402 protein-coding genes, 6 tRNA genes and 2 riboswitches (2 of these 410 running past the window's edge) are annotated in these 461,373 nt (G+C 38.7%); of the genes, 237 read left to right on the top strand and 171 right to left on the bottom strand.

Annotated features, from left to right (window positions below):
- The 3 genes from LQ201_RS12355 to nagB form a co-directional block, all read right to left on the bottom strand.
- Nucleotides 1–437, bottom strand: the start of a protein-coding gene (locus LQ201_RS12355; RefSeq protein ID WP_230142773.1) for an acyltransferase family protein. Its footprint begins 724 nt before the window's first position; 437 of the gene's 1,161 nt are visible here — the first part of the coding sequence; its start codon is at nucleotides 435–437; its stop codon lies off the left edge, out of view.
- 155 nt (nucleotides 438–592) lie between these two features.
- Nucleotides 593–1,150, bottom strand: a complete 558-nt coding sequence (locus LQ201_RS12350; protein WP_230142771.1) for a transposase — start codon at nucleotides 1,148–1,150, stop codon at nucleotides 593–595.
- Between the two features lie 202 nt (nucleotides 1,151–1,352).
- Nucleotides 1,353–3,278: a glucosamine-6-phosphate deaminase gene (gene nagB, locus LQ201_RS12345; protein WP_215124687.1), complete on the bottom strand. Its 1,926-nt coding sequence runs from the start codon at nucleotides 3,276–3,278 to the stop codon at nucleotides 1,353–1,355.
- Between the two features lie 153 nt (nucleotides 3,279–3,431).
- On the opposite strand from nagB, the gene LQ201_RS12340 reads away from it, so the two are divergent.
- The 3 genes from LQ201_RS12340 (at nucleotide 3,432) to LQ201_RS12330 (ending at nucleotide 9,229) form a co-directional block, all read left to right on the top strand.
- The gene (locus tag LQ201_RS12340; RefSeq protein ID WP_230142769.1) at nucleotides 3,432–4,628 is read left to right on the top strand and encodes an anhydro-N-acetylmuramic acid kinase; all 1,197 of its coding nucleotides are present in this window, start codon (nucleotides 3,432–3,434) and stop codon (nucleotides 4,626–4,628) included.
- Between the two features lie 104 nt (nucleotides 4,629–4,732).
- Nucleotides 4,733–7,894, top strand: coding sequence for a SusC/RagA family TonB-linked outer membrane protein (locus LQ201_RS12335; protein ID WP_230142766.1), 3,162 nt, complete (start codon nucleotides 4,733–4,735; stop codon nucleotides 7,892–7,894).
- A 27-nt stretch (nucleotides 7,895–7,921) separates the two neighbouring features.
- A complete protein-coding gene (locus tag LQ201_RS12330; protein WP_230142762.1) occupies nucleotides 7,922–9,229 on the top strand; it encodes a RagB/SusD family nutrient uptake outer membrane protein in 1,308 nt (435 codons plus the stop codon).
- Nucleotides 9,230–9,266: 37 nt separating this feature from the next.
- Here the strand turns inward: LQ201_RS12330 and LQ201_RS12325 are convergent, their stop codons facing one another.
- On the bottom strand, nucleotides 9,267–10,013 hold the full coding sequence (locus LQ201_RS12325) for a DeoR/GlpR family DNA-binding transcription regulator (protein WP_230142759.1): 747 nt from the start codon (nucleotides 10,011–10,013) through the stop codon (nucleotides 9,267–9,269).
- A gap of 240 nt (nucleotides 10,014–10,253) precedes the next feature.
- On the opposite strand from LQ201_RS12325, the gene LQ201_RS12320 reads away from it, so the two are divergent.
- The 5 genes from LQ201_RS12320 to LQ201_RS12300 all read left to right on the top strand — a co-directional run bounded on the left by LQ201_RS12320 (nucleotide 10,254) and on the right by LQ201_RS12300 (nucleotide 21,366).
- Nucleotides 10,254–13,337 (top strand): SusC/RagA family TonB-linked outer membrane protein, encoded by a 3,084-nt coding sequence (locus tag LQ201_RS12320; protein WP_230142756.1) that lies wholly within the window; start codon nucleotides 10,254–10,256, stop codon nucleotides 13,335–13,337.
- Nucleotides 13,338–13,345: 8 nt separating this feature from the next.
- Nucleotides 13,346–14,956, top strand: a complete 1,611-nt coding sequence (locus LQ201_RS12315) for a SusD/RagB family nutrient-binding outer membrane lipoprotein (RefSeq protein ID WP_230142754.1) — start codon at nucleotides 13,346–13,348, stop codon at nucleotides 14,954–14,956.
- A 23-nt stretch (nucleotides 14,957–14,979) separates the two neighbouring features.
- Entirely contained in the window at nucleotides 14,980–15,777 is a 798-nt protein-coding gene (locus LQ201_RS12310) for a DUF4397 domain-containing protein (protein WP_230142751.1), read from the top strand.
- Nucleotides 15,778–16,041: 264 nt separating this feature from the next.
- Nucleotides 16,042–19,509, top strand: coding sequence for a TonB-dependent receptor (locus tag LQ201_RS12305; RefSeq protein ID WP_230142748.1), 3,468 nt, complete (start codon nucleotides 16,042–16,044; stop codon nucleotides 19,507–19,509).
- Nucleotides 19,510–19,521: 12 nt separating this feature from the next.
- Complete coding sequence (locus tag LQ201_RS12300; protein WP_230142746.1) at nucleotides 19,522–21,366, top strand: RagB/SusD family nutrient uptake outer membrane protein; 1,845 nt, start codon at nucleotides 19,522–19,524, stop codon at nucleotides 21,364–21,366.
- A 72-nt stretch (nucleotides 21,367–21,438) separates the two neighbouring features.
- Here the strand turns inward: LQ201_RS12300 and LQ201_RS12295 are convergent, their stop codons facing one another.
- Together LQ201_RS12295 and LQ201_RS12290 are read right to left on the bottom strand one after the other, a co-directional pair.
- A complete protein-coding gene (locus LQ201_RS12295) occupies nucleotides 21,439–23,271 on the bottom strand; it encodes a PQQ-binding-like beta-propeller repeat protein (RefSeq protein ID WP_230142742.1) in 1,833 nt (610 codons plus the stop codon).
- A 190-nt stretch (nucleotides 23,272–23,461) separates the two neighbouring features.
- Nucleotides 23,462–24,064, bottom strand: a complete 603-nt coding sequence (locus LQ201_RS12290; protein WP_230142741.1) for a porin family protein — start codon at nucleotides 24,062–24,064, stop codon at nucleotides 23,462–23,464.
- Between the two features lie 239 nt (nucleotides 24,065–24,303).
- On the opposite strand from LQ201_RS12290, the gene LQ201_RS12285 reads away from it, so the two are divergent.
- The 5 genes from LQ201_RS12285 to LQ201_RS12265 all read left to right on the top strand — a co-directional run bounded on the left by LQ201_RS12285 (nucleotide 24,304) and on the right by LQ201_RS12265 (nucleotide 33,235).
- The gene (locus LQ201_RS12285) at nucleotides 24,304–24,519 is read left to right on the top strand and encodes a hypothetical protein (protein WP_230142739.1); all 216 of its coding nucleotides are present in this window, start codon (nucleotides 24,304–24,306) and stop codon (nucleotides 24,517–24,519) included.
- A gap of 184 nt (nucleotides 24,520–24,703) precedes the next feature.
- Nucleotides 24,704–26,395, top strand: coding sequence for a S41 family peptidase (locus LQ201_RS12280; RefSeq protein WP_230142737.1), 1,692 nt, complete (start codon nucleotides 24,704–24,706; stop codon nucleotides 26,393–26,395).
- A gap of 231 nt (nucleotides 26,396–26,626) precedes the next feature.
- On the top strand, nucleotides 26,627–27,952 hold the full coding sequence (locus LQ201_RS12275) for an alpha-L-fucosidase (RefSeq protein WP_230142735.1): 1,326 nt from the start codon (nucleotides 26,627–26,629) through the stop codon (nucleotides 27,950–27,952).
- A 306-nt stretch (nucleotides 27,953–28,258) separates the two neighbouring features.
- Nucleotides 28,259–30,517, top strand: a complete 2,259-nt coding sequence (locus tag LQ201_RS12270; RefSeq protein ID WP_230142733.1) for a GH92 family glycosyl hydrolase — start codon at nucleotides 28,259–28,261, stop codon at nucleotides 30,515–30,517.
- A 111-nt stretch (nucleotides 30,518–30,628) separates the two neighbouring features.
- Nucleotides 30,629–33,235, top strand: coding sequence for a glycoside hydrolase family 2 TIM barrel-domain containing protein (locus LQ201_RS12265; RefSeq protein ID WP_230142731.1), 2,607 nt, complete (start codon nucleotides 30,629–30,631; stop codon nucleotides 33,233–33,235).
- Between the two features lie 596 nt (nucleotides 33,236–33,831).
- On the opposite strand, the gene LQ201_RS12260 is transcribed toward LQ201_RS12265, so the two are convergent.
- From LQ201_RS12260 to LQ201_RS12245, 4 genes are all read right to left on the bottom strand, one after another.
- On the bottom strand, nucleotides 33,832–34,158 hold the full coding sequence (locus tag LQ201_RS12260; protein WP_025141835.1) for a 2Fe-2S iron-sulfur cluster-binding protein: 327 nt from the start codon (nucleotides 34,156–34,158) through the stop codon (nucleotides 33,832–33,834).
- 42 nt (nucleotides 34,159–34,200) lie between these two features.
- Nucleotides 34,201–35,211 (bottom strand): NAD(P)/FAD-dependent oxidoreductase, encoded by a 1,011-nt coding sequence (locus tag LQ201_RS12255; RefSeq protein ID WP_029274634.1) that lies wholly within the window; start codon nucleotides 35,209–35,211, stop codon nucleotides 34,201–34,203.
- Between the two features lie 168 nt (nucleotides 35,212–35,379).
- Nucleotides 35,380–35,898 (bottom strand): hypothetical protein, encoded by a 519-nt coding sequence (locus LQ201_RS12250; RefSeq protein WP_230142728.1) that lies wholly within the window; start codon nucleotides 35,896–35,898, stop codon nucleotides 35,380–35,382.
- 11 nt (nucleotides 35,899–35,909) lie between these two features.
- A complete protein-coding gene (locus LQ201_RS12245; protein WP_230142726.1) occupies nucleotides 35,910–38,036 on the bottom strand; it encodes a prolyl oligopeptidase family protein in 2,127 nt (708 codons plus the stop codon).
- Nucleotides 38,037–38,388: 352 nt separating this feature from the next.
- Between LQ201_RS12245 and LQ201_RS12240 the strand changes: the two genes are divergently transcribed.
- From LQ201_RS12240 to LQ201_RS12180, 13 genes are all read left to right on the top strand, one after another.
- Nucleotides 38,389–39,138 carry a UDP-2,3-diacylglucosamine diphosphatase gene (locus tag LQ201_RS12240; RefSeq protein ID WP_230142723.1) on the top strand — a complete coding sequence of 250 codons (750 nt, stop codon included), beginning with the start codon at nucleotides 38,389–38,391 and terminating at the stop codon, nucleotides 39,136–39,138.
- Between the two features lie 492 nt (nucleotides 39,139–39,630).
- Nucleotides 39,631–40,704, top strand: a complete 1,074-nt coding sequence (prfA, locus tag LQ201_RS12235) for a peptide chain release factor 1 (protein ID WP_057933254.1) — start codon at nucleotides 39,631–39,633, stop codon at nucleotides 40,702–40,704.
- 103 nt (nucleotides 40,705–40,807) lie between these two features.
- Nucleotides 40,808–40,881 (top strand) — tRNA-Asp (locus LQ201_RS12230).
- A gap of 195 nt (nucleotides 40,882–41,076) precedes the next feature.
- Nucleotides 41,077–41,150 (top strand) — tRNA-Asp (locus LQ201_RS12225).
- A 936-nt stretch (nucleotides 41,151–42,086) separates the two neighbouring features.
- Nucleotides 42,087–45,833, top strand: coding sequence for a hypothetical protein (locus LQ201_RS12220; RefSeq protein WP_230142721.1), 3,747 nt, complete (start codon nucleotides 42,087–42,089; stop codon nucleotides 45,831–45,833).
- 34 nt (nucleotides 45,834–45,867) lie between these two features.
- Nucleotides 45,868–46,233, top strand: coding sequence for a hypothetical protein (locus tag LQ201_RS12215; protein ID WP_230142719.1), 366 nt, complete (start codon nucleotides 45,868–45,870; stop codon nucleotides 46,231–46,233).
- Nucleotides 46,234–46,261: 28 nt separating this feature from the next.
- Nucleotides 46,262–51,337 (top strand): DUF6443 domain-containing protein, encoded by a 5,076-nt coding sequence (locus LQ201_RS12210; protein WP_230142717.1) that lies wholly within the window; start codon nucleotides 46,262–46,264, stop codon nucleotides 51,335–51,337.
- Between the two features lie 2 nt (nucleotides 51,338–51,339).
- The gene (locus LQ201_RS12205) at nucleotides 51,340–52,092 is read left to right on the top strand and encodes a hypothetical protein (protein ID WP_230142714.1); all 753 of its coding nucleotides are present in this window, start codon (nucleotides 51,340–51,342) and stop codon (nucleotides 52,090–52,092) included.
- A gap of 75 nt (nucleotides 52,093–52,167) precedes the next feature.
- On the top strand, nucleotides 52,168–52,866 hold the full coding sequence (locus LQ201_RS12200) for a hypothetical protein (protein WP_230142712.1): 699 nt from the start codon (nucleotides 52,168–52,170) through the stop codon (nucleotides 52,864–52,866).
- A 253-nt stretch (nucleotides 52,867–53,119) separates the two neighbouring features.
- Complete coding sequence (locus tag LQ201_RS12195) at nucleotides 53,120–53,380, top strand: hypothetical protein (protein ID WP_230142710.1); 261 nt, start codon at nucleotides 53,120–53,122, stop codon at nucleotides 53,378–53,380.
- Between the two features lie 27 nt (nucleotides 53,381–53,407).
- On the top strand, nucleotides 53,408–53,794 hold the full coding sequence (locus LQ201_RS12190; protein ID WP_230142707.1) for a hypothetical protein: 387 nt from the start codon (nucleotides 53,408–53,410) through the stop codon (nucleotides 53,792–53,794).
- 821 nt (nucleotides 53,795–54,615) lie between these two features.
- On the top strand, nucleotides 54,616–55,029 hold the full coding sequence (locus LQ201_RS12185) for a cupin domain-containing protein (protein WP_230142706.1): 414 nt from the start codon (nucleotides 54,616–54,618) through the stop codon (nucleotides 55,027–55,029).
- Nucleotides 55,030–55,104: 75 nt separating this feature from the next.
- On the top strand, nucleotides 55,105–56,106 hold the full coding sequence (locus tag LQ201_RS12180) for a carboxymuconolactone decarboxylase family protein (protein ID WP_230146641.1): 1,002 nt from the start codon (nucleotides 55,105–55,107) through the stop codon (nucleotides 56,104–56,106).
- A gap of 81 nt (nucleotides 56,107–56,187) precedes the next feature.
- Here LQ201_RS12180 and LQ201_RS12175 read toward each other — a convergent pair whose 3' ends face one another.
- From LQ201_RS12175 to LQ201_RS12140, 8 genes are all read right to left on the bottom strand, one after another.
- On the bottom strand, nucleotides 56,188–57,087 hold the full coding sequence (locus LQ201_RS12175; protein ID WP_230142701.1) for an AraC family transcriptional regulator: 900 nt from the start codon (nucleotides 57,085–57,087) through the stop codon (nucleotides 56,188–56,190).
- Nucleotides 57,088–58,196: 1,109 nt separating this feature from the next.
- The gene (locus tag LQ201_RS12170) at nucleotides 58,197–58,721 is read right to left on the bottom strand and encodes a hypothetical protein (RefSeq protein WP_230142699.1); all 525 of its coding nucleotides are present in this window, start codon (nucleotides 58,719–58,721) and stop codon (nucleotides 58,197–58,199) included.
- Between the two features lie 126 nt (nucleotides 58,722–58,847).
- A complete protein-coding gene (locus tag LQ201_RS12165) occupies nucleotides 58,848–59,618 on the bottom strand; it encodes a glycoside hydrolase family 11 protein (RefSeq protein WP_230142696.1) in 771 nt (256 codons plus the stop codon).
- 529 nt (nucleotides 59,619–60,147) lie between these two features.
- Entirely contained in the window at nucleotides 60,148–60,537 is a 390-nt protein-coding gene (locus LQ201_RS12160; RefSeq protein ID WP_230142695.1) for an MmcQ/YjbR family DNA-binding protein, read from the bottom strand.
- Between the two features lie 21 nt (nucleotides 60,538–60,558).
- Nucleotides 60,559–61,638 carry an alkene reductase gene (locus LQ201_RS12155; RefSeq protein WP_230142693.1) on the bottom strand — a complete coding sequence of 360 codons (1,080 nt, stop codon included), beginning with the start codon at nucleotides 61,636–61,638 and terminating at the stop codon, nucleotides 60,559–60,561.
- A 57-nt stretch (nucleotides 61,639–61,695) separates the two neighbouring features.
- The gene (locus LQ201_RS12150) at nucleotides 61,696–62,619 is read right to left on the bottom strand and encodes an NADP-dependent oxidoreductase (protein WP_230142691.1); all 924 of its coding nucleotides are present in this window, start codon (nucleotides 62,617–62,619) and stop codon (nucleotides 61,696–61,698) included.
- A gap of 182 nt (nucleotides 62,620–62,801) precedes the next feature.
- On the bottom strand, nucleotides 62,802–63,785 hold the full coding sequence (locus LQ201_RS12145; protein WP_230142688.1) for an AraC family transcriptional regulator: 984 nt from the start codon (nucleotides 63,783–63,785) through the stop codon (nucleotides 62,802–62,804).
- A 188-nt stretch (nucleotides 63,786–63,973) separates the two neighbouring features.
- Nucleotides 63,974–64,609, bottom strand: a complete 636-nt coding sequence (locus LQ201_RS12140; RefSeq protein WP_230142686.1) for an NAD(P)-dependent oxidoreductase — start codon at nucleotides 64,607–64,609, stop codon at nucleotides 63,974–63,976.
- Nucleotides 64,610–64,686: 77 nt separating this feature from the next.
- Here LQ201_RS12140 and LQ201_RS12135 point away from each other — a divergent pair, with 77 nt between their 5' ends.
- The 7 genes from LQ201_RS12135 (at nucleotide 64,687) to LQ201_RS12105 (ending at nucleotide 69,616) form a co-directional block, all read left to right on the top strand.
- A complete protein-coding gene (locus LQ201_RS12135) occupies nucleotides 64,687–65,082 on the top strand; it encodes a helix-turn-helix domain-containing protein (RefSeq protein WP_230142685.1) in 396 nt (131 codons plus the stop codon).
- Between the two features lie 165 nt (nucleotides 65,083–65,247).
- Nucleotides 65,248–65,838 (top strand): TetR/AcrR family transcriptional regulator, encoded by a 591-nt coding sequence (locus tag LQ201_RS12130; RefSeq protein WP_230142684.1) that lies wholly within the window; start codon nucleotides 65,248–65,250, stop codon nucleotides 65,836–65,838.
- Nucleotides 65,839–65,973: 135 nt separating this feature from the next.
- Nucleotides 65,974–66,786, top strand: a complete 813-nt coding sequence (locus tag LQ201_RS12125; protein WP_230142683.1) for an SDR family NAD(P)-dependent oxidoreductase — start codon at nucleotides 65,974–65,976, stop codon at nucleotides 66,784–66,786.
- Nucleotides 66,787–66,809: 23 nt separating this feature from the next.
- Nucleotides 66,810–67,577 carry an SDR family oxidoreductase gene (locus tag LQ201_RS12120; protein ID WP_230142682.1) on the top strand — a complete coding sequence of 256 codons (768 nt, stop codon included), beginning with the start codon at nucleotides 66,810–66,812 and terminating at the stop codon, nucleotides 67,575–67,577.
- A 55-nt stretch (nucleotides 67,578–67,632) separates the two neighbouring features.
- Nucleotides 67,633–68,634, top strand: coding sequence for an NADP-dependent oxidoreductase (locus LQ201_RS12115; protein WP_230142681.1), 1,002 nt, complete (start codon nucleotides 67,633–67,635; stop codon nucleotides 68,632–68,634).
- Nucleotides 68,635–68,656: 22 nt separating this feature from the next.
- The gene (locus LQ201_RS12110) at nucleotides 68,657–69,097 is read left to right on the top strand and encodes a DUF2147 domain-containing protein (protein WP_230142680.1); all 441 of its coding nucleotides are present in this window, start codon (nucleotides 68,657–68,659) and stop codon (nucleotides 69,095–69,097) included.
- A gap of 102 nt (nucleotides 69,098–69,199) precedes the next feature.
- A complete protein-coding gene (locus tag LQ201_RS12105) occupies nucleotides 69,200–69,616 on the top strand; it encodes a hypothetical protein (RefSeq protein ID WP_230142678.1) in 417 nt (138 codons plus the stop codon).
- A 121-nt stretch (nucleotides 69,617–69,737) separates the two neighbouring features.
- Here LQ201_RS12105 and LQ201_RS12100 read toward each other — a convergent pair whose 3' ends face one another.
- Nucleotides 69,738–70,877 carry a hypothetical protein gene (locus LQ201_RS12100; protein ID WP_230142676.1) on the bottom strand — a complete coding sequence of 380 codons (1,140 nt, stop codon included), beginning with the start codon at nucleotides 70,875–70,877 and terminating at the stop codon, nucleotides 69,738–69,740.
- A 22-nt stretch (nucleotides 70,878–70,899) separates the two neighbouring features.
- Nucleotides 70,900–71,793 carry a TssN family type VI secretion system protein gene (locus tag LQ201_RS12095; protein WP_230142674.1) on the bottom strand — a complete coding sequence of 298 codons (894 nt, stop codon included), beginning with the start codon at nucleotides 71,791–71,793 and terminating at the stop codon, nucleotides 70,900–70,902.
- Nucleotides 71,794–71,909: 116 nt separating this feature from the next.
- Between LQ201_RS12095 and LQ201_RS12090 the strand changes: the two genes are divergently transcribed.
- On the top strand, nucleotides 71,910–72,848 hold the full coding sequence (locus LQ201_RS12090) for a type VI secretion system baseplate subunit TssG (protein WP_230142672.1): 939 nt from the start codon (nucleotides 71,910–71,912) through the stop codon (nucleotides 72,846–72,848).
- A gap of 229 nt (nucleotides 72,849–73,077) precedes the next feature.
- Here LQ201_RS12090 and LQ201_RS12085 read toward each other — a convergent pair whose 3' ends face one another.
- Nucleotides 73,078–74,943, bottom strand: coding sequence for a hypothetical protein (locus tag LQ201_RS12085; RefSeq protein WP_230142670.1), 1,866 nt, complete (start codon nucleotides 74,941–74,943; stop codon nucleotides 73,078–73,080).
- Nucleotides 74,944–74,969: 26 nt separating this feature from the next.
- Nucleotides 74,970–75,404 (bottom strand): GPW/gp25 family protein, encoded by a 435-nt coding sequence (locus LQ201_RS12080; protein ID WP_230142668.1) that lies wholly within the window; start codon nucleotides 75,402–75,404, stop codon nucleotides 74,970–74,972.
- 179 nt (nucleotides 75,405–75,583) lie between these two features.
- Between LQ201_RS12080 and tssO the strand changes: the two genes are divergently transcribed.
- The 28 genes from tssO to LQ201_RS11940 all read left to right on the top strand — a co-directional run bounded on the left by tssO (nucleotide 75,584) and on the right by LQ201_RS11940 (nucleotide 107,930).
- Nucleotides 75,584–76,105 carry a type VI secretion system TssO gene (gene tssO, locus LQ201_RS12075; RefSeq protein ID WP_230142666.1) on the top strand — a complete coding sequence of 174 codons (522 nt, stop codon included), beginning with the start codon at nucleotides 75,584–75,586 and terminating at the stop codon, nucleotides 76,103–76,105.
- A gap of 11 nt (nucleotides 76,106–76,116) precedes the next feature.
- Complete coding sequence (locus LQ201_RS12070) at nucleotides 76,117–76,602, top strand: type VI secretion system transmembrane protein TssO (RefSeq protein WP_215124638.1); 486 nt, start codon at nucleotides 76,117–76,119, stop codon at nucleotides 76,600–76,602.
- Nucleotides 76,603–76,636: 34 nt separating this feature from the next.
- Complete coding sequence (locus LQ201_RS12065) at nucleotides 76,637–77,614, top strand: PKD domain-containing protein (RefSeq protein WP_215124637.1); 978 nt, start codon at nucleotides 76,637–76,639, stop codon at nucleotides 77,612–77,614.
- A gap of 39 nt (nucleotides 77,615–77,653) precedes the next feature.
- Entirely contained in the window at nucleotides 77,654–80,029 is a 2,376-nt protein-coding gene (gene tssR, locus LQ201_RS12060; protein WP_230142664.1) for a type VI secretion system protein TssR domain-containing protein, read from the top strand.
- A 5-nt stretch (nucleotides 80,030–80,034) separates the two neighbouring features.
- On the top strand, nucleotides 80,035–82,551 hold the full coding sequence (locus LQ201_RS12055; protein ID WP_230142661.1) for an ATP-dependent Clp protease ATP-binding subunit: 2,517 nt from the start codon (nucleotides 80,035–80,037) through the stop codon (nucleotides 82,549–82,551).
- A 56-nt stretch (nucleotides 82,552–82,607) separates the two neighbouring features.
- On the top strand, nucleotides 82,608–83,054 hold the full coding sequence (locus tag LQ201_RS12050; protein WP_230142659.1) for a hypothetical protein: 447 nt from the start codon (nucleotides 82,608–82,610) through the stop codon (nucleotides 83,052–83,054).
- Between the two features lie 18 nt (nucleotides 83,055–83,072).
- Nucleotides 83,073–84,461 (top strand): DUF5458 family protein, encoded by a 1,389-nt coding sequence (locus tag LQ201_RS12045; RefSeq protein ID WP_230142657.1) that lies wholly within the window; start codon nucleotides 83,073–83,075, stop codon nucleotides 84,459–84,461.
- 123 nt (nucleotides 84,462–84,584) lie between these two features.
- Nucleotides 84,585–85,157: an NAD(P)H-dependent oxidoreductase gene (locus LQ201_RS12040; protein ID WP_215124633.1), complete on the top strand. Its 573-nt coding sequence runs from the start codon at nucleotides 84,585–84,587 to the stop codon at nucleotides 85,155–85,157.
- A gap of 316 nt (nucleotides 85,158–85,473) precedes the next feature.
- On the top strand, nucleotides 85,474–85,869 hold the full coding sequence (gene tssD, locus LQ201_RS12035) for a type VI secretion system tube protein TssD (RefSeq protein WP_025141859.1): 396 nt from the start codon (nucleotides 85,474–85,476) through the stop codon (nucleotides 85,867–85,869).
- A 135-nt stretch (nucleotides 85,870–86,004) separates the two neighbouring features.
- Nucleotides 86,005–86,400: a type VI secretion system tube protein TssD gene (gene tssD / locus LQ201_RS12030; RefSeq protein WP_025141860.1), complete on the top strand. Its 396-nt coding sequence runs from the start codon at nucleotides 86,005–86,007 to the stop codon at nucleotides 86,398–86,400.
- Nucleotides 86,401–86,762: 362 nt separating this feature from the next.
- On the top strand, nucleotides 86,763–88,628 hold the full coding sequence (locus LQ201_RS12025) for a type VI secretion system Vgr family protein (protein WP_230142655.1): 1,866 nt from the start codon (nucleotides 86,763–86,765) through the stop codon (nucleotides 88,626–88,628).
- 1 nt (nucleotide 88,629) lies between these two features.
- Complete coding sequence (locus tag LQ201_RS12020) at nucleotides 88,630–88,794, top strand: hypothetical protein (protein WP_157258313.1); 165 nt, start codon at nucleotides 88,630–88,632, stop codon at nucleotides 88,792–88,794.
- A gap of 7 nt (nucleotides 88,795–88,801) precedes the next feature.
- On the top strand, nucleotides 88,802–90,391 hold the full coding sequence (locus LQ201_RS12015; RefSeq protein WP_230142653.1) for a hypothetical protein: 1,590 nt from the start codon (nucleotides 88,802–88,804) through the stop codon (nucleotides 90,389–90,391).
- Nucleotides 90,392–90,393: 2 nt separating this feature from the next.
- Nucleotides 90,394–90,732: a hypothetical protein gene (locus LQ201_RS12010; protein ID WP_230142651.1), complete on the top strand. Its 339-nt coding sequence runs from the start codon at nucleotides 90,394–90,396 to the stop codon at nucleotides 90,730–90,732.
- A gap of 3 nt (nucleotides 90,733–90,735) precedes the next feature.
- Complete coding sequence (locus LQ201_RS12005) at nucleotides 90,736–90,978, top strand: hypothetical protein (RefSeq protein ID WP_230142649.1); 243 nt, start codon at nucleotides 90,736–90,738, stop codon at nucleotides 90,976–90,978.
- Nucleotides 90,979–91,034: 56 nt separating this feature from the next.
- Nucleotides 91,035–91,991 carry a hypothetical protein gene (locus LQ201_RS12000; protein ID WP_230142648.1) on the top strand — a complete coding sequence of 319 codons (957 nt, stop codon included), beginning with the start codon at nucleotides 91,035–91,037 and terminating at the stop codon, nucleotides 91,989–91,991.
- A 4-nt stretch (nucleotides 91,992–91,995) separates the two neighbouring features.
- The gene (locus LQ201_RS11995; RefSeq protein ID WP_230142646.1) at nucleotides 91,996–92,475 is read left to right on the top strand and encodes a DUF4280 domain-containing protein; all 480 of its coding nucleotides are present in this window, start codon (nucleotides 91,996–91,998) and stop codon (nucleotides 92,473–92,475) included.
- 3 nt (nucleotides 92,476–92,478) lie between these two features.
- Complete coding sequence (locus LQ201_RS11990) at nucleotides 92,479–95,079, top strand: OmpA family protein (protein ID WP_230142644.1); 2,601 nt, start codon at nucleotides 92,479–92,481, stop codon at nucleotides 95,077–95,079.
- 12 nt (nucleotides 95,080–95,091) lie between these two features.
- Complete coding sequence (locus LQ201_RS11985; protein ID WP_230142641.1) at nucleotides 95,092–95,787, top strand: hypothetical protein; 696 nt, start codon at nucleotides 95,092–95,094, stop codon at nucleotides 95,785–95,787.
- A gap of 5 nt (nucleotides 95,788–95,792) precedes the next feature.
- Nucleotides 95,793–96,569: a hypothetical protein gene (locus LQ201_RS11980; protein ID WP_230142639.1), complete on the top strand. Its 777-nt coding sequence runs from the start codon at nucleotides 95,793–95,795 to the stop codon at nucleotides 96,567–96,569.
- 516 nt (nucleotides 96,570–97,085) lie between these two features.
- The gene (tssD, locus tag LQ201_RS11975) at nucleotides 97,086–97,481 is read left to right on the top strand and encodes a type VI secretion system tube protein TssD (RefSeq protein WP_025141859.1); all 396 of its coding nucleotides are present in this window, start codon (nucleotides 97,086–97,088) and stop codon (nucleotides 97,479–97,481) included.
- Between the two features lie 121 nt (nucleotides 97,482–97,602).
- Nucleotides 97,603–97,998, top strand: coding sequence for a type VI secretion system tube protein TssD (tssD, locus tag LQ201_RS11970; RefSeq protein WP_025141860.1), 396 nt, complete (start codon nucleotides 97,603–97,605; stop codon nucleotides 97,996–97,998).
- A gap of 102 nt (nucleotides 97,999–98,100) precedes the next feature.
- Nucleotides 98,101–98,652, top strand: a complete 552-nt coding sequence (locus LQ201_RS11965) for a hypothetical protein (protein ID WP_230142638.1) — start codon at nucleotides 98,101–98,103, stop codon at nucleotides 98,650–98,652.
- A 1-nt stretch (nucleotide 98,653) separates the two neighbouring features.
- Nucleotides 98,654–99,241 (top strand): T6SS effector amidase Tae4 family protein, encoded by a 588-nt coding sequence (locus LQ201_RS11960; RefSeq protein WP_230142637.1) that lies wholly within the window; start codon nucleotides 98,654–98,656, stop codon nucleotides 99,239–99,241.
- Nucleotides 99,242–99,253: 12 nt separating this feature from the next.
- The gene (locus tag LQ201_RS11955; protein WP_230142635.1) at nucleotides 99,254–101,071 is read left to right on the top strand and encodes a type VI secretion system Vgr family protein; all 1,818 of its coding nucleotides are present in this window, start codon (nucleotides 99,254–99,256) and stop codon (nucleotides 101,069–101,071) included.
- A gap of 19 nt (nucleotides 101,072–101,090) precedes the next feature.
- Nucleotides 101,091–102,374 (top strand): hypothetical protein, encoded by a 1,284-nt coding sequence (locus LQ201_RS11950; RefSeq protein WP_230142634.1) that lies wholly within the window; start codon nucleotides 101,091–101,093, stop codon nucleotides 102,372–102,374.
- 11 nt (nucleotides 102,375–102,385) lie between these two features.
- Nucleotides 102,386–107,005, top strand: a complete 4,620-nt coding sequence (locus LQ201_RS11945; protein WP_230142631.1) for an RHS repeat-associated core domain-containing protein — start codon at nucleotides 102,386–102,388, stop codon at nucleotides 107,003–107,005.
- A gap of 16 nt (nucleotides 107,006–107,021) precedes the next feature.
- Nucleotides 107,022–107,930 carry a hypothetical protein gene (locus tag LQ201_RS11940; RefSeq protein WP_230142629.1) on the top strand — a complete coding sequence of 303 codons (909 nt, stop codon included), beginning with the start codon at nucleotides 107,022–107,024 and terminating at the stop codon, nucleotides 107,928–107,930.
- A gap of 378 nt (nucleotides 107,931–108,308) precedes the next feature.
- Here LQ201_RS11940 and LQ201_RS11935 read toward each other — a convergent pair whose 3' ends face one another.
- On the bottom strand, nucleotides 108,309–109,202 hold the full coding sequence (locus LQ201_RS11935; protein WP_230142627.1) for a LysR family transcriptional regulator: 894 nt from the start codon (nucleotides 109,200–109,202) through the stop codon (nucleotides 108,309–108,311).
- 76 nt (nucleotides 109,203–109,278) lie between these two features.
- On the opposite strand from LQ201_RS11935, the gene hutH reads away from it, so the two are divergent.
- Nucleotides 109,279–110,814: a histidine ammonia-lyase gene (gene hutH / locus LQ201_RS11930; protein WP_230142625.1), complete on the top strand. Its 1,536-nt coding sequence runs from the start codon at nucleotides 109,279–109,281 to the stop codon at nucleotides 110,812–110,814.
- Nucleotides 110,815–110,832: 18 nt separating this feature from the next.
- A complete protein-coding gene (locus LQ201_RS11925) occupies nucleotides 110,833–112,839 on the top strand; it encodes a urocanate hydratase (protein WP_230142624.1) in 2,007 nt (668 codons plus the stop codon).
- Between the two features lie 213 nt (nucleotides 112,840–113,052).
- Here LQ201_RS11925 and LQ201_RS11920 read toward each other — a convergent pair whose 3' ends face one another.
- Nucleotides 113,053–115,545, bottom strand: a complete 2,493-nt coding sequence (locus LQ201_RS11920) for a PAS domain S-box protein (RefSeq protein ID WP_230142623.1) — start codon at nucleotides 115,543–115,545, stop codon at nucleotides 113,053–113,055.
- Nucleotides 115,546–115,638: 93 nt separating this feature from the next.
- Nucleotides 115,639–116,541, bottom strand: coding sequence for a LysR family transcriptional regulator (locus LQ201_RS11915; RefSeq protein WP_230142622.1), 903 nt, complete (start codon nucleotides 116,539–116,541; stop codon nucleotides 115,639–115,641).
- A 99-nt stretch (nucleotides 116,542–116,640) separates the two neighbouring features.
- Between LQ201_RS11915 and LQ201_RS11910 the strand changes: the two genes are divergently transcribed.
- On the top strand, nucleotides 116,641–117,270 hold the full coding sequence (locus tag LQ201_RS11910; RefSeq protein WP_230142621.1) for an NAD(P)H-dependent oxidoreductase: 630 nt from the start codon (nucleotides 116,641–116,643) through the stop codon (nucleotides 117,268–117,270).
- Nucleotides 117,242–117,526, top strand: coding sequence for a putative quinol monooxygenase (locus LQ201_RS11905; RefSeq protein ID WP_230142620.1), 285 nt, complete (start codon nucleotides 117,242–117,244; stop codon nucleotides 117,524–117,526). Before LQ201_RS11910 ends, LQ201_RS11905 begins: the two co-directional genes overlap by 29 nt.
- On the opposite strand, the gene LQ201_RS11900 is transcribed toward LQ201_RS11905, so the two are convergent.
- Nucleotides 117,527–118,378 carry a DMT family transporter gene (locus LQ201_RS11900; protein WP_230142618.1) on the bottom strand — a complete coding sequence of 284 codons (852 nt, stop codon included), beginning with the start codon at nucleotides 118,376–118,378 and terminating at the stop codon, nucleotides 117,527–117,529.
- Between the two features lie 116 nt (nucleotides 118,379–118,494).
- Complete coding sequence (locus LQ201_RS11895; protein WP_230142616.1) at nucleotides 118,495–118,842, bottom strand: hypothetical protein; 348 nt, start codon at nucleotides 118,840–118,842, stop codon at nucleotides 118,495–118,497.
- Nucleotides 118,843–118,961: 119 nt separating this feature from the next.
- Here LQ201_RS11895 and LQ201_RS11890 point away from each other — a divergent pair, with 119 nt between their 5' ends.
- The 5 genes from LQ201_RS11890 to LQ201_RS11870 all read left to right on the top strand — a co-directional run bounded on the left by LQ201_RS11890 (nucleotide 118,962) and on the right by LQ201_RS11870 (nucleotide 124,096).
- Nucleotides 118,962–119,492 carry a superoxide dismutase family protein gene (locus LQ201_RS11890; protein WP_230142614.1) on the top strand — a complete coding sequence of 177 codons (531 nt, stop codon included), beginning with the start codon at nucleotides 118,962–118,964 and terminating at the stop codon, nucleotides 119,490–119,492.
- A gap of 215 nt (nucleotides 119,493–119,707) precedes the next feature.
- The gene (locus LQ201_RS11885; protein ID WP_230142612.1) at nucleotides 119,708–120,241 is read left to right on the top strand and encodes a biopolymer transporter ExbD; all 534 of its coding nucleotides are present in this window, start codon (nucleotides 119,708–119,710) and stop codon (nucleotides 120,239–120,241) included.
- A gap of 308 nt (nucleotides 120,242–120,549) precedes the next feature.
- A complete protein-coding gene (locus LQ201_RS11880) occupies nucleotides 120,550–120,756 on the top strand; it encodes a bacteriocin (protein WP_230142610.1) in 207 nt (68 codons plus the stop codon).
- Between the two features lie 41 nt (nucleotides 120,757–120,797).
- On the top strand, nucleotides 120,798–121,979 hold the full coding sequence (locus tag LQ201_RS11875) for an HlyD family secretion protein (protein ID WP_230146640.1): 1,182 nt from the start codon (nucleotides 120,798–120,800) through the stop codon (nucleotides 121,977–121,979).
- Nucleotides 121,980–121,984: 5 nt separating this feature from the next.
- The gene (locus tag LQ201_RS11870; RefSeq protein ID WP_230142605.1) at nucleotides 121,985–124,096 is read left to right on the top strand and encodes a peptidase domain-containing ABC transporter; all 2,112 of its coding nucleotides are present in this window, start codon (nucleotides 121,985–121,987) and stop codon (nucleotides 124,094–124,096) included.
- 557 nt (nucleotides 124,097–124,653) lie between these two features.
- On the opposite strand, the gene metK is transcribed toward LQ201_RS11870, so the two are convergent.
- Nucleotides 124,654–125,904 carry a methionine adenosyltransferase gene (gene metK, locus LQ201_RS11865; protein WP_230142603.1) on the bottom strand — a complete coding sequence of 417 codons (1,251 nt, stop codon included), beginning with the start codon at nucleotides 125,902–125,904 and terminating at the stop codon, nucleotides 124,654–124,656.
- A 225-nt stretch (nucleotides 125,905–126,129) separates the two neighbouring features.
- Here metK and LQ201_RS11860 point away from each other — a divergent pair, with 225 nt between their 5' ends.
- The 5 genes from LQ201_RS11860 to hisS all read left to right on the top strand — a co-directional run bounded on the left by LQ201_RS11860 (nucleotide 126,130) and on the right by hisS (nucleotide 130,105).
- Complete coding sequence (locus LQ201_RS11860) at nucleotides 126,130–127,011, top strand: diacylglycerol kinase family protein (RefSeq protein WP_230142601.1); 882 nt, start codon at nucleotides 126,130–126,132, stop codon at nucleotides 127,009–127,011.
- 129 nt (nucleotides 127,012–127,140) lie between these two features.
- The gene (locus LQ201_RS11855; protein WP_230142598.1) at nucleotides 127,141–127,491 is read left to right on the top strand and encodes a translation initiation factor; all 351 of its coding nucleotides are present in this window, start codon (nucleotides 127,141–127,143) and stop codon (nucleotides 127,489–127,491) included.
- 230 nt (nucleotides 127,492–127,721) lie between these two features.
- A complete protein-coding gene (locus tag LQ201_RS11850) occupies nucleotides 127,722–127,916 on the top strand; it encodes a hypothetical protein (protein WP_230142595.1) in 195 nt (64 codons plus the stop codon).
- Nucleotides 127,906–128,520 (top strand): LytTR family DNA-binding domain-containing protein, encoded by a 615-nt coding sequence (locus tag LQ201_RS11845; protein WP_230142592.1) that lies wholly within the window; start codon nucleotides 127,906–127,908, stop codon nucleotides 128,518–128,520. The genes LQ201_RS11850 and LQ201_RS11845 overlap by 11 nt, the downstream gene beginning before the upstream one ends.
- A 193-nt stretch (nucleotides 128,521–128,713) precedes the next feature.
- Entirely contained in the window at nucleotides 128,714–130,105 is a 1,392-nt protein-coding gene (hisS, locus tag LQ201_RS11840; protein ID WP_230142589.1) for a histidine--tRNA ligase, read from the top strand.
- Between the two features lie 581 nt (nucleotides 130,106–130,686).
- Here the strand turns inward: hisS and LQ201_RS11835 are convergent.
- Complete coding sequence (locus LQ201_RS11835; protein WP_230142587.1) at nucleotides 130,687–131,418, bottom strand: class I SAM-dependent methyltransferase; 732 nt, start codon at nucleotides 131,416–131,418, stop codon at nucleotides 130,687–130,689.
- Nucleotides 131,419–131,580: 162 nt separating this feature from the next.
- Between LQ201_RS11835 and LQ201_RS11830 the strand changes: the two genes are divergently transcribed.
- Nucleotides 131,581–132,888 (top strand): MFS transporter, encoded by a 1,308-nt coding sequence (locus LQ201_RS11830; protein ID WP_230142585.1) that lies wholly within the window; start codon nucleotides 131,581–131,583, stop codon nucleotides 132,886–132,888.
- 163 nt (nucleotides 132,889–133,051) lie between these two features.
- Here the strand turns inward: LQ201_RS11830 and LQ201_RS11825 are convergent, their stop codons facing one another.
- Nucleotides 133,052–133,432 carry a VOC family protein gene (locus LQ201_RS11825; RefSeq protein ID WP_230142584.1) on the bottom strand — a complete coding sequence of 127 codons (381 nt, stop codon included), beginning with the start codon at nucleotides 133,430–133,432 and terminating at the stop codon, nucleotides 133,052–133,054.
- Nucleotides 133,433–133,546: 114 nt separating this feature from the next.
- On the opposite strand from LQ201_RS11825, the gene LQ201_RS11820 reads away from it, so the two are divergent.
- From LQ201_RS11820 to LQ201_RS11805, 4 genes are all read left to right on the top strand, one after another.
- On the top strand, nucleotides 133,547–134,827 hold the full coding sequence (locus LQ201_RS11820) for a replication-associated recombination protein A (protein ID WP_230142582.1): 1,281 nt from the start codon (nucleotides 133,547–133,549) through the stop codon (nucleotides 134,825–134,827).
- A 66-nt stretch (nucleotides 134,828–134,893) separates the two neighbouring features.
- Nucleotides 134,894–136,366 (top strand): DUF5687 family protein, encoded by a 1,473-nt coding sequence (locus LQ201_RS11815; RefSeq protein ID WP_230142580.1) that lies wholly within the window; start codon nucleotides 134,894–134,896, stop codon nucleotides 136,364–136,366.
- Between the two features lie 2 nt (nucleotides 136,367–136,368).
- Nucleotides 136,369–137,061 (top strand): ABC transporter ATP-binding protein, encoded by a 693-nt coding sequence (locus LQ201_RS11810; RefSeq protein WP_230142578.1) that lies wholly within the window; start codon nucleotides 136,369–136,371, stop codon nucleotides 137,059–137,061.
- A 176-nt stretch (nucleotides 137,062–137,237) separates the two neighbouring features.
- The gene (locus LQ201_RS11805) at nucleotides 137,238–137,915 is read left to right on the top strand and encodes an OmpA family protein (protein WP_029274435.1); all 678 of its coding nucleotides are present in this window, start codon (nucleotides 137,238–137,240) and stop codon (nucleotides 137,913–137,915) included.
- A 698-nt stretch (nucleotides 137,916–138,613) separates the two neighbouring features.
- On the opposite strand, the gene LQ201_RS11800 is transcribed toward LQ201_RS11805, so the two are convergent.
- Nucleotides 138,614–138,958, bottom strand: coding sequence for a hypothetical protein (locus LQ201_RS11800; RefSeq protein ID WP_131028267.1), 345 nt, complete (start codon nucleotides 138,956–138,958; stop codon nucleotides 138,614–138,616).
- Nucleotides 138,959–139,063: 105 nt separating this feature from the next.
- Between LQ201_RS11800 and LQ201_RS11795 the strand changes: the two genes are divergently transcribed.
- The 3 genes from LQ201_RS11795 to LQ201_RS11785 are packed head-to-tail and all read left to right on the top strand — an operon-like array spanning nucleotide 139,064 to nucleotide 141,830.
- Complete coding sequence (locus LQ201_RS11795) at nucleotides 139,064–140,089, top strand: Gfo/Idh/MocA family oxidoreductase (protein ID WP_230142576.1); 1,026 nt, start codon at nucleotides 139,064–139,066, stop codon at nucleotides 140,087–140,089.
- A 60-nt stretch (nucleotides 140,090–140,149) separates the two neighbouring features.
- Nucleotides 140,150–140,923, top strand: coding sequence for a zinc-dependent peptidase (locus tag LQ201_RS11790; RefSeq protein ID WP_230142574.1), 774 nt, complete (start codon nucleotides 140,150–140,152; stop codon nucleotides 140,921–140,923).
- A 1-nt stretch (nucleotide 140,924) separates the two neighbouring features.
- Nucleotides 140,925–141,830, top strand: a complete 906-nt coding sequence (locus LQ201_RS11785; protein WP_230142572.1) for a DUF6263 family protein — start codon at nucleotides 140,925–140,927, stop codon at nucleotides 141,828–141,830.
- Nucleotides 141,831–141,884: 54 nt separating this feature from the next.
- Here LQ201_RS11785 and LQ201_RS11780 read toward each other — a convergent pair whose 3' ends face one another.
- The 5 genes from LQ201_RS11780 to LQ201_RS11760 all read right to left on the bottom strand — a co-directional run bounded on the left by LQ201_RS11780 (nucleotide 141,885) and on the right by LQ201_RS11760 (nucleotide 146,024).
- Nucleotides 141,885–142,871 (bottom strand): alpha/beta fold hydrolase, encoded by a 987-nt coding sequence (locus LQ201_RS11780; RefSeq protein WP_230142570.1) that lies wholly within the window; start codon nucleotides 142,869–142,871, stop codon nucleotides 141,885–141,887.
- A 265-nt stretch (nucleotides 142,872–143,136) separates the two neighbouring features.
- Nucleotides 143,137–143,982 carry a hypothetical protein gene (locus LQ201_RS11775; RefSeq protein ID WP_230142568.1) on the bottom strand — a complete coding sequence of 282 codons (846 nt, stop codon included), beginning with the start codon at nucleotides 143,980–143,982 and terminating at the stop codon, nucleotides 143,137–143,139.
- 4 nt (nucleotides 143,983–143,986) lie between these two features.
- Nucleotides 143,987–144,361: a GntR family transcriptional regulator gene (locus tag LQ201_RS11770; protein WP_230142567.1), complete on the bottom strand. Its 375-nt coding sequence runs from the start codon at nucleotides 144,359–144,361 to the stop codon at nucleotides 143,987–143,989.
- A 19-nt stretch (nucleotides 144,362–144,380) separates the two neighbouring features.
- Nucleotides 144,381–145,193 carry a hypothetical protein gene (locus tag LQ201_RS11765; RefSeq protein ID WP_230142564.1) on the bottom strand — a complete coding sequence of 271 codons (813 nt, stop codon included), beginning with the start codon at nucleotides 145,191–145,193 and terminating at the stop codon, nucleotides 144,381–144,383.
- A 3-nt stretch (nucleotides 145,194–145,196) separates the two neighbouring features.
- Nucleotides 145,197–146,024 (bottom strand): ATP-binding cassette domain-containing protein, encoded by an 828-nt coding sequence (locus LQ201_RS11760; RefSeq protein WP_230142562.1) that lies wholly within the window; start codon nucleotides 146,022–146,024, stop codon nucleotides 145,197–145,199.
- A gap of 220 nt (nucleotides 146,025–146,244) precedes the next feature.
- Here LQ201_RS11760 and LQ201_RS11755 point away from each other — a divergent pair, with 220 nt between their 5' ends.
- The 3 genes from LQ201_RS11755 to LQ201_RS11745 all read left to right on the top strand — a co-directional run bounded on the left by LQ201_RS11755 (nucleotide 146,245) and on the right by LQ201_RS11745 (nucleotide 148,818).
- The gene (locus tag LQ201_RS11755) at nucleotides 146,245–146,640 is read left to right on the top strand and encodes a DoxX family protein (protein ID WP_230142559.1); all 396 of its coding nucleotides are present in this window, start codon (nucleotides 146,245–146,247) and stop codon (nucleotides 146,638–146,640) included.
- A gap of 2 nt (nucleotides 146,641–146,642) precedes the next feature.
- Complete coding sequence (locus LQ201_RS11750) at nucleotides 146,643–147,632, top strand: aldo/keto reductase (protein ID WP_230142557.1); 990 nt, start codon at nucleotides 146,643–146,645, stop codon at nucleotides 147,630–147,632.
- A 106-nt stretch (nucleotides 147,633–147,738) separates the two neighbouring features.
- The gene (locus LQ201_RS11745) at nucleotides 147,739–148,818 is read left to right on the top strand and encodes an NADH:flavin oxidoreductase/NADH oxidase (RefSeq protein ID WP_230142556.1); all 1,080 of its coding nucleotides are present in this window, start codon (nucleotides 147,739–147,741) and stop codon (nucleotides 148,816–148,818) included.
- A 350-nt stretch (nucleotides 148,819–149,168) separates the two neighbouring features.
- On the opposite strand, the gene LQ201_RS11740 is transcribed toward LQ201_RS11745, so the two are convergent.
- Entirely contained in the window at nucleotides 149,169–151,481 is a 2,313-nt protein-coding gene (locus LQ201_RS11740) for a TonB-dependent receptor (protein WP_230142554.1), read from the bottom strand.
- Between the two features lie 633 nt (nucleotides 151,482–152,114).
- Here LQ201_RS11740 and LQ201_RS11735 point away from each other — a divergent pair.
- The 4 genes from LQ201_RS11735 to LQ201_RS11720 all read left to right on the top strand — a co-directional run bounded on the left by LQ201_RS11735 (nucleotide 152,115) and on the right by LQ201_RS11720 (nucleotide 154,929).
- Nucleotides 152,115–152,687 (top strand): TlpA disulfide reductase family protein, encoded by a 573-nt coding sequence (locus LQ201_RS11735; RefSeq protein WP_230142552.1) that lies wholly within the window; start codon nucleotides 152,115–152,117, stop codon nucleotides 152,685–152,687.
- Between the two features lie 102 nt (nucleotides 152,688–152,789).
- Entirely contained in the window at nucleotides 152,790–153,293 is a 504-nt protein-coding gene (locus tag LQ201_RS11730) for a GNAT family N-acetyltransferase (RefSeq protein WP_230142551.1), read from the top strand.
- Nucleotides 153,293–153,775 carry a MarR family winged helix-turn-helix transcriptional regulator gene (locus LQ201_RS11725; protein WP_230142550.1) on the top strand — a complete coding sequence of 161 codons (483 nt, stop codon included), beginning with the start codon at nucleotides 153,293–153,295 and terminating at the stop codon, nucleotides 153,773–153,775. The genes LQ201_RS11730 and LQ201_RS11725 overlap by 1 nt, the downstream gene beginning before the upstream one ends.
- Before the next feature lie 95 nt (nucleotides 153,776–153,870).
- Nucleotides 153,871–154,929, top strand: coding sequence for a nucleoid-associated protein (locus tag LQ201_RS11720; protein WP_131528988.1), 1,059 nt, complete (start codon nucleotides 153,871–153,873; stop codon nucleotides 154,927–154,929).
- Nucleotides 154,930–155,019: 90 nt separating this feature from the next.
- Here the strand turns inward: LQ201_RS11720 and LQ201_RS11715 are convergent, their stop codons facing one another.
- The 6 genes from LQ201_RS11715 to LQ201_RS11690 form a co-directional block, all read right to left on the bottom strand.
- Entirely contained in the window at nucleotides 155,020–156,366 is a 1,347-nt protein-coding gene (locus tag LQ201_RS11715) for a DUF58 domain-containing protein (RefSeq protein WP_230142547.1), read from the bottom strand.
- A gap of 83 nt (nucleotides 156,367–156,449) precedes the next feature.
- Nucleotides 156,450–157,427: a MoxR family ATPase gene (locus tag LQ201_RS11710; protein ID WP_230142545.1), complete on the bottom strand. Its 978-nt coding sequence runs from the start codon at nucleotides 157,425–157,427 to the stop codon at nucleotides 156,450–156,452.
- Complete coding sequence (locus tag LQ201_RS11705) at nucleotides 157,408–158,598, bottom strand: DUF4350 domain-containing protein (protein ID WP_230142543.1); 1,191 nt, start codon at nucleotides 158,596–158,598, stop codon at nucleotides 157,408–157,410. The genes LQ201_RS11710 and LQ201_RS11705 overlap by 20 nt, the downstream gene beginning before the upstream one ends.
- A complete protein-coding gene (locus LQ201_RS11700; protein ID WP_230142541.1) occupies nucleotides 158,595–159,323 on the bottom strand; it encodes a DUF4129 domain-containing protein in 729 nt (242 codons plus the stop codon). Before LQ201_RS11700 ends, LQ201_RS11705 begins: the two co-directional genes overlap by 4 nt.
- A 1-nt stretch (nucleotide 159,324) precedes the next feature.
- A complete protein-coding gene (locus LQ201_RS11695; RefSeq protein WP_230142539.1) occupies nucleotides 159,325–160,209 on the bottom strand; it encodes a hypothetical protein in 885 nt (294 codons plus the stop codon).
- Between the two features lies 1 nt (nucleotide 160,210).
- Nucleotides 160,211–161,164: a stage II sporulation protein M gene (locus LQ201_RS11690; RefSeq protein WP_230142537.1), complete on the bottom strand. Its 954-nt coding sequence runs from the start codon at nucleotides 161,162–161,164 to the stop codon at nucleotides 160,211–160,213.
- A gap of 196 nt (nucleotides 161,165–161,360) precedes the next feature.
- On the opposite strand from LQ201_RS11690, the gene LQ201_RS11685 reads away from it, so the two are divergent.
- Complete coding sequence (locus LQ201_RS11685) at nucleotides 161,361–162,101, top strand: RDD family protein (protein WP_230142536.1); 741 nt, start codon at nucleotides 161,361–161,363, stop codon at nucleotides 162,099–162,101.
- On the opposite strand, the gene LQ201_RS11680 is transcribed toward LQ201_RS11685, so the two are convergent.
- The 5 genes from LQ201_RS11680 to LQ201_RS11660 form a co-directional block, all read right to left on the bottom strand.
- Nucleotides 162,102–162,497 carry a DUF2752 domain-containing protein gene (locus tag LQ201_RS11680; RefSeq protein ID WP_230142534.1) on the bottom strand — a complete coding sequence of 132 codons (396 nt, stop codon included), beginning with the start codon at nucleotides 162,495–162,497 and terminating at the stop codon, nucleotides 162,102–162,104. It lies immediately after the preceding gene.
- A complete protein-coding gene (locus LQ201_RS11675) occupies nucleotides 162,498–162,839 on the bottom strand; it encodes a CD225/dispanin family protein (RefSeq protein ID WP_083488603.1) in 342 nt (113 codons plus the stop codon).
- A gap of 84 nt (nucleotides 162,840–162,923) precedes the next feature.
- Nucleotides 162,924–163,649, bottom strand: coding sequence for an SGNH/GDSL hydrolase family protein (locus LQ201_RS11670; protein WP_230142532.1), 726 nt, complete (start codon nucleotides 163,647–163,649; stop codon nucleotides 162,924–162,926).
- A gap of 45 nt (nucleotides 163,650–163,694) precedes the next feature.
- Nucleotides 163,695–164,423 carry a lipoyl(octanoyl) transferase LipB gene (lipB, locus tag LQ201_RS11665; RefSeq protein ID WP_230142530.1) on the bottom strand — a complete coding sequence of 243 codons (729 nt, stop codon included), beginning with the start codon at nucleotides 164,421–164,423 and terminating at the stop codon, nucleotides 163,695–163,697.
- 11 nt (nucleotides 164,424–164,434) lie between these two features.
- Nucleotides 164,435–165,082, bottom strand: a complete 648-nt coding sequence (locus LQ201_RS11660; protein ID WP_230142528.1) for a 4'-phosphopantetheinyl transferase superfamily protein — start codon at nucleotides 165,080–165,082, stop codon at nucleotides 164,435–164,437.
- Nucleotides 165,083–165,153: 71 nt separating this feature from the next.
- Here LQ201_RS11660 and dcd point away from each other — a divergent pair, with 71 nt between their 5' ends.
- The 10 genes from dcd (at nucleotide 165,154) to LQ201_RS11610 (ending at nucleotide 174,935) form a co-directional block, all read left to right on the top strand.
- Nucleotides 165,154–165,690 carry a dCTP deaminase gene (dcd, locus tag LQ201_RS11655; protein WP_215129483.1) on the top strand — a complete coding sequence of 179 codons (537 nt, stop codon included), beginning with the start codon at nucleotides 165,154–165,156 and terminating at the stop codon, nucleotides 165,688–165,690.
- A 522-nt stretch (nucleotides 165,691–166,212) separates the two neighbouring features.
- Nucleotides 166,213–168,903 carry a carboxypeptidase-like regulatory domain-containing protein gene (locus LQ201_RS11650; protein ID WP_230142525.1) on the top strand — a complete coding sequence of 897 codons (2,691 nt, stop codon included), beginning with the start codon at nucleotides 166,213–166,215 and terminating at the stop codon, nucleotides 168,901–168,903.
- A 98-nt stretch (nucleotides 168,904–169,001) separates the two neighbouring features.
- Nucleotides 169,002–169,763: an enoyl-CoA hydratase/isomerase family protein gene (locus LQ201_RS11645; protein WP_230142522.1), complete on the top strand. Its 762-nt coding sequence runs from the start codon at nucleotides 169,002–169,004 to the stop codon at nucleotides 169,761–169,763.
- A 121-nt stretch (nucleotides 169,764–169,884) separates the two neighbouring features.
- Nucleotides 169,885–170,760 (top strand): SDR family oxidoreductase, encoded by an 876-nt coding sequence (locus LQ201_RS11640; protein ID WP_086548706.1) that lies wholly within the window; start codon nucleotides 169,885–169,887, stop codon nucleotides 170,758–170,760.
- 6 nt (nucleotides 170,761–170,766) lie between these two features.
- On the top strand, nucleotides 170,767–171,177 hold the full coding sequence (locus tag LQ201_RS11635) for a DoxX-like family protein (RefSeq protein WP_230142520.1): 411 nt from the start codon (nucleotides 170,767–170,769) through the stop codon (nucleotides 171,175–171,177).
- Nucleotides 171,177–171,914 carry a DUF2071 domain-containing protein gene (locus LQ201_RS11630; RefSeq protein ID WP_230142517.1) on the top strand — a complete coding sequence of 246 codons (738 nt, stop codon included), beginning with the start codon at nucleotides 171,177–171,179 and terminating at the stop codon, nucleotides 171,912–171,914. The genes LQ201_RS11635 and LQ201_RS11630 overlap by 1 nt, the downstream gene beginning before the upstream one ends.
- A gap of 164 nt (nucleotides 171,915–172,078) precedes the next feature.
- On the top strand, nucleotides 172,079–172,657 hold the full coding sequence (locus LQ201_RS11625) for a class I SAM-dependent methyltransferase (protein WP_230142515.1): 579 nt from the start codon (nucleotides 172,079–172,081) through the stop codon (nucleotides 172,655–172,657).
- Between the two features lie 5 nt (nucleotides 172,658–172,662).
- Nucleotides 172,663–173,070 carry a hypothetical protein gene (locus LQ201_RS11620; RefSeq protein WP_230142513.1) on the top strand — a complete coding sequence of 136 codons (408 nt, stop codon included), beginning with the start codon at nucleotides 172,663–172,665 and terminating at the stop codon, nucleotides 173,068–173,070.
- 75 nt (nucleotides 173,071–173,145) lie between these two features.
- Nucleotides 173,146–174,417, top strand: coding sequence for a phosphoribosylamine--glycine ligase (gene purD / locus LQ201_RS11615; protein WP_215129489.1), 1,272 nt, complete (start codon nucleotides 173,146–173,148; stop codon nucleotides 174,415–174,417).
- 11 nt (nucleotides 174,418–174,428) lie between these two features.
- On the top strand, nucleotides 174,429–174,935 hold the full coding sequence (locus LQ201_RS11610) for an SMI1/KNR4 family protein (RefSeq protein ID WP_230142512.1): 507 nt from the start codon (nucleotides 174,429–174,431) through the stop codon (nucleotides 174,933–174,935).
- 66 nt (nucleotides 174,936–175,001) lie between these two features.
- Here LQ201_RS11610 and LQ201_RS11605 read toward each other — a convergent pair whose 3' ends face one another.
- Both LQ201_RS11605 and LQ201_RS11600 read right to left on the bottom strand, forming a co-directional pair.
- Complete coding sequence (locus LQ201_RS11605) at nucleotides 175,002–176,156, bottom strand: TlpA disulfide reductase family protein (protein ID WP_230142510.1); 1,155 nt, start codon at nucleotides 176,154–176,156, stop codon at nucleotides 175,002–175,004.
- 143 nt (nucleotides 176,157–176,299) lie between these two features.
- Complete coding sequence (locus tag LQ201_RS11600; protein ID WP_029274474.1) at nucleotides 176,300–177,481, bottom strand: formimidoylglutamase; 1,182 nt, start codon at nucleotides 177,479–177,481, stop codon at nucleotides 176,300–176,302.
- Nucleotides 177,482–177,552: 71 nt separating this feature from the next.
- Between LQ201_RS11600 and LQ201_RS11595 the strand changes: the two genes are divergently transcribed.
- Nucleotides 177,553–178,515 carry an NAD-dependent epimerase/dehydratase family protein gene (locus LQ201_RS11595; protein ID WP_230142509.1) on the top strand — a complete coding sequence of 321 codons (963 nt, stop codon included), beginning with the start codon at nucleotides 177,553–177,555 and terminating at the stop codon, nucleotides 178,513–178,515.
- Nucleotides 178,515–179,816 carry an HAD-IB family phosphatase gene (locus LQ201_RS11590; protein ID WP_230142507.1) on the top strand — a complete coding sequence of 434 codons (1,302 nt, stop codon included), beginning with the start codon at nucleotides 178,515–178,517 and terminating at the stop codon, nucleotides 179,814–179,816. Before LQ201_RS11595 ends, LQ201_RS11590 begins: the two co-directional genes overlap by 1 nt.
- 161 nt (nucleotides 179,817–179,977) lie before the next feature.
- Here the strand turns inward: LQ201_RS11590 and LQ201_RS11585 are convergent, their stop codons facing one another.
- Nucleotides 179,978–181,267, bottom strand: coding sequence for a voltage-gated chloride channel family protein (locus LQ201_RS11585; RefSeq protein ID WP_230142505.1), 1,290 nt, complete (start codon nucleotides 181,265–181,267; stop codon nucleotides 179,978–179,980).
- A 19-nt stretch (nucleotides 181,268–181,286) separates the two neighbouring features.
- Nucleotides 181,287–181,349, bottom strand: a riboswitch (Fluoride riboswitch).
- 64 nt (nucleotides 181,350–181,413) lie between these two features.
- On the opposite strand from LQ201_RS11585, the gene LQ201_RS11580 reads away from it, so the two are divergent.
- Nucleotides 181,414–182,379 (top strand): tryptophan 2,3-dioxygenase family protein, encoded by a 966-nt coding sequence (locus LQ201_RS11580; protein WP_230142502.1) that lies wholly within the window; start codon nucleotides 181,414–181,416, stop codon nucleotides 182,377–182,379.
- A 145-nt stretch (nucleotides 182,380–182,524) separates the two neighbouring features.
- Nucleotides 182,525–183,589: a branched-chain amino acid aminotransferase gene (locus LQ201_RS11575; protein ID WP_230142499.1), complete on the top strand. Its 1,065-nt coding sequence runs from the start codon at nucleotides 182,525–182,527 to the stop codon at nucleotides 183,587–183,589.
- Nucleotides 183,590–183,861: 272 nt separating this feature from the next.
- Here the strand turns inward: LQ201_RS11575 and LQ201_RS11570 are convergent, their stop codons facing one another.
- The 5 genes from LQ201_RS11570 to LQ201_RS11545 form a co-directional block, all read right to left on the bottom strand.
- Nucleotides 183,862–184,326, bottom strand: coding sequence for a DUF4920 domain-containing protein (locus LQ201_RS11570; protein WP_230142497.1), 465 nt, complete (start codon nucleotides 184,324–184,326; stop codon nucleotides 183,862–183,864).
- A gap of 325 nt (nucleotides 184,327–184,651) precedes the next feature.
- Nucleotides 184,652–186,028 carry a DNA repair protein RadA gene (gene radA / locus LQ201_RS11565; RefSeq protein WP_230142496.1) on the bottom strand — a complete coding sequence of 459 codons (1,377 nt, stop codon included), beginning with the start codon at nucleotides 186,026–186,028 and terminating at the stop codon, nucleotides 184,652–184,654.
- A gap of 394 nt (nucleotides 186,029–186,422) precedes the next feature.
- Nucleotides 186,423–187,973, bottom strand: a complete 1,551-nt coding sequence (locus LQ201_RS11560) for an Rne/Rng family ribonuclease (RefSeq protein ID WP_029274483.1) — start codon at nucleotides 187,971–187,973, stop codon at nucleotides 186,423–186,425.
- Nucleotides 187,974–188,252: 279 nt separating this feature from the next.
- Entirely contained in the window at nucleotides 188,253–189,131 is an 879-nt protein-coding gene (locus tag LQ201_RS11550; RefSeq protein ID WP_230142494.1) for a M48 family metallopeptidase, read from the bottom strand.
- Between the two features lie 9 nt (nucleotides 189,132–189,140).
- Complete coding sequence (locus tag LQ201_RS11545; protein ID WP_025143406.1) at nucleotides 189,141–189,443, bottom strand: HU family DNA-binding protein; 303 nt, start codon at nucleotides 189,441–189,443, stop codon at nucleotides 189,141–189,143.
- Nucleotides 189,444–189,612: 169 nt separating this feature from the next.
- Between LQ201_RS11545 and mutY the strand changes: the two genes are divergently transcribed.
- Together mutY and LQ201_RS11535 are read left to right on the top strand one after the other, a co-directional pair.
- Entirely contained in the window at nucleotides 189,613–190,674 is a 1,062-nt protein-coding gene (gene mutY / locus LQ201_RS11540) for an A/G-specific adenine glycosylase (RefSeq protein WP_230142492.1), read from the top strand.
- 56 nt (nucleotides 190,675–190,730) lie between these two features.
- A complete protein-coding gene (locus LQ201_RS11535) occupies nucleotides 190,731–191,168 on the top strand; it encodes a single-stranded DNA-binding protein (RefSeq protein ID WP_029274486.1) in 438 nt (145 codons plus the stop codon).
- A gap of 142 nt (nucleotides 191,169–191,310) precedes the next feature.
- On the opposite strand, the gene LQ201_RS11530 is transcribed toward LQ201_RS11535, so the two are convergent.
- Nucleotides 191,311–192,741 (bottom strand): DUF4270 domain-containing protein, encoded by a 1,431-nt coding sequence (locus LQ201_RS11530; protein ID WP_230142490.1) that lies wholly within the window; start codon nucleotides 192,739–192,741, stop codon nucleotides 191,311–191,313.
- 22 nt (nucleotides 192,742–192,763) lie between these two features.
- Complete coding sequence (locus LQ201_RS11525; RefSeq protein WP_230143447.1) at nucleotides 192,764–193,588, bottom strand: glycogen/starch synthase; 825 nt, start codon at nucleotides 193,586–193,588, stop codon at nucleotides 192,764–192,766.
- Between the two features lie 149 nt (nucleotides 193,589–193,737).
- Here LQ201_RS11525 and panC point away from each other — a divergent pair, with 149 nt between their 5' ends.
- The 4 genes from panC to LQ201_RS11505 all read left to right on the top strand — a co-directional run bounded on the left by panC (nucleotide 193,738) and on the right by LQ201_RS11505 (nucleotide 197,834).
- Nucleotides 193,738–194,583 (top strand): pantoate--beta-alanine ligase, encoded by an 846-nt coding sequence (gene panC, locus LQ201_RS11520; protein WP_230142487.1) that lies wholly within the window; start codon nucleotides 193,738–193,740, stop codon nucleotides 194,581–194,583.
- 162 nt (nucleotides 194,584–194,745) lie between these two features.
- A complete protein-coding gene (gene panD / locus LQ201_RS11515) occupies nucleotides 194,746–195,096 on the top strand; it encodes an aspartate 1-decarboxylase (protein ID WP_029274491.1) in 351 nt (116 codons plus the stop codon).
- A gap of 4 nt (nucleotides 195,097–195,100) precedes the next feature.
- Nucleotides 195,101–196,081, top strand: a complete 981-nt coding sequence (locus LQ201_RS11510) for a lysylphosphatidylglycerol synthase transmembrane domain-containing protein (RefSeq protein ID WP_230142485.1) — start codon at nucleotides 195,101–195,103, stop codon at nucleotides 196,079–196,081.
- Nucleotides 196,082–196,694: 613 nt separating this feature from the next.
- Complete coding sequence (locus LQ201_RS11505; protein ID WP_230142483.1) at nucleotides 196,695–197,834, top strand: acyl-CoA dehydrogenase; 1,140 nt, start codon at nucleotides 196,695–196,697, stop codon at nucleotides 197,832–197,834.
- Between the two features lie 64 nt (nucleotides 197,835–197,898).
- On the opposite strand, the gene LQ201_RS11500 is transcribed toward LQ201_RS11505, so the two are convergent.
- Nucleotides 197,899–198,243, bottom strand: a complete 345-nt coding sequence (locus LQ201_RS11500; protein WP_230142482.1) for a phage holin family protein — start codon at nucleotides 198,241–198,243, stop codon at nucleotides 197,899–197,901.
- An 18-nt stretch (nucleotides 198,244–198,261) separates the two neighbouring features.
- Between LQ201_RS11500 and LQ201_RS11495 the strand changes: the two genes are divergently transcribed.
- The 4 genes from LQ201_RS11495 to infB all read left to right on the top strand — a co-directional run bounded on the left by LQ201_RS11495 (nucleotide 198,262) and on the right by infB (nucleotide 203,693).
- Complete coding sequence (locus LQ201_RS11495; RefSeq protein WP_230142481.1) at nucleotides 198,262–198,693, top strand: hypothetical protein; 432 nt, start codon at nucleotides 198,262–198,264, stop codon at nucleotides 198,691–198,693.
- A 121-nt stretch (nucleotides 198,694–198,814) separates the two neighbouring features.
- Nucleotides 198,815–199,279 (top strand): ribosome assembly cofactor RimP, encoded by a 465-nt coding sequence (gene rimP / locus LQ201_RS11490; RefSeq protein ID WP_230142478.1) that lies wholly within the window; start codon nucleotides 198,815–198,817, stop codon nucleotides 199,277–199,279.
- 2 nt (nucleotides 199,280–199,281) lie between these two features.
- Nucleotides 199,282–200,526 carry a transcription termination factor NusA gene (gene nusA / locus LQ201_RS11485; RefSeq protein ID WP_029274497.1) on the top strand — a complete coding sequence of 415 codons (1,245 nt, stop codon included), beginning with the start codon at nucleotides 199,282–199,284 and terminating at the stop codon, nucleotides 200,524–200,526.
- A 62-nt stretch (nucleotides 200,527–200,588) separates the two neighbouring features.
- Nucleotides 200,589–203,693, top strand: a complete 3,105-nt coding sequence (gene infB, locus LQ201_RS11480) for a translation initiation factor IF-2 (protein WP_230142476.1) — start codon at nucleotides 200,589–200,591, stop codon at nucleotides 203,691–203,693.
- Nucleotides 203,694–204,161: 468 nt separating this feature from the next.
- Here infB and LQ201_RS11475 read toward each other — a convergent pair whose 3' ends face one another.
- Nucleotides 204,162–204,908 (bottom strand): DUF268 domain-containing protein, encoded by a 747-nt coding sequence (locus LQ201_RS11475; RefSeq protein WP_230142474.1) that lies wholly within the window; start codon nucleotides 204,906–204,908, stop codon nucleotides 204,162–204,164.
- A 238-nt stretch (nucleotides 204,909–205,146) separates the two neighbouring features.
- On the opposite strand from LQ201_RS11475, the gene LQ201_RS11470 reads away from it, so the two are divergent.
- On the top strand, nucleotides 205,147–206,238 hold the full coding sequence (locus LQ201_RS11470) for an acyltransferase (RefSeq protein WP_230142473.1): 1,092 nt from the start codon (nucleotides 205,147–205,149) through the stop codon (nucleotides 206,236–206,238).
- Here the strand turns inward: LQ201_RS11470 and LQ201_RS11465 are convergent.
- Nucleotides 206,235–207,242 carry a glycosyltransferase gene (locus tag LQ201_RS11465; RefSeq protein ID WP_230142471.1) on the bottom strand — a complete coding sequence of 336 codons (1,008 nt, stop codon included), beginning with the start codon at nucleotides 207,240–207,242 and terminating at the stop codon, nucleotides 206,235–206,237. The two genes, LQ201_RS11470 and LQ201_RS11465, sit on opposite strands and share 4 nt — an antisense overlap.
- Nucleotides 207,239–208,093 carry an alpha-1,2-fucosyltransferase gene (locus LQ201_RS11460; protein ID WP_230142470.1) on the bottom strand — a complete coding sequence of 285 codons (855 nt, stop codon included), beginning with the start codon at nucleotides 208,091–208,093 and terminating at the stop codon, nucleotides 207,239–207,241. Before LQ201_RS11460 ends, LQ201_RS11465 begins: the two co-directional genes overlap by 4 nt.
- An 83-nt stretch (nucleotides 208,094–208,176) precedes the next feature.
- Between LQ201_RS11460 and LQ201_RS11455 the strand changes: the two genes are divergently transcribed.
- Complete coding sequence (locus LQ201_RS11455) at nucleotides 208,177–209,121, top strand: glycosyltransferase family 2 protein (protein WP_230142468.1); 945 nt, start codon at nucleotides 208,177–208,179, stop codon at nucleotides 209,119–209,121.
- A 12-nt stretch (nucleotides 209,122–209,133) separates the two neighbouring features.
- On the opposite strand, the gene LQ201_RS11450 is transcribed toward LQ201_RS11455, so the two are convergent.
- The 5 genes from LQ201_RS11450 to LQ201_RS11430 all read right to left on the bottom strand — a co-directional run bounded on the left by LQ201_RS11450 (nucleotide 209,134) and on the right by LQ201_RS11430 (nucleotide 215,160).
- On the bottom strand, nucleotides 209,134–209,928 hold the full coding sequence (locus tag LQ201_RS11450) for a DUF5672 family protein (RefSeq protein ID WP_230142467.1): 795 nt from the start codon (nucleotides 209,926–209,928) through the stop codon (nucleotides 209,134–209,136).
- Between the two features lie 13 nt (nucleotides 209,929–209,941).
- Nucleotides 209,942–211,108 (bottom strand): glycosyltransferase, encoded by a 1,167-nt coding sequence (locus LQ201_RS11445; RefSeq protein ID WP_230142463.1) that lies wholly within the window; start codon nucleotides 211,106–211,108, stop codon nucleotides 209,942–209,944.
- A gap of 7 nt (nucleotides 211,109–211,115) precedes the next feature.
- Complete coding sequence (locus LQ201_RS11440; protein WP_230142461.1) at nucleotides 211,116–212,951, bottom strand: ABC transporter ATP-binding protein; 1,836 nt, start codon at nucleotides 212,949–212,951, stop codon at nucleotides 211,116–211,118.
- Between the two features lie 214 nt (nucleotides 212,952–213,165).
- Nucleotides 213,166–214,221, bottom strand: a complete 1,056-nt coding sequence (locus LQ201_RS11435; protein ID WP_230142459.1) for a glycosyltransferase family 1 protein — start codon at nucleotides 214,219–214,221, stop codon at nucleotides 213,166–213,168.
- A 63-nt stretch (nucleotides 214,222–214,284) separates the two neighbouring features.
- The gene (locus tag LQ201_RS11430) at nucleotides 214,285–215,160 is read right to left on the bottom strand and encodes a glycosyltransferase family 2 protein (RefSeq protein WP_230142458.1); all 876 of its coding nucleotides are present in this window, start codon (nucleotides 215,158–215,160) and stop codon (nucleotides 214,285–214,287) included.
- A gap of 58 nt (nucleotides 215,161–215,218) precedes the next feature.
- Between LQ201_RS11430 and meaB the strand changes: the two genes are divergently transcribed.
- The gene (gene meaB, locus LQ201_RS11425) at nucleotides 215,219–216,118 is read left to right on the top strand and encodes a methylmalonyl Co-A mutase-associated GTPase MeaB (RefSeq protein ID WP_230142456.1); all 900 of its coding nucleotides are present in this window, start codon (nucleotides 215,219–215,221) and stop codon (nucleotides 216,116–216,118) included.
- A 57-nt stretch (nucleotides 216,119–216,175) separates the two neighbouring features.
- On the opposite strand, the gene LQ201_RS11420 is transcribed toward meaB, so the two are convergent.
- Nucleotides 216,176–217,465 carry an aminopeptidase P family protein gene (locus LQ201_RS11420; protein WP_230142453.1) on the bottom strand — a complete coding sequence of 430 codons (1,290 nt, stop codon included), beginning with the start codon at nucleotides 217,463–217,465 and terminating at the stop codon, nucleotides 216,176–216,178.
- Nucleotides 217,466–217,637: 172 nt separating this feature from the next.
- Between LQ201_RS11420 and LQ201_RS11415 the strand changes: the two genes are divergently transcribed.
- The 8 genes from LQ201_RS11415 to LQ201_RS11385 all read left to right on the top strand — a co-directional run bounded on the left by LQ201_RS11415 (nucleotide 217,638) and on the right by LQ201_RS11385 (nucleotide 229,868).
- Nucleotides 217,638–218,984, top strand: coding sequence for an OmpA family protein (locus LQ201_RS11415; protein ID WP_230142452.1), 1,347 nt, complete (start codon nucleotides 217,638–217,640; stop codon nucleotides 218,982–218,984).
- A 97-nt stretch (nucleotides 218,985–219,081) separates the two neighbouring features.
- Nucleotides 219,082–219,219 (top strand): DUF6728 family protein, encoded by a 138-nt coding sequence (locus LQ201_RS25730; RefSeq protein ID WP_317130071.1) that lies wholly within the window; start codon nucleotides 219,082–219,084, stop codon nucleotides 219,217–219,219.
- 12 nt (nucleotides 219,220–219,231) lie between these two features.
- Nucleotides 219,232–219,612, top strand: a complete 381-nt coding sequence (locus LQ201_RS11410) for a RidA family protein (protein ID WP_230142450.1) — start codon at nucleotides 219,232–219,234, stop codon at nucleotides 219,610–219,612.
- Nucleotides 219,613–219,614: 2 nt separating this feature from the next.
- The gene (locus LQ201_RS11405; protein WP_230142448.1) at nucleotides 219,615–220,517 is read left to right on the top strand and encodes an EamA family transporter; all 903 of its coding nucleotides are present in this window, start codon (nucleotides 219,615–219,617) and stop codon (nucleotides 220,515–220,517) included.
- Nucleotides 220,518–220,523: 6 nt separating this feature from the next.
- A complete protein-coding gene (gene recG, locus LQ201_RS11400; RefSeq protein ID WP_230142446.1) occupies nucleotides 220,524–222,629 on the top strand; it encodes an ATP-dependent DNA helicase RecG in 2,106 nt (701 codons plus the stop codon).
- 471 nt (nucleotides 222,630–223,100) lie between these two features.
- Nucleotides 223,101–226,373: a TonB-dependent receptor gene (locus LQ201_RS11395; protein ID WP_230142444.1), complete on the top strand. Its 3,273-nt coding sequence runs from the start codon at nucleotides 223,101–223,103 to the stop codon at nucleotides 226,371–226,373.
- Between the two features lie 119 nt (nucleotides 226,374–226,492).
- Nucleotides 226,493–228,367 (top strand): RagB/SusD family nutrient uptake outer membrane protein, encoded by a 1,875-nt coding sequence (locus LQ201_RS11390; RefSeq protein WP_230142442.1) that lies wholly within the window; start codon nucleotides 226,493–226,495, stop codon nucleotides 228,365–228,367.
- A gap of 178 nt (nucleotides 228,368–228,545) precedes the next feature.
- Complete coding sequence (locus LQ201_RS11385) at nucleotides 228,546–229,868, top strand: MFS transporter (protein ID WP_230142440.1); 1,323 nt, start codon at nucleotides 228,546–228,548, stop codon at nucleotides 229,866–229,868.
- 559 nt (nucleotides 229,869–230,427) lie between these two features.
- On the opposite strand, the gene LQ201_RS11380 is transcribed toward LQ201_RS11385, so the two are convergent.
- The 5 genes from LQ201_RS11380 to LQ201_RS11360 all read right to left on the bottom strand — a co-directional run bounded on the left by LQ201_RS11380 (nucleotide 230,428) and on the right by LQ201_RS11360 (nucleotide 240,257).
- Nucleotides 230,428–230,643, bottom strand: a complete 216-nt coding sequence (locus tag LQ201_RS11380) for a PLD nuclease N-terminal domain-containing protein (protein ID WP_230142438.1) — start codon at nucleotides 230,641–230,643, stop codon at nucleotides 230,428–230,430.
- Nucleotides 230,644–230,660: 17 nt separating this feature from the next.
- Nucleotides 230,661–232,412, bottom strand: coding sequence for an ABC transporter ATP-binding protein (locus LQ201_RS11375; protein WP_215129585.1), 1,752 nt, complete (start codon nucleotides 232,410–232,412; stop codon nucleotides 230,661–230,663).
- A 102-nt stretch (nucleotides 232,413–232,514) separates the two neighbouring features.
- A complete protein-coding gene (locus tag LQ201_RS11370) occupies nucleotides 232,515–235,685 on the bottom strand; it encodes a TonB-dependent receptor (RefSeq protein ID WP_230142436.1) in 3,171 nt (1,056 codons plus the stop codon).
- Nucleotides 235,686–235,924: 239 nt separating this feature from the next.
- Nucleotides 235,925–237,235, bottom strand: coding sequence for an amidohydrolase family protein (locus LQ201_RS11365; RefSeq protein ID WP_230142435.1), 1,311 nt, complete (start codon nucleotides 237,233–237,235; stop codon nucleotides 235,925–235,927).
- 1 nt (nucleotide 237,236) lies between these two features.
- On the bottom strand, nucleotides 237,237–240,257 hold the full coding sequence (locus LQ201_RS11360; protein WP_230142432.1) for an amidohydrolase family protein: 3,021 nt from the start codon (nucleotides 240,255–240,257) through the stop codon (nucleotides 237,237–237,239).
- 112 nt (nucleotides 240,258–240,369) lie between these two features.
- Here LQ201_RS11360 and LQ201_RS11355 point away from each other — a divergent pair, with 112 nt between their 5' ends.
- The 10 genes from LQ201_RS11355 to LQ201_RS11310 all read left to right on the top strand — a co-directional run bounded on the left by LQ201_RS11355 (nucleotide 240,370) and on the right by LQ201_RS11310 (nucleotide 248,590).
- Nucleotides 240,370–240,813, top strand: a complete 444-nt coding sequence (locus tag LQ201_RS11355; protein ID WP_230142430.1) for a cytochrome B — start codon at nucleotides 240,370–240,372, stop codon at nucleotides 240,811–240,813.
- Nucleotides 240,814–241,173: 360 nt separating this feature from the next.
- Nucleotides 241,174–242,571 carry an anthranilate synthase component I family protein gene (locus LQ201_RS11350; protein ID WP_230142427.1) on the top strand — a complete coding sequence of 466 codons (1,398 nt, stop codon included), beginning with the start codon at nucleotides 241,174–241,176 and terminating at the stop codon, nucleotides 242,569–242,571.
- A 52-nt stretch (nucleotides 242,572–242,623) separates the two neighbouring features.
- The gene (locus LQ201_RS11345) at nucleotides 242,624–243,211 is read left to right on the top strand and encodes an aminodeoxychorismate/anthranilate synthase component II (RefSeq protein WP_230142425.1); all 588 of its coding nucleotides are present in this window, start codon (nucleotides 242,624–242,626) and stop codon (nucleotides 243,209–243,211) included.
- 104 nt (nucleotides 243,212–243,315) lie between these two features.
- Nucleotides 243,316–244,098 (top strand): indole-3-glycerol phosphate synthase TrpC, encoded by a 783-nt coding sequence (gene trpC / locus LQ201_RS11340; protein ID WP_230143445.1) that lies wholly within the window; start codon nucleotides 243,316–243,318, stop codon nucleotides 244,096–244,098.
- A 109-nt stretch (nucleotides 244,099–244,207) separates the two neighbouring features.
- Nucleotides 244,208–245,398 carry a GTPase HflX gene (gene hflX / locus LQ201_RS11335; RefSeq protein ID WP_230142423.1) on the top strand — a complete coding sequence of 397 codons (1,191 nt, stop codon included), beginning with the start codon at nucleotides 244,208–244,210 and terminating at the stop codon, nucleotides 245,396–245,398.
- 90 nt (nucleotides 245,399–245,488) lie between these two features.
- Nucleotides 245,489–245,866: a 30S ribosome-binding factor RbfA gene (rbfA, locus tag LQ201_RS11330; protein ID WP_116249286.1), complete on the top strand. Its 378-nt coding sequence runs from the start codon at nucleotides 245,489–245,491 to the stop codon at nucleotides 245,864–245,866.
- A 5-nt stretch (nucleotides 245,867–245,871) separates the two neighbouring features.
- Nucleotides 245,872–246,501, top strand: coding sequence for a hemolysin III family protein (locus LQ201_RS11325; protein WP_230142421.1), 630 nt, complete (start codon nucleotides 245,872–245,874; stop codon nucleotides 246,499–246,501).
- A 7-nt stretch (nucleotides 246,502–246,508) separates the two neighbouring features.
- Nucleotides 246,509–247,195 carry a peptidoglycan DD-metalloendopeptidase family protein gene (locus tag LQ201_RS11320; RefSeq protein WP_230142418.1) on the top strand — a complete coding sequence of 229 codons (687 nt, stop codon included), beginning with the start codon at nucleotides 246,509–246,511 and terminating at the stop codon, nucleotides 247,193–247,195.
- A 351-nt stretch (nucleotides 247,196–247,546) separates the two neighbouring features.
- Nucleotides 247,547–248,200, top strand: a complete 654-nt coding sequence (locus LQ201_RS11315) for an energy transducer TonB (protein WP_230142416.1) — start codon at nucleotides 247,547–247,549, stop codon at nucleotides 248,198–248,200.
- Nucleotides 248,201–248,590, top strand: a complete 390-nt coding sequence (locus LQ201_RS11310; RefSeq protein ID WP_230142414.1) for a hypothetical protein — start codon at nucleotides 248,201–248,203, stop codon at nucleotides 248,588–248,590.
- Here the strand turns inward: LQ201_RS11310 and LQ201_RS11305 are convergent.
- Nucleotides 248,579–249,451, bottom strand: a complete 873-nt coding sequence (locus LQ201_RS11305; RefSeq protein WP_230142413.1) for a diacylglycerol kinase family protein — start codon at nucleotides 249,449–249,451, stop codon at nucleotides 248,579–248,581. The two genes, LQ201_RS11310 and LQ201_RS11305, sit on opposite strands and share 12 nt — an antisense overlap.
- Before the next feature lie 57 nt (nucleotides 249,452–249,508).
- Between LQ201_RS11305 and LQ201_RS11300 the strand changes: the two genes are divergently transcribed.
- Nucleotides 249,509–250,483, top strand: coding sequence for an App1 family protein (locus LQ201_RS11300; RefSeq protein WP_230142412.1), 975 nt, complete (start codon nucleotides 249,509–249,511; stop codon nucleotides 250,481–250,483).
- Between the two features lie 303 nt (nucleotides 250,484–250,786).
- Here the strand turns inward: LQ201_RS11300 and LQ201_RS11295 are convergent, their stop codons facing one another.
- A complete protein-coding gene (locus LQ201_RS11295; protein WP_230142411.1) occupies nucleotides 250,787–251,155 on the bottom strand; it encodes a YccF domain-containing protein in 369 nt (122 codons plus the stop codon).
- A gap of 106 nt (nucleotides 251,156–251,261) precedes the next feature.
- On the opposite strand from LQ201_RS11295, the gene LQ201_RS11290 reads away from it, so the two are divergent.
- Nucleotides 251,262–251,612, top strand: a complete 351-nt coding sequence (locus LQ201_RS11290; RefSeq protein ID WP_230142410.1) for a hypothetical protein — start codon at nucleotides 251,262–251,264, stop codon at nucleotides 251,610–251,612.
- Nucleotides 251,613–251,672: 60 nt separating this feature from the next.
- Here LQ201_RS11290 and LQ201_RS11285 read toward each other — a convergent pair whose 3' ends face one another.
- Nucleotides 251,673–252,872: a DUF1501 domain-containing protein gene (locus tag LQ201_RS11285; RefSeq protein ID WP_029278263.1), complete on the bottom strand. Its 1,200-nt coding sequence runs from the start codon at nucleotides 252,870–252,872 to the stop codon at nucleotides 251,673–251,675.
- A gap of 92 nt (nucleotides 252,873–252,964) precedes the next feature.
- Nucleotides 252,965–254,407, bottom strand: a complete 1,443-nt coding sequence (locus LQ201_RS11280) for a DUF1800 family protein (RefSeq protein ID WP_230142409.1) — start codon at nucleotides 254,405–254,407, stop codon at nucleotides 252,965–252,967.
- 73 nt (nucleotides 254,408–254,480) lie between these two features.
- On the opposite strand from LQ201_RS11280, the gene aat reads away from it, so the two are divergent.
- Complete coding sequence (gene aat / locus LQ201_RS11275) at nucleotides 254,481–255,113, top strand: leucyl/phenylalanyl-tRNA--protein transferase (protein ID WP_230142408.1); 633 nt, start codon at nucleotides 254,481–254,483, stop codon at nucleotides 255,111–255,113.
- Nucleotides 255,114–255,336: 223 nt separating this feature from the next.
- Here aat and LQ201_RS11270 read toward each other — a convergent pair whose 3' ends face one another.
- The 5 genes from LQ201_RS11270 to LQ201_RS11250 form a co-directional block, all read right to left on the bottom strand.
- Nucleotides 255,337–255,951, bottom strand: a complete 615-nt coding sequence (locus LQ201_RS11270; RefSeq protein WP_230142407.1) for a TMEM175 family protein — start codon at nucleotides 255,949–255,951, stop codon at nucleotides 255,337–255,339.
- Nucleotides 255,952–256,203: 252 nt separating this feature from the next.
- On the bottom strand, nucleotides 256,204–256,986 hold the full coding sequence (locus LQ201_RS11265) for a DUF1080 domain-containing protein (protein WP_230142405.1): 783 nt from the start codon (nucleotides 256,984–256,986) through the stop codon (nucleotides 256,204–256,206).
- 65 nt (nucleotides 256,987–257,051) lie between these two features.
- Nucleotides 257,052–257,369, bottom strand: a complete 318-nt coding sequence (locus LQ201_RS11260; protein ID WP_029278253.1) for a DUF2892 domain-containing protein — start codon at nucleotides 257,367–257,369, stop codon at nucleotides 257,052–257,054.
- Between the two features lie 184 nt (nucleotides 257,370–257,553).
- Nucleotides 257,554–257,940, bottom strand: a complete 387-nt coding sequence (locus LQ201_RS11255; protein WP_230142403.1) for a GxxExxY protein — start codon at nucleotides 257,938–257,940, stop codon at nucleotides 257,554–257,556.
- Nucleotides 257,941–258,255: 315 nt separating this feature from the next.
- Nucleotides 258,256–261,147, bottom strand: a complete 2,892-nt coding sequence (locus LQ201_RS11250) for a DEAD/DEAH box helicase (protein ID WP_230142401.1) — start codon at nucleotides 261,145–261,147, stop codon at nucleotides 258,256–258,258.
- Nucleotides 261,148–261,433: 286 nt separating this feature from the next.
- On the opposite strand from LQ201_RS11250, the gene LQ201_RS11245 reads away from it, so the two are divergent.
- Nucleotides 261,434–262,444 (top strand): type IX secretion system membrane protein PorP/SprF, encoded by a 1,011-nt coding sequence (locus LQ201_RS11245; RefSeq protein WP_230142399.1) that lies wholly within the window; start codon nucleotides 261,434–261,436, stop codon nucleotides 262,442–262,444.
- Here the strand turns inward: LQ201_RS11245 and LQ201_RS11240 are convergent.
- The 5 genes from LQ201_RS11240 to dapF all read right to left on the bottom strand — a co-directional run bounded on the left by LQ201_RS11240 (nucleotide 262,441) and on the right by dapF (nucleotide 273,414).
- Nucleotides 262,441–265,986: a gliding motility-associated C-terminal domain-containing protein gene (locus tag LQ201_RS11240; protein ID WP_230146639.1), complete on the bottom strand. Its 3,546-nt coding sequence runs from the start codon at nucleotides 265,984–265,986 to the stop codon at nucleotides 262,441–262,443. The two genes, LQ201_RS11245 and LQ201_RS11240, sit on opposite strands and share 4 nt — an antisense overlap.
- A 221-nt stretch (nucleotides 265,987–266,207) precedes the next feature.
- Nucleotides 266,208–267,608 carry an efflux transporter outer membrane subunit gene (locus LQ201_RS11235; protein ID WP_230142395.1) on the bottom strand — a complete coding sequence of 467 codons (1,401 nt, stop codon included), beginning with the start codon at nucleotides 267,606–267,608 and terminating at the stop codon, nucleotides 266,208–266,210.
- 10 nt (nucleotides 267,609–267,618) lie between these two features.
- On the bottom strand, nucleotides 267,619–270,795 hold the full coding sequence (locus tag LQ201_RS11230) for an efflux RND transporter permease subunit (protein ID WP_230142393.1): 3,177 nt from the start codon (nucleotides 270,793–270,795) through the stop codon (nucleotides 267,619–267,621).
- Nucleotides 270,796–270,843: 48 nt separating this feature from the next.
- Nucleotides 270,844–272,013 carry an efflux RND transporter periplasmic adaptor subunit gene (locus LQ201_RS11225; RefSeq protein ID WP_230142390.1) on the bottom strand — a complete coding sequence of 390 codons (1,170 nt, stop codon included), beginning with the start codon at nucleotides 272,011–272,013 and terminating at the stop codon, nucleotides 270,844–270,846.
- 618 nt (nucleotides 272,014–272,631) lie between these two features.
- Nucleotides 272,632–273,414, bottom strand: a complete 783-nt coding sequence (gene dapF, locus LQ201_RS11220; RefSeq protein WP_230142388.1) for a diaminopimelate epimerase — start codon at nucleotides 273,412–273,414, stop codon at nucleotides 272,632–272,634.
- Nucleotides 273,415–273,810: 396 nt separating this feature from the next.
- Here dapF and LQ201_RS11215 point away from each other — a divergent pair, with 396 nt between their 5' ends.
- Nucleotides 273,811–275,361, top strand: coding sequence for a trypsin-like peptidase domain-containing protein (locus LQ201_RS11215; RefSeq protein ID WP_230142385.1), 1,551 nt, complete (start codon nucleotides 273,811–273,813; stop codon nucleotides 275,359–275,361).
- 57 nt (nucleotides 275,362–275,418) lie between these two features.
- On the opposite strand, the gene LQ201_RS11210 is transcribed toward LQ201_RS11215, so the two are convergent.
- On the bottom strand, nucleotides 275,419–275,763 hold the full coding sequence (locus LQ201_RS11210) for a four-helix bundle copper-binding protein (protein ID WP_230142383.1): 345 nt from the start codon (nucleotides 275,761–275,763) through the stop codon (nucleotides 275,419–275,421).
- Nucleotides 275,764–276,580: 817 nt separating this feature from the next.
- On the opposite strand from LQ201_RS11210, the gene LQ201_RS11205 reads away from it, so the two are divergent.
- The 3 genes from LQ201_RS11205 (at nucleotide 276,581) to LQ201_RS11195 (ending at nucleotide 277,565) form a co-directional block, all read left to right on the top strand.
- Entirely contained in the window at nucleotides 276,581–277,084 is a 504-nt protein-coding gene (locus LQ201_RS11205) for a hypothetical protein (RefSeq protein ID WP_230142380.1), read from the top strand.
- A gap of 6 nt (nucleotides 277,085–277,090) precedes the next feature.
- Complete coding sequence (locus LQ201_RS11200; protein WP_230142378.1) at nucleotides 277,091–277,306, top strand: hypothetical protein; 216 nt, start codon at nucleotides 277,091–277,093, stop codon at nucleotides 277,304–277,306.
- A 67-nt stretch (nucleotides 277,307–277,373) separates the two neighbouring features.
- A complete protein-coding gene (locus LQ201_RS11195; protein ID WP_010599638.1) occupies nucleotides 277,374–277,565 on the top strand; it encodes a cold-shock protein in 192 nt (63 codons plus the stop codon).
- An 89-nt stretch (nucleotides 277,566–277,654) separates the two neighbouring features.
- Here LQ201_RS11195 and LQ201_RS11190 read toward each other — a convergent pair whose 3' ends face one another.
- The gene (locus LQ201_RS11190) at nucleotides 277,655–278,776 is read right to left on the bottom strand and encodes a thioredoxin family protein (protein WP_230142375.1); all 1,122 of its coding nucleotides are present in this window, start codon (nucleotides 278,774–278,776) and stop codon (nucleotides 277,655–277,657) included.
- 93 nt (nucleotides 278,777–278,869) lie between these two features.
- On the bottom strand, nucleotides 278,870–279,505 hold the full coding sequence (locus LQ201_RS11185) for a M48 family metallopeptidase (protein ID WP_230146638.1): 636 nt from the start codon (nucleotides 279,503–279,505) through the stop codon (nucleotides 278,870–278,872).
- A gap of 334 nt (nucleotides 279,506–279,839) precedes the next feature.
- Between LQ201_RS11185 and LQ201_RS11180 the strand changes: the two genes are divergently transcribed.
- The 3 genes from LQ201_RS11180 to LQ201_RS11170 all read left to right on the top strand — a co-directional run bounded on the left by LQ201_RS11180 (nucleotide 279,840) and on the right by LQ201_RS11170 (nucleotide 283,372).
- Complete coding sequence (locus LQ201_RS11180; protein WP_230142371.1) at nucleotides 279,840–280,520, top strand: succinate dehydrogenase cytochrome b subunit; 681 nt, start codon at nucleotides 279,840–279,842, stop codon at nucleotides 280,518–280,520.
- Between the two features lie 17 nt (nucleotides 280,521–280,537).
- Nucleotides 280,538–282,517 carry a fumarate reductase/succinate dehydrogenase flavoprotein subunit gene (locus LQ201_RS11175; RefSeq protein WP_230142369.1) on the top strand — a complete coding sequence of 660 codons (1,980 nt, stop codon included), beginning with the start codon at nucleotides 280,538–280,540 and terminating at the stop codon, nucleotides 282,515–282,517.
- A gap of 84 nt (nucleotides 282,518–282,601) precedes the next feature.
- Nucleotides 282,602–283,372, top strand: coding sequence for a succinate dehydrogenase/fumarate reductase iron-sulfur subunit (locus tag LQ201_RS11170; protein WP_029278232.1), 771 nt, complete (start codon nucleotides 282,602–282,604; stop codon nucleotides 283,370–283,372).
- A gap of 493 nt (nucleotides 283,373–283,865) precedes the next feature.
- Here the strand turns inward: LQ201_RS11170 and LQ201_RS11165 are convergent, their stop codons facing one another.
- The 8 genes from LQ201_RS11165 to LQ201_RS11130 form a co-directional block, all read right to left on the bottom strand.
- On the bottom strand, nucleotides 283,866–284,264 hold the full coding sequence (locus tag LQ201_RS11165) for an energy transducer TonB (protein WP_230142368.1): 399 nt from the start codon (nucleotides 284,262–284,264) through the stop codon (nucleotides 283,866–283,868).
- Between the two features lie 25 nt (nucleotides 284,265–284,289).
- Nucleotides 284,290–284,925, bottom strand: a complete 636-nt coding sequence (locus LQ201_RS11160; protein ID WP_230142366.1) for a TonB-dependent receptor — start codon at nucleotides 284,923–284,925, stop codon at nucleotides 284,290–284,292.
- A gap of 5 nt (nucleotides 284,926–284,930) precedes the next feature.
- A complete protein-coding gene (locus LQ201_RS11155) occupies nucleotides 284,931–286,916 on the bottom strand; it encodes a M56 family metallopeptidase (protein ID WP_230142364.1) in 1,986 nt (661 codons plus the stop codon).
- Entirely contained in the window at nucleotides 286,913–287,290 is a 378-nt protein-coding gene (locus tag LQ201_RS11150; RefSeq protein WP_147227562.1) for a BlaI/MecI/CopY family transcriptional regulator, read from the bottom strand. Before LQ201_RS11150 ends, LQ201_RS11155 begins: the two co-directional genes overlap by 4 nt.
- A 221-nt stretch (nucleotides 287,291–287,511) precedes the next feature.
- The gene (locus LQ201_RS11145; protein ID WP_230142361.1) at nucleotides 287,512–288,153 is read right to left on the bottom strand and encodes a response regulator transcription factor; all 642 of its coding nucleotides are present in this window, start codon (nucleotides 288,151–288,153) and stop codon (nucleotides 287,512–287,514) included.
- A 4-nt stretch (nucleotides 288,154–288,157) separates the two neighbouring features.
- Nucleotides 288,158–288,811 (bottom strand): sensor histidine kinase, encoded by a 654-nt coding sequence (locus LQ201_RS11140; protein WP_230142359.1) that lies wholly within the window; start codon nucleotides 288,809–288,811, stop codon nucleotides 288,158–288,160.
- Between the two features lie 104 nt (nucleotides 288,812–288,915).
- Nucleotides 288,916–289,566: a hypothetical protein gene (locus LQ201_RS11135; RefSeq protein ID WP_230142356.1), complete on the bottom strand. Its 651-nt coding sequence runs from the start codon at nucleotides 289,564–289,566 to the stop codon at nucleotides 288,916–288,918.
- 8 nt (nucleotides 289,567–289,574) lie between these two features.
- Nucleotides 289,575–289,943 (bottom strand): hypothetical protein, encoded by a 369-nt coding sequence (locus LQ201_RS11130; RefSeq protein WP_230142354.1) that lies wholly within the window; start codon nucleotides 289,941–289,943, stop codon nucleotides 289,575–289,577.
- 292 nt (nucleotides 289,944–290,235) lie between these two features.
- On the opposite strand from LQ201_RS11130, the gene LQ201_RS11125 reads away from it, so the two are divergent.
- Nucleotides 290,236–290,466 (top strand): response regulator transcription factor, encoded by a 231-nt coding sequence (locus LQ201_RS11125; protein WP_057931491.1) that lies wholly within the window; start codon nucleotides 290,236–290,238, stop codon nucleotides 290,464–290,466.
- Nucleotides 290,467–290,574: 108 nt separating this feature from the next.
- On the opposite strand, the gene LQ201_RS11120 is transcribed toward LQ201_RS11125, so the two are convergent.
- The 3 genes from LQ201_RS11120 to LQ201_RS11110 are packed head-to-tail and all read right to left on the bottom strand — an operon-like array spanning nucleotide 290,575 to nucleotide 292,545.
- Entirely contained in the window at nucleotides 290,575–291,372 is a 798-nt protein-coding gene (locus LQ201_RS11120) for an ABC transporter permease (protein WP_230142352.1), read from the bottom strand.
- Between the two features lies 1 nt (nucleotide 291,373).
- Complete coding sequence (locus LQ201_RS11115) at nucleotides 291,374–292,282, bottom strand: ABC transporter ATP-binding protein (RefSeq protein ID WP_230142350.1); 909 nt, start codon at nucleotides 292,280–292,282, stop codon at nucleotides 291,374–291,376.
- 5 nt (nucleotides 292,283–292,287) lie between these two features.
- Nucleotides 292,288–292,545 (bottom strand): hypothetical protein, encoded by a 258-nt coding sequence (locus tag LQ201_RS11110; protein WP_230142348.1) that lies wholly within the window; start codon nucleotides 292,543–292,545, stop codon nucleotides 292,288–292,290.
- 263 nt (nucleotides 292,546–292,808) lie between these two features.
- Between LQ201_RS11110 and LQ201_RS11105 the strand changes: the two genes are divergently transcribed.
- Both LQ201_RS11105 and LQ201_RS11100 read left to right on the top strand, forming a co-directional pair.
- Complete coding sequence (locus LQ201_RS11105; RefSeq protein ID WP_230142347.1) at nucleotides 292,809–293,843, top strand: sensor histidine kinase; 1,035 nt, start codon at nucleotides 292,809–292,811, stop codon at nucleotides 293,841–293,843.
- Nucleotides 293,844–293,897: 54 nt separating this feature from the next.
- Nucleotides 293,898–294,647: a LytTR family DNA-binding domain-containing protein gene (locus LQ201_RS11100; RefSeq protein WP_230142345.1), complete on the top strand. Its 750-nt coding sequence runs from the start codon at nucleotides 293,898–293,900 to the stop codon at nucleotides 294,645–294,647.
- A gap of 138 nt (nucleotides 294,648–294,785) precedes the next feature.
- On the opposite strand, the gene LQ201_RS11095 is transcribed toward LQ201_RS11100, so the two are convergent.
- The 5 genes from LQ201_RS11095 to LQ201_RS11075 all read right to left on the bottom strand — a co-directional run bounded on the left by LQ201_RS11095 (nucleotide 294,786) and on the right by LQ201_RS11075 (nucleotide 302,083).
- Nucleotides 294,786–295,544, bottom strand: coding sequence for a 1-acyl-sn-glycerol-3-phosphate acyltransferase (locus LQ201_RS11095; RefSeq protein ID WP_230142343.1), 759 nt, complete (start codon nucleotides 295,542–295,544; stop codon nucleotides 294,786–294,788).
- 36 nt (nucleotides 295,545–295,580) lie between these two features.
- Nucleotides 295,581–296,042 (bottom strand): IS200/IS605 family transposase, encoded by a 462-nt coding sequence (tnpA, locus tag LQ201_RS11090; RefSeq protein WP_230142341.1) that lies wholly within the window; start codon nucleotides 296,040–296,042, stop codon nucleotides 295,581–295,583.
- A gap of 483 nt (nucleotides 296,043–296,525) precedes the next feature.
- Nucleotides 296,526–297,080: an NUDIX hydrolase gene (locus LQ201_RS11085; RefSeq protein WP_230142338.1), complete on the bottom strand. Its 555-nt coding sequence runs from the start codon at nucleotides 297,078–297,080 to the stop codon at nucleotides 296,526–296,528.
- A gap of 27 nt (nucleotides 297,081–297,107) precedes the next feature.
- Nucleotides 297,108–299,537, bottom strand: coding sequence for an outer membrane beta-barrel protein (locus LQ201_RS11080; RefSeq protein WP_230142336.1), 2,430 nt, complete (start codon nucleotides 299,535–299,537; stop codon nucleotides 297,108–297,110).
- 56 nt (nucleotides 299,538–299,593) lie between these two features.
- Entirely contained in the window at nucleotides 299,594–302,083 is a 2,490-nt protein-coding gene (locus tag LQ201_RS11075) for an outer membrane beta-barrel family protein (RefSeq protein WP_230142334.1), read from the bottom strand.
- A 218-nt stretch (nucleotides 302,084–302,301) separates the two neighbouring features.
- On the opposite strand from LQ201_RS11075, the gene LQ201_RS11070 reads away from it, so the two are divergent.
- Together LQ201_RS11070 and LQ201_RS11065 are read left to right on the top strand one after the other, a co-directional pair.
- Complete coding sequence (locus tag LQ201_RS11070) at nucleotides 302,302–303,228, top strand: 2-hydroxyacid dehydrogenase (protein ID WP_230142332.1); 927 nt, start codon at nucleotides 302,302–302,304, stop codon at nucleotides 303,226–303,228.
- 697 nt (nucleotides 303,229–303,925) lie between these two features.
- Complete coding sequence (locus tag LQ201_RS11065; RefSeq protein ID WP_230142330.1) at nucleotides 303,926–304,402, top strand: OsmC family protein; 477 nt, start codon at nucleotides 303,926–303,928, stop codon at nucleotides 304,400–304,402.
- A gap of 193 nt (nucleotides 304,403–304,595) precedes the next feature.
- On the opposite strand, the gene LQ201_RS11060 is transcribed toward LQ201_RS11065, so the two are convergent.
- Entirely contained in the window at nucleotides 304,596–306,476 is a 1,881-nt protein-coding gene (locus LQ201_RS11060) for a M1 family metallopeptidase (RefSeq protein ID WP_230142329.1), read from the bottom strand.
- A gap of 321 nt (nucleotides 306,477–306,797) precedes the next feature.
- Here LQ201_RS11060 and greA point away from each other — a divergent pair, with 321 nt between their 5' ends.
- Nucleotides 306,798–307,271, top strand: coding sequence for a transcription elongation factor GreA (gene greA / locus LQ201_RS11055; protein WP_029276724.1), 474 nt, complete (start codon nucleotides 306,798–306,800; stop codon nucleotides 307,269–307,271).
- A 99-nt stretch (nucleotides 307,272–307,370) separates the two neighbouring features.
- Entirely contained in the window at nucleotides 307,371–307,769 is a 399-nt protein-coding gene (locus LQ201_RS11050; protein ID WP_057931477.1) for an HIT family protein, read from the top strand.
- 56 nt (nucleotides 307,770–307,825) lie between these two features.
- Here LQ201_RS11050 and LQ201_RS11045 read toward each other — a convergent pair whose 3' ends face one another.
- Complete coding sequence (locus LQ201_RS11045) at nucleotides 307,826–308,689, bottom strand: hypothetical protein (protein ID WP_230142328.1); 864 nt, start codon at nucleotides 308,687–308,689, stop codon at nucleotides 307,826–307,828.
- 176 nt (nucleotides 308,690–308,865) lie between these two features.
- Between LQ201_RS11045 and LQ201_RS11040 the strand changes: the two genes are divergently transcribed.
- A complete protein-coding gene (locus LQ201_RS11040) occupies nucleotides 308,866–309,504 on the top strand; it encodes an RNA polymerase sigma factor (protein WP_230142327.1) in 639 nt (212 codons plus the stop codon).
- Nucleotides 309,501–310,685: a PorT family protein gene (locus LQ201_RS11035; protein WP_230142326.1), complete on the top strand. Its 1,185-nt coding sequence runs from the start codon at nucleotides 309,501–309,503 to the stop codon at nucleotides 310,683–310,685. Before LQ201_RS11040 ends, LQ201_RS11035 begins: the two co-directional genes overlap by 4 nt.
- Nucleotides 310,686–310,691: 6 nt before the next feature.
- Here the strand turns inward: LQ201_RS11035 and LQ201_RS11030 are convergent, their stop codons facing one another.
- The 6 genes from LQ201_RS11030 to LQ201_RS11005 all read right to left on the bottom strand — a co-directional run bounded on the left by LQ201_RS11030 (nucleotide 310,692) and on the right by LQ201_RS11005 (nucleotide 315,361).
- The gene (locus tag LQ201_RS11030) at nucleotides 310,692–310,973 is read right to left on the bottom strand and encodes a GNAT family N-acetyltransferase (protein WP_230142325.1); all 282 of its coding nucleotides are present in this window, start codon (nucleotides 310,971–310,973) and stop codon (nucleotides 310,692–310,694) included.
- Nucleotides 310,974–310,979: 6 nt separating this feature from the next.
- The gene (locus LQ201_RS11025) at nucleotides 310,980–311,870 is read right to left on the bottom strand and encodes a pirin family protein (protein ID WP_230142323.1); all 891 of its coding nucleotides are present in this window, start codon (nucleotides 311,868–311,870) and stop codon (nucleotides 310,980–310,982) included.
- 532 nt (nucleotides 311,871–312,402) lie between these two features.
- Nucleotides 312,403–313,503 (bottom strand): NADH:flavin oxidoreductase, encoded by a 1,101-nt coding sequence (locus LQ201_RS11020; protein WP_230142321.1) that lies wholly within the window; start codon nucleotides 313,501–313,503, stop codon nucleotides 312,403–312,405.
- 11 nt (nucleotides 313,504–313,514) lie between these two features.
- The gene (locus tag LQ201_RS11015; RefSeq protein WP_029276735.1) at nucleotides 313,515–313,817 is read right to left on the bottom strand and encodes a helix-turn-helix transcriptional regulator; all 303 of its coding nucleotides are present in this window, start codon (nucleotides 313,815–313,817) and stop codon (nucleotides 313,515–313,517) included.
- Between the two features lie 515 nt (nucleotides 313,818–314,332).
- Complete coding sequence (locus tag LQ201_RS11010) at nucleotides 314,333–314,866, bottom strand: hypothetical protein (RefSeq protein WP_230142319.1); 534 nt, start codon at nucleotides 314,864–314,866, stop codon at nucleotides 314,333–314,335.
- A 96-nt stretch (nucleotides 314,867–314,962) separates the two neighbouring features.
- Entirely contained in the window at nucleotides 314,963–315,361 is a 399-nt protein-coding gene (locus LQ201_RS11005; protein WP_230142317.1) for a helix-turn-helix domain-containing protein, read from the bottom strand.
- 100 nt (nucleotides 315,362–315,461) lie between these two features.
- On the opposite strand from LQ201_RS11005, the gene LQ201_RS11000 reads away from it, so the two are divergent.
- Entirely contained in the window at nucleotides 315,462–315,836 is a 375-nt protein-coding gene (locus tag LQ201_RS11000) for a DoxX family protein (protein ID WP_230142314.1), read from the top strand.
- Nucleotides 315,837–315,901: 65 nt separating this feature from the next.
- On the top strand, nucleotides 315,902–317,632 hold the full coding sequence (locus tag LQ201_RS10995) for an arylsulfatase (RefSeq protein WP_230142312.1): 1,731 nt from the start codon (nucleotides 315,902–315,904) through the stop codon (nucleotides 317,630–317,632).
- A gap of 67 nt (nucleotides 317,633–317,699) precedes the next feature.
- Here LQ201_RS10995 and LQ201_RS10990 read toward each other — a convergent pair whose 3' ends face one another.
- Nucleotides 317,700–317,894: a hypothetical protein gene (locus tag LQ201_RS10990; protein ID WP_109929779.1), complete on the bottom strand. Its 195-nt coding sequence runs from the start codon at nucleotides 317,892–317,894 to the stop codon at nucleotides 317,700–317,702.
- A gap of 149 nt (nucleotides 317,895–318,043) precedes the next feature.
- Between LQ201_RS10990 and LQ201_RS10985 the strand changes: the two genes are divergently transcribed.
- Nucleotides 318,044–318,922, top strand: coding sequence for an oxidoreductase (locus tag LQ201_RS10985; protein WP_230142311.1), 879 nt, complete (start codon nucleotides 318,044–318,046; stop codon nucleotides 318,920–318,922).
- A 111-nt stretch (nucleotides 318,923–319,033) separates the two neighbouring features.
- Nucleotides 319,034–319,837: an AraC family transcriptional regulator gene (locus LQ201_RS10980; protein WP_230142310.1), complete on the top strand. Its 804-nt coding sequence runs from the start codon at nucleotides 319,034–319,036 to the stop codon at nucleotides 319,835–319,837.
- A gap of 63 nt (nucleotides 319,838–319,900) precedes the next feature.
- Here the strand turns inward: LQ201_RS10980 and LQ201_RS10975 are convergent, their stop codons facing one another.
- The 4 genes from LQ201_RS10975 to LQ201_RS10960 all read right to left on the bottom strand — a co-directional run bounded on the left by LQ201_RS10975 (nucleotide 319,901) and on the right by LQ201_RS10960 (nucleotide 323,409).
- A complete protein-coding gene (locus LQ201_RS10975; RefSeq protein ID WP_086548824.1) occupies nucleotides 319,901–320,125 on the bottom strand; it encodes a CDGSH iron-sulfur domain-containing protein in 225 nt (74 codons plus the stop codon).
- Nucleotides 320,126–320,209: 84 nt separating this feature from the next.
- The gene (locus LQ201_RS10970; protein ID WP_230142309.1) at nucleotides 320,210–320,893 is read right to left on the bottom strand and encodes a GNAT family N-acetyltransferase; all 684 of its coding nucleotides are present in this window, start codon (nucleotides 320,891–320,893) and stop codon (nucleotides 320,210–320,212) included.
- 379 nt (nucleotides 320,894–321,272) lie between these two features.
- The gene (locus tag LQ201_RS10965; protein ID WP_230142307.1) at nucleotides 321,273–322,055 is read right to left on the bottom strand and encodes an alpha/beta fold hydrolase; all 783 of its coding nucleotides are present in this window, start codon (nucleotides 322,053–322,055) and stop codon (nucleotides 321,273–321,275) included.
- A 100-nt stretch (nucleotides 322,056–322,155) separates the two neighbouring features.
- Complete coding sequence (locus tag LQ201_RS10960; protein ID WP_230142306.1) at nucleotides 322,156–323,409, bottom strand: ROK family protein; 1,254 nt, start codon at nucleotides 323,407–323,409, stop codon at nucleotides 322,156–322,158.
- A 225-nt stretch (nucleotides 323,410–323,634) separates the two neighbouring features.
- On the opposite strand from LQ201_RS10960, the gene LQ201_RS10955 reads away from it, so the two are divergent.
- From LQ201_RS10955 to LQ201_RS10940, 4 genes are read left to right on the top strand one after another with little or no spacing between them, the layout of a single operon-like run.
- Complete coding sequence (locus tag LQ201_RS10955) at nucleotides 323,635–324,921, top strand: Gfo/Idh/MocA family oxidoreductase (RefSeq protein ID WP_029276744.1); 1,287 nt, start codon at nucleotides 323,635–323,637, stop codon at nucleotides 324,919–324,921.
- A gap of 22 nt (nucleotides 324,922–324,943) precedes the next feature.
- Nucleotides 324,944–328,417: a DUF1080 domain-containing protein gene (locus tag LQ201_RS10950; RefSeq protein WP_230142305.1), complete on the top strand. Its 3,474-nt coding sequence runs from the start codon at nucleotides 324,944–324,946 to the stop codon at nucleotides 328,415–328,417.
- Between the two features lie 30 nt (nucleotides 328,418–328,447).
- Complete coding sequence (locus tag LQ201_RS10945; protein WP_230142304.1) at nucleotides 328,448–329,902, top strand: Gfo/Idh/MocA family protein; 1,455 nt, start codon at nucleotides 328,448–328,450, stop codon at nucleotides 329,900–329,902.
- Between the two features lie 8 nt (nucleotides 329,903–329,910).
- Nucleotides 329,911–330,996: a Gfo/Idh/MocA family protein gene (locus LQ201_RS10940; protein ID WP_230142303.1), complete on the top strand. Its 1,086-nt coding sequence runs from the start codon at nucleotides 329,911–329,913 to the stop codon at nucleotides 330,994–330,996.
- A 239-nt stretch (nucleotides 330,997–331,235) separates the two neighbouring features.
- Here LQ201_RS10940 and LQ201_RS10935 read toward each other — a convergent pair whose 3' ends face one another.
- Nucleotides 331,236–331,685 (bottom strand): SRPBCC domain-containing protein, encoded by a 450-nt coding sequence (locus tag LQ201_RS10935; protein WP_230142302.1) that lies wholly within the window; start codon nucleotides 331,683–331,685, stop codon nucleotides 331,236–331,238.
- 147 nt (nucleotides 331,686–331,832) lie between these two features.
- On the opposite strand from LQ201_RS10935, the gene LQ201_RS10930 reads away from it, so the two are divergent.
- Nucleotides 331,833–335,561: a tetratricopeptide repeat protein gene (locus tag LQ201_RS10930; RefSeq protein WP_230142301.1), complete on the top strand. Its 3,729-nt coding sequence runs from the start codon at nucleotides 331,833–331,835 to the stop codon at nucleotides 335,559–335,561.
- Nucleotides 335,562–335,656: 95 nt separating this feature from the next.
- Here the strand turns inward: LQ201_RS10930 and LQ201_RS10925 are convergent, their stop codons facing one another.
- The 6 genes from LQ201_RS10925 to LQ201_RS10900 form a co-directional block, all read right to left on the bottom strand.
- A complete protein-coding gene (locus LQ201_RS10925) occupies nucleotides 335,657–336,391 on the bottom strand; it encodes an SDR family oxidoreductase (RefSeq protein WP_230142299.1) in 735 nt (244 codons plus the stop codon).
- Between the two features lie 67 nt (nucleotides 336,392–336,458).
- Nucleotides 336,459–337,349, bottom strand: a complete 891-nt coding sequence (locus tag LQ201_RS10920; protein WP_230142297.1) for a helix-turn-helix transcriptional regulator — start codon at nucleotides 337,347–337,349, stop codon at nucleotides 336,459–336,461.
- Nucleotides 337,350–337,483: 134 nt separating this feature from the next.
- Nucleotides 337,484–337,555: transfer RNA gene (locus LQ201_RS10915), tRNA-Glu, on the bottom strand.
- A 30-nt stretch (nucleotides 337,556–337,585) separates the two neighbouring features.
- A tRNA-Met gene (locus LQ201_RS10910) sits at nucleotides 337,586–337,661 on the bottom strand.
- A gap of 90 nt (nucleotides 337,662–337,751) precedes the next feature.
- A tRNA-Glu gene (locus tag LQ201_RS10905) sits at nucleotides 337,752–337,823 on the bottom strand.
- A 26-nt stretch (nucleotides 337,824–337,849) separates the two neighbouring features.
- Nucleotides 337,850–337,925, bottom strand: a tRNA-Met gene (locus LQ201_RS10900).
- A 113-nt stretch (nucleotides 337,926–338,038) separates the two neighbouring features.
- On the opposite strand from LQ201_RS10900, the gene era reads away from it, so the two are divergent.
- The 4 genes from era (at nucleotide 338,039) to LQ201_RS10880 (ending at nucleotide 341,742) form a co-directional block, all read left to right on the top strand.
- Nucleotides 338,039–338,935, top strand: coding sequence for a GTPase Era (gene era / locus LQ201_RS10895; protein ID WP_193421259.1), 897 nt, complete (start codon nucleotides 338,039–338,041; stop codon nucleotides 338,933–338,935).
- A 16-nt stretch (nucleotides 338,936–338,951) separates the two neighbouring features.
- Nucleotides 338,952–339,458, top strand: a complete 507-nt coding sequence (locus tag LQ201_RS10890; protein ID WP_230142295.1) for a TlpA disulfide reductase family protein — start codon at nucleotides 338,952–338,954, stop codon at nucleotides 339,456–339,458.
- 154 nt (nucleotides 339,459–339,612) lie between these two features.
- The gene (gene der, locus LQ201_RS10885) at nucleotides 339,613–340,914 is read left to right on the top strand and encodes a ribosome biogenesis GTPase Der (RefSeq protein WP_230142294.1); all 1,302 of its coding nucleotides are present in this window, start codon (nucleotides 339,613–339,615) and stop codon (nucleotides 340,912–340,914) included.
- A 318-nt stretch (nucleotides 340,915–341,232) separates the two neighbouring features.
- A complete protein-coding gene (locus LQ201_RS10880) occupies nucleotides 341,233–341,742 on the top strand; it encodes an N-acetyltransferase (RefSeq protein ID WP_230142293.1) in 510 nt (169 codons plus the stop codon).
- A gap of 211 nt (nucleotides 341,743–341,953) precedes the next feature.
- On the opposite strand, the gene LQ201_RS10875 is transcribed toward LQ201_RS10880, so the two are convergent.
- The 4 genes from LQ201_RS10875 to LQ201_RS10860 form a co-directional block, all read right to left on the bottom strand.
- Nucleotides 341,954–342,460: a GNAT family N-acetyltransferase gene (locus LQ201_RS10875; protein ID WP_230142292.1), complete on the bottom strand. Its 507-nt coding sequence runs from the start codon at nucleotides 342,458–342,460 to the stop codon at nucleotides 341,954–341,956.
- A gap of 94 nt (nucleotides 342,461–342,554) precedes the next feature.
- Nucleotides 342,555–343,151: a short chain dehydrogenase gene (locus LQ201_RS10870; RefSeq protein WP_230142291.1), complete on the bottom strand. Its 597-nt coding sequence runs from the start codon at nucleotides 343,149–343,151 to the stop codon at nucleotides 342,555–342,557.
- A gap of 74 nt (nucleotides 343,152–343,225) precedes the next feature.
- Complete coding sequence (locus LQ201_RS10865; protein WP_230142290.1) at nucleotides 343,226–344,359, bottom strand: histidine decarboxylase; 1,134 nt, start codon at nucleotides 344,357–344,359, stop codon at nucleotides 343,226–343,228.
- 152 nt (nucleotides 344,360–344,511) lie between these two features.
- Entirely contained in the window at nucleotides 344,512–346,119 is a 1,608-nt protein-coding gene (locus LQ201_RS10860) for a S41 family peptidase (protein ID WP_230142289.1), read from the bottom strand.
- A 190-nt stretch (nucleotides 346,120–346,309) separates the two neighbouring features.
- On the opposite strand from LQ201_RS10860, the gene murQ reads away from it, so the two are divergent.
- From murQ to LQ201_RS10820, 8 genes are all read left to right on the top strand, one after another.
- Complete coding sequence (gene murQ / locus LQ201_RS10855) at nucleotides 346,310–347,113, top strand: N-acetylmuramic acid 6-phosphate etherase (RefSeq protein ID WP_131028100.1); 804 nt, start codon at nucleotides 346,310–346,312, stop codon at nucleotides 347,111–347,113.
- A 113-nt stretch (nucleotides 347,114–347,226) separates the two neighbouring features.
- The gene (locus LQ201_RS10850) at nucleotides 347,227–347,793 is read left to right on the top strand and encodes a hypothetical protein (protein WP_230142287.1); all 567 of its coding nucleotides are present in this window, start codon (nucleotides 347,227–347,229) and stop codon (nucleotides 347,791–347,793) included.
- A 38-nt stretch (nucleotides 347,794–347,831) separates the two neighbouring features.
- Nucleotides 347,832–348,587 carry a Bax inhibitor-1/YccA family protein gene (locus tag LQ201_RS10845; RefSeq protein WP_230142284.1) on the top strand — a complete coding sequence of 252 codons (756 nt, stop codon included), beginning with the start codon at nucleotides 347,832–347,834 and terminating at the stop codon, nucleotides 348,585–348,587.
- Between the two features lie 116 nt (nucleotides 348,588–348,703).
- Nucleotides 348,704–348,808: riboswitch (SAM riboswitch) on the top strand.
- A gap of 168 nt (nucleotides 348,809–348,976) precedes the next feature.
- On the top strand, nucleotides 348,977–352,675 hold the full coding sequence (gene metH / locus LQ201_RS10840) for a methionine synthase (protein WP_230142282.1): 3,699 nt from the start codon (nucleotides 348,977–348,979) through the stop codon (nucleotides 352,673–352,675).
- Nucleotides 352,676–352,819: 144 nt separating this feature from the next.
- The gene (gene metF / locus LQ201_RS10835; RefSeq protein ID WP_230142280.1) at nucleotides 352,820–353,773 is read left to right on the top strand and encodes a methylenetetrahydrofolate reductase [NAD(P)H]; all 954 of its coding nucleotides are present in this window, start codon (nucleotides 352,820–352,822) and stop codon (nucleotides 353,771–353,773) included.
- Between the two features lie 175 nt (nucleotides 353,774–353,948).
- The gene (locus LQ201_RS10830; RefSeq protein ID WP_230142278.1) at nucleotides 353,949–355,340 is read left to right on the top strand and encodes a pyridoxal-dependent decarboxylase; all 1,392 of its coding nucleotides are present in this window, start codon (nucleotides 353,949–353,951) and stop codon (nucleotides 355,338–355,340) included.
- A 45-nt stretch (nucleotides 355,341–355,385) separates the two neighbouring features.
- Nucleotides 355,386–355,688 (top strand): hypothetical protein, encoded by a 303-nt coding sequence (locus tag LQ201_RS10825; protein WP_230142276.1) that lies wholly within the window; start codon nucleotides 355,386–355,388, stop codon nucleotides 355,686–355,688.
- Between the two features lie 75 nt (nucleotides 355,689–355,763).
- Nucleotides 355,764–356,177, top strand: coding sequence for a tail fiber domain-containing protein (locus LQ201_RS10820; RefSeq protein WP_230142274.1), 414 nt, complete (start codon nucleotides 355,764–355,766; stop codon nucleotides 356,175–356,177).
- 191 nt (nucleotides 356,178–356,368) lie between these two features.
- Here the strand turns inward: LQ201_RS10820 and thrC are convergent, their stop codons facing one another.
- The 5 genes from thrC to LQ201_RS10795 form a co-directional block, all read right to left on the bottom strand.
- Nucleotides 356,369–357,676: a threonine synthase gene (thrC, locus tag LQ201_RS10815; protein WP_230142271.1), complete on the bottom strand. Its 1,308-nt coding sequence runs from the start codon at nucleotides 357,674–357,676 to the stop codon at nucleotides 356,369–356,371.
- 84 nt (nucleotides 357,677–357,760) lie between these two features.
- On the bottom strand, nucleotides 357,761–358,696 hold the full coding sequence (locus LQ201_RS10810; protein WP_230142269.1) for a homoserine kinase: 936 nt from the start codon (nucleotides 358,694–358,696) through the stop codon (nucleotides 357,761–357,763).
- 15 nt (nucleotides 358,697–358,711) lie between these two features.
- Nucleotides 358,712–359,170 (bottom strand): DinB family protein, encoded by a 459-nt coding sequence (locus LQ201_RS10805; protein ID WP_230142266.1) that lies wholly within the window; start codon nucleotides 359,168–359,170, stop codon nucleotides 358,712–358,714.
- A gap of 4 nt (nucleotides 359,171–359,174) precedes the next feature.
- Nucleotides 359,175–361,628 carry a bifunctional aspartate kinase/homoserine dehydrogenase I gene (thrA, locus tag LQ201_RS10800; RefSeq protein ID WP_230142264.1) on the bottom strand — a complete coding sequence of 818 codons (2,454 nt, stop codon included), beginning with the start codon at nucleotides 361,626–361,628 and terminating at the stop codon, nucleotides 359,175–359,177.
- Nucleotides 361,629–362,565: 937 nt separating this feature from the next.
- Complete coding sequence (locus LQ201_RS10795) at nucleotides 362,566–363,057, bottom strand: hypothetical protein (RefSeq protein WP_230146637.1); 492 nt, start codon at nucleotides 363,055–363,057, stop codon at nucleotides 362,566–362,568.
- Nucleotides 363,058–363,354: 297 nt separating this feature from the next.
- Between LQ201_RS10795 and pckA the strand changes: the two genes are divergently transcribed.
- From pckA to LQ201_RS10650, 29 genes are all read left to right on the top strand, one after another.
- Entirely contained in the window at nucleotides 363,355–364,950 is a 1,596-nt protein-coding gene (gene pckA / locus LQ201_RS10790; protein ID WP_230142259.1) for a phosphoenolpyruvate carboxykinase (ATP), read from the top strand.
- Nucleotides 364,951–365,248: 298 nt separating this feature from the next.
- Nucleotides 365,249–366,079 (top strand): MotA/TolQ/ExbB proton channel family protein, encoded by an 831-nt coding sequence (locus LQ201_RS10785; protein ID WP_057931433.1) that lies wholly within the window; start codon nucleotides 365,249–365,251, stop codon nucleotides 366,077–366,079.
- Nucleotides 366,080–366,157: 78 nt separating this feature from the next.
- Nucleotides 366,158–366,772, top strand: a complete 615-nt coding sequence (locus LQ201_RS10780; RefSeq protein ID WP_230142257.1) for a biopolymer transporter ExbD — start codon at nucleotides 366,158–366,160, stop codon at nucleotides 366,770–366,772.
- 3 nt (nucleotides 366,773–366,775) lie between these two features.
- Nucleotides 366,776–367,282 carry a biopolymer transporter ExbD gene (locus LQ201_RS10775; RefSeq protein ID WP_138819651.1) on the top strand — a complete coding sequence of 169 codons (507 nt, stop codon included), beginning with the start codon at nucleotides 366,776–366,778 and terminating at the stop codon, nucleotides 367,280–367,282.
- Nucleotides 367,283–367,300: 18 nt separating this feature from the next.
- Nucleotides 367,301–368,119: an energy transducer TonB gene (locus LQ201_RS10770; protein WP_230142255.1), complete on the top strand. Its 819-nt coding sequence runs from the start codon at nucleotides 367,301–367,303 to the stop codon at nucleotides 368,117–368,119.
- A 6-nt stretch (nucleotides 368,120–368,125) separates the two neighbouring features.
- Nucleotides 368,126–368,353: a hypothetical protein gene (locus LQ201_RS10765; RefSeq protein ID WP_029274767.1), complete on the top strand. Its 228-nt coding sequence runs from the start codon at nucleotides 368,126–368,128 to the stop codon at nucleotides 368,351–368,353.
- 8 nt (nucleotides 368,354–368,361) lie between these two features.
- Complete coding sequence (locus LQ201_RS10760; protein ID WP_230142253.1) at nucleotides 368,362–369,267, top strand: PstS family phosphate ABC transporter substrate-binding protein; 906 nt, start codon at nucleotides 368,362–368,364, stop codon at nucleotides 369,265–369,267.
- Between the two features lie 79 nt (nucleotides 369,268–369,346).
- Nucleotides 369,347–371,068 (top strand): lipopolysaccharide assembly protein LapB, encoded by a 1,722-nt coding sequence (locus LQ201_RS10755; protein WP_230142250.1) that lies wholly within the window; start codon nucleotides 369,347–369,349, stop codon nucleotides 371,066–371,068.
- Nucleotides 371,069–371,150: 82 nt separating this feature from the next.
- Complete coding sequence (locus tag LQ201_RS10750) at nucleotides 371,151–371,522, top strand: NADH-quinone oxidoreductase subunit A (RefSeq protein ID WP_029274758.1); 372 nt, start codon at nucleotides 371,151–371,153, stop codon at nucleotides 371,520–371,522.
- 228 nt (nucleotides 371,523–371,750) lie between these two features.
- Nucleotides 371,751–372,293 carry an NADH-quinone oxidoreductase subunit B gene (locus LQ201_RS10745; protein ID WP_108197409.1) on the top strand — a complete coding sequence of 181 codons (543 nt, stop codon included), beginning with the start codon at nucleotides 371,751–371,753 and terminating at the stop codon, nucleotides 372,291–372,293.
- The gene (locus tag LQ201_RS10740; protein WP_230142248.1) at nucleotides 372,293–372,793 is read left to right on the top strand and encodes an NADH-quinone oxidoreductase subunit C; all 501 of its coding nucleotides are present in this window, start codon (nucleotides 372,293–372,295) and stop codon (nucleotides 372,791–372,793) included. The genes LQ201_RS10745 and LQ201_RS10740 overlap by 1 nt, the downstream gene beginning before the upstream one ends.
- A 3-nt stretch (nucleotides 372,794–372,796) precedes the next feature.
- Nucleotides 372,797–374,011 (top strand): NADH-quinone oxidoreductase subunit D, encoded by a 1,215-nt coding sequence (locus LQ201_RS10735; protein WP_230142247.1) that lies wholly within the window; start codon nucleotides 372,797–372,799, stop codon nucleotides 374,009–374,011.
- Entirely contained in the window at nucleotides 374,004–374,519 is a 516-nt protein-coding gene (nuoE, locus tag LQ201_RS10730; RefSeq protein ID WP_057931424.1) for an NAD(P)H-dependent oxidoreductase subunit E, read from the top strand. The genes LQ201_RS10735 and nuoE overlap by 8 nt, the downstream gene beginning before the upstream one ends.
- Nucleotides 374,520–374,594: 75 nt before the next feature.
- A complete protein-coding gene (nuoF, locus tag LQ201_RS10725; protein ID WP_057931423.1) occupies nucleotides 374,595–375,962 on the top strand; it encodes an NADH-quinone oxidoreductase subunit NuoF in 1,368 nt (455 codons plus the stop codon).
- 87 nt (nucleotides 375,963–376,049) lie between these two features.
- Nucleotides 376,050–376,589 (top strand): ORF6N domain-containing protein, encoded by a 540-nt coding sequence (locus LQ201_RS10720; protein ID WP_230142246.1) that lies wholly within the window; start codon nucleotides 376,050–376,052, stop codon nucleotides 376,587–376,589.
- Nucleotides 376,590–376,664: 75 nt separating this feature from the next.
- On the top strand, nucleotides 376,665–377,675 hold the full coding sequence (locus LQ201_RS10715; protein ID WP_029274750.1) for a 2Fe-2S iron-sulfur cluster-binding protein: 1,011 nt from the start codon (nucleotides 376,665–376,667) through the stop codon (nucleotides 377,673–377,675).
- Nucleotides 377,675–378,712, top strand: a complete 1,038-nt coding sequence (nuoH, locus tag LQ201_RS10710) for an NADH-quinone oxidoreductase subunit NuoH (RefSeq protein WP_029274749.1) — start codon at nucleotides 377,675–377,677, stop codon at nucleotides 378,710–378,712. The genes LQ201_RS10715 and nuoH overlap by 1 nt, the downstream gene beginning before the upstream one ends.
- 2 nt (nucleotides 378,713–378,714) lie before the next feature.
- Nucleotides 378,715–379,218: an NADH-quinone oxidoreductase subunit I gene (locus tag LQ201_RS10705; protein WP_025146332.1), complete on the top strand. Its 504-nt coding sequence runs from the start codon at nucleotides 378,715–378,717 to the stop codon at nucleotides 379,216–379,218.
- 128 nt (nucleotides 379,219–379,346) lie between these two features.
- The gene (locus LQ201_RS10700; RefSeq protein WP_029274747.1) at nucleotides 379,347–379,850 is read left to right on the top strand and encodes an NADH-quinone oxidoreductase subunit J; all 504 of its coding nucleotides are present in this window, start codon (nucleotides 379,347–379,349) and stop codon (nucleotides 379,848–379,850) included.
- On the top strand, nucleotides 379,850–380,179 hold the full coding sequence (nuoK, locus tag LQ201_RS10695; protein WP_029274746.1) for an NADH-quinone oxidoreductase subunit NuoK: 330 nt from the start codon (nucleotides 379,850–379,852) through the stop codon (nucleotides 380,177–380,179). Before LQ201_RS10700 ends, nuoK begins: the two co-directional genes overlap by 1 nt.
- A 13-nt stretch (nucleotides 380,180–380,192) precedes the next feature.
- Nucleotides 380,193–382,094 carry an NADH-quinone oxidoreductase subunit L gene (gene nuoL / locus LQ201_RS10690; RefSeq protein WP_371823046.1) on the top strand — a complete coding sequence of 634 codons (1,902 nt, stop codon included), beginning with the start codon at nucleotides 380,193–380,195 and terminating at the stop codon, nucleotides 382,092–382,094.
- Nucleotides 382,095–382,114: 20 nt separating this feature from the next.
- The gene (locus tag LQ201_RS10685; protein ID WP_230142244.1) at nucleotides 382,115–383,578 is read left to right on the top strand and encodes a NuoM family protein; all 1,464 of its coding nucleotides are present in this window, start codon (nucleotides 382,115–382,117) and stop codon (nucleotides 383,576–383,578) included.
- Nucleotides 383,579–383,581: 3 nt separating this feature from the next.
- Nucleotides 383,582–384,952, top strand: coding sequence for an NADH-quinone oxidoreductase subunit N (locus LQ201_RS10680; protein WP_230142240.1), 1,371 nt, complete (start codon nucleotides 383,582–383,584; stop codon nucleotides 384,950–384,952).
- 47 nt (nucleotides 384,953–384,999) lie between these two features.
- Nucleotides 385,000–385,659: a DedA family protein gene (locus LQ201_RS10675; protein WP_029274742.1), complete on the top strand. Its 660-nt coding sequence runs from the start codon at nucleotides 385,000–385,002 to the stop codon at nucleotides 385,657–385,659.
- Between the two features lie 2 nt (nucleotides 385,660–385,661).
- Nucleotides 385,662–386,213, top strand: coding sequence for an inorganic diphosphatase (locus tag LQ201_RS10670; protein WP_025146339.1), 552 nt, complete (start codon nucleotides 385,662–385,664; stop codon nucleotides 386,211–386,213).
- Entirely contained in the window at nucleotides 386,213–387,637 is a 1,425-nt protein-coding gene (locus LQ201_RS10665) for a hemolysin family protein (RefSeq protein ID WP_230142239.1), read from the top strand. The genes LQ201_RS10670 and LQ201_RS10665 overlap by 1 nt, the downstream gene beginning before the upstream one ends.
- 8 nt (nucleotides 387,638–387,645) lie before the next feature.
- Nucleotides 387,646–388,350, top strand: a complete 705-nt coding sequence (locus LQ201_RS10660; RefSeq protein ID WP_230142237.1) for a 16S rRNA (uracil(1498)-N(3))-methyltransferase — start codon at nucleotides 387,646–387,648, stop codon at nucleotides 388,348–388,350.
- Between the two features lie 116 nt (nucleotides 388,351–388,466).
- Nucleotides 388,467–389,051 carry a DUF4159 domain-containing protein gene (locus LQ201_RS10655; RefSeq protein WP_029274737.1) on the top strand — a complete coding sequence of 195 codons (585 nt, stop codon included), beginning with the start codon at nucleotides 388,467–388,469 and terminating at the stop codon, nucleotides 389,049–389,051.
- 3 nt (nucleotides 389,052–389,054) lie between these two features.
- The gene (locus LQ201_RS10650; RefSeq protein ID WP_230142235.1) at nucleotides 389,055–389,555 is read left to right on the top strand and encodes an acetyl-CoA carboxylase biotin carboxyl carrier protein subunit; all 501 of its coding nucleotides are present in this window, start codon (nucleotides 389,055–389,057) and stop codon (nucleotides 389,553–389,555) included.
- A 180-nt stretch (nucleotides 389,556–389,735) separates the two neighbouring features.
- Here LQ201_RS10650 and LQ201_RS10645 read toward each other — a convergent pair whose 3' ends face one another.
- A complete protein-coding gene (locus LQ201_RS10645) occupies nucleotides 389,736–391,421 on the bottom strand; it encodes an SUMF1/EgtB/PvdO family nonheme iron enzyme (RefSeq protein ID WP_230142233.1) in 1,686 nt (561 codons plus the stop codon).
- A gap of 640 nt (nucleotides 391,422–392,061) precedes the next feature.
- Between LQ201_RS10645 and porV the strand changes: the two genes are divergently transcribed.
- Nucleotides 392,062–393,252, top strand: a complete 1,191-nt coding sequence (gene porV, locus LQ201_RS10640) for a type IX secretion system outer membrane channel protein PorV (RefSeq protein ID WP_057931413.1) — start codon at nucleotides 392,062–392,064, stop codon at nucleotides 393,250–393,252.
- Between the two features lie 61 nt (nucleotides 393,253–393,313).
- The gene (gene ispF, locus LQ201_RS10635) at nucleotides 393,314–393,793 is read left to right on the top strand and encodes a 2-C-methyl-D-erythritol 2,4-cyclodiphosphate synthase (protein ID WP_215129999.1); all 480 of its coding nucleotides are present in this window, start codon (nucleotides 393,314–393,316) and stop codon (nucleotides 393,791–393,793) included.
- A gap of 6 nt (nucleotides 393,794–393,799) precedes the next feature.
- On the opposite strand, the gene LQ201_RS10630 is transcribed toward ispF, so the two are convergent.
- The 11 genes from LQ201_RS10630 to LQ201_RS10580 form a co-directional block, all read right to left on the bottom strand.
- Entirely contained in the window at nucleotides 393,800–394,258 is a 459-nt protein-coding gene (locus LQ201_RS10630) for a hypothetical protein (protein WP_230142232.1), read from the bottom strand.
- A gap of 293 nt (nucleotides 394,259–394,551) precedes the next feature.
- Nucleotides 394,552–397,956 carry a glycosyltransferase gene (locus tag LQ201_RS10625; RefSeq protein WP_230142229.1) on the bottom strand — a complete coding sequence of 1,135 codons (3,405 nt, stop codon included), beginning with the start codon at nucleotides 397,954–397,956 and terminating at the stop codon, nucleotides 394,552–394,554.
- Nucleotides 397,957–398,312: 356 nt separating this feature from the next.
- Complete coding sequence (locus LQ201_RS10620) at nucleotides 398,313–399,182, bottom strand: pirin family protein (RefSeq protein ID WP_230142227.1); 870 nt, start codon at nucleotides 399,180–399,182, stop codon at nucleotides 398,313–398,315.
- A gap of 67 nt (nucleotides 399,183–399,249) precedes the next feature.
- On the bottom strand, nucleotides 399,250–399,780 hold the full coding sequence (locus LQ201_RS10615) for a YceI family protein (RefSeq protein ID WP_230142225.1): 531 nt from the start codon (nucleotides 399,778–399,780) through the stop codon (nucleotides 399,250–399,252).
- Between the two features lie 187 nt (nucleotides 399,781–399,967).
- Nucleotides 399,968–400,555 carry a Crp/Fnr family transcriptional regulator gene (locus tag LQ201_RS10610; RefSeq protein ID WP_230142222.1) on the bottom strand — a complete coding sequence of 196 codons (588 nt, stop codon included), beginning with the start codon at nucleotides 400,553–400,555 and terminating at the stop codon, nucleotides 399,968–399,970.
- Nucleotides 400,556–400,567: 12 nt separating this feature from the next.
- Complete coding sequence (locus tag LQ201_RS10605) at nucleotides 400,568–400,726, bottom strand: FeoB-associated Cys-rich membrane protein (protein ID WP_230142220.1); 159 nt, start codon at nucleotides 400,724–400,726, stop codon at nucleotides 400,568–400,570.
- Between the two features lie 292 nt (nucleotides 400,727–401,018).
- The gene (locus LQ201_RS10600) at nucleotides 401,019–402,206 is read right to left on the bottom strand and encodes a hypothetical protein (RefSeq protein ID WP_230142218.1); all 1,188 of its coding nucleotides are present in this window, start codon (nucleotides 402,204–402,206) and stop codon (nucleotides 401,019–401,021) included.
- 156 nt (nucleotides 402,207–402,362) lie between these two features.
- Nucleotides 402,363–403,190, bottom strand: coding sequence for a type 1 glutamine amidotransferase (locus LQ201_RS10595; protein ID WP_230142216.1), 828 nt, complete (start codon nucleotides 403,188–403,190; stop codon nucleotides 402,363–402,365).
- 7 nt (nucleotides 403,191–403,197) lie between these two features.
- Nucleotides 403,198–404,298 carry a carboxylate-amine ligase gene (locus tag LQ201_RS10590; protein ID WP_029274724.1) on the bottom strand — a complete coding sequence of 367 codons (1,101 nt, stop codon included), beginning with the start codon at nucleotides 404,296–404,298 and terminating at the stop codon, nucleotides 403,198–403,200.
- Nucleotides 404,299–404,327: 29 nt separating this feature from the next.
- Nucleotides 404,328–405,422: a RimK family alpha-L-glutamate ligase gene (locus LQ201_RS10585; RefSeq protein ID WP_230142214.1), complete on the bottom strand. Its 1,095-nt coding sequence runs from the start codon at nucleotides 405,420–405,422 to the stop codon at nucleotides 404,328–404,330.
- Nucleotides 405,423–405,524: 102 nt separating this feature from the next.
- Nucleotides 405,525–406,232 carry an esterase family protein gene (locus LQ201_RS10580; RefSeq protein ID WP_230142212.1) on the bottom strand — a complete coding sequence of 236 codons (708 nt, stop codon included), beginning with the start codon at nucleotides 406,230–406,232 and terminating at the stop codon, nucleotides 405,525–405,527.
- A 182-nt stretch (nucleotides 406,233–406,414) separates the two neighbouring features.
- On the opposite strand from LQ201_RS10580, the gene LQ201_RS10575 reads away from it, so the two are divergent.
- Nucleotides 406,415–407,227 (top strand): esterase family protein, encoded by an 813-nt coding sequence (locus LQ201_RS10575; RefSeq protein ID WP_230142210.1) that lies wholly within the window; start codon nucleotides 406,415–406,417, stop codon nucleotides 407,225–407,227.
- 4 nt (nucleotides 407,228–407,231) lie between these two features.
- Here LQ201_RS10575 and LQ201_RS10570 read toward each other — a convergent pair whose 3' ends face one another.
- From LQ201_RS10570 to LQ201_RS10560, 3 genes are all read right to left on the bottom strand, one after another.
- Nucleotides 407,232–408,140, bottom strand: coding sequence for a DUF1574 domain-containing protein (locus tag LQ201_RS10570; protein ID WP_230142207.1), 909 nt, complete (start codon nucleotides 408,138–408,140; stop codon nucleotides 407,232–407,234).
- A 2-nt stretch (nucleotides 408,141–408,142) separates the two neighbouring features.
- On the bottom strand, nucleotides 408,143–409,579 hold the full coding sequence (locus LQ201_RS10565; protein WP_230142204.1) for an MBOAT family protein: 1,437 nt from the start codon (nucleotides 409,577–409,579) through the stop codon (nucleotides 408,143–408,145).
- Between the two features lie 133 nt (nucleotides 409,580–409,712).
- Complete coding sequence (locus LQ201_RS10560; RefSeq protein ID WP_230142201.1) at nucleotides 409,713–410,390, bottom strand: TIGR02117 family protein; 678 nt, start codon at nucleotides 410,388–410,390, stop codon at nucleotides 409,713–409,715.
- A 135-nt stretch (nucleotides 410,391–410,525) separates the two neighbouring features.
- Between LQ201_RS10560 and LQ201_RS10555 the strand changes: the two genes are divergently transcribed.
- Nucleotides 410,526–410,972: a VOC family protein gene (locus LQ201_RS10555; RefSeq protein ID WP_230142199.1), complete on the top strand. Its 447-nt coding sequence runs from the start codon at nucleotides 410,526–410,528 to the stop codon at nucleotides 410,970–410,972.
- Nucleotides 410,973–410,975: 3 nt separating this feature from the next.
- Here the strand turns inward: LQ201_RS10555 and LQ201_RS10550 are convergent, their stop codons facing one another.
- Nucleotides 410,976–411,335 (bottom strand): DUF4180 domain-containing protein, encoded by a 360-nt coding sequence (locus LQ201_RS10550; protein ID WP_230142198.1) that lies wholly within the window; start codon nucleotides 411,333–411,335, stop codon nucleotides 410,976–410,978.
- 309 nt (nucleotides 411,336–411,644) lie between these two features.
- On the opposite strand from LQ201_RS10550, the gene typA reads away from it, so the two are divergent.
- The 5 genes from typA (at nucleotide 411,645) to LQ201_RS10525 (ending at nucleotide 418,457) form a co-directional block, all read left to right on the top strand.
- Nucleotides 411,645–413,450 carry a translational GTPase TypA gene (gene typA / locus LQ201_RS10545; protein ID WP_230142195.1) on the top strand — a complete coding sequence of 602 codons (1,806 nt, stop codon included), beginning with the start codon at nucleotides 411,645–411,647 and terminating at the stop codon, nucleotides 413,448–413,450.
- Nucleotides 413,451–414,029: 579 nt separating this feature from the next.
- Nucleotides 414,030–414,956, top strand: a complete 927-nt coding sequence (locus tag LQ201_RS10540) for a lysophospholipid acyltransferase family protein (RefSeq protein ID WP_230142192.1) — start codon at nucleotides 414,030–414,032, stop codon at nucleotides 414,954–414,956.
- Between the two features lie 89 nt (nucleotides 414,957–415,045).
- On the top strand, nucleotides 415,046–415,960 hold the full coding sequence (locus LQ201_RS10535) for a lysophospholipid acyltransferase family protein (protein ID WP_230142190.1): 915 nt from the start codon (nucleotides 415,046–415,048) through the stop codon (nucleotides 415,958–415,960).
- Between the two features lie 40 nt (nucleotides 415,961–416,000).
- Entirely contained in the window at nucleotides 416,001–417,191 is a 1,191-nt protein-coding gene (locus tag LQ201_RS10530) for a serine hydrolase (protein WP_230142186.1), read from the top strand.
- A gap of 222 nt (nucleotides 417,192–417,413) precedes the next feature.
- On the top strand, nucleotides 417,414–418,457 hold the full coding sequence (locus LQ201_RS10525) for a hypothetical protein (protein ID WP_215130037.1): 1,044 nt from the start codon (nucleotides 417,414–417,416) through the stop codon (nucleotides 418,455–418,457).
- A 116-nt stretch (nucleotides 418,458–418,573) separates the two neighbouring features.
- Here LQ201_RS10525 and LQ201_RS10520 read toward each other — a convergent pair whose 3' ends face one another.
- From LQ201_RS10520 to LQ201_RS10505, 4 genes are all read right to left on the bottom strand, one after another.
- Complete coding sequence (locus tag LQ201_RS10520; protein ID WP_230142185.1) at nucleotides 418,574–419,134, bottom strand: type 1 glutamine amidotransferase domain-containing protein; 561 nt, start codon at nucleotides 419,132–419,134, stop codon at nucleotides 418,574–418,576.
- Nucleotides 419,135–419,208: 74 nt separating this feature from the next.
- Nucleotides 419,209–419,898, bottom strand: a complete 690-nt coding sequence (locus tag LQ201_RS10515; RefSeq protein ID WP_230142183.1) for a hypothetical protein — start codon at nucleotides 419,896–419,898, stop codon at nucleotides 419,209–419,211.
- Between the two features lie 3 nt (nucleotides 419,899–419,901).
- Complete coding sequence (locus LQ201_RS10510; RefSeq protein WP_230142181.1) at nucleotides 419,902–420,648, bottom strand: glycosyltransferase family 2 protein; 747 nt, start codon at nucleotides 420,646–420,648, stop codon at nucleotides 419,902–419,904.
- Nucleotides 420,649–420,842: 194 nt separating this feature from the next.
- Entirely contained in the window at nucleotides 420,843–422,114 is a 1,272-nt protein-coding gene (locus LQ201_RS10505; RefSeq protein ID WP_230142178.1) for a glycosyltransferase family 4 protein, read from the bottom strand.
- Nucleotides 422,115–422,297: 183 nt separating this feature from the next.
- Between LQ201_RS10505 and LQ201_RS10500 the strand changes: the two genes are divergently transcribed.
- The 3 genes from LQ201_RS10500 to LQ201_RS10490 all read left to right on the top strand — a co-directional run bounded on the left by LQ201_RS10500 (nucleotide 422,298) and on the right by LQ201_RS10490 (nucleotide 428,027).
- Complete coding sequence (locus tag LQ201_RS10500; protein ID WP_230142176.1) at nucleotides 422,298–425,495, top strand: S41 family peptidase; 3,198 nt, start codon at nucleotides 422,298–422,300, stop codon at nucleotides 425,493–425,495.
- 219 nt (nucleotides 425,496–425,714) lie between these two features.
- Complete coding sequence (locus LQ201_RS10495) at nucleotides 425,715–426,464, top strand: bifunctional 2-polyprenyl-6-hydroxyphenol methylase/3-demethylubiquinol 3-O-methyltransferase UbiG (protein ID WP_230142174.1); 750 nt, start codon at nucleotides 425,715–425,717, stop codon at nucleotides 426,462–426,464.
- 6 nt (nucleotides 426,465–426,470) lie between these two features.
- The gene (locus LQ201_RS10490) at nucleotides 426,471–428,027 is read left to right on the top strand and encodes a rhomboid family intramembrane serine protease (RefSeq protein WP_230142173.1); all 1,557 of its coding nucleotides are present in this window, start codon (nucleotides 426,471–426,473) and stop codon (nucleotides 428,025–428,027) included.
- Here the strand turns inward: LQ201_RS10490 and LQ201_RS10485 are convergent.
- The gene (locus tag LQ201_RS10485; RefSeq protein ID WP_230142172.1) at nucleotides 428,024–429,475 is read right to left on the bottom strand and encodes an alpha-L-fucosidase; all 1,452 of its coding nucleotides are present in this window, start codon (nucleotides 429,473–429,475) and stop codon (nucleotides 428,024–428,026) included. The two genes, LQ201_RS10490 and LQ201_RS10485, sit on opposite strands and share 4 nt — an antisense overlap.
- A gap of 164 nt (nucleotides 429,476–429,639) precedes the next feature.
- On the opposite strand from LQ201_RS10485, the gene LQ201_RS10480 reads away from it, so the two are divergent.
- Entirely contained in the window at nucleotides 429,640–430,314 is a 675-nt protein-coding gene (locus LQ201_RS10480) for a hypothetical protein (protein ID WP_230142171.1), read from the top strand.
- A gap of 98 nt (nucleotides 430,315–430,412) precedes the next feature.
- Here the strand turns inward: LQ201_RS10480 and LQ201_RS10475 are convergent, their stop codons facing one another.
- The 7 genes from LQ201_RS10475 to fumC all read right to left on the bottom strand — a co-directional run bounded on the left by LQ201_RS10475 (nucleotide 430,413) and on the right by fumC (nucleotide 435,431).
- Nucleotides 430,413–431,180: a ThuA domain-containing protein gene (locus LQ201_RS10475; RefSeq protein WP_230142169.1), complete on the bottom strand. Its 768-nt coding sequence runs from the start codon at nucleotides 431,178–431,180 to the stop codon at nucleotides 430,413–430,415.
- Nucleotides 431,181–431,220: 40 nt separating this feature from the next.
- A complete protein-coding gene (locus tag LQ201_RS10470) occupies nucleotides 431,221–431,655 on the bottom strand; it encodes a low molecular weight protein-tyrosine-phosphatase (RefSeq protein WP_230142168.1) in 435 nt (144 codons plus the stop codon).
- Between the two features lie 2 nt (nucleotides 431,656–431,657).
- Nucleotides 431,658–432,098 carry a hypothetical protein gene (locus LQ201_RS10465; protein ID WP_230142167.1) on the bottom strand — a complete coding sequence of 147 codons (441 nt, stop codon included), beginning with the start codon at nucleotides 432,096–432,098 and terminating at the stop codon, nucleotides 431,658–431,660.
- Nucleotides 432,099–432,215: 117 nt separating this feature from the next.
- The gene (locus LQ201_RS10460) at nucleotides 432,216–433,022 is read right to left on the bottom strand and encodes a S1/P1 nuclease (RefSeq protein WP_230142166.1); all 807 of its coding nucleotides are present in this window, start codon (nucleotides 433,020–433,022) and stop codon (nucleotides 432,216–432,218) included.
- Nucleotide 433,023: 1 nt separating this feature from the next.
- Nucleotides 433,024–433,539: a fumarate hydratase gene (locus LQ201_RS10455; RefSeq protein WP_230142164.1), complete on the bottom strand. Its 516-nt coding sequence runs from the start codon at nucleotides 433,537–433,539 to the stop codon at nucleotides 433,024–433,026.
- Nucleotides 433,540–433,546: 7 nt separating this feature from the next.
- Entirely contained in the window at nucleotides 433,547–433,897 is a 351-nt protein-coding gene (locus LQ201_RS10450) for a hypothetical protein (RefSeq protein WP_230142162.1), read from the bottom strand.
- A gap of 136 nt (nucleotides 433,898–434,033) precedes the next feature.
- A complete protein-coding gene (gene fumC, locus LQ201_RS10445; RefSeq protein ID WP_215130068.1) occupies nucleotides 434,034–435,431 on the bottom strand; it encodes a class II fumarate hydratase in 1,398 nt (465 codons plus the stop codon).
- Between the two features lie 199 nt (nucleotides 435,432–435,630).
- Here fumC and rsgA point away from each other — a divergent pair, with 199 nt between their 5' ends.
- Nucleotides 435,631–436,551 (top strand): ribosome small subunit-dependent GTPase A, encoded by a 921-nt coding sequence (rsgA, locus tag LQ201_RS10440; protein WP_230142160.1) that lies wholly within the window; start codon nucleotides 435,631–435,633, stop codon nucleotides 436,549–436,551.
- Nucleotides 436,552–436,673: 122 nt separating this feature from the next.
- Nucleotides 436,674–437,627 (top strand): Smr/MutS family protein, encoded by a 954-nt coding sequence (locus LQ201_RS10435; protein ID WP_230142158.1) that lies wholly within the window; start codon nucleotides 436,674–436,676, stop codon nucleotides 437,625–437,627.
- A gap of 137 nt (nucleotides 437,628–437,764) precedes the next feature.
- On the opposite strand, the gene LQ201_RS10430 is transcribed toward LQ201_RS10435, so the two are convergent.
- On the bottom strand, nucleotides 437,765–438,457 hold the full coding sequence (locus tag LQ201_RS10430) for a hypothetical protein (RefSeq protein ID WP_230142156.1): 693 nt from the start codon (nucleotides 438,455–438,457) through the stop codon (nucleotides 437,765–437,767).
- A 2-nt stretch (nucleotides 438,458–438,459) separates the two neighbouring features.
- The gene (locus tag LQ201_RS10425) at nucleotides 438,460–438,966 is read right to left on the bottom strand and encodes a hypothetical protein (protein WP_230142153.1); all 507 of its coding nucleotides are present in this window, start codon (nucleotides 438,964–438,966) and stop codon (nucleotides 438,460–438,462) included.
- A gap of 213 nt (nucleotides 438,967–439,179) precedes the next feature.
- On the opposite strand from LQ201_RS10425, the gene LQ201_RS10420 reads away from it, so the two are divergent.
- The 10 genes from LQ201_RS10420 to LQ201_RS10375 all read left to right on the top strand — a co-directional run bounded on the left by LQ201_RS10420 (nucleotide 439,180) and on the right by LQ201_RS10375 (nucleotide 452,146).
- Nucleotides 439,180–439,479 carry a hypothetical protein gene (locus LQ201_RS10420; RefSeq protein ID WP_230142151.1) on the top strand — a complete coding sequence of 100 codons (300 nt, stop codon included), beginning with the start codon at nucleotides 439,180–439,182 and terminating at the stop codon, nucleotides 439,477–439,479.
- Nucleotides 439,480–439,617: 138 nt separating this feature from the next.
- Complete coding sequence (locus tag LQ201_RS10415) at nucleotides 439,618–443,094, top strand: preprotein translocase subunit SecA (RefSeq protein WP_230142147.1); 3,477 nt, start codon at nucleotides 439,618–439,620, stop codon at nucleotides 443,092–443,094.
- A gap of 384 nt (nucleotides 443,095–443,478) precedes the next feature.
- On the top strand, nucleotides 443,479–443,922 hold the full coding sequence (locus LQ201_RS10410) for an SPOR domain-containing protein (RefSeq protein WP_230142146.1): 444 nt from the start codon (nucleotides 443,479–443,481) through the stop codon (nucleotides 443,920–443,922).
- Entirely contained in the window at nucleotides 443,909–445,093 is a 1,185-nt protein-coding gene (locus LQ201_RS10405) for a M20 family metallopeptidase (protein WP_230142144.1), read from the top strand. Before LQ201_RS10410 ends, LQ201_RS10405 begins: the two co-directional genes overlap by 14 nt.
- 98 nt (nucleotides 445,094–445,191) lie before the next feature.
- A complete protein-coding gene (locus LQ201_RS10400; RefSeq protein ID WP_230142143.1) occupies nucleotides 445,192–446,133 on the top strand; it encodes a hypothetical protein in 942 nt (313 codons plus the stop codon).
- 59 nt (nucleotides 446,134–446,192) lie between these two features.
- Complete coding sequence (locus LQ201_RS10395) at nucleotides 446,193–447,761, top strand: serine hydrolase (protein ID WP_230142142.1); 1,569 nt, start codon at nucleotides 446,193–446,195, stop codon at nucleotides 447,759–447,761.
- A gap of 16 nt (nucleotides 447,762–447,777) precedes the next feature.
- Nucleotides 447,778–448,437 carry an SGNH/GDSL hydrolase family protein gene (locus tag LQ201_RS10390; protein ID WP_230142140.1) on the top strand — a complete coding sequence of 220 codons (660 nt, stop codon included), beginning with the start codon at nucleotides 447,778–447,780 and terminating at the stop codon, nucleotides 448,435–448,437.
- A 126-nt stretch (nucleotides 448,438–448,563) separates the two neighbouring features.
- Nucleotides 448,564–450,543 (top strand): DNA primase, encoded by a 1,980-nt coding sequence (gene dnaG, locus LQ201_RS10385; RefSeq protein WP_230142139.1) that lies wholly within the window; start codon nucleotides 448,564–448,566, stop codon nucleotides 450,541–450,543.
- Between the two features lie 177 nt (nucleotides 450,544–450,720).
- Nucleotides 450,721–451,086 carry a YraN family protein gene (locus LQ201_RS10380; protein ID WP_230142137.1) on the top strand — a complete coding sequence of 122 codons (366 nt, stop codon included), beginning with the start codon at nucleotides 450,721–450,723 and terminating at the stop codon, nucleotides 451,084–451,086.
- Nucleotides 451,064–452,146 carry a glutaminyl-peptide cyclotransferase gene (locus LQ201_RS10375; RefSeq protein WP_230142135.1) on the top strand — a complete coding sequence of 361 codons (1,083 nt, stop codon included), beginning with the start codon at nucleotides 451,064–451,066 and terminating at the stop codon, nucleotides 452,144–452,146. Before LQ201_RS10380 ends, LQ201_RS10375 begins: the two co-directional genes overlap by 23 nt.
- A gap of 394 nt (nucleotides 452,147–452,540) precedes the next feature.
- Here the strand turns inward: LQ201_RS10375 and LQ201_RS10370 are convergent, their stop codons facing one another.
- The 3 genes from LQ201_RS10370 to LQ201_RS10360 form a co-directional block, all read right to left on the bottom strand.
- Nucleotides 452,541–453,071: a DUF4251 domain-containing protein gene (locus tag LQ201_RS10370; protein WP_215130124.1), complete on the bottom strand. Its 531-nt coding sequence runs from the start codon at nucleotides 453,069–453,071 to the stop codon at nucleotides 452,541–452,543.
- Between the two features lie 97 nt (nucleotides 453,072–453,168).
- Nucleotides 453,169–453,801: a hypothetical protein gene (locus LQ201_RS10365; RefSeq protein WP_230142134.1), complete on the bottom strand. Its 633-nt coding sequence runs from the start codon at nucleotides 453,799–453,801 to the stop codon at nucleotides 453,169–453,171.
- A 77-nt stretch (nucleotides 453,802–453,878) separates the two neighbouring features.
- A complete protein-coding gene (locus LQ201_RS10360) occupies nucleotides 453,879–454,217 on the bottom strand; it encodes a TfoX/Sxy family protein (RefSeq protein ID WP_230142132.1) in 339 nt (112 codons plus the stop codon).
- A 100-nt stretch (nucleotides 454,218–454,317) separates the two neighbouring features.
- On the opposite strand from LQ201_RS10360, the gene LQ201_RS10355 reads away from it, so the two are divergent.
- A complete protein-coding gene (locus tag LQ201_RS10355; protein WP_230142129.1) occupies nucleotides 454,318–454,926 on the top strand; it encodes a ribonuclease HII in 609 nt (202 codons plus the stop codon).
- Between the two features lie 22 nt (nucleotides 454,927–454,948).
- Nucleotides 454,949–456,151, top strand: a complete 1,203-nt coding sequence (locus LQ201_RS10350; protein ID WP_230142128.1) for a glycosyltransferase family 4 protein — start codon at nucleotides 454,949–454,951, stop codon at nucleotides 456,149–456,151.
- Between the two features lie 12 nt (nucleotides 456,152–456,163).
- On the opposite strand, the gene LQ201_RS10345 is transcribed toward LQ201_RS10350, so the two are convergent.
- Together LQ201_RS10345 and LQ201_RS10340 are read right to left on the bottom strand one after the other, a co-directional pair.
- A complete protein-coding gene (locus LQ201_RS10345) occupies nucleotides 456,164–456,415 on the bottom strand; it encodes a hypothetical protein (protein ID WP_230142127.1) in 252 nt (83 codons plus the stop codon).
- A gap of 17 nt (nucleotides 456,416–456,432) precedes the next feature.
- Entirely contained in the window at nucleotides 456,433–457,293 is an 861-nt protein-coding gene (locus LQ201_RS10340; RefSeq protein WP_230142126.1) for a tetratricopeptide repeat protein, read from the bottom strand.
- Nucleotides 457,294–457,602: 309 nt separating this feature from the next.
- Between LQ201_RS10340 and gcvT the strand changes: the two genes are divergently transcribed.
- The 3 genes from gcvT to LQ201_RS10325 are packed head-to-tail and all read left to right on the top strand — an operon-like array spanning nucleotide 457,603 to nucleotide 460,507.
- Complete coding sequence (gcvT, locus tag LQ201_RS10335; RefSeq protein ID WP_230142125.1) at nucleotides 457,603–458,682, top strand: glycine cleavage system aminomethyltransferase GcvT; 1,080 nt, start codon at nucleotides 457,603–457,605, stop codon at nucleotides 458,680–458,682.
- 33 nt (nucleotides 458,683–458,715) lie between these two features.
- Entirely contained in the window at nucleotides 458,716–459,780 is a 1,065-nt protein-coding gene (locus tag LQ201_RS10330; protein ID WP_230142124.1) for a YhcG family protein, read from the top strand.
- A 10-nt stretch (nucleotides 459,781–459,790) separates the two neighbouring features.
- Complete coding sequence (locus LQ201_RS10325; RefSeq protein ID WP_230142122.1) at nucleotides 459,791–460,507, top strand: 2-phosphosulfolactate phosphatase; 717 nt, start codon at nucleotides 459,791–459,793, stop codon at nucleotides 460,505–460,507.
- On the opposite strand, the gene LQ201_RS10320 is transcribed toward LQ201_RS10325, so the two are convergent.
- On the bottom strand, nucleotides 460,504–461,373 hold the 3' portion of the coding sequence (locus LQ201_RS10320) for a hypothetical protein (RefSeq protein WP_230146636.1). It continues 72 nt past the right edge of the window; only the last 870 of its 942 coding nucleotides appear in the window; the start codon falls outside the window, past its right edge; its stop codon occupies nucleotides 460,504–460,506. The two genes, LQ201_RS10325 and LQ201_RS10320, sit on opposite strands and share 4 nt — an antisense overlap.

The following is a 461,373-nucleotide window of genomic DNA, read 5'->3' as shown; positions in this document are numbered from 1 at the left end:
GATACTTTGATGAAAATGATACTACTAATGATAAAAACAATGCCTATTCTTTGTAAAACGCCTAAAAGACGAACCGTTTGAAAAGCTTCCCAAATCGATCTCTCATCTATTATGGCACTGATAATTTTTCCGAAAATGGCCAAAAAGAAACCGAGTAAATAAAGTATAATACCACGTTTAATGGCTTTTATGATCGTTTTTTGATGTGAAGGCGGATCTGTTTTGCTGCTGCTCATGGCAAATGCAATGGATACACCAACAATCCATAAGAAGAATGGGAAAATTAAATCGGTGGGGGTACATCCATTCCATTCCGCATGCTCCAAAGGCGCGTAAATATGCCCCCAGCTGCCCGGATTGTTCACTAAGATCATTGCGGCTACGGTTAATCCCCTGAAAAAATCAAGAGATAACAATCGTGGTTTAGGTTCGGTCATGATTAGCTTGTTTGGGTTCAGCAAACTAATTTAGAGTATTGTTTTTAGAATGAGAAATTACTTATGAAGTTTAGTAAGGCATGGTGCGCTTGGGAAACTTCGTAAGTCTATGGAGATGTCTAGAAAAACTTCCGAAGTCTTGCAGCGCTCGGCCATCAAGACTCCGGAAGTTGGGCCAAAGCGAAAACCCACTTCTCGTTAATCTTATGACCAGTTATAAAGCCTGCTAAACCTGCTAAATCACCAAACCATTCTAAGACTTCGGACTTACAGATTGAACTTGGTTCGTCTGATAAATATGAACTGAAAGAAGAATATTTATAACCTTCCATTTTTTTTGCCAATCCTGAAGTTAATGGATTTTGGTGTATGTAAATGATGATCCGAGTATAGTAAGCCTCAGAATCGACCTTCTTCGATTTATACCGTCCTTGCCATAAACTTCCAACTCTGTTATAGCTTTGGTTTATTGCCTTGGTATAAGAAATAAGCATGTTTTTAATTCCCTTTTCATAATTCAACCCATCATTTACCCTGATAAAAAAATGAAAATGGTTTGGCATTAAACAATAAGCAAATACATCAACTGATGGCAAGACATAATTTTTAAATTGCCTTAAAAAGAAAATATAATTTCCATCTTCAAAAAAGATTTTACCCTTATTGTTTCCCCTATTGTAAATGTGGTAGCAGCAGCCTTCCTCTATTTTCATATTCTACTTGATTGAATAATTAATTAGGGATGGACTAATTGAGGAAGAAGTTAAATATTTTTTTTTGAGAATCGAGTAAAGCGCGTTAAAAGTTTAGCTATGAAAAGTGTATTGGAGAGAAACTGGAGGTTTATGTCTTTTGCTAAAGACCTGCGAAGTCTTGCAAGGCTCTTGCCCATTGAGACTTCGCAGGTGAAAAAAATTAATCCACAAATTTCCAGCGTACAAAAGCCTCCATTGCTTCATATTCTGCAAGACCAAGCTCGTCGTAAGCTTTTGCCGTGTCACGGTTACGGTCTTCGGCGCGCTGCCAAAACTCTCTGGCATCATCACCAGGGAAAACCGCTCTGTCTTTTTGGCTCTGGTGTTTGAAAATCGCATATTTTTTACGCTCAAGCTCCTGTGGAGAAATTGGAACAGCCATTTCGATTTCATATGTTTCAAATTCGTGCCATGCACCGCGGTACATCCACAACCAGCAATCTTGTGCCCAAGCTTCTGTTTTGCGTAAACGTTTTAATGCTTCTAAAATAATATTAAAACAAACGATATGTGTTCCATGCGGATCTTCAAAATCGCCTGCCGCATATACCTGCTGAGGCTTAACTTTTTGCAATAGCGCTATTGTAAGTTCGATATCAGCATCCGTTACCGGGTTTTTCTGAACTTTACCGCTTTCGTAAAAAGGAAGCGCCTGAAAATGGATATGGTCATCTTCAAGACCGCAATATCTCGCGCCGGCAATAGCCTCGCCTTTTCTGATTAATCCTTTAACTGTTTGGATCTCTGGTGTATCTATCTGGTTTGGTTGTTTCTGCTCAATAAAGGTTCTCATTTTGTTATAGAGATCCTTCAAATGGGTATTGTCCATGCCCATTTTCTCTGTAAAATCTACATTGAACTCAACAAAACGAAGCGCATCATCATCCCAAACTGCAGTATTACCTGAGGTTTGGTAAGCTACATGTACGTCATGCCCTTGATCAACCAGGCGGAGAAAAGTACCACCCATCGAGATCACATCATCATCAGGGTGCGGTGAGAAAATAATTATTCTCTTTTTAGCAGGCTCTGCTCTTTCCGGGCGCTGCGAATCATCAGCATTCGGTTTACCTCCTGGCCAACCTGTAATGGTGTGCTGTAATTTATTAAAGATATGGATATTGATATTGTACACTGGTCCTTTTTCAGTAGCCAGTTGCGCCATACCATTATTGTTGTAATCGTCTTCGGTTAACTTTAAGATCGGTTTTTTCAAGGTATTGGCCAGCCAGATCACCGCTTTACGGATCAGAGCATCTGTCCAAACACAGTCTTTCACCAACCATGGGGTGTCAAAGCGGGTCAGTTCTGAAGCTGCAGGTGCATCAAGGATAAACTCCACATGGTCAGAAAGCTGTAGGTATGTTGCCGGAACATCGCCCGAAATTTCGCCTTCAACAGCTTTTTTGATAATCGAAGCCTTTTTACGGCTCCAGGCCATTAATATAATTTCCCTTGCTTTGAAAATTGTACCGATACCCATGGTAATGGCCTTAGTTGGTACAAAGGTTTTTCCGCCGAAATCGCGTGCGGCATCGCGGCGGGTAAGGTCATCTAAAGTAACTAAACGGGTACCAGAATTTGGTGCAGATCCCGGTTCGTTAAATCCGATGTGACCTGTACGGCCGATACCTAAAATCTGGATATCAAGACCACCAAGATCACCTATTTTCTTTTCATATTCTAAGCAAAATGCAGGAATATCTTCCAGTGCAAGCGTACCATCAGGGATGTGAACATTCTTCTTATCAATATCAATATGATTGAAAAGGTTTTCGTTCATAAACGTAACATAACTTTGTGCCGCAGTTGGCGCCATTGGATAATATTCATCCAGGTTGAAAGTAATTACGTTTTTAAAACTCAAGCCCTCTTCTTTGTGCAGTCTAACCAGTTCGGCATAAACTGCAATTGGGGTAACACCTGTTGCTAAGCCCAGTACTGCAGGTGTGTTGCTTGCTTGTTTAGATTTAATGAGCTCGGCAATGCGGTGTGCAACATTAATTGAAGCAATTTTTGGATTTTCGAACACGCTTACCGGTAATTTCTCGAAACGTGTCTCCTCCAGTAGATTTAATCTAGCCATTTTTTTTATATGGATTTTAATGTACGGAGCAGTAAATATAGAGAGTTATGCCCAATTTGTAACAAAGGATATTTACTTTTATTGCAAGTATTTATATAAAATTCGATTAAAGGGGCAGACAAACGTTTGATCTTTTTAAGATAAAAAGCCAATATGAACACACAGATTGAAAAGTTGTATTCGAAAGCAGGGAAATCGGAACGCTTAATTATAGGATTGATGAGTGGTACATCAATGGATGGACTGGATATTGCGCTTTGTTTGGTAAAGGGAAGCGGTGCTGAAACGGATATCAGGATTTTAAAATTTAAAACAGGCGATTATACGGATGATTTTAGAGCCAAAATAAAGGCCATTTTTTCTAAAAAAGAAGTCGATTTACAGTTGGTGTGCTTAATGAATGAGCATATTGCGAATACCCATGCCCAACTAATAAATGAAGCCCTGGAAGAATGGGGCTATAAAAATGAGGATATAGATTTTATAGCCAGCCACGGACAAACCATATTTCATGCACCAAAATCGTTGCATCAAATGACCGATTATCCAAACGGGACATTACAAATTGGTGATGGAGACCATGTCGCGCTAAAAACCGGAATTATCACACTTTCTGACTTTAGGCAAAAACATTTGGCTGCTGGCGGCGAAGGTGCTCCCTTAGCAGTTTATGGCGATTATTTGATGTTTTCGAAAGCTGGTGAAGATCGCGTGATGTTAAATATAGGTGGCATAGCAAATTTCACCTATTTGCCGGGCAGTACGGATGCCAGTGAAATTTTTTCGACGGATGTTGGCCCAGGAAATACTTTGATGGACCAGTATATGCAGAAACATTTTAATCAATTTTATGATAAAAATGCAGCTGTTGCCTTGGCAGGCGAATCTAATCCCAGTCTATTGTCTGCGTTGTTAAATTGCAGCTTTTTTGATCTGGATTTTCCTAAAACCACAGGACCGGAATTGTTTAATCTGGAGTATTTAATCAGTGCACAAGAACAGTCTTCAACAACTGGTCTAAGTGCAGCCGATATAATGGCTACCTTATGTCATTTTTCTGCAGAAACCATTACTAATGCCATTAAGCGTTGCTTTGGCGAAGATGCTAAAGCAAAGGTTTTTATGAGTGGTGGAGGAATGCATAACCCCTTGCTTGTAAAACTTCTTAAAAGCAAGCTACCTTTTTGCAAATTCCTAACCACTGACGACTTAAATATTGATCCCGATGCAAAAGAAGCTGTTTTGTTTGCTGTGTTGGCCAACGAAACACTCTGTGGCAAACCGATAAACTTTGGCGATAGGCAAGGCGTGCCTTCGGTTTGCATGGGCAAAATCAGTTTACCAGCTTAAGTAAGCACAATTTTGTAAATCAGTTTGTAAAGGTTAAAAATTTGGTTTGTGCGGTATTTTGTTAAATTTGTTTTAACACTAATCTTCTAACAAAACCAAATTTTATGGAAAAAAGTTACCTAAAATGGTCACCAGGATTCTTCGCAATTTTGTTGATCCCATTTCTGCTGCTCTTATTTACAGAAATGGCGCAGGCACAAAACAAACGGTATACCATAAGCGGTAAGGTTACCGATGCCGCAAATAACAGCCCTGTTCCCGGTGCTGTTGTGAAAATTATCAATACAAATCTCGTAACAAGCACAAGTTCGGGTGGAACGTATAGCTTTTCGGTTGATTTAGCACCTGGTAAATATCAGATCCAGATTTCTTTTATCGGCTTTAAATCGAATATCGAAACGGTAACACTTGGGGATAATGCCACAGTTCAGGCAAATAGTGCTTTAAGTGGTGATGCAGTGGGGCTCGATGAGGTAATTGTTACGGGTACCTCTCAGGGAACGACCAGAAAGCAGCTCGGTAGTTATGTGAGCACGGTAAAAGGTGATGATTTAAACAAGGCACCCAGTGGAAATGCACTGGCTTCATTACAAGGTAAAACACCCGGCGCACAGATCAGCCAAAATTCTGGAGACCCAGCGGGCGGAATTTCTGTTCGTTTAAGAGGGGTGAGTTCGGTTAACTCATCATCAGAACCACTTTACATCATTGATGGCGTAATTGTAAACAATTCTACAACCAGAGTAACCAATACATCAGGGAATTACGATAATATTAATAATGGGGTTCAAGTTGGAAATATCGGGCAGAATAGAATGGTTGACATTAGTCCATCCGATATTGATCATATAGAGGTTTTAAATGGTGCAGCTGCTGCGGCCATTTATGGGTCGAGGGCAAATGCAGGGGTAATCCAGATTTTTACTAAGAGGGGTAAAACTGGGGAGCCGCAAGTAAGTTTTAGCACCAGCTTAACAATCAGTGAGCTTCGTAAACAGATTGAAGTAAACCAAGCTCCCAACAGATTTGGGGAAAATGCAAACTCTGTAACGCAAGATATCATTCAGACCGTTATCATTCCTCCAGCTACTGTTGCAGCGTTAGATGTAAGGCAGACTCCGGTTACCAGATACAATTATCAGGATTATATTTTCCACACCGGGGTGGGTACAGATAATTCAGTCTCACTTTCTGGTGGAAACGAAAATACCAAGTTTTACACTTCGGCAGGTTATTTTTCCAATCAGGGGATTATCAGAAATACAGATTTCAAAAGGATGAACTTTAGGGCAAATCTGGATCAAAAAATTAATAACTGGGCGAAGATGACTGCGGGCTTTAATTATGTGCATAGCGATGCCAATGAAAAACCGGATGGAAATTCATTTTTTTCACCCATGAATTCAGTCACCATTATTGGTAATTTTCACGATATTTTTGCAAGAGATATATTAGGCAATTTAAAAGCAGTTGGAGAGAGAGGTCGTGTAAATCCGGTATCGGTTATCGAAGATATTAAACAACGCGAGTTTACCAACCGAATTATTGCCAATTTAGGCTTAAAGCTTAATCCGGTAAAAAACCTGACTATAGATTATACCATGGGGGTTGATAATTCAATCCAAAACGGAACAACATTTATTCCGCCCTTTACTTATAATGTGAGTACTGGTTTTTATGGTGGTGGAGCTGGTTTAGACCCATCCTTAAATGGTTATGCCAGTGCCGCAAATGCAACAACGACACTGTTTAATAATGAATTAAATTTCACCTACGATGCAAAAATATCTGATCTGTTAGGTTCTACAACGCAATTGGGTGGATCGTACCAATATCAGAAAGATTTGTTCAGTTTGTTAAATGGTAGAGGGCTTGCGCCGCTTATTCAAACCGTAAATGGTGCCAGTACAATATTGCCAAATAATGATAACCGGTCAGAATTCTCAATAAGCGGGGCGTATTTACAACAGAATTTTAAATATAAAGACCATCTTTTTGTTACGGGTGCAATCAGGGTCGATCAATCAACTGTTTTTGGTGAGGGCAACGGAACACAATTTTATCCAAAAGCAAATGTAAGTTATGTGTTGTCATCAGCTAATTATTGGAAGGGCCTTGGCGTTTCATCTTGGTGGAATGCGTTCAAGCTTCGGGCAGCGTATGGCGAATCGGGTAATTTAACGGGGATTGGTGCTTATGATCGTTTTAATGTTTATTTACCCAGTGCGTTAAATAGCAAAACATCGCTAGCATCCAGCAGCACACTTGCTAATACTGATGTTAAACCAGAGCGTCAAAAAGAATTGGAATTAGGTACAGATATGTCGTTTTTTAATAACCGTTTAGGCTTGACTTTTAGCTGGTACAATAAAAGCGTTAAAGATCTATTATTGGGAGTGATAATTGCTCCTACTACGGGCTATTCTAGTCTTTTGGATAATATTGGCGGGTCACTTAAAAACAAAGGGATTGAACTTATGCTTACGGGCGTGCCAGTTAAAACCCAGGATTTTACCTGGACCACCACAGTAATTTACAATAGAAACCGGAACAAAATTATCGGATCTGGTGCGCAGCGTTTAATCAATACAAATGCAGGGGCGCCAGTTTCTATAACAGACGGTTATCCTGTTGGTGTTTTTTATGGAACTTTCTTTGCTAGAAATGCTGATGGAAGTTTATTAACCAATGCGCAAGGGATTCCATTAACAGAAAGAGGTGTTCAAAAATCGCCAACTGAATATACTGTACAACGCGATGCGAACGGATTGCCTACGGGAGATCCGCTACGTAAGGTTCTTGGTGATCCAAACCCAGACTATACAGGGTCATTTGTAAACGATTTTACTTATAAGAAGTTAAGTCTTCATATTCAGTTAGATGCCGTACAGGGTGGCGATGTTTGGAATGCCGATTGGAGAACCCGTCAAGGAGTGGGTAATGGCAAGGTAGCTGAAGCAGAATATTTAGGCCAGCTGCCACGTGGCTATGTTGCCGGAGCTTACAATGTTGAAGAGTGGCGCATTGATGATGGTTCCTTCGTTAAACTGCGGGAAATCTCTTTAAGTTATAATATTGGTAAGGTAAAGTTTGTTAAAGATCTTACCGTGAATATTAGTGGTAGAAACTTGGTTTCATGGGACAATTATAAAGGTTATGACCCTGAATTGAATGCGGGTGGGCAATCGACAATTTTAAGAAATATCGACTTTGGTGCTGTACCTATTCCGCGTACATTTTCTTTCGGTCTACAAGCTAAGTTTTAATTCATTGAAAAAATAAATTATATTAAGATGAAAAATTCAAGATCAAAATATATTCGCTACACATTTCTCTTTGCATTAGCAGTTTCATTGGCTGCTTGTAAAAAGGAATACTTAAATCCTAACGGTGCTGTAGCCGATGATGTGCTCCTTTCTACAAGAGGTTTGACCGGAATTACGGTTGGCCTTCAGAAAAATTTCTCTACAACCAGAGCAGGACTTCTCTATGCCGCAATTACTGTTAATGGTATAACTACCAACGAGTTAATTTCTGTTAATACAGGAAATACCAATGAAGATAGGTTGATGACTGGAGGAGTACTTGTAGATGGTACAAATTCGGTATTGCTGAATGTTTGGACCAGTTCAAATAAAATCATTTTCGACGCAGATAATGTGATTAAGAATGCCGCTAATCTTGCTGATAAAGGGTTGGCTTCGGGCCTAATTGCACATGCCAGTATATTTAAAGCTTTAGCGTTAGGTAACTTGTCAGAGTTTTGGGAGAAAGTTCCAAACGGAACTGGGCAGAACGTAACTTTTATTACGAGGGCTGAAGGCTTTAACAAAGCTATTGCGACTATTGATAATGCTTTGGCCTTAATTGCAGCAAACCCAATAAGTACCTCGTTTTTGGGCAACATTCCTACAGGAATAGATATCCCAAATACTTTGAATGCCTTAAAGGCTCGTTATGCATTGTTTGTTGGTAATTATCCCCTTGCCTTAAGTAGTGCCAATGCTGTTGATTTAACCAAAAGGTCGGCACTGACTTTTGATGCACAAAACCTCAATCCAATCTTTGAGGTCGCCACCTCTACCAATAATGTAATTCAACCGAAAAATATAAACTTAGGACAAACCGGTGCTAATATTCCAGATGCAGGCGATGCAAGAATTCCATTTTATACAGCAATTAGCACTACAGTGCGCATTAATGGCTTTGGCGCGGCAAGCTTAACATCAATTCCAGTTTATCTACCTGGCGAAATGACTTTAATTAAGGCAGAGGCATATGCTAGACAGGCAACTCCTAATCTGGCATCATCATTAACTGAACTAAATAAGGTAGTAACACGTCCGGCAACAGGAAATGCGCTCGATCCTAATTATGGAATGGGAGCAGGGTTGCCGGCATTAACTGGCCCTTATACACAACAACAGCTTTTAGATCTGATTTACAAACACCGTTGTATTGAACTCTTTATGTCGGGCTTAAAACTCGAAGATATGAGAAGGTTTGCTCAACCTTTGGCTGATCGCAAGCGTAATTTCTTCCCTTATCCTTTCGCAGAAAGAGATAATAATACCAATACCCCTGCAGATCCTACTTTCTAGCAAGATGAAAAAGTCCCGATTTTTGTCGGGACTTTTTTTATAAAATATTCAATTCCTTTTCTCGGTAACGCGAAAGCGATTCATGATCTAAATCTAACTCCGTTATCAAATAACTAATGCTTTCTATCGGGCAAACCCTTAATCTTAAAGCAATATCCAGCTTTTCGGAAATACAAAGTACAGCTGTTTTTTTTGCACAGGCCAGCATGGCCTTTTTAAGTTGGTTAATTTCCCAGTAGGTATCCGTTAAGCCTTCTTCTGGGTGGATGGCGCTGGTTCCCATCAGGCATAAATCAGCCTTAATTTCTGAAAGCTGTGTAATTACCTGTCCGCCATAAGTAACCTGCGAATTTTTAGAAAACAAGCCACCAATTAAAATCACTTCGATATTATTGTATTTAGCAAGTTCTACTGCAACCAACGGACTAATGGTGAAAAATGTAGCAGATAGGCCCTGTGGAAGTCGTTTCACAAATTCTAAAATCGTTGTTCCTCCTCCGGTTAAAACTACCATGCCATCTTTTATCAACTGAACGGCTTTTTTGCCAATCGCAATCTTGCTATCTCTGGCATAAACCGTACTATCGTCAAAAGAACTGTGATAAGATTTCGATAAAGCGCCTCCGTGAACCTTATAAAGCAAGTTTTCATCAACAAGCTCTTGCAAATCCCGTCTGATGGTATCTTCCGAAACATTAAGCAGTTGAACCAGATCAGAGGTTAATACCCGGTTATGCAGGTTAATCTGGCGCATGATGAAGTCGTGGCGTTCTTTTTTCAGCATAAATCATTTGATTTTCTACGAATGTATAAAAAGATTTTAAAATTATATTATTTGCGTTTTTATGCGTGTTTGTGCGATAAAGTTTTGTCTGTTAGCACAATAAATCTTTCCTATTTGTTTTTATTTTCAAAAACATTCATCATATTTACTTAACTAACATCAAAGCTGCGGTAATTTGCGCGTTTGATAAACCGGAATACAAACAACAACTTCTAATAACCACTTTCTTACTAACAAATTATGAAGAAAAAACTATTCTTTAGTTTTATCGGTATGATTATGCTGTGTGCGCAGGTTTTCGCGCAACAGATAACGATTACCGGTAAGGTCAGCTCCGCTGACGGCCCCATTCCCGGCGTTTCTATCCGGGTGAAGGGGAGTACCATGGTGTCACAATCCAATGGTAACGGAAATTATTCGATAAAGGCATTAAAAACCGATGTATTAACATTTTCTTATGTTGGATACAAAAGTGTTGAAAGAGCTGTTGGTGCAAATAGCATCATTAATGTAACCCTTTCTGCTGATGCCAGCAATCTTAATGAGGTTGTGGTTACTGCCTATGGGATTGATCGCGATGCTAAATCGTTAGGCTATTCAACGCCAAAAGTTTCCGGATCTGAAGTTGCCGAAACCCAGAGAAACGATTTCTTTGGAGGCTTGCAAGGTCGTGTTCCAGGTTTATCGATTAATAGTACCAATGGAAACCCAGGAGCCTCTGCGCAGATTGTTTTACGGGGATTTGTATCGATCAGCGGAGATAATAATGCACTGATTGTTGTAGATGGTGTGCCGATTAACAACAGTACATTAAATCAAACAAGAGAGTTAGTTTCGGGAGCCGCAAACAGAGACCAGGATTACTCTAACAGAGGGATGGATATTAACCCAAACGATATCGAAAGTTATGTGATAATGAAAGGGCCTGAGGCCACAGCGTTATATGGAAGTGCCGGTGCCAGTGGCGCAATTTTGATTACCACAAAAAAAGGTAAGGCTGGTCGCGGAAGCATTAATTACAATAATTCGTTTAGGGTAGAGCAGCTGAATAAGTTTCCAGAGATACAAACTAAGTACAACTCGGGGCTTTCTAATGGAGTTTACGATGGTGGAAGTTCTAACTTTTTTGGGCCGGCATTTTTACCAAGTACACCACTTTACGATAATATCCATAATTTTTTCGAAACAGGTTTTACGCAAAAGCATAATCTATCATTTGAAGGCGGAACGGAGCAGTTTTCTTATCGCTGGTCTAACGAATACACCGATACTAAAGGAACAATCCCTACAACAAGTTATAGGCGGATCTCATCGAGGATAACTGCTGTTGGTACCATCTCACCGATACTGAAACTAACAAGCACTTTCAACTACATCAATTCTAATAACGATAAGGCAAATAAAGGTGCTAACGGATCTTTGCTTCAGTTGATGCGGTTTAGTTCTGCCTACGATGTTCAGAATTACCAAGATATCAACGGAAACAGGATTTTGCATCTGGCAAGCATCTATTCGGAATTCGATAATCCGCTTTGGGATGTTGTTAAAAATGTGAATAACGATAAGGTTAACAGGTTAATTGCAAATACGAATGTGGAACTAAAGCCGACAAAATGGTTAAGGATTAATGGGATTATTGGAGCCGACATTGCCAATACCAAAGGATTGTCGGTATATCATGCTCAATCTTACCGTGGTTCGGGTTCTGCCGCAGCCCCGACAGGCGGAACGGTTATGACCTATGATCAGTTGACCAAGGTATTTAATGGATCGTTAACGGCCAGTGCCAAGCATAAATTTGGAGATTTTAACAATACCTATGTTATTGGTGCTACTTTTAACGATTATAATTCTACTACCGATTCTCAGCGTGGTACGAATATGTACGATCCAAATTTTTACAGTATCAATAATACGCTGCCAACAACACAGCGTACATTAACCTATGTAAACCGCTACCGTACAGTTGGTGCTTTTGCACAGGCCATAATGGGCTACAAAACCTTATTGTATTTAACCCTGTCGGGTAGGGTTGATGGCGCTTCGCGGTTAATGCCAAACAATCCATATTTTGCCTATCCATCAGCAAGTTTGGCCTTTAACTTTACCGATCTGGCCACCGTTAAAACGGCTTTGCCATGGCTGGATAACGGTAAGTTAAGAGCCTCATATGCATTAACAGGTAAAGAGCCCTGGAGAGAATATTCTACAGGTACAAACTACGAAGCTAAAAGATTTACAGGTGGTGGTTATGCCTATTCGTACTATGGTGGTAACCCAGACTTAAAGCCCGAGGTATCTGAAAATTTCGAAATCGGTACTGAAATGCAATTTCTGAAAAACCGGATCGGACTTGATTTTAACTATTACAACCTATTAAGTAGAGATCAGATCATTAACCCACGCTTAAGCTATGGTACAGGTTTCGTTTTAGAGATGATGAATGGGGGTACGGTACGTAACCGTGGCATCGAAGTACAGTTAACAGGTAACCCGATAAAAGGAAAAGATTTTAACTGGAACACTACTTTTAACTTTACCCGCAATCGTGGTGTGGTATTATCGCTGGCAAATGAGCTTCCGGAACTTTACGAATCTGATACCTGGGTAATTGGTGAAATCAGAAGCGCAGTTCATCCTGGCTACAGTACGGGCGCGATTAGCGGAACCAGGTTTGATCGAAATAATAGAGGAGATATCTTGATTAATACGTCTTCTGGTTTGCCAACAAGCTCTGATACACAATATTATCCCATTGGCGACAGGAATCCAAAATTTACGCTGGGTTTTGTAAACAGATTTAGCTACAAAGGCTTTAATCTCTCTTTCCTATGGGATTTAAGATATGGCGGCGATGTAGTTAACGGTACCGAGTACGCATCTTACATTAAAGGGATTAGTTTGAAAACCCTCGATAGAGAGCTGCCGCGCGTAATTAAAGGGGTTTTAGCCGATGGATTGCAAAATACGGCCAACCCTACGGTTAATACGATTGCAGTAACACCTTTCTATGCTTCTAACTACTATTCTCTTAACGTATCGCCAGAGATGTTCGTAGAGCGGAACATCAAAACACTGCGTTTAAGGGATGTTACGCTGGCATATGATTTTCCCCCATCGCTGGTTAAACGCATCGGATTTATCCAGAGCTTCGGGGCCTTTTTTACTTTAACCGATTCGATATTGATTACCAATTATTCAGGTGGCGACCCAGAGAGTAATGCAAATTCGCCAGGTGTTGGGGGTATTGGTGGTTTCGGTATCGATTATGGTAATGTTGGCAAACCGATAGGTTTTAATGTAGGATTTAGGGTTAAATTATAGTGAACAACATGAAAAGATTATATAAACTATATATTGCTGCGGCAGTATTATTAATGGCCGGAGGATGTAAAAAATACCTCGATATCAATACAAATCCTGCCGTGCCTCAAACCAGTAAAGCAGAACTGTTGCTTCCTCCCATTCTATTTCAAATGACAAACGGAACCTCACAGGATTACCGCTTTATCTGGAAAATTACGCAAAATCTTATTGGTGCATCAACTGATGATGGATCTATTGCTTTTGAAAAACACACTTTTGTACGTTCGAGCGATAATGGAGGTGTAATCTGGAGAATGACCTATGTTGATTTGGGTTTGAACCTGGAAAATTTAATTAATGATGCAGTTGCCAATCAAAAATATGAGTATGCTGCAATTGGTTATGCAATTAAGGCCTGGGCCTATCAACAAACAACGGATCTCTATGGCCCGATTATTCTGGATGAGGCTTTTACACCAGGAATGTTAAGGTTTCCTTACCACGATCAGCCAGAGGTATATGCAAAAGTGCGTTACTATTGCGAGCAATCGCTTAAGTATTCTACAATGAAAAGCCCACTTAATTATGCTACACAATTGGCAAGTGTTACCGGAGATGGGATTTATAAAGGAGATATGGCCAAATGGAGAAAATTTGTGTATGCTATTTACGCTTTACAGTACAGTCATTTGGTCAATAAACCAGGATTTACTGCCATGTATGCTGATAGTGTTGTTAAATACACTGATTTATCTTTTGCCAATGAAGCGGAATCAGCAACGGTTTATTTCTCTGCGGCAAGTACCGATGATACCAATCCATTCGGTCCCACATTGGGTTATATCAATCCTTCAGGACCGACAGCTACCTATTATGGACGGATTTCGACCACTATCTTAAACTATCTTGCAGGTGGAGTGAGGGGAGTACCTACCACAAATCCAACAAGCTCACTCGATCCACGGTTGAGCAGGATGTTGCCGGCAAGTACGGCTACAGCTACTTTGGGCAGGTATATTGCCGGCGTTCCAACGCAGGGAAGCAGTACATCTGGTCTTCCTATTGTTTTCGGAAGCATCCCCGCTGGTGCTACTACCTATAATGGGAAATATATTTTTGCCGATGCAGCGAGATATCCGATCATGACCTATTCGCAATTACAGTTTACAAAAGCAGAAGCCTTGTTTTTACAGGGAAAAACAGCAGATGCTTTTACTGCATACAGGCTTGGTATATCTGGCCATATGGTTTTTTGCAACACTTATGGCAGGGCTTCTAAAAACCCTGATCCTTTGATAACTGATACCGAAATTAATACTTATTTGGCCTCTAATGAAGTTGCCCAAAGTGCCGCAACACTAACATTGGCCGACATCATGGGGCAAAAATATATTGCCCAATGGGGCTGGGCCGGTTTAGAGCAATGGTCTGATATCAGGAAGCATCATTACAGTGCAACGGTATTCAGGCAGTTCTATCAAATTCCTACAGCCGACCTTCTTTTAGGCGGGAAATATGCTTACCGTTTCAGGCCACGTTACAATTCTGAATATGTTTGGAATAGTGAGGAGTTACGCAAGTGGGGCGGGCTAGATGTTGATTATATGACCAAAGAAACCTGGTTTAGCCAGCCATAATTTTTAATTTAAAAAATATCAAGATGAAAATATTTTCTAACTTATTTGCCAGTCTGTTTATTGCAATGGCTTTAGCTGGTTGCACCAAAAATGTACTCGATTATGGTGAAACAGAAAAATTGACCAGCGACCAGGCTTTATTAAAGGTGAACTATGCCTCTTACTATTATAACAATAGGGCGATAGCCATTAAAATTAACGATAAAAGAGTTAGTAGTGTAATTACTGCACGTACTCCTTTTCCTGGTGGTGGGTATAACACAGGAGGCAGTTCTACGGCTGATTTCCTTGCTGTAAGTCCTGGCAATCTAAAACTATCGATTATCCTTCCCAAGAAGAAGGATGATGGAACTGATTCGGTTGTGTTATATAGTACAACCTTCCAGATAGAAGCAGGCAAAAATTATGTTGCGCATATTACCGATACCGCTGCAAATACCAAGAATGTTTTAACTCAGGAAAGTTTTACCAGGCCGGATACGGCCTATTGTAAATACCGGTTTATCAACTTAATGCCAAATGTACCATCTGTAGATCTATATTACGGAACCAGTGCAAGCGATAATACAAAAGACTCGCTCATTGCAGGCAACGTAAATTATTTAAACATTACTAACGAGATTACATTAAGGTCTGCGCAATCAAAAACCTGGAAAATCAGGCCGGCTGGAGCAGCAATAACAACTGCAACGGTTCTTGCTAATTATACCAGTGCAAGTACTTTTTTAAACAAAAGGGTTTATACCATTTTTGCCAGTGGCTATAGTGGCATCACAACGGCACCACGTAGACCTTACGTATCGTTCTTTTTAATCAGATAGATTAAATTACAGATATAAAAGCCAACCCATAGCGGTTGGCTTTTTCATTTCCCAGATTTTTTTAGCAGCATAGAAAGAAATAGAGATAATGCAATAACTGCTTAATAATCAGATAATGCGCTTTTTTGCGTGTTTGTGCGGTAATATAGATGTTGCAAAACCAAATTTGTTTTTTTTAATCAAATATTTAGTGATATTTACTTAAATATTGCTGTTTTATGCGGTATTAAGACTAAACTACAAAACAATTCTAAACTTACGTTTATGAAAAAAAAACTACTATTAATTTTTCTTGGTACGTTTGTGTTGCTGGCCCATGCCATTGCACAACAAACTACCATTACAGGTAAGGTTACATCTGAGGATGGACCAATACCAGGAGTTTCCGTTAGAGTAAAGGGAAGCACTATTGTTGCACAATCTACCGCCGACGGAACTTATTCTATCAAAGCCTCCAATGGTGATATATTGGTGTTTTCTTATATCGGTTATGTAACTACAGAAAGAACTGTTGGCGCAGGTAAAACAATCAATGTTAGCCTGAAAACAGATGCTCAGGGGCTGGATGATGTAGTTGTGGTGGGTTATGGAACTCAGCGCAAAGGCAATCTTACCGGAGCAGTTTCTACCATTGATGTAAAAAAGACGCTGGAGGGCAGGCCAATTGCAGATGTTGGTAGAGCACTACAGGGTGCTGCATCTGGTTTAAGTGTAACTGTTCCCAGTGGAGAGATTGGTTCTGACCCGGTGATCAAAATTAGAGGGCAGTTGGCATCATTTGCAGGGGGAAGTTCTCCGTTGATTTTATTGGATAATGTAGAGATTCCAAGCATCCAATTGGTTAATCCAAATGATATTGCCTCTATTACCATTTTGAAAGATGCAGCAGCAGCATCTATTTATGGCGCTAAGGCCGCTTTCGGTGTGGTATTAATTACTACTAAACAAGGCTCAGGCACTGATAAGCCATCAATTAATTATTCAAATAACTTTTCTTTCCAAAACGTTTGGAAAGACTTAAAGATGGCTGATGTAAACGGTTTGAAATATACGGTTGATGCTGCTGAACGTATTGGTGTAACCACACCAGTTGGCGCATTTTATTATGTAGATAGAGCAAGTTATGAAAAGGCGGTTGCCTGGAAAGAGAAATACGGCAGTACAATAGGGCCAAACGACCCAACAGTATTTGGTAGAGATTGGTACGTTCAGGGTGCTAACCAGAAAATGGGCGTAAGAACTTACGATCCTTACGATTATATGATCAAAGAATGGGCACCTACCCAACAACATAACCTATCAGTTGGTGGTACAACCGGAAAAACATCTTATAATATCGGACTTGCATTGCTCGATCAGAGTGGGATGCTAAAGCCGGCAAAAGAAGATCGTTTTACGCGCTACAATGCTTCATTTAAAATTTCAAGTGAAATCAACAAATACCTTACCATACGTGGGGGCGCATTATATTCACGGAGAAATAAACAATATGCTTATACCACAAGCTCTACAACTGCCGATCCATGGTTGTATTTATATCGTTGGAGTTCCTTGTACCCATTGGGTAAAGATGAGAATGGAGATGCCATCCGCAGTCCTGAAAGTGAAGTGGCTTCAGCAAATACCGCTAATATATTGTTAAATTATGCCAATGTAAATTTAGGATCTACCGTTAATATCTTAAAAAACTGGAAGGTAGATTTTGATTATACTTTTACCAATCAGAACGAAGATTGGAAAAGACCGGGCACTAGATTTACCGCAAGAAACTCGTGGGTAGCACCTAAAGCGCGTTTAGATGCAAGTGGTGCACCTGTTTATGTAAACGATCAGGGCCAGGTGGTATCAAGCACTACAGCCGGCGCAATTGCAGCTTATGATCTGTCTATGGATATGTATACCACACCAGGCTCAAGTCCAGATCATTTTGCACGATCTGCTACAAGCTATTTTAGCCATACCATTAATGCTTTTACAACTTATAGTTTAAACCTTAAGGAAAGCCACGATTTTAAATTTATTTTAGGTTTAAACCGGGTTACATCTACCGCAGAATCACAGTTTGGTCAAATCACCAATTTAAGCGATATCATAAACCCACAGTTTAGGTTTGGTACCGGACTTCAAACCGTACTTCCATCTAGCGCAGTGATGGGTATTATCCCAGGTGGGATAAACATTCCTGGGTCAGATAAAAGATGGGAAGCACAATTGGGATATTTTGGTCGTGTAAACTATGCTTTTAAAAACAAATACCTTATTGAAGGTAACTTGCGTTACGATGGTTCTTCTAAATTCCCAACCGATTTGCAGTGGAGGTGGTTTCCTTCATTCTCGGCAGGTTGGGTAGCCAGTGAAGAAAGTTTTATGGCCTGGACTAAACCACTGCTAAATCAGTTAAAATTCAGAGGGTCCTGGGGTTCAATAGGCGATCAGACCGTACCTAACAATTTATACATTGCAACTATGCCAAGCGGACAGTCGAGTTGGATTGGTGCAAACGGTGCCAAAGTAAATTATGTAGGTACGCCTGATGCAATTAAAGAAGCAATTCAATGGCAGGATATTGTAACTACCAATATAGGACTAGACGCAACCCTTTTAAATAATAAGGTAAATCTTTCTTTTGATGTTTTTCAAAGAAACACCAATAATATGATTGTGCCACAGGAAGGCATTCCTTTTACTTTTGGTGCCGGAGCGCCACAGGGAAACTTCGGTTCGCTACAAACCAGAGGTTGGGAATTGACCTTAGATTTTAACCACAGGTTTAAAAATGGTTTAGGAATTAATTTCAAAGGAAATATTTCTGATGCCAAAACAAGGTTAACCGAGTATGGTTCTGGAACGCAAGTACTTAATAACTATAATGGAAAGGATATTGGCGAAATTTGGGGCTACCGTACCGATAGATTGTACCAAACCAGCGATTTTGAACTAGATGGCTCGGGTAAACCAATCTTGATTACTTTAACATCTGCTGAAAGTAAGCTGAATGCAGGTAAGCAGGCCTATAAACTAAAAGCCGGACCAAATGGCGAAAAACCAGTTTACCAACCATTTTTACAAAATTCATCCAACTTCCGTTTTGGCCCTGGTGATGTTAAGTTTAGAGATATTAACGGCGATGGGGAAATCAGTAATGGAGATGGTACATTGGCCAATCACGGCGATTTAGAAGTAATCGGAAATTCTAACCCGAGTTACGAGTATGGTTTTAGGCTGGGGGCCGATTTTAAAGGGGTTGATATTAGTGCATTTTTCCAGGGTGTAGGTAGCCGTAAAATATGGGGTGCTGGATTTTTAGCTATCCCAGGCTTTAACTCGGCTGATGGTGCAATGCCCGAAGCAATTGCAGGTAACTACTGGACGCCGCAAACACCCGATGCTTTTTACCCTGCTGCTTATAACAATGCAGCCAGTGGAACCACCAATAACATGCAGGTTCAGGATCGCTATCTGTTAAATATGGCTTATTTAAGATTGAAAAATTTAACCGTTGGTTATACTTTTCCACAGATGTTGACCAAAAAAGTAGGTATCAGCTCACTTAGGGTATATACTGCATTAGAGAATTTCTTTACCTGGGATCATTTGGGTGATTTGCCAATCGATCCGGAGAGTGTTAGCGGCTATTCGATCTGGGATCAATCAAATTATAACAGCGGTCGCACAGGAACCGGAATCCCAGCCTTCAAGAGTATTTCTTTTGGTGTTCAGTTGAATTTTTAAAAAATTAAGAAGATGAAATATTTTAAATACATATATGGTTTGCCGGTTATGGCCTGCCTACTTCTGGTGTCTTGTAATAAGGATGTTTTAGACCGTCCACCCTTAACATCTTATGTTGATGGACAATATTGGCGTGGTGAAGATGATATCCGCATGTACGCCAACAGTTACTACCCTAACTATTTTAACGGTTACAGTACTGGCTTTGGAGTTGATTATACACCTGTTAGGGGTTATACTTTCTCGGATGATTTAACAGGTAAAAATGTTCAGATTAACTTTGAAAGTAGTGTCCCTACTACAAGAGGTTCTGTTTCTGAAGCAGCTGATTGGTTGGGTACTTATGCAGGCCCCACCTGGGATTTTGCCTGGATCAGAAAATCGAACGTAATGCTTGCCCGTTTAAACGATGTGGCAAAGCCTAAAATTACTACCGAAGCCTATAACCACTGGACAGCAGTTGCCCGTTTTTTTAGGGGGTTTGAATACAGTCGTTTGGTAAGTGTTTTTGGCGATGTGCCTTATTTTGATAAAGAGCTTTCGGATACCGATCTGGCTGCTTTATATAAAGATAGAGATGCCAGGGGGGTGGTTATGGATAAAGTATATGATGACTTTAAATTTGTGATGGCCAATATGCGTGAAAATGACGGGGCTCAGTTTTTAAATAAATACATTGCTGCTGCTTTTATCTCAAGATTCATGTTATTTGAAGGAACTTATGAGCATTACCATGGTTTAGATGCGGCAAGAGCAAAAAAATACTTAGAATTTGCTGTTGAGACAGGCGATTATGTGATCAATAGCAACAAATATAATTTCACCCGCGATTTTAAATCATTGTTTTCGAGTGATAACCTGGCAGGGCATCCGGAAGTATTGCTTTATAGGACTTACGATGCTGCTTTAACAGTTACACACAGTATTGGTTCTTACCAAAATGGAACAGAGGTAGTAGGAGTTGATGCAAATTTAGTTTTAATCAAATCTTTCCTCCTTAACGATGGTAAAGTATGGCAAAACTCTGCTGTTGCCGGAGCCAACTCATTTACAATTGCCGATCTGGTAAAAACAAGAGATCCCCGTTTTGAAGCTTCATTTTATGATAAAGCCCTGGTTCCTTCGGCAACATTGCTTTACGGTTTTAAATTTGCATCAAGAGAGGCTTTAACCTATATCGGTAAAACTTATCCGGCTGCATGGGGCAGCAATACCAATACGAGCGATGCACCTGTAATGAGGTTAGCAGAAGTAGTATTAAATTGGATAGAAGCCAAAGCAGTGCTGGCTCAGTATTTTGGTGGTACAGCCGTAACGCAGGCTGATTTGAACAAATCGGTAAATGCGATCAGAAACCGGCCTTTAGATGCTGCGGCAACTGCAAAAGGGGTATTAAAAACAGCTCCACTAACGTTAGGGGCACTTCCTGTTGATCCGGCTAAAGATACCGATGTTCCAGACTTGATCTGGGAAATCCGCAGGGAGCGTCGCATGGAATTTGTGTTTGAGCATACCAGGTTGTTGGATTTAAAACGCTGGAAAAAATTAAACAATATGGATTTCAGTACCAATCCTGACTATTTTTTGGGGCCATGGGTTAATGTACAAACCGAGGCTGCAAGTTATTTAACTCCCGCTAATGCAACCGCTCGAAATGTTAAGGTTAAAAAGACTGATGGCACCATTGTTACCTATGATGGCACAAATGCTGCGGCCATGGTAGGTTATTGGATGGTTACCAATGCGGCGAATAGAAATGCATTTACAGATAGGGCATATTTAGCACCAGTAGGGCAGGCGCAGATTATTCAATATCAGGAAAAGGGCTATAAGCTTACACAAACTACAGGCTGGTAGTGCTTTAAGTATTTGTTGAATTAATATAACCTCCTCAAACTTAATAAGATTGAGGAGGTTTTTTTATGCTTGTTATTTCGTGCTTAACCAAACTACTTTTCCATCCATTGTACTCGCAAGTATATTTTTTCCATCAATCACATTTACGGTATTGATCATCGAATTATCTATTTTGTGTGCCCAAACCGTGCTTTGTTGTTTAGGATCGATAGCATAAATAACACCATTCTTTGTTCCAAAAAACACCTTTCCGTCCTTTTCAATCAACATGGATGGTACATGTTCATATCCAAAGCCCACATTGTATCGCCAAAGTACACCCGGATCTTGTGCCTGCGCTTTATAAGCTACGATTTCGTCCTGCATGGTTTTGCCATAAATGATGGTACTGTCTGCGGACTGTCCGATCGATTCGCGAACCGTAGCTTCTTTGTTTCGCCAAAGCGTGCTGCCATTGTTAGCATCAATGGCTGTTAAATAGCGGTCAGGGGCTGCAATGTAAACGATGCCGTTATAAGCAACAGGCGTTACCATAGCTGGCGAAAACATTCTGTTGCCCTGGCCATTGTTCCATTTCCATAACAAGTTCCCGCTGTTAATATCAAGTGCGTATAGATGCCTGCCCCAGGATCCAAAAATAATTTTGCCCTGATAAATAAGTGGCTTGCCCACAATTGTACCTTCTACTTCTTTAAATGCCCATATTTCGTTCCCCGTTTTAATATCCAATGCCCTAAAGGTATTATCGCTGCCTCCTATGTACACTTTTTGCCCGTTAACCACTGGCGAACCTAATACCGAATTGCTTGCTTCTTTATGCCAGATTTCCTTTCCTGTTTTTGCACTTAATGCGTAAATGGTGCCATCGCCTGAACCGAAGATAACCATATTGTTAACAGCAACTGGTGATGAATAGATCGCGCCTTTGGTTTTAAATGTCCATACTTTCTTCCCGGTATTTTTATTTAAGGCTTCAACCAAACCTAAGCTATTGCCAAAAATAACATTGTTCGATGTGTAAGTTGGTGTATTCACTACGTTTGCGTTAGAGTGGTAAGTCCAAACTTCTTTTGTGCCCGGGTATTTGCTATTGATGGCAAAATCAGGACGATCATATTTTTTTGAATCGGCCAGAAAAGTTTTTAGTGCAATTTTTCGCCATACCGGAAGAATATCCCGGGTTGGTTTTTTAACCTGAAAAAATGCACTATCCTTGGTCATGGTTACAATGTTATACCCACCAATACTATCCTTTGCCCTTAGATTAGAGCGGCCCATTGTGGCTTCAATACCTTCAAAATTATAAGGATGATTATTGTGTCCATGGCCGCAAATGGCATACTGGATATTATATTTCTTTAACTTATCTGTTGCTTCGTACCAATTATCCAAACTGTTATCCAATGGGTAGTGGTTGGCAAAAATAATGGGCATATTTTTAGGTGTTGCTTTAAGCACACTATCCAGCCAAACGGTAGCATCCCTTGGAATGTGCCCATCGCTCATCCTTACGTAAGGGCCAGATGCACATGCTATAAAACGGTAGCCATTATGATCGAAAATAAATTTATCGCCGCCAAACGCTTTGATAAAATTTACTCCTCCTGATTCCGACCATCCGGTATCGTGGTTTCCAGGGATAATGTGGTATGGTTTATTTAATTTCGATAGGATATCTTTGGCCAGTTTAAGCTCGTTATTAGTGCCCATTTCGGTGATATCGCCAGTAATGATCACAAAATCGATGTCATTCAGCATATTTAAATCAGCAACAGTTCGGTTAAGATCTTCTTCGCCTGTTGATGACCCAACATGGGTATCAGTTACAAAAGCATATTTAAAATTTTGGGCTTTTACAGAGAGCGATATAATAATAGCAAACAGTAAAAGAATAGGATGTTTCATTTTGGTTTTCGTTTAATTGTTTTACTATAAAAATCGACATTTTTTAGGGCTTAAACAGGGCTGTAATGCCAATTTTACATATTAATAAGTGTGCTGTAACAGGTTAAGAAATAGCTTTTTCAATTGCAAAAAAAGGATTAAACAAAAAAAGGCGACCATTGGCCGCCTCTTACTCGTTTTGTTGAAAAAATTACAAAATTTTAAATCCTAAACTCAATTGAAACAAGTTCGGCTTTTGGCTGTATTTTTCACTTTTACTGATGTTGGATAAACCAGCTTCGTAGCGTAAATCAACCGAAATGTTACCCACATCTACACCAGCACCAGCCTGTAGGCCCAGCGCCTGGTTTTTGTAGTTGTCGAAATCGGTTGCTTGTTGATAGGCAGAACTAAACGACGAATTTTCATCCAGAATAAATGAAATAACCGGACCAGCCATTAAGCGGAAGTTTAAATTTTTAGCACCAAATTTTGTTCCCAATAAAACAGGTACATCTAAAGTGGTAAATTTTACTTTTCCTTCAGCTGTAACTTCGTTCCCATTATCTTGCGTAATGCTGATAAATTTATTGCCTTTGCTGCCAATGTAAGCCTCTGGTTGCACATACAAACTAGCGCCACCAATGCGTGCCCAGGCACCGATCTGATAACCTAAACGGTTTTCTTCACTTGCAAAATCTGCATTTAACTTTGCTAAGTTTACGCCTGCCTTAACCCCGAGGTTAAACGTTTGTGCCTTTGATGTTGCCCAACCCAAGGTTAGGAAAACAATAGAGAAGATGATTTTTTTCATGTTGTTTAATTTTGTTTTTTAAAGGTTATAAAACCATAAACGATCAATGATACCTGCCATGGTTTCATTTTTAAAAATTTGTATTAAGCGGTTTTTATACCGATTAGGTTTTATAACGTGCTTTTAACACAATTATCGTGCAAAAAGAATCCGCGAATCTCCACTTTTTTTGTCACATCACATAAAAAGGTATTAACCTGAGCAAATATTTTTTACTTTTGCATCAAATAAAATATGCCATGGCTAATTTTCAACTTACTTCAGAAACTGCATTTAAAGTAAAAACCAAGTTCTTAAGGAAATATCGCGATCTGGCGAACGAGCCTTTAGCATTTACGCCAGGCAAAGAAGATCAACTGATTGAAGATTTAATGCGTTTGGTAAAACGCGACCGCACCTACATCGAATTTACTATTCAAAAAGCACTTGCCGATACCAAGGGTAACAGACTTTAATAAATTTTCCTTGTTTTCATTCTCTTCTTTTTCGCGTAACGCTTAATTTACGCTTAGCCCAAATAAGCTGTTTTTAATATTTATCGGTTTTTGTACATTTACGTTTGTACTTAATCAATAATAATCTTCCAAAAAGAGCGGTATTTCATTTAACTTGCCCTTCGGAATTAAAATATATAAGGGAATGAAGAAACTAAAATATGGTCTTTTAGCAGCGGCCTTTGGCGTGGCTGTTTTGTCTTTTTCATTTAAAGAAGATTTATTCCTAGTATCTAAAAATCTGGATATTTTTGCTTCGCTCTATAAAGAAATCAATATCAATTATGTTGATGACACCAATGCCCCCCAATTGATGAAAACGGGGATTGATGCCATGTTAGATAGTTTAGATCCTTATACCGAATACGTTCCAGAATCGGAGATTGAAGATTACAAATTGAAATATGTGAGCACTCAATATGGTGGTATTGGTGCAAGTACTGTTTTTATTGATGGCAAACTGTTTATCAATGAAGTGAGCGAAGGTTATCCTGCAAATAAAGGTGATATTAAAGCCGGCGATCAGGTGCTGAGCATCAATGGAACTGCTATAAAAGGAAAAGACCGCTCAGAAGTTAGCCAATTATTGCGTGGCCCTAAAGGCACAGCCGTTGATTTGTTGGTGATCAGAGAGGGAAAAGAAATCACTAAAAAACTTGTCCGTGATGAAATAAAACAGCCTAACGTTTCTTACTCAGGAATGGTTGGCGATGGCATCGGTTACATCAAACTCGATAAATTTCTTGAAAATTCCGGACAGGAAGTTAAAGATGCCCTGTTGGCAATTCAAAAAGAAAACCCAAAAGGTGTGGTTTTAGATTTGAGAAACAACGGCGGGGGTATTTTGCAGGAAGCGGTTAAAATTGTGAACCTCTTTGTGAATAAGGATCAGCTTGTTGTGACCCAAAAAGGCAAAAATGTAGAGAAAACCATTGCCTATAAAACACTTTTAACCCCGGTTTCTACCTCGGTTCCGTTAGTAGTGCTTGTAAATGGAAATTCGGCCTCAGCCTCAGAGATTGTTGCGGGTTCTTTACAGGATTTGGATCGTGCCATTGTAATTGGTCAACGTAGTTATGGCAAAGGCTTGGTTCAGCAAACCTTTAACCTGCCCTATAACAGCTTGGTTAAAGTAACTGTGGCAAAATATTATACACCATCAGGCAGGTGCATCCAAAAATTAGATTATGCACACAAAAATGCAGATGGTGTTGCAGAACGTTTTGCCGATTCGACCATGGTGATGTACCAAACCAAAGCGGGAAGAAACGTGTACAGTGGTAATGGTGTTTATCCCGATATTGTGGTAGATGCCATAAAGCTCAGCCCGATTACCATTTCAATGCTTAATAAAAACCTTTTCTTTAACTACGCAAATCAATACAGGAAAGAAAAACCAAGTTTGGCCTCGGCCAAAACTTTCCAGTTATCTGATGCGGACTATGCTGCGTTTTCTGGCAGTTTGGCCGATAAAGATTTAACCTACCTAAGCCGTACCGAAAGGTTGCTTTCCGATTTACGTTTAGAAGCCGAAAAGGAAAATAAATCTGCTGAGGTAAAAACCGATCTGGAGAATCTTAAATATAAACTTACCTCTTCTAAAAAAACTGATCTGGTTAGCCATAAAGCAGAAATAAAAAGAGTTTTAGAAACACAGATCGTAAGCCGATATTTTTATGAAAAAGGAAGAATTGAGCAGAGCTTCCAGTACGATAAAGAATTGGCTGCAGCAAAAAATCTTTTTACGAACCAATCGCAGATCCTGGCCATTTTAAAAGGCGATGGAAATTACAAAGTAATAGGTAAGCCAGTTAAAGCGCTTGCTGTTGTTGATTAATAGGTTGACTATAAAATAAATAGTAAGTTTTTCAACCTTGCCAGGTTAGAAAGCAAAATAGCTGTTTATATACTTTTTGTTTTACTTAACTTAACACAACTGCGCCTAAATTTGGTTTTTAATGTGGAATCTTAAGTTTTAATGGAAAAAGCTTAAGCCCTATTAGCTTAATGGTTGATTAACGTGAATAAATGATTAATTTCAAATTCTAATCAAATCGAAAATATTCGCATGAAAAAAATACTGCTTTTGTGTTTCTTTGGCTTTGTAGCATTCAATATTTCCGCCCAAACTTACAGCCCATCTCCATCAAATATCGAAAGCCGTAAATGGTTTAACGATGCCCGTTTTGGCTTATTTATCCACTGGGGGCCTTTTAGTATACCAGGGAGCGGCGAATGGGTAATGAACGAACGAAAGTTGAATGTTCATAATTATACCAACCTTAAAGATTTTTTTAATCCTGTTGAGTTTAATGCCGAACAATGGGTGAGCATGGCGAAGAATGCCGGAATGAAATATATTACACTGATTACCAGGCACCATGATGGTTTTAGCATGTGGGATACAAAATATTCTGATTTCAATATCATGAATACGCCCTACAAAAAAGATATTGTAAAAATGATGGCAGATGAGTGCCATAAGCAAGGCATAAAACTATACCTGTATTATTCGCTGTTAGATTGGCGAAGAGAAGACTATCCGCACGAAACCGGCCGTACCGGACAGAACTCAGGTAGGACTGGTAAAGGCGATTATGCAAGTTATTTGCAGTTCATGAAAAACCAATTAACAGAGTTGTTGACCAATTATGGTGAAATTGGCGGAATCTGGTTCGACGGGCATTGGGATCAGACTGAACCAGAAGGATCAAAAGACAGGACATCAAGGATTGATTGGAAATACAATGAAATTTATGGTTTAATCCACAAACTTCAGCCACAGTGCATGATTGGTAACAATCACCACCTTACACCCTTTGCCGGAGAAGATTTTCAAATGTTCGAACGCGATCTTCCAGGTGAGAATAAATCAGGTTTAAGTTTTCAAAAGGCATCAGATAAACTACCGCTCGAAACCTGCGAAACCATTTCAAATTCGTGGGGATATAACCTGAGTGATACCTATTACAAAACGAATAAAGAACTGGTGCATATGTTGGTTAAAGCAGCAAGTTTAGGTTCTAATCTTTTACTGAACATCGGGCCAATGCCGAGTGGTAAAATTCAGCCAGAGTTTCAAGACCGATTAGTCGGTTTGGGCGATTGGCTTAAAGTATATGGCGAAAGCATTTACGGTACTAAAGCCGGATTTATAAAACCACAGGCCTGGGGAAGCATTACGCAAAGCGACAAAAAAGTTTATATCCACCTGGTTGACGGAAAAACCACTACACTTAACTTAGAAAACGTTCCGCTAAAGAAAATAAAAAAAGCATATTTATTGAAAGATAAAAGTCCGGTAAACTATACCTTTAAAAAATCAACATTAAACATTACTGCAACTTTAAATAGTGCAGAACCGGATCGGGTAATTGTTTTGGAGATTGGGTAACAGGACGTTTATATATGCTGTCATCCTGAACGCAGTGAAGGATCTTTTGATTTCAATAAAAGAATCGTCATTGCGAGGTACGAAGCAATCTTAATGCGTTCGCTATTAGCGATAGTTGTAAGATTGCTTCGTCAGCTGAAAAAGCCTTCTCGCAATGACGATCTCTCGCGTTCAAAAGCCTGTTATCTCCCAATAATCGACAAAATCCAATGCTTTTGATGTAATTCTTTCCTCTTTATGAGAGAATAAACGTAAAACGTTTTACTTTTAGGCTTTAAATTCTAATGTAAGAAATTATAAGCACACATGCAGTTCAAGAAAACCTCGTCTATTCTATTTCTAACGGCCTCTCTATTCTCTCTTAATGCAGCTGCGCAGCAGAACACCAAACTTACCCGGTATGTAGATCCATTAATCGGATCAGCAAAACACGGTCACGTTTTTGTAGGCGCAAATGTTCCTTTTGGTGCAGTTCAGCTCGGGCCGAACAACATTTTTGAAGGCTGGGATTGGTGCAGTGGGTATAATTACGTTAGTAATACCATTACCGGTTTTGCACATACGCATTTAAGTGGTACCGGAATCGGCGATCTGGGCGATATTTCGATCATGCCTGCAACAGGTAAATTATTGCTTGAGAAAGGTAAAACAGCCGAAGACCAGAACGGCTACCTGTCTAAATTTTCGCATCAAAATGAAATAGCCAAAGCTGGTTATTACAGTGTATTACTTGATAAATACCAGATTAAAGCCGAACTAACAGCAACCGAAAGAGTTGGTTTTCACCAATATACTTTTAAAAAAGGTGCTGAAAACCCACATGTCATTATCGATTTGATAGAAGGTATAGGCTGGGATGCACCTGTATCTGCATCATTTAAACAGCTCGATGCGACCACTATTGTAGGGCATCGTAATTCGAAAGGTTGGGCCAACGATCAACGTTTGTATTTTGTAATCAAACTTTCACAACCGATTAAAAGTATTGCATTATACGATAGCACAGCCGTTAAAAGCGGCCTGGCATTATCTGGCAAAAAACTAAAAGCAGCGGTAAACTTTAATGCCATTAATCATGATAAACTACAGATTAAAGTTGCTTTATCTCCGGTAAGCATTGAAAATGCCATTTTAAACTTAAAAACAGAATTGCCAGGATGGGATTTTACCGCTACAGTTAAAAACAGTGATGCGAAGTGGGAAAAAGAACTTGCCAAGGTAAAAATTGAGGCTTCAAATACGACCAAAAAGATATTTTATACTGCTTTGTACCATACCATGGTGGCCCCGTCACTTTTTAACGATGTAAACAAAGATTACCTCGGTACAGATAAAAAGGTATACAAAAAGGCCAGTTTCAATAACCTCACTACCTTTTCACTGTGGGATACTTACCGTGCAGCCAATCCATTGTACACCATTCTGCACCAGGATAAAGTAAACGATATGGTAAATACCATGTTGGCCATCTATAAACAACAGGGTAAACTACCCGTTTGGCATTTAATGGGCAGTGAAACCAATACCATGGTGGGCTACCATGCTGTTCCGGTTATTGTTGATGCTTATTTAAAAGGATACCGGGGTTTTGATGTAAATCTGGCATACGAAGCGATAAAACAATCGGCTATGCAAAAAACAGATGGCATCGAATACATTCAGGAGCTTAAATACATTCCTGCCGATAAAATAAACGAATCAGTGGGTAAGGCTTTGGAGTATGCTATTGATGATTATTGCATTGCACAAATGGCTAAGGCACTGAATAAAACAGCAGATCTTACTTACTTTAGCAAAAGATCGAAACTGTATCGTTTATATTTCGATCCGAGTGTTCAGTTTATGCGGGGTAAACTTGCCAATGGAAACTGGAGAAGCCCATTCGATCCCTTTTCATCCAAACACCGTGAAGATGACTATGTAGAAGGGAATGCCTGGCAATACACCTGGCTGGTACCACAAGACGTAGAAGGGCTGATCAATCTTTTTGGAGGGGATAAAGCTTTTATCAATAAACTCGACTCACTATTTACCTTACCCTTAGATTTGGGAACCAACGGTTCGCCGGATATTAGTGGGTTGATCGGTAATTATGCACAGGGAAATGAACCCAACCACCACATCCCTTATTTATATACTTACGCAGGTCAGCCATGGAAAACTGCCGATCTGATCCGTAAAATCGACAAAGATTTTTATTCTTCAAAACCTGATGGTTTGTGTGGTAACGAAGATGTAGGCCAAATGAGCGCCTGGTATGTCTTCTCGGCAATGGGTTTCTATCCTGTTAATCCGGCAAACGGGGCTTACGTTTTCGGAACGCCATTAATTAACGATGCAATCATTTCGCTGCATGGGAATAAGAAATTCAATATAAAGGTTGTGGGTAATAGTGCAGAGAATAAGTACATTCAGAAAATTGTGCTGAATGGCAAAGCTTATACTAAATCATTTATCCTGCATAAAACCATAACAGCGGGCGGAAATATGCAAATTTATATGGGCAATAAACCATCAGCAACCTGGGGTGTAAAACAAGAAGACAGACCAGTTTCAACTAAGTAATGATTAAATTGAAAATGATTGAATGCTTACTATACCAATAGTGAAAATTCTCATTCAGTAAATAAAACATTCTCTCATTCAATAAATCACTCATTCAATAATTTAATAATAATGAAGAAAATATTCCTACTTCTCTTACTCTGTTCGGCTTTGACCGTAAATGCACAACAGCGCTATGAACTAAATTCGGGTTGGGTATGTACCAATATCAAAGATGCTAAATCTACTGGTTCAGAAATTTCGAAAACAGGTTTTTCGATTAACAGTTGGATGCCTGCAACTGTACCAGGCACAGTATTAACGACTTTGCTGAACAACAAAAAAGTACCCGATCCATTTTATGGAATGAACAATGAGAAAATTCCTGATGTGTATAAAACCGGTAACGATTATTACACCTATTGGTTTGTAAAAGATTTTGAAGAGCGCGCGGCGGGTAACGAACAGGTTTGGTTGCAGTTTAGGGGAATAAATTACAAAGCCGAAATTTATTTAAACGGAAAAAAAGTTAATCCAAAAACCCAGGTTGGGATGCACCTTTGGGCGCAATATAACATTACCAAACTGTTATCTTCAAACGGGAAAAACAGGATTGCTGTAATTGTTTACCCTCCGGATTTTCCAGGTAACCCCAACGGTGGCCAGGGTGGTGATGGCACCATTGCCAAAGGTTTAACCACACAATATACAGCCGGTTGGGATTGGATTCAGCCTACACGTGATCGGAATACAGGTATTTGGGATAAAGTGACCATCGAGAAAACAAAAAGCATCAATATCCTGAATCCACAGGTTATTACCTTGGTTCCAGGCAAACGTTTACCAGAAGGGAAACAGAATCCGGCTACCGTTAAAGTTTCTGTTGAAGTTGAAAATCCGACCGATAAGCCTGTTTCTGGCATTTTACAATATCAAATTGCCGGAAAATTGGTTAAACAGCCAACTACTATTGCAGCCAATAAGACAACTACGGTTAAACTTCCGGATTTACAGCTCGACAACCCTAAATTATGGTGGCCAAGCGGATACGGGCCGCAGAACCTGTATGATGTGAAGATCGAATTTATAGCAGCCAATCAGGTTTTGGATCAAGAACAGCTTAAAGTGGGGGTTCGCCAAATAGATAATATCTGGAACGAGCATACCAAAAGTATGGGCGCTTTGGTAAACGGGCAAAAGATTTTTATTAAGGGTGGTAACTGGATTATTTCTGATGCAATGCTCCGTTTTAGCGATGCCCGCTACGATGCTGAAGTGCGTTATCATAAAGATATGAACCTCAACCTGATCAGGATTTGGGGAGGAGCAATTTTAGAAAGGCCTGAGTTTTACAATGCCTGCGATAAATATGGCTTGCTGGTTTTTCAGGATTTCTGGTTCAGTGGCGATTGTAACGGGCGGTGGGTAGATCCAATGAAAAAAGAAGATCAATGGACAAGGAGAAATTATCCTGATGATCATCATTTAACCTTAACAGCCATTGAAGATCAGATCAAAATGATCAGAAACCATGCTTCACTTGCTTTTTGGTGTGGTGGAAATGAGATTACACCACCGGAAGATATTTTGGAGCCTTTAAAGAACGATATTCTGCCGCGCTTAGATGGAACGAGAAAACTTTTTGATTTCTCCAATAGCGACGAAATGTCTTTCAATTCCATTGGAGGGAACGGTGATGGCCCTTACGGTATACAGGATATTAAAACTTTTTGGGGTACCAGAACATTTCCTTACAATTCGGAAGTAGGATCGGTAGGGGTAGGCGATTACGCTTCCCTGCTCCGTTTTATCCCAAAAGAAAACCTGATTGCGCCTCAATACAAAGCTAAGCCCGATTCGGTATGGGATTATCATAAATACATCTCTTACGAGCAATACCTTAATCCGTATGGCAAGCCAAAAAGTGCAGAAGATTTTGCGATGAAGGCTCAATTGGCCAACTACGATCAATACAGGGCATTAATGGAGGGGTTCTCGAACAAAATGTGGGACTGGTATACCGGTTCAATCATCTGGAAAACCCAAAACCCCTGGACAGCCATGCGTGGACAGATGTACGATTATTACCTTGATCCTAATGCCTGTTTATATGGCTTAAGGAAAGGAAGTGAACCTTTGCATGTGATGATGAATCCTTTGGATAGCATGGTTACCATCGTAAACAATGGGTTTAGCACTAAAAACAACCTGATGGTACAGGCGAAAGCTTACGATATGGATGGCAAAGATTATTTCTACTCTCAGGTATTTAACTCAGTTGGTCCGTCTTCAGTAAGAAGGTTGTTCCCTTTGAATGATTTCCTGGCAAAACTGGATAAAAAAGAAGGTGTGTTCGTTTCTTTAAGGATTTTAGATCAGAAGCAAAATATTTTAAGCGAGAATATTTATTGGCTTCCAGGTAAAGATGGCGAATATTCGGGTTTAAAAAGCATCAAACAGGCACCGTTAAAAGTTACAACTGTTGATCAGAAAAACGGCAAGGTAACGGTTACTTTGAGTAATGCAAACGGAAACCCAGTGGCATTTTTTAACCGTGTTGCTTTAATAAATGGCAATACCGGCGAACGTGTGCTTCCTGCTTTTTATGACGATAACTACGTGAGTATTTTACCTGGAGAAAGTAAAACGATAACGGTAGAATATACAGGGAAACAAAGTAATTTAGCTGTAGAAGTGTATGGCTGGAATGTAGAAAAGCAGAAAGTAAATATTCAATAAGTTGCCATCTAGACCTCGTAGGTTTAATTCGTAAATTATATTGTTTTCAATGGTCTCATTGAGGGCTGCGCCGTTTCAAAACCTGCGAGGTCTCTGATACAAGATTCCGTTATTCGGGATTTGTAATCCCAGCGTTAGAAATTAAAGATTTTTAGTCCTGAAGCGTAGGCTTATTTTCGTCGTTTTTGGAAATGTTGGGTTCTGTTGTCGTGGCGGATCATAGCCCTGCTATCGCTGCAAGTCCTCGCTGCGCTCCGGGCTTTTCGCTTTATCAGGTTTAATAACAAAGGGGGCTGCTCCAAAACCTTAAAGGTCTAAAGTTGCGATGAGTCCGCGTTAGGGATTGTAAGGGTTCAGTACCGATTAAGCATCTGTTTTTATTTAATCATGGTATGCTTGCTTGTTTCACAGGTTTTCATCGGTACCGGAGCGAAGCGTAGCCCTGAAAAGCCCGGACCCTTCCCGTATTCCACGGGATTGGGTAACGCCCAAATCAGTTTGCAGTCTTCGGTTGGCCGTTTACAATTCGGATCTATTGAAAACAAAAAAAGGCAATACATAAGTATAGCCTTTTTCCATTTAATATCTTTTACAACCTAGCTTACGCCATGTAATTTCACTTTTAATCCGTCCATATTGTTGTTTAACTGCAATTGGCAGGCTAAACGCGAATTTGGCAACAGATCAGGCAAAGTATCTAACATGGCATACTCATCGTCTGTCATTTCGTTAAGTTTTTCTTCGCCTTCTAACACATCAACGCAGCAGGTAGCACATAAGGCCATTCCGCCACAAGTAGCTAGAATATCGTACTCTGATGCTTTTAAAAACTCCATCAGGCTTAAACCCATGTCGGTTGGTGCAACGTGTTCAGTAACCGAGCCATCCGGCTCTTGCATGTATATATTAATATTGTTTTCCATTTTTTAGCTTACTTATATTGATTCACAAATATAGTAGAAAGCTTAAAATTCTGAAACTCCGTTTACGGTTGTATATTTCATGGTATATTTCACACCTGGGTTCATGTAAGAATAAGCACTATGGCTCATTAATGCAGCCTCGTGGAAACCACAAAGAATCAATTTTAGTTTATTGGTGTAAGTGTTGATATCGCCAATAGCATAAATTCCAGGGATATTTGTCGAATAATCATCAACGTTAACCTCAATTGCACTTTTGTTGATATTTAAGTTCCAATCTTCGATCGGACCTAATTTAGGGCTCAAACCAAACAAAGGAATTAAGTGATCGGCTTCTACCACAGTTTTTTCCATGGTACGGTTCTGTACAATTTCAACTTGTTCTAATTTGTCAGTTCCCTGTACTGCCTGAAGATTGCTATTTAAAATCAGATTGATTTTACCACTTTCTGCCAATGCCATTACTTTAGCAACCGAATCTGGAGCACCACGGAAACTCTCGCTTCTGTGCACCAAAGTTAGTTCAGAACAAACTTCTGCTAAATAAATGGTCCAGTCTAAAGCAGAGTCGCCACCACCGGCAATCACCATTTTCTGATCGCGGTACTTCTCTGGGTCAAGGATCATATAGTTTACACCTTTGCCATTCTCGAAGTTCTCTAAATTTTCTACAGCAGGTTTACGTGGCTCAAAGCAACCTAAACCACCAGCAATTACCACAACTTTAGCTTCGATAACCGTACCCATATTGGTTGTTAAAACGAAATCTGCTTCGCCACGTTTCTCTAAACCTTCAATACGCTCGCCTAAAGTAAACGTTGGATGGAAAGGTTTTGCCTGCTCCATTAAGTTATCGATAAGTTCCTGGGCCAACACAGAAGGATAACCCGGGATGTCGTATATCGGTTTTTTAGGGTAAATTTCAGACAGCTGACCACCAACCTGAGGCAGGTAGTCAATTAAATGGCAACGCATTTTTAATAAACCGGCTTCAAAAATGGCGAATAAGCCAACCGGACCAGCGCCTATTACGGCTATATCAGTAGTGATCATTAAAAAAAATTTGACGCAAAGTTACAAAATAAAGTATTATCAATCCTGCTATTTAGAAATATTCTAGATAATTTTGTAATCCTGTTGTATTCAATATTTTATATGCTTTGCATTGGGTAAAAACAAAAGTTAAGGGTTTTTAGCAGTTTAAAGCAAATTATAATTGGTCTATGGATTTAGTGGGAAATTTGGTCCCCCATCTCCAGAATCATAAAAAGATAATATTCTAGCCTTGCCAATAACCCGTTCACCTTCATGAATATGCCATACCCGCCCAACATGTAAATATTGGTGGAGGGAAGGAAAATCAAGAAATCTAATTTTTACGATCTTTTTCTCTCCAGGTTCTATAGTAGGCCATTCACTAAAATTAATATCACCAATATAGGTTTGTAATATTTGGCTTTGCTTATATTCGAATACATGATTAGGCCTGTATCCTGATAGAATACCCGTTTTCCTTCCCCCGTCATTTGTTAGGTGTAATTCCAATTCTGCTTGTACTGAAACTAATGAATTTGAATTTCCGTACTCTACTTCATTAAAGCTTACTAATGTGTATTTGTCGTAAGCCATTAAATCGAAAACTTTTGATTCGCCTGTTGCTAACCATTTTTTATAGATAAGCGCTCCGTTTTGATATAAATACAGCTCATTATTTTTAATTTCTTTATGTATTTTCATCATAGCTGACAGCTTTACCAGCTCATTCCTAAATTCTGAAACACAAAGCTCCATACATCAGCCGCTTCTTCAATCACTTTCGTTGTTGGTTTGCCTGCGCCATGGCCTGCTTTGGTTTCGATCCTGATTAAAACCGGGTTTTCGCCCTTGTATTTATCCTGTAGGGTTGCTGCAAATTTAAATGAATGTGCAGGTACTACGCGGTCATCGTGATCTGCTGTGGTGATTAATGTTGCCGGATAATTAACACCGCTTTTTAGGTTATGGAGCGGCGAATATTTAATCAGGTAATCGAAATCTTCCTTGTTGTCGCTGCTTCCGTATTCAACTGCCCAACCCCAACCCACGGTAAATTTATGGTAGCGCAGCATGTCTAACACGCCAACAGCAGGTAAAGCCACTTTAAACAGATCGGGTCTTTGGGTCATACAGGCACCTACCAACAGGCCGCCGTTGGAACCGCCCGAAATAGCGATTTTAGATGGATTGGTATACTTCTCTTTAACCAGGTATTCGGCTGCAGCAATAAAATCGTCGAAAACGTTCTGTTTTTTTGCTAACATACCGGCTTTGTGCCAGGCTTCGCCATACTCGCTTCCGCCGCGTAAGCTCGGCTGAACGTAAATGCCGCCACGCTCTAAAAACAACAAACGCGAAAGACTGAACCCAGGCGTTAAACTAACCTGAAAACCACCGTAGGCATACAAATAAACAGGGTTGTTGCCATCAAGCTTGATCCCTTTTTTATGTACAATAAACATAGGTACCTTGGTGCCATCTTTTGATGGATAAAAGACCTGTTTGGTTTCGTAGTTATCGGTGTTAAATTGGAGTCCTGATTTTTTATATAATATCGATTCGCTCTTGTTAATGTCGTAACGATAAATGGTACCTGGAGTGGTGAAATTAGAAAAGCTGTAAAAGAATTCTTTATCTTCTTTGTAGCCGCCAAAGCTATCAACAGTGCCAATTGCAGGTAATTTTACTTCCCCGATTTTCTTCCCTGTCAAATCAAACTGGACAATATTCGTACTTGCATCTTTTAGGTACGATGCCCATAAAAATCCTCCTCCGGTTCCAATACCTTCTAGTGCCAGTTTAGATTCGGGGATGATTTTCTGCCAATTTTTAGGATCTGTATTCTTTGGATCAACCAGAACTACCTGTTTGTTTTCCGCTCCTAAATCGGTGTTTACTAATAATTTGTCGCCGATATTATCAACAACACTGTGGTTATTTTCGTAACCCTTAATCAAAGGTTCGATTTTGCTTCCCTGTGCTTTTAGATCTTGATAATATAAAGCATTGCCCGAAGTACCTGCACTGGCATAAACCACCAGAAAGCGTTCATCTTCGGTAACACTGGCGCCAAAATATAGGTTCGGATTGGTTTTGTCTTCAAAAATTAATTGATCATTTTGCTGCTGATCGCCCAATTTGTGGAAATATACTTTTTGATATTTATTGGCTGCAGAAAGATCAGTTCCTTTAATAGGTTCATCAAATTTACTGTAGTAAAAACCATCGCCTTTCCATGCCGCGCCAGAGAATTTGGTCCATTTCAGCTCATCAGCTAATTTGGTTTTGCTGGCTATTTCCATTACATAAATATTGCTCCAGTCTGATCCTGCCTGTGCGACCGAATAGGCCAGGTATTTTTTGTCGTGAGAGAAGCCCAAAATCGAAATGGCTGCCGTTCCGTCTTTTGTAAGTTTATTTGGATCGAGGAAAACTTCTTCTTTGCCATCTAACCCTTTTTTAATAAACCAGATGCTTTGGTTTTGAAGCCCGTCATTTTTGATGAAGAAATAATATTCGCCAACCTTAAATGGCGCACTTTCTTTAGGATAGTTCCATAATGCTGTTAAACGCTTTTTAATGTCGGCACGGTAAGGAATCTGCTCGAGATAGTTTTGAGTAAGCTTATTTTCGGCTACAACCCAAGCTTTGGTTTCTGCTGAAGTATCGTTTTCTAACCATCGGTAAGGGTCGGCAATTATGGTACCGAAATAATTATCTTTTGTACTGTCTTTTTTTGTTTCAGGGTATTTCATCAATGTTATTTTTTCTGCAGGTTTTTTGCCCTGGTTACAGGCAAACAGACTTAATGCAAATAAGCTTAATAGAATTTGTTTTTTCATCTTTAATAAGATTTGTTTACTAATATATGTCTTTTTTTCCTTTGGGTTGATTACACAGATTTTGAGATTTTACAGATTTTTCCTTTCGGTGTAATTTCACAGATTAAGGCGTTTTAACCTTTAGTCTTTAAGCTTTTTCCTTTGGGATGATTACACAGATTTAGAGATTACACCGATTTGTTAAGGTGATTTTAGTTTAGTGTTCTTGCTTTAGTCTTTGGTCTTTCTGCTTTTTTCCTTACGGGATGATTACACAGATTTTAGGATTTCACAGATTAAGGCGTTTTAAGCTTTAGTCTTTTCGGCTTTAGTCTTTAAGCTTTCCACTTTTTTCTTTTACCTTTGAAAATCCATGTCAAAAAATATTTACTTCGCTTCCGATTTTCATTTAGGCACGCCAAATTATGCCGAAAGCCGTGCCCGTGAAGCGCGTATTGTAAGTTGGCTGAGTTTTATTGAGCCGAATTGTAGCGAGCTATTTTTAATGGGCGATATTTTCGATTTCTGGTTCGAGTATGCTAAAGTAATTCCGAAAGGTTTTATCCGTTTACAGGGTAAGTTGGCAGCCATGGCCGATGCCGGGATAAAAATCTATTTTTTTAAAGGTAACCATGACATGTGGGTGCGCGATTATTTCACAAAGGAAATTGGCATGGAAATCATCAGCGATGAACTGATCATTGAAAGAGGTGGTAAGAGATTCTACCTGCACCACGGCGATGGTTTAGGGCCGGGCGATAACAAATATAAATTCTTAAGAAAGATTTTCAGAAGCAAGTTTTGTCAATGGTTATTCGCCCGTTTACATCCAAATCTGGGGATCGGTATTGCCAATGGATGGAGCCAGGGGAGTAGGGCTGCACAAACCGAAAAAGAAGTTTTTTTAGGAGAAGATAAAGAATGGCTGGCGATTTATGCCAAAGAGCAGTTGCGGAAAGCACATTTCGATTATTTTATTTTCGGACATAGGCACCTGCCGCTCGATATCGATTTGGGTAATGGGAGCCGCTATGTTAATATTGGCGAATGGCTCAACTATAATTCTTATGGGGTTTTTGATGGTGTGGAGTTGAAACTGGAATACTATAACCCAAAACTGTAATATTTTTGTTTTTTGGAAAGCAGTATCTGTAGCTTTTTTAATGTTTGTCGGGCTTTTCGTTATAGTCCCGATGTTAATTTAGTGCCGATTTATCGGTAAAGAATCGGGAGCTGCCACTTTAATCCCGTTTAGATACATCATTCCCGCATCTATTTGAGGTTGCATGATGCCTAAAATGCACCATTCTTTGTTCCTAAACCCGATAAAACGGAAAGCCCGGAGCGTAGCGAGGACTTGAAGTGATAGCGGGACTATCGGCTGCCACAGGTACAGAACCCTTCGTTTTCAAAACCTTAACATCAACTTTTTTGCATTTTCGGATTACTGGCAAGATTTTGATTTAGACGTTAAGCCCAAACAGTTAACCAGTTCAAACCGTTAACCAATTAACCGCTAATCCTAAACAAACTAATTCAGCTTTTTTCCTTATTTTTGCATTTCCTGAATTTTTGGGCCTATACCCACCGTCAGGAAATTTCAACAAGAATAAATATGTTAGATAAATTAGAAGCTATAAAGCTGCGTTGGGAAGATGTGGAAGAATCGTTGAGCAATCCGGATGTAATTCAGGATATGAAACGTTTTGCGGCTTTAAACAAAGAATATAAAGACTTGGGCAAGATTGTAGATGAATATAAAATCTACAAAAATGTGATGAGTAATATCGATGCCAACAAAGAAATTTTAGCTACTGAGAAAGATGCTGAAATGCGCGAGATGGCAAAAGAAGAGCTCGATCTTTTGTTAAAACAACAGGAAGAAATGGAAAGCAATATCCGTTTGATGTTGATTCCTAAAGATCCTGAAGATGCCAAAAACGCGGTATTCGAGATCCGTGGTGGTACGGGTGGAGATGAGGCGGCTTTATTTGCCGGCGATTTGTACCGCATGTATACCCGTTATTTCGAAACCAAGGGATGGAAGGTAGAAACCGTAGATGTAACGGAAGGTACAGCAGGTGGCTATAAAGAGGTAATTCTCAAAGTGAGTGGCGATGATGTTTATGGTCAGTTAAAATACGAAAGTGGCGTGCACCGTGTGCAACGTGTGCCAGATACCGAAACTCAGGGCCGTGTGCATACCTCAGCTGCATCTGTAGCGGTTTTGCCAGAAGCTGAAGAAATTGATCTGTACATTAACCCCGCCGATATTGAACTGCAAACTTCGCGTTCAGGTGGTGCCGGCGGGCAGAATGTAAATAAGGTAGAAACCAAGGTGCAGTTAACGCACAAGCCATCGGGTATTGTGGTGGTTTGCCAGCAGGAGCGTTCGCAATTGGGTAACCGTGTTATTGCAATGGAGATGTTGCGTAGTAAACTTTACGATATCGAATTGCAGAAAAAGAACGGTGATATTGCCGCTAAACGTAAAACAATGGTTTCAACCGGCGATCGTTCGGCTAAGATCAGAACCTACAATTATCCGCAGGGCCGTGTTACCGAACACCGTATCGGATTAACGATGTACAACTTGCCAAGCATTATGGATGGCGATATTCAGGAGATTATTGATGCACTTCAGTTCGCAGAAAATGCAGAAAAGATGCAGGAAGGTGCTGTAGGATAGTAAGTTATATATTTTTGAAAAAAAAGTTTGCAAATTAAGATATAGTCTCTATATTTGCAACCTCGAAAGAGACAAGAGGTTCGAACTTTAAAGAAGAACAAAAGGAGTGGTAGTTCAGCTGGTTAGAATGCCTGCCTGTCACGCAGGAGGTCGCGGGTTCGAGTCCCGTCCATTCCGCAACAAAAGCCTTAACTTGAAAAAGTTGAGGCTTTTTTGTTTAATAATCGTTTTGATCAAAATATTTAGAATGAGGTTCAGCGTGTTACGTAATTATTGATTAAAAAGTCGATTGTTATAGTGATAAACTGAATATAGTGTCTATATTTGTACTCCCGAAAGGGGAAAGAGGTTCGAACTTTAAAGAGAGCAAAAGGAGTGGTAGTTCAGCTGGTTAGAATGCCTGCCTGTCACGCAGGAGGTCGCGGGTTCGAGTCCCGTCCATTCCGCGAAAATAGTTTTAAATTTAACTAAAAGCCTGTAAATTAAATGTTACAGGCTTTTTCGTTTACTGGAAAACACTAAAATATTCATTTTTTGGATCAAGCGGAAAAGTTGGGATCAAGCGGAAAAGTTGGGGGGAATCGAATTTCCTTTGCGTCCTAACGTGGTTTTTGCCGTATATATCTATCAGCTAATGCTTCTAATTATCTTTTGAAAAGCTCCCGCAAATTTAAAGAACAGTTTCACACTATTTCTGACGTTATTGGCTAAATAGTAATGCAAATGATGACGGTAGAATTCTTTCAGCCTGCTTTCCGGTACCGTAAAAATTCTTTTGAAAAGGTGTTTTAAGAAGTAGCTGCGGTCCCAAATAAGTGGTTTGCCAATATTTATTGTGCCTTTTGGAAAATCAAAACGCTCGCGCGGTTGAAATAATAATGCTCATGCTTTATGGTTGGTTGAGAACGAGATACGATGTGATTAAACTGATATTTTTTCTAGATAAGCTCCACACTCCTGCTGAAATTGTCAAAATGTATAACTGAGTAATCGCTGTTAAAAATGAAAAGATAATTGTACTTGCTGCATAAACCAAATTATTTGATCCCTTACGCTAGGTTTAATAAATGGTAAAATCAGAATATAAATCTGAGGAATAATTATAGATAACAGACCTGCTTTTTAGATTATGCCCAATTTACCCCCTTAGTTTTATGATTTAAACCCCTGTTTTCCTGCAGTAATCCATTTACATTTGTTACATGGAGGTAATACAAAGTTGTATTTTCCGGTTATTTTTAGCATCAAATAAAGCAACGTCTCATGACACGACTCTCTCAACATTCAATGACTACCCATAAGTCACGTCCCATCTCCAACAGCGGTATTGCCTTGCTGAATATATCTTATAAGGTCTCTTCTCTTTAATCAATTCATAGAACATGAAATTAAAATTATTTCTACTGGCTATGCCTTTGGCTGTACTGTGTGCGGTTGGCAGTTCTGTTAAAGCCCAGCCAAAGGTACCGGTGTCGCCCGAAGCTGCGGCGCTCATCAAAATGGTCAATTACCCGGTGAATTTCAATACGGGTATCCCGGATATTTCTGTGCCATTATATACCGTTCAGTCTGGGGGGCTCAATATGCCCATTACCCTGAACTACCATGCCGGCGGTTTTAAGATACAGGAAAAAGCGACCAGGGCGGGAATGGGCTGGTCACTAAGCTCTGATATCCAGATTACCAGAAGTGTAAACGGCATTGATGATCTTGAAGCTGGGGGCTACATCCAGAATAACGGCATAAAGGTGTTTAGGGCCAATAGCCCTGATTTACAATATCCCATTAGTGATAATGATGCATTGGATAACCACAAGATAGCAAGAGGTGAGCAAGACGGCATGCCTGATAAGTTCAACTATAAATTGCTAACCAAATCCGGGTCATTTTATTTTCGTAAAAATGACACTGGCAGTTCATATTCAATTGTTCCAGTGCCCTTTGATAATATTCGGATTAATTATGTTGACGGAGAATTTATCATCACGGACACTGATGGTACGACATACTACTTTGGCGCCAGGGGCGCGATGAACGTTGGGGAAAGGGCAGCGAAGTGTGTCGAGTTTACAGGTTTGATCAAAACTGCATTTAAATGCCGTAAAATAGAAAATGTAAATAGGACAGAAAGCTTGAATTTTAGTTATCAATTGAAAGCACCGGTAATGTTTAATGCGAATAACCAATCAATTGAGTATTATACGAATGAGAATCCGTGTGGAATGGATACCTATTACAGGGCCGATCAGATTACCGCCAGTTACGCCACCTATGAAAGTCTGATGTCCCAGTACCGTTCTTATCGTTTGTCCTCACCAAAATATATGGAACATCTGTCAAACGGAAGATCGGTTTTTCACTTTCCTTACCTTGATCAGTCGAATAATGTAGTTGAAAAAACCTATCCGGCACAGACGCCAAATTCCGCTGGAACTACTGTTCTTGGTATTGCGATGGCAAGAGTTGACTTCCGCAATGGCTATGTAGAGTTCAATGGAGCCGAACAGTTGAGCTCGATCAAAATCAAGAAGCCGGATAATCAACAGGTCAAGTCCTTTGATTTTTTCCAGTCGATTGCCTTGCCTGAAAATCTTGCCGCCTTTGCCAGTGCAAATGGAAGTGCCTACGCCACGCGTTATCTGGACTCAATAAAATGTTCAGGTAGTACCACGATTATTGAAACCTATAAATTCTTATATGGGAGTAAATTCTGTTTTGGCGATCACCTGCAGGGCAAGGATGCATGGGGCTATGCCAATGTATTTACTTCGCAGGTAAATGAAAATGTCGGCTTTACCGCCATTCCGGAAACAAAGATTAGCCAGATGTTTTATCCTTCTCCACAAGATGCATGTTATGGCTATGGGATCAATTCTGTATTTACTTTTGGTACTTCAAATAGTCAGAACAGGAATATTGAAGCTGTGGATGAAGTTTCTTTGAATGCAGGGATGTTAAGAAGGATTATTTATCCAACAGGCGGATATGTTGATTTTGAGTATGAGGCCAATGCTGTAAGGCAGGCGGTGAGTCCACATCAGGACTTATATGCGATGACAGGTGGGTTAAGGGTAAAGACCATTAGCCATTATGATGGAAGGTCAAGCAAGCCGGCAACTTATAAGTACTATAGATATGGGGATATGGAAGATGGGACAGGTATACTAGTCAACTCCCCGTACCGCGAATATGATGTGGCACGGAAGACCTTCAAGCCATACAACTATAGTCAGACTGTAGCTTATATGGCAGGACCTGGATCGACCAACATAGGGGAGGATTTTACACCGATCTCATCAAGCTGTGGAAGCCGTGGCTGCCTTCAGGTTAAGTTTTCGGAAAAGAGGACTACTTATGTTCCTGCTTCTTCAACGGATTACACCTATCCCAACGGTGCTCCGATTTATTATACCAAAGTGACCGAATACAATAGCGACCTTGGAGGAATGACTGGCAAAAAAGTTTATAATTACTATCCTCCCGGCCAATTTGGCCCATACTCGTTCAGCAGTGATGCCAAGATCGAAGGAACTAATATACCGGTACTCCAGACGGACGGACTGATGGGGGCTGAACGGCTGATTGAAGATTATGCATTTGAATCTGGGAATTTTAACTTGGTACACAGTAAGGAATTTACGTATTCCAAGTACAGTAAGGCAGACCAGATCAGGGTAATTTATTCTTATCCCAAGATTGATTATCATTTTTTTAATGGCTACCCCACAGGGCTTTCGGATGCTTCACTGTATAATCTCAATAATTCATTCATCAATGGTTCTCAAAGTGTTTATGATGTTTTTAATGCTGGTCAGTATGGGATCCAGGTGGCGAAGTTATTGCTTAGTTCAGAATCTGAGAAATGGCTCAAGGGGAATGACGTGGTGGAAAAGACTACGGCCTATGAATATAACAATCCGACCTATCCACAGATCAGCAGGATAACAACTTCCGGAAAGAACAATGGTACGGTATCCAAAGTACTTAAATATGCTTACGATTATCCTAGTGTAGCTGTATGTGATACGATGAAAAACCGTAATATGATCAGTCAGGTGATTGAGGAGATCAGTTACGCTATAAATGACAACAACGTTCAGGTTGAAACGGCACGTTCAAAGACGGATTATGCAGCGTTGCATTTGGGAATGCATATTCTACCTGTTACTTTGTTTAAGTCGGTAGGTACAGGACCTCTTGAAGTATTGATGAGTTTTGATCTTTATGATGATCATGAAAATGTGCTGCAGCTTACTGAAAAAAGTAAACTGGTCAAGACCTATTTATGGGGCTATAACGATCAGTATCCTATAGCTGAGATAAATGGTGTCGGGTATTATGATGTCACTTCATCTTTTAATGCTTCGCAGGTATATACTGCTACCACAATTACTGAGATCAAGGCAATTGGGAGCAGTATCAGTGCTGCCCTTCCCAATGCTATGGTCAGCACATATGCCCATATCCCCATGATCGGTGTGGCTGCGACAACCTCACCTGACGGAAGATCAAAATATTTCAGCTACGACGATTATGGCCGTTTGGTTACTGTTAAGGATGACCAGGGTTACATTGTGAAAAAACATGAATATGTATTGGCTAAAACCCCTGCACTGGCAAAAACGCTAAGCACCGTAAATAATCCTATGATGTTGACCTTCAACCATATTTTTAGTGATAATGTACGTCGGGTTGTAAATTCCGTTCAGCCAGCTGGTGCTTTTTTTAACCCAATTTCATCTCTTTCGGCAAATACTTATGCTGAGCAAAACCTCAATTCCTACTGGAGTTCCATGATTGTAGGGGAAGATTCCCAAAAGCCAGAGGCAAATGTATTGATTAAACTCAATACCTGGCCATCTGGCAGCATCATTCCAAGGGCGGTTTATGTTGACCTGTTCCGGAATAATTCGATTGTGATGAGTAAGCGGATACCATACAATACACCCACCAACAACTTCGCCGAGCTATACATAGAGCCTGGAGAATATAAGTTGGGTATTCGTTTTGAAGATAATTATAACGGAAGCCTTTCCAGGCTTGTTTGGGGGAGCACGCTATTACGAAGCGGTGACCTGCTGAATTTACAGCCTAATACAGAACATACCGTGGTGCTTTTTAATGAATAATAGTTTGGTCTGTAAAATTTTCAATTTAATTCAAATGAAAAAAAATATAATCGCCTTTGCCCTGTTCATATTTATGCTGTACAGTGGGGCTGAGGTTAGTGCACAGCAGAAAAAAGAGAATAAAAATAAACAGGGCTTACAGTCATTCTATAAAGTAACCCTTCTGGTGGATTCGTTGAAGGCAGGGCAAGTGGAAAAAATTCAAACAGATTATAAGGCGAGTCTCCTGACTGTGGAAAGAGATACTTCGGTTTCTGGTCAGCTACGCAAGAGCAGAATAAAAGCATTAATGGAGGGGCGGAATATCAAACTCAGAGCAATATTAACTCCACTCCAACTGGAAAAGCTAGTGCCACCATCTGAACGTATAGGTGAGGGGCAAATGGTTAAGGATAATTAGTCTTGAACATCATTTTATTTGTAAAGTTATGAAAAAATTAATGCTCAGAATCTCGGTATGCGTGTGCCTTTTGCTGCTCCTTTTCAATTTAGAAAGTAGGGCACAGACAGGGGCCTCCATGTCTACGGCAATTTATGTAGGCAGCTATAACGGTAGTGGCGGCCCTGTTTTTACGGATAGCCGTAACAGCGCTTCTTATGGAGGGACGACCTATACAAACAATATGGGGCAGTCCAGTCCAGAGGTATATTACCGTTTTGTGGTAACGGGGGCTGCGACATTGGATTTCTCCTTATGTGCGAGTGATTTTGATACTTATATCCATATATTGAATTCCAGTGGGGCAGTAGTGACTTTTCAGGATGATTCACCTGATTGTGGAACCAGGTCTCATCTGAGTTATACCCTTTCCACCGGCACCTACTATCTGGCCGTTGAGGGGTATAGTAGTAGTATAGGCACTATAGCGCTGCAGATCAGTTCGCTCGATTCAGGTGGCTCTTCAGGAGTGCCTGTGATCAGTTATAATGCGGTAAATGTGTTTGCTGTGGGTTCATCTGTGAACCTTTCGCCTGTAAATACGGGAGGCCAAGTAGCAGGGGGGGTGACCGCTACTACTTTTGCCGGTGCAAATGCTTCGGGCGCTTCCAATGGAAACGGTTCCTCAGCCTATTTTAACAACCCTTTAGGTACTGCGGTGGATCCCTCAGGCAATGTATACGTTGCCGATGCAGGTAACCATTTGATCCGTAAGATCAGTTCTGCGGGAGAGGTTACTACTCTTGCGGGTATAGGTTACGGAGGCTATGCAGATGGCACAGGGACAGCGGCGCAGTTTCAGCACCCATCTGCTCTTGCAGTGGATGCTTCTGGAAATGTTTTTGTTTCCGACCAACAGAATCACCGGATACGTAAAATTACCCCATCAGGTGTGGTCACTACTTATGCGGGTAGTGGGTCTGCGGGGTCGGCCAACGGCACGGGAACCGCGGCGAGTTTCAGCAGTCCGATTGGTCTGGCATTTGATGCTTCTGGTAATCTGTATGTAGCGGATTACGGTAATAATAAAATTCGGGTGGTTACTCCCTCAGGAGTGGTGGGCGACTATGCAGGTTCAGGGGCAGCAGGTTCAGCAAACGGGGCTTTGCTGTCGGCATCTTTTCGGAACCCTATGGGACTTGGATTTGATGCTTCTGGGACGCTGTATGTTGCAGACCGCCTTAACCATATGATCCGAAAGATCAGCGGTGGCACAGTAAGCACTTTGGCCGGAAGCGGCTCAATAGGTTCTTTGAACAGTACTGGGACAGCAGCAAGCTTTAATTACCCAAATGGAGTTGCTATAGATGCCTCCGGAAATGTATATGTTGCCGATCAACAGAATAATACGGTGAGGAAGATCAGCTCTTCGGGTGTGGTAGCCAGTTATGCCGGTACGACCTCAGCGGGGACTGTCAATGGCACGGGTCCGGTAATCCGTTTCAATTCGGTCTACGGACTGAGCATCGATGGGCAGGGAAACCTCTTTGTTGCAGAGAACGGATCCCATAATGTCCGCAAGTTGGCAGAGATGGTAGGTTATACCGTCAGCCCTGCGTTGCCGTCTGGTTTGGTACTTGACGCCAATACCGGTATGATCAGCGGTATGCCAAATACCTCGTCCTCAGCAACGACATATACCATTACAGCTTATAATAGTTCGGGCAGCGGAAGCTTTTTAATAAGTATTGAGGTCTCCGGATCAGCTTCTGAATCCACATCGGACTACAATTATATTTACACCTATACGCCACGGACGCGATTGACCGACGTTGCTTCCCTTCCTGGCAGCAGTATTTCTGATGTGAACAGAAATATCCAGTATGTTGATGGACTTGGAAGAGCGATGCAGCTAGTTAATGTTGGTGCCAGTCCATCTGGAAGGGATGTGATCCAGCCGATTGCGTACGATGAATTTGGAAGGGAAGCGGTAAAGTATCTTCCTTATACAGCTGCTGATGGCCCAGCCGGATCTTTTAGGACAAATGCATTGAACGGTACAGGTGGATACGGGAATAGCGAACAAAAACTCTTTTATACGCAACAGGCCCCCGATCATGTCGCTACAGACTATCCTTTTGCAGAAATGAAGTTTGAGAAATCTCCTTTATCAAGAATGCTGGAACAAGGAGCTCCAGGAACTACCTGGCAGCCTGGCTCAGGTCATACAGTGAGAAGTGAATTCACCGGAAACCACTATGCGGGCATTCATGACCTAATAATCAGGCGTTACGATGCGGTGATCAATACTTCTCCTGGTCAGCAGCATCTGCGGACTTTGTCTGAAAACGGGAGCCAGAGTTATAGTAGTCTGTTCCTGACCATTGTTAAGGATGAAAACTGGACTGAGGCAGATGGTAAGGCAGGAAGTATTTACGAGTATAAAGATAAGGAAGGCCATATCGTTGTGAAGCGGCACTTCGAGCAGCCGGCCGGTGGGGCTTTGCAGATGCTATCGACCTATTATATCTATGATGATCTGGGCAATCTCTGTTTTGTGCTTCCTCCTGGCGCCAGACCGGATGATGGAGAAATTACCCAGGCAAAACTGGACGATTTCTGTTATCAGTACCGCTATGACAACCGTAATAGGTTGGTGGAAAAAAAGATTCCGGGTAAAGGCTGGGAGTATATGGTGTACAATAGGCTCGACCAGGTAGTGCTTAGTCAGGACAACAACCAGCGTGTACAGAACCAGTGGATGTTTACCAAGTATGACAGATTCGGACGAAATGTGTGTACAGGTGTTTATGACAATGCCCTGGATCGCAGTACCCTGCAGGAAACCGTAATGGCTGATGGGGTAAGTCATCTGATGTGGGAGACCAGAAACATTGGCAACGACTATAGCAATGATGCGTTTCCCAGAACGGGAACTGATAACTATACGGTTAATTATTATGATGACTACACTTTTCCTGAAGGTAATACATATGTCTACAACGGAGCTAGTACCAAAATTAAGGGATTGTTGACTGGGACCAAGGTAAAAGTGCTTGGAACATCGGTAATGATGCTCTCTTTGAATTTTTACGATGAAAGGGGAATGTTGGCTAAAGCTTTTAAACAGCATCACCTTTCGGGTAACCAGGAGACATCCAACTATGATGAGATTACCAATAGTTATGATTTTGCTGGGGCGGTAGAATCAATCAGTAGGAATCACCATGCAGGTTCAGCTGAAACCTCGATTGTTGACAGGAATACTTACGATCATGTGGGCAGAAAGATAAAAAGCTTTTCCAATATTAATGGACAGGGTGAACTTGAGCTAATTAGGCTTGTTTATAACGAGCTTGGACAACTGCTCAATAAGAACCTTCATGGTACTGGTGGCGATAATTTCTTGTACAGGAGTACTTTAAGCTACAATGAGCGGGGCTGGATGAAAAAAGATGTGTCAGATCAGTTTAGCATAGAACTGAACTATGACGACTCTGACAGGCCGCAATATAACGGCAACATCTCTTATCAACGCTGGGGATCGTCCAATAATTTTCCTAATTCGTTCAGCTACCAGTATGATCATCTAAACAGGCTCACCAACGGAAGCACCACTTCGGGGATTTCGATGAGCGAGATGTTAAGTTATGACGAGATGGGCAATATTAAGACCTTGAGCAGGGATAATGGTACAGTGGGGACATACAACTATAGTGGAAACAGATTGATCCAGATTACAGGAGGTCCATTGGCTACAGGGGTTTATCAATATGACTTAAATGGGAACGCAACCTTTGATGGACGGAATGGTTTTGCCCTGACCTATAATAACCAGAATCTTCCCGTAACAGCAGTTGGCGGATCTGTAAGTATAACATATACTTATGACGCTACTGGTGAAAAACTCCGCAAAGTTAGTAATGGGACAACCCGGAATTACATTGATGGAATAGAGTACAATGGAAATTCGATCGATATCATCCATACCGAAACAGGTATAGCCAGGAACAGTGGTGGTACTTATACTTATGAGCATAACCTGACCGATCATCTGGGTAATGTGCGTTATACGTTCAATAGACATCCAACTACGCTTGCATTACAGCCCCTACAAGTTGATAATTATTATGCGTTTGGGATGAGAAATGCTGCCAGTGCAGGGGTAAATAAATATCTGTATAACGGTAAGGAGCTGCAGGATGAACTCGGGCAGCTTGATTATGGTGCAAGGTTTTATGACCCGGTAATTGGGCGTTGGAATGTGATTGATCCTCTTGCCGATAAAATGAGGAGGCATTCTCCATATAATTATGCCTTTAATAATCCAATCAGGTTTATTGATCCGGATGGAATGGAGCCAATTCCAGGGGCAGAGGCATTGATTGGCTGGGCGAGAATGGGGGTTGCGATGAGCGATGGTAATGATAGGTTGAAGAGGATGGCCGGGGAAGAGACTGAGGAAGAACAGGAGTATAAAAAAGCTGAAATCGCACTCAGCATGACATCCTGGTCTTTTTTGGATAAATTGACTCTGGTCGACTATATAAGTAGTTTGAATCCTGGCTTATCAGGTGGTGCCCTAGAAGATAGGGTGGGCAAAATATTTGAAGACTCGTGGCATAGGTCCGCTATAGCAAGCGGGTTTGAAGCAGACCATTATTCATCGGATACCAGAAAAATGTCAGGGGGGACTAGGACCACAAAACCAGATGGCTTTGCTGACGGGATTTTAAAGACTGGTTGGTTTGAACCAAATATAAGGGTTAAGGAGGCAGCCTGGTTTGAAGTAAAAGCTAAGTCTGGGGACATTTATAATTCAACCAGTACAGGGCAAGTGCTCGGTCATTTAACAAATCTTGCGGCGTCAATTCCAAGGGAATACAGGGTTTACGGAGGCATGAGGGCCAGTGCAGTGTCGCTGACCTTCATAACCACTAAAGAAGTAAAAATTGCTAAATCTGTTCTTTTGGCGGCTAGTGCCCTGAATATAATTATCTACCAGTATAAGGCCCAGTACAGTATGGATGGAGGAAGAATGAACGTCAATTTTAAGTTGTCGGTAAAGAACGGCATTCCAATCAAACAAGATCTGACAACTGTTGCGGTCCCATTAATAAAATGATTATGAGAAATAAATTTTTAATTTTGACTGCCTTAATATTATTGACAAGCATGGAAGAATCAAATGCCCAGAAGAAGTTTTACAGCGCTATGGATATTAAATCTTTGAGTAAACTTAAAGATAAAAAATTCGATGATATCGATCATTTCTATCAGCTAAAATCAAATATGGCACTGGTTACCATTTATAAAGATGGTACAGTGACACTGTTTCCTGCGTCAGGGGGAGAAGGGCTGTATGCCGATGATATTAAATATCTGGAGCCAATGATCGCATCTGGAGTCTATCCGGTAAAAGGTGACGGATCATTTTTTGAAAAAGAAAAGACAAGGATTGCCAACCTAAAAGAATCGATTCCTTATTACTGCGCAGAGTTATCCAAAAAACTGGATTTTGATGTTAAGGTCAGCCTTGACCCAGTTTATCTCGAAAGACTATCTGTGGTCATCACCAAAAGATTCAGTACAAAACGCAAGGACTACCCTTTGGCCTATCTGTTATCAGTATATGTTGGGGAACTGATGCGGGTGCAAGAAGGGGCAGAATATCTATTTAGTCTAAATCATAACTTAAATATTTATTATAGTCCAGAATTAACAAAAGATGGTAAATTCTGTACTTTTGTGGGTGAATTTATAAGAGAGCTTGAAATAGCACATGTCACTCCGGTCAGTGTTGGAGAGTTTCTATCAAAGCGTAACGATTTTTATCCGATAAGAAGGAGCCCTGATAGTTATATTATCCCCAAGTTATAAAGATATGGCTCATGGTATTTTGAGAACTTGAAAGTGACGTTGATTATTTTGAGTGCCCTAATATTATTGACAAGCATGGAAGAATCAAATGCCCAGAAGGAGTTTTACAGCGCTATGGATATTAAATCCCTGAGTAAGATAAACGACAAAAAATTCGATAATATCGATCATTTCTATCAGCTGAAATCAAATATGGCGCTTGTTACCATTTATAAAGATGGTACGGTGACACTGTTTCCTGCATCAAGTGGAGAAGGGCTATATGCCGATGATATTAAATATCTGGAGCCAATGATCGCATCTGGAGTCTATCCGGTAAAAGGCGATGGATCATTTTTTGAAAAAGAAAAGACAAGGATTGCCAACCTAAAAGAATCGATTCCTTATTACTGCGCAGAGTTATCCAAAAAACTGGATTTTGATGTTAAGGTCAGCCTCGACCCGATTTATCTCGAAAGACTATCTGTGGTCATCACCAAAAGATTTAGTACAAAACGCAAGGACTACCCTTTGGCCTATCTGTTATCAGTATATGTTGGGGAACTGATGCGGGTGCAAGAGGGAGCAGAATATATATATAGACCAGAAAACACGCTAAATATATATTACACCCCAGAATTAACAAAAGATGGTAAATTCTGTACTTTCGTGGGGGAATTTATAAGAGAGCTTGAAATAGCGCATGTGACTCCGATAAATGTTGGAGAGTTTCTATCAAAGCGTAATGATTTTTACCCTATATCGACTAGGCGTTACATTATCCCAAAGTTATAAAGAAACTGCTCATAAATGGCTATTTGGCAATATCAGTTATTTGCAATTCCGCATGAGGAGTTAAATCTTATTTCAATGAGGTGAATTTATATCTACTGCTGGAGTAAGAGACGCGATAAAAAATGGGAGTGTCAGTTCTGGAAATACCGCGACTACAGTTGTGCACATTAGCGCATCTGGCGACTTGAAGGTGGTTACTAATGCTTCTGGCACAAAAGTTATAACAGTAATGCCGAAATCAAATTAGTAATTTATGAAAATATCAATAAATGAAAGTCAATCAGAATTTGTAGAATTCGAAATAGAAGGAAAGCCGTATCCATATGCTGATGATTATTGGGATGGTAACCATTTAAAGACTTATATTAATCTCGCTATCCCAGCTTTCAAAGGTGCCTTTGTAACAAATCTTCAGTCCTTTGAATTGAGTAAATTCCTTGAGGAGCTTGATGCTATTGGCAATATGACTGCTCGCGAATGTGTCTTGTCAAATGTTGGACATGTTGTTAAATAAAGGCTACTTACATAAATTTAATTATTAATGATTATTAAAAACAATAAACGGACAAGTGCTCAGATATTTTGCGCTGTCCTATTTATGCTATTTGTATCATGTAATAATGACATCAGTTTTGATAAGGCAGGTTGGAATACCACTGACGATCCACTCTATCCCCCGGCATTGAGAGAAAGAATGCTAGATGACTTATTGAATAATCATAAACTAATAGGACTAAAGTATAGTCAGCTGGAAAAATTGATTGGTATTCCTGACAGCAAGGATTCAAATTTTGTTTATTATCGGGTAGTTGTAGACTATGGACATAACATTGATCCTGTTTATACCAAAAATTTAATGTTTCAACTATTAAAAGACTCTTTAATAACCTCTTTCAAAGTTAAAGATTGGAGAGCACGTAAAGATTAACTGTTTTGGTAGGATGGGTTCTATTCGGTGATTTAGGCGACATTGGCCTTCAATACTCATTTACCGAATCTAAGCTAATACCAGGATTATCTATACCGCGTAGAAAATAGAGGACATGTACAAAATCAAATTAATTTTAGTAATCATTGTTATAATAGTGGTTTGGCTGTTATCTCACATCTTGCATCAGTGGGTGTCAAATCCATCATTAGATGTCAAAAATATCTACTTAGAACATATAAAATCCATAAAAATAGATGACCGCGGAGTTTTGGGGAATAAATCAGTTAAAATATTGGATGCTAAAAAAGTTAAATATTTATCTAAATTGATCATTACTTCAAATAAGGTTAATTGAGTCCCGTCCATTCCGCGAAAATAGTTTTAAATTTAACTAAAATATTGTAAATTAAATGTTTACAGGCTTTTTCGTTTGCTGAAAACACCAAAGCATTCATTTTTTCAGTCCCAATATTATTCCTATGCTGTAATACCCGCTTCTTCTTTTTAATGGGGTAACCAAAATAATTAGGTGAATAAGTACTATGCAAATTAATAAACAGACCACAGCCATGTCTATTTAGCTCAAAACCGTAAAACTGGTAAATAAAACAGTATTCTGTATAAGCCCATTGCAAGCTTTAGTGACGAACTTTGTGGCACCGTTGGTGAGAAATGCAATCTGAAACTAAAAATAACCTTGAATTAATACAATAAACTTCATTGCAATGAAAACAATTTTCAGGATAATGTTATTAGCTTTTATAACGGGAATCTCATTCTCTATAATGGCCTGCAATAGCAATAAAAATCAAGAAAAAATGATAACAGAAAACACCACTGCTCTTTTCCCTAAAGGAGAAAAATTAACCAATGGATATTTTACTGGAGATGCTTATCTGCAGACACTTCTGGCAAAAGATAAGAACAACAATTTTGTGTTGGGTAGTGTAACTTTTGAACCAGGGGCAAGAACCAACTGGCATACACATCCTAAAGGGCAGGTACTGATTATAACCGAAGGCGAGGGCCTTTACCAGGAAAAAGGGAAAACAGCCCAAGTCATCAAAAAAGGTGATGTAATCAATATTCCAGAAAATGTGGAACACTGGCATGGAGCTACCGCCAGCACAAAAATGGTACATATTGCCCTTACCAATTATGAAGGTGAAACTAACGCAGTTTGGTTAAACCCTGTAACTGATGAAGAGTTCAACGCAGCCAACAAAAATTAAGCAATCAAAATGATGGGCAAAAGCAAATTTTTAAAGGGAATACTATTTTTTGTGCTCACAATAAGTATGATCAAAATGAATGCACAACCAAATAAAACAGCTAATACGGATTTATCTGCACAGCAGCAAAGCTTGATAAAGATTTCGGCACTTACAGCTACGGGAAACGTGGAACTGTTAAAAGTGGAATTGAATAAAGGGTTGGATTCAGGGCTTGCAATTAATGAAATCAAAGAAGCGCTCGTTCAGCTTTATGCATATTGTGGTTTTCCAAGAAGCCTTAATGCCATTAACGTTTTTATGACTGTTGCAAAGGAGAGAGAAGGAAAAGGGATCACAGATAAAGTAGGGAAAACAATTGTTGTAGAAAATAACCCTAAAAATAAATATGAACAGGGCAGAAAAGTGTTGGAAGAACTGACCAGGGCCCCACAATCAAAACCTGCCCCAGGCTTCGGGGAATTTGCACCGCGTATTGATGCTTTTTTAAAGGAACATTTATTTGCCGACATTTTTGTTAGTGATGTGCTGAGCTATCAGCAAAGAGAAATGGTAACAATTGCGGCTCTGGCCTCGATGCCAGGTGTAGAGGGCCAACTGCAGGCCCATATCAACATGGGGAAGAATACAGGCATAACTGAAAATCAATTAGAGCAATTAGCAATGCTGGTTGAAACAAACGTGAATAAAACACAGAGAAATACCATCAGGAAAATAATCGGAAAACCATTGGTTCCTGTAATGGAGAAGGATATGATGGTGCGTATTTCTGAAATCGAAATTTTACCTGAATACCTCGAAGAGTATAAATCCATTTTGCGACAGGAGGCAGCGGCTTCTATAAAAATCGAGCCTGGTGTAATTGCTATTTTTCCTATGTTTAAACAGAAAAGCCCCACTGAGGTTAGGATCATAGAAATATACGCCAGTAAAGCCGCATATCAATCTCATTTGCGAACACCACACTTCCAGCACTACAAAACAACGACCCTAAAAATGGTAAAAACATTAAAACTGGTAGATATGAACAGCCTAGATAATGAAACGATGCTGGAGGTTTTTAGTAAATTAAAATAGGATTTGTTAGGGACGATAAAGGATCTGGTTTTTAAAAGCGTTGCAGCCTGGTAAGAAATTATGCGTATTTCCCGGCTTCAATCAATTCATAGAATTGCGGTATTCATTGGGCGAATGCCCAACCTGTTGTTTAAAGAAACGGGTAAAATGTGAGGGATATTTAAAGCCAAGCATATACGCAACCTCACTTACGGATTTGCTAAGGTCAAGTATCTGTTCTTTTGCAGCATCAATCAGTTTGAGGTGTATATACTCTAGCGCAGATTTTCCTGTTTCTTTTTTTACCAGGTCTCCGAAATATTTTGGAGACAGGTTGAGCTGCGCTGCACAATACGAAACGGAGGGCAATCCCAGCGTTTGCAGCTTTTCCGACTGGAAGTACTCGTTCAGTAATCCCTCAAACCCAGTCAATACGTCCTTATGGATATGCTCTCTGGTGAGAAACTGCCGGTCGTAAAAGCGAACAGAATAATTCAGGAACATTTCGATGTTGCTAACGATCAATGTCCTGCTGTGCTTATCAATAGGATGCGCTAATTCATACCGGATCTTATTAAAACACTCCAGCACAATTTCTCTTTCTGCATCGGATACGTGAAGTGCTTCATTAACATCATAAGAGAAAAAGCTGTATTCGTTAATGCATTTACCGAGATGGGTTCCACGGATGAGATCGGGATGAAAGAATAATCCCCAGCCTGTCGGCTGTATCATGTTTTCGCTTTCCTCAAAACCAAATACCTGTCCTGGTGCGATAAAAAGAAGCGTTCCCTCTTCATAATCATAGTGATTGCGGCCATATTTCATCTCCCCGCACTTCTCGTCTTTTAAAAAGATCATGTACACATCAGAAATATAACGTGCTTCTTTTACGGGCTTCGATAGCGACTGATCAAGAACACTGACCAAAGGATGCAGGGTCTTCTGCCCCCGCTCGTTATTGATCTGAGCAACACTTTCAATTCTAAGGGGATTTCCCATACTTCGGTATTTTTTAAAGTGAAAATAGCTTAAGTATTTCGATTATCCCTACCAGCGGACGTCCGATGGTGCTGAAAAAGTTCGATAAAATCCTATACACTATTTATTATGAAAATACAATTTTGTCCTCCACTTTTTTCGTTTTATCAGATGTTTTTGTAACCCTTTTTCGAAGCCTATTTCTTTATTTTTTCAACTGACTAATTATCAAGGTTAAAGATTCCCCGAGCATTAGCGAAAGCACCTACAAACGTTAGGTAAAAGACGCACCTTAAAGCCTATAAAAAACCTGGCGGCGATCGTTTTTACCTGAAAGATTTACTGGCTGGCTATCTGGAAAGCCAGCAAATGGGCCGTATTTAATTACCCCTGCATTACCTGTTCTTTACCCTTTGTTGCTACCAAGTTAACCCCAAGGTTACCCCAGGGTTACCCCGGCTTTACCTTTTCTCTACCTAAAAGGTAAAGCCAGCGCCTGCTTTCGCAGAATCGCACCACCGCTTACGGTTATGCTGCCCTTGAGCAGGCCGCCACCTAATGTAATTAGATTAGGCGTTTTTAACCACAGATGCGTACAGATAACCACAGATTTTTATAGCTGTGTGCATTCTTTCTATCTGTGGTTAAATTATTTTTCGTGCCTAATGGTTTAACTTAATGATGTTGGGTCGCCACAAGCGCCCGGGCCTTTGCACTACTATTTCACAACTGTGACGGTCCATTTTAGCTCAATAACAGGGCTAATTAGCTCAATTTGGCTCATTTAAGCTCATAATGAGGCGTCAATGCTGTTAAGTCGCTACGTTTGGGCATGGATTAAATATACCGGTATAAACAGCAATCTCTTTTTGAACAAACATTTTTTCAATAAAAACAAAAATTATGGCAACGTATTCGAAAAGCGCAAATGGCGCATTCTTGCGCAAAGTAGGTAGTGTAATTGGCAGCAACTGGCGCAGCACATTAATGAAAGCAGAAAGCCACGTTTGGACATGATGTACATAGGGCTGATAGTGGCACTTGGGCTGGCTTGCTAAGGAGAAAACAGCTACTCAACTGAATATAAATGCTCCATGTAATACCAGCTTACAGGAGCATTTACATCACGTTTACCTATTTGCTGATTTCTTTTTTAACAGTTCTTCGTATGCAGGTCCCTCACGTTTTTCCATACCATCAGAAATCTTTATACCGGCTTTCTCAAACTCGCTGAGTAATCTTTTATCGAAATCAGCGATGTATGAGGCAAATGATACAGAATCTTTTTGTTCGGGAATTGTTGCAAAAGGAGCATGCGGTTCTTTAAACCTGTACAACACGGCTTGAGTACTATCGTTGCCTTCCAAAAGAAGTGAGTCTCCGTAGTCTGTAATCTTAGCTACATAATCTTTAGTAAGGTATTTTAAAGAATCATTTTCTATTTTATAAGGAAGCTTAAAGCGGCCAACTTTCTGATTATAGAAAACTACATATTGCGAATCAATATCAAATTCGCTATATCCATTCGCTCTGGAAAACCGATGCCATTTTCCGATCAGTGATTTTTTGTTTCCATCTATGTTTTTAGGATTTGGCGAATGGCAGGCGGGAAGGATAAAAATGAAAAATGCAAGGAAATAAAGTATGGATCTCATGTTAACTAATTGTTAAATAATATTAAAAGCATTTTTAATCCAGGTATTGATCAGAATTACCTGCAATACATACTGCCCGGCTTATTGCCAGGCAGTAATGTGGTTGTGATGGGTTTAAAGAAGTGTTTACTGTGCCGCCCAAATGGTACAGTTAATATTGCCATTCGTATTAGAACCCCATGTTTCCGCAACCATAATTGCAGGAATATTTAACTGACCAAGCGTATAGCCGAAACTTTGCCACTTGTTATAGTGGTTGGCAAAAGTAATGACGCGATTTTGCCCGGTAGTAACCTTCGTAACCCTGGAACTATAAATCTGTCTGAAACCATCGCCACCGTCGATATTTTTACCTGTCATCCATCGGGTCCATACGTTATAACCTGCACCATCGGTTTCGAATGTTCCCAGGTAAGTACCGCTATGAGGAGAAACCGCACCCCATGTTTCATTCACATAATACTCATAATAAGGGCTTCTGCTCCATCCGTACCAGCCAAAAGTACCACCTCCGGAGTTTGAATAAGTGCTCAGGTTATACCCTATTTTGTAGGTTTTTGACCCTACTGAATAACCTTTACCGCAAGTAAAATTACCGTTAAAGCCGTTCCAGTTTACGCTGTAATTTCCCCCGGTACCATTGGCGTAATTGACTGTGCCAGTCGCGCCGTCACTCTTCCAAAGCGACCAAAAGAAGCCGTTGTGTGTGCCCGATTGATAGGATTCTACCGTGGCGACAGCTTTGGTGGGAGGGGGCGGAGCAGTAACATCCCCAGGTACCATTTTTTCATCTTTTTTACAGCCTGTTAAACATGCAGCGCTTGCAAACACTAAGGTTGCAGCCACAACGAGCGTAACCTTCCTGGTTACACCTGTAAGTGAATTTTGTTTTTTCATATAAGATATATAATTGGTTAGGGAAGCAAAATAACCGTATTCAGACCTGGGATATGGCTAATAATCAGCAAATTTGTTATACAAATGTTCAACACGGTCTGGAATTGGAATAGCCTGATAGCGTTTTTTTTGCTGTCGGATTACAGAGCAGTATTAATTAAGTAAGCTTCGGACATTTTAAGAATAAAAATCCCGATCGCAAGATAGTGCTGAAGAATGGGGCTGTTCACATCAGAGCCTATCGGGCTATTTTATAATTGTAGAGGAGAGACCATTTAACGGTTAGTGTAAAAAAGGGTAGCCATTCTTGTATCCACTGCCAGAGCCAATATGCCCATAGCTGTGCTGCAATTAACGGTTACCCTTTCTTGTAAATATGGTAGCGCCTTAAAAGATGTGGTAACTCGATATCGAAATGGGGCGCTATCCGATGTAAATAAAAAGATAGCTGTTATACCTGCGCTTTTTCGAGAGAACCAATGAAAAACAAAACTCACCAAATTGTTCGATGCCCACCTTTCTCTGAGTTTTACCCGTTTTCACGAGCATCCTCTTCTAAATCTTTTCTGATCCTTTTAGTTAGCGAGGCCACCACAAGTTCATATGAGTTTTTCAACAGGTCCCTGATTACCTTTTCAGGTACATTTTTGTTAAAATAAATGCTAATCCAGTGTTTTTTATTCATGTGATAAGCAGGCCTTACATCTTCATATTTTTCCTGAAGTTTTGTTGATTCCTCAAGATCACATTTTAAGGTACAAAAATCAAATTCATCCACATTAAAAAAACAGAACCATTTATCCTTCACATAAAACGCCAGTAAGTTCCTGTCATATTCAGAAGAGGCCTTTTGGAAAGCCATTTTTTCGGTAACTCCTTTGAAGGAAAGACAATATTCTCTCACACTTACTGCGTTCATATCATGCTAAATTATCTAAGATCAATCTTTCAAGAAAGGATAATCAGTATATCCGTGCTCACCTCCACCGTACATTGTAGCCTGGTCAATTTGGTTAAATTCGGCATCTAATTCAAATCTTTTTGGCAGATCAGGATTGGCGAGAAACAAAGAGCCATAAGAAATTATTTTCGCGATTCCCTTCTCCAGTTCTGCCGCTCCGCTTTCTTTATTGAACCCAGCGTTGGCAATTACCAGGTGTTTACTGCTGCTGCCAAATGTTTCTATCGCATTTTTAGGATAATGGGGGTAATTGTTTAAAGGGAAAATGCCGTTCATCAAATGGATATAAGCCAATGGCAATTCATTCAATGCATCGATCAATGGACTGAATTGAGCAACAGGATCGCTATTTTCTATATTGTTATAATAAACCGTTGGCGATAGTTTAATGCCTACTTTATCGCTCCCGGAAGCATCAACCAGTTCTTGCATCACTTCCAGTACGAAGCGGTTCCTGTTCTCAATGTTGCCGCCATACTCATCGGTGCGCAGGTTAGCGCTTTCCGATAAAAATTGGTTTGGCAGGTATCCAAATGCCGCATGAAGTTCTACGCCATCGAAACCTGCTTCGATGGCATTTTTAGCGGCCTTACCGTAATCTTTAACGATCTGTTTGATTTCTTGAGTAGTTAACTCCTGAGGCGTTTCGTAATCTTTCATTCCCTGCGAAGTAAAATGTTGTTGTCCTTTTATCCCGATTGCCGATGGCGCCACAGGGAGCTTTCCGTTTCTATCCACAGAATGTCCGACACGACCAGTATGCCATAGCTGGGCATAAATTACACCTCCACTGTTATGTACAGACTTCGTTACTTTCTTCCAGGCTTCAATTTGCCCATCATGATAAAGTCCCGGTGTAAACGGACTTCCAATAGCCTGTTCTGAGATATTAATGGCTTCCGTGATCAAAAGTCCTGCGCTTGCCCGCTGCGTGTAATATAGGGTCGTTAGGTCTGACACTACACCTTCCAGGTTAGCACGGCTTCGTGTCATTGGCGCCATTGCCATCGCGTTCCTTAATATTTTATTTCCTAATGTTACTTTTTCTAGTAATTTCATGAGTTGTTTTTCATTACATTGGTGATATGAACCTGTAAATTTAATTGTGCCCGATTGTTAATCGATCGTAAGGATAACCTTTCCATTTATACCTCCGGCTGTTAAAAAATCCTGTGCCACGGCTGCTTCTTCGAGCTTGAATATCTTAGAAACAACCGGTTTAAATTTTCCAATTTTTAATAGTTCAATGCCATTCTGCAAGGTTTGGGCTGAAATGTTGGAGGCGACAAAACCCGCGTTTACCTTGTATTGATCTGCCAGTTCCTGTGATGGTGGTATTACAATGCTCAATAGCACGCCACCGGGTTTTAGCACTTGAAAAAGCTTTGCCTGGGCTTCGCCACCTGCGGTATCCGCTACCAGATCAATATCCTTAATCACACGCGCAACATCTTGTAATTTATAATCAATTACCTCGTCGGCACCAAAACTTTTTGCCAATGCCACGCCTTTTCCCGATGCTGTTGCAATAACGTATGCGCCTGCGGCTTTAGCCATCTGCACCATCGCACCACCAACAGCTCCGCTTCCGCCCTGGATTAATACGCTTTGTCCCTTTTCCAGTTTACCAGTAATGAACAGAACGGATTGGGCAGTGCCAATGTTGACACCGATTGATGCCGCCTCTGCAAAGGAAAGCCCTTTTGGTTTTGGCACCACGAAGCTTTCGTTTGCGGTTACATATTCTGCGTAAGCATTTGTGCCGGTTAGGGCAATCACTTCATCGCCCACTTTAAAGGCGGATACATCATCTCCAATGGCGACAACTATTCCTGCTGCCTCACCGCCTGGAATAAACGGCATTTCTACGGGGCGGACGGCTTTCATAAAGCCCATCCGAATTTTAATGTCAATCGGATTTACACCTGCTGCTTTAACCTGAACTAACACATCATTTCCATTCTGGACTGATGGTGCCGGAACGTCGACCTGTTCTAACACATCTGAATTTCCGTAGTCGTTGTATTGTATTGCTTTCATTGCTTTTGAATTTTAATCTGTATACCTCAACACCTAAAGAATATCAGGTGTAGAAGTTACTTTGTGTTATACTGAATATACGAACAAAGGTATTAGCTATTCAGTAGGTAAAATAACCCAAAAAGACAGAAGAATAGTCCTATCCGACAAATGACGGGGCAGTGTTTTCGGAAAATAGAAAATTAAGCTGTATAGGAAAACTTCTTTGGTGTAATGCCATATTGTTTTTCAAATAACCGGCTGAAGTGACTGAGATTCGAAAATCCTAACTCATATCCAACCTCAGAAACAGAATGTTTGGCCTGTTTCAACAGAAAAGCAGCCTCTTCCATTCTTGCTTTTTGATAATAATTATAGATGGTATCTCCAAATGTTTGCTTAAAGAGCTGCTTAAGTTTCGTTTCGCTCATGGCAGTGATACTGGCTAATTCACTTAGTATCGGTGGGGTACTAAGATCACTCAATATTTTGTTGCGGATGGCCAGCAGTTTTTCTGCATCGTTGCTATTTATACTCTTAAAAGTCGTATTCTCCCTAAGCGACAGTTTACTGAAAAGCAGATACATTAATTCCTGTACCTTGATCTGCACGTAGAAATTATTCAAAGCGTTATTCATATCAACAGATACAATATTTTTAAGGAGCAATTGCATTTCGGGATCCAGGTTTTCGAAAAAGAGAAAGGAGGCATTTGCATCCATAATGGTTGTTATCGTACCATTTGGTTTTTCAACAGACAGAACTGAGCGTAATCGGTTGGCCGTAATGCCCACAACCACGTATTGAATGTTGCTGCCGGCAGGAAAACGGATTTCTGTGCGCAAATCATTTGTAGATAGGAGTATAGAAGCGTCCTTTTTTTGTGAGAATGGGATATTCGCCTCGTTGTTATATGTAACTTCACGATCATCGTTGCCATTGTAAAAGAAAATGGTGCGTATATCATTGGCCTGTGCAGCTGGATTGCGCTTAACTATCAGGTCTTCCTTTAATATATACCGGTGGATCGTTAATCTAAAATCATCCCCAAAGCTAACCTTACGTACATAACCTTCTCCCATTTCCTTTGGGATCTCCAAAAAGTTATCTCTTATAGAAACATTAATTAGTTCGGAAAACTGTATGATAAAGTCAAAACCCGGAACCGCTGTAAATTCGAAAATCATTACAAGAAATTACTAATTTATAAACCTGAGGTGATGTAACATCCTAAAGTTACACCACTTTCTTCTAATATTATCATTTTTGGAATTTCGGCGCTAAGATACATCTTAATGGATTGGAGATGGAGAGGGAAGTTTGGTCTTGATTTCCCTTACCTCAACAGAAATGTATTCTTTCATTTTCTGATCATTTAATAGGCGATATCAATTGTACTTTTAAAAGTCCCGCTGTCTACGAGGTGCGTAAACATAAAATCGGCTAAATCAGCACGCGAGATTTTCGGAATGCCGCCTAGCGGCAAACCAGTTATATTTTTATACTTTCCTGTTGCTTTGCCATCTGTTAGTTTTGGCGCCCGAACGATTGTCCAGTCCAAGCCTGACGTCTTTATTATTCCTTCCATTATACGCATATCAGCATATACAGGCTTATAGAGCTTTTGTAATACATGCTTCAATAGAAAAGTCATGATAAACGAGCTCTTAGGCGGGATGTCTAATGCGCCTGACGAAATACAGATTAGGCGCTTCGGGTACGATTTCTCCATAATGTTTACAATATTCCGGATACCAGAAGAATACAAGGTCGTTTGCTGGATTTTAGGGATACCCAGACAGGAAACCACTGCTTCGTGCCCATCAAACTCTTTTTCATAGGTATGTGGAATTAAAACATCTCCTTTAATAACCTTTAGATTTTGATGCACTATTGCAAAGGCATGGGGATTTCTAACAATAGCCGTTATAGCATATCCGGCGTTTAGCGCCTGTTCAATAAAATGTTTTCCGGTTCCGCCAGAACCACCAAATACAAGAATTTTTTTCATTTTGTGATATTTTAATTGAATCAAAGGTATATTTGAACTAACATTTGTGCAAGTACGCACCTAAAAGTAAGTGTAAAATGAATGAAGTTAAAGAAACATCAACCATACAATTAAATAAGCAAACGGTCTTTAAATTGTGCCCGGTTACGTACGTGATGGAAAAAATTGGCAGCTACTGGAAACCGATTATCATCTTCCACTTAATGTCTGGATCAAAGCGGTACGGAGCGTTAAAAAAGGCGATGCCTCATATTACAGAAAAGATGCTTGCCCAACATTTGAGGCAGCTGGAAGCAGACGGACTGATTTCGAGGGTAGCATTACCTGTAATACCGCCACACGTTACCTATAGTCTGACGGATGCGGGACAGGCTTTGCGGCCTGTGTTATACGCCATGGCAAACTGGGCAATTGAAGATGGGCAAAAAAGAGAAGAGCCACTTTTTAAAACAATGGAACAGTTTCCGGCATAAGTTAATAACTTGCATCCGTGCATCATAAATCAGGCGCTAAGGAATATTTGTCTTTTTGTTTAGATCGCGGTGATTGTCATTTCGATACCATAAAGAATAAAATATACTAAAAAGTATTTTTAATTAAACTTTTTAGTATATTTTTGCATCGTAAAATTTATTAATATGCTTACCAAAGCCGAAAGAACCAAGCAATTTATCTTAGAAACAGCAGCCCCTATCTTTAATCAGAAAGGAATATCAGGTGCTAATATAGACGATGTGCTTGCTGCAACAAAATTGACTAAAGGATGCCTTTATGGTCATTTTGAAGGTAAGGAAGACCTTGCCTTACAGGTTGTTGATTTTATGTTGAAAACCAACGGTGAAAAAATGTTATCAACTATCGGTAAGGGTAAAACAGCAAAGGCTAAAGTGTTTGCCTTTCTCGATTTTTACAAGGATCCTTTGAATACCTACTTAAAAGGCGGATGCCCAATATTTAATGTTGCGGTTGAATCTGATGACCATTTTCCGGCAATTAAAGAGAAAATAGCCGGTGTAATAAGGCGCGGACAGGAATTATTTGTTAGTATCTTAAAACAGGGCATTGAGGACGGAGAGTTTTCTGACAAACTTGAGCCTGCAGTATATGCATTTAAAGCCGTGGCTGCTGTTGAGGGTGCAGTGATTATGTGCAGGTCTATGAACACCGCAAAACCGATGGCGAGTTTGCTCAAAAACCTGAAAGCAGAATTAGAAAGTTACGAGATCTAATTTTTTTCATTAAAAATATACTAAAAAGTCTTTTTTTATTTTTAACTATTAAAAAACATAATACCATTTCGCATTTTAAATTAAATGTAAAAAGCTGGTGTAAAAATATACTAAAAAGTCTATAATAAAGAAAGTATGGAATCAAAACAAAAAACGGTTTTAGTTACAGGTGCCTCATCAGGCATTGGGCTGCTTGTTGCCAGCAGGCTCCACGAAAATGGCTACCAGGTTATCGGAACAAGTAGGAACCCCGAAAAATACCGAGCAAAACTGCCATATAAGTTACTGCCATTAGATCTGAATGATGACCGCTCTATAACATCTTTTGGTCAGTTGCTCTTCAGTCAGATCAAACAGTTGGATGTGTTGGTTAACAATGCTGGTTACCTTGTAAATGGACTTGCGGAGGAAACGCCCATTGAATTAGGGAGGCAGCAGTTTGAAACCAATTTTTGGGGAACGATCAAATTAACCAACGAGTTGCTACCCTATTTAAGAAAGCAAAACCATGGAAAAATAATCACTCTCGGTTCTTTGCTGGGCTTAGTGGGGCTTCCAAATGTGTCCTATTATGCAGCTTCCAAACATGCGCTCGAAGGTTATTTTAAATCACTGCGTTTTGAATTGAACCAGTTTAACATCAAGGTAGTAATGGTTGAGCCGATGAGTTTTAAAACCAATATCGGTGAAAGTGGAACTGTTGCTACAGGAACGATCCCAGCTTATGATACCTTCAGGCAAAAGGTAACCGCTTATACTAAAAGTACATTTGATAATGCACCCGATCCTGCACCGGTTATCGCCACTTTATTGCAAACAGTAAAGGAAAAGAATCCAAAGTTTAGTTACCCTGTTGGAAAAGGATCTTCAATCGTACTGCTGCTTCAGCATTTCGTTTATAAGGTTTTCGAAAAATCCATTCTGAAATCTGTAAATGCTTCAAAATAAAATTATTATTAAATATTATAATCATGCAAATAAAAGGAAAAACGGTACTGATCACCGGTGGGGCATCAGGTATCGGGCTGGAAGCAGCAAAACAATTTTTGGCTAAAGGCGCCAGCGTAATCATCACCGGCAGAAACCAAGGGAAATTAGATGATGCCAAGAAACTATATCCGGCAGTTATAGCCATTAAAAGCGATGTCTCAGAAGCCGATGATGCACAAGAGCTTTTTAACCAGGTGCAGCAACTGGGCGGTATTGATATATTATACAACAATGCAGGAGTTTTAACCGATCCAATCAACCTTGGTATATCAAATGGGCAGCATTTTGAGGATGCGGAATATGAAATGAACGTCAATTACCTTGGGGTGATCAGGCTTAACAATCTTTTCATAGACATGCTGAAATCAAGGAAAGAAAGCGCAATCATCAACACAACCTCATTACTTAGTTATGTTCCATCATTGCTGGAAGCAACTTATTCAGCCTCTAAAGTAGCGCTGCAGTTTTACGCCAAATCGCTTAGAAAACACCTTCAGATTTTGAACAGCAGCGTAAAGGTTTTTGAACTTTTACCTCCACTGGTAGCAACAGAAATGACCACGGACATGAACGGAAAAAAAATGAGCGCGGCAGATATGGTGAAAGATTTCATTGCTGGCCTTCAAAAAGATAAGCTCACTATCCGTATAGGTGATACTAAAACAGTGTATATACTTAACCGGCTTTTTCCAAAGATGGTTTTTAATCTGGCTAACCCAAAGAAAAGTTATAAAGTAATATCGCAATAAAAATCACTTCATAAATTCCATCATATTGTGCTGGTGGTTAATAATATACAAGAATATGAAAGCATTTATAATAGACAAATATAAAAGCAAGGTAGGTGGTAAGATTGAAAATGTACCCATTGCTGTACTGAAAGCCGATGAAGTATTGGTAGAAGTATACGCTGCCGGCATAAACCTTCTCGATTCCAAAATAAGGAAAGGAGAGTTCAAACTTTTTTTGCCTTATAAAACCCCATTTATTCTGGGGCATGACCTGGCCGGTATAATAACTAAGGTTGGTGCGCAGGTGCAAAAGTTTCAGGTTGGAGACCATGTTTATGCCAGGCCCGCAGATCATCGTATTGGAACTTTTGCAGAATTCATTGCCGTTAATGAGGCTGATTTGGCAATAAAGCCTGCAGAACTTACCATGGAAGAAGCGGCATCCATCCCACTCGTGGGCCTTACTGCCTGGCAGGCACTCATCGAAAAGGGGAAACTGCAAAAAGGAGAGCGAGTTTTCATTCAGGCTGGCTCAGGCGGCGTGGGCACATTTGCCATTCAGTTGGCCAAATATCTGGGGGCTACTGTGGCTACCACGACAGGCCCAGGCAACATCGAGTTGGTAAAAAGTCTCGGTGCAGACGTTGTTATAGACTATAGAAAGGATGACTTTGAGAAAATTCTGAATGATTATGATCTGGTTTTAAACAGCCAGGACGGATTGACGCTTGAAAAGTCGCTACAGGTATTGAAACCGGGTGGAAAGCTCATCTCGATTTCTGGTCCTCCCGATCCGGATTTTGCGGAACAAATCGGTGCCTCCTGGTTCGTGAAACTGATTATGCGCCTGTTAAGTTCGAAGGTAAGGAAGAAAGCAAAAAGGCTGAATGTGGATTTTTCCTTTCTGTTTATGAGGGCTAGCGGATCTCAGTTAAATGAAATTACGACGCTTATAAATGCCGGGGCTATTAAACCTGTGATAGACAAAATTTTTCCGTTCCAATCGGTCAATGAAGCAATAGCTTATGTAGAAAGTGGTCGTGCCAAAGGAAAAGTGGTCATAAAAGTTAAATGATTTAATTGATAAAACATGTATAATGAAAAAACTAAGGATAATATTATTGCTGTGCCTTTTTGCGGCAACAAAAACTTTCGCACAAACTCCAGAAGCTGATAAAATTTTAGGCGTATGGCTGAGTGAAGACAAAACCGGTAAAATTGATATTTATAAAGCAAAAGGAAAGTATTTCGGCAAGCTGATCTGGGGTAAAACAATGTACGAACCGAATGGAATTACTTCCCGGAAAGACGTAAAAAACAAGGATGAAAAATTAAGGGGCCGTAACCTTAAAGAACTGATCATGCTTTACGATTTTACTTACCATGATGGCGTGTGGGATGGTGGCGAGATTTATGATCCTTATAGTGGTAAAACATACAGCTGTACATTGAAACTAAAGGATGGTAAACTGAATATCAGGGGCTATATTGGTGTGTCTTTATTTGGCCGGACAAGTGTTTGGGAAAGGGTGAAGTAATATTTAGTTAAGATGCGAATTAGTTGATATATGGGACTATAATTTCCCTTTTTGTAGCGTTTTAATGCGCTTCGTCGTTTTTCATTAAAAACCAAATAGACGATGAAAAAAATAACACTGCTATTATTGATGGGTATTGCCCTGTTTTCGTGCGAAAAAAATAAAACTTCCGATTGTGGAGAGAAAATGTGTACTGAAGAATTTGCCTCGGTAATGTTTAAATTTGTAGACAATAAAGGTGCTGGCGCTGAAGTAAAAGATTTCAATGTAATCAACCAAAGAACAGGAGAGCGGGTAACGGCTAATTCAAGTATTTATACAAGTACCATCAAAGGCGTATTTATTATCGTTGATGATAATAATAAACTTGGCCTGTCAGAACAGGGCGATGATCTGAAAATTACCGGTACCTCTGTAGAAACCGGGCAAACTAAATCTGTTGTAATTAAAGTAAGTGGGGGCAAGTGCGCTTGTCACATCAATAAAATTTCAGGACCGGAGCAGGTTGCTTTCGATTAATAAATAAGAATAAAAAAGCTGTACCTGGTTATGGTGTGACCCCAAAAAGTTTTTGTCCAACTTTTGGGGTTCACTTCATTATAAGTACAGCTTCATTATTAATTTACTCCGAGAAATAATTTTAATCCAGCAATGTCCAGGTTTTTCTGGCCTGTACCTGCTGTACAACTTGCTGTTCGGCAACCACAATATTTTCTTTGCGCTGGCCAATATATTCTAATCCACTCAATTTATTCCAAAGCGCTACCAATACACTCATAAATTCGTTGGCCATTAGCATGCTGTTGTTAATTTGTTTATGATCGTAAACCAGTTCGATGGTTTTGGCTAAAAGCTCTTCAAAGTTTCCTGGGGTTACATCTTTCCACTCGTAAAAATACTTTAACAGTTCTTCTCTTTCGCGGGGATCAATCAGTTTAATGGCCGTAAAAAAAATGTGTGCCAAGCTAGAGAAATAACCTACTAAAACTGATGGCGATTCGCGGTGTGCAATGTTTCTATATTCGTAAAATAAACCTGCAATGTAATCTACAATTTTCTCTGATATTAAACGGATGTTCTTGCCAAGCGGCGTAATGTTGTCCCTTCCTCCTGTTTTGTCGATAATTTTAAAAGCTGCCAGCTGTAAATCATTTAGTAAAACACTAAAAGATTCATAATATCTAATCAGGGCTGGATGACTTGTTATGGTTGAGCTTGGCGGTATATAACTGCTGTTGATTGATAACCTGCCATTTTCGTAGTAAACCTGTCCTATGGTTAAGAAATAGCTATCTGCTGTTTGCGAACCCACCTCGCTCTCCGGTAAAACCGCGATAGCATAACTTTTGGCAAGTTCAGGGTAACGGATCGGGTTTTCTTCAGGGTTTGGTGTGCCTGTCGGTACACGGTTAAACGGACTTACCACTAATAAAATCACATAGTTTCGCGGTTCCGACTGGCCAAAATAATGGTTGTGTACCAGGGTATCCATATTATCCGATTGTACAATATCAATGTGGCAGCCTTCGGGCGTAATGGCATTACAATATCTTACCCTTACCTCGATATGGTTGGTTGCTTTTTCGATAATTTCGATATCGTGCGAACTTTTATAACCTGCAAAAGGCGGTAAAAATCCGTAATTACTATTATTTAGATGAAGAGAGGCGGCATCGCGTACAAAGTCCTGTAAATAAAGATCACTTAATGTAAAATGATCACTGGAAAGCTTCATGCCATTAATCCAGTTAATGGATTTATATTTTAGCGGCTTTATCATGGTAGATGTTTTTTATTATAGATTAGATAAAGATAGCACTTTCTCCAACTTCATTGGGTTTGTTTGCGTTTTCAGATACCCGTTTAGCGTAAATCGTCATTTTTTCGGTAATGCCATTTTCGATAATGTCGAGATCAGGATCGATGAAAATATTGCGTTTAAAAAAAGAAGTTTTGATAAAGAAAATCCATTTATAATTTTCCATATCGTCGCCCCTGAATTCTACAGGGCTTTTGGCAAATTTTAAATTGTAATCATCAATAAACTTGTGGAACCAGATACCGAAGTTCATGTTCTCTACAGCTTTTACCTTTACCTTTAAGGGTTCGGGATCGCTGCTTTTTTTGTAAAGTTCCAGCTCCAGTACCAATAAACGGTTAAAATCTACATGGTCCATGTTGATGTCCAATGGAGTATCGGGATATTTCCAGATCTTGTAGATTTCTGAAGGGATACCAAGCAGTGAAACATAAGCCCACCAAAAAATAAGTGGAACAAAAAAGCAGGTGATACTGCCCGCACCAAACCACCCAAAATTTACCGTGCTTAACCAGTTAAAGGCAAGCTGGTATAAATAAACAGCTAAAATGGCCGAAATTAAAGTGGCGAAAAAGATAAAAACCTTGCGCTCCAGTACATCTTTAGGGTAATATTTGGTTAACAGATAAACGAAAACCGTGCCCATCAAGAGATAAAAAATACAGCAGATAATGTAGCCCCAGGGCATAAAATTAAAATTTAGGAACCCTAAAAATCCCGGAAGGGCTAAAATAATGCCGATGAGCAGAACACTTACGATAAGTCTTTTGTTATTGAGAAACTGGTTCTTTTTGTTGATGATAGAAAGCACCGCTGTTGATACGACGAAGATCAGCGGGAACAAGAGAAAGCGGATAAAAAATGATTGAACGTCCATTAAATTTTTATAGATGAGATGTATTGCAAATATAGTATCTTTAATATTTGATTATAATCGTTATTTTTTCGGTAATAAAAATTTAACCTATAACAAAAATGAAGCCTTAAAGTTTAATGAAAAAGGAAACTTTGATTAATAACGAACTATTTACAGATTACAAAGCCGTTGCCCACGCTGCCGACCTGATTGAACGTAAGATAATTGATGCCGATAGGATTGAAATTATCCCATTGGGGCCAGATAAACGTGCTTTTGCAAAAGATATTGAGGATACCACGGCTTATTATTCTGAAAAAAGAAGGCACGAACGCATCCGCATCAGTACCAACCGCGAAGGATTGTATGATATGCTACCTGAGGGGCTTTTCCACCGTCCGCCAACCGGTAGTGCCGGTATGGACGAGGAATCTATGATTAAAGATATCAGGGATAGGAGAGAGGAAGAAAAGGAAGCCAGGCTATTTTTTACACCCTTTGATGCGGAAATTAATTATGTAAGGATCATGACCGAGTTATATGAAAATATGCTCGATAAAAAAACAACCTATTCGGATTTAAGTCAGATTTTTGAATTTGGATGGGATGAATTCAATTTGCTCAACAAAGAACAGAGTATCATCTGGATGCACCTGCTGCCCGAAATCCAGCAAAAGAGAAATGATATCGGTTTTGTATCAAAAGTACTTACTGCACTGTTCAACCTGCCGCTTACCATTGTTGATGCTACAGCCAATATTGCACCGGTAAAAATTGCTGAAGAAATGCAGATGCAGCTGGGTGGAAGCGCATTGGGGATTGATACCATCATTGGTGATAGCTTTACGCCCGAACACGAAGCTTATCATGTTAATATCGGTCCAACTTCGCCACAGGAACTGGTTAAGTTTATTCCCGGACAAAAAAACAGGGCCATTTTGGATATGGCCATCAGCTATTTAATCCCTGTAGACGCAGAAGTTAACGTAGAACTCCTTACCGCACCCGATTACCAGGAAACGGTATTGAGCGAGGATGGCGAAAGTGCTTATTTAGGGTATACGGTATATCTTTAGTTAATATGAAGCTGTAACAAGCAGCGAGAGATCGTCATCGCGAGAAGGCTTTTTCAGCCGACGAAGCAATCTTAAAACGATCGCTATCCTCGCAATAGCCCATTTCGAGCGTAGTGCAACGCAGCCGAGAACCCGAAAGCTCAGCGAAGCTAAATCTATCTAGATAGATCTCCCCATTCCGCTGCGTTCCAGTCGAGATGACGTTTGTTTTAAGTCCTACCACAAAACCTTAAACCACTTTATACAACACCGGCTTTAACAGCATGCGGTAATGTACATTCATCGTACTCCTTAGCTTTAATTTCGCCAAAGTTAAACTCAACAGTTCTTCCCAATCCTGCCCGCTAAGGTTAAGCTGATCTGCAGGTTCGATCAAAATATCAGTGGTTTTAATAAAGCCTGCATTTGGTTTATTATCCATTATCAAGCCTTTGGCCAGAGTAATGCCCTTTAATTTGTTGCCCAGTTCGTAACGGCAAAAATTGATCACATCAGCCTTCGTAATAATCCGGTCGGCTGTGGTTAAACCATATTTATAAGCCTGCACCCTGTTGGTTGCATTCAATCTCGACCGGCCGCCTTTTGTTTGGCTCAATAAAAAGATACTCTCTGCATTTACCTTATTGTTATCGTAAACCACTAAACGGCTTCCGGCATTAATGTGGTTGGCCTCTTCTGCTTGTGTAACCCAGATATCGAGGAATAAAATATCCGCATCATCAATCGGTTTCAATACAATATAGCTGGGCAGTTCTTTAGTGTCTTTAAGCGCCGAGCGGCTTTTTTGTTCAATAAGCGCAATATTCTGTTCCAGATTTTTAAGGATCGTGCTTAAAAAATCAGGTCCGTAAGCGGTAAAAGCTGCTTTCTCATCGCGTAACAGCTCAAAAAGGTAATCTACTAATTCTTTGGCATTTCTCGTATCAAAACGCTCTGTGCCTCCGTATCGGATTGAGAAAGATCCGTCTCCTTTTTGGTTTTCATTGGTGTAGGGAATCTCGTTGTAACTTTTCCCTTTATTATCCTTCAGGTTTTCTACCGCAAGCATCTGATCCAATGATTCCGTTTTGATCGGGATAATATTGTTCATCGTTTTAAGCCGGTGTTTGATCTGGCTTAACCGTTTATTTACCACGGGGAATGCGTTGATATAAATATGAAGCTCGTTCAGCATTTCCTGGTTTATAGCTGCCGGAAAAATTACTTTAAGCCATTTTACCGAATTATCGATCTGGTTTAAAACAGCCGGCTGGAATAGGTTGGCAAACTCAGGGGGGAGTTCCCTGCTTTCGTCGATATTAAAATCGTTAAGATCGCCCAGGGTAATAAATCTGTTGCTGTAAAACTGTAAAACATCTGCTTTGATCAGATTAAGCAATTGTTTGTGCTGAAACGGAGCCTGTACCTTCCCTGTTAAAGGTTCATCCATAAAACGTTCTGTATAGGCGGCGAGCTCGTTGTTTTTGTAGAACCATTTCCCCAGCGAGAGCAGATCGTAAGTGTTTTCGGGCACCGAATAATTTTTCCAGTCGAAAAATAAATTTAGTTTATTAAAATCCATCCAGTCTTTAATGCCGTTAAAACCTATGTATATCGTATTTTTCTCTACAGAAGTGCCCGAAAGGGTATTGTGTATAGGCTGCTTGCCAAATTGCTCTACATTAAAAAGTGTATTTCCGGTAACGATGTATCTTATCGATGCGTTATTTAATTTTACGGTATGCAGCGGGCTAAAAAAAATATCGGTTTTCTTGGCCTTATCATTTTCCTGCGGGATATTCTTTTTAAATGCAAACTGCGAATAGACCGAAAGATAGTCTTGTTGTTCAATCGGCCTGGCATGCATAATGGCATGGGCCGGTAACGATGAAGTTAAATGATCGGGCGCTAAAATACGGCTGATTTTATCAAAGATCCTGTTCTCTAAATTTTTAACATCATTGGATACATTAAAAAGCTCATTGCTCAATGCCTCAATAATCAGTCTAACAAGCGGATCGAAGTCGTTACTGTCTTTAATATTCCAGAAATCTTCAGCATTTTTTAGAATTCTGTTCCGGATCTCATCTTTTGATGAATAAAAAACTGGTTTCATGTGTAGAATATTTGGGGCGTTTTAGATTAAGTTGATAATGGGCTAAGAAATAAAGCGGTGTTAAAAAAATATTTTTCTCCTGTGGTTTTTATTAGTGCTCTAACGCTAATATCTACCTTTTTTTTAATCTCGGTTATCTTACGTAGGGGGTAGACATTTTCTACCTCAGTAATACGTACTTCTACCTCGGTATTATATATCCTAAATTCATAGTCGGTGATGGATTTTAGCAACGATTTGCGGAATTTTTCCTCCCAAATGCTCTCGCTCACGATTAACTCAAAGTCGAGATCCCATATCTCACAGCCAAAATCGTTGTGGAACCGATGCTCCCCAAAACGGGTAAAAATAATCAGTTCCAGGTGGTTCGAAATCGATTTTCCGAGGTCAGTTGGCTGAAGGCCACTGCCTGAGAAAACCGACCTAAATCTGAAGGGTTTGTTGTAAAAATTTTCAGACATACACGGTTTGGCTTAAAGTTTGTTAAAAGTAAAAGAAATAATATCGTTTTAATAACCAAACAACAAATATTAAAAATTGTTATAGTACAATGTAAATTTGAAAAAGTTTGTGTGATTTTAGTGTGGTTGATTGTCGGATTAATTATTATACTATTGCTATGTGAAACATTTAATGCTCTATGAAACCTATTAATGCCATCGAAATCAGGACCGCTTACACGAGGTTTATTCTAAACTTTGTATTCCTAACACTTTTCTCTATTCTCTGTATTTACCTCTTTTTTGCCGCGTCTGATTATGAGTATACCCTGCTCGATAAAAAGGTAAAGGAAACCGAAAAACTATCTTATCTAAGAAAAGATATCAATACCAATTTCGACCTTATCCTTGTCCGTTTTAAAGAACTCGCCCAATACCGCGATTACAATGCCAATGAAATGAGCAAACAGAGTATCCTTTTGGGCGATATCCAAAGCGCCAACAACAGGATTAAAGACCTTATTTCCCAAAAAACGCAAACCAGTCCGAGTTTTGATCTCTACGCCAAAATAAACAACAATGTTGGTGCAATGGCCGATCTGCAAGATTCGCTTATTAAATCAAGGGGCGATATCCAAAGGTATAAAGAACAGATAGACGATTGCCACCGCGCAAACCAGGCTACGGCAACCAAGATCAGAAACGGACGGTTCGGCCGATAATTAAAACGATTATGATAAAATTAAGTATAAAAGAAAGACGCGAACAATTCTTGTTTTTTATAGCGCTGTTTGTTTTTACCGTAGGGCTTTTAAGTTTTGGTATTTTTTATAGCGATAAATCGCGCTACGAAATCTCCAAAGAAGAGCTTGAAGTAAAAATTAGCGAGAACGAAACCTTCGAAAGCATGGTAAAAGAAACTTCGCCTACTATTGATACCACTTATAAACAGATTACCCGCTACAACCCAAATGTACAGGCGGTTTTCTTGAAAAACGATATACAGAATTCATTAGGCTCTATCAGGGCTGCGTTTGATCGCAAAGCATCAGACCAGCGCTATAAAATATTTGTTCAAACGGCACAGCTGTACGACAGGTTGTTTTACGATAGGCAGGAACAGAACAGAAACATTACGGATATCGAATTGCATAAACGACAATTGGACGATTGTATTCTCAACAGGCGACAATTGCAGCAAACCATATCTGCTAGATAAATACCTCAAAAACAACCTATAAAAAACGCTACCTATGTCTGACACAAACACCAAGCAAGTTAATTCAAATTCGCAGGGCTATGTTATTCTCTACATCCTATTAGCTGTATTGCTCCTAACAGGTCTTATTTTCCTATTTAAAAGTTCATTGTTCGAAAAAAGGACAATTGATGCGCGGATCTTAAAAGATGAAATTTATTTAAATGAAAGTCTGGTTTTTACCGATAATACCCCAAAAGCTACAAAATGGTTATGGGAATTCGGAAACGGCGAAAAAGCCACCACAAAAACCGGTTCTTATCACTACACAAAGCCCGACACTTATATTGTACGCTTAACCGTTGATGGCGAACTCCGTCAGGAATTTCCGGTTACCGTACGCGATACCGTTCATACACCGGTTGTAGATAGTGTATTAACCATTAGCGGCCCAACCGCAGGTTTGGTTAATGAAGAAATCAGGCTCGAAGGAGACGGGGAAGGAAAAGATTTCGAATGGTCGTTCGGCGAAACCGGGCGAGTAGATGTTAAAGGAAAAACTGCTTTATACACCTACCGTGCCCCAGGGAAATATGTGGTACGCCTGCGCTCGGATAAAAGCCGTAAACCCGCTTTCCTAAACATTTTGATCACTGATCCCAATGCCGAAATCGTTGAAGATATTGTTGCCCCTGGTGATGGCGAACGTAAAACCATCGATGATATCAGGGCCCGTTTACAGGCCATTGCCAACGGTGCCGATTTTAACTCCAACTATTATTATCTCGTTAACAAATACATGTGCGGTAACGAAAAAGTAACGGTAAATGTAGAAATGAACGGTAAGAAAAAACAGACCGATATTTATTCATACTGCATGGGACTCACCTTTGGGGGAGAAATAGCCGTTGATGAAGCGCAGCTAACCATCAAGCCAAATTCTACCTGTGCCAGTTTGGTAAACATTAAGCAACATTCGGGAACGGCCCAACCTGCGGCAACAACTGCTGATGCACCTGCCAAAACAAGATAAATTAACCGCTCACCTAATTTTAAAGCTCATCTACAGATTATGAAAAAATACTATGCCTTAACCCTCCTTTTTATAGGAATATCGTTTGCCTACGCACAATCGCCGGCATCCTTTGGCAAAAGAGTAAAATACATGCCTAAATCTTACGAAAGGCCTTCAGAAAGTATAAACGTAATGGACAATACCAGTAGCAGCAGTTTGCCATGGATTGTTTTTTCAGACCGTGAAGATAATTATACTACTACTGCACCAGGTGGAAGCCTGATTATGAAAAAAATCAGCTTTATGGAACCTTTCTATGTTTCAAAAGAAGAAAACGGCTACCTGAAACTGATTAAATACAAGGCCGGAATGATCAGGGGCAGAAAAATAAACGATAAAAAAAGTGCCATCAGTTATGGTTGGATCGCAAAATCTAAACTGCTTTTATGGCAACGCGCTTTCTCTAACCAAAAAACAGGTTATGCAGAAAAAGCCATCGGTATCGTAAACGGGAAAAATGCCTTAACCGAACCAAAGTTTTATTTCGATACTACTGATTCTATCCTGGTTTACAATACACCCGAACTTAAAGACCGACGTACAAAAGTAAGGCTGCACGAAATTGCCTATATCTACAAAAAATCAGAAGATGGTAAGAAATACCTGATAGGTTCTGATGACCAGCTGGTTGCAGATACCGCTTTAAAAAGTATTTACGGTTGGGTTTCTGCCGAAGCCGTACACAGCTGGGGCGATCGTTTGTACATTACCTCAGTTAAACCAGGCGATTATGACAGGGATGATTCTACCTCGGTAGCCCTCAAAAACGGAATCAATAAAGGAACAACTTTCACAGTGGACCCCTTATTGCCAAGGGAAAACCTGATCCTGCGTAGTGTACCTGTTGTTTCAAACGATGAAGGAGGTAACACAGTAGGTATCGCTGCAGATGTTTACAATAAAAAAGACAATAAAATATTAACCATTAACGGTTCTGCACTTTCTTATCAGGACTACCTCAACCTCCGTAAAAATAAAACGAAGGTAAATGTTGTTTTTGTAGTGGATGGTGGTAGCCCAATGACCAAATATTTTTCTGGAATGACCAATACCATCGCTTCTTTCGAAAATATTATGGGCGATTTTGGTAAGGGAACAAAAGTGAACTTCGGCGGTGTAGTGTACCGTGGTGAAAGTGGTTGCGCTTTAAAAGGTATTTTTGTAAGCCCGATCCAGAATGATTACAGGCAGTTGATGACGTTCCTTTCAAATCAGGCTAAAAATACCGTTAGGTGTAATGGAGAAGTAAGCGAAGAGCCTGTTTTTCAGGCGATTAAAACCGGATTAGGCTTATTTAAAGCAAAAAAGAACGAAACCAATTTAATTATTTTAGTTGGCAGTACCGGAAATACCGGGGGAACCAATAATTATCTCATTAACGAGTTGAGCGAGCAGGTTGCGCAGGCAGATGCCCGTATTTTAGCCTTACAGGTGTATAGTGATTTCAATCAATCATTTAACGATTTTGTAATCCAGTCGCGTAAACTCGTTTCCGAATCGGCTATCCGCGCTGCCGAATATAGAAAAAACACCATGGTAAAAGGTGAGGGTTTAAAAAGCTTCCAGCCTTATAATACCAGTTTACAGGATTCTATCTCATACTATTTAGATTATCCCAAAAACAGTTTAATCCAGGGTGGGGTAGTTTTCCCGACAAAAGGTTCGGTAAATTCTAACCAGAGCATGACGATTGCTTTACGCCGTTTCGTAAAAGAAACGAGCTCCGATATTTATAACCAGATCAGCTCGTTGGATAGTGCTTTCCGTTTAACCGGCATATCGCGTAAAAACCTGACTGCCGATGTAGAAGGTTTATTGCCGGAACCCGTTGGCGCGGAAGTTGCAGACCGCATGCCGCACAATGCGTTTAAATATTATAGCACTGCAAATCTGTCGGCTGATGCAGTAAAAAATAACCCCTCAACATTACAATATGCCATTGTTTTAAACAACATGGAGTACAAACAGATTGTAGATGTGTTTTCGATGATGTTGGGGCAAAATTTGCAGGCCGATCAGTCTTCTTTCAGGAGTAAACTTGTTAAAAATTATGTGAAAATGCCAAAACAGATGCTGGGTATTAAAGAGTCATCGGGCAACATAAAGCGTTTAACCTTGGCCAACTACATTAAATTGGTAACCGGTTTGCCTTTAAACAACAAATTTTTAGAGAAATATACCGTAGGCGATTTAAAGAACAGTTCTAAAATGCCGCTCGAAGAATTCGAAAGCTACATTAAATTATTAAATCAATCGGTTCAACAGATTAAAAGGGCTACTCAGATTGAGCAGCAGTTTATTTCGAACGGCAAAATATATTACTACATCACCGAAAATAATTTTAACCCGGCAGTATTGCCTACAACCAACTAAGGGATATGGCAGTTACAAATTTAAGCGAATCGGTCAAAACAGCCCTGCATATTGCACAGTCTTTAGCTAAAGAGTATAGAAACGAGGTGTTTACTGCTGCTCACCTGCTCAAAGGCCTGATGCATAAAGATGTTGGCCTGCGCTCGTTCATTACCTCTATTGGTAAAGATGAAGAATATATTAGCGAATGGGCTGAAGTGCGGATTGACGAACAGGCAAAATCGGCGAGTTTTACAGATACCGTAAGCGGTGCGCCAGAGATTGCCGTGATTTTTGAAGAGGCCGATAATGTACGCATTAAACTTGGCTTGGACTTAATTACCCCGGTATGTGTATTAACCGCTTTGGCAAAACCAAGTATCGGTTTTCAGCCCGACCAGTTAAAATCGTTCCCGATTAAAGAACGTGAGATCCTGGATCTGTATGTAAAGGATGAAGAAATTTCGAGGGTGGTTTCGCCTGATAAAACAAGCGCTGGTACCGAAAGCAAAAGCACTGGCAACGCCCTGTATAAATATTGTATAGATAGGTTACAGATGGTGCGCGATGGTAAAACCGACCCGATTATCGGCCGTGATAAGGAAACCAGGCAGATGATGGAAATTCTTTGCCGCCGCACCAAACCAAATGTAATCCTAACCGGTGATGCCGGCGTAGGTAAAACCGCTTTGGTTGACGGTTTTGCCATTGATATCGTAAACCAGAATGTACCCGAGAGCTTAAAACCCGTGCAGCTTTTTGAACTCGATTTAGGTTCGTTAATTGCAGGTGCCTCTTACAAGGGAGAAATAGAGGACCGTTTAAAAAACATCATCAAAGAAATTAAGCAGTTTGAAAAGGCTGTGCTGTTTATTGATGAAATCCACACTTTATTGGATAGTAAGGGCCCCTTGGGTGCGGGTATAGGTAATTTGCTGAAACCAGAACTTGCCCGGGGCGAAATTACGGTTATCGGTGCCACAACCATTGATGAGTACCGCAAGATTATTGAGCCTGAACAGGCTTTCAGCAGACGTTTTGAAGTGTTGCAGGTAAATGAGCCAAACGAAGAAAGCACCATTAAAATGCTGCAGAAACTGGCCGTAAAATACGAAGAGCACCATACCTTAACCATCGAACCCGATGCCTTGGGCGAATGTGTGCGCCTGGCCAAACGTTACATGAAAGATAGGAGGCTCCCTGATTCTGCATTCGATCTGCTCGACCGCACAATGGCCGCCATGAAAATGATGAACGATACCTCTAATCAGGTAATCGAAAGTTTGGAAACCGATCTGGAAGCTTTAAATAACAATACCGAAGAATCGGAAGCAGAGAAATTTGCCGATTATAAATGGCTTTTCTCTTTGCTTCAGAATAAATTAAGTCCGGTTTTGCTGGGCCGCTTAACCGATGAAACACAGACCGATGCTTTTGAAACCGCTGATGAATACCAGGGTTATATTACCAAAAGCCTACAGGAGTTAAAAAAATATGCTGCTGAAAAAAGCGATCGCATCAGCAAACAGGACATTGCTTCTATTGTGGCCTACAAAACAGGTATCCCAATGGGTAAACTGCAGGCCGGCGAGAAGGAAAAATTGCTCAATATGGAAGCTTACCTTAAAAAACGTGTGGTAGGACAAGATCAGGCTTTAAAAGCGGTTTCAGATGCCATACTCGAATCGCGCAGTGGATTGAACAAAAAAGGACAGCCAATAGGATCCTTCTTTTTATTGGGGCCAACCGGAACCGGTAAAACCGAACTGGCCAAATCAATCGCCGAATTTTTGTTCAACGACGAAAAAGCGATGATCCGCTTCGATATGTCCGAGTTTAAGGAAGAACACAGTGCCGCCTTACTTTATGGCGCGCCTCCGGGATACGTAGGTTACGAAGAAGGCGGTTTATTGGTGAATAAAATTAGGCAACAGCCTTATTCTGTACTGCTTTTCGATGAAATTGAAAAAGCGCACCCTTCCGTTTTCGATACCTTTTTACAGATCCTTGACGAAGGCCACATGCACGACCGTTTAGGGAAAGAGGGCGATTTTAGCAACTCACTCATTCTTTTTACCTCGAACATTGGTAGTGAATGGATTGCCGAACAGATTGGAAAAGGTGTAATCCCTGCTTCAAATCAGTTAATGGAGGTAATGGCCGGGCATTTTCGCCCCGAATTTTTAGCCAGGATCTCCGAAATTGTTCCTTTTGCGCCGATAAACGAAAGTAATGTGGTGCGTATTTTCGAAATCCAGTTAAGCAGTTTGGTACAATCGCTCAATAAAATGGGTATCGATTTTGAAATTGCAGAAGATGCCAAAAAAATGATCGCTTTAGATGGTTTTACACCAAAATATGGTGCAAGGCAGCTATCGGCAGTTATCAGAAATCTTTTACGCAGGCCAATCTCGAAATACATCATTTCTGGTGAACTAAAAAAAGGATCGAAGGTTGTGGTAAGCAAACATGCAGCCGAAGATAAACTCGAATGGAATATTATTCAGCCAGAAACCGTAACATTGGAACAAAAATTGAGTTAAAACGTTAACTATTATATTATTAGAAAAAAATAATCGTAAACCTAAATCAACATACTATGTTTAACTATGAAATTGGTGGTAACGAGCGAAAAATTGACACCTCAGAAGCCTTCGCAGAAATTGCCCACAACAAAACACTTTTTGTACAGAAACTCACCGATAACGATCCGATAAAACCAGAAAAAGTAGAGGGATTAAAAACGGTGAAAGATGTATTCGAACATTATAAACCAAATGTGAAGGTTGCTTTCGAAAAGCAGGATGGATCTACCGTTAGCGAAACGATAAACTTTAACGATTTGGGCGATTTTGGTGTGAAAAACATCATCAACCAAAGTAATTACCTTACTAACGTGAACATCGAAAGAGAAATGTCGCTTAATGTAATCAAACAGTTAAAATCGAATAAAACCTTAAAAGCCACACTTGATGACGAAGAAACAAAGTCGGCCTTCATTAACGCTTTGAAGAACTTTGTTGACGAATTGGAGCAAAATAAATAATCTTAACGCCAAGAAAACATGTCAAACCCTCAAGAATTAAAAACCGACGAAAATACAGGCCAGGCAGGCTTTAAACCAGCTGAAACCAAAACCATAGAAAAAACATCACTTAAAGATAACCTCGAAAAACTGGCCCGTGTTGGCGGTTTCGATCTGTTGGAAGCCACTGTTGATGGTCTGCAGAATTTAAACCCTGAACGTAAAGCCCGTAAACAGATCTTTTTAACCGGTGATGAGAAAAAGAAAGAACGCGAAGAGCTGAAAAAGAAAATCCAGCTTTGGATTGATGTGCTTGAATCTTCTACTTCAGTTGCCGATATGGTAGAAAAAAGTACCCAAAAACTGAATGCTGCCGAAGAAAACCTGAATAAAAACATCGGTACCGCATTAGAAAGCACGAGAGAACTGGAGCAGGCATACCGTTCGGTACATTTGTTCTATAAAAATACCGAATCCGACAAACTTAAAAATGTAGTGCTGTTAAATGCATCAATGGATCAGATCAAAGATCTTGATAATCCACGTTTTATTGAATACGTAGATGATGAGTTAAAACAGAATTACGACCGTTTGGATCTCCGTAATAACTATTCGTTAATGGTTGTGCCCGGCTATATGGGTTCCAATAAAGTATTAGAGAGATGGGGTAAAATTGCGCATAACAACAAAGCCATGCTGGTAACCGATTTTGCCGATCTTGATCAGCCGGATGATGTACTTGATTTATTTACCGCAGCAAACTTTACCGGAGGTGATGCATTCAGATCGAATGTAATCATGACCTGTAACTGGTTGGTCGGCCGTGGTAAAGTTGCAGAAGTGGGTGAGGAAGACGATTTAACCGTACCCGGATCAGCAGCACTTGCTGGTAAAATGTATTACACCTTAATGTCGCAGGTTACTGCAGGTAAAAAACATGGTGCTATAAATGAAGTAGATGGTGTAAAATTCGATTTAAAGAAAAGTGAAATCTCCCATTTAGAAAGAGTAGGCTTGGTGCCGATGGTTAACGAATATGGTAAAGTTATGGCTTTTTCTGCCAAAACCTTATTTAATGGCGATAACATCGGTTTACAAACTTATTCGGTTGTACGTGTATTCGATTATATTACCAAAGTATTATTCGATTTCCTGAACAGAAGGGCTTTCGAAAACTGGACTTCTAAAACGGAACAGGACCTTCGTGGCCAGATTGTTAAGTTCCTGGATGGTATTCAGGGAGCCGACCGTTTAATCGAGCGATTTAAAATTATGCGTTTCGAAAGAGATGAACAACAGAAAGACAGGATCCACCTGGATATCCACATCACACCATATTTCCCAGCTAAAAGTTTTGTGGTAAAACTGGATGGACACAAAGGTGAAGATGAAAGTACCACATGGAGTTCAGAATATAATCAGCAATAGTTTTTGATAGCTGAAAATAAAAACCCAACCCCAGCGTTGGGTTTTTTTATGGGTTATGCATAACACTTAACAAATTCTTTATAATTTTGTAATGCATCGGCCTGATCAGATTAATCAAAAAAAATGAAGCAAATACTTATCCTGAATGGGGATATTGAAAAAAACGCATCTACGAATTTCCTGATTAACGCGTATAAGCAAGGTGCCGAAAGTGCTGGTGCAATCGTACGAGAGTTGGCCATTATCGACCTGATATTCAACTCGAATAAGCTGTTCAATAACAGGCAGATTGCCGAGTTAGAGCCCGATTTGCAAAAAGCTTTAACCGCAATTAGGCAGAGTAACCATGTAGTGCTTTTTTGCCCTGTATATGTAGACCATATTCCCGCAAAGATTAAGGGCTTTTTTGATCGTTTATTTATGCCTGACCAGATTTTTACCACCCAGCAGCAAAACGTAAACAATAATTTTAGTGGTCGTTCGGCACGGATTGTGTCTATTTTGGATGAGGCTACTTTTAAAGAATGGAAAGCAAATAAGAAAACAACTTACCTATCCATCAAAAAAGTTGTTTTCGAGAAATGCAGAATGAGCCCCGTGCTCACCAACACCATTGGTGAATTACATTCTCTTGAAAATCATTATAGCCAAAAATGGGTAGCTAAAATGGAAAAATTTGGTTCACAGCTGATTTAAAACTTTAAATTACGGGAAATTGTTGTCCAAAAAGACTACATCTTGGGTAAAACCACTACAGTTACGTAAGTTATTCTCTATCACGTTGTATTTGTAACACTAAAAATATCTTAAAACTTTTCCACACGTTTTCCACAACAATAACTCGTTTAACTAATCGTTTAGTGCGTTTCAGGATTTTATCTTGATTTCAAGAATAAGATTATTCACTATAGATGAGCAATATAATGCGTAATTGGCCTGATCTTTGGTTAATGCTGATACTGTAGCGGAGGCTACAATAAATCAAATTTTTTAACCTTTAAATTTTAAAACTATGGCTTTCAAAGCTAGATTAAATTTTTCAGGCAAGGAGTACGATGTGCTTCATTGTGCCTATGCGTTAAACCGCGATGTAGATGCTAAAGGAAGGCCTTCTTCCGGAGTTTACGGAGGTACCATCGACATTGAGATCGAGTCAACTGAAGACACCTCAATAATCGAGGCGATGGTAAACAACCAGTACAAACCTATTACGGGAACCCTTCTGATCAAGAAAACAGAGGAAGATGCCAAAATGAAAGAAGTTAACTTCGAAGATGGCTACATTGTTAAATATTCCGAAGGGATCAACATTGTGGGCGATCATCCGATGACGCTCAAATTCCAGATTTCAGCCAGGAAGCTTAAATTAGGCAACGCCGAGCACCTTAACGATTGGCCAAAAGCCTAAAGGGAGGCTGAGGGCAGAAAGGTTGAAGGTGTAAGGTTTAGGGTTTAAGGTAAATAAAATGCCAACCGCTTTACACTCTACGCCAACCGCCCGTCGCAATTCATTCATTTTTCAAAAACATTAAAACTTACTATAATGGCATTCAAAACCCGTTTAAACTTAGGATCAAAAGAATTTGATGTACTACAGTGCAGCTTTTCATTAAATAGAGATGTTGACGCAAAAGGCCGTCCATCGTCAGGTGTTTATGGTGGCACCATCCACATCGAAATCGAATCAACCGAAGATACTTCTGTGATCGAGTCGATGGTAAACAACCAGTATAAGCCGCTTTCAGGAACATTGGTTTTCAAAAAAGGCGAAGAAGATGCAAAAATGAAAGAACTGTCTTTCGAAGACGGTTATATCATCCAGTATAACGAGGGTATTGCGGTAAACGACAATACACCTATGACTTTAAGTTTTGTCGTATCAGCCCGTAAGCTAAAACTGGGCAACGCAGAACACGAAAACGATTGGCCTAAAGCTTAGTCATCACTAAGAATATAGTATTAAAAGCGCCCCGGCTTTTTCTGGGGCGCTTTTAATCCGTTGCTATTTTCATCACCCTACATCTACCTATCATCCCAATCATCCCAAAAAATTAATATTGCTTTTGATGCGTATATTAATTACAAAGCCATCTCAAAAATTAATGCTCAATTATGTCTAACCATTCCAAACATGTTGCAGTAAAAAACGATTACTATTCAGGTAAAATGTTTGGTTCGGCATCAACACACAATATTCATCTGAACATACGGTCTGCAGAAAATGTATCCATTTTTAATATAAGAGCATGTGCATACCCAGCATTTGGCTTAGGGTAATTGTTGTGATCAAGATAAATTAATATGGAAAAGAAACTCATTGCTGAAATCAATATAGAGGATAAGGAAATTACACATTTTGCTTCCTTCGTCCTTCAACAGGCTTTTAACGAACATCACTATTTTGAACTGCGCTTTAACCACGACCAGATGGGCGCGCCAGGACTGATCAGTTTAGATGATAGCCGCGATTTTGTGGGTAAAACCTTAACCGCTTCTTTTGGCCATTCGGCAGAAGGCATGCAGAATTTTGTAGGCCTGGTTTCTAAAGTTGAACTATCACAAATTCATGGTTACCATGGTGTTCTAATTGTAAGTGGTTATAGCCCAACTATTTTAATCGATCGTGGACCTGATTTGGGTTCATATTTAGATAAAGACCTGAATGAGATCGTGAAATTGGCAACTAAAGATACGCCAGCCAATGATTTAAAAGTGGTGGCCAATGCCACAAGAAATACACCAATAGATTATATTATCCAATATCGTGAAAGCGATTTTGCTTTTTTGAACCGCCTTTCGGCCGAATACCACGAATGGCTTTTTTACGATGGCAAACAGCTTAATTTTGGAAAACCCGATACACAAAAGGAAATATCCCTGTTTTATGGCAGAGATGTTCAGGAAATGCAGTATGCAATGGAAATTGCACCGATAAAAAATAAACGGTTCTCCTATAATTCGAAGCAGAACGAAATGCTGCTGAGCGAAAGCACAGGTAAAGTAGATGGCACACCCGACTTATCCCATGCTGTAAAAGCTTCTAACCTTACTTTTAGTAAAACCTTCAACCAACCTTCATTAATCAGGGTAGATAATAACAACGACATTAAAAACCTGGTAGAAAATGAAGAGAAAGCGAATACAAGTGAGCTTTTAAAAGTAACTGCCAGGGGCGATAATGCCGGTTTAAGCATAGGCAGCATTGCTGAAATTACAATGAGCCTCCGTAAAGAACTTGCTTTTACATCCGAAAGCCTGGGTAAATTTCTTATTACCAGTATTACTCATCATATAGACGAAAACGGCAAATACCACAATACTTTCGAAGGAAAAGTATCCACAACCGAACGGTTACTGGTAAAGAACTTCGAAAAACCACAGCCGGATATGCAACTGGCAGATGTGATTGATAATAACGATCCACAGGGCCAGGGCCGTATAAAAGTGCAATTTAAATGGGAGTGTTTAACCAACGATGTTACAGAGTGGTTGCGCGTAGTTACGCCAAGTGCCGGTGTTGGCGATAGGGGTAATAACCGTGGTTACTTCGCGATCCCCGAAATAGATGATCAGGTGATGATTGCGTTCGAAGAAGGGAATATTGCACGGCCCGTAGTAATGGGAAGTGTTTACCACAGCTCAAGCGTAGATAGTAGCCCGCTTATTCAAAATCACCTTAAAAGTATCATTACCAGAAGCGGACATTTAATAGAATTTGATGATAATCAGGGTACACAAGGCATAAAAATCACCGATATCCACAATAATATTATCCATATCGATACCAAAGGCAATAATATAACCATTACCGCTTTGGAGAACATGACTTTAAACTGTAAGAATATGCAGATCAATGTAGCGGAAAATATGGATGTGAAGGTGGGTAAAAACATTTCAGAAAGTGCCGGTGAGAACATTACCACAAGTGCCAACGAAGACATTACACAAACAGCCGGAAAAGATATCAATATCAGCGCCACTGGAGATATGAAAGAATCAGCAAACAATAAAACTGAAATGGTAGAAAAAGCATACATGAGAAGTGCTCAGGAATCTACACAGTATGCTGAAAAGGTAACTATTTTTAGCACCAAAGAAAACATGCTGTTGGAGAGTTCTGAAAAAACTGTAGAGATTAACAGTGCGGAAAAATCAAATCTTTTTTAATATGGCCATTAAGAAAATTGCTAAAAACCTGATCATTACAATTACTGATCAATATGTTTCCACTTCGCAAACCGCATTTGAAACTGCTGAAAAGGTAGAGATTGTTGCCTTGGGAGAAAATTTGGTCTTAGCTTCGAACAAAAAAATCAATATCACCGGTAAATAAGCAGGCTATGACAAATGTAGTGTTTAAGAAGCCGAGGTTCGTTGTACCTGAAGCTACAAAAGATAAAACGATTACAGATTTGGTGATGATGGTTGCTGGTACAACTGATCCCATTAATACCAAAGGTTTAAAACATGAAGCAAATACCAAGTACTGGGGTGGTGAAGAAGAAAGTGTCGAAAATTTTTGGGCAAAAGTAAAGGAGTTAAAGCCACAATTTCATGACCTACATATAGAAGGAACATTTTTCAGCTGGTCTGGAGATAATAATACCCAAGAAAGAAATAAGGCGGCAGCGCGTTTATTAGACCTAATCGATAGAGAATACCCAAAATTTAAAAGAAAAGAGGTACATCTTCATTTAATAGGCCATTCGCATGGTGGCAATGTTATTAATGAATTTACCAATTTAATTACTTCAGAGAAAGGCAAAGCATTTCCTCAACTATGGAAAATTAAAAGTATTACCTATCTATCTACTCCTTTTTTTAAAAAGAAACACCAGCTAAACCATGCAAAGCTACATAAGGCCTGTAAAATTATTAACGTACATAATGAATACGATTTAACACAACAGCTTGTTGCAGACTTCAGTTTGGTGAATTTGGAGGCATTTCTTCAGGATTTTCATGTGAAAAACTTTGAAAATGGCCTTAAAATACTTGCTGGGATAGATACCGAGGCACTTAAATCTAATCTGCTCGGTATTTGGATGTCTGACAAAGAAGGTGCTATTGTGTGGCGTGAAATGGCAAAAGCTTTTAAAGGCGCAAATGTACTCGCACAGGAATTTATCAAATATATTAAAGGGATAAATGTTAACAAACCGACTTTAAATAAAGAAAGAGACGAATTTGTGGGATTACTTAATACGTTTTTAAAATGGACTTATGATGTATATGGCAATTTTTCCAATACGAACAACGGTTATAGTAAAGCTAAGTTTGTTGCGAATTTAAAGTTAACACAGGGAATTGCTATTTTAAATACATTATTTGATATAAAAACCAATGAGCGCGACAGTTATATCTTGCATTTAATGGCCAGGATATTTGCAGAAAACACGGGATTAACAGATAGTATTGAGGTTAACGCATGGACTCCAGCAGATCAAGCAGCCGGCTTAAGTGTTCAGGATGTTAATATTACTACACACGACCCTTACCATAGCCGTGGTAAAAAAGCAATATGTGAAGGCTTTATCTCTGGGACAGTGGGAGCAATGCAAAGAAACAATCTCGAAGAACTTTTGCTGCGTCTATTTAGTCAATTTATTGATCCAGTTACTTTATTGTTGATCACATTAGCAATAGATAAAGTAATAGAGCCTTTGGTTTTTGGTAAATTAGATACCGAAATCACTAAATTGAGAAAAGATTTGCAGGTATATTCAAAACTTGTTTCCAAATATCATGCACCACTAGTTGCAGAAAAAGATAAAAAAACTTATCCAGATTTACTTACACGGCCAGGTACAGTACCCTATCTGGCAGTAGTATCGCATAGTTTAAGTCACACTAAATTTTGGAAAGATGTAGAAACAGGGTTAAGAGGTGCATTTAGCTCAAAGGTAAATCCCGGCTATAAAAAGAAATAACTATGAAAAATATACCTCAACTATTGATTCAGTTTTTGATCGTTCTTTTATTAGCAACCACCATTGTTACGCTGTATTTTATTTACAGTTTCGGTAGTCTTGCAGATAAAATTACTATCGGTGCAATATTACAGACCATAAAACAATTTGGCTTAGTAATAGGTATTCCAACAGCCATTTTGTTCGTGTTAGCAGATCTTTTAATTAAGAAAATAGAAACTGTTTGGGTTTTATATTTGACTCGGGGCATTGTATTTTTCGGCATATTATCGGTAGTGAGCTTAATACTTTCTTTTTATCTGATATCAAATGCATTGCTGGATAATCCTTTTACAAAATAAGTGATGTGGGGAATTGTTGCCAAAACCGAAGTCAAACCCAATACAGTAAATTGGTTAAAAGAATTATTTATGCTTAGGAAAATCCGGGGGATAAAGAGAAATAATATGGAAGTTAAAAGGACAAGCCTTTGGATGGGTATAACACTTAGCCTTATGGCAGTTGGTGTTATTTTTCCGATGCTGTTGATAGTTTCTGTATTATTCAGATACGGTGGGGATTGGTATTATGATGTTTTTCAAAGCTAAATGTATATTAAGTATGTTCGATAATTCTTTGTAAAATAGATTGATACGGTTTTAAAATGGACATTTCAAATAAAACAATATATTATTCAGGCTTAAACGCCCTTCGTTTAGATTGGCCTGCTGAAGTATGTTTAAAATATGGCGTTTTAATCATTTTTAACGAGGGCGAAGAAAATAGCAACGAAGTTAAATACGAAGTGCGTGTTACCAGGTTAAAGCCAGGTAAAGAGGGACAACCTTTATTTCAAATTGAGCGGATTAGTGATGTTTTTGTCAATGAAATCTTGCCCGATCTGGTTGCCGATCGTTTAGCTTATGCTGCGGGAAAAGTGTTTTATCCTTTGGTAATTACTGTTGATCAAAATGGTGGTTTTCAAAGTATTTACAATCACCAGGATATATTAAAAAGATGGCAATCTGTTAAAAAGAAGGTGCTGGATAATTTTGAAGGTGGTCTTGTAGAAGACTATGTAGAGCGGATGGGAAAACAGCTGGCCAACACTGATAGTATAAACCTGGCATTTTTAAATAACGATTGGTTTATCAACACTTTTTTTAAACCGGTTTATAAAGAATATGGTCAGAGCCGTATAACCGAATCCATATACAAGTTTCCGATAGCCAGAGGCTTTAACGTAGAAGGCTATCTAACCCAAGAGAAATTAGGTGCCCAATCTAATGGCTTTGGGGCAATAGAATTGATTCATGATGGTACTATTATGCCATTGGAGGATGAATTATATATCACAAACAGGGCTATTGGTAATTATGAAGGATATTATCTTTTACACCCGAAATTTAAGCGGATCATATCTGTCGTTTCTGATTTCAGTTACGGTGTACAGGAAAAAGCGAAAGTAAAGGTAAAAATTGCATTGATTCCCGAAAATGACCAGGAGTTTGATCACGATTTCGAATTAGATACCAATGTTAAAGGTTTGCCCGTAACAGAAATGGTGGTACTTGATGGCCCGTCAAAAAAAGGATTTTGGGATCGTTTACTAAATAATTAAGGCAATGGCAGAGAAACATATTGTAGTTCAGGGGGCACAGTGTATGTGCAAATTTGGATCGGCGCCCGATAAACTCAAAGTGCTAACGCATACCAAAGAATATGCAAACGATAAAGATGGAAGCCAAAAATCCATAGCAACCACAATGGATATCGGTCCAACTTTTGAAAAAAATATGTTTGGATCCTGCTCAAAAATGTACAATAAACCCTGTAATGCTGTGGTAACCAAATGGTCGGGTTTTTATGAAGATACCATCCTTACAAACGGTGGTAAAATTTTGCTCGAAGATAGCAAAGCTACCTGCCCTATCGGAGGGCCCGATTGCATTGAGATTGTTCAGCATGGTCAAAAAGCAGAAGCCTCAAAACAAAACTTTAATAACGCAAATAAAGACGTACAATCACAGCTCAATCCCATGTCAGAATCTTTAGATGAATCTGCAAATAATTTTAACGGTGTAGAAGCGAGTGTTAAAGCATAACGTATGGCAAAGGGAATAAAGAAAATTATTTGGACCGGCGAAGGTAAAGTATATAATGCTAACAAAGGATCTATACCCGGTCAGTTAGTGGTAGTAGCTCCAGATCAGTATGTTTGGTTCAAAATAGGAGAATGGCAGCCCGGCACTACCGAGCAAGATAGAAAGAAAGATATAAAATGGGCCGTTTTTAACGAGAAAAGCGTCATCGATCTTCAGAAAACAATACCCAGCAATTTTAGCTATGGTTACCGGATACCCAAAAAATTATGCGGACCATACCTGTGGTACATTGAAGCAACATGGAGCGGGAATTTCGATAGTAAATCAGGCTTAAAGATCAGGGGCGAATCACCTGCAAAAATAGTAGACAGCAGGTGGACTCAAAATGAAGGAGGAGCAGATGTACGCAAAACTTACCAGTTTTCGTACGGAGAACTCATCTGGCTCAGGCTTTTTACCGAAGGCTTAAATGGCTATGATAATGTAGAGGTTAGGGTATTCAGAAAATTGAGATCAGCACTAGGCCTATGGCCAAAAGATGATGAAGAAACCCGAAAAATTTATCGGGTAAGTGTAACCAATGGCGAAATTAACCTAAAAATTCCCAATACGTATTCATGGTACCAGTCTATGAATGATAGATCGGATGTTGAAGAATTTTATGTGCGTGTGGTGCATCCCGTAACTGGTAAATATATTGAAGATACGGGAGGTAAGGGTGATACTGCCCATGCCCGGTTTTTAAGGATAAAAGATAAACTTAAATCGCAGATAGTAGAAATACCCGAAAACAGAACACCGGTAACCATTTACCAGCCCGATAAAAATGAGGCAAGATTTGAGTTGTGCAAGTTTGAACAAATTAATGTAACAGAAGAAGGAAGTAAACCCGAACTAGTTTTCGATAATGGAAGTGGAGTTAAAAATGTAATCGATAAACGGGAAAAAACGTTAGAGTCTATTATTTTTAAATTTGATAGTACAGAACTTTTACCCGAAAGTCTTAAGCAGCTTAATAATATATTGCGGTTCTTGCTTGAGCATCGATACAGTACTATTCAACTTGATGGTTTTGCTTGTGTAATCGGTAAACAGAACCATAACAATGTATTATCAGAAAACAGGGCAAAAACAGTAAGAGAGTTTTTTATCAAAGGGAAATTAGATCCTAATCGGATCAAAACGGCCGGACATGGAGAAGTAACCCCCACAGACGATAAAAAAGGTCGCGACAATATTAAATATAAAAATGAGGCAGACTATCAGAATAACCGGAGGGTAGATATTGCATTTGAATATTACGGGCATAATGCACAAACTATTATTTATGAAACTATTGTTGGCAATAAACCAAAAGATATTACCGTAGAACCCGTAAAATTCGATACCAAAGCTTGTTTTGACCGCAAAAAGCACAATAAAACCATCAAATTAATCAACATTGATGTAAAAGCGGAGAATGAGGGCAAAATTACAGTTCCGGCAGTATCAACAATGAGTAAGTTCAATGTTATTCCATTAAATTACATTTGGCCCAAGCGGGATGGATTAATGAATAATTACATGGTTCATATCCATTCTTGCAGGTATTATTCTGTTCAGAACAATCCTACACTGGCTATACATGTATACTCTGATATTAAATGGACCATAGAATTTAAATGGTCGCATACCCAACCCTTTGCCTACACCTACGGTAATAAGTTGTACGGTTATGAGTTAGATGAAGCAAAAAAGAAAGCAATAGGCGCTGCAGTAGATGCCGGCTGGTCTGAAAACTTTGGTGAGATGGCTCAAAAGTTTGAGTTATCATTTGTAGGAGAATGGACTACCTCAGCAGGTAAAAAGCAAAAGGTTGAATTTAGTAAAGAATGGTCAGAACGTATTGCTAAAACCCTGAGGGTTATAAATCAGGTTAAGCAAATGGCAGATCGTGTATCTAATTCCTGTTTGGCCAAAGGTAGGTTCATGTTCGAGGTGAAGGCACCAGTTTTAGCGGTGTCTGCTCAATGGTATTTAAAAAAAACAAACAAAGTTGTTGGAGAGATTGTCGAAATCGGCGCAGAAACAAAACCGCTTATAGAAGCCGCTCTCAGTATAGATCTAATCGATATTGTTCTAAAATATGGTGGAAATGCTATATGTCCGGGGGCTGGTGAAGTACTCACTTGGATTAAGGATAAAATGAACAAATATGTTAAGATAACTTTTTTGATTACCGTAGGCGGTGCACTTAATATTGCAGGGAAATCCATCATCAATGTTAAATTCCCTAAGGAAACAACCGGTGAAGTCAAAATTACCGGTGAGCTCAAGGTCAATATCGAATTTAAAGCTACGGCCAAAGCCGAAACGGGTAGTATGGGGGTTTCGGGGATTGTAAAAGCGGATGCTAAAACAAGCGTTACCGGAGGCGTAAAATTAGGCGCTGATAAAGAAGGAGTATTTGTCGCTCCAATAGCAGAATTCGGAGGCATAAAAGCCACCTTTGTTGCTGCTACAACAATTAAATTTGGTTTTATTAAGAGAACTTTTAGCTTTGATGGTGATGCTGTTCTTGTTGAAAAAGACGATGTTAAATTTAAGAAACATTATTTGGTTTAATTTTATATACTCATGAAGAAAAATATAGCTTTTTTAGTTTGTTTAATCTTTTTAGGCTGCAGTCCAAAAAAAATTGACTTAAAAGATTTGGTCCTTGCCGAAAAGCCCAATGTAGATTTGTCTGAATTCACCAAAAATATAAAGGAACAAAAGGGACGCTTTGAACTACCAACAAAAGATGGTGTTCAGTTGGTTGATAAGGGAGAAAAGATAGTGTATTATTTTTTCGCAGGGAACGATAATGTAACTTTCAACAAAACGAAAATCGCAGAAGTTTTAGAAACAAAAGTAGTAACCTACAATGGCGATGTGAGTTTTATTAGTGTACATCCGGATAATAAAGATGCTGCAAACTTACTTAAGGATATGCTGAAAAGCTATTCGACACCCGATTCCATTATTTATAATCAAAGAAAATTTGATGACAATGAAAAGGAAACGCCTGCATTATTAAAAAGCCTTATGCCACATCTTGTTAAAGAAGTTGCTGATGAATTTGATAATAAGGCTACGCAATATCCCCAACAATTGTTTTGGAGCAAAAATGATGTATTAACCCAACTGGTTATAGATCCGACTAATGCTAACCTAAATATGTCAATTAAGATTATAACTAAAAAGGCATATATGGATCACATTGTTGAGGAATATGCTAAGCCGCTATTAAAAGAATATGACAGTCCGTATGCACATCTTTTTAAAAAATAACCTTTATGACTGAACCATATTATTTACTGGAATACAATATTTCACTGGCAAATTTTGATCTCATTGTAAACGATGTAGTTGTTCATACCCATACCGAAGGAGGTAGCATCCATTCTCAATACCCGATAAACCACTTTATTTTATCAAGCGGCAATCAAAGTTTTAGTGTTGTTTTAAAGCCAGTTGAAGGTGAACTGATTAATCCTAACGCCGAAGCTCAGATAAAAATAAACGTTTTGGATTCGGCAAACGGTAATTTTGATAATCAACAGACAATAACAAAACTAGATGCCCCGGCTTTAAATGAAAAAAAGCTACCAGAATTAAAAATAGGAGGTGTTTTTAAGGCTGAAGTACCTTATCAAACATTAGGTTGGGTAGCATCCCATATGATTGATGTTAAAAATGAAAATAGCTTAAAACTTGTTAATGATTTTTATCGCAGCATATACCTTCTTTTCAGGGATAAGAAAATCGACGAATTATCCGCTCTGTTAAAAAAGAGATATCACGAAACGGATACTTCCATGTATTTGGAAGAAGATAATTTGAGTGCGTTAAAAAATATGTTCGCTATGTTGGCAGAGGAAGATTATGTTTTACAAGAATTTCCTAATCAAACCAAATTAGAATTTTATGCACAGAATAAATTGTTAAACCTAAAAAGAAAGGATCACAGCCCTATTATTTCTTACCTCAAAAAGGGAGCAAATGAAGAGTTTGGTTTCCCTTTTTATATACACCTGCCAAAAGGTAATAATGGGTTCGAAATTATCCGCTAGATTCACAATTACCAGGAATAAAAATTAGAAGAGAATACTATTTATGGTCGCAATTGTATTTTTTTTGGCTGTAGTGCTCAAACTAAAGACCTTAAAAACCGGGGCATATTGGAAAAATGCATGTGCAGGTAAAGATGTCTGTTGAGTTATCGGCCTTAAATAGGAGAGATGGAGCAGCTAAAGACTGGATCACTTTCCTTGCTTTCGATTGGTATAAAAATTAGTAATTGTCCAAAATTACGCTTCAAAAAGTAACGCCTTGTCTAAAAATGCTACAATATTTTAAGCTATTGTATGTAGCGAAAATGAGACGGCTGGTGGTTTCAAAAAAAATACATTTTTTTTCTTGTCAAAAATCTGCGTTCTGCTAACCGTAGGATAATATTTTAGAATTTGGTGTACGCGTTAGCTGTTATATATGAGTAACATACACAATAATTGGCTTAATATTTGGTTTATAGTTAACGTAGCGGAGGCTATACTAATCAAATTTTTTAACCTTTAAATTTTAAAACTATGGCTTTCAAAGCTAGATTAAATTTTTCGGGCAAGGAGTACGATGTGCTTCATTGTGCCTATGCGTTAAACCGCGATGTAGATGCTAAGGGAAGACCTTCTTCCGGAGTTTACGGCGGTACCATCGACATTGAGATCGAGTCAACCGAAGACACCTCAATAATCGAGGCGATGGTAAACAACCAGTACAAACCTATTACGGGAACCCTTCTGATCAAGAAAACAGAGGAAGATGCCAAAATGAAAGAAGTTAACTTCGAAGATGGCTACATTGTTAAATATTCTGAAGGGATCAACATTGTGGGCGATCATCCGATGACGCTCAAATTCCAGATTTCAGCAAGGAAGCTTAAATTAGGCAACGCCGAGCACCTTAACGATTGGCCAAAAGCCTAAGAGCAAGGTTGAAGGTGTAAGGTTTAGGGTTTAAGGTAAATAAAATGCCAACCGCTTTACAGTCCTCGCCAACCGCTTATCGCAATTCATTCATTTTTCAAAAACATTAAAACTTACTACAATGGCATTCAAAACCCGTTTAAACTTAGGATCAAAAGAATTTGATGTACTACAGTGCAGCTTTTCATTAAATAGAGATGTTGACGCAAAAGGCCGTCCATCGTCAGGTGTTTATGGTGGCACCATCCACATCGAAATCGAATCAACCGAGGATACTTCTGTGATCGAATCGATGGTAAACAACCAGTATAAGCCGCTTTCAGGAACATTGGTTTTCAAAAAAGGCGAAGAAGATGCAAAAATGAAGGAACTGTCTTTCGAAGATGGTTATATCATCCAGTATAACGAGGGTATTGCGGTAAACGACAATACACCTATGACATTAAGTTTTGTGGTATCGGCCCGTAAGCTAAAACTGGGCAACGCAGAACACGAAAACGATTGGCCTAAAGCTTAAATCTTAGCAGACCAGGCCACAGATATCCCTCTAGTGCCTGGTCTTATGCTTTTTCCTTAATTAAACGGAATAGAATCGCAATAAACATTTAAATACCTTCTCATGGCAGATGTATTTGCTTTTAAAATCGATAAAAATATACAGAAGCAAACAAAAAAATATGCACATAAGTTACTATGGGCTCTTTTAGCCATAGGTTTTGCCGCATGCCAGCAAAATAATAAGAAGCAGAATGTTTTACCTGCGGCTGTTAATAAAGATTCTTTGGCTTTAGTTAATACAAATAAACACCTGGAAGGCGAAAAAAATCAAGATCCGCCAAAAGAAATGGTGCATGAGCTTAAAAAGGAAGCAGGGTACATTGTGCTGGTAAATATTACCAGGGTTGACTCCGTTTACAATGCTGAAAGGGTTTTTAGTGCGAAAGTATTGAAATCATTTAAGGGGAAGCTAAAACCTATGGATAGCCTGAAGTATATGGTAATGAGTGATTTAAAATATATTGAATACCCAAATGATACGCTGATTGTTTTTCTTCAGAAAGCTAAATCAACTCTTTCATCTTCAGGAAACAAGAATGTATTTTTCTATGCACTGGAAAATGCATCATTTAAAAGTACTAAATATCTTGATTCACTTCTAACCAAAAAATAGCATGCCACTTTCTTTGCCAAGTTTTACCGATTTAAGGATAAATTACCCAGCAACAAGTAGCGAACTGGTAAAAGCAACAATTGGTGGGGCTGTTAATGCTGCTTACATTACCAATACCTGTGTGGTGAGGATGAGCAGGGCGTTTAATTATCTAGGTATTAATAACAAGGTTTTTAGCATAGGCCTGCCTAGCTGGAAATATACCACAAAACAGGATTTCCTGGCCCAGGAAAAGGTAAAAGTCCATGCCATACCCACTCGGTATCCGTATACTAAAAAGTTCGAAACTATTGCCGGAGCTGATCAAAAGCGCTATTGTTTCCGGGTGAGCGAATTTTTCGACTACCTCAACCACAAATATAAAAAACCCGATATTAAAGTGGAAAAAGGAGTTAGAGACACTTGGATCGCACATCATGATTTAAGGGCGTTTCAAAATAAAATAGATGGCGTATCGGGTATTATCTGCTTTAAAACCCAGTTTAGTGATGCGACAGGTCATTTTACCCTTTGGGATGGCTATAAATGTTTATATCAGGATTATTTCTTAGACCCCAGAACCAGCGGAATTTATTTGTGGATTTGCTAAAAGATCGAATTTATGGAAAAGAAACTCATTGTAGAAATTAACATAGAAAATAAGGCAATTACCCATTTTGCCTCATTTAGCTTAAAACAAGCTTTTAATGCGCATCATTATTTCGAGCTGCGGTTTAACCACGATCAGATGGGTTCGCCGGGAATGATCAGTCTTAACGACAGTCGCGATTTTGTGGGTAAAACCCTTACCGCTTCCTTTGGCCACGATTCTGGTGGTTTACAGGAATTTGCTGGTCTGGTAACCAAAGTAGAACTGGCGCAAAGCCACGGTTATCATGGTGTACTGATTGTGAGCGGTTATAGTCCAACGATCTTGATCGATCGCGGTCCTGATTTAGGTTCTTATCTCGATAAAGATTTAAATTCGATCGTAACTCTTGCTACATCTGATGTTCCCTCAAACGATATTAAAATTGTGGCCAATGCCGCTAGAAAAGATCCTATTGATTACTTAATTCAATACAGGGAGAGTGATTTTGATTTCCTGAACAGGCTTTCGGGCGAATATCATGAATGGTTTTATTATGATGGCAAGCAATTGAATTTTGGTAAGCCAGATGATCAAAAAGAAGTTGCCTTGATTTATGGTCGCGATGTACAAAACCTGCAGTATGCCATGGAAATTGCGCCAATCAAGAATAAACGTTTTGCTTATAACCCAAAACAGGATGAGATGCTCCAGAGTGAAAGCAGCGGACAGGGAGATGGACCACCCGACCTCGCGCACGCCATACAAGTGTCTAACGCGATGTATAGCAAAACCTTTAATCAACCATCGCTTATCCGGGTAGACAATAACAACGACATTAAAAATCATGTACAGAATGAAGAAAAGGCACACATCAGCAATTTATTGAAAGTAAATGCAAGTGGAGATAATGCTGCTTTGAGTATTGGCAGTATCGCCGAAATTACGATGAGTGTGAGAAAAGAACTGTCTTTTTCTACAGAAAGCTTGGGTAAATTTCTAATCACCAGTATCAACCATGATATTGATGGTACAGGTAAATATTATAACACTTTCGAAGGTGTGGTAGCTACAACGGAGCGCCTTTTGGTAAAAAACTATAGTAAACCAAGCCCGGATATGCAATTGGCAGATGTAATAGACAATGCCGATCCGCAAGGGCAGGGGCGTATTAAGGTAAAATTTAAATGGGAGTGTAAAACCAATGATGTAACGGAGTGGCTGCGGGTAATTACACCAGATGCAGGAAGCAGCGATAAAGTGAGCAAAAACAGGGGGTTTGTATTTATCCCCGAAATCGGCGATCAGGTAGCTTTAACCTTCGAAGAAGGCAATATTGCCAGGCCAATTGTATTGGGTTCGGTATTTCATGGCAAAAGTAGTAGTGGCGGGAGTGCCAGCAATAACAGTAAAAGTTTGACTTCTAAAAGCGGACATACTTTAACCATGGATGACGGTGCGGGTATGATTATGCGGGATAAAGACAGCAATTTTATCGAGCTCGACGGAGCCGGTAAAGCAGTTTTCGAAACTAAAGAATCAATCTTGATTAAATGCGGAGAGAGCAGCATTTTTATGGATAAAACGGGAAAAATCATCATTAAGGGAAAGGATATTTTAACACTGGGAGAAAACATCGGAAATTCTGCCTCAATCAGTATTGGTATAGGTGTAGGGCCTGAAGATGGAACACCAACTTCTGGTATCGGGATAGAATCACAAACCTTAGATATCGGTACAAAAACGCTATCGATGAGTGGCGAAACAGAGGCCAATCTGGCTTCGAAAAAGATTAATGTGGGAGGCGAAAGCGAAACGAATATCAGTAGCGGTACCATCAATCTAAACTAATTTTCGACATTAAAGCTCCATGAACCCAATACAACTGGAATTATTTAAGATAGATAAACAATGGCAACAAGTAGTAAGGCAACATCCATCAGAAACCCTGTTTCTCTGTTTGGGTGAGCGGCACGAAGTAAATTTATTCGAAGCTTATTTTAAATACCAATTAACAGAAGAAAGCAGAACCAACGATATGTTCCTGCTCCATTATCAGGAATTCCAGAACAAAAATGATTACGGTAAAAGTTTGGTTAAAGAATGGAAGGAGATTTTTGACTTATGGCAGAAGGATACAAGAGCCGGTGTTGTTTGGGATATTGAAACAGGCCAGGGTGCCCGAAATTATAAAACAGATGCCTATTTGCCTGTTACAGCACTTATAAGGTTATGCAATCTTTATCCTGAATTAAAATTAAAGAAAATACATGTTCAGCTGGCACCAACTACCACCCATGATGTAACTGGCCTATCTGAATGGATTAACGAATGGTGCAGCTGTGTTAAAGCGTTCGATAACCATAATATTAAACTGGTTTATACCGAGCACCATACACACCGTACCTTAAAAAAATTAAAACAGGGTACCGAATTCAGGATCAATATTGATGTGAGCCAGTTGATGCAAAATGCGGCAGCACATACCAACCGGGAGAAGAACGACCCTGAAAGTGATTACCAGCAGCAGATCCTGACTGCAAGTAATTATTTAAGTAAAGGCAAACATGAGCAGGCCAATGCAGTTTTAGAACGGGCAATTGTAATCGCCCAGAAACAAGGATTGCACGAGGCGGTAGTGGCAGCAAGAATAATGCTGGCACAGAGTTTAGCCGTAAAGAATAAAAGGAGTGAAGCACGCCAACAATATGAGATGGCTTTGGCCCGTGCTGGAGAAAACACACTATTGAGTGCACATATCCACATGAGCTATGGCAGTTTCTTACTGGCACATTCGGGTAAAGATGAAGCTAAAAAGTACTTCGAAAAGGCAATTAAAATCGCAGAAATTATAGAGAACGATTTTATAGCAATGGAATGTACCCGCTTACTTGGTCAGCTTTCGGAGAGCAAAATAACCGGCTCTGCAAAAGCAATGGATTATTATTTGAAGTGTTTGGAAATTGCCAGAAAAATGCCGGTTGAAAAACGGCGACAAAGTTCGATGGCTTATACCGCATCGATCATGTTAAAAAAATATGGTGAGGAAAGCCCTGAGGGCAAAAAATTAGATATGGATATGCGGCAGGATTACGGAGAAGACTGGAAATCAATGGCTGAAGTGCCAAAAAATCACGCCAATCCATTATCATAAAAAATATACGGATGAAAAAAGTAAAAGCGAGTAAACCGAATATGTCTACCGATAGGTCAATCAGCCTATCTGCAAGCTTAACCAAAGCCGAACCAAAAGCCGTTGGTGGTGGTGGCGGCGTTGCCCCCGGAAGTAATCCCCCAGCGGCAAAAAGCACCTTAAAGCTTGTAAAGGCTAAAAAGCCTGCAATGGCCAATACCGCGGTACAACATGTTAGCAAGCATTTTGATGTGGTACTGGCTATCGATTTTCACTGGACAACCATTCCCCTTCCGCCATCTTTTGGGTTTATTCCTTTGCCTTTGCCACATCCTTTTATTGGGATGGTGTTCGATCCAATGGATTACCTGCATTTCAGTATTCCTATTCCAAAATTTGCACAGGGTTTAATCGGTACGGCCAGTATCCCGATGGGCGGCTCAATTTATGTACATGGTCGCCATAAAGCCACTACTACCACTACAGTTATGGGTGTTTTACTCCCGTTTAGGCACATCAGTTCTATTCCAGTTTATTTTATTGTGAATATCCCCGGCTCGCCACATGAGGGCGAGGTATACTGGGGTTCTACTACTGTAAAAGGGCAAGGCTCGGAAATGAGCGGTTCTAATCCTGGCCAGGTGCTTACCTGCTGGTGCCCGCCAATGGGTTTGAAGCCCTTGCCAACTGTACCTGGTAAATTGAAGAAAAACCCATTGGCTTATTTCGCTTTTTACAGCGATTTATTGAGTATGTATGTACAGATTAATACTGGTAAACCTGTGTTGGTTGGTGGTACATTTGCGCCGCATAATTATACGCTGAAAGAGTATTTAATGCGTTTTGCGGCCATTGGTATTATGAGGGGGCTCACCAAATTAGGTGGGGCTTTAGCTAAAGGGGCCTTAAAAGGCGTAAATAAGCTTCTCCAGCGAATGTTGGGCAAAACAAACCCGCTATCAAAAAAACTCTGTCATTGGGGATTGGAACCTGTTAATTTTGTTACTGGTGCCATGTTTTTCGAATGGACCGATTTCGAACTGCATGGTGGCCAAACACTGGCCTGGAACAATGTATGGCGCAGCGATAAGCCATATGCAGGTATGTTGGGCAATCAGGTTTACAATAATTACGATTTATATATTTATCCCGATCCGGAAGCTGAAATTGTTGGTTTTAGCCATCCGAAAGAAAATATGGTGATGCCTTTGCCCTATATCGAACCATATTCAGGCAAACAGTACGATCGTGCACAAAAAATCTGGATGGAACGGCCCGATGAAAATACCTGGGTGCTCACCATTGATCAGGATATTTATACCTATGCGCTTTTTAGTGGCGGAGTTGATGGCGATATTTACCGCATAAGCAAAATTGAGTACAATAGCGGCACCAACCTTACATTTTACTATCAAAAACAACTTTTATCCCGCATTGTAGAAAATTCTGGTCGTGTGCTCGAAATGCAGCACAATGAGGCAAGTACGGCAATTAAAGCAGTTTATTATCAATATAAAAATACCAGCGATCTGTTGGTGAGTTACGATTACGATCAACGCGGCAATATGATCAAAGTATACGATCAGGCAGGTAAAGCTATCAGTTTTGAGTACGATGATCACGATCGCGTAGTGAAAAGAACAAACCGCAACGGGATGGCCTATTTCTGGCGTTATGATGAAGAGGGCCGCGTAATCCATACCGAAGGCAGAGATGGTTTTATGAGTGGATCGATTAGCTATTTCCAGGAAGAAGGATATAACGAAGTATATTATCGCGATGGTAAAGTAGAACGCTATTATTATGATGAAAACGATCTGGTGTACAAAAAAGTAGATGCTATGGGTGGCGAAACCTGGTATGAACACGATCGTTACAATGAAGAAAAAATGATTTCCAGCCCTGAGGGTAGGGTAATCGGTTATGAATACGATGAGAGGGGCAATATCACCACTTACCATACGGCAGATGGCGAGCAGTATCAGTATGCATATGATGACAATAATAACCTGATATTGCGCAGTGATCCGGCTGGATCAAACGAAACATGGTTGTACAACGAGCAGAACCAATTGCTTAAACATGTGCAAAAAGATAATCGTATAGTCGATTTTTATTATACCGAAGGACAAAAATTACCCATATTTTGTCGCGATAATGATGGCTATGAAGTTCATTGGACATATAACAGTTTAAATCAACTAATTGAATCGGTTTCGAGCGAAGGCAATAGCCGTCGCTGGACTTATGATGATTACGGTCGACTGATCCGTTTTAGCCCCGATGGTGATCAAACTACGATCTGGGAACGTGATGAAATGGGACGCGTAATCCTTGTGAAAGATTTTGGAGAAGAGGCTTTACGTTTCGAATACGATGCCTATGATCTTCCGGTTTACGCCACCGATGGCCGCGAAGAATGGCACATGGCCTACACCCCAATGGGTAGCCTAAAAACACAAAAAAGAAGCAGTCAATCATCCAGTCAAAATGCCCAGGTCCTTCATTTTACCTATGATAAGTGGGAAAATTTAAAAGGTATTACCAACGAAAAAGGGGAAGAGTATACCTTTTTAAGAGATGCGAATGATGATGTGGTAAAAGAAATTGGTTTTGACGGGCAAGAGCAGCAATATATCCGTAACCAGGACGGGCAGATTATTAAAACGATACAGGCCGATGGAAAGGCTGTGTACCACAATTACGATCTGAGCGGCCGATTGGTATACAGCAGCTATGAAGATGGTACTTACGAAGCCTTTCAATACAATAAACTTGGTTTGCTCATTACAGCGGAGAACGAACTTTCTTCGGTTAATTTTAGGCGCAATCCGTTGGGTATGATCACCCAGGAAATACAGGATGGCTACCAGGTTAATTATCAATATGATGTTTTTGGAAATCTGACAAGTTTAAAAAGTTCATTAGGGGCCGATATAAAATACGATTATAATGAAATTGGTTATCTGAATGGCATCGCAGCTAAAAGTGGCGGATCGGCAGAATGGACAGCAGCTATTGGCCGGAATAAAAACGGACAGGAAACCAACCGCAGTTTAAGCGGCGGGGTTAGAGCAACATTCGATTATGACCATGAAGGCCATCCAATTAGTCAAAAGGTCGAAGCCAGCCGTTCCATCACAGCATTTAAACAATATGCCTGGGGGCCAAACGATAAACTGAATAGCTGCTTAAACAGCATTACGGGCGGTAGCATCAATTACAGATACGATACTTTTGGTAGTCTTTCTTCGGCAAGTTATAGCGATGGTAAAGTGATTTATAAGAATCCCGATGAAACAGGAAACTTATATAAAACAGGCGATCGCAGCGACAGACGTTACGATAAAGGTGGTAAACTGCTTAAAGATGACCAATGGTATTACCGTTACGATGCCAAAGGCAACCTGGTACAAAAAAGTAAACGTAATATTATCGGTCTGGTAAAAGAGGAAGCTACTAAACCTGAAGACAATGGCTTATTTGGCAAAAAATTAAACTGGGGAATGGCCAGCCCTGATGTTCCCAAAGCTGAAATGCTTGAAATCTTAGCTGATGCCGAACCCGATTTACCAGAGTGGAAAGAAGGTGACTGGGCTTACGCCTGGACGGCTAATGGCATGATGAAAGCGGTTAAAAATCCACATGGCGAGATCATCAGTTTCGAATACGATGCTTTAGGAAGGAGGAAAGCCAAAATTGTTAAAAATACGGTGTATCGTTATGTGTGGGATGGGAATTTACTCCTTCATGAATGGAGCTACCCCTTAAACGACCGGCCAAATTTAGTAGTGAATGAAGACGGTCTTCTCAGTTATGATAGAACAGAACCGCTGGGCAATGATTTAATTACCTGGGTTTACGATCAGAATGAATTTAACCCAAGTGCCAAAATCGTTAATGGCCAGTACTACTCCATTATTAGCGATTATTTGGGCACACCTGTACAGGCTTTTGATGATGCAGGTAAAAAAGTGTGGGATTGCGAACTTGATATTTATGGAAAAATCCGTAAACTTAGCGGCAGCAGGGAATTTGTTCCGTTCAGGTATCAGGGGCAATATGAAGACGTAGAAACCGGGCTTTATTATAATAGGTTTAGGTATTATGATCCGGAAATTGGAGGATATATAAGTCAGGATCCCATTGGATTATTTGGAGGTAATCCTACCGTTTATGGATATGTATTTGATAGTAATTATGAGTTAGATGTATTTGGCTTAAAAACCTTTCAGCAGGCATTAGGTGATTATGGCGAAAAGTGGGTGAAAGAAGCTTTACAAAATTCAAATAAGTATTCCCGTGTATTTCAAGTTCAAAATGCTTCTGGTCACGGTATTGATGTGGTGGGTATGCGCCATGATGGAAAATTTGATATTTTTGAAGTGAAGACTAATATTTCAGGCGATGTTGGGAAATTGTCGGCGAGGCAGCTTGAAGCGGATGAGTTTATAAACGATATTTTAACAAAGAAAAATATTTCTGACTTTGGGCTTAGTTCTAAGGAAGCGAACCGGATTTTAAAGAATATAGGTGATAAGCGTGTAGTAGATGTATTTGTAGGTAGAGGGCCTAAAGGGCGGTTTAAAGTGAAATCGGCTTTGATATCTGATTGGGATGAGATATCTAAAATACAAAAAGGGTGTAAGTAATTTTAGTTTGAAGCATATGAACAACGAGTGGGTAGTAATAAAAAAGAAGGTATTACAATATTGTATTTCATGTTTATCGTCTATTGAATCGGAAGGAGTTCCCATTGAACAATTTATGGGTGAATTTATTACTAAAGGCACCGAAATGTTTGAATCTGAGGAAATAGTATTTGGTGAAAAAGAAATTGTTCAACATCATATTCCTGATGTATTGAGTACTTTTATTTATGGTCTTGATATCCCAAATGCAATTAAGGAATTTGAAAGGGAGAAAACCGAAAAGCACTTTAAATGCCTTTTAGGAGCCTATTATAAGGATGTACTGTTGGGGATATTTTGCCAGAAAGAAGGGTTGTTTTTAGCAGGAAAATTACATACAGATATTTCTCTGTCAGTTATTTTATGCGCCGGATTCTTTAATGATAAATTAAATATGATTGCCGAGCATTTGGATAGTTATTTATCGGCTAACTCGCAAAAAATCTTTGGTTATTCCATTCAATCTGAATATGGCCGTTCAAGTATCTTATATTTAGCTGCATTTATATTAGGTATTTTTGGAAATGCTGAAGCGAAAGAGAAAATTCTTAAATTTTGTACCCCTCCTCATCCAGCATATATCACTGCGACAGACAATTTATATTCAGATGATGCGCAAATCGTTAATGATTGGGTAAATCAGTTAGCAGAGTTTCATATAAGTAATAGCAAAGAAGACCATACATTTGCATTTAATCGAGAGTACTGGCAATATTTTCCTGTAGAAATTATAGCACTACTTCAATTACGTTCTCAAAAAGGCTTACCTATTGATTTTATTACGCATCCTTTGTTAAAAGATTTTCTACCTTTTATAGCGCAACAACTTCCTATTCCATTGGATGAAACAACCCAACAACTGGAAAAACGGATTTTAGAAAAATAGAGCTGTGATAAACTGGGGCAATATTTTAATTAAAAAAGCAATAAATAACTATAGTGAAAACATTGAAATCAAGAGGGTAGATGCCAAAAAGAACTCCGACTTAATTTCTTTAAGCGAAGCATAAAACCAACTCCAAAGATTTCTCCATTACGCTACCGATGAAAATCGGTTAGCTTCAGTCGAAATGACGACACTCAATAGAGATTTCTCCATCCGATCGTCCGTCGTTTCGAGCGGAGCGCAGTGAAGTCGAGAAATCTTTATTTAAGAATTTCAGCGTACAAAATAAAATCAAGGATCTGATTAAAGTGCCTGTATTAGACCCGGTATATGTAAAATTTTTTCTTCTCTAAAACTCATTGAAATAAGTGTCACAACCTAAACCCTATCCTGCAACAACAATTTGATTACATTTTTTAGTGCCGGGTTCCGGTTAGATTCTTTCCAGATCATGTAAAGTTCTGTTCTTTGCGGAATATGAGTAAGCTCTACAAACTTTACGTTTTCCTGATAGCCATATTGTAGGGCGGTGGGTACAATGGCAATGCCCAAACCTTCTTCAACCAGTTTGTAAATGGTGAGCGCATTGACTGATTTGTGGTAGGTTTTGGGTTTAAAGCCATGATCCTCGCAAATGCTCATCATTAGGTCGTAATAGAATGGACTGTCATCACTCGAGAAAAATATAAAGGGTTCATTGCCCAATTTTTTTACCGCTTCAAATGATGCCTTTTTCATGGGATGGCTTTTAGGCAATACCAGGGAAAAAGTATCCTGATGGATCATGTGTTTAGAAATGCTGGGTTTAAACTGTTGCATCCTCACAAAACCCATATCAAGCATGTCTTTTTCCAATAGTTCGATCTGTAACTTATTGGGCATTTCATCCAGATTGGTTCTGATCTCCGGAAAATCTTTGTTCAGTTTAAATATAACTTCGGGCACGATTTTTTGTGCTGCTGAGCCTAAAAAACCAATACGGAGTTCGCCCTGTTTGCCTTCATTAATATTGCTGATCTGTTTTTTAATGTTTTCGATATGGCTGAACAGAAAATCTACCTCATTTTTTAGGTACAGGCCTGCTTCGGTAAGCTCCACCTTTTTCTTATTGCGATCGAACAATGGGGCGTTAAAAATTTCCTCCATCTGTTTAATCTGCCGGCTTAGACCTGGTTGAGAAATAAAAAGGCGATCTGCAGCCCTTCTAAACTTCAGTTCCTCGGCCAAAACCTGAAAATATTTTAAGTGCCTAAGTTCTATCTGATAACCCATGGTTATTACATGATGATGTAATTGGTATTTATAGGTATCAAATATAGGGCTTATTTTTGTTTAAAACCTTTTTAACATGAGCGAGCAACAGATTTTTAATTACGGAACAGATCATTTAACCGCTAAACTGGCTTTGGCCATCAGCAATGGCGAAATAAAAGGAATATTGAGGCAGAATACCCGCGATAAAGTACTGGAAAGTAGTAAGGTAGTTGAACGGATAGCGGTTTCAGGTAAAGCCGTTTACGGCATTAATACCGGTTTCGGACCACTGTGTACCTCCATGATTTCGGCGGTTGATACCCGTAAATTACAAGAGAATATTTTGAAAAGTCATGCTGTTGGTGTTGGAGAGCCGATAGATAGTGAAATATCAAAACTAATGTTGGTTTTAAAACTACAGGCTTTAGCGCAGGGATATTCAGGTATTAAAATTGAAACGCTCGATCGAATGATCTGGTTTTTAGAAATCGGTGCTATACCGGTAGTGCCCAAACAAGGCTCTGTTGGCGCCTCCGGTGATCTTGCTCCTTTGTCTCACCTCTTTTTGCCTTTAATTGGCTTAGGAAAAGTTCATTACAAAGGTGAAATTATTGCTACAGCTCAGCTTTTAGAAGAATATCAGATGAGTCCGTTGCAGTTGGGTCCAAAAGAAGGCTTGGCCCTCATTAATGGCACCCAGTTTATTGCTGCGCATGCCGTTAAAGTGGTGCAGCGATTAGAAAATGTGCTGGCTTCAGCCAATATCATTTCGGCGATGATGATCGAAGGGTTACAAGGCTCTGAAAAACCTTTTCATGCACAGCTTCATCAGCTTAGGCCTTATCCGGCAAATATTGCGGTTGCCGGGCAAGTACGTAAACTGTTGCAAGGTTCTGAAATTATGAAATCGCATGCTGATTGCGCCAAGGTACAGGATCCATATTCGTTAAGGTGTATCCCACAGGTACATGGAGCTTCCAGAACGGCATGGATGCATTTAAAAGAAGCTTTAGAAATTGAACTGAATTCGGTAACCGATAACCCTGTAATATTTAATGACGATTTAACGATCAGCGGTGGTAATTTTCATGGTCAGCCACTGGCCTTACCGCTCGATTATGCCTGTTTAGCCGCTTCAGAAATCGGAAACATCAGCGATCGGAGGATTTATCTTTCCCTGGAAGGAAATACGCCAGGCGTACCTAAACTCCTGATGAAAGAAACCGGATTGAATTCGGGTTTTATGATTGTTCAATATACCTCTGCTGCTTTGGCCAGCGAAAATAAAGGACTTTGTTTTCCGGCAAGTGCCGATAGTATTCCAACGTCTTTAGGTCAGGAAGATCATGTGAGTATGGGTTCAATCAGCGGACGTAAAGCCTTGCAGGTGATCGAAAACGTAGAGAAAATCCTGGGTATCGAGCTGTTCTGTGCCGCACAGGCCATTGATTACCATCATCCATTAAAACCGGGTAAAATACTGGCTGCAGTACACGATTTTGTGCGTACCGAAATTGATCATTTTGAAGAAGATCAGATTATGTACGATAGGATGGAGAATGCCATTAGAATGGTACAAAAAGGTGAAATTGTTGCCATTGCAAACGAGGCAGAATCAACATTGGATTAAGCGTTTAAATTGTAAAAAATGGATTTTAAAGCACAGATACTGGCAGGTATTCCTTCAACATTGCCTGCACACAAAAACAGAAATACCGAACTAAGCCATGCGCCTGTAAGGAAGGATGTTTTAAATGCAGATGAAAAAAAACTGAGCATTAAAAATGCCTTGCGTTATTTTCCAAAAGCATGGCACCAGGTGCTTGCGCAAGAATTTTTGGCTGAACTGGAAAACTACAGACACATTTATATGTACCGTTTTATGCCCGATTATACTATTTATGCGAGAGACATAACGACGTATCCCTGCCGTACTGTTCATGCTGCGGCAATTATGCTCATGATCCAGAATAATTTAGATCCGGCAATTGCACAGCATCCTGAAGAACTGATTACTTATGGCGGAAATGGAAGTGTATTCCAAAATTGGGCACAGTATCTTTTAACAATGCAATACCTGGCTACGATGACCGATCAGCAGACGCTGAATATTTACAGCGGGCATCCACAGGGCCTATTCCCATCAAGTACTGCTGCACCTCGGGTAGTGGTAACCAATGGGATGATGGTGCCCAATTATTCTTCACCTGAGGATCTTGAAAAGTTTAGCGCTTTAGGGGTAACTCAATATGGCCAGATGACGGCAGGTTCGTACATGTATATAGGGCCCCAGGGCATTGTTCATGGTACGGCCATTACCTTAATGAATGCTTTCCGCAAAAAGGGTTTTTATGGCAAGGATACTGCAGGTAAAGTTTTTCTTACTGCAGGATTAGGTGGTATGAGCGGCGCACAAACCAAGGCGGGCAATATTGTGGGCTGTATTACGGTGTGTGCAGAGGTAAATCCTAAGGCTGCAACCAAAAGGCACCAACAAGGTTGGGTAGATGAACTTATCGATAACTTAGGTGAATTGGTTAACCGTGTAATACTTGCCCAAAAGGGAAAAGAAACGGTATCTCTGGCATACATTGGCAATATCGTTGATGTTTGGGAGCGGTTTGATCAGGAAAATATTGAAGTGGCCATTGGTTCTGATCAAACTTCATTACATAATCCATATTCTGGAGGCTATTATCCGGTAGGTTTAAGTTTTGTTGAAGCAAATGAAATGATGGCCAATGCTGCTGATCGGTTTAAAGTCTATGTTCAGGATTCGTTAAAAAGGCATGCCGCCAGTGTTAACAAACATACTGCTAAGGGAACTTATTTTTTCGATTATGGGAATGCCTTTTTGTTGGAGTGCAGTAGGGCGGGTGCTGATGTAATGTCTTCAAATGGGGTAGATTTTAAATATCCATCTTATGTAGAAGACATTTTAGGTCCATTGTGTTTCGATTATGGTTTTGGCCCATTTAGGTGGGTTTGTGCCTCAGGTAACGAAAAGGATCTCGATTTAACCGATCAAATGGCTAAAGAGGTGATGGAGGAGATTAAACTTGGTGCCCCGGCAGAAATACAACAACAATTGCAGGATAATATCAATTGGATCAGTGCAGCAAAGGAAAATAAACTTGTAGTAGGCTCAAAAGCCCGGATTTTATATGCAGATGCTGAAGGAAGAGCAAAGATTGCACTGAGGTTTAATGAAGCGATTAATACCGGCCAATTATCGGCACCAGTTATTCTTGGGAGAGATCATCATGATGTAAGCGGAACGGATTCTCCATTTAGAGAGACGAGCAATATTTACGATGGAAGCAGGTTTACCGCAGATATGGCTATTCATAATGTAATTGGCGATAGTTTTAGGGGCGCCACATGGGTTTCGATCCACAATGGTGGTGGCGTTGGCTGGGGGGAAGTAATAAACGGTGGTTTCGGGATGGTATTGGATGGAAGCGAACAAGCTGCTGAAAAACTACAAAACATGCTTTTTTATGATGTAAACAACGGCATTGCCAGAAGAAGCTGGGCACGAAATAAAGAAGCCCGTTTTGCCATCGAACGCGAAATGGAACGGACTGGTACTTTAAAAATTACACTGCCGAATTTGGTTGATGATGAGGTTTTGGAGGGATTACAGATAGATTAAAGTTTTATAAAAGAAAACCGCCTTTTTGTCATTCTGAACGCAGTGAAGAATCTTTTCATGTAACAGCACATACAGAAGAGAAAGATTCTTCGTTTCACTCAGAATGACAAAAAAATATAGATCGTGCAAATTCCGTAACGACCATTTTTCCAGAAAAAACTTAGCTCACTTTGCGAAAACCTTAGTGATCTTTGCGGTAAAAAGCTGTGCTAATTAACCCAATGGCAAAGTAAAATGAAAAACGGAACCTTTACCTTCTTCGCTTTCTGCCCATATCTGGCCGCCATGTCTTTCAATAATTTCGGCGCTTAAGTAAAGCCCGATTCCAAAGCCCGAAATGGTATGGTTACCCTGCACGCGGTAATAACGTTCGAAAAGTTTATCAATATCTTCCGGCTTTATACCTATTCCCTCATCTTTAATCTGAATTTCAACCTCAGTATCGTGCAATTTGCAGGTAATCTCGATACGTGTACCATTGTCTGAGTATTTTAAACCATTGCTGATGAGGTTAGAAAGCACATTCCCGATTTTATTCCGATCGGCATTGATGTTGACCTCGCATGTTGGGTTTAATATAATTTGATGCGAAGATTGTGACACATAAGTTTCTTCGATGGTTTCTTTCAGCAGCTCATCTAAGCTAAAGTTTGTTTTTTCGATAAGCAGCTTGCCCGATTCTAAACGGGATACATTTAAGAAACCATTAATCATGGCGGTCATTTTCCTGATCTGGCTGTGCGCCTTATCTAAAGCGATAATGGCATAATTATCTTCATCTTTTTTTGCTTTGCGCTGCAAGACCTGCACAAAACCATTAATTGCAGTTAGCGGTGTTTTTAACTCGTGACTTACCATTCCAATGAAGTCGTTTTTTCGAATCTCATCTAATTTTTGCTCCGTAATATCGATGAAAAGGCCAGAATACTCCGTTGGGTTTCCTTGTTGGTCTAAAAATACACGCCCGGTTGCTCTAACCCATTTTTCCTGCCCGTTGATTAAATTGTTAATCGGGTATTCCATATCGCTAGGTGAATGGTTTTTCATGGCATTATCCAGCGCCGAAATAAGCATGTTATGGTAATCCGGATTCACGGCCTTCGTAATCATATCCATTTCTGCAGGTTTATCCAAAGGCAAGCCCAGCAGGTCCTTAACAAAGCTCGACATGGTAACTTCAAGTGTTTTCGGATTTATGCTCCAAGTACCCATTCTGCCGGTTTCTATCGCCTGTCTGAGTTTTTCCTCACTGTCTGATAGTTTGTTGGTGTACTTGATCAGGTCATCATGCGTTTTAGCAAGTTCTTCATTTGTAGTGGCCAGCTCTTCGTTTGCTGCTGCCATTTCCATATTTATACCTTGCAGTTCTTCCTGATAAAGTTTTCGCTCTGTAATATCAGGACTTACCGTAGCAATGGCAACTATTTCATCGGTTTCATTTCGAATGGCAAAGCCATTCCATTCAATCCAAAAAGGATGTCCTGTTTTTTCATTCCAGAATCGAATCTCCTGTCTGAAGGTATTATTCTTTAAAATCTCGGGTAGAATTTTCTCCGCCATTAATCGATCCTCAGGAAAAACACAATCTAAGATTGTTCTGTTCGAAATGCCGGACCAACCTAGTTTTTGTAATGCGGCAGGATTTAGGTATTGGATTGACATGTCCAATTCGGCAATGCCTATAAATTCTGAACTCGCCTCTATAAGTTTGTTTAGATTAAGTCGCTCTATTTCAATTAACTTCCGTTCTGTAATGTCAATGCAGGAGCTAATGTAACCAGCAAATGAGCCATCGGCATGAAAACGTGGAGGGCCGCTAGCCAGCAACCATCTGTAGTCGCCTTTTTTGGTGAGTATTCTAAATTCGCCGGTAAAAGGTTTTTTTTCGGCAAGGGCCGAAAGGTAAATATTTATATACCTATCCCTGTCTTCAGGATGAATTAAATCTGCCCAGCCAAAGTCGAGCAGGTCTTTCATCGATCGGCCCGTGAGTTTTACCCACGATTTATTAAAATAAACGGCATTTCCACTTTCATCAGCAACAGCAATAAAAATATCGGTTCCTTCTGCCATGGTCCTAAAACGTTTTTCGCTTTCCGAAAGCTGGTTAAAGCGCTCAACAACCCTTAATTCCAGTTCGTTGTTTAAAACGTGCAGCGTTTCTTGTGTTTCCTGGAGTTCTTCATTGGTGGCCACAAGCTCTTCATTGGTTGTGGCAAGTTCTTCTACTGTTGCCGCCAGTTCTTCGTTTAAAGTTTGCTCGCGTTGTAACGCCTCTTCTCTTTCAAGCGCCTGTTCCACAGCCTGCTGTCTAAATACCCGCTCGCTTACATCAATTGCCGTATGTAAAATGCAGATGGTTTTACCCGCATCGTTTTTTATCGCCCGGTATTCAAAATCAAAATAAAATGTTTGCAGTTTACCGTCGATCACCAAATCCGCTGCGGTATCTTTTCCTGAGATAACTAAGCCTTCTAACCAAACTTTCCTGAACATCTCAATAAAAGGCTGTCCCCTTAACTCTGGTAAGGCGTCTTCCAGCGATTTTCCGATCACGCTCCTGTCTTTTCCCCAAATGCTGAGCATTGCATCATTTGCCGCCTGAATTATGGCCGTTTCGCCAACATGAACAGCTGTGGCCGTATGGGTCAAATTAAAAACTTCTAATAATTGATCGCTACTTAAGAGGTGATTAGGATAACTCATTATGGAAGCTTAAAGTATTATCTGAAATAATTATTTATCTATTGTCTAAGCAAAATTAAATCAGGGATCTAACCTGATCATTTTCAATATAAACTATATACTAACCATAACCTCCTTAAAAAGTTTTTTAATGATGTGGATTTCTGACGCATACTGGGTGTTTTTCCTACAACCAAAATATAAAGTGTTTGTCAGTTTTGAGGTGCCTTCCCAAATTACTTTTACTTTTCCTTCTTCAACTTCTTTTTTGCAAAGAAAATCGGGTATGATAGCCAGGCCTTTTCCTCCAGATAAGCAGCGCACAATCGAATTGAGGTTAGGTACAATGTAATTAGGGCGAAAATCGGCATGCTTGCCAAAGTTAAGCTGCCAGAAACGTAGAAGGTGCTCCATATCGCCAGCTGTTCCATACCATTTTTGCTGTTTTAACCAGGCTTCCATTCCGGCTAAATCTTTCTTTTTAACTAACGAATCAAAAGTTTGCCCATCAGTTTCTATTCCACCCACTAAAACAATGGTTTCGGAAGAAAAAGCCTCGTGTTCTACATTAGCAGAATTGCCTTTTTGTGGGGTGATAATCAGGTCTAAAATACCTTTATCCAATTGGTCTAACATTTCAGGATATTCGCCAAAACGGATAATCACATTAAAAGGAAGTGTAGAAATATATTGTTCGAGCGTAATCTGAAAAGTTTCGAAACACATGCCTACGCTAATGGTTGGTGTATGTTTTTCTGTGCTTTTTTGAAAATGTTTTTCGGCATCCTCAAGTTTTGTAAGCGGCTCTACAATGAAATTATAAAGCACTTTCCCTTTTTCGGTGGGAATCATCTTCCTGCCCGTACGTTCGAACAACTTATAGCCGACGTAACTTTCTAAAGAACTTAAATGCAAACTTACCCCAGGCTGCGAAATAAACAGGTTCTCTGCCGCACCGGTTAAGGTCCCTGTTTTATAAATTGCCTTAAAACTTCTGTACCATTCTAAATTAACCATAATCTTTCTATTATAATTCTGATACAAAGCTATGAATTAACTTGTTTTAATAATAGATTTAGGCGCTGTAATTTTGTCTTATCAAAAAAGAAAAACGAAATGACAAAAATATTCATCATCAACGGAGGACAAAAGTTTGGTCACTCAGGCGGCAGATTTAACGAAACAATAGCTGATGCTACAGCCAGTTTCTTTTCCTCATTGGCAGATTTCGAAGTGAAAACAACTAACATCAATCATGATTACGACCCGAAAGAGGAAGTAGAAAAATATGTTTGGGCAGATGTTGTAATTTACCATACACCCATCTGGTGGTTTCAGTTACCATATGGGTTTAAACAATATATCGATGTTGTGTTTACCGAAGGGCATAAAAAAGGAATTTATGTAAGTGATGGCCGTAAAGCAGATAATCCGACAAGAAACTACGGCACCGGAGGGATGTTGCATGGCCGTAAGTACATGGTAACATCATCGTGGAACGCACCCAAAGAAGCATTTACCTTACCTGAAGAATTTTTTATGGAAACCAGTGTAGATGATGGTGTATTATTTGGTTTTCATAGAATGAACGCTTTTACCGGAATGGAACGCATAGATGGCATCCATTTTCACGATGTAGAAAAGAATGCAGATATTAGAAGTGCACTTAAATTGCATGAGGAACATTTAACCCAAAATTTTTTAAATACAGCAGTATATGAGCATTTATCTAACAGCAATTGTTAAAAGTAAGAAAGAAACCACAGCGGCATTAAGAACTATGCTGCTGGATATGGTTGTAAATTCCCGCAAAGAGGAAGCCTGCATTCAGTATGATCTGCATGAATCTGCAGTTGATAATACTTTTATTTTTCAAGAGGAATGGAAAGATCAGGCAGGTTTGGATCTCCACGATCAGCAGTCTTATATTTTAGCCTTTGTAGCGCAAGCAGATATGTTAACGGATGGTATTGTAATTTATAAAACAGAAAAACTGGCCTGATTACAGTTTTGCACGCCTGGCTGTTAACGAAGAACCCGTAGAAGCAATAACAACGAAAGCCACGGCAAAACACTCTTTTAAAGTGAGGTATTCTTGTAAAAAAACGAGTGCAGCTAATGAAGCCATGGCGGGTTCGAGGCTCATTAAAATACTGAAAGTCCGGGCAGGGAGCTGCTTAAGGGCTCTCATTTCGAGGGTAAATGGGATGGCGCTTGATAGTAGAGCAAGCGCTGCTCCTAAGCCCAGTAATTTCGGATTAAGGCCACTTAAACCGTCGCTAAAAATACCAAATGGCAAGATGACTATAGTAGCGAATAACATTCCAATGGCAACAGCATCACCACCTTTCATTATTTTTGAGATCCTACCACCCAGTATAATATAGGCTGCCCAAAAAATGCCTGCTAAAAGTGCCAGTAATGCACCGACAACATTTAGTCCTGTACTGGTCCAGGGGGCAATTAGTGCGATGCCGGCTGCGGCCAGTATTACCCAAAGGAAATCTATAGGTTTTTTAGATCCAAAAATAGCCAGGCCCAATGGGCCAACAAATTCTAAAGTTACGCCTAAACCAATCGGAATTCTTGCTATGGCCATATAGAAAACCATATTCATTACCCCTAAGCAAACACCGTATAGGGTAACATATTTCCATTGTTTGGCATTTAATTTAAATAGGTTTGGCCTAAAAGCGATTAATAAGATGATCGCTGATAAACCGATCCGTAACGATGCGGTAGCAGCAGCACCAATTTGTGGGAAAAGCCCTTTTGCAATTGCCGCCCCACACTGCACACTGATAATAGACAGTAAAACGGCCGGTATGGGTGGGATATTGATTTTGCTTTTCATTCGGTTCTCGTAAATGAGGCGCAAAATTACGGAATTATAACCTGCCAATATTTTAAAATACAAAAAGGGAGAATCAGATTACGCTAATTCTCCCTCTAAATTAAATTTTTAGGCTATTAACAAAAAAGCTCCTGTTCATCTCTATTTTCGGTAGGAATCTTCTTTAAGAAATCATCAAATGCCGGTCCTTCATTATCAGAATAGATACCGTAAGCATCTAATATATACCCAATATTTTTTTCCTGATCTTCTACCAGATACAATACTGAATTGTCTGCAGGGTCTGAGTCTCCTTCAAACCGATAAGTTTTAACAATGGTTAGATCTTCGGGTTTATAAATTTTTCCGAGCGATTTACTTTGCATCTTACCATGATCAGAAATTTTTAATTCGTTATCTTTTCCTTTCAGCCTCAATTTCTCCAAAATTTGACTTAAAGTGTTCATTGCAATTGGCTGTTCCATAGTTATACGATTTTATACTGATTAAACAAGTGGCATTTAAAATGGTTTTCAGATCCTTCTTTTTAAAGCAAACCAAATGATTGTCAATCTGTTTCATATCTAAACTAAATTTTTAGAAAATGAAAAAATATCTTTTAAGCTTAGCTATTGCAGGCGTAGCACTTATCAGTGGTTGTGCCAAAACCGACAAAGAAATTGCCCAGGCCACTTTGACTGAAACAGCTGATCATACAAAAACCATTGGAACAGCAAAGTTTTACGAACTAAGTGATGGAAAAATTAAAATGGATATCGAGATGAATTTTGCTGCACGTGCAGACAGTAATGTTGCGGTCCACTTTCACGAACATGGCGATTGTGGCAATATGGGCGAAAATACACACGGCCACTGGAACCCAACTAAAGAAGCTCACGGCAAATGGGGATCTGCCAATTATCACAGCGGTGACATTGGCAACATCATGTTAGATAATAAAGGTCATGCCACGCTTTCGGTTACTACCGATAGATGGAGCATTAAGGATGGCGATATTAAAAATATTATCGGTCGTGGAATTATTGTACATGGTGGTACCGACGATTATACTACACAACCAACTGGTAACTCAGGTCCAAGGGTGGGTTGCGGTGTAATTGAAGCAGTGAAGTAACATTATATTAATATGATCGTCATTGCGAGAAGGCTTTTTCAGCCAACGAAGCAATCTTAATGCGGTAGTCATAAATCCAAAGTTGTAAGATTACTTTCCCGAACATTCGGGATTCCTCCTCGCAATGACGACTTTTCTTAAGCGGTTAAATTTTTAATCGCTTTTTTTATGCAATTTGATAAGGCTTGTCATCATCATTAAAAACCTAAATTATTATGGCAACTCTAAACGAATCTCAAAGCGGCAAGGCTGTGAAAGGAAGAACCAAAAAACCAGCTCCAAGGGTAGATCTTACCGCAATGGTTGATCTGATGTTTTTATTAACTACATTTTTTATGCTCACCACTTCGTTGGGATCTTTAAATGCGGCAGACATTGCTAAGCCGGATAAAACGGATCCCGCCGTTGTAGAAAATTATCCCGAATCACGTACCATGACCATCCTGCTCGGCAAAAACAACAAGGCCGTTTGTTACATGGGTACAATAGAAAAGGCAGATATGCACATTATATCTGTGGCAAATATTCAAAAAGAAATTAGTAAAAATGAAAAACTGGTTGCAGAAACCCATCAGCAAAATCCGGCGAAATACATGATCGTCATTATCAAGCCAGCTAAAACGGCCAAGTTCCAAAATTTTGTTGATGTAATTGATGAAATGAAAATTGCCAATATTAAATCCTATGCCATTGACGACGATCATATCGCAGAAAAAGAGATAACATTTATGAAAATGAACGGTATCTAACCAAGCTGTTTTTTTTAAAGCAGACTAATAAAAATCAGCGAATAAAAAGAATGCAAGGCGGTTTCAGGCTAATGAATAAATTGAATATGAAAACTAATACCCTAGTTTTTTGGTAGTGATTGCGTTTATTGTGTGATGGAGGCATTTTTTTGGGGTTATTAACGAGTCGTTACGTTTTTGTTAGGTGTTTAATACTACATCGGTATAGCTAATATTATTACATTCGTTGAAGTGTTTGGCCAAGCATCAGGCGCATCCCGAAAAGCCTTCAAAAGAGTAGGGATCTTAAAACTCAAAAAAAATCTAGTATGAAAAGTTTAGAATTAAAAAATCTTGGTGTTAAAGAAATGAACACAACTGAAATGTCACAAGTTGAAGGTGGTGGTATTGTTAACAATACATTAAACGAACTTTTAGCTTCTCTTTCAGGAACTTTAAATGCAGTTGGTGCAGACACTTCAGCATTTTTAAGCAAAACAGTAACCAATGTTTTGAAACTTGTTTGGAGTCTATAAGCAATTTATTGTATCCGCTGTCCTGGTTTCCAGAATAGCGGATGCTTTACGATTTCAACACTATGGCGCTAACCAGTTACTCTACAGAAAGAATTTCAAATACCGCTCTCGTTTACCGTTCCCAAATTAGTAAATCAAGCCAGTTAATTTATATCGTTGCCGTGGCAGCCATTTTAATTGTTTTGATTGCCCTTCCATTTGTTAAAATACCTATTAGTATAAATGGGACAGGCGTTTTACAATCGACCATCGAAAAAACAGAACTTATTGTACCGGTTAATGGCCGGTTAATACAGTACAAACTTTCGGATAATAAAAGACTTAAGCAGGGCGATACGCTCTTAGCCATTGATGCGGGTTTACCCAAACAACAGGATGCCTTGGTTGAAACCCGCAAAATCCAGATCACCCATTTTTTACAGGACATTAGCACGCTGTTATCATTTAACGGGGGATCATCAAATTTGCAAAGCGGCCAATATGTGGCTTCTTGGCAACAATATGTGCAGGAGTCAAAAAATGCTGGTATTGCAAAAAGACAGGCCGCGAGCAATTTTGCGCGCTATAGTAAGCTCTATCAGAATAAAGTACTTACACAATCAGAATACGAAAAATACAAATACGAGCTAGAGCAGGCCGAATCGGTTTACTTAATGGTGCGTACCAAATATAAAACCCAATGGCAAACCGAAGCCAATGGTTACCGGAATGAGCTGCGCCAACTTTCGGGCCAGCAGGCAGAGCTTAATGAGCAGAAAAAACAATACGTATTACGTGCGCCGATAGATGGTTCAGTTCAGAATTTAGTCGGTTTGCAGAATGGCGCATACGTATTTGCCAACCAAAAAGTAGGAGAGGTTTCGCCCGATGCGGGTTTGGCCGCCTACTGTTATATCAATCCTTCAGATATTGGCCTCATTAGAAAAGGACAGGAAGTGCATTTTCAGATCAATGCCTATAATTATAACCAGTGGGGTTTGGCAGTAGGTAAAGTGATCGATATTTCAGACGATATTGTGATCTTAAATGGTAACCAGCCTGCTTTTAAGGTAAAGTGTTTAATGGATAAAAATTTTTTGATGCTTAAAAACGGTTACAAAGGATACCTCAAAAAAGGAATGAATTTTACGGCTCGTTTTAAAGTAACCGACCGCAGTTTATATCAATTACTTTATGATAAGGTAGATGATTGGGTTAATCCGAATTTAATCCAAAAAACATAGAAGCAATGAGTACAAAAGTTAAGCAACGAGATATAACAGATTGTGGTGCGGCTTGTCTGGCTTCAATTGCTGCTCATTATAAATTGGATTTGGCCGTTGCCCGCATCAGGCAGCTTGCCGGAACCGATAAAAAAGGTACAACCGTTTTAGGACTTGTTGAAGCGGCCCAAAAATTAGGATTTGAAGCGAAAGGAGTAAAGGCACCTTTTGACAGTTTATTTAAAATACCTACGCCCGCTATAGCACATATCATTGTGAATGATATCCTTCAGCATTATGTAGTGATTTACAAAGTAAACAGTAAGTTTATAGAGGTGATGGACCCTATAGATGGGAAAGTGCACCGTAAAACGCATGATGAATTCAAAAAGGAATGGACTGGTGCTTTAGTCTTATTGTTGCCATCAGAAGACTTTCAGATCGGCAATGAAAAAAAATCAATCCAGGGTAGATTTTGGAGTTTGATCAAACCGCACAAAGGCATTCTGACGCAAGTTTTATTTGGTGCTATTGTTTATACTGTACTGGGTTTATCCACCTCTATTTTTGTTCAAAAACTAGTTGATTTTGTGCTGGTAGATGGTAACCATAATCTGCTAAACCTGATGAGCATAGCCATGATGGTTATTCTTTTGGTACAGCTGTTTATTGGCTCTGCAAAAACAATTTTTACCTTAAAAACTGGCCAGTTAATCGATTCGCAGCTTATTTTAGGCTACTACAAACACCTGCTCCGTTTGCCACAGCAGTTTTTTGATACCATGCGGGTGGGCGAAATTATTTCGAGGATTAATGATGCGGTAAAAATCAGAACATTTTTAAATGATGTATGCGTAAATTTTGTAGTCAACATTTTTATTGTTTTCTTCTCGTTCATCATGATGTTTACCTACTACTGGAAATTGGCACTCATCACGCTTACGGTTATCCCGTTATACCTAATAATCTATGTAATTACCGATAAATTTAACAAACGTACGCAACGGAGGTTAATGGAAGATGCTGCCGAGCTCGAATCGCAGTTGGTAGAGAGCTTAAACGCTGTAGGTACCATTAAACGTTTCGGCTTAGAAGATCATGCCAACGATAAAACCGAAACCCGTTTTATTAAGTTGCTCCAGGCAGGTTTTAAATCGAATATAAATGCCGTTGTATCAGGAACTTCTACCGAGTTTATTTCGCGCATGATTACCATTGTATTGCTTTGGGTGGGTGCAGGTTATGTGTTAAGCAATTCGATCACCCCTGGAGAGTTATTGTCGTTTTATACGTTGATCGGTTATTTTACAGGCCCAGTATCTTCTTTAATCGGAATGAACAAAACCGTACAGGATGCGGTAATTGCTGCCGACAGGTTATTCGAGATTATGGATCTGGAGCGTGAAAGTGATGAGAACCAGATTGAACTGAGTGCCGATAAAATCGGGGATATTCATTTCGAAAATGTTTCATTCCGCTATGGGGCAAGACTACCCGTTTTCGAAAATCTGAATTTAACCATTCCACAAGGTAAATTTACAGCCATTGTTGGCGAGAGCGGATCAGGAAAATCAACTTTAATGTCGATCCTGCAGAATATTTATCCGATACAGGCCGGCAATGTGCGCATTGGTAGATATGATCTGAAATACATTACCAATTCGTCGCTTCGTAGAATGGTATCGGTTGTGCCTCAGCAGATCGATTTATTTGCTGGTAACGTAATCGACAATATTGCCATTGGCGAAGAAGAACCCGATATGCAAAGGATTATTGATATTGCCACTAAGCTGGGTTTAATTGGTTTTATTGAGGCTTTACCTAAAGGCTTTCAGACTTATTTGGGCGAAAACGGTACATCTTTATCAGGCGGACAAAGACAGCGGATTGCCATTGCAAGGGCTTTATACCGCGATCCGGAAATTCTGATTTTAGATGAAGCTACTTCATCGCTCGATTCGGTTTCGGAGCAACATGTACAACGGATGATCGAACTTTTAAAAGCTGAACAGAAAACGGTAATCGTAATTACGCACCGATCGAGCACGTTGAACAATGCCGATAAAATTATTGTACTCGATAAAGGTTTAGTGGTTGAACAGGGCAGCCATCAGGAACTGAAATACCATTTGGCCTAAACTTACGAAGTCTACCAAGACTGTAGCGCAGGCTGACTTCGTAAGTCTAGCAAGGAGGAGTTTGAGTTATTTTTTTGGAAAGCAATTGCAGAAGCTCTTTTTAATGTCAGTCCTGCTTTTCATTACAAGTCCGCTCCCGGTGAAGGACCGGGCTTACGGGCTTTTCATTTCAATCAGGTTTAGGTAGGTTAGGCCCTTGCTACTATTACCGGAAGTATGCACAGTTTCAGTGTATTTATTTCTTAGGGGATTATCTCCCTAAGAACCACCAGCCAAAGTTAAATAAACCTGACAGAAGCGGGCACCGAACGCAGAGAGGTAAAGCGGATGGCGGGGCTTTCGGAGCCAATGTACACAGAACCTTGCTTTTCAAAAAAGTATCAATTAATTTTTCTGTTGCTTGATGGCTCACAAATATTGGAATCGGCCAAGCACAGCCTACTTACGAAGTTTTGCCTACCCACTAGCCCCCTAAACTTCATAAGTTACGCGCAGACCACAAAAAAAGGCGTTCTGCAATGCTGCAAAACGCCTCTTCTATAAATTTATTTAAAGAATTAAATGCCGAAAGCAGTTTTAACCTGATCCACGTAATCTAATTTCTCCCAAGTGAAAAGATCAACCGTAACTGTTTTTTCTTCACCGTTTGGTGTTCTGAAAGTTTTGGTAACCGTTTCTGGCGTACGGCCCATGTGCCCATAAGCAGCAGTTTCGCTATAAATTGGGTTTCTTAATTTCAAACGTTGCTCAATAAAGTAAGGACGCATATCGAAAATCGATTCTACAATTTTAGCAATTTCGCCATCCGTTTTACCCACCTTACCAGTACCGTAAGTATTGATGTAAATACCCATTGGTTTTGCAACACCGATAGCGTACGATACCTGAACCAAAATTTCGTCAGCCACACCAGCAGCCACTAAATTTTTAGCGATATGGCGTGTAGCATAAGCCGCACTTCTATCTACTTTACTTGGATCTTTACCAGAGAAAGCACCACCACCATGTGCACCTTTACCACCGTAAGTATCAACAATGATTTTTCTTCCTGTTAAACCAGTATCGCCATGCGGGCCACCAATTACAAATTTACCGGTCGGATTAATGTGGTATTCAATTTTATCATTAAATAAATGTGCGTATGCAGGATTACTTTTGATAATTCTTGGGATCAGGATATTCACTAAATCAGTTTTGATTTTAGCCAACATTGTTGCCTCTTCATCAAAATCGTCATGTTGTGTAGAAATTACAATCGCATCGATACGCACGGGTTTATTGTTATCGTCGTACTCTAAAGTAACCTGGCTTTTTGCATCCGGGCGTAAATATGAGATTTCGTTATTTTCGCGGCGCAGAACAGCAAGTTCCTGTAATAATTTATGAGAAAGGTTTAATGCCAAAGGCATATAATCTTCGGTTTCGTTTGTTGCGTAACCAAACATCATACCTTGATCGCCAGCACCTTGTTCTTCTTTGTTGCTTCTATCTACACCTTGGTTAATATCTTGAGATTGCTCGTGTATTGCTGATAAAATTCCGCAAGAGTTGGCCTCAAACATATACTCGCTTTTGGTGTAACCAATTTTCTTGATTACATCGCGGGCAATCTGTTGTACATCTAAATATGTTTTAGATTTTACCTCACCAGCCAAAATAACCTGACCAGTAGTTACCAAAGTTTCGCAAGCAACCTTTGATTCTGGATCGAATGCTAAGAAGTTATCAATTAATGCATCCGAAATTTGATCGGCGATTTTATCTGGGTGGCCTTCAGAAACAGATTCTGATGTAAATAAATATGACATTTATTAAATAAATTAATGGTAAATAAACAAATTAATACTTGCCAAACCCCTTGGAAACAGGTGTTTAAATGATTGAAAGGAGGCATTAGCAATTTTTTTAAGTGGTTGCAATCCGGTCCCGAGGTGTCGGGATAGCAAATCAATCCACTTTTTTACTGCTGCAAAATTAGCATATTTTCTTTATTTCAAAAATTATAGATTATTTTGTGCATTCATTCTTACACTTTGCACACAAAGATCAATATCCTCTTTATTATAAACCCTATCTCCGGTGGGCGAGGGAAATTACGTATCCCTGATTTTATTGATCAATATCTGGATAAGGAAAAGTTTAGCCCAAACTTTGTTTTTAGCGAATATGTTGGTCATGCCGGCGAATTGGCAGATGAAGCTGCGACTAAAAATTTCGATGTAATTGTTGCTGCAGGGGGCGATGGCACCATTAACGAGGTAGCAAGTAAAGTATTAAAACACAAAAAGATTTTGGGAATTTTACCGCTTGGATCAGGAAACGGCCTCGCCCGGTTTTTAAGAATATCGAAAAATTTAAGGTATGCACTTTCCCTGATCAATAATTTTAAGGTTGATGAGATTGATACTGCCGAGTTTAATAACAAATGTTTTTTTAATCTGGCGGGTATGGGCTTCGATGCCCATTTGAGCGCTGTTTTTTCGAAAGATAAAAAACGCGGCCTATCAGGTTATGTAAAGCTGGGTTTTAAGGAGGTTTTTAACTATAAAGCCCAAACTTATCTCATTAATATTGATGGTGCTCAATATACCAGAAAAGCTTTTGCCATTAGCATAGCCAATTCATCGCAGTATGGCAACGATGTTTATATCGCACCTAACGCTTCGGTAAAAGATGGCTTGCTCGATGTTTGCATTATTAAACCTTTCCCGATAATAAAATTGCCATTATTGGGTTATGTAATGTTAAGGGGGAAGGCCGAAACATCAGATATGATTGAAATTATTAAAGGCAAAAACATTAAAATTACCAGAGAAAAAGCTGGCGCAGTGCATGTAGATGGCGAGCCTTTACAAATGGGGATAGAGATACACGCAGTAGTAAATCCACTTTCGCTCAAAGTAATTGTTCCTTGAGTGTGGCGCTAGGCGTTGAGTGTTTGGCGTAGCGGTTGAAGGTGATTAGGCCATGAACCATCAAACTATCAACCATGGACTATTGACTAATGAACCAATGGCCAGTGAACCAATGAACTTTTATAAAACATGAAACCAAAGAAAAATAGTTTAAGTGATCTTGGCGGAATTATGTATTCTACCAATCCAGAATTCGAATACGAAGAAGAAGTTGATGATACCGTTACTTCGCCAAACAATCAACAGGATTTAAGGGTAATGCTCGATAAAAAGAACCGTGGTGGTAAGGCGGTAACTTTAATTACCGGTTTTAGAGGGCGTACTGAAGATTTAGAAGTATTGGGCAAAATGCTTAAAACCAAATGTGGTGTAGGTGGCTCAGTTAAAGACGGCGAAATCATGATCCAGGGCGATGTACGCGATAAAGTAATGGGTATCTTGCAGAAAGATGGCTATAAAGTAAAGAAAGCCGGAGGATAGTATTCAACACTATTTGGTTCAAGGATAAGTCAAAAATAGAGGTGTCATCCTGAGCGTAGTCGAAGGATCTTTTTTTGATTCTCCCGGTATAATGGTCTTCGACTATGACAGCCCTCGTAAAATACTAAAAGTCTACCCATCAATCCTCATCGCAAACCGACTTATTCTCAATGTTGATTTTTAAATGGATAACGCGTCACTAGTTTTGCTGAACATTTAAATCAATCAACATGAAACAATTATTATTTTTATTCTTTTTTATCATTTTTATAGGCCTGCAAATTGTCCATGCTGCAACTATTGGTGGACCCGAAATAATCCTCCTCATTATGGTGGGCTTTATCTCAATAGCTGTAATGATAGGCTTTGTTTTCTTATGTATATATTTATTCAAAAGATCTAAGCGGGTAGAAAATGAAAAATAAGATAGTTTTCGGGGTAACTTTTATTGTTGTGTATGGCATACAGGCAGCTTATGCTGCTATGCTAGGGGCACCCGAAATAATAATGCTCTTGATAGCAGGCCTCGTCTTTTTCGGGTTTTTTGGTGGCATTTTTATGCTGATCTACTTTTTGATTAAAAAAAACCGGAACACGTCATCAAACGCTGCTCCGAATACAGTAGCCATAAACTTTGCACCTCCGCTTGCTTATCAAAATCCTACAATTGAAGAAAGAATCGACAAAAAGGATACCGTTAAAGGAGTTACCAGGATAGCGTTACCTCAACAGAATGAAATTAGGTATGTTGGTATTGAAGAAATCATCAGGTGCGAAGCGGATAACAACTATACCAACTTCTTTTTTATTAACGGCGATCAGCTGCTGATTTCGAAGTCATTAAAAGAATATTCCGATCTGCTCAAACCCCACGGTTTTGTGCGGACACATCAAAGCCATTTGGTTAACCCGAAATTTGTAAAAAGCTGGCTTAAAGAAGATGGTGGAACACTTTTAATGGATAGTGGCGATAAAATTCCGGTGAGTAAGCCGAATCGGGAATTGGTGAAAGAAGTTTTGGAGAAGTAATTTTTCATTCTATCACCACCAAGGCACAAAGAACACCAAGACAATTGATTGATTTGCCTTCTAGTGACTTGTTTATTGAAAATAGAAAAACTTCTTTGTGTTCTGGGTATCTTTGTGTTTTATAATAACATCCATTGCCTTCTTTTAAAAACTCTGTGGTTAATAAACCTTACATTTTTGTACTTTTGCGGCTATGTCAGTTATTAAACCCTCATTAGCAAAAGGTACCCGCGATTTTTCTCCGGTTGAAATGGTAAAACGCAACTTTATTTACGATACCATTAAAACGGTTTTCAGAAAATATGGTTACGCCGAAATCCAGACGCCTAGTTTCGAAAACCTTTCGACTTTGACAGGGAAATATGGTGATGAAGGCGATAAACTGATTTTTAAAATTTTAAACAGTGGCGAATTTCTTAAAGATCCAAAAAAGAAATCTTTCGATTTTGCAGATGAAGATAATAGCAATAAACTGATTCCGCTAATCTCAGAAAAAGCCCTTCGATACGATTTAACGGTGCCGTTTGCGCGTTACGTAGTAATGCACCAGCACGAGATCACCTTGCCTTTTAAACGTTTTCAGGTTCAACCCGTTTGGCGTGCAGACCGACCGCAAAAAGGCAGGTACCGTGAGTTTTATCAGTGTGATGTGGATGTGGTGGGATCTGAAAGTTTATTGAACGAAGCTGAATTTATTTTAATCTACAATGAAGCTTTGAGCAAATTGGGTTTGAAAGATTTCAGCATAAAAATTAACAATAGAAAAATTTTATCGGGTATTGCTGAGATTATCGGTAAACCAGATTTAATTATCGATATGACCGTAGCCATCGATAAACTGGATAAAATTGGTTTAGATGGCGTAAGTAAAGAATTGTTGGAACGTGGTTTTACAGAATCGGATTTAGAAAAACTTCGTCCGGTAATTTTGTTGGAAGGTACCAACGAAGAAAAGCTGGCTAGTTTGAAAACTGTTTTGGCACAATCAGAAACAGGTTTAAAAGGTGTTGCAGAAATTGAACAGGTTTTTGAATATGTAGAAAGTTTGATTTCTTATGGTTTGCCGTTAACGGCTAAACTGGAATTGGATATTACTTTAGCGCGAGGTTTAAACTACTACACCGGCTGCATTTTCGAAGTTAAAACCAACGAAGTAGCCATGGGCAGTATTGGTGGCGGTGGCCGTTACGATGACTTAACCGGTATGTTCGGTTTAAAAGATTTAACCGGAGTTGGTGTTTCTTTCGGTGCCGACCGCATTTATGATGTACTGGAAGAACTTAACCTTTTCCCTGCCTCAGCAGAGGTTGGCACCAAAGTGTTGATCAGTAATTTTGATGAAGAAGCTGAAAAATATGCTTTGCCAATTGTTCAACAATTCAGAAATGCAGGGATCTCGGCAGAGTTGTACCCAAGTTCGGCGAAATTAAAAAAACAAATGGCCTATGCCGATGCGAAGAACATCCCTTACGTAATTTTAATCGGTGGTGATGAAATTGCAAGCGGAGAACTTACCCTAAAAAATATGCAAAGCGGTAAGCAGAAGAAACTGACTGTTTTGGGTATTTTGGAGTTGTTGAAATAGAGGTTTAATTAACCACAGAGACCACTGAGTTTTCACCGAGTAAACAGAGGTTAATAGCGCTCACAACTGGAAAGTTACCCAGTGCCCTCTGTGCCTTACCTCTGTTGCCTCTGTGGTTAAACCAGCCTGCCTATCCGTTTTATTCTGAAATTACTAAAGATTGATTAACCACAGAGACCACTGAGTTTTCACCGAGTAAACAGAGGTTAATAGCGCTCACAACTGGAAAGTAACTCAGTGCCCTCTGTGCCTTACCTCTGTTGCCTCTGTGGTTAAACCAGCCTGCCTATCCGTTTTATTCTGAAATTACTAAAGATTGATTAACCACAGAGATCGCTGAGTTTTCACCGAGTAAACAGAGGTTAATAGCGCTCACGACTGGAAAGTAACTCAGTGCCCTCTGTGCCTTATCTCTGTCGCCTCTATGGGTTAAACAGCCTGCCTATCCGTTTTATTCTGAAATTACTAAAGATTGATTAACCACAGAGACCACTGAGTTTTCACAGAACGAATAAAGGTATCAATTACATGTCAAACTTAGTGTTCTCTGTGCCTTATCTCTATTTGCTCAGTGGTTAAACCTACCGTCCAACTCGCAATAAAACCGGGAAATGAACATCCTTCTCCGCATCATCGCCCCAGGCTTCTTTTAATTCGGTAAACATATACTCTAATGGGTTGCGTTCATTCGCCTTTTTATAATGCTGCAAAGAAGACCAGGTATTTAAATAGCCAATTAACTGGTTAAAATTCCAGGTGGTTTTAATCTGAAAATGAGGAGCAACAATCTCTTTAAAAGGAAAAGGAATGGTTTTGTACCCCTCTTCAATATAACGGCGTTCGCTGTCCCAATATTTACCCAAAATATCTTCGTAAAGTTTATGTACAGCCTTATCTACTTTTTTATCGATAAACATTAGGCCATAACCAATCGCTGCAAAAAGGCCATTTGGTTTTAGTGTTCGTTTTACCTCAGTGTAAAATGCTTCAAAATTAAACCAATGAATGGCCTGTGCCACCGTAATCAGATCGAAACTAGCATTGCCCACCGATGTTTGTTCCGCAGGCTCCACTTTGTAAGTAATATTTGGTAGTTGAAAAGCATTTTTTAATTGATTCTCGCTGATATCTGTTGCATAAACGGCATCGAAATATTGGGCCAATACACGCGCAACCTGTCCGTTTCCTGTAGCACAATCCCACGCCGTTTCTTTGTTTTTTATCAGCGAAAACAGATAGTCGTATAATTCTTGCGGATAAGTTGGTCGGTAAATAGCGTAATCGGCAGATTGGGTAGAAAAATTATCTTTCATTTTATTAATGATTGAATATTGAATGAGAAGGAGTGAGTGAATAAAGTGAAAGGACTCAACTCTTTCCTTATAAAATTATTATATTTTTGGTTAAGAACTGTTGTTTAAATTAAATTTCATTCAATCATTCAAAACGCTCTCATTCAATCAATATTTAGCAACATGGATAAAAGCGTTGATACTGTACGCCAGAACGAAATCAAGGATGTAGAATATCGGTTAAAATCTATATTTGGTGGTTCGGTTGGTAATCTTGTGGAGTGGTACGATTGGTATACTTATTCTGCTTTTGCACTTTATTTTTCTCCTGCCTTTTTCCCAAATAGTAATCCAACTGCACAATTATTAGATACCGCAGGTATTTTTGCAGTAGGCTTTTTAATGCGGCCTATCGGTGGGTGGCTGTTTGGCAGCATTGCCGATAAGCTTGGGCGAAAACGTTCGATGACACTTTCTGTACTTATCATGGCAATAGGCTCATTGATTATCGGTTTAACCCCAGGTTATAAACAGATTGGAATTGCAGCTCCATTATTACTCATTTTTGCAAGATTGATTCAGGGCTTGAGCACTGGTGGCGAATACGGGACTTCTGCCACTTACATCAGCGAAATGGCCACTAAAAAACATAGAGGCTTTTATTCGAGCTTTCAATATGTAACCCTGATCGGTGGGCAGTTACTGGCATTGGGTATTCAATTAATCTTGCAAAACTGGTTGCTTACACCTGCCGAACTGCATGAATGGGGCTGGCGGATTCCCTTTTTTATTGGCGCCATACTTTCTTTCATCGCGCTGTACCTACGGAGACATATCGATGAAACCTCGGCTTTTAAAAGCAAAAACTCGGCAGACAAAAAAGGTGGCATTGCGGTACTGATGAAATATCCAAAGGAAGTTTTTACCGTAGTAGGCTTAACTTTGGGCGGAACGATTGCCTTTTATACGTTTAGCACTTATATGCAGAAATTTTTGGTGAATACGGTTCATCTGAGTAAAGAAAGCTCTACAACATTATCATTCATTTCTCTGTTGGTTTTTGCCATTATGCAGCCGTTGTTCGGCCTGTTATCCGATAAAATTGGGCGGAAACCTTTATTAATTGGTTTTGGTGTGCTGGGTACTTTATGTACTTACCCCATTTTAACAGGTTTGGCGGGAGAAACCAATATAACTATCATATTCTTGCTCATGATTGGCGCTTTGATTATTGTGAGCGGTTATACGAGTATTAATGCCGTAGTTAAGGCAGAATTGTTCCCCGCCGAAATCAGGGCTTTGGGCGTAGGTTTACCTTATGCGTTAACGGTTGCCATTTTCGGTGGAACGGCAGAATATTTTGCGCTTTGGTTTAAGAATATCGGGCACGAAAATTATTTCTACTGGTATGTAACCGGATGTATTTTAATCTCGTTGATTTTATATACCACCATGAAAGATACCAAACACCATTCGAAGATTGAGGACTAGATTTTTGTGCCATCTGTCGTCATTTCGAGCGGAGTGCAGCGCAGTCGAGAAATCTAGCTAGCTAGATCTCTCTCCCGAACGTTCGGGACTGCGCTTCAGTCGAGATGACGACTTTTTTCTATATGTCAATCTGTGCTTCCGTGGCAAAAAACTAACGATACATTTACAAATAATTACTCACCTCAATTAAATTCATATCCGGGTCACGGAGGTAAATAGAAATGATTTTTCCATTGGCGCCAGTGCGTTCTACAGGCCCTTCCTCAATTTCGATGCATTTTTCTTTAAGTTCCTGCATCACTTCGCGTAAAGGGAAATCGGTAATAAAACATAGATCGGCTGTTCCGGGCATGGGTTTGAAAGCTTTTGGTTCAAACTCACCTCCATATTGGTGCAGGTTAATTTTCTGATTCCCAAATTTCAAAGCCTTTCTGTTTTCGCCAAACTCAATAACTTCCATTCCCAGGGCAAGGTTATAAAACCTGCAGGTACTTTCTAAATTGGCAACCGTTAATACAAGGTGATCTAAGTTTTTAATGTCCATAGTAATAAATTAGAACTAAGCATTCGTCCTTTTGTTTTAAAGCAGTTATGCTTTCAATATTTGGTTAGTAAATTATCGACAAACAAAATACTCAATTTTTATATATTTACCATTATGCAAAACCTGCCTCCTTTAGCCGAACGTATGCGCCCTCAAAATCTCGATGAATATGTTGGTCAACAGCATTTAGTTGGAGAAGGTGCCGTATTGCGCAAAGCGATCGAAAGCAGTCAGCTCCCTTCAATGATTTTTTGGGGACCTCCTGGTGTGGGTAAAACGACGTTGGCCTATATCATTTCGCAGGCATTAGATCGTCCATTTTTTAACTTAAGTGCCATTAACAGTGGCGTGAAGGATATTCGGGAGGTGATCGACAGGGCCGCACAGCTGAAGGATAGTTTTTTAGGTCTACCCATTCTGTTTATCGATGAGATTCACCGTTTTAGCAAATCGCAGCAGGATAGTCTGTTGGGGGCAGTAGAAAGAGGTTTGGTGACCTTAATTGGTGCAACAACCGAAAATCCATCTTTCGAGGTAATCTCCGCTTTACTTTCCCGCTGTCAGGTCTACATTTTAAAATCGTTAACCGAAACGGAGTTAGCGGGTTTATTGGAAACAGCCATTAAAAAAGATACCATTCTCTCAGAGAAGAATATTACCATAAAAGAGCACGAAGCACTGATCCGTTTATCGGGTGGTGATGCACGGAAATTGTTAAACGTGCTCGAAATTGCCATTAATGGCATCGGTGGAAATAAAATCATACTCACCAACGAAAATGTACTGGCGCATGCACAGCAGAACCTTGCGTTATACGATAAAGCCGGAGAGCAACACTACGATATCATTTCGGCCTTTATTAAATCCATCCGCGGCAGCGATCCCAATGCCGCCGTTTATTGGCTGGCCCGGATGATAGAAGGTGGTGAAGATCCGTTGTTCATTGCCCGTAGGTTACTGATCTTGTCTTCAGAAGATATTGGCAATGCCAATCCTAATGCCCTGCTTTTGGCCAATAACTGTTTTACTGCAGTAAATGTAATCGGTTATCCGGAGGCGCGGATTATTTTATCGCAGTGTGTAACCTATCTGGCCAGTTCGCCTAAAAGCAATGCATCTTATGAGGCCATTAACAAAGCACAGGCTTTGGTTAAGCAGACGGGAAATCTGCCTGTGCCTTTGCATATCCGTAATGCACCGACCAAACTGATGAAAAATATCGGTTATGGAAAAGATTACCAATATTCGCACGGATATGAAGGCAATTTTTCACCACAAGAATATTTTCCAGAAGAATTAAGCGGTACGAAGCTCTACGATCCAGGGAAAAACCCTGCAGAAGAGAAGTTGCGTGAAAAGCTTAAGCAGAACTGGAAAGACAAATACAAATATTAGTGTAACATTTTCTGCCTAATGCATACTAATAAGTATATTGACTAAAATCAAACACCTAAACTAAATATGCTGAGTACTTTTTTAAGCCATCAAAGAAAATCTTTCTGGCGTTCGCGAAACAGAGGCAGTAGTATTGCTGGCCAGATTGTTTTGGGTTTTTTTATGCTCTACTTCTTTGCAGTAGCCGTTGGGATAGGCTTTGGGATGAGTATTTTTCTTCCGAAAATTTTTCCAGATCAAAACATTCTAACAAGCTTTAACGGCATTATCCTCTATTATTTTGCATTCGATTTTATCATGCGCATGCAGTTTCAGGAGCTACCAACCCTTAGTATTATTCCCTATTTGCACCTAAAGATCCAGAAGAGTAAGATTATTAAATTTTTAAATGTTAAGGCATTATTCTCTGCATTTAATATATGGCCATTCTTTATTTTTCTGCCTTTTTGTTTCATTAAAATTTCTGTTGAGTACGGAGCCCTGGTTACAATTATGTACATCGTCTCCATATTTTCGATCATGATTTTTAATAACTATCTGGTGTTGTACATCAAGCGGAAATCGATCACCAATACACTTTATACTTTTTTAGGCCTGGTTGTTATTGCTGCCTTTGCTGCTTTAGAATATTATAAGGTTATTTCAATCATGGCAGGTTCTGATATGGTTTTCAGGGCCATCGCTGCACAGCCTCTATATGGTTTTGCATTTACAATTGCTGCTGCTGGTATTTTTTACTTCAATTCTAATTTCTTGCGTAAAAATTTATACGTAGAAGAATTAAGTACAAAGCAAGAGAAAAAAGGGAGTACCGATTATGCTTTCCTTAACCGCTTTGGTAAAGTTGGCGAACTGGCAGCTTTAGAACTGAAATTAATCCTTCGCCACAAACGCCCCCGTTCTTCGGTTATTCTTGGTTTCTTCTTCCTGTTCTACGGCTTTATTTTTTATAAAGAAAAAGCAATAGATCGCGATGCTTTCGGACAAATGATGTTTGGTGCCATTTTTATGACTGGCGTTTCTATTATTATTTATGGCCAGTTTATGTTTGCATGGCAAAGTGCCCATTTTGACGGGATATTAGCCAATAAAATCAATTTTAAAGATTACATCAGGGCTAAATTTTTACTATTTACCATTGGCTGTACCATTATTACCTTATTGGCGAGTTTTTATGGGTTTTTAAGTCCGAAGTTATTACTCTTACACTTGGCAGCCTATTTATACAACATTGGTTTTGGTACCGTTGTGGTGCTCTATCTTGCTACATTAAACTATAAAAGATTAGATATTACCAAAGCGGCAAGTTTTAACTATCAGGGTACCGGTGCTACCCAATGGTTGTTAATGTTTCCTTATGCGCTTACACCCATATTAATTTATTTACCATTTGGCATACTCAACAAACCTTACTGGGGCTTGGTTGCCGTATCTGTTTTTGGCCTGGCGATGTTATTATTACGTGGTTTTTGGGTTAATTACATTGCAAAAAGATTAGAGTTACAACGTTATAAAATAGCCGAAGGCTTTAGAGAATAATTATGATTTTAGAAGTTAAGAATTTACAAAAAGTTTATGGCGATAAAACCGTTGTAAACATCGAAGATCTGCAGATTGCTGCTGGCGAAACCGTTGGCTTAGTTGGAAATAACGGCGCTGGTAAAACCACTTTCTTCCGGATGCTTTTAGATTTAATCCGCCCAACTAATGGAGAGGTTTTATCAAAAGGCGAAAATGTAATGCACAACGACAACTGGAAGAGTTATACAGCATCATTTTTGGATGAAGGTTTTCTGATTGATTATTTGACCCCAGAGGAGTATTTTATTTTTATTGGCAGTTTGAATAACTTAAGTGTGGCTGATGTTTCTGCCTATCTGAGTCAATACGGTGAGTTCTTTAATGGAGAAATATTAAACAGTGGAAAATACATCCGCGATTTTAGTAAAGGAAATCAGAATAAAGTAGGAATTGCGGCCGCCCTGATGCAGAAGCCAGAAATCTTAATTTTAGATGAGCCTTTTGCCAACCTCGATCCAACCACGCAGATCCGTTTAAAGAAATTGTTGAAAGAGCAAACAGGCAATATGACTACCTTTATCTCCAGTCATGATTTAAACCACGTTACCGACGTTTGTAACCGGATCATTTTGGTTGAAAAAGGGCAGATAATTAAAGATTTTAAAACAGACGAAAATACATTGAAAGAGTTGGAGAGTTATTTCTCTGCCTAGTTTTTGTACTAAGAATGATACATTATCGAAGAGTCTCCGTTATTCGGGACTCTTTTTTTGTGCGTATAATTTTTATTTAGGGTAAAATTTGGTCAAAACAGACAGAAAATACAGTTCGGTAACTTTTTGGCATTGTGTTTGAATATAAGGAGTAGAAATTATAAATCTAGATTATTATGAGTATTTCAAAAGTAAGAATAGCGACATTAAGTATAGGGTTAGCAGTAGGTTCGATGGCATTCCAAAGTTGTGATAGTTTAACTAAAACACAAAAAGGGGCTGGTATTGGTGCTGCAGCTGGCGGTGTTATTGGTGCATTGATCGGTAAAAAAGCCGGTAATACAGCAGTAGGTGCACTAATTGGTGGTGCTATTGGCGGTACAGCGGGAGCTTTTATCGGCCGTAGAATGGACAGACAGGCAGCTGAAATTCAGAAAGCTATTCCTAACGCAGAAGTTATTCGTGAAGGTGAAGGAATTATTGTAAAATTCGATAGTGGTATTTTATTTGATTTCGATAAAACGGCTTTGAAAGATGCTGCTAAAACAAACATCCAGAGTTTAGCTTCTTCATTAAATCAATATCCTGATACTGATATCAAAATTATCGGTCATACCGATAGCCGTGGTACAGAACAATATAATATGGGCTTATCTGAAAGAAGAGCGGCAGCTGTTAAAGCTTATGCGGTTTCTCAAGGTGTTCCATCATCAAGGTTAGTTACCATTGGTAAAGGTTTTGCTGAGCCAATTGCAGATAACGAAACTGATGCAGGCCGTGCAGCTAACCGTCGTGTTGAGATTGTAATCGTTGCTAACGATGCATTAAAAGCGACAGCACAAAAACAAGGATAAGATCGCAATTTCCCTCTACCTATGAGGTCATTATAAATGCAGCCCCGGTGTACATCCACCGGGGTTTTTTTGTTTATGAGTTGTCAACTTTCTCTCAAACCTGCTATTTAAGTTGACAACTCTTTAAATGAAGACGACATAATTTTTTGAAAATCAGGTTCCTGTAGTTGTGGTGTCAGATGTTACCATCTGACACTAGATAATAAACTAGTCTGTTTTTCTGAAAAGCAGGTTCCTGTGCACATCGGTTCCGAAAGCCCTGCTATCCACTTCAAGCCTCCACTGCGTTACGGGCTTTCCGTTTCTATCAGGTTTAGTTAAATGGGTTCGGTGCTGGCCAGGCCAAACTTGCGAAGTTTTGCTTAGCCCAAACCGAGGCTAAATCGGAAGTTTTCTAACCGCCCTGCAGCCCCAAATACTTGCACAAACTGAATGATCTAAACGGGATTGAAGCGGCATCCTCCCGATCCCGATTCTTCATCGGATTGGGAGATATAGCGAAAAGCCTGACTGACATTAAAAAAAGCAAATGGCCTTGCTTTCCAAACCTTTTAAATAAGTATTTGAATAGATCCGTGTCGGATGGTAACATCCAACACCACGAGGAAGTTAATCCGCGGCATTATTGTGCCGTCAGATGTTACCATCTGATGGAGTAGATTGATGCCGGATAGAAACATCTGACAGCACGATCGAATTTACGAATAAATATCTTCGAAATAACTTACCACGAGCGATTTCATCAGCATTTCCTGCTCAAGCATGGTATAAGGAGGTATCGCTTTAATTAATTTCCAATGTGGCCAACCATCCTGATCTAAGCCCTCAAGCTCATAAAAACCCATTTCGCTCAATAAACGGCAGGTAGCAATGTGCATCAGCTCCTCTTTTTGGCGTTTACTATATTTCTTTGGCCCTTTGCCCAATTCCTGAACGCCAATTAGAAAAAGCATTACTTTTAAATCAGGAAAATCCGAATCAAATTCCTTTGAAATCTTTTCCTGCAAAACTTTCCACTTGGCATTAATCTCAGACGGCTTCATATCTTGCAAAGATAATGTAAAAAGGTGTAAGGCCTAAGTAAAAGCTTTGCTGTTTTAACATTAAAGCTTGAATCGTAATTGTATTTTTAGCTACATTTATAACCTATGGATACGAATATCAATAAAACAATTAATGCCGGTTTATTAGCTTATGGCATGTCGGGGAAGGTTTTTCATGCTCCTTTTTTACAGGCACATAGTGGGTTTAATTTAAAGGCTATAGTAGAACGCAGCCATAAAAATGCAGTTAACGATTATCCCAATATTACAAGTTATAATAGCGTTGATGAACTTTTAAATGATGCCGAGATAGAATTGGTTGTTATTAATACACCCAATAATCTTCATTATGAGCATTCGAAAGCGGCATTAACCGGGCATAAGCATATTCTGGTTGAAAAACCATTTACGGCAACAGCTGCGCAGGCAAAGGAGCTTTTTGAGCTTGCCGATAGTGTAGGAAAACAAATCTTTTTCTACCAGAACCGTCGTTGGGACAGTGATTTTACCTCGGTTAAAAAGGTAATTGAAAGCGGTAAACTGGGGAAATTAAACGAAATGCACCTGCGTTACGATCGTTACCGAAATGTTATTGGACCGAAAGCATTTAAAGAAAACCCGGTAGAGGCCAGCGGACTTTTATACGATTTAGGCCCGCACTTGTTAGACCAGGTTATCTGCCTGTTTGGCAAACCATTGAGTTACCATAAAATTCTGGGTAAAAATAGGGAAGGTACTTTGGTCGACGATTATTTCTCGATCCAATTGAGTTATCCCAATAGCGTAAATGTTTTTGTAACCTCAAGCATGTTGGTGGTAAATCCACAGCCAGGCTTTGTTTTACATGGTGTAAATGGCAGCTTTATTAAACAAAGGACCGATATTCAGGAAGAACAATTACTGGCGGGTATGAAATTAACCGATCCGGCTTATGGCATTGAGTCACCAAGTAAAGATGGTTTATTAACAACCATTGATGCTGAAGGCCATAAAACTGAGGAGACAGTTCCATCAGAAGTAGGAAGTTATTTGCCGCTTTTCGAAGCTGTTTATCAAGCCATCAAAAACAATAAACCTTATCCGGTTACACGCGAGGATGTTTTGATTCAATTGGAAATTATTGAAAGCTAACCCTTATTTGTGCCCATCTGTTAAATCCGTGTAATCACGCTAATCTGTGTAATCCCATTTATGAACTCGCTTCCACTTGCCTACTTAATTCCTATTTTTCTAATTGCCCTTTATCTTATCCTTAAAAAAAAGAAAGTTACTGTTGAGCCTTTAACGGATGTAGACAAAAAGATACTGGATGATTATGTAGGGTATTACCATAATCTCGATTCGACCGATAAGCTGAGGTTTGAACAGAAAGTGGCCGCGTTTTTCAGCACGGTTAAAATAGAAGCGGTGGGTTTAGAAATGACAACATTAGATGAGTTGCTGATTGCCTCAAGCGCAGTTATCCCGATTTTTGGTTTCGACGATTGGCAATACAAAAACTTAACCAGCGTTTTATTGTATCCAGATACTTTTAATAAAGATTTTCAGTTTGAAGGTGGTGAAAGGAATATTATGGGTATGGTAGGGACGGGTTATATGAATGGACAGATGATTTTATCACGCTCGGCCTTGCGACATGGTTTTTCTAAAAGTGCAGGGAAAGAAAATACGGCTATACACGAATTTGTACACCTTTTAGATAAATCTGACGGCGCAACAGATGGTGTTCCAGAGAATTTAATTGCACATGAATATACTTTACCATGGATTAAGATGATGCATGAGGAGATGGAAAAAATAGAAGACAATAAATCGGATATTAATCCTTATGCCATCACTAATCAGGCAGAATTTTTTGCTGTGGTTTCAGAGTATTTCTTTGAAAAACCTGAACAGTTAAGGGATAAACATCCCGAATTGTATTTTCAGCTAAGCCGCATTTTTGCACAACAACCTGCAGGTTAAAATGGGAAATGATCAAATAAAAATATTTGCAGCAATCATCTGGAGCCTGATCTCTGTAACTGCTTTTGCACAGAAAACCTATGTGCTAAGACAAAATTATCCAACGGGCTATAAGTACGATTTCACACTTACTTCCGAACAGATCATTAACCAGAAAATTGCTGGCCGCGATGTACATTTAACCCAAAGCATTGGAACGGATTATACTTTTGATATTACCGAAGGCCATAGCGGGGAAAAGGATGTGAAAGTAATATACAACAGAATTTTCATGAAATCTGTAGCGATGGGCAACACCATGACCCTCAATTCAGATGATCAGGATAGTACCAAAAAGAACCCTTTTAGCGGCTTAAAAGGGGCGTCTTTTTATATGACTGTAACCCCAAATGGTGGGATTAAAACCGTTGCTGGTATAGATAAAATGCTTGATAATATGGCGGCAAGGATGACTAAGGATACCAGTCAGGTTAAACAGATAAAAAATGCTTTAAGTAAACAATTTAGCAACGAGGTGGTGAAACAGACCATGGAATCGTCATTTAAAATTTACCCTGAAAAACCGGTTAAAATAGGCGACAGCTGGACGGTTGATACCAAAATGCAGATGAGTATGCCCATTGAAACAATTACACAATACACATTGAAAGAGGTAAAAGATGGTATTGCCATATTAGGGGTAAAAGGCACATTAGTCTCAAAAGGAAATTTTGAAGTGATGGGCAACAAAATGGAAACTGATCTACAAGGAACCAACTCCGGAGAAACCTCACTTGATATGAAAACCGGAATCGTACTTAACAGCCACCTCCGTGTAGAGCTGTATGGTAAAATGAAATCGATGGGACAGGACATCGATTTCGAAATGCAGGGCATTAATAAAATTGTAGGGAAAGAGGTTAATTAGATTTACTGTTGCAGACCTTATAGGTCTCAAAAACCTATAAGGTCTGATAAAAAACTACAAACTACCTGTTAAAGCCACCAGAAATTCCGTCGGAATTTCGATATGCGGAATATGCCCGCAGGCATCAAATTCGATAATTTTAGCACCGATAATTTTGGCTGCAGTCTGCTTTCCCAAAAGTTTATATTGCCCGTGTAAAGCCTGTTGATCTGGCGTAAGCAGGCCTTTGCCGACGATGGTTTTGTCTTCCTTACCAATAAACAAAACGGTAGGAACCTTTAAATTCTGAAATTCGTAGACCACAGGTTGTTCATAAATCATGGTATAAGTTAGTGCGGCAACTTTGGCCCAGCGTGGGTAGTCGGAACTATTGGTTACCCCTCCCGCAATGCTCACCAGGTATTCATATTCGGGTTTCCAATAAGTAAAATATGAACCTTGGTAATATTTACGAACACTTTCTGCTGTGGTTTTAAGTTCCGTTTGGTATTGTTGTGCGGTGGTGATATATGGAATGAAAGTTTTATAATCTTCGAGCCCAATTGGATTTTCGAGCAAAAGTTTTTCAGTCGCTTCCGGGTACATTAAAGCAAAACGCGTAGCCAGCATACCACCCATACTATGACCTAAAACTACGGTTTTTTGAACACCCAAGGTATCTAGAAGTCGTTTATTCCAGGTAGCCATTTGGTGGAAACTGTAATGGATAAATGCTTTAGATGATTTGCCAAAACCAATTTGATCAGGCACAATAACCCGGTAACCGATGTTGGTTAAGGCTTTAATTACATTGCCCCAGTAATAACCTCCAAAATTTTTCCCATGGAATAAGATGGCTGTTTTTCCATTGGCTGCTGCGGTTGGTGCAACATCCATATAAGCCATTTTAATATCTTGCCCTTCGGTATTGATAGGAAAATATTTAACTGGATAGGGGTATTTAACATTATCAAGGGTGATAGATAGGGTGTCTATCTTTTGTGCTTGCGCATGGCTAAAAACGAACAGGCTGAGGGCAAATAAAAGAAAATATCTCTTCATGATTGGTAATGATGTAAAAACTAAAAAGCTAATTGGCCCAAGTTAAACTTTTGCCAATTAGTTAGCTTAAAAATCATGCCCTTTTTACACCATGAGGAGTAAAAGGTGGTTGTAAATACATTAAATCGTAAAAAATGGGCGTATCATAAATATAGAGTTGTGATCATGAGCTTGTCGAAGGAACTGTTTAAGTACTTTTGAGCAAACGTTTCGACAAGCTCAACGTCATAGACTTGAATTTAAATTTATGATACAGCCTTATAAATTATTTCTTAAACAATTGTTTAAGCAGAGGTGTTGGAATCTGCAGGGTTGTAGCATCAGAAAAATCGCCAGTGAAGGTTTTCACTTTAACGTTTTGCAATTTTACGCTCGATGTATCCGTCGTTTTAATATTCAGGTTATCAAAGGGGAATTCTTTGTTGTCATCTATATTCCCAATTTCAATTTCTGAGTTATTCGCCGTAACATATAGGTCTTTAAAAGCATTGATAACACCGCTAAACTTTGTTTTATTTAGATTAAGGTAGAGCTTTCCAATCTTCGTTGGATTAATTATACTTGTCACTTTTCCTTTTGTATCGTTGTAGGTAATGTCGCCTGTTAGGAATAACATTTCGCTATGATCAACATTTAACTTTATAGAATCTGAATGGGCGCTAAATTCAAAAATATTCGAATTTGTAACTGAAGCCTCGTTAATGTTAGGACAATATATAACCAAGACAATTTTTTCGGCGTCGTTGTCATTAGTTTGATTCTTAACGGTAATCTGCAGCACTCCGTTAGCATCCACTTCAAATTTTAAATCGTTTTTAAACTTTTCAGGAACTTTAAGTCCATACCGCTTATCTTCTTTTACATAAAGCTGTACACTAAAACGCTTGGCATCTTTTATCTGAATGGCTTTAAATGGCGTTTGTAAGGGAATCGTTATCCTGCCTTTCGATTTTTGATCAAAAGCTTCGTTATTGATTTCTTGTGTTCCAAAATAAGTGTCCTCTATTCCCCTTTCCCTATAGTTTAGCTTTATATTGATCGCGACAACCACAATTGGTATGACGATGAGTAGCGCCGCAAGGCTGATTAATAATTTATTACTTGTTTTCATATCCTTAAGCGTTAAAGTTCTCTTTTACAAATGTTTTATATTGATTTTCCAATTCATCAAAACCAATATTAAGTAGGTAAATATTCCTGAAAACCACAGGTAGATCAGCTATAATGAACTGATGTTTTCTATAGTTTCTTACATTATCTATTGCCGCCTCATCTACAAAAAAGCCAATTCCTCTTTTATTGTTAATGATGTTCTTGTTTTGTAGCAGTTCATAAGTACGCATTACTGTATTTGGGTTAACTTCAAGTTCAACCGCTAATTCCCTAACTGAGGGTACTTTTTCTTCGGCTTTCCATTTCCCCAACAAAATGTGTTCGCAAACATATTCTGCTATTTGAAGGTATATCGCCTTGTTATCTCTAAATTCCATGTCTACTATGCCGTTAAGTTTAAACTTCTTTTTCTTTAAGACGGATGTAGGTAATCGCCCACACGATAATGGTGATGATGCTTGTTATCAATAAAATTGTCCACAGAATCAAATCATTATCACTTTTCCCGTAATGGTAGGGAACCTTGCCTTCCATTACCCACCTCGAAAATTTAACCATCAGGTAAGATGCAAGGCCGATAAAAACCATTACAGATAGTGCTGTTTTGATGTAATGAAAGCGGTTGAAATACACGGATCCTAAAAGGAATATGCTTGTAATAAGAAAGGGAAAGGCAAAAAAGTAGCTGCAATATTTCCTGTAACCTTCATCATTAAAGACCTGATAAGTAATCGTTTCAACTTCTCTAACAGCCCCGTTTTTTTGCAAGAGGCCTCTAAAGGCAGCAAGGTGACCGTTCAGGTATTTTACAAAGGCCAAATCTGTTAAATAAAAGATTAATAGATAGCTAAACAAACTTATTATTGCAGTGTAAACTACACCTGCCAGAAATTTTTCGAATACTGAAGCGGGTGTCATCAGTTCTAAAATGGCCCTTGATTTCTGCCCCAGGATATTAAAATAGATACTTGCTACGATGCTGATAAAAACAAATCCCAAAATCAGGAAAAGAGGGTAGCGGAAACGCATATCAAGGTTGCCGTCATAGTCGAAATTATTGTCTTTAAGTGGTGAGGGTATATTGTAGCTATAAAATCCCACTACAATTCCCAATAACACCACTAGACTGATTAAATAAATTTTCCCAAAATCAAGCCACTGTCTTTTAAGCAATAAGCCAAATCGATTGATATTAAATGTGTTGTTCATCACTTAACTGAATAAAGGTTTAAATTTGATTTTTTCTGCAAGTATGGCATTAAAAAGAAGTTCCATATCTAATTTGCTTTCTTCCTGGTGATAGTTTGGCATCACGACGTTATAGCCGGAGAGAGACGGTTCAGCGTAAATAATACTGTCATCAATTTCCTTAACCTTTTTGAATGTTAGCTTTGCTGTAATTTCTTCTACTGAAGCTTTAAGCGCAACGTCATTTTCGTCAAGCATAATTACCGTGTCGATCAGGTTATCGAGATCCCTCACCTGATGGGTAGAAATGATAATGCAGCGTTCATCTGTCATAGCAGAAGCCATAATTTTTCTAAACTGAGCTTTAGAAGGAATATCTAAGCCGTTAGTGGGCTCATCCATAATTACCAGTTTCGCCTGTGTAGCTAGGCCGAAAGCGATAATTACCTTTTTCTTCTGTCCGTAACTCATGTTAATGAGCTTCTGTCCAACCGGAATATCGAATTCTTTAATCAGATCAGTAAAATAACTGTGATCGAAATTTTTGTAAAACGGAGCGTTTGCTTTTAGATAGGCATCTATTTTTACTGAAGGCAAATAAAACTCTTCTGGTATAAAACAGATCTGCTCTAAAAGTGCAGGTTGTCTTTTGGCGGGGTTAAAGCCCATTACATCCAATGTGCCGCTTTGTGCATACACCAAACCGGCCAGGTTTTTTAATAAGCTCGATTTACCGGCTCCATTTTTTCCAAGCAAACCGTAAATATGGCCATTGCTTAACCGCATGCTCATATTTTTAAATAATGGCTTATGCTTGCTGTAGCCAAAATTAAGATTGTTAATGTTTACCATATCTACTGTATTAGTTAAATAATACACTAATGTATATTGTTGTTTGATGAAATCCAAATTTTTATAGAAAAAAGTTCAGCGGTAAGCGAATAGCGGTGGGCGTTTTCAGGCCGATAGCTCCGTGTTCTCCGCCACAGGAAGGTAAAATGTCAGTCTAATAATTGTTGCATTAAAACATCGTTAATGTTGAGATTGTATTTTTGTAGTATATCGATATATTATGGATACAAAATGGGCATATTTACTTGGCCGCTTGGCAATAGGATTGAGTTTTTTTGGGCATGGTTTAGTGCGTTTGCCTAAGCTAGCGGGTTTTAGCCATTGGATGGTAGGACAATTTTCTAAATCGTATTTACCAGATGCATTGGTTATTCCCTTCAGTTATATTTTGCCATTCGCCGAATTTATAGCAGGGCTAATGATTATATTAGGATTGTTTACAAGGCAAGGATTGTTATTAGCCGGAGTAATTTCTTTAGCACTGATTTTCGGAACAACAGTAATTGAGAATTGGGAAGCATTGCCTTCTCAACTCGTCCATGTGGCATTTTTATCGGTACTACTTGCCTACTTGCCACATAATAGTTATGCGGTTGATAAAATCATTAAAAAATAATTATGGAATATAGAAAAATTGGAAATTCAGATTTGGAACTTTCGGTAATCACTTTTGGCGCCTGGGCAGCCGGCGGATGGATGTGGGGAAGTACAGATAGAAACGATGCGATTAATGCAATTAAAGCAGGTTACGATTTAGGGGTTACATCAATTGATACCGCTCCAATTTATGGTCAGGGCGATAGTGAAGAAATTGTGGGCGATGCAATAAAAGGTATTTCACGCGATAAATTACAACTGGTAACCAAATTCGGAATGCGTTGGGATCTTGCCAAAGGCGATTTTGGCTTTAAGAGTAAAAACAACGACGGAAAAGAGATTGATATTTATAAATATGCAGGTAAAGAGAGCGTAATTTACGAATGTGAACAATCCTTAAAACGCTTGGGTACCGATTATATCGACCTTTACCAGATCCACTGGCCAGATGTAACCACGCCGATCAGCGAAACTTTCGAAGCGGTGAACAAGTTAATTGAGCAGGGTAAAGTTCGCTATGCCGGCGTATGCAATTATAATGTAGCACAATTAAAAGAAGCAGATCAAACTTTAGAAATTATTTCTAATCAAATTCCATTTAGTATGGTAAACCGTGGTATTGAAGAGGAAACTGTTCCATATTGCATTGAAAAAAATAAGTCAATTTTGGCTTATAGTCCGATGGAGCGCGGTTTGTTAACTGGAAAAATGACCGCCGATTATAAATTCGAAGAAGGCGATCACCGTCAGGGGAATAAATTTTTCTTACCAGAAAGCATCGAAAAAACAAATGCATTTTTGACTAAAATAAAACCATTGGCAGATGAGAAAAATGCTACCCTATCTCAGCTGGTTTTGCGTTGGACGGTTGAACGACCAGGTATTACCATTGCGTTGGTTGGCGCCAGAAATGAAAAACAAGCCGTTCAGAATGCTGAGGCTATAAACGTAAAATTAAACGCTGAAGAGATTCAGTTTATCAATAGCGAATTAGCGCACGCAGGTTTTTAAACTTCAACCGCAAAGAAAAGAAGGAATACGCAAAGGACACAGAGGTTAAGATCTTCGATTTCTTTGCGAAAAAACTTTGTGTCCTTTGCGGTTAAACAAACAAGCTATGTCTAAATTATTTTCTCCTTTTACCATAAAGGATGTAACCTTAAAAAATAGAATTGTTATTTCGCCAATGTGCCAGTATTCTGCTGTTGATGGTTTTGCAACGGATTGGCATTTGGTGCATTTAGGAAGCCGTGCCGTTGGTGGCGCAGGTTTAATTATCCAGGAAGCTTCTGCAGTAACTGCCGATGGAAGAATTACCTATGCCGATTTGGGCATCTGGAAAGATGAACATGTAGCTAAATTAAAACAGATTGTTTCGTTTATCCATGATAATGGGGCAATTGCAGGCATCCAGTTGGCACATGCAGGTAGAAAAGCCAGTTGTGAAGTGCCCTGGAAAGGTGGCGAACAAATTGCCGCTGGTGAAAATAGCTGGAAACCAGTTGCGCCATCTCCGATTTCTTTTAAGCCAGGACAGGTTGAACCACATGAATTAACGATATCAGAAATTCAGGATATTGTTTTTGCCTTCCGGGCAGCTGCTAAACGTGCATTGGATGCAGGCTATAAAGTTGTAGAAATACATGCTGCGCACGGTTATTTACTGCATCAGTTTTTTAGTCCGCTGAGCAATAAACGTACAGATGTTTATGGCGGAAGTTTCGAAAACCGTATTCGCTTGGTAATCGATGTGGTTGAAGCTGTACAATCGGTATGGCCAGAAAACTTGCCTTTATTTGTTCGCATTTCTGCAACGGACTGGACGGAGGGTGGCTGGAACGAGAACGACTCGCTACAATTGGCAGCGGTGTTAAAGGATCGTGGTGTAGATTTAATTGATACCTCATCGGGTGGTAATGTACCTGATGCATTTATCCCTGCAGGACCAAATTACCAGGTTCCTTTTGCTGATAAGATCAGAAATGAAATTGGTATTTACACAGGTGCAGTAGGCGTGATTGTAGAAGCCCAGCAGGCGGAAGAAATTTTAGAACAAGACAAAGCCGATTTGATTTTTATTGCCCGCGAATCATTACGTGATGCTTATTTTCCTACACATGCGGCGCAAGTGCTTGGCGACAATACCGAATGGCCAAACCAGTACGTTAGGGCTAAGAGGGAAGTGGTTAAGAAATGATCATAGGTTTGACTAATCCTAAAATAGGTTGACACTTATTTTAGGACGGGACAGTTTCCAAAAAAAAGGAAAAAGCCGGCAAATGTCGGCTTTTTCCTTTTTTAATCAATTATGATGTGGCTGGCACATAGTACCTCAATCCAATCTACCTAAACCCGATATAAGTGGATGCCCCCGGTTTTTTCTATCAGGGCAGGAACATTAGCGGGACCGGAGCCAACTAAAAGGTACTGTCATTGCTTTCCAAATAAATAATATGGTATTAATTGCAAAGCACAAAGTAAGTCTATTTTAGCTATTAATTTGCCTTTATTAGATTGCTTCGTGCCTCGCAATGACGGATTTGTTTGTTATTTTACCAGTGTAAAAGGAACATACAATCCGAAAGTGATATTTCTACCGGTATTGTACACACCTAAATTAGGATTCTCCTGATCAAAACGGCCTGGTTTAAATCTACTTAAAGCATCATAATATTTCTGATCTAACAAGTTGTTGGCCGAAACAGACAGTTTGATTGGCTGTTTGCCTAAATTAAATGTAGCACCAATACCTGCGTTTAATAGTGTATAACCACTGGTTGGTGTTTCAAAAACATCATCCACACGCGTTTGTTTAAATGCCGAGTTGATACCAACAGATAGGTAGGCATCATTTGTTCCCTTAAGTTTAGGCTCGAAACGCAACTCGTTTCTTAAAGTTCCCGCAGGGATAAATGAAAGTGGCCTGTTTAAAGTGTTATTCTGTGCATGAACATATCCAAAGGTATTCTCGAAGTGGATAAACGGAACCGGATGGATGGTTAAACTGGCTTCTGCACCATAAAGGTTGGCGTTTACCTGTCCGTAACGGTAAACATCATAAAGTGTACCTTCAGCTTCTCTTTGTTCGCCATTGTTGGAAGCGTAAATATAATTGTGGATGTAGTTGTTATAAACACTAGCACTTGCGCTTACAATTTTTCCTTCATATTCTAAAGCTGCATCTACCTGGTAACTGCGTTCTGGACTTAAGCCCGAGTTACCGATTTCATATCTAAATGTACCTTCGTGCACACCGTTCGAGCCTAACTCTGCTGGATTCGGTGCACGGAATGCAGAACCCACATTGGCTTTAAAGTTCCATTCTTCGTTAAATTGGTGCGTAAAACCCAATGCGCCACTTACATTGGAAAATTTATTTTTGAAAGGTGCGAAAAGTTCTTCTCCGTCATCAAACAATTGTTTTCCGTTGTTTTTTCTGAAATCGTAACGTGCGCCGATGCTAAATGTATTGTTCTCCCAGTTTTTCTTGGCAAAAGCAAAAACACCTAAACCAAAAGTATCGTAAGCTGGAATTAAAAATTCTGTTCCTTTATTTTGGCTATGTGCATCATCTACACTTACCCCAAAAACGGGCTGCCATCCATTGGTTTCGTGTATATAATATTTCAGGTCTGCATTGTAGGTTTTAAGATCGAAGAATAAGGCAGGGTCCGGTCCATCTAACTCACGGCGTTGGTTTTGTTGATAGCCAAAATCAGCTTTCAAGTTGCCGTTACCGATAATGAAATTGTTGTTCAATGCAATTTTAAAGTGCCTGATATCCTGACGAGGGTATTCTAAAGTGCGGTTTTTATAATCATCGTTGGTAAAAGCACTACCATCTTCTTTTACAAAATTTCCATTGTCATCTAAAGTCGGCTCATAAAAGCCAATATTGTTATGAAAGTTAGAAACGTTTAAGTGGGTATAACCCCAGCTTTTATTTAAACCTACCATACCACTTAAATCGGTTTCGTTAAAGCCCGAATTAGGGAAGTAACCTGTTGGTGTTTTAAAAGAGTAAGCGTTTTTATACGTTCCACGGGCTCTCCAAACAAATCCGTTTTCGTTACCATTTAACATTAATGAGTTAGCAGTAAGGCCATTATTTGTAGAGTAATTGGTAATAAATTCTCCTTTAATCTGCCCTTCAGGTGCGGTACTTGGCTCTAATAGGTTAATTACACCACCGAGTGCATCAGAACCGTACATTAACGATGCAGCGCCACGTAAAACTTCAACGCGGTCTGATTTAAACTGATCGATTTCAATACCATGCTCATCGCCCCATTGCTGGCCTTGTTGTTTTATCCCATCATCTAAAGTTACAATTCTGTTGTAACCCAAGCCTCTGATTACAGGCTTAGAAATAGATGGGCCAGTAGTAATTTGCGATACACCAGGTATTTTGGTCAACGCATCAATTAAATTTGTTGAAGGCTGTAGAAGCTGATCCTTACCAATTACTGCAGAAGAAGCACTATTTCTTTTGCTGGTACTGCTGATCAAACTTCCGGTAATTACAATCTCCTTTGTTTCTATTGCAGTAGGTTGTAAAGAAAATTCTAATCCGGCTGCGCTTGCAAAATTTACCACCTGTGTAGTGGTTTTATATCCAACATAGTGTACCTCAATAAGATAACTTCCTTTTGAAGGAAGGTTATTCAACGTAAATCCTCCGTCATTGTTGGTTACTGCCGAGACTTTTAAATCAGGAATAAAAATGGTTGCACCTGGCAACGTTTGTTTGGTGCTGGCATCAATAACCTTACCTGTTATATTCTTTAAAGCGGCAGCAAAAACGGTGCTGCTTAATAATGTATATAGAATTACCAAGCCAATAAGCTGTAATTTTTTCATGTGTTGTAGTAAATAAAAATGATAGAAAAACCAAAGCAATAGCTAAATGAAGCTAGTTTTAGTTTCTCAAATAAATAATTTGATTAAGCGCGGATGCGCTTGAAAAGAAAAAATTATTATGCTAATGGGGGGCCACGTAGGCAAGTGCGCTTTATTTCGGTAAAGGCATTCTTTAAGGTCGCTTCGGTTCGGTTAAAAATTTTGGCTGATAAGAAGATTCTGTAAATGTGGTGCGTTTGCACATAATTTTTTTCAAAACTAGCATTACAGATTAAACAGGTATCGCCATGGGCCTGCACATGACTAACATGTTTACAGTTAACCTCTTTCTGCACAAGCGGAAGAGGGTTGTGGTGGTGAAGAACACTCCAGGGAGTTAAAGCAATAGCAAATACGATCAGCATAAATGCCGATAAATATTTCTTAATGTTTTGTCTATGCTTTTTCAACAGGCCAAAAGTAGTAATTCCTAAGCAATTATATATATTTACAAAGTAACATTGTATTTGCGCTGTTTTGACTCGCGGTTTAGTCAATGGTTTAACAAAGGACAGATAAGTTTAGTAATAAGTTATGGCCATACCAGTTGTACACCAATTTCGTTGTTATACACAATAAAAGGATAAGCAACTTATGAAATTTATCAGGAAACATATATTCAATGCATTATTTATCATTATCCTTTTAGTAATTGTTTTTGTGCCCGATGCAAAAGCATTTTTAATTAGGGGATTAATGGAAATTGGTTTTTATTCGCCAAAAGTTGAAAGCCCAAAGGAAACCGCAAGGAGCCTTAACGGAATCCAGTTTAAGGATGTAAAGGGAAATGTGATTGATCTTGGCGATTTAAAAGGAAAAGTCATTTTTCTTAATTTCTGGGCAACCTGGTGTCCTCCCTGTAGGGCCGAAATGCCATCGATCAATAAATTATACACTCAGTTTAAAGATGACAAACATGTTGTTTTCATTTTTGCAGATGCAGATGGCGATTTTGCCAAATCGGGCAAGTTTATGTCCGACCGTAAATATGCGATGCCCGTTTATAAAGTAGAAAGTGAGATTCCTGAAAAAATATTTGCAGGCGCTTTACCAACAACAGTTATTTTCGATAAACAGGGCCGACTGTCTTTCAGGCATGAAGGCATGGCCAATTATGCAGATAAAAAGATTGTCGACTTTCTCAATAAGTTAAAAAATACAAAGTAACTTTCTAGTAATCAGATTTTTCCAAAAATTTGAGGTTCAAATGATATTTGTATTTTGAATATATGTAGTTAACTACATATATTTGTCGAATAATATTTAGCAATGCAAAACGACTTTAAAATTGAACGGTTAAATAATCAATTCTGTGAAGCGATTATTGGGTTAATTCTGCCCATCCAACAAATAGAATTTAATGTAGATATAGACCTGGCAGCACAGCCGGATTTGTTGGATATAGAAAAAAATTACGATGGTTCTGGCGGCGCTTTTTGGGGTGCCACAGTAAATGGTGAATTGATTGGTACCATTGCCTTAATTGCTGTTCCTGAGCATCAATCGGGGGCAATCAGAAAAATGTTTGTTAAAAAGGAATTCCGAGGAAAAGATTTGGGTGTTGCGCAAGCTTTATTGAAAACACTTCTAGCCTACTGTGAGGATAATAACCTGAATGAGGTATATTTGGGTACAAAAGACGTATTGCAGGCCGCCTGCCGTTTTTATGAACGTAACGGCTTTAAATCAGTTGCAATGGAAGATTTGCCGGTTTATTTCCCTAGGATGGCTGTAGACAATGTTTTTTATAGCCTGGATTTAAAATCTCTTTAATGGAACAAAATGTAATTGATGCTTCTGGTTTATTGGCCATTTCTACCCGATTGCAAAGGCTGAGCGATCAGATCCGTAAAGATGGTCTGTTGATTTATAAAGCATTCGGAATTGATTTTCAACCCAAATGGTTCCCTGTGCTTTATACTTTATATAAAAAGTCGACCATGAATGTGGTTTCGTTGTCGGATGAAATTGGTTATGCACACCCTTCTACCATCAGTTTGTTAAAAGAATTGGAGAAGGAGAAACTGATCCGGTCTAAAAAAGATAAAGTAGATACCCGTAAACGTTTGGTTGAACTCACAGAAAAGGGTACAGCACTTCTTTCCACTATGGAGCCTGTTTGGGATGTGATTATTAAAGCCACAGCAGAAATTATGAACAGTCAAAATAACTTAATGAAAGCTATAAATGAGGTTGAGGCATCGTTAAAGGAAAAAAGCTTTCTGCAGCGGGCCGAGGTTTATATTAAGAAATGAGTGAAGGATAGAATGATAGAATGGGAAAATGATTGAATTAGAGAATGATTGAATGACGGAGAAGGTTAACCAATGATTTTACTATTTTTGCCCCCATGATTTCATTTTTCGAGGCTTCACTTAAGCAACTTTCTATCCACCACACAGGCAATAAACTGCTTGAAGAGTATTATAAATTATCTGATGCGCCTTTAAAAATTGATGATGAAGTGTTAGGAAACCTGCTGATGCAGTATTTCTTAAAACCTTTCGAAAAGGTAAATGAAGTCTACCGGTTTTATCACCCCAACGATAATTTAGAACTAAATGAAGTATTTCATTTTGTTCATGAAATTTTTGAGAACAACGAACTTTTTCACGAAGATTCGCAACAACTGGCCAAGCATTTATACGATGTAGCCAACCACCCAAAAATTAAATCTGGCGAATTGTATGTCGCTTATTTTGAAAAGGTACAGATAGAAGGCGAGCAATTGGACGTAGTTGGCGTTTTTAAATCCGAAACAAAAGATACTTACCTAAAAGTTTATCCTGAGCAGGATGGCTTTAATGTAAGTTATGAGCAAGAAGCCATCAGTATTAATAAATTAGATAAAGGCTGCCTGATTTTTAACGTTGATAAAGAAGAAGGTTACAAAGTTGTGGTGTTGGATCAATCAAAAAGTAGCAACGATTCTGCTGTTTACTGGAAAGATGAATTTTTGAAGCTGAAAATCAGGAACGACAGTTATAACCAAACCAATAATGTTTTAGGGGTTTACAAAAACTTCGTTACGCAGAAACTTGATGACGATTACGAAATCAGCAAAGCGGATAAAATCGATCTCTTAAACCGCTCGATGAAGTATTTCAAAGAAAAAGAAACCTTTGATATTGAGGAATTCGGTAATGAAGTAATTGGAAATGCCGAAGGCATTGAATCATTCAAAAACTATAAGAAGAATTACGAGCAAGAGTACGAAAGCCCCATTGCCGATAATTTTGAAATCGCCGAATCCGCTGTTAAAAAACAAGCCCGAGCCTATAAAAGCGTGTTAAAGCTGGATAAAAACTTCCATATTTATATCCATGGCAATAAAGATATGATCGAAAAAGGTTACGATGATGATAAATCGATGAACTTTTACAAGGTGTATTTTAGGGAAGAGGAGTAGAGGGGCTTTGAGTTTGGCGTTTGGGGTTTGGCGTTGCCTGGCATGGTTCAGTAGAACATCGCCTCCAAACTCATCACTCCAAGCTCCAGACTAAATCCGCTGTTGTGCCTTTAATGCCAAATACTGGTTAATTACATTAACAGTAAGTTTTTGGGGAGGAGTAAGAATGGCTAAAATGCCGTGTTTGTTGAGTTCTTTAACCATTAGTTTTTTCTCGTAGATAAATTTCTCGGCAATGGTTTTATGGTAAATGCCTTCTACATCTTTTGCAGGTGCTGTGCTCAATTCTTTTAGTTCAGTATTTTCGAAAAATACAACCACCAATAAGTGGTATTTGGCTATTCTTTTTAAATAAGGCAACTGTCTTTGCAGTGCCGATAAACTTTCGAAATTGGTAAAGAAAACCAAAAGGCCCCTTTGTTTTACTACTGATCGTACCGCGGAATAAAGTGCCTCGAGATTACTTTCAAGGTATCTCGTTTTTTCTTTGTAAAGCACATTCATAATACTGCCAAGCTGAGAAGCTTTACGGTCTGCTGGTACAACAGCGCCGATATTTTCAGATATCGTGATTAAACCTGCCTTGTCTTCTTTAAGCATGGCCACTTTCGAAAGTGCAACGGCTGCATTTATAGCATAATCGAGTAGGCTTAATCCTTCAAAAGGCATGCGCATTACACGCGATTTATCAATTACACAATAAATATTCTGCGATTTCTCGTCTGTATAGGTATTCACCATTAAACTACCTTTTCTGGCCGTAGCTTTCCAGTTAATGGTACGGATATCATCGCCACCAACATAATTTTTGATCTGGTCAAATTCGCTGCTTTGTCCAACCTTTCTGATTTTTTTGATCCCGAATTCTGTTAAATAGCGTGAAGCGGCCATCAATTCGTATTGGCCAAGGTTAATAAAAGAAGGAAAAACAGGCAGGATCTTGGCGCCATCAAAATTGTAACGGCGGTTGATTAAGCCGAGAGGTGAACTGATGTACGCTCTGATAAACCCAAAATCATACTCACCACGTTTTGTTGGTCGCAGGTTGTAGTGGATCGATTTTACTTCAGCAGATTTTAGGTGAAGTTTAAAATCTTTATCCCGGAGTTGAAACTGAAAAGGTACTTCATCAATCACCCTGGCATTTACCCCAAAACCATAACTATTTCTGATTTCGATTTGTATCGGATTTTCATCGCCATTACTCAAACGTTTCGAGGTAATTCTTTTGGCATTAATCCCTTGGGTATTTCGGTATAGAATAAAAATATCAATAAAAAATAAAATAAATACGGCGCCAGTGGCAATTTCAGGGATATCGCCCAGCCAGGCAAAAAAGAACTTCAACAAAAAAAGCACAACGCAGAGGCCTAAAGCCGCAAATAAGCGATCGCTTAGGAATAGATTGTTATAATATTGCTGAAAGAATTTTTTCAATGTTGTTTAATCGGTTAATTGTTTAAACTAGTTAACTGTTGCGACAAAATCCGACTTCGGACTCCTGACTCAAGACTTCGGACTTACCTAGGTACTTCAATTTTTTTAATAATCTGGCTAACGATGTCGCTGGTGGTTAATCCTTCCATTTCTTTTTCAGGTGATAACAATATCCTGTGCGCCAATACAGGGCCTGCAACGGCAATAATATCTTCAGGCGTAACAAAATCGCGGTTTTGAATAGCAGCGAAAGCTTTTGCACTGTGTACAATTGCTAAAGATGCCCTTGGCGAAGCGCCCAGATAAAGTGATGAATTGTTGCGGGTTTCATTTACGATTTTGGCGATAAACTCCAATAATTTTGGCTCTACAAACAAATTGCGGATAATTGCTCTAGCCTCTTGTATCTGTTTAACAGACAATACTGGTTTTACATCGTTTAATAATGTTTTGTTAACTAAAGTGTGCTGAGCCATTAAAATCGCAGTTTCTTCCGCTAACGAAGGGTATTTAACCTCTATTTTGAATAAAAACCGATCCAATTGTGCTTCGGGCAGGCGGTATGTCCCTTCCTGCTCAATCGGGTTCTGGGTGGCCAATACCATAAAAGGTTCGTCCATGATATAGGTATGGCCATCTATAGTTACCTGGCGCTCTTCCATCACCTCGAACAAGGCCGATTGGGTTTTTGCCGGTGCACGGTTAATTTCATCAACCAGAATAATATTGCCAAAAATAGGACCTTTTCTAAATTCGAAATCTCCTGTTTTGGTATTAAAAATCGGGGTTCCTAAAACATCAGATGGCATTAAATCAGGGGTAAACTGAACCCTCGAAAATTCTGCATCAATAGATTTTGCCAGCAATTTAGCGCTCAGCGTTTTGGCTACACCAGGGACACCTTCAATTAAGATGTGCCCGTCGGCAAGCAAACCAACAATTAAGAAATCAATAACCTGTTTTTGGCCGATAATGATATTTCCAAGTACATTTCTGATTTGATTTACAGCTTCATTTAAGGCGCTTAAATCGGTACGTGGGTTAAACTGTTCTTGCTCCATTGCTTTGCGTATTTTTATAAAACTGTTCTATGCTTTCGTTTAAATTAATCAATTGGGTATCGCTTAAATCGCCCATTGTTGGCGTTTGGATAAAATGTTTAGTCAGGGTTTTGGCCAGCGCCTCATTAATGCCAGTTTTCTCTATTAGCACCTGAGCAAATTTGCTGTCGATATCGTTGGTCTTTAGATAATACCTCGTTCTTAAGTACTCCATAAAGTAATTGATCTTTTTTAAGGCTATATCGAGGTTGTTCCGCTCGTGGTAATAAACACTGCCCACCACATTAACAAAGGCCAAAGAAGAATTAGTAAGCGGATCTGCGATCGGGATAATTCTTTGCCTGCGCTTAATGTCGTACAAGACAAAAAGAATCAGACTAAATATTGCCAGATAGTATGCAAACTCCAGTTCATGATGTTTAAAGAATACCCTGAGCATATCGGTGGCAGTGTTCTTTTGGCTAGAAAAATATTCGTCGAAAATGAGCTGCTTATTCCCATATAAATAACTCAAGGTTTTAGCGGTATATTCTGCACCATATTTATCGAGGAGGTTAAAATTGGTATAAAAACCGGGTTCTGCGATAAGGTATAGATTGCCTTTTCCGTAAGCATAACGGATAAAATTAGGCTGGCCCTTCCCATTTACGCCAAGTATTGTTGTTTTGCTGCTGTCTACCTTACTAAAATACTGGCTGCCGATGCCTCTTTCAAAGCCATAGTTTGCATCGGTTTTTAACTCTGGATTGGTGAAATTTAAGGTACTTGCTTCGGGAGACATTGCGGTAGAAGTTTGCACTTTAAGTTCCTTCCTTATTTTTCCTAAATCATAAGTGGCTATAAATACATCATTGCCCGCTTGCATATATTTTATCAGCTGTTCAAGATCCGTTTTACTAATATCTGCCTTTTGCGCAATGATTATATAGGCCGTTTTATTGAATCTTTTAGATTTTAGCGTAGTATAAACGGCTGTTTTCGACTGTTGAATACTTGCCGAGGGCAAAATATCTTTGATTCTATTGTATAAAATATATGTTCCGTATGGGATTTTGTCTTTAATAGCATATGTTGGCGCCCAGTTTGTTGGCGTAGGCTTATTATACTGCGCAATTAAATAACCCAAAATTAGAATGGAACCGATAATCAGGTATAATTTGTAGCCTTTCATTTAATCTGGTTGTTAAACTGGTTAAACGATTGCTTAATAGGGTCGAATTTCACTTCATCGATAGGGAAATCGCCATACCAGATATAATCGAACTGTAGGGTAAGCTGGCTAAAATCGTTTCTCAGCTCTGGCTTACTGATTTCCATTAAATAATTATAATTGGTTTTATCGGGCTGCCATTGGATAATTTCGGCATCGCTCAATTTTTTTAGCGCCCTCAAGTATAAAAGCCTAACGGCCAAACGGAATTTTCTTTCGGCAACTAATCTTTGTAATTCCTGTTCATAATCTATCTCATGGATGTTTTCGGTAATTACATCGTATGGAAGGATTGTTTCTTTCGATTTTTTAGCGAAGATTTTTTCTGCTCCAATAACTTTAACCACAATAAATATGATCAGCGCAACGCCAAGTCCGATAAAAATATACCTGGAAAAAATGTTTGATGCTGCTCCCTGAAACAGTTCGCCGATAATACCCCAGAACCATAACCAAAATTTGTCCCATAACGATAATTGTTGTTGACCTATTTCATCGTATTGAAACTCTTTTTGTTCTTTATAATTGCTTATGGCCTCTTTATCAAATCTTGAGGCCACAACCTTACTGCTATCTGTTTTAATTACAACAGTTACAGGCTTAGGTTTAGCTGTCTGTGCTCTGTTGATTACCGGAATAAAAAACAAAAGAGAAACAAGAAGATATCGGAAGAGTGCGCGCTGCATTTTAATATTCTTCAGGTCTGGTATCAATCGGTTTTTCGGTATTGCCAAAATTTGAAATCCGTTCCATTAGGCCGGGGCTTTCTTTTTGTTCAACTAAACTGAAATACGCCAATGAAATGGTAATGATTGGGATGATGGTAAATACCTGGCACAATGACTGTAAAACTGTTGTAATCATGGTAAGTGTTAAAGACATGTGTGGCGTTTTATGGGTAAACATACCAATCATATTAAATAAACTTGTAGGTAAAATGATCATGCTCATACAAGCATAAACAATAATCCATACTACGATCAGCGTGCCAAAAGTAATCCAGAAATTATCTTTAATAATTTTGAAGCTTCTACTAAAAGAGTAACCTAAAGAACCATTTTCGATTACCATAATGGGGAACATCATGGCCACATAAGGGAATAGCCAGAAGCCAGGTACAAGGCAAAACATAAAAGCTATACATAACAGGATAATCAATAGGATAGAACTGCCAAAAATCCTGAAGAAGTAATACTTAAAATATCCCCATACTTCATCGGTGGTTGGTGTTTGGTTCCCTTTTTGCACGTATATAGCGATATAGGAAAGTATAGCAACACTCATACTGGCATATGTTGCTAAAGAGAATAAAATAGACAAGAAATATTCTAATCCATATAAAGCTGAAAAACCTAAGCCTTTGGTGTTTTTTCCATTACCGATGGTATTGATGATGTTAACCATTTTGTATTGTTGCAATAACATGGTTAACATGCTAGCCAGTACAAATAGGCCACAAAATGTGAAATATATTTTAATTAAGGGCTTAAGATTTTGACGCATGAAAGTAAAGGTGTCGTTAATCACCTGGCCGAAATCTCTTCTTTTCTTAAATTCAATTTTCCCTAGCATGTTAATTTAGTGTTGCTTGTTTATTGTAGATTTTTATAGGGTATATAAATACATACCAAATAATGAAAGCTGCGGAAGATAATAAGATGAACATACTTAACCATAGCGGCATCTCAGTATGTCGGGTAACAAAACTTTCAAAAAATGCAGCAACTATAAAAATCGGGATCAGGCCAATTACAATTTTTAATCCATCTTTGGCCCCTTTTAAAACTGAAGCCATACGGGTATACGTTTTGGGGAATAAAAGGCTATTGCCCAAAATTAAACCAGCCGCGCCTGCCAAAACAATTGCCGATATTTCTAATGTGCCGTGAATCCAGATAACCAAAACCGATTGAAAGCCTAATCCTTTACTAAAAAAGAAATATTGGAATGAGCCGAGCATCACGCCATTTCTGAATAATGAAACAATAGCGCCAAATGAGAATATAATACCCAAAACAAAGGTATATAGCGCAACATAAATATTATTAACCCCAATTTGCATAAACATCATAAACTCATTACTTTGTTTATAAACCCCAAACGGATCACCTTTGGCAATGTTTTCGTTTGTCATGTTTACATAACCATCACCCATAATCAATCGCACAAAAGTATCATCGTATTTTGCCGATAAAGCACCAATGGCACAAGAAACCAAGAAAAATGCCAATGCATAAAATACCTGTTTTCTGTGTTGTAGAAATATTAAGGGGAGTTCTGTTTTCCAGAAATGGATAAACCGGTTCGATTTTTCCTTTTTGTTTTTGTAAACGGATTGATGTAATTTAGAGGCTAAGCCATTGAGATAAGCTGTTGTTTTCGAATTTGGATAAAACGTTTTTGAGTAAGCCAAATCGTTAGTGATTTCGATAAACTGATTGGCCACTTCATCAGGATTTGCCTGTTGCATGGAATCATAATGTTGCCACTTCTTCGAATTCTGTTTAACAAATAATGCTTCTCTCATTTAAAGGCTTTACCAAATCTCGGGTTAAAATAGCTAATTTTTTATGGAAATGAAACCAATATTATATTCAGATCAATTAACCAGGCTGAACAAATATACATAGCTGAACAATCTAATATGAAAATATAAGAAAACTTTAGTTTAAAAAATAAAGATCGGCGTACAGCTTTATCTTTAAAAAAAATTATGTTTGAATATGGATAGTATCAGAATTAGCACTGCTCAAAATATTGATATTGATTACGAAATTGCCGGCCTTGGAGAGCGTATAGCTGCAAGGTGTATCGATCTGGCTGGATTTCTAATTCTCGCTATAATTACTTTAGTGGTAATGGGCGCTGCACAGATGGCGATGTCAGGAAGTGCTGCGATAGTTATTTTCTTTATTTTCCTGGCAATTTTTGCTCTCTACGACCTGGTTTGCGAAATCACCATGGATGGCCAGACTTTAGGAAAGAAGGTGTTAAAGATAAAAGTAATTAGTATTGATGGTACACAACCAACACTTGGACAGTATATTTTTAGGTGGTTATTTCGGATGATCGATTTCGGCTTCCCGTTTGGATGGGGCGTTGTAGCACTGGTTTCTGTAGCAGTAACCAAAAACCATCAAAGATTGGGTGATATATTAGCAAAAACGACATTGATTAAAACTAAACCAAGAACCGAATTTTCCAACGTGGCTTTCAGTTTTAATTTACCTGAAGAATATGAGCCGCAGTTTAAGGAAGTTCTGCATTTAAACGATAGAGATATAGAACTAATTCACGAAGTGTTAACCGGCTATTACCAAACTGGGAATGCTGATTTAATTTATGCCATGGCGTCTAAAACCAAAGAACACATTTTTGTAACTATTCCGAGCGGGATGAATGAGTTACAGTTTTTAGAGGCGGTGCTAAAAGATTATAATCACCTTACTGCTACAATGGCCTAGCTAAGCAGCAAGATAGTTGAATGGTGAGTAGGGCAAATTTCTGGCGATCCAGAATATCATTACGATAGCAAAAATTATTTTAGGTGTATTTGGGCTATACCAAAAGCGCATCACCAGGTTCTTCTTTGTTGAAAAAGAATAAATTTTGAAAGTCAGCTGGGTAATGAGTAGTGGTAAACTGAGTACAAGGAGTAGGTTATATCCTGCAGCTTTTTTAATATCCAGGTGGAGCAGGGCATGTATTGCCCTTTGTGAACCGCAACCAGGGCAATCGAGGTGTAAATATTTGTGGAAAGGACATTCTGGGAAGAAATTGTACATCTCAGGATTAAATTTATAGTAAATTATCACAAGTGCTAACCCTATAACGATTCCTAAGATGTACGTTAATTTCATCTATCTGTAATTACTCATCATGGCACCGCCAAAACCTAGCACCACAAAAAATAATATATATAAGACATAAACTCCAATTCCAATAAAGAATCCAATTTTTGTCCATTTGCCGGCGGCTTGAGATGCTGCCTGAGCCCCTGCATAGTCGCCCATGGCATATTTACTATTAACATTAGCTGCATTTACAATACCAGCTATTCCAAAAGGCAGGCAGCAGAATAATGTAACCAGAATTGATTCTACAAGCCAGTTCTTTGGTGCTGGGCCTTGATTTCCGAATGGTGTTTGTCCAAACGGTTGCTGACCGAAGGGTGCTTGTTCTTGAGGTTTTTGATCTTCCATAGTATCAACTTTTAAGTATATTAATTTAAATAGTTAAACTAAAATATATTTTTTAATTTAAAAACAGCATAAACAAACGTTTAATTATTTCAATACATTTGCCACTTTTGGTAATAAAGCGGTTGCCCATTCTGCGTACATTTTAGCACTTGGGTGCAATCCGTCGCTCGCCACTAACGACAAATCAGTTGCTGCATTTCGAGATGAGGGGGTAATATTGGTATAGTTTACGCCAGCTGAAAGCGTAATTTCTTGATTTGCAGCGTTAAAGCTATCGATTTCATTGGCAATCGTTTGTGGGTTTCGCCCCGAGTTTTGGCCAAAGGGCGTAGCGCCCCAATCTGGAATAGAAACTACAAAAACCTTATTCTTGTTGCCTCCGGCAAAAGCGATTGCCGTTTGTAACAATTCTGTGAATTCCTTTTTGTACGTATCTATCGGATAACCCCGATATTGATTGTTTACACCAATTAAGAGCGTAACAAAACTATATGCGCCTGTTAAATTCTCCTTTTTTATACCTGCCTGAAGTTCATCGGTAGTCCAACCGGTAACCGCAACAATTTTTGGATTTGCTACACTGCTACTTTGAGCTTTTAATAAACTTTGAAGCTGATAAGGAAAAGATTCTGCCTGTCTAACCGATTCGCCAATGGTATAAGAATCGCCAAGTGCCAGATATGTAAAATTACTTTCTCCATTTGAAGAAGCTTTTGTTCGGTCAGTAACGGGTTCAATAGGCATAGGCTGTTGTTTTGTGCAGCCCGAAGTTAAGAAAGAAAATAAAATGGCGCTTAATAAAATCTTCATAGTTTAATCTACGAATTAGCGTTCGGTTTAGTTTTACTCAACCAATTAAATCAGCTGCATTTTAAAGAGCTTGGCAATATGATTCTTTAATTTTCCTTTTACTTCTTCCATATCAAGATGATAACCCAGCTCCTTTGCTAAAGAAGTTACAGCTTTATCATCAATACCACATGGTACAATATTTTTAAAGTAATCTAAATCTACATTTACATTAAAGGCAAAACCGTGCATGGTAACCCAACGGCTGCAACGAACACCCATGGCGCATATTTTACGAGCCTTTTCGTTATCGGCATCTAACCACACCCCCGTAAAACCAGGATAACGGCCAGCTTCTATCCCATAATCTTTTAAGGTAAGGATAACGGCTTCTTCCAGCGTGCGCAGATATAAATGTATGTCGGTAAAGAAGTTATCAAGATCAAGAATAGGGTAGCCCACTAGCTGCCCCGGGCCATGATAAGTAATATCGCCGCCCCGGTTTATTTTATAGTAGGTTGCCTGTTTATCTTTTAATCCCTGCTCATCCAATAATAAATTTTCGGGATGCCCGCTTTTACCTAAGGTGTAAACATGTGGGTGCTCGCAAAATACAAGATGGTTTGGGGTAGGCTTATTGGTATTGTTTACACGGTTTTCTGTCTTAATGGCCACCGTTTTATTTAACAGGTCTTCCTGTTTATCCCAGGCTTCCTGATAGTCTGTTAAGCCCCAGTCTGTAAAAATAGTTGGCTTTAAATCTGTCGCAATTGCTTTTTCCGCTGTCTCGTTCATCTCCATTTATTTTAAGAATTGCTGGCTACATAGCCTAACATGTAACTGTCTTTGGTTTTAAAGTAATTAACGGTCAGCTCTCGCGTACCTGTTGGCAGTTCTACCAATGCATTTAGTGAGCCTTCTTTTTTTAGCTTAAAAGGTTTAATATGGATATGCTGTTTAAATTCTAAACCTTTTTTGCCATGCCACTTATAAATAGCTTCTTTAGCGCACCACGCAACATATAAGCCATCCGTATTATCTCCAATCTGTTTCTGAGCAAGTTCTACATCGCTTAAAAACTTGTGTTTAATGCTTTTTATCTTGTGCTTAATCAGTTCGATATCGACACCTACAGCATGATCTTTGCTAATCATTACGGCCGCATAATCATAAGAGTGGCTTAACGAAATATGATAGTCGAAATTAACCAGATAGGGCTTGCCATGTTCATCAAACTGACAGTCGATATACTCCGTTGTATTAAGCATTGTTCTCAATAGTAATCTTGTGCTTAACCAGTGCAGTAACCGCTTGCCGCTGTTTAATGACGAGATAATGTCATGTTCATGCTGCTTAAGCTGCAGTCCGGCCAACAATTCTTCCTCCGTTTCTTCAATTTTCCAAATTGCTAAAACAGAATGCTGATCAATATTTTTATTGTAAATTATTGGCATTGATTAAATTGGAGATTACATGCAAAATTATCTTAAATAAATGATAATTTAGGCCAAAAATACGTATAAAAATGATATTATCTGATAGCAGGATATTAGAAGAAATTGAGAAGGGAACAATCATCATTGAGCCTTTTAAACGCGAATGTTTAGGAACCAACTCGTATGATGTGCACTTAGGGAAATACCTGGCTACTTATAAAAGCCGTGTGCTCGATGCGAAAGCGCACAATGAAATCGAACATTTCGAAATCCCTAAAGATGGTTATGTCCTTCATCCAGGTACGCTATATCTTGGTGTTACTTTAGAATATACCGAAACACACGGACATGTGCCTTTTTTAGAAGGTAAAAGCAGTACCGGCCGCTTAGGTATCGATATCCATGCAACGGCAGGTAAAGGAGATGTTGGTTTTTGTAATACCTGGACATTAGAAATATCAGTAGCACAACCAGTAAAAATTTATGCCGGAATGCCTATTGGCCAATTGATTTATTTTGTTGTTGAAGGTAAGATCGAAACGATGTACAATTCGAAGGGCAATGCTAAGTACAACAACAAAACCACCAGGCCGGTAGAAAGCATGATGTGGAAAAACAAGTTTTAGAGATTGCTTAACTGCCAACAGCCAATTGAAAACTGGTATCTTTTTCTTTTTTGGAAATGAAAGCCAGTGTGCTATGGCTGCTTTAGCCCCGCCGTTCGCTGTGGTCCCGATAGAAGGAATCGGGAGCCGCCGCTGCTGTCGGGTTTATGATTAGCGGTTTTAGTCTCTTGGCACTAAACATTGTCCCTAAACCCGATTAAAGCAAACACGGAGTGCAACGAAGTAAAGCGTAAAGCGGGGCCGTGGCTGCCAAACGCTCAGAACCCCTCATTTCCAAATCAATAGCCTATAATTTTTTTTGTTTTGGAAATGAAAGCTGGTGTGCTGTGGTTACTTTAGTCCTGCCATTTGCTGTGGTCCCGATAAAAAAAGGCACCCCATTTTCAAATCCATATTGATGAATTAAGGTGTTTCTCTAACTGTGAACTAAAAATTTAGATTGAAACTAAATTTCATGGTATCTTCATAAAAATATGCCTTAGGTTTTGTACCTTGACACATATTTATTTGTTACCCAACCACATGAAACTCAAAATTACTCTCGCAATCAGTTTTCTATCTTTACTTATTGTTTTTGCCGCATTTAAAATGGATGATGATCCATTTAGTCAGCTCTTGCAAAAACTCGAAGATTATACCAGTAAAAATCCGCAAGAAAAAGTTCACCTTCACTTAGATAAGCCTTATTATGCCATTGGCGACGATATTTGGTTCAAAGCCTATGTTGTAAATACCAAGACTTCGGCCCCTTCGGGCATTAGTAAGATCCTGTATGTGGAGCTGATAAATGAAAAAGATTCGCTAAAAAAACTGGTTAAGTTACCTATTATGGGAGGAATTACCTGGGGCGATTTTAAGTTAACAGATTCACTTGGTGAGGGTAATTATAGAATTAGGGCCTATACCAATTACATGCGGAATTTTGGCACCGAATTCTTTTACGATAAGACAATTAAGATCGGAAATAGCTGGGCTAACAAAGTTTTTACAAAAACTTCTTACAGTTTTACCAAAGAGAACAATGCAGATAAAGTAATGGCAACAGTTCATTTTGAAGATAAAAATGGCGTGGCTTACAGTGAAAATGAAGTAAGTTATGAAGTTCAGTTAGATTACCGTACCGTTACAAAGGGTAAAGTTAAAACAAGTTTAACAGGTGATGCGGTAATTAGCTTCACAAACAACCAGTCTTTCCAAAATAAATCAGGGAAAATTATTGCGACCATCGCACTGGATAATAAACAAAAAGTTATCAAATCTATCCCGATCACTTCCACATCTAACAATGTTGATGTACAGTTTATGCCAGAGGGAGGAACACTTGTTGAAGAATTGCCCCAAAAAGTTGCCATTAAAGCTGTTAATGCCGATGGCCGCGGTGAAGATGTAGAAGGAACGATAGTAGACGAAGGGGGAAATGAAGTAACCAGTTTTGCCACCAATTATTTAGGTATGGGTAACTTTGTGTTTAACAATCAGGCCGGTAAGTCATATTCAGCAAAGATTAAATTTAAGGATGGATCAGAAAAAACGTTTAAATTACCTGTGGCAGTTAAAAGTGGTTATGCACTTTCTGTAAATGCTTTAGATACAGGTAAAGTGGTGGTAAAAATTATGGCCAGTGCCGATCTTGTGAATGGCAATGAACTAAAAGTTGTGGCACAGCATGGGGGCAATGTATATTATGGCTCGAAAGCTAAAATGGATAAACAGGTATTAGTGGCCAATATCCCAAAAAAGAACCTGCCAACTGGTATTGTGCAGTTTACTTTATTTTCAAGTACCAATCAACCTTTGGCAGAGCGGTTGGTTTTTATTAATAACAAGGCCGAACTAATTGATGTATCGATTAATGCATCAGGAGTTTCTGGTTCAAAAAGAGGAAAAGCAGCCTTTACTTTCGATGCTGCTAATGACAGCAAGCCCGTTTTAGGTAGTTTTTCTGTTGCTGTAACCAATACGGCAAAAGTAACACCTGATGAAAATAATGAGTCTAATATCCTCACCTCGTTGTTACTTACCTCTGATTTGAGCGGTTATGTAGAGAAACCCAACCATTATTTTTTAAAGGATGATCTTCAAACACAAAAAGAACTCGATAACTTAATGCTTACCCAGGGCTGGAGAAGATTTCTTTGGAAAAATATTATCAATGGTGTTGGTCCGAATATTACCTATAAACCCGAGCAGTCTATTACCATTAGCGGAACGGTAATGAAAGGCAATAAGCCTGTACCCGGTGGTAAGGTAATGCTTATGGCTACAAAAGGAACGATGTACATTTTGGATACGGTAACCAATGCTGAAGGAAAATTTGTTTTCGATAATTTAAGTTTTGGCGATAGTACAAAGTTTGTTGTTCAGGCCAGAACTAAAACAGAAAGGAAGTTTGTAGATATTAATCTTGATATCGTTCCCGGGCAGATTGTAACCAAGAATAAAAATGGAGCCGATATCGATATCAATGTGAATAATACTTTGATGAAGTATATTAAAGAAAGCGATAACTATTTTAATGAGATGACCCGTTTAGGCCTGCTGGAGCGGACCATTAAACTAGAAGAAGTAACCATTACTGAAAAGAAAAACCCTGCGAAGAACTCATCCAACCTGAATGGTGCAGGAAGAGCGGATTTCGTGATGACAGCCGATCAGCTCACTACCTGTGTTACCCTTTCGCAATGTTTGCAAGGGCGGTTACCGGGAGTGATATTTAGAGGTAATATACCTTACCTTATGCGTAGTCAGGATACGCCTATACAGATTATTGTTGATGGCATGCACATGGAAGCTGATTTTCTGGATAATGTTACTCCTAGTGATGTAGAATCTATTGAGCTTTTAAAAAGTATCGGTAATACAGCCATTTATGGTTCGAGAGGAGGAGGAGGCGTAATTATTATCACGACTAAACGTGGTGATGGGGGAAGAAGTACCGATCGTTATGCACCAGGAATTGTAACCTTTAATCCAAAAGGATTTACGATTTCAAGAGAGTTTTATTCGCCAAAATATGATGCAACAAGCTCAAACAGCAGGACCGATTTCAGAACAACTATTTATTGGAACCCACAGGTTGTTACAGATAAAGACGGAAAAGCACAATTCGAATTTTATAATGCAGACGAACCTGGTACCTACCGTGTAGTAATAGAAGGAATAGATGCTATAGGGCATTTGGCGAGAAAAGTTTACACTTATGATGTTAAATAGAGAAAAATAGATAAATTTGAATTAGTATGCATGCATAGTTTATGCTACGGTATATTTATCTTGATACTAGATTCTTAAATCTTGATACTATTTAAAATATGAATACAATGAAAGTAAGTGTTAAAGACCGCCTGGCAACCATTACGTTAGATAGAGGGAAATCGAATGCCTTAAACCGAGAGTTGATTACCGAGCTTGACGATATGCTTAAAAATATTACCGCCGATGATAACATTGGAGGAGTAATTTTAACCGGTACAGCACCTTTCTTTTCCGCTGGATTGGATTTAGTAGAACTTTATAACTATAACGAAGAAGAGGCTAAATCTTTCTGGCAGTTGTTTTTAGGTTTTACAGCCAATATGGTCTCATTTAAAAAACCGATGGTAGCCGCAATTAGTGGCCATAGCCCGGCCGGCGGATGCGTAATGGCATTGGCCTGCGATTATCGGGTAATGGCAGAAGGACAATATATTATTGGACTTAATGAGGTGCCAGTAGGTATTATTGTGCCAAATAGTATTTTTCAATTGTATGCGTTTTGGTTAGGTAAGGCCGAAGCCAGTCGTAGTTTGCTTTCGGGTAAACTTTACAGTCCTGAAGAAGCTTTAAAAGTCGGTTTGGTTGATGAATTGGTGAAAAATGAAAGTTTGTTAACGGCTGCCGAGCGTAAGATTAAGAAATACATGGAGCTCGAAAGTAATACCTGGTCGCAAAGCAAGTTAAATATCCGAGAGGAATTAATTGCTGCCGTAACTGCAGATCAGTCGGCTATTTTAGAAAAAATGTTAGCACAATGGTGGTCGCCGGCAACACGCCATATTTTAAAAACAATTTTAGCTAACCTGCAGCGAAAGTAATCCGTTTGCAGTTGTCGGTTTTCAGTTAACTAATTACAACAATTAACCGATTAACCAGTTTCAACAGTTAACCATTTAACAATTCCCAGCAATTTAACTTTAACCAATTAACCAATATACTATGTTCAGTTATAATGCACCAATGCTCAGAGAAGACGCTTTAAAAGGAAAAACCATTGTAATTACAGGTGGAGGAACAGGTTTGGGGAAAGCAATGGGCGTATATTTCTTGAAATTGGGAGCCAACCTCGTCATCACAAGCAGAAAACAGGATGTACTGCAAAAAACTGCCGATGAAATGGAAGAAAAAACAGGTGGCAAAGTGTTGGCGGTTGCCTGTGATGTTAGAGAAGTAACACAGGTAGAAAACGTATTGGCCAAAACTTTAGAAAGATTTGGTTCAGTTGATGTACTATTGAACAATGCTGCGGGTAATTTCATCTCTCCAACCGAACGGTTATCAGCCAATGCATTTTCATCCATTATCGATATCGTTTTAAAAGGAACGGTTAACTGTACACTTACCTTCGGTAAACACTGGATTAAGGAAAAACAAGCGGCAACAGTTTTAAATATAATTACCACTTACGCTTTTACAGGCTCAGCCTATGTTGTGCCTTCTGCCTGTGCAAAAGGTGGTGTTTTGGCACTAACAAGATCTTTGGCCGTAGAGTGGGGTAAATATGGTATCCGTACCAATGCTATTGCTCCAGGTCCGTTCCCAACCAAAGGCGCATGGGAGCGTTTATTGCCCGGCGATTTAGCCAAAAAATTCGATTTCAAAAACCGTGTACCGTTGAAAAGAGTTGGCGATCATCAAGAGCTCGCCAATTTAGCTGCATTTCTGGTGAGCGATTTCTCTGGATACATTAATGGCGAAGTAATTACCATTGATGGCGGCGAATGGCTGCAGGGAGCAGGTCAGATGAATGGTCTGGAAGCAATTCCGAACGAAATGTGGGATATGCTCGAACAAATGACACGAAGCGCGAAATAAAGTGATATGGTAAATGTGATCAATCGCAATAATCAATTATTACCACAAAGAATACTTACCTCGTTTATTGCATTGGTTTGGCTTGTAAACGGATTACTTTGCAAAGTGTTAGGTCTTGTGCCTCGCCATGAACAGATCGTTGCCAGAATTTTAACGCCCACCTATAGCCATACCTTTACAATTCTTATTGGCATATCAGAGATTGTGATGGCAATTTGGATTTTGAGTAATTTCAAAACCAAGCTAAATGCTCTTGTTCAGATTGTAATAGTTGCCACCATGAATACCATCGAATTTATACTTGCGCCAGATCTATTGCTTTGGGGGAAATTCAATTCGCTCTTTGCATTTATGTTTATTCTGGTTGTGTTTATCAATGGGTTTTCTTTTAACAAAAAAACAACGCAGCAAGCATAATGTTCTCATTTCTGAAAAACCATCCATTTGCAGTTGATGCATTTTTTGAAAATTCTCTCGTATTAACATTTTCTGTTCCAAAAGCAGAATTAGAGCATCTTATTCCAGAATGCTTAGCCCTTGATACCTTTAAAGATGAATGGGCTTTCATTGCTATCGCGATGGTTCAAACGAAAAATTTGCGACCAAAAGGCTTTCCTAAATTTATGGGTAATGATTTTTTTCTTATCGGTTATCGCGTATTTGTACGTTATACGAACAAAGCAGGAAAAAGTCTTCGCGGGCTGTATATTTTAAAGTCAGAAACGAATAAAAAGAAAATGGAATTTATGGGCAATATTTTTACCCATTACAATTATACCACAACAGATATATCGCTAATTGACAACGAAAACAAAAAGAAAATTACATCAACCAATTCTGATTTTGAAATCGTAATCGATAAAACAGATCAGGAGGTTGCCTTGCCCGAAAATTCTCCATTTGCCGATTGGAAAGAAGCCAGAAGATTTGCCGGGCCTTTACCCTTTACATTTACGTACAACGAAAAAAACAAAGAAGTTTTAATTATTGAGGGGGTTAGGCAAAACTGGCAGCCAGCGCCGATAAAAATTGCCAGTTATAACTTTGGATTTTTAGATTCATTGAATCTAAATGAACCGATTTTAGCGAATGCCTTTGATATTCAAAACATCCCTTATTATTGGAAAAGAGGAAAAATTGAAAAATGGAAGTAAAAAGAAGAAAATTTCAGGGCGTGTTAAACATTTTAAGCTTTAACAGGCATTTTTACCTATTTGGTCTTATTGCTTTATTGTTAGTGATAATTAGTCAAATGGTAATGCCATGGCCTATTGTCCTATTTTGGATAATCACTTTAGCTTTTCTTTATGGTCTTTTAATGCCCTTAATAGTATCTGCATATGTTTACGACTTTTCTGGGTATTATCATTTCGATTGGCTAAAAAAAGCTAGTATTTCCAATTCGAATCCAGATTTAATCTTAAATATTAACGCAGGTTTTGATGAAACAAGCTTCATTCTTAAAAGTCATTTTCCGCAAGCAACTTTAAAGGTCTTCGATTTTTACAATCCTGAGAAGCATACAGAGCAGGCAATAATCAGGGCGAGAAAAGTAAGTTTGATGTTTCCTGATACAGCGCAAATAAATACAGATTTTATTCCTTTAGCCGATAAGTCCGTTGATATGATCTTCCTGTTATCGGCCGCACATGAAATAAGGTCGCAACAAGAGAAGATTGTTTTCTTAAAGGAATGTTATAGGGTATGTAAACCAACAGGCCGGGTAATTATGGTAGAACATTTACGCGATTTGTCCAATTTTATGGCCTTCTCTATTGGTTTTACACATTTTTTCTCACGAGGAATTTGGCGAAAAGCATTTAAATCGGCAGGTTTTTCTTCTTTTTCTGAAACGAAATTCACACCATTTATGTCTATTTTTAACTGTTGTCCCTAATTTGAATGCAAACACACTTATTAATCGTTGGCGTTCTTTTAGTTGCGTTAGCGCTTATTCACATTATTTTTCCAAGATATTTTAATTGGGAAAGTGAACTTAAATTGCTGAGCTTAATCAACAAGCAAATGATGTTGGTACATACCTTTTTTGTTGCACTTACCGTATTTCTAATGGGCCTACTCTGTTTAACCTCATCAAACGAATTAATACAGACCGATCTTGGAAGAAAAATATCGCTCGGTTTGGGCTTATTTTGGACTACCAGATTCTTTATTCAGTTTTTTGTTTACTCCAGGGATCTGTGGAAAGGTAAGCTATTCGAAACTACCATGCATACCATATTTTCTATTCTTTGGGCTTATTTTAGCCTAGTATTCCTCTTTATATTTTTTAAATACGGAGCTGTTTAAAGCAAAAGTGCTTTATCGTAAAGTCTTGCCACTTCATACTGGGCTACTTGTTACTAAAATATTATCTTTGCCGATATGAATATCTTACTTTTAGGTTCAGGCGGCAGAGAAAGCACATTCGCTTGGAAAATGAGCCAGTCTTCGCACTGCGATAAACTAATTATTGCTCCAGGTAACGGTGGTACAGGAGCTTATGGTACAAACATCAACATCAATGTAAACGATTTTGATGCCATTAAAAAAGTAGTGCTTACCGAAAACATCGAACTCGTTGTAGTAGGTCCGGAAGAACCTTTGGTAAATGGTATTCACGATTTTTTCCTTGCCGACAAAGCCATTGCGCACATTCCAGTTATCGGACCTAAAAAAGAAGGAGCTATTTTAGAAGGGAGTAAAGATTTTTCTAAACAGTTTATGGAGCGTCATGGTATTCCAACTGCGGCCTCAAAATCTTTCACCCCCGAAACTTTAGAAGATGGCTTGGCTTATCTCCAAAACCATGCATTGCCGGTTGTTTTAAAGGCCGATGGTTTGGCAGCAGGTAAAGGTGTGTTAATCTGTACCGAAACTATCGAGGCTCAGGAAGAATTAAAACTGATGCTTGGCGGTAAATTTGGTGCAGCCGGGGCAACAGTAGTAATCGAAGAATTTTTAAGCGGGATAGAACTTTCGGTATTTATTTTAACCGATGGTGAAAATTATATCACACTGCCTTCAGCTAAAGATTATAAACGGATTGGCCAGGGCGATACCGGTTTAAATACTGGTGGTATGGGCTCAGTTTCGCCAGTTCCTTTTGCCACACCAGAATTTTTGGCTAAAGTAGAAGAACGGATTATTAAGCCAACAGTTGAGGGTTTAAAGAAAGATAATATCGATTATACAGGTTTCATCTTCTTCGGACTGATAAAAGTAGGAGAAGAGCCATTTGTAATTGAGTACAATGCACGTATGGGCGATCCTGAAACAGAGAGTGTGATCCCCAGAGTTGAAAACGACTTGGTAGAGTTGTTTTTAGCTACTGCCAACAAACAATTAAACCAGGTGAGTTTGGTTATTTCTGAGCAAACAGCTGCTACTGTAATGATTGTGGCAGGTGGTTACCCAGGCGATTACCTGAAGGGTAAAGCCATTACCGGAATTGAAAACCTACGTCATTCTAACGCATTCCATGCCGGAACATTGTTAGAAAATGATGTCGTGAAAACAAATGGAGGAAGGGTAATTGCAATTACCAGTTTGCAAAAAGATTTGTTTACTGCTCTACAATCAGCAACAGCTGATGCTGGTAGAATTTATTTCGACGGAAAATATTTCAGGGAAGATATTGGTTTTGACTTAATTTAAAAGAACATAAGTTGAAAAAAGTACTCAAGAAAATCTCCGAAATCGCAATTAAACAAGGAGAGTTTAGTTTTACACCTGAGCAAACCGAAGCAAAGTGGCTAGGCAATCAACCTGCCACCTTAGCCGAAATACAAGAGGCTGAAGCAAGACTGGGGATAACGTTTCCAATGGATTATAGAGAATTTCTGTTGATTACCAATGGATTTACTACGCCAAATGAACACGTTGATCCGTCGTTTTCAAAAGCAAGTGATGTCGCATTTCTAAAGTATGTTGATCCACAGCTGATCGAGATTTGGACAGAAAATGATGAGTTGCTAGAGGTGGCCATTAAACTGGCCAGAAGCATTATTATTGGTGGCTTAGGAGAAGAGCAATATTTTCTTCTAATCCCGCCGGTAATTGAAAATGCTGATTGGGAATACTGGAAATTTGCATCATGGATTCCAGGAGAAGATCCTTACGAAGGACTTGAAAATTATTTCATTAACGTATTGGATTTCTTAAAATCTGCGTAATACGTTTTCGTATAAACAAAGAAAGCCCCAATCAAAATTGGGGCTTTCTTTGTTTTGAATGCTTTTTTATTTCGATTTACTTCCCAGTAATTCTTGAAGTTTATCTTGTAAAGCTTGTTCTCTTAAACCTTTAGCAATAATTTTGCCTGTTGGATCAATTAAGAAATTAGCCGGAATGGATTGAATGCCATACATTTGAGCCACTTCATTGCTCCAGCCTTTTAAATCTGATACATGTGTCCAGGTTAACTTATCAGCCTCAATGGCTTTCTGCCAGGCTGCTTTGGTAGTTCTGGTATTTCCTCCATCTAAAGAAACACCCAAAACAGTAAAGCCTTTATCTTTAAATTTGTTGTAAGCCACTACCACATTTGGGTTTTCCTGACGGCATGGGCCACACCATGATGCCCAAAAATCTACCAGTACGTATTTACCTTTAAAATCGGATAATTTAACAGGTTTACCTGCAGTATCAACTTGCGTAAAGTCCATAGCCATGGCACCTACAGCGGTTTTTCTTCCCGCATCAAATATTTGAGCAATTTTTTTACCTGTCGTAGTTGCTTTCAAGTCTGGCGACAACCCAACAAAAGCTTTTTCTGCTGCTGTTGCCTGATCAGGATCTGCTGCCAATTGGCTAATTGCGCTTAAGCTGATAAATGATTTTGGATTGCCGTTTGCATACTGTAATAATAATGGAGCCATTCCAGCAGCTTCTTTTTCATAGCGGGCACCTAAAGCGCCCATAACAGCTTTATCTTGTTTTTGCTCGGGTGTATAGGCTGCATATTCTGCATTAATTGCAGCAAGTTTATCTGCTACAGGTTTAGTTAATGCTTTTAGTTTCTTTGCATCGTCATTAACCGGTGAGCCAGTAATTGTCGCTTTCTTTAAAGAATCTGCTGCCGCTAGCTTTATATTTCCTGGCTCTACGTATAGCGATAAAGCATCTAATTTCTCACCCTGTGCCGGACGGTTTACGTAAGGATTTTTGTTTAAGAAAAGACTTCCCTGTGCAGGATTTAACAATGTTCCTTTAAATGCAAAGGTGCCATTTGTTACGGTTGCCGAATCGGTAATGTTTTTGCCATCTCCCTGATAGATCAGATAAACCTTATCTCCGGTTTTTAATCCTTTTATATCGCCGTTAACTGTAAATGGCTTTTGTGCCAAAGCTGCAAGGGGCAATAGTGCCATTGCAGATAATAATATTTTTTTCATCTGTATAATATTTTTTTCATTGGTGATGAAGCTATCATGATGGTTTCATGAGATTAGTTTAATCCTGTCCAAATATAGAAATCTGTACCGCTAAAACGTAAATAGCTGTGTAAAATTATGATAGACTGTTTCAGGGATAGCTTTTAATTTAATTTTTGGTAAGTTCTCCACCATAAATCGGGCATTTCGCCATTAACAGCAGTCTGGTAATCATCATATCTGCAAGGCACAAGGTGGTAGCGCTCGTTTTTAGATTGCCCCGAAGGGTAAGGGACCTGCATCCACCATCGGTCTGATTTTTTGCTTTTCACAAACATCATTTCTCCCGAACCGTCTTTTAAGCTGGTTCGATAGATCATAAATTGTGATTTCGGTGTAAGCGGAAAATCCTTTTTGCGGGCATAAAATCCATCAACAAAATACCATACCATTTGAGCAAGTAGGAAGGCAGTTTGTCCGTTATTGTCATAGGCCGGATTAAACTCGTAAAAGCCAATTGAGGTCAACTTATCATTCATGCCTGCATAACGGGCAATACGACAGGCCTCTTCGCCATCAAAACCATTTGGCGTGGTATTCGCATTTGCTGCGGCATCTGCAGAACGGATAGCGCCCATGTCAAAGCTAATCATGTTTGCATTACGGATAATGGGCTCTGTTAAGGTAATGTCCTGAGCAAATTCACCCAAACGGTGTACATCAAAATATAATTTATCCATCACGCTCAAACTTTCCTGGTTTACAAAATAAGTTTGATAACCCACATTGCTAAAATTGAAAAGGTAATTGGGCTGGTGCAGGAAAATTTTGTTCAGGTAACAGTCCGAACGGGTAGCAATTCCCTCATTGTCGTCATCGCCAATGTCAAATTGGTTATCAATAACCACCAGATCTACTTTTTGCTCTAAATCTTCATAACCCAGGTATTGGCCATAGGTTAAGTCTTGTCCGCCACCAATAATGATCGGAATAATGTCTTTTTTAATCAGTTCCGAGACTACCATCTTGATGGCAATGTAGGTATCGGCAATGGTTGCGCCGTGTTTAATATTGCCTAAATCGACAATCCTGCTATTAAAAGCACCTTCGTTGAGTTTATAAAATTTTTCTCTAAAATAATCGGGTGCCAGGGCAGAGCCTTCATTGTTAACGGCGCCTCTTCCATCAAGTACCCCAAAAATTGCCAGATCGTAGGTATGCTCCTCAAAATCGGGGAACGATTCGGTGTAAATCTGCGCTTTTAACCCCAGCTGGCTTGTAAAAAATCCTTGCTTGGGTGTAAAACTATCGGGGTTTATAGGGGAAAAGAAATCCGTTAATGACATATATTTAAAACTCTCGGCTCAAATATCTATTTTTGAATGCGTATTTCCACATATAGCTCGAAAAAAATAAAATGATACTGGTAACCGGAGGAACTGGATTTTTAGGATCTGAATTAATTAAACAGTTAACCGACAAGGGGTTAGCTGTTCGGTCCTTGAGGCGGGAGAAATCTAAAATCCCTTTGCTAATTCAAAATATCCCACTCATCGAATGGTATGAGGCTGATATAAACGAGCCTTCTGTACTGGAAGATGCCTTTATCGGGATTACCAAAGTTTACCATTGCGCAGCTTTTGTATCCTTCAATCCAAAGGATAAAAAGCAGCTTTTTCATGTAAACATAGAAGGAACCTCGAACATTGTAAATCTTTGTGCCGAAAACAATTGCCGTTTATTGCACGTAAGCTCAGTTGCTGCGTTAGGAAATGCTAAAAAGGGCAATAAAATTACTGAAAAAGACTTTTGGGAATATGATGCCAGAGCACACGCCTATGGTTTATCGAAATACGAGGGTGAGATGGAAGTTTGGCGGGGTATTACCGAAGGATTAGACGCTATTATTGTCAACCCATCGGTAATTATCGGTAAAAACGCGGGCTTTGAGGGAAGTGGGGAAATTTTTAAACTGGTAAAAGATGGTTTTCCCTTTTACACCGATGGAGCTTCGGGTTTTGTTGATGTTGAAGATGTGGCCAAAGTGATGATCTTGTTAATGGAGGCGGAAGTTTCGGGAGAACGGTATATCATTTCTGCCAATGATTATCATTATAAAGATCTGTTCAGCGAAATTGCACAGGGTTTTGGCGTTAAAGCACCAAAAAGAGAGGCAAAATCATGGATGCTCGGAATAGCCTGGAGGGCCCTAAAATTTGCATCCATATTCACTGGTAAACAGCCTTCCATCACTAAAGATGCTGCAAAGAGCAGTTTAACCTTAAGTTATTACAATAACAATAAAATAAAAACGGAAACAGGTATTACCTTTAAGCCAGTTGCCGAAAGCATAAAAGAAATTACCCAACATTTAAGATAATGCCCAAACAGAAAGCCTATTACATCATCGATTTTGATAGTACCTTTACACAGGTAGAAGCACTTGATGAACTTGCCCGAATTTCGCTAAAGAACCACCCTGATAAAGAGGCGATTTTTCAAAAAATTGAAGATTATACCAATTTTGCAATGGAGGGAAAACTTTCCTTCTCCGAAAGTTTAGCACAACGTGTTAAGCTTCTTGAAGCTAACGAAGATCATTTAAAACAACTCATCAAACATTTGAAAAAGAAAGTATCTACATCTTTTTCGCGTAATGCCGAGTTTTTTAAGAAACATGCCGATGAGGTGCTGATTGTTTCTGGCGGGTTTAAGGAATTTATTACTCCTGTAGTGAGCCAATACCACATTAAAAAGGAAAATATTTATGCCAATACCTTTGTAACCACTGGCGATGGTAAAATTATAGATTACGATCATACCAATCCTTTAAGTGAAGAGGGTGGCAAAGTAAAATTACTTCAGCATTTAAAGCTCGAAGGCGAACTGTTCGGTATTGGCGATGGGTATTCTGATTTCCAGTTGCGCGAAAGCGGTATCATCAATAAATTTTTTGCATTTACGGAGAATATAGCCCGCGAAAGTATTGTTTCGAAAGCTGACCATGTAACACCAAGTTTCGACGAGTTTTTGTACGTAAACGATCTGCCGCGTGCAATTTCTTATCCTAAAAACAGAATCCTTTGCCTGGTAATTGGTGAAGTTGATCCCTTAACGATTTCTATCCTTAAAAACGATGGTTTATCAATTAGGCATAAGACTTCTTTTGAAGATAAATATGTAAAGGATGTGGGAATTATTCTTTTAGCTGATGGCGAAAAAATAAACAAAGAACAGTTAAAAAACGCGGCTAAGCTAAAAACTATAGGTTATTTAGGTAATGCAAAAAACAAAATAGACCTCGATTTATGTACCAAACAAGGTATTGTTGTTTTCGATGACCCTAAAAACAATCCACGTAATATCGATTTTATCCCGAAACGGGTTGCCGATTTTATGAATACGGGAGCAACTTATCTGAGCAGCAATTTTCCTAACTTACAATTGCCAAAAATTGAGAAATCGCATCGCTTAATTCACATCCACAAAAACGTTCCTGGTATTATGGCGAAAATCAACACTGTTTTTGCCAAACACGACATTAACATTGTGAGCCAGTTTTTAATGACCAATCCTGAGATTGGCTATGCCATTACCGACATCAATGCGCAGTATGATAAACAATTGTTTAAATCGCTTAAAAAGATCGAGCATACCATAAAGTTTAGGGTGCTGTATTAACTTCATGCTGTCATTCTGAGTGCAACGAAGAATCTCTGTGTTTTCTTATACTTGCCCTCATAAAGTACTGCCTTTTTAGTGCTTTGGTGGTGATAGATTCTTCACTGCGTTCAGAATGACAATAACGATTTCTCTGTACGCCTAGCGCCACATACGCTTCGCTACCTCAAAAACTGATGCCTCTTCAACAACAAATGTTTAGGTGCACCTATCGTTTGTGACCGATAAATTCCTGTATGGCCTGAAAATAAGTAAGCCGTAACGCAGGCTAAAGCGATATAAATTCCAGATGAGGTGCCAAATAACTCTATACCCATAAAAATACAAGCCAAAGGGGTATTCGCTGCCCCAGCAAAAACAGCCACAAAGCCCATTCCTGCCAACAGGCCAAGAGGTAAGGGGATAAAGAAACTCAAAAAGCTACCCAGTGTGGCCCCAATAAAGAAAAGTGGAGTAACTTCGCCGCCCTTAAACCCTGCACTCAGGGTAAATGCAGTCAAAAATAATTTGATCGCAAATGTATAATAAGCTTCTTGTTGAACAAAGGATTCTGAAATAACCGGAATGCCCAAGCCGATATATCGTGTATTCCCGATCAGGTAAATAATACCAATTAAAACTAGTCCACCAATAAATGGCCTTAATGGCGGGTATTTGATTTTACTGAAAAGACTTGATAAACCATGGTTTAAGGCTGAAAAAGATCTCGCCACCAGTCCAAATAATATTCCGGCACCTAAGGATAACAATAAATTGATCGAATTCATTTCCGGTATCACAGAAATGGAATAATGGGTATGCCCAACGCCCCAAGCCTTGCAGGCATAGTCGGCAATAATTGCTGTAATAAAGGAAGGGAGAATGGAACTGTAGGTTAAACTTCCAATAACGAAAACTTCCAATCCGAATACTGCGCCTGCCAAAGGTGTCCCGAAAACAGAGGCAAAGCCAGCACTGATCCCGCAGATGAGAATTACTTTTCGATCTCTGGCATTAAGTTTAAACAGTTTCGTAAACTGGTCGGCAAAGGCCCCTCCAATTTGGACAGCTGTACCCTCTCTTCCAGCCGAGCCGCCAAATAAATGGGTAATAATCGTGCCTGCAAAAATGAGTGGCGCCATGACCAACGGAATCACATTTTTGGGCGATTGTAATTCCTCAATCAAGAGATTGTTGCCCTTTACAACGGCTGCACCCCAATAATGATAAGCCAGGCCAATGAGTATACCGGCAATTGGTAAAAAGGCGATAATCCAGAGGTGTTGTTCACGGTAATTGGTTGCCCAGTTTAAAGTTTCTAAAAACAGGGCAGAGGCAGAGCCTATAATCCCACCCAATATTGCAGAAATCAATAGCCACTTTAATGTGCTAATTAAGAGTAATCCGAAGTCGAGTTTAATAAAATGTTTAATAGGCAGAAGAAATTCTTCTGTTAGTTTTTTAACAGGCATTTGAATTCAATTTTAAATAAAAATCGTAGGAGTCATCAGCCTGTTTGGGCGGTTTTGGCGGTACTCCATCGCCATTGTTCCAAATGTATAAAATTTAGTTATTTGTTGCAAAATCTTTATCACCTTTGTGCAGCTAACTTTAAACCATGGATTTCACACCCGAAATAAAAGACAAATTACATCAACTGCAAGAAAAGTATACGGCAATGGGGCAAGATATGGCATCGTACCTCGATGGGCTTTTATATGCCGATTTCTTAACCTATTGGGACTACATTCATTTGGATACGTTACTGAGCTTACAGAATCCTAAAACACCGATTCCGGATGAAGAGATTTTCATTATGTACCATCAAATCACGGAGCTTTATTTTAAGCTTGCACTGCACGAATGCAGGCAGATTGCTGAGCATGAAAATTTAACCGCCGAATTTTTTACTGCACGTGTAAAACGGATCAACGCTTATTTCAATGCCTTAACCACTTCTTTCGAGGTGATGGTTGATGGTATGGAGAAAGAGCAGTTCCTGAAATTCCGCATGTCATTATTGCCTGCCAGTGGATTCCAATCTGGCCAGTACCGGATGATCGAGATCTGTGCTACAGATTTTATCCAATTGGTAGATAAAAGCAAACGCGAAGAACTAAGTACTGCAACAATAGAAGAACAATTCGAAAATATTTACTGGAAATTCGGCGCAACCGAACTGTCTTCGGGTAAGCAAACTTTAACCTTAAAGCAATTTATTAAAAAGTATGCTGCTCAGTTTCTACAACTGGCCAAAGATCGCACTTTAACCAATTTTTCAGCTTTATACCATCAATTGCAAGCGAATGGAGCCGATGTTTCTGCCCTTGCAGAAGAGTTGCGTAAGTTAGATTTGTATGTAAATGTAGAATGGCCTTTATCGCACTACAAATCGGCCGTACGTTATTTGGAGAAAGATCCGGTTGATATTGCAGCAACAGGTGGAACCAACTGGCAAAAATATCTGCCTCCGCGTTTTCAGAAGAGAATCTTTTATCCGTTCTTATGGACCGGTGAGCAAATGGAAGAGTGGGGTAAAGGCTGGGTGCTTAGTGTACTTAAAACACTCAAAAACAAAGATTAATATTACAAAAAGCTATTAAAAAAGCCTGTTTTTTCTTAAATTTGCGCGAAATAATTAATGATAGGATGAGTGAATTATTGAATAAGAGAATGAGCGGTAAAACACTCAATCATTCGATCATTCACCCATTCAAAATTCAAATACAATGACCGAGACATTAGATATAAAAATCACCAAGGCAGCGCAAACACGTTTGGCTGTTACTGATTTTTCGCAATTACCGTTCGGTAAGGTTTTTACCGATCACATGTTTACTGCCGACTACGAAGATGGCGAATGGAAAAATTTACAGATTCTTCCTTATGGCCCAATTCCGATGAGCCCGGCAATTTCTGCACTTCATTATGGACAGGCAATTTTCGAAGGATTAAAGGCTTACCGCCAACCAGATGGTAAAATTAGCGTTTTCCGTGCTGATAAAAATTTCGAACGTTTTAACAAATCAGCCGCCAGAATGTCGATGCCAGGTATTCCTGAAGAAATTTTTATGCAAGGTTTAGCCGCATTAATCAATGTTGATGAAAAATGGGTACCTAATCAAGAAGATTATGCTTTATACATCCGCCCGGTAATGTTTGCAATGGATCCTTATTTGGGCGTTAAGGCATCCGATACCTATAAATTTGCTTTGTTAACTACACCAACTGGTCCATATTACAGTAGTGCGCTAAAGGTTAAAATTGAAACAGAATTTACACGTGCAGACGAAGGTGGTGTGGGCTTTGCCAAAACTGCTGGAAATTACGCACGTTCGTTATATCCTTTCGAGCAAGCAAAAAAAGAAGGTTACGATCAATTGATCTGGACAGATTCGGTAACGCATGAGTTTATTGAAGAAGCTGGAACTGCCAACTTACTTTTTGTAATTAATGGCAAATTGGTTACACCGTCAGTACGCAGTACGGTTTTGGATGGTGTAACGCGTGATACTATTATTAAACTGGCTAAAGATGCCGGAGTAGAAGTTGAAGAACGTAGGGTTTCTGTTAAAGAAGTGATCGAAGGAATTGAAAACGGAAGCTTAACAGAGGCTTTTGCCGCAGGAACTGCAGCTACAGTAACACATGTAGGCGAAATGGGCTATAATGGTCAGATCTATAAATTGACCGATCCATCTACAAGACATATTTCTAATGGCATTGCTAAAAAATTAAACGATATCCGTTACGGTTTAGCACCTGACGAATTTGGTTGGAACTGGGTTTTATAATTCGGAAACCATTTAAAGTAAGCCCCGATGCAGCATATGCACCGGGGTTTCTTATTTATAATATCGTCATTTCGAGCGGAGTGTAACGCAGTCGAGAAGCTCAGCGGAGCTAATCTATTATAGATCTCTCTCCCGACTTAATGTCGGGACTACGCTTCAGTCGAGATGACGACTTTCATATAGTATATTGTTATTTGTAATTTATTTTAGCAAAATTTAGCTCTTTAGGCTTGTCCGCCACTAACTTTGGTCTTCTGACCCCGGACTTTCTTTTATTTATCTAAAATCACTACGCCTTTAGCTTCGAAAGCCAATTCTTTTTTAGGATCGGTAATTTTGGCCACTTCTTCAGGAGATTTTTTAGCATCTTCTGCATAGTGGCGTAAAGTTTCCACCGAGATGGTTTGTTTCTTTGCCAATCCATCCAAAACTACTTTTTTGCCAACAATATCCATCGGCATAAAGAATGCATAATCTTTAAAAGTTACCCGCATTGGATCGCCATTAGGCATTTCTAAAGTCATCCAGCAGCCCTTTTTTTTACATACATCTACCACCTTGCCTTCGATTTTCATATCGGCAATTTTTTTATCCCCCATGGCAGCTTCCATTTTTGCGGCAGGTTTTACATCTCCTGGTTTAACTTCTTCTCCAAATTTTTGACCAGTATATGCGCCTTGAGCAAATGAAAATGCCGCAAATAGACAAAAGCCCAAGCTTACAATGATTTTTTTCATGATTTTATAATTATCCGGTTAATGATCTAATCAAAGTTATTTAAAATTTTTCATTAATAATGGAAAACAAAAAATCCCCGTTAATATCCATTAACGGGGAAAATCATCCCTATAATTGCAAATCACATTTTATGATGTACATTTAAATTATTATAGGCAAACCAGAATCCAAAAGTTTAATTTTTGTTTTGGTTGTAGTTAATGTGTTTATATCCAGGTAGTTGTTGTTTTTTTTCTGGATTATTAATATTCAATGATCTTGTAGAGATGTAGAATATTATCTTCTTTCTGTGGAAACTTGTTGAGCTGTTTCCCCATTTTTGTTTTATCCAAAAACAAGACTGAACACTTCTTCTATTTTACTTACTGCTTTAATCTCAAGGTTGTATTTGTTTGTATCAATTCCTTTCAAGTTGTATTTAGAGATGTAAATCGTTTCGAAACCCAATTTATCTGCTTCAGCAATACGTTGTTCGATTCTGTTTACCGCCCTAATTTCTCCTGATAGGCCTACTTCTGCGGCGAAGCAGTTTTTTGAAGAAACAGCGATATCCTGATGCGATGATATAATGGCAATTAATACAGCCAGGTCAATTGCAGGGTCTTCTACTCTGATACCACCGGCAATGTTTAAGAAAACATCTTGTGTACTTAATCTAAAGCCACAGCGTTTTTCTAAAACAGCTAAGAGCATATTCATCCTTTTGGTATCGAAGCCTGTTGCTGAGCGTTGAGGCGTTCCATATGCTGCCGAACTCACTAAGGCCTGTGTTTCAATCAACATTGGCCTGGCACCCTCTAAGGTTGCGGCTATGGCGATTCCGCTCAGCTCTTCATCACGTTGTGAGAGCAAGATTTCTGATGGATTGGAAACTTCTCTTAAACCACTGCCCTGCATTTCGTAGATCCCTAGTTCTGCGGCTGCACCAAACCGGTTTTTGATGGATCTTAGGATGCGATAAACGTGGTGCCTGTCGCCTTCGAACTGCAAAACAGTATCAACCATGTGCTCGAGTATTTTAGGCCCTGCAATAGCACCATCTTTGGTGATGTGGCCGATAAGGAAAACAGGTACACCAGTTTCTTTTGCAAAACGCAATAATTCGGCAGTACATTCCCTTACCTGCGATACACTACCTGGTGTTGAATCGATATGAGCGGAGTGCAAAGTCTGGATAGAATCTACAACTAAAATTTCTGGTTCGAGAATTTCGATCTGTTTAAATATATTCTGTGTAGAAGTTTCTGTTAAAATGTAACAGTTGGATGAGGGGCTTTCCTGAATCCTTTCTGCCCGCATTTTAATCTGTTGTTCGCTTTCTTCACCGGAGATATAGAGCAATTTTTTGCCCTTTAAATTTAAAGCCAGTTGCAGCATCAAGGTCGATTTTCCGATACCCGGTTCACCGCCGATGAGCACTAGCGATCCTTCTACCAATCCACCACCTAAAACGCGGTCCAATTCTTTATCGCCAGTTAATATTCTACGTTCTGTTGACGATTGTATTTCATCAACCTTGCTTGGTTTGCTTAATTTGCGGCTAGTAGTATCGCTTTTCCAGGTTGGAACAGAAGCGGAGCTTTTTTCCACAATTTCTTCTACAAAGGTATTCCATTGGTTACATGACGGACATTTACCCAGCCATTTTGCCGATTCGTAGCCACAGCTCTGACAGAAAAATGCACTTTTTGATTTTGCCAATTGATTAAGGTTTTAGATTACGAATTTAACCTTTCAGGATTGAAAGTGTTTTTATTTTTTTGAACAATTAATCGTTTGCCCGAATCGTGTTCACGTTAAACCTCGCAGGTTTTCAAAACCTGCGAGGTTTGAAACATCACTATAAAATGCAGCGCCATTGTTGATAAACCTGATAGAACGGAAAGCCCGGAGCGAAGAATGAGTGAGGACTTGGAGGGATAGCAGGACTAAGTGGCCAAAACGCACAGGACAGTTGTTTCCCAAAAATATTGACCACCTAAGTCATCTGAGCACAACTTAGTGAGGCACTTAATTAATATTTTAGGTTTAAAATACACTTAAACAAAAAAGCCCAGATTTAAAAATCCAGGCTTTCTGTTAAATGTGTTTTGAGTTATAATTTAATCTCTTCATCTTTTGCGGAGATGAAGTGAAACTCGGTTAAGTGATAAGATGATTGTGCCTTAACTTTAATCCATTGGCCGTATTTAAAGAACCAGCGGCGTTGAAGGTTGAAAATGCCTTTTGTAATATAAGCTTCGATGTATGGGTGTACGCAAAGCGTTACGCCTTTTTCATTCTGCTCTCTTAAAATATAATTAAGGTTGTTCTCAATATCATCCATTAAAACGATACTCGCTTTAATTTCTCCGGTCCCATCGCAGGCCGGGCATTTTTCTACCGTAACAATATTCATTTCCGGACGAACACGTTGTCTGGTAATCTGTACCAAACCAAATTTGCTCGGAGGCAAAATAGTGTGTTTGGCTCTATCCAATAACATCAGCTCACGCAAATAATCGAATAGCATTTTACGGTTTGTTGGTTTGTGCATATCGATAAAATCGATTACCACAATACCGCCCATATCGCGCAAGCGCAATTGACGGGCAATTTCTTTGGCCGCCTCTTTGTTTACCTGTAAAGCATTCTCTTCTTGATTTTCTTTACTGGCAGTACGGTTTCCACTATTCACGTCTATAACGTGGAGTGCTTCAGTGTGCTCTACAACAAGGTAAGCACCACCTGGTAAGTTTACTGTTTTTCCGAAAGCGTTTTTAATCTGCTTTTCTACACCAAAATGATCGAAGATAGGTTCTTTCTGTTTGTATAGTTTAACGATCTTTTCCATTTCGGGAGAGATGTCGTGAACATAAGAACGGATATCATCGTACAGCTCTGGCGTACTTACGTAAACGTTTGTAAAATCAGGGTTCAGAATATCGCGGATTAACGTTGATGATCTGTCCATTTCTCCCCAAACTCTTTTTGAAGGTTCGGTAGATGGCATTTTTTTAATGAAGTTCTCCCACTTAGCAATTAAATCTAAAAGATCTTTTTGCATTTCGGCAACTCCTCTGCCTTCAGAAACGGTTCTGATAATGACCCCAAAATTTTGAGGTTTAATACTTTCAATAATCTTTTTTAAACGATTACGTTCGGTATTACTTTTAATTTTTTTTGATACAGATATGGTATTGGAGAATGGCACCAGTACCACATACCTGCCGGCAATCGAAATGTCGGAACTTAAACGCGGTCCCTTTGTAGAAATTGGCTCTTTGGCAATTTGTACAGGTAGGAGCATGTTTTTACTGAGCACATCAGAAATTTTGCCAGCCTTGTTAATATCGGCTTCTAGCTTTAAATTATCTAATAATGTGCCTGTAACCGAGCCATTACGCTTGATCTTCGTTAGCTTAATTAAAGATTGCACCTGAGGGCCCAAATCAAAGTAATGCAAAAAAGCATCTTTTTCATAACCAACATCCACGAAAGCGGCATTCAGACCAGGCATAATTTTTTTAATGCGGCCTAAATAAATATCGCCTACAGCGTAGTTAATATTGATTTGTTCTTTGTGAAGCTCAACAAGTTGTTTGTCTTCAATCAACGCTATGGTAACTCCGGCAGGAGTCGAATTGATAATTAATTCTTTTACCAACAGCTACAGATTTAAGGCTTTCGCCTATTAACAAATGGATAGTAAATAAAAACAATGATGTAGCCAAAAAGATATACAATAAAAAAATCATATAAATTGTTTAAACCTCATAGTGTTTACTATGAGGTTTAACTGGCTTTATCAAATAAGAAACTATTTTTTCTTATGTCTGTTTTTTCTTAAACGTTTTTTACGTTTGTGGGTAGCCATTTTATGTCTCTTTCTTTTTTTACCGCTTGGCATAGTTTTAAGTTTTAAATGTTTTTATTAATCTGTTAATTAATTTTTATTCTTTAGTTCAGCCACCTTCTTATCAATGAATGAAGATAAGGTTGGGTTAGCCGCTAATTTTTTGCTTGATAGGTAGGCATTTACTGCTTCTTTATTTCTGCCTAAATTTTCTAAAGCTGTTCCTAAATAAAAATAGGCTTCAGGAGTTGGAGCAGTGGCAATTACCGTGTTAAAACGAGGGATTGCTTTATCAAACTGACCTGATTTTATGGAGAACAATCCTAAATTCATATTGGCCTTTACATTTTTAGGTTCTTTAGCAACAACTTCTAACAACATTGCAATACCTTGCATTGGTGCGCCTAAGCCGTTTACTATTGTTACCCCTAAGCCTGTTTTAGCTTCAATGTTTGTAGAGTCTTTCTCTAATGCATTTTTGTAAGATACATTGGCTTTCTGCAATAAAGCAGGTTGCGCTATGCTATCTTGTGTGCTTTCAAAAGCTTTTATAAATTGATTACCGGCAGCTAACCACGATTGTGATGATGGTTCGCCTTCGGCTACAACTTCTAAATACAGTGCAGATGGCGTAATTTGCTCAACATCGTCCCATTTTTGAGCCAGTTGTTTAGCAAGTTCAATCTTCTCTGCGCCATTTGCGCCTTTGTAGCTGTTTTCTAAAGCTGTAATGTCTGTAGCCAAATTCTTGTTGATTACATTCTTTGCAGCAGTAGACGAAGTTTCGAGGTTTAGTACCGATGTAGTTGATGGAGAAGCTGCTCCGGCCATTGGGCCACTTGAAGGCATTTTTCCATTTTCTTCCGTTGGTTTAACCAAACCCTTAATGTCTCTTGTAAATAAGAATGCAACAAGCAATACAATCGCTCCAATAACTATGGTTTGTTTTGATCTGATGTTGCTATTCATATATAAGACTTAGGCTTCTACGTTAATTTTTTTTGAATTGCTTTTTACTTTATCAACAAATACTTTTGCTGGTTTAAAGCTAGGAACGAAGTGTTCTGGGATAATTATTGCAGTGTTTTTTGAGATATTTCTCGCAGTTTTTTGCGCTCTCTTTTTAACAACAAAGCTTCCGAAGCCTCTAACGTATACATTTTCACCGCCAATCATGCTGGTTTTGATAACCTTGAAAAATGCCTCAACTGTTTCCTGTACATCAACCTTCTCAATTCCGGTTTTTGTTGATATTTCTGAAATAATATCTGCCTTAGTCATATTTTATTATTTATTATATATTATGTTTTAATATTACTACTGTTTTGGGGTTGCAAAAGTATTGCTTTTTAATGAGATAGGGAAATAAAAGATGATTTTTTTATCACTAGACTTATCAGGCAATTGCAAGTTTTTTTTTAATCGGATAAATAGACCGTAATTTGCAGTAATGATATTTCAAAATGAACTCATCAATTGGTACCTGATAAACAAGAGAGATTTGCCCTGGAGGCATACCAATGATGCTTATACCATCTGGTTATCAGAGGTTATATTACAACAAACACGGGTAGAACAAGGGCTTCCGTACTTTAATAGGTTTTTGGAGAATTTCCCTACAGTTGCCGATTTTGCCAGTGCTACCGAAGCCAAAGTTTTGAAGCTTTGGCAAGGATTAGGTTATTACTCGAGGGGCAGGAATATGCATGCAACCGCTCAAATTGTGGTGAAAGATTATCATGGAATCTTCCCAAATCTGCATGATGAGCTCATAAAATTAAAAGGGATTGGCGAATATACAGCTGCTGCCATTTCCTCATTTTCGTCCGGAGAAGCACGTGCTGTGGTAGATGGAAATGTATTTCGGGTACTCTCTAGATTCTATGGTTTAGCTACGCCAATAAATAGCCCGGCCGGCAAAAAAGAATTTTATGCGTTAGCAAATAATTTGCTCTATAAAGAAGACCCTGCGCTATATAACCAGGCTATTATGGAGTTTGGAGCCATGCAGTGCAAGCCAAAATCGCCCAATTGCAGCATTTGTCCGCTTAATCAGAGCTGTTATGCTTTTAACCATAGCCAGGTAAATGTGCTACCGGTTAAAATTCGCAAAGCCGAACAAAAACACCGGCATATTAATTATTTTGTTTGTTTCGAAGATGAAAAAGTATTGATCAGGGAAAGACAAGCAGGGGATATATGGCAGCATTTATATGATTTCCCTAGCGTGGAAACTACAGCAGAATGCGAGTGGAGCGATTCACTATTCATCGATCGGGTAAAATTTGTATTCGGAAACAACGCCGATTTTACATTTATAAGCGCCAAAAAGCACATATTAACGCACCAAATAATCCATGTACAATTTTTTGCATTAAAAAATTATATATTTAACTTTAATAAACAAAAGGAACTTAATTGGGTTTCTTTAAGTAAATTAGATGAGTTACCGCAGCCAAAAGTAATCCATGATTTTGTTTTGGAGTATTTTTATAAGAACAAAATGGAGTAACTAACCATCTTATTCGGCGCACACTTAGAAAACGAAACAACTAACCAAAAATATTTATGTCTGGGATTAACAAAGTTATTTTAGTAGGCCATTTAGGCAAAGACCCTGAAGTGCGACATTTAGACGGTGGCGTAACAGTAGCCAGTTTTCCATTAGCTACCTCGGAAACATACAACAAAGACGGAAAAAGAGTAGAACAAACGGAATGGCACAATATTGTGTTATGGCGTGGCTTAGCAGAAGTTGCTTCCAAATACCTTCAGAAGGGCAAACTGGTTTACATAGAGGGCAAATTAAGAACAAGATCCTTTGAAGACAAAGAAAAGGTTAAAAAATATGTAACAGAAATTGTGGCCGAAAACTTTACCATGTTAGGCAGAAAGAGTGATTTCGAGCAAAGTCCTACTACACCAACGCATCAAAGTTCTGAAGCTAAAATTGAAGATGAATTTACAATTGGCCCATCAGATGAGAATGGAGATCTTCCCTTTTAATTAAAGGCTAAAATGCATAAAAAAAGCTACCTGATGAGAGGTAGCTTTTTTATGCGCTTTATATTTCGTAGCCTTAAAATAATAATACAAAAAACTCCTGCCAGTTCTGCTAGCAGGAGTTTTTGTGATTACACTTAAACCGTTAATTAATTTTAGTGTAATAAATATTTAGTTTTATCTTATTTGCAGTTGCATCGCTGGCGCCTATAATCGACCTTTCTGCAGATGTAGCAGTAGGTACTCTCTGAAAGTCGGTATAAGATGTAGGAGCTAAGAATGTACCCTCATCTTCGATGTTTTTATCAATCAAGCCCTGAACGTAACTGGTTACAATAAAAATATAACGTTTCTTTAACGAATCGAAATAACCACCAAAAAGTGCTGCGCCACCAGAAGCACTGCTTGAAAAAGTTGCAAAATCAGGTATATCGGCTGGTTGTTGTGCAATATCCCAACGATATAAAGAAAGTCGTTGAGCGGCATTAAAAGGGTATGCTGGCGCATTCTCACCAATCTCTACAACTAACTCTGCCTTATTGATAATTGCTTTACCGTAAGTGCCAGTAAAACCTGCCAATCCTGGGAACGTTAACTTGGTTTTTACACCAGCTAAGCCCTGTAAATAAGTTACCCTATATGGAGCCGAAGGATTTGGAGTTGCAATCTGCTCCTGCACAGGTGTGCCTGTATAATCATGTTTAATATAAGCTGCTATACCAGAAATTACGTTTGCAGTTTGTGCAGCATTCGTAGCCATCTTACCAATAGGGAAATTTACACTTGTAGTATCTATACCGCTTGATGCGTTCGTTTTTTTCCAAACCAGTTGCAGGTAAGAATCACTTCCAGAAAAGTTAAAGAATGCAATTCCTCCAACACCTGTTGAAGATGTTTTATTGATCTGCGCATATAAGCCTTTAAACGATTCTATAAACTTAGCATCAGTTGCTGTTCCTGCTGTACCGAGGTTTAATATCGCGTTTTGTATAAATGTCTTGTTTAAAGGAATTCTGATCTGTGCAGGTACAGTTTTTAAAGTGTCAGCCTTGCCTGGAACAATAACAGATACTTTTCTTTTAGTATTAGGTGCCAGTTTGCCTGTAAAATTGCCTAAAAGTGTATTGTTAATTACCTGTACATCAGAGCTTTTATAAGTTGTAACCTTGTTGGCTAACTGATAAACATCAATACTGTATTTAGAATTGGTGGTATCGCCATAAAATTTGGTTAATGTAGATGTTGTATCTAATTTTAATACCAAAACTGCAGAGTCTAATACTGGAGCAGTGCCGAAATCATAACTTGCACTCACCGGGTAAACCGTTAATGCTAAAGCTGCCTCGGTTTTTCCAAAGGTAGGGTCTACCATGTATCCCAATGGATAACGGTTTAATCCGTAGGTATTGGCAGCATCTTCTTGTACAAGTTGAGACTTAACCGGCGATACCACCAGCGTTCCGGTAATTGCCGCGTTCGGATCTACATCTAAACCAACACCATCAGGGTTTTTGCACGATGCAAAAAGAAAAAGACCTATCAACAGGGTTAATAAGTCTTGTTTTGTAAATTTCATATTTAAAATAATAATACCTTAATTAAGCAAGTGAAACCAGTTCGTCATTCGAAATTTCTTCATAAAAAGTATAGAAGTTTTCGAAATTCTCGGTTAAGTTAAAAGCTAATGTTGGCTTATTGGAATCTTTAACAAATTTTAACACATCTTTATTTAAGTTTTCATCTGCTAAAACTACTGCATCAGAGTGTGTTATCGCACCGATGTGCATGCTGTCGCAATCAGATGGTAAGAATGCTTTAGTGTCATCCTCAGTCATATTGGCCATTACTGCTTTATTCGCGAAATTAGCATTTAATTTCTCTGTAAAGCCATCCTCATAAATAGAATATACTACTTTGGAATTTTTAAAAGTAGGATCATTTTTATAAGTTGTTTTGATATAGGCAGGAACTAATGCACTCATCCAGCCATGGCAGTGAACGATATCTGGCGCCCAGCCTAATTTTTTAACGGTTTCCAATGCGCCTTTGCAAAAGAAAATTGTGCGTTCATCATTGTCGTCGAAGAATTTCCCGCTCGCATCTCTAAATACTTGTTTGCGTTGGAAATATTCTTCATTGTCTAAGAAATAAACCTGCATGCGTGCAGCTGGGATGGAGGCTACTTTAATGATTAAGGGATTATCGTTGTCATCGATAATGATGTTCATTCCTGATAAGCGGATTACTTCGTGTAAACGATTTCTTCTTTCGTTGATGTTACCAAATTTAGGCATTAAGATGCGGATTTCGAATCCTTTTTCTTGCATTGCTTGTGGTAATTGGCGCGTAATTTCAGAAATTTTAGTAAGCTCGAGGAAAGGCGACATCTCGTGTGTAACAATCAGCAGCTTCGTTTTGGCCATCTCCATATTCTAAGAAAATATTAAGTTAAATAAAAGATAATGAGCTGCAAAGGTAAGCATAATAATACTATTTATCAATATAGCAAGCATTTGTTTGGTTTCGTTTAGATTAATTTACACCTTTACGGCTTTAATTTAGTTTGTCCAAATTGGAAATATTTAAAACCAAAGCAGCACTTAAGGCTTTTTTAAAACCCTTAAAAGCATCAGGTAAAAAAATAGCACTTGTGCCTACCATGGGTGCCTTGCACAATGGTCATATATCGTTGATAAAACTGGCCCAACAAAATGCCGATATCATTATCTGTAGCATATTTGTAAATCCAACGCAGTTTACAGATCCCAAAGATTTAGAGAAATACCCGCGCCCAATCGAACACGATTTGACCATGCTGGCCGATGCAGGTTGTAACGGTGTATTTATGCCTAATGTAGATGAAATGTATCCTGCCGGGGCCGACGAGGCTTGGCACATTGATTTGGGTAATGCCGAATTTCTGCTGGAAGGCGAATTCAGAAAGGGCCACTATCAAGGTGTAACGCAGATTGTAAAAAAATTGTTTGATGCCGTTGAGCCAGATGTAGCCATGTTCGGACAAAAAGATTTCCAACAGGTATTAATGATCAAGAATATGCTGGCTTATTTTAAGCTGCCCATCACCATTATTACCTGTCCGATTATCCGAGAAGCCGATGGTTTAGCCATGAGCAGTCGAAATATCCATTTATCGGCCGATGATCGCAAACATTCGCTCGTGCTGAGTAAATCGCTTCAGTTCGTTATCGATCATTTTAACGAATATTCACTTACAGAATTGGTGGATAAGGCAAAAGTATTCTATCAGGGTATTGAAGGGGTGGAACTCGATTATTTTACCATTGCCAATGGCGATACACTGGAACCAGCCAAATCAAAACATGAAAATAACCTGATTGCACTGGTTGCCGCAAAAGTAGGTTCAACCAGGCTGATCGATAATATGATTATTAAGTGATGGATGATGTAGTCGGTTAATGGTTCATAGTCTTATGGTTGATGGCCAGGGCGCCTAAGCTATCAACTATGGACCATTAACTATTCACATTTAACATTCTGCTACTTTGCGAAACTCCAAACTGATGACTGAAAACTCCAAACTGATTACTAACTTTGCCGAATGGTTATCACAATATTAAAATCGAAAATACACCGTGTTAGGGTAACACAAGCCGAATTGAACTATGTAGGCAGTATTACGATAGATGAAGATTTGATGGATGCAGCTAACATTATCGCTAATGAAAAGGTGCAGATCGTAAATAATAATAATGGTGCACGTTTCGAAACTTATGTGATTAAAGGCGAACGCGGTACCGGAACCATCTGTTTAAATGGCGCAACAGCCCGTTTGGCTCAGCTTGGCGACATTCTCATCATTATGTCGTATGGCTCATTACCAATAGAAGAAGCGAAAAAATACAATCCAATATTGGTTTTTCCTGATGATAATAACCACTTGCTAAAATAACCTTGTGACAATCGACCTCAAAACAGCGCTAAAATATATCATCCTGTTTTTAATCGGGATAGGGGTTTTATATTTAGCTTTTAGAGGTCAGGATTTAGGAAAGATCTGGCAGGAAATCAAAACCGCCAACTACTTTTGGGTAATTACTTCCGCATTTGCCGTATGGATTGCACATGTATTACGTGCTTTGCGCTGGCAAATGCTGTACAAATCTATTCATTACAAAGTGAGTTTCTGGAATGCTTACCATGCCGTAATAATCGGCTATCTGGCTAACCTTGCTTTACCGCGCTTCGGAGAGATTGGCCGTTGTTCGGTTATTCACAAAGCCGAAAAGGTGCCCATGTTTGCTTCTATAGGTACCGTAATTACCGAACGGCTATTTGATGTGCTGATGCTTTTTCTCACCAGTTTGGCAATGCTGATTTTTCAGTATGATATGGTAGCCGATTTTCTTTATCAAACCATATATGTCAATCTTATTAAAAAATTAAGTACGATTAACTATTTGTGGCTGGTTGGTTTGGGGATCATTATTTTGCTGCTCGTTGCTGTTGCAATATATTTTCTCCGTCAAAAATTCAGTAAAAAGTTCTTACGCATTTTTGTAAGCCTGCGCCAGGGATTTGGCTCATATAGTAAGTTAAAACAAAAAGGATTATTTTTAACGTATACACTAGGGATATGGCTTTTCTACTCACTTTCTATGTATTTCGCCTTTTCTTCTATTCAAGCTACTTCAGGATTACATTTTAACGCTGCATTTACCGCAATTGTATTTTCTGGTTTTGCTATGGCAGCCCCTGTTCAGGGCGGTATTGGCATTTTCCACTGGATGGTTGCGCAGTCTTTGGTGCTGTATGGCATATCTTTTAAAGATGGTTTGGCTTACTCAACCATTATTCATTCTTCGCAGATTTTATTGATTCTTGTTTTAGGAAGTTTAAGCCTTGGGCTCATCCTGACTAAAAGAACAGTTAGATGATTTTTTTTATGGGCGTTTTAACACGCTGTTCACTGTATCTTTTTGGTAGAAAAAACCAAAAAGGATGCCGCTTCCATCGTTAACGCAGACCCTGCAAGTAAATAAATATTGTACAACTATCTTTGGCTATCGTAACCGAAGTATTACCGCTATTGCTTTACAAAAAACTAAATATTTTGTAACAACAAGAAAACCTGTAAAACACGCAAGCACACCAAGATATCACATAAACCGGTGCTTAAATCGGGAGTCGCCGCTGCTGTCGGGTTTATGATTAGCGGTTTTGTTCTCCTGGCACTACACGTTGCTCCTAAACCCGATTAAAAGCGAACACGGAGCGCAGCGAAGTAAAGCGTAAAGCGGGGCCATGGCTGCCAAACGCTCAGAACCCCTCATTTCCAAGACAATAGCCTAAAATGAACATTTTTTAGGAAAAGTGGAAGCCGGTGTGCTTTGGGCTCTAATCCCGCGATTCGCTATGATCCCGATAGAAACAGAATCTAAATACGCCGTCGCAACATGAAATGAATTTAAAAATAAATTACTATGCAACCATAGTAATTTCGATCATTAATGCTACATTTGATTTACTAACCTTTTATACATAAATGTTATGCATTTTGAATTAAGTGAAGAACAATTAATGATCCGGCAGGCTGCCCGCGATTTCGCGCAGCAGGAATTAAAGCCGGGTGTAATCGAACGAGACGAACATCAGAAATTTCCGGCCGAGCAGGTAAAAAAACTTGGAGAACTTGGTTTTTTGGGGATGATGGTGAGCGAAAAATATAACGGAAGCGGACTCGATGCCATTTCTTACGTTTTGGTAATGGAAGAGCTATCTAAAATCGATGCCTCTGCATCAGTTGTGGTTTCGGTAAACAACTCTTTGGTTTGCTATGGATTAGAGGCCTATGGCAGTGAAGCCCAAAAGGAAAAATATTTAAAGCCACTTGCAGCTGGAGAAAAAATAGGCGCATTTTGTTTATCAGAACCCGAAGCCGGATCTGATGCTACCTCGCAACGTACGACCGCTGAAGATAAAGGCGATTATTATCTACTGAATGGTACAAAAAACTGGATCACCAACGGCGGTACTGCATCAACCTATCTGGTTATTGCACAAACCCACCCAGAGTTAAGGCATAAAGGTATCAATGCTTTTATTGTAGAGAAAGGGATGGAAGGTTTTACCGTTGGACCAAAAGAAAATAAACTCGGCATCCGCGGATCTGATACACATTCTTTAATGTTTAACGATGTGAAGGTGCCAAAAGAAAATAGGATTGGCGAAGATGGCTTCGGTTTTAAGTTTGCCATGAAAACTTTGGAAGGTGGGAGGATCGGTATTGCGGCCCAGGCTTTAGGTATTGCACAGGGTGCTTTCGAGTTGGCCACGCAGTATGCTAAAGAGCGAAAATCATTCGGCAAACCAATTTCCGAGCATCAGGCCATTGCTTTTAAACTGGCCGATATGGCTACCCAGATCGAAGCAGCCAGGTTATTGGTTTATAAAGCTGCCTGGTTAAAAGATCAGGGTTTACCTTACACACAGGCCGGTTCTATGGCCAAGCTTTTTGCTTCAAAAGTGGCGATGGATGTAACCATCGAAGCTGTACAAGTGCACGGTGGTTACGGTTTCGTAAAAGAATACCATGTAGAACGGTTAATGCGAGATGCTAAAATTACTCAGATTTACGAAGGTACATCTGAGATCCAGAAAATGGTGATTTCGAGAGAAGTGATCCGTTAGTTTTTGAGCTTGGAGCTGGGAGCTTGGAGTCACAAGTCCAAACTCTCAACTCAAAACTCCCAACTTATTCTTTTTCGCCAACTACAGCGCTAAACACTGCTTTAATTAAGGCTACAACTATAGCCAAAAATGCAGCAGCGATAAAACCTGAAGTGTTAAAAGAGGTCATCATATTATCAACCAATAAAATCATTAAAACGGTAATGATAAATGATACTAGTCCAAGCGTCAAAAAATTAACAGGGAATGTTAATAATCTTAAAATGAACCCGATGGTTGAGTTTGCAAGTGCAACCAGTACTGCAGCAATAATGGATGTTGCATAACCATCAACATGTACGCCAGGTACTATTCTTGCGCCGATAAAAAAGGCTAATCCCATCAAAAGGATTTCGATAATAAATCTCATAATTGTTTATTTTTGTAAATGTTCAAATGCTTTTTTAAATACCAGGCCATAATTGCTATTGTCCTATTCACATTTTCATGTTCGAATACAAACAACAGGCCAATAATTAAGTTTTCTGGGGATAGTTCATCAATAATAATTAAAAATATTGATGAGGCGAGCCTCTTACAGGTAAAAAATGCCTATCTGGCTAATGCAGATACACTTAATTTGGTGTCTGTTTTAATAAAACCGGGTGATCTGGACAGTATCCAGGATGAACTGGAAGTGCCTGGCAAGGTTAAGATACTTGGAGATTCACTGATATTTAATCCCGATCAGCCTTTTCTTAAGGGTAAAGAATATCTGGTTGAGAGTTACATCGGGATAAAATTTGCAACCGTGGGCGATCTGATTATGGGGAAGGGTAAACAGAATTTAAAAGCGCAGCAACAAACACTTAAACGGTAATAATCAGCATAATAATTAGCGCAAGTGTTTGATTTTTTCTAAAAAATTACTACATTTGCATCGTAATCGAAGAAAAGAGAAGGGGACAATGTCCCCTTTTTCTATGAAATCAGGTTAAAATATGCAGGTAGAAAAGAGAGTTGCAGCCCTCGTTGAGGAAAAAATAGCAGATCGGCCAGAGCTGTTTCTGGTTGAGGTGAAAATGTTGCCAAACAATAAATTAATTATCCATGTTGATGGCGACGAAGGTATTAGCATACAGGATTGTGTGGCCATAAGCAGGCATGTTGGTTTTCATCTCGAAGAAGAAAACGCAATAGAACAGGCTTATAATTTAGAAGTTTCTTCTCCGGGTGTTGGTGAGCCTTTAAAGTTAATCCGTCAATACAATAAAAATATTGGCCGTACAGTAAGCATTAAGCTGAAAGAAGGATTAAAAAAAGAAGGGAAACTGCTGGCGGTTACAGAAAATAATCTGCTGATTGAAGAATCGGTTAAAGAAAAAGGGAAAAAGGCGGTAACAATTCAAACAGATGTTCCGTTTAATGATATATTAGAAACAAGTGTGTTAATTTCATTTAAGTAAAAATGAGTACTACAACAATTAATTTGATCGACTCTTTTCAAGAGTTTAAAGATTTCAAAAATATAGATCGCCCAACGGTGATCAGTGTGCTGGAAGAAGTTTTTCGTAGCATGTTGCGTAAAAAATACGGAACAGACGAAAACTGTGATGTTATCGTGAATCCGGATAACGGTGATTTGGAGATCTGGAGAACGAGAAAAGTAATGGAAGATGGATTTTCTGAGGATGATGATTTAGAGATTGAGCTTGCTGAAGTTTCTAAGTTAGATAGCACTTTAGAAGTTGGCGATGATTATATCGAGCAGATTACTTTAGAAAGTTTTGGCCGCAGAGCAATTTTAGCTGCACGTCAAACTTTGGTGTCTAAAGTATTGGAATTAGAGAAAGACGAAATTTTCAAAAAATATAAAGATAGAGTAGGCGAAATCGTAACAGGTGAAGTTTACCAGGTTTGGAAGAAAGAAACTTTGGTTTTAGATGATGAAGGCAACGAACTTTTAATGCCTAAAACAGAGCAGATTCCAGCAGATTATTTCAAAAAAGGCGATTCTGTAAGAGCGGTAATCTCTAAAGTAGAAATGATCAACGCTAACCCGAAAATTATCATTTCGAGAACAGCACCAGAATTTTTGCAACGCCTGTTCGAACAGGAAGTTCCAGAAATTTTCGACGGTCTAATTACCGTTAAGAAAATTGTTCGCGAACCAGGAGAACGTGCTAAAGTTGCAGTTGAATCGTATGATGACCGTATCGATCCGGTTGGAGCGTGTGTAGGTATGAAAGGGTCACGTATCCACGGCATCGTTCGCGAATTGAAAAACGAAAACATTGATGTGATTAATTTCACCAATAATATTTCATTATACATTACCCGTGCTTTAAGCCCGGCAAAAATCACCTCTATTAAATTGGATGATGAAACCAAACATGCATCGGTTTACTTAAAACCAGATCAGGTTTCACTGGCAATTGGACGTGGCGGACACAATATTAAACTTGCTGGTAAATTAACTGGCTACGAAATTGATGTGTATCGCGAAGCCGGAGAAGAAAACGACGAGGATGTTGATTTAGAAGAATTCTCAGATGAGATTGATAGCTGGATCATTGATGAATTAAAGGCTATCGGTTGCGATACTGCTAAGAGTGTATTAGCACTTACAGTAGAAGATTTGGTAAAACGCACCGACCTTGAAGAGGAAACCATTAAAGAAGTGGTTCAAATTTTGAAGTCAGAATTTGAATAAGTGGTGTAATTGCCAAATAAACACTACTTTTGTATTAAATAAAAAACAATAACAGGAGCTAAATGTCAGACGACAAACCAATCATTTTAATTAAAGCTATTAAAGAACTTAATATAGGCATGGGTACGGCCGTTGAGTTTTTAAACAAAAAGGGATTCTCTGCCGAGAAGAGCCCTATGTTTAAACTTACGGGAGACATGTATAATGCCTTATTGAAAGAGTATCAGGGAGATAAGATCGTAAGAGAAGAAGCCAAACAAATAGTGATTGGTAAAATACGTCGTGACGAGCCTGAGACTGAAAAGCCAGTAGAAGCGCCGAAGAAGAATACCGATTTTGAGAAAAATGAAGAGATTTTAATTAAAAATGCTCAGTCATTTACACCTCCGGTAGAGAAACCAAAGGTTGTAGAAACCCCTAAGGTAGAAACGCCAGCGCCAACACCAGCCCCTGCGGCAGCAGTAGAGCCGGTAAAAGAAACTAAGGCAGAAGATAAAGTTGAAGAAACTGGATTGCCAGGGGTTAAAATTGTAGGGAAGATCGATTTAAATGATCTTAACTCGAAAACACGCCCGGCTAAGAAAGAAGAAACACCTGCTGCACCAGCACCTGTTGTAGAACAGCCGGTGGTTAAAGCCCCTGAGCCTGTAAAACCAGTTGAACAACCTAAAGTGGAAGAGAAACCGGTTGAGGTTAAAAAGGAAGAAACGGCTGCTGCTCCAGCGCCAGTTGTAGCGCCACCAGTGGCTAAAGCACCTGAGCCTGTAAAACCAGTTGAACAACCTAAAGTGGAAGAAAAACCAGCTGAAGCAAAACCGGTAAGCAACGAGCCTGAAGTAATTAAAGCGCGTACCGTTAAATTAACCGGTCCGAATATTATTGGTAAAATTGTTTTACCAACAACTCCGGATAGAAGGAACGGTCCGGTAGCATCATCTAGCGATAGTGAAGCTGCTAAACGTAAGCGTAAACGCAAAAAAACTCCAGGAGCACCGGGCCAACCTGGTCAACACGGTGGTCAAGGCCAGCAAGGACAAAATAATCCTGCAGGTCAAGGCCAGGGCCAAAGTGGTACACCAGGGCAACCTCGTACACCTTATCAAGGTAACAGACCAGGTGGTGGAACTCCATACCAAGGTAACAGACCAGCAGGACAAGGCGGAACTCCATACCAGGGAAATAGAAATAACAACAATAACAGACCAGGTTTCCAAAATAGAAATGCTACACCAAGCGGACCTAAAGAAGAACCTACTGAGAAGGAAATTCAAGATCAGATCAAAGCAACACTTGCCCGTTTAAGTGGTGCCGGTAAATCAGGTAAATTTGCACAACGTGCTAAATTACGTCGTCAGAAACGTGATGATGTAGCATCGAATGCAGAAGAGGCTGCAAATGAGCTTGAATCTCAATCGAAAATATTAAAAGTAACAGAATTTGTTACGGCTAATGAGTTAGCGAGCATGATGGATGTACCGGTTACCAAAATTATTGGTACTTGTATGAGTCTAGGGATGTTCGTTTCCATTAACCAACGTTTAGATGCTGAAACCTTAACCATCGTTGCAGATGAGTTTGGTTACGAAATTCAATTCGTTAAACCAGATGAAGATGAAGAAAATGTAATTGAGGAAGAAGATAACGAGGCAGATTTAATCGAGAGAGCTCCGGTTGTTACGATTATGGGTCACGTCGATCACGGTAAAACCTCATTGCTGGATTATATCCGTAAAGCAAACGTGGTAGCTGGTGAGGCAGGTGGTATTACCCAGCACATTGGTGCTTACATGGTAACTACACCAACCGGTAAAAAAGTAACCTTCTTAGATACTCCAGGTCACGAAGCCTTTACAGCGATGCGTGCACGTGGTGCTAAGGCTGCCGATATTGCCATTATTGTTATCGCGGCTGATGATGCGGTAATGCCTCAAACAAAAGAGGCGATTAACCACGCACAGGCTGCAGGTGTACCATTGGTATTTGCTTTCACTAAAGTAGATAAGCCAGGTGCAAATGCAGATAAAGTACGCGAGCAATTATCAGTAATGAATATCTTGGTTGAAGATTGGGGTGGTAAATATCAATCACAGGAAATCTCAAGCAAAAGCGGCTTAAATGTTGATTTACTTTTGGATAAAGTATTATTAGAAGCAGAATTATTAGAGCTGAAAGCGAATCCGAATAAGAGGGCTACAGGTACTGTAATTGAGTCGGCATTAGATAAAGGACGTGGTATTGTAACTACGGTATTGGTTCAGGCCGGTACGTTAAGAGTGGGAGATCCAATCTTAGCGGGTAGTTATAGCGGACGTGTAAAAGCATTAACCAACGAGCGTGGTGCTAAGGTAGAATCAGCAGGCCCATCACAGCCGGTACAGGTTTTGGGTATGCAAGGTGCACCTACAGCAGGTGATAGATTTAATGCTTTAGAAAGTGAAACCGAAGCACGTGATATTGCAAACAAACGTATGCAGTTACAACGCGAGCAGGGATTACGTACACAGAAACACATTACATTGGATGAGATCGGTCGTCGTTTGGCTATCGGTAACTTTAAAGAGCTTAACATCATTGTTAAAGGTGATGTGGATGGTTCAATTGAGGCATTAGCCGATTCATTGTTGAAATTATCGACTGAGCAAATTCAGATTAATATCATCAGTAAAGGTGTTGGTCAGATTTCAGAATCTGATGTATTGTTAGCTTCGGCTTCTGATGCGATCATTATTGGTTTCCAGGTTCGTCCATCAACAGGTGCACGTAAACTTGCAGAAGCTGAGCAGATCGATATCCGTTTATATTCTATCATCTACGATGCAATCAACGAGATTAAATCAGCGATGGAAGGTATGTTGGATCCGGAATTCGAAGAGAAAATTGTGGCTAACGTTGAGATTCGTGAGACTTTCAAAATTACTAAAGTGGGTACCATTGCAGGTTGTATGGTATTGGATGGTAAGATTACCCGTAACAGCAAGATCCGTATCGTTAGAGATGGTGTTGTAGTGTACACCGGTGAACTGGCCTCATTAAAACGCTTTAAGGATGATGTGAAAGAGGTTAATAAAGGTTACGAATGTGGTTTAAACATTCAGAACTTTAACAACATCGAAGTTGGCGATATCGTAGAAGCTTACGAACAAGTAGAAGTAGCTAGAAAGCTGTAATTCTACAGTATATTATAAAAATTAGAGTGGCCTCAAAAGGGCCACTTTTTTTTGTGCTAATAGATTCTTTATCTTAAAAATCCGATAATTTTGAGCTTGTATCTTAAAAATATCAAATAATTTTAAGTTGCTACTCAGATTGCGACAGCTTATGCCGATCATCTGCATTTTGGCTTACAGCCGATGGCAACGAAGTAAATTTTATTGTAGAACAACACTTAAACAAAGGAACTGCTTATGAGATTAGGTATAATGATGTTCAGTTTAACCCTACCAAGTAAAAAAACAGAGGCTATCAGGTTATAGCTTGTTGATGAGAAGATAAACCAACTTACCGGCATTAAAAATATTGATGCTTTTTTGCGGAGAGAAATTATTTTGGTATGTCTCAGCTTCATAAACTGTAATATTTACATACGAAAAAGAGCCTCAATAATAAATTGAGGCTCTTTTTCGTATAATGGGAGGCTATTTAGTTTTACTAAACCAAAAGCAGCCACAGCCATAAAACTGTTTTTTAAGTAATTCGTCTGATGGATTAAGCACTAGCCCGCCGTCTGCTTCATCTTCAGGTATTAAGGTAACTTCTTTAAGTTCCAGATCTGAAAACAAATTTAAAACCTGATCCTTTGAATAAATGCGGTGTGCATTAAAACAGATTACATCTTTTGCCCCTAGAGGAACAACGAATAACAAATTGCCACCAATTGCTAATACCCGCGTCAATTCTTTTACTGCTTTAATATCCGCGTCGTAATCCAGAGGGTCTCCATAACGGCCTAAGCCAACATGCTCTACTGTATGCATGCATGATAACGATTCGATGGAGCCAGATTCAAATGGCAAATTCATTAGGTCGCCAGATAAGGATTTCAAATTTGGTAATTCTAGTTTTGCTGGTCGATAATCATAAAACTCAACAGGTAAAATTGCCGACAGCATAGAACAGAAATGCAGCGTCGATGAGATGTCTATATGTTTAGAAGGCTTATTGTTTATGATTATTCTGATTGCCCAAGCAGGATGATAAACGTAATGCCTATCAAAGCCTGTATCTGCTGTATTATCAAATAAACATGGATAAAGATTTTCTTCACCCAAAGAAAAACGTTTTTTTGAACGTTTCTCTAAGTCAAGCAATTGTTTAAATTCGGCTTTGAATTTTATATTATGGGAATTGTCTTTAGAAAATGCTTTTCTTATTTTTTTAATCATACTAAATCCTAATTATTCGCCCGACTAAGATAACGCAATTATTTAATGAAATCTTCCGGCCATACCTAATATTAAATGATTTAAACTTGTAACGGCGTAAAAATAATTCTTACTGAGCTCTAATACATATACCCGATATGGGTAATATTCTTTATACATGTGTGTTAAAACTTGCTCGATTTTTTATATAAGATCATTTTTTGTAGATATTCGCAGACTGTTTTAAAAATGATATTCAATGGATACTGAGCCAATAAAGGTTACAACACCTAAAACAAAGAATTTTTCTTTTGTCGATTCAATCAGGTGTATATCTATGATTGGGATTGTTCTTGAGCATTGCGGAGTTGTTCCGCCAAATCACTACAGCAGGCAGTTCGAAAATATTGTCGAAAGTTCTATTATACAGTCTTTTAAGTTCAGTACAATAGCTTTTTTTCTAATTGGTGGTTTTTTAATTAACCATAAGTTTGATGAATACACCCCTTTTCAGTATTTAAAAAATAGATTTAAAAAAACCATTAAACCATGGTTGTTCTGGATATTTATGTTAATTATGCTAAGTGTTTTAGACCGTTATATCGCTCATAGTAGAGGAAGTGAGATGGGTTTGATAGGAAGTAACTTTTTTCTATACTTTGTTGAAACCTTTACACGTATCGTACTCATCAGCCCATATTGGTTTATCCTTAATTTTCTTATTTGTATTACCATTTTATTACTATTTAAAAAGCATTTATATAACCTTTGGTTCGGTTTGGTTTTGGCGCTTTTTTCGCTGTTTTATAGTGTAAATATTTATCAGGGCTGGATTGCTACAACCCATACTACAGCAATTTTTGGATTCGTGTTTTATTTATGGCTCGGCGTTTATTTTAACGAATATTATGATAAAATAATGAATATAATTAAAGGCACATCCTGGTTTATGATCTTGCTTTTAGCACTTGCTACCTTTTGGATAGCGGTTGGGGAATCTACTTACCTTAACAGTATTGGTATAAAAGATGCATATAATACCTTACGTTTTAGTAATATCATCTATTCTTTAGTCATGTTTGCGCTATTGTTAAAAGTTGGCAGTTTAAATTGGCTCCAGCGAAATTTACGCCCCAGGGAAACTACCTTCGGTATCTATCTCATCCATGTGATTATAATTGACAGAGGGCTTCCCCTAATTTTTCAGCCCTTAAAGTTAAATTTTCTTGAGCTTAGCATATGGCAGAATACTGGAATACTGTTAATTAGATTTTTAGTTACTTATATGCTAAGCTTTTTCCTGGCAAGAGCTATAGGAAAAACTAAAGTGAAATGGATGGTAGGGAATTAACTGATCAATCCCCTAAGCGTGATTTTAAATATTTTTCGAAATTGCTTAAAATTAAAATACGCTGCACTATACAATTCCTTTTTAAAATACCAATTTAATGCTTTAACATTTGATTTTTTTAACCGCAGTATTTCGTACCATTTATTAAATAAAAACCGATTCAATTTAGCTGTATCAAATCTTTTTGATTTTGCATTTGCAACTTTCATTGCAATCAGTAGTTCGAGATATCCAGCAAAATGAGCTTCATTTAAATTATTTGTTAATAATTCTTTATGTAGATTTAAGCTGCTCGTGTTAAACGACATGCCTAAGTTTTCTTGTATATTTTTAAGCACTTCGAGTTCGTTTTTTCCTTGATCCTCCGATCTTTTGATCGTTATATTTTCGCCATGTATCCTATACTTAACTAAAAAGGTATCAATATTTGCAACTTTGTATTTTTCTGAAATCCGTGTAAAAAGGTCGAAATCTTCAGCTAAGGCAAAATCTCTATAGCCGTTAAGTGTTTTAAAGATTTCCGTTTTAAACATGGTGCTTGAATTTATGAAAGAATTGGCAAATAACATATGCATGTTTATCGAATCATCAGTTGGCACAATTATTTTTTTATCAGCTTCTATTCCATTTTCATTTATAATTGTACCATGCCCTCCACACAATGCAACTTCTGGATGTGAAGAAAAAAAGTTTAACTGTAACTGAAACCTATTAGGATAAGCGATATCATCACTATCTAAAATTGCAATGTATTCGCCGTTAGCCAGTTCAAGCAATCTGTTTCTGGTAAAAGGCAATCCCTTATTCCCCTCATTTTGTATAAACCTGATTCTGTTATCATTAAATTTTTTAACTGCTAATGCCGTATCATCAGTTGACCCATCGTCGATAATAATAAGTTCAAAATCTTTAAAGGTTTGATTTAAAATACTAGATACAGATTCTTCTATATAGCCGGAAGCATTATAGGCAGCTATAAATGCTGTTATTTTAGGGCTTTTCATAGTTTGATCCAGTTTTTTGGACAAATATCAGTATCATCACTAGCAAGATTATTTACCCATTTCCCTGGAGCAATAACCACTTTATTAGTATTGTTATTTAGCCATGCACCCCACCAACTAAAGCTGCTATTTGCAATAATATTATGCTTACAGTTGCTCATCAATTGCATGTCTATATAACTGTTTTTTCCCTTATTCAAATCAATGTAGCTTACATTCTCTAATTTAAGATTTTGTCTGCACCAGGCCACGTCATCAGAGAAGACAAAAAATTGAGCATCTTTAATTTTTGAATTGATGCTCAATATAGCTTCCTCATAATAATCTAAGTTACAAATGTTGCCTAATAAGGGGTCTTTTAAATAGTCACCCCTTCTTACATGGATCGATACACTTTGAGTATTTGTTATTTTTTGAAGGATTGTTTCATTTTCTATATCTACAATTTTAGGAAAAATGAAATCATGTTTTATTTGATCTGCTATATCATAGAAATACCCCTCGTTTTGCCAATAACCAAAATAATATTTATTAGTATCGCTTAAAAAAGAGGGATCGAACCTAAATTCCTTTTCCTCTACCCTATAGGTCTTTTTTAAATCTAAAACCCTTTTCAGTTTTCTAAATATCCATTTGGTTTGATTGGGCTTAAATAGATTTAAAATAAATTTGCTTGGTGTTCTTACGGTTAATTTAAAAATTCTTTCCAGTTCATAGCCATTATGTAAAGGATAATCTTCAAAATCAGATAAATCTGCATAAACATTGAAGCCCTTACTTTGTAGCGATCTGTAGAATGAATATTGAAACATCTGATTGCCCAATCCGCCTATTATTTTTATGATGATCATTACTTTGAGTTGAATCAATAAATTTCTACTTAAATCTGGGTGATCTGAAATACATACTCAGATTTAAATTAACTTTGTTATAGATGGAAAATCCTTTAGTTACTATTGTTATACCCGCATATAATTATCAGGCGTTTTTACCTGAGACTTTAAATTCGGTATTGGCACAAAAATATCAAAATTTTGAACTTATTGTTGTAGATGACGGTTCGACAGATAAAACAAAAGATGTTGTCGCTGAATTTTTAGCAAAAGATTCCAGAATAAAATATTTCTATCAATCAAATGCAGGCTTATCGGCTGCTAGAAATCTGGGGATAAAAAATGCAAGTGGAGAATATATCCAGTTTTTAGACGCGGATGACCTTTTGTCCGATCTAAAATTAAGCTCGCAAGTTGAGGATATGGAAAAAGATGCTCATATAGATATCTCTTACACTATGGCATGTTATTTTGTAGACGGCGATAAAGAAAAGCTTTATAAAAGTATAAACTTAAACCAGGATGAATGGATGCCTAAGTTGGATGCTTCTGGATATGAAGTTTTAGAAATGCTAGTAAAGCAAAATATAATGCCAGTTAATTCCGCTTTAATTAGGGCATCTTCATTGAAAAAAGTAGGCTTTTTTGATATGTCTTTGAAAAGTTTGGAAGACTGGGATTTTTGGATTTCGTGCGCATTTAAAGATTTTTACTTTTCTTTTTTGCCTGTAGAGGAGGCTTTTGCGTTAATTAGGATTCATAAAATCAGTATGAGTCAGAACAGGAAAAAGATGTCGGAGTACGAAGTAATAGTGAGGAAGAGAATTAAAAACTTAATAAAAAACTGTTCATTTATTAACTCAGGGCAGAAAAAGATGCTGGAAAAATCAAACTCGAGGCATAATAAGGTTATTGTAAGTGGATTAATTAAAGAATCAAAGCTTAGCTTAAAAGAATGTTTTAACTTGATTAAAAACGCCGGTACATCTCAATTCCTGGCATCTTACTTAAAAGCAATGAACGATAGCAGAAAAAGTAAACCTTAACGCGATTGTAGTTTAAATAGAGTATCCAAAGTCTTTAAATATAGGCCTCCATACCTCCAGGTTTTTGTTCCATGCGTGGCATCCAAATGGCAGTGTATTGTTAGTGAGTTCGAAAGCTCTGTCAACAGGCACTTCAAATGCAAAATATACGGCCTCTTTATAGGATGGTATCCTTAAATGTTTTGTCTTTCTATTTACTTCTATGCTCCAAAAAACATCTTCATTAAAGTTGGCTGCAGGATTTGATGAATATTCTTTTATTTTTTTCTGAAAGCGTTTGGTTAAATCATAAAATAACTGTGTTCTACGCAAGGATAGCCCCCCATTTCCTACTTTATACTCCCGCTGGATGTCGGTTGGAGCAAGCGTATTTTTCTCTTTAATGTCGAATTTTCGGTGTAAGTAGCCCAAAACACTATTTTTTATTGCTTTGATTGCGTCAGGATATTTATGTCTGAGCCACGGAGCTCCAACATAATCTATGTTTTTTTCAGACCAAAGCGTTAGGTCATCTTTGAAAACAAAAGCATCTAATTGATAAATCAAGATGTATTCATAGTCTAAAAATGCTTCATAAAATTCTCCGGACAGCATTAATTTGTTGTAACCTGCGATATCTTTAAAATACGCATCATCAAAACTGATAAAGTTATTAAATGGATACCTGGTATTTAGATTTAAAGAGCTGGGTTTTACACAAAAAATTGGATGGGATTTAGAAAGAACTTTGAAACACTGCTGCAAGGATATATCCTCTAAATAGCTTATTTCTTTATAAATAGGTACAATAACGGCAACCTTTTTCATAATGTGATGAGATTTAAACTATTTCAAAAACGGTATCAAGATTTTTGTAACAACGTTCTTTTTCATAATTGATGCTAAAAGCAGCAAAGGCATTTTTTGCCTGTTTTTTATATTCTGATTCGTCTGTTAATAGTTTCATGATATTATTTCCGAATTCAACGGGATCATCACTAACCAAACAGCCATTGTCGGTCTTGTTGATCAGCCCATCGATCCCACGGGTATTACAAACGATCGGTAAGCCATAAGATAGCGCTTCTACTACTTTTATCTTGGTTCCAGTGCCCGTAAGCATAGGGCATAGTGCTACTTTAGCATTTTGGTAATAGATTGACAAATCTTCGGCAAAGTTTACGGAAACAATATTCGGCGCCTTTATTGAAAGATGCTCGTTTATCTGTCCAATGACGCATATCTGCACGTTGGTTGGTAATAACGGATACACATCCTTAAAAAACCAGTTGGCGGCTTTTTGATTATGTACATTATCGCTGGCTACATAGACCAGATCAAACGACTTTTCATTAATATCATGAAGATTTTGAGGTTTATCAAGCATCATTGGCGCTAATACCACCTTGTTTTTACAGAATTGACTAAAAATATACTGTTCTTCGACAGAAATGGCTAAAGCGATATCAAACAAAGAAATCCTTCTGATTTCTTCTTTAAAAGATTGGCCAATATTAACTTTTTTTTGAAGTTGAGCGGTTATAAAATCATGTGTATCAATTACTTTTATCGATTTTTTTGTAAGGTGATTATCTTCTACCAATGTAGCCCAACTGGCATAATTGATAAAGATGTAATCATAATTGTTGTTTTTTAGAATTTTTTTGAAAGCCCTCTTAAACCTTAAGGTTACTAATTCAGGGAATTGAAGCGGAAAGAACCAAGCCTTATTTTGATAGAAAAAATTAGGCAGTTTATAAAAAAGCAGATAATAGAGTATGTTCTTTTTAGATGGCTTTTTTTTAATTACATAAGTCCTACTGGCCAGGCCCGCTTGCTCAAATGCTTTAATATCTGTTTCGCTCCATTTCCCGGTGAAATACTCACTTACAAAATCAATTTCAAAATTCCTTGATTTAAAATAGCTTAACATGCTTAAAGCCCTGGTTCTGTTGCCCGCATTTTTTTTTAGCGGATTATCAGGCATAAAAAATAGTACTTTCTTCATCTAGATGTTAGTCGTTAAAAGCCTGCATGTCGATTAAGCGCCTATATAAACCATTTTTGTTCATTAACTCATTATGGCTTCCGGTTTCTACAACGCTGCCTTTATCTATAACAACAATTTTATTGGCATGTTGTATTGTACTTAAACGGTGAGCTATTACAATTGAGGTGCGGTTTTTCATCAGATTATTTAAGGCATCCTGAACTAATTTTTCAGATTCTGTATCTAAGGCTGAAGTGGCCTCATCCAACAACATGATTGGTGGATTAGCCAATACAGCCCTTGCAATACAAACCCGTTGTTTCTGGCCTCCTGAGAGTTTATTTCCTCGATCGCCAACAAAAGATTGATAACCATCTTCTGTATTCTCGATAAAATCGTGCGCATTTGCGATTTTCGCTGCGGCAACAACTTCTTCCATTGTAGCATCTGGTTTGGCAAATGCGATGTTATTAAAAATGGTATCGTTAAATAGAAAAGATTCTTGATTAACGGTTCCCATTTGTGCCCTGATACTTTCGACAGTAAGCTCCCTATAATCGTGGCCATCAATTTTAATCGTTCCTGATTTTGGATCATGGAAACGGGGAAGCAGATCCATTAATGTGCTTTTTCCACCCCCAGAAGGCCCCACAAGTGCTACTGTTTGCCCTTTTTCAATGTCGAAGGTTATCGAGTTAAGAATTTGTTTTTCCCCATAACTGAATGATATATTTTGAAGGCTGATTGTACTGTTAAAATCATCCAGAACTTTCGCGTCTGGTTCATTAATCAACAACGGTTTAGTATCTATTAGGTCTAAAACCCGTTCGCCTGCTGCAATTCCAGAATGGATTCCACTAAATGAATCTGTTAATGCTTTTGCAGGACGCATTACCTGGGAAAAAATAGCGATGTAAGCAATAAAATCTGATGCGGTTAAGGCGTTTTTATCATTATGTAATATTAATGATCCGCCATACCAAACGATAATAGAAATCATTAAAACACCTAAAAATTCAGAAACTGGTGAGCCGAGTTGTTGGCGTCTAACCATTTTGCGTGTTAAGTTGGAATAGTATATATTTTCCTGGTTAAATTTGTTTTTAATTCGTTCCGTTGCATTAAAGGCCTTTATGATTTTAATCCCACTTAATGCCTCATCTAAAAAGCCAATCATTTTCGCAAAAGATTCATGCGATTCTTTTGCCTGCTGCTTTAACCTTTTTACAATTTTACTGATAATAAATGCAGAAATTGGGATTACCAGTAAAGAGAATAAGGTAAGCTTTGCTGAAATATTAAATAAAAGAATAACATATACAATTAGTGTTACAGGTTCTTTAAAAACAACCTGTAATGTATTGGTAACCGTGAATTGAACCACCTGTACATCAGAGGCTACTTTAGAAATAATATCGCCTTTTCTCTCATTGTTAAAATATCCTACATGAAGATTCATCACATTGTTAAATACCCGCCTTCTAAAGTTTAGCAACGTATGGACTCTCAGATCTTCCATATAACGCTGAGAAAAATACCTGAACAAATTGGAAAGCAATACAGAGATAACAATGATAATACAGATGTACATCAGCGTACTTTCTATGGTGTTAACCTTTATTGAATAATTAACAAAATCCCTTAACTTGCCCAATAAGCTAAATGAGGAGGCCGCTTTATCTGTTAAGCTTGGCGTTTGGCAAGCTTGCTTGTTTGCATTTAAAAGTGTTTCGAACAGCGGCGATAACAAAGCCAGGTTAAAGGTTCCGAATAGAATAGAAAGTAAGGTTGCAATAACGTAAGGTATGGCAAACTTTTCAATAGGCTTGGCAAATGATAATAAACGAAAATAAGTTTTCATTAAGTATTGTATATATAACAGAACCCAGGAAGTACCCAGTAGGAAAAAAATATAATAAAATCCGAGCAAATGTACGGTTTTTCATACATATGAATAAGATGGTGAAACCCAACAAAATTAAAATTACAATTCTTGGGTTATGGAATGGATTGAGATGCTGTTTTACGGGATGTTTCGCGTCAACCGTTGGGCTATAGAATACAGGTAAGAACTGTCATTCCAAACATTCCTGATATAAATTCAGATACTGGTTGGCTGCAATTTCCCACGAAAATTTTTCTGCTTGGGCAATTGTTTCTTTAACGCGATTATTTTGAGCGAAATCATTCATTCCTTTTTTAAACACTTCCTGCATGTGTTCAGGTTCAAAATTATCAAAGTAATAAGCCACGTCGCCGCCAACCTCTGGGAGTGAGGTGAATTTGGAGAGGAAAACAGGTTTTCCAAAGTGCATGGCTTCTATTACAGGAAGACCAAAACCTTCAGCAACAGAAGGGAATAAAAAAGCATCGCAATTTTTGTAGTACCAGGCTTTATCCTCATCACTAATTGGCCCGGTAATGTGTACCTTATCCAGACAATTATGTTTTTCTGCTTCCGCTAAAATTCGCTGCTTATGAGGTGTTTCCCTTCCAGAAATTACCAGTTCAAAATCGTTATCTTTTAATAATGCAGGTAATAAGTGAAAACCTTTTTGCACCGAAAGTAAACCAATGGTAAATAGAAATTTCTTTCTAGGCTTAAAAGCTGGCTGATGATTTTCATCTGAAACTGATTTATCGGCCCCGTTATAAATTACACTGATTTTATTTGCTGATTCAGGGAAATAGTGTTTCACATCATTTGCAACAAACTGCGAAATACATACAATTTTATCGCACTGCGCTATTAACTTGCCTAATTTTTTTAGATATACCTGGATTCTGTGTGGCTTGCTAAACTTTAAATGAACCTTATTCATGTCATGAATGGTCATTATTTTTTTTGCGTTTACTTTGCTAGGTCGTAATCGGCAGGTCTGATCAGAGAGATGAACAACTTCGAAATCATTTTTTTTCTTAAAAAATAACCGATCTAATCTCGAAAGATAAATGATATCAACCAAGCCGTTAAAAAGATATTTTGTCTGTTTGAAAAGATAAAATTTTAATTCAAACTTTCCTTTGTTTTCTTGGATTAATGCGTCGCCTAATCCTTTTCCAAATGAAAAATAGCCGCAATTGGCATCTTTCATCGAATCAAAAGTTACTAAGACCTTAGGCTTTTCCATTAATTAAATCGTGTATTTATAAGAAAAAAATTATGCAAATATAGACAGATTTAAAATTGTAGACTACTTTACAATTTTATAATTCCGGTATTCGAACAAACGCATTCCTGTTAAATCTTCAATCTTTTGCAAAACCCTCCTACGGAAATTCATTTTTGGAGTTTCCTTGGTTAAATCTTTTTCAAATTTCCAGTTTGCAGCAGCAATTCTTTCCTGCATTACCTTTGGATGGCTACCCTTAAAATGAACTAAACGGTCGGCATTGTGCATATCATAAGTTTCCTGCACGGGATAATTCTCTTCAATCCATTCTTCTGTTTGATAAAACTGATTAAAGTTCCGCACCTTACCTTGTAATCCTTTTGGAGGTTTAACCCAGCCATAATGATAAATGTAAGCATCAATTAGCTTAACCTTAAGCTTTCTGTCGTTAATTCTGAAGCCTTGCGCATCGCGATAAGATTTTACCCCTGGTAAATTTTTTATAATCCGAACCTCTCTTCTATACCAGCGTCTGGATTCAGCCAGATAGTCGTAAGAAGCATAAAAATGTTTGTATTTTAAAAGTAAGGCCTCTACATTGCTGTTGTTAAGCGCTAGCTCCATTTCTTTTTTGATCAGGGGTAGATAATCTTCATGTATGGCTTCGTCCCCTTGAATATAGATCATCCAGTCGGTATCTTTCCCTATTTCTGCTAAGGCCTTATTGGTTTCATCAGCAAAAACACGGCCGCCTTCCCTTATGCTGTCATCCCAAACGGTATCGATGGTCCTGATTTTAGGATCGATGCTTTTAACCATTTCAGAAGTCTCATCAGATGAGTTGCCCAGCGCAACTATAAAATCATCACATAAAGGTAATACTGAAAGTATGGCTTCTTTTGCTGGATAATCGTTTACAATGGCATTTCTTAAAAAGGTAAAACCGGTAACTTTCATTATGGGGATGCTTTGTAGCTGATAATTTTTGTTTATTTGTACAAAGATAGTTTTATTGATGAATACGCATCTATCCATTTTAAGCGAAGTAAAAGCCGGGAATTACAAGGTTTTGGCAAGAACATTAACCCTTGTCGAAAACAACATTACACCGGCCGATTCGATTTTAAGAGATTTAGATAGTCGGGTTAATGTGCCGGTTTTAGGCATTACCGGCCCTCCAGGTGCCGGTAAAAGTACCTTGGTAAATGCAATAGCTGGTCATTTTGTTACGAAAGGAATGCGCATCGCGATATTGGCGATAGATCCTACCTCTCCATTTAATTTTGGTTCTTTGCTGGGCGACCGTATCCGCATGGCCGGTCAGTTTAACAATCCAAATGTTTTTATCCGTTCGTTGGCTACCCGGGGCGCTCTGGGCGGTATTTCGGCGAAAACCATCGAGATGGTTGATGTTTTAAAAGCCGCTAATTTTGATCTGATTATTGTAGAAACTGTTGGTGTTGGGCAATCGGAAGTAGAAATTGCCGGATTAGCAGATAAAACCATCGTGGTGCTGGTTCCAGAATCGGGCGATGAGGTGCAGAATATCAAATCAGGTTTGATGGAGATTGCCGATTGCTTTGTGATAAACAAGGCTGATAGAGAAGGTGCAGCTATTTTTGCCAATAATTTAAAGAAAATTGTTCATCAGGGCACGAAGACTATCCCAATATTAAAAACAGTGGCCGATAAAAATACAGGTATTGATGAATTATGCGCTTGGATAATCAAGCCGCTTACTGCTGATCATAACCGAAGGGCTTTTCTGTTTGCAGAGAAAGCCTGGAGACTCATTCAGTATGAAAAAATGAAGATTGTTGATAAAAAAAGGCTGCTAGAAAAAGTCCAGGCAGCCTTAAAGCAAGACGACTTTAATATTTATCGTTTTGCAGATGAATTTATCAATAACGGTTAACCGTTTAGTTTTTTAAAATTGCTAACTGAGTACTGCAAACCGGAAATTGTAAACTGGCTAACTGTTCATAATGTCCTCAATTTCTTCAGCTTCTAGTGGAATATCGGCCATTAAATCAATATTTCCCTTTGCAGTAATGAGAATGTTATTTTCCAAACGGATGCCTAAGCCTTCTTCTGGAATATAGATTCCTGGTTCAACAGTTAAAATATTGCCTGCTGCAAATGGCGTATATCTTCCGGCAAAGTCATGTACATCAATACCTAAATGGTGTGAAGTGCCATGCATAAAGTATTTTTTATAAGCTGGCCACGCTGCCGTTTGATTCTTCACGTCTGTTGTAGAAATAAGTCCAAGGCTTACCAGCTGCTCAGTCATAATTTCGCCAACCTGTTCGTGGTAGGTATTCCATATCGTTCCTTCGCCTATTAATTTAATCGACTCCTTCATTACGTGCAGTACTGCGTTGTATACCTGCTTTTGTCTTTGGGTGAACCGACCGTTAACGGGGATGGAACGACTCATATCTGCATTGTAATTGGCATATTCGGCACCAAAATCAAAAAGTATTACGTCGCCATCTTTACATTCCTGATTATTATCATTGTAGTGCAGGATGTTTGCATTGTGGCCTGAAGCAATAATAGGAGTGTAGGCATGGCCTGTTCCGCCTTGACGGATAAATTCGTGGATAATTTCTGCTTCAATTTCATATTCTTTAACACCAGGCTTGGTGAATTTTAACACCCTGATAAAAGCATCGCGTGTTATTGCTGAAGCCTTTTTAGTTAGCTCAACTTCAATATCAGATTTAACTGCACGTAAATTTCGCATAATTGGTGCCGAACGTTCATAATGATGCAATGGATATTTGGCCCGCATTTTCTCAATAAAACGGATATCACGATAAGGAACTTCATGGGCATACCTATCGTTTTCATTTGTATTTAAATAAATATATTCGGCATAGTTAACAATGCTATGCAATATGTTATCAAAATCTTCTATCCAATATACCGCTTGAATACCCGATGCCGCTTTAGCCTGCTCTTTAGTGTATTTGTATCCTTCCCAAACTTTAATGTAATCGTTAGTCTGTCTTAAAAACAGGACTTCTCTGTACAAAGGATTAGGACAATCAGGATATAATAGCAATATTGTTTGTTCTTGATCAATTCCAGATAAATAAAATAAATCAGGGTTTTGCTTAAAAATAAAGTTCTGATCACCGCTTCTAGGAAATTCATCGCTTGAGTTGAATATAGCTAATGAATTGTTTTTTAGGTTGTTAGAGAATTTTTTTCTGTTTAAAATAAATAATGACTGATCAATAGTAGGATATTTCATGAAAATGGTATTTTTATATGGGCAATGGCCAAATGTAATAAAATGATTAATTACTGTGAAGTTTGGAACGGAGTTTGTATAAAAGTTTGAAAATTTAAAATTTTGTTTAATTTTGGCATTACTAAAAAATTAATCAATTAAATTGTTTAACCCTTAAAAAAGAAAAAAGATTATGAATTATTCTACTTTAAAGAAAAGTGTTGCGCTTTCTTTAGTGGCATTAACAGGAGTTGCTTCTCTTGCTGTCGCTCAAGATGCACCTGCAACAACTTCTGGCGTCAAGGTATTTGGCGGTAGAGGTCAGTACAGAACTTGGTCTATCGGTGTACATGGTGGTGTTTTAATGCCAGTTGTTGCTATCGGTGGTTCAAATGACTTCAACAAATGGGATGCTAACTTAGGTTACGGTTTAAACATCCGTAAACAATTAGGTCACTCATTCGGTTTAGAATTAAACGGAACACGTGGTAAACTTTCAGGTACTAACGAAGGTATCTCTAACCCAGCTACAAAAGATTTCGAAACTGAATTACAATATGCTGTAGATTTACGTGGTGTTGTAAATGTTGGTTCTATCGATTTCTTACGTCGTGAGAACTCAGTAGGTTTCTTCTTAACTGCTGGTGCTGGTTATATGGCTTATGCTCCAAAAGTTACTTTAGGTAATGGTAGTGTTATTGACTGGAAAGGTAAAGCTACTGGTCCTGCTGATGACAAACATGATGCTAAAGATTACGTAAAAGGTTTCTACATTCCAGTTGGTGCTGGTGTTAAATTCAAAGTTTCTGAGCGTGTTAACTTTAACTTAGGTTACACAATGAACTTTGTTGATGCTGATAACTTAGATGGAGTTTATGCAAAAGGTCAAACTAAAGATAAATTCTCTTACGGTTATGCTGGTTTAGAATTCTCTTTAGGTTCTTCTGCTAAACCAAGTTTAGAATGGACTAACCCATTAGCTACTATGTACGATGAGTTAAAAGATCCAACTTTGCGTCAAGAAGTTGAAGCATTGAAAAACCGTGTTTCTGCTGTTGAAAAATCAGTTGAAGATTTGAAAAAAGATACTGACGGTGACGGTGTTGCTGATCAATTCGATAAATGCCCAGGAACTCCTGCTGGTACTGCTGTTGATGGTTCAGGTTGTCCTCTTCCAAAACCAGCTCCAGTTGATTCAATTCCTTCAAATGTAACTGGTTTCGAAAAAATCGGTTTCGATTTCAACTCTTCAGTTTTAAAAACTGAGTCTTACCCTACTTTAGATAAATTATCTTCAGTGTTACGTGAAAACGGTGGTAAAGTAACTGTAAACGGTTACGCTTCAAGCGAAGGTACTGCTGCATATAACTTGAAATTATCTAAAGACAGAGCTAACTCTGTTAAAACTTACTTAGTAAACTCTGGCGTTAACGCTAGTCAAGTTGCTACTAAAGGTAATGGCGAAGCTAATCCAATTGCTTCTAACGATACTGAAGAAGGTCGTATCCAAAACCGTCGTGTTGAAACTGCTAGAAACTAGTATTTCAATATAAGATTTAAAAAAGTCCTGATGAAAGTCAGGACTTTTTTTATGCCTTTTAATTTTCTGTGTTACGCTTTTTAGCTAAGTTTGTGTTATGTACTTCTTTAGAAAAAAGGACCCAAACAGGCCAAATAATATCAATCTGAAAATTATGCATTTTATAAATGCATTGGCCATCTTAATTTTTCTTGCAGGTATCATCTACAAGCTAATCCAATGGCTTGCTAAATAACCCCAAAATTGTATGAAACAAATTATTAAAACAACCAATGCTCCAGCTCCAATTGGACCATATAGCCAAGCTGTACAAGCCGGCAACTTTTTATTCGTATCAGGCCAGGTAGCCATTAATCCCGAAAATGGAGAATTAAATATTGGTAATATTGAAGAAGAGACACACCAGGTAATGCGTAACCTTAAAGCAGTTTTGCTTGAAGCAGGTTTAACTTTCGATAACGTAGTAAAGTCTACTATCTTCTTAAGCGATATGGGCACCTTCGCTCAGGTAAACGAAGTTTATGGGCAGTATTTTACTGCTGATTTCCCTGCGCGCGAAACGGTTCAGGTTTCGGTATTGCCTAAAAATGTCAATGTAGAAATTTCTGTAGTTGCCATTGTAGGCTAATTTTGGCAGATAGTAAAAACAAATATTTTATTGCTGGCATTGTTCCTTACATTATCTGGGGAACAATGTCTATACCTTTGCGTAACATAAAAGGTTTTCCGCCACACGAAATTTTATACTACAGGATATTTATTTCCATTATCGTTGTTTGGGCAACTATTTTTTTGTTCAGAAGAGAAGCGCTGAAGAATGATTTCAATTTCCTAAAATCATTAAGCGCCCCTAAGAAAACAAGGCTATTGTTGCTTACCGTAGTGTCGTCATTTCTGATCACGGGAAACTGGTTCACCTATATTTATGCCGTAAATAGCGTAAGTTTAAAAGCAGCCGCCTTTGCCTATATGGTGTGCCCACTGTTAACTGCACTCTGTGGATTTATCATTTTAAAAGAGCAGTTAACAAAGGCTAAAATCATTGCCCTGATGATTGCGTTTATAAGCATCATTTTATTGGCAACAGGCTCTTTAAATGAAGTAATGTGGGCCATTATCATCGCATCTTTTTATGCCTTATATGTTATTGTGCTAAAAGTAATTAAAGATGTAGATAAGTTTAATTTTTTGGGCGTTCAGTTAATTTTATCAGGATTAATAATGCTTCCGTTGTATTTTCTTAATGCTGCGCCTTTTCCTACCGAAACATTCTTTTGGTCGCATATATTGTTGATTGCCATTGTATTTACCATTATTCCGCTCTTTTTAAATTCGTATGCACTGTTGGGCATGCCTTCATCGGCCCTGGGTATTTTGATCTATCTCAACCCCATAGTTGCATTTACCGTTGCATTTCTCTATTTTAAAGAGAAAATAGATCTGCATCAATTTTTTGCCTATTTGCTTTTGCTGCTATCGATCGTTATTTTTAATGCGCAGTTGCTAAAGAGTGTTGTTTACAAGAAACAGTAAAATATTTTGTTTAATTCGGTATTAGATACACCTGTTGAGTTTTTAAAAGGCGTTGGGCCAAGCCGTGCCGATGTTTTGAAAAAGGATCTCGGCCTGTTCACTTATCAGGAGATGCTTGCGCACTATCCTTTCAGGTATATCGACCGTACAAAATATTTCAAGATTAACCAGATCAATCCTGATTCGCAATATATCCAGATTATTGGGCGTGTGATCAGCAAAAAAGTAATTGGCGATAAAAGAGCTAAACGTATTGTTGCTGTTTTTAAAGATGAAACCGGAATTATGGAATTGGTTTGGTTCCAGAGCCTAAAATGGGTTGATGATAATATCACTGTTGGCACCGCTTACGTGGCTTTTGGTAAACCAACCGTCTTTAACGGTACATTCAGCATCTCGCATCCAGAAATGGAGCTGTACCAGCGCAAACAGGTGGGGCGAGGGAATTTAACCTTACAGCCGGTTTATAACTCAACAGAGAAGCTTAAAAAGTTTAATCTTGATTCAAAAGGATTACAGCGTTTAATCGCCGGCTTATTGGATCAGATCATCCCTCAGGTTCCCGAAAATTTACCACAATACATCATTGATAAGTATCAGCTACCAGATAAAAGATTGGCGCTGCTGAATATTCATTTTCCTAAAAATGTAAAGGATTTAAGTGCAGCACAAAGACGCCTTAAATTTGAAGAATTATTCTTCATCCAATTACAGCTTTTGCACAATAAACATTTACGCCAGTTAAAATTTAAAGGTGTAACTTTTGAAAAGGTTGGTGAAAAAGTGAACCGCTTTTATAATGAGTTTTTACCTTTCGAATTAACCAATGCGCAAAAGCGTGTGGTTAAAGAAATTAGGATAGATACACAACGGGGTGTGCAAATGAACCGGCTTGTACAGGGCGACGTAGGAAGCGGCAAAACTGCGGTTGCACTGATGAGTATGCTTTTGGCAAATGACAACGGCTATCAGGCTTGTATGATGGCTCCAACGGAAATTTTGGCCCGCCAGCACTATGCCTCTATTACAGAACTTGTAACCAACGATCTGGTGCGTGTTGCTATCCTTACAGGAAATACCAAAAAGAAGGAGCGTACCGTTTTGCATGAGCAATTGGAGAATGGAGAAATCGATATTCTGATCGGGACACATGCCCTGATTGAAGATAAGGTTCAATTTAAGAATTTAGGGCTGGTTGTAATTGATGAACAGCATCGTTTTGGTGTAGAGCAGCGCGCTAAGCTTTGGCGGAAAAATATTATACCCCCACACATCCTAGTGATGACCGCTACGCCAATTCCGCGTACTTTGGCCATGACCCTATATGGCGATCTTGATGTTTCGGTTATTGACGAATTACCTGCAGGCAGAAAACCAATAGAAACCAAACACCTTTTTGAAGGCCAACGCCTCAGGATGTTTGGTTTTATGAAGCAGGAAATTGCCAAAGGCAGGCAGGTTTATATTGTTTATCCTTTAATTAAAGAAAGCGAAAAATTAGATCTTTTGCATCTCGAAGCTGGAATTGAGCAGTTAAGCTATCAGTTTCCTAGACCTGATTATCAAATGAGTATTGTACACGGGCAAATGCCCAATGCCGATAAACAGTTCGAAATGCAGCAGTTTATCGATGGTAAAAGCCAAATTATGGTGGCCACTACCGTAATAGAGGTGGGCGTAAACGTACCTAACGCTTCGGTAATGGTAATTGAAAATGCAGAACGGTTTGGGCTTTCACAACTGCACCAGTTGCGTGGTAGGGTAGGCCGCGGTGCAGAACAGTCTTTTTGTATATTAATGAGCGGGAATAAACTGAGTAAAGAAGGTAAGATTCGTTTGGAAACAATGGTAAGAACCAACAACGGCTTCGAAATATCAGAAATAGATTTACAGTTGCGCGGCCCTGGCGATATTACAGGAACTCAGCAAAGCGGCGTTTTAGATCTGAAGCTTGCCGACCTGGCCAAAGATCAGATTATTTTGTCTGAAGCACGTAACACCGTAATCGCACTTTTTGAAGACGATCCGCAGCTGGCAAAGCCCGAAAATGCAATCTTAAAAGCTTACCTGCAAAAATTAGAAAGGGGCATTTCTTTCGACAAAATAAGCTAATCTTGTATTAAGTTTAAACTCTTCTAATTATTATAATTTTCTTCTCTTCCTATTTTGCAATAATATTTAGTGCTGTATTATTAGTGCTACTTTGCGTAGTTTGAAATTATTTTTTTACTAATCAGCCCCTTATAAATATTATTTTACCCCCTTTTTTTTACCTCCTAATATTCCTATCTTGCGTGTAACCAAATGTGAACTGTAGCGTCGGCAAGTCCAAAATTAGGTACATCGTACCTGGTAATTTTTAATCCCAAAAATGAATTTTGAACTAATTAAAGCCGATTTGATATGGTTAACAATGATTTATTGGCGTAATTAGAAGGGAACCTTAATTTTTTTGATGTTAAGTGATGTAAGCGATTATGTCGATAAGTCATGTATAATTGATTTGTGTAATGACAGTTCGATATTACTTATGAGTATTAAATTATAATACAATTATTATCTAACCAAAATAAATTGAAAACTATGAAAAAAAATCTATGGAAGACTTTTGCCAGAAGTAGCATGTTTCTTGTTTGCGGTGGTTGTCTCGTTTTTTCGCCGTTTACCAGCATGTCTGCTAAAGCATCATTGCACGAAAAAGAACCCTTTGATTTTTACAGACCTCCGCTTGAGGATATTATTGTGAAGGGACAGGTTACCGATGCTAAAGGTCCGATTCCTGGAGTAAGTGTTAAATTAAAAGGAGGTGCTGCAACTACCGTAACAGATGCTTCCGGAAAATTTAGCATAAAAGTACCCGAAGATGCTACTTTAGTATTTACCTATGTAGGTTATGTAGATCAAGAGATTCAGGTAAAAAACCAAAGCAATATTAATGTCCGTTTATTAGAAAACAACCAAAACTTATCTGAGGTAGTGGTAGTGGGTTACGGAACCCAAAAGAAAGCAGTTGTATCTGGTGCTGTAGCCTCGGTTAAAGGTACAGAATTAGCCAAATCCTCTTCAGTAAACTTAACCAATTCATTGGCTGGTCGTTTACCTGGCGTTACGGCACTGCAAGGAAGCGGGGAGCCTGGATACGACGGCTCGACGATCCGGATTCGCGGTATAAATTCGCTGGGTAATAATAATGCCTTAATTGTAATCGATGGAATACCTAACCGGGCAGGTGGGATCGAAAGATTAAATCCGAACGATATAGAAAGTGTATCGGTGCTAAAAGATGCATCTGCAGCTATTTATGGCTCGCAGGCTGCAAATGGAGTAATCCTCATCACTACTAAATTAGGAAAATCTGGGAAACCACAATTTTCTTACGATTTTAGTTATGGCCTACAACAGCCTACACGCATACCTAAAATGGCCAATTCTACTCAATATGCTGAGATTTTAAATGAACTGAATATTTTCGGCTCCGATCTTAATCCAAATGAATGGTCGGCAGCATGGAATAGTTTTAAAACAACAGGTACTTATTTGTCTACCGGCGGTAAAACGATTAATGCTGCTTACAAACCAGATGAAATCCGGAAATTTGGCGACGGCTCAGATCCTTTAAGGTATCCCAATACTGATTGGTTTAAAACTGTTTTTCAAAATTGGTCGCCTCAACAAAGACATAATGTTCAGATTAATGGTGGCAGTGAAAATGTGAAATATCTGGTCTCACTCGGCTATCTTGATCAAGATGCATACTATAAGAATTCTGCTACTGGCTATCAGCAATACGATATGCGTTTTAACCTGGAAGCAAAAGTAAGTAAATATATTACCACGACATTGGGCGTAACTGCGAGAGAGGAAAACCGCAATTTTCCGACGGTTAGTGCGGGCGATATATTTAGATTTTTAATGAGAGGACGCCCTAATGAAATAGCCATATGGCCTAACGGTTTGCCAGGTAGGGATATTGAATATGGTTATAATCCAGTGGTTTCTACTACTGATTTGACAGGGTACAATAAAGATATCAGAGATTACTTTCAAACAACAGGTAAAGTTGAAATTAAAATCCCAGGTGTAGAAGGATTAAAAGTAACCGGAACAGCAGCCATAGACAAATATTCTGGAAGGCAAAAAAACTGGCAATTACCATGGACACTTTACGACTGGGACAAGAAGACTTTTCAAGCGGATGGGGTAACCCCTGTATTAACAGGTACAATAAGATCTCAATATACCGATCCAAGACTTAGAGAAACAGCTGGTGGTCAATTGGCTGTAAATTTAACGGGTATGATCAATTATGATAAAAAAATCGGTGATCATACCATAGGATTAATGGCTGGTGTTACCCGCGAGAAAATAAAGAATGATGGTTTTACTGCATTCAGAAGATATTTCCTGTCATCGGCAATTGAGCAATTATTGGCAGGTGATGAGAAAGAGCAGTCGTTAGGTAATAATCCCGGCGACCCGAACAATTTATTCAACCGTGCACGATTAAGTTATTTCGGGCGTGCTGGCTATAATTACAAAGAAAAATACCTGGCCGAATTTCTTTGGCGTGTAGATGGTTCTTATATTTTTCCGACAGCCAAGCGTTTTGGTTTCTTCCCTGGCGTATCAGTAGGATGGCGCTTGTCTGAAGAACCCTTTTTTAAAGACAATGTTAGGTTCGTTGATAATCTAAAATTGAGAGCTTCTTGGGGACAAATGGGGGCTGAGGCCTACTTCGGAGATGCCTTGCAAGAGTACCAGTATCTCAGTTTGATGAACTTTGGTAGTTATGTTTTTAATGATTTGATTACAAAATCATTGACCGAAGGCAAGGTGCCTAATTTAGATTTCGGATGGGAAGTTGCTAACAATACGAACATTGGTTTGGATGCATCCTTTTTGAAAAACAAACTCTCTCTTGAGTTCGATTATTTCTACAATAAACGTACAAATATCCTGATCAGCAGAGGCAGTTCAGTTCCAGAAAGTTCAGGGATTACAGACCGTTTACCGCCTGTTAACTTGGGTAAAGTAAATAACAAAGGTTTCGAATTTAAATTAAGTTATAACGACCACGTAGGTGATTGGAATTATGGCGTGAGTGTAAATGGTGGTTATGCTAAAAATAAAATCATATTTTGGGATGAGACACCGGGTGCCCCAGAGTGGCAACGTTCTACCGATAGGGTAACTAGCTCGTGGTTGGTATACGATTATGATGGTGTTTTTAAAGATCAGGCAGAAGTTAGTGCCAATACGCTTAATTATAGTGCACTTACCGGCAATCTTCGCCCTGGCGACATGAAATTTAAAGACATTAACGGTGATGGTAAAATCAATGCAGATGATAAAATACGTTTAGACAAAAACGGAACACCAACCTTCACCGGAGGGCTAAACTTGAATTTGCAATATAAAGGATTCGACCTTTCTGTACTTATCCAGGGAGCCACAGGTGGGATGCAAATTGTAGGGATAACTGAATCTGGAGATATCGGCAATTTCTTGGAGTGGTCGTATCAAAATCGTTGGAGTATCGAGAATCCGAGTTCAGTAAACCCACGTTTATCAAACAGGGGCGCTACCTATTATACCGATAGTAATAATGCCTTAAATAATACTTATTGGTTGCGCAGCAACAATTACATCAGGCTAAAAAATGTTGAGTTGGGCTATACGTTGCCAACCACATGGGTTGAAAAAATTGGACTAAATAGTGTACGGGTTTATGCAAATGGCCTCAACCTGGCAACGCTTGATAAAATCAAGATATGGGATCCTGAATCTACCAACACAAGTGGTCAATACTATCCTCAGGCCAGGGTAATCAACATGGGAATTAAGGCCGCTTTTTAAAAATGTATAACAGTTTATCAATTACATTGAAACCATCATACTTTTCAAGATCACGTAGTGAATATTTAAATCATGAAAGCTTCATCGTAGTTGAAAATAAATTTAAAAGGATGAAAAATATGAAAGCAACAAACAAAAATATAAATCTATATATATTGGTTTTTATAACTTTTCTTGCAGCTTCTTGTAAGAAAGATTTTATGGATGTAAACCCGCCCGATAAAATATCTTCGGAACTGGTTTGGAAAGACCCTGCACTTGCGCAGGCTTTTGTAAACGATATCTATAACGGATTGGGAAATGGTGGTTTTTCAGAAGAGATGTTAGCATCAGTTTCTGACGAAGCCTTGTTTACGCACCCTACCCGTGGTATCGATCTGGTTAATAGTGCTACCATCAACCCATCTACATTGGGGTGGGTTAATGATACCTGGGCTTATAAACAAATGTATAACCGCATCCGGGCCTGCAACATTACCATCGAGAAAATTACTAGTGGAGATAATGCACTAACCAGCCAAACGTTAAAAGATCAGCTGGTGGGTGAAGCATATTTTTTACGTGCTTATTTTTATCAGCAGTTATTACGCTTTTATGGAGCAGTACCTATTATAACCAAAACATATGCTTTAACTGATGATTTTAAAATAAAACGCAACACTTACGAAGAATGTGTGAATTTTATTATTAAAGACTGCGATGAAGCCAATAAGCTGTTAACAGGTAAAACACTCGATAAAGGCCGTACTACAGCGCTTGCTGCGCTGGCATTAAAATCTAGAGTGCTGATTTATGCCGCAAGCGACTTGCATGATAGAGCGAAACTTAATGCAAAAATTACAGGAATAGCTGCGCAAAAATTAGATTTCTTAAGCTATGCGAGTGGTAATCAGGCAGACCGTTATAAATTAGCCCAAACTGCTGCCAAAGCCGTTATGGATTTAGGTACTGGTTATAAATTAAATCTTTCAGCTCCTGCTGCGCTAACAGATGGCCGGTTAAATTATAAAAGTATAGCTATGGGTGGAGCAAGCAAGGCACCAAATATAGATGCGTCAGCTGCATCTGAACTTATTTTTGCCCGTTATTTTATCATTCAAAGCAATATCAAACATGCACAGCAAAATGGCCCGAACGGTTACCATAACTGGGCTGGAAATACGCCAATTGGGTTATTGGTTGATGATTATGAAATGATGGATGGGACAAAGTTTAGTTGGAACGATCCAGTACAGAAAGCAAATCCTTATGTAAATAGAGATCCAAGGTTTTACGCTACAGTTTTATATGATGGTGCAGGTTGGAAACCCCGCGATAAAGCATCCGGTAATGTCGATCCTGCCAGTCAAATCCAAACTGGAGTATACGATTTAATGGATAACAATACGAGAATTGACTTTAGAGGTTTAGATACACGTGCAAGTTCTATCGAAAACTGGAACGGTAGCTGGACAGGTTATTACTACCATAAATTTATTGATCCAGATCCAACTATTGTAGATGCCTCGATGTCGCAAAATGTGCCTTGGCCTTTCTTTAGATATACCGAAGCGGTATTTAATTATATCGAGGCGAGTATTGAGCTCGGCGAATTGAGTAATGCTACAAACTGGTTAAATAAAATTCGTTTCAGGGCGGGTATGCCTGCGGTTACAGCAACAGATCAGGCTGGCCTTAGAGAGGTTTACCGCCATGAGCGCCGTATAGAAATGGCCTATGAAGAACAACGTTATCACGATACGCGCAGGTGGTTAATTGCTGGCGAAACACTGGGCAGAAAGGTTACTTATATCAAAGTTACCGGTAAATTTAAACCAGGTAAAACGATGTCTGCCCCTTACCATTACGACCCTACTGTATATGATTATACTTATAGTCCAGTTGTAGAAAATGCACAGGAAAACAGAAGTTGGGACAATAAACTTTATTTCAGGCCATTTAGTCGCGATGAAGTAAACAAAAATAATTTACTGGAACAAAACCCCGGTTACTAAGCTAACCAATCTAGATACCCGATGGATAATATTATTCATCGGGTTTTTTATGCAATAATATCTGGAGCTGGCCGATCGGATATTTTTACTTTTTAATAGAAAAAACAGGTAAGCTTAAGCCTTTGGCCATTCCCTTATTTAATTTTCAAAGCGTAGTTTTGCAAATAAATTTTTTTCTGTGGCAGATTCAGACCTCAATTCGGTTATTACAAAACCAGATCCTTACGCCGCATTGCGCTTTAGGGAGTTCCGCTCTTATTTAGGCATGCGTTTTTTCTTCACCTTTGCCTATCAAATGCAGGCAGTAGTGCTTGGGATTTATATTTATCACGTAACAAAAGATCCATTGGCCTTAGGGTTTGTAGGCCTGTGTGAGGCTATTCCTGCTATAGGGATTGCATTATACGGAGGTTATGTTGCAGATAAGAGCGAAAAAAGGGGCTTATTGCTCAAAGTATTTGGAGGCGTATTTCTTTGTACCCTCATTATGCTGCTGGTAACATTACCGCAGTTTAACCTTGGGCAGTTCGATATTATTTTTACCCTGTTTAATTTTAAGGTGAATCTAATTGCCTTAATTATGTATGTACTCGTATTTGGGATGGGGATATCAAGAGGGTTTTTCGGTCCGGCTACATTCTCTTTAATGGCTCAGATTTTACCAAAAAACCTTTATCCAAATGCGAGCACCTGGAGCAGTTCGAGCTGGCAGATGGCTTCTATTTTAGGGCCGGCAATAGGAGGAATAACTTATGGTTTCTTCGGTATTACCATCACTTATATCGTAATTATTTCTTTTGTATTTATAGCCCTTATCTGTATTTTCTTTTTAAAAGTACACCCTCCGCAGTTTGTGCCCAAAGAAAATATTAAAGAGAGTTTGCTTAAAGGAATAAATTTTGTGTTTAAAACCAAAATGATGGTTTGGGCAATGAGTTTGGATCTGTTTTCGGTGTTTTTTGGTGGTGCGGTAGCCATATTGCCTGTGTTTGCAAATGATATACTAAAAGTTGGACCCGAGGGTTTAGGCTTTATGCGGGCCGCTGTTTCTGCAGGGTCTGTTTTTACCATGCTTGCTATGACGCGTTTTTCGCCGATGAACAAACCATGGCGAAATTTATTGATCGCCGTAACCGGTTTTGGCTTAAGCATCATCTGCTGGAGTTTATCTAAAAATTTCTACTTAACGCTCTTCTTTCTCTTTTTAGAAGGCTCTTTTGATAGCGTAAGTGTAATCATCAGATCAACCATTATGCAATTGTTAACGCCCGACGAAATGCGCGGACGTGTATCAGCAGTAAACAGCATGTTCATTGGGTCGTCGAACGAAATCGGAGCTTTCGAATCAGGCCTTACCGCAAAGTTAATGCGTACTATCCCATCGGTAGTTTTTGGTGGAACGATGACATTGGCAATTGCTGGAATTACATGGTTAAAAACGAAATCTTTAACGAAACTGAGTTTGCAGGATATTAATGAACAAACCAGCAAGGCTGTTTAGTTACTAAAAGAGTTGTCAACTTTAATAGCCAGTTTGCCAGAAAGTTGACATTCTGGAATTTAATAATAAATTAACTATTTATTGTGCCTTTGCGTCTTGGTGGTGAAACAAAAAAATGGTCTGTGAGGGCACGGACCATGGCGATAAGGAAAATATTTTATTGCAAATAATTTGGGCATGCCCCTAATCCCGATGAATCGGGAAAGGGCCGGGCTATCCGTTGCAATCTTTTTTGAAGAAAAATCAAAAAAGGATTTCCACTGCTATCTCTCATGCAAAACCCATAGCGGTAAAAAATGTCAGTTATGGGTTTGCCCAGGCCACCTAAACCCGATGGCACGGATGCCGATAGAGGGGATTTGTTATTTTTTTATCAATAGCTATCGGCAGGAGGAACAGCGGGACGGAACCAAACCGAAGAAAACTGGAATTGCTTTCCAAAAAAATAGACTTATTCTACCAACAGTATTTGTTTTTGAATAAGAAATGGTCTGTGAGGGCACGGACCATAGCGATACTATACTGTGTGATTAGCTAATGAGCCATCGGCCACGAAACATTAAAACTTCTTGTTCTTACCCCAGATTAGATAAATAATGGAACCTAAAAAGGGGGCAAGCAGGATAATGATAAACCAAAGTACTTTTACCGAGAAACTGATGTGGTTGTTTCTCGATATATGGTACAATGCCGCTAATATTAATGCCAGCCAAAGTATGGCTGCTATAATAATGATAATTGCAATCTGGTTGCTTTCTATTTGAGCTAGTAACATAATTAAAAAAATTGTTCCTAAGCTTCAACAACTCTTTCTCCAATTTGTTGGCGCCACATGGCTTGATACAAACCATTTTGTGCAATTAGTTCTTCATGCCGTCCTTGCTCAATAATATGGCCTTTCTCTAAAACATAAATTTTATCAGCATGTTTTATGGTCGATAAACGATGCGCAATCAAAATGGTAATGTGATCAGTTAAATTTGAAACTGAACGGATTGTTTTGGTAATCTCTTCTTCTGTAATCGAATCCAGCGAAGAAGTGGCCTCATCAAAAACCAAAATATCTGGTTGGCGGAGCAGTGCTCTTGCAATTGATAAACGTTGTTTTTCTCCTCCCGAGACTTTAACACCACCCTCGCCAATTAAAGAATCCAAACCTTTGTCGGCACGGGCCAGTAAAGTTTGACAGGCTGCCTGGTTTAAAACCTTATAACATTCTTCATCTGTAGCATTAGGGTTAACAAACAACAGGTTTTCTCTTATTGTACCCGAGAACAATTGCGTGTCTTGCGTTACGAAACCGATTTTCTCGCGTAAGGCATCAAGATCGATATCGTTACTTGGAATACCATTGTATAAAATCTCACCATCTTTTGCCGGATATAAACCCACCAATAGTTTCACGAGTGTGCTTTTTCCAGAACCTGATGGGCCTACAAATGCAATGGTTTGCCCGTGATGGGTTTTAAATGAAATATTATCTAAAGCATTTCTATTGGCTGTTAGGTGTTTGAAGCCAACGTTGTTAAAGGTTAGATCCTTAATTTTTGCTATAGAAGTTGGATTCTCTGGTTTTTTATCAATTGGTGTACTTAGAATCTTTTTAAAGTTACCTAACGAAACTTCAGCCTCACGCCAGGTTAAAATCACATTGCCCAGTTCTTGTAGCGGTCCGAAAAGGAAGAACGAGTAAAAAAGGAATGAGAAGTACTGTCCGGCAGAAATCGTATTGTCGAAAATAAGGAGCAGTAAAACCAATACCATTGTACTGCGGACCAGGTTAACGGTTGTGCCCTGAACAAAACTCATACTGCGCACATATTTCACTTTTTTAAGTTCTAAACCCAAAATTTTGTAAGTGGTTTTATTCAGCCGGTCAATTTCCTGATCGGCCAAACCTAAACTCTTAACCAGTTCGATGTTTCTTAACGATTCAGTGGTAGAACCTGCTAAAGCTGTGGTTTCGCCAACGATAGAGCGTTGGATGGTTTTAATTTTGCGACTTAAAAACCAGCTCACGAAACTGATGATCGGAATAGCTGAAAAATAAACCAGGGTAACTTTGTAGCTTACCGAAACCGAATACACGATAACGAAAATCATTCCGATTAAACTTACAAAAAGGATGCTGATAAAGGCGGTGATAAACTTCTCCGAATCCAAACGTACTTTTTGTAAAATACCCAATGTTTCGCCACTGCGTTGATCTTCGAAAACCTGATAAGGCAGTTTTAGAGAATGTTGCAAACCATCAGCATACATTTTTGCGCCAACTTTTTGAACAATCACACTGGTGAAATAATCCTGAAAGTTTTTAGCGATACGCGAAACCATGGCTGCACCAATAGCCAGCCCGATTAAACCCAGCGAACCCCAAAGGTATTGGTTATAGGTTAACGAATCTTTTTTATTGATAAAGCGGTCTAAAATCCGACCGGTGATGTATGGATCTAAAAGTGAAAAACCAATATTTATGCCTGCTAGCAATAACGCTAAGGCCACAATCCATTTGTGGTTTTTCAGGTAGTTAAGTAATAATCCCATTAAGTTTTGTTGTTTGTTAATGCAAACATAAAAAAAGGGAACGGATAAAAATCCATTCCCTTTTTTTATGACTTTAAGCTAAGAAACTTAGCTAAATGTTTGTTAAAAACCGTAACGTAAACCAATTTGAGCCTGCCAAGGGTTTCCGGTTGGTGTTACAATACCAGTATTGTTTACGCGGTAATTGTAATTAGAAGTTGCGGCGTCAAAGCCTGTTACAGCATATAATGCCTGCGTACCTAAAGTTTCCGTTGTACCCCATGTTTTCTTAAACAAATTGGCTACGTTAAACAAATCGCCAGAAATTTCTACCTTCTGGTTTTTACGAGGGCCAAATTTAAACTCATAAGCCAGTCTTAAATCGAATGTGCCATAGAAGCCATTTATACCACCATTGCGCTCAGCAAAGGTACCTTCGTACTTAGTGATATAATCTTTCAAACTCTGGCTTGCAGCGCCATTATCCAATAAGGCTTGTAAAGCAGTTCTAAGTGCAGCTGGTACATTGGTATTTGATCTGTTGAAGATGTAGGCTAAATCATTTGTTGCCACGAAATCGCCATTGGTATTTCCACCAGATAGTAAACTATATCTGGTACCGCCAATGCCCGAATAACGAATCCCAGCTTTAATACCGTAGAATGATGGTAATGTTCCGTAAACTACAACTTTGTTTCTAAATTGACCATTTGAGTAAGTCATTCTGCTTAAATCGCGTGGATCATCAACAACAGGTAAAGATAATGTTGCTGAGTTAGCTACGTTACCATTGTACGATGTGTTATCTTTTGTATCATTCCAGGTAAAACTAGCCGAAATTTCTCCATCTTTAAAGTATCTCCAGGTACCATCTACAACTACTGCAAATTGATTTACCTTGCCCTTGCTGTTCATCTCTAATACTCTACCAAACTGATTAGTTAAACGACCTCTTTTCCAATCTGTAGTTCCATTACCTGTAATGATACTGTTTGCAGGCACATAAACTCCTCTGTCTCCTTCGTTCGATAATCTGAAGAAAGGATCGGCAACCATATTTCTATCTACATACATATAGTTATTACGTGCTAAAGTTGCATAACCGGTAATACCTATACGTATTCTATCATTTATTAATTTGTTATAAGATAAGTTTGCTTTATACACTACTGGTATTTTCGCATCGTCAGCATAAGTATTAATGGTAGGGATTTGTAGTGACGGTAGCGTTGGTGCTGAAGCAGTTCCGTTTCTGTAGCCAATAAAGTTAGGAGTAGGTACACCTGTACCTGTAACATCAACCGTTGCAAAATGTTTACCATCAAATGTTAAGTTGTTAATGGTTACATAATTGTTCACATCTGATCCAAAAATTCCGGCGCCTAAGCGAACGTAATCAGTATGTTTTTCATTCACATCCCAATTAAACTGGATGCGAGGCTGAATTAAAAACTGCTTTAATTTATGATCTGTTCTTACACCTATGGCATCAAATAATTGCTGATTTAATGGTGAGGTTGGGTACTTGCTATAATCTAAACGTAAACCACCTGTAAAATCTAAACCTTTACCCAATTTAGTTTGCATTTGGCCATATACTGCTGTATTCCATAATTTGCCGACAACAGTTGGATCAGCAACTAAAGGAACTTCTCTGTAATAACTGATTGGTGTTAAATTATCGAAGTTTTGTAAAGCGGTTGGATCGGTTGCTCCTGTGCCTGATCTGTTAAAAGTAAAACGACCATTTACTTCACTACCATACAATGATTTTGCATGGGTGTACATGATATCTACACCAAAAGTATATTTAATTTTATCTGTGTTATAATAGAAATTATCTACCAATTGCAACACGTTATTGGTAAAACCTTCTTGTCCGAAACGGTGACCGCCAATTTGAATAGCTGTTAATAAACTGCCAGTTGGGGTAGTAGATTGTAAATTAGAAACAACCGCTCTTGGTATAGCAAAACCTAATTCATCATTTTGCGTACTAGCCTGGTAGGTGTACAAATGCTGCAATTTTAATTCATTGGTAACTTTGCTGCTGATTGTTGAACGTAAGGTAGCCAATAAGCTATTATCCACGTTTTTATCATTTCCATAACTTTCGTAAAAGTTGATGGCCGTATTGTCAGCTAATCCTAACGGATTTCTGTCGTTGGTATAGTTATCTCTAACGGTTAATAAATTTTTATCATCAATCTGCCAATCTAAACGAAGGAAACCTGCATCGGTGCCTCTCTTTTTTGGGAAAGAACCAAATTGTGGAGTATTAGCTACACCATATTTTGATCTTGCAACAGCTAAAAAATTATTTAGTGTGCTGTTTGTGATGTTGAAACGGGCTACATCCGCATCCGAGTTAATATCGGCAATAATTAATGGGCGAGAATCTCTTTGATGATCCCAGGCTGCAAAATAATGTAATTTATCTTTTATGATCGGGCCACCTAAGCTAAAACCATACTGATAAGTTGAAAAATCATTAGTTCTTCTATTTCCTCTGATGTCATATTTACTTGCAAGGAAATCAGCACGGTTATAAGCAAAAGCACTACCTGTAATTTGATTTGTACCAGATTTAGTTACAGCACTGATTGTACCACCACCTGAACGACCTAAACTTACATCGTACTGATTGGTTACTACTTTAAACTCACGGACACTTTCAATTGAGATAGAATATGGCGCACCACTACGGCTGGTTGTACTACCTGCTGAAGTTGGGTTTTTCGCTGTCATACCATCAATGGTGAAGTTGGTTGACGAGCCTAACTGGCCAGAAATTCCACCGGGACCTGATAGCGGAGATAAGTCTGTTAAACTTGAAAAGTTACGGCCATTTACTGGTAACAAGTTCATCGTCTTCGATGAAATTTCTGTTGAAGCACCAAATTGCTGCACTTTATTTCTTAAAGCTGATCCATTAACTGTGATACCATCAAGTGTTTTCGCATCTTCCTGCATGTTAACCGCTACGATTACAGCATCGCCCTGGTTAAGCATATAACCTGTTCTGTTTTGCTCTGCAAAGCCAATGTATGTTGCTTTAATGGTGTAGGGGCCACCTAAAGGAAGCTCTTTAAATGTGTATTCTCCCTGAGCGTTTGTTGATGTTCTGGTGGTAAAACCAGTAGAGTTGTTTTTGATTTGAACAGAAACACCTGGGATGGGCTTCTTTTGATTATCCGTTACAATTCCGGAGATTGATGCTTGGGTAGTCTGTGCTATAACCGAATTACTGGAATAACATAAAAACAGCATCACTGCAATAAGTAAATTTTTCATCATCATTTGTTTTTTTAACGGTTATGAAGCTTGCCTGAGCCTGTTTTTTTGCTGCTCAGGCAGATTTCATTATGATTTGTTCTGATTTTTTATGATGACAAAGATGTTAATGTGCTGTTAACTGAATCCTGATTTAATATTAATAATAGGTTTAGTGTGTTGGCATTTTGATTGCTGATGTTAAAATAAAAAACGGCCGATAAATCAATATCGGCCGTTTGTGTTAAACTGGTGTTAACTTATTTCTTCTCAACAATATATTTATCACTAAACTTTTTATCCAACTGTTTGTGCAGGTTATCAAGATTAATATCCCTGCCTTGAATAAAAGCCTGCTCCACTTTGTTGGTGCGCATATCCAAAGCGTCGCCAGCTGAAATAAAGAAAGTAGCATCTTTGCCCGTCTCAATACTGCCTGTGCTTTTCTCAACGCCCATCGCTTTTGCAGCGTTTAAGGTAATGGTTGATAAAGCTCTTTCTTTATCCAAGCCCCAGGCCGTAACCGTACCCGCCATAAAAGGCAGGTTGCGTTGTTGCCAGTAACCATCAATACTCAATACTACATTTAAGCCTGCATTGGCCAATATTGCAGCATTTTTGTAAGGCATATTTACATCGTCATCATTATTGTTAGGTAAAGCATGAGGCTGTTTCACCACTAAGGTAATGTTGTTTTCTTTTAAGAAATCGATGATCAGGTAAGCTTCATCTGCCCCTGTAATTACCGGGGTGATGCCAAATTTCTTGGCGAAATTAACGGCTGCAACAATATCTTTCTGACTTTCGGCCGCGATAAACAATTTTTCGTTACCGGCGAATACTTTTTTCATCGCCTCGAAACGGGTATTAATTGCATCTGGTTTGCTCATTTCAGCATAAGCTTTTGCCTCGGCAAAGAAAGAAGTTAACTGCGCAATGGCAGCCTGCGTTCTTTCGGCTAAGCTTTCTGGCGATTGTTGTGGCCTGCCGAAACCACCAAAACCGCCTCTAAAACGTGGCGTAACAGGCCAGGCCATGTGCATGGCATCGTCTGTTTTAAGGGCTGCATCTTCCCAGTTCCAGGCATCAAGCTGAACAACTGACGAACTGCCCGAAACCGTGCCGCCTTGTGGAGTTGGTTGCGCCATTAATACGCCATTGCTACGTAATGTAGCCGGAACTTTCGAGTCGGTATTGTAAGCCACAATAGAACGGATGTGTGAATTAAAATCTCCGATCTCCTGAAAATCCAATGTTGCTTTTACAGCTTCAATTTCGGTTAAACCCAGGTTTGTGGTTGCAGCAATAAAGCCTGGGTAAATGTGTTTACCTGTAGCCACAATGCGCATTACATCATCCTGTGGTACCTGTCCGTTAGCGGTAACCGAGATAATTTTTCCGTTGCCAAAAAGGATGGTTCCGTTTTCGATCACTGTTCCATTGCCAACATGTACGGTTGCACCTGTTATGGCAATGGTTTTGCTTTGTTTTTTAGCTGGCGATATGTTCGCCTGCGCAAAACACATCAGGCTCGAAGCCGAAAAAGCCAGACTGAATAAATATGTTTTCATGTTAGTGTGCATGTTCTTTCTCGGTTAATTCTGCTGAATAGTTTTCTAAGGTTTCGCAATTGTACAGACGTGGTGCATCGCCCAATGGACGTTGTGTACGGCCACCTTTGCTTTTGCTCTCTAACATCTTCTGGATCAAGCGTGCTTTTTCTGTCTGTTGAGCTTTGATTACCTGAGCATCTTTCTCGATATCCCAATAAGCAATACCATCTACAAAAGTTTTCTCTGCCCTGGCATAGATAGAAAGTGGATTGGCGGTCCAGATCACCACATCTGCATCTTTACCTGCTTTTAAACTGCCCACTTTATCGTCGATGTGCAGCATTTTTGCCGGGTTTAAGGTTACAAACTTAAAGGCATCTTCTTCCGGAACGTTACCGTATAATACCGATTTACCAGCTTCCTGGTTTAAGTGACGGGCCATTTCGGCATCATCAGAGTTGAAAGCCGTAGTTACACCAACATTATGCATAATTTTTCCATTGTAAGGGATGGCTTCGGCCACTTCGTTTTTATAGGCCCACCAATCAGAAAAGGTAGAACCTGCAATGCCGTGTGCTTTCATTTTATCGGCTACTTTATAACCTTCTAAAATGTGTGTAAAGGTGTTGATCTTAAAGCCTAAGCTGTCTGCCACATGAATTAACATATTAATCTCGCTCTGCACATAAGAGTGGCAGGTAATGAAACGTTTGTTGTTCAAAATCTCAACAATAGCATCTAATTCTAAATCTTTACGTACGCTGTTACCTTTTACGGATAATGCTTTTTCATATTCTTTTGCACGGGTAAATTCATCCACAAAAGTTTGCTCAACACCCATACGTGTAACCGGGAAACGGGCACCTGTGCCGAAATTGCTTTGTTTCACGTTTTCGCCCAAAGCAAATTTAATGAAGCCATCAGCACCTGCAAATTTCAGTTCCTCTGGCGATTTGCCCCAGCGTAGTTTGATCAATTGCGACTGACCACCGATCGGATTGGCAGACCCATGCAGGATTTGTGAAGTGGTTACACCACCGGCCAGCTGGCGGTAAATGTTTACGTCTTCAGAGTTGAGGATGTCGGCAACGCGTACCTCGGCAGAAACCGATTGTGCACCTTCGTTTATGCCGCCTGCGCCTGCAATGTGCGAGTGCTCATCAATAATACCAGCGGTTACGTGTTTACCGGTAGCATCGATCACTTTTGCGCCGCTTGCCGAAAGGTTTTTGCCAACCGCTTTAATTTTTCCGTTTTCTAAAAGTACGTCGGCATTTTGGAGGATTCCATCTTTTTCATTCGTCCAAACGGTACCGTTTTTAATTAAAACCGTTTCTTGTTTGGGCAGTTCAGTGCTTCCGAAAGCCGAGAAAGGGTAAATTACCGGCCCCATGGCCAAAGTGCTTTTTGGCTCTTCTTTTTTAGGTGTTTCTTTTGCGGCTTCTTTATAAGTTGCTGTAAATTTTCCCGTAGTGCCGTCAGCCAGAGCCGATTCGCCTTTGATGGTAACCGGATTTGCCGAAGTAATGTAACCGCTTAAACGGACATCACCCTTAGGGTTTTTCTTTAAATTGAAATTGATGCTTATCCAATCGCCATTTCTGCTAAAGGTTGCTGTGGTTTTTACACTATCTACACCAATTCTTTCAATAGCTGCTGTCGATCCGCCACCTGTACCCGTAATTTTTAGGGTTAAAGCACCAATACCATCAACGTTTAAATTATAAGTGCCGCGTACATCGCTCACATCCATTTTGTTAACAATGAAACGTTTGCCCTGTACCCAGTTTTCGAAAATAATGTTTCCGTTTTTGAACAGGTTATCAGATGAGATTAAAAAATTGGCTACTTTTCCTTTTTCCAGGGAACCAACTTTATCGCTGATGCCCAAAAGTGAAGCAGGAATTTCGGTAACCGATTGTAGGGCCTGTTTTTCAGTTAAGCCATTTTCTATCGCAGTGCGGATATTTGCCCAAAAATCGCGACTGTTCTCCAGTCCGAATGCCGTTAAAGCAAATTTAATCCCTGCTTTTTCCAAGCTGGCTGGATTGGTTGGTGCCAGTTCCCAGCCTTTCATTTGTGATAAAGTGACGTTTCTGGCCTCTGCCGGATCTTCAACATCATAAGCTTTAGGGAAAGTTACTGGAATAATTAAACTGGCTCCGGTAGCTTTAACCTCGTTTATGCGTTGGTATTCATCACCTGTAGATTTAATGATGTATTTTTTGCCAAATTCTTTTCCGATTTTATCAGCACGCAGGATGTTCTGCCATCCATCAACTTCAAAAATCTGTGGCATGGTCTGTTGCTTGCCAAATTCATCCAAAGAAATGTTAAACTCATCTTTTTGTTTGCCATACCATTGCGCATCATAATAGGTTTGGCGCAATAAAGCAATAGAGCCCATTAATGAGGTTGGGTAATCGTTTGATGATGTTCCTTTGTTAAATGAATAGTTTGCTGCGGTTTGATCTTTTAAAAATACGCTGTTATCTGCGCCTTCGTTTAAAGTTACAGCAGCAGAAACGCCGCGGGCAATACCATCGCGATTAATTACGTTTACACTACCAAAGCCTACCTTACGTAATTCATCTGCTTTTTTGCTGTCGGTAGAAAAGATGCTTTTTACATAAGTTTCCGGCCTGATTGATTCGTTCCAGCCATAAGCACCTTTTTTGGTAGATACGAAAATAGACTGACGCTGACCGCCGAAACCACGCTGTTGTGCAGGTGTTTCGCTAAGGCCATAACTGGTAAAGGCATCAATTAGGGAGGGGTAAACAAATTTTCCTTTAAGGTCTATTACCACATAGCCTTTAGGCACGGCTAAACCGGTGCCAACACCCTGTATGGTTTGTCCTTTGATTAAAAGTGTGGCATTTGTTAGGGTTTGGTTGGCATTAACTACTATGGTTGCATTGGTAAAAGCAAACATTCCAGGTCGGGTATCGAAAGAACCGTTAACAGGAAAGGAGGTTTGCTGGGCAAACAGAAATGTAGTAGAAAATACCAGCCCAATGGCGAGTAAAATTTTCTTCATAATAAGTTTAGTGTTTTTTTTGTTTAAAACTAATATAAATAAGCGTTCAATCTGTTGAATATCCTATTTTTTACAATTAATGTCTATTTTTGACTAAACATATTTGATAAAAATGTACAACATCTTAAAATCTGCGCACTCCGGATGGCGCTACATCGTATTAATTCTATTGGTTATTGCTGTAATCAATGCTTTGGCTGGTTGGTTTGGTAATAAAACTTACACGGAAGGTAACCGTAAGCTGAATGTATTTACGCTGATCAGTGCACACATTCAATTCCTGATGGGTTTGGTGCTTTTTTTCTTAAGTCCATTAACAAAATTGCCGATGAGCGATGCCATAGGCCGTTACTTTAAGGCTGAACATACTTCAATGATGCTTATTGCCATTATTCTGATTACCATTGGTAATGCAAAATCGAAAAAGGTAACAGAAGCTGTTGCAAAACACCGCACCATTGCTGTATTCTTTGGATTGGCATTGATCCTGATTATTGTTGCCATTCTGCTTATGGTTAAAGCTGTGCCAGGAAGATCGTTTTTTGGGGTTTCATAGCCAATTGCAAAGTAGAGGGCTGGGCGTTTGGCGCATAGCGAAAGGCATAAGACTAATTAGAGATTATGTCATGATCCAATCGACTCCTGCCTTCCTGCTAAATTTATTTTCATAATTATTTCCATTTTTGGAAATTCTTTATATTTTTGTTGCTCATGATCAACAATATACATACATGGCTTTGGCAAAGTAATTCGAACGAATTGCGCTGGCTGCGTATGAACAAAATATAGTTTATCAACCTAAACCTTATTAAAGAACCATTAAAGCCCGGCGTAGAACCACACGCCGGGCTTTTTATTGTTAAAAAATACGAAATGCAAACCTTAAGCCCTATAGCTTACACCATTTACCTTTATCATGTATAAAATTAATACGACTTACAAAAAAATGCTTGCCGATACCACAACGCCAGTGAGCATTTATTTACGCTTACGTGATGTGTATCCTAACAGTATCTTGTTAGAAAGTTCTGATTACCACAGCAGAGAAAACTCGATGAGTTTTGTTTGTGCCGATCCGGTAGCGGGAATTATTTTAAAAGGATCGCGATTGGAGACTTATTTCCCTGATGGCGCTGTAGAGATTACCGAAAGTAAAAACCTGATTGAAGAAATTGCCGATTTTAAAGATAAATTCAGCGAAACGGAATTACCCGAAATCAAATTTATTTCGAGCGGTCTGTTTGGCTATTTTACCTGGAATGCAGTACAACATTTTGAAGATATAAAGTTTACTTCTGAAACACCAGAGGGTGAAGAAATTCCGGAAATGCAGTATCACCTGTACCGTTATATCATCGCCATCGATCACTTTAAAAATGAAATTACCCTTTTCAAAAATACTTTCGAAGGAGAAGAAGAGGGCGGGCTTGAAAAAATGGAGTACCTGATCCAGAATAAAAATTACCCTGAATATAAGTTTCAACTTCGTGGTGAGGAAAGTTCGAACCTAACCGATCAGGGATTTATGGATCTGGTAGAGAAACTACAAAAGCATATTTATCGTGGAGATGTTTTTCAGATTGTGCCTTCAAGAGCATTTAAGCAAGCATTTTCTGGTGATGAATTTAATGTGTACCGTTGCCTGCGTTCGATAAACCCATCTCCTTACCTGTTTTATTTTGATTATGGGAATTTTAAGTTGTTCGGTTCTTCACCCGAAGCGCAGATTACCATCAAAAACAATTCGGCCAACATTTTTCCAATCGCAGGAACTTTTAAACGCAGCGGAAATGACATCGAAGATGCTGAACAGGCCCGTAAATTAGAACAAGACCCGAAAGAAAGTGCAGAACATGTAATGCTTGTTGATTTGGCCAGAAACGACCTTAGCAGGCACTGTAATCGTGTGGAGGTAAAATCTTTTAAAGAAGTACAATACTATTCGCACCTGATCCACCTGGTAAGTAAAGTGAGCGGTCATTTGCAGGAAAACGTAAGTGCTTTTAAAGTCGTTGCAGATACCTATCCGGCAGGTACCTTAAGTGGTGCGCCAAAATATAAAGCCATGCAATTGATTGACGAAAACGAAAAGCTGGGCAGGAATTTTTATGCCGGTGCAATTGGTTTTATGGGCTTTAATGAAGATTTTAACCATGCCATCATGATCAGGACGTTTATGAGCAAGAATAACGAACTGCATTACCGTGCAGGCGCAGGTATTGTGGCCGATTCTGTTCCCGAAACTGAAATGCAGGAGGTGAACAATAAAATTGCAGCTTTGCGTAAAGCGGTGCAAATGGCAGAGGGAATATAGTTGGGAGTGAGGAGTTTTTAGCTTGGAGTAAAATCCGTTAACAGGAAATAAAATGGAAAATATAGATAAAAAAACCGTCTTAGTAATTGATAACTATGATAGTTTTACCTACAATCTTGTGCATTTAATTAACGAAGTTGGTTATGAAGCAGAGGTTTGGAGAAATGATAAATTCGATCTGGCTGATGTAGAAAAGTATGATAAAATTTTACTTTCACCTGGGCCGGGCATTCCGGAAGAAGCAGGCTTGTTGTTGGATGTAATTAAAACTTATGCGCCAACGAAGAGTATCTTTGGGGTATGTTTAGGCCAGCAAGCCATCGCCGAAGTTTTTGGCGGTACTTTATTGAACCTGGGCAGACCAATGCACGGAATTGCGACACCGGTAACTGTTGTAGATGGCGATGAGCCTTTGTTCTGGGAATGCCCGCAAACCATAAATGTTGGTCGCTACCATAGTTGGGTAGTGAGTAAAGAGAACTTCCCTTCGTGTTTAAAAATTACAGCAAGAGATCATAAGAATGAGATCATGGCGTTAAGACATGAAACTTTGGATGTACGCGGGGTACAGTTTCACCCAGAAAGTGTGCTAACGGAGTATGGGAAACAGATGATGGAAAACTGGTTAACGACCCCCTAGCCCCCTGAAGGGGGAATGAAAACCCAAATAACTTAAAGTTTAAAATTGATTATAACAGAAATATGAACGATGGAAAGTCAAAGTCCCCTTCAGGGGATTTAGGGGTGAACATATTAGATAAAATCGTATTACGTAAAAAGGAAGAGGTTGCAGCTGCCAAAGCTTTGGTTTCTGTACAGGATTTAGAAAATTCGGTACATTTTAACCGAACGCCTTATTCCTTTAAGGAGTTTCTATTGGCCGAAGACCGTACTGGCATTATTGCTGAGTTTAAGCGCCGCTCACCATCAAAAGGGTTAATCAATGGCATTGCCGATGTTGCAGAGGTAACGCAGGCTTATAATGCTGCAGGCGCATCAGCGCTTTCGGTATTAACGGATGTAGATTTCTTTGGCGGTAAAACCGACGATATTCTGGCAGCACGGGCGGCAAACAATATTCCGATCTTAAGAAAGGATTTTATGATCGATGAGTATCAGATCCTCGAAGCAAAAGCTTGGGGCGCTGATATTATTCTGTTGATTGCCTCAATATTAACACCTCAACAGATTAACGATTTCGGAAAGTTTGCAAAAGATTTAGGTTTAAACGTGTTGTTAGAAGTGCACAACCTGGAAGAGTTGGAACGGAGCATCTGCCCAAATCTGGATGCCATTGGTGTAAACAATAGAAACCTGGGCGATTTTACAGTAGATATTCAGACATCGTTCGATCTGGTAAACAAAATCCCGAACGAATTTTTAAAGATTTCGGAAAGTGCGATCAGTAATCCACAAACGATCAGGGAATTAAAAACCGCGGGTTTTAACGGATTTTTAATTGGCGAGAATTTTATGAAGACTGACAACCCAGGTGTTGCAATAAAAGAATTTATAGGGCAGATATAATCAACAGACTTCCGAAGTCTCAAAGGCCAAAGCACAGGCAAACTTCGGAAGTCTTTGCGACTTAAAAAGATTTACACGTTCGCAAATTTCGTATATTTGCCTCAATTACATGGGAAAACAAAAGACATATGATACTGCCGTAGTGCAGGAACGGGCAATTTTAGTCGGAGTGGTTACGCCAGGCGAAAAAGAAGCCCAAACAAAAGAATATTTAGATGAGTTGGCCTTTTTGGTAGATACAGCCGGGGGGAAGGTAGAGAAAGTTTTTACACAGAAAATGCTTAAACCAGAGCGTGCTACATTTGTGGGTACGGGAAAATTGGAAGAGATAAAAGCTTATGTAAAATCAGAAGAAATTGATGTGGTGGTTTTCGACGATGAATTATCGCCGTCGCAACTGCGTAACATCGATCGTGAACTTGGAGTTAAGGTTTTAGATCGAAGCAATCTGATCCTTGATATTTTTGCCAACAGGGCCCAAACTGCACAGGCAAAAACACAGGTAGAACTGGCACAATTACAATATGTTTTGCCACGCTTAACCGGTATGTGGACTCACTTAGAGCGCCAGAAAGGTGGTATCGGGATGCGTGGTCCGGGTGAAACCCAGATAGAAAGTGATAGACGGATTATTTTAAATAAAATCTCTTTGTTAAAAGAGCGTTTAAGAAACATAGATCGTCAGAACGAAACGCAGCGTAAAAATCGCGGACAGTTAATTCGGGTTGCTTTGGTAGGCTATACGAACGTTGGTAAATCGACCATCATGAATATGCTGTCGAAATCGGAAGTATTTGCGGAAAATAAACTGTTTGCAACTTTAGATACAACAGTTCGTAAAGTTGTGATCGAGAATTTGCCTTTTTTACTTTCTGATACCGTTGGGTTTATCCGCAAGCTGCCTCACCATTTGGTAGAATGTTTTAAATCTACTTTAGATGAAGTACGTGAAGCTGATTTGTTGATCCACGTGGTTGATGTTTCGCATCCTAACTTCGAAGATCAGATTAATACAGTCAATGAAACCTTGAAAGATATTGGCGCGATTGATAAAGACATGATATTAGTTTTTAATAAGATTGATGCCTATGTTTCGCCAGAGCTTGACGATGAAGAAGATGATGGCAAGCTCACTTTGGAAGACTTTAAGAAAAGCTGGATGAGCCACGATAAAGTGCCTGTATTGTTTATATCGGCTACCGAAAAAGAAAACTTAGAAGAGTTTAAAACATTATTGTACGATAAGATTAAAGCTGCGCACGTGGCAAGATACCCGTATGATAGTAATTTGTTATATTAGATTAAATTCCGTCATTGCGGTGCGAAAATAAACCTCGCAGGTTTTTAAAACCTGCGAGGTTTCATCACAATAACGATAGATAAATACATTATGGAAAGTAAACGTCAGCAGAAATTTGCAGGAGTATTACAAGAGGAGTTAGCACAGGTTTTTCAGCGTGAAGGTGCTGCATTTTTGCCTAATACATTGGTAACCATTACCCGTGTTCGGGTTTCGCCGGATTTGGCAGTGGCTAAAGTTTACCTGAGCTTTTTTAATACCAATAACACCACGCTTTCTATCAATACAGTTAACGCACATTCGGGCGAAATCAGGTATAAACTGGGAAGCAGAATCCGCCATCAGGTTAGGGTAGTGCCAGAGCTTACTTTCTTTGTAGATGATACGAATGAGTATGTAGAGCGCATGGATCATCTTTTCGAGAAGATTGCAAAAGAGCCTAGACAAAAAGACGAAGACAGCGAATAATCTTTGTGAGGAAGCTAAGGGAACCCGTTAATTTCTTCACTCATTTTATACCGGCATTAATTGCAATTCCGGCTGGTTATTTATTGCTCCAGAAATGCAATACACCTATTGAATATACTGCTGCCTGGATTTATAGCATTGGCACTTTTATCCTTTTTGGCGTAAGTGCTATGTATCATGGTTATCCGGCTACCGATTATGGTGTACGTTTTTGGCAAAAATTCGATCATTGCTGCATTTATCTAATGATAGCAGGTTCTTACACACCAACTGCTTTGCTGGTTTTTGATGACTGGTTACGTTGGAGTTTGTTCGCAATCGTATGGGTTATCGCTATTATAGGTTGCCTGCTTAAAATCTTTAACCGATTAAAAAGCACGGCTATCTCATTGTCTATCTATATTTTAATGGGCTGCTTAATTGTGCCTTTGCTACAGAAAATGCTAGGTACGTTACCTATTGGCGCTATTGTCTGGTTAATGTTCGGTGGTGTTTTTTACATTGCCGGAACTTATTATTATGCAAAGGATAAACAGCTCTTCAGGTGGATGCACAGTCACGAACTTTGGCACCTGTTTGTAATTGGAGGAGCCTTATCTCACTATATTTATAACTTCGTTTATATTTTTAAGTAGATTATAAATGCAAACTTTTGAGCAGATTATTCAAGCGAATGCTTCATTGATCCATAAGGTGGTTGATTTTGATGTAGAACGGGATCAGCTTTTATCTTTAGATTTTACTGCAGCAAACACTGAGTTAACGGATAAAATTCTGGATAATACCGATTTGTTTTCTGCTTGGGTAAATGGAAAATTAATTGATAATAATGCCCGTTATGGAATTGGCGGTTATGACGAACACCGCACCATATATTCACGAAGTGCTCATTTTAATGCCGGTGAAGGAGCTCGCAGGTTACATTTAGGTGTTGATATCTGGGGCCCAGCGGGGACATCGATCTACAATTTTTATGATGCCACTGTTCAAAGCTTTGCCAATAACAACAAATTTGGCGATTATGGCGCAACCATTATCTTAGCTTACGAAATTGATGGTTTTAAGTTTAATGCGTTATATGGGCATTTAAGCCTAGCTTCGTTAAATGGCCTTAAGGAAGGTAAATTCATTCCTGCCGGGGCCAAAATTGCAGTATTAGGCTCAAAAGAAGAGAATGGTTACTGGCCACCACACCTTCATTTTCAATTGATCGAAAATATGGAAGGATTAAAAGGCGATTACCCTGGGGTTTGTAGGTTTAGTGAGCGAGAAAAATACCTGGCAAACTGTCCTGACCCGAATTTGATTTTAAAGGCTACGTTTTCTTAGTTTTTAACCACCGAGAACACAGAGAAGGCCACAGAGCCCGCAGAGATATTTGTTTGCGATTGTCATTTCCAGAAGTCATTATTAGAAAAACCATAGAAGTTATGATGACAAATATAGGCGGATTGTCATTTGCTTAACCAAAGGAAATGATTGTCGTTTTTTTTTATTCGTCATTGGTGACTTGATTGGAACCACGAAGTGCTAATCGACGATAATCACGATCTTACTATTTAAATGTCAATTAAATCTCTCATTTTCTCTGTGAAAAACTCCATGTTCTCTGTGGTAAAATATCAAGCTCCCATACAAAAAACTTTGCGTTCTCTGCAGTTAAAACCGTAAATTAGTATAATGAAAAACCTGTTGACCCTTTTTTTACTTTTCTGCTGTTCACTGGCCATGGCCCAGGTTCAGTTTAAATCGGGTAAAAGCGGTTTTGTAAACTTCCTGAGAGAGAATACCATTTATCCGCAGTTCTCTAAAGATAATTGTATTCAAGGAACGGTAAATGTGAGCTTTAAGCTTGATGCACAAGGGAAGGTTTATTTTTCGAAAATTAGCAAAGGAATATTATCTGATCTGGATGAAGAGGCCCTGCGCTTGGTGCGTTTAAGCAGCGGTAAATGGCAGGTTCCGGCAGGTTACGATACCACAGTTTCGATTGTTGCGCCGGTTAATTTTAAACTTTCGGGCTATAATTGTGAAGGGAAATCAAGCGAAGCCATTCAGGAAGCTATCCGTACTTATCTAGCTGAAGAAGCCTTAACCAACTCGGTAATTAATTTCTATAAAAACATCGACCAGGCAAAACCCGGACAAGAGGTTCAGATTATTGCCATTAAAAACCAGTTGGGCATTGATGATGAATACTTGGATGACCGGATAAAAATGGCCCTAAAAAAAATAAAACAGGGTGATAAACAAGGTGCCTGTGAAGATTTTTTATTTGTTAAATATATGGGGAGTAAAATGGCTGATGATTATTTAGCAAAGTATTGTAAGTAAATGAAGAACACCACAAGATTTTTTGCCTTACTGGATATCATCAGCATTGCATTATTGGCTAAACAGTTTTGGCAGATTTTAACTCACCTGAACGAAATCCCCGATCAGATCCTTTCGCAGGCCAAGGTTGTTTTATTGTTGCCCTTATTTGTGTCGCTTTTTGTATCGGCAGCGGGTTTAATCTTATTTAAGAAATTCGGTTTTATTACCTACTACATTCAATTCCCTTTTCGTTTGGTGGTATGGATATTTTCCATCGGCTTTATTACTTATTTACCAGAAGCGTTAAACCTCGGCGAACGGTGGTTTGATATTTTGTTCCGCATCTGTTTTATTGCCGAATTCTTCAGATTGTATTTTACCATTAAAATTCACCGTTCATCCTTCTGATACCTCAGGTAAAACCACCGTTATGGCTGCAGGTAGAATTTTTGCTTCAACGGTATTCACCCTGCCAATGTATTCTCCATCAACCTGAAAGTGTGCTTTATGTTTCGAAGAAACCTTAACCTCAGCGGTTTGAAATACTTCTATTTTTTTAGGGTTGAAAGGTAATTTGGTGATCCATATCTTTAGTATTTCAAGATATGAGTAATCTTTTACCAAAACCACTTCGAAAAGATCATCGTCTAATTTTCCGTCTGGGTTTATTTTTAATCCAGAACCGTACATGGTTGCGTTTGCAATAGCCACCATTGCCGCTTTAGAAGTGATTGTTTCACCTCTTAGGTTCAATTGCACGTCCATTCTGCTGTGGTTCCATAAAGCATGCCATGTAGCCTTTGCATAACCCCACATGCCGCGTTGGGGCAGGGAATCAAATTTCTTTACCAGGTAGGCATTAAAACCTAAATCGGATAAATGGATGCAGATTTCGTCGTTGAGTTTAACCACATGGATTTTTTGCAAACGGCCTTCATCCAAAATGGCTAAAGCAAGTTCAATATCAGTCGGGATACCTAATTCTTTCGCCATTCCATTTGCAGAACCAGCAGGGATTATTCCAATAGGCGTTTCGGTATGCAACAGACATTCGGCAACCAGTTTTAGGGTGCCATCGCCACCAACGGCCACCACACGATCTGCCTTCGCAGCTTTAATCCTTTCTTTTATCTGCTCTAAAGAGCAGTCTTCCGGTAATTCGAAAAGATCGATCTCCGTTTTTTTTGCATCGAAATGGGTAGAAATTACTTCCTTTAGGTTAATGTCGTGACTGCCCGAGCCTGGATTGATGATGAATAATAATTTCATGTGTTACCTTATGGTTTACATCACAAACAACTTTTAATAAACTCTGTTTTAATACAGATGAATAAATCTGCTAGTGTTAAAGTATATCATGGCTATGGCCACGCACACAATTTGGTTGTTTATGGTCATGTTTTTAAACGCAAAGCAAAAACACAGCAGGTTTACAGCAATAATTTGTTTGTTAATATTGCACATCTTTTAAAGCTCTTCATCTTAAAACCTTATGCTTTTGTTGAGGTGCGTTTGCAATTTTTTGATCAAACGATTTACAATAAAACCGAAGGGGATGGCTTTTTTAAGTTCGAATGGAAGGCTGAACATGATGTGCCTGCAGGCTGGCACTTTGTTAAGGTAGAAGCTGTTGATAAAAACGGGAAAGTTTTAAGTACAGGTGAGGGGAAGGTATATGTACCGCACATTACGCAATATGCCTTTATTTCGGATGTGGATGATACTGTGATGATTTCTCATTCGGCAACTATAGGGCGGCGGTTGAGAGAGCTGTTTATCAAGAATCCACATACACGTAAAACCTTTCCTGATGCGGCCAGTCATTATCAGCAATTGGCCATGTCGCACACTGAATCAGATCAGCCCAATCCTTTTTTTTATGTAAGCAGCAGCGAATGGAACCTTTACGATTATTTGGTCGAGACGTTTAGGTTTAACAAGTTGCCTGACGGTGCTTTTCTTTTAAATACATTAAAGCGGTGGAAAGATTTAGTCAGAACAGGTAAAACAGGACATGAAGGTAAATTATTGAGGGTAATGCGAATTTTAGATGCCTTTCCCAACCAGAAGTTTGTGTTTTTTGGCGATAACTCGCAGCAGGACCCAAAAATTTATTCTACAATAGTGGAGAAGTATCCAAAAAATATCGAAGCGGTCTACATTCGCAATATTCGTCCTGAAAAAGAAGCAGAAGCGGGGGAGTTTCTCAAAAAAGTAGAAGGTAAAAATGTAAAAGCTTGCTTATTTAATGAAAGTAAGGAAGCGATTGAACATTCTAAATCAATAGGATTGATCAAATAGTTTTGGAGCAGAATGGTTGTGCTCATCGGTTTCGACAATCCCGCTTTCCTTCCTGCCCCGATGAAGTATCGTGGGCATCCATTCAATCGGGGCTAAGAACAAAGTTTTTTGCTAGTGGAAACTGGCCACAGTTTAATAAACCTGACAGAAGCGGGCACCGAACGTAGAGAGGTAAAGCGGATGGCAGGGCTTTCGGGTCCGATAAACACAGGACCCTGCTTTTCAGAAAAAGCAATCTTAATAGCGGTTGTTGTAAGATTGCTTCGTGCCTCGCTATGACGAAATAGAAGAATTACCCCCAAATCAAGAAATCGATTTTCCGAACGGTGTAAAAGCTAAATTCATTAATTTAAAATGCTGGCGCCCAAATGGAATACCCACAATGGTAATGCAAAGCAAAATACCAAAAAACAAATGGGTTAAAGCAATCCAGAAACCGCCGCATAAAATCCCGATCAGGTTCATGATGGTAGAAAGGCAACCTGTGTTTGATGAAGTGTCAGTTATTTTAACGCCAAAAGGAGCAAGGCCTACAATGGCAAATTTAAAACATTGGATACCAAAAGGAATCCCCACAATGGTTAGACAAAGGATTAAACCTCCAATAATATATTCGAAGAAAATAAAGATACCGCCAAAAATAATCCAGATAATATTGCCTAAAAAGTTCATTATGTTTTTTAGTTTAAGATTTAATAATGGATGTTTTGTTACAATTCATTTAATACATACTCACGTATTCTTCGTAATTTAGAATCACACACAAAAGAAACACAACATGAAAAAATTAATTCTTGCAGCGGCACTTGTCGCCTGCTTTGGGCTGTCGCGTGCCAAAGCCCAAAATGTAAATGGCTTTAAATTAAGCGATATCAAGGTGGAATACATTGAGGTCAAACCGATTTACAACGGTGGCGATACCTATATTGCCAGGATAGATTATGGACAAAAATTCAAAAGGCCTAAGGAACTGAACGTAAGAGACGACGATGGAAACGATTTACTTTTCAATTCCCAGATGGATTGCCTCAATAAACTGAAAGGATATGGTTATGAACTTTTTAATACCTATACCGATCAGATTGATAAAGATAGCAGTAGGCCTGTATATGTGTTAAAAAGGAAGTAAATAATAAAGAAGTCAAGTTTCATAGCCTGTAGCTTATTAAACTTGACTTCTTTGTAATATCTATATAAAATCGAGTGTATTAAACTTTTTATTCAGGATATCAGCATTATTTACATCCAGCCATTTATCTAAAATGGTACCATAAACCTGTCTGAAATCCAGTTGATATTTTAAATCGCCAGTATCCAGATCACTTAAATTAGGTGCAGCATTAAAAATCCCTTGTTTCTTCAATTTCCCACCAAAAACAAACATATTATTTGCCGTTCCGTGGTCGGTGCCGTTACTGGCGTTTTGTTCTACCCTACGGCCAAATTCGGAGAAGGTAATCACCAAGGTATCCTCCAGTTTATTGTTCGATTTTAGGTCTTTCAAAAAAGCAGCCATACCTTCACTATACTGTTTAAGCAGATTGCCTTGTTGACCAATTTGATTTACGTGGGTATCAAAGCCACTTAAGGATACATAATAAACCCTTGTTTTTAATCCCGAAGAAATAAATTTAGAAACCGTTTTCAATTGGTTTGCAAAACCCGAAGTAGGGTAAGTGGATTTCGACTGATAAATTTTGGAGGTATTCTGTATGTAACTGGCAGAGGATGAAGTTTCGATCATCGTTTTATACAAATAGCCTAAATTATCTTCATCTAAATGTTCCTTATCATTCTGCAACATGGCCTTAAAAAACGGATCGTTCGTATTACGGAACAAAGCTGCAGGATCTTTTAATGCAATTCCTTTTTTGGTTTGTCCTTTCATGGCCAGAGAAAGCGAGTCGTCTACTTCTATTGCAGTATAAGGGAACTTGCAGGTTTGGCAATTGCTATCTAAATAACGGCCAATCCATCCGGTTGATAAGAATTGATTGCTGTCGCTACCCGTTTGCCAGATATCCATCGAACGGAAATGCGAGCGGTCTGGGTTGGGGTAGCCAACATCGTTGATGATGGTCATCCAGCCTTGGTCATAAATTTCTTGCAGGGCCGCCATGTTCGGGTTTAGCCCTTGCATGTCGTTCAATTTAATTACCTCTTCAGGTTTAATGGCAATACTTTTTCTTTTTTGGTAATAAATATCATTTCCAAAGGGAATAACTGTGTTTAAGCCGTCATTTCCACCAGAAAGCTGTACCACAACTAAGTTTTTGTATAGGCTCAGCTCATCAAGCGCCATGGCCTCAAGCGGTTTCATAAAAGCCGGAACAAATAGCGAACCTGCTGCAACAAATCCTGTATTTCTTAAAAAATTTCTTCTGTTCATCTTGTTAATATTTTGGTTCAATGTTCATTCGTCAATAGTTCGTTGGTTTGGGTGTTCAGCTAATCGGCTATTGGACCATCAACCATTGACTATTAACACAACTGATACTCTGGCATACTGGTAATTTCGACTGCAGTACTTCGCAATCCTTTATTATCGCTTACCATAGTTGTTATTTTTGCATTTAATTTCGGTTGCAATAAAAACTCTGTAAGTTCCAATGGCGTTAATCCTTTTGGTAAAGTATCTAAAAATTTAGGCCAGTCTGCATTTGCGTTTACGTATGATTTTGGTTTCATGTTGGCATTTGCATTGGTGGTAGCTGTTCTGCTTAACGCAATTACGGCTTCATCTTCAGGATCGGCTTTGCCGCTGAAGTCGATTTCCCCGTCATTTAAAACAAGTGAAGGAATCCGCATCCTTAACATTAACGATGAACTATCAATCCAGCTTTGTCCGCCAGGCCAGCCCGCTACATTAGGTGGGTTAAATAAATATTGCCCCAAACTGCTTTGCAGCTGTATTAAAACCTGTGGTTTGTTATAGGTAACATAAAACTCGCGACTTAAGCCTACTAAAAATTCGGCAGGTGATTTAATTTTGGTGCCTACATTTTCAGGGCTATAAAACCAATCTGATGTAAACATTTTTTTCATCATCGAGCCAATGTCGTATTTCGAGTTGTAAAAATGTGTGGCAAGTTCTTTAATATGATCCTCATTCGGGTTATCGTTTACGAAGAATTTATATACTTTCCTGGCGATAAACTGTGAAGTTTCTGGTTTTTCTAGAATAATATCGATGATGTTTTCGCCTTCAAAATTCCCGATTTTACCGAAAAAGGTTTTTGTTCCAGGATCGTGCAGGTTTTGTCTGAAAATGAACGAGCCATCTTTGTCGTACATCCAGCCGGTAAATGAGCGGGCAGATTCTTTAATGTCCTGCTCGGTATAATTTCCTCTTCCCAGGGTGAAAAGTTCCATGAGTTCGCGGGCGAAGTTCTCATTTGGTTTACCTTTTCTATTCTGCTGGTTATTCAGGTATTGCAGCATTGCCGGCGACTTGGAAACCTCAATCAATAAGGTTTTAAAGCTGCCCAGTGCATTTGCTCTTTGGATGTTATTTAATTGTTGTGCAAAAAACGGGTTATTGCTACGGCAGGCAAAATGGCCATGCCAAAAGAGTGTCATCTTTTCCCTCAATGGAGCATCTGTATTGATCATTTTGGTAATGAAGGCAATATTCAGATCACGGCTTACTTCGTTTTGCTCCCGTACAATCTGCTGGCGCATTTTCTTTTCTTCATCCGTGAGGTCTTTTTTGGAGTATAAACCCGCCTGAACCAAAAGTTGTCGTTTCGATTCGTAATCGTTTACTAAATTAATGGGATCGTTTTTTAGGGAATCTTTAAGCAGATTATCGACCACTTTATCGAGATTTTTTTTGCTTAATTTTTGTAAGTCGGCATAAGAAACCCCGAAGCCTGCCCGGTTGTAAAGATGTTTTACTTTTAAGAAATTATCTTTTGCGCTCATAATGGACTGTTTTACAGTATGACTTATTTAAAACGCCAGGGTTTAATCTTTGTTTTCTTTCTTATTTTTGCCTATGTTTTTTCAGCTACTAGATGACAATCCAGGCTTTCCAGACCCAGCCTTGGCAGAAGAGGATGGTTTATTGGCCATTGGTGGTGATTTAAGTACGGAGCGGTTGTTAATCGCCTATTCGAATGGTATATTTCCATGGTTTAGTGAAGGCGAACCAATTCTTTGGTATTCTCCACACAAACGCTGTGTGATTTATCCTGATAAAATTAAAATCAGTAAAAGCATGCAGAAAATTTTAAACCAGGAAGTTTTCAAGATTACTTTTAATCAGGCCTTTGCCGAAGTGATCCGCAATTGCGCAACTACCGAAAGGAAAGGGCAGGATGGTACCTGGATTACCAACGAAATGCAAGATGCTTACATTAGCCTTCATCAGCAGGGCTACGCACACAGTGTAGAGGTTTGGTTGGCTGATCAGCTGGTGGGTGGCCTATATGGTTTAAAAGTAAATCGTGTTTTTTGTGGAGAAAGCATGTTTAGCCATGTAAGCAATGCCTCAAAAGCAGCATTGATTTTTTTAAGTAAAATGAATATCGATTTAATTGACTGTCAGTTGCCGAACGATCATTTAATGAGTTTAGGTGCTGAAATGATCGATCGGAAATTGTATATGGAACTGCTTCAGGCTCCTTAATGTTAAGGTAAGTTTTGAATTGCTTTAGATTATTAAGGGCCTTAGGTCAATTAATATTTAGCCGAAAATATCTAAGCAAGTTATTAATCGAGTTCAGGTTAGAAGCGCATTTTTAATACAGCTATTCAGGTTTCTTCCCGCTTTTCGTTTTATCCCGATGAAAGGATCGGGATGCTCACTGCAATCGGGGCTAGGTGGCGAGGGCTGGCATTACTATTATAGGCTAAGTGCCTAGTCCATTATTATTATCAATTAAACCCTGCTCGAGCATTGCATTCTCTATGCGTTTATCGGGAATAAACCAGATGCAGGCTACAATGAAATAAAGTGCAACACCAATCCATGGGTTTATAAAACTTAGTGCAATGCCCCCTATATAAAAAAGTAATGAGAATTTTCCTTTTGCATCATTCCCAATGGCATGTACCACAAGCGAATGCTGACCTTCTGTTCTTTTGATTACGATTACCAATAGGGTGTAAGAAACAGCGGCAAGCAGGAGTACAGCACCATAAACTACCACCGGCCACAAGGCAAAATGATGTTCGCCCATCCATCCGGCTGCTACTGGGAATAACGAGAGCCAGAATAAAAAATTAAGGTTTGCCCAAAGCATTGATCCGTTTACTTTTTTAACTGCATGCAATAAATGGTGGTGATTGTTCCAGTAAATGCCTACGTAGATAAAACTTAAAACATAGCTGATGAATTTTGGAATAAGCGGTTTTAAGCTTGCTAAAGTTTCGCCATGCTCCGGGACTTTAATTTCTAAAACCATGATGGTAATGATAATTGCAATTACCCCATCACTAAATGCTTCTAATCTGCCTTTGTTCATAAAAAATGACCGCTGTTAATCTGATACAATTATCAATGAAATTATCTTATAAAACAAAACCCGCAAACTTTTGGCCTGCAGGTTCCTTATTGTTGTTTTGTTGTATTTATAATTCTCTAACTGTGATCGTCCTCGTTTGTAACGAGGATGCGAGAGATTCACATTTTTAATGTGCTTTAATATTAAGCGATAAAATCGCTATTTTCATTAATCCTCGTTACAAACGAGGACTATATTGTTGTTTTGTTGAAATTATAATTCTCTTACCCAGATGTTCCTGTAACTGATTGCAGGACTTGGATCGCCGTGATCTTGTAATTTAATTGAAGCCGGACCATGTTTTTTGTATTCTGGTGCACCGATATACCTGGTTTCCCCTTTTAGTACAAATCCGTTCTGTAAAAGTACGCCGTTTAAAAATACAGTAACGCTTGCTGGCTTTTGTACTGTTCCATCTTCATTAAAACGTGGCGCGTTCCAAATGATATCGTAATATTGCCATTCGCCTGGTTTCTTGTTGGCATTTGCCAATGGAACAGCTTGTTTGTAAACACTGCCTGTTTGTCCGTTAACATAGGTTTTATTGTTATAAGCATCCATAATCTGGATTTCGTAACCATCATCACCGCCACCTGTTGATGCTAAAAACACACCACTATTTCCACGTGCCTGACCTTCGCCAGTTATGTTTTCAGGAATTTTCCATTCCATGTGCAATTGGTAATCGGTAAACTTTTTATTGGTTTCGATATTTCCAGTGCCTTTTTTTACCGTGAAAAAACCATCGTCGATTGTCCAGGCAGCTGGTTTAGATGGATCTTTAACAGAATGCCATGCATCTAAATTTCTGCCGTTGAAAAGAATGGTGGCATCAGACGGTGCATCCTGAGGCAATTTGCCCGGTGTAACAATTTTAGGAACGGGTTCCCAAACCTCGGTTGTTTTTGGGTCTTTGGCAGGATCTGGTTTTTTATCTTGTGCCATAGCTTGCCCTGCAAAAAGTGCAGGAATAAATAATAGTGTGTACTTGTTCATGATTGTGGTTTAACTTTTTAAAGTTAACCAGTTTATTAAGAAATGGAAATTTCGTATTTAAAATTTTACCCCAAATCGTCAACAACATAGGTTTCACTTATAATTACTTCATCAGGGGCAATATCTTCTTTACGCTGTTCGGCCAAATCGCGCATTGGACAATAACCCGTAATGCCGCGGTACAGTAATCCTGCACCAATTGCTGCACCCGTAAGGCCAATTACAGGATGTGAAAAAATACTGGTGATGCCTTTAAAAAGTAAATATGTTCCTGCAGCGCCAGATAACCAACGTTCAGATTTTGAAACGTTTTCGAACAATTCTGGGTACTTCCAGGCTTCCTTAACATTGTTTACAGCGGTATTAAAATCTTGATTTGTCATGATGGTTAAATTTATGTTCTACTGTATAACAAGTAAGAAGGAAATGAGTTTTGAAAGAAATTTTAATTATGTAATGTTGCCACGGAGGCACAGATTAGCACGGAAAGAACAGGTTGTTTGTATCACGTTGATGTTTTAGCCACGGAAACGCTGATTAGCATGGAAGAAGTACTAATAATCGGGATTATAAAACAACACGCCTGATTTCGAGAGTTGGTTTACCGAAATTTAAAATAAGCCCAACTTTGCATCCTGAACATCTTAAGTAGTTTAGAGTTTGCGCTATATCGGCGCTTGCAAGGGCACTTTTTGATTTAATTTCTACTATTACCGCGTCAAATATAATAAAGTCGGCATAAAAGCTATGGGGTAGGAGAACACCTTTATAATAAACTCGGTATAACTTTTCTCTTTCGTAAAAATAATCCCTGTTTTTCAGTTCTATGCAAAAGGCGTCTTTGTAAACAATTTCTAAAAAACCACAGCCTAAAAAACTATGAATCTCAATAGCAGCACTAATAATTAGGTCTGTTTCGTTTTTTAATGGGAAGTTCGATTGACGGATTTCCATACCAAGGGATTTAATAAAGGTTTAACTTATTAACTTGGGATGTATTTACTAAAATAGTAAAATAATGGGACGCTGCAAAACATACTTTGCAATTTTGTGCCTCCATGGCAAAGAATAACTTGAAAGGTTTGTGTTAGACACTGGCTATAGATGCCTGTTTACACAGCCAACTCTTCGACTATGCTCAGAGTGACCAACAGAGAGTACATCCGTGATTTCCGTGTTTCCGTGGCAAAAAATTAAGTAGAATAGTCTGTTAGAGGGTTCAATATTCAAATAAACTGTTCGAATTCGCTCAATGGCAGATTTCGGCAATTAATTCAATATATCGCGTATATCTTCCTTGCTCAGTGATTTAAAGAAACTTTCTTCAGTTGTAATTAAAGAATTTGCGAGCGATTTTTTACGGTTCTGTAAAGCCAATATTTTCTCTTCAACGGTATCTTTTGCAATGAATTTGTAAATGAAAACCTTTTTATCCTGACCAATACGGTGCGTTCTGTCGATGGCTTGTTGCTCTACTGCCGGGTTCCACCATGGGTCGAGGATAAAAACATAATCAGCTTGCGTTAAGTTTAAACCTACGCCGCCTGCTTTTATAGAGATTAAGAAGACTTTCAGTTCGGTATTCTGCTGAAATTCGGAAACAATTTCGCCACGGTTACGGGTTGCACCATCTAAATAAGCAAATGGAATATTTTCCGCTTCAAAATGTTTTTTGAAGATATCAAGATGTTTTACAAACTGAGAAAAAACCAAAACCTTATGTCCGCCTTTAAGTACGTTATCGAGCGTATGGATCACATTCTCGAACTTTCCTGAATCTGAAACGTAGGTGCCATCAATCATTACAGGGTGGTTGGCCAACTGACGTAAGGCGGTTAACCCTTGTAAAAGCTGTACCTGTTTCTTTGCGAAAGTTCCATCGTCCATGCTCTGCAATAAATCATTACGGTAGGCAGATTTTGTTTTTTCGTAATAAGCGGCCTGATCTTCGCTCATGTCGCAATAAATTACCTGCTCCGTTTTTGGTGGTAATTCTGCAGCCACTTGCTCTTTCGTTCTACGGAGCACAAAAGGCTTGATAATCGATTGCAGTTTACGCGCTTTTTCTTCGTCCTTTTTCTTTTCTATCGCTTGTACATATTCTTCGTAGAAGAATGCCTGTGTGCCCAATAAACCAGGGTTTAAAAAGGTCAGCTGCGACCATAAATCGCTTACTGAGTTTTCTACAGGTGTACCGCTCAGAATCAGTTTATGTTTAGATTTTAAGCTTCTAACGGCTTTAAACGATTTTGATGCAGGGTTTTTAATGTTCTGACTTTCATCGAGAATAATGTAGTTGAAATAAAAGTTTTTCAATTCATCTACATCTACCCTGGTTACCCCATAAGTGGTAATGATAATATCGTAATTAGCAAAATTGGCAACATCTTTATTTCGGTTGGTGCCTGTGTGTGCCAGTATTTTAAGCTTTGGTGTAAACTTTTTAGCCTCCGTTAACCAATTGTAAATTAAAGAGGTAGGCATGATGATGAGCGAGGTCGTCTGCGTTTCGAGCAATTGATCATCTTCCTTCACCTTTTGCAGCATAGCCAATGTCTGGATGGTTTTACCCAAACCCATATCATCGGCCAAACAGCCACCGAAATTGTATTCGCGTAAAAAGCTGAACCAGTTATAACCGGCTTTCTGGTAATCGCGTAAACTGCCTTTAAAATGAACCGGCATTTGCGTGTCAGCAATATCCTCAAAGTCTGATAGTCGCTGTAACTTGCGTTCAAGCGTAACATTAGCCAGGCTATCCTCAGCCAGATCATTGATGAGACCGATATGGTGTTTCTTTAATTTTAGCGTTTTTCCGGCCTCTGCCAAACTGAACAAACTGCCGTATTGCGTAAACCATTTATCAGGGATAATAGCCACTTCGCCATCGGGCAACAAAAACTCACGCTTTTTGTGTAGAATATGTTGCTTTAGTGAAAGAAAAGGAATCTGGTATTTTCCGAACCATACCACAGCATGGATATCGAACCAATCGTTTCCTTCTTTAACTTCAAGATCTATTTTGCTGGCACCTAAAACAAATTTTTTCTGTCCTGTAGCCTGTTCAATTTCAAAACCCGCTGCCTGTAAAATTTCGATATGCTCGTTTACCCAATTTATAGCTCCGTAGCTTGGATTTTCGTCGGCAGCAGCTACTTCCAGGTTGCTGAATAAAGAACTCGTTTTTTTTAGTCCTAAGGATAACAGCAAATTAAACTGCTTTTTCTCCCATTCTGCCGAACGTTTGATGCGGTGGAAAATATAGTTGTCGGCAGTTTTTTCTAAACGTACAGTTACTTTGTGCGCATTCTCTACCGGGAAAGTATATTCGCCATATTTAAAATATAGCTGAATTTGAGAAAGACCACCATCAACATATAAAACTTTAATTACCGGTGTTGCCTCAAATTGTTCAGTTCTGATTTCGAAACCTTCCGCATACACGTGGTGCTTTTCTATTAAAGGGGCTACAAACTTTTCAAAATAAGTGGCTTCGGTTGTTTTGGGTATGGCAATAAACCGTTTATTTAAAAAGGGTTGCAGTTTTTTTCCTTCAATATCCTGATCAAAAAAGTACAGTACGTCGTTAAGTAATAACCACGCAGGTTTGTTGCTGATAATCTGTGCTTCTTTAAACATAAATTCGATGCGCAGATTCTGATATTTGATGGTTGGGAAATAACGTGTTTCAGTTTCGTTCCTTCGGAAATGAAAAAGAATAGATGCAGGCTCATCAGCCAGTTCGATTTTTCGTTCTACCGGCCAGCCATCTTTGTCCATTATATAAAGCTCGTTTTTGACTTTCAAAAGCTCTAAAGCTTCGGCAAGTTTCTTTTCGATTTTAGGACGGACATTTTCATAAAATTTATTGTCGAAAATTTTAGTGAAAAACTCAGTTGGCCTGATTAGTTTTTTATAATATTTTTTAATCAGTGAGTCTTGTTCAATGTCATCTAAAATTTTGATCAGTTTATAATCAATATCACTTAAACAGGCATTAAATTCTTCTGCGGTATGCGTAAAAATCCGTTGGTAAGTAAACGAAAAATCTCCTTGTGGATTGAGCTGAACAACGTGAGGTTCAATTAAATAGCCCAAGTACTCATGTTTGCACAAAGAGTACACCACTTTACAGGTTTTAGAACTATCGACACGTAACATTGATTGGCTTAAAATTTTTTCTAAGCTAAGCGCTTAAAAAACTTTAAACTTACAATATTTTGAGGTTACATCAAAAAGAAGTAGCGGTTTTTGAAATAAAAAGTATCAGTTTTTTATCGAAATTTAAAAGAATGGTTAATTACTACTATTGGATGGAGCGCTTATTTTGAAGTTAAAGGCAGATAAATATTAAATGCTTTATAATTGGCTACAACTTATTATCTTAGCCATTGTATTGATAGGCTTTTTAGTATCAATCAATTAACGCATCACTATCAAGGTTTAAATGAAATTTTTTTACGCGCTCTCTCTGTTTGCCTGCTTATTCTTTTGTAGCTATGGGCAAGAAATCCCCCGGAGCACCCAATATATTTTTAACAATATCCTGTTGAATCCTGCATTATCGGGAATAGATAATTATACAGATTTAAAAATAGGTTTACGCAAACAGTGGAGCGGTTTAGAAGGTGCACCAAGTACACAATACCTTTCTTTAAGTACCGCTATTGGCGAAGATTTTGTTCGGAGCAATGTAAATTCATTTGCCGGGAATGGAGACAATCCAATGAGCAGAAGTTTTGTAAACAGCTACACCGCGGCGGAGCCTCACCATGGAATTGGCCTGGTGGCTATGACGGATAAAGCAGGTTTGGTTCGGCAGACCAATGTGAATTTAACCTACGCCTATCATTTGGGCCTTACAAACGAAGTAAATTTATCAGTTGGTTTATCAGGCGGATTTAAATCGATCAGTGTTGATGTGCGCGGAATTATAGCCGATGAATCGGGCGACCCTTTATTCTCTGCCGATTATAACAACAAAATTAGACCCGATATTGGCGCAGGTATTTGGCTGTATAGTCCAAGATTTTTTGCTGGTGTTTCAGCAAAACAGCTGGTTGGAAATAAAAGCAGTATAGTAAATAATCAAGTTAAAACGAGCCCATACCAGTCTGCTACTTTTTACGGAACGGCGGGTTATAAAATATTTATCGATGAGGATATTGCAATGATCCCCTCTGGTTTGATTTCATATTGGGCCAACGCTCCAGCTACTTTCGATGCCAATTTGAAGTTTGCCTATAAGGATAAATTTTGGGTTGGAGCCAGTTTCAGGAACAACGATTCTTTTTCGCTTCTGGCGGGATTTAATATTGCATCGCTGGTAAACCTGAGTTATTCTTATGATGTAAATACTTCAGGATTACGTTCGGTAAATAATGGTACCCACGAAATTGTACTGGGTATTTTATTGAATAACCGTTACCAGGTAGTTTGTCCAAGTAGGCAATTTTAACGTAAAAGTGTTATGCTGCCACCTAGTGGTTTACATTCAGCCCGCAAATCGATCACATAATAATAAACCCCTGCTGGTAATTCTTTATCCCTAAAACGGCCATCAAAAGGTTTGGTATAATTGCCGATCGATTCGTAAACCAACTGACCGCCACGGGTGTAGATTTTAATATTAGTACCCTTAAAATCTGGTAAACCCCTCACTTGCCAAACATCGTTCATGCCATCTCCGTTGGGGGTCATGGTGTTGGTAACCTCCAGGTTATCGTGTGTTACTTCTACATGTACCTTGGTAAACTCGCTTGTACAAGAACCCAGTTTTCTCCTCACAAAATAATCGGCCGTTTTGGCTACCCTAAATTTGAATATTCCGTTGGTGTTTTCTAAAAATGGCTTTGTATCATCAATTTTTTCGAAGAGTTGGTAGGTGCCTTCTTCCGGTGCAATTACAGGTAAAACAATATCTGATACATAACAAACGCGTAGATCGTTGATGATTGGAGCTATAATTTTAAAAGGTTCGTCGATAATAGTGAAAGGCTCGCTAATGGCGTAACCGCAAGCTGTTTTGTCGTAAACTTCTAAACGATAGGTACCTGCACCAATCTTAGTTAGGTCTTGCGTAAATTGAACAGCTTCGCCAGCTTCGTTTATCCACTTAAAAGTATAGCCTGGTACACCACCAATTACCTCAACCCCCGTAACGGAACCTCTCTGTAAACTACATCCATCTTTAACTGGGGTCCCGGTTTTAGGCACAATGGTCAGCAACGGCGTAACATCTATTGTATACGGGCCAATAACAAAAGGAGCACAGTTGTTAATGTCATAAGCGTACATAGTATAAGTGCTGCCCGGTAAATTTTTAAGCGAAATGGAATTGATTGTTTTCGTACTCGAAATGATGTTACCTGCCTGATCTTTCCATTCATATCGGTATGGAAGCGCTGAGCTAAAATCTAAGTCGATACTTCCATTGATCAGCCCGCATGTGGTTGGCGATTCGCGATGCGAAAAGGTATAAACAGGAGGGGCAACAGCTGTTACCACAAAATCTCTTGGCACTCTCGGGCAGGTAGACCTGCTGTTACTGGCCCATAATCTGTAAGAACCAGGTTTTAGGTTTTCGATCAATAAAGATGTTCCAGGAGAATAAGCACCTTTTTTAATGGTGATTAAATCTGGCCCAATCCATTCGTAACCATCAGCATCGGTCAATGTAATTCCACCCAAAGCGCCATTGTCGCTATTACAGGTTACATTTTTTTTGATTGAAGCATCGCTAATCTGGATGGTATTATCGGTAATGATGAAATAAGAAGCAGAAACAGGAGGGAGGTTACAGTCACCTTCATCGGTTACCACGAGTTTATAATTTCCTCCTTCAACATTTACTAAATCCAATGTCGAAGAAATTGAATTCCCTAAATCTCCGGTAATTGGATCTGGTTTGTACCAATTGTAAGTAACGGTTCCTGTAAAATCAGTAATTTTTAAACCGGTAACTGCACCATTTTGGCTGCCACAGGTAGCATGTTTTGGTGGGATGGTGCTAGTAATAATTATTCTTGGTTTCCTTTTAACCGTAATCGGATCAGAATCTAGTGAGCAGCTTGGTACTGACTCATCCGATACTTTTACGAAGTAAGTACCTTCAGGTAAATTTGCCGGGTTTGTTCTGCTTACAACAGCATTTGTTGCGGTATTTATCCACTCATATTTTAATACACCTTTTCCTCTTAAAACCTCCGCGGTAAATGTAAAAGTGGTTTGTCCACAGATGGGAGAAATGGGTTGGATAGTAGGTTTGGTTAACTTCTGATCTTTGATGATAAACACTGATGGGAATGCCTTACAGCCGTCATCAACAGTTACTTCATAGGTGCCTACATCTAAATTGGAGATGCTTTGTGTATTGCCTTTAGGTACGCGGCTCCCATCTGTTTCTATCTTTACCCAACTAAAAGTAAAACCTTCACGGGGTTCTGGGATGGTGATAGATCCATTGGCATTACAGGTTACAGGCTCTACTATCGCCTCATTTGGTAATAATTCAGCAGTAGAGAAAGGGGAGGTGGTGGCATTTAATAAGCTGGCTGTTGCAGTAACCATTCCGCTCAAGGTTCCGTTATATTCCCAACGGCCATCGCTACCAGCTTGTACTGTTGCGATATAGGTTTTACCTTCACAGATACCTTGGCAATTTATAGTATAAAATAGTTCTACTTCTGAATTGGGTGTAGCCCTGCCCGAAACATAATCATTTCTTTTTTTCAGCACCTGAATGTAGGGTTGAAGGATTGATAGGGTTTTTCCGATGCCGAATGTCTTGTTGCAAAAGAAACTGTTCCTGGTGATTTTTACGGGCTTTGAAGATACCGTTTCGACACCGAAATTGTTGTTGGCAATTAAGTTTGCTTCGGCAGGTGTTGCGCCGCCAATGGTTCCTCCTGCACCCAACTCTATTTTTACGCCAATTCCATTGCTCATCACTACAGCTCCGGCAGCATCGGTACCAATGGCATTACCGGTTAAAATAAAATCAGAGTTGGTGATCGAAACCCCAGTAGTTCTATTTCCGCCGATAATATTATTGCGCACATAAAGTGCCGTATTTACCGCATTGACCTTTAAACCTGCAATTTCTAAAGCGGAGGAAGAAAGAAATATCGGTAATTCATGAAAATCTTTTTTACCTGTATAATCGACCCCGATTTTATTATTGATCACGTTAACATCAAACCTTGCATTGGTGGAGTACGATGACCGGGTGATATCTACATTAATCCGGTTTGCGGCAATTACGTTTCCTTCACCAGGATTATCACCACCAACGTCTAGCGCGCTATCGTATAAATTGGCTGAAATACCAAAAACATTGGTGTTTGGCGTTATTCCATTATATATCACTCCGATTAAGTTCGATTGGATCTTAATTTTAGTGGCGGTGATGGTGGTAAAATAATAGCTGTTCTGTACAATAATGCCGTTAATGTTCCCTCCAATAACATTTCCTTTATTTGGAGCACCGATGGTAATATTATTTGCACGATAATCGATTACAATTCCCGAGCCCTGAGCCATATTTACATTTTGTAAGTTATTGATCGTAGCAAAATTACGGATGTATAAACCATAAACCTCAACGCCAGTAGTTTGGATCTGCGTGGTTGATGACTGGCCGATAACCAATCCCGAAAACGTAGTGTTTGGATACTCAGGCTCCAAAATTACTTTCGCGCCCGAAACACCAAGTGCTGGCCACGAAGCCTGCGAGGTGCCATCGATTACTACATTTGAAGAAACCACAGGTAATGCCGAACGTAACCTAATGGTACGGTTGGCATTGTCGCTAGGCGTGCCCGGTAAATTGAAGTTAATAGTAAAAGTAGTTACCCTATTGGCTACAGCCGCTTGTGTTAATCCTTCCCTTAGTGTTCCAGGGCCGCTATCGGCATTACTGGTTACTACATAAGTTTGAGCATATATATTATTGCAGAAAAATAAGCCGATAAATAGGGCTAGCAGTTTTGAGAAGCGCATAAAATTGTTTGGTGCAGCCAAAATACAAATAAACTATTTAGTGGCTAGCGTTTTAGTGAAACAAACGTACATTATTTTTCTGAAAATAATTGAGCGCTTCACTAAGCATATGCTCGTTTTTATTATCGCGATTGACCAAATTGTAATGCTATTTGTGGATTGGCCTAAACAAAAAAGGCATCCTGTAAATCAGAATGCCTTAAAAATTTGTTAATTATTGTTTATTTCCAGCCACCGCCTAATGCGCGGTATAGGTTTACCACCGATTGTAGTTTTTGTAATCGATCGTTAATGCCACTTAATTGTGCTGCTAACAAACTTTGTTCTGAAGTTAAAACGTCAGTATAGTTTGTTGCCGAACTGTAGCGCAATAATTCTTTGGTAAAATCTACTGCTTTGGTTAATGAAGCAATTTGTTTTGCCCTAGTTGCTTCTTTTTCCGAAGCCGTTTGGTAAGCGTACAAAGCATTCGATACTTCTTGTCCGCCGGTTAGCAGCGTTTGTTGAAAGTTGTAAAAAGCAATCTGTTGATTCGCTTCGGCTGTTTTTAAACGTGCTTTGTTCGCGCCTTTAGCAAAAATTGGCTGAGTTAAACCACCGACCAAATTATAGAAGATAGATTTGCTGAAGAAATCCTGTAATTGTAAGCTTGATAAGCCACCTGTTGCTGTAATGGTTAAAGCAGGATAAAAATAAGCTTTAGCTACGTTTGTGTTTTCGAAAGCCGATCTGAAACCAAATTCAGCAGCTATTACATCCGGACGGTTTTTTAACAATTGTGCAGAAACGCCGGTTTGTAAATTAGCATAAGGGGTCTGCTGATCTAAGGTAGTGCGGTTAATCGCATTTGGTGCTTTAGCCACTAAAACACTTAATGCATTTTCAGCCTCTTTAATGCTTCTTTTCAAATCGGGCAAGGTTACCTGAGCTGCGTATAAATTGGCTTCACTCTGTACAACAGCCGCGCCATTAACTACGGCACCTTGTTTTAAGGCTTTCATGGTTTCAACATCCTGTGTTCTAACCTTAATCGTCTGCTCGGTAATGGCCAATTGTTTATCAAGGGCCAATAAAGCGTAATAATTATTAGCAATGGTAGCAATTAACTGTGTTTGAACAGCGCGTTTTGCTGCATCACTTTGTAATAAAGTAGCGTAAGCACCACGCTTTGCACTGCTTAATTTCCCCCAAATATCAGCTTCCCAGCTGGTACTCAACTGTGCTTTATAAGTTTGGGTTTCCAGGTTAATGTTAATCCCTGCCGGAAAATTCTGCGCTGCTGCAGAAGCTTTATTGTCGGTTACATTTACATCAGCCTGTAAGCTTGGCAATAATGCTCCACGACTTTGTATGAGTGTTGCTTCGGCAATTTTAATGCGCTCGATGGCCTGTTTCAGGTCTAAATTTTCATTTATCCCCTGTTGGATCAGTGATTGTAAAGTGGTGTCTGAAAACAACGTTTTCCACTGCACATCGGCAATGGTTGTTGTATCGGTATTATTGTTATCACGGTATAAACCTTCGCTCTTAAGTTGTGGGCGCTCGTATTTTTTAGTTACACAAGCGCTTAGGCTGAGGATGGCTACACCGATTAAAATGGAATGCTTATATCTAAATTTCATGGTTTTAAAATTAATGTGGACGGTTAACCGCTAGCTCGTACTCTTCTTCTGTTTGTTCGCGATCAATGCCTTCCTCAAAAGGAGAACTGCTACTGATTTTTTCCTGTAAGGTTTGGAAAACAATGAACAAGGCCGGGATTACAAACACGCCGAATATAGTACCGATTAACATACCGCCTACAGCTCCGGTACCAATTGAAGTATTACCTGCTGCACCAACACCTGATGATAACATTAAAGGCAATAAACCCAGGATAAAGGCAAAAGAGGTCATCAAGATCGGGCGTAAACGGGCAGTTGCACCGTCAATAGCCGAATTAATAATACTCATTCCCTTTCGTCGCCTGTCTACCGCGTACTCTACAATTAAAATGGCATTCTTTGCCAGTAGCCCCACAAGCATGATCAAGGTAATCTGCGTATAGATGTTATTATCTACACCAAATATCTTATCAAAGATGAATACTCCGGCTAAACCAATTGGCAGCGAAAACAATACCGCTAATGGTAAGATATAACTTTCGTACTGTGCCGAAAGCAGGAAATATACGAAGACTACGCAAAGCAGAAAGATAAAAATCGTCTGGCTTCCACTGCTTACCTCTTCACGTGATAAACCAGAGAACTCATATCCATAGCCTGCTGGAAGGTGAATTGCAGCTTCTTCCTGAATCGCTTTAATGGCATCACCAGAACTAAATCCTGCATTCGGGTTACCCGTAACTGCAATTGAGGTATACAAATTGAAACGTGAAATAGCCTGTGGTCCGTAAACTTTTTCTAAAGTGATAAACTCAGAAATAGGAGCCATTGTACCGCTCGAATTACGTACATAAATACTGGTTAAACTTTGCTGATTTGCACGGTATTTGGCATCTGCCTGGTACATTACCCTGTACTGTTTACCAAATTTATTAAAGTTTGATGCATAAACACCACCATAATAACCTTGCAAAACACCCAACACATCACTAACCGTTAGGCCAGCTTGTTTCACTTTTGCCACATTTACATCGATCTGATATTGTGGGAAATTCGGGTTGAACGAGGTTGATGCATATTGGATTTCAGGGCGTTTACTCAATGCGGCTAAAAATGCATTACCCACTTCGTTGAATTTTTTGATGTCGCCACCGGTTTTATCCTGTAACTGGAACTCGAAACCACCACCGGTACCAAAACCCTGAATGGTTGGCGGAGCAAAGAAAATTACCTTCGCACCTTTAATGCTGGATGCTTTTGCAAATAATTCACCAATAATGGCTTTAACATCACGCTTACGTTTATCCCATGGTTTAAGCCTGGCGATAACCATACCATAAGAACTACCCGATCCGCTGATCAAACTTCGGCCAACAACCCTAAATGTAGCCTCTACTTCTGGAACCTTACTTACAATATCATTGATTTTTACAATAATTTTATCGGTTTCTTCCTGTGACGTAGAAGGTGGTAATGAAATATCAGAGAAAACCGTTCCTAAATCTTCGTTTGGCACGAAACCTTTAGGCGTTGTATTCATAATCCACACTAACACCACTGCGAAAACAGCAATTCCTAAACCTGCAAGCCACCTTTTTTTGCCTAAGAAGCCAACAGAGCGTTTATACTTTTGCGTTACGGCATCAAATGAAGTATTGAAAGCAGTATAAAAACGTTGCAAGAAATTTTTGCTTTTTTCGTGATCTTCTGCGTGCGGTTTTAAGAACATCGCACATAGTGCCGGACTTAATGTTAAGGCATTGATCGCCGATAAAATAATCGCAATAGCCAGTGTTAAACCGAATTGTTTATAAAATACACCCGACGAACCCTGGATAAAACTTACCGGGATAAATACCGCCGCCATTACCAGTGTAATCGAAATAATCGCACCACTAATATCATCCATCGCATCTTTCGTTGCCTTTTTAGGGTCTTTGTAACCCGCATCCAGCTTGGCATGTACGGCCTCAACCACCACAATGGCATCATCCACCACAATACCGATGGCCAGTACCAATGCAAATAAGGTTAACAGGTTGATGGTAAAACCGAACAGACTCAGGAAGAAAAAGGTACCGATAATAGCCACCGGAACACTAATTGCAGGTATTAAGGTTGAACGGAAATCCTGTAGGAAAATAAATACCACTAAGAACACCAAAATGAATGCTTCAATCAAGGTGTGGATTACCTTTTCGATTGAGGCATCCAAGAAGTTATTTACGTTAACTACGGTTTCGTAATGAACACCTTTAGGGAAAGAAGTTGCGGCTTTATCTAAAGTTTTGATCGAGTTTTCGATTACTTCTTTCGCATTCGAACCCGCTGTTTGACTAATGGCGATACCTAAAGCAGGTTTGCCGTTAAACTTCACATAACTGGCATAACTTTGCGCACCAAGTTCTATCCTGGCCACATCTTTTAGGCGAAGAATCTGTCCGTTTGCATCCGCCTTAATAATGATGTTGCTAAACTCAGTTTCCGTTTTTAAACGGCCACTATATTTTAAGGTGTATTGAAAAGCCTGATTTCCCTGCTCACCAAACTGACCTGGTGCAGCTTCGATGTTTTGCTCAGCCAAGGCTACACTTACATCATTTGGTACCAGACCATAAACGGCCATTACTTCTGGCTTAAGCCAGATACGCATGGTGTAATCTAAAGTACCAAACGCACTTGCATCACCCACACCGCTAATCCTTTTAATTTCAGGGATGATGTTGATGTTGGCATAATTCTGCAAAAACTTCTGATCGTATGATGGATCATCGCTGTAAATGGCAAAAATAAGTAAGTTACTCGCCTGTCTCTTTGCTGTAATTACACCCGATCTGGTTACCTCTGCAGGTAATAAACTGGTTGCCCTGGCTACACGGTTCTGCACGTTAACCGCTGCTAAATCGGCATTTGTACCCAATTTAAAGTTAACGGTAATGGTTGCAGTACCATCATTACTGGCACTAGAAGTCATGTAGGTCATGTCTTCCACACCATTTATCTGCTCTTCCAGCGGAACAACAACACTACTCATTACCACATCGGCATTTGCCCCTTGGTACGAAGCCGATACCTGAACGGTTGGCGGTGCAATTTCGGGGTATTGAGAGATGGGTAAAGTTACAAGGCCTAATACACCTAATATTACAATTATAATGGATATGACTGTTGATAAAACGGGCCTATCTATAAATTTCTTAAACATAATTAATATGGATTACACTGATGTAGTGTGATTGCACTGACTATATTGTTATTTTTTTATTTCAGCATAAACTGAATCGGTGTTTTTTACCTCAGGTTTAATTTTAGTCCCGTCTTTTAACGATTGAAAGCCTTCTAAAATAACTTTATCGCCAGCTTTAAGTCCTTTGGTAACCACATAGAAATTACCTTTGGCCAATTCCATCACTTCAATTTGGGTATTGACCACCTTAGCCGAATCGCCTAAAATATAGACGAATTTCTTGCCCTGTAAATCGATAGTTGATTTTTGAGGAACTAAAATTGCATTTTCAACATGCTGTGGAATTCTAACCGATGCACTAGCACCATTTTTTAATAAGAAAACCGGATTAGGGAAGGTTGCCCTTAAACTTGCCGAGCCGGTGCTGGTATTAATCTGCCCGTTGATCGATTCGATTTTGCCATTCTGTGCATAAACTGTTCCGTCAGCAAGAACCAAGCTCACCGGAGGAATGTTTTTCATTTGCTGTGCAAGCGTATTGCCTTTGTAGGTATTAGAAAAATCTAAAAGCTGTTTCTCATTTAATGAGAAATAGGCGTAAACCTTAGAGGTATTAGAAACAGTAGTTAACGGTTGCGTACTGCTGCTGCTCACTAAACTTCCATTTCTGAAAGGGATACTACCAACTACGCCATCAACAGGGCTGGTAATCGAAGTATAACCTAAATTAACCTGTGCATTTACCAATTCTGCTTTTGCTTGTGCCAATGCAGCTTTTCTGCTTTGGAGCGTAAGCTGCGCTGCATCCAAGTCATATTTGCTAATGATATCTTTTTCTACCAGGGGTTTGGTTTTGTTTACTGTTAGCTGGGCAGCATTTACATCAGCTTCGGCGCTGCTAATTGCAGCTCGTGCTGTCCTAACCTGTTGCTCGTACTGTGGTGCATTAATGGTGAAAAGCAATTGACCTTTCTTAACTACAGCACCCTCATCAACCAATATTTTTTCAATGAAACCATCAACTTTCGGACGGATATCGATGTTTTGAATACCTTCAATTGTTGCTGGATAATCAGAATCTAATGTTGTATTTTGTGTGGTTACTGTAAAAACAGGGTAAGCTTGTGGACCAGCTGCGGCTGCAGCGGCAGCTTTTTTAGCTGCATCGTTATTTCCGCAGGACGCTAGAAGCATACCAATGCTTACGCTAAAAAAGAGAGTTGTTACTTTTCTCATGGGTATTTCTGTGTGTTTAAATTTAAATTTCCGGAATTAAGGGCGTTGTCAAAAAATATATGACTTCGATTTTCGCCAATAAATGCCCAAAAATAGAGCCTAAAAAAAAATAAATCTGTCCGAATTCTGTCATTTAATCAATCGATTGATTTATTTTGCGATTGAAAACCTGTCGGATTTCCTTTAAAGTACTGTTAAAGATTGTGTTGTCGTATTTTTTGGCATAAAAAACAGTGTGTAAATATCTTGCGACAGATGTTAAAAGCTGTTAAATCTAAAGGAAATATACGATTTTTTTTGAATAAATGTTGCCTATTTTAGGCAATAAAATACATGGATAGTGTCTGTTTTACACGAAGTGTTCAGTTAGCGCTAAACCTATGAGGTTTGAAAAGAAGATTATTCCATTCCTGACAATAGTCCTCGTTTGTAACGAGGATGAATGAAAACCGCATTTGTAATGCGGAGAAATATTTATCTGTAATTGGATTATAAATCTCCCATAAGCTCTTATGAAAAGTGAGATTTAAAGAAGGCGATGAAATCGCTAATCTCATACGTCCTCGTTATAAACGAGGACGATAAATGGTCTTAAAGTAAAATAAGTTTCTATGAAAACTACTCCACTTCTCCCTCAAAAACCAGTTTGGCCGGGCCGCATAAAAATACATTGGTAAATTCCTTACCATCGTAATCGAATTCTATTTTAATATCACCACCCAAAACTTTAATGGCTGTTTTAATATGACCGGTTTGGTCTTTGTGTTTCGCCATGGCCATGGCAACCGCGGTTACTCCAGTACCACAGGCATAAGTTTCATCTTCAACACCGCGCTCGTAGGTACGCACAAATAAATGATCACCTTTATCTTCTACAAAGTTTACATTTATGCCCTTTTCTGCATAAGTTCCATTGTAACGGACGTTTTTCCCTTCAGTAAAAACATCAAAGTCTTTTAAACCGCTTTGTAAAGCAACATAATGAGGCGAGCCAGTGTTCAGTACATAAGCCTCACCATCTTTGGTAATGGTATCTACATCAATCATTTGTAAATCAACCCATTCGCCATTTTCTGAAATTCTGGCATAATGTGGGCCGTCTACTGCCAAAAAGTTTGTTTCGCGATCGATGATTCCGAGTTGTTTGGCAAAGGCAACAATACATCTGCCACCATTTCCGCACATGCTGCCCAGCTTACCGTCAGCGTTAAAATAATGCATCTCAAAATCATAATCCTCATGTTTGGTAATAAACATTAATCCATCGGCACCAATGCCAAATCTTCTATGGCATAGTTGTTCAACTAATTGATTATCAATATTTTTTAACGGACTCATCGTGTGGTCTATTAAAATAAAATCGTTGCCTGCGCCCTGGTATTTAAAGAAATTAATTTTCATGAAAGCTTCATTTTTTAATGCAATATTTGAGTTGCAAAAGGTAATTAGTGGTTTGTGCTTTTTAATTTAACATTTTTTAACACAAAACTAAGTGCTCTGAGGGTGCAAATATCGTTTATATGGTATTAATTTTGAGTAAACTTACAAAAGAAAATTTGAGCAGATAAAAACTGCTGGAGCATTCTGCTTAAATCAAAGTGAAAGTGCTCTTGCAAGTAATACATTTAACAATGAATATTATAAGCTAACCAAACAATTAGCTAGCAAATCAGCTTGTAATAATTCATGGCTTTAAAATAATATATAAATATAAACACATATTAACACATGAAACCATTAAAAGCAATACTAAGCTTTTAATAGCTTCATGACCATTAAAAAACAATATACAAACACATGAAAAAAATATTAGGAATTACCGTGTTGGCTGCTTTTATAGGTGGGGCAGCAGCAATTGGGGGTTACAAACTATTTGAGCGTAACCAAACTGGCAGTACTATTACTGAAAAACAGAACTTGTACTTCGCAAACAATCCGCTTAAAGTATCATCAGCGGGAACAACAGATTTTACGCAGGCGGCAGCAGCTGTTGCACCTGGTGTAGTTCACATTAAAACTACATATGCGGCACAAAGCGGCGGTGGTAGAAGCTCTTCTCCATTTGATATGATGGAAGATTTCTTCGGTGGCGGTGGCCGTCAGATGCAACGTCAGCCTAGAGCGGCATCGGGTTCTGGCGTAATTATTAGTCAGGACGGTTATATCGTAACCAATAACCACGTGGTAGAAAATGCAGAGAAGGTAGAGGTGGTTTTAACAGACAGACGTAAAGTTGAGGCAAAAGTAATTGGTCGCGATCCGAATACCGATTTGGCTTTGATTAAAGTAAATGCAACTGGTTTACCTGTTGTAAAAATGGGTAACTCAGATAATGTACAGGTTGGAGAATGGGTTTTAGCAGTTGGTTTCCCGCTAGATTTAAATACTACGGTAACAGCTGGTATTGTAAGTGCGAAAAACCGTAGTATTGGTATTATTGGTCGCGAGCAACAAGGCAACGAAATTACTGAAGAGGAGTATCGCGAATACCAACGTACGGGTAAAAGGCCAGATCGTCCGGCAAATACCAGTATCGAATCATTTATCCAAACCGATGCAGCCATTAACCCAGGCAACAGCGGTGGTGCGCTTGTAAACGCAAATGGCGAATTGGTAGGTATTAACTCAGCAATTGCATCGCAAAGCGGATACAATCAAGGTTATGGATTTGCAATTCCAGTTAATCTTGCCCGTAAAATTGTTGATGATTTTATGAAATACGGCTCGGTTAAACGTGGTTATATCGGCGTTAACTTTGTACCGCTAAGTGGTGAAGATAAACCTGAAGGTATTAAAACCAACGAAATAAGCGGTTTATATGTGAATGATGTAGTTGCCGGTGGCGGTGCTGCAGCAGCAGGCATTAAATCAGGTGATGTAATCAAAAAAGTTGATGGCGTAGTAATCAACGATTCTCCTGATCTTCAGGAAAGAGTTGGCCGTTTAAATCCGGGCGATAAGGTTAAATTAACTGTATTACGCGATGGTGCACTTAAAGATTACACTGTAACCTTAAAAGGAGAAGCTAGTGTAGGTCTTACAGCCAAAAATGCAACAAGCAAAGGCGCTGAGGTTTCGAAATTAGGTGCAACTTTTGCTCCTGCTACTCAAGCACAGAAATCGAAATATGGCATTAATAGTGGTGTTGTTGTAACCTCTGTAACCACAGGAAAAGCATTTGATAATATTGGTGTAGAAAAGGGTTTAATCATTACCAAAGTGAATGGGCAACCTGTAAATTCTGTAGCCGATGTACAAAAAGCATTGCCTTTAGGCAGGAACAACATGGTGAGTATTTCTGGTGTTGGCGAGCAAGGTTCTTATAACTATAGCTTCCCAGCGCAGTAATTGATCTGATAAAAAATAGTTTTAAAAGCGTCCCGATTTAAATCGGGACGCTTTTTTTTAATCCTGATGGATTGGTTCGTGATTGGCATGGCAGGCATCTGCACATTCCTCGCAGGCAACAGCGCATTGTCTGCAATGTTCATGATCGTGTTTGCTACATTCGGCTGCACAAAGCCTGCATATTTCTTCACAGAGTAGTAAATATTGATGCCCGACAATTGAATCTCTTTGCAATAACCGGGCTGCCTGGATGCAAATATCTGCGCAATCCCGATCTAGTTTAATGCAGTCAATCATCATGTTGATGTCTTCTTCTTTTAAGCAGGACGATGCACAATGTTCGCAAGCTAGCGCGCAATCTAGTAAAGCCTGGATTAAACCATGGTTGTTTCTCGTTTCCATATCGTAAAAGTTTTGGTTATACCTATTTTGTATATTAATAACCTGCTGGAAATTAAACTGTTTTAAAAAAATGAAATTGGCGATCGGTCGCATCTTGCCGCTAATTAATAGTTTGAGCTATAAACTACTAGATTGTATTTTTAGCCAAGAAGGCCGTGTGATTAAGTTAAAGTTAGGCGCCGTGGTTGTCAGTCTGTCCAAAGGACTCCTGTGGAGAGTGTAGTCGAAGACCGTTATCTTCACATTTAAAAACCCAATTTAATTTTCATGTTTGGAGCGCAAGGCTTGGTACATAGCAATAAATGCGTTCCCGTTTACGCTTATACGCTTTGCTGCCTCGTACCTCGTTGCTGCAGGGTGTCGCTTCAACCGGGGCGAGCTGGCCACACAGCATTTCATTTTTTGGGTTGCAGGGTATAAAAACCCTTATTCTTAAACCCGACAATAGCGACAGCTCCCGATTTAAGCACTATTTTTTGCTTTTTTATGGTGTGCTTGCTTGTTTGACAGGTTTCATCGGGACTAAACGAATGGCGGGACTGCAAACCGCCAAGAACTACTACAGCTACGTTTTCTAATAATAAGGCTATGCTTCGACTACGCTCAAGTTGCCCCTTCAGAAAATCTCTAAATGTTAAAATACCTTAAATATCGGGATGTTCAGCCAAATCCCTGTACTCAAACCAATATTCATCCGTTTTTCATAATCAAGATTTAGTTTCGCTATTTACCGATTGATAATCAGCGTTTACCGATACGCTATAAATTAATTTTTTTTATTGTCCCATATTTGAATCAGCAACAAAAACCGAATATTATGGCTTTAGCTAGCATTAACCTCAGCGTAAAACAATATTTCAATTTCATGTGCAGAACAGATTTTGAAAGACGGATATTTCACGATACTTACAAAGAATTTCAAAAAAGATCAAAAATATACCGCTTAGATGAGCAGGCACATACCTTTTCTCAGATGCAGCAAGCCAGCGAAAAGGCAAACGCATTACACCAAAAACTTCAGTACGCCGTAATGAACAGCATTGCTGCCTTAGCAAATAAAATGCCTGTTTTAAACGATTTAGAAGATCATCCGATCCTTTTCGATTGGGCCGAATTACATATTTACACTTCAGATCTGTTAAATAAAGCAGCGCATGTGGTATCGATCACCTATACCAGCCCGAAATTAATTTTACACGAAATCATTGGCGATCTGTTAATCTTAAGTTATAATGGTAAAGAAAACGAAACATTAGTGGTGAAAATTACCGAAAATCTGATGGTAAATTATGAGCAGCACGAAAACCTGGTTTATAGTTAACTTAACATGATTTCTTTCCAAATAGCCCGTATTGATTACGACGGAAATTATATGTTGGATTGGTATTTGCTTTTTTTAGGTAGAAAAGTAGAGGTAACGGACTGTTTTGAACGTGCTTTATTGATAAAATTGGACGGTACATCGAGCAATGAAAGAATAAATCGGGTCGCTAAATCGGGCTTAAATGGCAAATTATCAATATATTTAGCATTATTTACATAATAAAAAAATAAAAAATTGATTTATAGGGATTTAACTCTATCTTTGAAACAAATTAAAATACAATACAATGCAACAAGGAACAGTAAAATTTTTTAATGAAACTAAAGGTTTCGGATTTATCACTCCATCTAATGGCGATGCCGAAATTTTTGTTCATGCTTCAGGCTTAATCGATAACATTCGCGAGAATGATACCGTAAACTACGATGTAGAAGAAGGTAGAAAAGGCCTAAACGCGGTAAATGTTAAAGTAGCTTAAGAAAACTCAAACACATAAATCGTAAAAAGTCCCGATGCAAATCGGGACTTTTTTTGTGGAACCAACTTTTGAATTGTCGATCCTCACCTTTATCTGCCTGCCAAATTTTTGCTGATTTCACTGTCAACAAAATCTAAAGAAAGATCATTGTTGGTTAATACAGTGCCGTTTTTATCCACTAAAAAGAAGTAGGTAACGTTGTAATTGCTTAAGTTTTTTGCATTTGGCGATTCGGAACCTTTAAAATCGGCATATTGTGGCCAGATTAACTTATCTTGTTTTATCGTTTTAAGCCACGAATCGCGCTTCTTATCAAATGATACGCTTATAAATTCAACATCCTTATTCTTGTATTTTTCGTAAAGTGAAGTCAGTGTTTGGTTGTCTCTGCGGCTCTTGCCACTATATGATGCCCAAAAGGTTACCAGATTTATCTTTTTTAATACTTTTAAATCGAATTTATTTCCTTCGATATTTTCTCCTTCAATATTTGGCATTTTACTTCCTGCCATCATTTGGTTGGCCTGTGTAATTTCAGCTAAAAGACTTTTCCCCTTTTTACTTTCCTGAACTTTTTTATCTAAGCCATTAAAGATTGACAGGTAGTGCTTCGCTTCTGATTCTACCGTTCCTAAGCGTTCTAATAAAAAAAGTGTGTGCGTTGAGCTGGGATACTTTTTGGCAAAAGCCCTGATAATTTCCAGTTTAAGCTGAAGCTGTTTCGCTCTCCACCGATCTGCTTTTTGAGCTTTCTCCATAATGTTGCTCTGGTTAGCCTGATCCAGCTCTTGTTCTGCAATGTTCAAACTATCGAGTATGTTTTTACTCATATTGCCCGTTAGTTTGTAGAAATCGATAAATTCTTCACCCTCTGTGTCCGGAACGCTCTTTAATGGATAAATGCTAGGATTTTTTCCATCAAGAACGCCTTTGAAGCTGCCTTTATCAAGATAGAAGTAGTATTCTCCAGTGCGACTGCCATCCTCAGTTCTTAGAGTGGCATAGCCTTTTATTGGGATATTGATTTTAAAAGTCTGATCGCTATTGGTAATGTTTTCAACTTTCAGTGTCTCGCCCTTTTCAGCGCTTTGAATGGTAATGACGGCATTTGGGCCAAAGTTTTTGGTTTCGAAATTAAATGTAGCAGGAGCTGGATCGCAAGAAGCGAAGAGGCCCGCTAATAAAGTAAGTAAATAGAGCTGTTTTTTCATATTAACAATTTGCTATTGCAATATAACGAAAAACTTAGTTGTTTTTTTGCCAAGTTGAAATTATAAACGTTTTATCAAAAATGAGGTATAAGTCTACTTACATTTACTTTTGAGCGCAACATCATAGTCAGCTGGAATTGGCTTACCACCAAGTTTTTTGCACTCATTAAAATATCTTTTTGCGTTAGCGCAATCATCGATAAGAAAGTAAAGGGCAGATATTTTAAACAGTGTATTTTGATTCTCCGAATCGATAAGGTAAGATTGTTTATATAAAGAAAGTGCAGTATCGAGATCTTTTTTGTTTCTGCCATTGCTATATTTTGTAGCGAAAACAGTGGCTTTATCCGTTAATATATTTGAACTTTTAGGGTTAAGTTTTAAACCTTCGTCATACTGCTTCAGCGTATTCTCATAATCGTTAAAAAAAGCATATATAGCCCCAAATGCCCAATTCACATTTTCGTTAGTTGGATCTATTAGCCAGGCCTGGTTAAACCTAAACATTGCTGTTTTTAAATCGCCTTTATAATAAAAATCAAATCCTCTTTTTATTAAATAATCTGATGCTTTGCGCCGATCGGGTTCATTTGTTAAAGTTGTTGTTTTGAAGTTCTCATCTGATTCTAGTTGAGCGGGTGTTTTTTTTGCCCCTCCGTATTTGGGCAATAACCTGATTTCCTCTTTGGCTGCAGCTTTCCATTCTTGATAAGTGATTTGTTGTGCCATTATCGGGAGAGAAAAACAGCTAAATATAATAATGAGGATTCTTTTCATAGCTTAATTAAATTGATGTTAAGATAGAATTAATTTGAGTCAATTCTTACCGCATTTTAAAATATTCGCCTCATTAATTTTTAGAATTGATGTTTTTACTGCACTTTGAAAATCCCATGTTAGTAGCATTCTACGTATAAAAAGGTAGATGTTCTTTAACTTTCTTCCGAATATGCTTTAGAATGTTTCTAAATAAATGTTTTATCGTTGTTTTGTCATATTCGTTTATAAATTAAACTCATAATTAGATACTTTTGCAAGAAATTTAGATATAAATCCTAATCAAATGAGTGGTTTCGGAAATGCATTTTCTTCTTCAATAGGGAAGAAATTCATCATGGGTATTACAGGTTTGTTCCTGATACTTTTTTTAATTGTACACTGCGGTATTAATGCTTTAATATTTATTAACGACGGTGGTTTAACATTTAACGTAGGCGCACATTTTATGGCCACCAACTGGATTATCCGGGCTGGCGAGATTGTGTTGTTTATTGGTTTGCTTGCGCACATTTTTCAGGCGTTGCGTTTAACGTTGGAAAATCAAAAAGCACGCCCGGTTAAATATGCCGTAAACGATGGTAAGGCAAACAGTAAATGGTACAGCCGTTCTATGGGCTTGCTGGGTACGCTTTTGCTGATCTTTCTGGTCGTTCACCTGAAAGATTTCTGGGTAGTTTCCCGTTTTACAGGAATCCCAACGGTTGATGCCAGCGGACATGAAGATCTTTATGCGGTAATGAAAGAGAAATTTCAGGATCCGGTAAGGGTTGTTGTATATATTCTTGCTATGTTTTCTTTATGCTACCACTTATTGCATGGTTTTGCTTCCGCATTCCAAACATTAGGATGGAACCACTCAAAATATAACGGTATAATTAAAGGAGCTGGCGTTTGGTATTCGGTTATTATTTCGATCCTTTTCGCAGCCATGCCGATTGCAGTTTATTTCGGTCTTATTCAATAATTTTTAGCACAAAAGATATGTCAGATATTAATTCAAATATTCCAGAAGGCGAATTAACCAGCAAATGGACAAAATATAAGTCTTCTGTGCCTTTGGTTAACCCATCGAACAAAAGAACTATTGAAGTAATCATAGTAGGTTCAGGTTTAGCGGGTGCTTCGGCAGCGGCTACTTTGGCCGAAATGGGTTACAAAGTAAAATGTTTCTGCTTCCAGGATTCACCACGTAGAGCACACTCAATTGCTGCTCAGGGTGGTATCAATGCAGCAAAAAACTATCAGAATGATGGTGATAGCGTTTATCGCCTTTTTTACGATACAATTAAAGGTGGCGATTATCGTGCCCGCGAAGCCAATGTGCATCGTTTGGCCGAAGTGAGTGCCAACATTATAGATCAGTGTGTGGCTCAGGGTGTGCCTTTAGCACGTGAGTACGGTGGTTTGTTAGATAACCGCTCGTTCGGTGGTACACAGGTACAACGTACTTTTTATGCAGCTGGTCAAACTGGTCAACAGTTATTATTAGGTGCATATTCTGCTTTAGAACGCCAGATTGGTATGGGTAAAGTAGAAATGTATACCCGCCACGAAATGCTTGAAGTTGTTAAAATCGATGGCAAAGCACGTGGTATTATTGCACGTAACTTAATTACAGGAGAAATCGAGCGCCATTTCGGTCATGCAGTGGTATTGGGAACAGGTGGTTACGGTAACGTATTCTATCTTTCTACCAACGCGATGGGAAGTAATGTTACTGCAGCATGGAAAGCACACAAACAAGGTGCTTATTTTGCAAACCCATGTTACACACAGATCCACCCAACTTGTATCCCGGTTTCTGGCGATCACCAGTCTAAATTAACCCTAATGTCTGAGTCGTTGCGTAACGATGGACGTATCTGGGTTCCTAAAAAGAAAGATGATAACCGTAAAGCTTCAGAAATTCCTGAAGATGAAAGAGATTATTATTTAGAGCGCCGTTACCCTGCTTTCGGTAACTTAGTTCCTCGTGATGTGGCCTCCCGTGCTGCAAAAGAGCGTTGCGATGCAGGTTATGGAGTAGGTGCTTCTAAGTTAGCAGTATACTTAGATTTTAAAGCCAATACAGAACGTTACGGAAAAATCGAAGCTGCCAAAGCGGGTAACCACAATCCTGATAAAGAAACCTGTATGCGCTTAGGTACTGCAGTAATTAAGGAAAAATATGGTAATCTATTCGATATGTATGCGCAGATTACCGGCGAAAATCCTTACGAAACACCAATGCGTATTTATCCTGCGGTTCACTATACCATGGGTGGTTTATGGGTTGATTATAACTTAATGACATCGGTACCTGGTTTATACTGTACAGGCGAGGCTAACTTCTCAGATCACGGAGCCAACCGTTTAGGTGCATCTGCTTTGATGCAAGGTTTAGCTGATGGTTATTTCGTTCTTCCTTACACCATTGGTGCTTACTTATCAAAAGAGATTTCGGTAAAAGCAATTCCTACTGATCACCCTGCCTTTGTAGAGGCTGAAGAAAGAGCAGTTGGTATTTTAAATACACTGATCAATATTAAAGGAACTAAGTCGGTAGATCATTTCCACAAACGTTTAGGTCACATCATGTGGGAGAAATGTGGTATGGCCCGTAACGCAAAAGGTTTAAATGAAGCAATTCAGGAAATCAGAGCCTTACGTGCTGAATTCTGGAGCGATGTTCGTGTACCTGGAACAGCTGATGAGTTAAACACCGAATTGGAAAAAGCTGGTCGCGTTGCCGATTTTATCGAGCTGGGCGAGTTGATGTGTATTGATGCATTAAACCGTAACGAAAGTTGTGGTGGTCACTTCCGTGAAGAGTATCAGACAGAAGAAGGTGAAGCACTACGTGATGATGAGAATTATGCTTACGTAGCCGCGTGGGAATTTAAAGAAGGTGTAAACTTCGAACTTCACAAAGAAGAGCTGAAGTTTGAAAATATTAAAGTAGCACAAAGAAGTTATAAATAGTAGCAAGACGTAAGTATCAAGTATCAAGACTTGAATTAATCTTGATACTTGGTTCTCGTTACTTGATACTTAAATCTCAATATCATGAGTACAGGAAATATGAACTTAACGCTAAAAGTTTGGCGTCAAAAAAATAACAATGCCAAAGGTGCTTTGGTAGATTATAAATTGGCCGATATTTCACCGGATATGTCTTTCTTAGAGATGTTCGATGTATTAAACGAACAATTAATAAATAAAGGTGAAGAGCCAGTGGTATTCGATCATGATTGCCGCGAAGGGATCTGCGGAATGTGCTCGATGTTTATCAACGGCCGTCCACACGGACCAAAAGATTTGGTTACTACCTGCCAGTTGCATATGCGTTCTTTCAAAGATGGCGATACCATTGTTGTTGAGCCTTGGAGGGCAGCAGCTTTTCCGGTAGTAAAAGATTTAACCGTAGATCGTTCTGCATTCGATAGAGTTATTGCTGCTGGTGGCTTTATTTCGGTAAACACAGGTAATGCGCAAGATGCGAACAACCTGCCAATCCCTAAAATGCAGGCAGATGCTGCTTTCGAAGCCGCAGCTTGTATTGGTTGCGGTGCTTGTGTGGCAACCTGTAAAAATGCTTCAGCAATGTTATTCGTATCAGCTAAAATCTCTCAGTTGGCATTGTTACCGCAAGGTCAGCCAGAGCGTTACCGCAGGGTGCAGAGCATGGTTGCGCAAATGGATGCTGAAGGTTTTGGTAACTGCACCAATACTGGTGCTTGCGAAGCCGAATGCCCTAAAGGAATCTCTTTGGAAAACATCGCTCGTATGAACCGCGATTTTGCATCTGCAAAATTTATTTCAGAAGAAACCGTTTAAAAAATATACTGTGCACCCAGCTTAACCGCAGGGTTCTTGAGCCTCCACAATGTGGAGGCTTTTTAGTTTTAAAGGGAACTACAAACTAATCATAAAATAGATAAAATAGCTGTTTAAGACACATTATCAGGCTAATACTGGTTAATAGACCAAGAATAAATAATGAATAAATTTTAATGATTTGTTAGCATACTAACGACTAAAACAGATACATATTTAACATTTTCCCGCTGTTATGAAAACATATGAAACTTTATAATTTAAAACCGAAACCTTGCACAACAAAGCGGTCTCGAAATAAAAGTTTGCGAAAGTCGTAATAATCTTATGTTTGCATATTAAAATTTTGCGTATTTAGAAATTTTATTCTGTAATATTTGCATATACATTAAAATTTTTCTAAATTTAGTCTTCCGAGACAGGAGAGAAAACATAAAACCCCGGCAATTTTTGCTGGGGTTTTGTGCTTGGAGAGCATTAATATAAACTGGTTTTACTTCAAGGCGAAATTAATAGCCATGTTGTATTTTACCCTTACGGGTATTCCGTTTTGCAAGGCCGGGTTCCACCGGGGCGACTTGTTCAGTACCCGTACTGCTTCTTTATCCGTTTCTGGTGAAAGGCTTCTGATGATCTGAATATCGGCTAAGGTGCCATTTTTTTCGACTATAAAAGAGGCGAAGACCTTGCCCTTTGTATTATTCCGCTTTGCAGCTTCAGGGTATTTAATTTCATGGCTTAAGTATCTATAGAAATTTGAAATGCCGCCCGGAAACGCCGGCTGTTTTTCAACAGACACAAAATCATAAACTTTGTTTGAATTGTCTTGTGCTTTTGCCTGATTTAAGCACATAGCGATGCCCGTTAGGGCTAAAAAGATTAGCTTTCTCATTGTTTTTTTATTAAATGCTGATTATTTAGTTTTTCTTGGGCGTTGCTTTTGATTTTTTGGTGGTGATAATCACCACTCCATTTTTGCCCTTATCACCATGTAAAGTTATACCAGACGAATCCTTTAGCACTTCTACTGATTCAATAGATTTCGGATCCATGTTTTTTATTTCCGAAACTTCTTTCCCATCCACAACATAAAGCGGTTCTGCCTTCGGGTCGAAATCGCTATTCAATAGATTTCTTAAGGTTATAGACGTATTGGGGTTAGGTACATTTGGTCGAGTGCTAAATCCTGATACTTTCCCTTTTAAATTAGGGTCGTCAATTTTTATCGGAGCGGTTTTAAATTTAGAATTGCTTAAAGAGCCATTTTTGGTTTTAACTTCTATTACCCCAGCAAAACCGTCAGCTCCATACGTAGCTGTTGCTAAACTATCTTTTAAGATGCTTACAGACTCAATATTATTGGGATCAACCTCGCTAAGTGATGATGTGCCCCTTATATACTGTTTATTGCCATCTATTACAATCAAGGGTTCAATGCCAGGGGCAGGTACACCTCTAAGTGTAATTTTGGTTGTTTTTGTGCTATCTGCTTTTTGAGCAAAACCAACTAAACTAAAACCCATCATTAGGGTAAAGGCGATTATATTTTTCATTTTGGTTAGAATTTTCTTTTAAGGTTGAAAAAATTAGAAGTTTTGTCGGTAGTAAGTTCCTTTCCATCCAATTGTTTGAAGGCATTGTTTTTAGATCCTTTACTTGTAATTAGAATTACACCAGCTTTAGCTCTTTCCCCATAAAGATTAACAGCTGCCTGATCTTTTAAAACAGAAATCGATTCTATGTTATTTGGATTTATAGTACTCAACTGGCTATTGTTTGGCAACTTCACACCATCTAAAATGATCAACGCTTCTTGATTTATACCATCCCTAAAGGCGATCCGGTTTGTTGCTATGCTATTTGCTTTAGTTTCTTGTGAGGGGTCATTAAGTGTGAAATTCACATTGATATTGTATTTTACCCTCACGGCTAAGCCATTCTGGATGCCTGGGTGCCATTTTGGCGATTCTTTTAAAACCCTTATTGCCTCTTCATCTGTGCCGCTTCCTAAACCCCTTGTAATTTGGATATCGGATAGTGCACCATCTTTTTCAACCACGAAACTGAGAAAAACTTTACCTTGCACATTATTCTCCAGCGCCATTTTCGGATACCTGATGCTGCCACCCAGATATCTATAAAACTTGCTTATACCGCCCGGAAACTCCGGTTGTTTCTCGATTGAAACGAAATCATATACTTTATCTGTATTTTCAGATTTAATAGAACTGGTTTCTGTTTCAGCGGTTTTAGGAAGATAAGATATGATATTGATCTTGTTCAGATTTACATATCCATCCGATTCAGGTAATAATTTATTCCTGAACTCTTCTGAAGATTCTGGAATTTTAAAACTTACCGTTAAAGCATAATTGCCATCTGCTACAGTTTTAAATCCTTTATAAGATAAAATTGCTTTCATCACTTCTTCATCGCAACCTGCCCCCAGTTCTACATTCGATGTAATATTGGTAACCCTGCCGCTTTTTAGATTAAATTTTATCTGGGCATTACCTTGTACCTCATCACTGCTGGCTGCGCCTGGGTATTTAATATTTCTTAATAGAAACTGGTAAAATCCTTTCCAGTTTGCATCTGTTTTGCCATCAACTGAAATTTTAGGTGCTACAGTTATCTTCTCGGGTGCTGTAACCATGTTTTCTACAATCTCAATTGGTTTCTCTAAAGGGATTTGATCGGTAATGGATAACAACTTTTCATTTTTGCGGACAGTAGCCGACGAAAACACAATCAGAAGGGCAAATAAGGGGATAAAAATTCCATACTTCATAATAGCGATCTTTTTCGACCGCTCTTTATGAAGCATGAAAATTCTTTTTTTGATCAATGATTTTTCTAAAAAGCCATTTGTTAAGGCATTTGGCGAAATGCCGAACGACTTACTGAGCAATAACATGGCATATTCCGCTTTATCACCCTGAAATTCGGCTGCAAGTTCATCGGCTAAAAACTCGTGAATATTTTTAATTGCTTTTTTATAAAGATAAATCACTGGATTTAGCCAGGTTATAATTCCTATAATTTCGAAAAATAAAATATCTACTGTATGCCATTGTTTAATATGTGCTTCTTCATGAATATCAATCACATCCATTTGTGGCAATTCCCGATCAATTACTTTTTTGCCAAAAAAAGAGAAAGCCGAGCCCGCTTTGCTTATTGAGATGAGTTTTTTAACCGCTAATAGGTTAAATACCAATCTACCTAAGAAGAACAAAATACCTGCGCAATAGATGTAAACGAATGCATTCCCCCAGTTAAAACCGGTATTGCGCTCCGTTACAATCGTTGCCTGTGCTAATACGGCTTCCCAATTAACTGAAGTATAAACCTGTTGTGCCGCTCTTTGCTCCGTTAGCCATTCTAAACGGATAAATGGTATAGATAGCGACAAAACGCCCGCAGCTACTAAATAAATGCGGTTTAAAGTGAAATAGGTCTCCTTATCTAACAGTAATTTGTAAAAACCGAAAAAAACAATTAAGTATAAGTTCACCTGTAATAGGTAGTGGGCAAAACTCATTTTGGCTTATGTTTAATTTTGTTAATCATTTTTAAAATTTCATCAACATCACTTAAATCCAGTTTTTCTTCTTTAACGAAGAAAGAGAACATACTTTCTACCGAATTTTCGAAGTAATTGCCTAACAGTTTTTCTGTTGCATGGCGTTTATATTCTTCTCTGCTGATTAGAGGATAATATTGGTGTGCCTTACCGAAGGCTTCGTGACCAATAAAACCTTTGGTTTCTAAAATTCTTATAATGGTTGATACGGTATTGTATGCAGGTTTAGGGAGGGGTAGCTCATCAATAACTTCTTTGACGAATGCTTTTTCCAATTGCCATAAAACCTGCATAATCTGTTCTTCGGCTTTGGTTAAATCTTTAATTTCCATAATAGTTAATAATAATAAGGATGACAGCAAATTACTTTGCCTTAACTAAAGTTAAAACTAATTAGTTAGTTATCCTAATTTTATTGAATAAATTATTAGAAAAATGAATAAAAATGAGTTTTTGCTTCCTTTTAGGAGGTTACTTTGAGAAAAGTAATTAGCTTTAAGTAGCTATTTGACTGAAAAACAGTGTTTAAATCTGTTTCGATAAGGTGTGGAGACTATATGGTAATCAGGTTGTTTTTGATGCCATATACCACTAATCCGGTGCGCGATTTAATATTCAGCTTCGCAAAAAGAGATTCCCGGTAGTTATCTACTGTGCGTGGACTAACAATCATGAGGTCTGCAATTTCCTTATAAGTAAGTTCAGTACTGCAATATTGTAAAAATGTAAGTTCTCTTGCAGAGAATACTGGTTTTTGATCGCTGTCTTTTAGCGCCACCAAAAGTCTGCCCGATACCAGTTCGTTTACATAAAAACCTTTATCTACTATTACTTTAATTGCTGTTAGCAGATCGGATGGGGTTGATTCTTTAAGCATATAGCCTCCGGCACCGGCTTTAAGCATTCCGATAATTGCTTTTTCATCTTCGAGCATACTTAATGCAAGCACATGTACATTCGGATGATTGGTTTTAACCCATTTGGTTGCTGCAAAACCATCCATTACCGGCATATTAATGTCCATTAGCACCAGTTGGACGTGTTTGTGGCTGTTTATTTTAGACTGTAGATCTAATCCGTTTACAGCCTCAAACGTGACATTTATTTCGTCAAATTCTTCCAATAGGCTGGCCAATCCGGAACGGAAAAGCGTGTGGTCATCAACAATAGCGATAGAGATACTTTGGTCTTGCATACAATTAAGGGTATGGAACTTCTATGGAAATGGAAGTGCCTTCGCCTGGAGTCGAATTTAATATTAATTTTCCATTGATCATCTCAATTCTTTTATAAATAGAATTTAGTCCCATTCCCGATTTTTTTGATTTAATTTCTTCGGGGTTAAAACCTACACCATTCTCAATAACCTTTAGATGTAAAGCATTCTTTTCGAGATAAGAATCGATCTGTATATGTTTTGCCCGAGCATGTTTTATAATGTTATTGATGATTTCCTGTAATAAACGAAGAATAATCAAATCTTTATCGGGAGATGTGATCTGCAGGTCAACTAATTGGTTACTAACTTTTAACTCATATGCTCCAGCTTTGTTAAGCCAGTTAATCTCTTGATCTATTGCATGCCCAATGCCATTTTCTACCAATTGTTCGCCATGTAATAACTTAGCCAACTCTCTCAATTCTTTAATTGATTTGTTCACTAGCGCTAAGGAATTGTCGATCTTCTTTTTAGCCTTTTCGCCATCATCTAAATTTACGGAGTTTAAGGTTAAGGTAGTAAGACTGAGCAATTGGCCAACATTATCGTGCAGTTCTGTGGCAATGCTCTGCATGGTCTGATCCTGTACTTCCACACGGGTTTGAAGCATTTCGGATTCAAATTTCTGTTTCATAGCTGCCTTTTCGAGAATGTGATTTTTTCTATACTTTATACTAATCTTAATATAGAATATCAAAAACACGGGCATCAATAAAAAAATCAAAGTAGATATTCCTACTAAGATTGCAATTTGCGTTGTTTGGCTCTGCATATAAAAGAGTAAGCCCAAAGGCTATATAAAGTCCAGTTTAATAGTATGTAGATAGCGTATGTTAGTGGGTAAGGACCAATTTTGATAGATTTAAATAAGCCAAAAAACAAATTACTGGTGGTACTGCCAAAATAGAAGAACAAAACAGCGGTTAGCCACCAAAATTCTGGGTGATACGTAATATCTAAAAGGTGCTCGTCCCTAAGTAGTAAGTAATAATAGTAAAGGCAGTACAGCACAAAAATAACCGACATTACACTTACAGTAATCGAATTGAAAGCAAAAACCCCATTTTTTATAAAAACAGCAAAATATGTGGTGTAGATAATAATGCTGCTAATTAAAAAAATGGGTTTAGGGTTAATGTATTTTTTAAAACAATTATACAATCCATAAGAGATAAAACCGGCCTCAAAAAAAACAAATACATTATATACCCAAAGATTGTTTTTGTATTTAGCACCAATATACTGACCGAAATACTCTGTACAACATACAAATGCAAGATACGCCAAGGTTATAGTCCAAAAACTTTGTTTATCCTTGCTTAGAAAAAATATAGCAATTATTAAACATACAAGTTCAACTGAGGTTACAGGATCTATAATCTTGATCATTCTTTATATTATAGACAAGTTCCATTGCATACTTCAGGGCACATTTCTCCCCTGTTTTCGATATCATCCAGGTCATCTTTGTGTTCGTCATCATTGCTTATACTCGGCAGTGTAGGTACCAATAGTAAGGTATTTCGGCCTTCGTATGTTTTTGGCAAACCTTCGAGTGAGTCGGGGGTGTATTGTCCAAAATAAATTCTCAATCCATCATATTTCCCTTCGCTCATTGATTTTGCTATTTCTAAAATCTGCTCTGCCGGAAACCATACGGCTTTTGTGTAAGATTTTGGAAATTTCCTGGCTTCTTCTGTGTAGGCATTAACCATTGCCTGCGCAACCTTCTTATCGATAGGTTCCGAATTAAATTTTTTGCTCATAAAAGTTAAAAGTTTGATTTGTCTAAAAATCGATAATAATAAGTGTTCTGGCAAGAAATATTTGCAATTAAAATACCGTAAAAACACCCTGTTATTTAGGGCGTTTTGTGCTAACATCGAATTGTGCGGTACCACTACTTTTGGTATACAATAACAGCTGAATAATTTGTGATTGTAAACAATGAATGCCGTGGGTCCTATTAAAACAAATATTTTGGACTTATTTTAAAATAAGTCTAATCTTTTAAGAAAGCTTGATTATAGAAACATTAACCATTTAATTCTTTCAAAAATGATAAACAATATCCTGTTACGGGAAAATCACAGTTCGATCAGCGAAAGGGAAGTTGAAATTGTACACCTGTTATCGATGGGGTACAACAGTAAGGAAATTGGTGAAATGCTTTTTATCAGCGAGCATACCGTTAATACGCACCGAAGAAATATGGTAAGAAAGCTCGATCTTAAAAATTCTTATCAATTAATTGTTTGGGCCTTTAAAGAAAGAATATTATCCTTATAAGGGTTAAAATACGCATAACCTCTCATTCTAAACAGCAAAGCCTGCTATTTGATACTAAAGTCAAATCAGCAGGCTTTTGTTTTTTAATGTCTTTTGCAGTAGCGCCAGCTATTTTATACTCTTTTTGGTGACAATAAAATAGCCGATGATGAAAAGTATCGCTGCGTAAATCAAACTCGTCCATATTTCCTGCGTAAAAACCGGAAAATCCAGCGGATCGCCTCCTTTTTTTACCTTGGTCATCTTTAAAGACAAAGCAGGTAATGAATATGGGATCAGGTAAGCATATTTCCACCCTACATTTGCGGTAATAATGCCCATAATCGTTCCAATAAAGCCAATGCCCATTGGCTTAAGAAAATCGCTCCATAGCAGGCTTAATATGAACTGTAGCGATAAAATGCCTAAAGATGATAAGAATAATTTACCGTAAGAGTTAACCAGGATATTTAACGGGTTGTATTGATTAAAATTAAGCTTAGGCAACAATACCTGTAATAAGTGGCCAAAGGCGTAGGTAAGTGTAGCGAATAAGAATAAACAGATAAATATTAACAACACCGCATACAGGTATTTTGCCGCATAAATCGAAAATTTATTTAAGGGCTGGGCAAATAACATCTTCCAGGTATCGTTTTTATGTTCGATATTATTGACCGAAAAGGCCATGAATATAACATAGAAGGGCATTATCAAAAATCCCATTACGCCGAGTGCCGCACCGCTGTAATGTGCCCATAATACCATTGGAGGATAATGCCTAGCGATGATTTTCTCGGCGTCGGAATAAAAACCAAAGCTGATTAACCCACATATAATAACTGGTAATAATATAGCTGCCCAGAAAGCTAAGGTTTTCCTGGATTTGTAAAATTCTGATACTAAAGAAATATAAAGAGCGTGCATGTTAGTTTGTTTTGGTAATATCAAGGAATAAATTTTCGAGGTCTTTTCTTTGCTGATAAAGACTGCTCACCGTGAAACCATTTTGGATAAGTAATGTATTTAGTTCTCCACTTTTTTGTGATGAAGTAAATGGAATAGTAATTATCCTATCGGTTTTTGCAATAATTTCATAACCCGACTTTGTTAAAAGGGAACTTGCGCTTTCGATCTTGTCGACTTCGATTTCGAGCATAGGTTTGCTCAGTAAATGAAGTTCGTTAATGGTGCCCTGAAATAATAATTGACCTTTGTTTATAATGCCAACATGGGTTGCTGTTCTTTCTATTTCTGCCAATAGGTGGCTTGAAACCAATATTGTTTTTTGGTGTTTAGTAGCTAAATCGATCATGAGGTTCCGGACCTCAATAATGCCATTTGGATCTAAGCCATTTGTAGGCTCATCCAGCAGGAGTAATTCCGGGTCTGAAATTAGTGCTTGCGCAATGCCCAGCCGTTGTTTCATACCTAACGAATATTTACTGGCTTTTTTATTTGCGGCTTCTGTCAAACCTACCAGCGACAGCATTTCATCAGCTTTCGTTTTTTTTATGCCTAACAGAATACAGCGGTTAATGAGGTTTTCTTTCCCTGTTAAATGCCCATAAATGGCTGGCTGTTCTACCAGAGCGCCAATGCGTTTAAGGGTAGCTATGCGATTACTGTTTATTTCTTTGCCAAAGATAAAAACCTGATCGGAAGGCGATTTGAGCAGGTTAAGCAAGATTTTTATAGTGGTTGTTTTGCCAGCCCCATTGGGGCCTAAGAAGCCGTAAATGCTGCCTTTTGGCACTTGTAATGAAAGATCTTTTACAATAACCTGGTTGCCGAAGTTAAAGTTTAAACCTACAGTTTCGATAGCGTATTTACCCATTGTTTCTATTTGAAAATGGCAGTTACCTGTTTCACAACAGAACCAGATGTTTTTGTAGGTTTTACAACTATTTCTGCATCATTCTGATTGGTGCTAACGGTAAGGGTTAAAATAATCATCATAAATACAGGTAATAATAAAAGTAAAAATGGTGATGTGTTTGCTAACTTTTTCATGATCGATAGTTTTATTTGAGCGGTTGCGAAAATACCATCAGTAATTACTGTTTGATTTTTTAAGTTGATTGCTGATGAAGTTTTCATTTTGTTTTCGTTTTGATGATTCAAAGAAACTCAAGAAAAACAACCTGCTAAAATCTATTATACCAAGTGTTCAAGATTCTAGATCAACAGACATTTTTGGCGTTTGTCGATAAAATTTGCCTATTGGGCCGTTGGTAGAAAAAAAATGCCCGTTGGTAGATTGTGTAAGTAAATCGATAAAACTTTATTTATTTTGGATGCATGAAAGAATATGCGTCTATTAAACGGATATCAGCTTTCATAACCATTTAATATATATCTTAATGAAACAAAGTAAGGGGCCTTTAATATTACATGCTATTTTTTGGACAATTATCTTAATGATTATCGTTGGTGGTAATATATTCGATACCACAAAACATACGATGAAAGATTATTTTATCAGCTATGTTGTTTATGGGGTAATCAATATTTCTATTTTCTACATTAATTATATCTTTTTAATTCCTGAATTAATAAAAAAGAGAAAAAAATACCTCATCTATGTTTTAGCATTCTTATTGTTGATTGCTGTATCTGTTGTTGCTAAAACCGCTATTGCGGTATTATATCCAGATGATGTACTGACTACGGTAAGCGCTAAGGGAAAGCGGATGGAAATACCTGTTCATAATTTTGTGATTTTGGTTACGTTCTTGTCGGGCTTTTTCTTAATCTGCAGTTGCATCATTAAATTTACCATCGATTGGTTTGCAAGTGAAAGGATTCAACGTAACTTAGAAAGTGAGCGGCGGGAGATGGAGCTTCAGTTTTTAAAATCGCAGTTAAACCCGCATTTTCTTTTTAATTCGCTCAATAATATCTATTCACTGGCCTATCAGAAATCGGATAAAACTGCCGATGCCATTATGAAGCTTTCGGAAATTATGCGTTACATGATTTATGAGAGCAATACGCCAACGGTAGCACTAAGTAAGGAAGTAGACTATTTAACCAGTTATATCGAATTGCAAAAAATAAGGTTTAAAGATGGCGCCTATATCGAGCTTACCTTAAACGGCGAAATTGACAATCAGAAAATTGTTCCTTTAATGCTGATTTCGTTTGTAGAAAACGCATTTAAACATGGGGTAGTAACCGATCCGGCCGAACCGGTAAAAATTAATATCATTGCCAATCAGAAGATTTTGCATTTTAGTGTAGTAAATAAAAAGAACCAACAGAATAAAGATGCACAGGGAGGAGTTGGTTTAACCAATGTAGAACGACGGTTACAATTGGTTTATCCTGATAGATATAAATTAAATGTTGTAAATTCGGCTACTCATTATACCTGTGAACTGATGATTGACATATAATCCGATAACCAAACATAACCCGGATAAAATCATTAATTAAAATAATAACCTAAAATGAACTTAAACTGTATTGTTGTTGATGATGAGCCTTTAGCGCTTGATATTTTACAGGATTATATTTCGAAAGTACCTTTTTTAACCATGGTTAAAAGGTGCGAAAACCCTATCGAAGCTTTGCAGATTGTTCAGGGCGGAGGGATTGATCTTGTGTTTTTAGATATTCAAATGCCTGAACTGACCGGAATCCAGTTTTTAAAAATTGCTGGCAATAAATGCCACTATATATTAACAACCGCTTACCCACAATACGCTTTAGAAAGTTATGACCTTAATGTTTCGGATTACCTGTTAAAGCCAATTGCATTCGACCGTTTTTATAAAGCGGTAGAAAAAGTACATAATCAGGTAAAACCAACTGAAGCCCCTGCGAGTGTGGCACAGCCCATCGTTACACCTGCACCGTTTTCTGGTTCAGCAAATCCTGTTCAGGATTATATTTTCGTTAAAACAGAACATAAGATCCAAAAAATCTATCTGCATAATATTTTATTTATCGAGGGTTTAAAAGATTACATCTCGATATTTACGAAAGATGAGCGTGTAATTACGCTACAGAGTATGAAGAAGATGGAAGAAGCTTTACCCCAAGGTCAGTTTATCAGGGTACACAAATCTTATATTGTGGCTGTTGATAAAATTGAAAGTATTGAGCGTAGCCGCATTACCATCAATCAAAAAATTATCCCTGTTGGCGATACTTACCGCGATGAATTTTTTAGGGTGATCGGAAATAAGAATATTTAGAGCGTTTGGCATTAGGCGCTTAACCAGTTCAAACAATTAACCTTTTAATTGCCACGGAAGCACAGAAACCACGGAATGATCCTGCTGCGATTGTCATCCTGAGCGGAGTCGAAGGATCTTTAAAGAGATTAATTAAAATTACAAAACAGCAGCCTGCGCCATTGGTTGACCTAAAACTTTCCTGATTTCGTTTTCTACCTCAAGCGTGATATCATTTGGCGTTTTTACGCCCGGTTCTATCGGTTTTAAAACCGTCCATTTTAGCGCATTGCCTGTGGTTAACGGAAACATGCCAAAGCGAACAATTTTCCAAGAATTTTCTATGGCCACCGGAACGACCAAAGCATTGGGTACTACTTTTAATATGGTAGCAATACCTCCAAATTGGAATGTTTTCAGCTGACCATCTTTCGATCGGGTTCCCTCCGGGAAAATAACAGTACTCCAGTTGTTTTCTTTCATTCTACGGCCAAGTTTGATGATTTCGGAAATGGCCTGTTTGTTGTCTTTTCGGTTGATGTTTGCCCCACCGCCTAAACGCAGGTTAATGGATATGGATGGAATACCTTTGGTAAGCTCAATTTTAGAGATAAATTTTGCGCTGTGTTTTCTTAAAAACCAAATTAACGAAGGGATGTCGTACATACTCTGGTGGTTCGCGGCAAAAATAATTGGTCTGTCTGTAGGTAAATCGTATTCATTCTTAAAGCTGATTGAATTGAATAGAAAAATCTGGCAGTAGGTTAGGAAAAAGTTGAGGATATCTACCGAAACTTTATGCGCTTTATAACCAAAAAGCTTAAAGCAAATCCATTGTATAGGATGGAAGATACAAAGTGTTAATCCAAAGAAAATATAAAAAATAGGGCTTAAAATATATCCGAAAAGCTTGCTCATCTGGTTGATTTAATAGATGGCAAAGATAATAATAAATTATTCTGGTTCTTTGAAGATGTATTTTTCTTCGTATTCAATCTCAAACGTTTTTAAGAAGCTGGTGTACTCTTGTAAAAAGGTTTCCTTTTTATGGTGCTGTTCCTGGTTTTGGATGTATTGAATAACTTGTTGAACATGGCTTTTTGAATAAGAGAATGCACCATAACCTTCTTGCCAGGCAAATTTAACTTTACAAAATCTCTGATCGTTAATCCATTTTGAACTTTCTGTTTTTACATTCTGGATCAGGCTGGAAATGGATTGGTGTGGCCGCATACCAATAAAGATGTGAATATGATCTGGCATACAATTGATCTGGATCATTTTATGGTTATTTGCCTGAAATATCCCTGTGATATATTTCAAAAGCCTTTCTTTCCAATCTTTATGAATTAATGAAGCGCGAAATTTAACGGCAAAAACAAATTGAATATGCAATTGGGTGTAGGTATTCGGCATGGCATTTTAAATCATAATCAAACGTTCCTACGGAACGAAAATTGTTGTGTGCAATTTCTACCGGGGAAATGTCCATACTGGACATTAATAATTTTTAGGATGATTTAATATTTAGGGATTGCACTGGCAATTTAAAACAAATGATCTTATTAAATAACGGTTTGATGCATTGTTTTGCGATCTTAAATTAGATATAATTTTTTGAAAAAAGATATAGCATTTTTATTGGTCATGAAACGTTCCTATGGAACGAAAATTGCAATTGTATTATTTCTACTACTACTAGGATTTGTTCCTAAGGAACAGCTTATAGATTTAGTAACAAAATAATAAGTACTTGGAGTAGACAGAGGTGTGCCCATTTTTTTAAAAAGATCTTATAATCATCAGATTGCCCCTAATGTCCCATGGGGACATATGCTGGGTAGAAAAAATATGCAATATTTTTTATGTTCCATTAGGAACATTTGGTGGTTGTCCGAACTACAATTCGCCATTCATTATCATCAGCTTTGCTCTTAAAATTGCGGCAACGCTTATTGAGTCGGTAATTTCTCCATTCAAAACCATTTGATAAGCTTCATCAAAGGGCAATTTTTTTACCATGAGTTGTTCCGTTTCTTCAGGCATCGCGATACCTTGAATTAAACCAGTGGCAACATAGATTATGCTCAGTTCATCACTCACAGAGTTAGATAAATGCATTCTTTGAATCTCTTTCCAGTTTCTGGCACTCATTCCCGTTTCTTCCAGTAATTCCCTTCTGGCGCTTTCTAGCGATGCTTCGTGAAATGGACCACCACCTTCGGGAATTTCCCAGCTGTAAGCGTTTAGGGCATATCGATATTGACCAACCAACCAGGTATTGTAATTTTCATCTAGTGGGAGGATTCCGATCGCCAGGTTTTTAAAATGAACGGTACCATAAATTCCTTTTCCGCCAGAGGGGTTAATCACCTGATGTTCGGTTAATCGGATCCAATTGTTGTCGTACTTTACCTCGCTCTCTAATGTTTTCCAAGGGTTGATCTCTTCCATGGTGCAAGATAAGCAATATGATTTATCTTACTGTGGTTTTGCAGGAGACGGCGGTGGTGGAGTTTTATTTACGGTAATTTTAGTGAAACGATAATTTAGGCTGAAAGTGAAATTCTGCGTGTTATTGGTTGAATAATTCTCCAGCCTGAAATTCTGTCCTTCATTGTAAAAGGTATTGGTTCTGTTCCGTAAAATATCATTAATTGTTACGCGAAGGTTTAACCGGTTACTTAAAAAGACTTTTCTGGCCGAGAAATTAGAAGTAATGGAACCTTTGCTCCGGCCTTGTGCATTGGTATTGTTGGCATAATTTAAGTTCGATTCGAAAGCCGTTTTAAGCGGTAACTGCATCGATAGGCCAATTGCCCCTCTAAAACTCAAACCATCTCGGTTTAGCGAATTGTTTAACTGCGATTTATAATTACTTTGGATCACGCTGAAATTTCCATTGGCCGATATCTTATTGGTAGGGCGATAATTCCCGATTAAGATAAGCGATAGCGAATTATTGGTGCCCACATTATCATAAGTGCTTTCAGATCTGGCTGTATTGGAGCCCGGAATTAACGTTACCGTGCGGTAGCGTTCTATAACTCCTTGACTGGTCGAATAAGAGAGCCGCGGGTTGAATGACCATTTCTGGCCAAAAGCCCCAAAATTAATATCAAACTGGTGGGTGTAAGCTGGCGATAGATTAGGATTCCCATAGGAGATATTAAGTGTATCCACATTATTAACCTGTGGGTTCAAGGTATTTTCTCTTGGCCGGTTTATACGGATGCTATAGGTAGCACCAATATTGTACCGTTTGCGGTAAAATCGATTTAAAGATAAATTAGGGAAAACACTGAGATAAGGTTTTACATTATAATTCTGCCCGGTAGATAAATCGAAAGCTACATCTGTAAGTTCGACCCTAACTCCTGTTTTAACGCCCCAGCCAACCTTCCGGTAGTTGTAGGATACATAAGCAGCAGCTATGTTTTCATTGTATAAAAACTGGTTCGATAATTTGTTGTTACGCACAAACTGTTGCGCTGCAAAATTAAAATTTTCGATTAACAAGTCGTTATCGTTCTTTCTGTAGTTAAAAGCCAGCCCGGCTTCAATGCGGTCGCGTTTATTGAATATTGGTTTTTCGTAATCAAAGGTTACGTTTAGCCCCCTGTTTCCGGTGTTGTTATTATTTTGCTGTAAAGTTGGGGCTGATGTGCTGGGTTGGGCATAAGTGGTGCTATAATCCCTAAAATCGATATTTTTATTGGTGTTGAAATTTAATCCTAAAGATATTTTACCTCCGCTGGTATCGGTCTGAAGATCGTAATCGGCATTAAAAACAAAGTTATTGCTATTGCCTTTACCCGTATTATGCTGGTTGCGGAGGCGGTTCTCTATGCGTTCTTCGCTTAAGTAATGAAGATCGGTTGTAGCATTTGAATTTGAATTATTGAGGTTGTAATTGGTTGATAAGCGCAGGCTTTGCTTTGGACTAATGGTCCAATCTAAACCCATTCTAAAATTTCCACCGTTGTTATGGTTCCGGTAAGCCCCGTATTGGTCATAATAGAAAGTTGTATCGGGAAAAAAGTTTTCGCGGAAATTATGGCTGTCACCTTTCCCAACATTATAGCGATAAGCTGCGCTTCCATTTATAGCATAAGATTTTCCGCGGTAAGAGGCATTGGCGTTGGTATTGCCGTTGCCCTGCAATCCGCTCGAAACACCTACATTACCGTTAAAGCCAACCTTGAAGCCTTTTTTCATTACAATGTTAATGATGCCTTCGCCATCTCCGCTATATTTAGATGGTGGATTGGTAAGGACCTCTATCTTATCGATGGCATCAGAAGGTAGCACATTTAGCAGGTCGACGATGTTAGAGGTCATATAGTCTGAGGGTTTACCATCAATAAAAACCCTCGTACTTCTCTTTCCTGCAATGGTAGCGTTACCATCAATATCTACCTGCACCATTGGTACGTTTTTTAATACATCTGTTGCGGTGCTGCCTTCGGCTAATAGTGTTGAGCCAACATTATAGGTAACACCGTCAGCTCCGAATTCGATAGGTGGTTTTTGGACGGTAATGGTTACTTCCTGCAAAGAATTTTGTTCAGAGGTTAGTTTTAATGCGCCCAGGTTTTTATCAAAATCTTTTTCTGTTATGGCTATTCCATTTACTTTTAATGGGGCATAGCCAACAAAACTTACCCTAATGCTATAATTTCCTGTTTTTAGATTTTTAATACTAAAATGGCCATCCTCATCTGTGGCAGACGTAATTATGGGCTGTTCAGATCCATCGATATAAACAGATATTACTGCCGATGGAATAGATAATCCACCAACTTCTTCAATCACCTTCCCACTGATTACACCTTTTTCTACAGCAAGCGCGGTAAAGGCCTTGAGTAAAATTAATAAGGTAAAGCAAAGCTTAGGTAAAAGTTTTTCCAATATCTGATTAGTTAAAAAAGGTGCTTAGAAATATTTTTTCTAAGCACCTTAGGTTATTAAAAGGATCCCTCATCAGGGCGGTTGTCCTGCTGATCGTCTTTCCTCTTTTTATTCGTACCGGTAAATGTAGTTTTTCCAAAGCGGTAAGAGAAGGTTAAATTCCCCATTGTGCCCTGAAACTGGCGTTCAAAATCAACAATTGTGGCTCTATCTTCAGTGGTCATGCTCCATCTTCTGGTGTTAAAGACATCACGAACATTGAAACTTAAAGATGCTTTTTTGTTCGGGAAATCGTATTTGGCTCCACCATCAACCCCATACATAGCATTACGTTTTCCTTGTGCCATCACTTCTGGCGCCCTATAATCACCACGCACCTGTAACGATAAATTTTTAACTACTGTTAAATTTCCGGTAATATTGGCGTTCCAGCTAAAGCCACTGCTTGATGGAATGTCAAATCTTGCATCTCCGGCAAACTTAGCTTGATATAAGTTTACATTGGTAGTAAAATTTAAAGCTTTAATCAGATCGAAACGGCCAATCAACTCTAAACCGCTATTAATCTGATTCGTTAAATTTTGAGGGGTTGAAGTAATGATCCCGTTAACAGGTGTACTTCTTACCCTTTGAATTACATCATTGGTTTGGCGGAAATACAAACTCGAAGTTAAGGTTACTTTTTTCCAGTATTTACTATATCCCAATTCGAAAGAGTGTACATCCTCTGGCAATAAATTCGGATTACCACCTCTATAGTTTAAAGGATCCGAAACATCCAAAAACGGGTTGGTATCCCAGGGGCGGGGGCGGTTTACACGGCGTGTATAACTCAATTGAAGCTGGTTGTCGCCCTTTAATTTTTGCGTTAAGAAAACACTTGGATAGATCCTTTTGTAGTGGATATTTCCTTCGGCCGTGGTTAATACATTGCCCGTGTAACCTTCTAAATGTGTATCTAAACGCGCATCTTCTCCTCTTAATCCAATCTGGTAACCAAAATCTTTAATCTGGCTCTGATAATTGAAATAAAGTGCGTGCACCTGATCCTTACTATCGAAACCGTTAATTAACTTATTATTGCTAACATAAATGTTCGTATTGGTAGGGATCGAATCTGCGTATTGATCATTGTTTCCTAAGCGGATCTGGCTACGGTAACCAACTTCAATTTTACCGGCTTTACCAACAGGCAATGCATAATCAGTCTGGATGTTGTAATTGGTATTATTGCCTGTGTTAAAAACACGCTGTAAACTTAAGGTTTCATCAATCGGCACACCATTTCGGTTAGTGGTATTGGTGCTGTAAGTTTGGTCGTTGTTGTTTGTGCCATACGAATAGCCAAAGTTGAAGGTTAACTCTTCTTTCGGTTTTTTAAACTTCTGTACGTAATCTAAATTCAGGTCGTAACTTTTTCCATAACCGTCATTATTATTGGTTCTGTTGCTTAATAAAACAGGCGACTGGTTTGCACTTAATTGTCTAATGTTAAGCAGCTCGTTCCGCTCATTTTCTCTTGAGTTAAAACCACCCGATAAGCTGATTACGCTTTTTGGTGCCAAATAATAATCTAAACCAGCTTTAGCATTGTGTCCCCTATCAGATGAATTAGAAACGGTATTCTGATTTGCGAAAGCTGTTGAACTGGTTGGTGTTTTGTAGGTAATATCCTGGAAACCGCCACCCACACGGTTGCCATAGCGATAGCCATAGTTTCCGTAAAGGTTTACTTTGCTATTCTGAAAACTTAAATTAGTGTTGGCATTATAGTTATCGCGGTTACCTGCAGTTAGTGCGACTGAACCGTTAAAGCCAAGTTTCGTATTTTTCTTCAGTACGATGTTGATGATTCCTGACTGACCTTCTGCATCATATTTAGCCGATGGATTGGTAATTACCTCAACGCTTTCGATAGAGCTTGCCGGGATCGATTGGAGAATCTGCGCTACATTACCACCGGCAATTAAAGATGGTTTTCCATCAATTAAAACTTTTACGCCTGCAGAGCCACGTAAACTCACATTGCCATCCATATCGGTAGAAACTGAAGGAACATTCTGCAATAAATCGCCTGCTGAGCCACCTTCGCTGATTACGCTCTGATCCACAGCAAAAATCTTTTTGTCGATCCCCATTTGCATGCCTTGTTTTTGGCCTGTTACGGTAATTTCGCTCAGCATATTTCCTTTTGAAGGATTCATTTTAATGTCGCCAAAGTTTAATGTACCCGTAGCGGCAGTAATGGCTATATTATCTCTAACCATGGTTTGGTAGCCAACAAAGCTTATTTTAAAGGTAAAAGTTCCGGTTGGGATATCTGCCATTATAAATGCACCATTTACATCTGTTTGGGCAATTTTTGCATTTTTGCTTGTTGCTTTATCAATTAAAACAGCGGTAGCAAATGGAATGGTTTCTTGTGTTTTTGCATCTTTAAGTACTCCGGTAATTTTTGCTTTTCCACCTGTTTGTGCGAAAAGACTAAAAGATAAGCTTAAAAGTAAAAGGGTAATCTGTATTGTTCTCGATTGTAAAAGTCTCATTAAAAAATAAAATTTCGTGTGTTTTTATAAAGGGAGACAAAGTAACGGCAACTAAGTTTAATTAAGGAGCCGTAACTATTTTATTACAGCCATTTTATAGTAATATTTTTGTGGGTTATTCTCCAGTTGGCGGTTAGTAATTGGCAGTTTTCAGTTTTGCCTAAACAATAAAAGAATATTACAATTGAACAATTTGCAAAATGTTACTTTTGTTTATTATGAATAGGATATTAATTGTTGATGATTTGCACCCTGCATTTAAAGAGCAGGCCATTGCTATGGGTTACCTGGTTGATAATGAACCACAGATTACCCGCCAACAAACATTAGATAAAATAAAAGATTATACCGGTATTGCGGTAAGAACGAAATTTAGGATAGACGCCGAAATTTTTGCAGCCGCTCCAAACTTAAAGTTTGTGGCAAGAGCAGGGGCTGGCTTAGATAATATTGATGATAAAATCGCTTTTGAAAGAAATATCGAATTGATTAATGCACCTGAAGGAAATTGTGATGCTGTTGGCGAACATGCTACGGGTTTGCTGTTATCGTTGATGAACAACTTCCGCAGGGCCGATATGGAGATTAGAAACGGGGTGTGGGATAGAGAAGGTAACCGTGGTTACGAATTGAAAGGCAAAAAGGTGGGAATTATTGGTTATGGCTTTATGGGGCAAAGTTTTGCGAAGAAACTGGCAGGTTTTGAGGTGGATGTAATGGCCTATGATAAGTATAAAACAGGCTTTTCTGATGCTTTTGCCCGCGAGGTAAGCATGGAAGAAATTGTGAAACACAGCGATGTACTGAGCTTGCATATTCCCCTAACTGCCGAAACCAGACAGATGGTTGATGACGAGTATTTCTTCCATTTTAAAAAGCCCATTTTCTTTATCAATACCGCGAGAGGCGAAATTGTAAATACGCAAGCAGTGTTGAGTGCAATTAAAAGCGGAAAGATTTTAGGTGCCGGATTGGATGTACTGCAAACAGAAAAATTCCCTGCATTGGGCGAACAGGTTTGGTACGATGAGCTAAAAAATAACGAAAAAGTGATTTTAACGCCACATGTTGGTGGCTGGACATTCGATTCTTACCGGAAAATTTCGGAGGTTTTGGCTGAGAAATTAAGGGATCTTAATTTTTAGTTTAGAAAGACCTATGAGGTTTTTAAAACCTCATAGGTCTAATTATTTACTACCAATCCAAATTTACAGGCTTTTAAAACTACGTCTTGAAAAAGTAATATGACACATAGTGCTATTCAATCCAAAGATTATATTAAAAACATCGATTTCGAATATGTTGAGACATACTCTTTTCAACAGCAGGCCTACTATTCGGATACTACTAGAAATACAGGAGCAATATCTTGGTATGATAACCGCATAACTGATCTGAATGGTAACCTTGATAACACTTCGGAAAAGATTAGTTCCTTCCAACGTAATAGTCAGGATGTGATTAAATTAAATCACATTTTAGAAACCGAGGTTGCAAACTTACCTTCTTGGATGTGTCTACCTATTACAGGGATGCAATCATATTTTATAATAAGACTGGAGAAATTGTTTCTGCTCTTAATGTATGTTTCGAATGCTCATACATGGAGAATGATAAAGGGATTAATATTAATGCAGACGAATCTACATACGGCTTGCTAAAGTCCTTCTTAACCTCAAAAGGGCATAAAATTAGGGCATAATTTTTTCTGAAATATTTCTTGAGTTAAAATTGTTTCTTGAGATTAAGATATTTAGATTATTCTTAGTCAAAAGGGTTGAAAAGTAGATTAATCTTGATAATATTTTCTTAAATTGGCTATACAATCTAACCAATTTTATCATGCCGAAAGATCATTTATATTCAACTACAGTTACTTGGACGGGCAATAAAGGCTCGGGTACAATGGATTACCGTTCGTACGATCGCGATTATGTAATTTCAGTAAAAGGCAAAGCCGATATTTCAGGATCGTCTGATTCTGCTTTTTTGGGCGATAAATCTAAATATAACCCTGAAGATCTGTTATTGGCCTCAATATCCAGCTGTCATATGCTCTGGTATTTACACTTATGCTCTAAAAACGAGATCGTGGTAATCGATTATAAAGATGAGGCAGTAGGTACAATGGAAGAATCGGCTGATGGCAGTGGCCGTTTTAGAGAGGTTACCCTTCATCCCCAGGTTTTAATAGCCGATAAGGCACATTACGAACTTGCAGCTTCGCTGCATTATGAGGCAAATAAAATGTGTTTTATTGCCAATTCATTAAATTTTCCGGTTAAACACAAACCTACTTGTAAAGCAGAAAACGGTTAACAGCTTTCAGTTGATACCATCGTCCTCGTTTGTAACGAGGATGGTGGAGATAGGCGATTTTATCGCCATTAATTTGTTTATGTCGCATTACAAATGCGGATCTCGATAATCCTTGTTATAAGCGGGGACTATTAGTTAACAGTTTTCAGTTGGTAGTCATCTAACTGCCAACTGAAAATTGCAAACTGTCAAACTATTTAGCTGACCAAACATTATCTTTCGGCGTAGCATCTACATAGATACCGTTGTCTAAACCAATTGATTTTACTTTTTTAGTAGTGTTAAGCACTATGTTCACCTCTTTCTGGTTTGCTTTCCAAACTGCAGGTGTTTTGTGGATGGTGTCTGCTTTTCCATCCGTATAAGTAATCACTATATCAAAAGGAATAACAAATCCACCAATATTTTTAATGGTTAGGGTAGATTTTCCTTTTGCAGGTGTTACTTTGGCAATGGCTAAATCAAGATAGTTGTTGGTGAAAAACCAATTTTGGAAAAACCAGTTTAAATTTTGTCCAGATCCCGCATTCATCGAATTAAAATAATCCCATGGAATAGGGTGTTTGCCATTCCAGTTGCCCATATAGGTATGTAATGCTTTTTTAAATAGCTCATCACCCAGCATATCTTTTAAGGCAAGGTAAGATAATGAAGCCTTTCCGTAGGAGTTATTCCCATAACCCGAACCCGAAACCTGATCAGACATGGAAATTACCGGTTGATCTTCTTCTGTCGATTTATCATTAATATATTTATTTACCCTAAAGTTTTTGTAAAACTTATCAGCAGCCTCTTTGCCGTGTTCTGCAATACCGATTAAATATTCGAATGTTGTGGCCCAACCCTCGTCCATATAGGCATAACGGGTTTCGTTAATACCCATATAAAAAGGGAAGTAAGTATGTGCTACTTCATGGTCCTGAACCAATTGTGCAAAAACAGGATCGCCAAATTGAGAATCGTTAACCATCATCGGGTACTCCATATCGGCAAAACCTTGAAAAGCAATGGTTTTAGCATAGGGGTAGGGGATGCCTGGCCAATTGTTCGAGAACCAATCTAAAGCATTAAGGTTGTATTTAACCGAGTTTGTAAAATCTGTTCCGGTAGTTGGGTTGTAAGCCGCCTGGGCACTTGCACGGCGATTGGTCTTTTTATCTACAATTACACTTGCGCCATCCCAAACATAATGGTTGCTCAAAGCAAAAGTAACATCGGTAATGTGCTGTACTGCAAATTTCCAGGTGTTCCAGTCTTTTTGCTGGGTTACTTTGCCATCTTTCATTTCCTGTTCGGTAGCAATATGAATTACCTCATCTCCATTGTACGATTTTTTTAAACGCGCAGAAATTTCAGGTTGTAATACTTCATCAGGATTCAGGAAATCGCCAGTAGCATAAACCACATAGTTTTTAGGCGCTTTGATCGAGAATTCGTAATCATTAAAGTCGTTATAGAACTCGGCTCTATCGGTGTGTGGAATGCGGTCCCAGCCGTTATAATCATCATATACAGAGATACGTGGATAGCTGTAAGCCACAAAAAAAGAGTTTGGATCAATCTGTCCCTCACGTCCACTTTCTTTTGATAGGGGATAATCCCACTCTATTTTAACCGCAATTTTCGATTTCGGTAGCAACGGTTTGTTCAGTTTTACATTGCCAACTGTTCCCCAGTTTTTGCTATCTACTTTATACGTTTCGCCATCAACAGAGAAAGAACTGATATTCAAGCCTGTGCTCAAAAAATCTTCGCTCACGGCACCACCTCTCGGTGAGGTTGGTTTATGCAGGTTGTTTACAAAGCGAATGGCCAAAGTTCTTAAAGTATCGGTGCTGTTGTTGCTGTACAAAATTTCTTCTTTACCGCTTACCACTTTGGTTTCGGCATCTACCTTAATATCCATGTTGTATTTACCATGGTTTTGCCAATAGTTGGGGCCAGGTTTTCCATTCATAGCACGGGTACCCTTAGCATATGCTGCTTTTATATTTCTGGGCATATAAAGTTCTTGGGCAGAAACGGTATAGCCACCCAAACAAATGAGTAGGACAATAGATAATAACTTTTTCATTTTTACGAATAATTTTAGCTAAAAATAGAATTAATGGTTGAATTTTGGATAAGTGTATAAATGAATGTTACCATTGTGGTGATTCTGGCATATAATTATAATAAGGAACGAATGGGTTTGTCTTTATTTTAAGGCGTAATTAATGCTTCTAATTGACCTTGAGCGTCACAAAAGGTTAAAATATTGGCCGCTTCTTAATTTTTTATTTGCTTTTGTAATTTCCACATTTTATCTTCGTTATAATTGAAGCAAGACTATGTAGCAAACCAACTATATAGTCTTGTTTGTTTTTTATAGCGTTTGAATAAAATTAATAGAGCAATGACAGAGGTAACATACTACACCCAAGAGGGGTTAGATAAATTAAAAGAGGAAGTTCATTATTTAACAACCACCGGTCGTCAGCTAATATCTAAAGCAATTGCAGAAGCAAGGGATAAAGGTGATTTATCGGAGAATGCAGAATACGATGCTGCTAAAGAAGCGCAAGGTTTGCATGAAGCAAAAATTTCAAAATTAAAGAATACGTTGGCAAACGCACGTTTAATTGATGAGTCTAAATTAGATTTATCGAAAGTACTTGCTTTATCGATTGTTAAAATAAAGAATGTTAAAAACGGTGCTACCATGACTTACCAGTTGGTAGCTGAAACAGAAGCAGATTTAAAAACAGGAAAAATTTCTGTTAAATCGCCAATTGCACAAGGTTTGTTAGGTAAATCGGTAGGCGAATTCGCCGAAATCGAAGTGCCGGCAGGTAAAATGCAGTTCGAAGTGCTGGAAATATCGAGATAAGCGGATAGCGTTTGGCGATAAGTGTTTAATCGCCTCCCGCCAAACGCTTGACCCTGATCGCCCAGCCCTTACACCCTACACCTTTTAACCTTCCACCTTATGACTATCTTTTCAAAAATTGTTGCAGGCGAAATCAGTGCACATGTTGTTGCTGAAACTGTAGAATATTTAGCGTTTTTAGATGTTCAGCCTTTAACGGCGGGGCATGTTTTGGTTATTCCGAAAATTGAAACCGATTATATCTTCGATATGGATGAAGATCTGTATGTTGGCCTTTGGATGTTCGCTAAAATTGTAGCTAAAGGTGTAAAAATAGCTTTCCCTTGTAAAAAAGTAGGTGTTTCGGTTATCGGATTGGAAGTTCCACATGCTCATATTCATTTAATCCCAATGAATAATGTTAGCGACATGAACTTTAGTAAAGAAAAATTAAAGCCAACCAGCGAAGAATTGGCTGAAGCTGCCGAAAAAATTAAACAAGCCTTACTGGAGGTATAAAAAAGGCCGGCTGTGAAAACACCAGCCGACCATTCTACCCGCCTAACCCAAATTATTTATGGCGCCGGAGCAACTGTAGCATTTAACTGTAATACAGGCCAAGTTAAACCTGGTCCCTTTCCGATTACTATGCCATTGTTATCGCCTCTTTTTAGATCTGATACCCAGTAGTATAATGGCCATCCTTTATAAGTTAACTGTTTTTTACCAATTGTAGCCACAGTAATTACGCCAACATCAGCTTTTGCAACAGCAGAGGGTACATTAAGCACTTCAGATTCATATACCGGCCAAATACCTTCTTGTGTAGCACTCTTGGTATATGTGTTTACACCATTTTTATCTGGTGCAAAAGCATACAAAGTACGTCCTTTGCTATCGGTTAGGTAAATGGTGTTGCCAGTGCCTACGGCATAAGTACTGGTATAATTGGTGTTGTTCCCGAACAATTGTGCATTGGCCAACATTAACGAATAATCGGGCTTGGCTACAAACCAAATACCACCTGAACCGTCACCTTTAATATCTCCGGCTTTAGTATCACTAGCAAAGTAATACAATGGATAACCTCGGTATGTGCTTTGTTTACGGCCGTCGGCACGGGTAACCTCCCCAACTTCTGCTTTGTTCAGTTTTAAATCGGTGCTCGCATCGGCTGAGTAATAAAGTGGCCATGCCGTTTCGCAACCGCCGGTACAGGTTGGCGTGCCTGCAGCGTCAGATGCAAAAAAGTATAAAGTTTTACCGTCTTTATCAGTTAATACCGTCCCGAACTTGGCATCTGTTGCCAATTGAATCCCCTTATTGTTATTGGTAACGGGTGGTGTTGTAGGTTCGTCTGAACTGCTTTTTTTGCAGGCTGTAAATACCATTGCTATGCAAACGATAGCCAATAGATTTCTTTTTAAGTAGATTAGCATAAGATTTTTGTTTTTAGTTTTAACTTTAATCATTAATATGCTGCTATTACGCCGTCAGGTTGTAAATGGTTGCTTGTTGTTGAATAGAAAATTTTAGCATAACCGAACGAGTAATAATTATTTTAAAGAAATACTTTTTTGTGGCAACCTTTTGTAATTTCTTACCGTAATGTATTTTGAAAGGAGAACCTGTGACCGCTAGCCGCGATAGTGAAGATATTATACAAAAGTATATTCAAGGGTGCGTTAGAAATGAGAGGGATAGTCAAAAAGCGCTATACAAACATTTCTATAGCTTTGCCATGGGGATTTGTTTGCGTTATGCAAACGATCGGCTAGATGCTGCAGGAATACTTAACGATGGCTTTTTTAAGGCCTTTAAAAATATAGCCAAATATGAAACTTCGAAGGCCTTTTTGCCTTGGCTTGGTCGGATAATAACCAATACTGCCATTGATTATTATCGTGCAAATTTAAAATTTGCCGATCATGTAGATATTCAGGATCATGAAAATATTGCACATACAAACTCAGTGTACGATAAATTGGCTTATAATGATTTGTTAGCATTGGTTCAAAACCTAAGTCCTGCCTATCGAACGGTTTTTAACCTTTTTGCCATTGATGGGTATACCCACGAAGAAATTGCCGAAATGCTGGGAATATCGATAGGAACATCAAAGTCGAACCTGTTTAAGGCACGACAGAAATTACAGGAAATGCTAAAAGCTGCAGATGCGAAAACTTACCAGGTAAGGAGTTCGGAGGTAGATAGAAACCTTTTACAGGTGAGGTTAAATACAAACATGCAATGAGAGCGGGAAAAGATATAGATAAATTATTTAAGGATGGATTGGAAAATCCCGATCTTCCTTTTAATGATTTAGATTGGGATAATCTGGAGGAGAGATTGCATCCAGCACCTAAAAGGACGATAGTGCCGATAATTTGGTTAACTGCTGCGGCTGCGGTAGCCGCAATGTTGCTGGTGGTTTTTTTATTGGTTAAACCTGATGGTGATCGATCAAAAACGAATCCGCTGGTGAAAACAAAAACAAATGAGAATAACAAGCCATTAAATAATGATGGTGGTTTAATTGAAAAGCCAACCAACAATGATTCGTTAGCTAAGGATAGGGAAGAAAGTTTATTGACAGAGAATAATAAAGGAGCGGAGGAAAGCAAAGATCAAAAAATAATCAAAACAGGATTCGTCCGCGAAATTTTTCCAAAAGTTATTGAGAAAGGTAATAGTGGTAATCATAACCTTTTAGCGGATGTGATTTATAATCCAGAAATAAAAGCTGAAACCAAGCTTATAGAATTTGAAAAACAGAATCTTGTAGCTGATCCTGTTCGAGGCAAAATACCAAGAATTAAAGACCCAGTTTTTAAGAAAAAACCAAGATTTGTGTTGAGTATTCTGGCTGCACCCGATTTAACCAGTGTGCAGAAATCAGGTAGAAGTAGTTTAAGTGGTGGTTTTGGGGTAGAAGCTACGCTTTTCTTAACAAAGAAATTGAGTGTTACTACCGGGGCAGCTTATGCTAAGAAAATCTACGACTCAGATTTTAGCCAATACAATCCTAACAGCAATTATGTTTTTAAGGCAAATCCAGCAAATATTCACGCCAATTGCGATGTAATTGATATTCCAATTAATGTGAACTATAAGGTTTTTGATGGACGTAGAAATTCGATTTCAGTAAGTACAGGCTTGTCCAGTTATTTAATGTTGAAAGAGAAATACAGCTATTCTTATAATGGAGCTTATCAAGGTCCTCAAAGCTACGAAGTTAGAAACCAGAATCAGCATTATTTAGGTATAGCCAATGTTGGTGTCGAGTTTCAGCACAAAATAAATAATAATTTAAGCATTAGCGCTAAACCATTTATGAAAATACCCTTAACCAATATTGGTTATGGAAATTCTAAATTATCATCAACAGGCGTGGCAGTTTCGGTAAATATGAATTTATTTGGCAGGAAGAATTAATTAAGATTAAAATAATACGTCTTGAATTTCTGGCGTTTTATCGAAAACACTTTTTGCAAACGGACAAAGCGGAAGAATTTTCATCTTGTTTTCTCTGGCATAATTTACGGCGGCAAGCACTAACTTTTTTCCTACCCCTTTACCGGCAAAATCTTGATTTACTTCGGTATGGTCAATAATGAATTTGCCAGGGCCAGCCCAAACATATGCCATAACGCCTGCTTGTAAGCCGTTCTCTAAGGCTTCGAACTGCCCTTTCTTTTCGTTGTTAATCTGTTGTATTTCCATTAGGGTTTATTTCTTAACCTTTGGGTTTTGATCTGGCAAAGGCACAAAACCTGTTTCTCCAGGAACGGGTTTAAAGCTTTGTTCGAGCCATTTTTGCTTGGCTTTTTCAATCAGTTCTTTGTCAGAGGCAACAAAGTTCCAGTAAATGAAACGCTCTTCAGGAAAAGGCTCGCCTCCGAAAATATAAACCGTGGTGTTTTCGTGCATGGTAAATTCGCACAGTTTGGCGTCGTTGGCAATTAAAATTAAACGTGGCTCAAAAATATTCCCCTCACTTTCAATTGCACCCTCTAAAATATAAAGTGCACTTTCTCCAAACAGGTAATCGCCAATGTTTAGCTTTTGCTGCTTGGTACTTTTCAATTCTAGAAAATATAATGGACTATACACCGGAACTGGAGATTTATAGCCAAAAGCTTCTCCTGCGATTAATTTAAAACTTACACCATCTTCTGTCCAGCTTGGAATGTCTGCCCCTTCTACATGGTAAAACTCAGGGTCCATTTGCTCTAAATCTTTGGGTAAGGCTACCCAGATCTGTAAGCCGTGGAGCATTTTATCAGTATGCCGAAGGTATTCGGGAGTTCTTTCCGAATGTACAATGCCGCTGCCCGAAGTCATCCAGTTTACCTGCCCGGGTTTAATTACAATATCCGAACCTAAACTGTCTTTATGTGTAATTTCACCTTCAAATAAAAAAGTTAAGGTAGATAAACCAATATGTGGATGAGGTGGAACGTCGAGATTCTCGTGATCGCTCATTGCAGCAGGACCCATATGGTCGATAAAAGAAAAAGGCCCAACCATCCGTTTCTCTCTGAAAGGCAGGAGTCTGCCAACCATAAAATTTCCAATATTTGCTGGTCTTTCTTCGATAATGAGTTTAATGTTCGACATGGTGAAATCAATTTTTGATGAGGTGAATTTAAGGAAAAAAATCCTAAGGCGGATTGGTTTGGTAGTATCTGGTGGCACGAAAAAAAACTAGTTTGTTTTTTGGAAAGCAATAACAGAAGCTTTTGGGTTGTTGTAGTCCCGCTCCCGCTTCTGCCAATTTTGAAGGAAATTGTCATCTCGCTTTGATCGGGTTTAGGCGGCTAGGGCATTGCTACTGTCAGAAGTAAAATAAACCCGACCGACAGCGTTATCCCGACTTTTTCAGTCGGATTAAGCGAAGGGCGGGGCTGGCGCAACCGAAGTAATACGGATACTGCTTTTCAAATTATCAAGAAATTTCCGTGCCCTCTGTGCTTCCGTGTCAGAAAAATTATTTCTAAACTTATTATGTAACACCTGACGGTGCAAATAGATCTCTCTATTTCACTACGCTTCATCCGATAACTATCGGATCGAGATGACGATGCCTCCTTATCAAAAAAGCATCCCTTTCGAGATGCCTTTCTAAACTTAAAAAGAAAAAATATGGTTTTTATACCAATTCCATTAAAGCTTCTCTGCTAAAGCCTTTCAGTTCTTCGGTAAGGTTGTTTTTGATTTTCTCTACCCAGTTCGGGTCTGCTAAAAGCGGACGGCCAACGGCTACTAAATCGAAATCGCCGCGGTCCATTCTGCGCACCAGTTCATCTAATGAGCTCGGCTGTGAACTTTGGCCTGCGAAAGCGCCAAAGAAATCGCCATCCAAACCAACTGAGCCTACTGAGATTGTAGCTTTTCCGGTTACTTTTTTAGCCCAACCTGCAAAATTTAAGTCAGAACCTTCAAATTCAGGCTCCCAGAACCGGCGTTGCGAACAATGAAAAATATCAATTCCGGCTTCGGCCAATGGCGTTAACCACTGTTCCATTTCCTGCTCGTTTTTGGCCAGTTTAAAATCGTAGGCAGCAGGTTTAAATTGTGATAAACGGATAATTAGCGCGAAATCTTCTCCAACCCTTTTACGTACTTCCTTAATTACTTCAACACCAAAACGGGTGCGTTCAGCTAAGGTTTTACCGCCATAAATATCGGTACGGTTGTTTGTACCGTCCCAGAAAAACTGATCGATCAGGTATTGGTGCGCGCCATGTATTTCAACAGTGTCAAAACCCAAAGCTTTGGCATCTGCTGCCGCCTGGCCAAAAGCCGCAATGGTATCAGCAATGGCTGCATCAGTCATTGGTACGCCGTTTTCGAAACCTGGTTTGTTTAGGCTTGATGGACCTTCAAATGGTGTGCTTGGTAACCAGCCTGATGCATGGTTGTCCATAATGCCCTGGTGCCAGATCTGTGGTCCCATTTTACCACCGGCCTGGTGTACACTTTTAATTACGTTTTCCCAGCCTGCCAAAGCTTCAGTACCGTAAAAATGTGGAATGTTAGGATCGGCAGAAGAAGATGGGCGGTTAATTACGGTTCCTTCTGATAAAATTAAACCCACTTCACCAGCAGCTCTTTTTGCGTAATAGCTGGCAACATCGGCTGTTGGCACGCCACCTGGCGAAAATGAACGCGTCATGGGGGCCATTACTATTCTGTTTTTGATATTTAATGTTTTAAGGCTAAAAGGCCTGAATAAACTATCTGTGTTCATATGTTTCTAAATTATAATTCGGTATTGATGATTTCGCTTAATTTTTCTAAGCCTTCTTTATTGCGTTTGTAATAAGTCCATTGGCCTAAGCGCGTTGAACTGATTAAATCGGCGCGCTGTAAAATAGAGAGGTATTCGGAAATGGTACTTTGTGATAAACCACTTTTAAGCTGAATCTGCCCAACGCAAACACCTACATTTTCAAAATCGGCATTGGGCTGCTCCGGAAAATGTAGCTCAGGCGCTTTTAACCAGCCTAAAATCTGTAAACGTGTTTTGTTCGAAAGGGCTTTAAATATTTCTACTTGATCCATGGCGCAAATGTATATCGACTTTTCCCGATATACCAATTAAAAGAACAAAGTTTACAATTGGATGTAAAACATGCCGATGGATAAAAATGAAATATGGATGTGCGCTGAAAGATTCTTCGTTGCACTATTACTGACAGATTGTAATATGACAGATTTTAAAGAACGGTCGTCATTCCCGCGCAGGCGGGAATCTTAATGCAGCATACAAGCCCTACCGAAGCATTACGATTATTCATAAGTTTTGCTTTTTTCAGAGGCATTCATGAGCACTCCGTGGTTCCCAATCAAGTTGGGAATGACGCATCGCTGCGAATGGCCGTTGAAGTTTCGAAAAAAACTGAGTTTTTGGAATGACTGAGATCAATGTCTTCTGTGGCTAAGATAATCTGAGAGAAAAAACGGTCAAAAAAGAACGGGGATAAATCATACCGACCTATCCCCGTCATCTAAATTAACGCTCTCATATATATAAACAACCAAAAAGGTGATTTATTATATTTGATGTAAAATATTTTTTATTTTTTTGCTGCCGGCTTTTTTGCTACTGCTTTTGCTTTCTTTTCAGCTACTGGAGCCTCTTCGATTGCTTCTGCTTTTTTCTTCGCAGGCGCCTTAGCTTTTTTAACTTCTACAATCGGTTCTTCAATTGCTTCAGCTTTCTTTTTAGCAGGTGCTTTTGCTTTTTTAACCTCGGCAGGTACTTCTTCAGCTACAGTTTCTTTCTTCTTGGCCGGAGCCTTCGCTTTTTTAACTCCGGTAACCGGCGCTTCAACAACAGGTTCTTCTTTAACCTCAACTGCTTTCGGAGCATGATCTTGTTGTAGATAGTTTGCCAGAATCTGTCGTAGATATACCTCTGGTTTCGGCATGTTAATGATGGTTCCAGGTTCTTTATCCTGAGATTGTTTAATGTAAGCCGATTTAATTTTGCCCCAATCTTTAGAGTAAAGTCTGATAAACATCTCTACAAATTGTTCGTCTGTATATTTTTTAGGCAACCTACCCAGCACTGCCTGAATTTTTTCTTCTTTTTTATGTAATACCGCCATCGATTTTATTTTGTACAAAGATAGCCGAATTTTATCATTATCAGTTTTTTGCTTTTTTGAGCAAAATGGATGGTCTAGCAGATCAAATTTAGTGGCCTAAAGTGAAGTCGCCAGTTCTGCTTCAACCAACTCGCTTTTTCTGTTTTTAACCAACCGTTCGCGATGTTTTAACCCCCAATCCCTTAGTTCATCAATAACTCTTTCAAGCGATTCACTATAAGGGGTAAGCTCGTAAGTTACGGTAACCGGAGTGGTAGAAAATACTTTCCGGATCACAAATTCATTTAATTCTAAATCTTTAAGTTCTTTCGATAATATTTTGGGTGTAATTTCTCCAAGTGATTTTTGGATCTCATTAAAACGCAGTGGTCCTTCTTGCAGAGAAATAATCAGCGGAAGTTTCCACTTGCCATTTAAAACATAGAGCGCGTCTTTTACCGCATTTAAACTTGCCGTACAGGTTTCTAGATTACGGTGTTCTTTTCTTGGTCCCATAATACAAAGGTATAAGCTTTCGTAAAGGATAGTACTATCCTTTGGGATACTAGTATCTTTTAGATAGCAAAACTACATAAGTTTGCATCAAAAAAATAATATGAAAACAAAAACAATCAAAACTATTTACTGGATATCCACTGCTTTGGTTTCGTTAATGATGACTTTCTCGGCCTATTCCTACCTGACTAATGAAACCATTAAACAGGCTTTTCGTCACCTTGGCTTTCCTGATTATTTTAGGGTAGAATTAGCCGTTGCCAAAATTTTAGGAGCTGTTTTATTACTGTTGCCGATAAAAGGGCAATGGAAAGAATGGGCATATGCAGGTTTTGCATTTACATTTGTTTCGGCATTTATTGCGCATACGGCATCGGGTGATCCAATCAATAACCGCGTTGGTCCGGTTGTATTTTTAATCGTGTTATTGCTGTCGTATTTTACCTATCACAGAGCTAAGAAAGCATCTGTTTAGAGGAAGTATTGAAATTTTTTCGGTGTTTATAAAACGATTTAGCTGTGTTTGCAACAAATTAATTGATGAAACTGGATCTTTCGGCTTTTTATTTTAATTTAGGTAATATGCGCACATTTACCAAATATTCCGGCCTGTTTTTAATCTTTACTGTAGCTGTTTTAACCGCTTTTACCGATAAACCCAAGCCAAAGAAAGCTGCTGATAAAAGACCTAATATTATTGTCGTCCTTGCCGATGATCTGGGGTTTTCTGATATCGGCTGTTATGGCGGAGAAATTAAAACACCAAATATCGATTATCTGGCTAGCCAGGGTGTCCGTTTCAAAAATTTTTATAATACTTCTCGTTGCTGTCCAACACGTGCAGCCTTATTAACCGGGCTTTATAACCACAACGCTGGCATTGGCGAAATGACTACCGATCGTGGTGTAGAAGGATATCGTGGTACCATTACCAAAAATACAGTAACGCTGGCAGAAGTTTTAAAAGATGCAGGATACAGGACGGCAATGTCAGGTAAATGGCATGTTGCAAATACCATAGAACAACCTACGCCTCAAGCGCAGCTAGATTGGCTAAACCATAAAACATCTTTTCCTTTGTTTTCGCCGATTGATCAATACCCAACCAGCAGAGGCTTTGAGAAATTCTTCGGAACACTTTGGGGAGTGGTCGATTTTTTTGACCCTTTTAGTTTGGTAAGTGGTACAACGCCGATTAAAGAGGTACCTAAAGATTATTACCATACGGATGCCATTAACGATACTGCTGCGAGTTACATCTATGAATTTAGCAAAGGTGATAAGCCATTTTTTCTCTATGTAGCTGAAAATGCGCCACATTGGCCATTGCAGGCAAAACCAGGTGATATCGCGAAATATAAAGATACCTACAAAGTTGGCTGGGATGCTATTCGTGAGGCGAGGTATAAGCGAATGGTAGAGATGGGATTGATCGATCCTAAAACGGCTCCTTTATCTCCACGCAAATCGACCATGAAATGGGAAGATAATCCTACAAAGACATTTGATGAAATGGCGATGGCTGTACATGCAGCAATGATTGATCGGATGGACCAAGGTATCGGGCGGATTATTAAAGCCCTGAAAGAAACCAATCAATTGGACAATACATTGATTGTGTTTTTGAGCGATAATGGTGCAAGCCCTGAAGATGCAATGCGCTATGGGCCAGGTTTCGACCGCCCAAGTGAAACAAGGGCTGGCGAAAAAATTGCCTATCCCATTTATAAGAAAGTAATGCCGGGGCCGCAAACGAGTTATACCTCAATCGGACCAACCTGGGCAAATGTAGCCAATACGCCCTATCAACTTGCAAAATCACAATCGTATGAAGGTGGTGTGCATACGCCGATGATTGCCTTCTGGCCAAAAGGTATCGCTGCCAAAAAAGGAAGTTATAGCAATCAGGTAGGGCATGTAATGGATTTTATGAGCACTTTTGTCGAACTTGCCAATGCGAAGTATCCCAGCAGCTATAAGGGCAACACTATCAAGCCAATGCAAGGCATGAGTTTGGTGCCTGCTTTAAAAGGAAAGGTATCAAACGGACATGAAATCTTATTTAACGAACATTTTAACGCCAGTTTCGTGCGTTCGGGCGACTGGAAAATGGTTAATCTTTCTGGCGATTCTACCTGGCATCTCTATAACATCAAAAATGATCAGACCGAATTGAACGATGTTGCGGCTCAACATCCTGATCAGGTAAAAGAATTAAATGCAAAATGGCAAAGCTGGGCAAAGGAAAACCATGTTTTGCCAAAAAGGTAAGTGAACTTAATATTTATTGAATCGGTTTTAAGCTTTAAGATTAAATATTAAAACATTGGTGGGATCTTTATTTTTTCCACCCTTTCTGCATTTTTTTATAAGCCTTTTTACTGATTTTTGATTTCTTCTTCGATCGTGATTTCCCTTTCTTTTTTCGGGCATTGATGTTATTAACAAGGGAGTTTTTAACCCCCAACTTATTTTTTTTCTTGCCTTTCTTTTTGTCTTTCTTCTTTTTTCCTTTTTTCTTTTCTTTCGCCATAACCCAAGTATTTACTAATTAATTAACAGCAGATTGTACTTAAAAGTTCTGATAAACCAATTGAGCTTTTTAACAAAGTAAATTGAGCCTTAAAGCAAAGCCTCACCTCGATTATCAGCCTACCTTTGATTCTATAAAAATTTAGAAAAATGAAAAAAGTTTGGTTTATAACAGGTAGTTCCCGTGGATTGGGACGTGACCTAACAGCACAAGTATTGGCAAAAGGCGACTTAGTTGCCGCAACAGCAAGAAATACAGCAGCTTTAAAAGATCTTGTAGAAAAATACCCTGATCAGATTTTTCCGATCACTTTAGATGTTACCGATTACGATCAGGTGTATTTGGCAGTAGAATCGGCAGTAGCCCATTTTGGTCAAATAGATGTTTTGGTTAACAATGCCGGTTTTGGTATTGTTGGTGCAGCAGAAGCTTTTACCGAAGAACAGGTGCGCAGTCAGTTGGAAACAAATTTATATGCACCGATCGAAATTACGAGAGCTGTATTGCCATTTATGCGCAAGCAACGTTCGGGCAGAATTCTTCAAATCAGCTCGATAGGCGGGCGGGTAGGTAATGCCGGGGTGAGTATTTACCAGGCTGCAAAGTTTGGGTTGAGCGGCTTTAGTGAATCCCTGGCAAAAGAAGTAGTGGATTTAGGGATTTATGTAACCTGTGTAGAACCTGGTGGTTTTCGTACCGATTGGGCTGGTGCCTCAATGTCATATGCACCTCGCGTTGAAGGGTACGAATCTACTGTAGAAAAGCGCTCAGATTTTTTCCAAAGCGGTAACTTTATACCGATGGGCGATCCGCAAAAAGCAGCGAAAGCCATGTTGGCACTGGTAGAACACCCTGAGCCACCTGTACACCTGGTATTTGGAAGTGAAGCCATTGGAATGCTTAAACATGCTAATGCTACCAGAACTGCCGAAATGGAGAAATGGATGGACGTAAGTTTATCCACAGATCATGATGAGGCTGAGAATTTCTTAGCAACCGATTTGGGGAAATCTTTTACTAAAGGATAGTATATTAACCACAGATTCATACAGATGAACACAGATTTTAGCAGTGTCATATTTTATCTGTGTGCATCCTTTTTATCTGTGGTTAAATGTAAATCCATAAATTTGATTAAGATGTCAAATCAAGAGAAACGCCCCAAGATCCTGTATTCGTGTTATGCCCAGAAAAGCAGTGAGGGCGAACAGTTTATTCCCAATCATTCGCTGGGATTGGTTATTGCGGGTACATCTGAAATTTTTATCGGAGGAGAGAAATTCGTGTTTTCGGATGGTGATTTTCGTTTTTTCAGGCGGAATCAATTGGCCCGGTATACCAAATATCCACCAGCAGGAGGAGAGTTTAAGTCGATTAGCATAAACATCGACCAGGATATTCTGCATAGCATCAGCAATGAATATGATCTGCACATGCAAAAGCCGAATCCCGATATTAAAGGCCTGGCTTTAGAAGCCAATGGCCTTTTGAAGAATTATATCGATTCGATATGGCCATATTTAGACGGCAATAACGCGTTTAATCAAGCTTTGATCGATTTAAAAGTTAAAGAAGCAGTAATGATCTTATTGCAGACCAATCCAATATTAAAAGATGTGCTTTTCGATTTTTCAGAACCTGGAAAAATTGATCTGGAAGCCTATATGAATGCCAATTATAAGTTTAATGTAGATATTAACCGATTTGCTTATTTAACGGGCAGGAGTTTGGCCACATTTAAAAGAGATTTTGAAAAGATTTTTAACCTTTCGCCCAATCGCTGGCTACAGAAAAAGCGCTTGAATGATGCCTATTATCTCCTAACCGAAAAAGGCTGGAAATCATCAGATGTGTACCTCGAAGTTGGTTTTAAAGACCTGTCGCATTTCTCTTTCGCTTTTAAAAAAGCTTATGGCATGGCGCCATCAAGGGTAGTGGTTTAGTTATGCTGCTTTCAAAATGTAAAAGCCCCGCATTTAGCAGGGCTTTTTAGAAAAAAGTCATTATTAAACCTTTTTTGGAGGAAGATCAAAGGCTATCGCCTCATGCTCAAAATGGCCGTTATGTGCACCATCGCAAAAAGGTTTGTTTTTTGATAAACCACAACGGCAAATCGAAAGTACTTCTCTGCCCTGTAAGCCATAAGTGTTTCCGTTTCTATCTACAATTTCGAAATCGCCCTCAATTTTAACAGAGCCGTTATTGTTAATGGTAAGTTTTGTTTTAGACATGTATGTGTTAGTTTAGTGCAAAACTAAAGCATTGAAATGGTAATTTCTGAACGGTTTTCTATTTAGAAACATTCTCTTCTTGGTCTAAGCCTCTTTTTTAATAACGTAGGCAATCATTTCTGTCCTGATCTCGAAACCCAATTTATGATAAAGTTTAATGGCACCTTCATTATCATTTCTGACATGTAAAAACGGTATTTCCGAACGGAGCAATATTCTTTTGATCTGTTCTTGTAAAATCTTAAAAGCATAACCTTTGCCTAAATGATCGGGATGGGTGCAAACCGCACTTACTTCACGGTAAGGGTTGGGATGGAATCGGTGTCCGGCCATGGCTGCCAATTTCCCATCAGCAAATATGCCTGTGTAATTACTGAGTTCTATGGTTTTGGCCAGAAATGGTCCTGGTTTAGTGAGTTCCACAAGATCGATCATTTCTGCAACATGTTCCAGATCAAGGTCTTTTATTTCCGTTGCATCTACTGTTGGTATTTCCTTGCCGCGGAAAATAAATTGAAACATATCGATATGGGTTAGCAACTTCCACTGTGCAGGTATTTCGACAGGTGTTTTGGAGAAAAATACAAAAAGGCTTTCTGCAGGACTGATCTGATAAAGGGTGTTTAGATTTTCCAGCGAATTATCTTTTAAGCCTGCAAATGCGGTGATATCTTCGATATAATATTTTACCTCTTCAAGGCCTTTTGCAATATGGCTATGTCCGGATGTTAAGGCATAATAAATTGGATTATCCAATACGTGTTCCATCCGGCAAAGATATTAAATGCTAAATTAGGGGGAGGTAATTTTTATCTAATGGAGTTAAATCTTGACTTATAATTTCTTAGAAATTTCAGTTTCTGCGCGAACTAAATCTTTCATAAACAAATAATCATTTTCGGAAAGGCTGAGGTCTTTCGCGATTTTCGAAATCAGACTATATATCTTATTGTCAATTTCTATATCATACTCATACAATTGTGTTATAACTGTATCGTAACATAGGCCATATTCGTGGTTAATTAAAAAATCATTTCATTATCTAGATCGCGCTGAGGTAAACCCAGTATTTTAACCTCCTCAATTAATGCTGCTAATTTCTTTTTCATATACCTACAGTTAATTTTATGCAGATTAGCTTAAGGCATTAATTATTTAAAAAAGTTTCCACCAGATGTGCCGTAACCTCAATTGTTTTGTCGCTTGCATCCGGATTAAGGTTTTCGCCGATCATAGCGCCATGCATACCAGGTAAAATAACCAGTTGCGCATTTGTAATCAATCTCGACATTTTAACCACATGTTCTGGCTTGATCACATCTTTATCTGCCACCATTAAAAGCGTATCGGCGGTAATTTCCCTCAGATCTTCATCGCTGAGGTCGACAAAATCGAGCATGCGCTGTTTGTCCTTTTCGAACATCATCTGCAGTGCGTTTTGATCTGGGTTTACTGCTAAAAAAGCTGTTTTAAGCGGCTCGGGCATATGGTCGATGGTTGCATCTCCAAAGCCATTATAAAAGCCATCAATTAAGCCTTCTCGTTGGTAATTGGCCGAAATAACGATGATTTTATTCACCACAGTCGGATGGTGTGCCGCAATATGCAAGGTTGTTGTTCCGCCGTTGCTGAAACCCAGAAAATTGGCTTTCGTTATTTTTAGCTGATTTAATAAAGTGACCACATCTTTTGCATCCTGCTCAAAAGATTCTGCCTGGTCACGGTCGCTGGTACGTCCATGAGCCTGAAGCTCAACAGCTATAACCCGACCAGATTTTGCCAAAAAAGGAATAAATCTGCCGAATGTAGATTGAATGGTGGAACCGCCGCCATGTATCAATACCAGTGGAATTTCTCCCTCCCCGTAAATTTCATAGTACATGTTAATGCCATTTACCTTTTCATGTCCTGCTTTTTTATATGTTTCCATTGGTCTTGGTTTAAAATTTGCTATACAAATCTAAATAAGCTATTGGAAAATAAGGTGCTGATAACAGACAAATTTAGGGTGGTTTGCGCCATTTGGAATATTACTTTTTAAGCTTTTTTACTTTTTTGATGTAAGCGCCTAGAAATTGATCGATACCTGTTGCTGCATATCCTAATAACCTGGAGTTTTCGCCCAGCTCGGAAGAAACTATCGTTGTTTTTTCTCTAATTTGGGTCATACAATAGGTGTTTATTGCCTGTTGCATGGGTAATGTGATGTATTGTTTGGCCCCCGCAATTTTGCCGCTTAAAATAATCAGTTCGGGGTTGAACAACTGGATCAGAACAGCTATTCCTTTGCCCATATGAGTGCCAACATTGGAGAGCAGCTGAATGGCGTATTGATCACCTTTATTGGCTGCCTTAATAATCAGGGCTGGCTCAATTCTTTCCAGTTCTTCGTTCGAAAGATTAGTAAGCATAGAGTTTTTGCCCAATAAAATACCTTCTTTTGCCATTTCTGACAGTGCGTTTCCAGATGCAACGGTCTCGAGGCAGCCGTGTTTTCCACAGTAACAGAGTGCGCCATTCTCTACAAAAGGCATATGGCCCAATTCGCCAGAGAAACCGCAGTTACCTTGCCTCAATTTTCCGTCCATTATAATGCCTAAACCCACACCCCAATCCATTAACAATACGAGTACGTTCTTTTTGCCCTTAGCCATTCCGTGGGTAAATTCTGCCATTGATGAACCATTCACATCGTTTTGGATCACTACAGGTATATTTAGCATTTTTTCAAATGCGGCTGTTAAAGGGATATTTTCATCATCGCTTAGGAAATAACTATAATTTTCTCCCTTTTCAGCATCAATTAAGCCAGGCATGCCAACACTACAGCCAATAAACTGCCTATGCTGAATACCTGCCGATTTTAAGATATCCTGAAGGTGTGTATGTAAAATATTGAAAAAATCAGTCCTGCTTTTTGAAATAGGCACCGAAATGGTTTTAACATCCAATACAAAATTATAATTGTTGTCAATAATGGCTATTTTGGTATGAAATAATTCAATGTCTATACAGAGAATCAGAATCTTTTTATCCTTTAAACGATAAAGGTCGGGTTTTCGCCCCCCAATAGATAAACCATAACCCTTCTTTTCTATCCAGCCTTCATCAATCAGGCTAAGCAGAAGCTTCAGAATACTCGGCGTACTCATTTCCATAATTTCACATAAAGTAGAAACTGAAGATGCCCCTAAATTAAAAAGGTATTTTATGAGCTTATGTTTTTGAATCGACTGCTTATCGTTGGTGTCTGATGTTAGGTTATTTAATAGATTAAGATCCATGTTGTTGATTGCACTATTTCGATAAATATAGATAACTTCTATTAAAAATTTACTAAAGTTTTTTTAATACGTAAAGAAATCAACGATGTTTTGTCTTTATAATAATTTCTTATTAACATTAACCTTGTAATTTTAATCTAACCAGATCGATAAATCCTATGCTCCAGCATCCTAATGCTTTTGGAACCAAACTATCATATAAGTTTTTACAACACCAAGAAACAAATGAAAACTAAAGAAGAACCACAAAATGAACAAAACACCAGACGCGATTTCATCAAAAAATCTGCAATTGGCCTGGCAGCATTTACCATCGTCCCAAGGTATGTATTGGGCGGACAAGGATATCTTGCCCCAAGCGATAAATTAACCAAAGCCGTAATCGGTGTTGGAGGAATGGGCAGAGGCCATTTTGGCTACGAAGGTACCCAGGTAGTAGCCATATGTGATGTTGATCAGAACCACCTTAAACAAGCGGCATCAATGTTGGATAAAGGTGTAAAAACATTTAGTGATTATAGAGAACTGATACAATTGCCTGAGGTAGATATTGTACACATTGCTACCCCACCACACTGGCATGGTATAATGGCTGTAGATGCTGCCAATGCAGGAAAAGATATTTGGTGCGAAAAACCAATGACACATACCATAGGTGAGGGCAAAAGGGTGGTAGAAGCGGTAAAACAGCATGGTAGAATGTTTAGGTTAAATACCTGGTTTAGGTTTAAAGATACCTTTTACGGAATGGGCACTACTGTAAAACCGATTAAAAAACTGGTAGATAGTGGTATGTTGGGCTGGCCATTAAAAGTAACCGTAAGTAAACATACCGGCTACGACTGGAAATTTTACTGGGTGGGCAAAGATCATTTAGAACCTCAGCCCGTACCACCAGAATTAGATTATAATGCATGGTTAGGCCCTGCACCATATAAGCCTTACAATGCACACCGTGTTCACCAAACTTTTAGAGGTTATTGGGATTATGATGGTGGTGGATTAAGTGATATGGGGCAACATTATATCGACCCGATACAATACTTTTTAGGTAAGGATGATACCAATCCAATTTCTGTAGAGGTTGATGCGCCACAACAACATACGGATGCTGTAGGCATTTGGCGCAGGATTACCTATACTTATGCCGATGGCTGCCAGATTATTTTAGACGGTGAAGGTAAAGATACCAATGTACCGTATATAGAAGGTCCAAAAGGTAAATTGTATCCGGGTTTTAAATCTGACATTCCTGATCTGGAACGTAAACTGGCGCAATTCCCTGATCCTGATCCTGAGATTGTAGAATTTTCAGAATCGGTACGGACGAGGAAAAAATTCGCTTTAAATGAAGAGAACGGACACCGTTCGTGCAACATTGTAAATATTGGTTTGGCTGCCTTAAGATTGGGAAGATCGTTAAAATTCGACCCGGTTAAGCAAGAATTCGTAGATGATGAGGCTGCTAACAGATTGATTAATCCTGTAATGCGTGCACCATTTTCTATTTAAACATCTCAAAATACAAACCATCATGAACAAAAAAATATTATTGGTGCTGTTAGCCATTGTAATGCTTACAAACGCATTATTTACGGTAAGGGCCCTGGCTCAAGATAAAAAAGACGAGAGAACTACAACCACGCGTATTGCCGATTTATTGGCACAGCTGCCCGCTAGAAATGCTGCCCAGCTAGAACGCAATATGAAAGAAGTGGCCGATTTAGGTGAAGAGGGTTACGTAGCCTTAATTATTGGTTTAACGGCTTCTGAAAAAGGAAACAACGCCCTTATTGAGTATGCAGTAGGTGGTTTTACTGCTTATGCGACCAAAACCGGTCAACAGAATCTAAGGAGTATGGCCATCAATGCCTATTGCAAAGCGTTACCCAAACTAACCGATAAACAGAACAAAGCATTTATCATCAGTCAGTTCGATTTGGTAGGAAATGATGTTGCGGTAGCCTGTCTAACAGATTACCTTGCTGACGAACAATTGGCTGACGAAGCATCGAGAGCACTGGCCAAAATTGGTACTGCCTCTGCTACAAATGCATTGCTTAGTGGCTTGAGTAAAGCAAACGGCAAAGCAAAAATTGCCATTGTAGAAGCATTGGGCCATACTAATGCTAAAGCAGCAGCTACAGCTATTGCGCCATTGGCTACTGGAACAGACAAAGCATTAACCAAGGTAAGTTTGTATGCCCTTGCCAATATTGGCGATGCATCCGCAAAAGAAATTTTAGTAAAAGCTGCTGAACAAGCAGGTTATAAATACGACCAAACCAATGCGGTTGCAGCTTTATTGGTTTACGCCCAGAAAAACATAGCAACAGATAAAGCGGGAGTGGAAGCAATAGCGAAAACAATATTAGAAAAAGCAACGGCTGATGATCAGGTAAACGAACGTACTGCAGCCTTAAAATTACTTTCGGCAACACAAACCGATCAACAAGCTTTGTTGGCTGCCATGACCGATAAACAGTTCGAATTTCGAGCGGCTGCGGTTAAATTCGCTGCTGATGGCGTAAATGATACCAATAGTGCAGCCTGGGTAAGCCAGTTAAAAAAGGTTGATGCCCCAACTCAGGTTTCTATTTTAGATATGCTGGGCAATAGCAAAGCAAAATCTGCATTGCCAGCCGTACTCAAATTAATTAAAAGCGACGATGAGCAGGTAAAACTGGCTGCAATTAACACCGCTGTAAAACTTGGACAGGAAGAAGTTATAGACGATCTGTTGAAGTTAATGGGCAAAGGAGATACAGCAGATATTGCGGCTATTTCTAATGGAATTTTAAGAATAAAAGGCGAAAGTGTAGCCACTAAAGTTGGTGCTTATCTTCCGAAAGCTAAACCAGAGGTACAGGTTGCCTTGATTAATATTTTAGCCGCCCGCGCTGCAACCAGCCAAACGGAGGTTATTTATACTGCATTAAACAGTAAAAAACCTGAAGTACGAAAAGCAGCATACCTTTCATTGCAACATGTAGCAGCAGCTGAAAATAAAGCACAATTATTTGATCTTTTAAATAAAAGCACCAATGCCGACGAACTTACTGCTGTACAAGATGCCATTATTGCTTCGGTAAAAGGATCAACAGATAAAGCGGCACAAACCAATGCCATTCTTCAGCAAATGAGCAATACACCTGCTGATAAGAAATTGTTGTTTTATAAGGTACTTGGCAGTTTAGGTGGTGAGCAATCGTTAAAATCGGTTTCAGAAGCCTATGCCACAGGCGATGACGCCACCAAGAAAGCTGCAATTGAAGCACTTTCTTCATGGTCGGATGCAGGCTCAACGGATGCATTGATCAGCATTGCGCGTACCACCACCAATCCAGACTTTTTGAACCAGGCGATTGTGGGTTACTTAACTTTAGTAAGAAATACAAAGTACCCGGCTGAGCAACGTTTATTATTATTGCGCAATGCGATGGCAGTGGCTAAAACACCAGCACAACAACAGCAGATTCTTAAAGATGTCGAACAGGCCAAATGTTTTAATGCGATTGTATTTGCTGGTCAGTATTTAGATAATGCTACTTTACAACAGGCTGCGGCAAACGCGGTGATGAATATTGCCATGGCCGGAACTTACAATGGCGACATTGTAAAAGGCTTGTTAAATAAAACCATTGCCGTAATTACCGGAGGCGATGCCGGTTATCAGAAAGAAGGTATGCGGAAGTATATTTCTGAGATGAAAGCTGGCGAAGGCTTTGTTCAGATTTTTAACGGCAAAGATTTATCCGGATGGAAAGGACTTGTGGCCGATCCGATCAAAAGATCAAAAATGGATGAAAAAACCTTAGCCGAAGCACAAACCAAAGCTGATGCCGAGGCAAAGGAAAGCTGGAAAGTGATCAACGGTGAACTACAGTTTCAAAGTCATGGCAATAACCTTGCAACCGTTAAAAAATATGGCGATTTTGAAATGTTGGTAGACTGGAAAATCATCGACGATAAAAAAGGAGAGGGCGATGCGGGTATTTATCTCCGCGGTACGCCACAGGTACAGATCTGGGATCTTGCCCGTACAAAAGTGGGTGCCCAGGTTGGTTCTGGTGGTTTGTACAACAATCAAACAAACGAAAGTAAACCGCTTAAAGTGGCCGATAACAAGTTGGATGAATGGAATACATTCAGAATCTTAATGAAAGGCGACCGTGTTACCGTTTATCTGAACGGACAATTGGTGACCGATAATGTGATTTTAGAGAATTATTGGGACAGAAGTTTGCCGATCTTTGCAGAAGAGCAGATCGAATTGCAGGCGCATGGATCGCCGGTGGCTTACCGCGATATCTATATCAAAGAAATTCCCCGCCCAAAACCTTTTGAGCTGAGTGCACAAGAGAAAAAAGAAGGTTATAAAGTATTGTTCGATGGAACCAATATGCACAGCTGGACAGGTAATACTACCGATTACGTTATCGAGGATGGAAACATCGCTATCCGTCCAAAACCAGGTAAAGGATCAGGCGGTAACTTATTCACCAAAGAAGAATTCAGCGATTTTGTTTACCGTTTCGAATTTCAGCTCACTCCAGGTGCAAACAACGGTTTAGGGATCAGGGCTCCTTTAGAAGGTGATGCTGCTTATGCCGGTATGGAACTGCAGATACTGGATAACGATGCACCGATTTATAAAGACCTGAAAGAATACCAGTATCATGGTTCGGTTTATGGCACTATCGCTGCAAAGAGAGGGTTTTTAAAGCCTACTGGAGAGTGGAACTATGAAGAAGTAATTGCCAAAGGATCGAAAATTAAAGTGATCTTAAACGGCACCGTAATTTTAGATGGCGATATCGAACCATTTAAGAAAAACGGCACTCCAGACCATAAAGAACACCCGGGTTTACTACGTGAAAGTGGACATATCGGTTTCTTAGGTCATGGTTCTCCTGTTCAGTTCCGCAACATCAGGATTAAAGATCTGAGCAAGAAAGCGTCAGCTCAAGAAGAAACTGATACAAAAGTTACAGGTAAAAAGAAATAAGTTAAATTTAGCATTATAACAGGTTAAATAATGATAGAAGATAAGGCAAATTCGAAAACAGAAAATTCGAGAAGAAACTTTATTAAAACAACAGCACTTGCTGCCGCTGGATTTATGATTGTACCCCGCCATGTGTTGGGTGGGCCAGGTTTTCTGGCGCCAAGCGATCGTTTGCAATTGGCTGGAATAGGTGCAGGTGGAAAAGGAGAGGGCGATATTGCCAGTATTGTTAGGGGAGGAAAAACAGATGTTGCTTTTTTATGCGATGTAGATGATAGAAGAGCTGCAAATTCTCTAAAAAACTTCCCAAAGGCAAAATATTACAAAGATTATCGTGAGTTATTGGATAAAGAAGGCAAAAATATTGATGCCGTAACGGTATCAACACCCGATCATACCCACGCGCAAATTGCCATGGCAGCCATGCAATTGGGTAAACATGTGTATGTGCAAAAGCCTTTAACGCACGATATTTACGAAGCCAGGATGTTAACCGAAGCCGCAAACCGCTATAAAGTGGTTACGCAAATGGGTAATCAGGGTGCTTCGGGCGATGGTGTAAGAAGACTTCAGGAATGGTACGATGCAGGCAGGATAGGTAAAGTTCATACGGTTTACTGCTGGACTAACCGGCCAGTATGGCCTCAGGGAATTTCGTGGCCAAGTGGAAAAGCCGAAATACCGAAAGAACTGGATTGGGATTTGTGGTTGGGCAGTGCTCCATATAAAGAATATGTAAATAAACTGGTTCCCTTTAATTGGAGGGGATGGTGGGATTACGGCACCGGTGCCATTGGCGATATGGGCTGTCACTTGGTAGAGCCTCCTTTTAGGGTGTTAGGCCTGGATACCCCAATCAGCGTAGAATGCAGCGTAGGCAGTGTATATGTTGATGAATTTAAACGTGCCTATTTGCCAGAAAGCTGCCCGCCATCAAGCCACGTCATTTTAACCTTTGCCAAAACGCCAAAAACCAAACATGAGGTTCAGGTGCATTGGATGGATGGAGGCATTAAGCCGGAACGTCCGGAAGAATTAGGGCCTAATGAAAGTTTCGGCGATAATGGTGTGCTTTTTATCGGTACAAAAGGTAAAATGATCTGTGAAACCTATGGCAAAAATCCAAAATTGTTACCACTCTCGCGCAACGAATCAGATAGAACGAAAATCACTATTCCGCGTATCGCTAATCAGGAAGAAGGCCATTATACTCAGTTTGCCGAAGCCGCCATTGCCGGTTATGGAAAAATGGAACTGAGTTCGCCATTTGAAATCGCCGGGCCACTTACCGAAACCTTATTGATTGCCAATCTCGCCATTAGGGGCACAGATGTACAGCGCAGAGATGCAGCAAGTAAAATCAGTTACCCGGGCAGAGATATCAAAATGCTTTGGGACAAAATAAATATGAAGGTGACCAATTTTGACGAGGTAAATCAATTTGTGAAACGCGAATACCGTAAGGGTTGGACGTTGGGCGTTTAAGATTTAGTATGTCGATAGAAAATAAGAATTTAAAGGTATTAGTAGTAGGCTGTGGCAATATGGGTGCTTCCCATGCCACAGCTTACCACACCCTACCCGGTTTTGAAATTTGCGGATTGGTTTCTACCGGTAAAAGCAAAGAAAAGCTTAATGAAAAATTAGGTGGACAATATGATTTGTATACTGATTTTTACGAGGCACTTGAAATAACCAAACCAGATGCCGTTTGTATTTCTACTTATCCCGATACACACGAAGCTTATGCCATAAAATCTTTCGAAAATGGTTGCCACGTGTTTATCGAAAAACCATTGGCCGATAGCGTAGAAGGCGCTATAAAGGTGGCAGACGCCGCTAAAAAAGCGAATAAAAAATTATTGGTGGGGTATATCCTCCGCTATCATCCCTCCTGGGAGAAATTTACTTCGCTGGCTCAGGAAATGGGAAAACCTTTGGTGATGCGCATGAACCTGAACCAACAGAGCCATGGACCTAAATGGACGGTGCACCGTAACCTGATGAAAAGTTTAAGCCCCATTGTCGATTGTGCTGTACATTACATCGATATTATGTGCCAAATGACCCGATCGAAGCCTGTACAGGTGAGTGCCATTGGTGCCAGGCTTACTGACGATATCCCAGAGTGGAACTACAATTACGGGCAGCTGCAGATCCGTTTCGAGGATGGTTCTATTGGTTGGTATGAAGCTGGCTGGGGACCGATGGTGAGCGATAATGCTTTTTTTATTAAAGATGTTTTTGGACCAAAAGGATCAGTATCTATCACGGCTAAAAAAGCAGGTGCAGCCGGAAACTCTGATAACATTGATGCGCATACCAAAACCGAATCGATTAAAATACATCATGCCGATTTAGATGTTAATGATGAGTTCAGCAAAGCTGATGAATGGGTGGATCTAACCGATGAGCCGGATCATCAGGAACTGTGCAACCGCGAGCAGCGTTATTTCCTAAAAGCTATTGCAGAAGATATAGATTTAACCGACGCCACTGAAGATGCTGTAAACAGCTTAAGGATTGCTTTTGCCTGCGATGAATCGGTAAAAACAGGTGAAATGATCCGGTTAGATTAAAATTATTTCTTGTCATTTCGGTTGCTGCGGTCGTAGTATCAGATGTTACCATCTGACACCACGAAAGGATAAGTCGTCGGCACGAAGCAACCTTAAAGCGGACGCTAGTAGCGATAATCATAAAATTGCTTCCTGGGCAAAAAATACCTTCCAGCAATGACGATTTCTTGTATGCTCACAAACTACTAAAATTCCTTATATTGATTTTATAAAATCAATTATCACTCGAAATGAGAGAATTATTGCGTATGTACCTTCAAAAGGTAGTCTCCAAGTCTTTCCATATTTTCCTTTTGCCCTTCCTCGGCCTTATGCACTTTAACTATCGTTTCGCGCATCTCAGGAGTGTCGAATAACATCGTCCAGTTTATTTGGGTTTCTTCATCATGGGCCTCAAAAAGAACTGTAGTGAAAAAATGTGGGTTGAAGTGTTCGAATACAATTTTTTCAAGTGGAATAATCTCTTTAAAAATGCTGCGGTTGGCATAGTCTTTACCATCAGGTCCATGTAAGGTGAGCTTCCATTCACCACCTGCCTGCAAATCCATTTTATGGATGGTGGCACTAAAGCCTTTTGGTCCCCACCAGTTTTTTAGGTGCTCGGGTTTGGTCCAAACGTCCCAAAGCAATTGCATATTTGCTTTAAAAAGGCCCTTAACCTGCATTGATCTGTTCTCCGTTTTATCCATCACAGTTTATTCAATTTTTTAGTTTGATCATCTAAGTTAAAAAATATTACCTGCACATTAAATGCAGTAAATGGGTGAGGTTTTTCCTGCTTATTTTTTAATCTAAATTGCTTTGATTCAGATTTGTTTTTTTTCTATAATTACAAAATGAAATTTAAACTATTAATTCTCTCAATTCTTGTTTCTTCGTCTATTCAGGCACAAACAAATTTGAACCCAGGCTGGGAATATTTTTTTAAAAACAACCGGACAGCGGCACGCGATTTTTTTACCAAGGCAGCACTTAAACCTGCATTTTCAGATGAAGCAAATGTTGCATTATCTATGATGACTGAAATGGACCGGCCAGCCAAAGAAGGTTTTAGCTACTTAAATAAATTATCTAATACGGCTAAAAACCCACAACCATATCTTGTTGCGCTATGGAGCGATTTGCCCAATAACGCTTCGAAGATAAAAACGACCGACCAGTTGGAGTTTTATAAAAAACTGGCAACAAGAAAAGATGTAGACGGCACCATTAATGCATTGGCCTACGCATCGTTAGGTTCGCATTTCGAAGAGAAAAAACAATATGCCGAAGCTGATCAGTATTTTAATAAGATTGGCGAAATCGAAAATTGGTTAATCACAGGCGAGTATGAAAACATTTCGACCAGTGGTTTCGATAAACAGTACGATGATATTTTAGCCCATCCTGAACTTAATTATGTTTTTACGGGTAAAAAGAACAGAAAATTTAGCTGGAGAACGGTACCTTATGTACGGCATGATAAATGGTTCGATTTTACGTATTATAACACTTATGAAAATGCACTACAGTTTGCCCAAACATTTGTTAATGCGCCTGCAAGTACAACAGGGCAATTAAGAATCGGCGTATCCGGCTCGGTAAAGGTTTGGGTAAATGATCAGCTTTTAATCAGCGAATCAGAAGAAAGAAACAACGATCTTGACGCATACATTGTGCCGATTAAGTTAAATCAGGGCTACAACCGCGTTTTGGTGCAGATAGGCGAGAGCTATGCGGGCAGATCGAATTTTATGCTGCGGTTAACTGATGCCAACGGAGCACCATTAAATAACCTTTCTACTACCAGTACACCACAGGCGTATTCAAAAGAAACAAATCCTGTTCCAGCTCAGCTAAAACCAGTTGGATTTAAATATTTCGAAGATGCCCTTAAAGCAAAACCGCAGAGCTATTTAAATCAGTTAATGATGGCTAAGCTTTATTTGCGTTTAGGAAATGTGTTCGATGCAAGGTTGATCCTGGAGAAACTTAAAAAACATTTTCCTGAAAGTACCTATCTCAACCTAATGATGATAGAACTGTTTGTTAAAGCCGATAATAGAACTGGAATTGAAACCCTCAGAGAAGAAATTAAAACACACGACCCGGAGTGCTCGCTAGCCCTGGAGCTTGTATATACGGAGCATTTTCAACAGAATGATTACGTGCGAGCAAAAGAAGTTCTTGCTAAACTGGAAAAAATTTATGGCGAGAATGAAACGGTGTTGATGAAAAAACTAAACATACTCGGCCAGGAGAAAAAACAACCTGAAATTATAGACCTGGTGGAAAAAATTTATCCACAATATTTAAATTCAGCAGATATTGTCAATTTAAAATACCTTATCGAAGTGCAGATTAGGAAAAACCCTAAGGCGATTGATATTTTGCAAAAATACATTGATGAGAATAACGATTACAAGGCTGCTAAATATGTAGCAAAGCTGCATTTGGATAAAGGAGAAACCGATGCAGGCATTGATATTTACAAAAAAGAATTAGCAAACGATCCGATAGGATTTTCCATATACACCGACCTCGCAGGTATTTACTATCAGTTGCAACAATACGATGAGGCAGAAAAATTATATTTAAAAGTACTCGAGATCGATCCTAACAACGCATTTGTTTATTCTCAGTTAGGTACGCTGTATAATGCAAATAAACAGAAAGAGAAAAGTATTAAGGCATACGAAAAGAGTTTACAGATCGATCCGAATAATTACACTGTTATCCAGTTGTTAAGAACACTTCAGGACAAAAAAGCGGTATTTGATTACTTCGACAAACCCGATGTTAAAATGATGGTTAGCAAGGCGCCGTCTAAAACAGAATATCCCGATGGGCAGGTTGTAGTTTTAAATAATGAAGTGCAGAAAGTTGTTTATGAAAACGGTGGATCAGAAGAGAAACACTTTTTTACTGCAAAAATACTAACCCAAAAAGGGCTTGAAAGCTTTAAAGAATATGCTATTCCTTATAATAATGACCAGAATTATGCCGTCGAAATAGCCGAGGTAATAAAGGCCAGTGGAACAAAAGTTCCTGCCGAAACCAATAATAATGAGTTGGTATTTACCAACCTCGAAATTGGCGATGTGATTAATATCCGTTATAAAATCGAGAATTTTCATGTTGGGGCAATGTCTACCCACTTCTGGGACGCTTTCTATTTTAGCGATGGTTTGGATAACCTTAATATTAAATATTCATTGTTAATCCACCGCGATAAAGCTTTTAAATATGTTTTCTCACAGCAGGACATTGCTCCTGTTAAAACGGCAAAAGACGAGTTTGACCTGTATGTATGGGAGAAGAATAAACAGGAAGCATTAAGGTATGAGGATAAAATGCCCCCAATGGATGATGTAACCAACATGCTGTATTTATCATCTATTCCCGACTGGAAATTTATTGCAGATTGGTACGACAATATTGCATCGGCTAAAGCCCGCAGCAGTTATGAAATAAAAACAGTAGTAAATGATTTGTTTGCTGGTAAAAGTAATTTAGATGATTTAACCAAAATCAAGATGATTTATAATTACATTATTACCAACATCGCTTACAGCTCAGTATCGTTTAGGCAGAGTGGTATTATTCCCCAAAATCCATCAACAGTTATTAATACAAGAATTGGGGATTGTAAAGATGTATCTACGCTTTTCGTGAGTATGTGTAAAGAAGCTGGAATTACCGCAACACTGGCTTTAGCAAATACCAGAGATCGTGGACAGAATACGTTATTGTTACCTAGTATCGAATTTAATCACTGTATTGCCAAATCTACAATAGGAGGGAAAGATTACTGGGTAGAGCTTACTTCCGGAACATTGCCTTTTAATACTTTCAGCAATACTTTCCTGGGATCTAATATTCTCGAAATTAATAAAGCAAGCACAGCGTTAACCAAGTTTAATCCTGGAATAAGAGGAAGGAACATGATGGCCTACAAAACCGAGGTTAAGCTGGAAAATGCCGATATGACGGTTAAGGAAACCAATTGGAATACGGGATCAATGTCTAGCTATATCAGAAGTGTTTTTAACGATTTGAGCAGTGCAGATCAGATCAAGAAAATGAAGGAAGATCTGACAGGTGTCTATCCCGAAAACGAAATTTATAGCCTTAGTTTTTCTAACCTCAATGCCGCAAAATCAACTTCAGATACTGTGGGGACAGCTTGTTCCTATAAATTGCTGAATGTAAGCAAAAGTGTAGCAGGCATGTCGATATTCTCTATTCCATGGTCAAACAAATCGTATGCAACAGCCTTGCAGGTAGTTTCACCGCGTAAATTTGGTATCGATCTTACCCAGTTATTTGGGGTTGACGAGTCTAATCAGGAATTATCACTAGAACTTCCAACCGGAAAAGCCATGGTTCAGCCTTTTAAAGCCGTTCAATTGAGTAATGATTTTGTTGATTTTAAACTAGAAAGCGTACAACAAGGAAATAAACTCGTTTTAAAGCGGAGTTTTGCATTAAAGAAAGATTATGTTCCCTTAGATAAAATCGATCAGTTTAAGGCGTTTTATAAAGAAATGGCCGAAGCAGATGATCAGCAACTGGCTATGAAATAAGAACACTTAAAAGCCCTGTTTAACAAAGCAGGGCTTTTAAGTGATATAAAGCGTTACCAAAGAAACTCAGTCGCATCTCAATAGCTAATTCTCGCTTACCATGGACTTATTCCTGTATCAGGCACATTGTCATCACTAAAAAATTGTCCTGTTGGCCCATCTGGTGCTAATGTAGCTGCCTTTACCACTCTTGCTGCTGCATCTGGTATTGTTCCCGGGCCTGAGTGGTGATTAAAATCTGTAGCAGTATAGCCTGGATCAACCGCATTTACCTTAAAAGGGGTATTCAACAGGTTATTAGCCAATAGAATGGTATAAGCATTAAGTGCTGCCTTTGAAGAAACGTAACCGGCCGGCTTTACGCCATAGTATTTCCAGCTTGGATCACTGTGTAACGTAAGCGAACCCAAACCTGATGTAACGTTCACAATTCTTGGTGCTGGCGATTGCTTTAATAAATCTATAAAGGTTTGCGTAACTGTGATTACACCAAAAAAGTTGGTTTCAAATACCTGCCTGAATACATTAATATCTGTTTCCAAAGCCGCGTGCATAGCACCACTAATACCTGCATTATTGATCAATACATCGAGCACATTAATTTTCTTACTGAGTAATGTTCCGGCAGCTTGTATCGATTCGATGTTATCCACGTCAATTTCTATGGGCGCTAAGTTATTTAACCCTTCTAATTTTAACTGGCTTACGGCCTCTTCGCCTTTTTTAATATCTCGGGAGCCTACATATACATAATACCCGTGTTGTAATAATTGTCTTGCTGTTTCAAAGCCTATGCTTTTATTTGCTCCTGTAATCAGTGCTGTTTTCATAATTTACAATGTTTATGGTACAAATGTAGGCGTATTGGTTAGCCTGAGCAGAACACATCCAACGGTATTAATGGTACATTTCGCGGATGCTGATCCGGTAGTCGGCAGGTGTTATACCCGTTTCGCGTTTAAAGAAGCGGTTAAAATAGGAAGTATCCGAGAAACCCAAATCAAAGGCAATTTCTTTTAAAGGGTTTTGAGTATGAAACAACAACCGCTGTGCCTCCAATACCAATCGTTCGTGTATATGTTTAATGGCAGGTTTACCACTTTGTATTTTCACCACCTCGCTTAAATGTCCGGCAGAAATGTTCAATATAGAGGCATAATCGCTTACTTCGCGCAGCTCTCGATAACATTCATTTATTTTTGTCTGAAAACTTTTCAGTAAAAGTTTATCCGCGGAATGATCAGCTCCTTTAAACTGCTCGGTATACAGCCGACTTAAATAGGTAAGCAGCACGGTAAGGTAGGCGGTAAGCATACGCTGTTGCCATTCGCCGGACTTTTGATATTCGGCATTGATTTTGGCAAGGATATCCTCAACAAAGTTAAGATCAGCTTGGGTTAAGGCTAATTCATGTCCATTGTGCAGGTTTTCGATGATGGGGAGTTTACTCAATGAAGCATTTTCCTGAAGGGAGAGAAACTCTTTTGAAAAAGCAATGCCGGTGCTCCATAACTGCTTAAAACCTTCTTTTACAATGATGTTGCTTGGGCCAGAAAAGTAAATGGTGTTATCTTTAAGGACGTAAGGCGTCATATCGATCCATTGTCGACTATCTGCATGTCTAATCAAAACAACAAGAAAATGATCTTTTCGATGGGGGATAAGCAACTCCGACTGGTTTGGCAAAGTACCTTCAAAATTGTAAACCCTAAAGTTTTTATTTCCTGCTATCTCATCAGGTTCTATACTGTAGATTGGTAGTTGTTGAAGGGAATTAAGTATCTGCATCGCTTAAAACAAATTGAAAGAAATGAATTGTCCTGATTGTGCTCGAATTGCGTTCAATATGCAATTATAGGCATAAGCTTGCATATTGAAGATATAAAAAAAGCATCAACCTTAATCAGATTGATGCTTTTTCGTAGCCCGTAGGGGAATCGAACCCCTGTTTCCAGAATGAAAATCTGGCGTCCTCACCCCTAGACGAACGGGCCATTAAATATTAGAGTGTCTTTCAACTCTTTTGGTAGCGGGGACACGACTCGAACGTGCGACCTTCGGGTTATGAGCCCGACGAGCTACCAACTGCTCCACCCCGCACTCTCATGTATTTTTAATGGAAATACCAACCTTCAATTTTGCAGTGTTGAAACTGATAAAAAAAACCGCTCAGCTTTTGTAGCGGTTTCGTAGCCCGTAGGGGAATCGAACCCCTGTTTCCAGAATGAAAATCTGGCGTCCTCACCCCTAGACGAACGGGCCATTAATTTGAGTGTCTTTCAACTCTTTGGTAGCGGGGACACGACTCGAACGTGCGACCTTCGGGTTATGAGCCCGACGAGCTACCAACTGCTCCACCCCGCACTCTATACAACCCGTTTTTTCTTTGAATTAAATCCTTAACTCTGTTTCCGAATTGGAATGCAAAGATATAATTCGTTTCTTTGTGCTGCAAATTTTTTTTAAAAAATATTTTAATGGCGCATAAAGCAGGTTTTGTTAGTATAATAGGTAAACCAAATGTAGGTAAATCTACCCTCATGAATGTGCTTGTAGGCGAGCGACTTAGCATTATAACTCCTAAGGCACAAACCACAAGACACCGCATTTTAGGTATCGTAAATGAAGAAGAATATCAGATCGTTTTCTCTGATACTCCGGGTATAATTAAGCCAAAATACAGTTTACAAGAGAGTATGATGAGCTTTGTTAACGGATCTTTGACCGATGCCGACGTACTTTTATTCGTAACCGACATCAACGAAGCGCACGATGAGGAAGACGTTCTGGAGAAAATTCTGAACCGTAATATCCCTACAATTGTACTCATCAATAAAATAGATAAAGCATTACAAGAACAGGTTGATGAGAAGATTGCCTACTGGCAGGAGAAGCTAAATCCGGTTGCTATTTATGCAATTTCGGCTTTACATAAACACAATGTCGACGGATTATTGGATCGCGTGCTCGAGATGTTGCCAGAACATCCGCCATATTACGACAAAGAAGATTTAACCGATCGCTCAGAACGTTTCTTTGTTTCGGAGATTATCCGCGAAAAAATCTTCCTTAATTATCAGAAAGAAATTCCTTACAGTACAGAGGTAATTGTGAAGAGTTTTAAAGAAGAGGAAATGAAAAACGGTAAAGGTGCATTGATCAGGATTACTGCAGAAATTGTGGTCGAACGCGATTCGCAAAAGAATATTTTAATCGGTACAGGTGGAAGCATGTTGAAGAAGGTAGGTACCGAAGCACGTTTAGAGATTGAGAAATTTTTAGACAACAAGGTTTTCCTGGAGATGTTTGTGAAGGTAATTCCCGATTGGAGAAGTAAAAAGAATTATTTAAAAAGCTTCGGTTACGATAATTAATTTCGATTTTTAGGATATGAAGATAAATTTAACGTTTCTCTTATTGCTGATCAGTACAGCAGTTTTTGCTCAGGAATCAAACAATGGTAAAAAATTGTGGGCAAAATCTATCCTGAACGAAAGAGCGCCAGACTTAGTTGTTGAAAAATGGATTTCAAAACAGCCCGATACCAAAGGGAAGTTTGTGCTGATCGATTTTTGGGCAACCTGGTGCGGACCCTGCAGGGCATATATCCCTACGTTAAACGATATTCAAAAGAAATATGCCGATAAAATTGTAATTATTGGTGTTTCTGATGAAGCAGCTGAAAAAGTAGAAGCTTTTAATAATCCTAAAATCAACTATTTTGAAGCCATAGACACTAAGGGAACGGTAAAAGACTCGCTTCAGGTTAAAGGTATTCCACATGCTATTCTTATCGATCCGAAAGGAATTGTAAGGTGGGAGGGCTTTCCCTTATTGCAAGGGAATCAATTAACAGAAGAGGTAATAAAAGGACTTTTAGAAAAGTATAAAAATTAATATTAATGGAGGTTACGAAAATTAACCTTACCTTTGCAGCCCGAAATAAATCGGTTAGTAGTTGATAGTCAATGGCTGATAGCCAAATAGTTTGAGCAGCTTGCCTAAACACCACGACCATTAACTATAAGCCATTAACTATCAAAAGAACACCATGAGTAATATTATAGCCATCGTAGGCAGGCCAAACGTAGGCAAGAGCACCCTTTTTAATAGATTAACCGAAAGCCGTAAGGCGATTGTAGATGACATCAGCGGGGTAACCCGCGATAGACACTATGGAGTGGGTGAGTGGACAGACAGACAATTTACAGTAATTGATACTGGAGGTTATGTAGCCAACTCAGAAGACGTTTACGAAGCCGCCATTCGCGAACAGGTAATGATCGCCATCGAAGAAGCCAGTGTATTAATCTTTACGGTTGATGTAACTACAGGCATCACCGATTTAGATGACGACATTGCCCAGGTACTGCGCAGAAGTAATAAGCCAGTTTATGTTTGTGCAAATAAAGTAGACAATACCGCTTTATATAACGAGATCCATACTTTTTACGGTTTCGGATTAGGCGAAGTATATGCATTATCATCAATGACGGGTTCTGGAACAGGAGAGTTGTTGGATGAGATCGTTAAAAACTTCGAAGATATTCCGGAAGAAGAAAATCAATTGCCTAAGATTACCATTGCTGGTCGTCCGAATGTAGGTAAATCTTCTCTGGTTAATGCACTGATTGGTAAAGAACGTAATATCGTTACTGCAAATGCAGGTACAACCCGCGATTCGATCAAAATTCATTATAACCAGTTCGGTCATGAGTTTATGCTGATCGATACTGCCGGATTACGTAAAAAAACAAAAGTTAAAGAAAACTTAGAGTTTTATTCGGTAATGCGTACCATTAAAGCTTTAGAAGAAGCTGATGTTGTGGTATTAATGATCGATGCCGTAGAAGGAATCGAAAGTCAGGATATCAATATCTTCCACCTAGCCGAGAAGAACAAAAAAGGGATCGTAATTTTGGTTAACAAATGGGATTTGATCGAAAAAAATACACAAACGATGAAAGCTTTCGAAGAGCAGATTCATGAGCGTATCCGACCGTTTACCGATGTGCCGATCATTTTCACATCCGTATTAAACAAGCAACGTATCTTCAAAGCAATTGAAGCGGCTTTAGAAGTTTATAAAAACCGTAGCAAGAAAATCCCTACATCTAAATTGAATGATGTGATGTTGCCGCTCATCGAGAAATTCCCACCGCCGGCTTTAAAAGGAAAACACATTAAAATCAAATACATCACGCAAATTAATGCGACTTCGCCAATGTTTGCCTTTTTCTGCAACTTGCCGCAGTACATTAAAGATCCATATAAACGTTTCATCGAGAATAAATTGAGAGAAAACTTCGATTTTTCTGGTGCACCGATCCAGATTTATTTCAGACAGAAATAGGTTTGAGGTTGAAGGTTTAAAGGTGGAAGGCGTAGGGTCGGGATACCTAACAATATAATTAGAAACAGGGCTGCATTCATAGCGAAAGCAGCCCTGTTTTGTTTTTGCTATTCATGTCATTCTGAACGCAGTGAAGAATCTGTAGAATGAATTTACTAACGTTGGAAGGCAGTGTTTCATAGGTTCGGGATTCTTTACTGCGTTCAGAATGACAACAGATACTTTTTTGTTCGTCGAGATTACAATAGGTGGTATATTTTCCTAAATCTGTGCTCATCCTCCTTATCTGTGGTAAAAAAATACCCTTACCTTTGCTTTATGCAATTACAAGTACAAAATAGCCTGGCAGCCGACATCGATGTCATTTTCGAATTTTACGATATGGCTATAGCCCACCAGAAGAAAGTATTTAATAAACATTGGCAAGGCTTTAGCAGAGAAATGGTGCAAGCCGAAATTGATGAAAACCGCCAATATAAAATTCTTGTAGATGGCGTGTTGGCCTGTGTATTTGCCGTTACGTTTAACGATGAGTTAATTTGGGGAGAGCGGGATCATGATGCGATTTATATCCACAGGATTGTAACCCATCCCGAATTTAGAGGTTATTCTTTTGTGAAGGAAATTATCAAATGGGCTAAAGATTACGCTGCAAAGAAGGGTATTAAATTTATCAGAATGGACACCTGGGCGGATAATGAAAAACTACTCGAATATTATACAGGCTGTGGCTTTGATTATGTTGGGGTAGTAAGCATGGAAAAAACCGACGGGCTACCGAAACACTATGAAGGAATCAGTTTAAGCTTGTTTGAGATCGTGCTGTAGCGTATTGCAAAGGTTCATCAGGGTCGCTTGTAACGAAATTTATGCTGTGATAAAATCATCAATATCTTAGCGAGACGCTAAGATTAGAGGAGTATCGTCCTCGTTTGCAACGAGGATGAATGAAATACACATTTGTAATGTGTCAAATCACTTAAGCCGATGCAATCGGCATACTCGACGTCCTCGTTGAAAACGAGGACGATGAATTAAATCATTTTAATTCAATTTTCCAGCTTAACATATCATCAACTTCTCCAATATGAATAAAGTTGTTTTTTTCTAAAATGGAATACGAGGCCACATTATCTTTTGTAGTGGCGGCAAAGACAGATTTCACTTTTGGCTGCTCCTTAGCCCATTCTATTAATCTGCCCACGGCTTCCGTCATAAAACCCTTACCTCTAAATTCCTCATATGTGCCATAACCGATCTCAATTTCGCCATTTGGATCAGGCTCACCAACAAAACAGATATCGCCTACCATTCTATGATCGGGTTTTGATATGATTGTCCATAGGGTATGGTACAGGTAATCTTTATCCTTATCGAAAACATTAGGTAAAATCGTCTCTTCCAAAGCCTCGTGAAGCGAAGGAGAAATGTTTTTTTTGGTTGGCAAAAGGCCAAATTCTTCTTCAAGTGAATGATCATCTTTAATGTATTTTAAAAGCTGATCGTGTGTTAATGGTCTTAAAATGAGGCGTTTTGTTTCTATCATGCTTGAGGTTGTTACATGGACTAATATAAAGCATTGGGTTTTGAATAGCCAAAATTTTAGAACAAGCTTTTGTTAAAAAAAATGTCTAGCGTAATTAATAAACCTTTATTACCTGTCCGGTTACAATACCCAGCACACTTTTCTCGTAAGCTTTAACTACTTTCTCCATACTAACAGGAATTTCGCCAGGAAAAGAATCAAAATAAGCAGGCGAATCTTCAACCACGTTGGGACTGATGGCATTTATACGAACCCCATTTTCAAGTTCTGGAGCAGCAGCGAGAACAAAAGAATTTAATCCTCCATTTATTGCGCTTAGTGCGGCACCTGCCGCAACAGGATGATCAGCCAATATGCCCGAAGTTAGGGTAAATGAGCCACCTTTATTAATGTAATGCTGACCAATAAGCACGAGGTTAACCTGACCCAATAGTTTGTCCAATAAGCCACGCTTAAATACTTCACCCGTCATCTGGCTTACAGGAGCAAAAGGACCTTTTCCACTGGTACTGATCAGGGCATCAAAAGCACCAATCTGCTCAAACATGGTTTTAATCGATGCTTCATTGGTAATATCTACCTGAACGTCACCTTTGGTATTTCCTACACGGATGATCTCATGTTTTTGTGCGAAAGTTTCAGCTACTTTTGTGCCCAACGTGCCTGTCGCGCCTACAATTATTATTTTCATATAAATATGTTTAATGTGGATACCAGATTTGCATCGTTATTAAACATCAGGGTCATTAAAATGTTTGCATCGCGTTAATCCTGCAACACAATTTCTGCTTTCAGGTCGGTAATCAGAAGATCGACATGCGCTTGGGTTACGTTAGGCATGCAGATGATATGAGAATTTCCCTGTTCAGCTGCCAGTTGCCATTTTTTACAAATTGTTGCAGATGGGGTAGGGAAGTTTACAGTTATGGCATTCGTGTTTCGCCATGCAGCAATACCCAGCGCTTTAAGTTTTTGTTCGGTATAAGCTGCAGTTGCTAAACTGTGCATGGCCCTGGTTTTTAAACCTGTTATACCCAAACGTTTAATGGTGTGCCATAAAAATAAGGGGCTATGGCCATTTCTAGATCCGGTAATGGTGGTATCAACACTTCCGATGTAAGCCACCGAACGGGCAATCCGATCCCGGTTCGATTTTTTGGCAACTACTACACCGCAAGGCATCGGCGAGCCAAAAAACTTGTGACCGCTAATGGCGATGCTGTCTGCGCCATCTTCAAAGTCGAATGCTGGTCTGGGTTCAATCAACGCACTATAGGTGCCAGAAAGTGCAGCATCGGCATGGATATAATAATGTTGGATAGCCAGTTTTTTTAAGATGCTTTTAATTTTGGCCACATCGTCACGGGCTTCGGTCATGGTGGTGCCAATATTGGCCATAATGATAACAGGCATGTGACGGTTCATCCTTATGGTGTGTTCAAGGTCTTCGTAATCAATTTCTCCATTTTCCTGGGTACGGATAACGATATTTGACATGTTGAGTAAGTGCAGGTTCTTTTGCACACTATAATGTGTAGCTTCAGAGTAATAAACCATTCCTTTTGGATGTAATTCGCGGGCAAGATACAAGCCATAAAGATTTCCTTCTGAGCCGCCATTGGTTACATAACCCCACCAGTTATCTGTAGGGGCACGGAAAAGTTCAGCAAAAAACTGAACTACTTCTTTTTCGAGTTCACGTGAGCCTACGGCATAGGTTGAAGTAACAAAAGGATCGCCCAGGTTGTTCATCGGATATTTTAAAAAATCTGAAAGTGATTGATAATCAAAGTCCTTTGAAACGGGATAACCTAAGAATAAATCGGTCTGTTTCTTAACGTTCTCTAATAGATCATTTAATACTTGTTGGTCCTTTTCCTTTAATTTGCTCGCTTCCATAAAAAATATGATTTGCTGGCAAAATTAATAAAACAAAATATAGTTTTATGGTTTGTATTAAATTAAGAATATTATGTTGGGATGTGTTGTATTTGTGAAATTAAAATTCTTTTTAGCATCTGGATTCATCCGCCATAGCATATAAAATATGGCTATTGAAGGTTAAGTAGCGCTTGTCTTACGGCGTTGTCGGTTTGGTTTGCAGCCTTGTAATAGCCTACATCGCCCAGATAATAACGGCAAAGCAAAGCTTTTAAATCATTCAGAATCACATTTTTCGAATTATACAATTGAAAACGGTCTATCGCTACATTTTTGCGTTGAAGATATCCGATAAAGTCTTTAAAGTCGTTATCATTTATAGTGAAAATGTTGATATTCTGCTCTACAAAACTGGCACTATACTTATTGGTAAGTACATTAAATACATAATCAGAAAGCACTTTTTTGCTTACTAAATTGCTGTAAAACTTATTGTATCCACTCGTGTCTAATTTTACAAATACATCTGGCTGGATACCGCCAATCGGTTTAACTTTTCTGTTGGGCTGAATATTTACGCCTTCTGTTTTTTCAATAGAATCTTGAAAAGAGGTCCGGTCTCCGGTAAGCTCTCCGTCCATCATGCGTTCGTCTAATTCATGTTTGTAGGCATCGTAACCTTTTTTATACGATTTTTGGATACTACGACCAGATGGTGTGTAATATCTAGCGATGGTTAAGTTCAATGCAGAGCCGTCGCCAAAAGCAAATTGCTCTTGTACCAAGCCTTTACCAAAAGAACGGCGGCCAACAATAATTCCGCGTCCCAGATCCTGGATGGCTCCAGCAACAATTTCGCTGGCCGAAGCGGTATTTTCATTAATCAAGATGGCCAGTTTGCCATTTTGAAAAGCGCCGGTGCCCGTAGAAAAATAATCGGTACGTGGCTCATGTTTACCCTGTGTATATACAATAAGTTTGTTCTCTGCTAAAAACTGATCGGCCAAGCCTGTAGCTGCCGTAAAATAACCCCCTCCATTATCGCGCAAGTCAAGAATCAGTTTTTTCATGCCCCTTGCTTTCAGGTTATTGGCTGCAACTGAGAAGTCGTTATCGGTATTGGCGCCAAACTTGCTGATCCGTACATAACCTGTTTCGTTATTGATCATATAAGCGGCATCAATACTGCTGATGTTTACTTTGCCTCGCGTAACCATAATGCGGTTACTTTGCGGTGCACCTGGATGTAAAAGCACCACGCTAACACCTGTTCCAGACCTGCCTTTAAAACGACCGGTAAGTTGGTCTTTTGGTAAGTTTCTCCCACTTACAACTGCTGTATCGATACTCAGAATTTTATCGCCCAATTTTATCCCCGCCTGGTAAGCAGGGCCATCTTTAACCACGCCGGTAACCATCATGGTATCGTTAAGCATATAATATTCTATGCCCACACCCTCAAAGTTTCCTTCCAGGTTATCGGTCATATCCTGCGCATCGGTTGGCGGCAGGTAAACACTATGTGGATCGAGTTGGTGCAGAACGCTGTCTATGGGTAAGTTTTGAAGCGAATCGGTATTGATGTCATCAACATAATTACCGTTGATGATGTGTAAGATCTCATTTAATTTCTCATCGCTGTTGCTGGCAAGTTGAGGGCTCTTTTTAACGCCAAAGCCTTGATCTTTAATAAATTTTATGCCCAAAAACATACCCACTATTAAAATTACAGAATAGCTTGCAGCGATCAGTATGTTATTTCGGGTATTTTTTTTCATCAGCGTTACTGCAAATTTATGAAAATTAGCGAGTTGATATATTTTTTAACTGCATTTTCATGTCTTTTGTTTATAATATTTAACATTAATTAATGCAATGGAGCCATAGGTTGAAATTTAAGACAGATATTTTTGGGTTTTTAGGGTAGTTTTTAGAAAGAATTTACCGAATTTTATCAAAATTAAATTTATGAATAGAGTTACCGAGCAAGAATCTAACTATAACCACATCGATCAGATGTCGGTGTTAGAAGTTTTGCAGGGCATTAATAACGAAGATAAAACTGTAGCATTTGCAGTTGAAAAATCTTTGCCTCAGATCGAAAAATTAACATCGGCAGTGGCCGAGCGAATGAAAAAAGGTGGCCGTCTCTTTTATATAGGTGCGGGTACAAGTGGTCGTTTAGGTGTAGTAGACGCATCAGAATGCCCACCTACATATGGTGTTCCTTTTGATTGGGTTGTTGGAATTATTGCCGGTGGAGATACAGCCATTAGAAGAGCGGTAGAATTTGCTGAAGATGATGCCGAACAAGCCTGGAAAGATCTTCAGGAATTTGAAATTAACGAGAAAGATTGTTTGGTTGGCCTGGCAGCGTCAGGTACTACGCCTTATGTAATCGGCGGATTAAACACAGCACGTAAGCATGGTATTTTAACAGGTTGCATCGTTTGTAATACCGGCGGACCTATTGCTGCAGAATCGGATTTTCCGGTTGAAGTGGTGGTTGGCCCTGAGTTTGTAACCGGCTCTACCCGCATGAAATCTGGTACGGCGCAAAAAATGGTGTTAAATATGTTAAGCACCACCGTTATGGTTCAGTTGGGGCGTGTAGTTGGCAATAAAATGGTCGATATGCAGTTAACCAATCATAAACTCGTAGACCGCGGTACACAAATGGTGGCCGATGAGCTAAATATAGGTTACGATGAAGCAGCTGAGTTGTTAACCCGTTATGGAAGTGTACGTAAAGCAGTTGAAGCAGGACACTAAGAAATGAGAGAAGGATGAAGGATTGAAGGAAAGAATTAGTGAATGATAGCATGAAAGAATAGCATTATCATTCAATCATTCAAAACTCACTCATTCAATAATTAAAAAAGAGTATGCACGAAATTGAGCCTTATTACCAGTGGAGAGATGATTATATTTCGGCAGAAGATGAGCGTTCGCCGTTTTACAATACCGAATATTCAGAACTTTACTTCGATAAGCAGATTTACAATTTTTTACTTCACCCCCAATGGGACGAGTTTGGTTCGAATACCTTATACATGAAGGTGTTATACGCCGATTATGATCGCAGTTATGCGGTTATAGAATTTATAGGCGAGTGGAACGATGCCATTAACAACGACATTATGCTGCTGAAACGCGATATTTTAGAGATGATGATGGATGAAGGCATTAATAAATTTATCCTGATCGGTGAAAATATACTGAATTTTCATGCCTCTGATGACAGTTATTACGAAGAGTGGTTTCAGGAAGTAGAAGATGGCTGGATTGTTGGGGTGAATTTTCAGGAACACGTAATCACCGAGTTTCGCGATAATAACATCGATTATTACATTAACTTTGGTGGTGCATTTGATAATCTGCCATGGCGCACATTAAAACCGCTACAATTCTTTAAAAAAGTTGAAGAATTGCTGACAAAAAGATTAAACTAAATATTTATTTTTATATAGTTAAATACACAAAATTTAAAATGGAACAACAAAATTATCAATATCAAAAGGACAGTGTTTTTGTACAGGAAAGATCTGCATCTAAACGTTTCTTTGGGAATGTTTTCTTATGGATGTTTGTAGCATTAGCTGCTTCCACAGTTGCAGCTTATTTTATCGCAAGTACACCAGCGGTATTGGACTATCTTTTATCTTATAATCCTCAAACTGGTAAAGGTGGCTTTACTGTTTTAGGCTATATTGCAATATTTGCCCCACTCGGGCTGGTATTCTTAATGGGTGCTGGTATGCAACGAATGTCTTATCAGACGTTAATCGGCGTATTTTTGCTTTATTCTATATTAACCGGAGTAATGCTCAGCTTTATCTTGTTAACCTATTCTTTGCCATCAGTTGTAATTAGTTTTGCTGCGGCCGCCGCAATATTTGCAGTAATGGCGGTAATGGGATATACCACAGATACCGATTTAAGTAAATTTGGTCCTATATTATTTGCTGGTGTAATCGGTTTGGTGATCATTAGCGTAATCAATATGTTTTTGGGGAGCTCAACATTAGGTTACATCATGGGATTTATCGGAGTAGCAATTTTTACTGCATTGACTGCATATAAGGTTCAGGAGCTTAAAAGGATAGGCGAAGGATTAGATGAAAATGGCAACACTTTAGGCGTAAATGAAAGCAAAAAATTAGCAATCATGGGTGCACTGTCCCTCTACATTACTTTTATCAACTTGTTTTTGTCGCTATTGCGTATTTTCGGTAACAGAAGGTAAACCTCAAAAACAGAACAATATTCTTAAGGCCGTGCAGAATTGCATGGCCTTTGTAATTTTATTTGGTAGCAAAGCGATAAATTTTGGAATTGATGTTGCTTTGTTGCATTTTTGTATGCTTATTAAGAAAGACGGAGGGATTAGACCCAACGAAGTCTTAGCAACCTGTAACCATACAAGGTGCTAAATTCTATTCTGCAAATAGCGGAAACAGATAAGTTTAGGATTACGATTCACGTACCAACTTTTTAAATAAGCCATATAAGTATTGGGTATTAAGTATCAAGTATCAAGACAGATTTGTTTATACTTTGCTTTTATCTAAAGTTAGTTCGATCTATCATTAATATTGATACTTGATACTAACTGCTTGTTACTAATAACAACAGATGAGCATAAGAGAAGAATTAGAAAAACGTATTTTGGTGATTGATGGTGCAATGGGTACCATGATTCAGCGATATACCTTAACCGAAGAAGATTTTAGAGGGGAGCGATTTAAAAACCATCCCTGTGATGTAAAAGGCAATAATGATTTGCTCAACATCACACGTCCGGATATTATTAAAACCATACACCTGGAGTACCTGGCCGCTGGTGCCGATATTATCGAAACCAACACGTTCAGTACACAGCGCATTTCCATGGCCGATTACCAGATGGAAGACCTTTCTTACGAAATGAGTTTTGAAGGTGCGCGGGTGGCAAAGGAAGCCGTAAATGAGTTCATGGCTGCAAATCCAGACCGTAAATGTTTTGTGGCCGGTGCTATTGGCCCAACCAACCGTACCCTTTCCATGTCGCCGAATGTAAACGATCCTGGTTTTAGGGCAGTCTATTTTGATGAGCTTGAAGCAGCTTATTATGAGCAGGTGCGTGGTTTGGTAGATGGTGGTTCTGATGTATTATTAATCGAAACCATTTTCGATACTTTAAATGCTAAAGTGGCTATTGTAGCCATAAAAAAATATGAAGAGGTAATTGGCCGTAAACTGGAGATCATGATTTCTGGTACCATTACCGATGCCTCCGGAAGAACACTTTCAGGTCAAACTGCCGAAGCTTTTTTAAACTCTGTAATGCATGCAAAACCATTAAGTATCGGTTTTAACTGTGCTTTGGGTGCTAAAGAAATGCGTCCGCATATTGAGGAACTTGCAGCAAAAGCAGGCTGTTATGTTTCGGCCTATCCAAATGCAGGTTTACCAAACGAGTTTGGCGCTTATGATGAACAGCCACATGAAACGGCACATTTGGTTGATGACTTTATTGCATCTGGTTTTGTGAATATTGTGGGTGGCTGTTGTGGTACCACACCAGAGCATATTGGCTGTATTGCCAAAAATGCGCGAAAAGCTGAGCCGCGGAAAATACCGGTTCTTGAACCTTATATGCGTTTAAGCGGATTGGAACCCGTAACCATCACTCCAGAAAGCATTTTTGTAAATATTGGTGAAAGAACAAATATTACCGGATCTCCCAAATTCTCTAAACTGATTTTGGGTGGCGATTACGAAGCTGCACTGGCCGTTGCCCTGCAACAGGTTGAAGGCGGTGCGCAGATAATTGATGTGAACATGGATGAGGGAATGTTGGATTCGGAAGCAGCCATGACCAAATTCTTAAATCTCATTGCCTCTGAACCTGATATTGCCAAATTGCCAATCATGGTCGATTCATCCAAATGGTCGGTTATTGAAAATGGCTTAAAATGTTTGCAGGGAAAAGGAATTGTAAACTCTATTTCACTAAAAGAAGGGGAGGAGAAATTCCGCGAAAGTGCACGCAAAATTATGCAATACGGTGCTGCGGTAGTAGTAATGGCTTTTGATGAGCAGGGACAGGCCGATAATTACGAGCGCAGAAAAGAAATCTGTAAAAGAAGTTACGATATTCTGGTGCACGAAATTGGTTTCCCGCCAGAGGATATTATTTTCGATCCGAACATTTTAACCGTTGCAACCGGATTAGAAGAGCATAATAATTATGCTGTCGATTTTATAAATGCCACCCGCTGGATCAAAGAAAACCTACCTCATGCTAAAGTGAGCGGTGGGGTTTCCAATATTTCTTTCTCTTTCAGGGGGAATAACACCGTTCGCGAAGCCATGCACTCCGCATTCCTTTATCACGCCATTCAGGCTGGTTTAGACATGGGAATCGTAAATGCAGGGATGTTAGAGGTTTATCAGGAAATTCCACCCGAATTGTTAGAAAGGGTAGAGGATGTACTCTTAAACCGAAGAGACGATGCTACAGAACGTTTGGTAGAATATGCCGATACCGTAAAATCGAAAGGTAAAGAGGTGGTTAAAGATGAAGAGTGGAGAAAAGGCGCTGTTGAAGAGCGGTTATCTCATTCTTTAGTAAAGGGAATTGTAGAATACCTGGATGATGATGTGGAAGAAGCCAGACAAAAATATGCCCGACCGATTCAGGTAATCGAAGGGCCATTGATGGACGGGATGAACATTGTTGGGGATCTATTCGGAGCCGGCAAAATGTTCCTGCCTCAGGTGGTAAAATCGGCAAGGGTAATGAAAAAAGCTGTAGCCTATTTATTGCCATTTATTGAACAGGAGAAGCTGGATAATCCCGATCAGGATCAAAGTTCATCTGCAGGAAGAGTTTTAATGGCCACCGTAAAAGGTGATGTGCACGATATTGGAAAAAATATTGTAGGCGTAGTATTGGCTTGTAATAACTTCGAAATTGTTGATATGGGCGTGATGGTTCCTGCGCAGGAAATCATCAAAAAAGCCAAAGAAATAAAAGCGGATATTATTGGTTTAAGTGGATTGATTACACCATCATTGGATGAAATGGTTCACTTTGCCAAAGAAATGGAGCGCGAAGGTTTTACCATTCCATTAATTATCGGTGGGGCCACTACTTCAAGAATCCATGCTGCTGTAAAAGTAGCGCCAAATTATTCAGGACCTGCTATCCACGTATTGGATGCTTCCAGAAGTGTTACCGTTTGCAGCACCTTGATGAATCCAGATACAAGAGATGAGTACATCGCAGGTATCAGGGCCGAATATGATAAAGCACGTGAAGCGCATTTAAATAAGCGATCGGATAAACGTTTTAAAACCTTAGAAGAAGCGCGTGCAAATAAATTTAAAATCGATTTTCAACCAAACCTACCCGTTCCGGAATTTACAGGCACAAGGGTTTTTGATAATTACCCATTAGAAGAATTGGTTCCCTATATCGATTGGACGCCGTTTTTCCATACCTGGGAGCTCCGTGGCAGTTATCCGAAAATTTTCGACGATAAAAATGTAGGTGACGAAGCGAAGAAGCTTTTTGATGATGCACAGACTTTATTAAAACGCATCCTCGACGAAAAACTGTTAACAGCAAGAGCCGTAATCGGTTTCTGGCCAGCAAATGCGGTAGGAGACGACATCGAGTTGAGAGTTGAGAGTGATGAGTTGGGAGACTCTAAACTCCAAACTCCAAACTCCAAACTAGTCAAAATCCACACCCTCCGTCAGCAGGCCGAAAAAGTAGATGGGCAGCCTTATTATGCTTTGTCTGATTTTATTGCACCGAAAGAAAGTGGTATTCAGGATTATTTTGGTGGTTTTGCCGTAACCGCAGGTATCGGGATTGATGAACTGGTAAATGAGTTCGAATCCAATTACGATGATTACAACAGTATCATGGCTAAAGCATTGGCCGATCGTTTAGCTGAAGCTTTCGCAGAACGCTTGCACGAACGTGTGCGTAAAGAATACTGGGGGTATGCACAAGATGAAAACCTGAGCAACCAGGAATTGATTAAAGAAGAATACGCAGGTATTCGTCCCGCACCAGGTTATCCTGCCTGTCCGGAACACACCGAAAAAGGAACTTTATTCCAATTGCTTGATGCGGAGAATAAAATTGGATTGCACTTAACTGAAAGTTATGCCATGTATCCAACAGCAGCGGTAAGTGGGTTTTATTTCGCGCACCCTGATTCGAGGTATTTTGGATTAGGAAAAATCACCAAAGATCAGATTGAAGATTACGCCATCAGAAAGAATATGCCGGTTGAAGAAGTGGAGCGGTGGTTAAGTCCAAATTTAGCTTATTAATATTGTCGATTTGTCATCCTGAGTGAAGCGAAGGATCTCAAAACGATGAACATATAATTTTGATGTTTGCAGTCGTCAGAAATAAGAACTGCTACAATGTTAGAGATGCTCGTTAGCACTCAGCATGACACCCAGAAATAGGTTATGAAGATTACAGACCATATAAAAAACGCAAAGGGTAAAACCTTGTTCTCTTTTGAACTATTGCCGCCTATTAAAGGGCAAAGTATACAATGGATTTATGATGCGATAGAGCCATTATTAGAGTTTAATCCTCCTTTTATCGATGTAACTTCGCTCCGCGAGGATTACATTTATAAAGAACAGGCCAATGGTTTGCTCCAAAAGGTTTCGTATCGCAAGCGTCCGGGAACCATAGCCATTTGTGCGGCTATTATCCATAAATATAAGGTCGATGCCGTTCCACATCTCATTTGCGGTGGATTTACCAAGGAAGAAACTGAAAATGCATTGATCGATTTACAATTTTTGGGAATCGATAACGTGTTGGCTTTGCGGGGCGATGCACGTAAGGCAGATGGGAATTTCGTGCCAACTCCTGGCGGACATTGTTATGCTACAGATTTGATCGAGCACATTAAGAACCATAACGAAGGTAAATTTCTCCACGAAGATGTAGAAACCTTTAAAAGCGATTTCTGTATCGGCGTGGCTGGCTATCCTGAAAAACATTTCGAAGCGCCTAACATGAGTACCGATTTCAAATACCTGAAAAAGAAAGTTGAAGCAGGAGCAGAGTTTATTGTTACGCAGATGTTCTTCGATAACCAGAAGTATTTCGACTTTGTAAAGAAATGCAGGGAAAACGATATCCATATTCCAATTATACCAGGTTTAAAACCTATAAGTACCTTATCGCAGTTAAATGTACTACCTAAGATTTTTCACATTGATTTGCCTGATGAATTAACGGATGCGCTAGCGCACGCTAAAAATAACAACGAGGCAAAAGAAATTGGTACCGAAGCGATGATTAAACAATGTAAAGAATTGATTGATTTTGGTGCCCCAGTACTACACTTTTATACCATGGGCCGCCCCGAGCAAACCAAAAAGATTGCGAAAGCTATTTTTTAATCAAAAAGCATCGTCATTGGGAGGCACGAAGATAACCGAACGAAGTGAGCTCATGAATGCCTTTAAAAACAACTGCAAAATGAATAATCCTACAACGATCGCTAATTAACCTAGCGCTTTAGGATTGCTTCGTGCCTCGCAATGACGTATTTTCTTTATTACTTAAATTATCATCATGAATAATCTAAATATCGACCAACAAAACCTTGATGCCATCCTAACAGAGGTTAAACAACAGGGAATAGATTATTTAAACCAAATTCATGAACGGCCTACGGCCAGTTCTGCTGAAGCAGAGATTGTTTGGGATTTAAGTGAGCAGGGTTTTGGTACACTTGAAGCCTTAAAACAATTTAATCAACGTTTTGAACCCATTATGGTGGCCTCGTCTGGTCCAAGGTACTGGGGTTTCGTAACCGGAGGTACTACACCTGCCGCCATTGCTGGCGATTGGCTGTCGACTATCTACGATCAAAACACGCAAAACGCAAAAGGTAACGGCGACATTTCGGCTATCATCGAACTCGAAACCATCCAGTTATTACTTTCATTGTTTAACCTGCCCAAAGATTTTTTTGGTGGTTTTGTAACAGGTGCAACCTTATCTAATTTTACCTGTCTAGCTGTTGCCAGGCAATGGATTGGCAAACAATTTGGGAAAGATTTTGCCAGAGAAGGTATATCCGGTACTGTAAAAGTACTGTCGGCTACACCGCACTCATCAGCCATAAAATCCTTATCGATGCTTGGCTTGGGGAGTGGCAATTTTATTCAGGTAAACGTAATGCAGGGCAACCGCGAAGCGCTAGATGTTGCCGACCTTGAACTAAAAATACAAGCCTTAAATGGCGAACCTTTTATTCTGATTTCCAGTGCCGGGACGGTAAATACGGTTGATTTTGATGATTTTGAAGCCATTAATACCTTAAAAGAAAAATATAATTTCTGGTGGCATATCGATGCAGCCTTTGGTGGCTTTGCCGCTTGTTCGCCAAAATATAATCATTTGGTTAAAGGATGGGAGCATGCCGACAGTATTACGATAGATTGCCACAAATGGCTAAACGTACCTTACGAAAGCGCGGTGTTTTTCGTGAAAGAAAAACATCAATTGTTGCAGGTAGAAACTTTTCAAAATTCTAATGCAGCTTATTTGGGCAATCCGATGGAAAATTTCAGCTACTTAAATTTTTTGCCGGAAAATTCCCGCCGTTTAAAGGCCTTACCTGCATGGTTTACCTTAACTAGCTATGGAAAACAAGGTTATCAAAAAATTGTGGAAAGCAATGTTGAAGTGGCTTTACAGTTTGCAGATTTTATTAATGAAAATCCAAATTTTGAACTCTTGGCACCTGTACGTCTAAATACCGTTTGTTTTTCGTTGACAGATGAAAGTTTAGTTGCAACATTCCTGAATAAGTTAAACGCGGGCGGAAAAGTTTTTATGACCCCTACATTTTATAACGGGAAGAAAGGAATACGTGCTGCTTTTGTAAACTGGCGGACCTCAGCCGCTGATGTTGAGTTGGCTACGACAGTTATGCTTAAAATTCTTACAGAACTTTAACCTTAAAATTATTGTTTTAATGCTGTAGCGTTTATCTTTGTACCGATGAAATTAGATGGCCTTAAATATGTACTTATTGCCTGCATTGCGATAGCTTTTTTCTTAAAAGTAAGTCATGCGGTTTCGTATTTAAGCTATTCTACCAATAATGTTGAAGTTTTATCTACAAACGATGACGCAACAGAGAAAGAAGAAAAGAAAGTAGAAACCGAATATGCGGTGCAACAGATCGCATTTCATGGAGCGTTATATTTTCCACTTCAAACTTCAAAAAAGTTGGTTATTCCTGATTATTCTCTTCAATTGGCCTACTTCCCTGAAGTTTTAACCCCACCACCCTCCATATAAACTTATTTTTGTGTTTATTTTTTCTGCAGATCCTGTAGAACAAACAGTCTATTTTAAAATTTCAAAATAATACATATGAAACGAGCAATTTCATTTGCAGTGTTATTAATCGCTGCTTCTTTAAAAATCAGTGCACAAGAAGTTGTGCAAAATAATGTTAAGCCGGTAGAAAATGCCCTTATTCAGGTAACTAAGCTACAACCGGTAAGTTTTAATTATGATAAAACCTGGGCAGAAAAACTAAAGCTATCCGCCAAACCGCAGTATGGTTTTGTAGGTACTGAAGCTAAAACAGCTGTTCCTGAAATTGTTTCAGTACAGGCAAAAAGTTATGCATCAGGTAAAAACGCATTTAGAAATGCTACTATTACCAAGGTAGATTACGAAAGTTTAGTCCCGCTTTTGGTTGCCAGTATAAAGGAGCAACAGCAACAGATTGAAGCCCTGCAACGCGAGCTGAAAACGCTAAAATCGCAAAGCACTAAGTAAAAATGAATCCCGATGAAAGTCGGGATTTTTTATTCTCTGTTTTTTTTAAGTTGGTCCGGTATTTACTGTTCGAAGTACTTAAAAAGGAATGCACAGAGAAGTATGAAATAGGGAACATTGTTTTATAGATTCGTCATTCCCCGCCTGTGCGGGAATGACGAACTTTCGAAATAGAAGTATATTTTTACTTACTATCCTTTAAGCAAATAACTTTTAAACCCTTCAAAATCCACACTTAACTGATCAGCATGTTTTGGTTTACTTTCTAAAGCTTTTACCTGTTCAGGGATTTCGATTTTAGCCGCAATATCTGCAGGGAAAATATCAGGGAACTTACAAGCATGTGCTGTAGATAAGAAAACTGCGGCACTTTCGTCTGCAGGATTTTCGTTCCTGTATTTTTCAACTGCTAAATAGGCAATCGCAGTATGCGGACAAGCTACATAGTTTAACTTGCTGTCAATTTCTTTGATCCCTTTCAATGTTTCATCATCAGTAAAACGATAAGAGGTAACCACCTTTTTGATGGCTTCTACATCCTGATTAAACAGATCCATAATGCGTACCCAATTGCTTGGTGCACCTACATCCATCGCGTTCGAGTAGGTTTGTGTAGATGGTTTCGTTTCATATACGCCACTGTCTAAAAAGCGTGGAACGGTATCGTTAACATTAGTAGCAGCGATAAACTGTTTAACAGGTAATCCTAATTTATAGGCCAGTAAACCTGCACCAATATTTCCGAAATTTCCACTTGGTACTGAAAACACCACGTCTTTAAAACCTTGCTTTTTCAGTTGGGCGTAAGTATTGAAATAATAAAATGTTTGCGGAATTAATCGCGAAATATTAATCGAATTGGCAGAAGTCAATCTGAATTTTGCATTCAACTCATCATCCGCAAAAGCTTGTTTAACCAAAGTCTGGCAGTCATCAAAAGTACCTTTGACTTCAACGGCTCTGATGTTTTCGCCGTTGGTGGTTAACTGCAGTTCCTGTATCGGGCTCACTTTTCCCTCTGGATATAGAATAGTTACTCTGGTGTTCGGCACCCCCAAGAAACCCAAAGCCACTGCGCCACCGGTATCGCCAGAAGTGGCAACCAGAACATCTAAAAGTTGTTCGCCGTCTTTTAAGAAATAAGCCATCACACGACTCATAAAACGAGCGCCGAAATCTTTAAAGGCCAAAGACGGACCATGGAACAATTCGAGCACAAAGGTTTTGTCATCTAATTTAACAGCCGGAGCTTCAAAATTAATAGCATCATCAATTAAAGCTTTTAAATCATCTGAAGGGATCTCTTCTTTTAATAAAGTTGAGGCTACCTTGTAAGCAATTTCAGGCAGAGAATATTTTTCTATATTCTGGATGAATTCGGGGTCAAGCTGTGGAATTTCAACAGGCATATATAAGCCTTTATCCTGCGGCATGCTGTTAAAAACTGCTTCTTTGAAAGAAACACGTAGATCTTTATTGTTGGTTGAGTATAGTTTCATTTTAAGGTTTAGGGTTTAGGGTGTAGGGTTTAGGGTTATGGCGCAGAGTACAATCCTACGCCTTAAGCCTTCTACCTTCCAGCCTTAAGAAATTACTCTCGGTCCTTCAGCGTTAACCGGAGATACGAAAGCTTTGCTGTTAATATTTATTTTATGTAAATGTTGCTGTTGCGATTTTGTTATTTTTCTGGCTGTTTCTTCATCTTGGGTTAATGCGAAAACAGATGGGCCTGAACCTGAAATTCCGAAGCCGATTGCGCCGTTCTCCATCGCCAGTTTTCTCATTTCTTCAAAACCAGGTATTAAGATCGAACGTGTTGGTTCTACCAGAACATCTTTCATGCTTCTTCCGATTAAATCAAAATCATTCATGAACAATCCACTCACCAAACCTGCAACATTTCCCCACTGGGTAACCGCATCTTTTAATGCTACTTTACTACGGATCATTTGGCGTGCATCTTTGGTCGGCACATCCACTTCTGGATAAACAATTGCCGCATACATGCCAGCAGGCGTAGGTAAAGAAATCACATCAAGCGGTTCGTAACTTCTCACCAGTACAAAACCACCCAACAATGCAGGGGCAACGTTATCGGCATGGCCATAACCACAGGCAAGTTCTTCGCCTTTCATGGCAAAAGGAACCAGCTCTTTGGTGCTCAATAAATCGCCCATTAATTTGTTAATGGCAAACAAACCAGCTACTGTACTGGCCGAGCTTGAGCCCAATCCACTACCAATAGGCATTTTCTTGTGCAGTTCAATTTCTACACCAACATCCAAACGGTTTATATGCTTTAAATAATGTTGAACACTGGCACTTACGGTATTTTTTGCTGCATCTAAAGGCAAACGGCCATCATCGCCAGTAATTCTTTTGATCACCACACCAGGTGTATCGGTAAATCGCATTTCAACTTCATCACCAGGTTCGTTTACAGCGAAACCCAGTACATCGAAACCACAAACTACGTTTGCAACGGTTGCCGGAGCGAAAACTTTTATACTATTTTTCATTATTAATTGGCTTAGCTATTTGTTAAGCGTTATTTGGTTTAAATGATATTTCAAATGCACTAAGTAATCATCGATAAAAAAAGAAAGGGTGTGCATTTCTATTTTCCCTTTTCCTGTGTCGCAGGTATTTTGAAGCTTTTCCTCTGGAATATTTTCAATTACCCGGCTAATCTGATGGTTTAATAACTTCCAGAGCATTATAACTTCCGCAATAGCTGCCTCCTGGTAGTTTTGGTAGTTTACCCATTCATCCTGATGATAAATAATTTTAACCCCTTGTTCGTATTGTCCAACAACCAAACGACGGATGTTGTTAACTGCACTATCTACCAAATGACCCAACAGTTCTTTTTTAGACCATTTTAAAGGTTGCGGTTTATTATTCCAGGCCTCATCCGGAATATTTTCGAAATCGGTCATCGCCTGATTAACCAGCTGAAGGATCTCGTTCTTTTTGTCTAAAACCGAATTCATCTTGCTACTTATTTAAAGTACCTACGTTAATGATATCCGCAAAAACTCCGGCAGCGGTAACTTCTGCACCTGCACCAGGGCCTTTTACTACCAACGGGCGGGTTTTGTAACGATCGGTTGTAAAAGAGATAATATTATCACTTCCCGATAGCATATAAAAAGGATGACTGTCATCAACCATTTGCAGGCTGATCTCTACATTTCCATTTTCAAGCTTACCGATGTAACGCAAAACTTTTCCATCGTTGGCTGCGGTATTCTTTAAATTTTCGAAGTATGCTGCATTTGCCTGTAATTCAGCATAGAAATCTTCAACAGATGTAGCATTTAAGCAGGCTTCTGGCAAAATGTTGTCGATTTTTACATCACTGGCTTCCAATGGATAACCAGCATCACGGGCAAGGATCAGCATTTTACGCATAAAATCTTTTCCATTTAAGTCGTCGCGGGGATCTGGCTCGGTATAACCCAGTTCTTGCGCTTCCTTTACAGTTTCGTAAAAACCGGCGTCACCTTTAAAATTATTGAAGATGTAAGAAATGGTGCCTGATAAAATCGCTTCAATCCGCGCTACCTTATCGCCACTCATCATTAGCTCTCGTAAGGTGCGGATAATTGGCAGGCCTGCGCCAACATTGGTTTCATAATAAAAATCAACGCCAAATTTACGGGCGGTATCTTTAAATGATTTATACTGGGCAAAATCTGCCGAGTTTCCTTTTTTATTGCAGGTTACTACCGAAATGCTGCTTTCGAATATGCCCTGATAAAATTCTATTGGTGATTCTGCAGCCGTGTTGTCTACAAAAACGCAGTTAGGTAAGTTTAGGGCTTTCATTTTGGCAACAAAACCCGCTAAATCTGCCTGTTCACCATTTGTATTCAATTCCGCTTCCCAATTTTCTAACGAAAGGCCATCAGGGCTGAAAATCATTTTTCGTGTATTGCTGATGCCCGTTATCTTAACCTGTAGATCGTTATTGGCCGCCAAGAAAGGCATCTGTTCTTTCAGTTGGTTAAACAAGGTTTTGCCAATGTTTCCGGTGCCCAGACAGAAAACGTTTAATGTTCTTTTCAGATCGGTAAAGAAAGCGTCGTGCACTGCATTTACTGCTTTCGATAAATCGTCTTTGCTGATGATTACCGAAATGTTATATTCTGAAGATCCCTGAGCAATAGCCCTTACATTGATACCGTTGCGGCCTAAAGCGCTGAACAAACGTCCGCTCATACCTGGTGTACGTTTCATGTTTTCACCAACAATGGCCAAAACTGAAAGGTTATTTTCAACTTCTGGCAGTTCAAGTTTTTTAGCGTCTAACTCCAGTTCAAACTCTTTTTTGATTAAAGAAATCGCCTGCGAAGCATCTGTTGGTTTAACAGCGAAAGTAATGCTATGTTCTGATGAAGACTGGGTAATCAATACTACATTGATCTGTTCGCGTGAAAGCAGTGAGAATAATCTTCCGCTAAAACCTGCCTTACCCACCATACCACTACCCGTTAGGTTAATAATGCTGATATGATCGATAGAGGAAATTCCTTTTATTGGTAAGCTCGATGCTTTAACATCACTTTTGATATAAGTTCCCGCGAAATCAGGTTCGAATGTGTTTTTAATCACAATCGGGATTTTCTTCATAAAAGCAGGGATCATTGTCGGCGGATAGATCACTTTTGCTCCAAAATAACTCAGTTCCATGGCCTCGGTATAGCTTAATTCCGGTAACGAGAAAGCCTTTTTCACAATGCGTGGATCGGCCGTCATCATGCCGTTTACATCCGTCCAGATCTCTATTTCTTCGGCATTTAAAGCTGCACCCCATACCGCTGCGGTATAATCAGAGCCACCACGACCTAAAGTTGTTACCCTGCCTGCCGCATTGCTTGCTATAAACCCAGTAACAAAGAGTACTTTGTCTTTATTTTCCTGGTAAAAATTGTTGATCAGCATTTCAGTCAATTCGGTATCTACTTTCGCCTGACCGAAGTTGCTGTCGGTTTTAATCAGGTCAGAACCGTTAACATAAAGCGCATCGCCGAAATTTTGAGAAGCAATATGGCTGATCATAAAGGTAGAACAGCGTTCGCCATAACTCAAAATCTGATCTTTGGTCTGCAAACTCAGTTCGCGCAGATTGGCCACAGCCTGTAACAGGTCTTCCAATTCGTTAAAAAAGATCTTTAAACGTGTAAACACAGGGTTTTGTGCAGCCGCAGGCAAAAGCGAGCGGATTACAGCAAAGTGTTTTGCTTCGATTTCTTTTAAATGAGCGTCGTAATCTTCTCCACGCTCGGCCATTTCGGCCATATCGGTAAGCAAATTGGTTACACCACTCATTGCCGATAATACAACTACCGGGCTGTTCTTCTGTTTTTCTTCGCCAACCAGGCGTAAGAGGGTTTTAATGTTCTCGGCCGAACCTACGGATGTGCCGCCGAATTTAAGTACTTTCATTAGTCTATATTGGTTTTAACTGTTTGATGCTGTGCGGATAATTCATGGTTGCTCGTACAGGTTTCATTCAGCTTGGGTTTAAAAAAAAAACGTCCCGATTTTCATCGGGACGCTTTCTGTGTTTTATGTTTTTTCAATTTACAACAAATTAGCCCCGCTGGTTTATACCGGTGGTAATAATAATCGTTGTAATAATCGAAGTGTTAAAATTCATCTTGTCTTTGTGTACTTTGTACACCGTAAAGTAGGAGATTATTTTTTTAAAATGCAAATGTTTTTTGATTTTTATTTCGAAATTTCTATTAAAACGTTTAAGTAGATGAAATAGCTGTATTTTTTGAACCCGAAACCAAATCATTCCCTTTTTGAGGGCTGCTTGCAGGGTGGGGTTGTTGGTAAGCAGTTTTAAATATTAGAAAAGGTGCTGTCGTAAATCTTCGGGTACGGCAGCCCTGCTAACCGCTATAGTCCTGATGGTAGTGCTGTTTTGTTGTTGGTGAGGTCGGGAGCTGCCGCTTTTATCAGGTTTAGTTAAATTTGGGTTGTGGTACTATTTAAGTTGGTTACCTTTCCGGCGTCTAATTCCCCTCCTCTTGAGGGGCGCCCGCCAGGCGAAGTGGTAAATGAAATAATTAATTCAAAAAAATATATGCTCCATGAATGCAAAAAGCAATACTACCCAAAATAATCACTGGTAAATATTTCTTAAGAAAGAATAATAGAAATGCTATAATGTTAGCAAAAACCAAAACAGAACTGATGTATATATACGGTTTTGCGGAGTCATAAATAATACTGCTAGGGATAAAATCGCTAACCAACTGCATTCTGACCTGTATTATTGGAACTATATTCCAGATTAATAACCATAATAATATTGTTAACGAGACAATGGATAAGCTTTTTAAGCTATTGTTGCCTGTCATTTTTTTAATATTCAATATTTGCCTCCAATGGGATGATCTGAAAAATCAAGCTCAATTCCGTTTTTATTAACAATAATTAATTTCTTGTCTTCTTCCGAATAATTTTCTGGAGTTAGCATAACTTCTTTGCCTAAGCAGGCAGAAACATCTTTTAAATAATCTACTAACCTGTTATGGTCTTCTATCGAATTAATTTCCGTAGGGGTAATATCATTTTCAATTTCATCGCCACCAAAGAAATAGCATTTAACTAGAATATCTCCTAAATATATAGTAACATTATTAAGTACGTCGGTTTTTCCATTCCAATAATCAAATACAATGCTTTTATTAATATGGCCTTCAATTTCACCCGAGAATGCATTATAAAATTTCACTTTATATCTGGTATTGATGAGGTCTATCCATTTTTCCCAATCTTCCATGCTTGTATCTTTAACATAGATATCCCTTAAGGAGCCGTCAATATAATATATCTTTTTTCTAAGTATTTCCCAGTTCATTATTGATCATGTTACTGCATAAAAGTATGATCTTTAATTCATTTCCAAATAGTATGTAAGATTTATAAGCGCTTAAAGCCTTATCAATTAAAAGTTTAAACCAGCTAAAACCATTTAACAGATTTTACTTAGTGTAATTTTTTAATTTTTTTTACCTTGTAAAAATGAGTGTAAATATCTGTAAATAAAATGTTTACATAATAGTGTATTTGCTACAATATGTAAAAAATTACGCTTCAAAACTAGTTTTTGTGGAAGATAAGTATTTACCTTTGCTGTACTAACTAACTTATTGTTATGAGCAAAAAGAAACTGCAAGCGCCAGATTTAAGCTATTTAAATCTAGGCGGAAACATTGCTGTAAAGTACCAATTATCTCCAACGGAATTAATTGATGATGCCTTATTAAATAAAGAAGGTACGCTGGCTGCTTCAGGAGCGCTGGCGGTTGATACCGGAAAGTTTACCGGACGTTCTCCTAAAGACCGTTTTATTGTATGCGACGAAGTAACCGAAGATCAGGTTTGGTGGGGCGATGTAAACATTAAAATTTCTCCGGAGAAATTCGATCAGCTGTTTTATAAGCTAACAAATTACCTTGAAGATAAGAAAATCTATGTCCGCGATTCTTCGGCCTGTGCCAATCCGGATTACGATATATCCATCCGGGTAATTACAGAAACTGCCTATCAGAATCTTTTTGCTCATCATTTGTTTATCCGTCCGGAAGAAGATCGTTTGGGGATCACGCCAGAGTGGACCATCATTGCTGCGCCAGGTTTTTTGGCCGATCCGGCGATTGACGGAACCAGACAGGAAAACTTCTCCATTATCAACTTTACCAGGAAAATGATTTTGATCGGGGGGACTGGCTATACTGGCGAAATAAAAAAAGGAATTTTTTCTGTTTTAAACTTTATCCTGCCAGTATATAAAAATACGCTATCCATGCACTGTTCGGCCAATGTGGGTAAAAATGGTGATACCGCTATATTCTTCGGCTTATCGGGTACGGGAAAAACCACCTTGTCTGCCGATCCTGAGAGAGGATTGATCGGTGATGATGAACATGGCTGGGGTAAAGATTCTGTATTTAATTTCGAAGGTGGTTGCTATGCAAAATGTGTTGATTTAACCGAAGAGAAAGAGCCTCAGATCTTTAAGGCAATCAAATTTGGCTCCTTACTAGAGAATATTAATTTTTTTCCAGGCACGAAGGAAGTTGATTATAGTAATATCAGTAAAACGGAGAATACCCGCGTGGCTTATCCTATAGATTATATTGACAATGCGATTTTACCATCAATAGCGGCTGTTCCGAAAAATATCTTTTTCTTAACTGCAGATGCGTTTGGCGTATTGCCTCCAATTTCAAAATTAAATGTAGAACAGGCCATGTTCCACTTTATGAGCGGATATACAGCCAAGGTTGCGGGAACAGAAACAGGGGTAACAGAACCTCAGTTAACGTTTTCGGCTTGCTTTGGTAAAGCCTTCTTGCCATTGCACCCCTCTAGATATGCCGCACTATTGGGCGAGAAGATGGAAAAACACCAGGTAAACGTATGGCTAGTAAATACGGGTTGGAGCGGTGGAGCTTACGGCGTTGGTAAAAGGATGAAATTAAGTTATACCAGAGCGATGATTACGGCAGCGTTAAATGGAGACTTGGATCATAATAAATATAAGCAACATCATGTATTTAAATTGATGATGCCGTTAAATTGTCCTGGCGTACCAGACGAAATTTTAGACCCCTCTAAAACATGGAGCAATCAGGAAGAATACTTTTTGAAAGCCTACGAACTGTCGGATGCCTTTACAGAGAATTTCAAGCAGTTCGAACTGACAAAAGTACCAAAAAGCAGACACGAAGCGTTAAAATTATGTTAAATGCACTTTAAAATGCATTTTTTGAGCGAAAAATTTGCAATTCGATTTTTTTTTAGTTTTTATTGTGAAAGAATTGCCTCGGCTGGGGCAATTTTTTTGTTATACACCCTAGGTGATTTACCGAAACTAAATTCTAAGTAACGATTTAATTGCTTATTGATTTATTAATTTGTAATTTAAAATCAATTTATAAATTTGTTTTTCGCAACAATTTCGGATATGAAACGTTGAGTGTAGTACAAAAGAAAAAAACAGCTAAAAATTAAAAACAAGAACTAAAACTAAAATTTCAAAAAAAATGGCAAACGCACCAAAACCAACAACTGTTAAAAAAGAGAGCTCTTCTAGTGCTTCAAATGTATTTGCAACATTCGTTATTCCAATTTGTATTATCATTGGATTCTGTGTTTGGAGATTCGTATTCGGAGAAGGAAGTAACTTTATCGATGGTGACAGAGAAAAATTACCATTACCTGGTAACTATCTTGGAACAGCTTACAAAGGAGGTCCTATCGTAGCGATCTTAGTTGGATTACTATTAGTAGTAATTGTATTCTCTATCGAACGTTTCATCGTTATTGGTAAAGCAAGTGGAAAATCTAGCTTAGACACTTTCATTCGCAAAGTACAAGGTTTATTAAGCGCAGGTAACATCGAAGCAGCAAAAGCTGAGTGTGATAAACAAGAAGGTTCAGTTGCTAACGTAATTAAATCTGGCTTGAAAAAATACAGTGAAGTTGAAGCAGACACTAATATGGATGTTGAGCAATCAATCGTTGCAATCCAAAAAGAGGTTGAAGAAGCTACAGCTTTAGAAATGCCAATGTTAGAGCAAAACTTAACTGTAATTGCAACTTTGGTATCAATCGGTACATTAGTAGGTTTATTGGGTACAGTAACAGGTATGATCCGTGCATTCGCCGGTTTAGCAAACTCTGGAGCACCAGATCAGTCAGCATTAGCGGTAGGTATCTCTGAGGCATTGATCAACACTGCAACGGGTATCTTGGTTTCTACTGTGGCAATTATCATGTATAACGTATTAACTTCTAAAATCGACAAGTTAACTTACGCTATCGATGAGGCTGGTTTCAGCATCGTTCAAACATACGCTAGTTCGCATAAATAAGAATTTTGAAAAAATTTTTACCGGCTTTATGGAAAACCGGAAAAAAGATCATCATTATTAAAACTAGTAAAAAATATTATGCCTAGAATTAAAGTTAAAAGAACAAGTACAGTAACAGATATGACCGCCATGTGTGATGTGGCGTCATTGTTACTTACTTTCTTCATCTTAACTGCTACAGCAAGGCAACCAGAACCACTAGCCGTTTCTACACCTTCATCTACGTATGAGTTTAAGGTACCGGTAGAAAACAATGCGATATTAACCATTGGGCAGGGTAAAGTTTTCTTTGAAGTAGCAGGGGTCAAAGTAAGAGCGAAAACATTAGAGCTAATGGGCGAACAGTACAAAATATCGTTCACTCCAGTAGAAATACAACGCTTTTCATCGATAGGAAGTTTCGGTGTTCCGATTCAGAGTTTAAAATCTCTTATTGCCTTGAATGGGGCTGACCGTATGAAACCAGGGGTACAACCTGGTATACCTTCAGATTCGACTGACAATCAGTTAAATGCATGGGTATTAAATGCCCGTAAAGCAACTAAAGAGATTAATAATCAGGATATGCGTATCAGTATTAAAGGTGATGCAAAAGAAGAATATCCGGTAGTTAAAAAGATTATTGATGTACTTCAGAAACAAAGTGTAAACAAGTTTTTATTGGTTACCAACTCTGAAGCTAAAAAGAAATAAGAAATGGCAGAATTAAACACAGGCGGGAAGAAAGCCACCCCAAGGGTTGATATGACTCCGATGGTGGATCTAATGTTTCTTTTGGTAACATTCTTTATCTTAACAACAGTAATCTCTACGCCTCAAGCGATGGATATTGCAAAGCCAGATAAAAACGAAAAGTTACCTGAGAACAGATTGGAGCTGAAAGCAAGTAAAACAATGACTATTTTGTTGGGTAAAAGCAATAAGGTAGCATGGTACATGGGCGTAGCTGGCGAAAGCGCACCAACTATAGAATCTGGTTCACAAATCGAAGATGCTATTGTTAAAAATAGAAAAGCAGCTGATGCTTCAGGCGTTGCTGGAGACTTTGTTGTACTGGTAAAACCAACATCAGGTTCTACATTCCAAAACTTTGTAGACATCATGGATGAGTTGGAAATTCTTAAAGTTAAGGTTCGTCAGATCGACGATGATAACATCCTTGACAATGAGAAGCAGTTCATGAAAGAAAAAGGAATTTTATAATCAGTAAAACCAATAGTTATGTCGAAGTTAGATATATTCAGAAAAGAATGGCTTGAAGTGGTTTTTGCAGATAAAAACAAAACCTACGGTGCGTATCAATTGCGTAAAAGCAATGGTGCCAACACCTCAAGAGCATTAATTATCGGCTCTATTATATTTATTGTGTTATTTTTCTCTCCTAAAATCTATAGCCTGATTAAAGGCTCAATGGATCATGAAGATGAGCAATTAAAAGCACAAGAAGTAATTTTAGCGCCACCACCACCAGTAGATCCTAAAACACCGCCACCACCACCGGTAGAGCCACCTCCACCAAAAGTTGACCAGGTGAAAATGCCACCTCCAATTGTAAAACCAGATATCGAGGTTCGTGATGAACCGCCTACGGTTGAAAAATTGAAGGAAGCTGATCCAGGGCAGAGAGATATTAAAGGTGACCCAACGGCAGAGATTAATATCGCTGAACCAGTTGGTGAAGGACCAAAAAGAGAAGCTGCTGTTGCGGTTGATGATAATAAAGTTTACGACTTTGTTAGTATCGAGAAACAACCAGAATTCCCAGGAGGTATCTCTAAGTTTTATGGATACTTAAGTAAAGCAATAAAGTACCCGCCAATGGCACAAGAAAACAATGTTCAAGGTAAAGTATTTTTATCTTTCGTTGTTGAAAAAGATGGTAAATTAACTGATATCACAGTTACCCGTGGTTTGGGTAGCGGAACTGATGAAGAAGCCATTCGTGTATTGAAAGCTAGTCCACGTTGGAACCCAGGTATCCAAAATGGTAAGCCGGTAAGGGTAAAATACAACATCAACGTTAACTTTACATTGAACTAATAGTAGATGTTAAATTTTGATATTTTTAAGCAAAAATCGCCTAAACAGCGGTTTTTGCTCATTTTAGGCCTTGTCATGTTCGTTTTTTATGTGGTATTAGGCTTTGCATTTATATTTTACGAACCAATTGCCCTGCGCTTAAGCACTATTCCACAATGGGGCCGCATCGCAATCGGTATCTTCTTAATTATTTATGCATTTGTAAGACTTTTAAGCCTTGGAAGGCGCGATTAATCAGCTCAATGAAAAATTTCCTTTTAATATTTTGTATACTAGCTTTACTTGTATCCTGCAAACGTAAAAATAAAGCCAATGCAGTTAAAGAAACCAGAACAAGCGGTACCTTAAAAATATTGGTTGATGAAAGTGTTGGACCGATTGTTCAAGATCAGATCGATATTTTTAGTTTGGATTATCCGGATGCAAAATTTCAGATAACAGTCAAACCTGAAGAAAAATTATTGCCTGCCTTTCTTAATGATAGTGTAAGGGTAATTGTTTTACCAAGGTTATTAACCAAAGCAGAGGAAAAGTATTATAACCAGCGTAATATCAAAATCAACTCTTCGCGTTTTGCTATTGATGGTATTGCTTTAATTACCAATCAGGGCAATATCGATAGTACAATTAACGTTAAAGAAGTGATTGATATATTACAGGGGAAGAAATCAGATAAAAAATTGGTCTTTGATAACGCTTATTCAAGTACCTTTCAATATTTTAAAGAGTTGGCTCATATCAGCCAATTTCCAGCTACAGGTGTTTACTCTAAAAATTCTAGCAAAGAAGTAATTAAACTTATTGCAGAAGATAAAAATTTTATTGGTATTTTGGGCGTGAATTGGATCACGGACAAGGATACAGAGATGAGCGAATACCTTTCTAAGATAAAAGTGCTGGGTGTAAAGAATGTAAAAGGCAAGGTAGGGGATGATCAGTTCTATAAACCAACTCAAGATAACTTAATTAACGGTGTTTATCCTTTCTTAAGAAATATAAATATTATAGATTGTGAGGGAAGAGATGGTTTAGGCACAGGATTTGCAACATGGTTAAGAAGTCAGAGGGGACAATTGATTGTACTTAAATCTGGACTTGGCCCGCATAAATTAATGCCAAGACAAATTAACCTGACAAAAGGAAATTAAATTAAAAATTATAAATTGAACCACGAAGTAAATCTAAAGAGACACTTCATTTTTATTAAATAAAAAAACAGAATATCCGATGAAAATTTTAAAGAAAGCAATAACCTTAAATGTAGGTTTGGTGTTGATGGGTTCTGCAGTTTTTGCTCAAGATTTAAATGACGCGAAAAAAGCCATCGACGCGGAGCAGTATCAGAAAGCATCATCAATGCTTAAGTCATTGGTGAGCTCAAAAGCATCAGATGGTAATAACTATTACAATCTTGGTTTGGTTTACTTAAAAACCGGTTACATCGACTCCGCTAGAGCCGTATTTACCAAAGGTGTTACCGCTGATCCAAAAAACAACTTAAACTTAATTGGTTTAGGCGAAGCAGATATGTTATCTAATAACCCAAGTTCTGCTAAAACTAACTTCGACAAGGCTGTAGCTTTGGCACCAAAAGATTACAAAACTTATTTGTATATCGGTAAAGCTTATTTAGCGCAGGATAAACCTAGTGATGATGTATCTAAACCTGATTTTACCAGCGCTTTAGCTAACATTACCAAAGCAGATGAATTAGATTCGAAAGATAAGGATGCAGAAGTTTTCTTGGCGCAAGGTGATGCCTATGCATTACAGAAGAAAAATTCTGAAGCATTAGGCCCATACATGCGTGTTGGAGATGTTGATCCTAACAACAGAAGAGCTAAAACACAGATTGGTAAAATGTACAAAGAGTCGAGAGCTTTTCCTGAAGGTGAAAAAGAGTTACAGGATGTAATTGCTGCTGATGCAAACTATGGCCCTGCTTACCGCGAGTTAGGCGAGTTGTATTTGCAATGGAGTAGTTTTGGTGTTGATAAAGAAAAAGCAGCAAAAGCGATTGAGAATTACAAAAAATACATGGATTTAACGGATAAATCTTTGGAGTCTCAATTGCGTTACGCTCAATTCTTATTTTATGCTAAAGATTATAAAACATTAGAGCAAGTGGCTACTTCTTTACAAGTTCCTGCAAACGATCCTAAAGGTACTATTGTTTCAAGGATGAAAGGTTGGGCAGCTTATGAAAATGGAAACTACCCTCAGGCATTAGCGAGCTTAACTGATTTTTTTGCAAAGGAAAAGGATAGGACAAAGATTTTAGGTAACGATTATCTTTATTTAGGTAAAGCACAATTGAAAGCTGGTCAAGATAGCTTAGGTGTTCTTAATATAATAGAGGCGGCTAAAATAGATTCTACTAATGCAGATGCTTTATCGGAGGCTGGTTTAGCTTTGTATAAAGCTAAAAAATACGGTAAAGCCGCAGAGATTTATACATTAGCAATTAAATATAATCCAAATGGTAAAGGTTCATTAACAAACTATTACTATGTAGGACAAACAAGATTCTTGGAAGGGTATTTTGCTCAAAAAGACAAAAAACCGTTAAATACAGCAGCATTGATTGAGGCCGATTCAGCACTGAGTCACTTAAATAAAGTTTCTCCAGAGTTTGCTTTAGGTTATTTTACAAGGGCAAGGATTGCTAATCTTCTAGAAGATAAAGCTAACCCAAAATATGCATCTATTCCATATTTTGAAAAATACATTAGCTTAGTTAAGCCTGAAGAACAAGCAACCAATAAAACAAACCTTGTAGAATCTTACGATTATCTAGGTGCTTACTATGCTGATAAAGATAAAGCAAAAGCTATAGATTATTTAAACAAAAGTATTGCGTTAGACCCGCAAGGTCCTTTTGCAGCAGCCAAGCTTAAAGAATTGCAGTCACCTGCAGCTGCTCCAAAAACAAAAGGTAAAGGTAAATAATTAGAAAGTTAAATAATTTAGAAAAGGCAGAGTTTGGTTACTCTGCCTTTTTCTTTTACTTTTGCAACATAAAATAAATAATATGCAAGCGCAGAGTTCGGCTATAGATTTTTTACCAATTATATTTCAAGTAATTGTTGCTTTAGGTTTTGTGGTAACCACATTGGTTGCAACCCACTTTTTAGGTCCAAAACGTAAAACAAGCGACAAATTAGAAACTTTTGAGGCTGGTATTAAATCAGTAGGTAACGCACGTCAGCCTTTCTCTATCAAATATTTCGTAGTAGCCATCTTATTTGTACTGTTCGATGTAGAGGTTATCTTTATGTATCCTTGGGCAGTTAATTTCCGTACATTAAGGATGGATGGAATGATCGAAATGTTCATTTTCATGGGTACTTTGTTGCTAGGTTTTATCTACGTAATCAAGAAAAAAGTTTTAGACTGGAACTAGTCTATTGGCAGTTCTCAGTTTACAATTGGCAGTTAATAGTTTTCGGTTTAAAAACTGTAAACTCAAAATTGCCAACTGCAAACCGAATGTGTATCACTTACACTAACTTATAGCTGTTTTAGTTATTTAGAAAGGTTCTAAATCGAGTAAAGCTAGTTTGTTTGCCTTTAAAATATTGTAAATTTGTTGCTCATTCTGCAAAGGGATGAGCATTTTTTGTTTATAAACATGAGTGAAATTAATATAGTTGATGCGCCTCCAGGAATAGAAGGATCTGGCTTTTTTGCCACTTCTCTTGATAAAGTGATTGGTTTGGCCCGCTCAAATTCATTATGGCCTTTACCTTTTGCCACTTCTTGTTGTGGAATCGAGTTTATGGCAACCATGGGTTCGCATTACGATTTAGGTCGTTTCGGTGCCGAACGCTTAAGTTTTTCTCCCCGTCAGGCTGATGTTTTAATGGTTATGGGAACTATCGCTAAAAAGATGGCCCCGGTATTAAAGCAGGTTTATATCCAAATGGCAGAGCCACGTTGGGTAATGGCTGTTGGTGCCTGTGCAAGTAGTGGTGGTATTTTCGATACTTATTCCGTATTGCAAGGTATTGATGAGGTTATTCCGGTGGATGTTTACGTTCCGGGGTGCCCGCCAAGACCTGAAGCTATTTTAGATGGTTTTCAACGTATTCAGGATTTAGTGAAAAACGAGTCGGGCAGAAGAAGAAATTCTGATTATTACAAAGAACTTTTGGGTCAATACGGCATTAAATAATGGAAGAAACGACACTAAATAACGATATCCACGTTAAGCTGACTGAAAAGTTTGGCGAAAAAGTTACCGCCGTTTCTGAGCCTTATGGTTTATTAACCTTTGTAACTTATAAAGATGTGATCATCAATGTGCTTTCGCATCTTAAAGAAGAATTAAAATTCAATTTCCTTACTGACATTACCGCGGTTCACTATCCAGGTAAAGATCATGGTATTGCAGTGGTTTACCATTTGCACAACATGGTGGAGAAAGTTAGAATCAGGATTAAGGTTTTCATTTCAGAACAAAATCCAACTATTCCTACAGCAACAACTGTTTGGAAAGGTGCCAACTGGATGGAACGCGAAACTTACGATTTGTTCGGGGTTAAATTTGAAGGTCACCCTGATTTACGCCGTATTTTAAATATGGACGACTTAGGTGTTCACCCGATGTTGAAACAATATCCATTGGAAGATCCGAACAGAGTAGATAAAAAAGACGAATTTTTTGGAAGGTAAACTATGAATCATAACCATCCGGTATTTACAGATAACGATCCGCAAAGTGAGCTGGTAACCTTAAACTTAGGCCCAACGCACCCTGCAACACACGGCGTTTTTCAAAACGTTTTGCAATTAGATGGCGAACGTATTGTAAGCGGCGTTTCTACCATTGGGTATATCCACCGTGCTTTCGAAAAGATTGCGGAGCATCGCCCATTTTATCAAATTACACCACTTACCGACCGTTTAAACTATTGCTCGTCGCCTATTAACAATATGGGATGGCACATGACGGTTGAGAAGTTGTTAAATATTCAGATGCCGAAACGTGTAGATTATCTTCGGGTAATCATTATGGAACTTTCGCGTATTTCCGATCACATTATCTGTAACACGATTATTGGCCAGGATACAGGAGCGACCACCACTTTCTTATACCTATTTCAGTTCCGTGAGCATATTTACGAGATCTTCGAAGAAGTTTGTGGTGCACGTTTAACCACAAATATTGGCCGTATTGGTGGGTTTGAAAGGGATTTCAATGATATCGCCTTTGCTAAAATCGATAAGTTTTTAAAAGAATTCCCTAAAGCGTTAAAAGAGTTCGAAAATCTGTTAACACGTAACCGTATTTTTATTGATAGAACGGCTGGTGTTGCAGAAGTAACTAAAGAAGCTGCTTTAGAATATAGCTGGACTGGACCGCTTTTGCGTGCTACCGGTGTAGATTACGATGTGCGTGTAAGCGATCCATATTCTTCATATCAGGATTTCGACTTTGAAGTTCCGGTAGGTACAAGTGGCGATATTTACGACAGGTATTTAGTGCGTAATGAAGAGATGTGGCAAAGTGTCCGCATTATCGAACAGGCGCTTGTGAAGTTAAAAACAGAGCCAAAAGGTATTTTTCATGCCGATGTTCCTGAATTTTACCTCCCTCCAAAACAAGAAGTTTACAACAATATGGAAGCATTGATTTATCACTTCAAAATTGTGATGGGTGAAATTGATGCGCCAAAAGCAGAAGTTTATCACGCTGTGGAAGGCGGAAATGGCGAGTTAGGATTCTATCTGATTAATGATGGAGGCCGTACACCGTACCGTTTACACTTCCGCAGACCAAGTTTTGTAAACTACCAGATGTTTGCACCAATGAGCGAGGGCATGTTATTGTCTGATGCCATTATCAACATGAGTAGTATGAATATTATTGCAGGAGAATTAGATGCTTAAAGTAGAAGAACAAACACCTGTAGTGTTTTCATCAGAATTGCTGGCCAAATTTGATGATGTAAAAAGCCGTTATCCTGAAGGTAAGCACAAATCAGCTTTGTTGCCATTATTGCACTTGGTACAGGCCGAATACCTTTGGGTAAGTACACCAGCGATGGATAAAGTAGCTGAATATTTAAATATTCAGCCAATTGAAGTATATGAGGTGGCAACATTTTATACCATGTACTTTTTAAAACCACAAGGTAAGTATGCTTTAGAGGTTTGCCGTACCGGCCCTTGTTGCCTGGTTGGTGCCGAAAAAATATTAAGCCACTTGGAAAACAAGTTAGGTGTTAAAGAAGGTGAAGTTACTGCCGATGGTTTATTCAGCTTTAGAGGAGTTGAATGTTTAGCCGCCTGTGGTTTCGGTCCGGTATTGCAAATTAGCCCGGAATATACTTTCTACGAAAACCTTACCGAAGCAAGTGTAGATAAATTGATTGAAGATTTGAAAAATAAGTCCTAAGTCGAAAGTCTTAAGTCGAGAGTCGTTTTGACTCATGACTATGGACTATGGACTACAGACGCTAGACTAATTAAAATGTCTCGAAAACTGTTACTTGAGCATATAAACGTACCGGGCATCAATACACTTGAAGTCTATCGCCAAAAAGGCGGGTACCGTGCTGTGGAAAAAGCCCTTAAAACTTTAACACCTGAAGAGATTGTTGAAGAAGTTAAGAAATCGGGCTTACGCGGTCGCGGAGGCGCGGGTTTCCCTACAGGGATGAAATGGAGCTTTTTGGCTAAACCAGAGGGTGTTGCACGTTATTTGGTGTGTAATGCTGATGAATCAGAGCCGGGAACTTTTAAAGACCGTTATTTGATGACTTATATTCCCCATGCATTAATTGAGGGAATGATTGTATCGAGTTTCGCATTGGGTGCCAAGGTTTCTTATATCTATGTACGTGGCGAGATGATGCCTCAGATCCGCATTTTAGAAAAAGCAATTGCGGAAGCTAAAGCTGCAGGATGGTTGGGTAAAAACATTTTAGGAACAGGTTACGATTTAGAATTATATGTTCAGCCGGGCGGTGGCGCTTACATTTGTGGTGAAGAAACTGCTTTGTTAGAATCGCTTGAAGGTAAAAGGGGTAATCCACGGATTAAACCACCATTCCCGGCAATTGCAGGGTTATATGGTTGCCCTACAGTGGTTAACAATGTTGAATCTATTGCTGCAGTGGTACCGATTATCAACGATGGGGGTGATGAATATGCGAAGATTGGTATCGGTAGAAGTACAGGTACAAAATTGATATCTGCGTCAGGTAATTTAGTAAAACCAGGTGTTTACGAAATCGAATTGGGTTTGCCAGTAGAAGAATTTATTTATTCTGACGAGTATTGTGGCGGTATTGCCAATGGTAAACGTTTAAAGGCAACGGTTGCAGGCGGATCATCGGTGCCTATTTTACCTGCTAATTTAACCCTGAAATACGCTAACGGCGAACCTCGTTTAATGAGTTACGAATCGTTATCAGAAGGTGGGTTTGCTACAGGAACCATGATGGGTTCAGGTGGTTTTATCGCTTTTGATGAAGATCAGTGCATTGTTAGAAATACCTGGAATTTTGCCCGTTTTTATCACCACGAAAGCTGTGGACAGTGTTCACCTTGCCGCGAAGGTACGGGATGGATGGAAAAAGTGTTACACAAAATCGAGCACGGCCATGGTAAAATGGAAGATGTTGATTTATTGTGGGACATTCAACGTAAAATTGAAGGGAATACAATCTGTCCGCTGGGTGATGCAGCGGCTTGGCCTGTAGCCAGCGCAATCCGTCACTTTAGAGATGAATTTGAATGGCACATTAAAGAACCTGTTAAGAGTCAGAGCCAAAATTATGGTATTGCAAATTATGCAACACCGATTGAAAAAGCTCCGGTAACGGAAGAGAAATAAATATTTAGTATTACGGTTTGTGATACTAAAATCCTAAGGTCGCATTTTGCGACCTTAGGAAAAGAACTTAACACAATGAATATGTAAATGAAAGAAGAAATATCACCCGTAATCATCCCCAACGAAGTAATAGTTAATAAAATATATCTTTTTAGAGGAGTGAAGGTGATGTTAGATTCTGATTTGGCAGCGCTCTTTGGCGTTGATACTAAAAGATTAAAAGAACAAGTTAGAAGAAATATAGAGCGTTTTCCAGAGCACTTTATGTTTGAACTGACGAAAGAAGAAAATGAAGTTCTAAGGTCGCAATTTGTGACCTTAGAACAAGGAAAATATTCAAAGTATCTTCCGTTTGCATTTAGCGAACATGGTATTTTACAACTATCAAACGTTTTAAAAAGTAAACAGGCGGTAGAAGTAAGTATTAAAATTATTGATGTGTTTGTACAGCTTAGAACGATGGTTTTAAGTAATACAGAAATAAGACTAGAAGTAGAAAAGATTAAAAAGAAAGTAGATAATCAGGATAAAAATATTGAAGTCATATTCAGGTATTTTGATGAGCTACTGGAACAGAAAGAAAAGCCAAGAAAAGAAATTGGTTATAAAATCTTGAAAGAGAAATAATAAATTGTAAAAAAGATTGCTTCGTACCTCGCAATGACGGTAGAAGTATAAAAAATAAAAAGAATATCATTAACCATGAGTGAAAAAGTTAAGGTTACGATAGATGGGATAACAGTAGAGGTGGATAACGGAACAACCATTCTGAATGCTGCAAGGCAGATAGGAGGGGATATTGTTCCGCCAGCAATGTGCTATTATTCTAAATTACAAGGCAGTGGCGGTAAATGCCGTACCTGTATTGTAAAAGTGACTAAAGGTTCGGAGAAAGATCCTCGCCCAATGCCTAAATTGGTGGCTTCTTGCCGCACAACCGTAATGGATGGGATGGAAGTGCTTAACATTACTTCACCAGAAGTTTTGGAAGCACGTGCAGGTGTTGTAGAGATCTTATTGATTAATCACCCCTTAGATTGCCCTGTTTGCGATCAGGCAGGGGAATGTGATCTTCAGAACTTAGGTTATGAACACGGTTTGCAAAAAACACGTTATGAGTTTGAACGCCGTACTTTTGAGCGTATTGATATAGGTGATAAAATCCAGTTGCACATGAATCGTTGTATTTTGTGCTACCGTTGTGTTTTCACGGCTGATCAGATTACAAACAAACGTGTTCATGGTATCTTGAACCGTGGCGACCACTCCGAAATTTCTACTTACATCACCCAGGCTGTTGATAACGATTTCTCTGGAAACGTAATCGATGTTTGCCCAGTAGGTGCTTTAACAGATAAAACTTTCCGTTTCAAAAACCGTGTTTGGTTTACCAAACCAGTTGATGCACACCGCGATTGCGATCACGAAAAATGCAACGGTAAAGTAACACTTTGGTATAAAGGAGCAGATGTTTTACGTGTTACTGCACGTAAAGATCAGTTTGGAGAAGTAGAAGAATTTATTTGCAATACTTGCCGCTTTGATAAAAAAGCAACTGCTGATTGGGTAATTGAACATCCAACACACATTGATGATACTTCGGTAATTGCATCTAATCACTACGAAACATTAAAACCTTTGCATGTTATTCAGCCAAATGAGGCATTACAAGCTGCAAATGAAATTGAATTACATAAAACAGTTAAATACTAATGGATAGCGCTTTTGTTATAGAAAAATTTATCCTGGTAGCTGTAATTTTCGGCATCAGTTTAGTTATTGCCATGTATTCTACTTATGCAGAACGTAAAGTTGCCGCATATTTACAAGATCGTTTAGGCCCTGATAGAGCTGGCCCCTTTGGTATTTTACAACCATTGGCCGATGGATTAAAAATGTTTATGAAAGAGGAAATTATTCCTACCTCATCAAACAGATTTTTATTTATCGCTGGCCCGGGTTTGGCATTGCTTTGTGCCTGTATAGGTACGGCGGTTATCCCGTGGGGCAGTCCTGTTTTAATTGCAGGCAAAACTATTCCTTTACAGGTTTCGGATATCAATGTTGGAGTTCTATATATTTTTGGAGTCGTTTCTCTGGGTGTTTATGGCGTAATGATTGGGGGATGGGCCTCAAACAACAAATACTCTTTGTTAAGTGCGATCCGTGCAGCTTCGCAGAACATCAGTTATGAAATTGCAATGGGATTATCGATCATCGCTTTGCTTTTAATGACGAATACCTTAAGCTTAAAAGAAATTGTTGATCAGCAACATGGCTGGAGATGGAATGTTTTATATCAGCCACTTGGATTCCTAATCTTTATGGTCTGTTCATTTGCCGAAACCAACCGTGCGCCGTTCGATTTGCCTGAATGTGAAACGGAATTAATAGGTGGTTACCATACCGAATATTCTTCAATGAAATTAGGTTTTTACCTGTTTGCTGAGTATATCAATATGTTCGTATCATCGGCAGTAATGGCGGCTTTATATTGGGGCGGTTATAACTACCCAGGTATGGATTCGATGGCGGTGTGGTTAGGTCCAACCTGGGCACCTCTTTTTGGTACGGCAGTTTTCTTTGGTAAAATATGTGCTTTCATCTTTTTCTTCATGTGGGTACGTTGGACAATCCCTCGTTTCCGTTACGATCAATTGATGAATTTAGGTTGGAAAGGTTTAATACCTTTAGCTATTGCCAATATTATAATAACAGGTGTTGTGATTGCGATTATTGAGAAGTTTTAATTATGGAATCATTAAGTAATAAGAAAAAAGTACTGGAACAAAAGCCACTGAGCTTTATGGAGCGTATGTACCTACCGGCAATTGCCAAGGGTATGGGCATCACCATCAGTCACTTATTTAAGAAAGAGGCTACTATTAGATATCCTGAAGTAGAACGCGAATTCTCTACGAACTTTAGAGGGATGCACTCGCTAAAACGTGATGAGAATGGTAAAGAACGTTGTACCGCCTGCGGTTTATGCGCTTTATCTTGTCCGGCTGAAGCCATTACCATGATTGCAGCTGAACGTAAACCTGAAGAGAAAGACTTATACCGCGAAGAAAAATATGCAGCAACTTACGAAATCAATATGCTGCGTTGCATTTTCTGTGGATTATGTGAAGAAGCTTGTCCAAAAGAGGCAATTTACTTAGATGGACCGATTGTACCTGCTGATTATTTACGTAAAGATTTTATTTACGGAAAAGACAAGTTGGTAGAGGCTCCATTGGAAATGAAAAAATAAAATGATGGTTCGTGAAGACACGAACTATGGTAAATAATCTTAAGCCTCGGTTCGTGTCTTCACGAAACGAAATATAAATAATGGTTTGTGGAGACACAAACCATGGAACATAAATAAATAAACAATTAATGAGTACACAAGTATTCTATTTCGTAGCCACATTAAGTATCATCTTTTCGCTGATGGTGATTTTTGCAAAAAATCCGATTCACAGTGTATTGTACTTAATCCTTACCTTTTTTACCTTCACTGTTCACTACGTGTTATTAAATGCGCAGTTTTTGGCAGTGGTAAACTTTATTGTTTACATGGGGGCCATTATGGTATTGTTCCTTTTTGTACTGATGTTACTTAACCTGAACAAAGAAACTGAACCGAGTAAATCGCCGCTGATCAAAATTGTAGGTGTAATTGCTGGCGGTTGTTTGGTTGTAACCTTAATAGGTTCTTTAAAATCAGCAAGTATTACCAGTCCATTGATTTTGAAAAATCCAGGATTAGGATTGGTAGAAAATCTAGGCAAGGAGCTTTTTGGTCCATTCTTATTGCCATTCGAATTGTCATCTCTGTTACTATTGGCAGCAATGGTTGGAGCCGTTTTATTATCTAAAAGAGATGAGGTAGAAGCATAATGGAAAATTTATTCACACAAGCAGCAGGCGTTCCGCTAAACCACTACATCTATTTAAGTGCCATTATTTTTTCTATCGGCGTTATAGGCGTACTTACCCGCAGAAATGCCATTGTAATTTTTATGTCGGTTGAGCTGATGCTAAATGCGGTTAACTTACTTTTAACAGCATTCTCGGTTCATAACAATGACCCATCAGGGCAGGTTTTCGTATTCTTCATTATGGCTTTGGCAGCTGCAGAGGTTGCAGTAGGCCTGGCAATTATCGTAATGGTTTACAGAAATACGAAATCAGTAGATATTAATGTTTTAAATCGCCTTAAGTGGTAAATATATAATAAGAATGACAATAGAACAATTGATTTGGTTGGTTCCGTTACTTCCTTTTTTAGGGTTTGTAATTAATGGGCTAGGCAGAAACTCTTTATCTAAAGGACTTGTTGGTATCATCGGAAGTGGGGTAATCTTAGCCTCCTTTATTATCAGCGTAGTTATTTTCTTTAGTTTACAAGGCAACACACAAAAATCTCACGAAGTATTTTTATTCGATTGGATCAGCGCGGGTGCATTACACATTCCATTATCCTTCCTGGTTGATCCTCTAAGCTCGATCATGCTTTTGATCATCACCGGAATTGGTTTCCTGATCCATTTATATTCCACCAGCTATATGCACGATGATGCAGGTTTCGGTAAGTTTTTCTCTTATCTAAACCTGTTTGTATTCTTCATGCTTTTATTGGTATTGGGATCAAACTACATCGTTATGTTTATCGGTTGGGAAGGCGTAGGTTTATGCTCTTACCTGTTAATCGGTTTCTGGTATACAAAGAGTGCTTATGCTTCAGCAGCTAAAAAAGCTTTCGTAATGAACCGCATCGGCGATTTAGGCTTTTTGTTAGGCGTATTCTTAATCTTCACCACTTTTGGTAGTGTAGAATTTGCTAAAGTTTTCCCTCAAGCAGCTAATATGTTGCCCGGTAACGATACGCTGGTTTTAATTACCATCTTGTTGTTTATCGGTGCCTGCGGTAAATCGGCTCAATTGCCTTTGTTTACCTGGTTACCAGATGCAATGGCCGGACCAACACCAGTTTCGGCTTTGATCCACGCAGCTACAATGGTTACAGCTGGTATTTACATGATTGCACGTTCGAGCGTATTGTTCGATCTTGCTCCGCTTACACAGCACATCATTGCCATTGTTGGAGCGGCTACAGCTTTAGTTGCAGCAATTATTGCTTTAACACAGACTGATATCAAAAAAGTATTGGCTTACTCAACCGTATCTCAGCTGGGGTATATGTTTTTAGGTCTTGGCGTTGGCGCTTATACAGGTTCGTTTTTCCACGTATTAACGCACGCATTCTTTAAAGCACTATTATTCTTGGGCGCAGGTTCGGTTATTCATGCCATGCACCATGAGCAAGATATGCGCCATATGGGCGGATTGAGAAAGAAACTTCCTGTTACTTTCTTAACTATGTTGATCGGCACCATTGCCATTGCAGGTTTACCACCGTTCTCTGGTTTCTTCTCAAAGGATGAAATTTTAGCACATGCTTTCCAGGCTAGTCCAATACTTTGGGGAATTGGGGTTTTAACCGCATTCTTAACGGCATTTTATATGTTCAGAATGATGTTCTTGACTTTCTCTGGCAAATATCGTGGAACACATCACGAAGAAAGCCATGTGCACGAATCGCCAACTGCGATGACTTTCCCTTTGATCATTTTAGCTGTTCTTGCAGCAATTGGTGGAGTAATTAATCTTCCTCATGTTTTTGGTGGAAACGAATGGTTGGCGCATTGGTTATCGGGAGCAGGAGTTGCACAGCATGAGTTGGAATTAAGCCACTCAACTGAATATTCGTTAATGGGTGTTTCGGTAGCAGCAGCTGTAATAGCTTTATTATATGCTTACACCAGATATGTAAAGGGGGCACGCGTTCCTGTTGCTGATGAAGCACCGCGTTCTGCTTTAGCTAAATTATCCTACAATAAATTCTACCTCGATGAGATTTATGATTTCCTAATCACTAAACCATTAGATGCACTTTCGAAATTCTTTTATAGGATTATCGATAGCAAATTCATTGATGGAATTGTGAACGGACTGGGATGGAGCACAAACGAAGCTAGTAAAGGTGTTCGTTTGCTACAAAGCGGAAACGTAGGTTTCTATATATTTATGATGGTATTTGGTATCATCGCGTTACTTGCATATACATTTTATTACATATAAAAAGGGTTCAAAATTAAATAATGGAACAACTTTTACTACTTATATTTCTTCCGCTTGTAGGTGCAATTATTACTGCATTTACTGGTAAGTCGGCTAAAATAGTTTCGACCGTATTTTCGGTTGTTTCTTTGGTTTTGACTTTGGTTATCGCCGGTAATTTCATTCCAAATGCAAGTACCCAGTTTGAGGTTAATTTGCCATGGATTGCAGATTTAGGCATCAATTTCCACGCAGGTATCGATGGCATTAGCATGCTTGTGGTATTGCTAACCAATTTATTGGTGCCGATCATTATTTTATCGAGCTACAACCACCAGTATAAAAATTCAGCTGCATTTTATGCGTTGATTTTGTTTATGCAATGTGGTTTATTGTTGGTATTTACGGCATTAGATGCGTTCTTGTTCTATATTGGATGGGAAGCAGCATTAATTCCAATTTACTTTATCTGTGCCATCTGGGGAGGAAAAGACCGCATCCGTATCAACATGAAATTTTTCGTGTATACCATTGCAGGTTCATTATTTATGTTGATGGGTATTATTTACTTATATCTTCAAAACCCGGCACATAATTTTGATATTCAAGCATTTTATGCTTTAAACTTGGATAGCGCACAACAGGGATGGATTTTCTGGGCTTTCTTTATCGCTTTTGCCATTAAGATGCCAATTTTCCCTTTCCATACCTGGCAGCCTGATACTTATACCGTGGCCCCTACACAAGGAACGATGCTATTATCGGGTATCATGTTAAAAATGGGTATTTATGGCGTAATTAGGTGGTTATTACCAATTGTTCCGACAGGCGTTCACGAGTGGGGCCAAGTGGCTATTGTTTTATCAATCATCGGTATTGTTTATGCTTCGCTGATTGCTTTTACACAAAAGGATGCTAAACGTTTGGTAGCTTATTCATCTATCGCTCACGTTGGATTAATTTCAGCAGGTATCTTCGCTTTCAACCAGCAAGGTATGCAAGGTGCGATGGTACAAATGTTAAGTCATGGTATTAATGTAGTGGGTTTATTCTTTGTTTTAGATATTATCTTTTCCCGTGTTAAAACCAATAAAATTGAAGAGTTGGGTGGAATTGCGAAAGTAGCACCACAGTTGGCGCTTACTTTTCTGATCATTGTTTTAGGCACGGTAGCTTTGCCGGGAACAAACGGATTTATTGGTGAGTTTTTACTGCTAATGGGCGTTTACAACTACGGCATTTGGGCTGCAGCTATTGCAGGATTAACCATTATCTTTGGTGCAGTTTACATGTTGCGCATGTATCAAAATGTAATGCTGGGCGAAACCAACAGCTTAACCATCACTTTTACCGATATTAAAGGGACCGAAAAATTGATCCTTTATACAATTTGTGCACTGATTATTATTTTGGGTGTTTATCCGAAACCAATTTTGCACTTAACAGAGGCATCTGTACAACATTTATTAGAACAGGTAAATCAAAAATTAAACACAGTAAATTAAGCAATGAATATTATTATAACCATTAGTATAACAGCTTTTATAGTGCTTTATGCAGGTTTGTTTAAGGCAAATAAAGCATTACTACCACTTACCGTTGTTGGCTTACTTACTGCACTGGGATTTACTTTTTGTGCATGGAACGGCAATGCTGTTCATTTTGGGATGATGCAGACAGATAACTTCGCTCTGGCATTTTCAGGGATCTGTATTATCGGTACACTTTTAATCTTTTTATTAACACAGAACTATTTCCACGCTAAAAGCGATAACGTAGCCGAATATTATACCTTAATTCTTTTCGCGCTGGCGGGAATGATCATGATGGTATCGTATAAAAATATGGCCATGTTATTTGTAGGCTTAGAAATCATGTCGGTGAGTTTATACATTTTGGCCGGTATCCGTAAAAAGGATTTTGCCTCTAACGAAGCTTCATTAAAATATTTCCTAATGGGTGCTTTCTCAACAGGCTTCCTGTTATTTGGTATCACGTTAATTTATGGCGCTACGGGCTCATTCGATTTAGATAAAATACAAGCTTATCTGGTAAATAGTCAGGCAATTTCTCCAATATTCTATCCGGGTGTTATCCTGATGATGATTGGTTTAAGTTTTAAGGTTGGTGCTGCTCCTTTCCACTTCTGGACCCCGGATGTATACGAAGGCGCTCCTTCTTTGATTACCACTTTCATGAGTACTGTAGTTAAAACTGCAGGCTTTGCTGCTTTTTTAAGATTATTTGCTGGTGCACTTGCTCCACTTCACGATTTTTGGGTTGCACCACTTATGGTAATTGTTTGTTTAACCTTATTTATCGGAAACGTAACTGCGCTGTTCCAAAAAAACTTCAAACGCATGTTGGCATATTCGAGTATTTCGCACGCGGGTTACCTATTGTTTTCGCTTATTGTGTTAACCAAAAACTCTGAAAACAACGTATTGGTTTATGCAGCGGCTTACACCTTTGCATCAATTATCGCTTTTGCGGTATTAATATTAGTAAAACAAAAAACGGGTAGCGATAGCTTCGAAAGTTTCAATGGTTTAGCTAAACGTAATCCACTAATAGCATTATGTTTAACGGTAGCTATGCTTTCGTTAGCAGGTATTCCGCTAACAGCTGGCTTTATCGGGAAATATTTAATGTTCCTGAATGTAATGACTGAATATAAAACCTTACTTGTTGCATTTGCGATTTTAAATGCGCTGGTTGGCTTTTATTATTATTTTAGGGTAATTGCAGCCATGTGGTTTAAAGACGGCGCAGAAACAGAGCTTTCAGCTCCGTCACAGTACAAGGTTGTGTTACTGGTTTCTGTAGCAATTACAATAATTTTAGGTATTTATCCTGCAATTATTTTAAACCTGATATAGGTATGCTGTTGTTTGATAATTATTTGTAGTTTTACGAATAATTGAATATGCACGATTTTTGGAATAACCTGCATCAGCTACTTGATCCCGAGAAATTATTGAGGGAGGGTGGTTTCTATCTCGTCGTATTCGTTATCTATGCAGAAACGGGCCTGTTTTTTGGTTTTTTTCTTCCCGGTGATTATTTATTGTTTTTAGCGGGAATGTTTGTAGCAACAGGCAAGCTTGATGTGAACATTGCGGTGCTCTTGGCGGGCTTGTGTTTCGCAGCCATTTCTGGAAATTTTACCGGCTATTGGTTCGGGCGTAAAACTGGCCCCGTATTGTACACCAGAAAAGACAGTTTCTTTTTTAAGAAGAGATATTTAAAAGCTGCAGAGGATTATTATCACAAACAAGGTGCCTTTGCATTAATTATGGGCAGGTTTGTGCCAATAGTTAGAACTTTTGCACCGATTTTTGCGGGGGTTGTAAAATTAGAGTTTAAAAAGTTTGCGTTATACAATGTTGTTGGTGGCGTACTTTGGATCTGCTCCTTAACTTTGCTCGGTTATTTTTTGGGCAGAAGGTTTGAAAAAGAAATTAACGATTATTTATTATATATTATTATTGGCTTTATCCTTATTACAACTATACCATTATTAATTACCTTTGTAAAAAGTAAAGTAGTGAGTGGTCCTGAAGAGGATAAAACAGATTTAAATTAAAAATGGCAAAAGACGATCATCACGCATGGCATAGCGTATCTCCTGGACACAATGTTCCAGAAATTGTAAACGCAATTATTGAAATTCCAAAAGGATCAAAAGCAAAATACGAAATAGATAAAGAATCAGGTCTGATCAAGTTAGATAGGGTTCTTTTTTCATCAGTAATGTACCCGGCAAATTATGGCTTTATTCCGCAAACTTATTGCGATGATAAAGATCCATTGGATATTCTGGTGCTTTGCTCAGTAGATGTTTATCCAATGACATTGATCGAAGCGAAAGTGGTTGGTGTAATGCACATGGTAGATAACGGAGAGCAAGATGATAAAATTATTGCGGTTGCTGCTCACGATATGTCGGTAAACTACATCAACGATTTAGATGAATTGCCTCCACACCAAATGAAAGAGATTGTTCGTTTCTTTCAGGATTATAAAGCATTAGAAGATAAAAATGTAACCATCGAACATTTACTTGGTGTTCGTTATGCGCATAAAGTAATTAAAGAAAGCATAGAACTTTATAACACAACATTTAGAGAATTGGCTTAATGGATTTACCCACGGTATGTTTGTTTTTAAATTTTGAGCTAAGTGCAATCCTGCCCACAAACGTAGTTTTGGTTGCTTTACAAGAACCCGATACCACTTCTGTAGGCTGGCGATTATTCTTTGCATTATTTTTGGTGTTACTAAACGGATTTTTTGTTGCAGCAGAGTTCGCAATTGTAAAGGTCCGGGCATCACAAATTGAAATTAAAGCAAAAACAGGCAGTCGTGTTGGTAAAATGGCCAAAGGGATTATTCATAACCTTGATGGATATTTAGCCGCCACACAGCTAGGTATAACGCTTGCATCACTTGGCTTAGGTTGGGTTGGTGAAGGCGTTATGCATACCATTTTCAAAAACCTTTTCGATAGTTTGGAGTGGGGATTGAGCGATGCTTCCATCCATACTGCATCTACAATTGTTGCATTCTCGTTGATTACGATTATGCATATTGTATTTGGTGAATTAGCACCAAAATCTTTTGCTATCCAACGGCCGGTAGCAACAACCTTATTTGTTTCTGTACCATTGCAGATATTTTATGTGGTATTTAAACCATTCATCTGGACATTAAACAGTCTTGCTGCGATTATCCTTAAACCATTTGGGATCGACACTTCAAGCGGACATGAATCGCTTCATAGTACCGAAGAACTTCAGTATTTATTAGATCAGGGTAAAGAAAGCGGCGCATTGGATAATAACGAACATGAGCTGATTAAAAACGTATTCGATTTTAATGAGCGAGTGGTGAAAAATATCATGGTACCCCGCACCAAGATTTCGGGTATTGAACTAACTTCTCCGAAAGAAGAAGTGATTGATACGATTATTAAGGAAGGGTATTCCCGTTTGCCTGTTTACGATGAAATTATGGATAAAATTGTAGGGATTATCCATGCAAAAGATATTTTACCATTGGTTGCAGCGGGTAATCAGCATTGGACATTGAACGATATCATCAGGAAACCATATTTCGTTACTGAAACTAAGAAAATAAACGATCTGATGAGTGAGCTGCAAAGTAATCGCATACAGATTGCTATCGTATTAGATGAGTTTGGTGGTACTGCGGGTATGGTTACCTTAGAAGATATTGTTGAAGAGCTTGTTGGAGAAATCCAGGATGAATATGATGAAGAAAAACCATTGGTAGAAAAAGTGTCCGACAATGAGTTTATCGTAAATGCATTCGCTACTGTATATGATGTAAATGAACATCTGCCTCACGATTTACCGGAGGATGAAGATTTCGATACCATTGGTGGTTTGGTTTCTCACGTTTTTGAACGTATCCCTGAGGTAGGTGAGAGCAACGAATCATACGGATATCTATTTACCATCCTCAAAAAAACAGAGCAGAATATCGAAACAATCAAGTTAGAATTGGTGATCAATAAAGCAGATATGGTTGATAATCATTAATTTCAACTATGCATATTTTTTATACACCAGATATAACCCAAAATACTTACACACTTAACGAAGAAGAGAGCAAACATTGTGTTAGGGTACTTCGTCTTGCCGTAGGCTCGATCGTTAACCTGGTTGATGGGAAAGGTGGTTTTTACACTGCTGAAATCACTTCTGATAATCCGAAAAAAGTTTCTCTATCAATTTTAAAGGTAGAAACGGAGTTTCATAAAAGAAATCATTACCTGCATATTGCTGTTGCGCCAACTAAAAATATCGACCGCATCGAATGGTTTTTAGAAAAAGCTACAGAGTTGGGCATCGATGAAATTACACCGATTATTACCGATCGATCGGAGCGCAGGGTAGTTAAAGAAGATCGGCTCAACAAAGTAATTACTTCTGCCGTAAAACAATCCATTAAAGCTTATCATCCCAAATTGAACGATGCCATTTCTTTTGATACTTTTTTAAAAGAACCATTTGATGGTGATAAATTAATAGCGCATTGTATCGATAACGGAGAGAAACAATATATATCCAAACTTGTAGTTCCACATCAAAAATATTTAATTCTTATTGGTCCTGAAGGGGATTTCACACCTGATGAAGTTAATTTAGCTTTGAACAAAGGCTTTAAAGCATTAACTTTAGGTGATAACAGATTGCGCACAGAAACGGCTGCATTATCTGTTTGTTTTGAAATCAATTACCTTAACCGATAATCAATTTGAAGTTTTCAGTTTTCAGTTTTCAGTTTTCCAGGTTTCAGCTTTGGTACTGCTTTGGTCTATTAGCTCTTAGCTTTGTGTTTTTCGCTTTTATTCCTCCAACCTACCGCATGGCCAAATTAAAGTATAACGGTGGTGGTGATTGGTATGCAGATAGAACAGCATTGCCCAACTTAATTGCCTACTGTAATGCCAATTTGAAGACTAATTTTTATGCTGAAGAGAGTATTGTAGAAGTAGGCTCGAAAGAAATATTCAATTATCCGTTTGTTTACATGACTGGCCACGGAAACGTAGTTTTTAACGATCAGGAAATTAAAAATTTAAGGCAATACCTTACAGGTGGTGGTTTTCTTCATATAGACGATAATTATGGGTTGGATAAATTTATCCGCCCGCAGATGAAAAAGGTATTCCCGGAATTGAGTTTTGTCGAATTGCCTGCCAATCACGCATTATATAACCAAAAATTTAAATTCCCGGGAGGCTTGCCAAAAATCCATGAGCATGATAATAAAAGGCCACAGGGATTTGCGTTGATTTATAAAGGTAGAGTTGTGTGCTATTATACTTATGAGTGCGATTTAGGGAATGGTTGGGAAGATTTTGGTACTTATCCTGAAGATACACAAGAAACGAGGACTAAGGCGCTTAAAATGGGTGCAAATTTGGTTCAGTATGCTTTAACCCAATAACAAATGTATAAAGTAAAAGTAAACGATCGGTTTTTATTCGAGGTTGAAAATAAGGAGTCATCTTTTTTGGTAAACGGAGAACCCATTCAGTTCGATCTGAGTTCAATTGGGAATAATAGTACGCATGTTTTATACCAGAATAAATCTTTTAATACAGAGCTGGTTGAGCTGAACAAAGCAGATAAAACATGTAAAATAAAGGTTAACGGTAATATTTATCAGATTAGCATCGAAGATCAGTTTGATGTTTTGTTAAAACAGCTGGGCCTGGATAATTTAACTGCTAATAAAGTTTCAGAAATTAAAGCGCCGATGCCTGGTTTAGTACTAAAGGTTTTGATTGAAGAGAACGCCGAGGTAAAGAAAGGGGATAATCTAGTGGTGCTGGAAGCTATGAAAATGGAAAACATCCTGAAATCATCAACTGATGGTGTGATAAAGAAAGTTTTGATTAAGCAGGGCGATAAGGTAGAGAAGAACCAGATCTTGATTCAGTTTAAATAATTTTTGCCTCGAGGTACGTCATTTCGAGCGGAGTGAAACGAAGTCGAGAAATCTGTCTAGATAGATCTCTCCGTTCCACTGCGTTTCAGTCGAGATGACGAGTTTCATTTAAATTAGTCGAAGTGGACTACAAAATCTAAAGCATAAAAAGTCCCGATTTAATGTCGGGACTTTTCTTTTTTATTTACCTCTACTTACCCTGTAAGGTTTTTGCGGAGGGTTTTTGAAATTTCTTTTACCTGCAGTACTAATTTCTGGCGCGCCAAGCATGGTCATGGCACAACGGAAACCAACTTCTGCTGATGATTCATCTTGTTGCATAAAGCGGCGTGTTGCCGGGTTTAACCAATAAGCCATATCATTCCAAGAACCACCTTTATAAACTCGTGATTTATCGTTTACAAGCGTTACACCTTCTTCATTCAATAAAGTGTTTTGTCTATCGCGATAACCTCTTTGATCGGCCTGATAACTGGTTGACGCTACCGGAGATTGTGGATCAGTCGATTTTGAAATCGAATCAGAACGTTTCGCCTGTGCCTGTTTTTCTGCCCAGGTTTGTTTTCTTCCTGCGTAAGCGTTTTCCTTAATCGGATTACCATATTTATCCAATGCAATTTTACCGCTTTGAGAATCCTCTAGTTTTTTATTGGTGAAATAGTTGCCACGATAAGGGTTAAATGCATCTGCATCCGTAAATGTGCCTGTTCTGTACACATCATTAACCCATTCATTCACGTTTCCAGCCATATTATATAAGCCGAAGTCGTTTGGTGCATATTGAATAACGGGAACAGTTAAATCTCCTTTATCATTTAATGAACCACCAACACCCATATAATCGCCAGGTGCCCTTTTAAAGTTGGCCTGAATCATACCTCTGGTTTTCTTTTTGGCAGAGCTCACACCTAAGCCATTCCACGGGTAGATTTTATTCTGATTGATGTTTTCGTATTCTGTATTGCCAATTAAACCTAAAGCAGCATATTCCCATTCGGCTTCTGTTGGTAAACGATAAGGCTGCATAATTACACCATCCTCTAGTGTCGCAGTTCTTCTAGGCTGGTTGTTTTTGCCTCCGGATGCTGGGGCTGCTGTTCCTCCAGCTGTTGATGTAGCTGCACCTGATTTTGTATTGTAATCGATTGGTGCATTTTTCCCCTTATCATCATACTGGCCATTTAAGTATGCATCAGTATTAAAAGGTTTGTCTGGCTTTGGAGTCGCCGCTGCTGTAGTAGCAGCATTGCTTTTTCCATTACCGGCTAAAGTTTTATAATCAGTTAAAATTCCTTTTTCGCGTAGAATAAATTCGTTAGCTCTCGAAGTTCTCCATTCGCAATAACGTGATGCCTGCTCCCATGAAACACCTACAACAGGGTAGTCACGGTAAGCTGGGTGTCTTAAGTAGTTATCTACATAAGGTTCGTTGTATGATAATGCGCGGCGCCACACTAAAGTATCAGGAAGCTCATTATAATAAAACTCACGATCTTCAGGGTAGTTGTATCTGATCCAATGTAAGTATTCTAACCAATCGGTATTCGATACTTCAGTTTCATCCATGTAAAAAGATGGAACAGTAACCTGTCTTTTGTAATTGTAAATATTTGGCTCAACACCCGGTACTTCGATGGCACTACCACCAACAACTAAAACTCCACCTTCAATTGGAATCAAGCCTGGTCCTGGAGCTCTCTTGTATTGAGTAGCTACAGCAAAAGCACCAGATTGGTTGTTTTTGCTTTTCCTATCGGCATAGGGAATACCTGTTTTGCTAGAACTGTTCCCTCCTTTTGAGCTACAGCTCGTAAGTAGGGCAGCTAATGACAAACAAGTAAAAGAATATAGTAACAGTTTTTTCATATAGTTCGTTGGGAAAATCGTCCCTATAGGGATTCAACCGATAAAATTAAACAATTTTAAATGAATATATAAATAATGTGGTAATAAAATATCGATTATATTTTTGAGTGATAACGTATTATTTTCTGTCGTATTGTGTCTACTTAATTTTTCAGTTAAATTTAGGTTAAATAATTATAAATAAGCAAGATAAAAAGAGAGGGAGGTGATTGAGAAGTGCTGTTGGCAAGCCATTAGCCCAATAGGTGGAATTACTTATATTACAGCTCAGGTCATCTCAATATTAATTTTTTTATGTTTTTAGTGACAGCTTAAACGTGCATATATAAAAAGAGTATTGTTATAAGTTTATTGAGATTGCAATAAATTAACCATATTTGATTTAAAGATTATTAAGTTGACAAATCGAATTAATAATTTTTATAGAAAAAAGAAAATAGCTCAATTATGATGTTAAATGGTTATTAGTTATGGGTTTAGGTTTTTTGCAGTCACACCTGTATGTAAAAATCGTATGTTTAATTAGTAAATAATCATAGAATTCGTAATTTGGTGAAATATAAGTTTTGGTTTTACGTTACAGAATATATTCTCCAGTTGTTGCTAAATACCAAAATCTAAAATTACGTACCTTTAAAGGATGAATTTCAAGTACATCAGTAAACTTGCTTTTTCTGCACTCTCAATGGCCTTGGTGTTTGGTAAAACAAATGCTCAGGTAACCATAGGCAATACACAAACAAATGGTAGCGAGGCAAACAATATTGTAACAGCAGTTCCATTTCTGCTCATTACGCCCGATGCCCGTGCCGGTGCAATGGGTGATGCTGGCGTGGCCGTTGCTGGTGATGTAAATTCAGCGAGCATTAATGCTTCTAAACTTGCATTTTTAGATAAACCTTACGGATTTTCTGTTTCTTATAGCCCATGGTTAAAAAGTTTAGTGCCTGATATTAATCTTGCCTATTTAAGTGGGTTTTATAAATTGGATGATCGTAATACCATTGGTGCCTCATTAAGGTATTTTTCTTTGGGCTCTATTCAGCTTACCGACATTAACCAACAAGACCTGGGAATTTCTAATCCGAATGAATTAGCTTTTGATGTTTCTTTTGCCCGTAATTTTGGTGAGGAATTTTCATTGGGAACATCATTAAGGTATATTTATTCAAATTTAGCTTCAGGTCAATTTTCATCATCGGGGCAGGTTCATAGCGGAAATGCGGTAGCTGTAGATGTGTCGGGTCTATACAAAACAACAACTACAATGTTTGGCAGGCAGACTGTTCTTTCTGCAGGTGCTAATATTTCCAACATTGGAACAAAAATGAGCTATTCTGACGGTGGAGAAAATTTCTTTTTACCTACCAATTTTAAAATAGGAGGCGCGTCTACAATCACTGTAGACGATTTCAGCACCTTAACTTTTGCCCTTGATTTTAATAAGTTGCTAGTGCCAACGCAGCCGATATACGATTCGAATAATAACATTGTGAGCGGAAAAAACCCTAACCGTTCAGTACCTGCGGGAATTTTTGGTTCGTTTAGTGATGCCCCAGGTGGTTTTAGTGAAGAATTAAAGGAAGTAGGAATTTCAACGGGCTTAGAGTACTGGTATAACCAACAGTTTGCAGTGAGAGCAGGTTACAACTATCAGAGCCCAATGAAAGGCGATAGCCGCTACTTTACTTTGGGCCTTGGATTAAAATACAACGTTTTTAATATAGATTTCTCTTATTTGATTGCAAATGCACAAACAAGTCCACTTGCAAATACCTTACGTTTTGGTCTATTGTTTAACTTTGGCGACAAAAAAATTGTTAAAAAGTAATTTTAAGCGATCAGTTTATAATTAACAGATTAACGTGTTTAAACAATTAACCTAAATACCCATGAAAATTAGAGTAGGTTTCGGATTCGATGTACATCAGCTAAAAGATCAGCATCCTTTTGTTGTTGGTGGAGTTACATTAGATCATCATAAAGGCGCTTTTGGGCATTCGGATGCCGATGTTTTGCTTCACGCCATCTGCGATGCGCTTTTAGGGGCAGCCAACCTTCGCGATATTGGTTTCCATTTTAAGAATACAGATGATAGGTGGAAAGGCATCAGTAGCCTCGTTTTATTGAAGGAAACGGTTAAATTGTTGACCGAAAAAGGATGGCAAATTGGGAATATAGATGCGATGCTTTGTTTAGAAGCGCCAAAAATTAACCCTCATATTCCTGCTATGCAGCAAAATATTGCTGAAGCGATTGGAATTTCTACCGAAGATATTTCGATAAAAGCCACTACCAATGAGCAAATGGGATTTATCGGCAGGGAAGAAGGTGTTGTTTCTTATGCCGTTTGCCTGATAGAAAAACCTTAATTCGTACTAGAATTTTCGGGCGGTTAAGTAAGAAATCGGTAAGCCTATGCAAAAAATCAGTATTACCGCATTTAAAATCGCCCGTTCATAATGAAACGGTGCTGCAGGTATTTTGGTTAATGGAACAATCAAGAGGGTCATGATCGTCCAAACGATAATCCCGTAAATTACTCCTGATAGGATGATATTCTTTCGTAAAACAGGTGTTTTTATTGATGCAATAGTAAAAATCAGGGTGAAGCAAAAAGCAATAAAGTAGTGGAATGCTAAACCTATTAGGGCTGTTTTAGTCCCTCCAGCAAAAGCATTTGGCCCCATAATAGCGCTGGAGATATACTGAAATACCCCCATAAAATTCATCTTTCCTAAAAATATAACTGCTGCCAATCCATCTAATGTTCCAGCAATAAGCGCAATCAATAAAACCTGTTTAAAGGAAAATATAGTTTGGTTAGATTTTTCCATAAACAATAATAATGTTTTTTTAAATAGCTTGTTATGAATTGTTTATGTTTTTCTTTGGGTTGTGTGCAATAATATTAAATTTTGATTCGGAGCGTTCATATAGAGTTTGTCGAAATGCTTTACATTGCATTTTAGCCAGCCCTTCGACAGGCTACCATTGACAGATCCTAATAGAATGGTCGTCATTGCGAGGCACGAAGCAATCTTAATGCGCTCGCTACTAGCGATAGTTGTAAGATTGCTTCGTCGGCTGAAAAAGCCTTCTCGCAATGACGATATCTTGATGAGAAGCATTACGCCAATTGCTCCTTAACGTTTCCTGTCCGCTTTAACGTTCCCCAGGTTTCCAGTTCCCCTTTTATGGCTTTTCTGAACGAACGGAATAGTACAATATACATTAATTGTCGCCAGAAAAACCGCTGTGGGAATATGTAAAGTAAATTCGTGTATTTTTCTTTTTCCATGCGGAAGGCGATTGCAGCAAAAATCATATCTACAACAATAAAGATGATATAATAGAAAAGTACCTGGCCAAAACCGTTATGCAGGCTTAAAATTCCTGAAAATCCGGTTAGGGTTAAATTATTTATAGCACTTAACGAAAATAGACCACTAATTAACGAGATGAACATAAAAAGATCGGCAAGTGGAGAAAATAGCGGCAAAATGATCTGATAGATCAAAATATTTGGCATTCCTACCATCCCAAAGTAACCATATTTCTTGTTTAGCAGTGTTTTTCTGTTTTTCCAGAAACTTTGCATTACGCCAAAACTCCAGCGGAAACGTTGCTTAAGCAACATATTCACCGTTTCTGGTGCTTCGGTATAAGCAATTGCAGTATCACAATTTTTTACGCGGTAACCTGCTTTCAAAATACGCATGGTTAAATCGCAGTCTTCGGCAAGTGTATCAATGGTAAATCCGCCGATTTCTAAAATTACATTTTTTCTGAAAGCACCTATTGCTCCAGGAACAACAGTAATTGTATTTAATAAGTCGAAAGCACGCCTATCCATATTCTGTGCGGTGATATATTCAATAGACTGCCATTTGGTAATGATATTGTTGGCATTCCCAACTTTCACAGTACCAGCTACTGCCGCAATTTGGTCACTATAAAAATAACGCATCAGTTCGGTAACGGCATCATCTTTTAGCTGTGTATCGGCATCTATACAGACCACAAATTCGGAAGTTGCTTTTGATATACCATAATTTAATGCAGATGCTTTACCTCCATTTGCTTTGCGGAAAACCTTTACCTGAGGGTGGTTGCCAAAGTGTTCATTAATAATTTCGAAGGTTTTATCTTTCGAACCATCATCCACAAAAATCAGTTCAAAATCGGGGTAGGTGGTTTTTAAAAGACTATTAATGGTTTGCACAGCAGTAACTTCTTCATTGTAAGCCGGAATGATAATACTCACTTTTTCTGAAGGATTTACTACCAATTTGCTGACATTCTGTTTCGCTCTTTTTCGCTGTCTGATGGCTAAATAGGCGATAAATATCGTCCTTAAGATAGCAAGTACAATCGCTACAGAAAATACGATGTTTAAAATCATGTTTCCATAGTAAAAGAAATTGATGAAAAAGTAATCACCAGAACCAGAAAAACCACTATTTGCCATAGATTTTACCGCAGGCATTAATTCCGATCTTTTTTTGCCCATTAAATCGCCAACCGTAGTAAAGGTATACCCCTTGGCCTTAAAGAATTTTATAATCCGGGGTAGGGCTGCAACAGTAGCTTCGCGGTTTCCACCAGCATCGTGTAATAAAAGGATATTACCGTTGTCCTGTTGTTTCACTACTTCGTTAAAAATCTGATCGGCAGTTTTGCCTGGTTGCCAATCTTCAGGATCTATATATTCCCCGATATTGATGTAATTTTCTTTACGGCTCTGTGCAACAGGCAGAATTTCTGAAATATTTTGGGGTTCGGCATCAGCATTAAATGGTGCACGGAACAGGATTGTGCTGTGACCGGTAACCGCTTCAATTAATCTACGGGTGGCATTTAGTTCGAACTTTACCCTTCGTGGTCCAATGGCCGACATATCAGGATGGAAGAAAGTATGGTTTCCAATTTCATAACCATCATTATATTCCTGTCTTAACAATTCCATGTTCTGTTCAGCCATAATGCCAACCACAAAGAAACAGCCTGGTACTTTTTCTCGTTTCAAAATATTTAATACCTGTGGTGTATAAACCGGGTCTGGCCCATCATCAAAGGTTAAGGCGATTTTCTTATCGGCCTCTCCAAACCTTTTAATTACATATTGCTCTGGAAGTCTGATATACTTTTGATCGGCAATGGAAAAGTTGTCTTTGTTTAAAGTGAACTTTACACTACCAGGTGTAGGGGTAGAAATCAGGTCCAGAATTTCGCCATCGCCTAAGTAGGAGATTCCACCCATATTTAATGAAGCAATTTTGCGTAAATCGAAGGGTTTTTTCTTTAATGTATCCAAACTAAGGTCATTGGAAATAAACGACCATAAGCGTTTGTCTTCTGAACCTAAGCGCCATAAGGCTACACCAGCAATATCCCAATCATCAGCCTTGCGGATTAAATTAAAATAGGTTGCCGCATCAGTAAAGTAAACTTCATGTTTAATCCCACTGCCATCGTTGTAAGTGTAGTTTAAATTGGCAGAAGCAGGATTATAGTTTATTTTGCTTTTATAATTAACGGCCATTGTCATCGCCTGCTCGTAAGTAACCGGTTGCCCAATGCTATTTTTTGGCCAATCGTAACCGTAGCAAGCCAAGGCAAGGATTACTTTGCTGGCATCCACTTTACTGCAGATATCATCAAGCTTTTCCTCCACCCATTCCTGATGGGAAATATCGCCTGCGTTACTTTGTTCAGTATGCTGATCATAAGCCATTAATACGAGGTAATCATTATATTTTTGAAGAATTTCTGGCTTATAATCGTCATTTTCGGGTGAAATATCCTGAGAAACAATCAGTTTCTCGGTGTGAAACTGAGTATATAGATTTTTCATAAAAGCGTTAAAACTATCGCTATTTTGGAGGTTGAGCTCTTCGAAATCTATATTAATTCCACTATAGCCGTATTTTTTGGTAATTGCTATAAGATCGTAGATCAATTTTTGCTGGGCAGATTGATCGTTTAATAATCTTCTTACTGCTGCACCATCCCAATGATCTTTATTGTAATTTGAAACCACCGCAATAGCCGATTTTTTGCCGGCATGTATTACTTTTAAGGCCGCAGTATCTGCTTTATCTACAATAGAATCACCATTTAAAAAGAACGACTCTGTAGCCACCATATCCAAATGGCTAATGTTGCGTTTTAAATCTGATATTGATGATTCTTTACTGGCTGCCCAGCTTACGTAAAATGCCATGTTGATGCGCTTGCTGTTACCTCGATGGCTTAAAATGCGGTATTCACGATCTTTTTTGATCTTTTGCAACTTAGATTTTTCGATGGTGAAATCCTTATACTGTTGCGATTTTTTTAACTTCTCTAACTGTTTTTGTGTTAACGGTGTATTTGTATTGATAAAAGGCAAATTAGGTGCCTGTACTGAAGACAGTGTGTACACCACGCAGATGATTGCGATAATGAAGACTAAAAAAAACGTGCGGCTTACCCATGTAAATGTATGCCAGCGTCTTTTGGTCTCAGTTTGAAATATTTGTTTTCCGGACATTTTTCTGTTCTGATTTATTAATCAAATGTCACTAACGAATATGAAGATTGGATGAATGATTAATGGGAGAGTGGTTGAGCTGATGGATCGCTATTCCAGTTTTAAGATGCTGATTTACTTACTGTTTATCAGGTGCATAAGTGGTGTTCCCGGATCTTTTCATCATTAAGAAGTTAAGGTTTTCTTGCGTAAATTAAGATGCGCTTCGTCCTCCTGAACTTGTTTCTGGATCTTTTAGTTTTGTTTATTTAGCAAGAGGATGTTTTCGGCTGGGTTGTCCTGTATATGCGGGTACAAAAAAAGCCGACAAATTTTATAAAAAATGCCGGCTCAAAATATAATTTATTTAAACTTCTTTACTCCTCTAAATAACCGAACCTACCTTGGTTGTAATCTTCAATTGCCTGATGGATTTCGGCTTCAGTATTCATTAAAAACGGACCATACTGAACAATTGGCTCATCTATAGGTTCTCCACTTAAAATCAAAACCACGCTATTTTCCAGCGCTTCGATCTTAATCTCTTCACCTTTGTTTTTGAAGTGGATAAAATCATCTACGGATGCGGTTTCGGACCCATTAATTTTGATCGAACCTTCAATCACCATAAATCCGGTATTAAAATGCTCAGGAAAGTTAAAAGTAGCTCCACCACCTTTATTTAGCCTGGCATTATAGAGTTCTATGGGGGTAAAGGTATTTGCGTTGCCTTTTATACCCCGATAATTACCAGCAATGATCTCGATTTTTCCTCCATTTTGGGGAAGATCAAAATGAGCCATATCAGCCTGCTTAACTGCCTGATATCTTGGTTTACCCATTTTATCTTTAGCAGGCAGGTTAATCCAAAGCTGAACCATTTGAAAAGGACCACCAGCTAAGCTGTAGTTCGCTTCGTGATATTCTTTATGTAGTATACCACTTGCAGCTGTCATCCATTGTACATCGCCGGGGTTAATCACACCGCTGTTTCCAGAGCTATCGTGATGGGCAACCGCACCATGATAGGCAATAGTTACCGTTTCGAAGCCTCGATGTGGGTGAACACCAACGCCCCTAGGTTCTTTCCTGGCAGAAAATTCGATCTTTGAACCATAATCCATTAAGAAAAACGGACTCATATTGATTTTATATCCACTTGGGAAAAAATTGTGTACCCTAAAGCCATCGCCAACCATATGTGGTGCTGGCGCTTTTAGTACTTTTTCTATTTGTTTTGTTTCCATTACCTTTTATAGTTAGATAAGGCATGGGGCTAAGCGCATAGTGCCGCCATACGCTTAGCTCTACGCACTATGCTTGTTTCACAAACTGTAATTCGCCTAAAATGCGAACTTCTTCACTTACCATTACGCCACCGGTTTCTAATGCTGCGTTCCAGGTTAAACCGAATTCTGAGCGGTTAATTTTTCCACTTAAAGTAAATCCTGCTTTGGTATTTCCCCATGGATCGGTAGCAATACCACCAAATTCTGCAGTTAATTTAACCGGTTTGGTTTCACCTTTAATGGTTAAGTCACCTTTAACAGTATAATCGCTGCCATCTTTTTCTACTGAATTAGATTTAAATTCGATGTGAGCAAATTTTTCTGCATCGAAGAAATCTCCGCTCTTTAAGTGATTGTCGCGATCTGTATTTCCTGTATCGATTGAACCGATATCACCTTTGAAAGAAATTTCTGCATTTTCAAATTCATCACCTTCAGATGATAACTCTGCTGAGAAAGATTTTAAACTACCGGTTACAGTAGTAATCATTAAGTGTTTTACTTTAAATTGTAATTCGCTGTGGGTTGGATCTAATGTCCATTTTGTAGTTGGCATATCTTTTGTTTTTGAGATGTTTAATATTTACAACACAAAAGTACAGCGCAGGTTTTTACTACAGATTGATGTATGGTAAGTAATGATTGAATGATTGAAAGAAAGAGGGATTGAATGTTGTAACGTTGAAATGTTAGATTTGAATAAGCCCTTCCCTCATTCAAAATTCACTCACTCACTATTCAGTCTAAGGCCTGAAATGTTTATTGGCCAGTTCTTTTCTCACACGGCTTAACGATTCGGGAGTAATGCCCAGATATGAGGCAATCATCCATTGTGGTACGCGGAGGGTAAGGTTAGGATAGAGTTTTATAAAATCGAGGTATCTTTCTTCAGCAGTTGCACTTAATAACATATTGATCCTTTTCTGCATAAAGCGGATCGAATTGTTGAGCAGTTTAATTTGCATGGGTTGCAAACATGGTACTTGCCTGGCGGCTTCTTCCATGAAATTGTTGGGCATTAACACGGCTTCGGTTGCTTCGATGGCATCTATAAAAAATATTGACGGCTCATTATTCATGTTGTTGCGATCAGACACCAGCCAGTTTTCGGGCGCGAACTGAAGGATGTGTTCTTTGCCTTTCGCATCAATTGAGTACGCGCGTAATAAACCTTTGCCTACAAAATACCCGTGTTTGAAATTATCGCCGGTATATTGAACTATTTCGTTTTTCTCGAATTTTTTAACCTTTAAAACAGATGATATGCTTTCGAACTGTTCATCAGTTATTTCTATTTTTTCCTGTAAGTATTTCTGGAACTGACGAATCATAAAGGCGGGATGTTATTTTTTTACGGGCTTAATATCGGAAAAATCTACACCACATTTACAATTACCACCACATCCATCTTTTTTTACCTGTAAAGATTTAAAAACCAAACGGCCAACATATACCAATGCTACCGCAAAAAGTAAAAAGACTAAAATCGTTTGAATATTCATAATACAAATATAAAGGGTTTTAGGAGGAAGGTGTTCAGTTGAATGTAAATATATTGAGCACAAATCTTGTTTTACCACAGAGAGAATAGCATTTTACACAGAGGACACCGAGAGGGTTTTTAATGCATTTTTTGCCACGGATTCACAGAAATACGGAAAAATTATTTCTCTGTGTACCTCTGTGCCTTTTTCTTCGTGAGCTCGGTGGTTAGTCTTCGACTTCGCTCAGGCTGACAAGGATACCTATTTGTGTTCTCTGCCCCTTTTCTTCGCGAGCTTTGCGGTTAAAAAGTTATTCCTCCATAAAACCTACAGTACCACCAACCCAATCGAAATCTGCGTTGTAGCGTACGCCAATCATTTTTCCTTTGCTCAACCTTGCCAGATTAATGCAAAGCTGAGGCTCACCACCATCGGGCCATAAATACATCATCCTGATTTCAGCCTTAACGCCACCATCAGGTGCCTGTACAGCTGGCTCGTAATTTACTTTTCTTTGTAAAATCCAGTTTTCGGGATCTTTTATATTGGTAATGTCTGTTTCGCTTACATCGATAATTACGCCCATACCAGCGAAAGAGAATAATGGTTTAAGTACATAGTTTTCTAAATCTTTTGGAATAACCTTTACCTCGTTCAAGAAACGTGTTTCGGGCACAAATTCGCTTTTTAAGAAAGGCATGGTGTATTTGCTGATGCGGTAAAACCAGTTTGGATGGGTTACCCATTCTACATCCAATTCTTCACGTGGGTCGAAACTGTTTTTGAAAATTTCGGTGTTATTGGCTACCTCATCAAATATCAGGCGGTTATAAATTCTTTTTAACTGGATCTTTTTGCCATCTTCTTCATAAAAAAGCTGTTTGCCTACTTTTTTAATGTCTTCCAGTGCTAAAATCTTAATGCCCAACATTTTTTGGGTAACAAAAAAATCAATGGCCGTTTTTTGGTTAGGCGCATCTACATCCATCAGGGCTACTTCTTCTGGTTGATGGGCGCCAATAATGACTTCTTTAAGCAACTTGATATACGCTTCTTCGTTAAAGCCGTTTAAAAAATGATTCACAGCACCATCAATCTCAAAACTTGTCCGGAAAGTTTTAGCCAAGTGATGCTGAAAGCCATATAAGGAAGGAAAACCCTGCATTTCGATTAGCATGGGTGTAAGCTCTCCGGCTTGATTTTTACAAATACCAAAATCGAAGGTTAAAAAGTGGGGCTGTTCGTTTTCATTAGGTACGTTCCAGTTGGAGGGGATAGCCTTTTCAGTAAGCGCTTTAAAATTAGGTTGCTTAATCAGGTTTATAATTTCATTTCCTGCCGCAATTAGTTTTTCTTTCAGTGCTTTCGGGATAAATACTGGCGTTTCTGCAACCCTGAAAGGGATTTCCGGATAACCATTTTGCAGCTTGGCGATGAAATTTTTGTATTTTTCTTCTGTAAATTGCTGATTGTATTTTTGGCGTTGAGCAGGTATCATAGGTTTGTAATTGGTTCTGGTTTACAACTTGTCATTGCAAATGAGAGATCGTCCTTTCGTCCGTAGTGGAGAAATCCTTTAACTTTTTATCTTAAACATGTTTAATAGATTTCTCCGTTCCACTGCGCTCCAGTCGAAATGACGGTGATGGGTTTTTTACACTTCCTGCAAATCCCCAATTGCTTTTTGTAAGAAATTAGGTAAAATAACACTTTGCGTGAGCACAATCCTTGCCGGATCGTCTAAACTATTTAACATATCCAGGTATTTTTGTTCCCCGTGCATATCAACAATTGCTTTTTTCTTTTCTTCCTGAAGCAAGTACATTTTCATGCCTACCGGATCAGCTTCTGGATGGAATTGTGTACCAATGATTTCATCGGAAAAGCGGATCGACATCATACAGCGTTCTAAATCGACATGTTTACGTTCTTTTTCGATGGCCAATAATTTTGAGCCTTTTTTCTCGAAAGCAGCAAAATCTGGCTCTATCACTTGCCAATCTCTGCTGTCGACCGAAAAGAAAGGGTTGGTAATACCATTAAAAATTTCGTCTTTTTCTCCATCTTCAGTCAAGGTAATCGGGAAAATGCCAAAAGCATTCGACCGTCTTTCGGTTACGTTGCCCAATTCATATTTTCTACAAGCCAATTGGAAAGAATGGCAGATTAAAAAAGCATACTTTTTTCGTTCGTCGTTTTTATGGTTAAAAGCTTCTATCTGATCTAAGAGATTAAAGAAATCATTTTCCCATTGTTCGCCCTTACTTTCAATCGGGCTCCCTGGGCCACCACTAGAAATATAAGCATCATAACCGATGCCTGGTATTTCTCCTTTTTGCCTTAAATCAAATATATCAAAGGTTAAATCGATATTGTTATCGTTTTTAAAACGGGATAAAATTTCCTGAATTCCCCGCATACCCTGATTAGGTGCACCGTTATTCATGTCAATAACGGCCACCTTTAAGCTACTTTTATCCATTATAAAATTACTTTGCGCCTATAAGTGTTTGAGTAGTAATGTAATCTACCACCGCCTCAAAGTTACCAGTTTGTTGGTAAACTGCCAACTGCCGGTCTGCGCCTGTACCGTGCTCCAATATTTTATGCACATAATTAATGTCGTCACGGCAGCCTAAATCATCCACCACATCGTCTACAAAATCCAATAATTCTAAAATAAGGTTGCGGCAGTTTACTTCCATTTCTTTCCCGAAATCGATTAAATTTCCATCAATTCCATAACGGGCAGCACGCCATTTATTTTCGTTAATTAGTGCTCTCGAATAGCTGATAAACTCCATGTTCTGCAAACGCAGTTTGTACAGCTTGGCGCACAAAGCCTGAAATAATGCGGTAAAAGCCATCGTTTCATCAATCAGCATCGGGCAATCGCAAATGCGGAACTCAACGGTGTCGAAAAACGGATGCACACGGATATCCCACCAAATTTTCTTCGCATTATCCATGCAATTGGTTTTGATGAGCAGTTTTACATAATTATCGTAATCCTCAATGCTATTAAAAATATCGGGAATGCCCGTACGCGGAAATTTGTCGAAAATTTTTGTGCGGAAAGATTTGTAACCCGTGTTCCGCGATTCCCAGAATGGAGAATTGGTAGATAAAGCAAAAACATGTGGCAGGAAATACCTCACCTGGTTGGCAATATGAATGGCCAGCTCACGCGATTGGAAACCTACGTGTACGTGCAGGCCAAAAATGAGGTTAGAACGTGCGGCTTCCTGTAGTTCGTTCACAATTTCATTATAGCGGGGATGTTCTGTAATTAACTGTTTTTCCCAATGCGAAAAGGGGTGGGTACCAGCAGCTCCAATCCTTAAGCCTTGCTCTCCGGCGAGTTGTGAAACGGTATAACGCAGTTGGGAAATTTCTTTACGTGCTTCTGTGGTCGTTTTACAAATGCCCGTTCCAACTTCTACCACGGCCTGGTGCATTTCTGCCTTAACCTGGTCTTTGTGGATTTTTTGTGCGGCTTCCACAATTTTTTGGTCGTGAGAAGTAAGCTCTCTGGTAACGGGATCAATTACCATGTATTCTTCTTCTATGCCCAGCGTAAACTCGTTCATCCTTGTATTGATTAAAAATTAAATCCCAATTATTTTTTTGCTGCAGCTTTTTTAGGTTTTGCAGGTGTTTTTTCTGTTGTTGCCGATTTCTTTGGTGTAGCCTTAGCCTTTTCTGCAGCGGTAACTTTCTTTGGAGCGGCCGCTTTAGCCACATTCGGGGTACCTTTGGCAATTAATGGTTTACCACCAACCGACGATTTAATGTATTCGCCCCAGGTTAAATTATCTTGCCCGTCTTTTTGCGCTTTAGCCCTTTCAATGGCATAATTTGCTGTGGTTTCTACTACCCAGTCAAAATTTTCCTGACCAACGCTTTTAATGTCAGCATCAGGAGCAGGGTTACAGAAATCGATCGCAATAGGCACTCCATCGCGCACCGCGAATTCTACTGTATTGAAATCGTATCCTAAATACTTGCATAGTTTTAGGGTGTACTCTTCTACGGTTTTAAGCAGCTTTGCATCTGGCGCTTTACCTTCAGTGGCATAACGTAAGTGATGCGGATTCCGTGGGTCGTACTGCATAATACGGACATATTTGCCGCCAATGCAATAACACCTGAAATACTCTTCAAAAATGATTTCTTCCTGCAAAAGCATTACCAGCTGTTGTGTACCGCTGTGTTTATCAAAAAAATCTTCTTTGTCATGAAGTTTATAAACATCTCTCCAACCACCACCATCATAAGGTTTCATGTAGGCCGGAAAACCAGTGTATTCAAAAATGGCATCCCAATCTAAGGGCATGGTTAAATTAGAGAAAGATTCTCCGGTGGTTCCTGTAGGGTGCTCCCTTGAAGGGATTAAGGCCGTTTTGGGTACGGGTACGCCAATCTGTTCGGCCAGCGCGTTATTAAAAAATTTCTCGTCGGCACTCCACCAAAATGGGTTGTTAATTACAGCAGTTCCGGTAATGGCAGCATTTTTTAACGATGCGCGGTAGAATGGTACATCTTGCGAAATGCGATCGATAATTACCGAATAACCTAATGGTACATTCTGAAATATTTTGTCGATTTTAACAGCTTCGGCGGTAATACCTTTTTCAGCTTTTTGGTTAATTCTTTCGATTACGGCTTCAGGAAAAGAGCGTTCCTGTCCAAATAAAATCCCTATTTTCTTCATTGGTAAATTTTAGTTTAAATGTTTAACTGGTTAATCGGTTAATTGTTTGATAATTATATCCTAAATCGACTCGGGACTTAAGACTGCCGACTTTGGACTAAACTAAAGCTGTGCAATATAATCTGGAAACATTTCTCTCCAGATAGGCCAATCGTGATCCGCATTCTGCCTGATATCAAGCCAGTGGTCGATGCCCTTTTTGTTTAAAATATCAGATAAACGCTCATTGTCAGGCCTGCACATATCGCGGTCTGTTGTGCCCAAAACAATTTTCATATAATGCAGTTCGGGGTTACTATTATTCAGCAGATAATCAACCGGATTGTTAAAATAAACATCATCATTATAAAAACCATCCAACTGGCCGGAAATATCGAAAGCCCCGCTCATACTAAACATATGGCTAACCAACCAGGGATGCCGAAAAGCGAAATTAGCAGCATGATAGCCTCCGAAACTACAGCCGGCGGTAATAATTTTGCTGTGCCCGGTTTCGTGCCTTGCCAGAGGGGCCACTTCTTCCAATAAATATTTGTCGTACCAGATGTGGTTTTTAACCCTGTCGGCAGGGTGAATACTTTTGTTGTACCAGCTTAATTTGTCGACGCCATCGGGGCAATAGATCTTAATTTTTCCTTCATTGATAAATCCCTCAACAGAATCTATCAGTTTGAAATCCTTGGTTTCAAAATATCGACCCATGCTTGTCGGGAACAGTAGGATAGGGATACCACCGTGACCAAAGATGAGCATGTCGATTTCGCCACTTAAATTCGGGCTGTACCATTTCTTATGTTCTTCTTTAACCATAATAAAAATTGAATGATTTAAGGTATAAATTAAAATCTACAAAAAGAATTGTTTAGGCAGTAAAATGAAGCAAATTAAAGACGTATTGTAAAAATTAACCCATGATAATTAATAGTTTACGGAGATTTGTACCTTTGCACCCTAATTCTGAGGCGATAGCCATGTGATAGGGGATTTTGATTATGATGTACACCACAATTTTATCGGTAAAAGTTAATACCAGCAACTTTAAAATACCCTCAGCTTATTTAAAGCATGAGGTAGAAATAGATATTTATACACCCGAAGGTATTTTAGGAAATGAAAAAATAGAACTTCTTTTGTTAAATGATGGGCAGGATGTGGCCAAAATGGATTTTAGCCGGATTTTGGAAGAAGCCCATCATGGCAAAAGAAACCACAGGTTAATTGTTGTGGCCATTAAAGCATCAGAAGACCGGTTAATGGAATATGGTGTTGCGGGTGTGCCCGATTTTAAAGGGCGTGGAGCGAAAGCCGATTTATATACTGATTTCGTGATCAAAGAGCTTTTGCCTTTTGTTAAAAAGAAAATTGCGATGCCGATAACTGGTAAAGTAGGTTTTGCGGGATTTTCTTTGGGCGGTTTGTCTGCTTTTGATATTGCCTGGAATAATCCTGCTGCTTTTGATGCCATTGGTGTTTTTTCAGGAGCATTTTGGTGGAGAAAAAAAGATCTGGCAGAAGGATATACTGATGCAGATCGCATTATGCATGCAAAGCTGGAAAGTACCTCTACCAGGCCTGATATGAAATTCTGGTTAATGACAGGAACGGAAGATGAAAAGGCTGATCGGAATAAAAATATGATCATCGATTCTATAGATGATACGATTGATGTTGTTAAAATACTCTTGAATAAAGGTTATAAACGACCTGAAAATGTTTTTTACTACGAAAAAGTTGGTGGCAAACACGATGTTCCAACCTGGGAAAGTGTAATGCCTGCCTTTTTGGATTGGGCATTTGAGGTTTAATCGCTTATATCTTACTCAAAAGCACATTCATTTTTAAGCTTAATTTCTTTGCACCAATTTCGTTAAGATGATCGGCATCGTAAAAATCCTGCGCATGGAATGAGCTATCCTGTAAAAGGTTAAAATACTTGATTGTGCTATGCGAAGTATTCAATTTCTTGATGGTCGAAAGTGTAGTATTCAACTGTTTTTTGCTTAAATGTGATACATAAGATTTATAGGCCGGACTGGTAAACAATATAACCTTAATATGTTTGTGCTCTGCAAAGGCAATAATTTTATCCAATAAATGCAGGTTAGTTGGGTATTGCAGATTATCTTTCGCAGTATGCCGTGCGGCGGCAGTTGTACCACTTTTCACTAAATCTTTGTGGTTAATAGCCTTGTAGTTTGATCCCCAGCCCAGGTTGCTACAACTAATATCATTTTCGCCTCTAACATAATGGTTTAAAAGCCGGCTTAAATTGATGTCGAGTTTATTGCTTAACATTTCAGTACTATTGAAAATTTTATGATCGGTATTGATATCGTAATAAATGCGATAATTTTTTGCCCGCCATGCTTCAGGGCTGTTCTCAAGGCGGCCATAAAACGAAAAGTAATCAACAGGAATAACGATATATTTTAAATGGGTCCATTGGTTATTATATTTTTTTAAAATCTCCAGATCATAGTCGAAAGATTGTGAAATGTAACTCGCATTAAAACTCGATTTAATATACTTTGGGTTAATACCATAATATACATGTGAGCTGCCCAGAAATAAAATGTTTACTTCTTTAGCGTGATGATCGAGATAGCTTTTTTTATACCCATAATCGTTTGGGATCCTTCTGATCAGAACTTCAAAAAGAACAGCCAAAAGCATAATTGGCAATATAAAAACGGCGATATATTTAGTGAATTTTTTCATAGTTAAAATTGAAAGTAAATGAATTGCTGTTCCGCCCCTGCAAAAAAGAATATCACCAGAACAAGGCCATAATAAATACCCCATCTTATTGGTTTTGGCCACGATAAGGCAAATTTGGCAATGGCATATTGCTCCATCCTGCCATTCCATTCGATTAAAATAAACAAGGCGAGCAATAGAAATAGTTTAACCGGCACTATTTGAGGAATACTGAAAAATGATTCGGAACCAATGGTTGATATCATATTAAAAGCATGCTGAACAGAATTTGCCCTAAAGAATATCCAGGCGAAAACGGTTAAACCAAAAGTTAATATAATCGCGGCGAATTCTTTTAGGCTTGGAAAAGTTCTTCCTTGCGCAACGGTATCTAAATTCGAACGGTTGGTATTGAAAACAATGGAGGGCATGATGTACAGCGCATTTAATAAGCCCCAGATGATGAAGGTCCAGTTGGCGCCATGCCAAAAACCGCTCACAAGGAAGATGATAAACGTGTTCCTCACTTTTGCCCAGGTTCCGCCTTTGCTTCCGCCTAAGGGGATGTAAAGATAATCTCTGAACCAGGTGGATAGCGAGATATGCCATCTACGCCAGAATTCGGCAATATCCCTGGAGAAATAGGGGTAGGAAAAGTTTCTTAACAACTCTATCCCAAATAAACGTGCTGTACCTAAAGCGATATCTGAATAGCCAGAAAAATCGCCATAAATCTGAAAAGCAAAAAGGATAGCGCCGAGCAATAATGTACTTCCTGAGTATTCACCAGAATGGTTAAAAATCATATTGGCATAATTGGCACATTGATCGGCAATGACGATTTTTTTAAACAAGCCCCATAAAATTTGTCGTAAGCCATCAATCGCCCTGCTGTAATCAAAAGATCTTTCTTTTTTGATCTGAGGAAGCAAGTGTGTTGCCCGTTCTATTGGCCCGGCAACCAGTAGTGGAAAAAAACTCACAAATAAAGAATAATCGATAAAGTTCTTTTCTGCCGGTATACGGTTCTTATAAATATCGATTACGTACGACAGGCCGTGAAAGGTGTAAAATGATATACCAACAGGTAAAATGACTTTTAATGTCCATGGGTTTACCTGAAGCCCAAAATTTGCAATAGCATCAGCGAAAGAATCGGCGAAGAAATTATAGTATTTAAATACGCCTAAAAAACCGAGATTAATGGAAATACTCAGCCAGAACCAAAATTTTTTAGTCCTGTTATTTTTGCTTCCCATCATTTTTAACCCAGTGAAATAATCCAATAATGTGGAAAAAATGAGTAGGAACATAAACCGCCAATCCCAACAGGCATAAAAGAAATAGCTGGCAACCAGCAATAATATATTTTGAGCTCTTAAACGTTCTTTCCCCAGAACCCAATACAGGATAAAAATTATGGGCAGAAAAGCAGCAAAGCTAAAAGAGTTGAACAGCATAGCGTTAAGTTTAATACTTCGTTTAAGAATAAAATTAACGCTTTGTGCTGTCCGATTAATGCGACGGATAAATTTGTACGCAGAATTGCTTAAAGGTGTAAAATACCTGTATAGTTATTTCACGGTATTTTTATCACTGGTATTTTAAAAAAATACCGGTGTCGAAAATGGTCCACAAACAGCTTTTTTGTCCGCAAGCTTTTAGTGCTGCATTTGCCCAGGTATTGCAGGTTTTAAAAATGCTGTAACTTCCCTTTGCTTCATAAAAGGCATCACCAATATCATAATGGATGTTCGATTTAACGTTGATCAAATGTCCCGTTTCGTCTTTTTTGAAACTATTTAAAATATACTCGATCAGTTGTCGATATTGCGCTTTGCTGATGATAATTTTCTTGCAGCTCGCATCTTTCCGTATGTTTTTGTAATAGGTGGTGTGCATAGCAGATGTACTCAGTCCGGAGATTGCCCGTAAGCCGTTACTTAGTTTAAGGTCAGAAAATTCTGGCGTTTCGAGGTAGAATTTTTTATCGCCCCAGCCCATAGCCAGGTATTGATAAGTGCTATCGGCTTCAAGCGTATTTTGGTAACGGATTTCTTTTGCCCAGTTCATTTCTGCATTAACAGCAGGAACCACAATGTCAGTATGCACGCCGTTCGTCATGATGTAGATGGCAATTTCTTTAGCGTTTGAAGGATTGGCGTTTATGGTAATGCGTGAGCAACAAAATGCGGTTATAAAATAAAGCCCAATCAATGCGATAAAAGCAATGCTGCACCTGCCTGCATATCTTAAAAGTCTTTTGTTCATTTCGACGGGGTTATTTATTCTTAATACAGCATTTTAGTTTTTGGTAACCCGTTAAGCTCCAGATATCGATTTTATTGATGGTGCTATCGAAAAACACGATTTTTTGTGGCTATAACTTATCTCTACCTTCACTATATGATAAAGGGACTGTTTGAAACACATATTTATGTTGAAGATCTAGCAAGATCTATCAATTTTTACAGTAATACTTTGGGCTTAACACAGTGCCACTACGAAGAAGAACGCAAAATTGCCTTTTTCTGGATCGGCAAGCCAAAAGAAGCCATGCTTGGCATCTGGGAAAAGCCAAAAAATGAGATTGATATCAGACATTTTGCCTTTCGTTGCGATGTTGAAGATGTACTGAATAAATCGGTTAACTTTCTCAAATCTAAAAACCTAAAGCCCTATAATTTTCTAAACAATGGAAATCACGAACCAATGGTTTTCGCCTGGATGCCCGCTTTGGCTATTTACTTTAATGATCCTGACGGGCATGCACTGGAGTTTATTGCCATTTTGGAAGGAGAGGCTAAACCAGAACTGGGTGTGATTTCTTATGAAGATTGGTTAAGCATATAAATTTTATCCTGCTAGTTTTGTTAGGGCTTCAGCTGCCGAACCTAAAAAGTTAATGTGTTTGCCTTTATTGCTTTCATAAATAAAATCTTTAATGCTTTTGCTTTGATATGGGCTAAAATCGCCAATAATGGCCAGGTTTACCCGGTAATTTGAAAACTTTTGGAGAATTTCTCCTGCTATTCCGTTTTTCAGGTCGAAGAAAGCAGGTGTAATGTTCTGTTCGTGTATAATAATTTTATCAAAACCCTGGTAGTATAAGTTTCCCAATAAGTCTAGCCCGTCTTCTGCGTTATTAATAATTATTTCTTTCGAAAGAATTTCGGCAATATTGGTATTGTTTATGGTGTGCGATTCAATTTTCATCTGTTGATTTTAATAGGCAGGTAAAGGTAATGATATTCATTTCCTTGCTGCTAATATAAAAATTATGCTTTTAATAGGAGGATCTGGTTTAAGCCTGTTCTATAACTGAATCGAAAACTAAATTTAGTTTTAAACTTGTTCAGGATTTTCTAACAATACAACGGAAGATAATAAAGGTGAAAAATATGGCACTCGCTGTTCTGTTTAAAATGAGATAATTACAACATTATCATCATATTAAATAGTGAGAGATATAGTAGAAAATCCATTTCAAAACACTATCTTTGCGCCAAATTTGAGGCGCATTTTATGCAAAAGATTAGAAATATAGCTATTATAGCACACGTTGACCACGGCAAAACTACTTTGGTTGATAAGATTTTACATTCTTGTTCTATTTTTCGTGACAACGAACAAACAGGAGATTTGATATTGGATAACAACGATTTAGAGCGCGAGCGTGGTATCACGATTGTATCTAAAAACGTATCGGTTCAGTACAAAGACGTAAAAATTAACATTATTGACACTCCTGGTCACGCGGATTTCGGCGGTGAGGTAGAGCGTGTTCTGAAAATGGCAGATGGTGTACTTTTACTTTGCGATGCTTTTGAAGGTGCAATGCCTCAAACGCGTTTCGTAACGCAAAAAGCTCTAGCCCTTGGTTTAAAACCGATTGTGGTAGTAAACAAAGTGGATAAAGAAAACTGTCGCCCGGAAGAGGTTTATGAGCAGATTTTCGAATTGTTCTTTAACCTTGAAGCAACTGAAGATCAATTGGATTTCCCAGTAATTTACGGTTCATCTAAACAAGGATGGATGAGTACAGACTGGAAAGTACCAACTACCGATATTTTCGCTTTGTTAGATGCAGTTGTGGCAAACATTCCACCTGCACCAATTAACGAGGGTACTTTACAGATGCAGATCACTTCGTTAGATTATTCATCTTTCGTTGGTCGTATCGCAATTGGTCGTGTACACCGTGGTACAATTAAAGAAAACCAACCGGTTACTTTAATCAAACGCGATGGTAAAATCGTAAAATCAAGAGTAAAAGAACTTTATACTTTCGAGGGTTTAGGTAAAATCCGTACTACAGAGGTAAGTTCAGGTGATATTTGTGCAGTTGTAGGTATTGATGGTTTTGATATTGGTGATACAATCGCTGATTTTGAAGCACCAGAACAATTACCTGTTATCAGCATTGATGAGCCAACAATGAACATGTTGTTTACCATTAACAACTCTCCATTTTTTGGTAAAGAAGGTAAATTAGTAACTTCTCAACGTATTAAAGAACGTTTAATCAAAGAGACTGAGAAAAACTTAGCTTTAAAAGTTGTTGAAACAGCTTCCCCTGATGCATGGTTGGTTTATGGTCGTGGTATTCTCCATTTATCTGTATTAATCGAAACGATGCGTCGCGAAGGTTATGAGATTCAGGTAGGTCAGCCTCAGGTTATCGTTAAAGAAATTGATGGTAAAAAACATGAACCGATTGAAACTTTAATCGTTGATGTTCCCGGTGAAGTTTCTGGTAAAGTAATCGAATTGGTAACTCAACGTAAAGGCGAGTTATTAATTATGGAGCCAAAAGGCGATTTACAACACTTAGAATTCGAAATCCCGGCACGTGGTATCATTGGTTTACGTAACAACGTTTTAACTGCTACAGCAGGAGAGGCGATTATGGCTCACCGTTTCAAAGCTTACGAACCTTGGAAAGGTACAATTCCTGGCCGTTTGAACGGTGTGTTGGTTTCAATGGAAAAAGGGCAAACTACTGCTTATTCAATCGATAAGTTACAAGATAGAGGTCGTTTCTTCATCGATCCGGGAACTGATGTTTACGAAGGTCAGATTATGGGTGAGCACATCCGTGATAACGATTTAGTAGTAAACGTAGTAAAAGGTAAAGCATTAACCAACATGCGTGCTTCTGGTACTGATGATAATACCCGTATTGCACCTGCAATTAAATTCTCTTTGGAAGAAGCTATGGAATATATCCAGGCTGATGAGTATATCGAGGTTACACCGCAAAGCATGCGTTTACGTAAAATCTTCTTAACAGAACAAGAACGTAAAGTTAAAGGAAAGCAATTCGCTTAAACCCCTCCCAAAGGGATGCCTTTGGCATAAATCCCCTAAAGGGGACTTAAAATATAGATTACTAAAGCCTCGATGTAAATCGGGGCTTTTTTGCGTTTTACCAATTTGTATTAATAATAGCGCATAACAAATTGCCGTCTGTTGAGTCATCTAAGAACATCTGAGCTGAGCGCATAATTTATGTTTTATTATTCTAAGTTGAACTAAAGTGGCTTAGGTGGTCGAAAATGATATGGAAAGCAATTGCGAGGTTTTTTTTATTGTTAGTCCTTCTTTTCGCTAAATCCCCGATGAAGAATCGGGGGGATACCGCTATAATAAGGTTTAGAACCGTTGGGGCTGTGCTCATAGGTTGGATTAGTAATGCGTCTAATTTGCCAGAGTTGTGATTTTAGTGACAAATGCAGAGTAAATTAGGTAAGCCGTTGCTGGTCAGTTAAATTGTTAATCAGATGCGCTGTTTTTTGTCAGCATTTTTTCATAAAACCTTTTGGAATAAAAAACTAACAATTGCATGGCAATTAATTTTGCGTTCAGCTTTAATTTTGTGTTTTGCAAGCAAACTAATCATCCCATATCATGATTAATAAAGGGTTATCCAAAATGGGTATATTTTTATTAAATATGCTCTCGCTGTTACCGCTATTTATTTTATACAGATTGGCGGATGCTTTTTATGTGTTAATATTTTATGTTTTTGGTTACCGCCGTAAAGTGGTTAAAGAAAATCTGGTTAATGCATTCCCCGAGAAAAATATTGCTGAAATCAATGCCATAGAAAAACGTTTTTATAAATTTTTCTCCTCACTTTTTATTGAAGTGATTAAAATGAAAAGCATTTCTGAAAAGGAATTAAATAAAAGGGTAAAATTTAAAAATACCGATCTGGTAGAAGCCTATCTTAAAAATAACGAAAGTGTGCTTTTCTGTTCATCACATTATGGCAATTATGAATGGGTGTGCATGGCTATTGGCTTAAACTTTTCTGGCAAACATTACCCAATTTATAAACCGTTGAGCAGCGAAGCTTTTGATAATTGGTTTTTGACCATGAGAAGCAAATTTGGCAACCATATGGTGTCTATGCGTCAAACTTTAAGGGCTATTCAATCGAGTAAAAATGAACCAACCATGTTTACTTTTGGCAGCGATCAGGCGCCTTCAAAAGATGAATCGAATTACTGGACAACTTTTTTAAATCAGGAATCTTCCATCCAGTTAGGGGTTGAGAAAATAGCCAGAAAAACAAACCGCCCGGTGTTTTACCTCAAAATAAATTACTTAAAAAGAGGGTATTACGAAGTAGATTGTGTGCCGATCTGTTTAAACCCAGCAGAAACTGCTGAATTCGAAATCACCGAAATGCATACGCACTTTTTAGAGGATATGATCACAGAAGCACCAGCTTACTGGTTATGGAGCCACCGCAGATGGAAATATAAACCTGAGCAAAAGATTTCAGAAATCATCAAAAAAGATCAGAATATAATGGATGCAATGGCTTAGCTAGTCCAATTGTCTAAATATGAAATCTAACATTTTCGTGGCATAATTTTTTAAGGTGCTTTTTAAATTAGCACTTTAAAATTTCTGGTATGATTAAAAAGGGGATTTCCCATTTGGGAGTATTTTTTTTAGGCGTATTATCTCTGCTCCCATTATCTGTTTTATACATTTTGGCCGATGGAGCTTATTTACTACTGTATTTTGTTTTTGGCTACCGACGTAAAGTTGTTCGGGAAAATTTATTAAATGCGCTTCCTGATAAAACGTTACAAGAGATTTTGGTTATCGAAAAACGCTTTTACCGGTACCTCGCTTCGCTGGTCTTCGAGATCATTAAAATGAGCAGTATCTCAAAAAAAGAAATCGAAAGGCGTTTCATATTTAAAAACAAAGCGCAGGTTCAGGAATATTTAGACCGGGGAGAAAGTGTGTTGATCTGTGCAGCACACTATGGTAACTGGGAGTGGGGAACTTTGGGTATAGGGCTTAACTTTTCTGCAGATCATTATCCAATTTACAAACCCTTAACAAATTCCACATTTGATCATTGGTTTAAAAAAGTACGTAGTAAATTTGGCAATAAATTAATTGCCATGCGACAAACCATGAGGGCTTTGCAGGCGAGTAAGGGTAAACCGAGTATATTTAGTTTCGGAAATGACCAGGCACCCTCAAAAGACGAGTCGCATTATTGGACAAGTTTTATGCATCAGCCCAGCTCTGTTCAGTTAGGGATAGAAAAAATTGCAAAACGTACTAATCAACCTATCTTTTATTTCAGAATTAATGTGCTTAAACGTGGTTTTTATACAGTAGATTGTGTGCCCCTTTGTTTAAATCCGGCTGGGACCGCTGAGTTCGAAATTACTGAAATGCACACCCGCTTTTTGGAAGAAATTATCAGAGCAAAGCCCGAGTATTGGTTGTGGAGCCATAAAAGGTGGAAATACAAACCTAAACATCAACTTCTTTTTACCACAAATGAATTGCTAAAGCAGGCATAATTTCCTAAATATTTTATATTTGTTGGTATAACGCCTACCCATGAAAACTTTCAAAAAACTATTACTGTTCCTGATCTATGCATTTTTTTTATCGCTGTTCGCACTGTTTCTCTGGAAGCCTTATCTGTTAAATGTATTAAAATATAGAACGCCTGGTGCTGAAACGTATAAAATTTTCCCTCAGGAAATTTCACATAAAAGTGATTCTTCCTTTCATTTTATCAGGTCGGCCAGGCAACGCAACGATTTAGATACCCTTCATGTCCTGGATGGAAATAATCAATCTGTTCCATTGAAAGAATATTTAAAAAATGGGCAGATCAATGTTTTTATCGTAATAAGAAATGATAGTGTTTTATACGAAAAATATGATAAAGGTTATCGTGATAGCACCTTAACTACCATTTTTTCTGGTGCCAAAAGCATGATTTCTATTATGATCGGGCAAGCATTAAATGATCATAGCATTAAAAGTTTAAACGATAAAGTAACCGAGTATATTCCCGAGTTAAAATCAAATCCTGCATTTAAGGATATTACATTGAAAAACCTCTTGGATATGAAGTCGGGGCTCGAATTTCAGGATGCACTAGGGGGCATTGTTAAGGCGTTTTTTTCTGATGAAGCCAAATATTATTATACGGATGATATGGAAGCCCAATTGTTGAAAGTTAAACTGGTGAATAAACCCGGCACGGTTTGGAAGTACAAAAGCATCGATCCGATTGTGTTGGGTTGGGTTTTGCAAAGGGCAACCGGTAAATCGGTAGCGCAATATTTTGAAGCGAATGTGTGGAAACAGATCGGTACGCAATATAATGCCACCTGGGGATTAGATCAGGTTAACGGTTTAACAAACACTGCAAGTCGCTTTCAGGTTACGGCTATCGATTTCGCCAAAATTGGTCGATTATATTTAAATAAAGGCAAATACAAGGGGAAACAGATCGTTCCGGAAAGCTGGGTAAATCAATCTATAAATATCGGTACCGAAAAACCTGCATCGGCAAAAGGCTGGCAAAAATCAGCCCATCACTATCTTTGGTGGGTTCCACAGGAAGGTGATAATGGCGATTATGCTGCAGAAGGCATGCTCGGCCAAAGGCTGTATATCGATCCGAAAACGAATACCATTATTGTTCAGTTTGCCGATCACGGCACAGGGAATTATCCCTATCGAAAAATCAGCAGGTATCTGAGTGGATTGCCATTCAGTTATCCGAAGGGTTAACAACCACTGAGAACACCGGGTTTTCACAGAGAAAAGCGAGTTAAGCTGACTGTTTCGTCTGCTACGGACTCAGGAATAGATAATATTCCCATGTGTTCCGTGTTTCCTTCGCAATATATTATTTCGCATTTCAACTATGCTCTGTTCCTCTGTGATATTTCTTCGTGAACTTTGTGGTAAAAAATTTATACATATTTCCATAAAATAGTACATTGCCTCTACATGGAAAATAACGATGTAAGAATTTCGAAAAAGAAGCCGATTTTTCCGGTAACACCTGCTTTGCAGAAATATTTACGTACTTACCAGCGCGAAGCGAAATTGCCTATCGGTTATAACGATTTAATGCAGTTTAACGAAGCTTTTCCTTTAATGGATAAGTTTGGTAAAGACTCACTCTGGGAAGGACCGATTTATGCACAGGATTTAATTGAAACTTTGCATGATGGCTTAAAGGAAATTTATGCCAACTTAAAGGCATCTGGAAATTTGCGAATCGTTGAACACAAGTACATCGATAAAATTGAATATTGTACCTTCGGAAATACACATCCCTTCCGCATCCGTATTGTTAATCGCTTAAATGATGTTTACGATTATTTTTACATCAAAAAAGCTGATGCTTCGCGGATTTATGGCCTGGAAATGGAAGAAATCCTTTCGCCCAATCAGGTAAATTATCTTGTTGATGGTAATACCTTAGTGGAAGAACATATTGCGGGAATTCCAGGGGATGTTTTTACAAAAGGACAATTATATACCCCTGAGTTTAATCCGACCAGGATTGCAAAAGAGTTCGTAAAGTTTAACGAACGTTGTTTGATTATGCTTTTAGGTGATATGCGAGCCTATAATTTTGTGGTACAGATTACACCCGATTTTGATGATATTCAGTTTCGTATTCGTGCAATAGATTTCGACCAACAGTTTTACGAAGGGAATTTAAAGGTTTATTTGCCCCAGTTTTTTAAAGAGAATTTGCCTTATGTGAAAATGAGTATGGAGCAGCTGACGGAGAAAACCGTACTACAATACCAACAGGAAGAACGCTCGTCTATTGTGCACAGGGTTAGGAGCGAACGCCACCGATTAACCGATCTCCGTGATGTTTCTAATAAGGAAGAATTAACCACACCTGAGAACATCGCGCTGCTAAAACAGAGTATGAGCGATTATTTTAAGGATACAAATTATTTGCGCTGTAAAACCATGACTGATATTATCGAATTGAACATTAAAAATATCATCAGGCAGGTTAAGTTATAAATTTATAAGTGCTGTCAGATGGTAACATCTGACGGCACTCGGAAAAGACAAAATAAAAACGGCTGACAAATTTGCCAACCGTTTTTGAGTGAATCTAGAAAGAGCGTCCAAAGTTTTTAGGCATGCTGCCCTTCGTGAACACCTTCGGCAAATTCCTCTACAATTTTATCGTTAAAAGCAGGTAAATCTTCTGGTGTACGGCTCGTAACCAAACCTTGGTCTACAACCACTTCCTCGTCTGACCAAAGTGCGCCTGCATTGATCAAATCCTGTGAAATATTTTTTACCGAGGTCATTTTTCTGCCTTGAACCACATCTGCATTAATTAAGGTTTGAGGCCCATGACAGATTGCCGCAACTGGTTTTCCATCGGCAAAGAACGATTTTACAAAGGCTATCGCATCTTCGTTAACACGAAGCTGATCAGGATTAATAACACCGCCTGGTAGCAGCAAACCATTATAATCTTCGGCATTTGCTTCAGAAATGGTTTTGTCTACATCAACTTCTATCGACCAATGATCATGGTTCCAAGCTTTTATTTTTCCGCTTTTTGAGGAGATAATGTGAACGGTTGCGCCCTCTTCTTTTAACCTTTTAACTGGCTCGGTTAATTCTACTTCTTCAAATCCGCTTTCTGTAAGTACAGCAATAGTGCGGTTACTTAATTGTCCCATAATCTTTAAATTTTTAATAGGTAATGTATTAAAGACAGTTCGGGAAAATTATTGTTTTTAGAAATTTGAGATTATTAAAAAATCTCAATTGTCGCTTTCGTATCGAGTCCTTGAAAATAGAACGCATCAAAAATCACTCTGCTTACAATAGTTTTGATAAAAATAGCATCTTTAAAATTATCCAAACCGTAAGTGAAAACTAGTGAATCAACGTGTTTTTCCTCTTTAAAACCGATTGATTTAAGTACAGCCTTAGCGTTTTTGTCTAGGATGTGCTGTTTTTTAAGCTTTTTGATATTGGTAACTGCTAATAAAATTTCTTTATCCGTGCGTTTAAACAGTATGGCCAATTTATTTTCTTTTTTCAAGTTGAAAATAAATCCTTTAATCTTCTGTTCTACCAAATCAAATATAGCATCATCAAACTCTTGCCCATCGTTAAAATAACCTGGTTTATAACTGTTTAGTTGGTCTAACTTACGATCAATCTGAGCAAGCATCTGGGTTCTGTACTCATCAGATTCTTCAAGCTCACTTTTTTTAACGAAAAAATCGATTTTTCTTTTTAATCGTTCTTTTTCTTGTGCATATGGATCTATTAATGATTTAATCAGTGCAATCTGGCGCTGTATCCTGTTGAGATTTTTAGAATTTATATAGATTGCTTTATAATCACTATCAATCCGATCTTCTTCAATTATAGACTCGATTAATTCCTTTTCTTGTTCGTAGATGGAGAGTAGCTCGTTAATTTCTTCATTCATAAGCTAATCGTTTGTTCTACGGTGCTTAACAAAATACAAGGCCAAATTACCTGCAATGATAATATGATTAAAGATATTCGGTACTAAACCATAATATTTGGTGAATATTTTAAACCGCTCTTTTAAGCTTTCGCGGTGTTTTTTCTTGCTCATGCCACCAACCAGGTATTTCGCTACATAACGATGAACATTAACAATATTAGAGGCCTTTTTTGCCGCTTTGATAATCCAATCAATATCTGAGCTATACTTATAGGTTAAATCGTACGGTGTAATAATGCTGCGGCGGATGTAAATAGCCTGATGGCTAATGTTCATGCCGTATTTAAAGCTGGTCCAATCAAATTCTTCGGGTGCTTCGTGCCTTCTGCGGCCTAAATTTTCCCAGTTATCGTTGTACATTTCTGTTTCCCCGTAATAAATATCTGCACCGGGGGCAGAGGCAAAAACATCTTCTACTGTTTGTTCATCATAAATCTCATCACCCGAGTTCATAAATAAAACGTAATCGCCTGTTGCTAGTGCTAAACCTTTGTTCATGGCATCATAAATGCCTTTGTCGGGTTCTGATACAATTTTTGTAATCTGATCTTTATAACGCTCAACAACCTGTAAAGTGCCATCAGTTGATGCGCCATCTATTACAATATATTCGATTTTTTTATAGGTCTGTTTAAGGATAGATTGAATGGTACGTTCGATATCGCGAACGTTATTGTATACAATGGTGATGACAGTTAGCTTTGGCAAGGAATGGCTTTTTTGGATTGGAGTAAATTTAATAAAGATTGCTTGAATTTTTCTACTCCAATTGAAAATGAATTTGCCAAACATTTTTAATTAGTCCAACACTATTGGACTAATATAATATATAGTAAATCAGGCTTTTAATATTGTCTTTGTTGGTTGGCTAATTACATTAACACTCTTTTTTTGTTCAGATTTTATTTCGGTTGCAGATCAATTAGTGTTTCGTAAAGGTGGATATGCTCGGCAGCGATTACTTCTTCCGAGAAATCTGTTAAAATACTCAATCTTGCCGCTTTTTGGATTTCTTCTTTATTTGGACGGTGGTACAACCACTCAATGCCGTTTGCTAAGTCTTCCGCATTTTGATACGCTGCGAGATAGCCATTCTGCATGTGTTTCACCATATCAGGTATGCCACCAGTAGTAAAAGCAACAACGGGTGTAGCGCACGATAAACTTTCCATCACGGTATTGGGGAGGTTATCTTCGAGAGAAGGCGTAATAAAGGCATCTGCAGCAGAATAACATTTCGCTAAATGATCATCTTTATTAATTGTGCCTAAAAAAGTTGTTTTGAAAGGAAATTCGGGCATTTCGGCATTTTCCTTGTTTCCGAAAATAACCAATTCAATGTTTTCTTTTTGTATTCCAGGCCTACGCGATAAAATTTCTAATGCTTCGATTAAATAGGGAGTTCCTTTATGTTTGTCGTTTTTTGAGGGCATAAACCCGCTCATCAGTACAAACTTATCAGGATTGATCTTTAAGATTTTTTTCGCCTCCGATTTAACATAAGGTTTGAAAATTTTTGTTTCAATCGTATTTGGGATAACCGTAGCCTTCCTCGTGCCCAACAAACTGCTAAACTTTACCGATGCAGCCATCCATTTGCTTGGTGCTACGATATGGAAGTTCAATTCGGTATAAGCTTTTTGTTTCCGCACCCAGGTTTTGTGCGAAATATCATTTTTACCACTGATTTTTAAAATGGGGCAATTACCGCACTGCTGGTGAAAATTTTCGCATCCATAACGCACATGGCATCCACCTGTAAAAGCATTGCTATCATGAAAAGTCCATACAATCGGTTTTTCAAGCTCATCAAGCTGCGCTAAAAACTTAGGGTTGAGGAAGCCATGGTTTACCCAATGTAAATGGATAATATCGGCATTTTTAACATCGGGGTGATTAATTACTGAACGGCCAAACCATTGCAAACTGAAAGGGGTTTTTACCGATTTACTCAACCATTTGGCAAAATATCTTTCAGATAGGATATTGTAAATGGCTTTGGCTTTTTGAAAAGGCGACTTGCTAAAGGTATCGATCTTCGGGTTTTGACCAAATTTATAGTAAACCAATACTTTTGAATCGATTCCACTGGCCATTAAGGCATCACTTAAACGCAAACAGGCACGCCCTGCTCCGCCATTTCCATCGTAGGTATTTAGGTGTACTACTTTCAAATCAATCAAAAATACATTTTATTGTTTACGAATATAAAATCTGTTGTGTATTTTCATCCTAATATTTTTTATTGCTTTTTAATTGTAGGATGGAGCCTTTTGATGTTTAAAATAATCATGTCTGAATTTAATGATTATTTTAAACAAGCCGGGTTTATGCATCAAAGCCAAACAAAATAAATCATGATCAAATCCCTGTTGAAATCGCTAGCGACACTAGCATTTTTGTTGTCTATCCATTCATTTGCTCAAGGTCAAACCTATTTTGCTGCATACCCTGCTTTAACGCCCGATGCGCAGACAATAGTATTCAGTTATGATGGTGATATTTGGAAAGTACCCGTAAAAGGAGGTGTGGCTTCGAGGGTTACCGCCATGCAGGGCGAAGAAATTAATCCGAAAATATCTCCTGATGGGAAATGGATGGCTTTTTCATCAAACCAGTTTGGTAATTACGACGTGTATCTTATGGCTTTAACAGGTGGTGATATTAAACAATTAACTTTTAACGATGCTGCGGATGAAGTAGACAACTGGAGCTGGGATTCGAAAACAATTTATTTCACATCTGGTCGCTATAATTCTTTTTCAAGCTATAAAGTAAGTGTAAACGGTGGCACGGCTGTCCGTTTATTCGATAATTATTTCAATACCACGCACCACATTGCCGAATCGCCAAGTGGTGAACTGTTTTTTAACGATACATGGGAGAGTTACCGATTTGCAAACCGCAAACACTACAAAGGAGCCTACAATCCAGATATCCAATCGTATAACCCAAAATCAAAAAGTTATAAACGTTATACCGATTATATGGGGAAAGATTTCTGGACCAGTGTTGATCAAAAAGGGAATGTCTTTTTTGTATCAGATGAAGGCAATGAGGAATATAATCTTTACACTTTTATCGGTGACAAGAAAACAAGTTTGACCAATTTTGATACTTCCATTAAACGTCCTTTTGTTTCGGCCAATGGAACTACGGTTGTGTTTGAGAAAGATTATCAATTGTACACCTACGATGTAACTTCGAAGAAAACCGAGAAAATCAATATCAGTACTTCACGTAACCAGGTGTTGAGTAAAGAGCAAGAGTACGATGTGCGTGGAAATATCTCAGCATTCGATGTTTCTACCGATGGCAAAAAGATGGCTTTTATTTCACGTGGTGAAGTATTTGTAAGCGATGCAGACGGAAAATTTATCCGTAAGATTACCAACAGTGGTGAACGTGCTTTAGAATGCAAATGGCTGGCTGATAACAAAACAATCCTGTTCAGCCAAACGGCAAACGGCTATCAGAACTGGTTTACCATTACCGGCGACGGAAAAGGATCGGTAAAACAGCTTACAAAGGATAAAGCAAATGTACGCGATATCACTTTAAACAAAACCAAAACCATGGCCGTATACCTGAGTGGCAGAAACGAGCTCAAGCTGATGGATCTTAAAACTTTTGAAGCCAAGACTTTAGTAACCGACGAGTTTTGGGCCTTACAAAGTGCAGCGCCAAGCTTTTCGCCAAATGATGAGTATGTGCTTTTTACGGTGTACCGGAATTTCGAGCAGGATATTATGGTGCATCACATCAAGGGTAATAAAACCATTAATTTAACCAATACAGGTGTTACCGAAACAGGGCCTGCGTGGTCGCCCGATGGCAAATATATATTCTTTACCAGTGCCCGTACCAAGCCGTCTTACCCAACGGGAATGCAGAATGCACACATTTACCGTATGGCATTGAATAACTATGACGAACCTTACCGTTCTGATAAGTTTGATGACCTGTTTAAAGAAACCAAGCCTGCACCAACTGAAGTTAAGCCTGCAATAACTGCTAATAAAAATGATAAAAAAGCAAAAACAGATACAGCTAAAAAGAAGACTGAGTTAAAACCTACGCCAAAACCAGCAAATGTAATTACCATTAATACGCAGGATATTTTAGATCGCATAGAACTGGTTGGCCCTGCATTTGGTGGCCAATTTGGAACGGATGCTTTTGCCAAAGGCGACAAAACATACGTGTTTTACTCGTCAAACCATGAGGGAGGCGCACCAGGCCTTTACCGTACTACTATTGAACCTTTTGAAGCCAATAAAACAGAAAAAGTTGCCGATGGAGGCGATTACTCGATTGTATCAACTGGTGATAAATTTTTCGTTTTATCAAGAGGAGCGATCAATAAATATACCTTGGAAGGGAACAAGCTTGACCGCGTAGACCACGGTTATAAATTTACCAGAAACCTGAATGCCGAGTTTAACCAGATGTTTTATGAAACCTGGGTAGGTTTAGATGAGAATTTTTATGACGAAAAATTTCATGGCGTAGACTGGGATAAGATGAGGACGCGTTATGCAGCTTATTTGCCGTATGTGAACAACCGTAGCGACCTGAGAATTTTATTGAACGACATGTTAGGCGAGCTGAATTCTTCGCACATGGGCTTTAACAGCTCGGGGGCAGAGGAACGCAAAAACCTTACTTACATCACTAACGAAACAGGAATCATCTTCGATAATGAAAATCCTTTAAAAGTTGAACGCATTGCCGCTAAAAGTAATGCAGCCCGCACCGGAACCAATATTTTGGCAGGAGATATTCTTACAGAAGTAAACGGCGTTAAGGTAGATGAAAAAATAGACCGCGATTATTATTTTAGTAAACCATCATTGGATAGAGAAATTACTTTGACCTTTAAGCGTAACGGAAAAGATGTTTTTGTAAACGTACATCCAGAAAGCTCGGGTACCCTGCGGGGAAATCTTTATGATGAGTGGATCGCTCAAAACCATAAAAATGTTGATAAATGGAGCAATAACAGGATTGCTTATTCTTATATGAAAAACATGGGTGGTGGCGAATTGGAAACTTTCTTATTGGATATGGTTGCACAAGAAGAAAATAAGGATGCCATTATCCTCGATCTGCGCTACAATACCGGAGGCAACGTACATGATGATGTGTTAAAATTCCTTTCTCAGCGCCCTTATTTACAATGGAAATACCGCGGCGGTAAAATGGCGCCACAAAGTAATTTTGGCCCGGCAGCGAAGCCAATCGTGTTGCTAATTAACGAACAATCTTTAAGTGATGCTGAAATGACAGCGGCAGGGTTTAAACAATTAAAATTGGGTAAGATTATCGGTACAGAAACCTACCGTTGGATCATTTTTACTTCTGCTAAAGGTTTGGTTGATGGTTCTTCTTACCGTTTACCATCGTGGGGCTGTTATACCATGGATGGCAAAAACATCGAAAAGGATGGCGTTAAACCCGATATTTTTGTGAAAAATACTTTCGAAGACCGCCTGGCAGATAAAGATCCTCAGCTCGAAAAAGCAGTGGCTGAGATTTTGAAGGACCTTAAATAGGGTTAATCGGTTAAAGTTTGAACCGGCTAATCGAGCCGTATAGTCGTCATTGCGAGGCACGAAGCAATCTTAATGCTATAGAAATGTCAACCATAGTTGTAGGATTGCTTCGTGCCTCGCAATGACGATCATTATTATAAAACCGAGAGGCTCAACCTAACATTTTATAAATAACTTCTCGATTTTTTCCGTTTCTTTGGGGTTGGAATTATTTAAAACATGGCAAATTTATTAACCGACAGGGCTTTTTGGGTAAATTATTGGGAAAGTAAAAAAGGACTAGCGGTTCAGTTACCTTCAAATTATTTATTTCATCAACAACTAGCTGATGTTATTCAGAAAGATAATGTTAAAACGGCCATCGAATTGGGCGGTTTTCCCGGTTACTATGCCGTATTCCTGAAAAAATATTTTCAACTTGATGTTACCCTTCTCGATTATTTTGTTCATCCACCGGTTGTAAATGAGCTTTTAGAAAAGAACGGATTAACCGAAAAGGATATCCATATCATTGAAACCGATCTTTTTAATTACACGCCCGAAAAGCAGTATGATCTTGTACTAAGCTGCGGTTTAATCGAACACTTTAACGATACTGCCGATATTATTAACCGTCATATCACTTTTGTAAAACCAGGAGGCACTTTGTTTATCACCTTACCAAATTTTAAAGCAGTTAACGGCTGGTTTCAAAAGAATTTCGATAAAGAAAATTATGATAAGCACAATATCGATAGCATGGATCCCGCGTTATTGAAATCTATCTGCGAGCATGCCGGACTTAAAGAAGTAAAATCTGGTTATTTTGGCCGTTTTAGTGTATGGCTTGAAAATGAAAGCCAGAAATCTGCGGGCGTTCGTCTATTTAAGAAAGTAGTTTGGCTGACCGGAAAAGTATTTACAAAGATTATTCCGTTCGAAAGCAAAAATCTATCACCTTATATTATCTTAGTAGCGAAAAAAATATAACGCGCTATGTCAATCAGTTGGGGTTACTCGCCTAAAATTGAAAAATATATTCCTTTGGCCGATTTTCCGGCAGATAAATACCTAATCATTGCCAGACAGGCAATCGAAAATCTGGGCTGGAAGTTAAGTCACTTATCAGAAAACGGGATTATTGCCTATACACCATTATCATTTCAATCCTATAGTGAGGAGATCTCTATCCGTATTATCCGCAATTTCGCCGTAGTAAAAAGCGAATGTGTAGGTATTCAACTGCTTTTAAATGATTATGGGAAGAATGATTCAAACCTCGAAAAGTTCTTTCATGAATTTGAATACGTGGAGTATCACCTAAAGGATTCGTGGGATGAAATTAGAGCCAAATTCCATGAATTAGTTGCCACTTCCGATGCGACTTATTTTGAAAAGGCCCCATTAGCCATTAAGAATAAGATCAAAAATGTTTTCTTCCTGTTTTTTCCTCAAAAGGGTTATATCGTTACCCCAATCCTGGTTGCATTGAATGTTCTGTATTGGGTTTTAATAACGTTTGTAACATTTGTTTACAGACAATACTTACTAACACAAGCCTACCAAACAGGTTCTAAAGAAAGTTTTGTTGAAAAAATACAAGCTTTATTGGTTTATTTTGGTGTGAGCAATAAATTCCTGGTGCTTGATGGGCAATATTGGAGACTAATTTCGAGCTTGTTTATCCATGGGTCGTTTTCTCATCTGTTTTTTAATATGTACGCATTAATCTATTTAGGGTTAATGGCAGAAAATAAATTAGGTTGGAAAAAATTCTTAACTATTTATTTGTTAAGTGGCATTTGTGGCGGATTTATCAGCTTGCTTTTTCACGAAGTGGGTTATATTTTTGGCGCTTCTGGTGCGGTTATGGGAGTAATGGGTGCACTTATAGCACTTTTGCTCAATAAATATTTTGAGAAAAATGCAAGCCGGGCATTGTTGATCAGTACAGTTTTTGTAGCTGCGATAATTATTTTAAATGGATCATTATCTAAATCAACTGATAATGCAACACATATTGCAGGCATGATAGCTGGTTTTATAATCTGCTATATTTTTAGCTTTAAATTACAAAAGCAGCCCCGGCAGAATACTCAATTGCGTTATGCAGGCGTGTTTATTTTATTTATTGCTTTTTCGTTTGGAGTAGCCTTTCTTACGCCGAATTATCAAACGCAACAATACAAGAAGCTAAGGGATAGCTTTAGCGATAACCTGATTTCCTTTAATCAGCTTTTATATTTGAAAGCATCCTTGTCAAAAGAGGAAAAACTTAAAGAGGTGAACGATTATGGCATTATTCCCAGCCAGAATAACCTGCAAATTATCAAACAGATGAAGCCTCTTAAGCTTAAAGATTTAGAGGCTTACGATCGTTCGAAGAAAGCAGAAATTGCCAAAAAAATGTCTCTTGCTGCTGCTTTGATGTTAAGGGATATTCAAGCTGATAGCGTATTGAAGTACAGTAAACAAACATCCAAAGAAATATCCAATGTTGCAGAACTCACTTTCAAACTTAGTGATAGCTTAAGTAGGGCAAATCAAAATTAGTTTCTGAATTTATATATCCCAATCTCACTTAGCGTAATACAAACCGGAGATTTAGTAATGGTTATTTTTACTTTATTAGTTGTAACCGGACTGTCCAGTTTAATCAATCGTTTTGCACCAATGCTTGTGCCATCGTAAACTTTTTTCCAGGCATTGTTTTCAAATACCTCGATAGTGTAAGCTTCTATTCGCTGACCCAGGGGAATATACTCTTGCAGGCTAATGATATCAAAGGTTTTAACTGTTTTTAAATCTACTTCTAAACTTGCCTGATGAATATCATCCTGTGTGGCCCAGTAACTTTCCCTTTTACCATCAAGCAGGGAAGTACCATCATACTTTTTGCCTCTGCTATTGCTCGCTTTAATTTGGGCATTTTTGGCCAGGTTATTCTCGAAAGTATGTTTAACCATGTCGCCAAAAGTTTTCAGTGCAGCAACATCATCCTTGTGAAGTTGTCCACGGGTATCGGGTGCTAAACCAAGATCTAAACCTGCACCACGGCCAACACTTTTTAAGTATAGATCGAACAGTTTTTCTGGGGTTTTAGGTTTTTCGTTGGCATGGTAAAACCATCCTTTTCTTAAAGGAACATCGCATTCTGCTGGCATCCAGAATTTACCGTTTCGTATTCCTTCGGGACTTTGTGGATAATTTGCCTGGCCGGGAACGGCTTCATTTTTTCCATCAGGTGCCATCGGAGTAAAAGTAGCCCAAGAGGTTGGCGCTGCGTGACCATCTTCATTGCCTACCCAGCGGATATCTAAACCTATATCGCTAAAAATATTTGCCATGGGCTGCATTTTACGGGTAATGGCCCAAGTATTTTTCCAATCGTAATAGGTAGTGTTATCTATCGAGCGTTTTTCTTTTGCACCACCATAATAGCCATCACCACCATTAGCACCATCGTGCCAGCTCATAAAAAGTTCGCCAAAATTGCTGTAAAGTTCTTTTAACTGGGCCTGATAAATGGCTAAATATTTATCGGTACCATAAAGCGCGTTGTTCCTGTCCCATGGTGAGCAGTATACCCCAAACTTTAAACCATTTTTGCGCACAGCCTGCTCCACTTCTTTAACTAAATTTCCTTTGCCTGCTCTGAAAGGACTTTTACTTATGTTATAATCGGTCGTTTTGGTTGGCCACAAAGCAAAACCATCATGATGTTTTGCAACTAAGATGATGCCTTTTAATCCACCGGCCTTGGCTGCTTTAATAATTTGATCGGCGTTGAAATCTGTTGGGTTAAATGTTTTCGGGTCAGCATCACCAAAGCCCCATTCTTTGTTTTCGAATGTAGTTGGCGTAAAATGGATTAGGCCGTAAACTTCAATATCATGCCAGGCCAGTTGCCTTTTTGATGGTAGTGCACCGTAAGGTTTAGGAGGTGTTTGGGCGTAAATTGCCGTTGTTAAGAATAGAAAAAGAATTAATATGTATTTCATCATCATTATAGCTTAGATCCACCTAAAGTACAAAAAAATACCAGCTGAAGGAAAAGAGTTAACCAATATTTAACCTCTTGAAAATGTAAACACGAAATTATTTTTACATCTTGATCGTTACACGGATTCACCAAACATTTAATTTCAGTTTACGTTAATTAATTATGAGCGCTTTTATCCAGAATCCTCCCGATGGAGGTACAATGTATACTGAAACGAATCTTAGCCAGCTTTTTCCTGAGCCATTTAATACTATAACAAGTTGCTTTTTTTTAGCTATTGCAGTGTATTGGACAATAAAAATTTGGGGGAATTTTAAACAGCATACTTTTCTGACCATTGCCCTAGTTTTACTTTATATAGGTGGAATTGGAGGCACCACTTATCATGGATTGAGGCGTTGGTCAATTTTTATTATGATGGATTGGATGCCGATTATGCTCTTATGCCTTTCAGCCGGGGTTTACTTTCTTTCCAAATTAACCAAGTGGTATTTTGCCGTTTTAATTGTAGCTGTTTATGCTTTCTTTCAGTTTTACGTGCGACGGCTCTTTAGCAATGGCGATTTCCAGATCTTCATCAATATCAATTATGCTTTTATGGCTGCACTGGTTTTATTTCCAGTATTTGGCTATTTGATCAAAACAGAGTGGAAAAACGGAAAATGGGTTGGCTTTGCCCTAATTGCTTTCATATTTGCGTTAACATTCCGGATTGCCGATAAATGGGATGTGTTTACAATCGGCACACACTTTTTATGGCATACTTTCGGGGCTGTGGCTTCTTTCTGTATGCTGAATTATATTTATTTGGTTAACACTAATAGGATAAAGAAGTAGTCGATATGAGAAAATCAATAATTTATTAATATCAATGGCAAGATCTTTACAAGATAACAACTGAGCTTGCTGACGAATCTACAAGCTCAGTTTGCGATTTAAAATTTAGAATGCGCTTTACCGTAGTCTAGTTTCTTTTGTCTGCCTATGGCATATTCAATGCCGCCCCATAAATGGTTCTGGAATTTATCTTCTGTCCAGCCTTCTTTAGTATGGCCCATACAGGTATAGAAAGCCCTTCCGCCATCAAAATTATGGTACCAGCTAAAAGGGTGAAAATTGCCGTTTTTACCGCCGGTATACGATTTCTCATCTAAGGTAATCAGCACTTTAATATCTGGATTGATATTTTTAAAGTTATATAGCTCGTCTTTTCTCATCCAAACTGAATCGGTAAAGAATTTGGTTGAAGGATGTTTTTTGTCTTTAATGATAAATTTAGCTTCCTGTACGGCTGGGTGACTGATGAAATAAGCACCGGCCAATTTGCCGTACCAAGGCCAATCGTATTCAGTATCGGTTGCTGCATGGATGCCCACATAACCTCCACCTGCCTGGATATATCTTTCGAAGGCTACCTGTTGTTTATTATCTAAAACATCACCTGTTGTATTTAGAAAAATAACAGCAGCATATTTTTTAAGGTTATCTTCTGTAAACAGATCGGCATTTTCCGTGGTATCTACATCAAAGTGATGCTCGGCACCCAATTTTTGGATAACTTCTTTTCCGGTTTCAATGGAATTGTGCCTAAAGCCTTTGGTTTTGGAAAAAACTAAAACTTTTGCCGATTTCTTAGCGGTGGTATAGCTTTGGAATAAAAAAATGGATGCAATTAATAAACATAGGGACAGGTACTTTTTCATTTTTGCTGACTTGGTTAGTGATGGATATTGAGCTTTAAATTTAAGAAAGTTGTTTGATAATTTCTATACATCTTTCTTCAACCTGCCTGCAAACAGGGTTAAACAGGGCATTATCCCAATATGGGTCTGTAACTTCGTCGTTATCAAGAAAAAGTTTAACCTTTTTTTGCTCTTCTTCGCTTTTAGCAAGGTTTTTAACATCCGCTAAATTATTCCTGTCCATAACCAAAACCAGATCGTATTGAGCAAACATGGAGTGGTTAAATTGTTGTGCCCGCTGTTTGCTGATGTCGTAACCTAGCGCTTTCGCTGCCGAAATGCTTCTGTGATCGGGTGCTTTGCCGATATGCCAATTGCCCGTTCCTGCCGAAGCAATTTCCCAATTTAAGTTCTGTTTATCTGCCAGATGGCGCATAATGCCTTCGGCCAAAGGTGAACGGCAGATGTTACCAAGGCAAACCATTAAAATTTTCAATATTATTTAGATTTTGCTGTAAATATATAAGTAACGGTGTAGGTTTTTCCTTCCTTCTCGAAAGTATATTTTTGAATGATATTTGTCCCCTTTAAATTTACAGTTTCTGTATTGCCGAAACCAGTATTTAGCGTAATTTCATTCCCACTTTTTGTCCATTTGGCATTTTGAAAGGAAAACATGTCGCATAATGGACCTGTAGAGGTGAAAGCATAAGATCCGTTTGATGAAAAACTTAATGCGTAATTGTTGTTTAAACAAGAACTAGGTCCTGAAAGCGTCATGAAATTGCTGCTCGATTTTCCATCTACCGTTAACACAGGACTAACAGTTGCTGATTGCAAGGGCCATTTGTAACTCGTAATATCGTCAATTGCAAGAGTTTCTTTCTTTTTACAGGCAAATGCAAGGCATAGGGTTAAAATAAGCAGTAGTTTTTTCATCAGTTTATAATTGGTTTGGTTTATACCGGATAAACGAAACTGGCGCTTGATGTGCTACAACGGATAAAAAAAATGCCCCAAGCTTTTTAGCGTTGGGGCATCGAGAATATTTAAATGTTATCCGTAGATGTCGTTCAATATTTTCGCCAATCGAACACCACCTTTTAATAGCTGTTCGTTAAGGGTATCAACCCAGTCAAAATTATAGCGGTAACTTAATTTAGCATCTGGTTTGGTGTTTTCGTAAATTTTGTTGCAAATGCCGTACGATTCGTAAATGCAATCTTTAAGGCCTGTGTTTTGCCAGTTATACAGCTGAATTGATGAAGGGTGATTGATTGCTTTCGCATATTCTGTATAGCTTAACTGCTGATACTCGATAAGCTGTTCATCCCAAACCCTGTGGATGTTCGATTTTTCATTGAACCACAACACCGAAATGCGGTTACCACCCAAATCATCTTTACGGGCAACATGCATAGGCTGACATAAATCGCCCGCCAGGTGCACCAACATGCGTAAAGCCAATTTCTTTTCTGCGGCAGTGCTACTTGCTTTCTTTAATACAGCAATTAGATCAGGTATTTTATTGTAAAGATTAGGCGATTTTTCAGTTTCTAAAAAGTTGTAAACACCTTCTTTGTTCAGCCCCGCCGGAAGATTAACAAAATGCCAGTTATACATGTAATTGTAGGTAGAGTCTGATTTGATAAAATCGCCCCAGTTTGCACTCATGGCCAAAGTCTCATAACCTAAAATGCCCTGAATAGCCTTGCGTGTTTTAGCTTTTAAGTAACTATCGGCAATTTCGCCAACTACCCTGTGACCAATAGTTCCCCAGGCATTTGCCTGAATTGGTAAATAGGCTAAAAACCCAAAAACTATCGCAATGGTTAATTTCTTTTTAATTGATGTTAAAATCATTTTATAATTCTTTTTGTATGCAGGTAATTTTTTCTTTGAGGTTTAATATGATTTCGCGTTGGTCGCTTAAACTTTCTAACAATAATGTATCTGCAGATTTCTTTTTGATCAGGAAGTTCTTGTCGTATCGGCCAATGCGGTAACATCCCGATATTTTTTGTTTATGGTTAGCGTGTGTAAAGGTGGCACCAACAAATAGGGTATCGCCTTTAACTACATAAACACCTCTTGCATATTCTTTCCAAATGCCATTGTTGTAGCAAGAATCTTCATAAAAATTTACTTTGCTGTGGGTAACCATATCAATATAAACAGAATCGCAGGTAAATTTGAAATGGTGCTGTGTGTAGTTGCTCAGCTTATTGCTAAAAGCGACGGAATCTTCGTTCCAAACGCCTTGCATAAAATCTTCACCTTTGCCCTGTATATTGGGCCGCGGACTACAAGCTACATGTAAGATAGATAATGTAAAAAGGATGATGCAGAAATTCTTTAAATCCGGGTGCAGCTTGTTCATTGTATTATTAATCGATGCTTTTAGGAAACTGATCGTAAATGACCTTATTCTTTTTAACAGTATTGATGACCAGAATTAAAAAACCTGCGGCGAAACATAAACTGGCTATAAAGCTAATGATGCCTATTACAGTGTAATATTGCGAAATTTCAGTGTATACTAAATGACGGTCATTTACTAAAAAGGGCACTAGTATACTATAAAACAAGGTTGCAAGTAAACCGATTCCTGAACCAATGGTCATTAAAATAGCCTCAACAGCAGGTTTTTTTGCTAAAAAATAACAGCAGGTTCCAAATATGATAACCGGTGAAATGATGGATACTGAGCTGAGCAATGTAGAGAGTACTGAATTCATTTTGCCTATGTTTTAATTAACCAATATTTTAAAGTCGGAGCGTCATGCTGAACTCGTTTCAACATCTTTAAGTACTGAAAAGATCCTGATCCCGATATAAATCGGGATCAGGATGACGACCGTTTATGTGATTAGCTTATTTCAAACTGCCAACCATGTCTTCCGGGCGAACCCATTCATCAAACTGTTCGTTGGTCAACAAGCCCAACTCTACCGCTGCAGCTTTTAAAGTTTTATTTTCTTTATGTGCTTTTTTCGCAATTTTAGCGGCGTTTTCGTAACCCACATGCGGATTTAAAGCCGTAACCAACATTAAAGAATTTTGTAAATGTTTCTCAATTTCTGGCAAGTTAGCGGTAATTCCTTCCGCACATTTATCGGTGAAAGAAACGCAGGCATCGCCAATTAAGCGGGCCGACTGTAATACATTAGCCGCAATAAGCGGTTTAAACACATTAAGTTCGAAATGGCCGCTCATCCCGCCCACCGAAACGGCAACATCGTTACCGATTACCTGTGCACAAACCATAGTTAAAGCTTCTGGTTGCGTAGGGTTAACTTTGCCTGGCATAATTGAAGATCCCGGCTCGTTATCAGGAATTACAATTTCGCCAATACCACAACGTGGACCGGAACTTAACATTCTTACATCGTTTGCTACTTTCATTAAAGCAACCGCAGTACGTTTTAAAGCGCCAGAAAGTTCTACCATTGCATCATGCGCTGCTAAAGCCTCAAATTTATTTGGAGCCGTAACAAATGGTAAACCTGTTAAATCGGCAATTTTTTTAGCCACTAAAACATCGTATCCTTTTGGTGTATTTAAGCCAGTACCAACGGCGGTACCACCTAAAGCCAGTTCGGCAACCATAACCAAAGCATTTTTAATGGCCCTGATGCTGTTATCGATCTGTTGTACATAACCCGAAAATTCCTGTCCTAACGTAAGTGGTGTAGCATCCATAAAGTGTGTACGCCCGGTTTTAACGATCGAACTGAATTCTTCTACTTTTTTGGCTAAAGTATTTCTTAATTTTTCTAAACCCGGAATGGTATTTTCAACCGTAAGTTTATAGGCTGCAATGTGCATTGCAGTTGGATAAGTATCGTTTGATGACTGTGATTTATTTACATCATCGTTAGGGTGAAGTACTTTTTTATCATCAGCTAATGAACCACCATTAATTACATGAGCACGGTTTGCAATCACCTCGTTACCATTCATGTTGCTTTGTGTACCCGAACCGGTTTGCCAGATTACCAAAGGAAATTGATCATCTAACTGTCCAGCAATAATTTCATCACAAGCTTTAGCAATTAAATCGGCTTTTTCTGCTGATAATACACCAAGTTCGGTATTGGCAAGCGCAGCTGCTTTTTTCAGGTATCCAAAAGCATGGATAATTTCTTTTGGCATCGAACCTTCTGGTCCGATTTTGAAGTTATTGCGTGAGCGTTCGGTTTGTGCACCCCAGTATTTGTCGGCTGGTACCTGCACCTCGCCCATGGTATCGTGTTCTATTCTGAAACTCATTATATTTTTGATTTTTGTTGTCGCAAATTTAGGTTTTTTGCCTTTTAAAGCGTTGGATTTATGTAAGATATTTAATGGATAACAAAATATATCGCCGAAATGTCTGTATTTATTTTTGTTCTTCAACATTAATGTACAAACTTTTATCCTTGCTAGTCGCTTCTACCAATGAAATCATATTCATACCTTTACCGCAAATATGCAGGGATTAGTTATTAAATCTACAGGGAGCTGGTATAGTGTTTTGGCCGATAATGGCGAACGCTATGATTGCCGGATTGTAGGTAAATTCAGGATTAAAGGACTTAAAACCACCAACCCGATTGCGGTTGGCGACAGGGTGAAATTTGATCTGGAACGGGATAGCAACCAGGGTTTGATACACGAAATGCTACCGCGTAAAAACTACATCATCCGCAAATCGATCAACCTAAGTAAGCAGGCGCAGATATTAGCTGCAAATTTGGATATGGCCATGTTGGTGGTTACGCTGGCTTCGCCCCGTACATCCCTAGGTTTTATCGATCGTTTTCTGGTTACAGCCGAGGCTTACGATGTACCTGCGGTTTTGGTGTTTAATAAACTCGATCTGTTTAGTAAAGAAGGTTTAGAAATTCTTCAGGAGTTTAAAGATATATACGAGAATATCGGCTATGCCTGTTACGAAGTTTCGGCTTTAAAAGGCATTAATATTCCGGTTATTCAGGAATTGATTACCAATAAAATTACACTGATATCCGGTCACTCGGGCGTTGGGAAATCGAGTTTGATTAATGCATTATTGCCCGATCGTGATTTAAGAACAGGGGAGGTTTCAGACTGGAGCGATAAAGGACAACATACCACTACTTTTGCCGAAATGTTCGAACTGCCACAGGGCGGTTTCATTGTCGATTCTCCCGGAATTAGAGAACTGGGTGTGATTGATATTGAAAAAGAAGAATTGGGGCATTTTTTTAGAGAAATCTTTAAAACCTCGCACAATTGCCGTTTTAACAACTGCAGGCACATTAACGAGCCCGGCTGTGCTGTTTTAGCCGCGGTAAACGAGGGCGAAATTGCCGTTTCGAGGTATGAAAGTTACCTGAGCATTTACCACGGAAACGATACAAGGCACTAAAAGAGCTGAAAGACCAAGGACTAAAGGTAAAGGAGGTAAATAGCTTCATCTAGGGCAGTTTAATTCAAATTGCTTAAAAATCTTTGTGTACTTTGTGCCTTGGTGGTTAAAAAAATATAGAAATGAAATTTAAACTGGGAGATTTTGTGCGTTTTGTTGATGAAAAACGTGAAGGTTATGTAACTAAAATTATCGATAGCCAGACTTTGGGTGTTACCGATGAAGATGGTTTCGAGATACCTGTTGCAGTGAGTAATTTAACTTCTGTACATGGTCATGGTGTGGTAGCCGAAGCGTTAGATGCACCAAAACCCATTCAGGTAAATATCCCCAGCATTAACAAAATCGAAAACGGCATTTATATAGCTGTTGCAACCGATGATAAAGCCGGTAATGTAGTGCATTTTAACTTGCAAAACCATTCTCCGAATATTTTATTGGTAAGCTTAACTACCGAGCGTAAAGAGAAGTATGCAGGTGCTTTTCATGGGATAATCGAATCTTACGGCTCTACTTTAGTTTATTCTGCTTCCTTGGCTGATCTTGATCTTTGGCCAGAATTTAACTTTCAGGTTTTAGTATTTAGCAAAGCTGATGTGAAACCTATCGATCCTTTGGTAATCCGTAAGAAGTTTAGGGCAAAAGATTTTAGCACCGAACAAAAGGAATTGCCTCAATTGAGAAATAAGGGCTGGCTAATCCGCTTGGATGATCTTGTTTCGGTAACCATCGATCCGCAAAAATTAAAAGAAAGTTTTTTTAAATCAACTGAAGAGAAAAAAACAGTTGCAGCCCCTCAAAAAGAAATCGATCTGCACATCGAAAAACTGAGAGATGACCATCATTTTCTGGAAGCTGATGAAATGTTGCAGATACAGATCAATCATTTTCAAACTGCGATGGATGCTGCGGTTGTGCATCATTTCGATAAAATCGTTTTTATCCACGGTTCAGGAAATGGTACTTTACGAGATAAAATCCATAAAATGATCAGTAAAAACCCACACGTAAAAACATACATGGATGCCAGAAAAGAAAAGTTTGGTTACGGGGCTACAGAAGTAGTTTTTAAGTAGTAGGCTTTTGTTTGTGGTGTAAGATGGTAACATCTGATTGCACTGCAGTCTTTCCCATACGATTCGTCATTCTGAACTTGTTTCAGAATCTTTTAGTAAATTAAAGATTCTTCACCGCATTCAGAATGACAAAAAAACTAAAATCCAAACTCCAAAACCACTACAATTGCATTATCACTCAATGCTTCCAATTCTACCTGTTCAATATCCCAGAGCACTAAACCATCTCTTGCATGCATCAAGCGGCCTTCAATTTCGAAAACTCCATCAATAATAAAAGCATAGAGCTGATGGTTTGGACTTTGCATTTTATAAACTGCTTCTTCACGGTCAGCAAAAATGCCTGCACTTAGCTTAAAAGGTAATTTCGGGCTGGAAATAATTTCGATCAGCTGGTTCCGGTTTTTCTCAAAATCGAAACTGAAAAGCATTTCACTTGCCCGCATTAAAAACATATCGGTTTTAATCCCAAACTGTATGTAGTTAATTACGTCGTTTTGGTAGGGATTGCTGATTTCCAATACTTCGCCTTTACCCATATTTAATACCTGTACTTGCCCGGTTTCTAAAACAAATTCTTTTCCATTGGCAACAATATCGATTCCGCCAGTAATTGGCATAAATATCTGGAGCGAATCTTCCTTGCATAGAAAAAACGTAACCTTTCCACCAGCAATCGATTCATCATTACATAAAAATAAGCTGCCGAAAGGTGTTCTGTGTTCACTATAATATTTCTCAAAATTAAAGGTGCTGTATCTTCTTAGTGCCAAAGTTTCTGTTAAGCCCCGCTCATCGGCTAAAAATATTTTTCCAGGTGTAAGTTCCATCGTTAATCAATATTTTTTATGGCATGAATACTTACAAAAGGCTGGATCTGAAAAAGATTAGTAAAAACTTCATCTTCATTACTTTCTTTAAATTGCGATACCAAAAGCAAATTATCTATTGTATCGTGCCAAACCAGCGGTTTTGAGAAAAAATTGATAGCCACTTTATGCTTTTCAAGACTGTTAATGTCCGAATTGATCAATTCGAACTTAAAGTTTTCAAAAGTCAGGAAACGCCTGCCTAAATTATCAAGTACATCAGGAATAATTCCATTTAACTGGCGCAAATAGCCGGTAATTGCTGCGCTAACCAGAAAATGTAACTTCTCTGCCTCCGGAACATTTAGTGCCATTTCGGCAAAAGTAGTATACTGCTGTTCCTGATTATAATATTGGGCCTGCATTTTGAACTCGGCAAAACTATCTTCATGTACAAACTTGTCCCATGTGCTGGTATTGGTTGCATCAATTATTTTTCGATAACATAGCGTAATTACTTTCCTCGACATGGCATAAAATTAAAAAAGACGCTAAGAAATCCTAACGTCTTTATGAAAATAAAACAATTATAAGAATTATGCTATGCTTTTACGTTCAATCTAAATGTAAGTTCGAAAACCTGTTGAAAACAAAAGCAAAAAAAGCTCAGAGAATTGAGGTACGCTTTTTGCGATGATGTAATTTCTTTTTATAAAAGATTAAAACTAGCTTTGCCGCTATTAATGAAACACCTGGTTACCATATCGCTTGTATTTTTTAGCTTAACACATTTGGCAAAAGCCGAACGCGTTGAAGGGCTAAGGATATTAAACGAATATTGTAATGAGCATAACATCAGCGTTAATTCAACGGGTAAAGAGTCGGTTCAACTTAATGAAGACCGTAACCCTTATCTGTTATCGTACACCAAGCTGGCTTTAATCGGGACCCAAGCCCAATTAAAAGTTGCAAAATATGTGAGCGTAAATCAGGTAATTGCCGATTTAACAATCAGAAAAAAACCGAAGAACAATAGCCCCTAGTTTTCTTCTCCACAATATTTTTTGAGAGGTTTTTAGCCTCATTCATACCAGCAACTGCCAAACTGACTTAAGAAAGACAATGGCTTGGTTGTTGTAACACACCATTTTTTAATAATAAATACGATTTAAAATATTATAATGTTAGGATTTTTAGCGAAGGTTTTCGGAAGTAAATCAGAAAGAGATATAAAGGCTATTCAGCCATTGGTTGTTAAAATTAACGAACACTACAGTAAACTGTCTGCGCTTAGCAACGATGAGTTACGTGGTAAAACCATAGAATTTAAAGAAAAGATTTCGGCCTTTTTAACCGGAATTGATGAGAAAATTTCAGCACTAAAAGCTGATGCAGAGAGCGAAGATTTAGATCTTCACCAAAAAACAGCGATTTATGATCAGGTTGATGCCTTAGGTAAAGAGCGCGACACAGAATTGGAGAAAGTACTTTTGGAAATCCTTCCGGAAGCTTTTGCTGTAATTAAAGAAACTTCTCGTCGTTTAAGTGAAAACGATTATTTAGAGGTTACCGCAACACAGTTCGATAGAGATTATGCAGCAAGAAAAAACAATGTTAAAATTGTTGGCGATAAAGCACAATGGGCGAATAGGTGGGATGCTGCAGGAACCGAAGTAGTTTGGAATATGGTGCACTACGATGTACAGCTAATTGGTGGTATTGTATTGCACAGCGGTAAAATTGCCGAGATGGCTACCGGTGAGGGTAAAACCCTGGTAAGTACATTGCCGGCTTATTTAAATGCATTGGCCGGACAAGGTGTTCATATTGTTACTGTGAATGATTACTTGGCCCGTCGTGATAGTGAGTGGAATGGCCCGTTATTCGAATTTCATGGTTTAAGTGTAGATTGTATTGATAAACATGAGCCAAACTCTGAGGAAAGAAGAAAAGCTTATGCTGCAGATATTACCTATGGAACCAATAACGAGTTCGGGTTTGATTATCTGCGTGACAATATGTCGCAGACACCTGACCAGTTAGTACAGCGCAAACAGCATTTTGCAATGGTAGATGAGGTCGATTCAGTTTTAATTGATGATGCCCGTACCCCTTTAATTATCTCAGGTCCGATTCCACGTGGCGATGAGCATGAGTTTTATGAATTAAAACCACGTATCGAACGTTTGGTTAATGCACAAAAAGCTTATGTAACCCAGGCATTAAACGAAGCGAAGAAACTAATCAACGCAGGCAACAGCGGAACCGAAGAAGGTGAAGGTGGTTTAGCCTTATTACGTGCATACCGTGGTTTGCCAAAAAACAAAGCTTTAATTAAGTTTTTAAGTGAAAGCGGTGTTCGTGGTTTGTTGTTGAAAACCGAAAACCACTATATGGCAGATCAATCTAAGAATATGCCTAAGGTAGATTCTGAATTGTATTTTTATATAGATGAGAAAAATAACCAGGTTGAATTAACGGAAAAAGGTATCGAACTGATTACCCAATCAGGTGAAGATCCGAATTTCTTTGTATTGCCTGATGTAGGTACTGCAGTAGCAGATTTAGAGAAATCTGATCTGCCTTTAGAAGAAAAAGTAGTTCAAAAAGATGCCCTAATGCGCGATTATTCTGTTAAAGCAGAACGCATCCACTCGGTTAACCAATTGTTAAAAGCTTATACTTTATTTGAAATTGATGTAGAATACATCATCGATGAAGGAAAGATTAAAATTGTTGATGAGCAAACAGGTCGTATTATGGATGGCCGTCGTTACTCTGATGGTTTACATCAGGCAATTGAGGCTAAAGAGAATGTAAAAGTTGAGGATGCTACCCAAACATATGCAACTGTAACCTTACAAAATTATTTCCGTATGTACCACAAACTTTGTGGTATGACGGGTACTGCGACAACAGAAGCTGGCGAGTTTTGGTCAATCTATAAACTAGATGTGGTAGAAATTCCAACCAACAGAAATATTTCCAGAAAAGATGAACAGGATTACGTTTACCGTACCGTTCGTGAAAAATATAACGCTGTTGCTTCAGAAATTCAGTTCCTTGTTTTTCCATATTCTCATTATGAAACAGAATATGAAACGGATAAAGAAGGTAACATAAAGCAAAAAGACGGCAAACCAGTAGTTAAATACGATCAAACAGGCAGAGCTGTACCTAAATTGGATGCTAAAGGTGCATTAATTCCTGCGGTTAATCCTGAAACAGGGCAACTAGAGCCAAAAGCTGGTCGCCCGGTACTAGTGGGTACAACATCGGTAGAGATTTCTGAGTTATTAAGCCGTATGCTTAAACTTCGTGGAATTAAACACAATGTATTAAATGCGAAAATGCACCAGAAAGAGGCCGATATTGTTGCCGAAGCTGGTCAGGCAGGAACTGTAACCATTGCAACCAACATGGCTGGTCGTGGTACCGATATTAAATTGGGCGCAGGTGTTAAAGAAGCTGGTGGTTTAGCCATTGTAGGTACCGAGCGTCACGAGTCTCGTCGTGTAGATAGACAGTTACGTGGTCGTGCAGGTCGTCAGGGCGATCCGGGTTCATCTCAGTTCTTCGTTTCGTTAGAAGATAACTTAATGCGTTTATTTGGTTCAGAGCGTATCTCTGGTATTATGGTACGTATGGGTATCGAAGATGGTGAAGTGATTCAACACTCTATGATTACCAAATCTATCGAACGTGCACAGAAAAAAGTTGAAGAAAATAACTTTGGTATCCGTAAACGTTTATTGGAGTACGATGATGTGATGAACTCGCAACGTACTGTAATTTACGCTAAACGTAAAAACGCGTTATTTGGCGAGCGTTTAGATGTAGATATGAACAATATGGTTTTCGATGTTGCTGAAGATATCGTAAGCGAATATAAACAAGAAGGAAATTACGATGGTTTTAAACTGGAAGTAATCAAAAACTTCTCTTTAGATACGGCCATTACCGAAAAAGAATTTACTTCAACCAACATCCCTCAATTAACTGAAAGGTTGTTCGATGAAGCTGAAGCATTTTACGCACGTAAATCGGAAGCCATTATTCAACAATCATTACCAGTTTTAACCCAGGTATATCAGGAACGTGGCGAGCACATCGAACAGATTGTGGTTCCGTTTACTGATGGTATCCGTGGTATTCAGGTAGCGGTTGATTTGAAGAAAGCAATCGACAACAAGGGAAAAGAAGTGGTTCGTTCATTCGAAAAAACTATTGTCCTTGCCTTGATCGATGATAGCTGGAAAGAGCATTTACGCGAAATGGACGATTTAAAACAGTCGGTACAAAACGCAGTGTACGAACAAAAAGATCCATTGGTAATTTATAAAATGGAAGCTTTCAACCTATTTAAAAACATGCTTAATGCGGTAAATAAAGAAGTAGTAAGTTTCTTATATAAAGGCGGTATCCCGGTTCAGCAAGAGCCAGATCAGGTTAGAGAAGCACCTGCTCCGGTAAAACAACCGAAGTTGCAAACTACTAAACAAGAATTTGGCAGAGAAGAACCAGGTATCGAATTTGGCGATACGCGTGAGCCCGTTCCACAACAGCCAATCCGTAAGGAAGCAACCGTTGGCAGAAACGAACCTTGCCCATGCGGTAGCGGTAAAAAATTCAAAAATTGCCACGGCGCTAATTTATAATCAAGATCTATAATACTTTACTAAGCCCTAACATTTGTTGGGGCTTTTTTTGTAATGTCATCATATAGATTGATCGTCATTTCGACTGAAGCATGCCGATTTTTCATCGGCAGCGGAATGGAGAAATCTTTTCCGAGAAACTGATTTTCAATCGTACTTTAGAAATCTTTGAATTAACATTAGCTGATTACCTATTTTAAAAGATCTCTCGACTTCACTACGTTTCGCTCGAAATGAGGAACTGAAAAAACTACCCAAGTAATAACTATTTGCTTAACCCATAAAGAATGCCGATTTTTGCAACGATTTCGGCATTCTTGTTGTTAAGAAGAAATGAGATGATATTTTATTCATCTGCTCACTAAATGCCAAGGTCTTTTACACATGAAAACAATATTAACTTTTGTAGGCTGTTTGTTCCTTTTTACCACTGCTTTTGCACAAAAAGGAGAGGTTACGGTTATAAAAGATCCCTTAATTGATAGTTTAATTGCTAAACGGTTGGCAGTTTATAAAACTTCTGGAGAGGTAAAACCGGGTAAACCCATTGTTTCGGCTTACGGTTACCGCGTACAGATTTTCTATGGGTCAGACCGGCGCGAGGTTTTTAACGAACAGGCAAGGTTTAAAGGACTTTATCCTAAATATAATACCTACCTCGTTTATAAAGAACCTAACTATTATGTTCGGGTGGGCGATTTTAGAACACGCTTAGAAGCGCAGCGCCTAATAAACGAACTCAGACCAAACTTCCCGACACTGTTTATTTTTAGGGAAAAAATTAATGCACCAAGTTTAGATACCACAACAAGTAATGATCAAAAATAAAATCCAAGAACTAGCCGCGAACATTTTTAACGATGTAGTGGGCTATCGTCAACATATCCATGCCAATCCTGAATTATCTTTCAAAGAATTCGAAACTTCATTGTTCATCAAGGATAAATTAAAAAAATGGGGGATTGAATATACCGATTGTGCCAATACGGGTGTGGTAGGTTTAATTAAGGGTAATCAGCCATCTGATAAAGTAATTGCTTTACGTGCTGATATGGACGCCTTGCCTATTCACGAAGCAAACGACAAACCTTATCGTTCTAAAAATCATGGCGTAATGCATGCCTGCGGACACGATGTGCATACTTCTTCACTTTTAGGAACAGCTCATATCCTAAACCAAATGAAAGATGATTTTGGTGGAACAATTAAACTGATTTTCCAACCCGCAGAGGAGTTGTTGCCAGGCGGAGCAAGTATAATGATTAAAGAAGGTGTATTGGAGAATCCAAAACCTGATTATATTGTTGGTCAGCATGTAATGCCGTTAATTGATGCTGGTAAAGTAGGCTTCCGTTCAGGTATTTACATGGCCTCAACAGATGAACTATATGTTACTGTAACCGGGAAAGGCGGTCATGGCGCTCAGCCTCACCAGAATATCGATCCGGTTTTAATTGCATCGCATATCATTATTGCTTTGCAACAGATTGTTAGTCGCAATGCCGATCCACGTACACCATCGGTTTTGTCTTTTGGTAAGGTAAATGCCAATGGCGCAACTAACATTATTCCAAATGAGGTAAAAATCGAGGGTACATTTAGAACCTTAGATGAGGGCTGGAGAGATGAAGCACATAAACGCATGAAAAAAATGGCTGAAGGAATTGCCGAAAGTATGGGGGGAAGCTGCGATTTTGATATCCATAGAGGTTATCCATTTTTAATTAACGAAGAAAAATTAACAGCAAATGCAAGGGCTTTTGCCGAAGAATTTTTGGGGAAAGACAATGTGGTTGATTTAGATATCTGGATGGCTGCCGAAGATTTTTCTTTCTACTCGCAGGTAACAGATGCCTGTTTTTATCGTTTAGGTACTGGGAATGCTGCAAAAGACACACAATATTCAGTACATACCCCAAGATTTGATGTTGATGAAGATGCCTTGAAAATATCAACAGGATTAATGGCCTATATTGCTTTAAAACAATTAGGGAATTAATGATAAGGTGGAGGATGTAAGATGGACGGAAATAATCTTTCTCCCGTTTTACATCTTTCATGATACATTATCCATTTTACCTTTTACATCTACCTTCCATGAAAAAAGTATTTTTGTTATTATTGTTAACGTCGCTCTTTTACACAGGTTTCGCTCAGGAAATCAACCGCTTTAATCCTGATACAATTAAAACCATTACGCTCGATTCTGCAGTAAATATCAAGGCCGAAAAATTGAATGTAGAGACATTTATCAGAAAGGTGATGTACGATACTTCCTTTTATCAATCGTTTAGGGATATGAAACGTTATTCTTTCATTGCCGAAAACAGGATTTACAGTTACGATAAAAAGAACAAGGTTGATGGAAAAATTTACCGTAAAATAAGACATAACAATAGCGGTCCTTATAAAATGGAGTATCTGGTAAAACAGGATACCGGGAAAATTTATAAGAAAAATGGCAAATACCAACTTTATACGGTAGAGATGTTCGATTACATTTTTATGAATGCTTATAACACCGATTTTGTACCCAATGCACCCAAGCCTGACGGAAAGGGCGGAACAAATGAAAGTTATAAAGACAAGCTCAAAATACTGATCTTTAATCCTGGCCGTCCGGTAAAAGTTCCTTTTATTGGCAGTAAAACCGAAATATTTTCGGCCAATATGCGCCAGTATTACGATTATGGTTTCACCAGCGGTACCTACCTTGATTCTATTCCTGTTTATCGTTTTAAGGTTTCGGTTAAACCCGATTTAAGCAGCTGGACAAAAGATGGCATCATGATCAAGGAACTGGTTACCATTTTCGATAAAAGAAATTTCAATATTCTGGGGCGTTATGTAGATATGAAATACAGCAACATGCTGTTCGATTTTGATGTGCAGATGAATATAGAAATGGGCTATTTCGGAGATGATAAATTACCAACCAAAATTACCTACCAGGGTAACTGGGATTATCCTTTCAAAAAGGAAGAAAGAGCAAGTTTTTTAATCGTACACAAAGATTATAAACTCGAAAAGGGCAAATAAGGATTTGACTATCGCCTAAAAGATTTATTATCTTTAAACGATTATTTAAACTGATAAATATGCAATTCCTTTCCCCGTTAAAATTTAAAATATCATTAGCTTTATCACTGTTTTTGGGCCTTCATGTGCATGCACAGGTGCTCACTTCAAAACAGATCGATAGTGTTGTAGAAAAAACACTCACCACCTTTAATGTTCCCGGAATTGCTGTTTCTGTAATTAAAGACGGTAAAGTAATCCATTTAAAAGGTTATGGGGTAAGTTCCATCAAAACCAATAAAAAGGTTGATGAGCATACCCTTTTTGGTGTGGCATCAAATACAAAAGCATTCACGGCTGCTGCATTAGGCATGCTGGTTGATGAAAAGAAAATTACCTGGGATACTAAAGTTACCGATGTAATTCCCGAGTTTAAAATGTACGATGCCTATGTAACCAGCGAATTTACCATCCGCGATCTGCTCACGCACCGCAGTGGTTTGGGTTTAGGTGCGGGCGATTTAATGATCTGGCCAGATTCTTCAACGGTTGATAAAAAGCAATTGATCCATAACCTGCGTTATTTAAAGCCGGTTTCCTCTTTCCGTACAAAATATGATTATGATAATCTGATGTATATTGTTGCTGGCGATGTGGTAGCAAGGGTTTCAGGCATTACTTACGAAGATTTTATTGAAAGCAGGATCATTAAACCATTGGGCATGACCAAAACGGCAGCTTCCTGGTACCGCTTAAAAGACAAATCGAATGTAATTGATGGCCATGCCCCTTACGAAGGTAAACTGCTTCCGGTAGGATTAAGCTTCGGAGAGATTGCAAATGCCGCCGGCGGAATTTATTCGAACGTTACCGATATGAGCAAATGGGTAATGGCCATGATCAATGGTGGTAAATATGGCGAAACTCTTGACAAGAAATTATTCAGTCCTGCTGTGGCAAGAGAACTTTGGACGCCACAGACCATTATTGCAGGTGGCAATCCAGCTGCTTTTAGTAGTTATGGATTAGGTTGGTTTTTGAGTAACGTAAATGGCAATTTTCAGGCAACACACACAGGTGGTTTGTCAGGGATAGTAACACAGGTAACGATTATTCCAGAGATGAAATTGGGAATTATTGTATTAACCAATCAGCAATCTGGTGCTGCTTTTAATTCGATCACCAATTCGATTAAAGATGGTTATCTTGGTATTAAAGGACAGGACAGGATTAAAACCTATAACGATAACAGGCTTAAAAACGAAAAACAAGCTAACGAGATGGTAAGCAAGGTTTGGAACGATATTGCAGCTCAACAAAAATTGGCAGTTACAAAGCCAGATGCTAAAAACTATTATGGCACTTTCCACGATGCCTGGTTTGGCGATGTAAGCATTAGTGAGGTGAACGGCAAGATGCATTTTCAGGCTAAAAACGCTCCAAAATTGAAAGGCGACATGACTTATTACAAAGGAAATACCTTTATTGTGAAATGGTATGATAGAAGTTTAGATGCCGATGCTTTTGTTAATTTTAGTTTAGATAATAACGCTTTGGCTGATGGATTTAAAATAGAAGCGATTTCGCCGCTAACCGATTTTAGTTTCGATTTTCAGGACCTGGATTTTAAAAAGACCGATAAAAAATAACCTAACCAATTATACAATGAAAACATTATTTAAAACGAGTATTTTACTAAGCTTTTGCTTAATTGCATTAACATCAATGACATTTAAACCAAAACGGATTATCTTCTTTGGCGATTCGATTACCCAACAGGGTGTTTCTAAAAACGGATATGTAACCCTGATCAAAAAATCGCTCGATTCTACTAAATATGATGTAATTGGAGCCGGAATTGGTGGCAACAAGGTTTACGATTTATACCTGCGTTTAGAAGATGATGTGCTGAACAAGAAACCTGATTTAGTGGTGATTTATGTCGGCATTAATGATGTTTGGCATAAACAATCTTCTCATACCGGAACCGATTACGATAAATATTTAAAGTTTTATCAGGCGCTGATCAATAAAATTCAGGGTGTAGGCAGCAAAGTGGTATTGGTTACTCCATCAGTTGTTGGTGAGAAAAAAGATGGTACGAATGAACTAGATGCCGATTTGAATAAATATGCTGAAGGGATTAGAACATTGGCTGCAAAAAATAATCTTCCTGTATGCGATTTAAGGAAAATTTTTGCAGAGTACGAGGCAAAAAATAATCCAGAGGATAAAGAAAAAGGCATTTTAACTGTTGATAGAGTACACTTAAATGAAACAGGTAATAAATTGGTTGCCGATCAGTTATTGCCTTTGGTAAAATAGCAGGTTTTAGCCGCAGAGTGGGCAAAGTATTTCGCAAAGAACACAAAGAAATTTTTCTCTGTGTTCTTTGTGTTTTTTCTCTGTTATCTTTGTGGTTAAATAAGAAGAGGAAAGAGCTGTGCGTATATGATAAACCGCGAAACGATAGATAAGATAATGGATACCGCCCGTATTGAGGAGGTAGTTGGGGATTTTGTGCACTTAAAGAAACGCGGAACCAGTTTAATTGGTAATTGCCCATTCCACGGCGAAAAAACACCTTCCTTTCACGTATCCGTAACTAAAGGCATTTACAAATGTTTTGGTTGTGGTAAAGGAGGCGATTCGGTGCGCTTTATTATGGATCATGAAAAATATTCATATCCCGAAGCACTTAAATTTTTAGCCAATAAATACAATATAGAAGTTGAGGAAGCCGAACTGAGCCCTCAAGATGCCGAAGCACAAAGTGCCAAGGAAAGCCTTTATGTAGTTTCGCAGTACGCTGCTGCATTTTTTGTAAAACAGCTTTGGGAAACAGATGAAGGAAAGGGCATTGGCTTAAGTTATTTTAAAGAACGTGGGTTTAGGGAAGACATCCTTAAAAAATTTGAGGTGGGTTATTCTCCGGATGTATGGGATGCGATGACGCAAAGCGCAATCAACGCCGGACATAAATTAGAGTTTTTAGAAGCCACCGGATTATCGATCAAAAACGATAACGGCAAAATTTACGATCGCTTTCGCGGGCGGGTAATGTTTCCGATCCACAACTTTACAGGCCGGATCATCGGTTTTGGAGGTAGGACTTTAAAAACCGACAAAAATGTCCCTAAGTATGTAAATTCACCAGAAAGCGAAATTTACCACAAATCGAATGTACTTTACGGTTTATTCCATGCCAAAAAAGCTGTCCGCGATTTAGATAACTGTTACCTGGCGGAAGGTTATGCCGATGTGCTTTCGGTACATCAGGCCGGAATAGAAAACGTAGTGGCCTCATCGGGTACTTCGTTAACCGTAGAGCAGATTAAACTGATCGGGCGTTTTACCCAGAACATTACCATTTTATTTGATGGCGATGCTGCGGGTATTAAAGCCTCCCTCCGTGGTTTGGATATGATTTTGGAAGAAGGACTAAACGTAAAAATCGTTTCCTTCCCCGATGGACATGATCCCGATTCTTATATGCACCATGTTGGGGCAGGGGCGTTTAAAACCTATCTCGAGCAGAACAGAAAAGACTTTATTTTATACAAGGCGAATGTATTGCTTAAGGATGCGGGCAATGATCCGATTAAAAGAGCAGGCATTATCCGCGATATTGTAGAAAGTATTGCCAAAATCCCTGACCCGATTAAGGCCTCCGTTTTTATCAGGGAGTGTAGTAGTTTACTCGAAATTGATGAGCATATTTTACTGAGTGAGTTAAATAAAATGCGCTCGGCAAAGCTCAAAAAAAGCTTTGATAACAACCAGCGGGCAAATCCGTCATCAAGTCCAAAGCCATATTCTTCAGGTGCACCAGAGCCACTTGGCCCCCCCGATGATTTATGGGATGACAGTGCAGGCCCAATGGGTCATGAAGCACCTGTAGAAGAAAATGAGCATCAGGAAAAAGAAATTGTGCGCTTATTACTGGCTTTCGGGCACGAATTTGTAAACTGGGATAAAATTGATGATATGTACATCGGTTCATTCATCATGCAGAACCTGAGCGATGTAGAATTTGATGATCCACTTTGCAAAAGAATTATCGATTATTATAAATCAGAAATCGACAATGGCAGATTACCCACGTCGAACCACTTTGTTAAACATGAGGATAGAGATATTGCCGATCTGGCCATTACACTTTCAACCTCAGAATATGCTTTGAGCGAGAACTGGTTAAATAAACACCTTATCTATGTTAAAGATGAAACGATGAATTTAAAAGCGACTATTTTAGGTGGCATTTTTCACCTCAAAAAGCGTAAAGTCGAAAAAATATTGATGAACCTGTTGAAAGAAATTAAAGAGGAAAAGAACGAGGATAACCAAATGATTTTAATGCAACGTTACGGTGTAATTAAAGGAGTTGAACGAGAGATTTCTAAGTTCCTGGGTTCTGTTATTGTTAAGTAAGGATTGAATGACTGAAGGATGGAGTGATTGAATGGGGAGGATGAAAAGTGACTGAATGAGAAAATGATTGAAAGATAGAATAGATATATTCGAAACATTCAATATTATCATATTATAATACATTTGAAAATGAACATTTAATCATTCAACAACTCACTCATTCAATAATTATGTCTTATGGCCTTTCATAACGATTTAGGTAAAGCAGGCGAAAATATTGCAAGGCAATATCTGGAAGATCAGGGATACGAGATCTTAGATGAAAACTGGACCCATGGTAAAGCCGAGGTTGATTTAATTGTTTATAAAAATGGCATTATGGTTTTTGTAGAAGTTAAATCCCGGAGTTCGGTTGCTTTTGGCGAACCGGAAGAATTTGTACACAAAGCCAAGCAAATACAGATGGAATTGGCTGCTAATGCCTATATTGAATTAATGAACCATCAAAATGATATCCGTTTTGATATTATTGCAATTACATTTACAAAAAATAAAAATTATAATTTAAACCATATTGAAGATGCGTTTTGGCCTGAAGATTAACCCCATTAAAAGTTTCATATTTACCGGAATCGTGCTTGCATTTGTAAGTTCTTGTAAAGACGATTCTACCACAACCTACCGTAGTTTTATTTCGCCGATGACTGGTCTTAATGTGCCGTCGGGAAACGAATTTGATGTTAAAGTACAATTTGGCGCTGAACAAAAAGTAGACTCCGTAGTTTACTTGATCGATACCGTTAAAATGATTTCAAAAGCCGATACTTCGGCCATCAAACTTAAAACTGAAGGGTTAAAATTGGGTAACCATTTGGTAACAGCCAAAATATTTGGCGCTGGAAAATCTGAAGATTTAACCTCAAATATTAATGTTTTAGCAGCTCAGGCTCCAATGGAATACACCTATAAAGTAATTAAAACCTTGCCTCACGATACCTCTTCTTATGTAGAAGGTTTAGAATATCATGATGGCTTTTTTTACGAAAGTGCTGGCGATTATGGTCATTCCAGTTTGCGTAAAGTGGAACCATCGACAGGTAAAATCCTTCAGAAAGCAGATTTGGATAAACAGTATTTTGGAGAAGGCATAACTGTAATCGGAAGCAAAATTATCCAGTTAACTTACCGCGAAAAAGTTGGCTTTGTATATGATAAAGCTACCTTTAAAAAACTATCTGAATTTTCGTATACTACCGGTAGAGAAGGATGGGGTTTGGCTTTTGATGGCGAGAAAGTATTGAATACGGATGGTTCGAATACTATCTTTTTCCTGAATAAAGATTCCTATCAAAAAATAGGTTCGATTGATGTTTTTGATAACAAAGGTCCAATTCAAAACCTGAATGAACTTGAAATTATCGACGGTAAAATTTATGCGAACGTATATACCACTAATGAAATTCTAATTATTAATCCAGAAACGGGTGCTGTAGAAAGCAAGATCGATTTGTCCGGACTATTGCCAGCTGATTATTTTAAAACCGAAGATGCAAAGGCCAATAATGTGCTAAACGGTATCGCTTACGATAAAGCAACCAAAAGACTTTTTGTAGCCGGTAAAAAGTGGCCACATATTTTTCAGATCGAGTTGGTTAAGAAATAATTTAATATCGATATGTCACATTGAGCCTGTCGAAATGCCTTAATATGAATTTAAGTAGGTCCTTCGACAGGCTACCATTGACGTTATTTCGCAAACCACTATTAATCAGTATTTTAATCGCTTTTGTATTTCCGTTCAGCTAGGCCATAGCACGGTATCTCCGTTCTATTTAAACCCGGCCTAACAAATTTTTCGGGCTGCACTGTTCTAGCCGCACAACTGCCATCAAAAGAAAAATTTTCAGCCGGCATTTTTTGTTTCTTTTTGATGCCAAAAAGAAAGAGCCCTTCGGCGGCGGCGAGCCGAGGCAAGCCTATGGTGTATGGAAAAGAAACAATTGTACGTCACTCATATTGATTTTAAACAATTAATTACCCCTCAGGATGACAAACCCTTAATCCTGTTTCTTCGGCTCGTCTAAATAACCGTTAAAAATAATGGGTTGTTTATTCATGCTGCTTGCCGTTAATGAGGCATAACCATTGGTCGAAATATTAATGGTAAACCGATAGTTTTCTCTTTTTACATCCTTTGTATTAATCTGGATGGTGTAAGATCCTTTTTTATTCTTCGATTCTGTGTAGGTAAAATCTTTAGAGGTAAATTTAATACCACCTTGAGTAGGATCCATCGGAGCAGAAAAAGATCTTCCGAAATAAGGCAGATAAGCAACAATACTGTCTTTGGTAACCTTAACATCGTACTGCGAACCCGTTAGGTTTATAGAACCACCACCCTGACTACCTGGCATCATCGCTAATACTTTATTAATGTCGTTGTTCGACATCGGCATGGCGGTATTGGCAACAAAAGTATAATTTTTATCTGCTACAATTTTCAGTGTAGTTTCCTTATTGGTTTGGGCAAATAATTGAACCCCAATCAAAAGAAAGGCAAGGCTCAATATCAAATTTAAACGTTTCATAATGTGTGTTTTAAATGTGTAACAATTTAAAGATGCACAGATTTGAAAGATTCCATAATAGTGCCAAAAAATGGACGGTGGCGTAAATTTAACGATTTTAGTTTTTATATAGCGGATTTACCTTTTCCGAATAACTCGATTTGTATAACGGATTACTTTTCTCTGTTGCAGAAGCGCCCATTGCTGTGAATTTATAGGTGCCTACAGGAAGATTGTTGAGTTCGATTTCTCCGTTTTCGTTCGTAATTAAAGTAATTAAACTGCCCCCGGGATTTTTACCACCTTTAACAATTATTCCCCCGATTGGCGTGCCCGCTACCCGCGATTTGGGATTAGTGGAAGGTGCCAAAATGGTAAATTTATAATTTCCTGCACTGGCATTATTAAACTCTATCTCCCCATTTGAGTTGGTTATGAGGGTAATTGCATCGCCTCCCGGATTTTTACCTCCTTTTACCACAATGCCACTGATAGGCTGCCCGGCCACGAAACTTACTTCGCCAGTGGCTACATCTAATTTGCCTTTGATGGATTTCATAATGCAAGGGAAATGTGATTCGGGATAATTTAGTTTACAATAATCGCAGTAATGCCCTTCGGGAGCCTGTGTTCGTAACTGTTGCGTGTTTGTTTCTTTGGTTTCTGTTGATGTTGCAGTTCTTTTAACTTGAGCCAGAACAGTAAATGAAATCGATAGCAGAAATACCGCTATAGCAGCCCCTTTTTTCATAAAATTTGATTAGAACTACAAAATTAATCAAAAAATACGGCTCTTGCTAGTTTTTAAGCTAGTGGCTGGTTATTTGACTATTTCTTTTTGGATGCTTTGGCAAAAGGATTGAAGGCCAGCGCTAGGTTAACCCAGAAATCCAGTTCATCATTCCGGCCTAAAACATCTTCTGATACCGAAACGTAACCCTTCATTGGCCTACTGCCCATCACCATCTGCTGCCAGCCATCTTTATCGGATAAATTTTCTAAAGTATTAGGGTCGAGCCTCACCATCATGCTGTTCTTAGAAACACCAATACACATTTTGCCATTCACCATAAAAATAAGCCCACTGAACATTTCTTTTTCCTCTACATCTTGTATATGCATTAAACGTTCGGCAACGCGAAGCGCTAAGGTTTCGTTATATTTCATGGGCTTAGATCAGTCACGTTATATTATCCTTAAAATTAATGTTTATAAGATGTTGAACAAAATAATTTCCTTACTATCTCTATTTCAGTAAATTTGCAATATGTTGTTAAACTGCTATCAGGAAGAATTATTAGAGGCCGGGTGTGATGAAGCTGGAAGAGGTTGCCTCGCTGGTCCTGTTTTTGCCGCGGCGGTAATATTGCCAAAAGGTTTTGTGTTAGAAGGATTAAATGATTCTAAACAGTTATCACATGAGCAAAGGGCCGCTCTGAGACCCATAATAGAACAGGAAGCTTTGGCTTGGGCGGTGGCCTCTTGTGATCATGAAGAGATAGACCGGATCAATATTTTAAATGCTTCGTTTTTGGCCATGCACAGGGCGATTGAACAATTACATACCCAACCACAATACCTGGTGATAGATGGTAACCGTTTCAAAACCTATCCGCAAATTCCACACAGTTGCATTGTAAAGGGCGATGGTAAATATCTAAATATCGCCGCTGCTTCAATATTGGCGAAAACCCACCGCGATGAATACATGACTAATCTACACGTCGATTTTCCGCATTACAATTGGCAGCAGAATAAAGGCTACCCAACTATTGCACACCGTAAGGCTGTAATCGAAATCGGGTTATCGCCTTTTCACCGCAAAACTTTTAATGTGAGCGACCCTCAGTTAGAACTGTTTTCAAAAAACGCCTAAAATTTCGTATTTTCACAACATTGTGAAAATTCTGTTGATTACTAAGCGGGTTCCCTTTCCGCCAAATAGTGGTTATCCTATCGTGGTTTATAATACCATAAAAGGTTTGCTGCAACTTGGCGCTGATATTACTTTGTTTAGCCTCAACCCCACAAAAGGAAGAATCGATATCGAAGATATTTACGATCCTATTTTTGAACAGATTAAATACCATACCTACGATTTAGATACTGAAGTAAATGTATGGTCGGCATTTTTTAACATTTTCACTAACGAATCTTATAATGTTTCCCGTTATTACAGCGAAGATGCCGCCCGCCAGTTGGAAAATCTTTTACGAGAAAATGTGTTTGATATTATTCAATTTGAGGGGCTTTTTGTTGTTCCTTATCTGGATGTGGTTAAGGCAAACAGTAATGCCAAGCTCATTTATAGGGCACACAATATCGAATTTACCCTTTGGGAACGTCTTTCTCATTCAGAAAAGTTTCTCATTAGGCGTAAATATTTAGCTTTTTTAGCCCAACGGCTTAAAGCATATGAAACCGATCAGATTAACCGTTTCCACCATATTTTTGCCATTTCCGAGCCCGACCGCCAAAGCATATTAATGTTTGGTTGCGAAATTCCGATGTCGGTTTTTCCAGTTGCCATCGATTTAGAAAAGTATAAGGTAGATAAAACCAAAACCAGCTTCCCTACACTGTTTCATTTAGGTGCAATGGATTGGCGGCCAAATCAGGAAGGACTAGAATGGTTTTTGGATGATATCTGGCCCGATATTGAAAAACTAAATAAAGACCTTCGTTTTTATATCGCAGGGAAAAACATGCAGAAACATTTCTTCGAATACGATTCAGAAAATCTGATTGTAGAGGGAGAAGTTTTCGATGCGGTAGAGTTTATGAATTCTAAAGCAATTATGATTGTCCCTTTAATCTCTGGCACCGGCATGCGGGTAAAGATTATTGAAGGTATGGCCATGAAAAAATGCATTATTGCTACAACTACAGCTGCAGAGGGAATTAATTGCAGGCATGGACATGATATTTTAATTGCCGATTCTGCAGATGAATTTTATCGGTCAATTTTACAATGTATCATTAACCCTAAACGTTGGGTAGAAATAGGAGAGAACGCCCGCAAAACAGTAGAAAACGACCATGGTGTTCATTTAATCTCTAGCAAAATGCTGAAGATTTACGAAGAATTGGTGAGTGTATAATAGGTCATGAACTTATCGGCTCAGACCCCTTTCTCTTACAAAGTCATTAAAATATTTTTGTTCAATTTTCTCTTCAGCGGATAAATCTTCAAATTTCATATCAGACATACCGATCGGAGAATAAAATTTCCATTTCCATATAGGGCGATGTTTGATGAACAACTCTTTATCCCCAAACTCATCGTGAACATAAACACCACAGAAAAGTCTGAAAATAATAAAGATTCCGACCAAGGAAATAAAAAATATGATTTTGCTTTTCATCTCTAAGAACCTTCGGCTTAAATACAATGTTTGTTTATTCTATCCTTAGCATAATCTGCGCCAAACTCCAAAGCTTTATTCCAGTTATGACAAGCAAGCTCTTTATTTTTTAAGTTAAGCATGGTGTTACCGAGATTATAGTAAGCACTTTGTTTATCTTCTGAATCTATATGATCAAAAGAAAGGATTTTTTCATAATCAGCAATAGCACCCTGGTAATCTCCGTTCTCATCCTTTAAACCACCTCTGTTAAGCAGTGCGGCTGTAAATTTTGGAGTTATTGCAAGTGCCCTGTTGTAATCATTTAATGCCGCTTTCCATCTATACAATTCGTTTTTTACAATCGCTCTTGAATAGTACGAATTTACGTCTTCTGGGTTTATTTCTAAAGTTAGCGACCAATTAATAATCGAGCCGCTTAAATCACCGCTTTCATAACAAGCTAACCCTTTATCAAAATAAAAACCTTCCTTTTCGTCCGATAGATCAGGAAAACTTTGTTCGTTAGGGTCGTACAAGCCACCATAAGCATCAAGTTTAGCATCGAATTCGTAACCTCTCTTAAACATATCAATCACCCAGTAAAGAAGATTCTCTGAGGTAATTGGGATTTCATTAGTTTCTCCGCTAATTTCCCATAAACCTTCATAACTGTTTATTTCTGATAGGGTGTATGGGTAATGCGATTTTATGAAATCACCTAGATTGATAAGGTTTTCCTTTTTGTCAGAAATAAAGGTAAAATCCATTTTAGTGTAGCTGTTTTCCTTAACTCCACTTTTTAACATATTTGTGTGTACATCCCTTGCTCCTGTTACTTCGTTTTGGAAGTTGTCTGCAAAGTTTTTCCAGGTGAAATAGTTATTACTTTTTTTCATATCGTTTTATTGATATCCAAATGATTTGGTGCGTAAATTATGACTATTTATTTGATATTAGTGTTAAGTTTTAATGAAAGTTAGTTGGTGTTGTGTTACCTGAGCGCCTATCTTTTTAATAGATGCTGAAACAAGTTCAGCATGACGGAAGAATAGCAAAATTATCCAAAATCTCCTTAAAATTAACCTCAAAATTTTGTCTTTTTCTTAGTACTTTTGCACCCCAAGAAGAATAGCGAATAAAGCCGTCATCATTCACAGAATATCAGCTATACTGGCTTCATTATCATAAAAAAATAAAATTTACGGATGAAAAACACCGCATTAACAGAAAAACACATCGCTTTAGGCGCTAAAATGGTTCCATTTGCAGGTTACAATATGCCTGTTACTTACGAAGGTATTAATGCTGAACATGCAACTGTTCGTAACGGCGTGGGTGTTTTTGATGTAAGCCATATGGGCGAATTTATTCTGAAAGGTGAAAACGCATTGGATCTTATTCAACGTGTAACCAGTAACGATGCTTCTAAATTATACGATGGAAAAGTTCAGTACTCTTGTTTGCCAAATAAAGATGGTGGTATTGTTGATGATCTTTTGGTTTACAAAATAGATGATAAAACCTATATGTTGGTGGTAAACGCTTCTAACATCGAAAAAGATTGGGACTGGATTCAACAATTCAATTCGGAAGGTGTAGAAATGCACAATATTTCGGATCAAACCTCTCTTTTAGCCATTCAAGGACCAAAAGCAGCAGACGCTTTACAAACATTAACTGATGTTGATTTGGCATCAATGGAGTATTACACTTTCGTTAAAGGTACCTTTGCTGGTGTTGATAACGTAGTCATTTCAGCAACAGGTTATACCGGCGCTGGTGGTTTCGAAATTTATTTCGAAAACCAATATGCCGATCAAATTTGGGATGCTATTTTTAAAGCAGGTGCACCATACAACATTCAGCCAATAGGCTTAGGTGCCCGCGATACTTTACGTTTAGAAATGGGTTTCTGTTTATATGGAAATGATATCGATGATACTACCTCGCCTATTGAAGCTGGTTTAGGTTGGATTACCAAATTTTCTAAATCTTTCACCAATTCGGAGGCATTATTGGCACAAAAAGAAGCTGGTATTCAAAAGAAATTGGTTGGTTTCGAAATGATCGATCGTGGTATTCCGCGCCATGATTATGAAATTGCTGATGCCGAAGGAAATATTATCGGTAAAGTAACTTCTGGTACCCAGGCACCTTCTTTGCAAAAAGCAATAGGTATGGGGTACATTGCAAAAGATTTTACTAAAGAAGGAACTGAAGTTTTTATTTTAATCCGCAATACGCCAATTAAAGCCAAAGTGGTTAAGTTTCCTTTTTATAAATAGATTTATAGCTAAGGCAGCCATATTTTTGAAGTGATGGAACTGGAAGAACATAAATATAGCGAGCTGCTTTACCACATTGGGTCAACTTTACAAACGGCAAAACAGAATGCGATAAAAGCAATTAATGTTGAGCTGATTATTGCCAATTGGAAAATTGGAAGATACATTGTTGATTTTGAGCAACACGGCAAAAAGAGAGCCGGATATGGTAAGGAATTGCTGGTAACACTTTCTGCAGATTTGAAGTTAAAATTTGGCAAAGGATTTAGCCGGTCAAGTTTGCAGCTTATGCGCTCGTTTTATATAAATTATCCCAAATTTCAGCCCTTAGCAGACGAAGATTTAATTCGCCAGACAGTGTCTGGCGAATTCTCAAAAAGCCAAACACTGTCTGGCGTTTTTCTTAGCTGGAGCCATTATGCAGAACTCTTAACCATTTCTGACCACCTTGCTAGAAGTTTTTATGAAGCACAGGCTATAAAAGAAAATTGGAGTTTTAGAGAAATGAAACGCCAAATTGATTCAGCCCTATTTCAGAGACTAGCGCTAAGCAAAGATAAAGAAGGCGTACTAACTTTAGCTGAAAAAGGTCAGGTAATCAATAGCTCTGATGATTTAATCAAAGATCCATATGTTTTTGAATTTTTAAACATCCCTACAAGCAGTATCATTAAAGAATCGGGACTAGAGAAAAAACTTATTGACAATCTCCAGAAATTTCTATTGGAGCTTGGTAAGGGCTTTTCATTTGTCGCGAGGCAGTTTAAAATAACTGTCGATAATGAGCATATGTTTGTCGATATCGTATTTTATCATCGTATACTTAGGTGTTTTGTATTGATTGATTTAAAAACAAAAAAGGTAAAACATCAGGATATTGGCCAAATGAATTTTTATCTAAACTATTTCAAAGAGGAAGAAAATGCCGAAGGCGATAATGATCCCATAGGAATCATCATCGCTGCAGATAAAAATGAGTTTTTGGTTAAATATGCAACCGGTGGGCTATCCAATAAAATCTTCGTATCTAAGTATCAACTTTATTTACCTGATCAAAAACTCTTAGAAGAAAAGGTAAAAGAAATTATAAATGAATAAAATATCGAATATGTCAAAAAAAATAGAAGTTTGTTTAACACCAGCCTTGATTGATTTATATGATATCGAACAAAGCATTGTGGTGGTCATCGATATTTTAAGAGCCACCTCATCTATTACCTACGGGATAGATAATGGTGCTGAAGCGATTATTCCTGTAGCTCAGGTAGAAGATTGTTTAAACTATCGCGATAACGGATTTTTATTGGCGGCAGAACGAAATGGAGAGGTGGTAGCAGGCTACGATTTCGGTAATTCGCCATTCTCTTATACCCATGAAAAAGTGAACGGAAAAACGGTTGTCTTAACTACTACCAATGGAACTAAGGCCCTGCATTTGGCTCAGAAAAGGGCCTATCAAGTTGTAATTGGGTCTTTCCTGAACTTAGATTCACTTTGCGGTTATTTGAAAAGTCAGGATAAGAATGTGCTTTTGCTTTGCGCCGGTTGGAAAGATCAGTTCAATTTAGAGGATACTCTTTTTGCGGGTGCTGTGGTAAATAATCTCCGTCAAAATTTCGAACATTTTGATGATTCTAGCGTGGCTGCAGAAGATTTGTATGCCTTAGCTAAAGCAGATCTGAGGAAATACCTTCACAAATCATCACATAGCCATCGCTTGGCTCAGTTGAATATAGAGGAAGATGTTATTTTCTGTTTGCAGTTAAATCTTTGCAAAGCAATTCCGGTACTGGAAGGCGAACGTTTGGTTGCCTTAAAAAATTAAAAGCTAAAATTTAGCCCCAGCAATACTGCATTTTTTCTGAAACTGGCACCATTAAATTGAGTTTCCTCTGTTGGTCTACTATTAAAATAAGCTTTATCTACACCAGAGTAAGTTTTGATGTTATTTATCTTATAGTCAACTTCTATCCGTAAACTTTTGTTTAATGGTATGGCCAGATTGATATCGCCACTTAACGAAAAAGAATTTGCCTTATGTGTAAAGCTTACAGGTTTTGCAAAATCAGGAATTAAATTCCAGTTGGCTTTTGCCGAATAAGTATAAAAACCGCCTAAAACTGTAGCACCTATACTGAATTTCTGCATTTTTAGAACAAGTTCTGCTCCAAAATCGAATCCTTTATATCTTGCTACATAGGTAGAGTTTAGGCCTTTGCTGTCAGGATTAGTTGCACTTTCTAACAAATGAAATTTTTGCTGATGATATGAAAGTCCAACAATTGGATTGATGTTAAAATCGCCAAATTTGAACAGTTGGTAAATAAGCTGTAAATCGGCATCGTATAAATAACCCTTATTGGCGTTGAGCAGATCGAAATAAAAAGCACTTTGCCGGTTATCGTCTGCATAATCGGTATCTTCTGCGTCGCCTTTGGTTATGCTGCTGTATTGGTTAGTGGCTTTAATGCTAAGCTGATCGGTAATATTGTATTTAATATCTAAGCCAAAACCAGGCCCTTTAAGATTTTTCCAGATTAATTCTGATAATACATTCGGACTGGTTCCGGCCGCATTACCTGCAATAGACCAGTCAAATCTTGATTGTTGAATGCCTGCATAAGGCTTTACCTCCCATTTATAGGGATTTTTTTGTGCAGATGCGGTTTGGCAGATTAAAAGGAACGTTAA

Origin of the sequence: Pedobacter sp. Bi126, from assembly GCF_918698245.1 — a bacterium.
Classification (GTDB): Bacteria; Bacteroidota; Bacteroidia; order Sphingobacteriales; family Sphingobacteriaceae; genus Pedobacter.
The sequence above is the reverse complement of the archived record's forward strand: the minus strand, read 5'-3'. Positions and strand labels throughout refer to the sequence as shown.

Excerpts from the sequence above, each read along its gene's own strand:
- LQ201_RS11170 (WP_029278232.1), top strand. The coding sequence starts at position 282,602 with ATGAGTACAGGAAATATGAACTTAACGCTAAAAGTTTGGCGTCAAAAA.
- LQ201_RS10650 (WP_230142235.1), top strand. The coding sequence starts at position 389,055 with ATGTATAAAGTAAAAGTAAACGATCGGTTTTTATTCGAGGTTGAAAAT.
- LQ201_RS11205 (WP_230142380.1), top strand. The coding sequence starts at position 276,581 with ATGGCTTTAGCTAGCATTAACCTCAGCGTAAAACAATATTTCAATTTC.
- LQ201_RS11885 (WP_230142612.1), top strand. The coding sequence starts at position 119,708 with ATGGCAACTCTAAACGAATCTCAAAGCGGCAAGGCTGTGAAAGGAAGA.
- LQ201_RS10530 (WP_230142186.1), top strand. The coding sequence starts at position 416,001 with ATGAAAACTTTCAAAAAACTATTACTGTTCCTGATCTATGCATTTTTT.
- LQ201_RS11390 (WP_230142442.1), top strand. The coding sequence starts at position 226,493 with ATGAAAGCAACAAACAAAAATATAAATCTATATATATTGGTTTTTATA.
- LQ201_RS10615 (WP_230142225.1), bottom strand. The coding sequence starts at position 399,780 with ATGCCAACTACAAAATGGACATTAGATCCAACCCACAGCGAATTACAA.
- LQ201_RS10950 (WP_230142305.1), top strand. The coding sequence starts at position 324,944 with ATGAACAAAAAAATATTATTGGTGCTGTTAGCCATTGTAATGCTTACA.
- LQ201_RS11525 (WP_230143447.1), bottom strand. The coding sequence starts at position 193,588 with ATGGCCAAAACGAAGCTGCTGATTGTTACACACGAGATGTCGCCTTTC.
- LQ201_RS11320 (WP_230142418.1), top strand. The coding sequence starts at position 246,509 with ATGCAAACTTTTGAGCAGATTATTCAAGCGAATGCTTCATTGATCCAT.
- LQ201_RS11900 (WP_230142618.1), bottom strand. The coding sequence starts at position 118,378 with ATGAAAAGCAAAATCAATATCCCACCCATACCGGCCGTTTTACTGTCT.
- LQ201_RS11265 (WP_230142405.1), bottom strand. The coding sequence starts at position 256,986 with ATGAACAAGTACACACTATTATTTATTCCTGCACTTTTTGCAGGGCAA.
- LQ201_RS11590 (WP_230142507.1), top strand. The coding sequence starts at position 178,515 with ATGCCCAAACAGAAAGCCTATTACATCATCGATTTTGATAGTACCTTT.
- LQ201_RS11755 (WP_230142559.1), top strand. The coding sequence starts at position 146,245 with ATGGATACAAAATGGGCATATTTACTTGGCCGCTTGGCAATAGGATTG.
- LQ201_RS11620 (WP_230142513.1), top strand. The coding sequence starts at position 172,663 with ATGCAAACACACTTATTAATCGTTGGCGTTCTTTTAGTTGCGTTAGCG.
- LQ201_RS12325 (WP_230142759.1), bottom strand. The coding sequence starts at position 10,013 with ATGCTGAAAAAAGAACGCCACGACTTCATCATGCGCCAGATTAACCTG.
- LQ201_RS11345 (WP_230142425.1), top strand. The coding sequence starts at position 242,624 with ATGGAAAATATAGATAAAAAAACCGTCTTAGTAATTGATAACTATGAT.
- LQ201_RS12085 (WP_230142670.1), bottom strand. The coding sequence starts at position 74,943 with ATGAAACCAGTTTTTTATTCATCAAAAGATGAGATCCGGAACAGAATT.
- LQ201_RS11250 (WP_230142401.1), bottom strand. The coding sequence starts at position 261,147 with ATGTTACGTGTCGATAGTTCTAAAACCTGTAAAGTGGTGTACTCTTTG.
- purD (WP_215129489.1), top strand. The coding sequence starts at position 173,146 with ATGAATATCTTACTTTTAGGTTCAGGCGGCAGAGAAAGCACATTCGCT.
- LQ201_RS11995 (WP_230142646.1), top strand. The coding sequence starts at position 91,996 with ATGGCAGAGAAACATATTGTAGTTCAGGGGGCACAGTGTATGTGCAAA.
- LQ201_RS11725 (WP_230142550.1), top strand. The coding sequence starts at position 153,293 with ATGGAACAAAATGTAATTGATGCTTCTGGTTTATTGGCCATTTCTACC.
- LQ201_RS11935 (WP_230142627.1), bottom strand. The coding sequence starts at position 109,202 with ATGGGTTATCAGATAGAACTTAGGCACTTAAAATATTTTCAGGTTTTG.
- LQ201_RS11195 (WP_010599638.1), top strand. The coding sequence starts at position 277,374 with ATGCAACAAGGAACAGTAAAATTTTTTAATGAAACTAAAGGTTTCGGA.
- LQ201_RS10980 (WP_230142310.1), top strand. The coding sequence starts at position 319,034 with ATGTCAAATCAAGAGAAACGCCCCAAGATCCTGTATTCGTGTTATGCC.
- porV (WP_057931413.1), top strand. The coding sequence starts at position 392,062 with ATGAATTTCAAGTACATCAGTAAACTTGCTTTTTCTGCACTCTCAATG.
- LQ201_RS10820 (WP_230142274.1), top strand. The coding sequence starts at position 355,764 with ATGAAACGAGCAATTTCATTTGCAGTGTTATTAATCGCTGCTTCTTTA.
- LQ201_RS11130 (WP_230142354.1), bottom strand. The coding sequence starts at position 289,943 with ATGAGCAAAAAATTTAATTCGGAACCTATCGATAAGAAGGTTGCGCAG.
- LQ201_RS11190 (WP_230142375.1), bottom strand. The coding sequence starts at position 278,776 with ATGAAAAAACAGCTCTATTTACTTACTTTATTAGCGGGCCTCTTCGCT.
- LQ201_RS10495 (WP_230142174.1), top strand. The coding sequence starts at position 425,715 with ATGGCAAATTTATTAACCGACAGGGCTTTTTGGGTAAATTATTGGGAA.
- LQ201_RS11010 (WP_230142319.1), bottom strand. The coding sequence starts at position 314,866 with ATGGCGGTATTACATAAAAAAGAAGAAAAAATTCAGGCAGTGCTGGGT.
- LQ201_RS12220 (WP_230142721.1), top strand. The coding sequence starts at position 42,087 with ATGAAATTAAAATTATTTCTACTGGCTATGCCTTTGGCTGTACTGTGT.
- LQ201_RS11240 (WP_230146639.1), bottom strand. The coding sequence starts at position 265,986 with ATGCGCTTCTCAAAACTGCTAGCCCTATTTATCGGCTTATTTTTCTGC.
- LQ201_RS11660 (WP_230142528.1), bottom strand. The coding sequence starts at position 165,082 with ATGCCAATAATTTACAATAAAAATATTGATCAGCATTCTGTTTTAGCA.
- LQ201_RS11895 (WP_230142616.1), bottom strand. The coding sequence starts at position 118,842 with ATGGAACAGCCAATTGCAATGAACACTTTAAGTCAAATTTTGGAGAAA.
- LQ201_RS10375 (WP_230142135.1), top strand. The coding sequence starts at position 451,064 with ATGCGTTTTGGCCTGAAGATTAACCCCATTAAAAGTTTCATATTTACC.
- LQ201_RS11120 (WP_230142352.1), bottom strand. The coding sequence starts at position 291,372 with ATGCACGCTCTTTATATTTCTTTAGTATCAGAATTTTACAAATCCAGG.
- LQ201_RS10410 (WP_230142146.1), top strand. The coding sequence starts at position 443,479 with ATGAAAACAATATTAACTTTTGTAGGCTGTTTGTTCCTTTTTACCACT.
- mutY (WP_230142492.1), top strand. The coding sequence starts at position 189,613 with ATGATATTTCAAAATGAACTCATCAATTGGTACCTGATAAACAAGAGA.
- LQ201_RS10755 (WP_230142250.1), top strand. The coding sequence starts at position 369,347 with ATGAAAATTTTAAAGAAAGCAATAACCTTAAATGTAGGTTTGGTGTTG.
- LQ201_RS11825 (WP_230142584.1), bottom strand. The coding sequence starts at position 133,432 with ATGGACATTAAAAACTTAGATCACCTTGTATTAACGGTTGCCAATTTA.
- LQ201_RS11845 (WP_230142592.1), top strand. The coding sequence starts at position 127,906 with ATGAAAAATAAGATAGTTTTCGGGGTAACTTTTATTGTTGTGTATGGC.
- LQ201_RS10535 (WP_230142190.1), top strand. The coding sequence starts at position 415,046 with ATGATTAAAAAGGGGATTTCCCATTTGGGAGTATTTTTTTTAGGCGTA.
- LQ201_RS10620 (WP_230142227.1), bottom strand. The coding sequence starts at position 399,182 with ATGGAAACAAAACAAATAGAAAAAGTACTAAAAGCGCCAGCACCACAT.
- LQ201_RS11770 (WP_230142567.1), bottom strand. The coding sequence starts at position 144,361 with ATGGAATTTAGAGATAACAAGGCGATATACCTTCAAATAGCAGAATAT.
- LQ201_RS12185 (WP_230142706.1), top strand. The coding sequence starts at position 54,616 with ATGATAACAGAAAACACCACTGCTCTTTTCCCTAAAGGAGAAAAATTA.
- LQ201_RS12175 (WP_230142701.1), bottom strand. The coding sequence starts at position 57,087 with ATGGGAAATCCCCTTAGAATTGAAAGTGTTGCTCAGATCAATAACGAG.
- LQ201_RS11285 (WP_029278263.1), bottom strand. The coding sequence starts at position 252,872 with ATGAACAGAAGAAATTTTTTAAGAAATACAGGATTTGTTGCAGCAGGT.
- ispF (WP_215129999.1), top strand. The coding sequence starts at position 393,314 with ATGAAAATTAGAGTAGGTTTCGGATTCGATGTACATCAGCTAAAAGAT.
- LQ201_RS11395 (WP_230142444.1), top strand. The coding sequence starts at position 223,101 with ATGAAAAAAAATCTATGGAAGACTTTTGCCAGAAGTAGCATGTTTCTT.
- LQ201_RS12130 (WP_230142684.1), top strand. The coding sequence starts at position 65,248 with ATGCTTACCAAAGCCGAAAGAACCAAGCAATTTATCTTAGAAACAGCA.
- LQ201_RS10975 (WP_086548824.1), bottom strand. The coding sequence starts at position 320,125 with ATGTCTAAAACAAAACTTACCATTAACAATAACGGCTCTGTTAAAATT.
- LQ201_RS11410 (WP_230142450.1), top strand. The coding sequence starts at position 219,232 with ATGAAACAAATTATTAAAACAACCAATGCTCCAGCTCCAATTGGACCA.
- LQ201_RS11945 (WP_230142631.1), top strand. The coding sequence starts at position 102,386 with ATGAAAAAAGTAAAAGCGAGTAAACCGAATATGTCTACCGATAGGTCA.
- LQ201_RS11100 (WP_230142345.1), top strand. The coding sequence starts at position 293,898 with ATGAACTTAAACTGTATTGTTGTTGATGATGAGCCTTTAGCGCTTGAT.
- LQ201_RS10645 (WP_230142233.1), bottom strand. The coding sequence starts at position 391,421 with ATGAAAAAACTGTTACTATATTCTTTTACTTGTTTGTCATTAGCTGCC.
- LQ201_RS12000 (WP_230142648.1), top strand. The coding sequence starts at position 91,035 with ATGGACATTTCAAATAAAACAATATATTATTCAGGCTTAAACGCCCTT.
- LQ201_RS11380 (WP_230142438.1), bottom strand. The coding sequence starts at position 230,643 with ATGTTACTAGCTCAAATAGAAAGCAACCAGATTGCAATTATCATTATT.
- LQ201_RS12190 (WP_230142707.1), top strand. The coding sequence starts at position 53,408 with ATGATTATTAAAAACAATAAACGGACAAGTGCTCAGATATTTTGCGCT.
- LQ201_RS11415 (WP_230142452.1), top strand. The coding sequence starts at position 217,638 with ATGAATTATTCTACTTTAAAGAAAAGTGTTGCGCTTTCTTTAGTGGCA.
- era (WP_193421259.1), top strand. The coding sequence starts at position 338,039 with ATGGCGCATAAAGCAGGTTTTGTTAGTATAATAGGTAAACCAAATGTA.
- LQ201_RS11445 (WP_230142463.1), bottom strand. The coding sequence starts at position 211,108 with ATGAAGAAAGTACTATTTTTTATGCCTGATAATCCGCTAAAAAAAAAT.
- LQ201_RS11550 (WP_230142494.1), bottom strand. The coding sequence starts at position 189,131 with ATGAATAGCAACATCAGATCAAAACAAACCATAGTTATTGGAGCGATT.
- LQ201_RS11690 (WP_230142537.1), bottom strand. The coding sequence starts at position 161,164 with ATGAGAGAAGCATTATTTGTTAAACAGAATTCGAAGAAGTGGCAACAT.
- LQ201_RS12055 (WP_230142661.1), top strand. The coding sequence starts at position 80,035 with ATGGCAGTTACAAATTTAAGCGAATCGGTCAAAACAGCCCTGCATATT.
- LQ201_RS11095 (WP_230142343.1), bottom strand. The coding sequence starts at position 295,544 with ATGAGCAAGCTTTTCGGATATATTTTAAGCCCTATTTTTTATATTTTC.
- LQ201_RS12170 (WP_230142699.1), bottom strand. The coding sequence starts at position 58,721 with ATGAGATCCATACTTTATTTCCTTGCATTTTTCATTTTTATCCTTCCC.
- LQ201_RS11270 (WP_230142407.1), bottom strand. The coding sequence starts at position 255,951 with ATGAACAAAGGCAGATTAGAAGCATTTAGTGATGGGGTAATTGCAATT.
- LQ201_RS11670 (WP_230142532.1), bottom strand. The coding sequence starts at position 163,649 with ATGAAGATTTTATTAAGCGCCATTTTATTTTCTTTCTTAACTTCGGGC.
- LQ201_RS11960 (WP_230142637.1), top strand. The coding sequence starts at position 98,654 with ATGCCACTTTCTTTGCCAAGTTTTACCGATTTAAGGATAAATTACCCA.
- LQ201_RS11750 (WP_230142557.1), top strand. The coding sequence starts at position 146,643 with ATGGAATATAGAAAAATTGGAAATTCAGATTTGGAACTTTCGGTAATC.
- LQ201_RS10990 (WP_109929779.1), bottom strand. The coding sequence starts at position 317,894 with ATGGCGAAAGAAAAGAAAAAAGGAAAAAAGAAGAAAGACAAAAAGAAA.
- meaB (WP_230142456.1), top strand. The coding sequence starts at position 215,219 with ATGAATACGCATCTATCCATTTTAAGCGAAGTAAAAGCCGGGAATTAC.
- LQ201_RS10845 (WP_230142284.1), top strand. The coding sequence starts at position 347,832 with ATGGAACAACAAAATTATCAATATCAAAAGGACAGTGTTTTTGTACAG.
- LQ201_RS10760 (WP_230142253.1), top strand. The coding sequence starts at position 368,362 with ATGAAAAATTTCCTTTTAATATTTTGTATACTAGCTTTACTTGTATCC.
- LQ201_RS11070 (WP_230142332.1), top strand. The coding sequence starts at position 302,302 with ATGAATAGGATATTAATTGTTGATGATTTGCACCCTGCATTTAAAGAG.
- LQ201_RS10575 (WP_230142210.1), top strand. The coding sequence starts at position 406,415 with ATGATGTACACCACAATTTTATCGGTAAAAGTTAATACCAGCAACTTT.
- LQ201_RS12050 (WP_230142659.1), top strand. The coding sequence starts at position 82,608 with ATGTTTAACTATGAAATTGGTGGTAACGAGCGAAAAATTGACACCTCA.
- LQ201_RS12335 (WP_230142766.1), top strand. The coding sequence starts at position 4,733 with ATGGAAAAAAGTTACCTAAAATGGTCACCAGGATTCTTCGCAATTTTG.
- LQ201_RS10735 (WP_230142247.1), top strand. The coding sequence starts at position 372,797 with ATGAATCATAACCATCCGGTATTTACAGATAACGATCCGCAAAGTGAG.
- LQ201_RS11730 (WP_230142551.1), top strand. The coding sequence starts at position 152,790 with ATGCAAAACGACTTTAAAATTGAACGGTTAAATAATCAATTCTGTGAA.
- LQ201_RS10460 (WP_230142166.1), bottom strand. The coding sequence starts at position 433,022 with ATGATTTTAACATCAATTAAAAAGAAATTAACCATTGCGATAGTTTTT.
- LQ201_RS11300 (WP_230142412.1), top strand. The coding sequence starts at position 249,509 with ATGAATAAATCTGCTAGTGTTAAAGTATATCATGGCTATGGCCACGCA.
- panD (WP_029274491.1), top strand. The coding sequence starts at position 194,746 with ATGGTTATCACAATATTAAAATCGAAAATACACCGTGTTAGGGTAACA.
- LQ201_RS10700 (WP_029274747.1), top strand. The coding sequence starts at position 379,347 with ATGAGTACACAAGTATTCTATTTCGTAGCCACATTAAGTATCATCTTT.
- LQ201_RS11455 (WP_230142468.1), top strand. The coding sequence starts at position 208,177 with ATGGAAAATCCTTTAGTTACTATTGTTATACCCGCATATAATTATCAG.
- LQ201_RS10830 (WP_230142278.1), top strand. The coding sequence starts at position 353,949 with ATGAATAATCTAAATATCGACCAACAAAACCTTGATGCCATCCTAACA.
- LQ201_RS11805 (WP_029274435.1), top strand. The coding sequence starts at position 137,238 with ATGAGTATTTCAAAAGTAAGAATAGCGACATTAAGTATAGGGTTAGCA.
- LQ201_RS10935 (WP_230142302.1), bottom strand. The coding sequence starts at position 331,685 with ATGGATAAAACGGAGAACAGATCAATGCAGGTTAAGGGCCTTTTTAAA.
- LQ201_RS10960 (WP_230142306.1), bottom strand. The coding sequence starts at position 323,409 with ATGGATCTTAATCTATTAAATAACCTAACATCAGACACCAACGATAAG.
- murQ (WP_131028100.1), top strand. The coding sequence starts at position 346,310 with ATGAATAGAGTTACCGAGCAAGAATCTAACTATAACCACATCGATCAG.
- LQ201_RS11875 (WP_230146640.1), top strand. The coding sequence starts at position 120,798 with ATGCTTTACGATTTCAACACTATGGCGCTAACCAGTTACTCTACAGAA.
- LQ201_RS10600 (WP_230142218.1), bottom strand. The coding sequence starts at position 402,206 with ATGATACCTGCTCAACGCCAAAAATACAATCAGCAATTTACAGAAGAA.
- LQ201_RS11685 (WP_230142536.1), top strand. The coding sequence starts at position 161,361 with ATGGATAGTATCAGAATTAGCACTGCTCAAAATATTGATATTGATTAC.
- LQ201_RS11570 (WP_230142497.1), bottom strand. The coding sequence starts at position 184,326 with ATGAAAAAAATCATTGTAAGCTTGGGCTTTTGTCTATTTGCGGCATTT.
- metF (WP_230142280.1), top strand. The coding sequence starts at position 352,820 with ATGAAGATTACAGACCATATAAAAAACGCAAAGGGTAAAACCTTGTTC.
- LQ201_RS12150 (WP_230142691.1), bottom strand. The coding sequence starts at position 62,619 with ATGAAAGCAATACAATACAACGACTACGGAAATTCAGATGTGTTAGAA.
- LQ201_RS11460 (WP_230142470.1), bottom strand. The coding sequence starts at position 208,093 with ATGATCATCATAAAAATAATAGGCGGATTGGGCAATCAGATGTTTCAA.
- LQ201_RS12145 (WP_230142688.1), bottom strand. The coding sequence starts at position 63,785 with ATGATTTTCGAATTTACAGCGGTTCCGGGTTTTGACTTTATCATACAG.
- LQ201_RS12330 (WP_230142762.1), top strand. The coding sequence starts at position 7,922 with ATGAAAAATTCAAGATCAAAATATATTCGCTACACATTTCTCTTTGCA.
- LQ201_RS11110 (WP_230142348.1), bottom strand. The coding sequence starts at position 292,545 with ATGAAAACTTCATCAGCAATCAACTTAAAAAATCAAACAGTAATTACT.
- LQ201_RS11115 (WP_230142350.1), bottom strand. The coding sequence starts at position 292,282 with ATGGGTAAATACGCTATCGAAACTGTAGGTTTAAACTTTAACTTCGGC.
- LQ201_RS11430 (WP_230142458.1), bottom strand. The coding sequence starts at position 215,160 with ATGAAAGTTACCGGTTTTACCTTTTTAAGAAATGCCATTGTAAACGAT.
- LQ201_RS11710 (WP_230142545.1), bottom strand. The coding sequence starts at position 157,427 with ATGGAGCAAGAACAGTTTAACCCACGTACCGATTTAAGCGCCTTAAAT.
- LQ201_RS10500 (WP_230142176.1), top strand. The coding sequence starts at position 422,298 with ATGATCAAATCCCTGTTGAAATCGCTAGCGACACTAGCATTTTTGTTG.
- LQ201_RS11150 (WP_147227562.1), bottom strand. The coding sequence starts at position 287,290 with ATGGAAATTAAAGATTTAACCAAAGCCGAAGAACAGATTATGCAGGTT.
- LQ201_RS11795 (WP_230142576.1), top strand. The coding sequence starts at position 139,064 with ATGGATACGAATATCAATAAAACAATTAATGCCGGTTTATTAGCTTAT.
- LQ201_RS11200 (WP_230142378.1), top strand. The coding sequence starts at position 277,091 with ATGATTTCTTTCCAAATAGCCCGTATTGATTACGACGGAAATTATATG.
- LQ201_RS11030 (WP_230142325.1), bottom strand. The coding sequence starts at position 310,973 with ATGGAAATACAACAGATTAACAACGAAAAGAAAGGGCAGTTCGAAGCC.
- LQ201_RS11435 (WP_230142459.1), bottom strand. The coding sequence starts at position 214,221 with ATGGAAAAGCCTAAGGTCTTAGTAACTTTTGATTCGATGAAAGATGCC.
- LQ201_RS11140 (WP_230142359.1), bottom strand. The coding sequence starts at position 288,811 with ATGAAACAGAAATTTGAATCCGAAATGCTTCAAACCCGTGTGGAAGTA.
- LQ201_RS11675 (WP_083488603.1), bottom strand. The coding sequence starts at position 162,839 with ATGGAAGATCAAAAACCTCAAGAACAAGCACCCTTCGGTCAGCAACCG.
- LQ201_RS11005 (WP_230142317.1), bottom strand. The coding sequence starts at position 315,361 with ATGGGACCAAGAAAAGAACACCGTAATCTAGAAACCTGTACGGCAAGT.
- tssR (WP_230142664.1), top strand. The coding sequence starts at position 77,654 with ATGAAAAAATACTATGCCTTAACCCTCCTTTTTATAGGAATATCGTTT.
- LQ201_RS10625 (WP_230142229.1), bottom strand. The coding sequence starts at position 397,956 with ATGTCCGGAAAACAAATATTTCAAACTGAGACCAAAAGACGCTGGCAT.
- LQ201_RS12015 (WP_230142653.1), top strand. The coding sequence starts at position 88,802 with ATGACAAATGTAGTGTTTAAGAAGCCGAGGTTCGTTGTACCTGAAGCT.
- metK (WP_230142603.1), bottom strand. The coding sequence starts at position 125,904 with ATGTCATATTTATTTACATCAGAATCTGTTTCTGAAGGCCACCCAGAT.
- LQ201_RS10685 (WP_230142244.1), top strand. The coding sequence starts at position 382,115 with ATGGAACAACTTTTACTACTTATATTTCTTCCGCTTGTAGGTGCAATT.
- LQ201_RS11310 (WP_230142414.1), top strand. The coding sequence starts at position 248,201 with ATGAAGAACACCACAAGATTTTTTGCCTTACTGGATATCATCAGCATT.
- LQ201_RS10665 (WP_230142239.1), top strand. The coding sequence starts at position 386,213 with ATGGATTTACCCACGGTATGTTTGTTTTTAAATTTTGAGCTAAGTGCA.
- LQ201_RS12350 (WP_230142771.1), bottom strand. The coding sequence starts at position 1,150 with ATGAAAATAGAGGAAGGCTGCTGCTACCACATTTACAATAGGGGAAAC.
- nuoK (WP_029274746.1), top strand. The coding sequence starts at position 379,850 with ATGGAAAATTTATTCACACAAGCAGCAGGCGTTCCGCTAAACCACTAC.
- hisS (WP_230142589.1), top strand. The coding sequence starts at position 128,714 with ATGTCAGTTATTAAACCCTCATTAGCAAAAGGTACCCGCGATTTTTCT.
- LQ201_RS11595 (WP_230142509.1), top strand. The coding sequence starts at position 177,553 with ATGATACTGGTAACCGGAGGAACTGGATTTTTAGGATCTGAATTAATT.
- LQ201_RS12005 (WP_230142649.1), top strand. The coding sequence starts at position 90,736 with ATGTGGGGAATTGTTGCCAAAACCGAAGTCAAACCCAATACAGTAAAT.
- LQ201_RS11475 (WP_230142474.1), bottom strand. The coding sequence starts at position 204,908 with ATGATTAAAAAAATAAGAAAAGCATTTTCTAAAGACAATTCCCATAAT.
- LQ201_RS11545 (WP_025143406.1), bottom strand. The coding sequence starts at position 189,443 with ATGACTAAGGCAGATATTATTTCAGAAATATCAACAAAAACCGGAATT.
- LQ201_RS11530 (WP_230142490.1), bottom strand. The coding sequence starts at position 192,741 with ATGAAATTTACAAAACAAGACTTATTAACCCTGTTGATAGGTCTTTTT.
- LQ201_RS10780 (WP_230142257.1), top strand. The coding sequence starts at position 366,158 with ATGCCTAGAATTAAAGTTAAAAGAACAAGTACAGTAACAGATATGACC.
- LQ201_RS11635 (WP_230142520.1), top strand. The coding sequence starts at position 170,767 with ATGGTAAATGTGATCAATCGCAATAATCAATTATTACCACAAAGAATA.
- LQ201_RS10930 (WP_230142301.1), top strand. The coding sequence starts at position 331,833 with ATGAAATTTAAACTATTAATTCTCTCAATTCTTGTTTCTTCGTCTATT.
- LQ201_RS10675 (WP_029274742.1), top strand. The coding sequence starts at position 385,000 with ATGCACGATTTTTGGAATAACCTGCATCAGCTACTTGATCCCGAGAAA.
- LQ201_RS11985 (WP_230142641.1), top strand. The coding sequence starts at position 95,092 with ATGAAGAAAAATATAGCTTTTTTAGTTTGTTTAATCTTTTTAGGCTGC.
- LQ201_RS11780 (WP_230142570.1), bottom strand. The coding sequence starts at position 142,871 with ATGAAGAGATATTTTCTTTTATTTGCCCTCAGCCTGTTCGTTTTTAGC.
- nuoH (WP_029274749.1), top strand. The coding sequence starts at position 377,675 with ATGGATAGCGCTTTTGTTATAGAAAAATTTATCCTGGTAGCTGTAATT.
- LQ201_RS10395 (WP_230142142.1), top strand. The coding sequence starts at position 446,193 with ATGCAATTCCTTTCCCCGTTAAAATTTAAAATATCATTAGCTTTATCA.
- hflX (WP_230142423.1), top strand. The coding sequence starts at position 244,208 with ATGGGAAAACAAAAGACATATGATACTGCCGTAGTGCAGGAACGGGCA.
- LQ201_RS12125 (WP_230142683.1), top strand. The coding sequence starts at position 65,974 with ATGGAATCAAAACAAAAAACGGTTTTAGTTACAGGTGCCTCATCAGGC.
- LQ201_RS12270 (WP_230142733.1), top strand. The coding sequence starts at position 28,259 with ATGCAGTTCAAGAAAACCTCGTCTATTCTATTTCTAACGGCCTCTCTA.
- LQ201_RS11820 (WP_230142582.1), top strand. The coding sequence starts at position 133,547 with ATGCAAAACCTGCCTCCTTTAGCCGAACGTATGCGCCCTCAAAATCTC.
- LQ201_RS10475 (WP_230142169.1), bottom strand. The coding sequence starts at position 431,180 with ATGAAAAAGTACCTGTCCCTATGTTTATTAATTGCATCCATTTTTTTA.
- LQ201_RS11600 (WP_029274474.1), bottom strand. The coding sequence starts at position 177,481 with ATGTCATTAACGGATTTCTTTTCCCCTATAAACCCCGATAGTTTTACA.
- pckA (WP_230142259.1), top strand. The coding sequence starts at position 363,355 with ATGAGCAAAAAGAAACTGCAAGCGCCAGATTTAAGCTATTTAAATCTA.
- LQ201_RS11225 (WP_230142390.1), bottom strand. The coding sequence starts at position 272,013 with ATGAGAAAAGTAACAACTCTCTTTTTTAGCGTAAGCATTGGTATGCTT.
- LQ201_RS10745 (WP_108197409.1), top strand. The coding sequence starts at position 371,751 with ATGAGTGAAATTAATATAGTTGATGCGCCTCCAGGAATAGAAGGATCT.
- nuoE (WP_057931424.1), top strand. The coding sequence starts at position 374,004 with ATGCTTAAAGTAGAAGAACAAACACCTGTAGTGTTTTCATCAGAATTG.
- LQ201_RS11290 (WP_230142410.1), top strand. The coding sequence starts at position 251,262 with ATGAAAAAATTAATTCTTGCAGCGGCACTTGTCGCCTGCTTTGGGCTG.
- LQ201_RS10925 (WP_230142299.1), bottom strand. The coding sequence starts at position 336,391 with ATGAAAACAGCACTGATTACAGGAGCAAATAAAAGCATAGGCTTTGAA.
- LQ201_RS11235 (WP_230142395.1), bottom strand. The coding sequence starts at position 267,608 with ATGAAATTTAGATATAAGCATTCCATTTTAATCGGTGTAGCCATCCTC.
- LQ201_RS11925 (WP_230142624.1), top strand. The coding sequence starts at position 110,833 with ATGGATTTTAAAGCACAGATACTGGCAGGTATTCCTTCAACATTGCCT.
- LQ201_RS10515 (WP_230142183.1), bottom strand. The coding sequence starts at position 419,898 with ATGAATGAAGAAATTAACGAGCTACTCTCCATCTACGAACAAGAAAAG.
- LQ201_RS12315 (WP_230142754.1), top strand. The coding sequence starts at position 13,346 with ATGAAAAGATTATATAAACTATATATTGCTGCGGCAGTATTATTAATG.
- LQ201_RS10560 (WP_230142201.1), bottom strand. The coding sequence starts at position 410,390 with ATGAACAAAAGACTTTTAAGATATGCAGGCAGGTGCAGCATTGCTTTT.
- LQ201_RS11420 (WP_230142453.1), bottom strand. The coding sequence starts at position 217,465 with ATGAAATATCCTACTATTGATCAGTCATTATTTATTTTAAACAGAAAA.
- LQ201_RS12320 (WP_230142756.1), top strand. The coding sequence starts at position 10,254 with ATGAAGAAAAAACTATTCTTTAGTTTTATCGGTATGATTATGCTGTGT.
- LQ201_RS10955 (WP_029276744.1), top strand. The coding sequence starts at position 323,635 with ATGAAAACTAAAGAAGAACCACAAAATGAACAAAACACCAGACGCGAT.
- LQ201_RS11495 (WP_230142481.1), top strand. The coding sequence starts at position 198,262 with ATGTTCAAATGCTTTTTTAAATACCAGGCCATAATTGCTATTGTCCTA.
- LQ201_RS25730 (WP_317130071.1), top strand. The coding sequence starts at position 219,082 with ATGTACTTCTTTAGAAAAAAGGACCCAAACAGGCCAAATAATATCAAT.
- LQ201_RS11500 (WP_230142482.1), bottom strand. The coding sequence starts at position 198,243 with ATGAGATTTATTATCGAAATCCTTTTGATGGGATTAGCCTTTTTTATC.
- LQ201_RS11650 (WP_230142525.1), top strand. The coding sequence starts at position 166,213 with ATGAAACTCAAAATTACTCTCGCAATCAGTTTTCTATCTTTACTTATT.
- LQ201_RS11020 (WP_230142321.1), bottom strand. The coding sequence starts at position 313,503 with ATGAACACAGATAGTTTATTCAGGCCTTTTAGCCTTAAAACATTAAAT.
- LQ201_RS10550 (WP_230142198.1), bottom strand. The coding sequence starts at position 411,335 with ATGAAAATTGAATCGCACACCATAAACAATACCAATATTGCCGAAATT.
- LQ201_RS10860 (WP_230142289.1), bottom strand. The coding sequence starts at position 346,119 with ATGAAAAAAAATACCCGAAATAACATACTGATCGCTGCAAGCTATTCT.
- nuoF (WP_057931423.1), top strand. The coding sequence starts at position 374,595 with ATGTCTCGAAAACTGTTACTTGAGCATATAAACGTACCGGGCATCAAT.
- LQ201_RS12275 (WP_230142735.1), top strand. The coding sequence starts at position 26,627 with ATGAAAAAAATACTGCTTTTGTGTTTCTTTGGCTTTGTAGCATTCAAT.
- LQ201_RS12070 (WP_215124638.1), top strand. The coding sequence starts at position 76,117 with ATGATAAAATTAAGTATAAAAGAAAGACGCGAACAATTCTTGTTTTTT.
- LQ201_RS12240 (WP_230142723.1), top strand. The coding sequence starts at position 38,389 with ATGTCAAAAAATATTTACTTCGCTTCCGATTTTCATTTAGGCACGCCA.
- tssD (WP_025141860.1), top strand. The coding sequence starts at position 86,005 with ATGGCATTCAAAACCCGTTTAAACTTAGGATCAAAAGAATTTGATGTA.
- LQ201_RS12295 (WP_230142742.1), bottom strand. The coding sequence starts at position 23,271 with ATGAAACATCCTATTCTTTTACTGTTTGCTATTATTATATCGCTCTCT.
- nagB (WP_215124687.1), bottom strand. The coding sequence starts at position 3,278 with ATGGCTAGATTAAATCTACTGGAGGAGACACGTTTCGAGAAATTACCG.
- LQ201_RS12155 (WP_230142693.1), bottom strand. The coding sequence starts at position 61,638 with ATGAAATTACTAGAAAAAGTAACATTAGGAAATAAAATATTAAGGAAC.
- LQ201_RS11450 (WP_230142467.1), bottom strand. The coding sequence starts at position 209,928 with ATGAAAAAGGTTGCCGTTATTGTACCTATTTATAAAGAAATAAGCTAT.
- LQ201_RS11870 (WP_230142605.1), top strand. The coding sequence starts at position 121,985 with ATGAGTACAAAAGTTAAGCAACGAGATATAACAGATTGTGGTGCGGCT.
- LQ201_RS11085 (WP_230142338.1), bottom strand. The coding sequence starts at position 297,080 with ATGGAAGAGATCAACCCTTGGAAAACATTAGAGAGCGAGGTAAAGTAC.
- LQ201_RS11210 (WP_230142383.1), bottom strand. The coding sequence starts at position 275,763 with ATGGAAACGAGAAACAACCATGGTTTAATCCAGGCTTTACTAGATTGC.
- LQ201_RS10585 (WP_230142214.1), bottom strand. The coding sequence starts at position 405,422 with ATGAAGAAAATAGGGATTTTATTTGGACAGGAACGCTCTTTTCCTGAA.
- LQ201_RS11160 (WP_230142366.1), bottom strand. The coding sequence starts at position 284,925 with ATGAAAAATATAATCGCCTTTACCCTAATGATGGGTTTTAGTTTAGTT.
- LQ201_RS10890 (WP_230142295.1), top strand. The coding sequence starts at position 338,952 with ATGAAGATAAATTTAACGTTTCTCTTATTGCTGATCAGTACAGCAGTT.
- LQ201_RS10770 (WP_230142255.1), top strand. The coding sequence starts at position 367,301 with ATGTCGAAGTTAGATATATTCAGAAAAGAATGGCTTGAAGTGGTTTTT.
- LQ201_RS11695 (WP_230142539.1), bottom strand. The coding sequence starts at position 160,209 with ATGCTAGGGAAAATTGAATTTAAGAAAAGAAGAGATTTCGGCCAGGTG.
- LQ201_RS11625 (WP_230142515.1), top strand. The coding sequence starts at position 172,079 with ATGCCCTTAATAGTATCTGCATATGTTTACGACTTTTCTGGGTATTAT.
- LQ201_RS11465 (WP_230142471.1), bottom strand. The coding sequence starts at position 207,242 with ATGAAAAGCCCTAAAATAACAGCATTTATAGCTGCCTATAATGCTTCC.
- LQ201_RS12300 (WP_230142746.1), top strand. The coding sequence starts at position 19,522 with ATGAAATATTTTAAATACATATATGGTTTGCCGGTTATGGCCTGCCTA.
- LQ201_RS10595 (WP_230142216.1), bottom strand. The coding sequence starts at position 403,190 with ATGGATAAAAGTAGCTTAAAGGTGGCCGTTATTGACATGAATAACGGT.
- tssO (WP_230142666.1), top strand. The coding sequence starts at position 75,584 with ATGAAACCTATTAATGCCATCGAAATCAGGACCGCTTACACGAGGTTT.
- LQ201_RS11800 (WP_131028267.1), bottom strand. The coding sequence starts at position 138,958 with ATGAAGCCGTCTGAGATTAATGCCAAGTGGAAAGTTTTGCAGGAAAAG.
- LQ201_RS12100 (WP_230142676.1), bottom strand. The coding sequence starts at position 70,877 with ATGATAAAGCCGCTAAAATATAAATCCATTAACTGGATTAATGGCATG.
- LQ201_RS12340 (WP_230142769.1), top strand. The coding sequence starts at position 3,432 with ATGAACACACAGATTGAAAAGTTGTATTCGAAAGCAGGGAAATCGGAA.
- LQ201_RS11850 (WP_230142595.1), top strand. The coding sequence starts at position 127,722 with ATGAAACAATTATTATTTTTATTCTTTTTTATCATTTTTATAGGCCTG.
- LQ201_RS11015 (WP_029276735.1), bottom strand. The coding sequence starts at position 313,817 with ATGGATCAAGTAGAAATATTTAAAGCCCTTTCGAACAAAACACGTTTA.
- LQ201_RS11680 (WP_230142534.1), bottom strand. The coding sequence starts at position 162,497 with ATGAAATTAACGTACATCTTAGGAATCGTTATAGGGTTAGCACTTGTG.
- LQ201_RS10590 (WP_029274724.1), bottom strand. The coding sequence starts at position 404,298 with ATGAACGAGTTTACGCTGGGCATAGAAGAAGAATACATGGTAATTGAT.
- LQ201_RS12090 (WP_230142672.1), top strand. The coding sequence starts at position 71,910 with ATGAAAAAGGAAACTTTGATTAATAACGAACTATTTACAGATTACAAA.
- rbfA (WP_116249286.1), top strand. The coding sequence starts at position 245,489 with ATGGAAAGTAAACGTCAGCAGAAATTTGCAGGAGTATTACAAGAGGAG.
- LQ201_RS12025 (WP_230142655.1), top strand. The coding sequence starts at position 86,763 with ATGGAAAAGAAACTCATTGCTGAAATCAATATAGAGGATAAGGAAATT.
- LQ201_RS11790 (WP_230142574.1), top strand. The coding sequence starts at position 140,150 with ATGAACTCGCTTCCACTTGCCTACTTAATTCCTATTTTTCTAATTGCC.
- LQ201_RS10430 (WP_230142156.1), bottom strand. The coding sequence starts at position 438,457 with ATGGAACTTACACCTGGAAAAATATTTTTAGCCGATGAGCGGGGCTTA.
- LQ201_RS11605 (WP_230142510.1), bottom strand. The coding sequence starts at position 176,156 with ATGAAAAAAATATTATTATCTGCAATGGCACTATTGCCCCTTGCAGCT.
- metH (WP_230142282.1), top strand. The coding sequence starts at position 348,977 with ATGAGCATAAGAGAAGAATTAGAAAAACGTATTTTGGTGATTGATGGT.
- LQ201_RS11105 (WP_230142347.1), top strand. The coding sequence starts at position 292,809 with ATGAAACAAAGTAAGGGGCCTTTAATATTACATGCTATTTTTTGGACA.
- LQ201_RS11880 (WP_230142610.1), top strand. The coding sequence starts at position 120,550 with ATGAAAAGTTTAGAATTAAAAAATCTTGGTGTTAAAGAAATGAACACA.
- LQ201_RS10920 (WP_230142297.1), bottom strand. The coding sequence starts at position 337,349 with ATGCAGATACTTAATTCCCTTCAACAACTACCAATCTACAGTATAGAA.
- LQ201_RS10805 (WP_230142266.1), bottom strand. The coding sequence starts at position 359,170 with ATGAATTCGGTTTTAGACAAAAAGAACGAGATCCTTCAGCTGGTTAAT.
- LQ201_RS11915 (WP_230142622.1), bottom strand. The coding sequence starts at position 116,541 with ATGGTTAATTTAGAATGGTACAGAAGTTTTAAGGCAATTTATAAAACA.
- LQ201_RS11760 (WP_230142562.1), bottom strand. The coding sequence starts at position 146,024 with ATGGTAAACATTAACAATCTTAATTTTGGCTACAGCAAGCATAAGCCA.
- LQ201_RS11735 (WP_230142552.1), top strand. The coding sequence starts at position 152,115 with ATGAAATTTATCAGGAAACATATATTCAATGCATTATTTATCATTATC.
- LQ201_RS11280 (WP_230142409.1), bottom strand. The coding sequence starts at position 254,407 with ATGAGCGCAAAAGATAATTTCTTAAAAGTAAAACATCTTTACAACCGG.
- LQ201_RS12120 (WP_230142682.1), top strand. The coding sequence starts at position 66,810 with ATGCAAATAAAAGGAAAAACGGTACTGATCACCGGTGGGGCATCAGGT.
- LQ201_RS10355 (WP_230142129.1), top strand. The coding sequence starts at position 454,318 with ATGTTGTTAAACTGCTATCAGGAAGAATTATTAGAGGCCGGGTGTGAT.
- LQ201_RS12080 (WP_230142668.1), bottom strand. The coding sequence starts at position 75,404 with ATGTCTGAAAATTTTTACAACAAACCCTTCAGATTTAGGTCGGTTTTC.
- LQ201_RS11245 (WP_230142399.1), top strand. The coding sequence starts at position 261,434 with ATGAAATTTTTTTACGCGCTCTCTCTGTTTGCCTGCTTATTCTTTTGT.
- LQ201_RS11035 (WP_230142326.1), top strand. The coding sequence starts at position 309,501 with ATGAGAGCGGGAAAAGATATAGATAAATTATTTAAGGATGGATTGGAA.
- LQ201_RS11815 (WP_230142580.1), top strand. The coding sequence starts at position 134,894 with ATGCTGAGTACTTTTTTAAGCCATCAAAGAAAATCTTTCTGGCGTTCG.
- LQ201_RS10455 (WP_230142164.1), bottom strand. The coding sequence starts at position 433,539 with ATGAACAAGCTGCACCCGGATTTAAAGAATTTCTGCATCATCCTTTTT.
- LQ201_RS11215 (WP_230142385.1), top strand. The coding sequence starts at position 273,811 with ATGAAAAAAATATTAGGAATTACCGTGTTGGCTGCTTTTATAGGTGGG.
- LQ201_RS11765 (WP_230142564.1), bottom strand. The coding sequence starts at position 145,193 with ATGAACAACACATTTAATATCAATCGATTTGGCTTATTGCTTAAAAGA.
- LQ201_RS10370 (WP_215130124.1), bottom strand. The coding sequence starts at position 453,071 with ATGAAACGTTTAAATTTGATATTGAGCCTTGCCTTTCTTTTGATTGGG.
- LQ201_RS11890 (WP_230142614.1), top strand. The coding sequence starts at position 118,962 with ATGAAAAAATATCTTTTAAGCTTAGCTATTGCAGGCGTAGCACTTATC.
- LQ201_RS11720 (WP_131528988.1), top strand. The coding sequence starts at position 153,871 with ATGATTTCATTTTTCGAGGCTTCACTTAAGCAACTTTCTATCCACCAC.
- LQ201_RS11125 (WP_057931491.1), top strand. The coding sequence starts at position 290,236 with ATGATAAACAATATCCTGTTACGGGAAAATCACAGTTCGATCAGCGAA.
- LQ201_RS11965 (WP_230142638.1), top strand. The coding sequence starts at position 98,101 with ATGGCAGATGTATTTGCTTTTAAAATCGATAAAAATATACAGAAGCAA.
- gcvT (WP_230142125.1), top strand. The coding sequence starts at position 457,603 with ATGAAAAACACCGCATTAACAGAAAAACACATCGCTTTAGGCGCTAAA.
- LQ201_RS11365 (WP_230142435.1), bottom strand. The coding sequence starts at position 237,235 with ATGAAAACATATTTATTCAGTCTGGCTTTTTCGGCTTCGAGCCTGATG.
- LQ201_RS11700 (WP_230142541.1), bottom strand. The coding sequence starts at position 159,323 with ATGCAGCGCGCACTCTTCCGATATCTTCTTGTTTCTCTTTTGTTTTTT.
- LQ201_RS10870 (WP_230142291.1), bottom strand. The coding sequence starts at position 343,151 with ATGAAAATAATAATTGTAGGCGCGACAGGCACGTTGGGCACAAAAGTA.
- LQ201_RS12135 (WP_230142685.1), top strand. The coding sequence starts at position 64,687 with ATGAATGAAGTTAAAGAAACATCAACCATACAATTAAATAAGCAAACG.
- LQ201_RS10340 (WP_230142126.1), bottom strand. The coding sequence starts at position 457,293 with ATGAAAAAAAGTAATAACTATTTCACCTGGAAAAACTTTGCAGACAAC.
- LQ201_RS11775 (WP_230142568.1), bottom strand. The coding sequence starts at position 143,982 with ATGAAAACAAGTAATAAATTATTAATCAGCCTTGCGGCGCTACTCATC.
- LQ201_RS12040 (WP_215124633.1), top strand. The coding sequence starts at position 84,585 with ATGAAGCAAATACTTATCCTGAATGGGGATATTGAAAAAAACGCATCT.
- LQ201_RS12195 (WP_230142710.1), top strand. The coding sequence starts at position 53,120 with ATGAAAATATCAATAAATGAAAGTCAATCAGAATTTGTAGAATTCGAA.
- fumC (WP_215130068.1), bottom strand. The coding sequence starts at position 435,431 with ATGAGTTTCAGAATAGAACACGATACCATGGGCGAGGTGCAGGTACCA.
- LQ201_RS11955 (WP_230142635.1), top strand. The coding sequence starts at position 99,254 with ATGGAAAAGAAACTCATTGTAGAAATTAACATAGAAAATAAGGCAATT.
- LQ201_RS11165 (WP_230142368.1), bottom strand. The coding sequence starts at position 284,264 with ATGAGAAAGCTAATCTTTTTAGCCCTAACGGGCATCGCTATGTGCTTA.
- LQ201_RS12105 (WP_230142678.1), top strand. The coding sequence starts at position 69,200 with ATGAAAAAAATAACACTGCTATTATTGATGGGTATTGCCCTGTTTTCG.
- aat (WP_230142408.1), top strand. The coding sequence starts at position 254,481 with ATGTTTTTTCAGCTACTAGATGACAATCCAGGCTTTCCAGACCCAGCC.
- LQ201_RS11180 (WP_230142371.1), top strand. The coding sequence starts at position 279,840 with ATGAGTGGTTTCGGAAATGCATTTTCTTCTTCAATAGGGAAGAAATTC.
- LQ201_RS11350 (WP_230142427.1), top strand. The coding sequence starts at position 241,174 with ATGTATAAAATTAATACGACTTACAAAAAAATGCTTGCCGATACCACA.
- LQ201_RS11360 (WP_230142432.1), bottom strand. The coding sequence starts at position 240,257 with ATGAAGAAAATTTTACTCGCCATTGGGCTGGTATTTTCTACTACATTT.
- LQ201_RS11260 (WP_029278253.1), bottom strand. The coding sequence starts at position 257,369 with ATGACAAATCAAGATTTTAATACCGCTGTAAACAATGTTAAGGAAGCC.
- rsgA (WP_230142160.1), top strand. The coding sequence starts at position 435,631 with ATGCAGGGATTAGTTATTAAATCTACAGGGAGCTGGTATAGTGTTTTG.
- thrC (WP_230142271.1), bottom strand. The coding sequence starts at position 357,676 with ATGAAACTATACTCAACCAACAATAAAGATCTACGTGTTTCTTTCAAA.
- LQ201_RS10540 (WP_230142192.1), top strand. The coding sequence starts at position 414,030 with ATGATTAATAAAGGGTTATCCAAAATGGGTATATTTTTATTAAATATG.
- LQ201_RS10720 (WP_230142246.1), top strand. The coding sequence starts at position 376,050 with ATGAAAGAAGAAATATCACCCGTAATCATCCCCAACGAAGTAATAGTT.
- LQ201_RS11640 (WP_086548706.1), top strand. The coding sequence starts at position 169,885 with ATGTTCAGTTATAATGCACCAATGCTCAGAGAAGACGCTTTAAAAGGA.
- LQ201_RS11705 (WP_230142543.1), bottom strand. The coding sequence starts at position 158,598 with ATGAAAGGCTACAAATTATACCTGATTATCGGTTCCATTCTAATTTTG.
- LQ201_RS12165 (WP_230142696.1), bottom strand. The coding sequence starts at position 59,618 with ATGAAAAAACAAAATTCACTTACAGGTGTAACCAGGAAGGTTACGCTC.
- LQ201_RS10995 (WP_230142312.1), top strand. The coding sequence starts at position 315,902 with ATGAAACTGGATCTTTCGGCTTTTTATTTTAATTTAGGTAATATGCGC.
- LQ201_RS12200 (WP_230142712.1), top strand. The coding sequence starts at position 52,168 with ATGGAAGAATCAAATGCCCAGAAGGAGTTTTACAGCGCTATGGATATT.
- LQ201_RS12020 (WP_157258313.1), top strand. The coding sequence starts at position 88,630 with ATGGCCATTAAGAAAATTGCTAAAAACCTGATCATTACAATTACTGAT.
- LQ201_RS11810 (WP_230142578.1), top strand. The coding sequence starts at position 136,369 with ATGATTTTAGAAGTTAAGAATTTACAAAAAGTTTATGGCGATAAAACC.
- lipB (WP_230142530.1), bottom strand. The coding sequence starts at position 164,423 with ATGAACGAGACAGCGGAAAAAGCAATTGCGACAGATTTAAAGCCAACT.
- LQ201_RS10945 (WP_230142304.1), top strand. The coding sequence starts at position 328,448 with ATGATAGAAGATAAGGCAAATTCGAAAACAGAAAATTCGAGAAGAAAC.
- LQ201_RS11315 (WP_230142416.1), top strand. The coding sequence starts at position 247,547 with ATGAAAAACCTGTTGACCCTTTTTTTACTTTTCTGCTGTTCACTGGCC.
- LQ201_RS11645 (WP_230142522.1), top strand. The coding sequence starts at position 169,002 with ATGAATACAATGAAAGTAAGTGTTAAAGACCGCCTGGCAACCATTACG.
- LQ201_RS11630 (WP_230142517.1), top strand. The coding sequence starts at position 171,177 with ATGTTCTCATTTCTGAAAAACCATCCATTTGCAGTTGATGCATTTTTT.
- der (WP_230142294.1), top strand. The coding sequence starts at position 339,613 with ATGAGTAATATTATAGCCATCGTAGGCAGGCCAAACGTAGGCAAGAGC.
- thrA (WP_230142264.1), bottom strand. The coding sequence starts at position 361,628 with ATGAAAGTACTTAAATTCGGCGGCACATCCGTAGGTTCGGCCGAGAAC.
- LQ201_RS10415 (WP_230142147.1), top strand. The coding sequence starts at position 439,618 with ATGTTAGGATTTTTAGCGAAGGTTTTCGGAAGTAAATCAGAAAGAGAT.
- hutH (WP_230142625.1), top strand. The coding sequence starts at position 109,279 with ATGAGCGAGCAACAGATTTTTAATTACGGAACAGATCATTTAACCGCT.
- LQ201_RS11355 (WP_230142430.1), top strand. The coding sequence starts at position 240,370 with ATGTACAACATCTTAAAATCTGCGCACTCCGGATGGCGCTACATCGTA.
- LQ201_RS11185 (WP_230146638.1), bottom strand. The coding sequence starts at position 279,505 with ATGGCACAACAAATCACTTATCAAGAATGGAAAGCTGCAGCCAAAGAG.
- LQ201_RS10555 (WP_230142199.1), top strand. The coding sequence starts at position 410,526 with ATGATAAAGGGACTGTTTGAAACACATATTTATGTTGAAGATCTAGCA.
- LQ201_RS11305 (WP_230142413.1), bottom strand. The coding sequence starts at position 249,451 with ATGAAATTATTATTCATCATCAATCCAGGCTCGGGCAGTCACGACATT.
- LQ201_RS11375 (WP_215129585.1), bottom strand. The coding sequence starts at position 232,412 with ATGGGATTATTACTTAACTACCTGAAAAACCACAAATGGATTGTGGCC.
- LQ201_RS12095 (WP_230142674.1), bottom strand. The coding sequence starts at position 71,793 with ATGGACGTTCAATCATTTTTTATCCGCTTTCTCTTGTTCCCGCTGATC.
- LQ201_RS10985 (WP_230142311.1), top strand. The coding sequence starts at position 318,044 with ATGAAAAAAGTTTGGTTTATAACAGGTAGTTCCCGTGGATTGGGACGT.
- LQ201_RS12265 (WP_230142731.1), top strand. The coding sequence starts at position 30,629 with ATGAAGAAAATATTCCTACTTCTCTTACTCTGTTCGGCTTTGACCGTA.
- LQ201_RS11155 (WP_230142364.1), bottom strand. The coding sequence starts at position 286,916 with ATGAGTTTTGCCCACTACCTATTACAGGTGAACTTATACTTAATTGTT.
- tssD (WP_025141859.1), top strand. The coding sequence starts at position 85,474 with ATGGCTTTCAAAGCTAGATTAAATTTTTCAGGCAAGGAGTACGATGTG.
- tssD (WP_025141859.1), top strand. The coding sequence starts at position 97,086 with ATGGCTTTCAAAGCTAGATTAAATTTTTCGGGCAAGGAGTACGATGTG.
- LQ201_RS12310 (WP_230142751.1), top strand. The coding sequence starts at position 14,980 with ATGAAAATATTTTCTAACTTATTTGCCAGTCTGTTTATTGCAATGGCT.
- LQ201_RS11920 (WP_230142623.1), bottom strand. The coding sequence starts at position 115,545 with ATGAGTTATCCTAATCACCTCTTAAGTAGCGATCAATTATTAGAAGTT.
- LQ201_RS12215 (WP_230142719.1), top strand. The coding sequence starts at position 45,868 with ATGAAAAAAAATATAATCGCCTTTGCCCTGTTCATATTTATGCTGTAC.
- LQ201_RS10825 (WP_230142276.1), top strand. The coding sequence starts at position 355,386 with ATGAAATTAGATGGCCTTAAATATGTACTTATTGCCTGCATTGCGATA.
- LQ201_RS12110 (WP_230142680.1), top strand. The coding sequence starts at position 68,657 with ATGAAAAAACTAAGGATAATATTATTGCTGTGCCTTTTTGCGGCAACA.
- LQ201_RS10610 (WP_230142222.1), bottom strand. The coding sequence starts at position 400,555 with ATGATTCGTCAGTTCCAGAAATACTTACAGGAAAAAATAGAAATAACT.
- LQ201_RS11145 (WP_230142361.1), bottom strand. The coding sequence starts at position 288,153 with ATGCAAGACCAAAGTATCTCTATCGCTATTGTTGATGACCACACGCTT.
- LQ201_RS12260 (WP_025141835.1), bottom strand. The coding sequence starts at position 34,158 with ATGGAAAACAATATTAATATATACATGCAAGAGCCGGATGGCTCGGTT.
- LQ201_RS10965 (WP_230142307.1), bottom strand. The coding sequence starts at position 322,055 with ATGGAAACATATAAAAAAGCAGGACATGAAAAGGTAAATGGCATTAAC.
- LQ201_RS10405 (WP_230142144.1), top strand. The coding sequence starts at position 443,909 with ATGATCAAAAATAAAATCCAAGAACTAGCCGCGAACATTTTTAACGAT.
- LQ201_RS10785 (WP_057931433.1), top strand. The coding sequence starts at position 365,249 with ATGGCAAACGCACCAAAACCAACAACTGTTAAAAAAGAGAGCTCTTCT.
- LQ201_RS11745 (WP_230142556.1), top strand. The coding sequence starts at position 147,739 with ATGTCTAAATTATTTTCTCCTTTTACCATAAAGGATGTAACCTTAAAA.
- LQ201_RS10970 (WP_230142309.1), bottom strand. The coding sequence starts at position 320,893 with ATGGAACACGTATTGGATAATCCAATTTATTATGCCTTAACATCCGGA.
- LQ201_RS11910 (WP_230142621.1), top strand. The coding sequence starts at position 116,641 with ATGACAAAAATATTCATCATCAACGGAGGACAAAAGTTTGGTCACTCA.
- dapF (WP_230142388.1), bottom strand. The coding sequence starts at position 273,414 with ATGAAAATTAATTTCTTTAAATACCAGGGCGCAGGCAACGATTTTATT.
- LQ201_RS12045 (WP_230142657.1), top strand. The coding sequence starts at position 83,073 with ATGTCAAACCCTCAAGAATTAAAAACCGACGAAAATACAGGCCAGGCA.
- LQ201_RS11060 (WP_230142329.1), bottom strand. The coding sequence starts at position 306,476 with ATGAAAAAGTTATTATCTATTGTCCTACTCATTTGTTTGGGTGGCTAT.
- LQ201_RS12010 (WP_230142651.1), top strand. The coding sequence starts at position 90,394 with ATGAAAAATATACCTCAACTATTGATTCAGTTTTTGATCGTTCTTTTA.
- LQ201_RS10345 (WP_230142127.1), bottom strand. The coding sequence starts at position 456,415 with ATGAAAAGCAAAATCATATTTTTTATTTCCTTGGTCGGAATCTTTATT.
- LQ201_RS11830 (WP_230142585.1), top strand. The coding sequence starts at position 131,581 with ATGGATAAAAGCGTTGATACTGTACGCCAGAACGAAATCAAGGATGTA.
- LQ201_RS10425 (WP_230142153.1), bottom strand. The coding sequence starts at position 438,966 with ATGTCGAGGAAAGTAATTACGCTATGTTATCGAAAAATAATTGATGCA.
- LQ201_RS12160 (WP_230142695.1), bottom strand. The coding sequence starts at position 60,537 with ATGAACGCAGTAAGTGTGAGAGAATATTGTCTTTCCTTCAAAGGAGTT.
- prfA (WP_057933254.1), top strand. The coding sequence starts at position 39,631 with ATGTTAGATAAATTAGAAGCTATAAAGCTGCGTTGGGAAGATGTGGAA.
- LQ201_RS11990 (WP_230142644.1), top strand. The coding sequence starts at position 92,479 with ATGGCAAAGGGAATAAAGAAAATTATTTGGACCGGCGAAGGTAAAGTA.
- LQ201_RS10490 (WP_230142173.1), top strand. The coding sequence starts at position 426,471 with ATGTCAATCAGTTGGGGTTACTCGCCTAAAATTGAAAAATATATTCCT.
- LQ201_RS11175 (WP_230142369.1), top strand. The coding sequence starts at position 280,538 with ATGTCAGATATTAATTCAAATATTCCAGAAGGCGAATTAACCAGCAAA.
- LQ201_RS10630 (WP_230142232.1), bottom strand. The coding sequence starts at position 394,258 with ATGGAAAAATCTAACCAAACTATATTTTCCTTTAAACAGGTTTTATTG.
- LQ201_RS11855 (WP_230142598.1), top strand. The coding sequence starts at position 127,141 with ATGAAACCAAAGAAAAATAGTTTAAGTGATCTTGGCGGAATTATGTAT.
- LQ201_RS11940 (WP_230142629.1), top strand. The coding sequence starts at position 107,022 with ATGAACAACGAGTGGGTAGTAATAAAAAAGAAGGTATTACAATATTGT.
- LQ201_RS11785 (WP_230142572.1), top strand. The coding sequence starts at position 140,925 with ATGGGAAATGATCAAATAAAAATATTTGCAGCAATCATCTGGAGCCTG.
- LQ201_RS11135 (WP_230142356.1), bottom strand. The coding sequence starts at position 289,566 with ATGATCAAGATTATAGATCCTGTAACCTCAGTTGAACTTGTATGTTTA.
- LQ201_RS12290 (WP_230142741.1), bottom strand. The coding sequence starts at position 24,064 with ATGAAAAAAATCATCTTCTCTATTGTTTTCCTAACCTTGGGTTGGGCA.
- LQ201_RS10400 (WP_230142143.1), top strand. The coding sequence starts at position 445,192 with ATGAAAAAAGTATTTTTGTTATTATTGTTAACGTCGCTCTTTTACACA.
- LQ201_RS10465 (WP_230142167.1), bottom strand. The coding sequence starts at position 432,098 with ATGAAAAAACTACTGCTTATTTTAACCCTATGCCTTGCATTTGCCTGT.
- LQ201_RS11585 (WP_230142505.1), bottom strand. The coding sequence starts at position 181,267 with ATGCCTGTTAAAAAACTAACAGAAGAATTTCTTCTGCCTATTAAACAT.
- LQ201_RS10525 (WP_215130037.1), top strand. The coding sequence starts at position 417,414 with ATGGAAAATAACGATGTAAGAATTTCGAAAAAGAAGCCGATTTTTCCG.
- LQ201_RS12245 (WP_230142726.1), bottom strand. The coding sequence starts at position 38,036 with ATGAAAAAACAAATTCTATTAAGCTTATTTGCATTAAGTCTGTTTGCC.
- LQ201_RS12115 (WP_230142681.1), top strand. The coding sequence starts at position 67,633 with ATGAAAGCATTTATAATAGACAAATATAAAAGCAAGGTAGGTGGTAAG.
- tssD (WP_025141860.1), top strand. The coding sequence starts at position 97,603 with ATGGCATTCAAAACCCGTTTAAACTTAGGATCAAAAGAATTTGATGTA.
- LQ201_RS11470 (WP_230142473.1), top strand. The coding sequence starts at position 205,147 with ATGGATACTGAGCCAATAAAGGTTACAACACCTAAAACAAAGAATTTT.
- LQ201_RS10565 (WP_230142204.1), bottom strand. The coding sequence starts at position 409,579 with ATGCTGTTCAACTCTTTTAGCTTTGCTGCTTTTCTGCCCATAATTTTT.
- LQ201_RS12140 (WP_230142686.1), bottom strand. The coding sequence starts at position 64,609 with ATGAAAAAAATTCTTGTATTTGGTGGTTCTGGCGGAACCGGAAAACAT.
- LQ201_RS12205 (WP_230142714.1), top strand. The coding sequence starts at position 51,340 with ATGAGAAATAAATTTTTAATTTTGACTGCCTTAATATTATTGACAAGC.
- LQ201_RS11740 (WP_230142554.1), bottom strand. The coding sequence starts at position 151,481 with ATGAAAAAATTACAGCTTATTGGCTTGGTAATTCTATATACATTATTA.
- LQ201_RS11950 (WP_230142634.1), top strand. The coding sequence starts at position 101,091 with ATGAACCCAATACAACTGGAATTATTTAAGATAGATAAACAATGGCAA.
- LQ201_RS12250 (WP_230142728.1), bottom strand. The coding sequence starts at position 35,898 with ATGATGAAAATACATAAAGAAATTAAAAATAATGAGCTGTATTTATAT.
- LQ201_RS10795 (WP_230146637.1), bottom strand. The coding sequence starts at position 363,057 with ATGAACTGGGAAATACTTAGAAAAAAGATATATTATATTGACGGCTCC.
- LQ201_RS11255 (WP_230142403.1), bottom strand. The coding sequence starts at position 257,940 with ATGGAAATCCGTCAATCGAACTTCCCATTAAAAAACGAAACAGACCTA.
- LQ201_RS10435 (WP_230142158.1), top strand. The coding sequence starts at position 436,674 with ATGAAATTTAAACTGGGAGATTTTGTGCGTTTTGTTGATGAAAAACGT.
- LQ201_RS11295 (WP_230142411.1), bottom strand. The coding sequence starts at position 251,155 with ATGAACTTTTTAGGCAATATTATCTGGATTATTTTTGGCGGTATCTTT.
- LQ201_RS10680 (WP_230142240.1), top strand. The coding sequence starts at position 383,582 with ATGAATATTATTATAACCATTAGTATAACAGCTTTTATAGTGCTTTAT.
- LQ201_RS10390 (WP_230142140.1), top strand. The coding sequence starts at position 447,778 with ATGAAAACATTATTTAAAACGAGTATTTTACTAAGCTTTTGCTTAATT.
- LQ201_RS11000 (WP_230142314.1), top strand. The coding sequence starts at position 315,462 with ATGAAAACAAAAACAATCAAAACTATTTACTGGATATCCACTGCTTTG.
- LQ201_RS12305 (WP_230142748.1), top strand. The coding sequence starts at position 16,042 with ATGAAAAAAAAACTACTATTAATTTTTCTTGGTACGTTTGTGTTGCTG.
- LQ201_RS10750 (WP_029274758.1), top strand. The coding sequence starts at position 371,151 with ATGCAAGCGCAGAGTTCGGCTATAGATTTTTTACCAATTATATTTCAA.
- LQ201_RS11075 (WP_230142334.1), bottom strand. The coding sequence starts at position 302,083 with ATGAGACTTTTACAATCGAGAACAATACAGATTACCCTTTTACTTTTA.
- LQ201_RS10450 (WP_230142162.1), bottom strand. The coding sequence starts at position 433,897 with ATGAATTCAGTACTCTCTACATTGCTCAGCTCAGTATCCATCATTTCA.
- rimP (WP_230142478.1), top strand. The coding sequence starts at position 198,815 with ATGCAGGTAGAAAAGAGAGTTGCAGCCCTCGTTGAGGAAAAAATAGCA.
- LQ201_RS11050 (WP_057931477.1), top strand. The coding sequence starts at position 307,371 with ATGACTATCTTTTCAAAAATTGTTGCAGGCGAAATCAGTGCACATGTT.
- LQ201_RS11980 (WP_230142639.1), top strand. The coding sequence starts at position 95,793 with ATGACTGAACCATATTATTTACTGGAATACAATATTTCACTGGCAAAT.
- LQ201_RS10570 (WP_230142207.1), bottom strand. The coding sequence starts at position 408,140 with ATGAAAAAATTCACTAAATATATCGCCGTTTTTATATTGCCAATTATG.
- LQ201_RS11505 (WP_230142483.1), top strand. The coding sequence starts at position 196,695 with ATGCATTTTGAATTAAGTGAAGAACAATTAATGATCCGGCAGGCTGCC.
- LQ201_RS11440 (WP_230142461.1), bottom strand. The coding sequence starts at position 212,951 with ATGAAAACTTATTTTCGTTTATTATCATTTGCCAAGCCTATTGAAAAG.
- LQ201_RS11370 (WP_230142436.1), bottom strand. The coding sequence starts at position 235,685 with ATGAAAAATTTACTTATTGCAGTGATGCTGTTTTTATGTTATTCCAGT.
- LQ201_RS10940 (WP_230142303.1), top strand. The coding sequence starts at position 329,911 with ATGTCGATAGAAAATAAGAATTTAAAGGTATTAGTAGTAGGCTGTGGC.
- LQ201_RS10605 (WP_230142220.1), bottom strand. The coding sequence starts at position 400,726 with ATGAATATTCAAACGATTTTAGTCTTTTTACTTTTTGCGGTAGCATTG.
- dnaG (WP_230142139.1), top strand. The coding sequence starts at position 448,564 with ATGATAAACCGCGAAACGATAGATAAGATAATGGATACCGCCCGTATT.
- LQ201_RS10485 (WP_230142172.1), bottom strand. The coding sequence starts at position 429,475 with ATGAAATACATATTAATTCTTTTTCTATTCTTAACAACGGCAATTTAC.
- LQ201_RS10715 (WP_029274750.1), top strand. The coding sequence starts at position 376,665 with ATGAGTGAAAAAGTTAAGGTTACGATAGATGGGATAACAGTAGAGGTG.
- LQ201_RS10420 (WP_230142151.1), top strand. The coding sequence starts at position 439,180 with ATGAAACACCTGGTTACCATATCGCTTGTATTTTTTAGCTTAACACAT.
- LQ201_RS10775 (WP_138819651.1), top strand. The coding sequence starts at position 366,776 with ATGGCAGAATTAAACACAGGCGGGAAGAAAGCCACCCCAAGGGTTGAT.
- LQ201_RS11065 (WP_230142330.1), top strand. The coding sequence starts at position 303,926 with ATGCCGAAAGATCATTTATATTCAACTACAGTTACTTGGACGGGCAAT.
- LQ201_RS10520 (WP_230142185.1), bottom strand. The coding sequence starts at position 419,134 with ATGGGACAATTAAGTAACCGCACTATTGCTGTACTTACAGAAAGCGGA.
- LQ201_RS10880 (WP_230142293.1), top strand. The coding sequence starts at position 341,233 with ATGCAATTACAAGTACAAAATAGCCTGGCAGCCGACATCGATGTCATT.
- LQ201_RS11025 (WP_230142323.1), bottom strand. The coding sequence starts at position 311,870 with ATGTCGAACATTAAACTCATTATCGAAGAAAGACCAGCAAATATTGGA.
- LQ201_RS10740 (WP_230142248.1), top strand. The coding sequence starts at position 372,293 with ATGGAAGAAACGACACTAAATAACGATATCCACGTTAAGCTGACTGAA.
- LQ201_RS10660 (WP_230142237.1), top strand. The coding sequence starts at position 387,646 with ATGCATATTTTTTATACACCAGATATAACCCAAAATACTTACACACTT.
- LQ201_RS11045 (WP_230142328.1), bottom strand. The coding sequence starts at position 308,689 with ATGCTAATCTACTTAAAAAGAAATCTATTGGCTATCGTTTGCATAGCA.
- LQ201_RS11905 (WP_230142620.1), top strand. The coding sequence starts at position 117,242 with ATGAGCATTTATCTAACAGCAATTGTTAAAAGTAAGAAAGAAACCACA.
- LQ201_RS11580 (WP_230142502.1), top strand. The coding sequence starts at position 181,414 with ATGGATTTCACACCCGAAATAAAAGACAAATTACATCAACTGCAAGAA.
- LQ201_RS12280 (WP_230142737.1), top strand. The coding sequence starts at position 24,704 with ATGAAGAAACTAAAATATGGTCTTTTAGCAGCGGCCTTTGGCGTGGCT.
- LQ201_RS10330 (WP_230142124.1), top strand. The coding sequence starts at position 458,716 with ATGGAACTGGAAGAACATAAATATAGCGAGCTGCTTTACCACATTGGG.
- greA (WP_029276724.1), top strand. The coding sequence starts at position 306,798 with ATGACAGAGGTAACATACTACACCCAAGAGGGGTTAGATAAATTAAAA.
- LQ201_RS10850 (WP_230142287.1), top strand. The coding sequence starts at position 347,227 with ATGCACGAAATTGAGCCTTATTACCAGTGGAGAGATGATTATATTTCG.
- LQ201_RS10670 (WP_025146339.1), top strand. The coding sequence starts at position 385,662 with ATGGCAAAAGACGATCATCACGCATGGCATAGCGTATCTCCTGGACAC.
- LQ201_RS12255 (WP_029274634.1), bottom strand. The coding sequence starts at position 35,211 with ATGATCACTACTGATATAGCCGTAATAGGCGCTGGTCCGGTTGGCTTA.
- LQ201_RS11535 (WP_029274486.1), top strand. The coding sequence starts at position 190,731 with ATGTCTGGGATTAACAAAGTTATTTTAGTAGGCCATTTAGGCAAAGAC.
- LQ201_RS10875 (WP_230142292.1), bottom strand. The coding sequence starts at position 342,460 with ATGATAGAAACAAAACGCCTCATTTTAAGACCATTAACACACGATCAG.
- LQ201_RS12180 (WP_230146641.1), top strand. The coding sequence starts at position 55,105 with ATGAATGCACAACCAAATAAAACAGCTAATACGGATTTATCTGCACAG.
- infB (WP_230142476.1), top strand. The coding sequence starts at position 200,589 with ATGTCAGACGACAAACCAATCATTTTAATTAAAGCTATTAAAGAACTT.
- LQ201_RS11230 (WP_230142393.1), bottom strand. The coding sequence starts at position 270,795 with ATGTTTAAGAAATTTATAGATAGGCCCGTTTTATCAACAGTCATATCC.
- nusA (WP_029274497.1), top strand. The coding sequence starts at position 199,282 with ATGAGTACTACAACAATTAATTTGATCGACTCTTTTCAAGAGTTTAAA.
- LQ201_RS10655 (WP_029274737.1), top strand. The coding sequence starts at position 388,467 with ATGGCCAAATTAAAGTATAACGGTGGTGGTGATTGGTATGCAGATAGA.
- LQ201_RS10360 (WP_230142132.1), bottom strand. The coding sequence starts at position 454,217 with ATGAAATATAACGAAACCTTAGCGCTTCGCGTTGCCGAACGTTTAATG.
- LQ201_RS12065 (WP_215124637.1), top strand. The coding sequence starts at position 76,637 with ATGTCTGACACAAACACCAAGCAAGTTAATTCAAATTCGCAGGGCTAT.
- LQ201_RS11575 (WP_230142499.1), top strand. The coding sequence starts at position 182,525 with ATGACCGAGACATTAGATATAAAAATCACCAAGGCAGCGCAAACACGT.
- LQ201_RS12210 (WP_230142717.1), top strand. The coding sequence starts at position 46,262 with ATGAAAAAATTAATGCTCAGAATCTCGGTATGCGTGTGCCTTTTGCTG.
- LQ201_RS10380 (WP_230142137.1), top strand. The coding sequence starts at position 450,721 with ATGGCCTTTCATAACGATTTAGGTAAAGCAGGCGAAAATATTGCAAGG.
- tnpA (WP_230142341.1), bottom strand. The coding sequence starts at position 296,042 with ATGCCGAATACCTACACCCAATTGCATATTCAATTTGTTTTTGCCGTT.
- LQ201_RS10865 (WP_230142290.1), bottom strand. The coding sequence starts at position 344,359 with ATGGAAGCGAGCAAATTAAAGGAAAAGGACCAACAAGTATTAAATGAT.
- LQ201_RS10810 (WP_230142269.1), bottom strand. The coding sequence starts at position 358,696 with ATGAAAAATAGTATAAAAGTTTTCGCTCCGGCAACCGTTGCAAACGTA.
- LQ201_RS11835 (WP_230142587.1), bottom strand. The coding sequence starts at position 131,418 with ATGAAAGATAATTTTTCTACCCAATCTGCCGATTACGCTATTTACCGA.
- LQ201_RS12285 (WP_230142739.1), top strand. The coding sequence starts at position 24,304 with ATGGCTAATTTTCAACTTACTTCAGAAACTGCATTTAAAGTAAAAACC.
- LQ201_RS10765 (WP_029274767.1), top strand. The coding sequence starts at position 368,126 with ATGTTAAATTTTGATATTTTTAAGCAAAAATCGCCTAAACAGCGGTTT.
- LQ201_RS10480 (WP_230142171.1), top strand. The coding sequence starts at position 429,640 with ATGAGCGCTTTTATCCAGAATCCTCCCGATGGAGGTACAATGTATACT.
- nuoL (WP_371823046.1), top strand. The coding sequence starts at position 380,193 with ATGACAATAGAACAATTGATTTGGTTGGTTCCGTTACTTCCTTTTTTA.
- LQ201_RS10580 (WP_230142212.1), bottom strand. The coding sequence starts at position 406,232 with ATGGTTAAAGAAGAACATAAGAAATGGTACAGCCCGAATTTAAGTGGC.
- typA (WP_230142195.1), top strand. The coding sequence starts at position 411,645 with ATGCAAAAGATTAGAAATATAGCTATTATAGCACACGTTGACCACGGC.
- LQ201_RS10365 (WP_230142134.1), bottom strand. The coding sequence starts at position 453,801 with ATGAAAAAAGGGGCTGCTATAGCGGTATTTCTGCTATCGATTTCATTT.
- dcd (WP_215129483.1), top strand. The coding sequence starts at position 165,154 with ATGATATTATCTGATAGCAGGATATTAGAAGAAATTGAGAAGGGAACA.
- LQ201_RS10325 (WP_230142122.1), top strand. The coding sequence starts at position 459,791 with ATGTCAAAAAAAATAGAAGTTTGTTTAACACCAGCCTTGATTGATTTA.
- LQ201_RS10705 (WP_025146332.1), top strand. The coding sequence starts at position 378,715 with ATGGAATCATTAAGTAATAAGAAAAAAGTACTGGAACAAAAGCCACTG.